Source organism: Flagellimonas taeanensis (assembly GCF_003584105.1).
In the GTDB taxonomy this organism is placed as follows: domain Bacteria; phylum Bacteroidota; class Bacteroidia; order Flavobacteriales; family Flavobacteriaceae; genus Flagellimonas; species Flagellimonas taeanensis.
In genome coordinates, this window is the sequence record NZ_QXFO01000027.1 from 57,672 (window position 1) to 480,157 (window position 422,486).

The following is a 422,486-nucleotide window of genomic DNA, read 5'->3' on the forward strand; positions in this document are numbered from 1 at the left end:
CATCCCGATGCTTTATGGCGCTAAATCCAGTACTGTTCACTTGTCTTGCCACAGCCGAAATGGGCACTTCCTTGATTTGGCCCGACGATGCATCCCTGAACGTGATCCTTTGGTTGAAAAGGGCGCTGGTGTTATAGCGGTCCCCTTCTTTAAAGCGGACATAGATGTCATAATCCTCACCGCTTTCTTTGTAGATGCCTGCTTTGGCCCCAAAAATGGAATTACGCAGCTGTTGGCCTACCTGTCCAGTGGCCACGCCAAGTTCCCCGGCTTTCTTTCGGTCCACGGCGACCAACATGGATGGTTTGGACTTGTTCACATCTATCTTGAGCTCGTCGATGCCGGGAATGTTCCTGGAATTGATGAAGTTGCGCATACTTTCGGCAGTGTTGATCAATTCCGTATAGTCGTCCCCTTCCAATTCAATATTGATGGGGTAACCAGCAGGAGGACCAACGGCATCTTTTTCCACAGAAATGGCTACGCCAGGGTACACATCTTTCAGTGCTTCCTGTACCTTCCGCAAAAGGTCTTTACTATCAGCTCCTTCGCGGTACTTGTATTCCCGCATGGTAGCAGTGATCTTTCCTCGGTGGGGCATCTCGGCAGCCGAGCCCCCATCGGTCTGCGGGTTACCTGCACCCTCACCTACTTGGGAGACCGCACTTTCGGTAAGGAAGTTATAGTCCCCGTGCATGTAGGCTTCCGAATTGATAATGTCATATACCCGCTCCTCTATATCCTTGGTGATGGCATTGGTCTTTTCAATATCGGTCCCTTCGGGATATTCGATATAGACAATGATCTGATTGGGCGTATTGTCCGGAAAGAACTCCACTTTGGTCCTTTGGCTACCTACCGATGCCCCAAAGCCCATAAATGCAATAATGAGCAGAACGAATGTGGTTATGGCTATGAAAATTGGTCTTCTTTTGGCCAAGGCCCAACGTAATGTCCGTTCATAGAACCGTTCCCATCTGGGCAGGATATTGAACTGAAAACTGTTGGCCCATCCCCTTAAGAAGAATCTGTATGCCCATAGCATGATGGCGGTCAACACCATTACTGTGCCAAGCCCCCTATAGGTCCCGCCAAAGAGAATGATGAGCAGACCAATGACAGATATGATGATCGTAATACGAATGATCTGCCTCAAGGGCATTTCCTTGTCCTCTGTGGTCATGTACCTGGATACCAGTACAGAATTGAAGAATATGGCCACGAAGAGCGAGGAGCCCAGTACCACGGATAAGGTAATCGGGAAATACATCATGAACTGTCCCATGATTCCCGGCCACAGCCCCAGTGGCACAAAGGCGGCCACGGTGGTCAATGTGGAAATGATGATGGGGAACGCAATCTCCCCGATTCCTTTTTTGGCAGCTTGGGTCCTGGACATACCTTCCTCGTCCATGAGTCGGTACACATTTTCCACCACCACAATACCGTTGTCCACCAACATTCCCAACCCCATGATAAGCCCGAAAAGGATCATGGTGTTCATGGTATAGCCCAACGCATTTAAGATCATCAGGGACATGAACATGGACATGGGAATGGCAAACCCAACAAAAAGGGCGTTCTTGAAGCCTAGGAAGAACATCAGTACGGTGACCACGAGGATGATACCAAAGATGATGTTGTTCACCAAATCATCCACTTGCCCAATGGTCATGGAAGATTGGTCATTGGCAATGGTCACTGTCAGGTCTTGAGGGAACACATTCTTAACGGCATCGTCAACGATTACGCGGATTTGGTCCGCTGCTGCCACCATGTTCTTGCCCGACCTTTTTTTGACGTCCAACATCACTACTGGGTGACCAAACTCACGTGCATAGGTGGTCCTGTCCTCTTCCTTGAACGTGATCTTGGCAATGTCCCTCAGGTAAGTGGGGTTGCCGTCCTCCGACTTTACTACGAAATTCTCTAGATCTTTGGGCTCGTCGATTTCACCCACTATTCTTATGGTCCTTCGCTGTCCGCTGGTAATAAGGTTACCTGCGGAAGTGGTCATGTTCTCATTGTTGATGGTATTGATGATGTCACTGAAACTGATCTTGGCGGCCATCATTTTGTAGATGTCCACGGCCACTTCCACTTCTTTTTCCTGTGCACCACGGATATCCACTTGTTTGATTTCGATCAGGCTCTCGATCTCATCTTCCAGATATTCCCCATACTCCTTGAGTTTATCCACGGGATAGTCCCCTGAAATGTTGATGTTGAGAATGGGCATTTCCTCGGAAAGGCTCAGGTCGAACACATTGGGTTCCACCTTGGCCCCGTTGAATGTGGGCCAGTCCTCGCCAGCGGTCTCGGAATCCACCTCGTCCTTTACCTTTTGCAAGGCTCCCTCCACGGAAATGTTCTCGTCAAACTCCACAATGATCATGGAGTAGTCTTCTTGTGATGTCGATGTGATTTCCACAACATTGCTCACGGTCTTCAATTGATCTTCGAGGGGGTCCGTGATGAGTTTTTCTATATCCTCGGCCGTGTTGCCCGGATAGAGCGAGCTGATGTATATCTTGGTCTCCTTGACCTCGGGAAAACTTTCCCTGGGCATACTGAAGTAGGCCATACCGCCAAGGATAAGGATAACGAACATCAGCACATACATCGTCGTCTTGTTGTCGATGGCCCATGAGGAGAAGCCAAATTCCTTATCTACTTGTTTCTTTTGTTTGCTCATAATGATGGATTGCTTTGGCTATCTAATTTTTTATCTTGACTTTTTGTCCTTCCTTCACACTTCTGGCCCCTTCGTCAATAATGGCGTCGCCATTATTGATTCCGGAGAGTACCTCCACATAATCTCCTTGTGTTTTCCCTGTTTTGATGACCACTTTCTTGGCCACGGGTTCGGATGAAATGGAATCGGCATCCACCAAGAACACATATTGTTCGCCATCGGCGTTTTCAGATAGGATGCTCTGGGGGATAAGAATCGCGTTTTCGCTGGTGTAATCATTGATCATCACCCTTGCCGTGAGGTTGGGCTTGATTTTGCCCCCAAGGCTTGGAACGGGGATTTCGGCGGTGAACGATCGGTTGCCCGGATTGATGAAATTTCCGGTCTGCCTGATCTTGGTGGTGACACTGTCGCCCAATACGGGAAAATACACTTTGACATCCTTTCCAGGGGTAACGTTGGGCAAATGGCTTTCGGGGACATCCACATTGATGTACATGTTGGATAAGTTCACGATGCGGAACACTTCGGATCCTGCACCTGGGGCCACCACATTGCCCTGATCTTTGACCACGTCGTCAATGATGCCATCAAAAGGGGCCCTGATGGACGATTTGCCCACTTGGCTCTCCATTTGCTTTACAGCGCTTTCCTGGGCCTCATAGTTGGTCTTGGCCTGTAGGTACTGGATTTCGGAACCGATATTCTGCTCCCAAAGCCTTTTTTGACGTTCAAAAGTGGTCCGGCTCAATTCGGCCTGGGTCTTCAACTGGGCCAGCTGACTGGAAAGCCCCCCATCGTCAATGGTGGCCAATAATTGCCCTTTGGACACTTTCTGTCCTTCCTTCACATACACCCGGTTCAGCGTGCCCGCCATTTCTGGGTAAATGAGCACGTTCTGTTTGGTGGTGACATCGCCCTGGAGTTCCAGATAGTGGTCAAACCTTTGGGGCTTGGCCTCAAAAGCGGTGACCAAAGGCAACTTTGCACTATCGTCCAGAAGGGCTATGGCAGAGTCAAGGGACTTCAACTGCGTTTCGAGTGCTTTGTGCTGTTGGGAAATTTCGGCATGCTTGGCACGGATGGCAGCCATGTCCTCACTGGCAAGGACATTTTCGAATGATTTGTTGCCACCGCCTCCACAGGAGGCTAGAACTGCAGCTGTAAATGTTATATAGATTGCTTTTTTCATGATGGAATGGTTTTCTCTTTTGTGTTTATTGATTCAATATGGTTTCCAGTTCGACTTTCTTGTTGATGACATCTACCATGGATTGCAGGTACTCCTGCTGGGTGGAGTACAATTGGGTCTGGGCCTGTCTCAGGTCGAAACTGGTGGCCAATCCTTCCTCATACTTTATCTGGTTCTTCTTTTCGATGCGTTCGGCCAGCTCTAAATTTTCCTTTGAGGTGCCATATTGCTCTATGGAAAGGATATAATCGCTCTTGGCGCTCTCCAACTGAAGGCGGATCTGTGCCTCGGCCTCGGTAAACTGGGTCTTGGCCTTTTCTAGGGCTATTTTGGCCCGCTGTGTCGTAGCACTTCTTCCCAATGAACTGAAAATGGGGATGTTCAGGTCCACACCTAAAATGGACGACCCGAACCATTGTTGCCCGCTGCTCAAAAAATTGAAATCATTACTGAAGGAATTCCCTCCATAGTTCACAAAAGCATTGAGCGTGGGCAGTGCGTAACTTTTTGCCAATTTCAGTTCCAGTGCACGCTGTTCGTTCAGGTTCAAAGCCAATTTGTAATCGATGTTGTTCTCTATGTTGAATTCGGTATCCAATAATCCAAGGTCTATCTGCTTTTGGGTAAGGTCGTCCAAATTCTCGGTCAGGACCGTTGGTGCATCAATGGGAATTCCCAATATCAGGTTCAACATCTGCAAAGTGATTTTTTCCAGTCGCTTTGCATTCTTCAGTTGGTTGTCCACGGAGGAGAGTGTTATCTGCAATTGGTCCACACTTTCTTCGTCACCAAGACCATTTTCGAAGATGCGTTTGGTCTCATAGAGGTTTTTTTCCAGGGTGGCCTTGTTCTTTTCGGAAATCTGCACGCTTTCTTGGGCCAATAGCACATTGCCATAGGCTTCTACTACAGATTTCCGTACTTCCAGTTCCGTTTTTTCCTTGTTGTTCTGGCTATAGTCCAAAAAGGTTTTGGTGGCTTGTACGCCCACAATGTATGATCCGTCAAAAATCTTTTGGCGTAATGTGGCCGTGGCGGACATGGACTGTGCCTGTCCAAAAACCACTTCCTGATAGGTTCCCGGTTCACCTCCGAAGAATTCCGCAGGAATCTGTGAAACAGGCTGCTTCAATTGATTCTGATAGCTCACTGCTCCCGATATCTGTGGAAGCCCAGTGGCAATGGTCTCCCATTTTTGCTTTTGGGCATCTTCAATGTCCCGGGAAGCATTGATGGCACTGTAGTTGTGCTCCAAGGCATAGGCAATGGCCTCATCCATGTTGAAACTATGGATGGTATCCTGGGCCGATCCGAGCCAAGGCAATAGTAAAAAAAGGCTGATTAGGGTTGTTCGCATTTATTCTTGATTTGAGTTGATGATTGAGTTCAATATTTTTCTTCCTTTTGGCGTCACGATGCCCCGGAGGTGGTACTCCAGGTAATAGTCCAAAATTTGCACCTTGCTGAATATTTCCGTTGGGAACAGACCATTATCCTTGATGCTGGTCACTCCCGAAAAATAGATCCTGGACACAAACTCCACGTTGAGGTTGTCCCGGTAGATGCCCATTTCCATGCCCCTCCTCACATTGTCCGCCACACAGCCATGCATGGAATCGTATTGCTTCTTTTTCAAGGCTTCATGGATCTTGGGATAATATTTCTGCAATTGGTACACAGGGGACGATTTCTCATCCTTTAGGTGCACCATGACAAACTTTTTGATTTCATAGAGTTCTTCAATAGGGTCCTTTTGATGTGAAACGATATGGTCTATCCCTGATGTGATGATGTCGCACATGGTCATGGTGGCCTCTTCTACCAGTTCGGTCTTGTTTCTGAAATGGGAATAGATGGTTTTTTTTGAAATACCCATTTCATTGGCCAGATCGTCCATGGTTACGCTCTTGAAACCTAGGCTTATGAACAGCTCGGTTGCTTTGTGTATGATTTTTTCCCGCATAATGAGGGCCAAAAGTACTCTAGGAAACTTTAAAAACAAAAAAAGTTTCCTAGGTTTTACATTTTTTTAACGAGAGCTTAAATCTTAGTTTTCAATGGGAACCCTTTAATCCGGACTGTTCAATCAGTCGGTCCGTATCGGTATGGTTGGTGCTTTTTGATCCTAGGTTCCAAAAAAAGGGGATATACCTATGGAGGTACCTTTCCTTGAGGTTGTTCTTTTTACTCGGTATCATGATTTTCGTTTTTGATTCTTTCTACGTATGCCTTAAAGGCTTCTTCGCCCTCTTCCTTCCAGAATTGGTCGTAATGCTTCCACTCGCCAAAGTCCCTTCGGAGCGAGCCGCACCTGTTGGACGACCGTAACTGTCTTTTGTGACGCGGCCCGCCACCTTTTTTTCCTCCCCCACCAAATCCGAAAAGGAGCTTGGCCAGGACAAAAATGCCCAACGATTGCCAGTAGGAGATGGTGGACAGTCCGAAAAGGTCGGGCATGAGCCAGTTCCACAATCGCATGAGCAGGTAGTTTGCCAAGAGAAGCATTGCCACTCCGAAGAGTACCATGGCGATTACTTTTATAATTTTCTTCACTTTGTGTTCCACCTTTTTTTCCACACTTTTTTCAAAGTCATTTTTACGTTCCATAATTCGATTCTTTTATGTTTTCCAAACTTTTTGACAATTCAGACATGGCCCGGTGCCTTCTGGACATCAATGTTCCTTGGGGTATGCCGGTCCGATCGGCCAATTCTTTATAGGTATATCCTTCAAAATCAATGGCGACCACAATATCCCTGTACATGGGTTTCAGGTCCGTTATGGCCTTTTTGAGAGCCACTTCCATTTCGGGCGAATAGCTGTTGTCCGCATTCCCATAGAACAGTTCCGCGAATTCCTGCCACTGCCGGTCTATGTCCTCACTGGGGAGCTTTTTTTCTTTTTTGCCCCTCATGATGTCTATGATCCTGTTGCGTATGGCGTTGTACACAAACCCGCCAATGTTGTTGATGGGCACGGCATCGTCCGCACGCGAAAATATCCGAAGGGCAACGTCCTGTACAATATCCTCCGCATCCCTTTCCGAGGTGTCCCTGATCTTGGATTGCACATACGACCTCAACGAACTGTATTCCTCATTGAAAAAGGTGCTAAGGTTATTGCGGTTCTCGGTTGGGCCTGCCATTCAAAATTGATTCATTGCTCTCTTCATTGATAGAGACGAAGGATTTCAAATCTATTGCAATTTTGGAGCAAATTTTTTTAAGGGATGTGCATTTTGACTTTTGGTTGCCCCGTTTTGTGTTGAAAATCAAACAAATAATGGAGGTTAAGAACAAACCCAATTTCAAGTTTAAATCCAATAATGCATTGATCGGGCAATCAAACCATCCAAAATTCCATGATGTCAAGTACGAAGAACTCCTAATGATTCCATTTCTTTTCAATTTTTTGAATGTATTTTTGACCCTATGTCTGAAACTCAATTCATCGATGCCTACAGGGATGGTTTTGTGGCCCATTTGAAGGCCCGTACCTTAATGAAGGACCCCCAAAACCTGTATGCTCCCATACAATATATCCTAGGGTTGGGCGGAAAACGGTTGCGCCCCATCCTCACCTTGATGACCACGGAACTTTTTGGGGGCAAGGCCGAGGACGCCATGGATGCAGCATTGGCCGTGGAAATGTTCCATAATTTTTCACTGGTGCACGATGATATCATGGACGATGCCCCGCTGCGCCGGGGAAAGGTCACCGTTCATGAAAAATGGGACATGAACACAGGAATCCTCTCCGGGGATGCCATGTTGATCCTTTCCTATCAATTTTTTGAAAGCTACCCAGCTGAAATGTATAAGGAACTCACCTCGCTTTTCAGCAAAACGGCCATTGAGGTCTGCGAGGGACAGCAGTACGACGTGGATTTTGAGACCCGGGACGATGTTGCCATTCCCGAATACCTGAAGATGATAGAGTACAAGACCTCGGTTCTGGTGGCCGCTGCCATGAAGATAGGTGCCATTGTGGCCGCTGCTCCAAAAAAAGAGGCAGAGGCCATTTATGAATTCGGCAGAAACCTGGGCATCGCTTTCCAATTGCAGGATGATTATTTGGATGCTTTTGGAGACCCGGAGACGTTTGGCAAACAGGTAGGGGGGGACATTAGGGAAAACAAGAAGACCTTTTTGTACCTAAAAGCACTTGAAAAGGCGACCAAGCAGGATAGGGAAAGCCTTTTGCATCTCTATTCCATTAAGCCCGAAGATTCCACGGCCAAAGTGGAAGCGGTCAAGGCCATTTTTATGGAGAGCGATGCCGTAGGGGAGACGAAGGAGGCTATCAGCGCGTTTACCCAAAAGGCTTTTGATGAGTTGGAAAAAATCGATTTGCGGAAGGAAAGCAAAGCTTTGCTCAAAAAGTTTGGCGAGGGTTTGATGCAGCGCACCGTTTAAAACATCCTTTTGAAGAGGGCCTTTATGAACGGAAGTGGTTTGGGAGCAGTGACAATTTTAAATTCCTCCCATAGATTGGTCTCGTTTTCGAGAAATTTTAGGATGAGCGAAGCCTTTCGTCTCCGGAACATCGACTCGAATATGTCGTGCCCCAAGTGGTTGTTCTCGTGCAAAATGTCGAGCAAAAGCATGTCATAGAACATAAACCTGCTTTTTTGATGGAACTCGGACAACCGCTTTCCCTTCTTTAGGTGTTCCACCAATTTTGGGACTTGCCTACTGGTGTTGTAAAAGGTATAGCCTGTACTCGGTTTGGTCCATCCGCCTGCGATACCGATATGGAAAACACGGTCTGTATTGTGTTGGTGGAACGGGTAACAGGTCATGGGAATGCTACCAAATTCTGTTTCTTCGATGGTGTACTTTGTACCGCCATAATTCGCAGAAATGTATGTTTTGATGGCTTCTTCGTATTCACTTTTTTCCAATAGATGCTCTGAAAACAAGGTGTATTCCACCAAGGCCCCATTTTCTGAAAAGGGGAGGACGTACATGAACCGGGTATTGCCTTTTTGGGGCACGGAAAAGTCCATAAAGACAACCTCTCCAGTATTAAATACCAACTGGTCGGTTTTTATTTGCCATCCCAGAAAATGTTGTTGTAAAACGGGATAATTCTTTTGTTTTGAGAGGATGGAAGGGTCATAGCCACTGGAAAATACCGTTTGTCCCGAAAACTTATGGTTGGTTGTGGATACCGAGACCGTATATTCCTTCTCTTCAATGTAGAGCACTTCTTCTTGGATCCAAGTGATGTTCGGATAGGCTTTTACCTTTGGTAAAAAGTGATTGTAGAAATCAATCCCACGTAGCATTTTATAAGTGTAAGGAGCAATGGAAGTGGATTTTTGAAACAGTTGCCCACCCACATATACGTTTTCCCAGGTTTTGTGGACCAAATCATCAAACTGGCCTTTGCCCCGTTCCCAAAAGCACCAAGTACGGTCGTTTTTGGTTTTGTTGTCCTTGTCCAGCACCAAAATGGATTTATTGGAAAAAAAGGAATCACTTCCCATTGCCTCGGCCAACAAAAGACCAGCCGCTCCCGCTCCTATGATGATGTAATCGTAATGGGACATGCTGTAAAAATACACATTGAAATGGCTTGTACCTTCAGAAATTCAAGCTATCCCACATTGCCCAAGAAAATATAAACGGCCAAGGTGGCCAACACCAAGAATATGCTGAAACCCTTGGCATATTTCCATTGGGTAACATCCACCACACCAATGTTTGTAATACTAAAGGTATTGGTCCTTGGGTAGAAATGTGAAACCAGAAGCATAACCCCAATGTTTAGTACAAATTCAATCCCCCAAAGATGCACATAGTGCATATCCACCTGCCAGATAAAATTTGTGAATACATAAAAGAACAGACCAAAGAACAGACCTGCTTTAGCTCCTTTGGCAGATACCTTTGGCAGAAAAAATCCGGCCAAGATCACCGTGGCCATGGGGATGAAGAATATGCCGTTCAACTGTTGCAGCAATTGATAAAGTCCACGAGGGGCATGGGCAATAAAGGGTGCAATCCCGATAGCGAACAAAGCCAATAACGCGGATGTTGATTTACCAATTTTGACCAATCGCCTTTCATTGGCGTTTTTGTTGATGTATCGTTTATAAATACCCAGACTGAAAATGGTGGCAGCACTGTTCAGCGCACTGTTGAAGGTGCTTAGGATGGCTCCCATCAAAACGGCCACAAAAAAACCGGTCATCCAAAAGGGCAGAACTTTTTTTACCAAGCTGGGGTAGACCAGCTCTTTTTTGTCGTAAAACGTGTCATTGAAATAATAGAAGGCAATGATACCCGGTAAGACAATGATCAAAGGCACCAAAATTTTTAAGAGTCCCGCATATAACAGCCCTTTTTGGGCCTCCTTTAAACTGACAGCACCCAATACCCGTTGGATGATGGACTGGTGCATGGTCCAAAAATACAGCTGGTTGATGATGAGCCCCGTAAACAATACACCAAAAGGCATGATGGCATCGCGTGATCCTGGTCCCACAGAAACCTCATCACTGACCACATTGAATTTTTCGGGAGCTTTTTCAAAAACCAATCGGAGCCCTTCCATCATATTGCCATCCCCAATGTTCCACAACGCCAATAATGGAATGGAAATTCCAGCGACCAAGAGCCCAAAACCATTGATAGTATCTGTATAGGCCACCATTTTCAATCCGCCAAAAATGGCATAAACGGCACCGATGAACCCCACAACGATTACAGTTAACCAAAGGCCCTCGGTCTGGGTGATGCCCAACAAACCGGAAATATCAAAAATCTGCTCAATACTGATGGCCCCCGAGTACAACACAATGGGCAAGAGGGTGGACACAAAGGAAATGATGAGCAAAAAGGCAATGATGGTCCTAGTCAACCCATCAAAACGCTTTTCCAGGAACTCAGGTATGGTGGTAAGTCCCATTTGTAGATAACGAGGTGCAAAATACAGGGCCGCTGCCACCAAAGCCAAAGCCGAGGTCACTTCCCAAGCCACAATAATGGCACCGTGTTTATAAGCATCCCCATTCATGCCCACCAAATGTTCGGTGGAAATATTGGTCAACAACAGGGAACCGGCAATGACAATACCTGTCAAACTTCGTCCGCCCAAAAAATAGCCATCCTTTGTGGAGAAGTTGTCCTTACGTAATTTCCAACTGGAGTACGCGGCAACAAAGGCCGTGAACACAAAAAAACTAATGAATGCTACCATCCGCTAAAACCGAATTGTATCGGGCAGGTACTTGGAAGCCAAATCCTCGTAATAGGGGCGTAGTTCCTTTACATTGGGTTTTACCGGTGCCTTGGAATACAAATCGTAGGGATTGAACTTGTCCACCCATTTGAACATGGCACGATCGTGATCGTCCAGCAAATGATCATAGGCATGTTCCCGATGCTGTGCATAAAAACTGTGGTAGCGAATCATGTACAAGCCTTCTTCGGGCAGATAATCCTTCATGATGTGGTAGAGGTATTCGTCATGCCCCCAAGACATATGAACATTTTTCAACCCACAATTTTCCTTGTACACGCCAAGTTTGGTGTTGAAACGTTCATCGGTATTATCCGGGTTGGCATTGAAAAATTCCGGATACACAATTTTATCCGAGAACTTGCAACCCACTGGGAAAGTATCGCCCACTACGGCCCATTGCGGTTCGCCAAAAAGGCAAAGCACTTTGCCCAAATCATGCAAAAATCCGGTCAACACAAACCAATCGGGGTGACCGTCGGCACGGATGGCTTCCGAAGTTTGTAAGAGGTGTTGGGTCTGATCTAGATCAATATCGGGGTCGGAATCGTCCACCAAGGTGTTCAGGTATTCCACAGCGTCCCAAAGGCTCATTTCCTTGCGGTTCAAGGAAAGAAACTCTTTTTCCTTTTCCATCACAAAATCATAGGTCTGATAGGTATGGTTCATTTTGTAGAACTCCTTCACCGTATCTCGGGCGGGATCGTCGTAATTCCGGAATTCTTCCTTGGACTTACTGGCATTTTCAGGATAACGCTCCAATACATCGTCTTCCCAAAGCTCCATCATATCATGGGCTTCTTTCTTTTGTTGTTGGTTCAGTTTCATCTATGTGCAAATTGAGGGGATGTGCGTCCCGTTACCTTAAAAATAGGATTTTTTTTGATCTATGGCTTATAAAACAGCATTATATGGGTAGTGTCGTTGGATAAGGTCTTGCTTTCTATTTAATGCATTGTCCTAGAAAACCGTATACCGTAATCCCAAAAATCCTCGAATGCCCTGGTTGGGCCCATAGACATAAGTGGGGTCAAAGGTAAGGGCGTAGGGATTGTTCTGTGTGGCCATGGCATTGCCACTGCTATCAAAGGTAACCTCTTTATCAAATGGATCATTGGCCCGTGCAATGATAAACGGGTTCCCACGGTTGGGGGTCCAGTCCAATAGATTTTTGATGCCCCCATATACCTCAAAATTGTGCAGTCCCTTATACGTAAACTGAATGTTCTGGATGCTCCAAGTAGGGGAGTAGGCCTGTCTTGGATCCAGTTCACCCAAAAGGGGCAGCCGCATAGGGCCATAGAGGTTCCCTGTGTAATCGGCCGTGAGTTTGAGCGAACGAAAGGTATAGGAAAGGTTCCAGGTGGCAGTGATGCTCTCCGTCAAGATCTGCTGCTGGGTCACCCCGTTTTCCGTATTGCTCACATCTTGCCATGTAGCCCCCACCATGATCTTCAAACTGCTGGGAAAGGCAATGTCCAAATTTGCACTGATGCCTTGGGAAACCGACTTGCCATCCAGATTGTCATAAATGATCTGGTTGGGATTGGTCTCATAATCGGGGAGGATCACATTGGAGAATCGGGTGTAAAATGCTGAGGCATCGATTCCGATAAAGGTGCCATTGTCACTGTAAATCTTCTTCAAATAGTTGAGGTTGACGTTCACGGAGCGTTCCGGTTTCAGCTCTTCGGCAATTACCACCTCCCGCGCACCCGTAAGGGCAGCATGCTCCTCGGTAAAAAGGTTCACCACCCGAAAACCGGTCCCTGCATTCACTCGAAGAATATCATGGTCAGAAATTTTCCATTTGTAGGCAGCACGGGGCGTTAAAATGTTGCCATGCCTTTGGTCATGATCATACCGCAAGCCACCCAAAAAGGAATGTTTTGGGGCAAACGAGTATTCATCCTGGGCAAATACACTTGGGATCCAGATACGGTCCGCCTCGGGTGTAGCCGGCGTATTGTCATCGTAATAATTGTATCGGACCGCGCTCCCCAACAGCAGGTCGTGATGCCCCAATGTTTTATCCCAAGTGAGCTGCGCAAAGCCGATACGCTGGTCCGCTAGGTATTCCGTATCGCCATAGACCGAATTTTGGCTATGGTCATTATACGAAACGGACAGCAACAATTTTTCTGCAAGGGGCAATTGATATTTTCCCAACACCTCCCAACGGCGGGTATAGATGCTTTCCCCATAGATTTCATCCCCACCACGAAACTCAGGGGTCCATTGCATTTCCCCGCCCCAACGGTCTTCATAAAAAAACCTGCCCGCCAAAGAGAATATTCGGGAATCCTTTCGTTCAACATCCCATTTCTGAAAGATGGAAATGCGGTCTTGGAGGGTAAGGTCGGTAAAATTGTCCCCATTGTTGTCAATAGGTTGGTTGTAGTTGAAGTAATTGACCCCTAAAAGCACATCCGCTTTTTTCCCTAATCCGAATTTACTGCCCACATCCAGATTATATTCGCCCCATCCGGTCATAAACCCATCGGCAAAAAATTCTGGGGCGCTCAAGGTGGTTTTGGTGATGATGTTGATCAAACCACCCACGGCTTCACTTCCATATAGGGAAGAGGCAGGACCTTTCACAATTTCAATCTGTTCGATCAAGGAATTTGGAATACCGGTGAGGCCATACACCGTGCCCAGACCGCTTACAATGGGCATTCCGTCAATCAGGACGAGCGTATAGGGCCCTTCAAGTCCGTTGATATGGATGTCCCCCGTGTTGCACACATTGCAATTGATTTGCGGGCGAACGCCATTTACATTTTGAAGCGCATCAAAAATGCTGGCCGTAGGGTTTTTTTTAAGAAAGGTAGGGGAATAGACCTCGACGGGGACAGGGCTTTCCAAACGACTCACGGGTTTTAGGGTGCCCGTCACCACGGTTTCGTCCAGACTTTCGGCCGATGGTTCAAGCGATATGTTGATGGTTTTGACCTCGGCTGGGCCCAAATTGATTTTAGTTTGGTAGGGCAAATACCCCAAAGAAGAAACCAACAATACATAATTGCCTGGTTGGATGTTGGTCAGCTCAAATACACCCTCTATATCGGTCGCGGAGCCCATTTCGGTTCCTTTCAATAGCACGTTGGCCATGGGTAGGGGCTCTCCATTGTCGATGACCTTACCTTTCAAGGTGGCAGTTTGAGCGAAACAATAATGGCCCACCAAGGCAACCCATAACAGGGCGATATATTTACAAATTGAATTCAGTTTAGTAAAAATTAAAATTTAGACAAATCTAAAAATAGGTTTTGATAAATAAAAATGTATTTTTGGAAAAATTTTTTTCATGACCCGATCGGAGGAAAATTATTTGAAGGCCATTTTTCATCTGGGCAACGGGGAAGCGGGGTCCATCAGCACCAATGCCATTGCGGAACAGATGGAGACCAAACCCTCGTCGGTTACCGATATGGCCAAGAAACTGGCTGAAAAAGGCCTGGTGCACTATAAGAAGTACCAAGGAATCTCCCTGACCGATGATGGAACACGGACAGCACTCTCCATCATCAGGAAGCACAGGCTTTGGGAAGTGTTCTTGGTGAAAAAACTGGATTTTACCTGGGACGAGGTACACGAAGTGGCCGAGCAGTTGGAACACATCAAAAGCGAAAAACTGATCGACAAGATCGATGCGCTGTTGGATTTTCCCAAATACGATCCGCACGGGGACCCCATTCCCACTAAGGATGGAAAATTCATGGAGCGGGACAAACAATTGCTCAGCGAGATGCCCATCCATGCCCAAGGGGTGTGTGTTGGTGTCAAGGATTCCTCCGCTCCGTTCCTGAAATTTTTGGACAAGAACAAAATAGCTTTGGGAAACACGATCAAGATCTTGGACAAAGAGGATTTTGACCAATCCCTACAGATACAAATGGAGGGCAGGGAGCTTCGGATTTCCCACCAGATAGCATCCAACCTCTACGTTAAAAAGAATGACTGATGGAACAGATAATACACTATTTTGAAGAGATCGACCCCGTTTTGGCCGCTTTTTATGCCACCTTGTTCACTTGGGGGCTCACCGCTTTGGGGGCAGGACTGGTGTTCTTCTTCAAGACTGCCAACCGTGCCGTACTGGATGGCATGTTGGGGTTCACCGGAGGGGTCATGGTAGCGGCAAGTTTCTGGAGCCTCTTGGCACCGGGGATCGAGATGAGCGAAGGCGAGGGTTTTATAAAAGTGATTCCTGCAGCGGTAGGTTTCTTGATGGGCGCCGGATTTATTTTTGGTCTGGACAAAGTATTGCCCCACCTCCACATCAATTTTAAAATGAGCGAGGCCGAAGGAATAAAGACCCCTTGGCACCGCACCATCTTGCTTACGTTGGCCATTACACTGCACAACATTCCCGAAGGATTGGCCGTCGGCGTCCTTTTTGGGGGTGTGGCTGCCGGTTTTGAAGGGGCTTCCATAGGAGGCGCCGTTGCCTTGGCCATTGGGATTGGCCTCCAAAACTTTCCCGAAGGGTTTGCTGTGGCCATGCCGCTCAGACGACATGGATTAAGTAGGTGGAAAAGCTGGGTCTATGGCCAGGCCTCTGCCATCGTGGAGCCCATAGCAGGTGTTCTCGGGGCCTGGGCCGTGCTCACTTTTGAACCCATTTTGCCCTATGCCCTTTCTTTTGCTGCCGGGGCCATGATCTTTGTGGTGGTCGAGGAGGTGATCCCTGAAACGCAACAGGACAAATACACCGATATCGCCACAATGGGTTTTATCGGTGGATTTATCATTATGATGACCTTGGATGTGGGACTGGGATAATAAATTATCCCCCGATCAGATCAAAGACACCCTTGGTCAAAAATTGGTCCGTTTCTGACCATTCCGTGCCGATGATCTCGGTATGGCCATCAAAGGTGTTCCCTTGTTTCACGGCCACACGTTCAAAAGTGTACCCCCCGTCCTCTTTACGCACCAACTTGAGTACAAAGTGGCTGCCCTCGGACTCAATCACCGCTTCTTCTGGCAATGACCAGGTTTTGACGGTATCTGTCATGATCATGGCATCCACGAACATGCCGGGAAGAAAATTCCCGTCCTCGCGTTCCAAATGGCCATGCACTTGAATGGTGCGCTTGGCCCCGTCAATGGAGGCACCCACCAAGTGGACCTCTGCATTGAAGGCTTCTTCGGAGGCCTCAGGAATTTTAAATTGGATTTTTTGTCCTTTTTTCACTTTGAGGATGTCCTTTTCAAAGACGGTGAGTTCCAAATGCACATGGCTGTTGTCCACAATCTCCAAAATCTTGGTAGCAGGGGAAACATAGCTTCCTCTGGCGACGTTCATTTGGGTGATACTTCCCGAGATGGGGGCGTAAATTGCGGCTTCAGGGGAAATTTGCCCCTGTTCCACCTTGCTGGGCGAAATGTTGAGCATCTGCAATTGTTCACGCAGACCTTGGTAACGGGCCTTGGCCGTTTCATAATTACTCTTCGCCTGTAGGAAATTCTTTTGTGAGGCTATTTTTTCATCAAAAAGGGTCTGGTTTCGTTCAAATTCAGCCTTTAAAAAATCCAATTGGTTGAAAACCTCAAGGTATTCCTGTTGCATCTGCACAAATTCTTGGTTTTCCAAGGTCACCAACAATTGTCCCTTTTTTACCCGGTCACCGATCAATAGGGAGGTCTTTTTTACGAAACCGCCCATGAAGGCCATGACACTGGCCCGGTTTTCTGGTGGAACGTCTATCATTCCCGAGGTCTCCACCATTTTGGGGAATGTTCTTTTTTCCATGGTTCCCAACGTCAGGTTGTTGGCGTCGAATTGATTTTGTGTTACCATGATCCCTCTTTCGTCTCCCTGTTCTTCGGAAGTTGATCCTTCCTTGTTTGTATTGCCACAACCCGTCAATAATAGGAAAACTGTGGCAAATTGGATGATATGTTTCATTGTTATAATGTTATGGTCAAGTAATTAATGGCGATTACAGTCTGATTGTATTGGCTGAGCACATCCAGATAATTGAGTTGGATGTCGTAGGCGTTCTCCAGACTTTGGATGTATTGGAAAAAGTCGATTTCCCCGTTTTGAAAGTTTCCGGAGGCCGCTTTCAAGATCTGATCGGAAAGCTGACCGCCCTCGTCCTCATAATAGGAAAGTTCTTGGGCCTGTTGCTCCAATTGTCCCAACAAGGTTTTGTAGCGTTGGTTCATGGCAACGGTGATTTCCGTGTTTTCCATCTCCGTGATCTTGGTCCTAATCTTGGCCGATTTTACCTTGCTGCTATGGCCAAAAAAGAAAATCGGGACCCGAACCCCCAATTGGATGCCGTATAGGGATGTCCCCAATCCCTTGTTGGTCCCTTGGAAATACTCTAGATTGAGGTCGGGCAGCAACCGGTTCTCCTCCAGGCTCTTTTGGGCATTGCTGAGCTCTTGACGATGGTCCAAAAAGGTGGTTTCCGTTTCCAACATCCCCTGGGCGTTCAGCACCGCGAGTTTTTCAGGTTGCTCTTCCACGATGTCCAAGGTATCCCCACTTTGCACCAAGCTCACAATCTCACCATAGGTGGTCAGGATCTGCTGTTTTATTTTGGAGTAGGTGTTCGTGATCTGGCGTTGCTTGGCCGTGGCCGTCACTTTTTCCAGATAATTGGTCTCCCCAAGTTCAAAACGCCTATTTGCCGCATGGGCAAAATTGCTGTAAATACTGTCCAGTGTCCCATAGAGCTTTGCCTTTTGGGTCAGGGTCTGGTATTGGTAATAGGCATTGCTCAGCGATTGGTACAGTTGCTTCTTTTGGATCTCAAAAGATGATTTTTGAAACTCGTGATTGGATTTTTGAAGCCTGCTTTTCGCACCATATACGGTGGGAAATTCAAACTGTTGCTGTGCCCCAAAAACCTTCAAGGGGTCCCCGTTTAACGCAAGGTTGTTTTCATCATATTGGTAATAGATGTCCGTCTTGTCGAACTCAAAGGCGGTTCCCTTGAGGGTTTCCGCTTGATCTACCATCAATGACCCGGCCTGAATCCCTTTGTTGTTTTTCAATGAAAGCGTCATAAGGTCTTCGAGGTCCAACTTTTCTTGGGAAAATCCGGAAGCTGCCATCAAAAGAAGCAGAATGGTCAATCCGTTCCTGTTCAATTTTCGCTCTTTTCTTCTTTTTCTCATTCCTCGGAATTTGATGTTATGGGAATAGGCATACAAAACTGGCAGGACCACTAGGGTGAGTATGGTCGCCGTTACCAATCCGCCGATCACCACCGTGGCCAACGGTCTTTGCACCTCTGCCCCAGCATTGGTGGACACGGCCATGGGCAAGAACCCCAATGCCGCTGCCGATGCGGTCAACAGAACGGCACGGAGCCTGTCCTTGGTGCCCTGTTTGATGAGGTCTTCCATGGAATCAAAGTCTTTGCCCTTGAGTTCCTTGAAATGCTCTATCAGCACGATCCCGTTCAGTACCGCAATACCAAAAAGCGCAATAAAACCTACCCCCGCCGATATGCTGAAGGGCATGCCCCGTAGCCAGAGCAAGAGCACACCTCCCACAGCAGATAGCGGGATGGCCGAGAAGATGAGCAGGGCTTCCTTGACCGAGCCAAAGGCAAAGTAGAGCATGATGAAAATGAGCAACAATGCAATGGGTACGGCAATCGTCAACCTAGCTTTGGCATTCTGAAGATTTTCGAACTGGCCTCCATAGGTGACAATATATCCAGGGGGCAAGGATATGTTCTTGTTGATCAATAGCTGCACATCGTCCACAACGGACTGGAGGTCCCTGTTCCTGACATTGATGCCGACCACGATACGCCGTTGGGTATTGTCCCGTGAGATTTTGGCGGCCCCTTTTTGATAGGTGATCTCCGCAAGTTCGCTCATCGGGATCTTTCCGCCGTTGGGGATGTCCACATAAAGGTTTTTCAGGTTGGAAATATCCTTTCGGTTTTCCGAATCCAACCGAACGGCCATATCAAATTGGCGTTCGCCCTCGAACACACTTCCCACTACCTTGCCTGCAAAGCCCATGGCGATCATTTCGTTCAGGTCGGCGATATTGAGCCCATGCCGGGCAATTTTGGCACGGTCAAAGGACACGTTCATTTGGGGGAGGCCTTCCACTTTTTCCACGATGATGTCCGAGGCCCCTTCCACATTTTGGATAAGGTCCTTGATCTCGTTGGCCTTCTTGTTCAGGATTTCCAGGTCCTGTCCAAAAATTTTGATGGCGATGTCGGCCCGTACCCCTGTGATCAATTCATTGAAGCGCATTTCAATGGGCTGGGTAAACTCCAGCTCGATCCCTGGAATGACCGCCAAGGCCTCTTTAAACTTATCGGCGAGTTCATCCTTGGTTTCGGCCGAGACCCATTCACTTTTTGGTTTTAGGGAAATGATGACATCGCTTTCTTCCATGGACATCGGGTCCGTGGGCACTTCTGCTGCACCGATACGGCTCACCACCTGTTTTACCTCAGGAAACTTTTCCAATAGGATCTGTTCCATTTTGGTGGTCGTTTCAATGGTCTTTGTCAAAGTGGTGCCTGTTTTCAAAACGGGTTGGATCACAAAATCACCTTCGTCCAGTGTGGGAACGAATTCACCTCCCATTGAGGAGAACAGCAGAATGGCTCCCAGCAGCAGAGAGGCCGCTAGGGAAAGCACCAATTTCTTGCTTTTCATGGCCCATTCGATGATCGGTTCATACCGACGGTTGATCCAGTTGACCAAACGGGTGGATACGCTTTTGGCCGATTCCTTGGATGGTTTTAGGAACAATGCGGAGGCCACGGGCACATAAGTGAAACACAACAGAATGGCTCCCAAGAGGGCAAAACTGAAAGTCAGGGCCATGGGTTTGAACATTTTGCCCTCCACACCGCTCAAGGATAGAATGGGGATGAACACAATGAGAATGATAAGCTGTCCAAAGACGGCGGAGTTCATCATTTTTGTGGCCCCTTTCAAGGTGATGTCATCTTTGACGGACTGTGTTTCTGTCTTGCCCAAATGGGCCAGGTCAGCTTTCTTTTGGGTGATCTGGAAGGCAATGTACTCTACGATGATCACTGCCCCGTCTATAATGATCCCAAAATCGATGGCCCCAAGGCTCAACAGGTTGGCATCCACCCCGAAAGTGTTCATCAGCGTCAGTGCGAACAGCAAACAGAGCGGAATCACCGATGCTACCACAAGTCCGGACCGCCAATTGCCCAAGAGCAGTACCACAACAAAAATTACAATCAGGCAACCGAGGATCAAGTTTTCCGTCACGGTGAAGGTGGTCCGTCCAATGAGTTCACTACGGTCCAGGAACGGATTGATATAGACCCCTTCGGGCAAGGACTTGGAAATGGTCGCAACCCTTTCCTTTACGGCTTCGATCACGCGTTTGGAATCGGCATCTTTCAACATCATGATTTGGCCAAGGACTTTTTCACCCTCTCCGTTGCCAGTGATCGCCCCGAACCGAAGCGCACTGCCAAAACCGACCTTGGCCACATCCTTGATATAGATGGGGATGCCATTTCGGGTGGTGACGACAATGTTTTCGATGTCCTTGAGGCTGCCGACAAGACCTTCTCCACGGATAAAATAGGCCTGGTTCACTTTTTCGATATAGCCGCCGCCGGTAACACTGTTGTTCATTTCCAAAGCGGTGAACACCTCTTTTGCGGTAATGTTGAAGGCGTTCAGTTTTTGGGTCTGGATGGCAACTTCATATTGTTTGAGGTGTCCGCCCCAGGTGTTGACCTCCACCACCCCTGGAATACCGGAGAGTTGGCGCTTTACAATCCAGTCTTGTATGGTCCTGAGTTCTGTGGAGCTGTAAAGGCCCTTGTAGGCAGGTTCCACATCCAACACATATTGGTAGATTTCGCCCAATCCTGTAGTTATGGGCCCCATCTCCGGGTTGCCGAACCCTTCTGGAATCCGGCTGGTCGCGGACTTTATCTTTTCAGCGATAAGCTGCCTGGGGAGGTAGGTCCCCATGTTGTCCTCAAAAACGATGGTGACCACGGAGAGGCCAAACTTGGAAACCGAACGGATTTCCTTGACCCCTGGAAGGTTTGCCATTTCAAGTTCCACCGGATAGGTGACAAACTTTTCCATGTCCTGGGTGGACAGGCTTCTTGACGTAGTGATGACCTGAACCTGGTTATTGGTGACATCAGGAACGGCCCCGATGGGTATTTGTGACAGCGAATAAAGCCCTATCAAGGCAATGCCCGCTGTAAAGAGAAGAACAATAAACTTGTTCCTTATGCTAAAGGATATAATGTTTGAAAACATAATTCATAGAGAAATGTATAGCGTTATAAATTCAATAAAGCTTACGGAAATATAGGTCCAGCAAAGCTGGAATACTATGAATTAGGCTTGTTTTGGGGGCTGAAAAGGCCCATCGCCCCAAATGGGAGAATACGATACTTGGTAATGGAAGTTGCTTACAATGTCGAGCGGTACCTCAGAACTGGATTGGAAAAAGGGTTCAGGTTCAACCACGAAGGCCATGAGTTGCGAACATTGGGATTGATGTTGAAAGGGCAATTGCTCGTGTTCTTGTTGTTCCTCTTGGTGCTTTTCACTATGTGAAGCCTTTAGCTTGCCATAGTGCTTGGACACAAAAACCGTAAGGTCATCACCATATTCATCGATGTGGAACTGGTAGTGATCAAAAAAATTGCCCATCTCAACCAAATCGTTGAAATGGATATTGACGCTCTGTAGAAAGATGAGCAAAGCCGTTCCTATGGTGAAAATCTTTTTCATGCCAGTTCCACAAAATTACGAATTCTATAAATCAACCAACTGCTTGGAAATAATTTAGAATGAATCTGGTTTTGTTGGGTTTTCAATTACCCACAAGTTTTCCCTTAGGCAACATTTTTGGGCTTATGGTTTTAATTCCCGCAAGACCATGCCGTAATCATGTTGCAGGTCTTCGTGGAGCAACGGGATTTTTTTCTCGATGTATTCCAGCTGTCTTTGGTAGAGGTTGAGGAGGGTGGTGTTGCGGCGGATGGAGGGACTGAAACCGTTCAATTTTTCACAGAAGTACAGCAACAGTTCCACTTCAGTGGCCTTGTCGCCCGAATACCGGATGTATTTTTTGAGGATCCTCAGGATTTTCCGGACACTTTTCTTGATGTAGAAAAAGCTGTTCACGTTGATCTCCGAGAACATTTCGTCCATCTCCTGTTTTACAGCTTCGATATAGCTTTCCTCGTTTTCCGCTTCAAAGAGCAGATAGGTGAGCAGTTCCTTGTTTTCCTTTTTGAAACGGGCAAGCCGCAAACAGAGCTGCATCACCTCATCCTGTGATCGGAACTGGAGTTCTTTTTTCAATTGTGCAATGGTGGCGGCTTTCATAAGCTGGACTTGATCCTTCAAATATACTAGGAATGCATCTTCTTGACCCTTAAAATGAATTGCACTACCTTTAAAGTCGGCAATGCCCTTAAGTTTTACCTTGGTATGACAACAAAAAAAAGACATTGGTTGTGGAACGTGTTGATCGTTCTCACCTTGGCCCTGTGCATTTTCGCCTTTGTGGAACACTACAAAAATTGGTGTAAGATCGAAGAGGGGAACCTAAAGGTTCTTTCCGGCATCTATTACCAAAAAATTCCTTTGGCAGAAATCGACAGTGTGGTGTTCGTGGACAAGCTCCCCGAAATGGAACGTTCCAACGGCTTTTCATGGATGGCCAAGGAAAAAGGGGTGTTCAAGGATTCCATTACCCAGACCAAGGTCTATGTTTTTGTGGATGACCTCAGGCAACAAAAGATCAAGGTGGTGCACCACGATTCCCTTAAATTATACTTAAACCTTCAGGATAGCATAGAAACCCAGGGAATATATACTATTTTGCACGGCGAACTGATGGGCCGTTTACAGGAATCCAACTGATCTTAAGACCACAATGAGAGGAATTCTCTTTTGTACATTGGTATTGCCACTGTTTGTTTTTTCACAGAACACCATTTCCGTTCATGTAAATAATGTAGGGTCTGACATTGGGCATGTCAACGTAGCGGTGTATGACTCGGATGAGGCATTTTTGTCTTTTGACCGGGTTCTGAGAACTGGAACAAAAGCGGCAAGCAAGGGTCTGGTAACTTTGGACATAGAAGACTTACCTGCCGGGGAATATGCTTTGGCGGTTTTTCATGATGAAAATGGAAATGGAAAGTTGGATACCAATTGGTTGGGGATCCCCAAGGAGAAAGTAGCCTTTTCCAATGCCAAGATGAAAACTTTTGGACCTCCAAAATACAAGGAATGTGCCTTTAAGGTGACCGCTGACCATGAAATCAGCATAGATCTCTAAATAAAAAATATGGGAACAATTTTGATGGCCCAAGTGATGGGTGCGGTCTACGGACTTTTGGCAGTGGTTTTTGGCGCTTTTGGGGCCCATGCCCTTAAAAAGAAACTGACCCCTGAACTGCTCCATAGTTTTGAGACAGGGGTCAAGTATCAAATGTACCATGCCATTGTACTGTTGGTACTGGGTTTCAATCTCAGTTTTGATGGACCGTTGGATTCGGCCATCGTGAACTGCTTCATTTTTGGCACCCTCCTGTTTTCTTTCAGCATCTACGCGCTGTGCCTGGGCGCGGCCAAAGGGGATAAGCCCCGTTGGCTTGGGCCGGTCACTCCCATTGGCGGATTACTACTGGTCCTGGGGTGGGCCTTGTTGCTCTATTCCTTTGTTGCCACCCTCATCTAGAGCCTCAGGTATATGTTGCTGTTTATGGTGTTCATTTTGAGTGGGATACACCCATGATATTCACCACATCGCCTACCATATTTATACAGAATTATGTATGGGCTTTATGAATGCAACTTTTACTGGTAACCCTAAATTACCTTCCATTATTTTGCGTTGATAATTTGTCAAAATGACGTCTTAAAATACTCCTTGATAAACTGTCTGAATAGTCTGGACAATTGTAATATTTTCGATGCAATCCATATGACCATTTGTCCAATAGATCATAATCAAAGTCAACCATGTCCTCAATACGGCTTTCAATGAAAACAAGTTTTAGGGCACTTTCATCCATAACTCCAAGTCCGGCATCAAACAAATTTTTATCTGGCAACCTTACAAGAACATGATTGCAATCTGAGCCATCTGGCTTCATCATAAAAACAATATTGACCGAGTCTTTGAACCTGGAATTCCATTCCTCATAGAAGGCATAGGCAAATTCCCCGCATGGTCCCATGTCGACCCTTGACCATCCATCAAGTGTGCCATAGGTTAAGAGAAGTTCATTTCTAAGCTGATTTAAAACTGCAATGCGATTGTTCTCTATCTGGGTAATGCTGTCATTGCCCAAGTTCTCAACTTTGGACGAAGCATTAAGTTTGCTCGATTTTGACTGTGAACATGAAAACAAAAGGATTGCTGAAAAAGAGACCATTAATTTTATCATGATTCATCGTTTTTTAGCTTACACACGACTCTTTTATAGTTTTGAGACAGGGGTCAAATGCTATATGAACAGGCTATTGTGCTTTGTTTCCAACCTCATCTAGAGCCTCAGGTACATGTTCCCGTTGATGGTGTTCAGTTTGAGGCGATGGGTGGCCTTGTCGAAACTTCCCTCCACTTTTTGGCCTACATAACGATCGGTGACCTTGAGGTTCAGTTTTTCATCGGCATAGATGTTGCCGTGGATCGTCTCGGCGACCAATCTGGAATTTTTCATCACTAGATCAATTTCACCGTTGATGGTCTGTAGGTCCATATCCCCATCATAGGTTTTGATGTCGATATTGCCATTGATCAATTCTGCGGTAAAGTTCCCTTGGATGACCTCAGCCTTTAGGTCACCATTGATGCTACTCACCTTGAAGCGGGCATTTTTGGGCACGTACAGCACATAATTGAACTCGTAGCTATCATCTTCCATGAACCCCCTGTTCTTGGATCCTGGGTGATTTTTGTCCCATTCATTCTGAAATGCTTTGAATACCGGAATAGCATCTTCCGCGATGGTGATGGATGAGGAACTTTCGTCTATGTCCAGATCATATAGATCGATGAATTTTCCATCTTTTGTGGTAATGTCCGCCTTGAAATAGACGGTGGACTTGTCCCAGGTCTTCACTTCGATGTCGGATGCAAACTTTACTTCAAGGTCAATAAATTGACCGGAATAGTTGATGTTCTTTTCGATGATTTTTTGGGCAGATAGGGATAGGGTGACCAATCCCACAAATGCGGCGACGATTAAATTTTTCATGATTGTTCGTTTTTGATTTTAATATTTAATTGATTTTTTGTGCTCTTGAGTGCCGTCAAAAGATGGACAGCACCTCTCGACTGTGCTCGATGTGACCAGGGAACTTATTTTTTCCGGAGGTACATGTTTCCATTGGTGGATTTCAGCGTGATGTCCACCCCGCCATTGTTGATGGATGCGCTTATCTTTCGTCCCAACACCGACTTTAGACCGTCCTTTTCGCTCAACTTTACGTCAAAATCGGTATAGACGTTGCCGTTGATGGTGCTCATGGACAGGTTGGCCGGGGTATTGCCGGGAAGGCTCACATCCACGGCCCCATTGGTGGAATACAGGGAAATGGGAGATCCTTGTTTTACGGTGCCAAACTCCACGGTCAATTCGCCGTTCAAGGTGTTGGCGGTAACGGGACCATTCACGTTCAAGATCTTGACACTGCCATTGAGCTGTGCATCAGCCTCGATCTCACCCGCAAACCCATCGATTTCGATGTCACCGTTCCAAGTGCTCTTGGCTGAGACGTTCTGGTTTTTTGGAAGGTAGATCTCGGCTCCTTCGGATTTTCTAAGGTTGGTCACGATTAGGGTGTTGCCATCTTGGATGACGGAGAAGCCGATGCTGGTGTTGTCCGTTCCTCCTTCGCCCACCAACTTTAGGCCTTTTGCCCTTTCTGGGGTCTCTACCGATGGACCTGATTTGATCAGTAGCTCATTGGAGCTGTGTGTCCTTACCGTGATGTCGGATTTGGATTCGATCTTGACCCATTGGACCCCGTTTAAGGATTTGGTATAATCGGATTGCGCATTGGCAATGGTGCCCACCAAAAGGGCGGTTAGCAAAAATGTGAATTTTCTCATGATTTTCGTTTTTTGATGTTTATGTTATACTTGGTAATACAGCTTTGATCTGTTCTTTGATAAAGGGCTGGGTATCATCCTGTTCCATCAGTTTTTTCATGGGTTCAGCCGCCTTTCTCTCTTGTATCTGTACCAATACTTGAATAATGGCCACTTGGATGCTCGGGTTCTTTTCCTTTTCGAGTGCTTCGATGAGCAGGTTTTTTACAGTTTCCGAAGAAGTGAACTTGGACAGTGCCTCGAAGGCGGTCAAGCGGACGTTGTCGTTTTCATCATACAACAGCCTGTTGCCCAAAGCCTCTATGATGGCTTCATCAGGTTGCTCAAATTCCTCGATATAGTTCACCCCTTGGATGCGCTTGCTGGCCGATTGGTTTTCCATGAGGGAAAGCATGGCGGTCTGTTTCATCTGCAAGGTCTCGTCCCGGAGCAGTGCGATGTCCCCATCAACCTTGCGCTGTTGGAACAACGATCCCATTTGAAAGGATACGGCCAACAGGGCCACACTGGCCGCAATTTTGAGCAGGTTGCCCCCCCAGTTTGTTTTCTTCTCGGGAGAGGATAGGGGAATCACTTTGCCACGGCTTTCCTTTTCGGCTTCCAAGGCCGTTTCAAACGAAATCCTGAGCCTTTCCGAAGGAACTGGGACGTCTTGGTTGTCAAAGGCATGGAACAGGACTCTCATTTCTTCGAGTTCTTGTTGGCATTCGGTGCATTTACCCAAATGCAGTTCCGCTTTTCTCCTAGTTTCCATGTCCAAAGTACCGTCTAGATAATCTGGAATCAGGTCCGAAATGTGATTGTTTTCCATGGTTATATGCTTTGTAGGTATATTTTTTTCAATTTTTTCAAGATCCGGCACACCTTGGTCTTTACTGCGCCGGGTGTACTTCCGATCATTTCCGCCAACTCCTCGTAGCGTATTTCCTTGTATCTGCTCAAGATGACCAGTTCCCGATCGGCAGGATCTAGTTGGTTCAGGGCATTTTGTAAGTGGGCATTGTTCTCCATTACTTCGTCCTCATCCTCCACCGCTTTGTAGGCCAACACCTTGATGTCCTCATGGGGCTTGTGGTCCCTGGTGAAATGTGTATTCAAGTTGTTTCGGGCGATGGTAAAGAGCCAGGACTTGAACGATCCGTTCTTGTATGAGCTCCTGTACTTGATCAATTTGTAAAAGACATCCTGTGTCAGATCTTCACTCAACATACTATCACCGCACATTTTATATAGAAAGTGATAGACGTGCTTGTGGTATCTGTCAAAGAGGATCTTGAGCAGATCAAGGTCGCCCTCGGCAACTTTTTGCATTATGATCTCATCTGAAAGCGCTTCCAAACAATGTTTTTTAGTTGGTGTTCAACTTATATAGTCTGGAAATTAAAAAAGGTTACACAGAGGGGATGAAAAAAGTCAAAAAAAAATCGCTTTGTAGAAAAAGCGATTGGAATTCGAAGTGTTGTATACTCAACTGCAACCACAATTGTCCTGACCGCAGGACTTGGAGCCCTTCTTTTTCCCAAAGACAGATTTGGGCAAAAGGAATTTCCAGACCAAATAGCCAACCGCCAAGGCCAAAGTGATATAGACTAAAATCTGTTGTACTTCCATGACTATGCTAGAATTTGATAGGCGGCCAACGCTACAATATAGGCCAAAACACTCATGAAGCCCAGTTGGATCATGGGCCATTTCCAGGAATTCGTCTCCCGTTTCACGATGGCCAAGGTGCTCATACATTGCATGGCCAAGGCATAGAACAGCATCAACGATACGCCTGTTGCCAAATTGAACAAGGGTTTTCCCGAATCATCTAGTTCGGCGGCCATCCTGTTCTGGATGGTCTCTTCCTCATCGCTGCCCACACTGTAAATGGTGGCAAGGGTGCCTACAAACACTTCCCGGGCGGCAAAGGAGGTCAAAACGGCAATCCCGATCTTCCAGTCATAGCCCAAGGGCTTCACAATGGGTTCAAAGGCCTTTCCGGCCTGCCCGATATAGGAATGTTCCAACTTGTAGCTGGCTATTTCCTGGGCCTTGGCACTTTCTGTGAGGTCGGCAGTCAGGGTTCGGACCGAATCCTGGACGGCGCTTGGCGCAAGTCCTTCCGATTCCACTTCTTCCAAATAGGAATCAATGTTGGTTTGGATATAGTTTTTGCTGTAGGTGCTCAGGCCTTCGCTGGCGATTCGCTCACTGACGATTTTCTCGGCATTTTGAAAATCGTCCGAATACCCATTGGATCCCAAGAACCAGAGCACGATGGAGAGGGCCAAAATGATCTTACCCGCCCCGAACACAAAACTCTTGGTCTTTTCCAGAACGGTATAGCCCACATTTTTGATCAAGGGCATACGATAGGTGGGCATTTCCACCATGAAGAGCGACCTACTTTTGATTTTCAAGATCTTGTCCAGCACCATGGCGGACAACAGGGCCATCCCAAACCCGAGAAGGTACAGCAGCATGAGGGTCAATGCTTGGTAGCTAAGACCCAGTACACTTCCTTCGGGTATCACGAGGGCAATCAATATCAAATAGACAGGCAACCTGGCAGAACAAGTGGTAAAGGGCGTTACCAAAATGGTGATGAGACGTTCCTTCCAATTTTCTATGGTACGGGTGGCCATGATGGCGGGAATGGCGCATGCGTTGCCCGAGATCAAGGGGACCACACTTTTTCCGCTCAACCCAAAGGGGCGCATCAAACGGTCCATCAGGAAAACGACGCGGCTCATATAGCCCGATTCTTCCAAAAGGGAGATAAAAAGGAACAGAAAGGCAATCTGTGGGATAAAGATGACCACCCCCCCGATACCGACCAAGATTCCTTCGGCCAACAGATCGGTAAACAATCCGGGAGGCAATGTGTTCTTGATCCACTCGCTTGCAGCGGCAAACTGTTCGTCAATAAAATCCATCGGATAGCTGCTCCACTCAAAAATGGTCTGGAAAATAAGAAGTAGGATGGCGAAGAAAATGAGATAGCCAAACACTTTGTGTGTCAGTATCTTGTCGATGGAGGCCCTAAGTCCCTTTGCGGCCATTTGGTCCACTTTGTAGGTCGACTTGAGCGTATCGTTGATGAACTGATAGCGGAGCACTGTTTCGCGGTGCTGTAGTTTTTTCAGCTCTTCCTTTGATTTGGTGAAAAAGGAAGTGGCATCCTGAATCCGTCGTTTCTCAATGGGCATGAAGTTCACATCCTGCGTGATGACCAACCAAAGCTTGTAGGGGTCCTCGTTGGGGAATGCCTTTTGGAGGTTCTTGAAATAATCCGGGGAAATCCGGGATGCATCAAGGTTGGGAGCGGTGGACAGCGATCTGTAATCGGCAATCAGTTCTTTGATACGGTCGATGCCCTCGTTTTTTCGGGTACTGACCAAGGCAATTTTGGTGTCCAATTGTTTTTCCATGGCCTCGATGTCCAGCGAAATGCCTTTGCGGGACATCCGGTCCGCCATGTTGATGACAAGGATGGCGGGAATCTTCAGATCTTTGATCTGGGTAAACAGGAACAGGTTCCTTTTGAGGTTTTCCACATCGGTGATCACCACGGCCACATCAGGAAAATCCTTGTCGTTTTTATTGAGGAGCAGTTCCACCACCAAACTTTCGTCCAAGGAGGTGGTGTTGAGACTATAGGTTCCGGGAAGGTCCAGAATATGTGCCTTAACGCCCCTTGGCAGCTTGCATATCCCTTCCTTTTTTTCCACGGTGATCCCGGGATAGTTGCCCACTTTTTGTTTGAGGCCCGTAAGTTGGTTGAAAACAGAGGTCTTTCCGGTATTGGGATTACCGATCAGGGCAACATTGATGCTTTTGCTCATGGGGCTTGGGTTTCTTCAACTATATCAAGCTCAATGAGCTGGGCCAATGAGCGCCTTATGGCTATGTGGCTTCCATTAAGGTTGATGTATATGGGGTCGTTCAAAGGGGCGATCTGGACCAGTTCAACGCTGTTGCCGGGCAAGCACCCCAATTCCAAAAGCTTGATGGGCAGCACATGTTCGGAAAAATCTTTGATGATTCCCTTTTGCCCATATGCCAAATCTATAACGGTAGCCACAATACTTATTTAGATTGAATTTAATTAAGGGCAAAAATAAGTAAAAATGTATAAAAAGGGGTCAAATCCATGGCAAAGGTTTCGGTGCTATTCTTTGTAACTCTGTTTGAGCACTTTGAGGTCTTCGAGCAGTTTGTTGATCTCCTCACGATTGGTGCCGTCATAAAAGCCCCTGATGCGGCGTTCCTTGTCCACCAGGATGAAATTTTCGGTGTGGATCATGTCGTATGGGCCTCCATCCCCGTCGGTCTTTACAGCCAGATAGGATTTTCGGGCCAGCTCGTAGATCTGTTTTTTTTCACCCGTCACCAGGTTCCATTTGCTGTCCACCACGCCTTTTTCCAGGGCATATTTTTTCAGTTGGGGAACGGAGTCGATCACCGGGGTCACCGAATGCGAGAGCAACATCACCTCAGGGTCGTCCAGGACCGCGTTTTGGATCTCGGCCATGTTCTTGGTCATGATGGGGCAAATGGTGGGGCATGTGGTGAAGAAGAAATCCGCCACATAGATCTTGTCCTTGTAATTTTCTTGGGTGATGGTCTCCCCATTCTGGTTGGTCAGTGAAAAGTCGGCAATGGTGTGGTATTTTTTCTTGTAGTGCAATGTGCTGTCCACCAATGATGGGTCCACCATGGAGGGCTGGTACACCGGGAGCATTTTTTGGGGTTGCAGCGCATTGTAGAACAAATAGACGATCACCGCGGAAAGCCCCAACAAAACCAAGCCGAAAAACTTGTATTTGGCAAAGAATGAACCCATGCCACAAAATTACGACCCGAGGGGTGATTCTTCAAGCCTTGAGACTGTTTTTGTTACTAAATCTTTCTTAAATCAAGAGCTTATCCAAAACTGCTGTTTTTTTATCACTTCGTAAAAGTTTACTTTTGTGCGTTTTAACAAAAGACGAACGATGACCCCTATACTGATAAAGACCATACAATTCTTTCTAAGTCTTTCCCTGCTTATTGTACTCCACGAGCTGGGACACTTTATCCCGGCGAAGATTTTTAAGACGCGGGTGGAGAAGTTCTATCTGTTTTTTGATGTGAAATTTTCGCTCTTCAAGAAAAAAATAGGGGAGACCGTTTATGGTATCGGGTGGTTGCCCCTGGGAGGCTACGTGAAGATCTCGGGCATGATTGATGAGAGCATGGACACCGAACAGATGAAGGAAGAGCCCAAGCCTTGGGAATTCCGAAGCAAACCGGCCTGGCAACGTTTGATCATCATGTTGGGCGGGGTTACGGTGAACTTTGTACTGGCCGTGGTCATATTCATTGGGTTGGTTTTTGCTTATGGGGAGGAATACATTGCCAATGACAGTTTAAAGGATGGGATTTGGGTGACCGATAAGACTTTGGGTGATGGGTTGGGCATACAAACTGGCGACAAGATTTTGTCTATCGATGGAAAGAAGGTGGAAACATTATCTGAAATCATCCCAGGATTTGCCCTTGGCAACCATTTCACCATTGAGCGAAATGGACAAGTGATGGAAAAAGAGGTTCCGGTGAATGTGATCGAAACGCTCTCGGAGGAAGAGGACAGGGATAAAATAAGGTCCCTTGTATCGTACAGAATACCGTTCATTATCAACAAAATACCAGAAAATTCTGCCAATGCCAATAGCGGGTTGGAGCATGGGGACGCCATTGTCCAAATGAATGGCAGGCCTGTTGAATATAAAGATCAAGCTATGCCTATCCTAGAGGCGAACAAGGGAAAAACGCTTCCCGTTACCGTAAACAGAAATGGGACTTTGCTCGACATGGAGCTTAAAGTTACGGATGAAGCCGCTCTTGGTGTGCAATTGGGAATGTCCCCGGAAGAGTACAAAGAGGCAGGTTATCTGGAAGTGAGAACGCTGAAGTATTCTTTTTGGGAATCCATCCCAGCAGGTTGGAACAAGGGCGTCAGAACGCTATCCGATTACATCAAGGGGATGAAAAAAATCTTTAACCCCGACACGGGTGCGTATAAGGAAGTAGGTGGTTTTGCAGCGATTGGGGGCATGTTTCCCGATACGTGGAACTGGCCGGCATTTTGGGCCACTACGGCCTTTATCTCCATAATTTTGGCCTTTATGAACATTTTGCCCATTCCTGCATTGGACGGGGGGCACGTAATGTTCCTGCTCTACGAAATGGTCACTGGCCGAAAGCCCAGCGACAAGTTTTTGGAGTATGCCCAGATGGTCGGCTTTTTTCTGTTGATAGGTCTGCTGCTGTTTGCCAACGGAAATGACCTGTACAAATGGCTTTTTAAGTAGAAAAGCGATTTTTTTGTTTGTGGTGTAATAAAGAATCTGCTATATTTGCACCCGCTTACGATAAAATTCCTCCTTAGCTCAGTTGGTTAGAGCATCTGACTGTTAATCAGAGGGTCCTTGGTTCGAGCCCAAGAGGGGGAGCAAAAATGAAAGAGCTGCACGAAAGTGTGGCTCTTTTTATTTTTGCCCTGTTGTGAAGAGAGGTTTATCCTGAGCGTAGCCGAAGGGAGCCCAAGAAGGGGAACCACTAAAACAAATACTCTAACCAATGATTATCTCAAACATCCAAATATGCCTTAAAGAATAAGTAGGAATTTTAAACGTTTGGTATGTAAATCAATAGGTATGCACAAAATATTTTTCTTTTTAGTTGTATTCATGCTTCTAGGATGTTCTTCTGATAATGAAGGAAGCGATAGCGAACCAGAACAACAGGGCAACCCAGTAAGATTAAATAATAGCTTGGTCCAAAAAGGGCCTTTTGTTGCTGGATCAGGAATCTTGATTATTGAACTTAACGATGATCTAGAATCCACTAGTATCTCTTATAGTACAGAAACCTTTGATGATTTTGGTTCATTCGATTTTAATGGTTCTATAAATTCCAATAAGTTGGATATCGAGGCCACAGGGTTTTATTTCAATGAAATTACTGGTGAGCTTTCCAATGGTCAAATTACACTGAGAAGTTTTATTCAAGTTTCCGAACAAAATAAGTCAAACATAAACATATTGACAACGTTGTCAAGACAGCGTATAAAACATCTGATGCTCAATGAAAATATGTCTTACGAAGAAGCCAAAACACGGGCAGAGAAGGAAGTGTTGCGGGCATTTAATATTCCAGAGGACATTATTGATGATCTTGGTCCTTTTCAAGATATGGATATAAGTCAGGAAGGTACGGGTAATGCCATACTTCTTGCTGTTTCTTGTGTGTTGCAGGGGAACAATGGTGATGGTGAACTTTCTGAGTTGGTTACTAAGTTTGCCAACGATTTGGAATCTGATGGTATAATTGAAACTGATTTTGTTGTCAATAAGATTAAGGAAGGTGGTTTTCAGGTGAATCCGATTTCCATAAAAAATAATCTCACCCAAAGATTTGAAAGTCTAGGGGTGGAGTATAGTCTGCCCAACTTTGAACTTTATGTGGATTCCGATGGAAATGGAAGAATAAATGGATATGATGTGACTCCTACTTACCCAAGTGGTCTTATTGAAGAAACAAAACCTACCATAAACTGGGTTCCTAGTATAGTGGAAACCGTAATGTATGATGTTCAGTTGTCGGATACTTCAAATTTTGAAAATTTGTTGATTGACGCCAATAACGTGGTAGGTGGCCAAATATCAAACATCGAGGTTTTGGAAAGAGGAAGGACCTATTATTGGCGGGTGAGACTTAAAGAAGAGAATGTGGTGGGTGAATGGAAGCAAAGTACATTCGATATCAAAACTATTGAAATTAATAATTTATCACCTGGTGGAGGAGGGGAGATGGGCAACAGTAAGCCCATTTTTAGTTGGGAACATGATATGGCGGAAAGCCTCTCTTTTCAATTTCAGTTGTCTACTGATTCCGAGTTTTTAAATTTAGTTGAGAATGTAGATTCCGGATTAGAAACAAATCAATATGTGGCATCTACAATTTTGGAGGACAATGTAACCTATTTCTGGCGTGTCAGGGCAATGGACTCCAATGGAGTGCTTTCAGAGTGGGAAACCGAAAGTTTTCAATTTGAATTGCCCATATTATTGACTGGGATGCCAGAAGAAATTGGCGATAGTACACCAATTATTCGATGGGAAGAACCATATTTCATCGATCAACCCCCCGAGGACTTTACTTATGAAATTCAAGTTTCCACAGATATTGATTTCAACGATATTAAATTGGATGTGGGTTCCATTACACAAACCTTCTATCAGGTAAGTGAGCCGTTAGATTATAATATCGTGTATTACTATCGATTGAGATTGAAAGATGGAAACGGAGCCTTATCCGAGTGGAGCGTTCCCCTAAACTTTAAGTTTGTTTTTATTCCGGTGGATTCTGCCGCCATTTATCCTACGGGTGAAATAATTGAAACACTACCACTGTTCGATTGGAGTGATGCCTATTTTCCATACCCACAATATGCGCCTGAATCTGTAACATATCAATTGCAGATTGCCTATACCCAATATTTTGATAACATCATATTAGATGTTCAAAATATTGTGGAATCGCAGTATCAAACCGAAACAGAATTCTCTTTGGATACGGAGTATTATTATCGAATTAGGTATTTTGACGAGAACAATGTCTCATCTGACTGGGCATGGACCGTTTTTCACGTAAGCCAATAGGCTAAACTGTCTTTAGGCGTTACTTAAATACGAATAAAAGCCACCTTAAATGGTGGCTTTTATTGTTGTTGAACTGTTCTTTAGTTGGTTTTAGGCAGGGTTTATTTTATTGTATTGAAGGGTTGTGGCACTGAAAAACTAGAGTTCTTTTAAGTTTTTGGATTCCACAACTTTTGTTCTTGCCATTTCATCCAGGTCAATCGCGAAAAGCCCTGGAGAAGGAGTTTTTGAATATAGTTCCTCGGTATAGTCTCCTATCAAATAGACCTTATTCCCTATGAGTGCTCCGTCCACTTCCTTGGCTTTGGTCATGTTTTCCAGTTCGTACCAATAACCCGATGTAATATTGAAAAAATGGCACTTATCGGTAAAGACTTTCATTCCTGCCTTGTCCAACTTGACAGATCCTCCCATTACCAGTATGTTGTCCTTGTAAGTGAATGAGGCAAAATCAACTGCTTGGTGAGGGTTAACATCATCAACAATAATGTTCGATGAATCAAGATCAAATATTTCTATGGTGTTGAGCAAGGATTTTTCCCTCAGGGTAGGTCTGGGTTATTATTACAATTGGATGGTTGCGCCCAAGCTGAACATCGCCCCATCGCTACATGTGGGCATAGGCCCTAAGTTTTCCAAATATACCTTGGCAGGCCAAGAGGAAAAGAACAATTATCTGGCGACGGAATATGGTGCTGGACTTCAGTTGGGCTATAACACAGACCGTTTTTGCATGGGCATTGTCAGGGAATTGGACGGTACTTCTTACCAGGATTCCGATTCCAATGCTATCTCCAACAATTTATGGCATACCGTATTTTATGTAGGCTATCGTTTGGACCCGCCACAAAAGCTTAAAACCCTTTTTTGATAGGGACAGACCTGTCATTGGAAAACCCAGATAAGGGGACTCTTTCCTTTAAACCAAAAGCAGCACAACCGTCAAAAGAAATCCCGCTACCGCAAAATACAGGCCTTTTTTATAGATCGGGGCACTGGGCCGGAACATAAAAAAAGCGGAAACCGCAAAGAACAATAAAGCGATCCCAAAGAAAATCCCCAGCCAGAACAACGGGTGGCCCGAATGCATTTTATGCAGCTTGTTCATGTTGTCCAGGATCTTCGGCAACCGTTTTTCGGTGTAGGAAGCCTCGCCGGTTTCCATATGGTATGTGCCCCCTTCAAAATACACCAGATTATTCTCTGTTCTGTCCACTTTGAAACCGCGTTTCCGCAATGCGGCACCTAAGGCCTCTTCACTGAGATTGGGTTCCAAGGTGGCGGTCACCTGTACCTCACTTTTCATGTAATCCGTATTTCGGAACGTCAGGACTATGCCACTAATGGCATACACGGCCATGATCCCTGCCAAAAAGAACCCCAGATAGCGATGGAACTCCCTAAAAGTGTTTTCGGATTTTCTTCCCATAACTTTAAAATAAAAGAAGAAAGGCGGCCTCGGGCCAACCTTTCTCCTCAAAATAGTGTTGGTTTTTTATTGTTGCGCCATTTCCAGGTTAATGTTCAGGTCAACCTCGTTCCCCAAGGAAGCGGTTTCTCCCCCGACCCCAAAATCCAATCGATTGATGGTGCCGGTCAGTTTGAGTCCTGCTTTTAGTTTTTGGCTACGCTGATCGGTGATCACTCCGTTCACTTTACCTTCGAGGGTAACTGGTTTGGTGACCCCATGCATGGTGAGGTCCCCTGTCAATTTGAAGGTTTTCTCCCCTGTTTTTTCATAACCGTTGCTTTTGAAGGTAATGGATGGATACGTTTCGGCGTCAAAAAAGTCCGCACTTCTCAAGTGATTGTCCCTTCTTTCATTATCGGTGTTGATGCTAGTGGTCTTGATGTCCACTGTAAATTCGGCATCCCCAAACGTATCGGAAGCGGTTGCCGTAATGTCAAACTCGCTGAAATGGCCTTCTACTTCTGAAATCATTAAGTGGGTGATGGCAAAACCGACCTTGGAATGTGATTTGTCCAATTTCCAAGAAGATTGTGCTGTGGCAAACAGCCCCGTCAAAAGAGCAAGCGCAATGATTGTTTTTTTCATAGAGGTAAAATTAAGTGTTAGTAGTGTCGTCAAATTGTTCCGTAAAATAACGATATTTAGAATATGCCCTATTTGGCATCCCAAAAACCATATCCAATTTGGACAATTTTTTTAAACTGGCCGAACTATTTTCCATAAACAACAGAGCAGGTACCGTGACCGACCGATTCATTGTGAAAAACACGCCCAGATTGTCGTTGGGGGGAGGAATAGTGCTGTTCGTAAACCTGTTTTTTTAAAAAACAGGTTTAATGCATAGATTTGATTTTGAATTAATTGAAAGGCATTGATTTCCAAAAAGGAACTTCTTTTTCAGATAGTGCTCCATGTTCTTGTCCTGCTGTTTTTTTCTTTTGACAGGGTCGAGGGGGGTATCGTTGTGCACAAGGCTATATTTTTGCTGTTCTATAGTGTTGCTACCATAGTCGTCACCTATTTCCTGATGCCAAGATTTCTCTACAGAAAAAAATACGGGCAGTTTTTTCTCGGGTTCATAGTGGTCGTGGTGGTAGTCATAGCCATAGAGGAATTGATCATGGAACCCATCATGTTTCCGAATACCAAACGAGGTACCACATTCCCAGGTATTTATATTTCGCTGTTGGGGGTACTTCCAGTCATGTTCATCCTTTCAGGATGTAAATTTGGATGGGATGCTTTGCAGAAGCAAGACCAGATAGATGAGCTTCAAAGTACGATACAGGAAAGCGAACTCCAGTTTCTGCGGTCGCAGATCAATCCCCATTTTTTGTTCAACAACCTTAATAATCTCTATTCCTACGCATTGCAGAATTCCCCAAAGACCCCAGAGATCATCTTGGAGATGAGCGGGGTTTTACGGTACATGTTGTACGAATCCAAGGAACAGTTCGTACCTTTAAAAAAGGAACTGGAGCAACTGGGCAACTTTATCCGTCTGTACCGATTGCAGATAGAGGACAGGGGCATAGTCCGGTTCGAAGTGGGCGATATGGAGGGAGAGCACCGAATAGCCCCTTTGATATTGATTGTGTTCATCGAAAATGCGTTCAAGCACAGCCAATCGGGACAGTCATCCAACATAGAGATAGACATTTCGGTGCAAATGGAAGGCCCTGTCCTGGAGTTTCGCTGTACGAACAATTTTGAAACTGTGCCCAGTCTTGATACGGTAGCCAAGGGAATCGGTCTGAAAAATGTGCAGAAACGATTGGAGCTCTTGTATCCCAAGAAACATCAGTTGGAGATCAAAGAGAAGGATAACAGTTACCATGTGTACCTGAGACTGGAACTGGAAAAAATATAGCCGTATGAGATGTATCATTGTTGAGGACCAACCGCCAGCGCAGCGGATCCTCAAGAAGTTCATTGATGAAGTGCCTGCCCTGGAACTTGTAGGTGTCTTTTCCGATGGTATCCAGGCCATGGAGTTTTTGAATGCCGAGCCAGTAGATCTTATGTTTTTGGATATCCATTTGCCCAAGATCAATGGATTGGACTTTTTGAAGAGTATCCCAGAGCCTCCGCAGGTGATCTTGACCACTGCGTTTTCCGAATATGCCCTGGAAGGGTATGACCTCAACGTTGTGGACTATTTGTTGAAACCCTTTTCTTTCCAGCGGTTTTTGCAGGCAGTGAACAAAGTAGGGATGAAGCAGGAGAATGGGGCATCTGGCAATGGGAATGTGCCCATTAGCGAAATCTATGTCAAGTCCAGTCATGAACACATCAAAGTATTGGTAAAGGACATCTACACCATTTCTTCGGATTCCGATTACACCGAGATCCACCTAAAGAACAAAAAGATTCTTTCCAATGAGCCCTTGCGCCATTGGTTGGACATTCTTGGGGCAGGTCAGTTTTACCAAGTGCACAAATCCCATATCATCAACACCCAAAAGATTGACCGAATATCCGGCAACCAGGTATTGTTGACGGACGGCTCAAAAATTCCGCTGGGACGGGCCTATAAGGAACATTTCCTAAAAAGTATCCTGCAGCAATAAAAAGAGGCTGTCTTAAAAGTGTCATTCTGAATGAAATGAAGAATCTTTTTGATATTCAACTATTTAGCAATAACACAATAAAGATTTTTCGACTGTCCCTTCGACTGCGCTCAAGGTGACAGATCAAGATGACAATTTGATCACTTTTAAGACAGTTTCTTTTTTTAGATCAAACGATTTTTTCATAGAATCACTTCGCAAAGTACACGTAGATGGCGATTACGACCACACAGATGAAGGCACTGGCCAATTTGACGTGTTTCCAAGGCTCTATCGATACTTGCTTGGTATATTCCAGTTCAAAAGCTTCTTTCCTTGGATATATCTTGCCAATGATGAGCATGATGACAATGTTGGTGATGAACAATATGGCCATCACATGAAGGTAATGGGGGTAGGCATCTGCTTCCACCATATGCAGTGCCTCGGGATCGGTAATGCCGTTTGCCTTGGCTTCGGCCAATGCATTGGCCACCATTCTCGGGCCCACGATGAACTGGCTGATGATGTATAGGATAGAGCCTGAAAGGATACCAATTTTGGCTGCAATGGCAGGGACCCTTTTGGTCAGATACCCCACTACAATGATGGTAAAGATGGGAATGCTGTAGATTCCATTGATTTCCTGTAAATAATTGAAAAGGCTACCGGCGTTTGCAATGAGCGGCGCAATGAACATGGCAGCCAGTGCCAAACAGATCCCGAAGATCTTTCCGTATTTTACGATGGTCATTTCGGAAGCCCCCTTATTGATGTGCTGCTTGTAGATGTCAATGCCAAAAAGCGTCACCGAACTGTTGAGCACGCTATTGAACGAACTTAGTATGGCTCCAAAGAGCACGGCGGCAAAAAAGCCCATCAAAGGCTTTGGCAAAACGGCCCTTACCAGTTCGGGATAGGCCAGGTCACTGCTGGACAACCCACCTTCAAAATAATAGTAGGCGATCATTCCGGGCAAAACCAAGATGATAGGCCCCAAAATCTTCAAAAAGGCAGCCAATAACAGCCCTTTTTGTCCTTCGGCCAGGCTTTTGGCACCCAATCCCCTTTGAATGATCTGCTGATTGGTCCCCCAATAAAACAATTGGACCAGCATCATACCCGTAAAAATGGTTGCGAAGGGAACTTCCTGTCCTGGGTTACCTGTAGAATCGAAACGTTCAGGATTCGCTGCCATTAAGGTGTCCAAGCCGTTCAAAACGCTACCGTCACCAATGGCCATCAACCCAAATACCGGAATGAGCAACCCTCCAATGATAAGCCCTATCGCATTGATACTGTCAGAAACGGCCACGGCCTTCAACCCTCCAAAAACTGCATAAATGGAACCAACAATACCGATGCCCCAAATACAGAGGAGCAATGCCGTGGAATCCGAAACACCGAGCAATTGGGGCACATCGAACATCCCGCTAATGGCCACGGACCCCGAATATAGGATCACAGGGAGAAGCACCACTACATAGCCCGTCAAGAACAGCCCCGAAGTAATGGTTTTGGTAGTGGTATCGAACCTCTTGGCCAAAAATTGTGGCACAGTGGTCAGACCGCCCTTTAAATAACGGGGCAGCAAGAACATGGCCGTTACCACGATGGCCAATGCGGCCAAGGTCTCCCAGGCCATCACCGACAACCCATCTTTGTAGGCACTGCCGTTGAGGCCTACAATTTGCTCGGTAGAAAGGTTGGTCAAGAGCAATGAACCGGCAATGACGCCAGCGGTGAGGCTTCTTCCACCCAAGAAGTAACCGTCAGACGATGTTTCATCCGTTTTCCGAACGGACCACCAGGAAATGAACGCCACCAAGAGCGTAAATCCTAAAAATGATATAAGTGCCATGTGTTACATTTTGATTCTTTGGCCCAAGGTGAAAGGCCGAAAGGGTTAGTTTGTTCTGTTAATTAAATTGGTCATTCGTATTTCAAATAACTCCAATGATCGTCCCTCTTTTGAGTGCAATCCGTTTCAAAATTCAAAAGGGGTATGACGGTCTCTTGCCCTGCTAATATAATCGGAATTTTCCAAAATACGGCTGACCGTCAGCAATCACTTGCGGAATGTTTCCATAATGGTATTGGGAAAACCTTCTAGGGCTATGGGTCATTTTTTATGAAAAATGAAAGCAGGAAAGACAAACTGTTTTTGCTAACATTTTTTTAATCTTAAAGAGAAGATGGGTTTATACTAATTTGAGTTATTTGAAAAATAATTTTATTATTTGTAAACTTTTCGATGTAAAAATATGCTCAAGAAACAGTCAAGCTTGGTCTTTGTGTTGCACGCATCACTTGCTGCTTTTGGAGCTTATTTTTGCATGTACGCCTTCAGAAAGCCTTTTTCGGTCGCCACTTTTGAGGGTATGGCCTTCATGGGGATCAATTACAAAATTTTGTTGGTCATCGCCCAGGTTTTGGGATATGCCCTCTCCAAATTTGTGGGGATAAAGATCATATCGGAGCTCAAGTCCAGCAAAAGACTGCTTTTTTTCATCGCATTGATCCTGTTGGCCGAACTGTCACTGATTTTGTTCGCCCTTGTCCCCGCACCCTATAACCTGGTTTTCATGTTTCTGAACGGCCTGCCTTTGGGGATGATCTGGGGCATTGTGTTCTCCTATATCGAAGGAAGAAAGTTTACTGATATCTTGGGCGTTGTGCTATGTGCAAGTTTTATTGTGTCCAGCGGCGTGGTCAAGTCGGTGGGGCTCTATGTGATGGATTTTTGGGGTGTGAGCGAGTTTTGGATGCCCTCCGTCACAGGTGCTTTGTTCTTTTTGCCCCTCTTGTTGTGCGCTTACCTGTTGCAAAATGTACCACCGCCTACGGCAGAGGACATCGAATCACGAACAGAACGTGTGCCCATGACTGGGGCGGATAGGAAACGGTTGGTCAAGCAATTCTTCTTTCCCCTGCTATTGGTGGTTGTGTTTTATACCTTCCTTACCGCTTTTAGGGACTTTAGGGACAATTTTGCCCGCGAGCTTTGGGACAGTATCGGATACCAAGGGGACATTTCGGTATTTTCCACATCGGAGATCATCATCGCAATAGTCGTGCTCGTGATCATTGGTTCCATTTTTTACATCAAGGACAATTATAGGGCCTTGCTGACCTATCATTTGCTGCTCCTATTGGGGGCATTGGTGCTTGGCATCTCCACGGTGATGTTCCAAACGGGGGTCTTGGATTCCTTTCTATGGATGGTCTGTACGGGTTTTGGGCTCTACATCTGTTATGTACCCTTCAACTGTCTCTTCTTTGACCGGTTCATCGCCACTTTTAAAATCAAGGGAAACTCAGGTTTTCTGATCTATATTGCCGATGCCTTTGGATATATGGGCAGTGTGCTGGTATTGCTGTATAAAAACTTCGGACAGGCCAAGCTGTCCTGGCTCAATTTCTTTGTGTATGGCACTTATGCCGTGGCACTTATCGGGATAGTGATCACCATTGTACTGTTCCTTCATTTTGGGGCAAGACGAAAATCTGAACAGACCAACAAACAATTGGATTATGGACAATAGATATGATGTTGTGATAGTGGGCGGCGGCATTTTGGGTACTTTTCATGCTTATCACGCACTGGAACAGGGGCTTAAGGTCTGTTTGCTGGAAAAAGATGCCTATCCGCAAGGGGCGACCACCCAAAATTTTGGACAGGTGGTACCCTCCGGGATGAATTCCAAATGGCAAAAATTGGGTAGGGAGAGTCTCCGTATTTATAAGGATATCCAATCCCAGTTTGACATCAGTATTCGCCAAAACGGGACGGTCTATCTGGCCTCCAATGAAGAAGAGGAACAGCTTTTGGTAGAGCTCAGGGCCATCAACAACAACAATGACTATGCCTCCCGAATGCTCACCAAAGGGGAATGTATGGACCGATATCCGGGACTGCGAAAGGAATATGTGAAGGCCGGACTCTTTTTCCCCGATGAGGTTACCGTGGAACCAAGGACCATGATCCATAGACTGCAAGAGTATTTGACCACCCAAAAGGGGTTGACCATGAAGACTCATTTCACTGTGGTGTCCTGTGAAAGAAATGGGGATTGGACAACGGTGAGGAGCACCAGCAATGAAGCCGTGTTGGCCAAAAAAGTGATCATTTGCAATGGAAGTGATTTCAAGAATCTATATCCTGAGGTGTTTGCCCAGAGTGATCTGGAAGTCTCCAAGCTGCAGATGATGCAGACCAAGCCGCAGAAAGACTATTCCCTAAAAGGTTCTATCTTGACCGGGTGGTCCATCAGAAGGTATGAGGCGTTCCATGAGTGCCCATCATTTGCCCAGGTCAAACAAAATGAGCCGGCGGACAGCCTTCAAAAAAAGTGGGGTGTGCACATCCTTTTCAAACAGGCGATGGATGGTTCGGTGATCTTGGGCGATTCGCACCAATATGCCGATGTGGATAAGATGGAAGACCTAGGGTATGACCTGGATATGGACATTGATCATTTTATGCTGGAAGAGGCCAAAAAAATAATGGAACTGCCCACTTACGAAATTCAAAGAAGATGGTATGGCATGTACTCGCAGTGCAAGACAATCGATATTTTCCAAAAGACCATTGACGAGCATATACACATCGTCACCGGAATTGGGGGTAAAGGAATGACGGGAAGTGCAGGTTTTGCCAAAAAGAACATTGCTACAATTTTTAATAAACAGAGAATCAACCTATGAAGGAAATAAAACTTGCGGTTTTTGATATGGCCGGCACCACGGTGAACGAGGACAATGTAGTGTACAAAACGGTCAAGAAGGCTTTGGCCAAATCAGGAGTGGAGGTCACGCTGGACACCGTGTTGGAATTTGGTGCGGGAAAGGAAAAGTTCAAGGCCATTTCCGATATCTTGGAGGAGACGCAAACCAATGGGGTGGATGCCAAGGCCGTGTTCGAAGATTTTAAAGTGATGCTGAGGGAGGCCTATGAAAACCTTGAAGTGACATCCTACGATGGCGTTGAGGAACTGTTCGGGGTTTTAAGGGCCCATGGGGTGAAAGTGGTGCTCAATACGGGCTATGACAGGAAAACAGCACAATCCCTTTTGGACAAATTGGGATGGATCGTTGGACTTCAGATCGATGGCCTGATCACGGCCGATGATGTGGAGAAGGGAAGGCCTTCTTCGGAAATGATAGACAAGGCCATGGAAATGTTCCGCATAACAGATTCGGAACAGGTGCTCAAGGCCGGAGATTCCGTAATCGATATTGAAGAGGGCAAAAATGCCAACTGCGGCATCACCGTGGGAGTGCTCACGGGAGCGCAGACCCGAGAGCAATTGGAGACCGCAGACCCGACCATGATTCTCGATTCCTTGAGCGAACTGGCCAAGGTTTTGTTCCCTTGATCAAATAAAGAAATAGACCACTAACATCTTGGAGGCCACTATGCCACGATTTACGGGAACATGGGGGATTCTACCATCAAAGAAAATGGAATCCCCTTCTTGTAGCAGTACCTCTTGGTCCCCAATCTCGTAATAGCATTCCCCGCTCAGCACATATTTGAACTCGAAGGCGTCCGTGACCACTTTGTCACGCTTGGAGTTGGGCTTTACTTCAAGAAGTACACTTTCAAACCCTACCGAGTTCAATTGCTTGCCAAAAATGTAACTGTAGCTGAATCCTATCGCCTCGTCCTCCTTTTCAATAAGGGTATGGTCGTCCTTTCTGGAAACTAGGAAGTTTTGGCCGTTCACCTTGGGCATCCCATCAAAAAAAGCAGTCATTTCGGTCCCGAGCGCACCAACGATCTTCAAGAACACGGGCAGGGAAGGTATGGTCCTTCCGTTTTCGATGCGGGAAATGAGCCCAGCGGTCACTCCGGCATCGATGGCAACTTCACTGATGGTCTTTTTATTGCCCTTTCGGATTTCTTTGATCCGTTTGCCTATACCGATGAGATAGTCTTCCATAATATGTCTTTAATTAGGTATGCCCATTTTCAATAACCATAAATACTAAAAAAACACGATAAACCCTATGATGGGGCTTGTGAACATTGAAAAGTACTGTTTTTGAAGCAGTTTAAAAAGTGAATATTTGTAAATAATGTTTACCTAACATTCCAAGGATTCTTTTAACCATTCCATATCCTTTTTTTAATCTGTATAGCGGCATGTCTTAACTCTTGTGTTGGATATTTGTTGATAAATAATTAACCAATTTTTACAAATATTCAACAAATGAAAAAATCAATCGTAGCGTTTTTACTTGCCTTTACCGTAAGTATCATAGGCTATTCACAAGGCACCTTTTCAGGAAAGGTGGTGGATGAGAACAACGTGCCACTTCCAGGGGCATCGGTGGTTGTTAAAGGTGGTAGCGTAGGTGTTGCCACGGATTTTGATGGGAACTTCCAGATTGAACTTTCGCAGGGAGGGGAAATATTGGAGGTATCCTATATAGGATATGTGTCCCAAGATTTTGACACGACGGGAAAGACCACGGCAACCATAATGTTGCAGCCCGATTCACAACAATTGGACGAAGTGGTGGTAACGGCCCTGGGCATCCAAAGGGAGACCAAGAAACTTGCCTATGCCGTCCAGAAAGTCTCCGGGGAGGAAATCTCGGAGGCAAAGGAGACCAATGTGGTGAACTCACTGGCCGGTAAAATGGCAGGGGTGCAGGTCACCGGTGGAAACTCGGGAGTTGGATCCACTTCGCAGATCATCATTAGGGGTGAAAACTCATTGAACCCCAGTCCAAATGCCAACTCCCCGCTATTTGTGGTCGATGGTATACCAATCAACAACAATGTGAACAATACTGGGAGTGAGGGCAATATGGGTGTTGACTATGGTAATGGTGCCATGGACATCAATCCGGACGATGTGGAGACCATGACGGTACTGAAAGGTCCCAATGCCACCGCACTTTATGGTTCCAGAGGGGCCAATGGCGTCATCTTGATCACTACCAAATCAGGGAAGGGATCCAAAGGAATCGGGGTTTCATACACTAACAACACCACGTTTGAAGATTTGTTGACCTTGCCGAAGTACCAAAACCGCTACGGACAGGGGTCCAATGGACAATTTGCTTTCAACGATGGGGGACAGAACCGCTCCTTAACGGGTGGTATCAACGATCATGTGGACGAGAGCTGGGGCCCTGCCTTGAACGGACAGTTGATCCCTCAACACGATAGCCCCACCACAAGTGGTCTGCGTGCAGGGGATGTCCATGTAAGACCAAGGAATTCGGATGGTACTTTCGCCGACGAGATCATAGCCACTCCGTTTTCACCACAGCCAAGCAATATTGATGATTTCTTCAGGACCGGGTTCACCCTGAGCAACAATATTGCCCTGACCGGGGGCAATGAGGATGGGAATTTTAGGGTGTCCTTTACCGACCTTCAGAGCGAGAGCGTGATCCCAAACTCCAATTTTAAAAGAAGGGCCTATCAGGTGAACGGATCGTATAACCTAACGGATTGGTTGAAGGTGACCGGTTCCATGAACTACATCAATTCCAATTCACGCAACCGTCCGAACAACTCTTACGGTACCGAGAACGTAATGTACCTCTGGATTTGGTTTGGCCGTCACATCAACATGAACAATTTAAGGGATTACTGGCAGCCCGGTCTGGAAGGGGTGCAGCAATTCAACTACAACTATAATTATCACGACAACCCGTTCTTCACGGTTTTCGAAAATACCAACGCCTTCAACAAGGACCGCTTGATCACCAATCTCAGGGCGGATATTCAGTTGGCCAAGGGCCTTAGTTTCATGTTTCGTTCCGGATTCGATTATTCCAACGAACTGGACAAGCGTAAAAGGGCCTATTCCACCCAGCGTTTCCCGAACGGACAGTATCGGGAGGATTTCATCTATGCCTATGAACAGAACACGGATTTCTTATTGGCTTACAATACAGAGATTAATCAAGATTTTGATTTTGGGGTTTCTTTTGGTGGAAACCACCGTTCGGCAAAGAACAGGTACCAGCGGATCAGTGCCAACTCACTGTCCATCCCCGGCATCTACAATTTTGGAAATGCTGCCGAACCGTTGACACAGAGCGATTATGATGGAAAGTTCACTGTGAACAGTCTCTATGCCTTTTCGAACGTTTCCTACAAAGACTATGCATTCTTGGATGTGACCGCACGTAACGACTGGTCCTCCACACTGCCCGATGGCAACAACAGCTACTTCTACCCATCCGTGGGATTGAGCTTTATCCTTTCCGATATGTTCACCATGCCCCAAGCCATCAGCTTTGCAAAGCTTCGGGGAGGTTGGGCCAGCGTGGGTAACGATACGGACCCATACAATTTGGCCGCTACCTATGGTTTTGGAAACACGTTTAACGGTTTCTCAAGGGTATATTCACCGTCAGAGTTGAAGTTGTCCGACCTTAAGCCTGAGCGTACCAACTCCTTTGAGGTAGGTGCCGATGTAAGGTTCTTTGGTAGTCGATTGGGCTTGGACGTAGCAGCCTATAAATCGGTGACCAACAACCAGATCCTTTCCTTGCCCGTGTCCAATACATCAGGCTACAGCACTAGGGTCATCAATGCTGGGGAAGTGGAGAACAAAGGCTTGGAGGTTACTTTGACAGCCACCCCGGTCCAAACCGATAGCTTTAGCTGGAACACCAATATCAATTTCACCGCGAACCGCGGAGAGGTCAAGGAACTTACCGATGGGTTGGATAGCTATTTGGTAAAATCCAACTACCTGCAAGTCGTAGCGGAAGTAGGAGGCCGTATGGGAGATTTGTACGGAACAGGTTTCGAGCAGGTCACCGATAAAAGCAGCCCTTATTATGGACAATGGATCATTGACCCCAATTCTGGTCTTCCCATTAGAAGCAATGAACTCAGAAACCTTGGAAACTACAATCCAGATTTTATGGTCGGTTTCCAGAACAGCTTCAGCTATAAGAACTTCAGGTTTGGATTCTTGTTCGATTGGAGGCAGGGAGGTGTTTACCATTCCAGAACGGTTGCCATAGGGGGAACAACAGGGATGTTGGACTTTACGGTTCCCGGACGTGAATCAGGAATCGTTGCCCAAGGTGTGATCGACAATGGGAGCGGGTCCTATACCCCCAACACTACCAGTGTGAACGCATCCAATTATTACTCCCATGTGTACAATAGGGGCAATGAGCAAAGCTCCATGTTCGATGCCACCTATGTAAAACTGAGAGAGGTGAAACTAGGGTATACCTTCCCAAGGAAATTATTGGAGAAGACCCCGTTGAAATCGGCATCCGTTGCATTGGTTGGCCGTAATCTGGCCTTGTGGACGGAGAACGACCATGTGGATCCCGAGACCATTTCCCTATCCGGAGGCTCCATTGTTCCCGGTGTTGAGGATATGGCCCTGCCGAGCACCAGAAGCTTCGGTCTGAATCTAAACGTAGAATTTTAAATACCCAAGAATCAAGAAGATGAAAACATCAAACGTCATAACATCACTATTGTTCGCAGGAAGCGTTTTGGTTTCCTGTACGGAAAATTTTGAGGAAATCAACTCCAACCCGAACGCCCCTGAACAAGTAAGTGCCAACCTGTTGTTGTCCACCGTGACTTCCGAAATTACCCGACAGCTTACCCAAGAGGGCTACAGCGACGGAAACACCATCACCCAGCTGATGGCCAAGAACAACTTTCCTGGTTTTAGCCAGTTTGACTGGGGAGATCAAGGAATGTGGAACCTGTTTTACAGTTATTTGCCCGAGATCAATGATATTTTGGAAATTTCGAGGGCCGAAGGCACACAGAACGCCACTTATGAAGGTATCGCCCTGACGATGAGGGCCCTTTGCTTTGCCAACCTTACGGATCTTTATGGCTATGTGCCCTATACAGAGGCCATGTCCGGGGAGAGTTCGGGCATTTTTACCCCAAAATATGACGATCAGGAAACCGTGTACAACGGTGTGCTCCAGGATTTGGCCGATGCCGATGCCGCACTGGCCAAAGGAGAGACCATTGCAGGGTCAACAGGTGATGTCATCTATGATGGTGATGCTGCACAATGGAGAAAATTGGCCAATTCACTGCGTCTTCGCTATTTGATGCGAATATCGAAAAGAAGGGATGTTTCCGCAGAAATGCAGGCCATTGTGAACGCAGGAAACTACATCAGCAACAATGCGGACAATGCCACATTGGTATATAGCGGCACGTCCAACACCGACTCTTGGCCAGAAAGCACCGGTCGTATTGGCGGGTTCGACGAAAAGAGCTTGTGTACTACACTATTGGATTATTTTGAGCTGTTCAATGATCCTCGCTTGGATATTTGGTTTGACCGAAACAGCGATGGCGAATGGGTGGGAATACCCATCGGTCTCAATCAGGACAATGCCCGTGCCTATGATGACCAGTACAGCCCAAGCCGTTTGGATGTGGAACTGTTCTATTTTTCAAGAACGGCAGCCCAGGCATATATCATGAAGAATTCAGAAGTTCAGTTCATCTTGGCCGAAGCTGCGGAAAGAGGTTTTATCACAGGTAGTGCCGAAACGTATTATAATGAAGGGATAAGGGCCAGTTTGTCCTATTGGGGAGTTTCCGATGCGGACATTGAAACTTATTTGCAAGGAGCTGAGGTACAATACGATGGTTCTTTGGAATTGTTGCTGACCCAAAAGACCATTGCCCTTTGGAATGTGGACTATCAAGGATGGATGGACTATAGAAGGACCGGCATGCCCGCTTTGGAAACTGGCCCGGATGATCTAAACGGAGGGCGCTATCCTGTCCGTTTCCTATATCCTTCTTCGGAACAGACCCTAAACAAGGCCAATTATGATGCAGCGGTCCAAGCCATGGGAGGTGAAGGGGATGATATCAACACACCTGGTTGGTGGGAAACAGGAAACAGATATTAAAGATTTGACCATTTAAATAACCGACAAATGGTTGCCCTGGAAACAGGGCAGCCATTGTTGTTAAAATAAAAATTCATGTTGAAGAACGTATTCTTTGTGACTGCTTTGGTCACGGTGTTTTTATCGGCCTGCTCACGAAATACAGAGAATAGCCCTGATATACAACACATTGTGATCATCGGCGTGGACGGTATGAGTCCCAATGGGATCCAGAAGGCCCATACGCCTATGATGGACTCCATGGTTCAAAATGGAGCGGCCACTATGCATGCCCGTTCCGTATTGCCGTCAAGTTCCAGCCCCAATTGGGCCAGTATGATCATGGGGGCCGATACCGAACAGCATGGGGTCACCTCCAACGGATGGGAAAAGTTTGACCATCAATTGCCACCCGTAGTAGCGACCAAAAATGGAACCTTCCCAACCATTTTCACCTTGTTCCACGACCAACAGCCCGAAGCCCATGTAGGGGCAATCTACGATTGGGATGGCTTTGGACGTTTGTTCGAAAAGGAGGACGTCGATTTTGATATTGACGGGGACCACGAGGACAATACCACACAACAGGCCGTAAACTACATCAAGGAACATACTCCCAAGTTCACCTTTGTGCATTTGGATCATGTAGATCATGCAGGCCATGCCTTGGGCCATGGGAGCCCAGAATATTACAAGTCCGTAGAAAAGGCGGACTCTTTGATTACCGAAATTGTCAACGCGACCAAGGAAGCGGGCATTTTTGAAAAGACCCTGTTCATTGTTTCTGCCGATCACGGTGGAATCGGTTTTGGGCACGGGGGTGAAAGTTTGGCCGAAATGGAAATACCCTTTATCCTTTATGGTGCAGGAATCAAAAAAGGATATCAGATTGAAGAGACCGTATACCAATACGACAATGCAGCCACGGTGGCCTATGCTATGGGATTGCAAACTCCCCAGTCATGGATCGGGAGGCCCACTAAAGGAGCTTTTATCGGTAATGAAAAACCCAACTTGACCTATAAGCGAAAAGAGCAGATAACCCAACCAAAGATTCTTCCGGATGCAGGCTATTTTGAGCCTGCAGGAGGAGTTTTTAAGGCGGATTCCGTTGCGGTGGTAATGCAGAACCCCAACAATGTGGGTGAAATCAGGTATACCATAGGAAACGCCGTTCCTACGATGGAAAACAGCAAGGTGTATCAAGATACTTTTTACCTGAAACAAACCGAGATTGTAAAGGCCGGAATTTTTCAGGGTGACCAATTGTTGAGTACGATTGCAGAGGCCAATTTCAGGTTGGTTCCTGAAACCAAGGAAGACCCTGTTGCCTATGCTATTTATTACGGGGAGGGGATGGACAAATTACCCAATTTCGCTACCTTAAAGCCTGTTAAAGAAGGTTTTGTTGCCGAATTTTCCCATAAACAGGCCTTGACGGAAGATGTGCAACAAGAACAGGGGGCCTTGGTGTTGGAAAGCTATTTGGATATTCCTGAAGATGGGAAATATGGCTTTTTTGCCAATAGTGATGACGGGAGTAAACTCTACGTGGATGGAAAATTGGTGGTGGACAACGATGGGGACCATGGGGTCATGGAACGTGGCGAAGCTATTGAACTGACCAAAGGCAAACATTTGGTCAGGGTGGAGTTTTTTAACGGCGGGGGAGGCTACCACTTGGATGTAAAATACCAAGGAGTCCACATCCCGAAACAGATTATCCCTGCCAACCATTTATATAGAGAAAAATAAAATGTATATCAACCTCAAAAAATCAGGTGTTTTGGCCACTCTATTTCTTATGGCCTTGGTGGTCAAAGGCCAAAAACAGCAATTGCCTGCTTGGGAACCTGGTTTTTTGGACATCCACCATATCAATACCGGTAGGGGTGACGCCGCTTTTATGGTTTTTCCTGATGGCGCTACGATGCTGGTGGATGCCGGGGACATGTCCGAGACCCATCCGAGGACCACGTCGAGCAGAAATGCCGAATTGGTTCCGAACAGGTCAAAGACCGTACCCCAGTGGATCGTGGATTACATCGACCAGTTTCTGCCCAAAAGACAAGAACGAAAATTGGATTATGCCCTTATTACCCATTACCACGACGATCATTTTGGAGAAATAGATTCCTTGCGAAAAATAGCTCCAGGGGGGTATCAATTGACCGGTATTATGGAAGTGGGGACCCTTATTCCCATCAAAAAATTGATAGACCGCGGATTTGAATTCCCCATCAACCTGAAAGATCCCAAAGTACAGGCAGAGGAACGTTTCTCTAGCGATGCCTATGGTATGATACCGACCTTAAAGGAGTATTGGAAGTTCATCGATTATCAAGCAAAAAAAGTTGGCTTAATCAATGAGCCATTGAGCGTGGGCCGTTCGGATCAAATCGTTCTAAAAAATAATCCAAAGGATTATCCAACTTTTTCAATACGGAATATTGCCTCCAATGGTAACATTTGGACAGGCTATGATGATTCCTTTTACCCCTTGTTCAGACAGGGAGAATATCCAGGGGAGAATCCGTTGAGCAATGGTATCCGAATCGATTACGGCAAGTTCAATTATTATACCGGAGGGGATATTTCCGGCATAGACGGCATGGGTCAGACCAATTTGGATGCTTTGGAATCCCACGTGGCCCCGGTAATCGGTCCGGTGGATGTGGCCACACTCAACCATCACGGCAACCGCGATTCACAGAATCCATTTTATGTTCGGACCATCCGGCCCCGTGTCTGGATCCAACAAAATTGGACTGCCGACCATCCGGGCGAGGAAGTTTTAAGAAGGATCACCTCAACACAATTGTACCCTGGGGAACGGGATATTTTTTCAACCATTATGCTCCAAGGCACCAAGGATGTGATCGGGGGCAGGTTGGATCAATATAAAAGCCAAAAGGGGCATATTGTGATCCGGGTTTATAATCACGGGAATTCATACGATATTTATGTGTTGAACGATTCATCGGAAGAAAGGGAAATACTAGCGAAATATGGACCATATGAAGCACGATAGGCACAACGCGGAATCTGTTGTGGAAGGCGACATCAACCTTACCTCTGCCAGGGGTGAATGGTTAAAGGAAGAAGTAAACGACCAAACCAAGGAACTGTTGGAAAAGGATGCCAAATACTTTTTGCACCAATCCATGTCCACCCCCTGTTTGGACGTTTTAAAAAATTGCGAAGGCTCTTATTTGGAGAGTATCTCTGGGAAACGATATCTGGATTTTCATGGGAACAATGTGCACCAAGTAGGGTTTTCCCATCCCAAAATGGTGAGTGCGCTTATGGGACAACTTCAGGAACTTACGTTTTCAACCCGAAGATACACCAACGAAAAAGCCATCCAGTTTGCGGAGGAATTGACATCCTATACCCCAAAAGGGCTAAATCGAATTTTACTTACCCCAAACGGAAGTTCTGCCATCAGCATAGCCTTGAAACTGGCCCGTGCGGTAACGGGCAAGCATAAAGTAGTTTCCTTTTGGGATTCGTTCCATGGGGCCAATTTGGATGCCATCAGCGTAGGCGGTGAATCTATCTTTCAAGAACATATGGGGCCATTGATGCCCGGTGTGGAACGTATTCCACCACCTATAACCTATCGCGGTATTTTTGAAGGGAATGAAGAAAAAGCCCTGGAGTATTTGGAGCATGTGTTGTCCAAGGATGATGAGATCGGTGCTTTTTTGGCCGAAACCATCCGCAACACCGATGTGCAGATTCCATCCGCCAAATATTGGCAAGGCGCCCGTGAACTATGTGATAAGTATGGGGTGCTGTTGATTTTGGATGAAATTCCGATTGCCTTCGGACGCACCGGAAAAATGTTCGCCTACGAATTGTTCGGTATTGAACCCGATATCCTCTGTTTGGGCAAAGGCTTGGGTGGAGGTATTGTTCCCCAAGCGGCCATTGTGACCCGTGAAGAGTACAACCGTTTCGGGCATATTTCTTTGGGACACTATACCCACGAAAAAAGTCCAATGGGCTCAGTGGCCGGATTGACCCTTTTGGAAATCATTGAAGAAGAAAAATTGTTGCAAAAGGTAAAGGCAGATGAGGAATTCATGAAAAAGGCCCTTTACAAAATGCACCGAAAATATTCCCTGATTGGCGATGTGCGTGGGGTGGGTCTGTTGTGGGGTATCGAATTGGTCACCAACCGGACCACCAAGGAAAAAGCGACCGCCGAAGCCGAGGAAATCATGTACGAATGTTTAAAAAATGGGTTGAGTTTCAAGGTTTCCAAAGGAAACGTGCTGCAACTCTCACCTCCCTTGACCATTTCTCGGGAAGAACTGGAAAAAGCCTTGGAGATATTGAACGACGCCTTTCTAAAAACAAATGCCATAGCCTAATGAAAAAAATCAACCAACTACTTATCTTTTTGTTTTTGGGCATTGCCCCGATGATGGCCCAGTCGGAGCCACAGATCTTGGTGCAACCCTATCTGCAGAACGCCGAACCCAATTCGATCATCATCATGTGGGAGACCACCAATGGCGAGGAAAGCATCGTTGAATATGGAACCACTCCAAAACTGGGCAAAAAGACCCAAGGTAGGGCCGAAGACATCAACTTTTCGGATTCTAGGGTGCATACCGTGAAGTTGACAGGTTTGGAACGCTTTACTGAATACTTTTATCGGGTAAAGACAGGAAAGGCCAAGTCGGACATCTATCAATTTAAAACGCCGCCCTTTGCCAGTGATGAGGAATCGTTCAACATCGTTGCCATGAGCGATATGCAATACGATAGCCAAAATCCGAACAAATTTTCCGAAGTGGTGAACGAGGGCATCATTCAGTATTTGAAAAAGGAATACGGAGGCAAATTGCCCGATAATCTGGCCATGATCATGATTCCGGGCGACTTGGTTTCAAGTGGGAGCGAATACTACCAGTGGAAGGAACATTTCTTCGACCCTGCACAAAAATTGTTTGCTGAAGTGCCAGTATATCCTGTTTTGGGAAACCATGAGCGAAACTCCATTTTTTACTTCAAATATTTCAGCCTGCCCGAAAATGGCACCCCTGCCTTTGCGGAACATTGGTGGTACAAAGATTATGGAAATACCCGTGTGATCGGACTCAACTCCAACGAAGGGTACCGAGATTTGAAAGATCAATACCAGTGGTTGGAAAAGGTTTTGGCAGATACGGAAAAGGATGATAATATCGACTTTGTTTTTGCCCAACTCCACCATCCTTATAAATCGGAGCTTTGGATTCCAGGAGAGGAAGAACCCACAGGAAAAGTGGTAAAAATGTTGGAGGAGTTTTCAACCAAAACGGGTAAACCCAGTATTCACTTTTTCGGTCATACCCATGCCTATTCCAGGGGACAGTCCAGAGATCACAAGCATTTGTGGATCAATGTGGCCTCCGCCGGTGGTGCCATCGACAATTGGGGGGAGTTTGAAGGCAGGGATTACGATGAGTTCACCGTTTCCCAAGACGAATATGGTTTTGTGATGGTGGAAGTGGACGGTAACCGAAAAGACCCCAAGTTCACTATAAAAAGGATCAGTCGTGGCAACGAAAGCAAGCTTAGGGACAATGAACTTCGCGATAGTATTACCATTTGGAGATTGGAAAAGAAACCCGAAACCCCCAAAACAGTTTCGCCTGCAAACAATGTGGAAGTTGAAGATGAATTTGCCACGTTGAAGGCTGGGGAATTTTCAAGCCCGATCAATGGAGCTTTCCATGCTGCCGCGCATTGGCAGGTTTCTGAAACCAAGGATTTTGAAAAATTGGCACTGGACAGTTGGAAACAATACGAAAACTGGTACTATGAGGAAGACCGTCAAAAAGATGACGACCTTACCGACGAAAGAACCAAAAGATTGAAACCTGGAACCACTTATTATTGGAGGGTCCGTTACCGCGACCAAAACCTCAATTGGAGCGATTGGTCCGAAACAGCATCATTCAAAACCAAACAGAAATGAAAAAAAAGATATTGCTTTTCGTTGCCCTGGCAGCTTTTCTAAAGATCAATGCACAGGAATCCGACACCAAGGTCATTTTGATTACGTTGGACGGCTACCGTTGGCAGGAACTCTTCACGGGTGCCGATCCGTTATTGATCGGCAACAAGGAGTACGTTCATGAAGTAGACGCGCTAAAGGAGGCTTTTTGGAAAGAAACTCCCCAAGAAAGAAGAGAGGTCCTGATGCCTTTTTTCTGGACCCAAGTGTCCAAAATGGGCCAGTTGCATGGCAACAGGAACTTGGGCAGCAAAGTGGACCTGACCAACAAGATGTGGTTTTCCTATCCGGGCTACAACGAAATCCTGACCGGGGCTGCCGATGACAAGAACATCCGCAGCAATGATAAGGTGCCCAATCCCAATACCACCATTTTGGAACGGTACAACAACATGTCCGAAGGGAAAGGCAAAGTAGCTGCTTTTGGCAGTTGGGATGTGTTCCCGTTCATCATCAACGAAAAACGTTCCGGTGTTCCCGTGAATGCCGGTTTTGAAACGGCTACAGGCAACTTGAACGAAAGGGAAAAATTCCTGAACCAACTTCAGGTTCAAATTCCAAGTCCTTGGGGCAGCGTTCGTTTGGATGCCTTCACCCATCACTATGCCTTGGAGCACATGAAAAAAGCGCATCCGAAGCTGGTATTTGTCTCTTATGGGGAAACGGATGACTTCGCCCACGATGGCGATTATCAAGCGTATCTGAAATCGGCCCACAACACAGATGCTTTGATCAAAGAGCTTTGGGACTTTACCCAACAGGATGATTTTTATAAGGATCAAACGGTTTTTATCATCACCACAGACCACGGCAGGGGCACTGAACCTTTGGATACTTGGAGAAGCCATGGAGCGGACATCAAGGGAGCTGACCAAGTTTGGATGGTCACTTTTGGAAAGGGGATTAAAGCCTTGGGCGAGGTAAAACAAGAAGAACAATTGCATTCCGATCAGATTGCACCCACGCTATTGAACATATTGGACGTTCCTGTACCCAAAGAAATGGGAGGATTGCCCCTAAAGCTTTAGTTTAAGTAGGTTTTATTTCAGTTAATTAGTATGTTCAAGGCCCATACCTTAAGGTATGGGCCTTGCAGTTCATGGAAATGCGAAATCTGGACATGTTTTTTCCAAAATGGTTACCTTAGGAGGGCGATTTCTACAACATGAAAGAAGAACTTTTAGAGACGTTTAGAGGACATTTTGAACAACCCCTGATCGATGAGATCTTGGAGGTAGGTAAATTAATGGAGGTTCCAGCCGGGGAGACCATCATGGATATTGGTCAGTACATCAGGAGCATTCCTTTACTGCTTTCTGGAGCCATAAAGGTCCTGAGGGAAGATGAGGAAGGGGACGAGTTGCTTTTGTACTATTTGGAACAAGGAGAGACCTGTTCGGTCACCATGGCCTGCTGTATGGGGCATACCAAGAGCGAGATCAGGGCCATTGCCGAGACCGATGCCAGCATTGTGATGATCCCCGTGCAAAAAATGGAAGAATGGATGGGAAAATACAAAGGATGGCGCAACTACGTCTTCGAAAGCTACCACAACCGCTTGAACGAGTTGTTACAGACCGTGGACAGCATTGCGTTCAAGAACTTGGACCAAAGGTTGGTGGACTATCTTAAAAAGAAGGTGGAGGTGACCAACGACAACAAGATCCAAAGCACCCATCAGGAGATAGCCTATGACCTGCATACCTCAAGGGTAGTGGTTTCCAGATTGTTGAAAAAGCTCGAAAAAATGAAGAAACTGGTACTGCACAGAAGCTACATCCAAGTTGTGGATCTGTAACTTTGTGCCCTAAGTTACCGTGGGTTGTCCTTGGGCTTCCTATTTTTGCATAAAACCTACCACATGATCAAGAGGTTCTTTCCATTTTTAGCATGGATGGCCACATACAATAAGGTATTGCTGCGCGGTGACCTTACTGCGGGCATTACCGTGGGAATCATGTTGGTACCCCAGGGAATGGCCTATGCCATGATTGCGGGACTGCCCCCAATTTATGGACTATACGCCGCTTTGGTGCCCCAGTTGGTATATGCCCTTATGGGAACATCACGACAGTTGGCCGTGGGCCCTGTGGCCATGGATTCCTTGTTGGTCGCAACGGGTGTTGGTGCATTGCGATTGCTCAATGAAGAGGACTATGTTGCAGCTGTACTTTTCTTGACACTGCTCATTGGGGGACTGCAACTTTTGATGGGGTTTTTCCGGATGGGATTCTTTGTCAACTTTTTGTCCAAACCGGTCATCAGTGGGTTTACATCGGCCGCGGCCATTTTGATCAGCCTGGGACAATTGAACCATATTTTGGGCACCAACTTTGTCCAGACCAGTAGGGTACATGAACTGATTCCCAATATCATCGGGAGTCTGGGGTATATCCATTGGCTTACCTTTGGGTTGGGTGTGGGGTCCATCGCATTGATATTCCTGTTGAACAAGGTCAACAAAAAACTGCCGGTTCCCTTGCTGATGGTGGTCCTCGGCATCTTGGCTGTGGTGATCTTCGGTTTGGAGACCAAGGGAATCCACATTGTGGGCGATATACCAAAAGGGCTTCCCGGTTTTCAGGCCCCTGAGTTCCAATGGGACAAGATGGGCCAACTGATGCCCATAGCCATCACAGTGGCATTGTTTGGGTTCATGGAGTCCGTATCCATTGCCAAGACTGTCGAAGAAAAGCACCCGGAATACGAACTGGATCCCGATCAGGAACTTCGGGCACTGGGCCTTTCCAATGTTTTAGGTTCGTTTTTCCAGTCTTTTTCGGTATCGGGAAGTTTCTCAAGGACCGCAGTGAACGATCAAGCCGGGGCCAAAACGGGGATGTCCCTGATTTTTAGTACCCTGATCATTGCAGGCGTGCTACTCTTCTTGACCCCTTTGTTCTATAATCTCCCCGCAGTGATCTTGGGTGCCATCATCATCGTTTCCGTGGTGGGCCTTATCGATATCCAATACCCTTTGGCCCTCTGGAAAAACAGAAAGGACGAGTTCCTACTACTGGCCGCTACGTTCCTGATGACGCTCTTTATCGGGTTGATGGAGGGGATTTTGTTCGGCGTATTGTTGTCCCTGATGCTGCTGGTCTATAGGATATCCAAGCCGCACATGGCGGTCTTGGGAAGGATCAAGGGCACCAACTATTTTAAGAACATCGATCGTTTTTCGGGAGATGTTGAAGTGGATGCCGATAAACTGGTCATCAGGTTCGATGCCCAATTGTATTTTGGGAACAAGGATTATTTCAAAAAGCAGCTCTATCGGCAAATGGCCAAAAAAGGCCCCGTCCTAAAATACGTCATCCTGAATGCGGAACCCATCAATTACATAGACAGCAGTGCCTCGGCCATGCTGGAACGCATCATATTGGACTTCAGGCAAAGGGGCATCCAGTTCTTGATAGCAGCGGCCATAGGCCCCACAAGGGATATTCTGTACAGTAGTGGGATCGTTGATATCCTTGGGGAGGAAAACCTGTTTGTCCAGACATTTGATGCCGTGGACTCTTGTTCCGAAAAGAAGGAAAGGAGTGTCATGCAGAAAAAGATAACATTACAGTCCAAGACAAAGAGTTTGTAACTTTGGTGACTGCGCGATACAGCGCACCATATTAATTTTGTTGAAAAATCAGAGGAGATGAAAATAGAACAGATATATACCGGATGTTTGGCACAAGGAGCCTATTATATTGAAAGTGAAGGAGAAGCCGCCATTATAGACCCGCTTCGCGAAGTGGAACCCTATCTAAAAAGGGCCAAGGACGAAGGGGCCGTCATCAAGTACATTTTTGAGACCCATTTTCATGCCGATTTTGTGAGCGGTCACGTCACCCTTTCCAAGGAAACGGGCGCACCGATCATTTATGGCCCAACGGCCCAACCCGCTTTTGAGGCCATTATTGCTAAAGATGGACAGGAGTTCCCTTTGGGAAAATTGACCATCAAAGTGCTGCACACCCCAGGGCACACCATGGAAAGCACCACTTTTTTACTAAAGGACGAATCAGGAAAGGACCATGCCATTTTTAGTGGGGACACCTTGTTCCTCGGTGATGTAGGTCGTCCAGACCTGGCCCAGAAAGCGGCCCACATGACCCAGGAAGAGTTGGCCGGGACCTTGTTCGATAGCCTTCGGAACAAGATCATGCCCTTGGCTGATGATGTGATCGTGTATCCGGCCCATGGAGCCGGTTCCGCCTGTGGAAAGAACATGATGAAGGAAACGGTGGATACCTTGGGCAACCAGAAAAAGATGAACTATGCCCTTCGGGCGGATATGACCCGGGAAGAATTCATCAAGGAAGTGACGGATGGCCTTTTGCCTCCCCCACAATACTTTCCCCTGAACGTGAAAATGAACAAGGAAGGCTATGAAGATATCGATACCGTTCTGGAAAGAGGAACGCAGGCCCTTGGTCCCGATGCCTTTGAAGCTGCCGCAAACGAGACGGGGGCCATAGTGCTGGATGTTCGCCATCAAGATGATTTTGCCAAAGGTCATGTGCCCCGTTCCATATTCATTGGACTGGATGGAAGCTTCGCCCCTTGGGTAGGCGCATTGATCGCCGATGTGAAGCAACCCATACTCCTCGTGACCCCGGAAGGAAGGGAGGAAGAGACCGTTACCCGACTTTCAAGGGTCGGTTTTGACCATACATTGGGCTATCTCAAAGGAGGCATTGAGGCTTGGGAAAAAGCAGGTAAGGAAATCGATACGGTGGATAGCGTGAATGCCGAGCAATTGAAGACCCTCATGGAAAAAGGGGTGCCGGTATACGATGTGCGAAAGGAATCGGAATTCAATGCGGAGCATGTGGAAAAAGCCCATTTGACCCCGTTGGACTATATCAACGATTACCTAGCGGAATTTCCAGAGAAAGAAACCTTTTATGTCCATTGTGCCGGGGGCTATAGGAGTATGATCGCTTCCTCCATCCTGAAGAGCAGGGGCATCCATAATTTGGTCGATGTCACAGGAGGTTTTGCCGACATCAAAAAGTCCGGGATTCCCGTAACGGACTATGTGTGTCCCACTACGTTGAAATAAGGCCCGGACAACTTCGGAATAAATTCAAGAAAGTTGGTTTTGTGTAACCATCGTTACTGACCCCGATGGGTTGGGTGGGGTATTTTTGACCCTTAAAACTACGATACAATGTCAATATTCAGCTTTTTGTTCAAAGAACAAAACCTTCCCGATGAAATTCAGATCATGGATCGGGAAGCATACAAAGAAGCCATTTCCAAGGGCAAGGTCCAATTGGTGGATGTCAGGACCAAGGGGGAATTCATGTCGGGCCACATCAAGGGAGCCAAGAACATTGATTTTTTTCAAGGGTCTGCATTTGAGACCGCTTTTTCAAAACTCAGAAAGGATGTTCCCATATACATTTATTGTCAATCGGGAAATAGGAGCCAAAAGGCAGCCAAGAGACTCGTAGACCTTGGATTTACGAAGGTATACGACCTTAGGGGAGGATATAGGTCCTGGAGCCATTGAACGAGCTATTTGGGATTGTCCTTGAGATCTCAAAAGGGGTTGGATCCCTCTTTCCCCTTGTTTCTTTTGAAGCCATAGATCAATTGGCTCCAAAATCCTTTCGGTAGTTGATCATCGCCCGGAAAACCGAGTGCAATTTTTCCACTGCTCTCCGGGATATAATTTGTTTTGAACAGATAGTCCCAAATACTCAGGCTGATTCCGAAATTTACACCATACGAACCTTCGGGAATGGAGTAGGCATGGTGGTACAGGTGCATCACGGGATTGTTCAGGATATATTTCAGCGGACCATAGGTGAGTTTGATGTTGGAATGGTTGAAATGCCCAATGGCTATGGCGGCAAAATGTACAATATAGGCCTGCTCTGGTTCGAATCCGCCCAGTACCATTACCCCCAAGGTCTTTAGCGGTTTGTAGAGGATGTTCTCCATCCAATGGTACCTCAAATGTGCCGCAAACCCCATTTCTTTGACACTGTGGTGTACTTTGTGGAACTCCCAGAGCATGGGATATTTATGCAACAATATGTGGGTGAACCACTGGACAAAATCGAGCAGGATGAAAAAGACCAAGAGTTGTGCCCATTGCGGCCAATGACCCATCTCTACAACAGCCAAAGTTTTGGAAGAAATGCCCACATCCAAAAAAAGGACCCCCAGAACCTTGTACACCCCATTGATGACGATGGCAAAAATGAAAAAATTGAAGAACATATAAAATGCATCCAACCAGAAGTCCTTTCGGAAAACGGATTGTTCCCTACGCCAAGGAAATAGGATTTCCAAGGCCCAGACCAGTAGGGAAATCAAGATCAGGCCCCAAAAATAGTTAGTGTACCAAGGCACTTCAAACCAAATGGATTTCCAGGTCCAGTTGACCGTCCCTACAAAACCGTTCATAAAGGCCTTTACGTATGCTTCCATAGTCATTTTAGTTCATACCAATCAATATCTTCCAAGTTTTGCCTTCTTCCCTGCTCTTTTGGGGCATAGTTTTTTGACAAATAGGACAAAATCAGTGCTTCGTTCGCTCCCAGGTCCCATAGGTTTTGGGTCTCCTGCATCCATGTTATGGTCGCTTTCCACCCTTCTAGGTCCATTCTGTTCTGGGTTACCAATTTGGCAGAATGGCAGCCGGTACAGTTCTGGATGGTCGCTTCCATGCCCTCATCCACCACAAAACCTGTAGCCACATGGACACCGTTTTCAATTTGGTCGAAATCGGCAATAGGTTCTTTCATTGGAATTTCTTCATAGGTAGGGGGCGGGGTATAATTCGCCCAATAAAAAAGTCCCATAAAAATGACCACGATCAATCCCAAAAATGCCCAAAGTGCTTTGGACAGTGCACTGACCTGTTTTCGAAAGTCCTCCATCACCTTTAAACGATTTTGACCGCTATGCGATGACAGGCATTGTTGAGATAGCCTTTGGGGTTCCAACCTGGCAATACCAAGGGTTGGGCTTTTCCATTGGAATCCGTGGCCTTGGCCCAAACTTCATAATACCCCTTTTTGGGAAAGGAAATCGAGGCCTTAAAATGTTGCCATGCCAATCGGTTCACTGGTTTTTCGAGAGAACATTGGTGCCATGTGCTTCCAAAATCAATGGAATATTCCATTTTTGAGACCTCTAGCTCACCGGCCCAAGCATGTCCGTTTATGGTCAAGGACTTTCCATTTTTGATCAATGCACCACTTTTGGGAAATGTGATCAACGATTTTACGGGCATGGATTCGATGATGCACATATTGGCATCATCCACCTCACTGCCGGGAGCCACAGTCTCGCAGGGCACTCGGTACGAACTGCCGCCCATCTTTTCGCCATCGTGTTCCTTGTTTCGGACACTGATGCGGTTGAGCCACTTGCCCGAAGTGGAAGCGGGCCAACCACCGCAGACCAATCGTAATGGATGACCGTGCGCCAAAGGGATGTCCTCACCGTTCATGGCAAAGGCGAGCAAGGTTTCATCTTGCAATGCCTTAGCAATGGGAACGCCCCGGGAGATGGGCTCTTTTTTCGGGTCTCCGCTCAAATGGGTGTCCGCAGCATGGTAGCCGATATAAACGGCATCAGATGTGATTCCTACATCTTCCAGTACATCGCGCAAACGAACCCCGGTCCATTCGGCACACGAAATTGCCCCAACGGTCCATTGGTTCCCCTTGGCCGGTGGATTGAACTCGCTTCGGCCATTTCCACCACATTCCAAGGCCAATTGATAGGTATGGTGTCCAAATTTGGATTTTAATTCGGAAAGAGAGTAGGTTTTTTTGTTTTTAACGGATTCACCATCGATGGTGAGGGTCCATTTGGACACATCAATGCCTTCTGGGATGTTCCCGTTGTTTCGAATGAACATGTATTGGTTCGGTGTCACCCTATCGTTCAATAAATGGGCCTTCGCCTCCATGTTCCAAGGGCGATCGTTCAAAACGACCATTTCCTTGTCTTTGTGGAACATTTTAAAAGGGTCCGGATCCTGAAGGCCCAAAGGGCGGTATCCTTCCGGCATGAGACCTCCATATACAATCTCAATACCCAAGATACTGGCCATGCTGGCCAATGACATTCCCAAAGTGAATTCCCTCCTGTTCATAAAATAGAGAATTAAATGTACCGTAAAAATAAGTAAAGCTATGTAACCAATGTTACCATTTGCTTTTAGATGAACCTGTACATTTGGAGTAATGTTCTGATAATCAAAAAATGGGATGGAAAGCTGCCCCAATTTTTGGTACCTTGTAGGGTGAGAATCATAAACTGACAATTATGAAAAAAAACATGGGCGGTGCAGACCGCACGATTCGGATCATCCTGGCACTTGTAGTAGGGGCATTGTACTACTTCAATATGATCACAGGAACGTTGGCATATGTGCTGCTTGCCTTGGCGGCCATATTTGTCCTGACAAGCTTTGTTAGCTTTTGCCCTTTGTACACCCTTTTTGGGATCAATACGTGCAAGGTCAAAAATTAGTTTTTTTGGTTGGTTGATAAAAAGAGCCGCTCTTTTTAAAGAGCGGCTCTTTTATGTGACAAAATGATAGATCTCGTTTTATAAAGCACTCTTTTTTTGAAGAATGCTGAAGAGTGAAAAATTTTAAATCAATGGTTTACAATAACTTCTACATGAGAATTATCATGTTTTGAAATCAGTTTTGCCGTTAAATTTGATTAAACTTTAAAATCAATACATTGTGAAAATATTCAATAGCATCCCTTTGGTATCTTGGGAAAACGGCATCTGGATGATAGGATTGTTCGCCGTTGTGGTCATTGTGCTCGTAGGTGCGGTTTTCGCCTTGATGAACAGCGGAAAAAAGTAGGATTTTATTCATACATAAAGTTTTAACATGATGATTTGGCATTGTTGTGTTAAAACTCTATTTTTTGTAACATGGGTGACATAATAAGATAGTTTTCAGGGTTATTTTTGATGTCAAAATCATACCCATGGAAACGGAAATACTCGCCCGTATTCAATTTGCCTTCACAGTTGCGTTTCATTACATCTACCCTCCCTTAAGTATTGGTCTAGGCCTGTTGTTGGTCATTTTTGAAAGTATCCATATCAGGACCAAAAAGGAAATCTACCATAAATTGGCTCGATTTTGGACCAAGATTTTTGCACTCACTTTTGGGATAGGTGTGGTCACAGGAATCGTCATGGAGTTTGAATTCGGGACCAACTGGGCCGTGTATTCCAGGTATGTGGGCGATGTTTTTGGCAGTGCCCTTGCGGCCGAAGGTATTTTCGCCTTCGCTCTCGAAAGTGGCTTTTTGGGCATATTGCTCTTCGGATGGAACCGGGTAAAACCTTGGGTCCATTTGGTTTCCACAATAGGAGTGTTTTTGGGGTCCATGTTCTCCGCTATCTGGATTGTGGTAGCCAACAGTTGGCAACAGACCCCCGCAGGATTTCACATTGTGGGAGAAGGTATGGATGCACGAGCCGAGATCACTGATTTCTGGGCCATGGTGTTCAATCCATCCAGTGTGGATAGGTTAACGCACGTTTGGCTGGGGGCATTTTTGGCCGGTGCCTTTTTGGTCATGAGTGTCCATGCCTATTACTTGGTCAAGGGAAAGTATATTGAAATTTCAAGAAAGGCGTTTAAGATTGCGCTGATCGTGGCTACCATATTTTCATTGGGGCAATTGTACACGGGACATCAATCCGCAGATGGTGTGGCCAAAAACCAGCCCGCAAAGTTGGCTGCATTGGAGGGGCATTATGAGGAATCAGCTCCGGCTGACATGTATATCATGGGTTGGGTGGACCAGGAAAACCAAGAAGTATCGGGGATCAAGATACCAGGAGGACTTTCTTTTCTGCTGGACTACGATTTTGAAACCCCGGTGACAGGACTCAATGCCTTTCCTGAGGATGAACGCCCATCCCAAGTGAATGCCGTATTCCAATTCTATCACATCATGGTCGCCATTGGAATGACTCTGATCTTCCTGACCTTGTTTGCCAGTTTTCTATTATGGAGGGGCAAGCTCTTTCAAAAGAAATGGTTGCTCTGGATATTTGTGTTTGCCGTGTTCCTGCCCCAAATTGCCAATCAGGTAGGTTGGTTTGCCGCAGAAATGGGAAGACAGCCTTGGGTGGTCTATGGTCTTTTGAGAACCGACGAAGCCTTTTCACAAGCCGTATCGGATAACCAGATTCTATTTTCACTGATCCTGTTCTTTTTGATATACGCCTTGTTGTTCTCCTTGTTCATCTATCTATTGCACAAAAAGATCAAACATGGGCCATACGAAGAAGCAGAAAGTGACGAAACACCCTTTGGCGGAACATTGACTCACATGATTAACTAAGAAATATGGAAACATTTTTAGGATTGGATTATCCCACATGGTGGTTTTTGGTAGTTGGTGGTTTGTTCTCCGGATATGCCATCTTGGATGGTTTTGACTTTGGGGCGGGCGCTTGGCACCTCTTTCTAAAGAAAGAGCAAAGCCGTAGGATTGCCTTGAATGCAGTGGGACCCGTTTGGGATGGTAACGAGGTATGGCTGGTGATTGGCGGTGGGGCCCTTTTTGCAGGTTTTCCGCTGATGTATGCTACGCTGTTCTCCTCCCTTTATATCCCATTCATGTTGTTTTTGCTCTTTATCATCTTTAGGGCCATTTCCATCGAATTTAGGGGCAAGGAACCCATGTTGTGGTGGAGAAAGCTTTGGGACATTTGTTATAGCATCTCCAGTATCATGTTGGCCTTTTTGCTTGGGGTGGTGCTGGGGAATGTGCTTCAGGGTATTCCAATTGATGAAAATTATCAATATAAAGGCGGTGTCCTTTTTGAATTTTTGAATCCCTACGCCCTGATGACCGGATTTACCACCTTGTCACTTTTTATGGCACATGGAGCCATCTTTCTGCTGTTGAAGACAGAAGGCAGATTATTTGCCAAACTGACGAGATTGTTGAAAAGAGGAATGATCTTTTTTATGGTGAGTTTTTCCATTACCACGCTCTACACCTTGATCTACATTCCCCATCTTTCGGATGATTTCAAGAGCAATCCATCCCTTTTCGTGATTCCTTTGCTGACCTTTTTGAGCATTGCCAACGTGCCTCGATTGGCCGAACGGAGAAAATACAAATGGGCATTCCTGTTTTCATCATTGACCATTGCCTTTTTGTTGGTTTTGGTGGCGGTTGAATTATATCCCGTACTCCTTCGTTCCACTATCGATCCTAAATTCCATATCGATATTTACAATGCCGCTTCCTCTACCAAATCGTTACAGATCATGTTGACGATCGTGGCTATCGGTACTCCTTTGGTGTTGTTCTACACCATTTTTGTGTACAAAACATTCTGGGGCAAGGTCAAGTTGGACGAGACCAGTTATTAGTTGTTTTTATAGGTTTATACAGTTGAAAGGCACCCAATTGGGTGCCTTTTTTCTATGTGACCTAAGTCACTTTATATCTGAAACCCTAATGGTAACTTTGGTGAAAATGATATAAAAATGTCCAAAATAGTTGTGCTGGGTGCTGGAATAGCGGGTCATGTGGCCGCATCGCATCTCAGAAGAAAGCTCACCAAAGAGCATGAAGTGGTGGTGGTTTCACCCAATAGTAACTACCAGTGGATTCCATCCAATATCTGGGTCGGGATCGGTAGGATGAAACCTAGGGATCTTATATTTCCGCTGGCCCCCCTGTATGCCAAAAAACATATCGGCTATAAGCAGGCAAAAGCCATCAGTTTTTACCCCGAAGGTGATAAAGACGAGCAAACTCCCTATGTATTGGTAGAATATGTGGTTGGCGACAAAAAGGGAAAACAAGAGAAGGTCACGTATGATTACCTGATCAATGCAACAGGTCCAAAACTCAATTTTGAAGGGACCGAGGGACTTTCACCAGGTAAGAACAAGGCACATTCCGTTTGTACCTATACCCACGCCCAAGAAGCTTGGGTGGCTCTGGAAGAGGTCATCAAACAGATGAAGCAGGGCAAAAAGGTCAAGATTCTGATCGGTACAGGTCATGCCAAGGCCACCTGCCAAGGTGCTGCTTTTGAATACATTTTGAATGTGGAACAAGAGCTTAGAAGACATAAGGTAAGGGATATGGCAGAAATCACCTGGATTTCCAATGAATACCAACTAGGGGATTTTGGGATGGATGGAATGCTGTTGAGCTACGGAAGCAATATCATGAAATCCAATGAAATGGTGGAAATGGTCTTTGAAGACCGTGGAATCCGTTGGATCTTGGGTGTCGGGGTCAACAAAGTGGAAGACGGTGTGGCCCATTACGAGACCCTTGATGGCGAGTACAAACAAGAAAGCTATGATTTCGCCATGTTGATCCCTTCCTTTTCCGGTCATGGATTTAAGGCTTATGATAAGAATGGTGGTGATATTACGGAGAAGCTTTTCAAAGGGTTTATGATTGTTGATGCCGATTATACACCCAAACCTTACGAGGAATGGACCGTTCAGGATTGGCCGGAAACCTATCAAAACCCGTCATACGCCAATATTTTTGCACCGGGGATAGCCTTTGCACCACCCCATGGCATTTCAAAACCGAGAAAGAGCAAGAACGGAACGGATATTACCCCAGCTCCACCACGTACAGGGATGCCTTCGGGAATCACCGCAAAATTGGTGGCCGATAACATTATTGGGATGATCAAAAACCCGAACCATGATTTGCATCACAAAGGCTCCATGGGCAACATGGGGGCCGCGTGTATTGCTTCAGCAGGATTTGGAATGACCAAGGGCAGTGGTATCAGCATTACAACCTATCCCATTGTGCCCGATTTCAAAAAATATCCGGACACCCATGGCAGGAAGCTGGGTAAAACCTTTGGTTCCATCGGCCTTGCCGGACACTGGCTAAAATTGGCATTGCACTATGCCTTTCTCTACAAAGCAAAAATGAAACCTTTTTGGTGGCTAATTCCTGAATAAAAAAATCATGACACAACGTATATCTAAATACAAACGATTTATGATGATGAACCCCATTGTCCAGTTCTTTAAATTCATTTTTTTGAGCTTAAAAGTCCTGATAATAGTTGCTGGGGGACACGGGGGCACCCGAAAGGCTTAAACACTGACATTCATCATTGTACAAAACCCCAGTTCGGATTTCCTTTGTAGGGACTTCTTCGTATTGGGGTTTTTTATGTCCAAATTTCTTGGTAACACAGGTTACTGTGTATGTCTTTTTACGCATCTAATTTTGACCCAAATTAAAATAGCATATGAAGCGAATACTTATAGCAATCACACTCATTGGCATTCAGGGAAACTTGTGGGCTCAAGACCATGTGAAGATTTCCATGGAAGATGTCTTGGCCAGGGTTCAGGAATCCAATGCCAGCATCAAGGTTTCGGAACAAGAAGCTAAGATGGCAAAATACGATTACCAGTTTTCAAGTTCCATCTTTTTGCCACAGGTATCGGTCTCCCACACAGGGATTACGACCACGAACCCATTGATGGCCTTTGGTTCCAAGTTGAACCAAGAGATATTGACCCAGGCAGATTTTAATCCTGCCTTGTTGAACGATCCCGATCAAATTGAAAACTTCGCGACCAAGATCTCGGTAGAGCAACCACTTATCAATATGGATGGGTTCTACCAGCGCAAGGCTGCTAAAACTACCATGGAAGCCAAGGACCTGCAGGCTATGCGTACTCGAGACTATCTGAATTTTGAGGCTCAAAAGGCCTTTGGACAGTTGCAATTGGCCCACAGGGCAGTACAGGTATTGGAAAAAGCCTACGAAGCGGCCAATGCAAACCTGAACACGGCCCAAAACAGCTATGATCAAGGATTGCTCCAAAAGGCAGACCTGTTGGAAGTTAAAGTAAGGGTCACCGAGGTGGAGAACCAATTGAATTCGGCCAAAAGCAATGTAAAGAATGCGTCCGATTATTTGGCCTTTTTGATGAACGAACAACGCAATGTGGTCTATGAACCCACAGAAGAATTGATGCCCACTGATTTAGGTGGACCTACCGAAGCAACGTTGGAAAATCGTGCGGATGTAAAGGCCATGGACTTGGTTTCCGAGGCATACAAGGCCAACATGAGGGCAGAGAACATGACCTTTTTGCCAAGGTTGAATGCCTTTGCCAGTTACGAAATGTACGATGACCAAATTTTCCGTGCAGATGCCAAGGGATATATCATCGGGGCCAGTTTAAGCTGGGATGTTTTTAAAGGAGCACAACGCTTTGCCAAAGTGGGCAAGAGCAAAACAAATTATGAAAGGGCAAAACAGGAATACGAACAGTACGTTGCCAAAAGTTCTATGGAGCTTCAACGCACCAGAAGGATGGTCGAAGATGCGCATAACAGGCTCCAGACCTCCAAATTGGCTATGGACCAGTCCGAAGAATCCTTGAGAATACGTACAAACCGATTTAGGGAAGGCTTGGAAAAAACAACCGATCTGTTGATGGCAGAGGCCATGTATGCAGAAAAACAACTGGCATACTACCAGACCATTTTTGAATACAACCAAGCACAATCCTTACTAACATTTTTAACCAAAGAATAATTGCGATATGAAAAACACTACGATATATAAAAATGCCTTTATCGCCCTTGCCTTGGGTGTTACCCTTGCAAGCTGTGGAAGTGACAAGGAGCAAAAGCAGGACAGCGGATCAGCCGTTTCTGTGACCGTTGCTGAAGTGGAAACAGGTGACAGTAACACCATTTTGGCCGGAAGTGGACAGATAAACGCTTTGAACAATGCCACATTGAGCACCAGAATGATGGGTTATGTGGAGTCATTGCCCGTGAAAATCGGCCAAAAAGTAAAGAAGGGGGATTTGTTGATCTCCATCAACAATGTGGACCTACGCGCCAAAAAAGCGCAAGTGGAAGCCTCTATTACCGAGGCAACGGTGGCCTTCAACAATGCCAAGAAAGATTACGAAAGGTTCCAGAACCTTTTCAGGGAAAGCAGTGCTTCCCAAAAGGAATTGGATGATATGACCGCCCGTTACGAAATGGCCAAGGCCCGATTGGAATCGGCCAACCAAATGAAGAACGAGGTCAATTCCCAATTCGCCTATGCCAACATTCGGGCCCCATTCAGTGGGGTGGTGACCAATACCTACATTGAAGAAGGGGATATGGCCAACCCAGGGGTTCCGTTGGTTTCCGTGGAATCTCCCGGTGGATTTGAAGTGGTGGCCAAAGTGGCCGAGAACAATATCACTGGGATTCAGGTGGGGACCAAAGCCTTGGTCCAAGTCAAAGCCTTGGACACCATCGTTACTGGAAAAGTGACCGAGTTGAGTGCCTCTGCCCAAAACACAGGGGGACAGTATTTGATGAAAGTACAATTGGATAAAACGGATGCCAAGATTTTGTCAGGTATGTATGCAACCGTGAGGCTGGAGACGGACAAAGCTAGCGATGAAAAGACCATGGTTACGGTTCCGTCCAAGGCCTTGATCCAAAAAGGACAGTTGAGCGGCATCTATACCTTGGGGCAAGACAATGTGGCCTTATTACGCTGGTTGCGATTGGGCGAAACTTATGGGGATGAGGTGGAAGTATTGTCCGGCCTTTCCAAAGGGGAAACCTACATCGTTTCTGCCCAAGGCAAGCTATACAATGGAGCTAAAGTAACTATTCAATAACCTAAAAAAGGGAATAATGAAAGACGGACTTGCAGGAAAAATAGCGAGAGGGTTCATCAGCTCTAAATTAACGGTACTCTTGATGATCGTGTTCATGGTCATTGGGGTGTATAGTTCCTTCCTGATTCCAAGGGAAGAGGAGCCACAGATCGATGTGCCCATGGCGGACATATTTGTGGGATATCCCGGAGCCAGCCCAACCGAGGTGGAATCCAGGATCACCAAACCGCTGGAAAAGATCATATCCAACATAAAAGGGGTAGAATACGTGTACACCACATCCATGCAGGAGCAGGGAATGGCCATTGTGCAGTTTTATGTGGGTGAAGATATTGAACGTTCCTTGGTACGCTTGTACGATGAGATCAACAAGCACATGGACCAAATGCCCGAAGGGGTGACCATGCCCTTGGTGAAGACCCGTGCCATTGACGATGTGCCCATGTTGGCACTCACTCTTTGGAGCGATGAGTACAACGATTTCCAATTGCGTGAAATCTCTGGGGAACTCATTAACGAGATTGAAAAAGTGAACGGGGTTTCCATTACCAAAAAGATAGGGGGGCGTAGCCGCCAGCTTCGGATTGTGGTGGACAAGGACAAAATGGCCGAATCCGGAATAGACCTTTTGGCTGTTGCCCAAATGATCAAGGCCAATAACCAACAGATGGATTCCGGTAACTTTTTATCCAATGATACCGAATTCCATATCAGTACCGGCAATTTTTTAGAGACCAAGGAAGATTTGGAAAACTTGATAGTGGGTACCAAACAAGGCCAACCTATCTATTTGAAGCAGGTGGCGACTGTTTTGGATGGCCCAGAATTGCCCAAAAACTATGTTTCCCTGGGATTTGGTGCTGCTAGCGAGAAATCATCGGAATACAAATCCGAATACCCAGCGGTTACCCTTTCCATTGCCAAGAGAAAAGGTGCCGATGCCATGAAGATTTCCGATGTGGTATTGGAGAAAGTGGAACATTTGAAAAAGAATTTGATTCCTGATGATGTTCATGTGGAAGTGACCCGTAACTATGGGGAGACGGCCTCGCAAAAAGTATCCGAACTGTTGATGCACTTGATCGGTGCCATCATTGCGGTGACTTTTGTGGTGATGTTGGCCATGGGATGGAGAGGTGGATTGGTGGTGTTCCTTTCCGTACCGATTACTTTCGCCTTGACGTTGCTGAGCTACTACATGCTGGACTATACCTTGAACCGTATCACCTTGTTCGCTTTGGTGTTCGTAACGGGTATTGTGGTGGATGACTCCATCATCATTGCGGAGAACATGCACCGACACTTTAAGATGAAACGATTGCCGTTCAAAGATGCGGCTTTGTATGCCATCAATGAGGTAGGTAACCCGACCATTTTGGCCACCTTCACGGTAATTGCATCCGTGTTGCCCATGGCGTTTGTATCTGGTTTGATGGGGCCTTACATGTCCCCAATGCCTATCGGTGCGTCCATTGCCATGTTGTTGTCCTTGTTCGTGGCGTTGACCATCACCCCGTATTTGGGTTATATCTTCCTAAGGGAAAAGGACAAGAAAAATGAAAAGGAAAAAGAACCGGTTGAGATTCAGGATACCTTCATCTATAAAGCTTACGAGCGATTTGAAAAACCCCTGATCGAAAGCCGCAAAAAGAGATGGCTGTTCATAGGGATAACTGTGGTATTGTTGTTTGGTTCCGTGGGTATGTTCTTTACCAAATCGGTGGCCGTAAAAATGTTGCCTTTTGATAATAAGAACGAGTTTCAGGTAGTGATCGACCTTCCTGAAGGTTCCACTTTGGAACGTACTTCGGCGGTGGCCAAGGAAATTGGAGCCTATTTGTCAACCCGACCAGAAGTGATGAACTACCAGAGTTATGTGGGTACTTCGGCACCCATCACCTTTAACGGATTGGTAAGACACTATGATCTTCGGGGAGGTAGCAACATGGCCGATATTCAGGTGAACCTCACCGACAAACACGATCGCAGCGAGCAAAGCCACGATATTGCCAAATTGCTCAGACCGAAAATCCAGGAATTGGGCAAAAAATATAATGCCAACATCAAGATTGTGGAGGTGCCACCAGGTCCTCCAGTGTTATCTACCATAGTGGCCGAAGTATATGGCCCGGATTATAATGAACAGATTGCGGTGGCTGATAAAGTAAAAGGCATTTTGAACAACACTACCGATGTGGTGGATGTGGATTGGATGGTTGAGGATGATCAAGTAGAATATGATTTTGTTGTAGATAAGGAAAAGGCCATGCTTTATGGTGTTACCCCCCAACAAATCGTTCAGGTTATGGGTATGGCTTTCCGGGAAATGCCGGTATCCCATGTGTATGATGAAAATTCCTTTGATCAGATCGGGATTGTGCTTTCCATCAGTGAAAAGGATAAATCCACTTTGGATGCCATCAAACAATTGAAAGTGGCCTCCCAACAGGGTAACATGATCTCTGTAGGGGATTTGGTGTCCATCAACGAGGGTACCAAGGCCAAAAGCATCTATCGAAAAAATCAGAAACGTGTTGTATATGTAATGTCCGATATGGCAGGGGAGTTGGAAAGCCCTGTGTACGCCATTTTGGGAATGACGGACAAATTGAACCAATTGGAATTGCCCAAAGGGTATACCATGAACGAACTCTATATGGAACAGCCCCAGTTTGAGGACGACTATACCGTGAAATGGGACGGAGAGTGGCAAATTACCTTGGAAGTATTCCGGGATTTGGGCATTGCTTTCTTGGGGGTTATCGTAATCATTTACATGTTGATCGTGGGTTGGTTCCAAAACTTCAAGGCACCTATGGTGATGATGGTGGCCATACCGCTTTCATTGATTGGGATTGTATTGGGCCACTGGATGTTGGGAGCTTTCTTTACGGCTACTTCTTTTATTGGAATGATTGCCTTGGCGGGAATCATGGTGCGGAACTCGGTGTTGCTGATTGACTTTATCAACATAAGGTTGAATGACGGTATCCCGTTGAAACAAGCGGTAATCGAGGCTGGAGCGGTCCGTACCACACCAATCCTACTTACGGCCGGAACGGTCGTTATTGGAGCTTTTGTGATCTTGTTCGATCCCATTTTCCAAGGATTGGCCATTTCACTCATGGGCGGAACTATAGTGTCTACCATTTTGACCCTATTGGTGGTGCCATTGGTGTATTATATGATTGAACGTAAAAACTACAATTAAGATGAAATCGGCATGACTAAAAGAATCTTTTGACATACAGTGCAATGATTCTTTTAGTTATCAAAGATTCCATGTGACCATTGAAAAACAATAAAAATTAACGCATGAAAATGATCATTGTTACCACAGTAGAGGAGTATAAAAAAGAAGTCCTCAAAATTTTTAAGAAGGCAGGTATTGAAAGCTTCAGTGGTTCAGACATTGACGGATATAAAAGTGCATCTCCCTTGTTGTATACCAGTAGTTGGTTTCCAAGTGAAAAGGGTGGTGCCGCATCCAATCTGTTTTTCTCTTTCTGCGAAGAGGAGAAAGTCACCGAGGTTTTCAGATTGTTGAAAGAATTCAATGCGAAAAGTGAAACCACCAACCCCATCAGGGCCGTTGAGGTTCCCATTGAAAGAACAGTTTAAATAAATCAAAAATGAGAAATAGAATCGTAAGAGGGGTCGCAGGGACCTTTATTCTGATAAGTTTGGCCTTGGCCATTTATGTGAACATCAATTGGTTGTGGTTCACGGCCTTTGTAGGGGCCAACTTGTTGCAATCTTCCTTGACCAAGTGGTGCCTTTTGGAGGACATCTTGAAGAAATTCGGGGTATCTGACTCTGATAAAAATTGTTGTTAGGCGGTAACTAGGTTTGTAATTCAAAGCATTTTCGTGACATTTGTATAAAACCTCACGAAAATGCTTTATCAACCTTGGCCATGGTATATTGCAGGGCCCCTTATTGCCTTGGTCATGACGGTTTTGATCCTCATGGGCAAACGCTTTGGCATGTCCTCCAACTTGGAGACTTTTTGTTCCATCGGGGGAGCAGGCAAGTTCACGGACTATTTTAAAGTGGACCTAAAATCCCGAAGATGGAACCTTTTGGTGGTATTGGGTTCGGTTATTGGCGGATTTTTGGGTGCCCATGTACTGTCCCCCAATCCTGCCGTTCAAATTTCGGAAAAGACCGTTGCCAAACTGAACGGACTCGGTTTTGAAAGCGTGGGTACTGCCTATTTGCCAACCGAATTGTTCAGTCTGGAAGCTTTGACGAGACCTTCGGTTTGGATTTTGCTCTTGGTGGCTGGATTTTTGGTCGGCTTCGGAACAAGATATGCCGGAGGCTGTACTTCGGGCCATGCCATTTCAGGATTGAGCAACCTGCAACGACCCTCGTTGATTGCCGTAATCGGCTTTTTTATGGGCGGACTGATCATGGTCCATCTTATTTTCCCCTTAATCTTTGGATCATGAAAAGTGTATTGTACATCATCGTAGGTACCTTTTTAGGGGTGATTCTTTACAAGTCGGAAGCTGCTTCTTGGTTCCGTATTTATGAAATGTTCCAGTTCGATTCGTTCCACATGTACGGTATTATTGGCTCTGCATTGGCGGTCGGGATTGTTTTGGTCCAATGGATCAAAAGATCTAAAGTGAAATCGTTCTTTGGCGAATCCATTCGAATAGAGGAGAAGGAAAGGTCTTTCACCCGCTATATCCTTGGCGGAACGCTTTTTGGATTGGGATGGGTCTTGGGAGGTGCTTGTCCCGGACCCATGTATATTTTGGTGGGGGCAGGATACTGGCCCATTTTCATTGTTCTTGTGGGAGCTGTGCTGGGAGTCTTTGTCTATGGGATTTTAAGGGATAAGTTGCCCCATTAAGGTTTTCTCAACGGGATTTTGGGCAAGACAACGATTTTGGATGGCTCGGGATGGGCAAGGCTTTAGCTTTGCGGTCAACCCAAATCTACTTAAATCCGGAATGAAGCTTACAGCGTGTATCATAGACGATGATCTGGTGTCGCAATTCGCGACCCGATACTGCATTCAACAATCCAACAGAGATTTTGATATCATTACCTGTTCCAGTGGTGAGGAAGGGCTAAAATCCTGTTTTGAGCTATTGGAGAACAGCAATAAACTACCCGATATTATTTTTTTGGACCTTGTGATGGACGGAATGAGCGGCTGGGATTTCCTCCATAACCTACAAAACCTGTTCAAGGGCCATGAACTGCCCAGTGTTTATGTGCTCTCCGCCTTTGTGAACACGAGTGACAGAACCATTGCCAAGGACCACAAGCTCATATCGGGTTACATCGACAAGCCATTGTCCCGTTCCTTTTTGGACAAGATCTTGAAGGAAGAGGGAAAAAAACGGAATGCCCTTTAGGGGAAGTACCTTTTTTGAGCTGTTTTTTTCAGATTTCTGGCTGATGTTGGCATTGTTTGGTGGAAAGTTTTCCAAAAAAACATATTTTTGCACTCCATTATGGAAACGGCCTCGTAGTTCAATGGATAGAATAGAAGTTTCCTAAACTTTAGATGCAAGTTCGATTCTTGCCGAGGCTACTTTTCTACAACCGATCGAAAGCAATAAAATACTGTTTTCGTAATTGGTGACCAGCACCCTAAGTATCATATAGCAAAAGGAATTTCTGTTCCGATTTTTATTGGTTTTTTGTTCATGGGATGATTAAATTCTACCTGTTGCGCATGCAAACAAAGTCGTTCTGACGGGGTGCCATATAAATTGTCCCCAACAATTGGCGCATGTAGCCCCAATTTATGCGCACAGTGCACCCGCAATTGATGCGAACGTCCCGTGACAGGATTTAATTTGATCAAAGTTTGGGTAGCTGTCTTTTGTATCACTTCATAAAGTGTCAATGCGGGTCTGCCATGCTCATAATGAACCATTTGCATGGGCCTGTTGTGAATATCCAAAGCAAGGGGAAGCTCAATTTTTCCCGACGTTTCTTCAATAGGTTTTTCCAGTATCGCAAAATAAGTTTTATGAATGGTACGCTCCAAGAATTGTTGTTGTAGCAGCTTGTGCGCTTTTTTGGAAAGGGCAACGATCATTATCCCCGAGGTGTCTTGGTCCAGCCGATGTACGATCATTGGACCGTTGGCATTGGAATATTTTTCCAGAACGCGGGCCTTGACCGAATCCTTTATGTGCCTTCCCGGGACGGACAACATGCCGGCAGGTTTATTCACGACGACCAAATGTTCGTCCTCAAAGAGAACTTCCAGTTTCTTTCCTGCTCCAAAATTTTCCAATAAGGGGTTTGGTTTTACAGGAATTCCTTTGAGCATATGCGCCAAAATAGGTCGGCATTTACCTTTACAGGCCGGGTAAAACTTGCCATGTTCCCGTATCTCCGAATTGGGGGAAGGCCCCCACCAAAATTCAGCCAGTGCCACAGGTTTCACTCCCTGTTTAAAGGCGTATTGAAATAGTTTTGGAGCGGCACATTCCCCAGCTCCGGCAGGTGGGGCGTCCACCCCAAAATCGGTAAAGACTGTTTTAACATTTTTGCCTTCTCCAACACTGTTCAAAAAAATGAAGGATTTAAAAATGGCGTCCTGCAGCTCAGTAGACTTGATTTTACGTTGGGTTTTCAGCGCTTCTATTCGTTCTTGGAACTTCCCATACGCGGTTATTGCCTTTTCTAGCCGCAAGTTCTCTGTACGGGTAAAACGCCTCAGGTCCATTCCTTCATTGGCCCCTTGATTTGCTAAGTCTTCTAGGAGTTTATGGCGTTCTTTTTCAGGAAGGTGAATTGACTCCTTTCTAAGTCTGTCACGTTCCGATTTGCCCTTTTTTGCCGCTTTCTTGGCGGCCAATATATTTTCTTTGGTCTCTTCTGTGATTTTTTTTAATTGCTGTTCGGCATTGATATACCCATCACTTTTTTCCAACGCTTTAACTTCTTTGTTAATGGCGTTGATAGCGGCCATTTCTGGAAAATCCTCTCCTTTTGGTAATTGATGAACAGGAGGTACAAAGGGCAGGATTTCCAGTTCAGGTTGTAGCTCACCCGAATAGGCGCTAAGATATCCAAGTCCACCGCCTTTGGTTTGCACCACAAGCACGCCTAACATACGTCCGGTTGGTTGATCCACCAATTCCGGTAGACTTTGTTCCAATCTATTTTGAAGGTCTTGCGCCGCTTTTTTTGCAATAGCGATTGGCGTATAAAAATGGGGATATTCAAATGAATCAGGTAGTGGGTCCTGTCCATTCGTTGTCAAATAAACTATTTTGGATTCTTCTAAAGGTGAACCAGTTGCCAATACCCGTTAATTTTCTAGTTGATTACCTGTCCTGAATAGACTTGATCATTCTTGCAAATTTAGAGTTCTTATGTTAATTGGCTATTCTAAGGTTTAAAAGTAGGGGGACTTTTGCAGGGGCACCATTTCTAACATAAACCAGATCGGTAATTCAAACTGATTTTCGGAAATACATGGAAATGGCAAGATGGAACTTGAATGACATTTTCTGATGTTATTTGAATATATTTACTACACCGAACCCTGCTCAAAACGTGATTGCTATGAAACGTTTGTATAGAATTGTACTATTCCTTTTAATTCTATTCCCCAATTCAAATCAGGCCCAAAAAGTGGAGCCAAAGAATATTGTTTTACTTGTAAATAAGTTTAAAAATGATATTCGAGGACCTTACAAGGACATTCGTTGGTTTTGCACCGATGGGAGCATTCGGGCACCTAAAGATCCCTGCCCCGATGATATTGGTCCGGGGGTACAGCACGCCCGCTATAAAGATGAGGTGGTGGCCTTGGGAAAAGCCAATCACATTTATTTGGGCCAGATATTGGCCTACACCGATCAAGAACTTTTTTGGGATGTAGAAAATGACCACTCCCGATTGAAACAGTACCAAATCGACAAATATTTAAAGAGCGTCGATAATGGTTGGATCAATCAAAAAGGACAGTTTTATCGAGGTGCCATCCAGGCTGAGGATGAGGAAGCCTGGGGCATCGAATTTTACAAATGGCTTTTGGCGAAGGATACCGTTTTGAAGGATGAATACTTCTTGGTCCGCCAATCCTTAAAAGATATTCCCCACAATGGGGACGACAATGTGGCCCAAAAGATGCGAAGTGAATCCAAAGTGATATCTGATCTGTATCTGCCATTCATGGATCTACGAGTGAAGATCCATAGTCAACCGGAAGAAGGTGATATTCAAAAAGTAGTTCGATTCAAGCAAGCGAATAGCAGCAAGTTGACTGCGGATATTTCCAAAAAATTGGATGAGTTGGTGGCTACCATGAAGGAATTCCATAAGCCTGTGGATATTTCGGCACTTCCCAGAATGGCTCCCTTGACTAAAGGAACTGATTTAGGTAAGAAAATCGAAAGCTTTGCTTCCAATTCAGCATTAATGGGCAGTCCAAAATTGTTATTGGAACAAGCTTCGCAACTTCTGTTCGATATCCGAAGTGGTCTTATGGAAGAAAAAAGACCCGAAGCTCGCCTCCAATTGCTGGATGTTTCCCTAAAACTCGAAGAGATCGTATTCAAAGGTTCGTCCGATTATCAACCCGAAACCTTAAAGGAACTCCTGCATAAAATCTGTTACTTGGGCATGGCCGTTACCGGATCGGGCTACTTGGAGCAATGGGAATGGGACCAATTGGCCAGTGACCTCACAAATTATGAAACTCAGGAACGTTCCCTTGGCGAACTGACCGAGGTTTTGAATCGCGCAAGGGCCGCAGTGGAATGGAGCGCCGCCATGGTCAAGGCCAATTACGATGGTATTGTAAAGGAATATGTGACCTTTGAACCTCTTGCCGCTGGTTTCGTGGATGATAAGATTCGTGGTTCAGTTGCCCTACATTTAGGACAAAGCGTGGGGGAATTGGGTACTCTCATTTCAACGGAATCCCAATTGGCCAATAAGGTGATGGACTTGCAGAACCAAAGCACCATCCGCGGTCTCAATCCGGGCTATGCTTTTGGGGAATTGGTGGTCGTTGGCGGCAGTTCGGATGATATCGAAGTTTCCTCGGACAAAATCTATGTGTTTCAGCGTCCGCCTTCCGATTTAAAACCTGTCGCTGGTATCGCCACCGTTGCCGAAGGAAATATGGTGTCCCACGTGCAATTGTTGGCCCGAAACTTGGGGATTCCCAATGCGGCCCTCTCGGATGAAAACCTGCAAAATCTTCAAAAGTACGACGGTACCCGGGTGTTCTATGCGGTTTCCAACAAAGGAAATGTCATCCTGAAACCTGAAAACCAAATGACCCAGGAGGAATTGACCCTTTTCGCAAAAAAAGAACGAAAAGAGGAACGCATTGAGGTGCCCATTGCACAGATACGGTTGGATGAAAACAAGGTGTTGGATATGCGAAACGTGGATGCTGATGATTCGGGAAAATTATGCGGACCCAAAGCGGCTAACTTGGGTCAGCTTAAAAAAATGTTCCCTGAAAAAGTCGTCGAAGGCCTGGTCATTCCTTTTGGGATTTTCAGAACACACATGGACCAGAAAATGCCGGGTCAAGAAGGTTCCTATTGGCAGTTTTTGACGAAAATGTTCGAAGAGGCCGATCGGATGTCGGCCTCGGGCATATCCGAAGAAGAGGTTGAAAACTACCAATTGCGACAATTGGAAACCTTGCGGGACGCCATCAAAAAAATGCCGCTGCAAGACAGTTTTGTGGACCAACTGGAAAAAGGGTTCAAAGAAGTATTGGGTTCCGAATTGGGCACTGTTCCTGTGTTCCTTCGCAGTGATACCAACATGGAAGATCTAAAGGATTTCACGGGTGCAGGGTTGAACCTCACTATTTTCAATTCGGTGGACAAAGAAAAAATCTTGGCAGGCATCAAGGATGTTTGGGCATCGCCGTATACCGAGCGAAGTTTTAAATGGCGTCAAAAATATTTGTTGAACCCGGAGAATGTATTTCCGTCCATTTTGGTGATTCCCAGTGTGGATGTGGACTATTCCGGTGTGTTGATCACCAAGGGAATCAGTTCGGGGACGGATAATGATCTTACCGTGGCATTTAGTCGAGGCGCTGGCGGTGCCGTTGACGGTCAGGCTGCGGAACAATACCTCATCAAAGATGAAGGGGGCTACACCTTGTTAGCACCCGCCAGGGAACGGTTTTACAACAGTTTACCAAAAACGGGCGGTACCGAAAAGAAAAAGACTACTTTTCAGGACCGTGTTTTGAATGAAAAGAACATCAATGAAATTCGGGAGTTGGCCAACACCATTCGGGAACGGGTTCCCAAAGAGACAAATTCGGATTACGAGGGCGCTTATGATGTGGAACTGGGCTTTCAGGACAATAAGCTGTGGTTGTTCCAAATCCGACCTTTTGTGGAGAACAAAAAGGCATTGGGATCTACGTATTTGGAATCCATCACCCCAAAGATCGACCTTGCCAAACGTATTTCACTTTCCAAAAAATTGTAGATGAAGAAGATACTTGCTTTAGCAATTTTAGGTTTGATAGGATTGGGGTTCACTGAATTTGTAGAATACCCCATCGATGGTTATGAACGCACAGGAATCAAACGCCTCAAACGGCTGGAAATGATCAAGAATGGGGAACTGAAGGAAACCTCACCTTTGCCCGAGGGCGCTAAAAAATCTTGGGAGGACATCCAATTGAATCTACTCAACAGAAAGGAAGATAGTGTGGGAAGCTTTTTTATGGTGGATGAATCCTTTCAAAAGGATATCGGAGCACTTTTTCGAGGGCTGGACAAAAGCTATTCCCTAGCTATTATGGATATTTCCGATCCTGATAGTGTTCGGTATGCCGAACGGAACAAAACCTTGGGGTATCAGCCGGGAAGTGTGGGCAAATTGGCGGTGCTTGTGGCGCTTTTCGAGCAAATGGCCAAAATTTATCCTGATTCCTTTGAGCTGCGCACCCAATTATTGAAAAACAAAGTGGTAAAAGCTGGGGTTTGGGGGTTGACCGATGAACATACCATCCCTATTTTCAATGTAGAGAAGAATACCTTGGTCAAGCGTCAGGTGATTGCGAGTGATGTGTTCAGTCTGTATGAGTGGGCCGACCATATGCTTTCGGTGAGCAATAACGGTGCGGCCAGTATTGTTTGGCGCGAAGCGCTGTTAATGGCTGCTTTCGGTGAAAAGTATCCTGGACTTACCGAAGAAGAAGCAATGGCCTATTTCAAGGAAACGCCAAAAAAAGAGTTGACCGATTTGGCCAATGATGTGGTCAACCTTCCCCTCCGCGATTTAGGGATTACTTCTGATGAATGGCGACTGGGCAGTTTTTTCACTTCCGGGGCCAATACCTATGTGGGTGACAAAGGCGGAAGCATTGGCACACCCTACGGACTCATGAAGTTTTTGGTGCAGTTGGAGCAGGGCAAGGTCATCGACGAGGCCAGCAGTTTGGAGATGAAACGCTTGATGTACATGACCGATAGACGGATTCGCTATGCACAATCCCCTGTTTTAAAGGAGGCTGCCGTTTATTTTAAATCGGGGAGTCTTTACAAATGCGACCGGAGCAAGGGCGAGGAGTGCGGAAAATATATGGGCAATGTGCAAAACTTTATGAACTCCGTCATCATTGTGGAGCACCCGGATAACTGCAGGTATATGGTGGTGTTGATGACCAACGTGCTTCGAAAAAATTCAGCTTCGGACCACATGTATTTGGCCTCTGCCATCGATAAAATTGTTAGGAAAGGCTGATTTCCTCCAAAGCTTTCTGGGCAAAATCCTTGATTTTTGGGCTGTCATCGGTCACGAACCGTTCCAGAAGCGGTTTAAACCGACTGTCTTTTTGTCTTCCAATGAGATAGATGACGGCAAGTGTCAAATTAATGTCCGGGATTTTCAACAATTGCTCAAAACATTCCATTTCACTGGGAATGGCATGCTTTATTTTTTGGATGGCTTCTTCAGAAGAAAAGTCCATAGTGGCCTCTTCAATAATGGGCAGCAACTTTTGTTTGAGATTCCCAGTGAGCAAGTTGTCCAAAAACTCTATGGCCTTGTTCCGCGACTCTGCCTTGGGGCTCAAAAGTCCCAAATAGGCATTTTGTACATCTTCCTGCACATATTTTAACCCCAAAAGCTTAAAAATGCGTTCCAGGCCCGAATCCAGTCTTCGTTCCAAAAGATCCAACAACGAAGCGCGGGCATCCCTTTCTTCGGAATCGATGGTTGCCCCCGATTTTTTCCGGTTTCGATAAGATATGATGATTTGGGTATGCATGGCCGAAAGTGTCTGGTGGTACAAGTTGCATTCCTCAAAAATCTTGGACACTATTTTAAACCGATTGAACCGTAAAGTGGGGCGTTCTTTTCGGATATCGCTCAGGGCTCGGACCACTTCCAGACGAACGCTTAGGTCAACATCGTCAAAAAGCAAGAACAATGCATGGACCGCTTCTTTGGACATGAAGGACTTTATCACCAAAGGGACTAATCGGCAAATCTCGAGATTTATGGTGCGATTATTTACATGTGAAACCAAAATAGGGAGAATCTTTGGGCCATAGTTGTTCAAGGCCTCAATCACCAAGGGGCGCATTGCCTTATAAGGAAGCAAATGTAATAATTTGTTGATGAACATAGGTCTCATGCTTATGCCCGCGGCAATGATGGCAGCTTTTTTTAGTTCATCATCCTTACCCTCAAGGCTATCCATGATCACCGGGTAATATTGGGGATAACCCGAAGTGCCAATGGTTTTCAAAACAAGTGGATTTATGGGAATTTCCTTTTGGGCCAACCGCTTTTCCAACCTTTCCTCCAGATTGTGCCTGGACTTCAAAGTCATGTTCCCGGCACTTTCCCTGGCAAGACAGAACAACGCCGTATCCTTGACCAATACACTTTCCGAATCCAAAAATTGGTCAAAAATATATGCTTCATTTTGATCCGCATGAAGCAGCAAATATTCAAAAGTGGCCAGGGTCAGTTCTTCATCACCATACCCTAAAAGTTCATTGATATTGACCACCATGGTAGCGCTGTTCAAAAAGTAGAGGTTTCGCATGGCGGCGGCCTTCACTTTTAGGGAAGGATGGTCGAGTAATCTCAAAACATCTTCGGAAAACCTTCGATCGTTGATTTCCATCAATTTGTTCAGCATAAAAAGGAGCTGCTCCTCGTTTCCGCTTGAAAAAACGTTCTTCATTCCCTCGACCACGGACACTTTCTTCACCTTTGCCGTGGGAGTATTGGTTGTTTTGGCCGAAGCATTTTCCAAGTTTTTTTTGAAGGTGGCATAGTATTCCTTGCGCAATACCCCAACAAAAAAGATCCAAACCAGAACCAGACCTATGATCAATAGGGTGATACTCATGGTGCCCAGTTCAAGCCCGTTCACAAAGAAAACCAACAATAATCCGGCAAAACCGGTCGCAATGCTGTCCACCACCACATCGATAAAGGATTTGGTCCTATTCTTTAGCTCGAAGGGCAGCGGAAGCGCCAGCAACTCTGAGGCACTTTTGTTGATGGATTGCTTTAACACCCCGTCCATGGCCTTGATGGCAACAATAGCGGACAGTTCGGGCAATATCAAGAAAAAAATGGCGCCAAAAAGGATACCCAAGGGCAGCATGAGGAGGGAAAATCCAACTCCCCAAATACCCACGATCCGGTGGGTGAGGAAGAGCTGCACGGCAAGCGACAGTAAATTGAAAGTAGAAAACCAAAAGGCCAAAAATGAGGTCAATTCCTCTGGATCTTCAATGGATTTGGCGGCAAAATCACTGAAGAGATAATCCACCAATTTGGCCACCAATACCCCAACGGCCACGGTCAAGGCCATATAGGTGAGGTGGCGGGATTTTTTGATCAATTTATAGGGATGGCCATCGCTCAATGAGATTCGTTTTTTCTGTTTGAACTCATCCAAGTTGTTCACCCGGAGCTTCCAAATAGACCTCAATAACGGAAAACAGCCGACCAATAAGAGGGCGGCAATGAATATCATGGCCTCATTGCCCAACAGCGGAGCAAAAATGGAGGTGAGATAGCCTCCGAAAATACCCCCTAAAATGGCCCCGGAGCCTATAAAACCAAAGAGCCGTTTTGCATCCCTGACATTAAAGACCAAGTTGGCCAAGACCCAAAACTGGGAAGCGGACAGCACGGCGTATATGGCCAACCAGATATAGAAGAAAAAGAGTAAATAGGTATTCATCAGCCCTAATTTCAAGAGACTTCCCAAGACAGCTAGGACGATAATTGAACTTGTCAGGGTGGTTTTTATGATATGGCTCAAGCCAAATTTGGCCAGTATCCGGTTGTAGAACATGGAACTGAGAACGGCGGTGAGGGCAACCAATACGTAGGCCACGGAAAGTTTTTCGGCACCAAGCTCAGAAAGGAAAAGCGCATTGATGGTCGGCTTTATGATCAACAGTACCGAGATGATCAGAAAGATGTAAAAAAACATAAAAAGGGAGATTTTATATTCCCCCTTTCGAATGTCGAAAAAGTTGCTTGCGAGTCTATAGATCATTGGTGGTAGAACTATCCAATGACTAAATTTCGGGTTTTTTCAATACTTTCTCTACGGGTTTGACCAAATTTCGGATGATTTGCTCTCCATCAGGATCGTCGACTAAGGCAACTAGGATATACCTTCGGTTCGATTCTTTGCCCCAGACGAGGATGGAATCTGAGTGATAGGTTTTCCATGATCCAGATTTGCGAAAGAGTCGCGCTGTTGGCGCTATCATGTCCAAGGTGTTGACAAATTTGTGGTGAAGTTCCGGGTTTTCCATGATGCTCAACATCTGCTTGGATCTTTTTTCATTGACCAGTTTTCCATTGGCAAGCAAGTAGTAAAAACGGCACACTTGGGTTACCGAGGCAGCGTGACTGAGCTGTTTCAATGGTTCCCTGTTGGTGTCACCTCCTCCACCATAACGTTTTCCGACCCATAGGCCCCCTCCACTGTTTTCATCGTAAAATTCATAATTTGGGTCGGTCATTACCGATTCTATTTTCGCATATCCAATTCGGTCGATCATGCGGGTGGAAGCTGCATTGTCCGATTTGCTGATCATCAGCCGCATGTCCTTTTTTACTTCTGGGGTCTCTGTAAGCTCTCCTTTTTCAATAGCGTCCATGGCGGACAACAGAATGGCGATTTTGGGGAGACTGGCGGCATACATCATGTAGTTGCCATTGAGACGTGCAAACCTGACCCTTTCAGGGTCGCTTAAATCCACTATGCCAATGGCCATTTTCTTTTGGGAAATCAGTTGGGACCATATCTCATTGCTCAATATCTCTTCTTCCAGGTTTGCCTGCAGGGAATTGTCCACCAGCCTTGTGAGGGGTTTAATGTTTTCATTCCCAATTTTCAACGGCAGGGATTGCTGTCCTGAAATAGAAGAACATAGAGCGAAAAGGAAAATTGTAAGCAGGATGTTCCTCATTATAATGCACCGTAATAAAAAACTAGCCAAAAATATATAATCCAATAACGCACAACATGTTAAAAATATTTTTTTTAGATGAATTGAAATGATAAGTATTTGTGCGGTTCACCAAATACCGTGGTTGTATAATGTGTTAAAATATGCTCTTTGGATAACGATTCAAAGATGGTAGCATTACCATTTCTCTTCAGGATTGAAGGCTTTTATAAGCGTATCCCTTTTTTTAAGATGCTGTATTTTGTGATTTTGAAACTGCATTATGATTAAATTGGAGCTTATTTGGGAAAATATGAGAATAACAAGGCCTGATTGATGGTGACTAAGCAAAATTTCAAGTTTTTATTACTGTCGGCTTCATTGTTGGCCCTCACTAATTGCAAAAATAAGGGCAACAAAACCAAGCAAAGTATCGAGGCAGAAAAGGAGGTGGAAGTAGTGGACGGGTATAAGTTGGACCCACCGACACAAACGCCAGAGGGGATGGTCTGGATACCAGGTGGGGAGTTCGTACAAGGGGCCGTACCCAAGGACAAAATGGCCATGATGCATGAAAAACCGGCCCACAGGGTAGTCTTGAGCGGTTTTTTCATGGATATCCACGAAGTGACCAATGCCCAATTTGCAAGATTTGTTGAAGAGACGGGTTATATATCGGTTGCAGAGCGTGAAATCGATTGGGAAGAAATGAAAAAACAATTGCCCCAAGGTACACCAAAGCCCCATGACTCCATTTTACAACCGGGCTCGCTGGTGTTCAAAAAGTCCAAGTCAAGTGTCCCCAACCTGTTCGACTATTCACAATGGTGGGAATGGAAGATCGGGGCCAACTGGAAACATCCAAATGGACCGGGAACGGACATTGTTGGAAAAGAGAACGAGCCAGTGGTGCACATCGCATTTGAGGATGCCCAAGCCTATTGCGAGTGGGCAGGCAGAAGATTGCCGACCGAGGCAGAATGGGAATATGCGGCGAGGGCCTATCAAAGCAACGAGCTCTTTTTTTGGGGAAGTGACGTGGCTCAATTGAGTTCCCATGCCAATACCTGGGAAGGAGAGTTTCCGGTAAACAATACCAAAGAGGATGGTTTTGAACGCAGGGCTCCTGTGATGAGCTATCCCAAAAATGGTTTTGGACTGTACGATATGGCGGGCAATGTATGGGAATGGACCGGCGATTGGTACAACACGGACTATTATAAAGAGTTGGCCCATAAACAAACTAGCATAAAAAATCCAAAAGGGGCTTCAAGGGCTTTCAATCCTTCCAATCCTTATGCAGAAGAGAAAGTGATCAAAGGCGGGTCGTTCCTTTGTAGTGCCTCGTATTGTGCGAGCTACCGAATCAGTGCGCGGATGGCAACCAGCCCCGATTCCGGGATGGAACATTTGGGTTTCAGGACCGTATATGTTCCCAAGATAGAGTAGGGGAAGGATATCCAAATGCGTTGTTTGGGCTAAGCTGAATTAACCAAGGAGACACATCGATATAGTATAAGGTGACCCATCAAAGTGCCATTTTTTTGGGAAGCCCATCCTTTCGACGCACGGAAACTTCCGTTCAATGTATGTCAAGACAACAGCTGTTTCCTACAACCAAATACACATTTTATTAAAAAAAGTAGACTTGGCTTGGTATTGCTACTAACTTTGTGGATAGCCAAACGAATGACCAAACAAATGTACCTTCAACTCGAACCACTCTTTGAACAATCCATGGATTGTCTTTGCATTGCGAATTATGATGGATATTTTGTAAAAACCAACCCTGCCTTTGTAAAACTATTGGGGTATTCCGAAGAGGAATTGCGCTCCAAGCTCATTTCCGAGTTCATCTATGAAGAAGATAGGAAACTCACTGCGGCACACAGGGAAAAATTGAAGAAAAATGTCCCCTTGATCAATTTTGAGAACAGATATGTATGCAAGAACGGGGAATTGGTCTGGTTGCACTGGACATCCATCCCTATGGAAAAGGAACAATTGATCTATGCCATAGCAAAGGACGTCACATACAAAAAGGAGCTTGAAAGTGAGCGTATTTCTCGGTTGAGCCAGCTTTCCGAGGTAAATGAGAAGCTCAAGCGGCTGAACTACACCACCTCCCATGATCTACGATCTCCCTTGAACAATCTCATATCCATGGTCGATTTGATCGACCCATCCAAAATTGAGGATGCGGAAACAGTGGAGATTCTCAGTTTTATAAGACTTTCGGCAGAGGGACTGAAGGCTTCATTGAACTTATTGGTCGATGCCTCCAAGCAAAACAATATCTTGGCCGAAAAACAGGAAATGATTGGGTTTAATGCTATCCTTCTAAAAGTACAAAAGGCCATCGGTACATTGATTCAGAATGCAGGGACTAAATTTGAAGTGGATTTTTCTGCATTGGAGGGTGTGGAGTTCATTCCATCTTATATGGAAAGTGTTTTTCTCAACCTGATCACCAATTCCATCAAATATGCACGACCTGGCGTTCCCCCCATCGTCTCTATCAAATCAAGTTGTATTGATGGTGTAAAAACATTGGTCTATTCGGATAATGGTATGGGCTTCGATATGGATAAAGTAGGGCACTTGGTCTTCAGCTTGAACCAGAAATTCCACGGAAACAAGGACAGCAAAGGAGTGGGCCTCTATTTGGTGCACAGCCACATCACCTGCCTTGGAGGAAGCATCACCGTGGACAGCAGGGTCAATGAAGGGACCACTTTCACAATTGGATTCAAATAAGGTTGAAAAGGGCCGAGCTGGACTTTTGGCATGAAGGACATAATGGTTTTCTTGCGTTTGCCGTTCGGGGTTCTTTTTCCCAATTCTTCCTTACCTTAGTGGAGAACATCCAAATAGGCGGACGAAGATGAAGAGTGTATTTGTACAAGGGGCCATAAACCCAAATTTTATTGCGGACTCCATTGCCAAGCACCGATCCAAGACACAGATAGGGGCACACGATATCTTTTTAGGGCAGGTGCGTGCCGATGTGATTGAGGGGAAAACGGTTTCTGCCATAGAATATACGGCCTATGAAGCCATGGCCGACCAAAAGTTCCACGAAATAAGGGAAACCACCTTTGCGAGGTTTGACATCACCTGTATGCACATCTACCACAGTCTTGGCAAAGTGGTGGCGGGCGAAATATGTCTTTTTGTGTTTGTCTCCTCTTCCCACAGACGGACCGCTTTTGAGGCCCTGGAATTTGTGGTGGAAGAAATAAAGGCCCAAGTCCCCGTTTTTGGGAAGGAACTCTTTGGGGATGATTCCTATCAATGGAAAACAAACAACTAACGTATGGTAGATATTACCCAGAAACAGTCCACACACAGAACGGCGGTGGCCCAAGCAGTGGTCAAGGTGAGCCGTAAGGAGACCATTGAGGCCATCAAAAAAGGAACAGTGCCCAAGGGCGATGTATTGTCCATGGGCAGGGCCGCAGGATTTTTGGGCGTGAAGAAAACAGCCGACCTCTTGCCCGATTGCCATCCGTTACCTGTAGAGTATTGTGGAATAGACTATGAAATGGAGGGTCTGGAGATCAAGATCATCATCACCGTGAAGACATTCTACAAGACCGGGGTGGAAGTGGAAGCGATGCACGGCGCCAGCGTGGTTGCCCTTACCATGTACGATATGCTCAAGCCCTTGGATAAGGGTGTGGAGATCCACTATATCAAACTATTGAAGAAAACAGGGGGAAAGTCAGATATTGGCAACCAATAATTTTTTTCATATTTTTTTTCCATGCAATTACTTTTATTCTAATTTTAGCCCGATTTGAACAAATCTTATTGCTATGGATAACCTCAAACGTGTAATAGTCGATTATAAGAAGTTGACCCCGGAAGTACTCAAGCTTTTGGTGGAAAAATATCCGGATGGATATGGGGACAACGATGTCATCAATTTTAGGAACCTCAAGGGAGAGTTGATAGAGGCTGTTGAAGTATCAACGGAAGACACCAAATACTTGGTCAAGATAAGCTCAAAACTGGAGCGCAGCATGGCAAATTTTGACGATGACGATGACGATGAAGGACTGGACACGGATGACCTGGGCAAACTTCCAGGGGACGATGAAGACTTTTCGGATTCCGATTCGGATGATGACAGCGACGACAATGACAGCGACGATGTCGAAGATCCCGAGGATATGGATGATGACGAAGAGGAATAAACTTCGCCTATTATTTCAGATTGTTTAGCATTTCAAGGGTAGTCTGGTCCAAGTTGAACTTGGGCTCCCATCCCCATTGCTCCTTGGCAGCGGAATCATCGATGCTGCTTGGCCAGGAATCCGCAATCTGTTGCCTGAAATCGGGCGCATAGCTGATCGTAAAATCGGGAATGTGTTTTTGGATGCTTTCTGCGATCTCTTCAGGGGTGAAACTCATGCTCGCCAAATTGTAGGATGACCGAACCTTGATTTTTTCCGATGGGCTTTCCATCAAATCGATGGTCGCCCTGATGGCATCGTCCATATACATCATGGGAAGTTTGGTGCCCTTGTCCAAAAAGCATTCGTATTGCCCTTTTTGGAGCGCTTCGTGGTAGATTTCCACCGCATAGTCCGTGGTGCCCCCCCCTGGCATGGTCTTCCAACTGATGAGTCCGGGGTAACGCACGCTCCGCACATCCACGCCATATTTTTTGAAATAGTACTCGCACCAGCGCTCTCCCGACTGTTTGCTGATCCCATACACGGTGCTGGGCTCCATAATGGTGTTCTGTGGGGTGTCCTCCTTTGGGGTATTCGGCCCAAATACGGCAATGCTCGAAGGCCAAAAAATTTTGGAGATCTTGCTTTCCTTGGCCAAGTTGAGCACATTGAACAGCGAGTTCATGTTCAGGTTCCACGCACGCATCGGAAACTTTTCGGCAGTGGCGCTCAGCATAGCTGCCATTAAATAGATTTCATCGATCTCATAGTGCATCACCACATCCTCAATGGCAGCATAGTTGGTGGCATCCAAAAGCTCAAAAGGGCCAGAGCCCATCAAAGTGTCGCCGCCTTCCCTAATGTCACTGGCAATTACCTTTTCATTGCCATATCTTTCCCGGAGTTCCATAGTGAGTTCCGTGCCTATTTGGCCACATGCGCCGATGATGAGTATGGGTCTGTGCATTAAAAATGAAGTTAATTCCGATTCCCCGCAAAGATACCCTTTATTAAAATTTGTACATTCGCCTATGCGAAAATTGTTAGGCATCCTGATTGTTTTTTCAGTTTTATGGAGCTGCAAAAAGACTGAACCTGCGCCTTCGGAAACCTCCGGAGAGGAACTTGCGTTCAATTACCAAAAATTGCCCCAAAAGGCAAATATTAACCCAGAAGCTACTGCCATTGTGGAGACCTGGGAGGAATTCAAGGCACTGAACACCAGTATGGATGTGCTATACAAGGCCACCAATAATGAAGATCTCGCCCTGGCCATAGACAATCTCATCGAAAAGGAAAAGAACATGGAAGCGGGCCAGTATCCCGAACTTTTCAACACTTTTCAAGTAAAGAGCAGACAGTTGGTGTTGCGTACCTATCTCTACAAAACCAAGGCGGCCATCCTTGAGAACCAGCCGACCACTGAACCCGCCGTTCAAATGTTGGATGCCTATAATGCCATTCGTACACAATTGAATGTGATCGTGAACAGTCAACTGGACAAAAATTTGATTCTGGATGAAAAATAAGATTTTATGTTGCTGCCTTATGGTCTTGGCATCGGCGCTCAATGCCCAAATGACCGAAAAACAAAAGATCGGAGAGGTCTTGGACAGTTGGCACTTGGCCGCCGCAAATGCCGATTTTGATGCCTATTTTGGGAAAATGACCAAGGATGGCGTCTTCGTCGGTACGGATGCCATGGAAAATTGGCAGAACGAAGAATTCAGAACATTTTCCAAGCCCTATTTTGATAGGGGCAAGGCATGAAATTTCAAGGCGGTACAGCGGAATATCTACTTGGATGAAGCCAAGAATTTTGCTTGGTTCGATGAATTATTGGACACCCAAATGAAGATCTGTCGTGGTTCTGGGGTGCTCATAAAAGAAAATGGGCAATGGAAGATTGCCCATTATGTACTTTCCATAGCCGTTCCCAATGAAAATGTGGACGAACTGGTCCAAATCAAGGAAAAAAAGGACGACAAGCTGCTCATGGAGCTCAAAAAGAACCCGTAGCCTTTAGTTTTCTTCTGTGGCCTTTTCTTCCTTTCGGGACAACAGGGCCTGCTTGCTCAAACTTGCCAGATTAAAGTTTGGCGCAATCTTCAAAGCTTCGTCAAAAGAAACTATGGCGGCATCGATGTTGTTTTTGTCCTGGTTGAAATCCGTCAATCCCTTCAGGTGGTAAAAGGCGGCTTTCAATGGCACTTCATAAGGTTGTTGCCGCTCATAAAAAGCATATTGCATCTCATCAGTGGCATTGGCTATGCCGTATTCAATATTGGTAATGGCCCCATTGATGTCGCCGGTCTGTATTTTAAGGTCCGCCAATTCATAGGCAATATAGGGGGAAGGATTCCGGCTGAACAATGCCTCAAAATGTTCCAAGGCCCTTTTGGGTTGGTTCAATGCCTTCAATGAAACCGCTTTTATCTGAATGGCAAGTTCGGAATCATCTGCATTTTTCTCAATTCCGATGGTGTTCAGGGCCTGAATGTGCCGCCCATCGTTCATGTAGACAAACGCCAATGTATCCCTTCTTTCTTTGGAAGGGGAAAGTACGTTCATGTGTGTCAGTGCCCCAATGACACCGTTGACATCACCCTGCATGCGCATTTCCTTGTAATAGGCTCTGTAATGTTCCAAAAGTTCGTTCTTGGTCTGTGAGATTCCGGTAAAACCCACGAGCAAGAGGAGCAGGAGTACGGTCTTTTTCATTCATTATCACTTTAGTGCGCCAAAACTAAAAAAATAATCGGTACTATCCTGTTAAGAATGCCATAAGTAATGATGGACTACGACCCAATCGACGTTTTGAAAATGGGATGACATTGGTGAAAATGCATGCTGGTCACCGTTTTTCCTCTTTTTATTGGGGTTTCAACCTTATATGTAGGCGGGGGAATCCCCCTTTTTTTGGCTTCTGAACTATAGTAATCCCTTTTGGTGGGATGAAGAGGATATACCCCATTGAAGGTTCTGCCCCATAGTTGTTCGTCCATGACGTTGACTATCATTCGTATGCAATCATCTTGATGGATCAGGTTCACAGGATCGTCCCCATTGGAGAGGTTTTCCCTGCCCGATAGCATGGTGACAGGGTGCCTTTCTGGGCCGATAAGCCCCCCAAACCGTATGACGGTCGTCTGTAGGGAGTCTACATTTTTAAAAAGTTCTTCGCTGTCCAACAGTTGTTTGCCGGATTCTGTGGTGGGTTTTGGAAGGGTTTCTTCCGTCACCTCCCCTTCGATATCGCCATACACCGAGGTGCTACTGATGAACAAGATCTTGGTGACAGGACTTTTTTTGACCTCATCCAAGAGAAGTTCCATCTTTTTATAAAAGCTTTCCGCATTGTTGCCCCGCAATCTGGGCGGTACATTGATGATCAAAATATCGACATGGGACAGAAAACCTTCGATGTCCCCATGGATCTCTGTGGATGACAATGAGATAAGATAGGGAGCGATGCCCTCTTTTTCCAATACTATCAATTTGTCCGACGAGGTTGTCGTGCCATACACCTGATGGGAATTTCCAACCAATTGTCTTGCCAAGGGCAATCCCAGCCAACCACAGCCCAAAACTCCTATTTTTTTACTCAAATCTCACGGTTTTAATGGTTAATACTGCATCGTTCAGCACAAAGGGCATTGGGATGCTGTTGCTTGGCCGCTTGGGTATACTGAACTCCTCATGGTTCAAAAGATCGTTCGATGCTTCGTAAAAGGTAAGCTCCAGAATGGAATCTTTGGGGAAGCTCAACTCCAACTCGGTAAAATCGTTGTTGGAGATGTAATGCGTGATCAGCCGGTTGCCACGGTTTTCCAGAAAATGGGAGGAGAGGGCAATTTGGTTGGCCTTGGCCGATTTCAGCGGTATGGGATTGGTATAGATATCCAAGCGGTTGACATCCCTTTTTGGGGTCACGCAGAGTTCCACCAGTCTGTCCTCGCCAATAATGGTATCCCGAATGGTCTCGATATAGGGCAGGGCAATGTCCTTTTTGGGGGCATCGGCAATATAGCTGAGCTTGGTCCTGTACTTGCTAAAAAGCGTTTCCGCCTCCGGTTTTCTTTTGGTATCCCCCAGAAACTGACTGTTCCATCCGATGAGTTTTTGATCATAGGTGGCCCAAACCGCGGAATCCTTTTCGGCATTGTAAACATAGAGCAGACTGGTGGGCTTTGGTCGTTTTTCGTTGAAATCGGATTGGATATGGCTTGTTACCCCAAAGGCGAAGAAGAGGAACAAGAACAGATAGGCCAAGCGCCCCATACTCTTCAGTTGTCCAAAAAAGGGCAGTACCAAGAAAAACAAAAGAGTGGTGAGAACCGTGGAGGCCACCATCATTTTCAATCCAAGGCCCACAGGGAACATTTTGATGAACGGGGCATAGATGATCACTGCTGGCAGGGCCAGAAATACCATCAGGTAAGGGTTGGGCTCCTCTTGGTTGACGGTTACCATAAAAGCGGCCAACAGCCCGAACAAGGGTACAATGAAAAAGCTTGCCCCTTGCAGGTAAGTGGCCACCAATCCACAAATGGCCAACCAAAGGATAATGGGGGCGACCAAAAGATTGGGTGTGCCGGTCTTTCGGAACTTGTGGTAGGTATAAAAACAGATGGCAAGTGATAGCGCTACATAGACCAAGATATAAGTGTAGCCGTTATAGGTGAACCCGTGTAGCATGTCCTTAAAACCGGGATACCACCAAGTGATCACCGTCCAACAGAAATACCCGATGACCCCGTTGACGGCCAAAGTGATGAGCAATGGCAGAAAACCCTTTAAGATACCCGTGGCATTTAATTTTTTCTTTTTGAACCCCATGACCAGCAAGACCACAAAGGCCAAGGCCGCTATAACGAACATGGGCCAGATCCACTCAAAGGGGTAGGAGACAAACTTAAAAAAGGGCAAGTTGAAATAGACCTTTTCGTTCAGGCTCTTGAGATTGCCCAGATCGGCATTGCTGAAATAGTGCAGAAGCGGCATCAAATAGCTGCCCTGATGCGCCAAGGTGTTCTTGTCCAAACGTTCTGCATTATCCAAAGCCGTGTGATAGTCAAAATGGTCATCGATAAAGGCAAAATTGAAGCCCTCAATATCACCGTCCTCTCGGAATACGGTGAGATCGGTATCATTCGGCAGCATCTTGTAAATGCTGTAGACCAAGGAATTCGCTACGGGGTATTGGGGATTGGCCTTGGTGAACTCCTCGATCAATTGGCCATTGCCACGATTGGTCTCGATGAGCATATAACTGGGGCCGCCACTCCCCCTTGCCTCAAAATTCAGTACAAGCCCCACATCTTTTGCCCAAGGGTGGTTGTTCACAAAGAGGTCCGCACCATTGAGCCCCAGCTCCTCGGCGTCGGTGATCAGGATGATGATGTCGTTTTTCGGAATCTTTTCCTCGGCCAAAAATGCCCTGACCCCTTCCAAAATGGTGGCAACACCACTTGCGGCATCACTTGCGCCCAAAGAGGAATGCGGATTGCTATCGTAATGGGACAATAACAAAAGTGCCTTGCCATTACCAGAACCCTCTATCCGGGCCAAAATATTGGTGGCCTTGCTCAGATTGGCCCAGTCCCCGGCGGTATACCCCTCTTGGGTAGTGGTCTCCAGCCCCATCTTTTTCAGCTCCGAAATGATATACGCCCTCGTGCGCGCATGCCCGGGAAACCCCACCGCGTGGGGTTCCATGGATAGGCTCTTTACATGGGTCAACGCCCTATCGGTGGAAAAGGAGTTGGGTGCCGAATCTGCATCCGGTCCATAATCGGGCATCAAGGAGTTGAAGCTCCAATATGCTGCTAGAAAAAGGAGAAGAAGGGCAAGGGTCCGGGAAAATTTCATGGTTTGGCGATGTTGTTGCATAAAAATATGAAATTATGAAAGGTTCGCATATTTGGATATAAAAAATTAGGTTATTCGCTAAAAAAAGCTATATTTAATGTTCAACTTCAAATTCTAACCACATGGCAATCAAAAGTTTTCAAGGAGTACGATCGAAGGAGGAATCCAAGAAGAAGTACAATGCCCCAATATTGGTGGAGGACTACATGACCAAAAAATTGATCACTTTTTCTCCCGACCAGTCCATTTTGGAAGTTATGGAGACTTTTGCCAAATTCCACATCTCTGGTGGACCTGTGGTGGACAACAGTGGTTTTTTGGTAGGTATCATCTCCGAAGCGGACTGCATGAAGCAGATTTCCGAAAGTAGGTATTTCAACCAGCCCATCCTCGACAAGAGTGTGGAACGCTTCATGACCAAAAATGTGGAGACCATCCCGCATGACATGAGCATTTTTGACGCTGCCGGTGTTTTTGACCGACACAATAGGCGTCGACTGCCCGTCATGAAAAATGACATCCTGGTGGGCCAGATCAGCCGAAAGGACATTGTGATTGCTGCCCTCAAATTGACCGCCCATAGTTGGAAATAACCCTATCATTCTCTTTTTACGATCATATAATAATCATTGTCAAGGGGCAAATACCCCATGTCGTACACAAAATAGTAAGTGCTGCCCTTTTTGGTGGTATATAGGTTAGTGATGTGCTCAAAGTCGAAACCTTTGTCCAGTAATCGCATTTTTGTGGTCTTGGCTTTCCCTTCCTTTAGGGGAAAACTCCCCAAGATACGGTAGTTCTTTCGGAGTTTGTTGTTGATGTTTCGCAGCAGGTTCTTGCTGTCCCGGTTCAGGCGGTTGTTGTAGGCATTCCGACAGTGGTCCGAGCAGTACTTTTGGTCTATGCGACCTAGGAGCTTTGTGCCACATTCTAAGCATTCTCTTTGGGTCATGGGATAAGATTAGGTGACCACAATATCATACTTTTTCAGCAAACCGATCAATCCGTCTTTATTGAACTTACACTTTTTCAATGAGTTGATGGATGGATCTATGTCAAAACCAACGGCTGTTGAAAGGTCGGCCCCCTCCAGATTGGTGGAGTGGAACAGGGTATTTTCCATAGTACAGCCGGGAAAAATGGATCGGGAAAAATCGGCCCCGGTAAAGTCCACCTGGGTCAATGTGCAATCGATAAAAGTGGTTTCCTTCAACGAAAGTCCATTGAAAGAGGCCAGCGTCAGGTTGCAGCCTTCAAAACGGACCGACATCAAAAAATCGTTGCAGTCCTCAAAGTGAAGCCCCATCAACTTACACCCTTTAAAAAAGGTTTCCTTGAAAATGGTGTGCTTTATATTGGCATTGGTAAGGTCACATTCCTCAAAAGTGCACTCCATGAAATTTTGGTTGTCCAGAAAGGCATGGGAGAACCGACATCCCCTAAAAGTACAGTTTTCATATTCTCCCTTGGCAAGCGGGACGGAAGAGAAATCCTGTTTTTCAAATAGTTGGTCAAAAATGAAGGGCTTCTCCATGGAAAAAGGATTGGGCAATAGGTAGCCTAAGATAAGCCTTTATTGGTGAAATGACCGTGGTGTGGCGTTCTATTTCACTCTTTTGTAGGCGAACAGGACCTCCTCGGAACTGCCTTCCTCTTCGATGAGCACGGTCACGTTCATTTCATCGGGACCTACCTTTTCCATGGTCAGTCCTTCAAAGTACACCTTGTCCTTTTCAATCTTGACAAGCCTGAAATCGATGGTTTGATCCTTTTCCTCCCAACCACGTAGGGTACCGTCAAAGTGTTTCAACTGTAGGATCAGGGTATGGTTCAATTTCTGGATGTGGCCGATTTCGTAAAAGGAGATTTCGTTGTCCTTCGCCAATTTGAAGACGAACATCATGGAGCCCCCGAGTGGGGGACTCCAGATTTCTTCTGCTATACCACCAAAAGCCTCACCCTGCCAATGACCCGCTATCCAGGCCACGTCATGTAAAGACGCAGCGGGGGATGCCTGCCCTTTGGGCAATTGCATGGTCTGCTGTGCCGAAGCTAGGGCAACACAGCAAAAAAAGAGGGTCAATGTCAGTTTCATGTGTTAGGTTTTTGGGTTCGGTAAACGGGCATTAATTGGTAAGTGCAAACTTCACGTTCACTAGGGTCTCTACCCGTATCTTTTCAAAATCGATGTCCAACGGTTGGGCACCACCCATATCGGCGGAAACAGCTTTCATTTCCATCATTGGGGCTTGGTTGTATCTGGGGTAATAGGGTTGCGAGTTGTCCATAATGTGGAGGGCGGCACCCAACTTTTGTCCAAGTGGTTTGGTCAGGGCCTCGGCCTTAAGTTTGGCCTTTTTGATGGCCCTGGTCTTCAGTTCCAGTTCCAGTTCGTCCATTTTGGAATATTCCGTTTTTTCAACATAGGCATTGGCAATGTCCAATTGCTCCAAGGCGACCATCACTTCACCGGCTTGCTTTCCTGAATAGACGACAAGCGAATATTCCTTGCTCTTCAGCACTTCTTTTTCGCGGAGAAAGTATTTTTTGAAATTACTGCTCATGTCCTTGATCACCAATTGCTCGTCCAAGTCTATCCCAAGAGCTTTAAGGCGTTGCGCCATTTTGTTCTCCTGTTCTTCAACGGAGATCTTTCCTTTGGAATCCTTTTCCTGGATGGTGATGTTGAGGTGGATCTTGTCCGGGGTCACCAAAGTGTCCACTTGGGCGGAAGTTTCCAGATAGGGGGTGTCCAAAAAGTTTTTGGATTGGGCAAAAATTGAAGTCGAAAGCAACAAGGCTGCCAAGGGTAAGATCATTTTTTTCATAGTAGAGATTTTTTTGTTTAAAGGTAAATACTTCACCCCAATGAGCAAAACCTGTGCCGTTTTTAAACCAAATTGAAGGGAAAATACATGGGCCACTCCATTTATCTTGATTACATTGTGGGAATGAAATTTGTTCTCACACCCGATAAGTACAAAGGCTCCCTCACCGGGCAGCAATTCTGCGAAGCGGTGGCCAGTGGTATCCAAAAAGCCTCGCCAGTACCCTTAGCTTAGGCATTGCACCACATTTTTGAAAAACACGGACAACCCTTTGCATCCTATGAACGTCTATAATTGTAGATGTACTTTTTAATGAAAAAAAACCAACTGATCATCCTTGTAGCCCTACTGACTTTTGGGGCCAACCTTGCCCAAACCTATAACGCTGGCTATAAATCTTTCCAACTAAAAGACAGTACAAGAACCTATAAACCAAACACGGAACAGACGGACAAACTCCATTATAGACCCGTGGATTTGGACATTTGGTATCCATCAAATGACAAAAAGGCAAGCACCTTAAAATTCGGGAATCTGTTCAACCTTTTTGAACAGCGAGCGGTCAACTATCAAGATACCGAAGATTATTCTGGAATAACCAACGATCTGGCCCAGTTTTATGTGGCCCAATTAGGTGTTGGTGCAGACGGCAAACAACTGCTGAATATTGAAACAAATAGCTTTTTAGACCTTGAACCTTCACCGTCTAAACACCCCGTCATTATTTATATGGCAGGTTTTAATGGAATGGGATTTGAAAACTATAGGATTCTTGAGGCACTGGCCCAGAATGGATTTTTGGTGGTTTCTGTTTGGTCGGTCGGTCGTTATCCTGGCGATATGACCAATCAAAAGGAAGATATGCTTGAACAAGTTTATGACGCTGAATTTGCAATGCGTTATCTTAAACAGAACAACCTGTTCAATGCCGATTTTAATACTATTGGCATTATTGGCTATAGTTGGGGCGGAATGAGTTCTGCGGTTTTTATCGATAGAAACCCAAACACAAAAGCCTTTGTATCGCTCGACGGAACAGAAACCCATTACTTTGGGGAAGAGGATGAAAATGACCGATTTATTCAAGAAATCCATGATTCAAATCTCTTGGATCCCGAAACACAACCTATCAAGTACCTTTATTTGGAAAGTGGCGATAAACTTGATGGGTTTCAACCCTCAAAAGACTATAACTACTTCAGGCAACTGAATTCCGAAAAATACTATTTGCGCTTCAAAAATGGTGTCCATGCCGATTTTACGTGTATCCCCTCGATACTGGAGGCTTCAAAAAGCTCGGTGCTGATCTATGACGATATCGTAAAACTGGCCACAGCTTTTTTCAAGGAATCGTTTGGGGACAAAGCCGTTTTTCAATCTGCTTGGAAGAATTTAAGTAAATCAAGCTACGTCACCGAAGAACTTTACAATATATCCGGTACACCTAAAATTGGGACCGACATAGAAGGTATGGTTCTCGATGATGAAAGCCATGAGCCGCTGCCCTACGTAAACATCGGCATTTTGAACAAAGAAATAGGGACGGTTACAGATACCAATGGAAAATTTATGCTCAGTTTAAATAGGGAATTGGAGAAGGATACCCTACGGATTTCGTCCATTGGGTACAAACCGGTTGAAATTTTGGTCAACGATTTTTTGTCAAGAAAACAGCCTATATCCATAGAACTGGAAGAAGAAATAAGTACATTGAACGAAGTAGTCGTCACCGCAAAGGCTTTCAAGAAAAAAACACTAGGGAACAAAACGGAGTCGAAGTTTATAAGTACGGGATTTAGTTATGACCAACTTGGCGCTGAAATGGGTGTTAAGATCAACGTTAGGAAACCCCCGACCTTTGTAGATGCCTTTAATTTCAATATTTCATACAATAGATTAAGTGCAACAGCTATTTTTAGGGTTAATTTTTATAACATTGAAAATAACAGACCAAAAGAAAACATGCTTACGCAGAATATTATCGTTCCCATTGAGCCAAAACAAGTCGGCAAAATAACCGTGGATCTAAAACCCTATGACATTGTTTTGAACGATGATGTTATGGTCACCTTGGAATGGGTGGAAACGGAAGGAGAAAACAACAAAGGGGAAGCTATATTTTTTTCTGTTGGAATGTTCAATAGCGGAACGCTCTATAAAAAATCAAGTCAGGCAAAATTTAAGAAGCATAGCAGTATGGGAGTCGGATTTAATATTGATGTGAGATATTAAAAAACAAGTTTTTTAGATCAATTTCGATATTGAGTTCCCATCATGGGGCAGTCCCGATTTCACCATTACACCTGGCCGAAACCGTTACAAAAATTAAATAGACCATGAAATTCCTCCTCGCACCCGATAAATACAAAGGCTCCCTCACCGGGCAGGAATTCTGCGAAGCGGTGGCCAGTGGTATCCTAAAAGTCTTTCCCCATGCGGAGATCGTAAAAAGACCCTTGGCGGATGGCGGGGATGGCACCATTGAGGTGGTGAGCCATTACCTGAATGCCTCTTCCGTTCCCGTGCGGGTGCATGACCCCTTGTTCCGAGAAATTGAAGCACCTTATTTGCTTTCCCAAGACAAACAAACCGCTTTTATTGAAATGTCCGAAGCCTCTGGCTACAAGCTGCTCCAAAAGGCTGAAATGAACTGCATGCACACCACTTCTTTGGGCACCGGGGAACTCATTTTGGATGCTTTGGAAAAAGGGGCCACAACACTAGTTTTGGGTATCGGTGGAAGTGCCACCAACGATGGCGGCATGGGCATGGCCCAGCCCTTGGGGTATCGGTTTTTGGATTCGGAAGGGAAGGAATTGGAGCTTGTGGGCAAAAACTTGGGGTTGGTAGCTCAAATCGATACGGAAAAGGTGCATCCGCAACTGTCCAAAGTCAAAATTCAAGTGGCCTGCGATGTGAACAATCCGTTTTATGGCGAACAAGGTGCCGCCAAAATTTACGGTCCACAAAAAGGAGCTTCCGCTGAAGAAATTGAATTCTTGGACCATGGGTTGGCACATTTTGCCAAAGTGCTCCAAACCACTTTTGATATGGATGTGCAACAAATTCCCGGAGCAGGTGCCGCTGGGGGTGTTGGGGGAGGAGCCGTAGTGTTCCTGAACGCCAGCCTTACCTCAGGGGTGGATTTGGTGATGCAGATGGCCCATTTTGATGAGGTGATGCAAGGAGCCGATTGGGTCATCACCGGAGAAGGCCAGTTGGACAGACAAACATTTTCGGGCAAGACCATCAATGGGGTGATCAAGGCTGCCCAAAAGCATAAGGTTCCCGTTGCTGCCTTTTGTGGCTCGGTGGATGTGACCATCGCGGAAATGCAACACATGGGATTGGATTATGCCGTTTCCATCTTAAACCAGATCGGAAACTTGGACGATGCCAAGGCCAAGAGTTTTCAAAACCTGGAACTGGCGAGCTACAACTTTGCCCATCTTTTGAAGCTAAGCAAAGCTTGAACCCCAAAGGGCTTATTTTGAAGCGCCTTGCTTCATCTTGAACTCCAACGAAGTCTTTACCGTTTTCCATTCACTGTACAAGATGGAAAAAACAACTGTATCCCTTAGATTTCCGTTTGCATCAACCTTGTGGTTTCTCAAGATTCCGTCCTGTTTGGCGCCTAAACGCAGAATGGCAGTGCGGGACGTATGGTTATGGAAATTGGTCCGGAATTCCACGGCAATGCATTTTAAGGTCTCAAAGGCATATTTCAGCAACAGGTATTTGCACTCGGTGTTCACCCCGGTGCGCTGTACTTTTTTGGCATACCAGGTATGACCGATTTCCAGCCGTTTGTTTGCAGCGTCCACATTCATGTAACGGGTAGTGCCCACCACGGCATTGGTCCTTTTGTCCACAATGGTAAAGGGGAGCGATTTGCCTGCTTCCAGTTCCAAAAGAGCGGTATTAATGTAGGCATCCGTGGTGGCAGGGGTAGGGACAGAGGTGTACCAAAGTTCCCAAAGATTGCCATCGGATGCGGCGAATGCAAGGTCCACTTTGTGGGATTTTTCCAAAGGAACAAGCTTCACCAGCTCTCCTTCTAGCACAACGGGATGTAACCAAGACTCCATAAGTTGGGTTTTTGCCCCAAATATAGGCGTTAATCGGCCGAAAATGACAAACAAAAAGGCCGGGAGTTTCCCCCCGACCCTCTTGTCAATCAAAAAAACAAAATTTGAAATCACCCAATTTCCCTGAATTCTTCCACAGAGAAAAAGTCTTGGTCCTTGTTGTCGATGAAGTAGATACCTTCCTTGACAAAGTATTTCATGGTCCGGTCATTCACCTTTACCGCAAACCCCTTATCGGTGGCTACCACGGAAAAATCATCCGTGACCGATCTTCTGTATTTCAGCACCATGTAGTGCTCATATTCCTTATCATTGTTGGAATCCACTGCAATAAGTTTGGTCACTAATGCAGGTTGGGAATCACGGTCCAGATTTTCTGTTTTTTTGTTCTTGTCAAAGGCCATAGGATAGTTTCTGTGCTCCATGACCTTGATGTTAAAGGGCTTTTCGGCCCCGTTCTCTTCAATGGAGAAGGTCTTGTGGATGGTGGCGTTCATCAGTCCTGGGTTATTGCTTTGGCCATAGCTGTTGAAGCCGAACCATAGAAGCATTGATATGGATAAAAGTGTTGTGAGTGTTTTCATGGGTATGTTTTTTATAGTTTTCGAATCTTTTTTGGGATGTTCTTTGCCTATTTGAGGTATGAGGTGAACATCCAGTTCCTCTTTTCCAGATGGGTGAGAAAATCGGTAAGGATCTGTTCCGTTACCACATCTCCGCTGTCCAAAGCGGCATTCACGCCATCCAGCATGTTGTTGTGCAATATTTCATAGTCCTTGAGCAGTTCCCTTACCATTTCAATGGCGGTGAGCTCTTTGGTGGGCTCTTTGATTTGGGAGAGCTCCATGGTCTTTTTCAGGGTGAACTTGGTCTTTACCCCAAAAGCGCGGATACGCTCGGCCACGATGTCTATGTTTTCCTTGGTGGTATTATACTCTTTTTCAAATTCTTCGTGCAGTTCAAAAAATTCCGGGCCCTCAATGTTCCAGTGAAAGTTTCGCAACTTGTTGTAGAACACTTGGTAATTGGCCAAAAGGGTGTTCAAGGTCACTACGATTTCTGCGGTTTCCAGATAAGTGAATCCTAATTTTTTAAACGTCTTGTTCTTACTGCTTACTGTTTCCATTTTGTTTTAATTTTTGATTTGACATTAATAGTAATTGTGTGCGTGTTGAATCCAAGTGTCACATCGAGCGCAGTCGAGATGTTTTTGTCAGTCTTTCGACTGCGCTCAAGAGGACAAAAACTGAATCTAAAGAGTTGTTGACCCAAAAATGAATTTGACATTTTGTGGTACGCAACAAAGTGTGGGCGATGATATCAACCTAGGTATGCGTTTTCTTGGGAGATGGGGAAAAAATTTCCCATAGGGATATTAGGTCGGTCTGCTGACCTAGAATACAGATTTCTTGAAGTGGTTTCCTGTGCAATCCATACTATCAATATAGAGATATTTAGCAGAAAATCAAGTATTTAACAGGATTTAACATTTCTCGGGAAGTGTCTTGATCAAGAGTTTTCCGCATTCTGGACAATGAATCCCTTGCAGAGGGACAGGTACATATCCGGCGAGATATCGGTCACATATTCCTTATCGGTATTGAAGACTTTTTGGGGTTCCCGGTTCATGGAGTCGTGCTCTTGGATATAGATGACATCCAGTTTGTCGTACATCCGTTTTCCAAGACTGAACCTTCTTACCACTGTATATTTATTGATGCTGCGAATGGGCATACGGTTGTTGTTGGGGTCACTTCATAGGACACCAAAAAGGGGGAGGGGTCACATTATAGGGGAACTATATATCACTTTACACTATAACAAAATGGAAAAGACAAACGCAGATTACGTACTCAAAAAATTGAGAAAAATAAGTTTTCCACTTCCGAGGATAATGGGGAAAAAGGATCTATCCTATATTCTAATGGAAGCGGAACGAATCGAAGAAAGCCTAAAGGACTATATAAAGTATTTAGAGTCCAAGAATGATTTTAAAACGTAAGATTGTTCTCCAATGGATTTTGCTCATTTATGATTAGTCCGTTACCATTTTCTGAATATATTCTACGGACAACAACATAGAGGTTGTCGCCAAATACTACTGAATCCCCCTTTTTAGGAAAAGAATCAATTTCAATGGATCCTAAATTTTCAAAGTTTTGATGTTCAAACAGTGTGATTTTCATTTGAATGTTTTTTGGTTAAAATTAAATATGATGTTCTTTATAAATAGGATTAGACATTTGTTCAGTAGGAAAGATGATTTTGATAAAAAGTATCTCCCATTGTTAAAACACGGAATCGTTAGCAGGAAGTCCTATATGGAGGTCAAGGAGTATTACTATCATAATCTTCAGGAAAAAGATACGGCATTATTTTAGTCTTGTTATTGGGTAGAAATTCATCTATAAACCTTATTTGGTCGTCTTTTTTGTTTTTTAAACAGTTCTGTAGTAAATACACCGTAGATAAAAATAACTCTGTATGTTCCTTGCCCATTATTTCTTTATAATGTTCAGAGATTTCATCAACCTTAAGAGTAAGCCCCTCTCTTACAATTTTCCAAATCTTTTCATCGTCAGCTACAAATTTCTCAGCTTTTGCCATTATAGTTTCCTCTCTCATTTCAGCATACTCCTTAACCTTTTTTGTATCAAAAATGCTCATAAAGTCCTTTATTGACGAAACGATTTTATTTTGAGAGTAAAAAGCAATACCAAGTATGAATATACAAACTGTGTTTACCAACTGTAAATAAGGTTCAAATTCTTCCATAATAGATGTTTTGAAAAAGTTAGTTGTTTTTTACACTTTATATTTGTTTTTAGTGTAATTAAGTTCTATATTTGATGTATCAAATTATACAAAGATGATCAATAAGGACTTCAATTCAATCTTAGAACTTATCCAAGCCTTTCCAGACGAGCAGTCATGCATCGACCATTTGGAAGAACTTAGATGGAACGGTAACGTTGTAAGTCCTTTTGACCCATCATCAAAAGTGTATGATTGTAAGGGGAACAAATATAAATGTAAGAATACTGGTAAATACTTCAACGTAAAGACCAACACAATTTTCGATAATACCAAGATGCCATTGCAAAAATGGTTCCTTGCTATTTGGTTGGTTACTTCCCATAAGAAAGGTATTTCTTCTCTACAATTGGGCAGGGATTTGAACATTACCCAAAAATCCGCTTGGTTCATGCTTCAAAGGATAAGGCAATGCTTTGGACTTGACAATGACCAAATGGAAGGGGAGATCGAAGCGGATGAAACATACGTTGGTGGTAAAGAGGGAAACAAGCACGCTGATAAAAGAATCAAAAATGCCCAAGGTGGTGTCGGTAAGGCTGCCGTACTTGGAATGGTACAAAGAGGTGGTAACGTTTCGGCAAAAAAGGTGGATGATGTTACCATGCAGACATTGACCAATGAGATATTGAAGAACGTAAAAGAGGGCGCAAAACTATATACAGACGATTTCACCTCTTACAAAAGGCTTAAAAGGATATACGACCACAAGTTTGTGAAGCACAGCAGAAGCCAGTACGTTAAAGGACGTGTCCACACCAACACGATAGAAAGCTTTTGGGCACTTCTAAAGCGTGGGATTTTTGGTATCTACCATTTCACCTCTAAAAAGCATTTGCAGTTGTACGTGGACGAATTTTGCTTTAGATACAATACTAGGGAAGTTGGTGAATCTGCTAGATTTGACCTGCTTTTAACTAATATCGAAAATAGAATTAAATATGTTGATTTAATTAAAAATGCTTAATTTGTAATATGTCTTTAGGTATTGTGATAAAAGCTCCAGAAGGTATAGTTCTGGCAGCGGAAAGCCGAGTGACCCTGACAAATACAGATTCTCAGGGCAATAAACTGCATGTAAACTTTGATAATGCCGATAAAGTTTTGTCTTTTAATGGCAGTTATAACAATATTGGCGTAGTTACCTTCGGTGCTGCTGCTATTGGTGTTCGTACAGCGCATAGCTTTATACCTGAATTTGAGACCACTCTTAGTGATGATAGGCAACTTAGTGTTTTGGAATTTACACAATCCCTAAGCGACTTCTTTTCACAGCAGTGGACAGAGGCTGGTATGCCAGATGCCGCAAACTATCAAGGCCAGAACATGACATTTATTGTTGCTGGATATAATCAAGGGGATGCCTATGGATCAGTTTATCAATTTGATATACCTCGTGCTCCAAATCCACGACAGCAAAACCCAAATAGAGAGGATTTTGGAATCACTTGGGGCGGTCAAAGAGAGATTGTGGATCGGATGATTATGGGGTATGACACAAGGGCAATTCAATTATTGATTCAGAACGGATTTATACAACCTGAAAATCAAGCGAATGTTTTGAACGCTTTACGATCACTTCAACTATCTTTACCGATTCAATTCATGCCTTTACAAGATTGTGTCAATTTAGCCGTTCTATTTATTAGGACAACAATCGAAACCCAAGAATTAACCATTGGGCTTAGGGGATGTGGTGGTGCTATAGATGTGGCTATTATAACAAAAAACAGCCCATTGGAGTTTATAAAGAAGAAAGAATTAAGTATATAATGCTCTCATTTTAACAAAAAAGGATATGAAAAATTCAGTAGTTTTTGGAACGTTTAATGTTCCTTTGTTGAGCGAATCTCTTACAGCTTCGTATACCGCTCCTGGATTGCTTCCAGATGAAGAACAGGCAAAAATAAATAATGCTAGTGTTGAAGAAAAACAGTTGTCTAACTTCAATCAAAGTCTAAAAAAAGGTTTGGAATGGAATCCTAAAGAAGAGAAATAAAAAAAGGCCATTAATTACCATTGGCCTTTTTTGTAACTGGTAAGTTTTTTCTAAACTCGACAAATTCTGCATAGCTTTCTTCCAATCCATCGGGAGGGTCAATCTCTAACTCAAAAATAATGTCTAAATAAGAAATTTCATCCATCTCCTCTTTTAGTGCATAGCAAATTTCAAAATTGTTTAAGTTTTGATAAAAAGCCCCTTCAGGGAAATCTCCATCATCCATCACAACACATGCTTTGGATTGAATATATTCTGAGACTTCCTCGTAGCTATACATACTAAATCAAATTGGGTTCTGAAAACTCAATATTGTCCTGTCTAGCTTCAGTCATTTTTACATAATTCATAAAAGATTTATGCAATTTTTCCTTAGCTTCTTCAACAGTAGAACCTTGGGCAATAACACCAGAATACTCATTGATAAATGCCAAAAAGTTCCCTGTGTCCTTGTTTTTAATAATTGTTCCTGTGAGCTTCATTTTTTTTAACTAGGTTTAAATCAAATATATACATTCTTGCGAATAAATTGTAATTTATGCTATATAATTCCCACATAATGTGGTGTATGTAAGTATTTTGGTTATATAAGTTAGTCAATTATTGTTCCAAATAATTACATTTAATCATAATTTTCACATAAATTACATTAACAAAGCCTCGGTTTTGGCCGTTCAGTCATGGTACAGCGTCCTAAGAAAACGATTCATTGACAGGCTCCATGTTCTTTCCCATGCAACATTCTTTACGTAACGCTCTGGTGTTCTGATTTAGTGGGACACTAACCGTGGTACGGAATGCGTGCCGAAAAAAATGGGATGATACCTTTCCAAGAGAAATCCACACCGCTTGGTGTAAAGAAATATATAGTTCCCCATTATAGGGCACCCTAAGTCATTTCTAATCATTTACATCCGTTTACAAACGAAAGCAAACAATTCAATACCGATTGGCCCATTTCCCTGCCCCTAAGTTTGCCTCGTCGGACAAAGAAGTTTGATGGTATTGACTGTTTAACGCTTAAATCGTATCAAAATGAATTCACTGAAAAACAAAGTACAGTTGATTGGACACTTGGGCAGCGACCCGGAAATCATCACCCTTGAGAATGGGGGCAAATTGGCCAAGTTTTCCCTGGCCACCAACGAGACCTATAAAAATGCGGAGGGCGAAAAGGTGACGGACACCCAATGGCACAACATTGTGGCTTGGGGCAAAATGGCGGAGATTGCCGAAAATTACCTCGCCAAGGGTAAGGAAATTATGGTAGAGGGCAAACTGATGTCCCGCTCCTACGAGACCAAGGAAGGGGAGAAGAGGTACATCACCGAGATCAAGTGCAACGAGCTCTTGATGTTGGGGAAATAATACGAACCGTAACCAAAAGACGAAGGGGCAATTTTGCCCCTTTTTATATGGACCCAATTAGGGTAAATCCATTTTGGGTTGTTATAGAACTGAATGCGAACTTATCTCGTATATCAGATAAGGACACTGATTAAAACTTTTACGCTATGAAACATATCGAATTTTTTATAATGCTTTTGGCCCTGACATTTTCAACCGTAATGGTCGCTCAAGAGAAAGGAACAGAAGCTCCCGAACTGGACAGGGATTCCTATTACGAACAACGGGCCAGGGAAGATGCCGAGTACGAACAGGCACTGGAGATGCGCAATGAGGAGGATGAAAAGGATTTTTGGGAAGACCAGGACAAGTATGAAAAAGACCTCAGAAAGCGCGATAAAAAAGCTTACAAGGCCTATATGAAAGGAAAACGGGACGCTTATGCGGAACATGCGGCGCATTGTGACAACCACTGTCACCACAGCGATCACTATCACCGTCAGGCCCAAATTTACTACACATATCATGAGTACCACTACCCTCGCAGTAGCACAGTTGTACAGAGCAGGGTAAGAGTGGCCACCCCAAGAGTTGGACTTAGTATTTTCTAAGGTTGAATTAGTTGGTTAATAAAAACGCCCCAATATATTGGGGCGTTTTTTGTTGTAGGGTCTAGGATTTAGTCCAAACCTCCTTTGCGTTCTGGGGAACGGGGAGTGGGCCATTCCAACTGTTCCCCTGTTCGGTTACTGATGGGAAGTACCGCCTTGGTGCGCGAGGTTTTCTCTGGGTGCTCGCTGGCCATATACGCAAGGATGGCCGTAAGGATGGCGTTGTTCCTGACATCATCAAAAATGATTTTATCATAGGTGTCACGGTTGGTATGCCAAGTGTAGTTCCAATAGGACCAGTTCAGTGAACTCAAGCTAAAGGCGGGAGCCCCTGCTGCTTGGAACGAGGCATAATCGGAACCGCCACGGGCAGGTGTGCCAGGGAAGGTGGTCTCTATTTCATCCGTGATTTCCTGTGGAACGGGATGTAGCCATTTGCCCAGATAGTCATAGGCATCCAAGAATCCACCTCCTGAAATGCTCACTACCCTTCCTGTACCGTTATCTTGGTTGAAAAGCGCCTGGACGCCATCCACAATCTCGGGATGATCTTCCACAAAGGCCCTAGAACCGTTAAGGCCTTGTTCCTCGCTGCCCCAATGTCCCACCAGAATAGTACGTTTTGGGTTGGGATAGACTTTTTTCAAGATGCGCATGGCTTCCATCATCACCAAAGTGCCGGTACCGTTGTCCGTGGCCCCGGTTCCTCCGTCCCAAGAATCGAAATGGGCGGACAGGATCACATATTCATCAGGCTTTTCAGAACCTTTGATCTCGGCAATAGTGTTAAAGGTTGGCGATACCCCCAAATCTTTGGACTCGGCCACTACATGGATCTGTGGTTTCTGACCGGATTCCACCAAGCGGTAGAGCATACCATAATCTTCCAATTCCAAATCCACAGTCGGGATTTTTTTGGTGCGGGCACTAAAGATCTTGTTTACGCCAAATCCTTTGGACCAATAGGAAGCCACGATACCAACAGCTCCTGCGGCTTCCAACGCTTCGGGCAAGGTTCTGGAGTTATGCCCCATGTTTTTCATGTTGTCGTTCCAGGCCTTTTCCTGTTCGTCACGCTCCTTTTTCATTTTTTCGAACGACTTTTCGGTGGCGAATTCTTCCCAGTTGTAATCCGGCCTTCCAGTGGGCTCCAATTTGGAGACCATGACCATCTTGCCCTTAACTGTGGGCAACCATTTTACAAATTCCATGGAATCCTTTACCATGGGCAATACCACCAACTCGGCAGTAGTCCCTTTTTTGGGTGTGGCAGGGCTCCAGGCCAATTGGGTCCCTTGTAGGCTTTGTACCCGTGGATATACCATATCGATGTGCGAAATGCCGCGTTCCCAGCCTTTCCATTCGCCCCATTGTTCGTTGCGGGCCGTAATTCCCCAACCGGCATATTTGGCGACCGCCCAATCGTGGGCTTTTTTCATTTGTGGGGTTCCGACCAATCGAGGTCCGATACCGTCCATCAACTCGTGGCCAAGTGCCTCGAGCTGTGAGTTTTCGTTGGCCTCTTTGATGATGGCCTGGACAACAGGATCTTGTTCCTGGGCCAAAAGGAATACGCTGTTGGCCAGCAGCAATGCAATGAGCAGAGCGATTTTTCGTGTCATAGTTGATTTAATTTGTCCCTAAAATAGGACATAATCGGGAGCTTGGGAAATGGAGAACAGGGAAAAAGGATTGAAAAGGAACAGAGGTACGAGGGAAGACTTACGCTACTTTCTTTAAAAGGTCAAAACATGGGCATTTGGAACAACGCTTGTTTTCCCCTTTTTTGAATTTTTCACAGCATTTGGATTTTAATTTGCCTTGGTTGGACAAATTCTTCAGCAATGCCTTTTTGAGTTTCTTTTTTTCTTTCTTCTTTTTTCCCATCACTTGGAACAGAGAGGGCAAACATAATTATTTTAATTCAATCTAAATAAGAAATTAACACTAAAGTGTTAAGGCTGAATCAAAAGTGGAGGGAGACCCCCAATGTATTTGGACCGAATGAAAGGTTCCAACTCACTTGTTTCGGATTGTCGTTGTACTTTTCATCATACTTGGAATCCAAATATCGGTCGATGGACTCCACAATGAATATGCTCAGCACCGTACTGAAGGCCACATCGGAGACCCAATGGAAATCATCCATGACCCGCACAAAACCGGGCACCAGACCGATGGCATAGATGCCTCCCTTCACCCAAGGGTTCTTGAACTGTTTGGCAATGGCATACGCATTGCTGAAGGCCAACATCGCATGCCCAGAAGGGAACGAGTCATAATTGTAGACCCGGTTCAGGTGAAAGGGATCAAAGGTATCTGAACTTTCCCCGCTCTTGGGCCTGGCCCGACCAATGATCCGCTTGCTGACTTGCTGAAGAAACCCGCCCGCGGTCGCTGATGAAATCAACAAAACTCCAGTTCGTCTCAATTTTTCATTTTGGGTGAACAGTCCCGCCAAATAGACCCCGCCGGTCAACATATAGTTGTTTTCAGGACTTCCGTATTCGTGTCCGTAGTCCATCACCACATCGGGAATATCCTGCCTGAAACCATTTTTCCAGTCGTTCAGTTCATCATCCACAGTAAATAGGAGCAGGGTGCCCGCGGTCAAATAGCCAAAGTTGGCCCAATCGTTCCCTTTCCAATGCACTGGGCGGGAATAGGCATAACCCACACCGCCAAACATGTTGCCCACATCATAGGTGAAATGGTTCCACAAATTTTTTTCTTTTTCCTGGGCCACTTCTTGGCCAAAAACAGGGGAAATCAATACGAATACAAATAGAAGAACAGCTGCTTTCATGAGGTTGAAAAAAAGAACAGTCGGTAAAATTACGCATAAATATCCTGCACCAAACGAAATGTGTTCGCATGGGCCTCCACAATCGTTTTGATGTCGGGCGAATACCCACCTCCCATGCTACATTGAACGGGGATGTTGGCATCGTGACAGGTTTGCAGTACAAAGCGATCTCGTTCCTTACATCCTTCCAAAGATAGGGAGAGCGTACCGAGTTTGTCTGTCTCCAAAACATCGACTCCGCAGAGGTAAAAGATAAATTCCGGCCTTACTTTTTTAAACAACGAAGGGAGCATTTTTTTTAGGATGGAAAGGTATTCCTCGTCCGTAGTGCCTTTCTCTAAAGGGATATCCAAATCGGAAACTTCCTTTTTAAAGGGATAGTTCCCCTTCCCGTGCATGGAAAAAGTAAAAACAGAACGGTCGGTCTGAAAAATTTCAGCGGTTCCGTTCCCTTGGTGTACATCCAAGTCCACTATCAAGATGTTGTTAATCTGTTTGTTACGCTGCAGGTATCGAGCCCCGATGGCCTGGTCGTTCAACATACAAAAAGCTTCCCCGCGATTGGAATAAGCGTGGTGTGTTCCCCCGGCAATATTCATGGCGATGCCATATTCCAGGGCAAATTCGCATCCTTTTATGGTGCCATCGGCAATGATGCGTTCCCGTAAAACCAGTTCTTCGCTTAGCGGAAAACCTATTTTTCTAGCTTCTTTGGAAGGGATCTCCAAGTTCAACAAATCGTGGTAATACCCTGCATCGTGCACGGCCAAAATGGGCCCGTCATCGGGAATGGAAGGCTCAAAAAAATGCTCTTCTCCACAAGTGCCTTCGTGGAGCAATTGCTGGGGCAACAGCTCATATTTCGCCATGGGGAAACGGTGCCCATCCGGTAAATGATGTTTGTAGATGGGATGGTAGGCAATCTTGAGCATGTAAAAAATTATTTGTGTAGCGCCAACTGAATCCGTTTTCTGGGGACATCCACATCCAATACCTTAACGATTACTTGTTGATGAAGGCTTACATGTTCGTTGACATCCTTTACAAATGTATCGGACAGGTTGGAAATATGGATCAGGCCGCTTTCCTTAATCCCGACATCCACAAAGCATCCAAAGTTGGTGATGTTGTTCACGATACCGGGCAGTAATTGCCCTTGTCGCAGATCCGTAATTTCCCTGATGTTTTGGTCAAACGTGAACACCTTGGCTTTCTCCCTCACATCCAAACCTGGTTTTTCCAACTCCTTTACAATATCCTCCAAAGTCGGCATGCCAATGGTTTCCGTGCAATAGGATTTTAGATTGATGCGCTGCAGGGCAGCCTTGTTCCCAACGATTTCCTGAAGTGGAATTTTTTGGTCCTTGGCCATTTTGGCCACCAAACCATAACTTTCAGGGTGTACCGAGGAGTCATCCAAAGGATTATCCCCATTTTTGATGCGTAAAAAACCGGCACTTTGTTCAAAGGCCTTACCACCCAAACGGGCCACTTTTTTGATTTCATCCCTGTTTTTGAAAGCCCCATTTTCATTGCGATAAGCCACAATGTTTTCCGCCAATTTGGGTCCAATACCCGAAACATAACTGAGCAAGGGGACACTTGCCGTGTTGATGTTGACGCCTACAGCGTTCACACAACTTTCCACTACCGTATCCAAAGAGGATTTCAATTGGGTTTGGTCCACATCGTGCTGGTATTGCCCCACCCCAATGGACTTGGCATCGATTTTAACGAGCTCGGCCAACGGATCGGCCAACCGGCGACCAATGGAGACCGCTCCCCGAACGGTAACATCATAATTGGGAAACTCATCCCTTGCAATTTTGGAAGCGGAATAGATGGAGGCCCCTGCTTCGCTCACTACAAATACTTCAATGGGCTTTTTAAAGGGAATGCGTTTGATCAATTGCTCCGTTTCGCGCGATGCGGTCCCGTTGCCAATGGCAATGGCCTCAATTTTATAGGCATCCACCAAGGAACTTATTTTTTTAATGGCACCCGTTCTGTCATTTTGCGGAGCATGGGGATAAATGGTTTCGTTGTGTTTCAGATCGCCCTGTTCATCCAAACAGACCACTTTACACCCCGTCCGGAACCCAGGGTCGATGGCCAAAATGCGTTTTTCGCCCAAAGGCGCACCCAACAGTAATTGCTTTAGGTTTTTGGAGAACACTTGAATAGCGGCCAAATCCGCTTTTTCTTTTGAAACACTTAAAAGTTCGTTGGAAAGGGAAGGAAACAAAAGCCTTTTGTAGGCATCTGCAATGGCCAATTCGATTTGTTCGGCACAGGCATTGTTCGATTTGATCAAACGGCGTTCCATATTCTGAAGGGCACGCTCTTCATCGATTTCAATTTTCACCCGGATGAACCCTTCCTTTTCTGCCCTCATGATGGCCAAAAACCGATGGGAGGGGCAACGGTCCAAAGGTTCGCTCCAATCAAAATAATCCTGGAATTTTTGGGCTTTCTCGTCGTCTTTTTTGGTCTTGATTACTTGAGTAGTGATCAAAGCATGGCGTTCCAATTGTCCTCTCAATTGATTTCGGATATCGCCCCGTTCGTTGATCCATTCCGCAATGATATGGCGGGCACCTTCCAAGGCTTCATCCTCGTTCTGGACTTCCTTGTTGAGGTATTTGGAGGCAATGAACTCGATTTCATCGGCATTTTGCGCCATGATGATTTTGGCCAACGGTTCCAACCCATTTTTACGGGCGGTTTCCGCTTTTGTCTTTTTACTCTTCTTGAAAGGTAAATACAGGTCTTCCAAGCTGGTGAGGTCCATGCAGCCCAAAAATTTAGCCTTGAGGTCCGGGGTGAGGGCTCCCTGTTCTTCCACCGCCTTGATGATGGCCGCCTTTCTTTTTTCAAGGGCCTCGAACTGGGTTTTGTATTGCACAATGGCACCGATCTGGACTTCATCCAAATTCCCGGTGCGTTCCTTTCGGTATCGGGAAATAAAGGGAATGGTACAATCCTCGTTCAAAAGGGCCACGGTATTCTCCACACTTTTTTCCGGTAATTGGGTGTGCTGAACAATATAGGGTATGAGTTGCATTTTCTTTTTTTGTAAAGTAGGCTTTTAAAAAAGTAAGAGTATTTTGATCAAGTCATTTTACTCTCGATACCATCAATCTCAATTCAAACTTTAGAATTTGAAAAGGGTGTATTGATTGAGTTTTTTGCTATAAACTCCCCAGATATAGGAATCATTCAACTTAAAAACAGTTTCCGCGTCCTTTTTGGGAAACGTATCAGCGGATTCTGTAATAATATCAAACACATTTTTGGGGATATCACCTGATTTATGCTTAAAATCCTGATCAAACAAACATTCAATACGTGTTGCCTTTGTGGAATTGTAACTTCCATAGGCATAAAAAGTTGGGTTGAAAGTAACAGTAAATCCACCAATGGCACCTATCGGCATTCCAAAACCAGGCATCATCATAGGAGCGCCCCCTCTTACCATTTCTTTCTTGCAGCCCATGGTAATAACATAGTCAGTGTTGGACTTTATAACAGCGACGCCAATATCTTCTTTACTGAGTCTTCTCAGAAATTTACTGCTCTTTTCCATCTCCCTATAATCTTTGTATGTGCCACCTTCTTGAATTATGGGGGTGTTTTTGAAAGTGATGTCCTCATCTTTTTTTACTTGGAGGTTTTTCAGTTCTTGACCAGTTTCCAAGGATTTTATTGAAAAGACCATTTCTTCATCGGATGAAGAGATAAGATAAATCGTATCATCCAAAATGAAGGAATTGGAATTGAACAAAGGGGCCGAAATGGAAGGTTTTTCAATAGTGGAAAGTGTATAGTTCAATTCTTCAGTGGAAACATCCACGATATAGGTGAGCATTTGAGTGTCAATGGTCAATTTAAACCCATGCTTTCCAGGATACATCTTCAAAATTTCACTAGTGGTTTCAATGGAATTAGGGGAATGGGAATCAATCTTGTCAATTTTAAATGAACTGAAATTTCCAAATCTTGTTTCTGAACCTCCCGTAGCCATGATGGTATAAAGATGTTGGACAGCTCCCTGAGTATCATAAAATGACTCTTTCGATAAGTCCAAAGACTGCTTTTTATACTCACTACCTTCTTCAAAGACATAAAAATTCAGAATACTGGATTCCTTGTTTATGGTTACCAGATGAAATTTGGAGGCATCACTATAACCTCCTACGTAAACCTCATTTTTGAGTTTGAAATCATAAAGGGTTTCTTCTGTGGACTTATTTTCAAAATTGAAGAGAATACTTCCAAAAGTTTTATCCTTCCTATCTTTTAAGAATAAGCGGATTTCTTTTCCATTCACAGAATAGCCTATAATTTGCTCGTATTTTTTTGGGAGGCCTTCTGAAGCAAATTCACCAATCAAATCAAGTGCAGCGGAATATAGAAATCCATAGATATTATTATCATCGTCCAAGAAAATTGCAAAATTTCCAGTTACTTCATCTACAACAGGAAAGGCGGTGTGCACTTTTCTGGACCCTTCTTTGAAATTGTTGTTTATTTCAAGGAATTTTTCTTGCGAGATGATGACTTGTGATACTAAAAGCAAAAAAAGTAAGATTGGTCTTTTCATGGTTTGTATGATTGGTTAGTTTATACTTGTTCCATTCCCAACCCCATCCTCATCGGGATTCATGAAAACGAGTTTCCCCTCTTGGTTTTCCGTCATCAAGATCATGCCCTCACTTTCCACGCCACGTAGTTTTCGAGGGGCCAAGTTTACCAAAACAGTCACTTTTTTACCGATGATTTCCTCTGGTTTAAAACTTTCGGCAATGCCGGAAACAATGGTTCGGGTATCCAGTCCGGTATCAATTTTCAACACCAGAAGTTTATCGGCCTTTGGCATTTTTTCCGCTTCCAAAATGGTGCCCACTCGCATGTCCAATTTTGCAAAATCTTCGTAGGCAATGGTCTCTTTTTGTGGCATAATGTCTTTTTCAGTTGTACCTGTGCTGGGTGTAGTCTCAGCATTGGATTTTTTAGTGGCTTCCAGTTTGTCCAATTGTTTTTGGATCTCTTCATCCTCAATTTTTCGGAAAAGCAATTCACTTGGATTGAGTTGGTGTCCACCGGGAAGCAAGATGTCTTCTGAGGCAATATCATCCCAATCCGTATCGGCGGAGCCTGTGCCGAGCGCAGTCGAGGTACTCGAAATGACACTATTTTGGTCATTCTGAGCAACGCCAAGAATCCCCTTCAATTTTGATGAAGTAAACGGCAAAAACGGTTCGCTTAAAATAGCAAGTCCCGTTGCAATCTGAAGTGCCACATACATGATGGTCTTTACGCGATCCTCATCGGTTTTGATGAGTTTCCAAGGCTCTTCATCGGCCAAATATTTGTTGCCCAATCGTGCCAGGTTCATCAGTTCCTGACTGCCTTCACGGAATCGGTAACGCTCCAAGGAATTGGACAGAATTTCAGGAAAACCTTTTAGGGCTTCCAAAGTTTCTTTGTCCACTTCTGAAAGAGCACCAGGAGTTGGGACTATTCCGTTGTAATATTTTTGGGTGAGCACGGCAACACGGTTCACAAAATTGCCAAAAATGGCCACCAGTTCGTTGTTGTTGCGTGCTTGAAAATCCTTCCAGGTAAAGTCGTTGTCCTTGGTTTCGGGCGCGTTGGCCGTCAAGGCGTAACGGAGCACATCCTGCATATCCGGGAATTCCTCCAAATACTCGTGCAACCAAACCGCCCAGTTCTTGGAGGTGGATAGCTTGTTGCCTTCCAGGTTCAGGAATTCGTTAGCAGGAACGTTTTCGGGCAATATAAAATCACCGTGGGCCTTCAGCATGCTTGGGAACACAATACAGTGGAACACGATGTTGTCCTTGCCGATAAAGTGTACCAATTTGGTGCTTTGGTCCATCCAATAGGGTTTCCAGTCCTTGCCTTCACGTTCGGCCCATTCCTTGGTGGACGAAATATACCCAATGGGTGCATCGAACCATACATAAAGCACCTTGCCCTCGCCCCCTTTCACGGGAACCGGTATGCCCCAATCGAGGTCACGGGTCACGGCACGGGGTTTCAATCCGTCATCGATCCACGATTTGCACTGGCCATATACGTTGGGTTTCCAATCGGACCTGTGCCCTTCCAAAATCCATTCTTTTAAGAATGCTTCATATCGATCCAAGGGCAAAAACCAATGTTTGGTCTTTTTTAGGGAAGGGATTGTTCCTGTAATGGTTGATTTTGGGTTGATGAGGTCGGTAGCGTTCAAAGAAGATCCACAGCGTTCGCATTGATCTCCATAAGCTTCCTCATTACCACATTTGGGGCAGGTACCGATGACGAAACGGTCGGCCAAAAATTGCTTGGCCTCATCGTCGTACAATTGTTCGGTCTCCTCTTCAATAAAGTCGCCCTGATCATACATTTTTTGGAAAAAATCGGAAGCCGTTTTATGGTGCACTTCTGCGGAAGTCCTGGAATAATTATCGAACGAAATACCAAAATCGGCAAATGATTTTTTGATGATGCCGTGGTATTTATCAATTACTTCTTTTGGGGTGACCCCTTCTTTCTTGGCCTTCATGGAAATGGCCACACCGTGTTCATCGCTACCACAAACAAAGGCCACATCGTTGCCCTTGAGCCTTAAATAGCGTGAATAGATGTCCGCAGGAACATAGACCCCGGCCAAATGCCCAATGTGGATGGGACCGTTGGTGTATGGGAGGGCCGCGGTAATGGTATATCTTGAAGGATGGGTATGTTGGGCCATGAAAATTTTAAATTAGGCCCCAAAAATACTGATTTTAACGGGATCGGTCATAAAAAAGGAAACCCCCGAAGATGCGACCCAATTTGGGGTGTGGGGTACATCATCGAGGGAATCCCGAAATAAATGTTAGGGTAAGGTTTCTTAGGAAATCATAATTGATTTGCTCATTTTTTTACCTCCGACCGAAATCCTATAAATGTATTTTCCTGTGGAAAGGCTGTCCCGCATGCGTTCACGGATGTTGATCTCCATGGGGCCTTCCTGCATAATTTGATTCAAGAGCGTCCCGACCCGTTGTCCCAAAATATTGAACAATTCAATGTCCACATGAGCCGAAACGGGCATTTCCAAATGGATGTGGGGTGCGCTGGAATTTGGGTAGTAGGGTGAGTGCACGATACCGTCCAGAATATCCGGGTTCGGATTGTTCGGGTCTTGTCCAGGAGGGGTTTCCGGTAAGATGGGTGGGTCATTGTCCATGGCAATGTCCTCCAAGGTCTCACCGCTACAGTTAAAGCCGAGGTCTATGGCCCGGTAGGGGTGCCCCAAAAGGTGTTGCTCCACGGAAGCCCTTGGCACACAGAGCCATTCGGCCAAAACGGTACCGTAAAGGTCCCTAAAGTCCATGGTGTATTCCAGATTGCCCCGATTGTTCGGTTCGTCAAGGGAGGGATGCTCGCCCACAAAGGCACTTCCACTCAGTCCGGATCCAAAGAACAGGGTCGGGGCGGCCTTACCGTGATCGGTACCGTTGGATCCATTTTCAAAGATCCTACGTCCAAATTCGGAGAAGGTCATGCTCAATACCTTGTCATCCTGTTGGGTGAAAGCGATATCCTCATAAAAATTGTTGATGGCAATGGACAGGTTGGACATCAATCGCTCGTGAACCAAAGGCTGGTTGCCATGGGTGTCGAACCCGCCCATGGAGATCATATAGACTTTGGTGCCCAAATTTCCTTTGATCAATCGAGCCAAAAGGGCCAATTGCCTGGCAAAGCCGTTATCCTGATATTCCACCTGGTTCTGTCCCCGCATGTATGCCTCATGGATTATACCAGCATATTCATAAGTGGTATTGGCCACGCCGCGTAGGAAACGGAGCTGATCGCCGTACATACAGTTGTCGAAAGGTGCGTTCTCAATTTCATAGAAGGAACCCGTTTGGGCAATCTGTTCCAATTGGTCCACATTGTTGGTCACAAAGGCATAGTTGGTCTCCTCACCTTGGAAGACCAAGTTGGCCAAGTTCCCGATTTGGATGGCCGCAGGGGCCGCTGGCGGATTGATAAGGTAATCAGGGTAGAGTTCTTCAAAATGTCTGCCCATCCAACCTGTGTTTTCCCCAGAAAACCCAGTGGTAGTGAGGTCGGTATTGGCAAAAATGTCGGATCCCGTAAAGTGGGAGAGGCTTTGGTTCTGATAGCCTACGCCATGCACCGCTTTGAACTGCCCATCGCCCCAAAGGGATTCCAGGGCACTCATATAGGTGGGCACGCCAAAGTCATCCGTAAGTTTTAGGACCTTACTCTCAGGTATATAGATATTGGGCCTGGCATTGGCATAGGTGTCATATTGTTGGATGGGAATCACGGTGCTGAGACCGTCATTTCCACCTGATAATCTGATCAAGATCAGAATATTGTCCGTTTCTGCAGCTGCAACGGCTGCCGTCAAAGGTGATGGGGCGGAGGCCGAGATCAAGTGGCTTCCTAGGAACATGGACCCAGAACCGGCTATACCTAGTGCCTGGATGAACGAGCGTCTGCTCCATTTGGTGTGCTCCAAATCGTGGCCCTCATGCTCAAGACCTTTGTGTGGAGATGTATCGTGGGTGTGGTGGGTATCGCACATGGGTGTTGGGGTTATTTAAGTTGAAATTCAGGTTGTCGGACAATATTCAGTAGTAATAAATACACCTGATAGTCAGCATCTTCCAAAGTCATATTCCAACTGTTTGTTTCATAAACGTTGTTGTCTTTGTAAGGTTCACGAAAAACAGTGAATGCTGCTGAATAATCATCTTCCGTCAATAGTCCTTTGGGCAACATAAAGTCAATTATTGCCCTGGCAACTACATCGGGGTCACTGACAGTGGCCCCATTGGCACCAGTAACAGCGATTCCAAAATCTCGAAATTGCTCAGAGTCTGCTTGGAAGAAGCGCTCCAAAAACACTTCGGCGGTCAACCAGCGACCGATCATAAAATTGGTGTTGATCCATTGTCGGTCCCGTTGCCAGCCTTCCACCTCGGGTGGGTTGAAGAGTTCTTGGCCGATGAGCGATGCCGAATCAATCATGTTCAACACCGTGGTGTCGTCATAGGTGAACCCGGTTTCTTTCAATAGGTTAAAATACAGGTCAAAAGGACTCTTTATGATGACGCCAATGGCGGTTTCATCAAAAAAGTGTTGGCTTTTTAAAAGTTGACGGATTACCGGGGCTATTTCAAAATTGCTGGAGATAAAAGTTTGTGCCATCCCATCAATGATCTGTGGGGCAATGCCATTGCCTTCTTCGTCCGTTGAATCCGGATGCACAAAAAACTCATACAGTTTCTTGCAGATGAACCATGCCGTTTCGCTGGCCCTTTCATTGAAAAGGATATCGATTACATCATCGTAGTCCCAATTCCCGGTCTGTCCGAAGATGGTTTTGTTATCGGTGTTGAACTCGGTGGGGTCAAAAGTGACTTGGGTACAGCCTTCCTCGCCTGTTTCGGTATATCCCGAAAGTGCTTTGGCCGTCTCAATAATATCCTGTTCGGTATAATTGTTCCCTTCGCCCATGGTAAAAAGCTCATAGAGCTCGCGGGCATAGTTTTCGTTGGGATTGTTTCCCCGGTTTCTGGCACCGTCCAAATAATACAGCATGGCACTCGTGAGCCCCACTTCACTGGTCAGTGTCTTGAAATTGCCCAAGGCATTTCTTTGAAGACAATTGATGTAATAGTAAAGGAACTGGTTACAGTTATAGACTTCCAATTGGGTCACGAAGTGGTTGCTCCAAAAAAAGCTCATCCTATCCAAGAGGTTGTTGTTCAACAGCGCGTTTCCGTAAGTGATGGAATATTCCCGTAGTTGTGCCCGGCGCATCTGTCCGGCCTGCTCGTCGTCGGCAGGATAATTGGCATTGTTCCAATCTGCCCATTCGGGAGGAGGAATCAACGGAGCGGCCATGGCCTGATCCACAAGATTGTCGACGAGGGAAACAGCTGATTGCCCGATTCCTGCATTGACGGTCTGCACGGAAGCACTGAAACCGAGCCTGCGGTACAAATGGGCTACGCGAACCTCATCCAATGGGGTAGTATAGGGCGCCAAAGTTGAGGTATTGCAATTGACGAAGTACTCCATAGCAATGTTTGGGGTTATTTTAGTACATAGTTTGGGGTCAACTATATGTTTATGCTAATGTTGGGTGTGGTTCAATTGAGCCAACAAATTACAATGATAACGCCGGTTTGTCCTTGAACTACCAATTTTTTCGATGAACTGCACATATTTTTTTGATATTTTTCCAACCGTATGGAATCTAGCAACGATTTTGGAAAGTTTGGGGAGCAAATGGCCGTGGAACATTTGCTGGGAAATGGGTATGCTATCTTGGAGCGGAACTACCGATACCTCAAGGCTGAGGTGGACATTATTGCAAGGAAAGGGGACACCTTGGCCATTGTGGAGGTAAAGTCAAGGAACATGGGCTTTTTGGAGGATATTTTGGATACGGTGAATGCCAAGAAAGTGAAACTTTTGACCATGGCGGCCGACCATTATGTACAGGAAAATGACCTTGATGTGGAGGTAAGGTTCGATGTGATCACCGTCATCAAAACGGGCAGTGGAATCCACCTGGAGCATCTCGAAAATGCATTCTTTCATTTTTAACCATTTGTTTGTTTTATAACAATATGTTATTTTTGTACCAAACCAACTGTAGAAATGAAAACAATATCCGCCGTAGTTGAGCACTACATCAAGAAAAAGCCGTTTTTGCAAACCGCATTGGCACAGGGTATTATCAACTTGACCTCGCTTTCAAGGCAAATAAAGCCTGAGATAGCCGACGAACTGGGCAAGGATGTAAAGGATGGTGCCATTGTGATGGCGCTCAAGCGACTTTCGGACGATTTGGAGTTCAGGGCCACCCACAAGATCGTGAAGGTGCTCAAGAACATCGGTGAGATCACCGTGCGGTCCAACCTCTCCGACTACACCTTTTTGGCCTCGGACACCATTTTGCAGCAGCAGGCCAAATTGCTCGAGGAAGTGAACGTAAACCAAGATGTGTTCTACACCTCGTCCCGTGGGGTGAACGAGATCAATATCGTGATCAGCAACATCATGGACAAAGTGGTGGAAAAGTATTTCAAGCACGAGCGATGCACCCAAAAGGCGGAGGGACTGTCCTCCATCACCGTAAAACTGCCCGCTGAGAACGTTTCCGTGCCCGGGATTTATTACTTCATCTTCCAACGGCTGGCTTGGGAGGGAATCGTACTCTATGAGGTGATCTCCACGACCAATGAATTTACCATTTTGGTGAACGACGAGCAGGTGGATGTGGCCTTCAAGACCATCAAGGACCTTAAATTGCTATAAAATAGCGGCTCTTTTCTTGGGTCTAAACTAAAATGCGGACTCTTTCGTTTTAGAAGGAGACACTTTTCAGTAGAATGACCAAAAAAAGGATTCTTTACGGATTTTTGGCCCTTTTTGCGCTCTATCTGTGCTACTTGGCCTATATTTTTCTGCTTTCTCCCAAGACCAATCTGCAATCCATCTATCTGATTCCCAAGGACGCTGTTTTCATTGTGGAATCGGAACAACCCGTGGAGAGCTGGAAAAAGGTGAGTGAAAGTGATGCTTGGCACCACCTCAGGAAGAACGATTATTTTTCCGAACTCACGGAGAGCATCCAAAAGGTGGATACGGTCTTTAACAACAACCACAAATTGTTCGAGTTTTTTGATGGCCGCTCGCTGTTCATCTCCGTCCACATGATCTCTCCCAAGGACTATGGCATTTTTTATGTGCTCGACCTTAAGCGGATTGCCAAACTGCAATTGCTGAAGACCTACCTGAACACCTTGCTGAATGATGATTATGTGATGAGCAAGCGCATGTACCACAACCATGAGATCTTGGAGGTTCACGATCGCGAGAGCAAGGAAACCATGTACCTGGCTTTTATCAAAAATCAATTGGTGGCTTCCTATACGCATACCTTGGTGGAAGCTTCCATAGATCAGTACCAAGAACCCGTGCTGGGCAGAAACCTCAATTTTATTGAAGTCAACCAAAAGGTGGGCCATGAGGACCTCTTCCGGATGTATGTTCAGTACCATTATTTTGATGACTATGTAAAACGGTTTACCGACACCCCATCGGATTGGGTGCGACGGGTGAGCGAGAATTTTTTGTTTTCAGGATTTTATTTTGACCTTGACAAGAACAGTACCTTGACGGCCAATGGGTTCACCAACATCAGCGGGACCAATGAGTATTATTTGGAGGCCCTTCAAAAATCGGGAACTGCCGAGCGGACCATCCCGACTATTGTGCCCAAACGTACCGCGCTCTACATCAGTTATGGGTTCGATAGCTTTTCCGAGTTCTATAAAAATTTTGAAAAGGTCCAGCAGAACGACCCCCAACAGTTTGAAAGCTACCAGAATGGCATCGAAAAAGTAGAAAAATTTCTGAAGATCGATGTAAAGGAGAATTTTGTGAACTGGATTGATGATGAAATAGCCGTATTGCAGATCCAGTCGCGCATTTCCAAAGGAAAAAACGATATGGCGCTGGTGCTCAAGGCCAATGATGCGGAAAAGGCCAGGACGAATCTTGACTTTGTGCTGGAGCAGATCCGAAGAAAGACTCCGGTCAAGTTCAAGACAGTGGAATACAAGAAATACGAGATCAATTTCCTTTCCATCAAAGGGTTTTTCAAAATGTTGCTGGGTGGCAGGTTCGACGAATTTGACAAGCCCTATTTTACGCAGATCGATGAGTTTGTGATTTTTAGTGACAACCCCAACACCCTCAAAAGTATCATTGATGACGCTTTGGAAGGGGAGACCCTGGCCACTTCAAAGGAGTTCCGTGATTTTGATGACAAGTTTGAATCGGAATCCACCGTGTTCATATACAGCAATGTGCCCCTATTTTTTGACAATATGTATGCACTGGCCGATGCACCAACCCAACAAAAAATGCTGAAAAACAAGGATTTCATCATCTGCTTCCCACAGTTTGGACTGCAATTGACCCCGGAGGATGACCTGTTCGAAAGTAGATTGGTGATCAACTATCAAGACGTGCAAGAAGTGAAAAGAAATACACCGTTGGAGGTAAAGGTCCCAAGTTCCAAACCCCAAAGTGCCGACCCAGTCGAGATCACGGATGCTGTTTTTGACCTACGGCCCATTTACCCAACAGATCTCAATGCAGATACCTTCAGCGTAAAATATGCGAATGGGACCACCAAGTTTGAGGTGGAATTGAAGGATGGCCTCAAACACGGCCGCTACACCGAATACTATTTGGATGGCACCGAAAAAATGACGGGCCGTTTCCGAAAGGACGAACAAGTGGGCACTTGGCGATACTACAACGAAGAAGGCGAACAAGTACATAAAAAACGATTTTAGCCACAAATTGGCACTTCGTACTTGGTGCTGAACTTTCGGAGGAGCTTCGGGGAATCTTAAATTATGTTGATGTGATTTGGGAAGGGACTGATTTCAAAGGCCCCAAAACCTTCAAGGCCTTTTCCACACTGGTAATCCGTTCAAAAGTCAATAAAAGTCGTAGTCCGTTCCGGGTCTGCTTTTCCTTGAGTTTGGCCTGTTGGGAGTGGCTCTGCACGTATTGTAATACTTGGGTGAACACGGGGGTTTGGTAAAAATTGGATTGCTGGTCGGCAATAAAATACCCCAAGAACTTCCCTTGTTTCATCACCACTTTTTCAAGACCAATGTGGGTAGCGATCCATTTGATCCGGACAGAATTCAACAAGTCCTGTGCCTGATCGGGCAGTTCCCCAAAACGGTCCACAAGGTCGGCCTCGAATTTCTGGAGTCCTTCCTCATCCTTTACCTCATTGAGTTGGGTGTACAGGTTTAGTCGTTCCGTAATATTATTGATGTAGTCATCGGGGAAGAGCAGTTCAAAATCGGTATCCAGTTGAATGTCCTTCACATATACTTTTTCTTTGTGGCCCTCCACCTCTTCATACAGTTCCTTGAACTCATTTTCCTTGAGTTCGTCAATGGCCTCCGTCAATATTTTTTGGTAGGTCTCAAACCCAATTTCGTTGATGAAACCACTCTGCTCACCACCTAATAGATCTCCGGCACCCCGAATTTCGAGATCCTTCATGGCAATGTTGAAACCACTTCCCAAATCCGTGAACTGTTCCAACGCCTCGATGCGTTTTCGGGCATCGGGGGTCATTACTTCGTATGGCGGGGTAATGAAAAAACAGAACGCCTTTTTGTTGCTCCGCCCCACACGGCCGCGCATTTGGTGGAGGTCGCTCAATCCAAAATTATTGGCATTGTTGATGAAAATGGTGTTCGCATTGGTCACATCCAGGCCACTTTCCACGATGGTGGTGGAAATCAGCACATCAAACTCCCCGTTCATGAAGGCGAGCATGAGTTGTTCCAATTTTTTGCCCTCCATCTGCCCATGACCGATACCGATCTTGGCATCGGGTACCAAACGTTGGATCATCCCGGCCACTTCCTTGATGTTTTCGATACGGTTATGGATAAAGAAGATCTGTCCACCCCGCTGGATTTCATAGGAAATCGCATCACGGATAATCTCTTCATTGAATCGGATGACCTGGCTCTCGATGGGATAACGGTTGGGTGGTGGGGTATTGATGACCGATAGGTCCCGGGCCGCCATCAAACTAAATTGAAGTGTTCGTGGAATGGGTGTTGCCGTTAAGGTAAGCACATCCACATTTTGCTTGATGGAACGCAGTTTTTCCTTCACCGAAACCCCGAATTTCTGCTCTTCGTCCACAATGAGCAATCCTAAATCCTTGAACTGCACATTTTTGTTCACCAATTGATGGGTGCCGATGATAATATCCACCTTGCCACTTGCCAAATTCTCCAAGGTTTCCTTTTTCTCTTTGGCGGTCCTGAACCGATTGAGGTAATCCACGGTAACCGGCATGTCCTTCAACCGTTCGGAAAAAGTGCGATGATGTTGAAATGCCAAAATGGTTGTGGGTACCAAAACGGCTACCTGTTTGCCATTATCCACGGCCTTGAATGCCGCGCGAATGGCCACTTCGGTCTTTCCAAAACCAACATCCCCACAGATGAGTCGGTCCATGGGTCGTTCGCTCTCCATGTCCATTTTTACATCTTGGGTCGACTTTTCCTGATCGGGCGTGTCCTCGTACAGGAAGGAAGCCTCTAGTTCGTATTGCAAATAACTATCAGGGGCGCACTGAAACCCTTTTTCCAGGCGACGTTTGGCATATACTTGGATCAGGTTGAAGGCAATCTGCTTGACCCGGCTCTTGGTCTTTTGTTTTAGGCTTTTCCAGGCTGCGGAACCCAGTTTGTAGATTTTGGGCGGTGCCCCGTCCTTACCGTTGTATTTTGAGATTTTGTGGAGCGAATGGATACTGACATACAAAATATCGCGGTCGCCATAGATCAACTTGATGGCCTCCTGCTTTTTGCCCTCGACATCAATTTTTTGGAGCCCGCCGAACTTTCCTATACCGTGATCGATATGGGTTACGTAATCCCCTATCTCCAGTTTGTTGAGTTCCTTGAGGGTGATGGCTTGTTTCTTGGCATAGCCATTTTTAAGGTGGAACTTGTGGTACCGCTCAAAGATCTGATGGTCCGTATAGCAGGCCAGTTTCAGGTCATCATCAATAAAACCTTGATAGAGGGGTAGTACGATTATTTTGTAATCCACACTTCGACTACGCTCAGTGTCCTTGCTGTTTTCATTTTCTTGTTGGCTGAGCGTAGTCGAAGCCAAATCATCAAAAATATCGTGGAAGCGTTTGGCCTGCTGCTCGGTGGAGCAGAAAATATAGTTGGTATACCCTGCTTTCCGGTTTTCGTTGAGGTTTTCGATCAACAGGTCGAACCTTTTGTTAAAGGCGGGTTGGGGTTTTGTATGAAATTGTATTTCGTCACTTCGACTTTGCTCAGTGACCATATCGCCTATATTTGGGGTGCTGAGCGGAGCCGAAGTCCCAATCTCAACACATAAAAAATCCTGCAATTGCTCCTTCAGCAAAGCTGAATCCGTAAAAAGCTCTTTGGGCTCTGCATGTTTGATCTCCGTGCCCAATTTGGCAAAACTTTCCTCGGCCTTTACAAAAAACGAATCGATTCGGTCGTAGATCAGCGCCGGATTTTTGGCAAAAACTACCGTTCGGGGAGAGATATATTTTAGAAAACTCTCCCGTGATTCCTGCAAGAACTTGTTCTCCACATTGGGGATGATGGTGATTTTCTTCACCTTGTCCGTAGAGAGTTGGGTCTCCACGTCAAAAGTTCGGATGCTGTCCACTTCGTCCCCAAAAAATTCAATGCGATAAGGTTGGTCATGAGAGAAGGAGAATACATCCACTATACCGCCACGAACGGAAAACTCCCCAGGTTCGGTCACAAAATCCACCCGTTTGAACTGGTATTCAAAAAGCACTTCGTTCAAAAAATCGAGGGAGAGGGTATCTTCCAGTTTTATTTTCAGGGTATTCCTGTCCAATTCCTTTCGCGTGACCACTTTTTCAAAAAGGGCATCGGGGTAGGTGACAATCACCGCTGGTTTTTTCCTAGAGTTGATGCGGTTGAGCACTTCGGCACGCAACAACACATTGGCATTGTCCGTTTCCTCAATTTGGTAGGGCCTTCGGTAACTGCCCGGATAAAAAAGTACATCGTTCTCCCCGATCAACAGTTCAAGGTCGTTCAAGAGATATGCCGCTTCTTCCTTGTCGTTCAGAATCAATAGAAAAGGAGAGTCAACAGTTTTAAAAACCTCTGAAACCGCAAAGGACAAGGAAGAACCAACGAGTCCTCTAACATTTATTCTTCTATTCTTATTTTGGGCGGATTCAAGGGATTGGGTAATAGTATCCCTCAATTTCCCGAGAGCGGGAGACTGTGCAAAAAGCTGGGAAATCGGGGCTTTGGTCAATCCAAAAACTTTGCGGCAAAGATAAACTGAAATGTTTTTAGGGAAAATGTTTTTTGAATTTTCTCGTCGCTTTGCTTTGTTGAAATGACAAAGCGCCCCTAGGTCATTCTGAGCGGAGCGAAGAATCTAATTCAAAATGACAAATTGTTGGTGTTTTCGTAGGGTACCCTGAGCGGAGTCGAAGGGTACTTTACGACCAATCAGATGTATATTAAATGATTGGACACGAATGGCACAAATTATCCCGAATATTCTATTGTCATTCTGAGCGGAGCGAAGAATCTTATGTGTTTTTGGATTTCTCGTCGCTTTGCTCCATCGAAATGACAAAGCACCTCTGGGTCATTCTGAGCGGAGCGAAGAATCTCCACTTGAAGTTTACGGAAGGTTTTTAGTTCTATCTATTATGGGATGCTGAATCAAGTTCAGCATGACAAGAGTATGATTAGATTTCTCGTGACCTTGCTCCATCGAAATGACAGAGCACCTCTGGGTCATTCCGAGTCAAGCGAAGAATCTCCACTTGAAGTTTACGGAAGGTTTTTAATTCTATCTATTATGGGATGCTAAATCAAGTTCAGCATGACAAGAGTATGATTAGATTTCTCGTCGACTTGCTCCATCGAGATGACAAAGCACCACTGGGTCATTCTGAGCGGAGCGAAGAATCTAAACTCTAACAACGGTATCCTCCACAATGGCAAAAATCTCATCCTTTTTGGACGGTTTTAGGGTATAGGTTCCGGTAAATTCCCCAAATGCGGGCAACACCATTTGGTTTCCCGATTTGAAAAAGCAAGGAAGTCTCAAATGTTGACGACCAAAGCCCCGTAATCTCACGGCAGGGTGAATGTGTCCGCAAAAGGTGAACAGCCCTTCACGCATCTCGGGGTGATGGGTCAATAAAAAATCATCCATAATCAGTTCAGGAAAAATCTTAACGTCCAGTTTTTCAAACTTTTCCGGGGCGATGATGTCGTGGTTACCTGAAACCAAAATCATCTCAGCAGGGGTTTTGGCCACCCAGTTCTCGAACAATTCCCATTCCTTGTTCAAGGACGAATGGAAGAGGTCGCCCAAAAAGCAGATTTGAAAGGGTTGGAAATCGGACACGATCTTGTCCAATAGAACAAAATTCTTGTGTATCGCCTTTCGGGGAACTGCTGCTCCGAACTTTCGAAAATGGGATACTTTCCCTAAATGCACATCACTGATAAGCAAAAGGGATTTCTCTTCCCAAAAAAGTCCACCCAAAGGGTGGAGGGTAAAATTTTGTTGCCGGATGGAGATGTTCATAAGCTCCAAAGATACCATAGCTTAATCGGATTTGCCACAACAAAAAAGCCCCGACATAATTGCCGGGGCTATCTATTTGAAAAATAGTAAAACTATCCTTTTTTGACGACAGGTAAGATTTTTATCAGTCTGCCATTTGTGTACACTTTGATAAAATAAATACCTCTTCGGTATGATTCCATATCGACAAGGGCCGATTCTGTTCCAATTGGTACATCCAATTGGGAAACCGTCCTCCCGATGAAGTTGTAGACAACAATCTGGACATTTTCATCGATGGGGCAACCAAAAGATACATTTACCGAGCCTACGAATGGATTGGGATAGGCATTGGCCATGATTCGGCATCCATCCGACGAGGTATCACAAGAACCTAAAATGTCCCCGATGGCCAAGTGGTATTTAACCGCATATTGTGATACGCAGATTTCTCGACCGTTATGGCACATCGCCACTTTGGGATTTCTTGGATTATTGCCACAGCTTACGTCAATGACTTCCACGGTAATGGTCTCCATAGTGGAACAACCATTTTCGTCGGTTACGATGACTTCATAATCTGTGGTCTGTTCAGGGCAAACCGTGATGCTGTTTCCTGTTTCGCCTGTGCTCCAAACAATTTCATAGGTACCTGCTCCGCCTTCAACGGAAAGCACTTCCAAAGTGGTACAACTTTGAGGTTCGTAACCCAAATATACCGTAGCATCACCAGAAGTGGTCATTGTGATCATGTCAGGCTCCGTAATGGTCACTTCTGCCTCAAATTGCTGTAGAAGGGCATCACTCACCACCACGGTATACGAACCGGCCCTAAGACCAGATGCCGTTTGCGTGGTCTGTCTATCGCTCCAAACATAGGTATATGGGGCAACGCCACCACTTACGGCAACGGTTGCTGTTCCATCCGCTTCTCCAAAACAACTTACATCAGTTGATGAAATGGATTCAAAGGCAAAAGGTTTGAGCATCAATCGTACCGAAACGGGCAAGTGGTCCGATGTGGTACTTGCATAATCGTAATCATAGAATTCATAGTGCGATTGGGCCGAATGTTCAATGTATCTTGGCAATACTTCGTCGGTACCTGAAATGTGATCGATCATATCCTGTTCGAACACATAGGAACGGAAGCCGTTTTCACTGAGTGTTGCGGTGAACACACTGTAATTTGCAGCATCGTTCACGTAATTTTCATAGGAACTTACCGTGGTTGAAGTGATATCGGCAACGGTCACATCCACATCGTCATTATAATCGCCCAATAGGATGAGGTTCCGATCAGCGTAATACACATCCAAGCTATCTTTGAGCACTTCCACATCATACTTCCGCATATCGTAGCGCAACTGGGCATCACTGCTTCCGTTGGCACGGGCATGTAGGGCCACAAAATCATAGGTTTCGGTTTCCCCGTTGATGGTAATATCGGCTGTCATCAAGAAAGGCAATCTTCCACTGGCATAAAAACGATCCGGTTCGCTAGGGTAATCTGTCAAAGCTGAAGTGTCACCCCCGTTGTAATAGGGATGAATGGATTCCAACAAAACCTTGGTATCGGTGACGGTGACGGTCTCTGTATTGTAAATGAAGCCTACTTTTTGATGGACCCCTGGATCGTTGGGATAGGAGACCGCAGGTGAAAGCACATAATCGTAACCGGGCAGTTCGCTGACCATTTCCGCAAAAAGGGCATCATCGGCGATTTCTTCCACAGCCAATACATCAGGTTGTAATTCGGCTATTACCGCTTTTACACTGTCCTTTTGGATGGCATCAGAATCTGGGTCTCCCGCTGCAGGGGAATTGCCTTCATCGCCAAACCATTCTATGTTCCATGTGGCCACTTCCAATGTACTGGCCTTGTCCACTTCCACAGGAAGTGCTGGTGGCACATAGTCGCCTGCACAGGCAAGGTCGGTCCGGATCCTGGGCAATAATTGATATAATTCAAAATACTTTCCAACCACTCCAATGACCTCACCACAGGTTTCAGGTTGGGCAAGACCCACCAAGCTTTCCACATCGCCATCGATACGCAGTTCACCGGGACCACTAATATCACTCACCACATAGTTGGAATTCCCAAACAAAAGATCTCCGGGTTTTGGGAAGGTCACATCCACTATCCTGACCAATTCTGCTGGGTGCTGGTTCATTTCGGCCAAGGTGATGTCCGATGGAACAATCGGTTCGCTGGGGGTGCCGTTGGAAGTGACCTCGGTGACCGGACTGATCTGGATCTGTTCGTTGAAAGAGCTTCTAACACCGGTAATGGTAATGGAATCCCCAATCATGAACACTCCGTCTCCGTGAACTTGTTCATCAAAAACGGCAATGGCTCCTGTTTGGTCCTGAATGTAGGCAGAGCCTGCAAATTGGTCTGTAACGGTCAACACACCACTTATGGTCACCAATGTACCATCGCTTAAAGCACGTGCTTCGGCAATGGTAATGAGTTCTGGGTTTTCGTTGTTACCGCCTCCACCATAGGTGCCGATGGGGAACGGTAATCCGGCCGTGTCATTTGTGGTAGTATCGTCCAAGGCATCGGTACCACTATAGGTCCAATTGTCCAGCTCAAAGGTGACACCATCAGGACCTGTTCCATTTTTTCGATAGGCCCAGCCATCCACATAATCCCATGCCTGTCCTGTTCCATCCATATTGATATCCCCAAAAACATCAATTACTGCTCCTTCAAAAAAGAGCTCAATGGCATCATCGCCATTAATGGCGGCCGAAGATGAGGTATAGTCGGGTGCAAATCCAAAATAGCTTTCAAAACCAGTACTTTCACTGGCAATGTAGATAAAGGTACCTCCTGGAACACTTACGGCAGGAAAGGTAAATTCCTCTCCATCGGTACCTCCACCGTTATTGGCAGAACCGATTCCGTAAATACTTAAATCTGCAATATCATTTGAAACATAGAGTTCGATGGCCTTGGGTACACCTCCGGTCAAAGGGCCGTCCACAACCCCGGTAATGATGAGGTCCGGACCATAGGCACCTAAAGGAAACGGAGTGGCGGCCGTATCATTGGTAAGGGCACCATCCATGGCATCAATGCCACTAAAAATCCAATTGTCGATGACAAAAGTACTTCCATCAGGTCCGGTGTCGTCCTTACGATAGGCCCAACCGTCCACATAGTCCCATGCTTGGCCCGAACCATCCAGGTTGATGTCACCAAACACATCGATGACGGAACCATTGAGAAACAATTCAATGGCATCATCACCATTGATGGCCATGGACCCGGAGGTATAGTCGGGTGCAAACCCGAAGAAGCTTTCAAAACCTGAGGTTTCGGTGGCGACATATATGTGTGTGCCGGCAGTCACGGCATCGGCGGGAAAGGTAAATTCCTCCCCATCGGTGCCACCACCATTATTGGCTGAACCCAAACCATATACACTGAGATCGGCAATATCTTCCAAGGCATAAAGTTCCACTCCTTTGGGAACCCCTCCGGTCAAAGGACCATCATAAACCCCCGTAATGATTAGACCAGCCACAGTAGGTGTGCTGGAATCGGTGTGGGCATCGGCAGCAACCCCTGTGGAATACATCAAACTGGGATCATAGGACCAGATTCGGTAACCATAACTCGTGTTCTCCAATAAACCTTGGTGGTCAAATGTTGAGGCGTTTCCAACATAAATTACAGTGGCCCCATTGGGCAATGTATCCCCTTCTGAATAGGTTGTTTCATTCACTAAAGTTTCAGAAACAGTGCCACTTGCAATGGTAGCAACCACAACGGGATTGCTATCGGTATTTAAGTTCCAAGAAAGGGAAATGCTGGAAGTACCTGTTGATGTAGCCGTAAAATTGGAAACATTGTCCACTGTTGGGGTTACCACTCCACCAAAGGTGCCAATCGGGAATGGATTGGCGGCCGTGGCGTTTTGGGTTTCATTGTCCAGAGCATCCGTGCCACTGTAGGTCCAATTGTCCAACACAAAGGTGCTACCATCTGGCCCGGTCCCATTTTTACGGTAGACCCATCCATCCACATAGTCCCATGCTTGTCCGGTTCCATCTACGTTGATGTCGCCGAACACATCGATCACTGAACCGTTAAAGAAAAGTTCGATGGCGTCGTCACCATTGATATTGACGGCGGAATCCATGTAATTAGGAGCAAATCCGAAAAAATTGGTGAATTCCACATCTTCGGTAGCTATGTAAATAAAAGTCCCTGCGGTTGCCGCATCGGCGGGGAAGGTAAATTCCTCACCATCGGTACCACCACCGTTGTTGGCCGATCCCAAACCGTAGAGGCTGAGGTCAGCAATATCGTTCTGGACATAGAGTTCCACGGCCTTGGGAATGCCCCCGGTAAGGGGTCCGTCCACAATTCCGGTAATTTTCAAATCTTGGGCAGATGAGCCAAGAATAAAAGAAAAAAGAAATAAGAGAAAGTAAATTTTCTTCATAGTGTGAGGTTGTAAAGTGTTCAGAAAACTAAAATCTTAAAATTTTGACAAAATCAGATCACCGCTGAATTAAGAATTCGTTAAGGGGTGGTTTTTTCGATGAACTGCACCTTAATTATTTAGTTTGAAGAGATTTGACCATACGTTTGATGCGATCGGCCAGTTTTTCGTTGGACAACTTTTCCCGTAATCGATCCGTAATGATCGGAAAGGAAAAAGGAGTGGGTTTTGTGCACTGTTTCCATACAATTTCCTGTTGGGCGATCCGTTCCAAGGCCAACCGCAAACGGCCTTCCTCCAATTGGTGTTCAAAGGTTTCGGTATAGGCTTGTTGGTATAAAAGATTGTCATCCTCAAAATCCTTGAACACATCGAACAACAATTCGGAACTGCTTTGCAGGTGCTTCATTTTTATCCCTTTCTCTGGATAACCCGTGAATACCATCCCGCTGATAACAGCAATATCGCGGAATTTGCGCCGCGCCATCTCGTTGGAGTTCAAACTTTTTTGAAGGTCGGACAGCATATATTCCGAAGTGAAGAGGTCATTGTCCAAAATGCCCTGAATGTCGATTTTTTTATCCGATAGCAGCTCAAAACCATAATCGTTGAAGGCGAGGGAGCAGGTAATGGGGGTCAACAGACTAATGCGATAGGCCAACAGACTGCTCATGCCTTCATGGATGGCACGCCCTTCAAAAGGATAAAAAATATGATGGTAACCATCACTCGTCTTAAACGTTTCGATCAGAAATTGATGGGGTTGGGGCACCAAACTTTCTTCCCGTTGTTTGGCGAACATGGGGGCAAGGGATTGGATTTCTGCGGATTGTTCCTCTTGGGGCAATTCTGCCGTGTACAGTTCTTGGCGGAGCAGTTCCGACATTTTAGCGGAGAAGCTTAACCTGCCGCCCATCCAACTGGGGACTTTATTGGTACGTTTGGAGGAATTTCGGACGTGGGCCGACATGCCTTTTATCCGAATGAATTCCAGATTTCTGCCTGCAAAGGTGAAGACATCTCCCGGACTCAATTTAGAGATGAAATACTCCTCAATGGAACCGATGTATCCTCCCTTTTGGTAGCGCACATGAATGGTGGCATCGCCCACAATGGTCCCAATCTGGAATCGGTGCCTCATGGCAACCGCCCTGCTGTTCACGATGAATTTGCCGTCTTCTTCCACCTCTACTTTTTTGTACTCGTCATAACTCTTCAAGCTTTGGCTGCCCATCACCAAAAAATTGAGCAACCACTGCCATTGTTCCTTCGAGAGGGCCTGATAACAAAAGGTCTGTTTGACTTCCTGATAGATTTCATCGGGATAAAACCCATCGGACACTGCCAAGGTGGTCAGATATTGAATAAGTACATCAAAGCTGTTGAGGTAAGGAATACGATCTTCCACGGCATTGTGAACAACCGCTTTTTGCATGGCCGAAGCTTCGATGAGTTCCATGGCATGGGTGGGCAAAAAATAGATCACACTTTCTTTCCCGGGCCGGTGACCGCTTCGCCCAGCACGTTGCAGAAAACGAGCGACTCCTTTGGGTCCCCCGATCTGTACCACGGTTTCCACGGGGGCAAAATCCACACCAAGGTCCAAACTAGAAGTACACACAACGGCTCTTAGACTTTCATTACGGATGGCCTGTTCGACCCACAGTCGGGTTTCCTTGTTGATACTGCCATGGTGCATGGCCAGTTCCCCTGCATATTCCGGGTGTTGCTCCAAGATTTTTTGAAACCAGATTTCACATTGGCTTCGGGTGTTGGTAAAAAGCAGGGTGGTCTTACTTTGGTTGATGATGGGAATCACCTCTTCCAAAAGATGCAGGCCCAAATGTCCCCGCCAAGGAAAGGTTTCCATTTCCTTGGGAATGATGCTCTTGACCGTGATTTTCTTGTTCATCTCTGCCTTGATCAAAACTGAGTTTTCCAGTTCTTTGGAGGTGGGCCCCAAAAGTACTTCCCTTGCCTGTTCCAGATTACCGATGGTGGCCGAAATGCCCCAAATGCGAAGGTTTTTGCAAACGGTTTTCAGGCGGGATAGGCCCAATTCCATTTGAACGCCCCGTTTGGTGCCCAAAAGTTCGTGCCATTCGTCCACCACAATGGCGATGCAATCCTTAAAAAGTTTTGCGTAGCCTTTGGAAGACAACAGCAGATGCAGACTTTCGGGAGTGGTGATCAAAAGATCGGGCATGGCAGTTCTTTGCTTTGATCTTTCTTTGTTCGAAGTATCCCCGGTGCGGATGCCCACGCTCATTTGGGTGCCCAAATCTTGGGTGATCCGTTCCGCAGATTGTTTGATCTCTTGGGAAAGGGCACGGAGCGGTGTGATCCATACTGCTTTTAGACCCTTTTTGTGTTTTGTTCTGTAATCCGGATGGTTTTGGATGTAGTTCAACACAATGGGAAACCACAGCGCATAGGTCTTTCCGCTTCCAGTAGGGGCGTTCAAAAGGCCATGTTTCCCATCCATGAAAGCAATCCAAGTCTGTTTTTGGAAAGGAAAAGGCTTCCAACTTTGTTGATGGAACCAATTTTCGGCAATATGGAACAATTCAGGATCTTTCAGGGGATGGGTGTTCAACGTTGTACTTGGATTGAAAATTACGAATTTCTTTTATGGGGATTTGCCCTCCTTTTTTGCGATAAGATTTATATTTGTGCCACAAAATTTGAGATATGCCCATTTTAGACCTTTACGAGCACGGCGACCATAGAAAAAACCTGGCCCATTTTGCCACTTTGGCCAGTTTGGCATCCATAGATGGAGAGATCAATTCCGAAGAACGGGCAATCTTGGAAAAGTTTGCCTTCAAACTTGACATTACCGAGGCTGAGTTCAAGGAGGTCATGAAGAAAGAGAACAAATATCCCATTGAGACCCCGCACAGTGGCGAGAAAAGGTATCAGCGTTTATACGATTTTTTCCAAATCATCTTCTCGGACCATGATATTGACGATCAGGAGCGTAGGATGGTTGAAAAATATGCCATTGGTCTTGGGTTCTCACCAAAAAAGGCCTCCCACATCATCGATAAATCCATTGCCATCTTCAAGGGTAAGATTGACTTTGAGGACTACCACGAAATTGTCAAAAGGGAAGATTAAGAGTTGGACATAAATTCCTCGGCCTTCTCCACCATTTTTTTACTTCCGCAGAAAAAGGGGACCCTTTCATGTAGCTCAGTGGGCTGAATGTCCAATATACGCCTGAACCCATCGCTCGCTTTGCCATGGGCCTGTTCTGCCAAAAAGGCCATGGGATTGCACTCGTACAGCAAACGAAGTTTACCATTTTGTGATTTGCTGCTCTTTGGGTAGATGTAGATGCCTCCTTTGATCATGTTACGGTGAAAATCCGACACCAGCGATCCAATATATCGGGAGGTATAGGGTCGGTCACCTTCCTCCATCTGGCAATATTTGATGTAGTCTTTCACCCCTTGCGGAAAATGGATATAGTTCCCTTCGTTCACCGAATAGATCTGGCCTGTTTCAGGGAACTGCATATTGGGGTGTGACAGATAAAAAGTCCCCAGGGCAGGGTTCAGCGTAAAGCCGTTCACCCCGTGTCCGGTGGTATAGACCAACATGGTGGACGTTCCATAAATGATATAGCCTGCTGCAATCTGATTTTTTCCAGGTTGCAAAAAATCTTCAAGGGTCACCGGGGTACCTACCGGGGTAACCCTTCGGTAAATGGAAAAAATGGTCCCCACGGACACGTTTACGTCGATATTTGAGGAGCCATCCAAAGGATCAATCAGCACTACATATTTGTTTTGGTGCTGTTTGTCAAAACTGTTGATACTGATAAAATCATCCTCTTCCTCGGAAGCTATTCCACATACGATTTCCCGGTTCTTCAAGGTCTGTATGAACTTTTCATTGGCCAGGACATCCAATTTTTGTTGGTTCTCGCCCTGAATGTTGGTGTCCCCGGCCGCACCGATGATGTCCACAAGACCTGCTTTGTTCACTTCATGGTTCACCACCTTGGCGGCCAAGCGGATGCCGTTCAGCAATCGGGAAAGCTCCCCGGAGGTGTATCGAAATGAATTTTGGTTGGCGATGATGAACTCGCCCAAGGTGCGGTGCTGTTTTTCAAACATGGAAGGTTGTTTTATTTGTGGACAAATATCGTGCATTTTGTGAAACTACAACGATTTCGCTGACGTCAATTTTTGTAATTTTATAACTTTGAGTTTTATTTGTAACAATTATGGAATACGCTATCAGAGATGCCAGACCCGATGACATGGAACAAGTATTGGCCCTTGTCCAGGAACTGGCCCATTTTGAAAAGGAACCCAATGCAGTTGAAATCACCAAAGAGGATTTGGTGAAAGATGGTTTTGGGGAAACCAAGTTGTTCCATTGCTTTGTGGCCGAGACAGATGAGGGCATTGCCGGAATAGCCCTGGTATATCCCCGTTATTCCACATGGAAGGGCCCTGCCATCCATTTGGAGGATTTGATCGTCTCCAAAAATATGAGAGGAAGCGGTCTGGGGACTGCCTTGCTGGATCAGGTGGTTCGGTATGGCCATGGCTTGGGTGTAAAGCGGATATGCTGGGAGGTCTTGGACTGGAACGAGCCGGCCATTGAATTTTATGAGAAAAAAGGGGCCAATGTGCTGCGGGATTGGGATGTGGTACAGTTGGACGAGAACGGAATCAAAAAATATATGGAAAGTCTGAACTGAACTTTCCCAAAAGCAACATACGGTAAATGAGAGTTTTTAAGTTTGGAGGGGCCTCTGTGAAGGATGCTGAAGGAGTACAGAATGTAGTGAATGTGTTGAAGGAGGTGGGCTACCAGGATACTTTGGTGGTGATTTCTGCCATGGGAAAGACCACCAACGCCATGGAAAAGGTGGTAGAGGCTTATTTTAATGACAAGAACGGACTTTCTGCCGCCATTCAGGAAGTGATCGAGTATCACAATGGGATATTGTCCGACTTGTTCAAAAATCCCAAACATCCCATCCACGAAAGGGTAAAACTGCTTTTTGAAGAAGTGAAGGGATTTCTGGCCTGGAACAAGTCTCCTAAATACGGATTTGTATATGACCAAGTAGTGGGGTATGGAGAACTGTTCTCCACTACTATCATGAGTGCCTATCTGAACGAAGTGGGCCTTTCCAACACTTGGTTGGATGTACGGAGCATGATAAAGACGGACAACAATTACCGGGATGCCCAGATCAATTGGGAACGGACCCAAACCGAGGTGTCGGCCAGGGTGGACATGTCCAAATTGAATATCACCCAGGGCTTTTTGGGCAGCGACGACAACAATTTTACCACAACTTTGGGCAGGGAGGGATCGGATTATACCGCCGCCATTTTGGCCTATTGCCTCAATGCGGAATCCGTGACCATCTGGAAAGATGTGCCAGGGGTCCTGAATGCCGATCCAAGGAATTTTCAGGAGACTACGCTTTTGGACCTGATCTCTTATAGAGAAGCCATAGAGTTGGCTTTTTACGGTGCCTCGGTAATCCACCCCAAAACGTTACAGCCCTTGCAAAGAAAGGAAATCCCACTTCACGTGAAATCGTTCATCAACCCAAAGGACAAGGGAACCACAGTGGGCAAGGGAGTTGGGATCGTTCCAAAAGTTCCCTGTTTCATCGTCAAAAAGAACCAAGTCCTGCTCAAGCTCTCCACCTTGGATTTTTCCTTTATTGTGGAGGACAATATCAGCGAAATATTCAAGTTGTTCCACGACCATAGGCTGAAAGTGGACATGATCCAGAATTCGGCCATCAGCTTTTCGGTTTGTCTGGACAATAAGTTCAATGGACTCAACCCCATGTTGGAAGAATTGAAGAGAAAGTTCAAAGTGGTCTGCCACGAAGATGTATCGCTGTATACCATCCGTCATTTTGATGACGAAGCGGTGAAATCCCTTCAAAACGGAAAATCCGTACTCGTGGAGCAACGGGGCAAGGAAACGGTTCAACTTGTTGTAAAATAAGTACTTCGGTATATATACAGGGCCTAAAAAGACAATGGCCGTAATTTTCTATCTTTACCCCTACCTAAATACAAATGTGCATGGGGTTGGTTACTGCGAAAGAAGTGGCAAAGGTGGTCCATCTGGACAAATATGGCTTTTTGGGAACTTTTGTTGGGTGGCTTTTGATGGTTGCCACCAAGATCACCACCATAAACCGGTTTTATAACAAGAACAAGGAACTTTCGGGGCCAGAATTTCTGGATGCCATTCTTGAGCATTATGAAATCGATTTTGAGATTCCTGAAGAGGATTTGAAGAGACTCCCCAAATCCGGGCCCTACATCACCATAAGCAATCATCCCCTTGGGGGAATAGACGGGGTGCTGCTCCTGAAGCTATTGTCGAATGAACGTCCTGATTTTAAGATCATTGCTAATTTTCTGTTGCATAGGATCGAACCTCTGAAACCCTACATCATGCCCGTAAACCCTTTTGAGAGCCATAAAGATGCCAAGAGCAGCATTACAGGGTTCAAAAGTGCACTCAACCATTTGAGGGAAGGCCATCCACTGGGGATTTTCCCGGCAGGGGAGGTGTCCACCTACAAGGATGGAAAGTTAGTGGTGGACAAACCATGGGAGGAAGCGGCCATCAAACTGATCCGAAAGGCGGAAGTGCCCGTGGTACCCATCTATTTTCATGCGAGGAACAGTCGACTTTTTTATGCGCTTTCCAAAATGAACGATGTGTTCCGAACGGCCAAACTGCCGTCGGAGCTGACCTCACAGCGAATGCGGCCCATAAAGGTGCGGATCGGCCAGCCCATATCGGTGGCCACCCAGAACGAGGAGGAGACTTTGGAGTCCTTCACCGAATTGCTCAGAAAAAAAACCTACCTGTTGGCCAATGCCTTTGAAAAGGAACGGCTGATCGACAAGGTCCCGACCTCTTTGAAAATCCCGAAACCGCCCCAAAAAATCGCAACGCCCATCAATGCGAAGGTGCTTGCTGAAGAAATAGAACGATTGCGCGAAAAGGATTGCCGTGTGCTCCAGAGCAAAAATTATGAAGTGTTCCTAGCCAAGCAAGAAGATATGCCCTTTTGCCTGAACGAAATCGGAAGGCAACGGGAAGTGACCTTCCGTGAAGTGGGAGAGGGGACCAACAATGCCATCGACCTGGACAAGTTCGATTCCTATTACCATCATCTTTTCCTTTGGGACGATGATGAAAAGGCCATTGTTGGGGCCTATAGGATGGGGTTGGGGTCCGATATTTTTGAAAAGTATGGCATAGACGGGTTCTATCTCCAAGACCTTTTCCGGTTTGAACCGGAACTTTATGGAATGATGGCCAAGTCCATTGAAATGGGAAGGGCCTACATCATCAAGGAATACCAACAAAAGCCCATGCCATTGTTCTTGCTCTGGAAGGGCATCGTGCATACTACATTGAGACATCCGGAGCATAAATACCTCATTGGAGGGGTGAGTATCAGCAACCAGTTCTCCAATTTTTCAAAATCCCTGATGATCGAGTTCATGAAATCGAATTACTGGGATCCTTACGTGGCACAGTACATCCGCCCTAAAAAGGAGTTCAAGGTAAAACTCAAGGATGCTGACAAGGAATTTGTTTTTGATGAGACCCAGGCAGACCTGAACAAGTTTGACAAGCTCATCAACGAGGTGGAGCCCGGGAATCTAAGATTGCCTGTATTGATCAAAAAGTACATCAAGCAGAATGCAAAAGTAGTGGCTTTTAATGTGGACCCTCTCTTCAACAATTCTGTGGACGGGCTTATGTACATTAAGATTGCCGATTTGCCCGAAAGTACAGTGAAACCTGTTATGGAAGAGTTTCAGGCCGAGTTGGAGCGAAAGATGGCCGAAGGCAATGGGCCTGTGGCCAGCTAAACGATCAGTCCATCCCTACGGTGCTGCTACGCCTTTCGAACAAAAGATTGTCTTTCCAGGCTCCGTGAATTTTGCCTATGCGCTCGCGCTTGCCAATATATCGAAAGCCCATCTTTTCATGGAGTTTGATGCTACCCGTATTTTCGGGAAAAACACCGGACTGTAGGGTCCAAAAACCTGCTTTTTCACTTTCCTCGATCAAGCGTTCCATCAGCAATTGACCTATTCCCTTGCCTCGGCTCTGGGTGGAAATATAGATGCTGACCTCGCCGACACCGCCATAAACGCAACGGCTGGATACCGGCGATAGGGCTGCCCAACCCAAAAGGATGCCATTATCCTCGGCAACCAATCTGGAATGCTCGGTGTGGGAGCTGTCCCATTGCCCATAATCAGGGGCACTGGTCTCAAATGTGGCGAATCCGGTAGCTATTCCCTCGGAATAGATGTTGGAAACCTGTTCCCAATCTGAGGCGGTCATTTGTCGGATTATCATAGCACGTTAGATTAACAGCAACCTGATCCAGGGGTACAGCACGCCTTTTCCTCGACAGGATCTTGGACAACCACGCCGCAGGTCTCCTTGGCCTTGCAATCCGTTTTTTCAATGGATAGCTTCAAGACAAGCGCCTTGTTGTCCAGTACGTAATCGCTCACAAAAAGCTGGGCGGTATGGAATTCAGGATTGCTATATTCAAATTTGACCTCCGCGTCTTGGACTATGGGTTTGATACGGTCCACCTTGTTCAGGATGCCCAACGCTTTATAGGCGGACATTAACTCGGTTTTGTCCTTTTCCTTTGGACTTTCCCAAAGTTGGACAATGGTCTCTTTCCAAAAATCGGTATTGGCACCACAGTCAACAGCGTCAATGGTAATGTTCTTCACTTCGGTAATGTGGTAGTTGGCCCCTACGAACCAATCAGGTGCATATTCAAAGAGCAAACTTTTGTCTTGGTGTTGTTTTAAAAGGGATAGGAATTCAGATGTTTTCATGGTTAACAGCAATTACGGTTAATATTGGAAAAGAACAGATGGAAGGACTGTTGCAGTTCTTCCCAACGTTCTTGGTTGATGCAGTAGCAAAGGTTTTTTCCTTCGAAGGTGCCTTTGAGGAGGCCTATTTTCTTGATTTCGTTCAAGTGTTGGGATATGGTGGGTTGGGAAAGGCCAATGACATCCACAAGGTCGTTGCAGATGCAGTTGTCCTGTTTGCTGATGTACTCCAAAATGGCAACCCTGGCAGGGTGTGCCATGACCTTGGCAATTTTTGCCAGCTCATTGTGGGTTGCGGAAAACATATAGGTTTTGGAGGCTCCCATATTCTTACCAGATTAAATGAAATTTAATATTGCAATATTACGATGATATATTGAAATAAAAAAGCCGAATGGAAAATATCCGGCTTTTTTGTATTAGAACCAAGGTTTTTTGCCCACTTGATATGTATTATAAAACTCTTCATCAGATTTGGTCAGGTAAATGATACCTTCAATCAAACCAATAAGTGGCGGAATCCATACCAAAAAAGCGCCAATTACAAGACATACAAGTAGGTAAGACAGCAATGTGATGCCTAGTAGGATGAAACCTTCCTTGTTATAGCCCAGGATGAATTTGTGTACACCTAATGAGCCTACGACAATGGCTAAAATGCCTGCTAGAATCTTTTTATTGTCACCACCAGCGCCTTGAAGACCTTCTTTGAATTCGTTGGCGGTTTTTTTGGCACCTTCAGTAAAATCTTTGGCAGCTTCTTCTGCTTTGTCTCCTAAGTCTTTTTTTTCTTCGGACATTGTTTTAATGTGTTGGTTAATGAAAGTTAAATGTAGGAAATAAATCAATATCTACAGAAATGCTTTATCAACAGGTTCCCAAAGTTCGAGTTTGTTGCCCTCGGGATCCATGATCCAACCAAATTTTCCATACTCATATTCTTCAATTTCACCGATGACCTGAACCCCTTCCTTTTTAAGAATCTCCAGTAGCTCCACAAGGTTTTCCACCCGAAAGTTCATCATAAACTGTTTTTCGCTGGGCTTGAAATGGGACGATTTTTCGTCCATAGGACTCCATTGCGTCATGCAGTCCTTGCCCTCTTGGTCCTTCCACCAAAAGGAGCAGCCGTATGGGTCCGTGTTGAGCCCCAGATGAGCCTTGTACCATTCCTTGATCTTGTCCGGGTCCTTGGTCTTAAAGAAAAAACCGCCCAATCCTGTTACTCTGTTTTTCATGATTTTTTGATGTTTTGTTCATAGATCTTGATCCATTCCTGCGGGGTCATCTTTTGGCACAGTTCTCCAATGAGTTTATAGGGAATGTTCTGGATGTTCTTGAAACGGATACAGCTTTTGCCCATATCCAGTTTGGTGCTCACATGTTTGGGGTATTCATTTACGAACCAATCGTGAATTTCTTTATCGGCATAGATGGCCGTATGGTACAGCGCCACGAAATTTTTCTGTGAGGCAATGTTGGCAAAGGGTAGGGGAAGTTTTGGGTCGCAATGGTAGCCGTCCGGATAAAGGGAGTGGGGCACCACAAAACCGATCATCCCATAATTGATACATTCCTCAAAGCCCTTGGGGAGGTTGTTTTTTAAGGTTTCCCGCAATTTTGAAATGGCCTCTTTGCGCTCTTCGGGCACTTTGCTGATGTATTCTTCCGGTGTTTTGGCATCTATGGTCATATTGGAGTTATTTTCGGTATAATAGCAAAGATGAAAGCAGACTGATGATAAACCCTATGATGAAAACCGTTAGGGCCATGAAGGTGAAGGACATCAGAGGGTTGGAAAATTGCTTGCGTTCTGCTTCCAGTCGTTCCAGTTGCGCTTCCAGTTGGTCCGCAGGGAATGACGCCCTCAAGCTCTCCGCGGCATTTTCATAGTATTCGGCCATGAAATCAGGATTCAACACCTCGGTGTAAAAGACATCCAAAAGCCCAAAGACAAGGGCGGTGATGAGGCTGATCAGCATACCAATGATCAATGCATCCTTGAAACGTACCTTGCCCATGTTTTCCTTGTCCCTATAGTGTTTGATCCCGAAATAGACAAAACTAAGGGAGAGGATAATGGACACATAGCCCAATACCTCCTGTAATGACAAAGAGAGGTCGTCCAAGACAAACCAACTGATCAGAAAGAGGACACAAATGGTGATGGCACCATAGGCTCCAAACTTAACTACTGTTTTTTTCATGGTTTTTAGTTTAAATGGTTGGACCAAAAGTAGCGGTGCGGTACAGTTGAGGACTCATACTAAAGTACCAAAATCGGGGAAAATTCCTTTGAAAAAGTCTAGATGGACAATATTTGCAGGTCTTTTGCCCTTTGTATGGCCTGGGTTCTCCGTTTGGCATCGAGCTTTACAAGGAGGTTGGAAACGTGGGTCTTGATGGTGCTTTCGGAAACAAAAAGGGTGTTCGCGATTTCCCTGTTGGACAATCCCTTGGAAATATGAACCAGTACCTCATACTCCCTTTTGCTTATGCCGAGCTGTTCCACTTTTTTTAGGTCGATGGAACCACTTGGTTCTGCGGATGGACGAATGGTCTTTCTGTTGATGTATATCCCGACGAAGAAAAAAACAAGGGCTATTCCGGAAATGATGATCTCAATGGAAGCATCCCCTGAAAGGTAGGCATAAGAACTCAACTTGAAGAGTGCCAACAAGGCAATGATCAATGCGGAGAAAACAAAAATGGTTTTTTTCACCCCATAAAATTAGCAAAATTTGGTCTTGATCTTGTCCACTATGGTCTGTGCCAATTTTTCCTTGCTTTCCACGGTCCATCCGGCCACATGGGGGGTCAGTAGCACGTTCTTTGCCTTTCGGAGGTATTTGAAGGCTTTGGGTTTTTGGACGAACATGTTCTCAAAGGATTTTTTCTCATACTCCAGTACATCCAGGCCAGCGCCCAATATCTTTCCTGATTTTAACGCCGTGACAAGGTCCTCGGTCACCACACATTTGCCCCGTGCGGTGTTCAACAGCCAAAATGGTTTGTGAAACCCATTGATGAACTCGGAATTCACCATGCCTTGGGTAAGTTCCGTTTGGGGTACGTGCAGGCTCACCACATCGGATTTTTGTTGGAACTCCATGATTCCCACCTGGCGGGCATTGTCGTCGTCCACTCCGCCCACGATGTCATAACAGATCACTTCTACATCGAAACCTCTCAGTTTTTTTGCAAACGCCTTTCCCATGTTTCCATACCCGATGATTCCCACAGTCTTGCCGTCCAGTTCCACGCCGCGGTTGCCCTCACGGTCCCATTTGCCTTTTTTCACCTCGCGGTTGGCCTTGCACATATGGTTCATCAGGGAGAGGAGCATGCCCAAAGCGTGTTCGCCAACGGCGTTGCGGTTGCCCTCGGGCGCCGAGGCTAGAAATATGCCTCTGTGCTTTGCATATCGGATATCGATGTTTTCCAATCCGGCCCCGACCCTGCCAATGAACTTCAGGTTGGTGGCCTTTTCCAAAAATTGCTGGTCTAGTGTGAACCGGCTCCTGATGATCACACCATCGTATAAGTGGATTTTTTTCTCCACTTCTTCTTTGGTAGAGGTATAGTCTTCGTGGTTTTCAAATCCCAATTGGGCAAATTGCTCCAAGAGCAATGGATGGTTGGTGTCAACGTGGAGAACTTTCATGGGGTCAAAGATACGATTCCTAGATTTTTGGATAGTGGGTCTGGGTTTTTTCGTGTTGGACCTTGCCGGTATGCGAAGTGGACAGTTTTTCAAAGAGCAGCACATGCACCTCTTCACCGTTCTTGGTCATCGGGTTGTGCTCCACCCCTTTGGGCACTACAATGATCTCACCTTCGCGAACCACTTCGGTCCTGTCCCTAAATTGCATATAGAGGGTCCCTTTGATCACTTGGAACAGCTCGTCCTCGTTTTCGTGGGAATGCCAGACAAATTCGCCCTGCAGCTTGGCAAGCAACACTTGCATATCGTCCACAACGGCTATTTGGTGCGGGTGCCATTGCTTCGTGAATTCGGCATGTTTTTCTTTTAGGTTGATGGGTTTCATATTATAAAGATTAATGGGTAGGTATAGGTAGATTGTGCATTTTTAAGAATGAAAACTTATCCCAGTAGCCTCGTTGGAATTTGATTTTCCCATCCACAACATGAAAGAAACCGCACCCCCTGAGGCCCAAAGGGTCTTTCCACTCCAAAATGGCCCATTCGCCATCTTCGAATATATTTTCTATGATACAGACCATATCCGCGGCCGCGAATTCATTCTTGAACATTTCAAGGATGGCGTCTTTTCCTTCTATGGGGTCGTTGGCCACTTGATGGTTTATGGCATCAACATGGTACAGCTCTGCCAAAGCCTCGGCATTGGCCGTATTAAAAATTTTCACCCACTGTGTTATCAATTCCCTTGGCGTCATTCGTACTTTTTTATATCCCCAAGATCAGTTTGGCGATGGAGAAATAGATCAAGATTCCAAAAATATCATTGCTCGTAGTGATGAATGGTCCCGTGGCAATGGCAGGGTCAATACCACGCCTGTCCAAGAATACAGGGATAAAGGTCCCGATGAGGGCCGCGATGATGATCACCAGAATAACGGCGATCCCAATGGTAATGGAGACCACGTAAGGGGTGTTAAACAAAAAGTGACTGACCAATAGCACCACTGCAGCAATGGCAATGCCGTTGATGAGCCCAATGGCGAATTCTTTCAAAAGCCGTTTCATGACCTCCCCTTTGACGGTATCGTTGGCCAATCCCTGTACCATAATGGCCGAAGATTGCACCCCAACGTTACCTGCCGTTGCCTGGATGAGGGGCACGAAAATGAGCAATATGGGGAAGTCTCCCATCAAAGGTTGGAAACTGTTGATGATGCTTGCTGCACCGATGCCCCCGAACATGCCTATGAGCAACCAGGGCAGACGTGCACGGGTGATTTCCCAGATGCTGTCATCGGCCTCCACTTCCCGGGAGATACCTGCGGCCATTTGATAATCCTTATCGGCCTCTTCCCGGATCACGTCCACAATGTCATCAATGGTGATGCGCCCCACCAGTCTCCCTATCTCGTCCACCACGGGAATGGCCTCCAAGTCGTACTTGGACATGATCTTGGCAACTTCTTCTGCCTTTTCGTTCACATTTACCGAATCCACTTTAGGAATGTAGACATCTTTGATATTGGTCTTTGTAGAAGTGGTGAGGAGATCTTTTAAGGAGAGTCTTCCCTTGAGTATTCCATCATCATCCACCACATAGATGGAGTGGACCCTGGTCACATTTTCGGCTTGGGCACGCATTTCTTTCACACAGGTGAGCACGTTCCAGTTTTCGTTCACCTTCACGAGCTCTTTGGCCATCAATCCCCCCGCGGTGTCTTCATCATAGCGCAACAGGTCCACAATGTGCCTGGCATGCTCCCTGTCCTCGATTTCGGAAATGACCTCTTGGATGATTTCCTTCGGAAGTTCGTTGATGATGTCCACAGCATCATCGGTATCCAGTTCCTCCAACTCGCTGGCAATCTCCTTTGCGGTAAGATTGCCCAATACAGCCTCCCGGATGTCCTCGTGCATTTCGGCAAGGATATCGGAGGTTTTTTCACTGTCCAACAGTTTGATCAGATAGGTGGCCTCGTCCACATCCAGTTCATCGGCAATCTCTGCGATGTCGGCATAGTGGAATTCCTGCATCATCGACTGGAGCTCGGTGTTCTTCTGCTCCGCGATCAATAGCTGGATCTCTTCTAAAAGCTCGTCTGTAAGTTTAAACGGGGTCATCGGCTATCTTTTGGGTCAACGTTACAAAATCTGCCACACTGAGCTGTTCTGGGCGTTGGTCAAAGATAGTATCTTCTTTGAGATTATCAGAGAGTCCGAAGGTTTTAAGACTGTTGCGGATGGTCTTCCGTCTTTGGTTGAAGGCCGTTTTCACCACTTTGAAAAAAAGACGTTCGTCACAGGCCAATTTTTGTTTATCCCTTCGGATGAGTCGCAAGACACCGGAATCCACCTTTGGTGGCGGGTCAAAAACGGTAGGTGGCACGGTGAAGAGGTATTCGGCCTCGTAGAAGGCCTGGACTAGTACGGACAGGATGCCATAGGTCTTGCTCCCCGGTTTTTCACAGATACGTTGGGCCACTTCTTTTTGGAACATGCCTGAAAATTCCGGGATCTGTTCCCGCATCTCCAGCATTTTGAAAACTATCTGGCTGGAAATGTTGTAGGGGAAATTGCCCGTGATGGCAAACGGCTCCTCACCATAGAGCTCGGTCAGGTCGAATTTTAAAAAATCGGCCTCGATGACGTTCAACCGATTGTTTTTTTGGAGGATTTCCGAATGTTCCAAGGGAAAACTGTGGTTCAGGTACACAATGGATTCCGCATCGAGGTCCATGGCCACGAGGTCCAAGTCTCGTTTGAGCAGATGTTTGGTGAGCACGCCCATTCCGGGGCCGATCTCCAGCACGTTTTTGTACCCTTTTAGGGTAAGGGTTCCTGCTATTTGTTCGGCAATGGTCTCATCCTTGAGGAAATGTTGTCCCAAATGCTTCTTGGCCCGAACGGCACCTTCTTCCTGTTTTTTGGCTCCGCCTTGGGCAGACCATTTTTTCTTCTTTTTGGACACGGCCGGTTTTTTTGCAAGTTACTGGGAATTTTCGATATAGACCCATGCCTCCAGCCCAGATTCCAAAGGGAATTTCACCCGTTTGTAGGCATTGGACTCATACACATCGGCCTTTTCCAGGTCGGTGATGGTGACTTTGTACACGGTCCCCTTCACTTTGTCTTTGGCATCCGCTGTCCGCATGACCAAGGGATACTGTCCGTAAACGGCATTTTCCATTTTTTTGAAGCCCAAAAGGGCATCCGGATGGCCTTCCACGAGATGTCCAAATACATCTTGCTGTACCTGCTTTTCCTGCAGGGTGCCGTACGTGAAAAGGTATTCCAAAGTGCTAGGGGATTTGTTGACTGATGACTTCCAATTCGGTCCTGAAGGCCACAAATTTGTTGGGGAAGTTTTTTTGTGCCTCGGCCCGCAGGCGGCTTGCATCTTCCCTGTAATAGGCATCGAGGGTCTGCCTGTCCTTTGTGGTATATTGGATGGAATAGGTGACCCCGCCCATATCTTCCTCCACCAAGACCTTGACCATTTTGGCGTGGGAGAATTTACCGGTTTCCAACATATCGGGAATGTGTTTGTCCCTCATCCATACCAACCACTTGTCATGGACACTTTCATCAATATTGATGGTTACGTTGTATATGAGCATTTGTCGTTTTGAATTTCGATACAGGTGAAAATTAGTCTATTTTTTTGGGAATCCAATAGTTTCAGGCGTCATGAAATAAATGTCGATAGTGAGCGATTGAAAAATCTTTATGATGAGATTCCCGCCTTCGTGGGAATGACGACGTGATCAATTAATGGCGTCCCCACGGAGCTTTCTAAAATTGGTCCGGGCCTGAGGAAAATAATAGCTGTCCTGATAGTTGTAGATGATCTTTTCGAAATGGGCCTTGGCCTTTTCGGGCTCGTTGAGGATGTTCTGGTAGAGCTCTCCCAAGGCAAAATGGGCATCATCGGCCAGAATACCATCCGCATAGAACTCCACGATTTTTTTATAGTTGAACTCGGCACTCTCATACTCCTTTTGTTCCTCGAAAAGCTGGGCCTGTTTCAGTAGGGCCTCGTCCTCGATCTTTTCCCCTTTGTGGTTCTGCAAAATGTCCTCGAGGGTCTCAATCGCCTCTTTGTTCTTGTTTTGATATGCGAGCAAATCTGCCCGGGCATATTTTTTCAACGCGGTCTGGGTGGAATCTTCCAGTGAATTATCGGATATCAAAAGGCTCAGTTGCATGGCATCGTTGGCAATGAGTTGGGAGGTGGAGCCCCTGAGCACTTTCAATTGGGTGAGGGCCCAATCAAAGTCTCCTTTGTAAAAACTGGTCTGTGCCACCTTGAAGCGGGCATCCTGTCCGAGCACATCGTTCTTGAGGCTTTTTTGTACCTGGGTATAGAGGATGAGGGCCTCATTGAACCGCTGATCATACACCAGAATATCCCCGAGGGCCAGTTTCACGTAGGCCATGGCCACTCTTCCCATGGGCAGTTCAAGGCTTTCCTTGAGCATGCCAATGGCAGGTTCGGGTCTTTCCCGCTTGAAAGTGAGAAAATTGGCGTAGGCTATCTGCAGCTGTAACGTTTGGCTTTGGTTCCCGTATTCTGCCACGAGGTCCTTGAACTGTTTTTCCACATCGTCCAACATTTTTTCCGTGGGGTTTTCCAGCACAATATCGATCAGTTGGAGTTGGGCATTCAGTTTGACCCTTGGTTCGCCGCTGTTGTCCACAATGTACTGGAAAATGGAGGTGGCAGTTTCAAGGTCCTTGTCCTCCAGGGCAATCTCCCCCAGATTTTCCAAACGATCCATGTTGCTTCCTTCGGTACGCTTGTAAATGGCCTTTTCCTGCCCAAAGGCGCTGTTGTATTGTTTTTGCTGCACAAAGAGCCAACTCAGGAGTTCGTTCCAAAGCACATCGGGGTTTTGTTGTGCATTTCTGAGGAGTACCTTTCTGAGCAGGGCGTTGTTTTCGTCCGTGGCGTCTTCGGAAATAAAATCATCGATGTTCCGAAGCACATTGGAGCGGGATGTTTTTCCTTCCCAAATCAGGTTGAGATAGGATTGGTACATTTTTTCAATATCGCCCTGTTCCCCATAAATGCGTGCCAGTTGAAAATCGTAGTTCAAATCTGGCTTGAGTTCCATGGCCCTGGAGTAGGCCCGTATGGCATAGTCGAGCAAGGCATATTTTTGGAAGCGGTATCCCACACTGTATCCATAATTGGCGTTCTCGTCAATTTTTTGGATGGCCTGCTCATAGTACACCGCTGCTTTTTCAGATTGGTCCTGAAGGGTGTAATTGTAACCCAGTTCAATAAAAAAAGTGGGAAAGGCGTAGGGGTCGGCTATCTTCTCCAGCAAAAAGGCCTCGGCCTCATCGTAGCGTTCCAATTGTTGGTAGCAGGCCACCAGTCCCTCGGCATAATCGGTCCGTCTGGGATTGGTCTCCGCCAACTTTTCGTAGAAGACCACCGCTTTTTCATAATCCCCATCATTGAAGTACTGTTTGGCCAAAAAGTCCTCTTGGGCCATGGCCGAGACGTGGAGCACGCAGAATGATATGAGAAACAAAAAGTGCCGCAATCGCTTGTTTTTATTTCAAATATAACGTAGAAATGCCCGGGATTCTGTTAAGCGAATCCAAATAATCGATTGAAAACCCTAGTCGATCATATCGAAACCACAATAAGGGACCAGCACTTCGGGAATCTGGATGCCGTTTTCGGTCTGGTAATTTTCCAAAATGCCCGCCAATACCCTGGGCAATGCCAAAGAGCTGCCGTTCAAGGTGTGGGCCAATTGGCTCTTGCCTGTCTCGTCCTTGTAGCGGAGCTTGAGACGATTGGCCTGGAAAGTCTCGAAATTGGAAACGGAACTGATCTCCAACCAACGGTCCTGCGCTGTGGAAAAGACTTCAAAATCGTAGGTGAGGGCAGAGGTGAACCCCAGATCGCCCCCACAAAGGCGAAGGATGCGGTAGGGCAATTTCAGTTCCCTAAGGATGTTCTTCACATGCTCCACCATTTCGTCCAAGGCCTTGTAGGAATTGCCGGGGTGTTCCAAGCGCACAATTTCCACCTTGTCGAACTGGTGCAAGCGGTTGAGTCCACGCACGTGGGCGCCATAGCTTCCGGCCTCCCTTCTGAAACAAGGGGTGTACCCCGTATATTTGATGGGAAAATCGCTTTCGGCCAACAAATCGTCCCGGTGCAGGTTGGTCACGGGCACCTCGGCGGTCGGGATAAGGTATAGGTCATCGGCCTGCACATGGTACATTTGCCCTTCCTTGTCGGGCAATTGCCCCGTACCATAGCCAGAGGCTTCGTTGACCAAGTGCGGCACTTGCATTTCGGTATATCCCGCTTCGGTGTTCTTGTCCAGGAAATAGGAAATCAGGGCACGTTGCAGACGGGCGCCCTTGCCTTTATAGACAGGAAACCCGGCCCCGGTGATCTTGACCCCCAGTTCAAAATCGATGATGTCATATTTTTTGGCCAATTCCCAATGTGGTAATGCCCCCTCGGATAGTTTGGGGATGTCGCCCTCGCGGTAAACTTCCTCGTTGTCCTCTTCGGAACTCCCGGCAGGCACCAAGGCATGGGGCATGTTGGGAATCAGGTACAATTGCTCCTGCAGGGCGGTCGCAGTGGCATTCAAGTCGTCGCCCAATTGTTTTGACGCTTCCTTTAGACCAGCGGTCTTTTCCTTCAGTTCATTGGCCTCTTGTGCTTTTCCAGATTTGAAGAGCATTCCAATTTCCTTGGAAAGTTTGTTGGACTCGGCCAAAGTGTTGTCCAATTGGGTTTGTATGGCACGTCGTTTTTCATCGAGTTCCAAAACCTTGGACACCATGGGTCCTGCATCGATATTGCGCTTTTTTAAAGCAGTGATGACATTTTCCTTGTTTTCCCTGAGAATCTGTAATTGAAGCATGGCCTTATTTTGAGCCGCAAATTTAATCGAATATTAAGAAGTCCCCAACTTATTATTCCTTGGGTGACGGGAGAATCCATTCGTTGTGGGAGAAATGCTTCCATGGCACACTGGCCAGATCTACTTCGGGGTCGATGAACTCATGGTACGACCCCTGGTTCACCTTTACCTTGTTGTCCACAAAAACTTGGACGTCCTCCCCTTTTTCGGCAAACTCTTTTTTGAGGCGTTGGGCAAACTGCCATGAAAAATCAGGATAGCAGGCCACCCGATTGCGCTGTTTGGCGGTGAGATGATCATTCAGGGAGATATAGGTCACCTTTTCGGTTTCCTTGTTCACGACCCGATAGCGGATGGTCCCGGAGCGGCTGCGCAGCATCATGCGCCAGCTCAATCGATGCCCCTCTTCGGTCCAGAGCACATCATCCACAAAAAAATGGTGCCTCAGGGGCAATGCGATCTGTATCACAAAGTAGATGCCCAAGACGCCCAAAATGCGGCTTTTGTTTTTTGGAAGAACAAGGGTTTCGTCCATTTCAACGGTCTTGGTCTTGAGAAAAATGTTCCGGATGGTCTGTGGTTCAAAAAAGAACAGGGTAAAAGCAAGGGACAGATAGGGGAAGATCCCGATCTGGAACACGATGCTGTTGAAAAGGTGGAAGAATATGGACAGCACAAAGGCAATTTTCCGTGTGGGCTTCCACAATAGCGCGGGAACGATGAGCAGATCAAAGAGAATACCGAAGATGGCCACAATTTTGTGCACCCATTTCTGTTGGAGCAGCTCACCGATGAGGGCGTAATCTTTTTTGGACTGCATCAACACTTCTATCATGCTGAAATCCAGCCAATCGGCATATAGTTTGGCAACGGATGCGTAGGTATAGACGATGAACAATTGCAGAATGATGGTCCACCGTATCCAGTTGGGCATGCTGTGCGACCGTATGTTGGGATGGAGCCTTCCATCCAGCGAAGCATCCTTGTGGGCCGGGAAAAAGGCCATGATGTAGGCCAATAACATCAACAGGTAATAATGGTTGTTGTAGGACGTCTTTTGCATCAGATAGACCCCGGTCCACATCAGGGCAAAGGCAAGTGCCGCGAAACGGTACCGATAGCCTAGGGCGATCATAAGCCCCAAAGTGCCCATGATGGCAAAATAAATGTACATGCCGTTGCCCGGAAGGGGCTGCAGCCACTCAAAACCGATGAAGGAGAAGGTGAATTTGGGTTCCACCAAGGTTCGCCGCACCCAACCGGTAGCTATGGCGCCATAACATTCCGCACTCACCAAAAGCCCGTAGAAAATGCGAAAGACGATGAGTTGGGCGTTGTCTATCTTTTTGAACAGGAAATTGGCTCGCATCTATTTGGAGATTAGTTCCAACGAGTAGTCTTTGTCCTTTTTCAGTTGCGCCTTGAGTTCTTCAATGGAACTGAATTTTTGTTCGTCCCTGATGCGGTGGAGTAGGGCCACCTGTATTTTTTGGTCGTAGAGGTCTCCTTCAAAGTCGAAGAAATTGACTTCTATGCTCTTTTCGGTGCCATCTACCGTGGGGTTGTACCCTATGTTCATCATGCCAAAATGGACTTTTCCTTTGATGGTGCTGCTGACCACGTAGGCCCCTGTCTTTGGAATGAGTTTATAGGTTTCGGCAATGTGCAGGTTTGCCGTGGGAAACCCGAAGCCCCTGCCCATTCCCTTTCCTTTCTTCACGGTTCCTGTGAGCATGTAGGCATAGCTCAGGTAATTATTGGCCGTGGTGATGTCGCCTTCCAAAAGTGCCTTTCTGATCTTTGTGGAACTTACCGAAATGTCATCCACTTCTTGGGCGGGGATTTCTTCTACCTCAAAATCCAGGGCGTTGCCAAAGGCAATGAGGTCTTGGATGTTGGCATTTCTGTTACGCCCGAACCTATGGTCATAACCGATGATGATTTTTTTGGTCTTGAGACCGTCCACCAAAACATCGCGCACAAAATCTGTGGCGGATAGCCTCGAAAATTCCTTTGTAAATGGGTGCACGATCAAATAGTCCAGGCCCAAGGTTTCCAATATCTGGGTCTTTTCCTCCAAGGTGTTCAGGAGTTTGATGTCCACATCTTTTTGCAGGACCATCCGTGGATGGGGGAAAAAAGTGAGGACGGTGGATTTAAGGCCTGTTTTTTTGGCATTGTTTGTGAGGCGTTCCAATATCTTTCGGTGACCTAGGTGCACACCATCAAAGGTGCCGATGGTGGTCACCGTTTGGAATTGAATATGATTGAAATGAGAAATGTTCTGGATTGCTTCCAACTGATCAAGAAATAAAAAAGGCTTACATTTGAATTATTACTATGCCCTGAATCGGTATGAAAGCTAAATTACACCTTGTTTTTTCAATAACCATAATTTTTAGCTGCTTTTACGTTCATGGGCAGCAAGCGTATTGGAAATCCATCCCCAAGCAATCCCACCTGAAGAGCGTGTCCATCAAGGATATGGCAAAGGCCAAAAAGATGTTTACGTTGGACAGGGGCCTTTTTTCCAAGGAGGTGGGGTCGATGTCCTCTTCCAAAGGAAAACAAATGGTCTACCTGCCGGGTGCCGATGGTGAAGTCGTTCCTTTCTATTTGGAGGAAACCCCGGTGTTCCACCCCGACCTTGCAAAAAAATATCCCGAAATCAAGTCCTACACAGGGGTAAGCCCCGATGGAAGACTTAAGATAAAGCTCAGTAGTTCGCCAAAGGGCCTAGAGGGCATGGTAGTGGACCTCGGCACGCACAAAAAAACCTTTATGGAGCCGGTGTCCAATGCAGTGGACACCTATGTTGTTTATGACGAAGGGGCCGGAGCGGCCGAAAAGGACAACTTTATCTGCGAGACCGAAAAATCCGTCTTGGCCACAGCGAAGACTATTGTGCCCTTGGTAGATGACCAAGTGTTACGAAAGTTTAGGATCGCTGTTTCGACTACAGGGGAGTACACCTCTTTTCATGGAGGCACGGTTGCAGGGGCTTTGGCGGCCATCAATGCGACCATTACCAGGGTGAACGAGGTTTTTGAGACCGATCTAGGGGTCACATTGGAACTGGTGGCCAATAACGACCTGATCATTTTTACGGATCCTACTACGGATCCTTATAGTAGCAGTTTCAATTCGCAGGTACAATCTACACTCACCTCGGTCATAGGAGAGGCCAATTATGATGTGGGCCATTTGTTCCACAAGGTACAATTGGCTTCCCAGAACAATGGGAATGCAGGTTTTATAGGCTCTGTTTGTATCGATAACAGGAAGGGAAGTGCTTTTTCATCTTCTTCCATCCCGCAGGGAGATGTCTTTGACCTCGATTTCGTTTCACACGAACTCGGGCATCAGTTTGGAGCGAACCATACTTGGTCCTTTGAATCAGAGGGTACAGGGGTACAAGCTGAACCCGCCAGTGGGAGCACCATCATGGGGTATGCAGGAATTGTGGAAGGCAACAATGTTGCACCCAACGGCGATGATTACTTCCATTACAATAGTATTCTTCAAATATCCACTTATCTGGAAACGGTTTCCTGTGCTGTGGAAACACCATTGACCAATGCGCCACCTGTGCTTGCCCCAGTGGACGATTTCATCATCCCCAGAGGTACAGCTTTTGTGCTGGAAGGAAGTGCGACGGATCCCGATGCAGGGGATATACTCACCTATACTTGGGAACAACTGGACGATGGTGTGGTGACCACGGCAAATTTTGGCGCCACGAACCCCAGTGGAGCCATTTTTAGGTCATTGCCCCCAAGCACGGACCCAACTCGCTATTTTCCCAGACTTGCGGAAGTCGCCCAAGGTAATCTGACCCAGACCAACCCCGTAGAGGGCAGCGCATGGGAAACGGTGTCTGAAATTGAACGGGATTTGCGGTTTGCCTGTACGGTAAGGGACAATGCGGCCGGTGGGGGACAGGTCATTTCTGATGTATTGGAGGTAAAGGTAATCAAGGCCGCAGGCCCCTTCGTGGTTACTTCACAGGCTTCGAACGAAATTTACCAAGCTGGTTCCGTCCAAGAAATCACATGGGATGTCGCGAATACCAATGTCTTGCCCATAGACGCCAAGACCGTTGATATTTTTCTTTCCTTGGATGGAGGACTGAGCTTTCCCATAATCCTGTTGGAAAATACCCTCAACGACGGAAGCGAAGAAGTCCTTTTGCCCGGAAGCGTTACAAGTTCTGCAAGGGTCATGGTAAAGGCAAGCGAAAATATATTTTTTGCCGTGAACGCCTCCAATTTTGCCATTGAGGAAGCACAAGTGGTATTGAACTTCGATGCCCTAGACTTTGAGGTTTGCCAGCCAGATGATATTGTGATCCCATTTGCCTATGAAACCTATTCGGGCTTCGGAGAAACATCCACTTTTTCTGCGGATGTCCCTGTGGGCCTCAACGCTGTTTTTGCTCCAGTGGACGCCAATGCCAATGATACGGCCGTGAATCTCACGCTTTCCAATACGAGCGGAGTTGCTCCCGGGGTATATGATATTACGGTGACCTCCACTTCTGCCTCTGTGACCAAGAGCGTGGTACTGTCCTTAACGGTGCAGGATGGGGTGTTTGCAGATGTTTTGCCCACTTCCCCTACAAACGGGGAGACAGAGATTTCCTTGAACGCCCAACTTCTTTGGGAGGAAAGTCCACTGTATTCAAGCTACGATGTGGAAATTGCGACCGACATTGGTTTTGTGAATGTGGTGGAATCTGTCACAGTACCCTTCAATTTTTACAAGACCACGGACCTCCAACCGGAAACCGAATATTTTTGGAGGGTTCGCCCCAGTAATGGCTGTGGTACGGGAACCTTTGGCACTCCTTTTAGTTTTACCACTTCGCAGGTCAGTTGTAAGAGTTCCGAAGCTAGGAATGTCCCTCAGGATATTTCATCCGTGGGGACACCTTTGGTGACCTCTTCCATACAGTTTTTTGAAGACCTTCCGATTTCGGACATCAATGTGAATCTGGAAATTGACCATTCCTATCTGGAGGATCTCATCGTTACCTTGATTTCGCCAGCGGGCACAAGGGTGGCCCTGATTTCCAATACCTGCGGGGAATTGAACAATATCAATGCGGTCTTTGATGACGACGGGGATCCCATTTCATGCTCCGGTAGCCCTGCAATTTCGGGAACAGTACAGCCTTTGGGCTCGCTGGGTTCGTTGCAGGGAGAGTCCATTTTGGGAGAGTGGACATTGGAGGTGAAGGACACCGCTCCGAGTGATGGAGGTGTGTTGGTGGCATTTTCCCTCGATATTTGTGTGGAGGGCGTTTACAGACCGGACGATGATGAAGATGGGGTTTTTGATGATGGCGATGATCTGTGTTTGGGAACGCCGAAGGGTGTCGAGGTGGACACCAATGGCTGTGCCATCTATCGGTTTGCTTCAGATAATTTTGGTATCGAGGTCCAAAGCGAAAGTTGCAGGAGCAGCAATAATGGCTCCATCACCATTGTTCCTGAGAATACATCCATTGCCTATACCGTTGTTTTGGAGGGTGGAGGGGCTCCGGTGAATGTTGATTTTACCAATTCCCATACTTTTGAAAATCTCAGTGCAGGGGAATATTCCTTCTGCATCACGGGGACCAATGGAATGATCACTTATCAGGAAGTGTGTTTCACTGCGGTGATCACCCAACCCGATGAACTGGACATTTCAGCCGTTTTGAACTCAAATGTCTTGGACCTTACCCTAAGTGGGGCGACCTTGTTCAATGTGGAACTCAATGGCCTGGTCACCCAAACAGAATCATCCAAAACACAACTGACCTTGAAAGATGGGGTCAATACACTGAGGGTGTATTCCAGCCTGCCTTGCCAAGGCGTTTTTGAAAAGACCTTTTTCTATTCGTCAAGACCGATACTTTCCCCTAACCCTGTCGACGCCGTTACAGAAGTCTATTTGGGCGGTTTTGAAGGAGATGTGAGGATAGAGGTTTTCTCAGTCAACGGACGGTTGGTCCTTAGTGATGACCGAAAAACCATAGGGGACAACCTTCAATTGGACCTGTCCATGTTACCAAAGGGGATTTATTATCTCGGTCTGGAAAAAAATGGAGTGCGTGAAGTGTTTAAATTCATAAAAAGATGATTCGGAAGATTTTAGGACTGGCCATATTGGCTTTGTTGGTTTCATGTGGGGGTGATGATGGTCCACCTCCTGCACCGCAGGGGGCAGAATTGGTGTTTCCCGATGAAAACTCCGAGTGCACCACGGGAACCAGTGTGAACGAGACTTTGAGCCAAGTCACTTTTCAATGGAAGGCTTCCAAGAACACGGAAAGTTATACGTTGAGTGTGGTCAATCTTGACACCAATGTGCCACAGACCATTTCAACTTCGACCACTTCGGCCAGCCTTTCCATTGCCAAAGGCACCCCTTTTGCATGGTCAGTCACTTCCCGTAGCTCCCGGTCCGATCAGGTGGCCTCTAGTGAGACCTGGTTGTTCTATAATGCTGGATCGCAGACCACATATCCTCCCTTTCCGGCCCAATTGGTAAACCCACTTTCAGGGTCTACAGTATTGAAAAACATTGCCAACGAAGTGGTCCTGGAATGGGAGGGTGCGGATGTGGACAATGATGTCGCCTCGTTTGATGTGTTCTTCTCGGCTAGCAATCCTCCAGAAAGTTTTGTGGGCACCACCAGTGCTAGAACAATGAAACTGCCAGTGGTCGTGGAATCGGCCACGGTATATTATTGGAAGGTCATCACCACCGATCAGGAAGGGAACACTTCGGATTCTGGGGTGTTTGAGTTTAAGGTGTACTAAGGCCTATTGCCGTTGAACTGGTTCATGGTGTTCTTCACACCGGCAAAAATAAAGGAGCGGATAAGTTCGGTCGCTATTTTTAAACGTTCGGGCATGGCCTTCGTCTCTTCCTCGTTCCACTCGCCCAATACATAATCTACCTGTTTTCCTTTGCCAAAATCGGCCCCCACGCCAAACCTAAAACGGTTGTACTGGACCGTCTGCAATACATTTTGGATATCCTTTAACCCATTATGTCCCCCATCGCTTCCTTTGGTCTTGAGCCGAATGGTGCCAAATGGTAGATTGATGTCGTCGGTGATGATAAGGATATTGTCGAGGGGAATGCTCTCTTTGTCCATCCAATATTTCACTGCTTTGCCGCTAAGGTTCATATAGGTGGAAGGTTTTAAGCAAATGATATTCTTTCCCTTATGCTTAAAGGTGGCCACTGCCCCAAGTTTGGCATCTTCAAAAGTAAAGTCTTCCTGTTCTGCCAAAAAATCCAGGACCTTGAACCCGATGTTGTGGCGTGTTTCGGCATACTTGGGGCCAATGTTCCCAAGGCCTACGACGAGAAATTTTTTCATGGGGTCTTTTTCTTGCAATAGCTGCTTTGGTGTGCCAAAAAGCTTGTTGATGAAACTGAACACTCGGTGAATGGAATTTTCTTAAAAATACAAAAGCATCCCAAATTTTACCGAAATAAAAACAGGGATGCTCTTGAAAAAGGTTATTTGGGCTATTCCATAGCCTCTGCCTCTGTAGTGGCCTCGCCACCTTCAGCAACTTCGGCTCCTTCAGCCCCTTCTTCTTCATCTTCCGCCTCATCGGCAATGGATGTCCTGGAAGCTTTCACCTGTACAATGGCGGTGCTTTCTGGGTGAAGAATGGTGTAATCGTCGCTCAACACGGTTTCCACGGCAATGGTTCCTCCGATCCTCAACTTGGAAATATCCACGGTGATAAAATCGGGAAGAAGTTCAGGTAGGGCCTTGATGGACAGTTTTCGTTTTCTGAAAAGCAAGCGTCCACCGTTACGCACCCCTGGGGAGTTTCCTTCCAAACGAACAGGGATGTCCATGGTAACGGGCTTGTCCTTGAACAATTGGTAGAAATCCACGTGAAGGATTTTGTCGGTCACTGGGTGGAACTGGATGTCCTGCAGAACGGCATCCAATTTTTGGCCATCTTCCAACTCAATCACAGCTGTGTGTGCGTTTGGAGTGTACACCAAATCTCTGAATTCCAGCTCTTCAGCTGAAAAGTGCAATGGTTTTTCCCCTCCGTACAGCACGCAAGGGACCTTACCAGCATTACGTAGGGACTTGGTAGCAACCTTGCCCACGCTTTCTCTTTGGGATCCTTTGATTGTAATTGACTTCATTGTTATATATTAAAATTGATTTACATTAAAAATTTTGATGATATCGAGGTGTTGTGGTGCACCCTGTGCATCACGTCCGCAAAAAGGTCGGCACAGCTCAATACTTTTATTTTGTTTTGTTTGTGATCGATCGGAATGGAATCGGTGATGATGAGTTCCGTCAATTTTGATTTCTCTATTTTTTCGTAGGCGTTTCCGGAGAGCAGACCGTGGGTGGTCACGGCACGTACACTTTCGGCCCCTCTTTCCATCATCAGGTCGGCAGCCTTGGTCAGTGTACCGGCTGTGTCTACCATATCGTCCACCAAAATCACATTCTTGCCCTGCACATCGCCGATCAGTTCCATGTGGGAAATGACATTGGCCTTGGCCCGTTGCTTGTAGCAGATGACTACATCGCACTCCAGGGCCTTGGAATAAGCATAGGCCCTTTTTGAGCCACCCATGTCGGGGGATGCGATACATAGGTTGTCCAAGTTCAATCCCTTCAAATAGGGGAGGAACAGGGTGGATGCGAACAGATGATCTACGGGTTTTTCAAAAAATCCTTGAATCTGGTCTGCGTGCAGGTCCATGGTGATGATGCGGGTTGCACCGGCGGTTTCCAACATTTTGGCCACCAGTTTGGCGGCGATGGGAACGCGTGGCTTGTCCTTTCTATCTTGCCTGGCCCATCCGAAATAGGGCATTACGGCCGTAATGTGCCTAGCTGAGGCCCTTTTGGCAGCGTCCAGCATCAGTAGCATTTCCATCAAGTTTTCCGAGCTAGGGTTTGTGGAACCTATAATGAAAATCCGTGTTCCGCGGATAGACTCTTCGAACGAAGGCTGGAATTCCCCGTCACTATATCTGGAGAATTGGATCTTTCCCAGTTCCGCACCATAGGAAGCGGCTATTTTCTTGCCCAGTTCAATACTTTGGGTACAGGCAAAAATTTTGGGTTCGGGAACTTGATAGGACATTACAAACTCTTGTTAACTAGCTTTTTAAAGTACTTTTTTGCAAAGAGGTGCAAATTTAAAAATTAATTCGGGTTGCTAAAGGATAAATGGAAGTATTTTTTGGTTGTAAATAAAATTATTTTTTTAGCTTTGCAGTCGCATTTGAAAAAATGTCCAGTATGCCTTGGTGGCGGAATTGGTAGACGCGCTGGATTCAAAATCCAGTGTCTTCGGACGTGTGGGTTCGATTCCCACCCAAGGTACTAAAAAACCCTGACGATCAATTGATTGTCAGGGTTTTGTCTTTTTTGAAAGTGATGCAAGAGAGACAGTATTAAGGCGAAAAATGATTGAATTTATAGTCATTTAAGATTTCATAATGTACCTATCACGTTTGAATCAATTGATGGCCAAGTTTGGATGGTGCCAATGATATGCGGTTGGAGGGAACAGTTTAATAACTATCTTTATTCGAACCAATTTTTTGGGACCCTTTTTCAAAGCCCTGCAAATATCTTGTTACCAATAGGGAAAAGGGTTTTTGCGTGTCTATTTGCCAATACTTCACAATACTTCAAGGTGCCGGAACCTGTTCCTATATGAGCTTAGTTGCTTTAACTTAAAAAGGATATCTGTAGCTTGATTTGGGAGCACAATGTCTTGAGGCGGATATGATGTACCATTATCGATAGGCGTTTGAGAAAATTTAAGCTTTTAGAGGTTTATCGATCAAATCTTCGCCATTGGGAAGCCCATTTAAAATGAAAGAATGAAATTATACATCAAATATATGGTCAGTCTTCGCTGCAAAATGTTGGTAAAGGAAGAGCTGACAAAGTTGGGGCTGGACTACACTGCATTGAACCTAGGCATGGTCGAAACGATGGAGGAGATCACCCTTGAAAAACGCATCCAACTCAAAAAGAATCTGCTGAAGTCTGGGTTGGAATTGTTGGATGACAAAAAGAGCATATTGATTGAAAAAATCAAGAATGTAATCATCGAAATGATCCATCATACTGATGAGATCCCAAAAACCAATTACTCTGGGTATTTGAGCGAAAAATTGGGATATGACTACACGTATTTGTCCAACACGTTTTCTGAAGTGAAAGGGATCACCATACAGCACTATATCATTATGCATAAAATTGAAAGGGTAAAAGAACTGCTTTTATATGACGAACTCAATCTTGTCGAAATAGCATACAAGCTCCATTATAGCAGCCCCGCACATCTCTCCAATCAATTTAAAAAAATCACCGGTCTCACTCCGTCCTACTATAAAAAGTTAAAGGTAAAAAGGACGCAAAACTTGGAAAACCTGTGATATATGTAAAGTTTACAATTATTTGTGTAGTGAATCCCACCTAATTCTTGCGCACCTTTGTTCATTGCTGGTAATTAGATGATCGGCTCGACAACAAACCACGCTATGGACATTTTTAAAGAAAATATATCGGTTAAAGGAATCCTCGAAAAACTTCTCAGTCTTTCCCTGCCGAATATCGAGGGCCCAAGATCAAAACATGAAAAAGAAAGTGAATTGCACCAAAGTTCAGTGCCTGGGTTGATTCGAATTAAAAATAATTGAAAGTAATCTTTAATGCAATGTTGGCTCATATGCTTTGAAGCAATTTAATTTGTTGATACGTGCTTTTAATTTTTTAAAAGCCCAAAAAAGAGCAGGAACTAAAAAATACTGCTCTTTTTTCTTGGTGCTACTTTCCCTTGCCAATAGAGCATTTTACGATCATCGTCCCAACCATTCCAATTATCCTAAACCAACACTAAACACTCGGTCGTGAGAAAATGTGCCATCTATTTTATTCTGTTCATAACAATGCTCGTTCTGGCCGGCACATTGCCATGAAGCCATCATAACTTAAAATAAATACAACATGTCAAAAGAAAAAGAAGGAAAGAAAAAGTCAGGAAAAACACCCGCTTCAAAAACCCCTAAGGAAAAAAAGGCAGCCAAGAAGGCCAAGCGGAACATCAAGAATAGACCGGAATAGCGGGGAGGGGACCAATTTATATTTATTCAATTATGGAAAAGGGTGAATTTGAGGAATCCAGGACGTTTAACTTGGCGGATATGCTGGAGTTCGATTCCAATGCCATTGTGGTAAAGAACATCAGTGTCCAGAACAACTGTGTCATACAGGCATTTGCATTTGATTTTGGCAAGGTGTTGTCCCATAACGAATCTCCTTTTATTCGATTCATCCATATCATTGAAGGAAAGGCCGAGGTTGTCATAAACGGCAATTCCAGTTTTATGCAGAGAGGGGATTCCATACTTGTCCCTGCATATACACCCTGCTCCTTTGAGGCAAATCATAAGTTTAAGATGTTATGCACTACCATAAAAAATGAATGACGCATCGATTTGATCTACACAAAAGCATTTCCAGTGAAAAAGAATTACACAACAAAAGGATATAAAAAAGGAGATCTTGTTTACGCAAAGGTAAGGCCCTGTGTCGTCCTTGTTGTGCGATTGTACGTCCGTAAGGTCTATTACTGTGCCATCCAGAACGAACCTGCAGCAAATGAATTGGTTTATTTGGACAGTGAACTTAGGCCATATGCGGGTAATCTATGTACTGTTAAACATTGACAACCAATAGTATGAACGAAAGTGCATAGTTTTATTGAGAAAGCGAGTTTGGGACCTTGTACCATAAAAAAACCATCTTTAAAAAAGATGGTTTTTATTTGTTCTTGGATTATGGAATCTTAGTTGATCAATAATTCAACATTTACGGCGTTCATGCCCTTCTGGCCCCTTTCCATGGTAAATTTTACCTTATCGTTTTCACGGATCTTGTCTATAAGACCGGTTTGGTGTACAAATACATCATCATTGGAATCATTGGGTTGAATAAAACCAAAACCCTTTGCTTCATTAAAAAATTTTACTGTTCCTTCTTGCATTACTTTATATTTAATATTAATATTCTGTTCAATTCTTATTTTTATTTTGTTCTTATACAATCACCTTTCTACCCGGTAAGAACAGGTTGTGCCTTCCCTAACTTTCGTAAGACCCCAACATGGTCGATGATGGCAGCGATAAATGTTCTTTTTGTGTTATAAGGAAACCCATATTCCCTGGCAGTATCCGCTACGATACCAGATATTTTTCTGTAATGTATATGACAGACATTGGGCAATAGATGATGCTCCACTTGGTAGTTCAGCCCACCTATTAGCCAAGAAAACAGTCTGCTCTTTGGGGAAAAATTCGTTGTTGTGGCCAGTTGGTGGTCTGCCCAGTCACTTGAAATCATTCCATCCTCATTAGGAAGCGGAAATTCCGTGTTGGGCATGATGTGCGCCACTTGAAACACGATGCTGATCAACAAGCCTGTAACAAAATGCATACTTAGAAAGGCCAGGATGATGATCCATGGGGCCAGGGACACAACCAACAAGGGTATGACCAAGTCATATGAAAAGTATATCAACTTCCATCCAACAATCTTCATAAGTGCATTTCGGTAACCATTCTTTTTGTCGAAAAATCCCATTTTTCGATACCGGTCAAGTCTGATGAAATCTTTGGTGGTAATCCAAGAGACGGTGGACAGCCCATAAAAAAACCACACATATAAGTATTGGAACCTGTGTAGTCCGTTCTTTTTTGCATGTGGGGAAAACCTAAGGAAAAAAGGGGCGTTGATGTCGTCGTCCGCGCCTTCTATGTTGGTATAGGTATGATGGAGTACATTGTGCTGGATCTTCCAAACGGCGGCATTACCACCTATAAGGTTCATGGTATATCCAAGATATTTGTTCACTTTTTGATTTTTGGAGTAAGATCCATGGATGGCATCGTGCATAATGCCCATTCCAATTCCGGCCATTCCAATTCCACTTATGATATAAAGACCAAAAAGCAACAAGGGAGCGGTAACCATCCCGGTATTTATGAAAATCAAGGGGGTAAAAAAAACAGTGAGCATGATCATGGTCTTCAAAACCATGCTTTTGTTGGCATGCCTACTGATATTGTTCGTTTTAAAATAGGTACTGACCCTGTTTCTCAAGGTTTTTGAAAAATCAGAGTTTGAATTTTTTGAAAATCTTGGCTTGTTAATGTCGTTAATTGCGGTTCGGTCTTGTTCACGCATGTGATGTAAAGGAATAATGGATAAGCGAAATTGGCTTGGGCGTGTTGAAGAATTGTCCGGATGTGGGGACCATTACATAATTGTCCAAATCCACACAGGCTTCACCATCCTTAACGTTTGGCTTAAAATATTTGACTACGTTGTAAATTAAAAAGAAGAGAGCTGAAAATGAATCGAGGACCTGCGTAGACTAAATTGACTTGGGCTTTCTGAATTTTAACCTTACAAACTTACCATTTATCCCGACAGTATTCCCCAATAATGTGTTAATTGTTGAAAATAAGTGTTTTAAGGAACGAAACTGTTTTAAGTGTCGAATTGCTGTAACTAGGGCAATAGGAATCAAAAAAATGATTGTGGACCATGAAAGTAGGGCCATTCCCTATTCTAAAATAAACAGGACAAATAAGTACATTTCCAATTTAAATCCTTTCCTTTACGGTGCATCACGGATCATGGACGATGATTGCTCCAATCCTTAAATAAAAAGATTGCCCTCTCCTTTACCTATTTCCAAATTCGCAAGGGGCCACTTCTTAGTTATTTTTTGCTTGAACCAATAATAGCGTTTTAAAGGCCCAACAGGCCTAAAGTCCAAAGTTGTATATGCCAGGGGGCCACCATATCCCTCAAAATGGCAGTATCTAATAATTGTTAATAATAAGAAGAAAACATGCTGATAGTAAAAATATTGCCCGGCGAGAATATAGAAAGAGCGTTGAAAAGGTATAGGAACAAGGTGAGGAATACCCAACAGCTGAAACGTATCCGGAACAACCAGGAGTTTACCAAAAAATCCGAGGAGAAGAGAGAGAGTCTGAAAAAGGCGATCCATAAGAATGAATATTTAAAAATGAATGAGGAGTGATTTTATGGACAAGGATTTAAACCTTGCCGTCCTAATAGACGGTGACAATATTCCCTCCAAATATGTCAAGGAAATGTTGGAGGAGATTGCCAAATATGGAAACCCGAGCATTAAGAGGATCTATGGGGATTGGACAAAGCCAAGTTTGGTGAAATGGAAGGACGTGCTGCTAAAGAATGCCATTACGCCCGTCCAACAATACGGATATACCACGGGAAAGAACTCTACGGACAGTGCCATGATCATCGATGCAATGGACATACTGTATTCTGGAAAGGTGAATGGTTTTTCACTGGTATCCAGCGACAGTGACTTTACTCGGTTGGCCATACGGCTGAGAGAGGCGGGGATGACCGTTTTTGGCATTGGTGAACGAAAGACCCCGGACCCCTTCATCGTTTCATGTGATAAGTTCATCTATCTCGAAATACTGCACAAGACCCATGCAGGGGAATCCAATGCTCCCGAAAAAAACGAGAAGAACAAGGTTGACAAGATTACTCCAAAGGTTGTGGATCTGATTCTTTCCACCATTGCCGATGTGGAGGATGAAGAGGGTTGGGCCTTCTTGGGCGAGGTGGGGACACTACTGCAAAAGAAACAGCCCAATTTTGATGCAAGGAACTATGGGTTCAAGAAGTTGACACCTTTGGTCAAGTCCATTGCCCAAATTGAAACTGGGTCAAGAAAAAACCCAAAGGGGAATGGGAACCTGATCTATGTAAGGGCAGTACCTAATTAAAAACAAATCCGATGAGACCTTTATCAATATCAAAACAGATCACAAAAAGGGAGGCACCCTCCCTTACGATGTACCTTAATGACATAAGCCGCATTCCGATGATCACCGAGAACGAAGAGGTTGATTTGGCGGTTCGTATCAGGCAAGGAGATACCAAGGCCTTGGAAAGATTGGTATCGGCCAATTTACGATTTGTTGTGTCCGTGGCAAAACAGTACCAGTCTCGTGGGCTCAATTTGCACGATCTTATCAATGAAGGGAATGTGGGGTTGGTAAGGGCCGCCTCAAAATTTGATGAGACACGGGGATTCAAGTTCATTTCCTATGCCGTATGGTGGATTCGCCAAGGGATAATTCAGGCACTTGCCGAAAAGTCAAGAATGGTAAGGCTGCCCTTGAACAAAATAAATGTGATCAATAAGATCAACAAAGCCACTTCCCAATTTGAGCAAAATAATGAAAGAGTACCCACGGCAGAAGAAATTACAGAGCTGATAGATTTTTCCTTATCAGAGATCCAGATATGCTTGAACCTCTCCTCTTGGGCCATTTCAATGGATGAACCATTGAACGCCGGAGATGGTGACCTGAACATGTACGATACAATGTCCTCCCAGGAATTTGGTCGACCAGAAGAAAAATTGATCAAGGATTCATTGCAATTGGAAATCGATGGTATTTTGGAAATTTTGTCTTACCGGGAAGCCTTTGTGATCAAAATGTACTTTGGGATAGGAACAGATGATTCTATGGGAATGGAGGAAATCGCTTTTCATTTGGACCTCACGACAGAAAGGGTCAGGCAAATAAAAACAAGGGCTTTGAACCGATTAAGGAACTCTTCCAAGATTGATTTTTTGAAGGAGTATTTGGAATAGGATATTTTGGTGGTTTTGGGTATATGGGACAAGAATCCTAGCCTTTGGAAATAGGAGCGTATGTTTTATTTGAACTGAAAGGTCACTGATATTCATTTGAATATCAGTGACTTTTTGTTTATGGGATTCATTTATCAAATGTTGATATTTACATAGACCGATAGCCTGTTCTTTGCTTCCACTTTACCATTGTTGAGGTTTTGTGAAATGGGCAACATGGTCGAAACCCCCAGGGCATACGTCCTGTAATTGATTTCAATGCCGCCTTTTCCAAAAAGGGCATTTCCGCCTGTATCGTTCACGGTCAATCCAAATTCTTCGTTTTCCTCAAAATGCTCGCCCCCAAGTCCAAGCTGCGGGGTGAGGGCAAAATCATTTCCGAAGTAATAGGTCTTGTAGGCGTTAAGGGCATAGTTGAATTGGTTACCGAACCTGTATTGCTTGTTGTTTTCTGTTTTGAAAGTATAGTTGGCCATGAGGGAAATCCCCCAATTTCTATAGGTCATACCATAATTGGCCCCGAGAAGAAAGTCCCAACTGCCCGTGCCCAATTGAAAACTTGGGTTTACACTGCCTTCTAGATTTTCCTCGTCAAAGGTGCCCGTTGGTATTTTGACCCCTCCGCCAACTTGCAGCGTGTGTTCAGGTCTTATGGAGATGATGCTGTCCGGGGTCTGTTTCAGAACTTGATAAAACCCGAGGACGGTGGCATCCCCCAAGCCGTTGATGTGCTGTTCGGATTGATTGGAAAATGTTCTGGTGTGGAATTGGTAGGGTAGCACGGCATTCACAATGAATTTTTTCCCCATGGGCAATTGTGTCCACAGCTGGACGGTATTGAAATCTTCATCCATCCAAGGCGAGTTGGCAAAAATGCCATCCCTGGAACGGTATTTTTGGCCGATGTACCGTAGGCCTAGAAAATTGTTGTTAAGTCCGGTGCCAAAGCCCATGCTGCCTCCATTTCCCCCACAACCACAGGTGTCGCAAAAATCGTCATAGCGCATAAGCATTGATAAATGGCTGGAAGGGCAAGGGGGTTTGGGCATTGTGTTTCCCTGTAGTGCGGAAATGCCCAATATCAAAGTGAGTATGGATAAAATATACGTTTTCATCTGTTGTTTTTTATTCATTTCGTGGATCAATATTCTGCAAAGCGTTCGTCTGCAATAAATTCAGTATCGGTAAGGGTCCCCAAAAAAGCGATCAACACCTCCTTTTCGGCATCGTCCAAGGAAATCCCCAATCTCCCCTCTGTTTTCAGCAAAGGGTCCAATGTGGGGGAATCCTGTACGCCATTTTGGTAGAAGTTCAATACGGATTCCAGACTACCAAACCTTCCATCGTGCATATAGGGGGCCGTGAGCGAAACATTTCTTAGGCTGGGCACTTTGAACTTGTAGTTGTCACTGGCGCTTCCGCTTACTTCTGCGCGCCCTAGGTCGTTCAGGTTGGGATTGGGCGGTAGGCCATTGTTCCGGAAACTACCATCGGAAAATAGGTCGGTGGTGTGGCAACTGGCACACTTTTGCTGAAAGATGGACAACCCCCGTAGCTCTTGGTCGGTCAGGGATACCCCGTTCTCGTTCCGTACGTATTTGTCATATTTGGAATTGTAGGAGACCATCATGACCATAAACTGGGCCATGGCCTTTAGGAAGTTCTCATGGTTGACCCCACCTTCCTCAAAAGCGGCATTGAAAGCTTTTTGGTATTCGTTGTCCGCTTGAAGTTTCTCAAGGACGCCGGTCATGGTTTCGCCCATCTCCACTTCGTTGGTGATGGGAATGATGGGAAACAGGTCCAGATGGTTCGTGGCGCCGTCCCAAGCGAATTCCGAAAAAAAGGCCATGTTGGCAATGGAAGGGGTGTTTCGTCTCCCTTCCTTGTCATCGATGCCGTGGCTGAACTGGTGTCCGTGGTGTGTAAAGGAAAATCGCTGTTCATGGCAAAAACCGCAGGAAATGAATCCGTTGGCAGACAGTTTTCCGTCATAGAACAATTTTTTCCCCAATTCAAAACCAAATTGGGTAGGAGGATTTTCGTTCACATTATAGACCATCGGCGGAAAGTTGGAGGGAACAGTTACAGGCAATGCCACATCTATATATGTTCCATTGTCGTTGCTGCAAGCACCCAATGCCAACAATACGGACGCCCATAAAAGATATTTCATGTGTTTGCTGTTTTGTAGTTAAGGGCTGTCCGTTAAGACAGCCCATCACAAATTTTCTTTTAATGGGATTCCCCGCTTCCGTTGTGGACATGGTCCACAGTGAACATTTTTGAAGCATTCGCCGCTATTTGGGGTGATTTTTCCTCACTGATCATGATAACGGCTTGTTCACTCAAGGCGATTTTGTTTTCCCCGTCAAGGATGTTGCCCGCATCCACGACAAGGTGGATGATTGGGTTCGTGTCACCACTCACCAATGCTTCGGAACCTAAGTCCAAAGTGGTTTCTTTATAGTTGTCCAAGCTAGATCCGTGGCTCCCCATGTGGACCACAAAGTCTGTGGCATCGGTTACGGTCGGGGAAGTAAAGGTGCCTTCAAAATTGAGGAATTTGTATCCTGCCTGCCATGACCACATCATGTTGGTGTTCTCCGCCTCGGTCAACAAATTTCCTTGTCCCTCGGCACCTTGAAGGTATTTTTCTTGGTCCACACCTATGCCAAAAGTGAGAGAAGTATATTTTCCCGCGGGAACATTGTTAAGGACCACTTCGGTGTTGCCGGTTTCCTCGTTCACAATAAAGTAGCCCTCATCTTTTGGATAGGTAAAGACAGTACCGTTTTTATCGGTCAGCCTAAAATTGCCCACAATGTAGTTGAGTCGGTTGATGGTGAGCGTCTCATTCTGGGAATTGGTATAACTTGAAGTGCCCAAAAGGAGATCGTCCCCGGCCACGCTATTGTCAAATTCGATGCGTACCGTTCCGTTCCCAGTCAGTTCCGTGGCATTGTCATCGTTGCTGCATGAGGAAACAAAAGCGAAGAACAATAGTATAATGGATAGTTTATAAAATGATTTCATAATTTTCAATAGTTAAGCGTTTGGAGTCCCATGCTTCCAAGGCATAGGTTTCCAGTTAAACAAAATGATGAATGGATTACAGATGATTACATTGAAAATGCGATATCTGTAACTGTTGTGCACAGCGACATTGCTTCATGCATGGGTGCAAGAAGCTTTTATGTCAGTGAAATATTGAAAATCAGCAATTGGGAGGGTGGAAAATGGAACCGATAAACTGTCTGGGTCCATTGGGGATCAGAAGGGGCAATACATTTTTGTCTGTTTCTAGCCCATTAAAATCGAAAAGCAGGATGTCTACAAAACCTATGGGATATTCCTTAAGGTCTATTGCGGGAAGGTTCTGTTTTTTTTCGTTCTGTTCTTCTTGGAGCATTTTGGCCAAATAACACTTTCCGTTACAGTCCATCATGGGCTTGTCCTTGTTGATACAGAGGTATTCGGCGATGTAGTCTTGGTTCACCACATACTCAAATACGGGAAGTACAGGCTTTAGCATGGCCACCATGTATAGCAGTGTAAAAAATATGGGTAGACCGTGACTTTTCAAGCGTCAAAAGGTTTGTCTGGCAAAGATAGAAAAGAAAGAATAACCAACTGTCCGTAGAATGTATTTCAGACGAATGATTCCTTTTTTTTGTCAAGAAGTAAAATCAAGCCACGAGCAACTCCTTTTCCAAGGCCAAAAAATTCACTAGGACACTTTTGGAATCATAGATGGGGACTATTTTGATCTGGCACAGATAGCTTTCCCCATTTTTTCGATAATTCAAAATGGAACCCGCAAAGTGTCGGTCCTGTTCTAGGCCGTTCCGGATTTGCTGTTTGCTTACTTTGGATGTTCGGGGCCCTTGAAGAAAGGAAGGTCTTTTGCCTAAAACATGTTTTTTGGGGTATCCCGTCATTTCTTGGAAACCGTCGCTTACCCAAACGATGTTTTGATAGGGGTCGGTAATGACCAATGCGTCATAGGTTTCGAGTTGTATCAAATCTTCAATAGAGTCCCCGATCTTCCCTTTGAGGATGGATTTGACCTGCCTTACATCGGCATCTTTCCTGAGTTGTTCGAGCAGTTTGCGGTAGTACTCCGAATAGATATCGAAGCACAGCAAGGGAGAGATGAATTTTTTTCCTTCTACGTTCATAAGTGTATGACAATTGAATTTGGGGCCGATGTCTGCATCGGCCCCGTTGATGTTAATGTGAAGGATGTTCTACGGTATCCCTCATTTGCCGGGCTGCGGAAACCATGGTCTTCAAGGCTTCCTTGGTTTCTTTCCATCCCCGGGTCTTCAATCCGCAATCCGGGTTTACCCAAATTTTGGATGCGGGCAGCACGTTTTGGGCCTTTTTGAGGAGTTCCAAAATTTCATCGGAAGACGGAACTCTTGGTGAATGGATGTCATAAACACCTGGTCCGATGTCGTTGGGATAATCGAACTCTGAAAAAGCATCCAAAAGCTCCATCTGTGATCGGGAACATTCGATGGTGATCACATCGGCATCCATGTCCGCAATGTCCTTGATGATGTCGTTGAACTCCGAATAGCACATATGTGTATGGATCTGTGTGGAATCCTCCACACCGCTCGTGGACAGCTTGAATGCTCCAATGGCCCAGTCCAGGTAGGCTTTCCAATTCTTTTTTCGCAAAGGTAGTCCCTCGCGTATCGCAGGTTCATCTACCTGTATGATCTGAATGCCTGCTTTTTCAAGATCTACCACTTCGTCAAGAATGGCCAGGGCAATCTGGTTGCAGGTAATGGAACGGGCTTGGTCGTCCCGCACGAACGACCATTGCAGAATGGTAACCGGCCCTGTGAGCATCCCTTTTACGGGTTTTTCTGTCAATGATTGCGCAAAAGCGGTCCAGAACACCGTCATGGGCTTGGGTCTTGACACATCCCCGAAAATGATGGGGGGTTTCACGCATCGTGAGCCATAGCTCTGTACCCACCCATTTTGGGTAAAGGCAAAACCTTCCAACTGTTCGCCGAAATATTCCACCATGTCGTTGCGTTCAAACTCACCGTGCACGGGCACATCGAGACCGATCTCTTCTTGAAAGTGTATCGCCTTTTCGGTCTCTTTTTTTAGAAAATCGATGTATTTCTGTTCGTTGAGATCCCCTTTCTTGAACAGGGACCGGGCCTGCCTCACCTCTGGGGTCTGGGGGAAGGAGCCGATGGTCGTCGTGGGGAAGATCGGCAGTTTTAAATGTGCGGCTTGTAAGACCTTTCTTTTTTCAAAGGGAGATGTCCTTCGGAAGTCGCTTTCGTTGAGGTGTTCCACCCGTTTTTTTACCTCGGGTTTATGGATCCGCGTGGAGTCCTTCCTTTTCTCCATCGAGGCCAAATTGTCCTTGAAGAGCTGGTGGGAGGTATATTGGGGGATTTCTGCAAGTGTTTTGAGGCTTTGGAGTTCCTCCAGTTTCTGTTTGGCAAAGGCCATCCAGTCCTTCACTTCCTTTGGAAGTGTTTTTCCGTGGCTCTCCAAATCCAGATCATTGGGTACGTGCAGGAGCGAACAGGATGGGGAGATGATGATGCGGTCTTCACCCAATTGCTTTTTTGCTTTGTGGATATATTCCAAGGAATGTGCAAAATCATTTTTCCACACATTGCGACCGTCCACCACACCCAATGACAGGGATGTTTTTTCTCCAAGCTTTCCAGATTCCAAAACTTCGTCCAATAGATCGGGGCTTCGTTTCAGGTCCAGATGTATGGTACAGACAGGTAATGAAAGCACCGCATCTAGATTATCCCCGAAACCTTCAAAATAGCTGGCCAACAGAATTTTTAATGAGGGAAACTTCTCGGCTATTCCCTGATATACTTTGGTAATGGCCTCTTGTTCCCCGGCCGTCAGATCTGTGGCAAGAATGGGTTCGTCCATTTGGACCCAAGTGGCCCCCTCTTCCACCAATTTCTCCAAAAGGATATGGTAAACAGGAAGTAGTTTGGGCAATAGGTCGAGCCTATGGAACCCGTCCTCTTTTTCCTTGCCCAGCAGTAGATAGGTCACAGGGCCCAAAAGAATAGGTTTGGTCTGAATTCCCAAGGCCTTGGCCTCGTTGAACTCATCGATGATTTTTGTGGAAAGTAATCCAAATTCCTGGTCCTTTTCAAATTCTGGGACGATGTAGTGATAATTGGTGTCGAACCATTTGGTCATTTCCATGGCGATGACGTCCATTTCTTCTTTCTGATACCCCCTTGCCATGGCAAAATACAGGTCCATAAGGTTTCCTTGGGATTCCTTCACATCGAAATAACGTTTGGGAACGGCCCCGACCATTAGGGTGGTGTCCAAAACCTGATCATAAAAGGAGAAGTCGTTGGAAGGGATCAGGTCGATACCTTTTTCGTGTTGGAGCATCCAGTTTTCCTTTCGGATACGCTTTCCGGTTTCCAACAGGTCCCCCAAAGAGGTCTTGCCGGACCAATACGTTTCGCAGGCCCTTTTCAGCTCACGGTGGGCCCCGATTCTTGGGTAGCCCAAATTGCTTGTTTTCATTGCTAAAGCTTTTATAAAATTGAACAATTAGATAAAAGCTCCCTAGCTCAACTCCGCAGTGCCCTGAACAAGAAGAACGCCCAAGATTTTTCCACCGGATGACCAAGGGGAAAGGATAAGGGGACGCCCGACCTGCCCTATACGCGAAGGCACCGTCAAAATCCTACAAAGTAGGAACGATATGGGCAGGTATCCTGGCTTGTCCGATTTTTGCCAGCCTTCTCATCCCGTAGGACAATGGCTCTTTTGGCAAAAACATGCTATCCCAAAATGGGATCGGACTTACAGTTGCGCGTCAGCTCGTGATTTGCACACGATTCCCTTTTAATCCCGACCTATGTCGGAAACCCTTATCGTTTTGATAAAGAAATTAAGTAAAGAACTTATGGGCGTAAAAGTAGGCAATATTCTGCTCAATTGGATAGGCCAGGTTATTTGTGGAGAAAATAGTACTGCCGAATGACACTTATCAGCTTTTCTGGAAAGGGCACTTTTTAAGTTTGTTACAGTGATTTTTTGGCCACAAAATGGGAATGTTGATAAAAGTGTTGAGAACCTCATAGGGCCAATGTGAAATCCAAGTAAAGAAAATATGAATTTTACAATCGAGCTATTTCGTGCAACTCCAAAAAGTTTTCCAAATGCATATTTCTCATATCACTAAAAGAGATTTTAGTACCCAAACATTTGATTTACACAAGATTACCAGTGCTATTCTAAAGGCCATGACCGCAGTGGACCATGGGCAGATCAGTGATGCGCAGGCCATTGCCGACAATGTCCAACGTACTTTGCTGGAGCGAAAGAGCAAGGACGAGCAGTATGTGCCGACCGTGGAAGAGGTACAGGATGTTGTGGAGAACGAGCTTATGAACAGTGAGTTCCATGACGTGGCCAAAGCATACATTATTTATAGGAACAAGAGGGCCCAAATGCGCCAAACGGACATTTTTGAAAAGCGCATCAACCTGAAGCCCTACGAGTATCCACAATTGTACGAATACGTGCCTGCGATCAGGCACTCGTATTGGATCCATACCGAGTTCAACTTTACCAGCGACATCCAGGATTTCAAATCTGGCCTGAGCGAAGTTGAAAAAAGTGCCATCAAGAACACCATGTTGGCCATATCCCAAATAGAGGTGGCGGTAAAGACATTTTGGGGGGATATTTACCATCGCATGCCCAAACCGGAAATAGGGTCCGTGGGGGCCACTTTTGCCGAGAGCGAGGTGAGGCACCACGATGCCTATTCCCATTTGTTGGAGATATTGGGCCTCAACAACGAGTTTGAGAACCTCAAGAAAAAGCCCGTTATTATGAAACGGGTGCAGTATTTGGAGACTGCCCTAAAAAATGCCAAGAGCGAGAACAACAAGGAATATGCTGAGTCCATTTTGCTCTTTTCCCTGTTCATCGAGCACGTTTCCCTCTTCTCCCAGTTCTTGATCATCATGGCGTTCAACAAGCATAAAAACATGCTCAAGGGAATTTCCAACGTGGTCGAGGCCACCTCCAAGGAAGAACAGATCCATGGCGATTTCGGAATCGATGTCATCAACATCATCAAGAAGGAGCATCCTGAATGGTTTGATCAGGAGTACAGGACCATGATCCAAGAAATATGCGAAGAGGCCTACCAATCGGAGAGCAAGATCGTGGATTGGATCTTTGAGGAAGGCGAACTTGACTTTTTGCCCAAGGCCGTGGTGAACGAATTCATCAAAAATCGATTCAACAACTCGTTGGAGAGCATAGGCATTGCCAAAATATTCGATGTCGATCAAAAACTATTGGCACAGACCGAATGGTTCGATGACGAGATCATAGGAACAAAACACGGAGACTTTTTTGTGAAAAGATCCATCAACTATAGCAAGAGAACACAAAGTATAACCAGCGACGACCTTTTTTAATTATGGAGAACAAGACCCCATCATCCCCGCAGATCACGGACCAGATCAAAGACAACAAGACCCAAGAACTTGTAAATGCCAGAAAGGATGCCTTGGCCAAACTCAAGACCAAAGAGGAAGACAACGGGTTTGAATGGCTGAATGAATACAGCCGCAGTTTTTTGGGGTCGGGCTACCTCACCGAAGGGGCAACTCCGGAGGGACGTATCCGTGAAATTGCGGAAAGGGCCGAACATATTTTACAGATACCTGGTTATGCGGACAAGTTCTACAACTATATGTCCGAAGGGTTTTTCTCCCTGGCATCGCCCGTTTGGTCCAATTTTGGGAAAAGAAGGGGGTTGCCCATCAGCTGTTTTGGGTCCCACATCGATGACGATATGGGGAACATCCTTTACACCCAATCCGAGGTGGGCATGATGTCCAAATTGGGTGGTGGAACGTCCGGTTATTTTGGAAAGATCAGGCACAGGGGCGCCCCGGTGAAGAACAACGGACAAGCTTCCGGAGCGGTCCATATCATGCAATTGTTCGAGTCCATGGTGGACGTGGTGAGCCAAGGTTCCGTTCGTCGCGGCCGTTTTTCGCCCTATCTGCCCATAGACCATAAGGACATCATGGAGTTCTTGGAAATAGGGACCGAAGGAAACCCGATCCAACAGCTTACCCACGGGGTCACCGTGACCAACCAATGGATGGAGGAAATGATAGCCGGCGATGAGGACAAACGGGTCGTTTGGGCAAAGGTGCTCCAGAGAAGGGGAGAAATGGGGTATCCCTATGTGTTCTTCTCCGACAACGCCAACAATGGGGCAGTGGATGTGTATAGGGACAAAGATCATCGTATTTATGCCAGTAACCTTTGTACGGAGATCATGTTGCCGTCCAACGACAATTGGTCCTTTGTTTGTGTGCTTTCCAGTATCAACCTGTTGCACTACGACAAATGGAAAAACACCGATGCCGTGGAGACCATGGTCTATTTCTTGGATGCCGTGATCACCGAATTCATCGAAAAGTTGGAGGCCTACAGGGATTCTACCGATCGTGATGACAGACAGACCTTCCTCTTTATGGAAAGGGCCTATAACTTTGCCAAGGAAAACCGAGCCTTGGGTCTAGGGGCCTTGGGCTGGCATTCTTTGTTGCAGTCGAAGAGGCTCGCTTTTGATAGCCAGGAGGCATACAATCTGAACAACGAAATATTCAAGGCCATCAAGGATCGTTCCTACAAGGCATCCGAAGAATTGGCCGAACGTTTTGGCGAACCTGAGGTACTGAAAGGCTATGGCAGAAGGAACACGACCTTGAACGCCATTGCACCGACCACTTCCTCAGCCTTTATCTTGGGCCAAGTGTCGCAGGGAATAGAGCCTATCTGGAGCAATTGTTACGTGAAGGACATTGCAAAGATCAAGGTGACCATCAAGAATCCTTATCTCATGGACCTGTTGGAGGAAAAAGGACAAAATACCGCAGAGGTCTGGAAGAGCATCCGAGATATGGACGGTTCCGTACAGCATCTGGAGTTTTTGACCGAAGAGGAGAAGGCAGTTTTCAAGACCTATTCCGAATTGGACCAGTTGGACATTGTGTACCAAGCTGCCAACAGACAGAACCATATTGACCAGGGCCAATCGGTGAACATCATCGTGCACCCCGACATGCCCACGAAGGACATCAACAAAATCCACGTAACGGCATGGAAACTGGGGCTGAAGTCTTTGTACTATCAGCACAGTATGAATGCCGCACAAAAGTTCAAGCAAAAGAAAGAGTGCACCAGTTGCGAGGCGTAACAATATCCCCACTACAATTAAAAAAGGAGGTTTCGATAGTTTTCGGACCTCCTTTTTTGTTGAACTAACTAGAAATGTTTTAAATAATATTGATGTCCACCGAGGTCCTGCTCTGCCACCCGGTCTGGTCGGTCACGGAATAGGCGCAGTGGTAATCCCCTGGATCGATATCATCTGGAATGGTCACGGATATGTTGATCTCATAGGAGGTCGCCCCATTTTCAATAGTATGGTTCCCAATAAAGAGCAAGGGGTTCACTGCTTCCTTGATAGTCCCCAGTTCGCATTGGGCGCCTTGATCATCATGGGTGTGGTGGTCAAAGTTGTGATGGATGTTCAGGCTATAGGAAGCCAACGCCACATTGTCGGTCACCTTTGCCCTAAAAGAATAGCTCTTCCCCCTTTCCAAGGTTTGGCAGGCTTGCGGAAACCCGTCCGCATAGTTGACGCTAATAGAGGGTTTCTCTTCGTCAATGGTACTGTCACTGTTACTCGAACAGGCTGCTAGCAACAATACGGGAACGGCACAGAAAAGATGTTTGAGAATCAATTTCATTTTGGATTTTTTAATTCGTTTGAAGATAAAGAGGCTGTCTAAAAAGGATTAAATTGTCATTTTGAGCGCAGTCGAAAAATCTCTACTATTTTAATATCGGATAGTTGAATTCTTGAAAGATTCTTCATTTCATTCAGAATGACACTTTTTGGACAACCTCTCATGATTGTTACAATGCAGTTACATCGATATGGGTCTCATATTCCAGAGTGTTTCCATCCTCATCCTCAATGGTGAAAAGAATGTGGTATTCTCCAGCCGGAGCAGTTGCAGGAACGTCAATGTGCTCATGGAACTCCACCTCTGTCTGATCATGATAGCCTTCGGAATAGCTGTTCTCGAAATCCCATTCCACTTCACCTTCACCGACCTCAAGCCCATGTCCGTGAATATCCACAGTAATTTCATGGATTCCATGTGCCGCATGGATAATGAATTCGGTATGCATATCGGAGCCCCTGACAACGGTTTCACTGATGGAAATTTCACTCAAGGTAATGGCATCCATAATTTGGAGATGACCTTCGGCCTCGGTGCTGTTGCCCAACTCATCCGTCACGGTCAACAGGACATGGTATTCGCCCGAAGGAATGTTGGAAGGGATATCGACATGCTCGTGGAAGGTTGGGTTGATGACCAAATAGCTGGCATTGGTATAGGTCTGTTCAAAGTCCCATTCCACTTCACCTTCGCCGGGTTCTAGGTCGTGGGCGTGGATGGCAAGGGAAATACTGCTCACCGTGGCAGGGGCAGTGATCTCTGCCTCCAAATGGATATCGGAGCCCTTGTAAGCCACTTGGTCTTCGGAGTGACTGCTTCCCTCTCCATATTCAAAGTTGGAAATGATCGGGGCGGCCGCAGTGGGTGTGCCCTCGTCATCACTGCTACAAGATTGCAAGAGGATTCCTAAAAAGGCAACGATTGCTAAAGGTTTAAGATTTGTTTTCATTCTTCTTTTGTTTTTGGTGTTATACTTCATTTGATTTAATTCCTAAAATGGAAAGGTCATTGAAACGGATAGGTTCCTGCCAGCTTCGGGAACATCAATGAGCCTATAAAAACTGGTGTGGTCGAAATACTCGGTGTTGAATGCATTGTTCAGTTTGATGCGCAATTGCGCCGGTTTCCCATTCCCAAAAAGAGGGATTCCCGTAGTTGCCGAAATGTTCAGTGCTTGATAGCCCTCCGTTTTTTCCTCGGGCGGAGCGATGTCGTTTTGGGCGGCCGTTACTCTTAGGTCGGCCATCAACCGTGGCGATTGAAAAAAAGCGATATCCTTGAATTGGTAACTCGCAGAGAACAATCCGGACAAGGGCGGTGAAAAGGGCAATGTAAAATCCTTTTTGGGTCCACTGGTCTGTCTGGAATACACATACTCCACAGAAGCATCCAAGCGTAGAGCATCCGTTACGGGGACACCGGTCCTTGCTTCACCACCAAACCTGATGACCTTGCTCTGCGTGTATTCATAGATCTGGAGGGTCTCATTATAATTGGGGGTCGGGTTCAGATAGATAAAATTTTCAAAAAAGTTGATAAAGGGACTTATCCCCAAAGTGAACTTTTCAGTGGAATGCTCCACATCCAGGTCCAATTGGTAGGACTGTTCAGGGTCCAAATCAATGTTCCCTCGCTCGTACCGGTACATATGATAGTTCACCCCGTCAGAAGCAAGTTCGTTGGCTAAGGGCATCCTAAAACTTTTCCCCAGGTTGATCTTATAGGTAGTGCCCTTGTTGAGGTAACTCAGACCGACCGAGCCACTGAAATTGCCAAATTCCAGACTTCTGTTCTGTGCCCGCTGCAAGAAAACATAGGAAGTGGTCCCATCGGCATTGTCCATAGGGGTTTGGAACCAATCAAAATGCGATTGGGTATCCACAAGGCCCACATCGTAACGCAATCCGCCTTGAAAATGTAGGTTTTCGTGTATCCTGAAATGGTCAAAAACGAACGCACCCACAGTCAAGCGATTATACGTCGGGATCAGAAAGCCCCAGCCCCCTATGTTGTTGTCCTGAAATTCGGCATTGATGCCAAAGACCAGATCATGTTCGGGAGTAGGCCGATACGTGTCCTTCAGGTTTAAGGAATAGGTGTTTTTGGTAAAGACCCTTTCCCTGCTGTTGGACGGGGCGGGCATATATCCGTGTGGCACTGGTTCCGAATGTTCCTCCCTTTGGTTGTTCTGATAGCCCATATCCACTTGGAAAGTGTGTTCCCCTTTGTAGATTGTGGTGTTATGGGTAATCTTCAAATGGTTCACTTGATGGAAGGGCAGGTCCACATCCCTACTGGAGCTATCATAATCAATGGAAGAATTTCGCACCTCAAGTCCGTGTGCATTGGCAAAAAAGCCGTTCTTGGCGTTTACATTGCTGAAAAAGGTCTCGGACTTGATATTATTGGACACAAAACCGATACTGAAACTCGCATTGGCTTCCCTGCCCGCCGTATTTCTCAGGTGGTTTTCATGCAGTTCAAAAATGTAGTTTTCATAGTTGATTCTGTCTGTGGGCACTTTGTAATCGCCATAGTCTCGGTAGGTCAGTCTTCCTCTGTAGAACCACTTTTCCTTCCGCGCCTGTACCCCGGCAGAAATACCGAAAAGGTCATTGTTGGTCTCTCCCAACAGGTTTACCTCTCCTCCGAACGAGTTTGGTGCAGGAATTTTTTGGGGCTGGATGTCCACGACCCCTGCAATGGCATCGGAACCATAGAGCAAAGAGGCAGGCCCTTTGATGATCTGGATGTTGTCAATGCCGTATTGATCGATTTCCAACCCGTGGTCGTTGCCCCATTGTTGTGCTTCGTGCTTGATACCGTTCTGTACCACGCTCACTCTGTTGAAACCCAACCCGCGAATTACGGGTTTGGACTGTCCCGAGCCAATGGTGATGGTACTTACACCGGGGATTTTTCGTAGGGTCTGCATAAGGCTGCTCTCCCTGTTGCTTTCCAAAAAATCCTTGGATACCCCAACGGTTATGGTGGACAGCTCCCGTGCTTTACGTTGCTCGGTCTTTCCGGTGAGTTCCACACCATCAAGATTGGTGACCGATTCTTTGAGCTGGATCACCACATTCTCCAGGTTGTCATTTACTTCTACAGTGAGCTGTTCCGTGGCATAACCTATATGGCTGATTTCAAAATGGTGACTGCCCTTGGGGATTTTGCCTATGACGAACTCCCCATTTTCGGAGGAGACGGCATAGAGGTTTAAACCGATGATGTTGGCACCAGCAATGGGTTTTAGGGTATTGGCATCCACAATAATCCCTTTCAAGGAATGGGTCTCTTGTGCGGATGCCTGTGCACATAGGCTGATGAACAGCCATGCCACGAGCATGTTTTTGAACATTTTGGGAAACGATAAATTCTTGCAATTGCCTCGGGAAGAGGCTTTAACATTGTCGGTTTTTTCCTAGGTCCTTGTTGCGGGTATAGCTGTAAATCAGCGGGTTTGCCTACTTTCTTACAAACCTATGGGATGCAAGGAAAGCGGCACAATCCCAATCATGGAATGGGACCGTTCAAACAGTGAACAAAGAAAAAAGGGATGGGTTAGGCAGAAGGAGGGGGCCTTGAAAAAAGAAGGCTGGGGTCAGTGTTGCAAGAAATTTGAAAATCATACCCAGCTTCTACTTTATGATGAAGGACAAATTCGACATTTGGTGACAACGGTTCCCCGGGGTCGCTAAGGACGGCTGGAGTATGGCTGTCCGCGGCAATGTTGTGACAGATGGCACAATGGTCCACATAATCGGTATCGTCATCGTGGGTAAGCACGTGAAGTCCAATAAGTTTCGTTGCCAGAAAAAGGGCAAGAAACATAAAGGAGATGCTATTTTTGAGACGATTTGCCTTCATAGGGATACAAACATATTAAAAAACCGCCGTTTTGTACCAGCAATTAGCTCTTTCGTATTGAACTTTTGTCAAATCCTGAATTTTGCGGGCCGTAATCAATTGAATAATGCCTCGGTCAGTTCCTTGTTGACCACTGCTCCGGTAAAATTACCAAAATGTACCGCATTGGCCACAGATCGCATGGGGCTCGAGTTGTCGCCGCAGGCATAAACACCCTCAACTGTTGTTCGCTGTAGCATATCTGTTTTGATGTACCCTTGTTCATTCAGTTCACAGCCGAGGTCCATCGGGATCTGTGAATGTTGTTGAAAGGGAACGGCAGCGTACAAAGCGTCCAAATCAAGTTTTTCACCATTTTGGAAGACCACCTTTTGCATTTGGCCATTTTGATGCTCGATTTCAACAATCTCCCTTTCATCAACAATGATGTTGTGCTTTTTCAACGTCTGGGATTGTTCCGGGGAAAAGGAAGCAGGGCCAGACGTCAGGATGGTCAGTTCATTGGTGAGATTGTTCACCAGTGAGGCCAAATGAAATGCCCGATCTCCTTGCGCAAAGATTCCAGTTTTCTTGTTTTTGAACTCATAGCCATGGCAGTAGGGGCAGTGTATGACGGTTTTGCCCCAGCAATCGGAAAATCCCTTGATGTCGGGCATTATATCCTTGATGCCTGAGGCAAAAATCAATTTTTTACCCAAAAAAGAGTGACCGGATTGTGTCTTGACCTCAAATTGATTGCCCTTTTTTACCCCTTCAGAAGCAAAACCCTCAAAAAAATGCACGGATGCATAGTGTTCCACCTGCTGTTTTGCCAATGATGAGATTTCCTTGGGGGTATTCCCATCTTGGGTCAGAAAATTATGGGAATGGGGCGTTTTTTGATTGCAGGGATTGCCACTGTCAATGACCAAGGTCTGCTTCAACGATCGTCCCAAGGACATGGCAGCCGATAGTCCTGCATAACTGCCGCCGATGATGATCACATCAAAAATCTTGTCTTTTTCCATAAGTGGTTTTATATTGGGATGGAGCTGACAAAATTAAAAATTAATCTTATTATTGCAACAAAGTCGCATTAATATTTTATGAAACGAAGAAACACACCCACAAAGGAGGCCGTTCTCAACTTGCTTTCCCAGACCCAGAAGGCAATGAGCCATGACGCCATTGCGCAAGAGATCGATGTGGATGCCAATAGGGCAACAATATATCGGGTGTTGAACCAATTTTGTGAGGATGGGGTCGTGCACAAGGTGGTGGCCGAGGATGGTAAACAATATTTCGCAGTCTGTATGAACTGTGAAGGAAATGCCATGCCCGACCATCATTTTCACTTTCGTTGCACCAATTGCCACACCATAGAGTGTTTGGGGGAATCGGTGCATTTTTCGGTCCCTAAAGGTTATGAGGTAGAAAACGTGAACTGCCTGTTGACAGGGGTTTGCTTGAGATGCAAGTGATTTTGTAAAGTGCTAACAATCAATTGTATAATGTAACTAATGGTCTTTTGGTAAATACTTTATCGGTTTTCAATGACTTCGATTACTTTCATCATTTATGCTATGTTTCACAACAAATGATGGATGCAATACAACATAACTTCCCTTTTTTCCTTGGTAGTTGATATGTTTGGATGGTCTTGCTATGCAAGGGCAGCCTCATCGACCCAACTATGAACAGACCCCAGCCTCTGAATAAACCAAGCATTTTCCTGTTATCCTTTCTTCTACTGTTCGTTTCAATACAAATGGGGTATTCACAGCAATGTGCAGTGAATGCAGGAGCAGACCAGATCATTACCCAAATGACCCCTATCTTTTTGGATGCCGATACCCCTGTAGTGGGAACCGGTATGTGGACACAGCTATCCGGCCCAACATTGGTCACCTTTGATGATGTCGCCGATCCTAAAACAGAAGTATTGGGGACCATCCCAGGAACCTACTTCTTTGAATGGACCGTCTCGGATGTGAGCTGTGATACGGCTTCCGATACGGTAGGCATTTCCATTGTAGGGGTAGATCTGTCCTTGACCAAAGAAATCAACAAATCACCCCCATTGGTGAGCGATAATGTCATGTTTACCCTTACGGTAAGCAATGCAGGGCCTGGTGCGGCAACTTCGGTGGAGGTGACCGACCTGCTCCCTTCTGGATACACCTATGTCTCCGACAATGGTGGAGGTGATTACAACGATGCCAATGGTATTTGGAATGTGGGTACATTGGCCAGCGGTGGTTCGGAAAGTTTGAACATTCTGGCCATAGTAAACCCATCTGGGGATTATACCAATATTGCTGAAATCACGGGGCATGACCAAATCGATTTGGATTCGACCCCGAACAATGGGGTTCCAGGCGAGGATGACCAAGGCGAAGTTACGATCATACCCACCCCAGTTGTGGATGTTGCCTTGACCAAAACGGTCGATAATCTTATTCCAGACGTTGGGGAGGAAATCGTTTTTACCATCACGGTATGGAACGATGGCCCCAGTGATGCCACCAATGTGGTGGTTACCGATCTTTTGGCTTCGGGCTACTCGTTCATCAATGCGATGCCATCCATTGGAACATATGAAGCGACAAGTGGCTCATGGTCGGTGGGAAATTTGGACAATGGTGCTGTGGAAACTTTGGACATCACCGTGGAAGTGCTCCCTACGGGAAACTATATCAATACGGCCGAAGTGACACAGGTGTCCGAGGGCGATGTGGATTCGACCCCAGGCAACAATAGTAGCGCGGAGGATGACCAGCAAACCGTGGAACCGGTCCCTCTACCCGTATCCGATCTTCTTTTGCGCAAATCTGTGAATGTGTTGAGTCCGTATGTGGGCCAAGAGGTGATATTCAGTATCAGTGTGACCAATTTGGGGCCCAGTGACGTGACCGGGGTGGAAATCATGGATGTATTGCCAACAGGGTATACCTATGTGTCCAACAATAGGACAGCAGGGGTATACGATCCCGTTTCCGGCATTTGGGCATTGAATGGCGTCCTAGTGGATCAGAATACGGAAACCTTGAACATTGTGGCCACGGTCAATGCTACCGGAGAACATTTCAATGTGGCCGAAGTGATTTCTTCCAACAATTATGACCCCAATTCAACACCGAACAACAACAATGTCTTTGAGAACGATCTGGACAGTGCGGGTACAACACCCATCCCAGCGGCCGATTTAATGTTGGAACTGATGGTGGACAATGGGTTCCCAGATGTTGGTTCCCAGGTTACTTTCATCATTATATTGACCAATGAAGGCCCTAGTGAAGCTCTTGGGGTCATTGTGGAGGCCTTTTTACCCTCTGGCTATACCTATGTGTCCGATGATTCGAGTGGACGGTACAATCCTTTCAACGGTCTGTGGAACATAGGAAACATTGATGCGGACAGCAGTTTGGAATTCCAGATGGTTGCCGAAGTGAACCCAGTGGGCGACTACAATTTTAAAACGGAAGTGGTTACCTCCAGGTTCCATGATCCGGATTCCATTCCGGGGAATCATGTGTCATCGGAGGACGATCAGGCAGAACTTGCCACCGTGCCGAGACATGTGACGGATATTTCCATTTCAAAGACCGTGGACGACATGAACCCAGATGTAGGGGATACCGTTGTGTTCACTGTCCAAGCGAACAATGCGGGACCCAATGACGCCACCGGTTTGGTGATAGAGGACAAACTGCAAACAGGATATCGGTTTATTTCGGCCCAAACAACCGCCGGGACCTATGATGAGGCATCCGGTTCTTGGGACCTTCCCGACTTGTCCAGCGGTAGTTCGCAGACATTGCGGATTTCGGTATCGGTGCTCCCCGAAGGGAATTACAGGAACACGGCCGAACTCATTGCACTGGATACCTATGACCCGGACTCCACGCCCAACAACAATTTGGGGTCTGAGGATGATCAAGATACCGTATTGCCGGTTCCGGGGGCCGTGGCCGACCTTTCCTTGACCATGACCGTGGACAATCCCACACCCAATGTTGGGGATGTGGTGCGGTTTGTGATCAGTGTCACCAATAGTGGACCTTCGGATGCCATTGGGGTCGAGGTCACCAACCTGCTGCCCAGTGGTTACACCTACCAGTCCCATAGTTCCACGGCAGGGGTCTATGCTGCCGGAGCAGGTGTTTGGAGCGTGAACAGGACCATTTTTGACCAGAACACCGAAAGTTTGGAACTCCTTGCCCGAGTGAATGCCCCAACGGCCTTACCCGGGGAATATCTGAACATCGTCTACATATCGGCCAGTCTGTTGGCCGACCCGGACAGCAATCCTCTTCAGGGCATGGATGAAGATGACCTTTCGAACGGTCTGGAAGATGATGATGAGGCCAGTGCGTTTGTGGTGCCACAGACCACGGACATTTCCATTTCAAAAGAAGTGGACAATCCGTTTCCCAACATCGGGGATGAGGTCGTGTTTACCATCTCCATCACCAATTTGGGTCCCGGTTTGGCATCTAACATCGGTATTGAGGAACAATTGCCCACTGGGTATAGGTTTGTAAATGCTGAAACCTCATTGGGAATTTTTGAGGCATCTTCAGGATTTTGGGAAATTGAAACGCTCCAGGTATTGGAATCGGCCACTTTAGAATTGACCGTTGAGGTATTGGACACAAATGATCATGTGAACCGGGCACTATTGTCTTATGTGGACCAATTTGATAGTGATGGTTCCAACGATATCGCCGAAGCTTTTGTGACACCGAGCTGCTTGGTGGTGTACAATGAATTTTCTCCCAATGGGGATGGGGTGAACGATTTTTTTACGATTGATTGTATCTCCCAATACCCTAACAACGTACTCCAAGTGTACAACCGATGGGGAAATATTGTGTTTGAGAAGCGTTCCTACAAGAATGATTGGGACGGAACCCCCAACGGACGGGCCATTATCCAAAAGGAAGATCGACTGCCCGTGGGCACATACTATTATCTACTCGATTTGGGGGATGGATCGGAACCACGAACGGATTGGCTCTACATAAACAGATAGCATGGGAAGGAAAAAAAATAAGAGAACAGTATTGAGGTATCTGTGCAGTATGGCACTATTGGGAACCATCTTCGTTTCGGCCCAGCAAGATCCGCAGTTCACCCAATACATGTACAACACGATGAGCGTTAACCCCGCTTATGCAGGATCGCAGGGACATCTTACAGCACTTTTGATGCACCGTTCCCAGTGGGTGGGCATCAATGGGGCTCCCAATACACAGGTCTTGGCGGTGGATTCCCCCTTGGAGAACAAGATCGGGGTGGGGGGTGTGCTGGCCCACGACGCTTTGGGCCCTTCTTCAGAAATATTCGTGGACGGGAACGTGTCCTATACCATACAGTTGGACAGTACCAATAGACAACTGTCCTTTGGGCTGAAGTTAGGTGGGAGGATCTTTGATGTTGATTTTTCCAAAGGGCTCATGGAAAATCCCGATATGGCCTTTCAGGACAATGTGAAGAGCAAATTCTTCCCTACCCTAGGTGCAGGGTTCTATTACCACACGGAAAAGGGATACCTGGGCTTTGCCGTGCCCAATTTCTTTTCGCAAAAACATTACGATGGGGAAGAACAGGAGATTGCGGCAGAACGCCTCCACTATTATTGGATCGGGGGGACTTTCATGGACATCACACCAGATGTGGTGCTCAAACCCGCTTTTTTTGTCAAATGGGTACCTGGTGCGCCTATGATCGCTGATATATCGGCCAGTGCCCTGATCAAAGAGACTTTTACCGTGGGACTCGCCTACAGGTGGGACGATTCGTTTTCTACCTTGTTGGGAATGCAGATCAATCCCAACCTAAGCGCGGGCTATGCCTATGACCTCACTTCTTCCAATTTGGCAGGCTATACCGGGGGCTCACATGAGATATTCCTTCGGTATGAGTTCAAATCGCTCCAGAAGCAACTCCAACGACCTACCTTTTAGGGTCAGGTCCATTCGGAATAGTCATTATCTTTATGGTATCAATACAGAAAGATTGAAAAGATGTTATGGAAAGAAATGAACTGTACCCGATTTTCTTGAAGGTCTCCCAATTGAACGTGCTCATCGTTGGTGGGGGAAACGTGGGTCTGGAAAAACTGACCTTTTTGCTCAAGTCCAGTCCCAATGCCCAAGTGCAGATGGTGGCGTTGGAATTTCTGCCCGAAACTGTGGAATTGGCCCAAAAGCATGATGTGGAAATGGTTCAAGAAGCTTACCACAAACAATTTTTGGAAGGAAAGCACATGGTCATTGCCTGTACGGACAAACCTGAGGTCAATGAACAGGTATATCACGATTGTAGGGAAAGGAGCATTTTGGTAAATGTGGCGGACAATCCGCCCTTCTGTGATTTTTACATGGGCGGGATCGTGACCAAGGGCAATGTAAAGGTGGCCATATCCACCAATGGGAAATCCCCCACAACAGCCAAAAGGCTCCGCCAGTTTTTTGAGGATGTCCTTCCCGAGGATATCGATGACTTGGTGAAAAACCTCAACGAATACCGAAAGACCTTGAAGGGCAGCTTTGAAGAAAAAGTGGAAGCCTTGAATGAGTTTACCAAGGGATTGATCGACAAAAAGGAGTAGATGCCCCCCCACTTTATTTACAGCCGCTTCATAGCCTCGAAAAGCTCATCTTTTTTCCGGGATGAAATGTTCACTTCCAGATCGTTGGTCATGATCAGATAGCCCCCATCTGCCTTCATGTATTTTTTTACCTCACGCAAATTGATCACATAGCTGTTGTGTACCCTCATGAACTGGTGTTCTCCGAGCAGGTTCTCATATTCCTTCAGGTGCTTGCTCACCAAATGGGTGCTGCCGTCCTTTAGGATAAAACAGGTGTAAGAACCGTCCGCCTTGCAGGCAACCACATCCTCAATGGCTATAAACTCCATTCCCAAGGTCGTTGCCAGACAGATTTTTTCCGGCCTCACGTCCCCTCGTGAAATGTTCTGCATCAAAGTGTCCAATTGTTCCCTGTAGATGTTGGTGTCCCTTCGGGTCCTTGCCTTTTTTACGGCTTCTTGCAACTCGTCAAGGTCTATGGGTTTCAACAGATAGTCGAGTGAACTGAATTTTATGGCCTTGATGGCATACTGTTCAAAGGCGGTCGTAAAGATGACCTCAAAGTCGGGGTCCTTGATTTGGTTGAGTACGTCAAAGCCCACACCGGATTTGAGTTCAATATCGAGAAAAACGACATCGGGGCTATAAACGGACAGCACCTTGACGCCTTCCTCCACTGAACTTGCCATGGCGATGACCTTGACGTCTTTACAAAATTCTTCGAGCATGGATTTGAGTGTTTCCCTGCTGTGCTTCTCATCTTCAATTATTACTGCTTTTAGGACCATTGGGTTATTTTTAGGGGTTAGATACTATTCTTATGATGATTTTGGTTCCGGACGGATGGCTTTCTGAATCATATTTGTCAATGATTTCCATAGTGTTCTTCTTTCCGTTTGGCATATGGAGCATGTTCAATCTTTTTTCGGTGATCTGCATACCCCTGGATTTCCCATGGGTCTTGGTGGCTCCGGTGGCATGCCTTCCAATGCCATTGTCCTCAATTTCGATGACACAGAAGTCATCTTTCTTTTTAAAGCGAAGAGAAAGGGTTCTGTTCCCTTCTTTTTTGCCCGCAAGCCCATGGATTATGGCATTCTCTACTAAGGGCTGGATGAGCATCAAGGGAATTTCCACTTGGTCCGTATCCAGTTCCTCGTCAATATGGATAGTGTATTCGAAACTGTTGTCGAATCGCAATGATTCCAGTTCCAGATAGGAGCGAAGCAGCTCTATCTCCTCGGTAAGGGTCACTAAGACCTCATGTGAACTTTCAAGGACGTTTCGGACAATCTTGCCAAATTTTGACAGATATTTCAATGCCGACAACTTATCGTCCTTAAGAATCAAATGCTGTATGGAATTCAAGGAATTGAAGATAAAGTGCGGATTCATTTGAGCCCGGAGTGTGTTGGTCTCCTTCATTGAAACCTCTTGCTGGAGTATTAGTTTGGCCTCATATTCCTGTTTGATCTTATAGGCAAGGGCCAGGGAAAAGATGATTATCTCCAATGTAGACCCAATGATCATGTAATATTTGCGAACAGTGAACATATAAAGCAATGCACCTGTCATATAGATAAAGGAACCTGTGACTATGAAAATGGCCAGTCTGTCCTTTGCTTTGAACAAAAGATAGCTCATGGAAAAGATGCCGAACAGGGTCATCAAGAGTCTTTGCAGATTCAAGGTCACGTTGCTTATTGTGTATTCACCAGAATAAAAGGAATAAGTGTACAATAAAATCAATAATAGCAAAAGAACCACAATTGCTTGCATGGCCATATGAAGCTTTGGATATATTTTTTTGGTGTTCAGGTAGTACATGGCAAAAAGCACATAAAAAAAGTTGATGAGGATTTGGGAGACAACAACGCTCCAATACCCAAACAAAGAACCGATAAAGGACTGATACTCTGGAAAAAAGAAGCGAACAAGAAAAAAGGCCGAAAAGAATATGTACAGTGCATAGCATAAAAACTCAGCTTTTTTTGTGTAGGAAAAGATAATGAGAAAGGTCAGGAAGAAAATGAGGCAGGCACCTAAGTATACATGGTCCATGATGACCTTATTAAGGTCATTGTCCGTATAATAATCTGTATAAAAGCGATTGGCTTTTTCTGAAAGATACTCAAATCTGGGAGCACGACTGTAAGGCTCGACGACCTCTACTTTCAAGTATAGATACCTTTGATCGATAAGGTATTGCTTTTTAAAGGAGACACCCTGAAGATGGACCAGGGACTTGTTTTTTTCAATTTTGTTGAAATGGCCGAATGCCCTATGCTCTATGTGTCCATCTTTTTGATAGTACATAGAGGCCTTACTATAGTTCAAGGTACGTAGGCGCCAGGATTCCTGTGTGCCTAGAGTATCAAGTTCATCGATAAAATCCAGTTTTACCCAATAAGTGGCGTTTACATCGTTGAATCTCCATGATTCATCGGCGATGAATAGGGAATCGCTGCTCAAAAGTTCGTCGATTCCCAAATCCAGGTCGTTTACTTTCAATATTGAAAAAGGCACGTTCTTGGTTTTCCTGTCCATTTCCACAGTCTGGGCAAACAGAGATGTTGTGCCCAATGAGTACATGAGGCAGCATGTGAGAAGAGAAAGGAACCTTATTGCTTTTTGTTTCCAAGCCGGATTGTCTGAGATACATTTTTCACCCAATCCAGTAGATGGACTACAAAGTATGCTTTTAAAGAAGGATATGATTGCACCGACGACCATTGAAAAGAAATTTCTTAAAGGATTTTTCCTGTTAAACTTGAAAGAATATGATTATTTATTATATTTGTTCCATATTGGATACGGATATCCTTTGGTGAAGGAACTTCTTTCAAGAACATTGAACTAGAGGAATAGTTCATAAAGCCGTCGATTAAAGTCAACAATATTTTGTTTTGCAGATCATTTGGAAACTTCAATAGGTTTTCCATGGTATCTGTGTGATTTATTGATGGCCACTTATGAAGGACAAAAAACAATGGTTTGATTTTTGACCAAAGCAACCAATATAATACCAATGAAAATCCATATGATTCCCTTCAAGAAGAAGGTTGATTCCTTGATGGATTAAATTACAATTTTTTTTTGGGGGGAAGTTTATAAATTTATTTGGCTTGGAGTGTTTTTTGATAAAAAGAAGCCAACAGGATGGGGTTATCATAAATTCGATTTTTTGTACTTTGGATTTGTCCAAAGCGAACCACCTTTCAAAGCATAAATTAACTCACCACTTTCTTTCCATTATACAACTGTGTGCAGCATAACCCCATACTAGCTCTCAGCTTTCTAGGAATTACTGATGGTGAGTTTCTTTTCAATAGCTTGAATCCAAAATCGACCTTGGGATCAGCTACATAAAAACTATGGGACTGCACGATCTTCATAGCCAGAACTGAAGAAATGGGCATAAATGTCCGTGTGCAGCCCAACATCTTTTCCTTTCTTTTCCTTTGGTAAATCTACCTTTGTTCAATGAATAATTATGGTTCAATTTGACGTAGCTATGGTTTGGGTTTATGGATGGTCCATTTGGGTTTACGGATGAGATTACAAGGGTCAATAAGTTATACTTTAAAGTGGGATTCCCATAGGGGTTAGATCCCACTTTAACTAACATGAACACTAAAGACACATATGTTTTATCCAACAGAACGAAGCTCGTGGCCATGGCTGGGTACGGGGGATAAGGCTTTCTGGAGAACCTTTCTCGGTCTTTTGCTCTTGCCCCTGGCTATAAAATGCCCTTTGAAATCTATGGTTGCTATATTGCTGAAGTAGCCCAACATATCCTCATAATCATGGATGTTTATTCCAGCCTTGTTAAGACCTTTGTGTATTGGGGATACATCAGGTTTTGTCCCCCAGTCACCATATATCCTTTTGTCCTTTGATTTTATGATCAGGATCTTGAGCTTGCTCAGATGCCAAGCGGGCACATAAAAGTTGGAAACACCATCGTTAAGGGACTTGAAAGTGACATAGATCTTGCCCACATTTTTGTAGACACTTGCCCTATATCCCAATTGGGAATTGTTCAAGGGTAATTTCAGACAGCTGTTCTCCGATTCCAAATAGAACAAAATGGGATTGTTATACAGCACTTCTTCCGTGATTTGTGGAACATCCAAACTAAAGGACCAGCCAGGGAGTTGCTCTCGAATATCAAAAGACAATAATTCCACAGTATTGGATGGCATGGTATGTTTAGGGTCCATATCCCTATCCGTTATTGAAGTGGACTTATTGAAAAGGTAAATGGGGTAGCCAATAATGATAGTGGCACAAATAAGGGTCCATAAAATGGTCAAAGACAGCATGATCGATTTGTTTAGATTACAACTTGGGAACTTTTACATGATCTAAATAACAAATTAAAATGACGCCATATTTGTCCAATTGACGGATGCAGGCTATGAATTGACGGATGAAAAATGAACGATAAAGTGCAAATTTTCATCGGTGAAAAACATGGGTCAAGTGTCATTTTTTGGGTTTCACCATAAAAAACCGGAAAGAAAGCACGTCTTCCGCCAAGACCATAGGGACATTTTCCATATCCAAAAGGCAAAAACCTAGATTCCGTGCTCAAAAATGACATGTTCATGCCTTTGTTCCTTTACCTGTAGAGACATCGTCCAATTGTCCTATTACGGCCATTACATCATAGTTTGCAATTTTCCTGGTACTGTAATTTCTTTTGATATGGTTGATATAGGTGTGGATTTCCAGCGTATAGTAGTTCTCGAGCTCAAAAATGGGATCCTTTACAATTTCAAGGCTTTCGTCCGCTTTCATCTTACCATATGACCTTGCATGGTAAACTATTTTGTGACTGTTGTTCTCGGGATCCATCCACTCTATGGTAACCTCTATAAAGTCATCCATCCTTTCCCTGAGTTTGTAGGTGGCTTGTTTGGGGATCTTTCCAAATTCATATTCAGATTTAACAAGATCCAAAATCCATTTTTCAAGAAAATTTCCTTTCATCGTCGATTAATTTTATTTAGGTGTTCTGATTTGGGCCCGTTTCCGGGTTTTTGGTTCAAATTTTTTTTTGAGGATGAAAATTGGTCTCCTGATAACCTCCCAGATAAATAATGGGAACGGGGCATTAGTGTACAGGATGTTTTGAGCTCCTAGGGAGCCATGTTTATAGAGGTTGATATGGTTCGAAAAATTTTATTTTTCCATGTGCAATTTTTCTTTGAACCAAGCCATGGTTCTTTCCCGTGCCAAAGCACTTTGTCCGTTGTCATCAAAATCGAACCCATGGCCAGCTCCCTCATATAGGTTGAGCTCTACGGGATCGCCTTTTTGTTTGAGGACATTGAACATGCACAACGTATTCTCGGTCAATTCATCTACCTCTGGAATTTGGTACAGCATTGGGGCGTAAATCCTGTAGATGTTCCCTTCCAAAGCGTTGGGACCACATATTGCGGAACCCCAATAATCATACCCTCCCGAACCGCCATAATAGAACACGCCAGCTGCAAACCCGACATCTGGTCTTGGTTCTGGGGACAAAACTCCTGAAGATTCGTCATATTCCTTCCCATTAAAATTCTGTGTCCATTCCCAATCATTGGGTGTTTTGTCCGTATCATATAATGTGGAAGCTACTGCGGTTGCACCATCTGAAAAGCCCAATATGCCTATATCAGATGGACGAACAATGGCATCTCCATCGGTATACTTTAGATTTTGCAGCAAAGCAAGGGCCGCATTGGCGTCGCGAGAGCGTATAAATTGGGAGCTTATTTTAAAATTATCCGGTGCTGTTGTCCACTTCCCCGTCCTTGTTGAAATCCCACGCCCGGAATAGCTGTCCACAAAAGCACCGATAATGCAATGCTCATCAAACAGGTCACGCCATTCATTGAACTGCCCTGACATTGTTCCTTTGTCGGGGTCATGGTTTGCCCACATCCCATCAGATCCGTGCATGACCACGATGGCCGGATAACTATTCTCACCACAGCCCTTTGGAATTGAAAGGTATATAGGAATTTTGTCATTGCCCACGACCGCATACACGATGGTATCCAATGTCGAGGAAGGTATCACGGCCTTGCCATTTTCTGGTGTGTCGATACCATCTTCACTGCAGGCTGAGAGTAATAATACAAGGATGAAAAATACAGTTAGGTTGATTTTGCGCAATGATTTGGGAATTGTTTTCATAGTTCTCATTTAATAAGTGCATGTACAATTTGAAATACCTTGGAAAAGATCTACTCCTAAGGTGACCACATGGGTTCCGCTGGAATAGCCCAATATTTCGTTCATGATGACTTGGTAGGAATACCCAAAGTAGAAATCACCCTTTTTTAGCCCCATGATCGGGGCCACATACAAGGGCGAACCTAATTGATCGTTAAGGAACCTGTAGGTGAAACCGGCGTAATAATAGTCCTCAAAATCAAACCATTTGAACTTGGTGTTTACATCGGTCACAGACCTGCCATCATTCTCAAAATATTGGAAGAAAACAGAGGGCTCTATTTCAAAATCGTCCCTTCTGTTCTTTCTAAAACTATACCCGGAATAGACATAATAATTCCGTAATCTATTTGGTTCAAAGACAGGGTTGAACTTCCTAAAATCCTTGTTCAGGATATTGGAAACATTAAGGCTTAGGTAGAATCCGCCTTTTCTGTACAAAGTACCGAGGTCAAAATTAGGATTGCTCGAGGCCCGGTCGTTTATTATTGCAGGGTCGCTATCTGCGTCTGGGTCAAAGTTTTCAATATCAATCCTGATTTGATTGAGATTGAAGGACAGCGCAAAAGAAAAATAGCGTTCCTCATACTTGTCAAAGGTCAAGTGGTGTGCGAAGGAAACTTTGCCCCCACGCTGTTTGGTCTCCCCATTGGCATCATTGTAAAGGACCATGCCGATTCCCGATCGGTTTCCCAGCCTGACATCTGCCGATAGTGACTGGGTGTCAGGAGCATCCTTGACACCCACCCATTGTGTTAGTCCGTTCATCCGGACTTTCACATAGTTCCCGATGCCAGCATAGGTTGGGGACATCAGAAAAGGGTTGTCGGACAAATATTGGGACAACTGCGGAATGGTCAGTTCTTGTGCATTCATCAGGCACACATTCATCCACATTAAAAGAACAAAAGCTTTCTTCATGTATCATCTATTTTTATCTGTACAGTGTGAAATGTCCAACAAACTCACGTCCAGAACCATCATTTAATTTTACAATGTACCAGTAGTCACCGGACGGCAGGGGTTTGGATTCATAATATCCGTTCCAAACATCAAATTGCCCAAGAATTTGGATTTTTCTGCCATATCTATCAAAGATGTATGTCTGGATATTCGGAAATGCCTCGGTATTCCTTGGTCCCCAAAAATCATTTTTTCCATCACTATTGTCAGGTGTAAAGAAGTCGGGTATGGAGATATCCACAAAGTTCATGGTGATACTTTCTGTGACCTCACAACCATTGTCATCAACCACGGTGACCATGAAGGTGCCATTTCGGTTGATGGTATAAGTGTTGGTTGATGTTCCTCCTTGATTGTCAAAATAATAAGTATAAGGCCCAGAGCCACCAGTTACATTTGCGGTTATTCCATTTACATGGTCATTGAGCAGTTCAAGTTCCAAAGGCTCCATCTCATCAATAGTGAATGGGTATTCAAAAACGCAGCCATTACTTCGCATGATGAATAGACTGTGTTCCCCAGCACTTATGTTGATAAAATCTGGGGTCAACATAAAATCATTGGGATCTGAAGAATCAAGGGCATACATGAGATTGTTGTTTGCCGATGGATCTATAAATGATACCACAATCGAATTTGAAGGAAGGCCATTTCCGTCACAGAAATAAATGGGCTCTACGGATACCCCTAAATTTTCCTCAATTACCGTTACCTGTGCAGTGGATGAAGAAGGACAACTTCCATTTGCAGCTATAGTATATGTATAAATGCCAACCCCCGAGGGAACAGGACTCCAGCTTCCTCCATTATCAGGTATTCCCCCAAGCGCATTGAAAAGATCTTCTGTGGAGATGGTATCCTCTTGGCAGATATATAAGGTTGAGTCAATCCCTGCATCGGGAGCTGGCTGTTCCGATACGGTGACGGTGGCTGTTGCGTCCGATGCGCATGGAGCTGTTGGCGCCACGGTATAGGTGTAGACGCCTGCGCCGTTGAAGGCCGGGCTCCAAGTTCCCCCTGGATCTGGCGTTCCGCCGAGGAGTGCGAAAAGGTCTGCCTCGCTCAGTGTGGTGCCCTCACATATGGTTGTTGCGCCGTTGGTCCCTGCATCGGGAGCTGGCTGTTCCGATACGGTGACGGTGGCTGTTGCGTCCGATGCGCATGGAGCTGTTGGCGCCACGGTATAGGTGTAGACGCCTGCGCCGTTGAAGGCCGGGCTCCAAGTTCCCCCTGGATCTGGCGTTCCGCCGAGGAGTGCGAAAAGGTCTGCCTCGCTCAGTGTGGTGCCCTCACATATGGTTGTTGCGCCGTTGGTCCCTGCATCGGGAGCTGGCTGTTCCGATACGGTTATTACAGTCGCAGGTCCTTTGCAACCGTTGATGGTTTGAGTGACGTAGTAATCTTGTGATAAGAGCGGATCAGCGGGTGCCACAATGGAGGTAAGCCCTGCATCACTATACCATGTTATTGTAGCTGAAATGGCGGGAACAAGGTCAGCTCCCGTAGGGTTATCAGTACTACAAAATATTTGATTGTTTGCTGGAGGAGCCAGTGGAGTAGTGTTCACTGTGACGATGAAACTTTCTTCATCGAAACAATCGGGAGAGGTACCTGTCTCATCATAGATATAGTAGGTGCCAGATACAGTAGTATTGTCGCCTGGGGCGAATTGTGTTCCAGTGCCCCCGCTGCCTGAATAATAGGCTTCGTTGCCGGTCAAGTTGCTGCCAGTAATGGCAGGCAAAGTGTATGAATCACAGACTACTTGATCTGATATATCATCAATATCTGGGGAGAGGTATATGTAGATGGTCTGGGTGACATCGACAAAATTCCCTGATGTATCGGTAACCCTGTAGGTTCGGGTTATCGTTTCTGGATTTGTATTTCCATCGGTTGCTTCCGATTGTAAGACAACAGATGCTATAGCACAGTTATCTGCTTCGTCCGTCACGACCAGCGGGTCTGCTGGAGGTGGTGTGTCGCATATAGTGATGTCTAGGGGGTTTGATGCAGTAGGGGGCTCGGTATCCCCGAAACCTACGGTAAAAACATCTCGATGTTCAAAATTGACATTGTCAAAATAGGCATTGCCTGCCATGTCCACACTTGTGACATCTATCATGGTGATGGGACCTGTGGTAAAATCTCCATCTTCATCAGTATCGATTAATAATTTTAGACCACAATCTCCATTGTCTAAAATATCTGAACCTGAAAGGTCTATACGGACACTAACATTACTAATAGCATCTACACCCGGAGAACGGACAGCTTGTACCCGCCATTCCCTGGAAATCCTTTCGGTAATATCTCCTGAAATTGGCAATTCCACGATTGTGGCATTTAAGCTTGCATGATCATTTGCCCATATCAAAAAGTTGTGCAGAAATGTGAACAGCCCATTTTTGTCTATCTCAGGTCTGGTATCGTCCAAATTGTCGGTACTGAAGTTATTGTTCGTTGACATGGTAACGATGGCCTCTGGATTTTCACTCTTGGAGATACGTTGATGAAGATTGTACCTCAGTTTGAGTACAGGTGCATTTTGATCCTCATCTCTATCTGCACCTAGTCCTGCTATGTCATATTTATATACATTTTCCGCTTGCCATATCACAGTTCCATCAGCTGCGAGATAGTTGTAATTATCATTTCCCACTTCACTGCCCAAACCTGGGCCATTGGATAGGGTCAATCCATATTTGATGGCCAAGTAGCTTTCGACTATCTGTGTTTCCAAGACAGGTAAGGGGCCATCAAAAAGCATCACTTCTGCAATGTCACCAGTGAGGTTGCGGTTTGCATCATTACTGTTGAAATGCTTGCCCAATCTGTTGAAAAAGTACAGGTCATTGTCTGCATTGATTTCAGCCCTTACTGTTGATATATCTGGTATGCCATTCACATGGGTGGTAAGGTTTTCAGCATCAACAAGTGCCTGTCTTTTGAACGTACCGATAGCAGGTTTGCCCAAAAGATCTATAGAGCCATTCTGAAAATAACCATTACCTCCATCCCCAAACCATGTTCTTCCTACAGAGAAACGGTTGCCATCGGAAACACCCAATGACAGGTTGGTTAACCACTGGTTTGAATTGGACGACCAATGCTGTTCTTCAATATCGCCACCGAACAGCAGCCGTTGTGTCTGTGCCGTGTTTCCAGCTCCTTGTGCCCTGAATACTATGAACACAGTAACATTTTGTCTGGAATCTGCCTTGAAATGCAATGCCTGTCCATCTCCGCTACCATCGAAACGGACAACGGGGTTAAAGTTCATGCTGTTTCTTTCCAAAGTAGGGAGCCCTGGAATCGATCCTGTTGGGTTAAGAAATTGAGGATAAATTCCACTGTTAGGATAGGTGTAATCGAAACCAACGGGATAGGCCAAAGGATAATTCGCAGGTATAGGATGCTGTATGGCATCTTGGGGAACAAAATCTATGAAGTCATACCATCTGCTGACAGGGGTTCCACTGGCTGGAGGGTAGGGAGTAAACAATTGGATCTGTCCCAAAGGAAGAGGGTTGGCATTTATGGCTCTATCCGCTGTGAACCATGTATCAAGGTCTTGCCCATATGTCTGCCCACCCAAGAGCAGGGCAAGGGTTATGAGCAAGTGTCGGAACAGTTTTTTTATTGGAAAATGTGGTGGCGCACAGGAAAGCTTTTTTTCTGTGCCCATATAAAAATAGCAAAGTAGAAGTCTTATCATAATAGCAGGTTTTAATGGTATTTTCTTGTTGGGGCAGGACGAGAAAATAGATTTGGTAGTATAAAATAAGGGACTATCCATGGATGTTAAGTGCCCCAATTCACCTATGATGGGATACAATTGACGGATGATGGGAATGGATCAACGGATCAAGAATTTGCCCATTTTCAAAAAATGAATTTTTGTAGGTTTTATCTTGTTATTTTGAAGATGTCAAAGTGGTTAAAAAAAAGGCCGCCAAGAAAATCTTGGCGGCCGAACCATCTCAGTTATCAAAGAACTAGAGAGTTACACCAAACCTAGTTCTTACATTGATCATAAAATATGGGAAGGATGGTTATTTTATGAGATTTATTTCCACTCTTCTGTTTTGTTTCTTTCCGGCACTTGTGGCATTCGATGCTATTGGTTTTTCTTCACCGTAACCAATTGCCGTGAGCCTATTGCCAGCGATTCCTTCATTGATCAAGAAATCCCTAACCGAGTTGGCCCTGGCCTCAGATAGTTTTTGATTGCTCTCGTTGGATCCTACGCTATCGGTATGCCCTTCCACGGTGAACTTGGAGTTGGGATATTCATTCAGGATTTGGATGATGTCCACCATTACTGAAACTGATTCCGTTTTGATGGTCGCTTTTCCTGTATCGAAAAGGATGGTCCTGGCATAATCGTTCAATTGTTTTTGGACTTCCTGGGTCACTTCTGGACAACCTTTGTTGCTAACAGGGCCAGCGATAGTGGGGCATTCATCATCTATATCCGCCAAAGTATCACCGTCTGAATCGGGACAACCTTTGTGCTCAACACTTCCTGGAGTTTCTGGGCAGCGATCGTCTCGGTCTATAATGCCATCACCATCAGTGTCAGGGCAACCCCTATGTTCCACTAAGCCTGGGGTGTTCGGACAATCGTCATCTTTGTCCAGAACGCCATCCCCATCCGTATCTGGCCAAGGGCATCCTTTGTTTTCTTCTGGTCCAGCCTCATTGGGGCAATTGTCATCTTTGTCCAGTATGCCATCTTCATCGGTGTCGGGCCATGGACATCCTTTGTTTTCAACAGGGCCGGCCACCTCTGGACAAGAGTCTTCCTTGTTCACGATACCATCTTTATCCTTGTCCTTCAACTTGTTTTGATAGACGGGGATCTTCAATCCAGCATATAGATCAAGTCCTTTGGTTTCGCTGCCCACCAAGGATGATAGAACTGATCCGGAGCCCATGTACAGGGGACCCAATCTAAAACCTGCTCCCCATTGGAAACCTACACCATTGAGAATGCCTATGGGAGAGTATATGGACAACCATGCGCTCTCATAACGTGGGGTAATGCTGTATTGATCCATGATGTGCCCTACATTTGTTGCATTTTTGGAGGCTAGGGAGATATCGGCATTGAGGTTCAAATAGAATTTGGATGCCACACTCCAATCCAAATTGGTGTGCAGTGCCGTGGGCAAATTATAGTCTTTGGATTTGGTGTCCGATAGTAAGTCAAAATTGTCCAATAGGGCCTCTTCAAGGACATCTCCGTCAAAATTGTCTATACTTTGGGTTTTATTAAGGTCATACAGTCGGTCTCTACCATCGATATTCATTATTTTTCCAATATCTGTGACCGAAACCCCCAGTTTCAACTTGTATTTATTGACTCCTCTATTCACAATGGCGCTGCCATCGCTTTTCATTTTGGTGTATTCGGCATGGTCGGGTCTCCATTCATATACAAACCCGATGTCACCACCAAGACCGAAACCATTTTTAAAATTATTGAAAGCGTCCCCTATGTTTCCTTCGTCATTCACTTCACCAGTGGAGCCATGGCGCAATTGACCGGTAGTGGTGATTTCCCTAGTATTGGAGTCATAGTCCAATGTGATGTCCGAACCATCCAAGTATACATTACCCAACCCTTGCATCATTTTTACGGTAAGACCACCCTTTAGGAAATGCTGCTCTTTGTTCAACAAAACACGGGCATAGGTGGCACCAAGTTCTCCCCATGCACTGAATGAGCCTGAGACGTCTCCTTCCACTACATTGAAATCCTCGGTTTCTTCAAAACCACCTTCTTTATCCAAAGTGTTACCATTCACATCATCCACGTTAAAAAGGCCCCTTCCCCTTGTGAAAATGGCCAAGGAGCTTTTTTCATTTATACTGAGCATGACGGAAGGCCCCAATATGTCTATGTTGAACGTAAGGAAGTTGTCCGTTCTAGGGAATGTTTTTGCTGTATCAAATGTTGAGTTATAGTCACTGAACACATCCGAAAAGTTGAAACCTATGTAATTATTTCCATACAAGGCGCTGATCCCCGCTAGGTTGATGTCCATTTTTAGTCTTGAATCGGCTATGTTTGCGGGGTTGGAGAGAACTCCATGCACGCCGCTGTAATTGTCCGTGAGCAAACCTTGATAGGATTGCGCACTGAGCATATAGGCCGATAAAAGGCATGCCATGCCCAAAAATGTATTTTTTGAAAACATATCTAATTTTTTTTTGCCCAAAGCTGGGCTGGGTTATTTTTAAGTTTTTTGGTTAATCGAACCCAAAGAGAATATAAATTATGGCACCAAAAATGGGGAATGAACGGATGTGCCTTTTCAATTGACGGATGGGGGACTTGAGTTAATATGGTTTTTGAAATGAAGGAATATTCCTATAGTTTTTTATGGAGTAAACACCATATGACAATTTCAAAAATGATATTGGGGGTTAGATGACTCTTTTGTTTCTAGGGAAGAATGAGGTTGCAATGGGATAGGATCGGGAGAAAATAAAAAACCATTACAACCAAGGAATTTTTAAAATTCCTTGGCGTAACGGAAACCTCAACTAAACTAAACACTTTTATGACAACAACAGTCTTAAAAAAGTGCATTGCTATATGTGCATGCGTTAAAAATTGATCTTGCTCTTTCAATTGGCTTTAACGCTTTATTGCAGGACAAACATAATATCTAAAAATGGTTCGGAAGGGGATGAATTAACGGATGGCCGTTTTCAACCAACGGATGGCCGTTTTGAATTGGTAGATGCAAATATGGGGTCTACCTTCAGAGCAAAAAAAAACAGCCCTGAGGGCTGTCCTATGCTTTTAAAAAAACAGTTCGATTAAGATATATCCTCTGTAGCGGCACCAGGGGCATTTTTCTTCACTGAGGCAATGCCGTTTTCCATGGCAGCCGTGCTGGAATACATTTCGCTGGCCCCAATGACCTGTCCGTTGGAAGCCTTTAGGTTGAAATAAGGGCTTCCATCCTTGGCGGTCTTTCTTTCGAACTTGCTGTCGTCCTGTGAGTTCTTTTTTACCGACTCTATGCCGTTTTCACAAGCAGCTTTTGTGGTATATGCCTCGCTACTTAGAATAACCTGGCCGTTTCCAGCCTTCAAATTAAACCTGAACTGTCCAGATTTATCCGTTTTGATCTCAAATTTTCCCATACTTTATATGTTTTGATATACTAAATCTAGAGATTTTCTTAAAAAATGACCAATAATTGATAGGAAAATTGATAATAAAGTAATGTTGGGACAGTTTTGCGAATGAAGAAAAGGAACGGTTGTGTTTCCCACCATGTTCCTTCCCCCCATTTTTTTAGATGCGATGCCCCCTATATCCTTACTTGGCCATTCCCAAATACATAATATTTGTTGGTCACCAACTGTTTGAGCCCAAGTGGACCTCGATGATGCAATTTGTCCGTACTTATGGCCAATTCTGCTCCCACACCCATTTGGCCGCCATCAGTAAACCGAGTGGATGCATTTTGATATACTGCGGCGCAATCCACATTTTCCATAAAGGTCTGTGCAATGCTGTTATCCTGGGTCATAATGGAGGCAGAGTGCCCTCCTGAATGCCTGTTGATCTTTTGTATGGCCCCATCAAGACTATCCACTGCACCAATGACACATTTCATGGCCAAAAACTCCTCTTCCCAAATCGATGCATTCGGAATGGGTTCTTCATCCGACAATATCGAGTGAACATTTTTGTCCACCAAAATGGAGACCCCCTTTTCCTTCAAGAGTTGTTGGAGTTCCTTTAACTTTTCTTGGTAACCTTCGATACGGGTGTCCACCAAGATTTTATCCAAGGCGTTGCAGGCCGATATTTTATGGGTCTTTGCATTGATGATGACCTCCAAGCTTTTCTTCCAGTCAGCATCTTTGTGCACATAGAGGAAATTGTTCCCTCGGCCACTGACCAGAACGGCACATTTGGCATGTTCTTTTACAAAAGCGATCAACCGCTCACCACCCCTGGGGACAATGAGGTCCAGGTTTTGGTCCGGATTTCTTAGAAAATCTTGGGTCTGTGCCCGGTCCATTTCCAAAAATTGGATGAAATCGGAGGGGAGGCCGTTTTCCCCAAGGGCTTGGTGCCAAAATTGGACCAGGGCCTTGTTGCTGTGGTAGGCTTCCTTTCCGCCCTTGAGCAAAATCTTGTTGTTGGCCTTAAAGGCAAGTACTGCGGCCTCAACGGTCACATCGGGCCTGGATTCATAAATGATCATAATGGTGCCGAACGGAGCTGTTTTGTTGATGATCTTCAACCCGTTGTCCAACTCTCTGGTGGAGATTTCCCTGTTCACGGGATCTTCCTGCAAACGGACTTCCTTGACCGCTTGGATCATCTGGTCCACTTTTTTCTGATCGACCACCAAGCGATCGTACAGGGCCTGGTCGTCTCGGTCAAAAGCATCCAGGTCTTTTTTATTGGCCTCCAACAATAGGCTTCGGTCCTTGTCCAGGATCCGTTCCATATCGCTCAATACCTTGTTCTTTATAGCTGTGTTCAATAATTTCATTTGTATGGTTTTAAAGGGAAACCTCGGTTCCCACTGTTTTTCCTTCTATGATGTCGAGGATTACATTGTCCTTTTTTCCATTCACGATGTAAGATGGAATATTGGCCGCTGCGGCTATTTGGGCATAGTTCAGTTTGGAGCCCATGCCACCACGACCTTCGCCCTCGGCTTTGTTGCCTTCTTTTATGTACTTGTCCAGGTCTTCCTCCGGGGTCACTTTTTTGATGACCTCGGATTCTTCTTTTTCGGGATGACCGTTGTATAGCCCATCGATGTCCGTCATCAAGATCAGTCTGTCGGCGTTCATCAATTGCGCGAGCAGTGTGGCCAATTCGTCGTTGTCCGAAAACATGGACATGGCCACGGAAACGGCATCATCCTCATTGGCAATGGGCACTACGCCCTCGGAAAGGAGCCCTTCCAGACAATTGATCATATTGTCGCGGTGCACACCTGGGTTGAAATCCCGCTTTGTGGGCAACACTTGGGCACATTTCATGCCGTAGTCGCTGAAAATGTTGTAGTAATGGCGCATCATTCTGGGCTGTCCTATGGCAGAATACACCTGCCTACGTTGGGTCTTGTCCTTTATCTTGGCTTTTCCCAACACCTCTTTTCCTGCAATTACGGAACCGGAAGAGACCAAAATGGTCATGATGTCCCGTTCATATAGTTCCGCGATCTGTTGGACCAGATTGTTGAGCACGGGTCTTACTATTCTGTTGTCTTTATTGGTCATCACATTGGTTCCCACCTTGATGACCACGAGTTCTTTGTACATGATCTAGTATTCTTCGCCGAGTTCCACTGCCCTGTTGAATGCAGCAAAAGCGGCTTCCTTGATTAATTCACTTACGTTGTTGTCCTGCATGGAGTCCAGTGCGGCCCGGGTGGTACCTCCTTTGGATGCTACCCTTTCCATCCAGGAATCGGGGGTCAGGTTGGACTGGTTGAACAATTCCACGGCCCCGGTAAAGGTTTGGCTTACCAGTACTTTGGATACATTCTCAGAAAATCCCATCTGCAATGCGGCCTCCATCATGCTTTGCATGAAGTAGAAGACATAAGCGGGCCCGCTCCCGGATATTCCCGTGGAGGCATCGATGAATTTTTCGCTCTTCACGCGAAGTGATTTTCCTGTGGTGTCCAAAAGGCCCTCCGTCATGAACAGTTCCAAACGCGATACTTCTTCTGCCGAAACATAACTGGTGAGTCCTTTGCCGACCTGGGCGGGTAGGTTGGGCATGGCCCTGACCACTTTTTTGATACCCAGGGCATCTTGGATGTACTTGATGGTGACCCCTGCCATGATGGAAATGAACAATTGTTCTGGGTTCACCAGTTCTTTCATGCGTCCCAAGAGTTCTTCGGCATGGTAGGGCTTCACGGCCAAGAAGATGATATCTGCTTTGGGGACACAGTCTTCCAAGCGTTCCATGGCATCAAAATGGGCAATTTTGCCCACTTCTTCCATTTTTTCCTTTGACTTGTCCAGTACCATGATGTTGCGTTTCTTCAGCAACTTGGATCTGGACATACCTGTGGCATAGGTAAGCCCCATGTTACCTGCGCCAATGACCAATACTTTCATTGTTTTTATTAAAAAGGGTTAGTGATTTTTTATGCGGATATGTTGCAGTCCTTACAGTCTTTTACTTCGCCATAATAGGTTTCCCTGTATTTGTGCAATGTGCGTATGGGAAGCCCCATGATGTACCTTTTGATGTACGTCACTTGGGTGGTGAGCTCTCCCATTTTAACGCTGTAACGCTTTTCATACTTTGTTTCCCTTTTGATTCTTGAAAGTTTCATTGTATTGTTAATGGTGTTGATGACTATATGTTCTCCTGATCCAACAGGTATTTTTGCCGGTATGCGGCCTTTTTTATAGTTTTTCTTCGTTCTACTGATTTTTTGGTGTATTCCTGCCGGTCCCTGATTTCATCCAAGCGCTTGGTGTTTCTATATTTTCTTTTATAGCGCTTTAGGGCACGTTCTATACTTTCGCCAGGTTTTACTTCGATTTTGAGCATATATTGATTTATCTGTTTAATCTCATTTCCATATGGGTTTCATTGAACCCGTTCTCTTCAAAAAAATGTTTGTTGGGGTATTGGTTCCCACTGGTGATATGGACGGCAACATCCCCTTTGCAATACTGGAGCGTGTAGCCCAGCAATTTTTGTTCGATGCCTTTGTCCCGATGGTCACGGTGCACCACAAAGAACACCAAGAAATTTTCTGGGATATAATCTCCCATTCCGGTTTTGTTCACTACGGCCAGGCCCAAGATCTCATCCTTTTCCTCCATGGAGAACACGTAGCCCCCAAGTCCGGGGATGTCCTTTGTACAATACTGGATGGCTTTCCTTATGGCCTGCTTTGTGGCCTTTTTTCCCTCTTGGTGTTGGAACAGAAAATTGGCGAACCTATCGGCTTCCATAGTGGAGAGCCGGGTAAAGGCGTCGTAGGTTTTGATGGCCATGGCTTTGTCTTGGACGATGATGTTTTTTTGTTTTTTAGGTTAATGGATACAATAGGAAATGGGGATGCAATACTGGGGACGATTTGCCCAAAACAATGCACCGTTGAATTACCCAGCTAAGGGTGGTTGATTATAGGGTAGGTGGAATGAATTTATCCGATTGGTTTCGAAATACCAGATAATTAAAACTAAGAATCCTACAGTTTTTTCTCTCGTGGAGCTTGATTTTCATCAATGCAAAGATAGTAAAATAAACCGTAAGTGCCAATTTTACTGGGTTTTATACTTTTTATAACGTTTTCGACACTACAAATCCTCCCGTGGATGGGTGCGTTCCAACCAGTCATGTCACCCTATGGTGTGCTCTAAGAAAATAGGTGGTCGAGCTGTTGGGGCCAGAGAAAATTTGATGGTTGTCCCCAAAGTAAAACAGGCAAACACTTGATAGGTTTTTTTCGAAAAATACTTGCACAGGAGTTACATCAAGGACATGTTCGGCAGAAAAATTTTGGGTTATTTGCACAACGTTGCCATGGAGAGGTAGATCTTGTTTTTCTTCACAGGAATATCAATATGGCTATCACTGTACCAGGTGATCACAAGGGGGTTTTTAGCATCTGTCATGTTTTCTTCGCTTACCGGTTTGCCCGAGCCATAGTTGATTTCCGTAAAAGGGTCCTTGATTCCATTGACAACAACTACCAACCGACTGCCTTTGCTGATTTTTTTGCTGGTCATCCGGACAATGCCGAAAGGGATCTTTGTTTTGATGTTGGGTTGCAATAATTGCCTTTTTTCACGGTTCAACACATAACTGGCCCTCCCTACATAGGGCAATGTCAGTGCAAAGAACTTCCCGTCGGGGGTTTGCTCGTACAATGCAACACTGTAGTCAAAATCCTTTTTATTGATGGATACCGACATTTCCCCTCCAAAGGAGCCATTGATTTCGAAATCGGATGTAACGGGTTCGGTGACAAAGGAAAAACCTTGGCCAATGGTCAGATTGTCTGCGACAATGCTTCCCCATCCGCTTGAATTCCATGTGAAATTCCTTCTGTCCAAGAAATCTATAGTCTGCTCCAGATACCCTTCGGGGTCACTGGGTCGCTCTTCCAAACTGAAATGGACGTTCTCTCCATTGTTTCCGGAATCATAGGTCGACTTAAAGGCCACTCCCGATCGTTTGCTGCTTAGATAATAGGTGAGTGTATCGTTTGCCATCTGTTCCAACGAAGGTGCATGTCCCCATTTATTGGCCCCCATGACCTCATAATTGATCTTATCCTTCAGCAAGGACGGTTTCTTCTTGCCCTTCAGTATATGGTCGAACCATTCGAAGATTAAACCCGTGATGTCGATTTGGGCCGCAGGATCTATATCATATCCCAAAATGTGGGCGTTGGGTTTTCCTTGGGCACCAAAATGGGTGTAGGGCCCAATGACCAAATAATGATCTGCATCCTTATTGTATTTGGTGTGTTCGTTCAAATAATATCTAGTGCCCGTTTGCCCCCCATCATAATACCCTGTTGTGGACAGAACGGGAATGTCTATATGCGAGAATTCCTCTTTATAGGGCATCATGCTTTGCCAATAGGCATCATAAGTAGGGTGCAATAACCGCTCATTGAACTGAGGATTGGGTAACCCATCCAAACTGTCCATTTTGTTGTAGGCGACACCTTCCCCGTACCATTTCATGTTCAGGTCCTGCCATCTTTGTCCATTGGAATAAAGGGTAGTATCGAGGTACTTGTTGTTCGAGACATAATGATGCCAGGGAAAATGAAAATTCTGGTGGACACCATTTTCCATGGGCTCGGCAATTCCCGGCGCCACGGATACTGATGGTACAATGGTTTTCAGTGCCGGGTGTACTCCGTGCTTGACCGAGGCCCATTGGACAAAACCTACATAGCTTCCCCCATACATACCTACTTTTTGGTCGCTCCACTCCTGTCTGCTTATCCACTCGATAACATCATAAGTATCCGTCGCTTCTTTTTTAAAGGGTACTATGGAATCTGGGCTCAACCCTTTTCCTCGAGTGTATGAAATAACCCCGACATAGCCGTGGTCCGCGGCCATTTTCGCCTTTTGGAGATCGCTCTTCCGTGAATATATGGTGTGGAAAAGTATGGCAGGATTCGGCTTGGTGATTTTGGAATTCCTGACCACTATGGCATGGATCTTCGCACCATCCCTTGTCTGGATCAAAATGCTATCCTGTATGAGATATGTGGTGTTGTTTTCAATGACCGTGTGAGGAACCTGTATGTCTTTCTTTTGTTTGCAATGGATTAAAAAACAAGAGGTTGTGACTAAGACAAGAACGGATGCCATGATTTGTTTTTTCATTTTGACCGATATTGGGTTTTGAACATATTTTCCCATCACCATGTGATTTTACCGTTGGTGATTTGGATTTCTTAATGGATGTTTTGACTACAGACTTTTCAGTTTCTTGAACAGCACGGATTGTCTACCTGAAACTTCAATGGTTTTCCCTGTCGTCAGGACAATCCGTAGTTTATTGTTGAAATCCGGTTGGATTTCCTTGATGTATTCCGTGTTGATGATCTGGCTCCTGTTGGCCCTAAAGAACACACTGGGGTCCAGTTTTTTTTCCAGAAGGTTCAATGAGCGTTTGATCATGGTCTTCTTGTTGTCGAAGTGCAGTTGTGCATAATTGTCCATGGATTCGATCAAGCTGATGCCCCCCAATGTGATAAAATGTACTTTTTCGCCGTCCTTGACAAAGATTTTCTGGTGACTGGCAACCGGTGCCTGCTGTTCTTCCACTTTCTTTTCCAACTCCATTTTGACCTTTTCAATGGCTTTGGCAAATCGTTCTTCCCGCAGAGGCTTCACCAGATAATCCAGGGCATTTACTTCAAAGGCCTTTACGGCATATTGATCGTAGGCCGTGGTAAAGATGACCTCAGGTACGGTTCCCAATTCATCCAACAGATCGAATCCTGATTTTCCGGGCATGTGAATGTCCAAGAAAAGGATGTCGGGCTGTTCTGCCTCGATTAGGCCAATGGCCACTTCCACATTGTGCGCTTCTCCCACGATACAAAACTCGGGATACCCTTTGAGGGCCCTCCGCACTTCTTCGCGGGCCAAGCGTTCATCATCAACGATCAATGTTTTATAAGTGTTCATTTCTTATCGATAGGTATCTTTAGTGTTGCCTCGATCATCCGTTCCCTAGGGGCTCCGATCTCCAATTCCGCCTTTTCCCCATATTGTAACAAAAGACGTTCGCTTAAATTTTTCAACCCCAACCCCTTATGCTCTTTTGTTGAAAGAAACCCTGGATTTTTGACGGAAATGATCATATGGTCGACACCGGACCGAACTGAAATTTCCACCGTTCCTCCATCCAATTGTTGGTCTATTCCGTGCTTGATGGCGTTTTCAACCAGAAGTTGGATGCTCAAAGGGGGGACGGTAAAGCCCTTAAGGGTATCATCGACATCCATTTTTACTTTCAAACGTTCCTCAAACCGCAATTGTTCCAATTCCACATAGTCTTTGACCAAGGCCAACTCCTCGGCAATGGTAATGGTGGTATGTTCTTTCTCATAAAGTGATGAACGCAATAGATCCGACAGCAGATCGATGGCCCTGCGTGCAATTTTGGGATTTTCAAGGGTCAAAGCTTTGATGGAATTGAGCGAATTGAACAAGAAGTGGGGGTTCAGTTGTGCCGAAAGGTTGTCCAGTTGGGTCTGCTTGGCCATGACCGAGAGCTGGGCATTCTTTTTTGCGGTATCGATCTCCCTGACATAGAATTTATAGCCATGGTAGGCAAGCACCCAAATGGACATATGCCTTATCCCTGTGATCAGCACCGGATTCCATAAAAGTAAATTTTCCGAAAAGGTGTTGCTACCATTGAACATATAAATATATATGGACATTTTAATGTTCATCAAAAGCATGAACAGAACGGACAATATCAAAATGGAAGGAACGGCCCTTTTCATCAATTCTTTGATGCCCAATCGGTCCCATCCCTTCTTCAGCGCAATGGTTCTATAGGCATGGGTGAGCCCGATGCAAATGGCAACATCGAGGACATAATTGGTCAGTGCATCGGTAATGCCAAAGTAATCCCGTACCAAAGCAATATATAGCCACAGCAGGGAAACAATTCCCCAACCAATGATCTGGCATTTCCAGTAAAGGGAAGGTGCGTTATTTGTTTTTTGGGTTTCTGGCATGGTACAAAGCAACAAAAAACATCCTATCCTGTGAAGGTAAAATACATTGGCGCACAGAATCGGGGATGAAGGTTGAAAAATAGGGAGTAAGATTGCCCTGTGCCGTGAATCGGTTAAAAGGAGCTAAACTTTATGGCATTTTACAGCAATTGATGCTTGTTGGCCACCATGATCAGTTCGGCCACATTTTTGACCTGGAATTTATGGTGCAGGTTTCTACGGTGCGTTTCAATGGTCAATGGACTTACATTCAATTGCGATGCAATTTCCTGGGTCGTTTCCCCATCGGCCACCATCCGTAGGATCTGTTTTTCCCTTTTGGTCAGATAGGGGGGGTCTCCCAGTTCATATTTGGTGGGCTTGGAAATGATATCCCTGATCTCATTGCAAAAATGGATCTCTCCGGCCATTACCGCCGAAATTCCGTGCAACAGTCCCTGTTTTGAAATATTTTTCAGCATATACCCATTTGCGCCATTTTGGAGTGTCTGCATGATAATGTTCCTTTCATTATGGTTGCTCAGTACCAAAACCTTTGTTTCGGGTGCCGTGGCCTTGATTTTCCGACAGAGATCTATGCCGCTCACATCTGGCAGGTTGATGTCCAACAGTACCAGATCTGGCCTTTTCTGTTGGATAAAGTCACAGGCTTCGTTGCCTGAGGTAAAATGCCCAAGGACGTCCAATGGGTCTTCATCCAAAAGGGACTTGAGCCCCTCTATCACAATGGAATGGTCATCTACAATGACAATGGAGGTTTTATCCAAGTACATTCAGTTCTATGTTTACTGTTGTTCCGTCGTTCGGCTCCGATATGATCTTGATGGTGCCGTCCATGGTCTGGACCCGATGGTCCAGATTACGGAGCCCCAATCCCTTTTGGTTCTGCGGTGACGTTGGGTCAAAACCTGTCCCGTTGTCTTCCACGGTGATGTAGAACTTATTTTCGTTTTGACTGCATTGCACAATGACCAAGGAAGCCTTGCTATGCCTTAGGGCATTGTTCAACAATTCCTGTACGATCCTATAAATGGTCAGTTTTTCGGTTTCCGTCAATGAGGATTGGATTTCGTAAGGTTGGTAATCTACCTTGAAATCTGGGGTTTCGTAAGATTTGCACAGGTCTTCCAAGGCACCGGACAATCCTATCCTCGATAACGACTCCGGCATCAGGTTATGGGCGATCCTTCGCAACTCCTTCATGGACTTGTCCACGTTGGTAATGATCTTTTTGACTTCTTCATACAGGGTCTTGGCCACTTTGGTTTCCACGTTGGAAAGGTTGATGCGCACCCCGGTCAGTATGCCCCCCAATCCATCGTGAAGGTCTTGTGCCATTCGTTTGCGTTCCAGTTCCTCACCTTTTAGCATGGCCTGGGCGGACATCAGTTGCTGATCCTGCTTGAGCTTTGTCAACTGGTTGCGATAGTTCTGTTCCTTTTCAAAGGCCAGTTTTTTGTCCTTTCGATAATAGAAATAGGAATATAACACTACGAACAGGAAAAAGAGACTTATGGTTCCCAGTAACCAATTTGCAAGACGATTGTTGCGGGCCGAGAGCGAAGCCATTTCGTTTTCTGCCTCCAATCGGGCAATACGTTTTTCTTTTTCTGCATTGTTATATTTTATCTCCAGTGCATTGATATCGCTTTTCAGCTTGCTGGTGTGCAAACTATCGCTCAGGGTGCTATATTTTTTTTGCCACTCATAGGCCTGTTTCATGTCGCCCAGATTGACATAGGTTTCCGTCAGCCCCTGGTATATTTGCAGTTTATTGATGGCCAAGGACATAATTTCCTTCTGTTCCAAAAGAAACTGGAAGATTTTCTCCGCTTTTCTATATTCCTTGTTGTTATAGTGCACATAGAATTTCTGAAAGAGCAAGGTCTGCTCCTCGTATTTTAAATTGTGCTTCTTGGCAAGGGCTATGCCCTTATCTAAACTGACCAGTGCATCATCATACTGTTCCACAACCGTAAAATACATTCCCTCAATGGCATAATAGCGTAAAAAATGCTCCGAATCTGGGTAAGGGGCCAAACGTACTTTGGCACTATCGAGCATGGCCTTGGTCTTTGCATATTTCTCCTCGAACACATAATTTTCGGCAATGGTATAGTAGGCCTTGGCAAGCACCCCTGGCTCGGCATGGGCATTTTTTAGGGCGTGTATGGCCTTGAGACAGTATTCCTCGGCTTTTTCAAGCTGTCGCTGATTTTTGAAAACGATCCCCAGTGCCATGTAGTGGTCGCCCACAAGAGCACTGTCCCCGGACTGTCTGGCAAAGGGAATGGCCTTGTTCAATAAAATGTCAGTGAATGCCTTTTCATCGTCTTCCACCTGTTTCAGCGCACCTATTCTCCGCCAGACCTTCGACCTATAATAGTAGGCGTCGGCATTCTGGTATCCCTTGAGCAGTGAATCGGCGGCCAAGTAAATGGATTGGCTTTTTTTGCTATCCGTGTTATAGTAAAAATAGGCCTCATAATACTGTTGCAGCCCCTTTAGGTATGGGTATGGCTTCCCGAGCTCTTGTCCTTTGTCCAAATACTTTTGGGCCGCATCCTTGTCCTTGTTGTACCAATACTCGGACAATAATAGGTTGGCTCTTGCCTTGAGGCTGTCGTTTCCTGCACTTTTCAGGATTTGGTTGAGACTATCCGCATAAGTAGACCCACTTAAGGGAGTTTGGGCAAAACAAATGTGTATGCCAAGGGTCAGCAGCAGGGTGATCAGGGAACATCGAATCATGCCCGCAATTTATAATTAAGTTTCATTAGTACGCTTCCCCAACCCTAAAAATACCAAGAAACCAGTAGGCGAAAATACCATTGGTCGGGTATTGTTATGGAGAGGTGGGGCCTCTAATTTTGCCTTGTAAACTTAACTGGAAATAGCATGAAAAAAATCATTTGGTCATTGGCTCTTGTCATCATGGCCGCTCTTGGATCCTGCTCTTCGGACGACGGGTCCGCTCCACAAAGCAGGGAGATGAAATATGAAATAACCGGTAACTACTCCGGGGAAATGGTAATCGTCTATTCCGATGAGGGAGGAAACCAGCAAATTGCGGAAGCAGAGTCGCTGCCTTGGTCCAAATCTGTGACCATTGATGGGGATGTGTCCGTAATAGTACTCGGGGCCTCGAACAGTGTCGGTAACCCTGGCAATGAAGGGGAGACCGTTCTCCTTAAAATTTATCGAGGGGATAGCGTAGTGGAGGAATCCACTGTTACTGCAATAAGCGATGGCTACATGAATTTTGCCATGACCTATGAGTTTGATTGATGGTCATGCCCGCGTATCAAAATGCAACGAATACATCATAAACTTTAACCTTTAAATACATGAAAACTTTTTTACTGAGCTTTGGATTATTACTGTTGACCTGCCAGGTTATGCTGGCCCAAAATGATTTCCGTATTGGAGGGAAACTCATCTATGGGACAGAGATTGAGAGTATTGGTATTGGGGCCACGGCAGAAATCCCTATTATCGACAAGCTTGTCATTGCTCCGGATATCGGGTATTATTTTCCCAAAAAGGAAGGGGATGTTAAGTTCAATATGTTTGAGATAAATGGTAATGTGAACTACTATTTTGTGGACGACGAGACCTTGGGTTTTTATGGTCTGGGAGGATTGAACTATACCCACGCCAAAGTAAAGTTCGACAATGATTTTGTTGGCAGTGGAAGTGGCAGTAGCGGCGAAGTGGGGTTAAACCTGGGAGCCGGTGCCAATTTTCCCATAGGGAAGAATTTCTTGCCCTTTGCCGAGATCAAGTATGTTCTTGGGGATGCCGATCAATTGGTCATTGGAGCTGGCATAAAATTCAATATCGACTAAAGGAACAAAAAATTGCATATATCAAAAAACAGATGGAAGTGGTTGTTTCGGCCACTTCCTTTTTATTTATATACATCATGAAATCATCGACCACACACTCAAAAAGAATACTGCTCTTTTTTGTACTTGCCTTGCACATGGCATCATGTAAAAAGGGGCCAGAAAACAAAAATACCGACACCGGAGCCGGGCCCGCTGAAGAAACCCAAATAGGGCATACCCCCGTAAACGAGGAAGAGACAGATGCTGGAGAACCAAAATTCAACATCAATGAACTCCCCATTTCCAAAGTTGATTTAGGAGAGTTTCCATTTTTTGGCCTGCCCGAAGGCCTTGTCACTACGAACCGTCCCATACAGCGAAAATATGATGTGCTGTATGTTGCATTGGATGGAATCATGACACCTTTGGAAGGTAAAGTATGGAAAACCTACATTTCCGCAGAAGGTGGTTACGATGAATGGTCCTTGCCTTATTTCCAAAAAAGTTATGATGACATCATCACTTCTGTGGATGGGGTAAAAGTATTTGATGGAAAGATAAACAGTGAAGAATACGAAAGATACCATGACGATGCGGTATACATGGGCGAGGATGGTTCCATTGGCTATGTGGGCCAACGGATACGGACCTATGTGATCCGACGGTCAGATGGTGGGAACATCTATGTGCAGCTGGCAGGGGATGGCGTATCAGGGAGCCTGAACATACTCCAGGAAAAGCCATTTGAGCAGACCATCTCCATTTTAAAATCGGACAAGATCCAGAAAGATCTGGAGGAAAGTGGCAAAGTGGTGCTGTACATTAATTTTGAGTTGGACAAGGCCGTTCTTACACCAAAGGGGGCAGAGGCTGTTGAAGAAGTGGCCAAGGCACTGCGGTCCGATAAGGGATTGAAGGTTTCCATTCATGGGTATACCGATGCTTCGGGGGATGGTGCCCACAACCAAAAACTGTCCGAGAACAGGGCACAAACCGTCATGAAAGAATTGGTTTACATGGGAATCGATGCCCGGCGGTTGTCATTTCAAGGACATGGTTCCCAGAACCCTATTGCGGATAATGAAACTGAAGAAGGACGGGCCAAAAACAGGAGGGTGGAATTGATAAAACAATAGATTGTACCGTTCAGTGGATCGGAAGTCCAGTATCATGCTTCCGATCCATTGGACAATCGGCTATTTCAATTTTACTTTGACAATTTCAGTGTCCGGTTCCACAGTTATGACCTGTATCAGGAAATCACTATGCGATACGCTGTAGTATTGTCGGTCATAGTAATCCACTCTTCCTCCATAAGAGCCATACCCGCTGCCGGTATATTGGTCTTGATACCCAGAGGATGTCCAGGGTAAGGTCCCCATGATGATATATTTTCCAGGCTTGATCTCAGGAAAGGTGAATTCCCCGCGTGAATTTGTCTCACAGTACAATCGATGCGCATAGGCGATGCTGTCCATATAGACAATCCTGTTTTTCTTGACGTTCTCTTTTTTTCTTTTGAGTTCGTACCATTCTTCAAAATAACGGGTATAGGGAAACAGTTCCACGACAATGTGATTGGCATAGATCTTCTCTGCCAAAGGAGCTTTGAAGCCCAAATTGTTGGTGGGCTTTGTAAAGGCGACCCCCTTAATGGTTGTGGGACCCTTGGCCAGCGAGTTCCTTGCGGCAATTGAGTCAAAAGGCTGTTGGGGGAAAATCCTTTGCAGTGGGTGCTTCTGATATTCTTCCTGTTTGTACTGGGCACTTAGATTTGTACTTCCAATAATTGTGAGAAGAATTAGGGATAAAAGTAGGGATGTTTTTTGCATATTTCTTTTGTTGTTGAATTCGATTTTTTTCAATCACCATGTACGGTTACCGTACCATCAATGTAATAGTTTACCGTAAAGACGAGGACGCCATCTGGGGCCACTTCCGCTGTATGGGTAGCTACCTGTTCATCTTCCAAGAAAATTTTGATGGAGACCGTTTCTCCAACAAAACCATCTTCAACGGCTACGGAAAGACCCACACCGGATGCCAAATAGTGCAACGACACCTCTTTTGTCCAAGGAAGCATAACGGTTTCCTCGTAGTCCACATCATCAAGGGCATCCTCTCGGCTTAAAAAGGTCGGGGTATATTGAATTTGGACCGGAACGGAGATGGTGCCCGTCACCTCATAGCGATAATTGCGAATTTCCTGACCCCTGCCATCATCGCTTGAGCAAGCATTTGACAAATAGGATATTAGTACAACTAGCCCGATGAGCGCGTATCTTTTCATAAAAATGTCTGTAAAGATTACTGCTATGGGTTCCCGAACATGATCCCCATCAGTTTGGCAGCTATGGTCTGAGCATCGGATTTTCCTGAATAGACAGGTTGGCTTTGTTGGATTTCCATATCTGAATCGCTGACTGGAGTTGGGGTCACTTTTTTAAATTCGTACACCATTGGCATATCAGAATCCATGTCTTGGTAAATAGCAATCTTCATAATGCCATGTTCCTCTTCCAGATAGAAGGGGTGTATGAAGTTCAGGGATTGCGGCATGCGCCCAGAAGTCCACACCTCAAGTTTTCCCAATGCCATTGGTGTACTGTTTTTCAATGTATATATGGCTTTGGTGCAGGTGTAGCCGGCAATCACATCAGTATCATTCGTCTGCTCCCTGTCATACATGTCCATATCTATCCTGGTCTGTAGCTGGATTTCCCCAAAATAGTCCTTGTCATACTTGAACGTAAGCTGGTTACTCTTATCATGTTGTGACTGGATAAACACCACTCCGGTCTCATTGTCCCCGTCCAGTTTATTCTCCAGATGGTATATCAATCCATCACATTTGGCGAGTGCATGGTCTTCTCTTACGAAGATTTCATTTTTGAGCATGGGCGCAAACATGATCTGCATGGCAAGGATGGGATTGGCCTCCATTACTTTTTTTATGTTTTCCGCCTCGGCCTGTGACAAATCTTTCATGAGGTTTTGCATCTGTTGCTGCACATCTCCTTTGGATGGGTCTACCTTGTTCAAAATTTCACTCAAACGGTTTCCGGGAAAATGGATGGCAACGTCTATCCTTCCCTCGCTAAAATTCTCCTCGGTATTATTCGCTCCCAGGCTCTCCAGTTGCTCGGATTCTGGTTGTGGTCCCTGACCCTGTCCATTTTTGCATGAAAGGATGGACACAAGGGCAATCAAAAGAATGATTCTGTTCTTCATTTTAAAAGTATATGGGCATTGTTGGGTTTTGATTGAATATTTGCCTGTTCCTAGCACACGGTATTAGGCATTGTGAAATCCATGATTTATCAAAATTAGGGGGTCCCTATGAAAGGGACAATCACTGAAAACCAGTATTTTTTCCCTACCGATATTTCATTTTGTCCATTTCATTGAAAACTTGATGTATGAAGAATAGGGAAAGGAAAATGAAGTCATGTGTCCGGCCACCACTTTGGAGCTCGGATTATTTGTATTGTTGAAAATGAAAAAAGCCTGCAAACATCTCGTTTACAGGCTTTTGCATAAATTTGGAAATATTCCAAGCGGTCTGGACGGGACTCGAACCCGCGACCCCCTGCGTGACAGGCAGGTATTCTAACCAACTGAACTACCAGACCAATGATTTTATCTTTTTATCGACTCTGACAACAGTCAGATTCAAATCTTGTTCAGATTGCTTTTTTAAAGCGAGTGCAAATATACATTCTCAATTCGGATTCGGCAAAACATTTTTTAAAAATATGATCAAGCAAATTTTTGCCGCTCGATCATAAAGGAATTCAAGACCTTTGAGAAGCTGGAACGAATGTCAACATCCACATATTTGATCTGATACTGTGCACACCGAAGTTTGAGGTCCTCTTGGTATTGGGTCACTTTTTCCGAATAGGCCTTTTTTATGGAATCTGCATAGAGATCGATGTGTGCCCCGGTCTCCACATCCACAAAACGTTTTGGTGCATTCCCAAACTCAAAATCGATTTCATGGGCATTGTCCAGTAGGTGAAAGAGCACCACGGAGTGCTTGTTGTATTTTAAATGGCGAAGGGCCTCGAATAGCATCGCTTCTTCAGTCTCCGTCTGGAACATGTCGGAAAAGAGAAAGATCAAGCTCCTCCGATGCATTTTTTCGGCAATTTGATGGAGAAAGGTGTATGTCCTCGTGTCCTTTGTTCCTTCGGGCGTAGCGACCTCGTTCAATTTGGAATAGAGCATTTGGAAGTGCCTCTCGCTGCTCTTCTCTGGGGCATGGAAGTCATACGTGTCCGAATAGATGCTCAGGCCAACGGCGTCCCGCTGCTTCTTCAAAATCTCCATGAGGGCAGCAATGGCGAGTACACCAAACCCAATTTTGTTGAGGTTGTCCAGCGAAAGGTTTTTTACCTCGGGGTAGTACATCGAGGACGAATTGTCCAAGATCATATGGCACCTCAGGTTGGTCTCGTCCTCATACCGTTTGGTGTAAAGGCGGTCCGTTTTGGCGAAGAGTTTCCAGTCAATGTGCTTGGTACTCTCCCCGGAATTATAAATCTTATGCTCGGCAAATTCGGCCGAAAACCCATGGAAAGGGCTTTTGTGGATGCCGCTGATGAAACCCTCAACAATCTGATGGGCCAAAAGCTCCAGATTTTGGAAAAGTTGCGCTTTGTGAAGTTCAGATCTGATATCCATAGGTGTTGGAAATATAAAACAAAAAAGGCTTGGCATTTGCCAAACCTTTTTTAAAATCGACGTTCAATACCTATTTATAGGGCCGCATCAATGGCCTCGGTATATACTTTTTTGGGAGATACCCCTACTTGACGATTGACCACCTCACCATTTTTGAATACCAATACAGTGGGAATGTTACGCACACCATATTTGGCAGCGAACTGCTGGTTGGCGTCTACGTCCACCTTGCCTACCACAGCTTTGCCGTCGTATTCCTGGCTCACTTCTTCAATGATCGGGCCAACCATTCTACAAGGTCCGCACCAAGCTGCCCAAAAATCAACAAGGACAGGTTTGTCGCTTTTCAAAACTACTTCGTCAAAAGTCGCATCTGTTATTTCTAGTGCCATCTTATTTGTTTTATCGTTATGCAAAGTTAGTCAAATATTGCCCATGTACCTTACGCCTAGGGCATTCGTTTTGATTATCGCGCCATTGGGAATAGTTATAGGGTCTAATTCAACTTGTAATGGATCTCATGGGCCTCCAGTTCGGAAAGCAGTTCACTATTGATCTTTACCTTTTGTTTTCGGCTTGATAGCTTGAGTTTGATCTCGTCCTTCATCTCATAGATCTCAAAACTGAGTGGGTGTTCCCCTTTGTGCAGTCGTAAGGTGTCCTTCAAGGTCTGGATGCGGTTTTCCTGAAGACGGTCCAAATCCAGTTTGATGGTGAGTTTCTTGGCATAGGCATCCATCACGTCCTGGAGCTGTTTGAAATCGTTGAACTGCAATCGGGGCTCCCCCTTTTTTCCAGTGTCCCGGTTCACCCATCCTTCGCGCACAAATGCCTTGACATAGACAAAGGAATTGATCATGAAAAAATGGCGGAACTTGAGGTATTCCTCCCCAAATATGCGGAACTCGTGCGAATCCGTATAATCTTCCAAGGTGAAAAGGGCCCAGCCCTTCCCATTCTTGGATACCCTGTGCTGCACATCGGTGATGACCCCGGCAACGGAAAGCTCCCGGTTCACATACTCTTCCAGGTTTTGGAAAGCGGAAACACTGGTGTTGCAGAACGCGGTGATCTCTTTTTTGAAATCATCCAAGGGATGTCCGGAGATATAGATGCCCACCACTTCCTTTTCCCGTCTCAGTTTTTCCATGGTGCCCCAATCCTCACAAGGCGGGACGATGGGTTCCGGTATCTGGACCTCACTGGCGTCTCCAAAGAGGCTCACTTGGGATGAATTTTCGTTCTCTTGGAATTTGGAACCATACTTCACGGCTTTTTCCAAAAAGGTGATGCCATCGCCATCATGATGGAAATACTGGGCCCGGTGTGTATTGGCAAATGAATCGAAACCACCGGCCAGTGCCAGGTTCTCGAAAGCTTTTTTGTTGGCGGCCCTGAGGTCCACACGTTTGGCAAGGTCAAATACGGATTTGAACGGACCGTCCTTTTTTCGGTGTTCCACAATGGTCTCCACCGCAGAGCGACCCACACCTTTGATGGCACCCATCCCGAAGCGGACCGCATTATTTTTGTTTACGGCAAACTTATAGTAGGATTCGTTCACGTCCGGCCCCAAAACCTCCAAGCCCATGCGCTTACATTCCTCCATAAAGAAGGTCACCTGCTTGATGTCGTTCATGTTGTTGGACAGCACCGCTGCCATGTATTCGGCAGGGTAGTGGGCCTTCAGGTAGGCCGTTTGGTAGGCGATATAGGCGTAGCAAGTGGAGTGGCTCTTGTTGAAGGCATAGGAGGCAAAGGCTTCCCAGTCCTTCCAGATTTTCTCCAAAACATCTCGTGGATGTCCATTTTTCTCCCCACCATCCAAAAACTGCGGTTTCAATTTTTGGAGCAGGGCGAATATCTTTTTACCCATGGCTTTTCGGAGCACGTCGGCATCACCTTTGGAGAAACCGGCCAATTTTTGGGAGAGCAACATCACCTGCTCCTGATACACGGTAATCCCATAGGTTTCCTTCAGGTATTCCTCCATGTCGGGAAGGTCATAGGTGATTTCCTCCTCCCCATGTTTCCGGGCGATGAAACTGGGGATGTATTCCATGGGCCCAGGTCGGTATAGGGCATTCATGGCGATAAGGTCATCAAAAACCGTGGGTTTCAGGTTTTTCATGTGCTTTTGCATCCCGGGTGATTCGTATTGGAATATCCCTACCGTATCACCGCGTTGGAAAAGCTCATAGGTTTTCTCGTCATCCAATGGAAAATCATCGGGCACCAGTTCTATTCCGGTACGAGCCTTCACAATCTTTACCGTGTCCTTGATCAAAGTAAGAGTCTTCAGTCCCAGGAAATCCATCTTCAACAGACCGGCACTTTCTACCACGGAGTTGTCGAATTGGGTCACGTAGAGATCGGAGTCCTTCGCAGTGGCCACGGGAACGAAGTTGGTGATGTCGTCTGGGGTGATGATGACCCCGCAGGCATGGATTCCTGTATTTCGGAGCGACCCTTCCAGTACCCGTGCCATGTTCACCGTTTGGCCTTCCAGGTCATCTCCTTCGGAAATGTTCAGCAATTCGTTGACCTTGTCCAGTTCGTCCGACCGGAATTTTTTCTTTAGTTCCGCTTCATCCACTCCAAAGATCTTGTTCAACTTGGACATATTGGGAATCAGCTTCGCAATACGGTCTGCATCGCCCAGAGGCAGGTCCAGTACCCTTGCGGTGTCCCTGATGGACGATTTGGCGGCCATGGTTCCGTAGGTGATGATCTGTGCCACTTGGTTGGCCCCATATTTGTTGATCACATATTCCATAACCCTGCCGCGGCCCTCATCATCAAAATCGATATCGATATCGGGCATGGACACCCTATCCGGATTCAGGAAACGCTCAAAAAGAAGGTCGTATTTCAAGGGGTCGATGTTGGTGATGCCCAAACAATAGGCCACCACGGATCCTGCAGCCGAACCCCGTCCCGGACCTACCGAAACATCCATGTTCCGGGCTTCGCGGATAAAATCTTCCACAATCAAAAAATACCCTGGATATCCAGAGTTTTTGATGGTCTCCAACTCAAAATCGATGCGCTCGCTGATTTCGGGAGTGATTTCCCCATAGCGTTTTTCAGCCCCCCGATAGGTGATGTGTCTCAAATAGGCATTTTCCCCTCGTTTGCCCCCATCTTCTTCATCTTCCTTTACCTTGAACTCTTCGGGAATGCCAAATTTGGGCAGCAGAATGTCACTGGCCAGGTCATAGGGCTCCACTTTGTCGATGATCTCATGGATGTTCAAAATGGCCTCGGGAATGTCCTTGAAAAGCTCCTTCATTTCATCGGAGGACTTGAAGTAGTATTCCTGATTGGGAAGGCCGTAACGATACCCGCGTCCACGTCCGATGGGAGTGGAGCGTTTTTCGCCATCCTTTACACAAAGCAGGATATCGTGGGCTTCGGCGTCTTTTTTATCGCAGTAATAGGTGTTGTTGGTGGCCACCAATTTGATGTCGTGCTCCTTGGCCATTTGCATCAACACTTGGTTCACGCGGTCCTCATCTTCCTGTCCGTGGCGCATGATCTCAATATAAAAATCGTCCCCGAACAGGTCCTTCCACCATAAAAGAGCCTCTTCGGCCTGTTTTTCGCCCACGTTCAGGATTTTGTGGGGGACTTCCCCATAGAGGTTCCCGGTGAGGGCAATGACGCCCTCTTTGTATTGTTCCACAATCTTTCTGTCGATTCGGGGCACATAATAGAAGCCATTGGTATAGGCTATGGAGGACATTTTGGCCAAATTATGGTACCCTTTCTTGTTCTTGGCCAATAGCACGATCTGATAACCGTAGTCCTTTACATTTTTATTGGTGTGGTCCTCGCAGACAAAGAATTCACAGCCAACTATAGGGGTGATTTCCTTCTCGGTGGGCTGTTCCCCCTTTTCTTCGAGCTCCTTGTTCTTCTCCTTGACACTTTTGTTGTGTGCCATGATTTCTTTCACAAAGTGAAAGGCGCCCATCATATTGGCGTGGTCGGTCAGGGCAACGGCAGGCATGCCATTTTCCGCCGTGGCTTTAACCAAGTCCTTGATGTCGATGGTGGACTGGAGCACGGAAAATTGGGAATGGTTGTGCAAATGGGCAAACGGAGCATCTTCCAGGGTCTCAATGTTTTCCTGGATTTCGGCTGCCGAAATTTCACCGGTGTCCTTGGCCCAAAGCGCATCTGCAATTTTTTTGGAGGCGGCCTTTAGGTTGATATGCTTGAGCCCGATGAGTTGTATTTCCTGCGGATTGGCCTCGGAAAAGCGTTCAAAATAATCGGGCTGCACGTCCAGCTCCTCGGAAGTAAAATGTTTTTTTCGGATCAGCTCCAAAAAACAACGTGTGGTGGCCTCCACATCCGCGGTGGCATTGTGCGCCTCTGCAAATGGCTCACCGAACAGGAATTCATGGAGCTCGGTCAATGTGGGCAGCTTGAACTTGCCGCCACGTCCTCCAGGAATCTTGCAAAGCTCTGCAGTATATTCGGTACAGGTGTCCAGTACGGGGAGTTGCCCCAAGGGACTCTCGACGCCCCCTCGATGGAACTCGCATCCCATAACGTTGATATCGAACCCTACATTCTGGCCCACCACAAATTTGGTCTGCTCCAAAGTCTTGTTGAACGCCTGTAGGACTTCATGGAAGGGGGTCCCTTTTTCTTCCGCCAAAGCTGTGGAAATACCGTGTATCTGTTCCGATTCGTAGGGGATGTTGAACCCTTCGGGTTTGACCAAAAAGTCTTGGTGCTCCACCAATCGCCCCATTTCGTCGTGCAATTGCCATGCAATCTGCACGCACCTTGGCCAGTTGTCGGTGTCGGTAATGGGGGCGTCCCAACGTTTGGGCAATCCAGTGGTTTCTGTATCAAAGATCAGGTACATAGGTTTTGGTTCTCGGTGAGAAAAAGGAATGGATAAAAATACGGAAGAAGACGGTTATGGGAAAATTGAGTTTTCACGATTTATCAACTAAAAAAGCCGGGGATTTCCCGGCTTTTCCAAATTTTTATAGAAACTTTGTCCCTATGATACGGCTGATTCAAAAATATCTGCCGTCTCCAAGGTTTCCCTGATAGCGTTTCGGTGGCGCATCAGTAGGCTCTCTGTGGATGGGGGCAATACAAAGTCCTTGTCCTGCAAGATGTCATTATATGTGGCAATGGCCTCTTTTTCACCACGATGCACCTCTTTTAGCATGGCCTCTTCGTTGTTGGAAGAGAACAATGACTTAAAGTCTATCCATGAGCGGTGCAAGGTTCCCTTGGCACTTCCGCCTTTTTCGGGAGCTTGGCCAAATGACAGTATCTCGGATTTTAATTCCTGGCCAAAATTGAACCGTTGCTTGGCTCTATCCAGACAAAACTCTTTAAGTGTTTTGTTGTCTATCTTTTCGGCGACTTGCTTAAACCCCTTTTCTGCATCATAGGTTCGTTCCAAAAGTTCATTCAACTTATTCGACATTTCTACGGTGTACTTCATCATTTCATTTTTTAGGTTCTGACTGTCGATTTTCGACAACATCTACGTAGAATATAATGGATATCAATGCCTTTGCAAAATTTAAGCACCGGTTTAAGATGGGTTTAACGGGATGTGGGCCAATTGTTAAGCCATTTAACTTTTTTTGTTTTATGGCTGTGCTGTAAACAAATAAGTGTATATTTGCACCCGCTTAGACGAAAAGCGATTATAGAAAGAATTAATAACCAGGGTCGGGCACCCTACAAATTAATGTGATATGCCAGTTAAAATCAGACTTCAGAGACACGGTAAAAAAGGTAAGCCATTCTATTGGGTGGTTGCCGCAGATTCCAGATCAAAAAGAGACGGTAAATTTTTGGAAAAATTGGGCATTTATAACCCTAACACCAATCCTGCCACCATCGAATTGGATGTGGACACTTCTGTAAAATGGTTGCAGAACGGTGCGCAGCCTACTGATACTGCCAGGGCCATCCTATCTTATAAGGGAGTATTGTTGAAGCACCACTTGTTGGGCGGTGTACGTAAAGGAGCACTTACCGAAGAGCAAGTAGAGGAAAAATTTAACGCTTGGTTGGAAGAAAAAGAAAAAGGAATCCAAGCCAAGAAAGATGGTTTGAGCAAAGCTGATGCTGATGCCAGGGCCAAAGCTTTGGAAGCTGAGAAAGAAGCCAATGAAAAAAGGATCGCTGCTGCCGCTCCTGTTGAGGAGGTAGTGGAAGAAGTAGCTGAGGAAACAGTGGAAGCTGCTACCGAAGAAGCACCAGTGGAAGAAACTGCTGCTGAAGCTCCTGCTGCAGAAGAAGCTGCCAAAGAAGAATAAGACTCAGAAACGATGCACAAGGAAGATTGCTTCTACCTGGGCAAAGTCGTTTCAAAATATAGCTTCAAGGGGGAGGTATTGGTGAAACTCGATACCGATGAACCTGAGATTTACGAAAATATGGAATCAGTATTTGTTTCTTTGGGAAACAATCTGGTTCCATTTTTTATTGACCGTTGCCGTCTGCATAAATCCAATCTGCTCCGAATCGATTTTGAAGAGGTGAAGGATGAAGCCTCCGCGGACAAGATCATTGGTTGCGAATTGTTTCTACCCCTTTCACTATTGCCACCTTTGTCTGGGGACAAGTTTTATTTTCATGAAGTAATCGGCTTCACGTTGATGGATGAGGTACATGGTGATATAGGTGTTATAACATCCATCAATGATAGTGCCTCCCAAGAACTTTTTGAGGCGGTAAAGGATGGGAAGGAACTCTTGATTCCAATTAGTGATGAGATTATCACCAAAGTGGACCGTAAGAACAAAACTATCCATGTGAACACTCCCGAAGGTTTGGTAGACCTTTACCTGAATTCATAGCATAGCAGATTTAAGCCTATCTTTAAGGAGATTATTTTAGTTTGTACTATGCGTATATATCTTCTAGTTCTTATGGTCATTGGCTTAACCTCCTGTGGTGATAAGAGAACACAGCCCACTGTAACGGAACGTTCTCCGAACATTGTACTGATTTTCACGGATGATCAGGGTTATCAGGATGTGGGGGTTTTTGGTTCCCCGGACATTAAGACCCCTAATTTGGACCAAATGGCGGCAGATGGACTGCAATTGACCCATTACTATGCCGCCCAGGCAGTCTGCTCGGCATCCAGGGCAGGAATCTTGACAGGGTGTTATCCCAACCGAATTGGCATCCATAATGCGTTGGGACCCAATAATACACATGGAATCAATGCTTCGGAAACCACCATTGCCGAAATGTTGAAGAAAAAGGGGTATGCCACCGGTATTTACGGCAAATGGCATTTGGGGCATCACAAAGAGTTTTTGCCCACCCGACACGGGTTTGATGAATGGTTTGGAATTCCGTACTCAAATGATATGTGGCCTTTTCACCCCCAACAAGGAACCATTTTCAATTTTCCGGATTTACCGCTCTATGAAAATGAAGCGGTGATCGATACCTTGATCGACCAATCCCAATTGACGACACAAATTACCGAAAGAAGCGTCGATTTTATCAAAAGGAACAAAGACCGCCCGTTCTTTCTGTATGTGCCGCATCCGCAGCCGCATGTACCATTGTTCGTGTCGGATAAGTTCAAGGGCAAGTCGGAAAGGGGGTTGTACGGTGATGCCATCATGGAGATTGATTGGTCTGTGGGACAAATCATCAAAGCACTCAAGGAAAATGGGTTGGAGGACGATACCATGATCATCTTTACCTCGGACAATGGTCCTTGGCTTTCCTATGGAAACCATGCAGGGAGTGCGTTGCCCTTTCGAGAAGGGAAAGGTACCGCATGGGAGGGAGGACAACGAGAACCCTGTATCATCAAATATCCAAAAAAACTCAAAGGTGGAAAGGTCATTGACGTGCCGATGATGGCTATTGACCTACTGCCTACCATTGCTGAGATAACAGAAGCGGAATTGCCAGAAACCACTATTGATGGAAAAAGTGTGTGGGACATTCTCAGCGGAGAGCGGACTGTTCCCGTTCAAGAGGCCTATTTCTTTTATTATAGAGTGAATGAACTATTCGGGGTACGCTATGGAAAGTGGAAATTATATTTCCCACACCAATATCGAACCATGGAAGGGCAAGAACCTGGAAAAGATGGTAATCCGGGTGAGTATCGGATGGTAGATATGGAAGAGATAGAGCTCTATGACGTGGTGAACGATGTCGGCGAAACCCATAATGTTGCGGAGGAGTATCCCGAAATCGTGGGAGAGATAAAAGTTTTGGCCAATGGTATGCGGCAGCGATTGGGTGACGCATTGCTGGAAGTCGAGGGGAGTGAAAACCGAGAACCAGGAAGGTTGGATGAGTAAGAAATTCGTTTTCAAGCAGTTTACTGTCCACCAAGATCAATGCGCCATGAAAGTGGGAACCGATGGTGTGCTTTTGGGTGCGTGGACTTCCTTGGACCATCAACCGGAAACCATTTTGGATGTAGGCGCCGGAACCGGACTCATTGCACTCCAACTGGCCCAGCGTTCGGTTGCGGAAACCATTGACGCCATTGAATTGGATGAGGCTGCTTATGAACAGTGTGTGGCCAATTTTGAGGGCTCGCCTTGGGCAGATCGCTTGTTTTGCTATCATGCAGGATTTGATGAGTTTGTGGACGAAATCGAGGACAAATACGATTTGATTGTTTCCAATCCGCCTTTCTATACGGAAGAAGTGGGAAGCGGTGATACTATGCGGAATCAGGCAAGGCAGAACAGTTCCCTACCGTTTGATGAGCTGTTGAAAGGAGTATCTGGACTTTTATCGGGAAAAGGCTTATTTTCCGTTATCATACCCTACAAAGAGGAGAGGGGGTTTGTGGAATTGGCAGCAGCTTCGGGTTTGTACCTAAACCGAATCACCCGGGTCAAGGGAAATCCCAATGTGGAATACAAAAGGAGCTTGATGGAATTTGGATTTTCCAAAACGGTAATCGAAGAAAGTGAATTGACCATTGAAAGGGAGCGCCATCAATACACAGAGGAGTACATCAAATTGACCGAAGCATTTTATCTAAAAATGTAACAATATCCGAACGTAATGTTATATTTGGTTAAAATTACAGCGAATGAAACCCGATCTATTTGAAGCCCCGGATTACTACAATCTTGATGATCTCTTTTCCGAAGAACACAAACTGGTCCGAGACGCGGCCCGGCAGTGGGTAAAGCGGGACATATCGCCCATCATTGAGGAATTTGCCCAAAAGGCCGAATTCCCCAAACAGATTATTGGTGGGTTGGCAGAGATTGGTGCTTTTGGTCCATACATTCCTGAACAATACGGAGGTGCGGGATTAGATCAGATTAGCTACGGATTGATCATGCAGGAAATTGAGCGTGGCGATAGTGGGGTACGTTCCACGGCATCGGTTCAGTCCTCTTTGGTCATGTATCCCATATACGCCTATGGTTCTGAAGAGCAAAGGCAAAAATATTTACCCAAATTGGCTTCTGGTGAGTGGATGGGTTGTTTCGGGCTAACCGAACCCAATCACGGTTCCAACCCCGGCGGTATGGAAACCAAGTTCAAGGATATGGGTGATTATTACCTCTTGAACGGTGCCAAACTTTGGATTTCCAATTCCCCTTTTGCAGACGTTGCGGTGGTCTGGGCCAAGAATGAGGAAGGCAGGATTCATGGTTTGATCGTGGAACGTGGCATGGAAGGTTTCTCCACCCCGGAAACTCATAACAAATGGTCGTTACGGGCATCCGCTACAGGAGAACTGATTTTTGACAACGTTAAGGTGCCCAAAGAAAACCTTTTGCCCGGTAAATCTGGCTTGGGTGCCCCACTGGGGTGTCTGGATTCCGCCAGATATGGAATAGCTTGGGGGGCCATTGGAGCTGCCATGGATTGTTACGATACCGCCCTTCGATATGCCAAGGAGCGTATTCAATTTGGGAAACCGATTGCGGCTTTTCAACTACAGCAGAAAAAATTGGCCGAAATGATCACGGAAATCACCAAAGCGCAATTGTTGGCCTTCCGTTTAGGTCAATTAAAGAATGAAGGAAGGGCAACTACGGCCCAAATCTCAATGGCCAAGCGTAACAATGTTGAAATGGCCATTAAGATTGCCCGTGAGGCAAGACAGATGTTGGGAGGTATGGGCATCACAGGCGAATACAGCATCATGCGCCACATGATGAACCTCGAAAGTGTGATTACTTATGAAGGAACCCACGACATCCACCTATTGATTACAGGGGCCGATATTACGGGGATTCCTGCATTTAAATAAGATTTCCAACTTTTTCGTTTAGAAGAGAAAGTGCTCTCAAAGTCTCTTTATCTCTTTCGTCTTTTTTAGATAGTGGAGGACGTTGGATAATGTTGAGACTTTCTAACCTATATTCAACACTTGTTTTGCTTACCCCAAAAAATAGTGCCAATTTTTCAACAATATCAATGAAGTCTTTTTGGTTTACTCGTTGTTCATCAAGATAAATTCTCCCTTGCTTACTTATCCCTTTATCAATTTGGATGGCAATCAATTTGGTGATCATTGCCTGTTTAGGCATTAAGAGACATGAAGCAAAACAGTTAGCTTGCCATTCCAACCAGTTCTTATCATTCCTGAGTTTATGTTTTTGAATGAATAAGCTATATTCTGAATCCTTAAAATTGTCATATACAAATTGATTTGTCTTCAAATTACTGTGGAGGACAAAGTGGCCTATTTCGTGAGCCAATATAAAAGGGAACCTTATTGTATTTTTTATAGCAGCATTAATAAAAATAGTTTTGTTTTTTAAATCATAATAACCAAGCAATTCATTTCCACTATTGTCTGTAAGATTGTTTTTTGAGTTGATTTTTAGAAACTTAGTTTCTTCTAGATATTTGACCAGCTTGTTAATTGGGACAGGAAGAATTTTTTTGGTAACTGTTTGGTCAAAATCATTTAGGAAAGAAACTGCAATGTCATTTATTTGGTCTGCTGATAGCTTTTTTAATCCTTTGATTTCTTTTGGAAAGTATGCTTTTCCAATCAATGTTAGAATTTCCTTGTCAATGTCTTTTGAGCTGTCAACCTTTTTTGTTTTCTCTGATTTATGAAGAATTATTTCATAATCATCTTCTTTTACCTCAACAAGCATTACCCCCAAGTTGTCCGCCACTTCCATAACACCACTTTGAAATCCACTTTTTGCAATCATTATTTTTTTTGTCTGCACACCTAAAATTCCTCCTACCTTGTCGTTGAATTCTTCTATGTCATCAACGGGAACAGGGCTTTTAAGGTTTTTGCATTCCACTATATAGACTAAAATCGGTTTCTTAGCATTTGGATTTTTAACTTCAATAGCTATGTCAAAAATGATATTCTTACCACTTCTTTTATAAGATTGATATTTTGCTTTCTCACGAATTGTACAATGGGCGGGGATAGAACTAAGCTCATGATTGTCAATAATTCTCTTCAATATTTGTTTTGATTTTTTTTCAAAATCATCTCCAATCTTTACCGTGTTCATAGCATTGAATATAACTTCTTGAATAGCAGTGAATAACAAAATTAATAATAAAAGGAGTCATCCGCTTACACGTGAGAAGCACTTATTAACTAGGTTATTACCAAGTTCTAATCAAGAAATTTTATTAGAGTTGTGAGGAAATTCGATGCTATGTTTTTCAACAGTAACTTTGATGGATTTACTGATGGGGGTGTGGCTCTTGTCAGCAAAATGGTTGTAGGGTACCAGCATGTTCGTCTCCGGAAAATAGGCCGCCATGTTCCCTTTGGGAATCTCATAGGGAATGATCAAAAATTGTTCAGCCGTACGTTGGATGCCATCATAAAGGCTGTGCAGATTGATCACATCCAATTTTTGCAATTTTCGTTCTACCATGTCCTCCTCGTTCATGAACACGACCCGGCGTTCATTGTGGATGCCCCGATAGCGATCGTTCAATCCATAAATGGTGGTATTGAACTGATCATGCGACCGAATGGTCATCAGCAACAATTCATCTTTTTTAAGCTGATGGTTCGGTAAGGTGTTGAAGGTGAGCTGGGCCTTTCCGTTGGGCAACATCCGGAAATTGCGTTCCCTCACATTATTGGGAAGGTAATACCCAAAACCCTTGGAACGCTCACTGGTATTGTCAAAACCTTTCACCACCTTATCGATATAACTTCGGATGAGGTTGTAGTCTTGTCCCATGGCAAACCAATCCACGGAATGATTGCCCCTAAAATAGGTATGGGCCAACAGGGCGATGATCTCAGGTTCACTTTTAATGTGTTCCGAAGCGGGTTTCAGCAACCCTTTGCTTTGACGGACTTTGCCCGTACTGCTTTCCATGGTCAAAAATTGAAGGTTGCCGTTCTTCTCATCTTTTTCGGAGCGACCAAAAGTGGGTAAAAGCAGGGCAGTTTTTCCAGTGACCAAATGGCTCCGGTTCAATTTGGTGCTTACCTGCACAGTAAGATCACAATTTTGAAGGGCTTCGGCGGTGTATTGGGTGTCCGAGGCGGCCATCAAAAAGTTGCCTCCCAAACAAACAAAAACTTTGGCCTTGTCATCGTGCATGGCCTGAATGGCATTGACGGTATCGTAACCAGGTTCGGTCGGTGGTTCAAATTGGAGGTGTTCGCGAATTTTTTCGTTCAGGGTTTTGTTCACGTAATGCATAATGCCCACTGAGCGATCGCCCTGTACATTGCTGTGCCCGCGCACAGGACAAGTGCCGGCAAACGGTTTTCCGATGGCACCCTTCAACAAAAGTATATTCACGTATTCCTGAATACACTGGACCGCATTTTTGTGTTGGGTGAGTCCCATGGCCCAACAAACGATGATTTTGGATTTTGTCGCCAACAATTGCACTACATGATCGATTTTCCGCATGGAGACCCCGGTTCTGCGCTGCAAGGTTTCATTATCATATCGGGTCAAATCTTTTAGAAGGTCATCATATCCATCCACATGGTCCACAATGAATTCATGGTCCAGGACATTATGGGTTTTGGCGTCTAAGGCAACCAATTTTTTAAGGATTAGTTTAGCCAGGGCAATATCCTCATTGATCTTAACGGGCAAATGGATGTCGGCCATGGCCTGACCACTTCCTAACATATCCGATACGCTTTGCGGATTTTTAAAATGGACCAAACCGGTTTCGGCCAATGGGTTGATACTGATAATTTTACCTCCGTTGCGCTTGCATTTTTCCAATGCCGATAGCATTCTGGGGTGGTTGGTGCCAGGATTTTGCCCCACCACCAGAATCACTTCTGCGCCGTAAAGGTCATCCAAGGTCACGGAACCTTTGCCGATACCCAAGGTTTCAGAAAGGGCTACACCAGATGATTCGTGGCACATATTGGAACAATCCGGCATGTTATTGGTGCCAAAAGCCCGCACGAACATGCCGTAAAGAAAGGCTGCCTCGTTGCTGGATCTTCCGGAAGTATAAAAAATGGCCTCGTTGGGATCGTTGAGTTGGTGCAACTCATCGGAAATCAGCTCAAAAGCCTCTTGCCAAGCTATGGGTTCGTAATGCAAACTGTTTGGTTTTAGTACCAAAGGTTCCACGACCCGTCCCAATTTGTTCAATTCATAATCGCTGAGTTTGGATAGTTCCTCTACGGAATGTTGGGCAAAGAAATCTGCCCCAATATGCTCTCTGGTGGCTTCATCGGCCAAGGCCTTGGCCCCGTTTTCACAATATTCGGCAATCTTGGAGGGATGTTCCGGTACGGGCCAAGCACAACTCGGACAGCGAAACCCGTCTTCTTGGTTCATTTCGAGCAGGGCCTTCATGGATTTGGCAATGCCCATCTCCTTGAAACTATGCCGAAGGGCTTCCGTTACCCCCAATAGTCCAGCGGCGGTATGCATGGGTTCCTTAAGGCGCAGTCCAGTGAATTGAATAGCACCGGTCAGTGAAATGTTCCGTTTGATTTCTTTTTCCATGGTTCAACTCAGCATTGCGATTTTGGGTTGGGGTAATTGTCGGATTGGTCTTCCGAGGTGTTGTCCAAACAAGCAAAATCCTTTTCCAACAAAAGATGGAGGTTTTTCCCTTCGGGAAGGGGCATTTCATGTTCAAAACCGACAGTTTCGGTCAAGAACCAGTTTTTACCCTCCGTTTCGGGGATGGATAGCGTAATTCCGTTTTGGATATAGGCAGCTTGGAGGTTTTGTATCCCTTTCATCAATTGTACCCGATATTGAAAAATATGGGTCCCGAACTCGGTGATCTCTTGTACCGATCCGGTTTCGGATAACTGTTTCACTTCGCTCTGGGTCAATCGAAAACGCACCGAATTGCCTTTGATTCGTATCTTCATTACAACAAATTTCCTATGTAATTTAGGAAAAATCGAGTACTTTGGAGCATGTTTGCCTTGGTGGATTGCAATAACTTCTATGCTTCTTGTGAACGGGCTTTTCAGCCCCAGTTCAATAATGTTCCCGTGGCCATTTTGTCCAATAACGATGGTTGTTTCATCTCGCGTAGCGATGAGGCCAAAAAATTGGGTCTGCCTATGGCCGCCCCTGCCTTCAAATACCGAAAGTTTTGTGAGGACCAAGGCATCAAGGTATTTTCCTCCAATTATCCCTTGTATGGTGACATGAGCACCCGGGTGATGAACATTTTGGGCACATTCACGCCAGACATGGAAGTGTACAGTGTGGATGAGGCTTTTTTAAAGTTTGACGGTTTCAAAAATTATGATTTTGAGGCCTACGGAAGGGAAATCCAGCAAACCGTTCAAAAGTGTACCGGGATTCCCATCAGTATAGGGATAGCACCCACGAAAGCCTTGGCCAAGGTGGCCAATAAGATTGCCAAAAAATTGAAATCAAGGACGGGAGGGGTATATGTGATCCAGTCGGAAGAACGGCGTATAAAAGCATTGAAATGGACCAAGATAGAGACCGTTTGGGGGATTGGGCATGGTAACTTAAAACGGGTACAGACCCAAGATGTAAAAACTGCTTATGACTTCACCCAATTGTCAGATGAATGGGTGAGAAAACAAATGGCCATTATAGGGCTGAGGTTAAAAAAGGATTTGCAGGGCATCCCAACATTGGATCTGGATGATGATACCCGGGACAAAAAAGCCATTGCTACCACAAGAAGCTTTGAAAGTACCTATTCCGATATGGAGAATATCAAAGAACGTATCTCCACCTTTGCCAGCAGTTGTGCAGAGAAATTGCGAAATCAGGGCAGCAGTTGCAACCATATTGTGGTGTTTTTGCGAAGCGACAGGCATAAAAAGGACGAACCACAGGATAGAGGCAGTGTTATCGTTACGTTGCCCTACGCCACGGATTCCAGCCTTACCATAAGCAACTATGCCGTCAGGGCCGCGGTTTCCATATTTAAACCAGGGATCAAATACAAGAAGGCGGGGGTCATCGTATCTGGGTTGGTACCCACCAACGCAAGGCAATTGGATCTGTTTCTTTCCGAAAACCCAAAGCATCACAAACTTATGCAGGTCATGGATGGTATCAATGACAAGTATGGGAACAATAAGATGAAGATTGCGAACCAGGATCTGGAAAGGACATGGAAAATGCGTCAAGAACATCTTTCTCCAAGGTACACGACAAATATCAATGAAATCATTACGGTAAAATGACCCCTAAAAAACCGATAAACACTGAATTACTCACCTTTTTTTCTCCCGATGAAGAAAAAATGAAGGGCATCCCCATGTCCAATAATACCGTTTCCGCAGGATTTCCTTCTCCAGCAGATGATTTTAAGGAAAAACGAATCAGTCTTGACCGAACGTTGATCAAAAACAAGGAGGCCACCTTTTATGCACGGGTGAGTGGAAAATCGATGATCGGGGCTGGGCTCGATGATGGGGATCTTTTGGTCATAGACCGGAGCTTGGAGGCGGAACATGGCAAAATAGCCGTTTGTTTTTTGGATGGGGAATTCACGGTAAAGCGACTGCACATGGAAAAAAATACCATCATATTGATGCCTGAAAATGAGAATTACAAACCCATCAAAGTTTCCAAGGATAGTGATTTGCTGATTTGGGGAGTGGTCACTTATGTCATCAAGGCCGTTTGACTTTCTTTTTATTCCCATGGAAACAAATTGGTGAATCCAAAACCTTTGCTATCTTTGCAACGTTGTGTTGGATTCCAGTCGCGATGATTGGAATCAGGTTGAAGCATCAAACCGATGCTCGCCAATGAAAGGCTTTCCTTTTGGAAGGCTTTTTTTGTTTGTGAAACCCAAATTTGAACATAATTCAAAATTGATGGTTGAACAAATTCCGCTGCAGAGCGGAATCTTCTCCAAATGGATTGTGAAAGTTGTCAGGTCGAGCGTAATCGAGACCTAGACAGTAAGACCTCTCGACTGCTCCTTCGACTGCGCTCAGGATGACAGCTCGAGGTGACATCTATAGATTAGTTGGAATTAGTGCCATTCGTGTCAAGCCTTTATGTCATGAATGTTCACCGTGTAGATTCTTCGCAAAGCCTGTCTTGAGCTTAGTCGAAAGGCTCAGAATGACAAAGAGATTTCTCAATCGTCACTATGTACCTCATTTCGAACCAAATACCGATTAAGTATCGGTAGCGTGTGAGAAACCTCAGAATGACGATTTAAGGTGATGTCAACTCCCCGAAACCGTATGCGCTACATGGTGCACCAAGGAAGCGGCCAGTTTGGCTGTTTGCCCATCAATATCATACTTAGGGTTCATCTCGGCAATATCCAAACTGATCAGTTTACCGGTGGACATGATGGTCTTCAGGCATTCCAAAACAATGTATGGAGTAAAACCCATGGGCGAGGCTGCACTGACTCCTGGCGCAAACGCCGATGAAAATCCATCCAAATCGATGGTCACGTACACATGGTCCACATTTTTAGTAAAGGCATTGATAAAAGTGGTAATTTCTTGCAAAAAGGCAGGTTGAAAAGTCTCGGCCATTACATAAATGACATTGAGGTCCTTGGCCGTTTGGAAAAGGTTTCTATCATTGGCATCTTTTCGGATACCGAGGCAGAGGTAATTAAAATCGATGCCTTCTTCTTGGCAATCTTGGGCAATCTGATAAAATGGGGTGCCCGAATTGTTCTGTTCTGTATTTTTCCGAAGGTCAAAATGGGCATCAAAATTAATGATGCCGATAGTTTGGCCTTCTTTTTTTGCATCCAGATATTTTTTGATGCCATAGTAATGGCCGTAGGCCATATCGTGCCCTCCACCCAACACAATGGGGAATTGCTTTTTCTCCAAAAGAGTGGCAACGGCTTCGGCAAGTTGGTCCTGGGATGCTTCCATATCGCTGTTGGTGCAGGTGATGGAACCTACATCGTGCAGCAAAACATGACTGGCCAAGTGATTGGGCATTTTTCCAAAACTACTTTTTATGGCATCCGGACCATCCACAGCCCCGACCCTGCCTTGGTTGCGGTGTACTCCGGAATCACAGGCATAACCTAATAAAGCAATGGATTTTTTTTGGGCTTCGGGAATTTCGGTCAAGGGGGTACAATGCACTTTTTCGTGGAGGTACAGCCACTTGTTGGAAATGCGTCCGGTCCAGAGGTTCTTTTTTGGGGGCTCGTAGTGTTTCATCACATTAAAAAAGGTCTTCCAGTATATTCGGTTCCACCAGATTTGGCAAAGTTACCCTTAAATTTGGAGTACGGTCCATTTCTCGTTGAATGGCAAACAACGCTTCTTTATTACGGGCCCAACTTCTTCGGGATATACCATTGTTCACATCGTAGAACAACATCTTTTTCAAACGGTTGGAAGCTTCCTCGGAACCATCGAGCACCATGCCAAAGCCTCCGTTGATGACCTCGCCCCAACCCACACCACCACCATTGTGGATGGATACCCAGGTGGCACCCCTGAAACTGTCACCGATCACATTATGAATGGCCATGTCCGCCGTGAACTTGCTGCCATCGTAGATGTTGCTGGTCTCCCTAAAAGGAGAATCGGTTCCGCTTACATCGTGGTGATCTCGGCCCAATACCACAGGGGCACCGATTTCGCCATTGGCAATGGCCGTGTTGAAGGCGTCGGCAATCTTGCTCCGCCCTTCTGCATCGGCATACAGGATACGGGCCTGTGAACCCACTACCAATTTGTTCTGTTCCGCTTCTGCTATCCATTTGATATTGTCCTGCATCTGTTGTTGGATTTCTTCGGGAGCTTCGGCCTTGATTTCTTTCATCACTTCCAACGCAATGGCATCCGTTTTTTGAAGGTCTTTGGGGTCGCCCGAAGTGCATACCCATCGGAAGGGCCCAAAACCATAATCAAAACACATGGGCCCCAAAATATCCTGTACGTAGGATGGGTATCTAAAATCGATATTGTTCTTGGCCATCACATCGCCACCGGCACGGGAAACTTCCAACAAAAAAGCATTTCCATAATCAAAAAAGTAGGTGCCTTTTGCTGTGTGCTTGTTGATGGCATTGATCTGTCTTCGGAGGGATTCCTGTACTTTTTCCTTGAATTCGGCTGGATGTTCCACCATCAAGGTATTCGCTTCTTCAAAGGAAAGCCCAACGGGATAATACCCACCGGCCCAAGGATTGTGCAAGGAAGTCTGGTCGGAACCCAGGTGCACAAAAATGTTCTCTTCGTAAAAATGCTCCCAAACATCCACCACATTGCCAATGTAGGCCAAGGATACGGTTTCTTGGTTGGCAATGGCTTCTTTTGCCCGTACCATCAATAAATTTAGATCCACCAATAGTTCATCTACCCAACCTTGTTCGTGCCGTTTTTTGGCCGCTTCGGGGTTCACTTCGGCACAAACAGTAATGCAGCCAGCAATGTTTCCGGCCTTGGGCTGTGCACCGCTCATGCCTCCCAAGCCAGCGGTCAGGAATACTTTCCCCTTTGGGGAATCGTTCTTGTCCAATACTTTTCTGAAGGCGTTCATCACGGTGATGGCCGTTCCGTGTACAATGCCTTGCGGACCTATATACATGTAGGAGCCGGCGGTCATCTGTCCGTATTGGGTAACGCCCAGCGCATTGAATTTTTCCCAGTCGTCGGGTTTGGAGTAGTTGGGAATCATCATGCCATTGGAGACCACCACCCTTGGAGCTTCTTTGGATGATGGGAACAATCCCATCGGATGCCCGGAATACATGTGCAGGGTCTGTTCATCCGTCATGGTTGCCAAATATTTCATGGTCAACAGATACTGCCCCCAATTTTGAAAAACGGCCCCGTTGCCCCCATACGTGATGAGTTCTTCGGGATGTTGTGCCACCGCTGGATTCAAATTGTTTTGGATCATCAGCATAATGGCCGCCGCTTGATGGGTTTTGGCAGGATATTCCGAAATGGTTCGGGCATACATGTCATATTCCGGTTTAAAGCGGTACATATAGATTCTGCCATACGTTTTTAGCTCATCGGCAAATTCATGGGCGAGTTCCGCATGCCATGCTTTTGGAAAATAACGAAGTGCATTTTGCACGGCCAGTTTCTTTTCTTCTTTGGAGAGAATGTCTTTTCGTTTGGGTGCCGGATTCCCATTTTTGGGATAGGGCCTTTTGGCGGGAAGCTCTTCTGGGATTCCTTGTAATAGCTGTGCTTGAAAATCGGTCAATGTTGTGGTCATGCTCAGTCGTTTTGATGGATGGGTTCTCCTTTTTTCCAAACTTCACTGGGTTTCATTTGCCCTTGGTGATACGTGATTTCTTGATAGTTGTCCGTTGGGAAAACCACAAAATCGGCCCAAGTTCCTGTCTCCAGTTTTCCCCTGTCGACCATTCGCAAAGCTGCAGCAGCCCTAAAAGTAATGCCCGACAGCACTTCGGTGTTGGATAGTTTTTCAAACGTACCCAGGATGCTGGCCTGGGTCAACAGGTCGCCCATGGGGGCAGAACCTGGATTGTGGTCGCTGGCAATGGACAAGGCCCCACCGGCATCCAAAATTCTTCGGGCCGGGGTGTAGGCACAGCCCAAACCAAGGGAGGCACCGGGCAATGCCGTTGCGATGGTATCACTTTTCGTCAAAAGCTGTATTTCCTTTTCGGTACTGGCCTCCAAATGGTCGGCACTCACGGCTCCAAAATCTACAGCCACCTGACTTCCTCCCGTAGTAAATTGGTCGGCATGCACGGTAATATCAAATCCCAGGGTCTTGGCTTTTTGGAAATAGGGTTTTATTTCCTCTGGGGAAAAGGCACTCTCTTCCACAAAGGCATCGATGCGATGGGCCAGGTTTTCTGATTTTAGGATGGGAAAAAGATTTGCACTTATTTCTTCGAGATATTCGGTCTGATGGTTCCAGTCCTTGGGTTTCATGTGGGCCGCCAAGCAAGTGGGTACCAAGGTGGCCGCTACTTTTTCATTGGCCTGTTTAATGGCCCGAAGCATTTTCAGTTCTTCATCCACAGAAAGTCCATAACCGCTTTTCACTTCAATGGTGGTAATGCCGTTCCGAAGGTGTGTTTTGCTTCTGGAAACAATTCCCATAATCAATTCTTCTTGGCTTGCCTTTCGGGTCTGGGTTACCGTGTCCCAAATGCCCCCACCAGCCTTGGCTATTTCCAAATAGGACTTTCCGGCATTTCTAAACGCGTAATCCCTAGCGCGACTGCCGGCAAAGCAGATGTGGGTATGGGAATCCACGAATCCGGGGAGGCAAACAGTTTTTCCTTCAATGTGATGGATGTCGACATCGTCAGATTTCAGCTCTTCAAAAGTGCCGATGGCAACAATTTTTCCTTCGGAAACCACAATGCCCCCGTTTTCAATTAGGAGCAGTTGTTCGTCCTTCAAAGCCCCTTTCAAGGGTAAACCTGTCATGGGCAATAATTGGGAAAAGGGTCCGATCAAAAGTGGTTTCATACTAGTATATTTCAAATGCTTCCAGGTGGGGCGTGTTCCAATGTAGGTTCTTTTCCTGCATCACACGATCCACCAAATCGATGATTTCGTGGTTCTGGATAATCTCGATTCCTTTCTCGATATCATCCGCAAACACACGATCGTTTTCGGCAAAAGCGACTTTGGTTCTCAGGAAGGTATGGATTTCGTCCAGAACTATTCCCGACTTTAAAGGTTTTCGATACTCAAAAGCTTGGGCGGCCGTCAACAGTTCTATGGCCAATATTTTTTCAACGTTTTCAATGATTTGCAAGGCTTTACGTCCACTGATGGATCCCATACTTACGTGGTCTTCCTGCCCCAATGATGTGGGAATGCTATCGGCACTCGCAGGAAAGCAAAGGCTCTTGTTCTCACTGGCCAAGGCGGCCGTGGTGTATTGCAGGATCATATAACCGGAATTGATACCGGTGTCCTTCATCAACAATTTGGGAACACCCGGGCTATTCCCTTCCAGTGCCAAGTAAATGCGACGGTCTGAAATATTCCCGATTTCCGATGCAGCTAAAGCGGCATAATCCAAGGCCATGGCCAAGGGTTGACCGTGGAAATTTCCTCCGCTGATGGTGAGTTCATCATCAATGATCACAGGGTTGTCGGTCACGGAATTCAATTCAATTTCCAATAATTCCTTTAGATGCAACCATGTATTTCGTGATGCTCCGTGTACTTGGGGAATGCAACGAAGGGAGTAGGGGTCCTGTACCCGTTCGCAATCGATATGGTCTTCCAAGATTTCGGAGCCTTGCAATAAGGTACGTATCCTACCTGCCACATGCTGGTTGCCCTTGAAAGGGCGAAGTTGGTGCAGTTCCTCGTAAAACGGTTTCAAAGACCCTTGCAAACCTTCGATCATCATGGTTCCAATAATGTCGGCATGTTTGAGGCAATGCTGTAGTTTATGAAGCACAAGTACCCCGTGGGCGGCAATAAATTGTGTGCCGTTGATCAAGGCCAATCCCTCTTTGGGTCCCAATTCCAATGGTTGCAATCCCATTTTTTGGAAAAGTTCTTGGGTGGGGAAGGTCTTTCCTTGATATTCCACCTTGCCCAATCCAATTAATGGAAGGAACAGATGGGAGAGCGGCGCCAAATCGCCCGAAGCTCCTACGGAACCCTGACTGGGAACCACCGGAATGGCGTCGTTTTCCAAATGCCATAACATGCGTTGCAAGGTGGTTTCCGCAATACCCGAATAACCTTTGGCAAGTGCGTGGATCTTGAGGATAAGCATGATCTTGGCCAACTGGTTGACAATGGGTGTGCCCACTCCCACACTATGGCTTTGGAGTATATTGGATTGAAGGATTTTGGTGTCTTCCTTCGAAATTTTGGTGTTGCACAAAGGACCAAAACCTGTATTGATACCATATACGATGTCTCCCCGTTCCACAATACGCTGCACCCTTTGTTGACTGGCATTGACTTTTTTGAGGCAGGTGTCGGATAAAATTCCTTTAACGGTGCCCCTAGCCAGACCAAGGGCCAAACCTGCGGTCAAGTGGTCTTCACCATATTGAAATGTCTTGATTTGCGACATGGGTTATCTTTTGATATAAAATTAACACTTGCATATGATAATTACCAATACTTATTTTTGTATTATTTAATAAGTATGAATTATCAAATAGAACTCCGACATTTCATCTATTTTTTGGCTGTGGCCGAGGAATTGCACTATAGAAAAGCAGCAGAGAAGCTCTTCATTTCGCAACCAGGGCTGAGTACCCAAATCAAACAGATGGAAGAAATCTTACAGACACAACTTTTTGTGAGGGACAAAAAGAAAGTGCGTTTGACCCCCGCCGGGGAATTTCTAAAAAAGGAGGTGGAGTTTATCCTAAACCATCTCGACCAGACCAAAAAACAACTGAAACTGATAGGGCAGGGCCATATGGGCGAGGTACGGATCGGATTTTTGGGTTCGGCCATGCAGAATGTGGTGCCCAATCTTTTGGTGGGATTGAAGGAAAAGTACCCTTTGGTGCATACCACTTTGGAAGAGTTGTCCAACCGGGCGCAGGTCAACGCCATCCTTTCCGATAGGCTGGATCTGGGTTTTGTGAGGATGTCCCGCGTGCCCAAAGGCTTGGAAGTAAAACCTGTTTTTGAGGATACTTTTTCATTGGTGCTGCCCCAAGGCCACCCTATTAATATGAATAACTTTAATAGCATTGACCAGTTGGCCCACGAGGATTTTATCCTCTTTTCCCAAGATTACAGCCCCGAGTATTATGACACGGTATTGAGTATTTGTGAGGACAGTGGTTTCGTGCCGAAAGTGTCGCATAAATCGGTTCATGCGCAGACCATTTTTAAGTTGGTGGAAAACGAATTAGGGATTGCCATTGTCCCCACCACCTTGCAGCACGGGTTTCAGATGGATGTGAAGTTCATCGAGATGAAACGGATAAAGCAAAGGGCGGTATTGTCCATGGTATGGAAAGCTGACAATCGAAATCCGGCGTTAAAAAACTGTATGGATTTGCTCTTGAAATTATGATGACACATTTTTGGGGAGTACCTTTGGGATTCAACTTAAATATGTACCATGATTTTTGACCTTATAGCGAAAAGAAGGAGCATTTTTCCCGTTCAATACAATGATAAGCCCATTGCCAAGGAAACGTTGGAAAAAATTGTAGAGGCCGCCAATTGGGCCCCGACCCATAAGAAAACGGAGCCATGGCGTTTCAAGGTATTGACCGGCAAGAAAAAAGATGAAATGGGGGCATTCCTTTCCCAAAAATATCAAGAGGTAGACCCCAATCCGAAACAGGTCACGATCAATAAATTACAGGAGAACCCCGAGCGTTCCGCAGCGGTGATTGCTATTTGCATGCAGCGAGATCCCAAAGAAAGTTTACCGGAGTGGGAAGAAATTGCCGCAACGGCCATGGCAGTGCAAAATATGTGGCTTTGCTGTACGGAACTGGGCATTGGAAGTTACTGGTCCTCGCCCGGACTCATCAAGTTTATGGGTGAATTCTTCGACCTGAACGAAGGTGAAAAATGTTTGGGCTTTTTCTATATGGGTTATTTTGATGGTGAGGTGATTCCATCCGAAAGAATTCCCATCACTGAAAAAGTGGAGTGGTTGGATTAACTGAACGTAAAGAGTTCACCTGCGTATTTCACAGCAATGTACACATAGAAAATAGCGTACATGACGGTCAGTACCAATTTCATAAAGGTACCCGTCAAAAAGCCCAAAAAAGAACCAAAAGCCGCCTTCAGGGCGGTTTTTTGATTGGCCTTGTTCAACAATTCGCCTACCAAAGCCCCAATAAAGGGCCAAATAATGATTCCAAACGGACCGAACACAGGTACAAATAGGGCAACAAGCAACCCTATAATGGTACCCCACATACCCGCTTTAGTGCCTCCAAAACGTTTCGTGCCCATGGCAGGAATCACATAATCCAAAACGGTGATGGCCATTGCCAGCACAAAAGTTATACCAAGCACCCACCAATTATCGGGAACTGCTTTCGTCAAATAGAGCAACAGCAATCCGACCCAACTCAATGGAGGGCCGGGCAAAACGGGCAAAAAGCTTCCCAAAATGCCGACTAACATTAGCAGAAAGCCCAAAATCAACAAGGCAATGTCCATGGTTTTCTTTTCCTGTTAGACAAATGTAGCCGACAAATGTTACAAACAACCAAAATAAAACCCTTCACTTTAAAATTTCGTAAGTAGTTTTGAAAAAGATAGCCAACAGGTTTTGGAAGCAACAAAAAAACATCGGACATCAAGGTTTATACAGGTTGGATGTACCCTGCTCTGTACCTTTTATGTCTTTGGAATTTTCAATGGCCTGTTTTTGGAAGGATTGCACGAGGTCTCACACTTCTGGGGCCCCAAAACGCACCAGCACAGCTTTTTTGCAGGACACGAAGCGGTGGACTACTCGTCCTTGGAGGCCATGGCAGGGCATTCCCATGAAGCCCTTGAAGTGTTGAAAACCTTGTTGGAGGCCAATCAGCCGGATGACCAACAGTCCACGGATGACATCCAACTTCAATTGGACAAACACTTCGTTGATGAAGTTGGGGTTGTATTCCAGATGTTCCCAATAGCTATAGCAAATGAACATTGGGTACGCCCAAATAGTTTCTTTTCGTGGTCCCAAGGGGTGACCACACCCCCTCCCCAACACTACTGATCAATAGGCCAGGCCAGTTTAAGGTACAGGTTCCAAACTTATTTGGGACAAGGTCTGGCATTGCTATGGTTCAGACTTTTTATACAAATCAAATTTAAATACAACGACATGAAATATTTTATGACGGCATTGTGCATGTTGTTCATGGGCATTGCCGCCGCACAAAACATAAAGGGTAAACTGGTTGACGAATCGGGTTCCCCATTGGAAGACGCTGGAATTTTCAACAAGACCAGTGGCCAACACAGCCATACCGACGGGACAGGACATTTTGTGCTGGATAGGACAGCGGTGAGCGATACGATTTATTTTTCACGATTGGGATATGCCACGCAGACCCGTGTGGTGAGTGCTTCCGACCTTCAAAATCCATTGACGATCGTGCTTCAGGAAAGTTCCATTTCCTTGGACCAAGTGGTTTTGGTGTCCGAAGTGGATGCCCTGAGCAGGGTAGTGGATGTGGATGTGAAAACGAATCCCGTGAAATCTTCCCAAGAAATTTTGAGAAAGGTGCCAGGGCTGATCATTGGCCAACATGCAGGTGGAGGAAAGGCCGAGCAGATCTTCTTGCGAGGCTTTGATGTGGACCATGGGACCGACGTGGCCATCAGTGTGGACGGAATGCCGGTGAACATGGTTTCCCATGCCCACGGGCAAGGCTATGCCGACCTTCACTTTGTGATTCCCGAGACCATCGAAAACGTCAACTTTGGAAAAGGACCTTACTATGCGGAGCAGGGTAACTTCAACACGGCCGGCTACGTGGACCTGAAACTGAGAAAAAGTTTGGACAAAAGCATGCTGTCTACCGAAGTGGGCCAATTTGGCGCCAGAAGGTTTATGGGCATGCTCAATGTGATCGATAGTGAGAACAGCAATGCATATCTGGCCTCCGAACTGTATTTGACGGATGGTCCGTTCGAGTCACCGCAAAACTTCAATCGACTCAACATTTTGGGAAGATACCGATATGCGCTTCCCGGCAATCAGGAACTCTTGTTGACCGCTTCGCACTTTTCCAGCAAATGGGATGCATCCGGACAAATACCACAACGTGCCGTGGACCAAGGGCTAATCAGTCGCTTTGGTGCGATTGATGACACCGAGGGTGGACAGACCAGCAGGACCAACATCGTTCTGAACCACAATAAGAACTTGGGCACAGGCAAATCGCTCAAGACGATGGCCTTTGTGTCCCATTACGATTTTGAGCTCTATTCCAATTTTACTTTTTTCTTGGAAGACCCGGTGAACGGAGATCAGATCAAACAGTTTGAAGACCGAATGATGGCCGGGGCCAGAACCGTTTTTCAAGACAATGCGGCCCACCTCGGTGGGTTGGATTTCAAATACAACGCAGGGATTGGCTTTCGGTACGATAATGTGGACGACAACCAATTGTCCCATACCCTGAATCGGCAGGAACTTCTGGAGCGTATGGCCTATGGAGATGTGGATGAGGTGAACGGCTATGCGTTTGCCGGAGCGGCCTTCAAATCAGGGAAGTTCACTTTTGAACCTGCTGTTCGTCTGGATTATTTCCGGTTCGATTACATCAACAAGATGAGCGAGCTGTACGATAGCAGCAGTGAGGAAAAGGTAGCTTTCAGTCCCAAGTTCAATACCATTTACAGTCCCACGGAAAACACACAATTCTTCTTGAAAACGGGCATCGGTTTTCACTCAAACGACACCCGGGTCGTGGTGGCCAACAATGGGGAGGATATCCTGCCCGCTGCCTATGGCGTGGATTTGGGAACCATCATCAAACCTGCGGACAAATTGGTTTTGAATGCCACTTTGTGGACCTTGTTCCTGGACCAGGAGTTTGTGTATGTGGGTGATGCGGCCATTGTGGAGCCCAGCGGGAAGACCCGTAGAATGGGCCTTGAAGTAGGGGCGCGATACCAACCTTTGGATTGGCTTTACCTCTATACCGATGCCAATTATACCCATGCCCGAAGCACTGAGGAGGCCGATGGGGAAGATTATATCCCCTTGGCACCAGATTTCACCATGGCAGGTGGAGTTACTTTGGGAGGCAACCAAGGGTTTTCCGGTGGGATCAATTATCGGTATATTGACGATAGGCCGGCCAATGAGGACAATTCCATCGTGGCCGAAGGGTATTTGGTCACCGATGCCACCCTGAACTATAGTGTGAAAAATTGGACGTTCGGGTTGATTGTAGAAAACCTATTCGATACGGAATGGAACGAGACCCAATTTGCAACGGAAAGTCGTTTGTTCAATGAACCCACTGCTGTGGAGGAAATCCATTTTACACCCGGAACCCCATTCTATTTAAGAGGAAAGGTTACGGTCACTTTTTAAATAAGGTGAGTTCGATATAAAATGAATTTAAGATGTTGATTGTTTTTAGTTTGTAGATTTTGGCAATTGTCCCATCGAGCATAGTCAAGATGCTTTGGTGTTTTGTTTTTGAATGAGGTCTCGCATCTCGACTGCGCTCGATGGGACAGCTCGACCTGACATCATTTATATAACATTCTGATTTTTAGTGAAAAGAAGAATTTAAGGTAAACAATTATCCGCCAGAAAACCACGCTGGCGGATTTTTTACCCATTTTTCAACTAAAAAATTAGTTTAAACTAAATATTTAGTTATATTTGTTTCATATTGAACTAAAAAATTAGTTGAAAATGAAACAGCTCACCAAAGCAGAAGAAGAAGTAATGCAATTGCTCTGGGAATTGAAAAAGGCCAATGTGGCCGCAATTCTGGAGGAATTGCCCGAACCCAAACCAGCCTACAATACGGTTTCCACCATTGTCAGGATATTGGAAGACAAAGGTTTTGTGTCCCATGAAAAGGTAGGGAAGGGCCATGTGTACTTTCCTTTGGTGAAAAGGGAAGAGTACAGCAACCAACGCTTGAACACCTTGGTAGATGGTTATTTCCAAGGCTCCTTTACCAGCATGGTGTCCTTTTTTATGAAGAAGAACGACATCAGTCTTAAAGAACTGGAAGAGATCATGAAGAACATCAAAAACGAGGAAAAATGATAGTCTATATCTTGGAAATACTCGTCTTTCAGTTGGTCTTTTTGTTGACCTATGATTTCTTTCTAAAGAAAGAGACCTTTTTCCAATGGAACAGGTGCTACCTCTTGGCCACTTTTTTGCTGTCGTTGGCGTTGCCCTGGATCAAACTGGAAATACTAAGGACCAGCATGCCGCAGGAGTTGGGCGGGGTCACGGTCTTTTTGACACAGTTGGACGGGGTGGTGATGACCCCACAGGGACCTGAATCGAATTTTTGGTCCACATTGCCATGGTACTACTGGGTATTGGGTGTGGGAAGCATCGTGTCCGCCCTTTGGTTTGGGTATAAACTGTTGCAGATCTTAAAATTGAAGCGCCAGGGGATGGTGGTCAGATACCCCGATTTTGTAAAGGTCACCGTACAAAGGAGCAGTTTGGCCTTTTCCTTCTTCCGGAACATTTTTATGGGAGCCGAGATCCAAAAGGAAAAAGAAGCTAAGATCATTGCCCACGAACTGGTGCATGTGAAACAGAAACATACCTTGGACCTGCTCTTTTTTGAGGTGGCCCGGATTGTGTTCTGGTTCAATCCCTTGGTCTATGTGTATCAAGCCCGTGTGGCAGAACTGCATGAGTTCATTGCCGATGCGCATGCGGTGAAGGACAACAAAAGGGAACATTTTGAAATGTTGTTGTCCGAAGCGTTCAAGACGCAGCACATCAGTTTTGTGAACCAATTTTTCAATAAGTCATTAATCAAAAAACGAATAGTCATGTTACAAAAGAAACGATCGAAAGCCATTTGGCAGTTGAAGTATGGATTGTTGCTACCCTTGGTCTTGGGGATGTTGGTATATACTTCGTGCGAAGTGAAAGAAGATAATAACACAGGAATAGATAATAGTACACCATTAAAATCTGAAAATACAATTCCATTTGGTGTTGTAGACGAAGTGCCGATTTTTCCGGGCTGCGAAGATGCTGTGGACAAAAGAGCCTGTTTTCAAGAAAAGATACAGGAACACATCCGCAAGAATTTCCGCTATCCCACAGAGGCCCAAGAAATGGGTATCCAAGGGAGGGTGAGTGCTATCTTCACCATTGATGCTGATGGGGCAATTACCGATATAGGAATGAGAGGTCCTCATGAGCTTTTGGAAAACGAAACTGAAAGGATCATTGCCAGGTTGCCTCAAATGGAGCCTGGAAAGCACGAGGGAAGAAAAGTGAAAGTTCCCTTTTCCATCCCTATCACCTTTCGACTCCAAGATGGTGAAGAAAAAGTAGTCAGCTCACAAAAAGTAGGAGGAATTGGAGTACCCTTCGCGGTTGTGGAGCAGGTGCCTATTTTTCCAGGCTGCGAGGATGCCGCGGACAAAAAGGCCTGTTTTCAGGACAAGATACAGGAACATATTCGCAAGCATTTCAATTATCCTCTAGAAGCACAAGAGCAAGGTATCCAAGGAAGAGTAAGCTTGATATTTATTATAGGTACCGATGGAACGATAACAGACATTAGGAAACGGGGCCCACATGAATTGTTGGAAAATGAGGCGGTACGCATCATAGAACGCTTGCCCCAAATGCAACCTGGAAAACAAAAAGGGATGGTAGTGGAAGTTCCTTTTTCCATACCCATCACCTTTAAATTGCAATAAATAAATATGCTGAAAAGGATATTGGTTCTTTCTGTATTGATATTTATCAAAGCCGGTGCACAGTCATCGGCTTTGCCCGTTGCCGACAGTCTGTATGCCTTGGGCAACTATGCTGCGGCCATCAATGCCTATGCGAAGGAGAACAACACGGTATCGTCCCTACAGATTGCCCGGGCCTACAATGCCATTGGGAATTACGATAAGGCCATTGTCCAGTACCAAGAAACGCTGGTCATAGAGCCCAATTTGGATATTGCCCGTTTCGAATTGGGCAAATTGCTCCTCAAGACCAAAAAATATGACCTAGCGCTGGAGAGTATCAACGAATTGGTCTCCAGAGAACAGGAAAATCCTGAATACTACTATTACTTGGGCAGGGTGTGGGAATCCTTGAAAAACCAAAAAAAGGCAGATGAAGCCTTTAGAAAGGCCGTGCAAAAAGACAGTACCCATTTGCGGAGCCTCTATTCGTTGGCCAGATCTTTTGCATCGAAAAAAGAAAAAGATTCAGTGCTCAAGTATGTAGATATGGGCCTTCGGTTTTATGAAGACGATGTTTCCATGATCAATCTAAAAGCACTAGCCTTTTTCAACAACGGACAATTTGGGTTGGCCATTCCACATTTTGAAAGATTGTTGGAACTTGGAGAGGAAGCCCCTTTTGTATATAACAGGCTTGCCCATAGTTACTTCAGGGACCTGGAGCTGGAAAAGGCCCATAAAACCTATCATCAACTCATGAAATTTCCAGAGTATTTGGCAGATGCCTACTCTGGTCTTGGAGAGGTGTTCCTAAAGGAACAACAATTGGATAGTGCCCAATACTATATCCAAAAATCCATAGAGGAGCGCACCGTGTCCTTTGACAAGGAATATGCAGACCTTGGCCGCATTGCGCGCATACAGGGAAAGACCAAAACAGCACTGGACCTCTACACCAAGGCCTGGGAAGAGAACAAGGACAATCCGTACAATTATTACCAGGTCTGTATCTTGGCGGATGAGTACTACAAAGACCCTAAAACAAAGTTGGGCTATTATGAAAGGTTATTGGAAATGTATCCCGATTTGGCCCCTTTCATAGCGGAGCGTGTGCAAAAGCGCATATCGGAGATCAAGGAGGAAATCCACTACGCGGGCAACTGATTTCTTCAAAATATTGTAATTTCAGCCAAATTATAGGGGCTGCCATGCAAAAGTATGTTTTGTGGATCATTTTTATGGGATTGTTCGTTTCCTGCGAGCTGTTCGAGTCCAAGGAGGACAAGACCCAAAAACTGGTCAATGAGGAACTTATGGCCATTGATTGGAACGATGTGGACCAATACCCCCTTTTTGATAGCTGTGACGAAACGGCGACCAAGGAAGCGCAACGGGAATGCTTCCAGAACGTGATGGCTAACTATTTTTCCGAAGCCTTGGCTGGGCTCCAGTTCCAAGTGGACAGCGACCTGAACGATACGGTGTACATCGATTTCATGATTGACGAACATGGTTTCATATCCGTGATCAACGTGGAGGAAAAAACCGCCGTGCTCAATGAAATCTCAGATTTCAACACCAAGATATCCGAGCGGTTGAACGACCTGACCACGGTGGCGCCCGCCCTGAAAAGAGGGAATCCGGTGGGCCTTCGGTTCAGGCTGCCATTGGTACTAAACACCCATTAGAATTTGGCTGCAGAAAAGATCATATTGGGAATAGACCCCGGAACGACCGTCATGGGTTTCGGCATCATCAAGGTGGTGAACAAGCAGATGCATTTTGTGCAGATGAACGAACTGATGCTGAAAAAGTATGACGATCCCTATATCAAACTCAAGCTGATTTTTGAGCGGACCTTGGAACTTATCGATACCTACCACCCCGATGAGATTGCCATAGAGGCCCCATTTTATGGGAAGAACGTTCAATCCATGCTGAAACTGGGCCGTGCACAGGGCGTGGCCATGGCGGCCGGACTCTCCAGACAGGTGCCCATTACCGAGTACATGCCGAAGAAGATCAAGATGTCCATCACGGGCAATGGAAATGCCAGCAAGGAACAAGTGGCCAAAATGTTGCAAAGTGTACTGAAACTGAAAACCTTGCCCAAAAACTTGGACAGCACCGATGGACTGGCCGCAGCCGTTTGTCATTTTTATAATGAAGGTAAGGTGGAACTCGGCAAAAGCTACACAGGTTGGGAGGCGTTCATCAAACAGAACCCTGGTAAAATCAAGAAACAATGAACAACAGATATCAGACATCCGATATCTGATTGATTAATAACTGATTATTGTACATTGTTTATTGTTAATTGAAAATAAGTGAGCGGAGTCTACATCCATATCCCTTTTTGCAAGCAAGCTTGCCATTATTGTGATTTTCATTTTTCCACCCAGATGAAAAAGAAGGATGCGATGGTGGATGCCTTGGTCCGGGAAATGGAATTGCGTAAAAATGAGTTGGGCGATGAGGTTGTCGAGACCATTTATTTTGGTGGTGGCACCCCTTCGGTTTTGGAACTGCCCGAATTGGAACGTTTGATCCAAGCCGTATATGACCATTACAAAGTAATGGACAATCCAGAAATCACGTTGGAGGCCAACCCTGATGACCTGTCCAACGATCGAATCATCCAACTGTCCAAAAGTCCGGTAAACCGTCTCAGCATCGGCATCCAATCTTTTTTTGAGGAAGATCTGAAGCTGATGAACCGTGCCCACAATGCCCTTGAGGCTGAGCATTGTATCGAGGAAGCCGTCCAGCATTTTGATAACATCACCATCGACCTGATCTATGGCATTCCGGGGATGGGTCATGGCCGTTGGAAGGCGAACATCCAAAAAGCCCTAGATTTTGGATTGCCCCATATTTCCAGCTACGCTTTAACGGTGGAACCCAAAACCGCACTGGAAAAACTGATCCAGAAAGGAACCGTGCCCCAAGTGGATGACGGTCAGGCACAGGAGCAATTCCATATTTTGGTGGAACTATTGGAAGAACAGGGTTTTGTGAACTATGAAATCTCCAACTTTGGGAAACCGGGCTATTTTTCCCAAAACAATACCGCCTATTGGCAGGGCAAAACCTATTTGGGCATCGGTCCGTCCGCGCATTCGTATGATGGACTTTCCCGCACTTGGAACATTCGGAACAATTCCATCTACATCAAACAGATCCAACAAGGGATTTTACCAAGTGAAAAGGAAACCTTGACCGTGACCGACCGGTACAACGAATATGTGATGACAGGCCTTAGGACCATTTGGGGGGTATCCAAGGAGAAGATTGCCAAGGAATTTGGATTGAACTACGCGAACTATTTGGAGCAACAATCGGAAAAGTTCATTGATCGGCAATTGCTGTTTTGGGAAGATGCCATTTTGCGCACCACCAAGCAAGGCAAGTTTTTAGCGGATGGGATTGCGGCGGATTTGTTTTTGTTGGAGTAATGTTGTTCGATGCCTCAATTTTTTAGGCTGTACTTATCAAAGAATGAATGAATCTGTTGCTTTTGTCTGTGCGGTTGACTAGTATGGCTATAATTTAAAAGGCATTTAGTTTTTAATTGATTGATTACAATATGGGTGAGTAAGTTGGCAATTTTCCGGTTTACCCGTTCCATCTTCTCTTTGCCTAATGATATGGTCATAAGAAACTGATTTTTCAGGATCTAAGTAACCTTTGCAGATAGGACATTTTATTGCTGACTCAAGTGCCCGGTCTAAAAATGTTTTGCTTTTGGTTTCATCATTAAACTCACGTTGTTCTGTACTCACAAAATCACCAACAACTATCTTTCCCTCTAATTCAGCCATTTCAACAATTTTCGAATCAGTGATCTCTTCTCCTTGGCAGATGCGTTTAACAAGTTCGTCAATTAGTTTTGCAAACATCGCATTTCTTTTTCTTGAAAGATGTTTTTGCAAAATAGTCGCAACCAAATCTTTTCTAGAAACAAGAATTTTCTCTAATGTCTCCCTGGAATTAGTGAATTTGATAAAAAATCCAGTATCATTATTAACTAGTTTTTGTGCAATAAGTGTTGCCATTCCGAGAAACATCGCTCTGGAATGTCTTCCTGATGGGCCATAAAAATAAACAGCTGGATGAAGTCCTAAACTACCACCATCATTTCCAGAAATCCGACTTATCAATTTTAGTGACTTTTTAAGGGAAGAAATGGTATGTTCTCCAGTAAGATCATCATCTTGATCAGAGACCAATTTGGGAAGACCCTGTTGGTTTCGGTTCGAAATAAGCATCAAATCGATTAAAATTTGGATTGCATCTCTTATTCCTTTAGATCCACCTAGTGGTAAATCAAGCGTCTTTATTGGTCTCTTTAATTCAGGCTCAAAAAGTATTTTATGAAATTTTTTCGAGTAGTCAACAATTTTGGTCTTGTTCTGATCTTCGAAGAATGACCAATACTTATGCCCAGTTCCTGCTCTTATAACTGCCCTTGCTGAAATGGGAATTGGCTTGTTCCTATTTTTTAGAAGTAGTTCTTCAATTGGATCCAAAGGAGTTCCTTGAGTATTAATTTTAAAGAATGAATGTTCTGCTTTATCAGCATCTCCTTTAACCCACTGAACTTGTATTCCTCTGGATATTATCCTACTGATTCTTTTTCGTTCGCTAGCTTCTAAATCTTGTTGTTCATTTTGTTGCTCTAAACGTTTGTAGCTCCCGATGTGCTTATCTACCAGTTTTCTGGTTTTTTCAGCAATTCTTTGCTGTTCGGGTGAAATGACTCTTCCGAAATATTCATACGACAGCGGGCCATCACCATAATCATCTTCAATCCACGCTTTAATTGCACTAAGCCTATGCCCGCCATCGATTACGAAAAGAAATGTAGGTGATTTCCAAAGAATTACAGCAGGAATAAGATCGCCAGAAACGAAGCTCTCAAGTAATGATACAACTTGGCTGGGGGTCCAATGATTAGTCTCCCTCTGAAAATCAGGCTTTCTTAAATTCGGTCCTATTAAAGCTCCTCGCGATAAATCTCTCAAGGATAACTTATCGAAACTGTCAAAGTGTTCTTCTTCTTCGGTTATACCAAAGTCTTCTCTTTTTATAAGAGCATCGAGATTTACTAAATTAGATTTCGCCATTTTTCAATTATGCTATGTATCGTTCAAAGATATGATTCGTTTTTAATGAATTACATCGACCTTAAAGTGAAGATACTGGATTTTAATCAAAAGTTCTGATTACCTAGTATTGCATTTCTCAACGGAATTGAGTTTATTACTGCAACAAGTCCAATTACATGATCGCAACCCTAAAACACCATTCCAAAAATTACAAGATAGACCTTTCCAAACCGTTGGATATCTCCATTGCCCTTTCGGGAGAGGAGACCAACATCAACGCCTGGTATTTGGGGCCACCCCAAATAAAGCCCCATGCCGAGGAGGGATTTGTGGGGAAGGTCACTGAAGGGGCCTCCACCAATTTCAACGATGTTTATTTTAATCCGCATTCGCATGTAACGCACACGGAATGCTTGGGCCACATCACCGAAGGGTTCCATTCCATCAACCAAAAACTGAAAAAGTTCTTCTTTTTGGCCGAAGTGATCACCGTGGCCCCCGAACAAGTGGGGGACGATTTTGTCATTTCCGAAAAGCAATTGCAATACGCCCTCGGCAACAAAAAAAGAGAGGCAGTGGTGATCCGCACCCTGCCCAACACCAAGGAGAAACGCTCCCGAAACTATTCCGATACCAATCCGCCTTACCTACTGGAAGATGCAGCTCAATTTTTGGTGAAAAAAGGGGTGGAGCATTTGTTGATCGACCTGCCTTCGGTGGATAAGGAACGGGATGGCGGCGCACTTTTGTGCCATAATGCCTTTTGGAACATGAAAGGAAAGCCTCGGGAAAAGGCTACCATTACGGAACTGATCTATGTGCCGAACAAGGTAAAGGACGGCACCTATTTTTTGAACCTTCAGGTGGCACCGTTCGAAAATGATGCCAGTCCCAGTCGCCCCGTACTCTATAAAATCGAGGAAAAATGAAGACCGTTCTAAAATTGGAAGAAGTGCTCATGTTCGTGTTGGGCATATACTTGTTCAACCAATTGGACTACGCCTGGTGGTGGTTCCTGGCCTTGATCTTGGCGCCGGACATAGGCATGCTGGGCTATCTTTTGGGCAACAAGGCGGGGGGCTTTACCTACAATTTGTTTCACCATAAGGGAATGGCAATCATAGTATACCTCTTGGGGAGCTACTTTTCAATACCTTTATGCCAGTTGATCGGCGTGATCCTGTTCTCGCACTCCGCATTGGACAGGGCCTTGGGCTATGGATTAAAATATGACAAAGGATTTAAGTTTACCCACTTGGGGGAAATAGGCAAAGACAATGGGTGAAGTATTCGATACCGTTCTGGGACTGATCTTGGGGGCCATATTGATGTATTGGTTCTTTTCCCTGTTTCGAAAAAAAAGGAACAAGGAAATTACCGAGCGGCAGTCCACTGTACTGTTGGACAAGATCAGAAGCGTGTGCAAACTGGTCTCCGTGGAAGGGGATTTTGCCGAGATCTACCACTACGAGAACACCAAGGGCAGCTTTTTGAGCCTGTTCAAAAGCAAAAAGAAGGCACTGATCGTGATAAAGGCCAAGGCCCATATCGGGTATGACCTGAGCAAGTTGGACCTAAAGGCGGACACCGAGACCAAACGGATCATCCTGAGCCATTTTCCGCAGCCGGAAGTATTGTCAATAGAGCCCGACCTTCAATTTTACGATATCAAGAATGGGATTTTTAACAGTTTTTCCCCCACCGACCTTACCCAACTCAACCAAGAGGCCAAGCATCATATCAAAGAAAAGATACCTGAAAGCGGCTTGATGGAAACAGCTAGGAAAGAAGCGCTCCAAGCCGTACTTTTGGTGGAAAAGATCGTGGAGACCATCGGTTGGAAACTGGACTATTCCGCTTTGGAGATTTCAAATAGGGAAAAACAATTTATAGAAGAATAAACCATTATGAAAATCAAAATTATAACCTTGCTTTTGATGGGTGTGGTGAGCACCATCAGTTTTGCACAAAACAATGATACCATGACCGAATTTGATCATACGTTCGCCCACGTGGTGTATTTCTGGTTCAAAAACCCGGAGAATCAAGCTGACAGGGCCACTTTTGAGGCTTCGTTGAAGAAGTTCTTGGATAATTCCCAATACGCCAAGACCAAGTTTATTGGCAAACCACCAAAGGCCATTCGTGATGTGGTGGATGATTCCTTTACCTACTCGTTGATCCTTTCGTTCGAATCTGCCGAAGATCAGGCGGCCTATCAAGTGGAGCCGCCCCATTTGGTGTTCATCGAGGAATGCAAGGACCTCTGGGAAAAGGTGATCGTTTACGATTCGGAAGGCATCTGACCATGAACATTGAAGAGTTCCGAGAACTTTGCTTGGCCAAAAAAGGGGTGACCGAGGAACTTCCCTTTGGCCCGGATACCTTGGTCTTCAAGGTCATGGGAAAAATGTTTGCCCTGATGTCACTGGACCGTCTTCCGCCACAGTGCAACCTCAAGTGCGACCCAGTACGGGCCGAAGAACTACGGGAAACCTATGATGGGGACATTGTCCCGGGCTATCACATGAGCAAAGTGCACTGGAACACCTTGTTTTTGGAACAATTACCACCCCAGTTGATAGTGGAGTTGACCAACCATTCCTATGATCTGGTCGTATCCGGATTGACCAAAAAGCTCCAAAAAGAGCTTAAAAACTTGGGCTGAGGTTAGATGGAGGATGTACAGCATTTTTATACAACACAGAGAGAAGTGCACCAACGAGCACTTCAACAGGCAAAAAAAAGATTGTCCCTTTTGGCAACCCTGCGTTTGTCCGTTTTCGTGGCCTTGGCACTTGCGGGATATTTCCTTTGGAGTAGCAAGATGGTTTTTTTGGTGATGCCTTTGGGCATTGTGCTGTTTCTGTATTTGGTGACCAGTTTTAGTGATGTCAAGCGTCATAAAGCCTATCTGCACAGGCTCATCGACATCAATACGAACGAATTGGAAATCCTGGCCCGCCGTTTTCATCATTTGCCGGATGGGAAGGAATTTTTGGTGCCCGAACATCCCTACGCACAGGATCTAGACCTTTTTGGGAGGGGTTCTTTTTATCAATATGCAAACCGAACCACCTTGCCGCAAGGGCGGGAAGTTTTTGCGGGGCTTTTGCTGGACGGATATCCAAAGGATATCATCAAAAAACAGGAAGCCGTTCAAGAATTGGCTCAGTTGCCCGAATGGTGCCAGCACTTTTCTTCCTTGGCAAAGGAAACCAAACCAAAAATATCCCCCGATCTGGTGGCCAACTGGATGAAAAACCACAAACCGTTCACACCAAAGTGGATCGGGATAGTGACACCCATTTTTGCGTTGGTTTCCATTTTGTGGATCGTTCTGGCTTTTTTGGGCTTGGTGCCCGAAAGTTTGGTGTTGGTTTGGTACTTTTTTGGGATAGGAATCGTAGGACGCTTCTCCAAGAACATTCTCAAGTTTGCAACCCATGTGTCCCAGGCCCAAGAGACCATCCAGCAACATCAACGTTTGATTTCTGAACTGGAAGGGCAGACCTTTGCCTCGGAACTCTTGCAGGACCTTCAGAAAAAATTGGAAGTGAAAGGGGAGAAGACCTCAAAATTATTGAAAAAGTTTGGCCAAAGCATTGACAATTTTGAACAACAGAACAACCTTTTGGTCTTCATGTTCGGTCAGGGTTTGCTGCTTTGGAGTTTATATTTTGCCTATCGTATAGAATCTTGGATAGTGGTTTATGGTAAGGATGTGGAAGAATGGTTTTCTGCCATTGCCCAGTTCGATGCCTACATCAGCCTGGGCACCTATGCCTTTAATCATCCCGATCATGCCTATCCACAAATAACGGACGGTCCGATGGTCTTGCAAGCCAAAGCGGTGGGTCATCCCTTGGTGGACCCCCAAAAGAACGTGTTGAACGATTTTTCATTGGACACAGGCCGATTCAGTATCGTGACCGGGGCGAATATGGCCGGGAAAAGTACTTTTTTACGTGCCGTGGCCCTGCAGATCGTGATGGCCAACATGGGCTTGCCTGTCAAAGGAAAAGAGGTGAAATACAAGCCCGTCCGACTGTTGACCAGTATGCGTTCCTCGGATTCCCTTGCGGATGAGACCTCGTATTTCTATGCAGAGTTGAAGCGATTGAAATACATTGTGGACGAACTGGAAAAAGGCAATTGTTTTGTGGTCCTCGATGAGATTTTGAAAGGGACCAATAGTGTGGACAAGGCCGAGGGTTCCAAAAAATTCGTGGAAAAATTGGTGCGCTCGGGAACCACAGGCTTGGTCGCCACCCACGATTTGAGTCTATGCACCTTGGCCGATAAACTCCCACAAGTGGAAAACCATTATTTTGATGCCCAGATCGTAAACGGGGAACTCTATTTTGACTACCGTTTTAAGGAAGGCATCTGCCAGAATATGAATGCCTCTTTCCTCCTGAAAAAAATGGGAATTGTGGATTAGTGCCCCAAATGATCCTTTTTGATTTAGAGAGCAATGGATTATAGCCATTGTTATCCAACGTTTTTATTTTTTAATTGTCCAAGTAATAATATAGTGAAACTTAATATCCAAATTCCAAATCCGATTCCAGGTTTTACATTTGCATATGCTCCTCCTTCGTCTAAAGGTATTCTTGAAATTCCGAAAGTAAACAGTCCGAAAATAATTGTCAAAATAGATATTGGGATTTTAAGATTATTGATTTTTTTCTCAAAAACAAGGTTGAAAAAATATAAGATGTTCGCAAGCCAAGGAAGAAAAATGTAAATATCAAATTCAAACATTCCAATTAAGCCAAGAAGCAAACCAAAAATCCCAATAACTCCAGCTCCGAAAAATATTGGTGAACCCAATGATACTACATAAAGAAACATTGAGATATGTTTGAAAGTCAGTTTTTTCAATGTTTATTTTTAAATTTTTGAATGAAAATCAGACACGATATTATTGTCAATATCAAAATTCCAATTGTCCCATAGATTATAAAATTCAGCCACATTTCCACATTGTGAAAAGCCGAAGCAAATTGGTGTAGTGCAGGTTCAGCCAAGAAAAACCAAACGATTGTTAAAATAACAAAAGTCAAAAAGTGAATTCCTATGATTTTTCGTTTTCTCAATGCTTTTTTCAAATGTTGGGTAACGTTAAAGATATGATTCGTTTCAATACTTCGGCTGCGCTCAGTACAAAGTGAATGATATCGACCGATAAGTGAAGTTAGGGTTTCTCCGATTAAAATTCCATCACCAATGGATGAACATCCTTTTTAAATTGATAACGTAGAAAGATAATTGGGCTTTGGGCTCAAATTTGGCTATAAGCCCTTTACCTGCACATTGTGGAAGGAGTCGGCCTGTAAGCGTAACAGCTCTTCGGCTTTCTTCTTCTTGTATTGGTATAGTTCCTCTTCGTTCTTGATATCGGTGTAGATTTTTTCATTGATTTCCCCATCGGTGGCCAACAACAGTTTGCGTTGTTCCACTTTTTGGGTCACCCAAGTGGCCACCACACTTTCCTGCTCTTCAAACTTGAAATCGTATTCCCCTTTGGGGGCCAGCAGTTTGGCAATGATAGGGGCCGTTTCAATGGCCAAGAACAACAAAAAGATAAAAAAAGAAGGGAACCAGGGTAATTTGCCCAAGGCATTGATGCGGGCCATAAGTCCATCAAAACCATCAATAATGGGCTGGGAGTTGGTCACGGCTGAGTTGTAATCCGTTTCCAAGGCCGCAATTTGGGCTTCAATTCCTGCTATTTTGGTGGCATTGGTTTCTTTCAAGGTGTTGAGTTCCGCCAAGGCAGCATCGTGTTTATCACGCTTTTCCTTGTAAACGGGTCCCTTGCCCAGAAGACCTGTTCCTGCAGTACCTTCGGCCTCGGAAATATAAGTGTCGTACAGCGCATTGGTTTCGGCTTCTTTGGTGGCGATTTCTCCCTTCAAGTTGGCAATGTCCTGATTAAGACTTTGAATTTTTGGGGTGTATTGAAGGGCCAATTGCTCCTTGTTGTTCAAGGTCATGGAATTCTTTTCTTCCAACAACACTTGGTTGATTTCCTTCTCAAAGATTTTCATTTCCAACGGTTTGGAAATGACCACGGCAATGATGATTGCCAAAATGATCCGTGGAGCGGCCTGTAAGAGTTCACTTTTAAAATTGTCCCTTTTTTTTATGGTGGAAACGATATATCGGTCCAGATTGAAGATCAACAACCCCCATATCAACCCAAAAAAGATGGAAGTATAAATATTGTCAAATACCGTGTAAAGGGCATAGCCGCTGGCAATGAATGCCATAACAGCGGTGAAGAATACGGTGGCACCAATTCCGGCATATTTGTTCTGTTCCCCGTTGGAGCAGGTTTTCAAAATTTCAGTATCGGCTCCGGAGCAAAAAATAAAAAAACGTTGTAGCATGATCGTGTTCTCTTTGATTGATAGGGTATTAGAACGTGATTTCGAAAGTTTTGTTACATCAAAAGCCCCAATTAAGGGGCTTTTAACATTATAAGGGTTTTTTGGAGGTCTAGTTTTCTATCACGATGGGCTCCGTGGAAAGTTTCACGATAGGTTTGCCGCTATCGGATCCTCTGGAATCGATGTTGATTTTTTTATTGTTTTCCAAGACCTTGATGGCTTCCTTGGCGGATATTTCTTTTCCATTATGCATGAAGGTGGCTCCTTTGGCTACCATTTCCTTGATGTGCTCCAATGGAGACTTTGGCTCTGGTGGCGGAGGAGGAGCAGGTAATGTGGACGTTGGTTCATGAACTGGCATTACTCCAGGAGGCGAAGGAATAGCGGCTTCTGTTGCTGGAGTGGTTTTAGGAGGTTCTGGCGCATCTGGTGCTGGTGGCGGTGGAGGAAAATTAGGAAAGGGTTCCGCATCTTCCTGTTGTTTTTTGGACATTTTGCCATAGATTTCCTTTAACCGATTCACTTCCTGTTTTTTGATGACCATATGGTTGCGGTCCATGGCATTGTACTTTTTGGCCAAGGCATTGTATTCTTTCATCTCCTCGCGGGAGGCACTGGATTGCAGGGAAGCCTCTGGACCTACAATGTTGATGGTGGCAGAACCGTATTCCGCAAGGATTTTATCCACCTTTTGGATGACATCTTTTGGAGTCTTGGCCTCTACGTGTATGACCGAACGGACCGTTTTTTTACGTTGGTCATAGGAAAGATGTTCGTTGACTTTGGAAAGCGTTTGCTTTAAATCCTCCAAAGGAACGATCTTCCCTTGAAATAACAATTTGCCGTTGTTATTGATGTGGATTTCAATGAAATCGATGGCTTTTTGATTGTACTCTTTAGGCAAACATTCTGGAAAAGGTAGAGCATGCTCCTTTTGTGTTTCGTCCATTTCTCGATAGATGCGCTCCAATTCCTTCAAATCTTCCAAAGGGATTGTCCTTTTTTCAATCGGGATGGCGTTGTATTTTTTCGCCAATTCATTATAGACCTTAAGGTCGGATTGGGAGACGCCTTTTTCTGTGCTATTACCGACAACCGTCATTATGTTGGCATTCAACATAGTTGTGGTGGGAGTAATGGGAATATTTTTCTTGAATTGGCCTTTATCCATAATCACCTCATTTGCAAACACATTAATTTGGTCTACTCCTGTTGTTCTTATTTCTTCTGCCACAGCGCTTATGACGTTGTAATGTATCGGCTGCACAACATTCATTTCAACCTTGGTTTTTTTGGCATCAAATGTTTGTAAGTAATCTTGTTTTAAAATTTTTGAGAGTTCATTCAATTGCACGATTTCCTTTCCCAATTGTACGCTTCCATTCTCCAAAAGATCCAATCTGATGACTTTGTCAATGGAAGTCTCTTTTTCAATTTGACGTTTTTCACTAAACCCAAATAATAACAGGGCCGTAAGCGGAAGCACGAGCAGGCTCCTCAATACAAATGATTTTCTTGATGTGTTTGTTTTCATGACTGTAAACCGTTTTTTGATTGATGAATAATTAATGGCATTGGCAATGCCGGTCGACTGATATTGTTCAAAACTACCGTGTGATAAATACGATAAGATGGTATTTTGATAATGTGAATGATCATGGTTCCCATTGATTACGGCCCTATCCGCTAAAAATTCGTGGTTCAGCTTAATGGACGATTTAAAAAAGTAGATAATAGGATTGAACCATAAAATGACTTGGGCCAATTCAATAAAGAGGATATCCAGGCTATGCCGTTGCTTCGCATGGGTTTCCTCATGTAAGAGCACCTCTTGGGGAATATGTTTTTCCTCAAATTGCTTTTGGTTCAAAAAGATATAGTTGAAGAACGTATGCGGAGGTAGGGATTGTCTTAAAAGGACCCGAGTGATAAAATTTTCCTTGAATTTGGGATTCTTGCGGATGCGTAGCGTGATTTGCGCCAGGTTCCTTAAAAATCGAAATCCAAATCCGATAACACCAATAAGATAAACCATCCACAATCCGATTTCCCAATCAAAAATGGGTTCCTCCGCAACTATTTGCTCATTTATTGTATCCGATATTTCCGTGATAGGAGCAGTGGTGAAAGTAGTTGGTTGGGCTACCTCCACATACTCGGTGAAGACCATTGCGGGAATCAAGAATGAGGCGATCAACGCACCCAAGAGAAAGAATCGCTTGAATTGGTGTATGCTTTCCTTTTCCAGTACCAGTTTGTAGAAGGCCAGAAAAATGACTAGGCATGCGGTGGATTTTAATAGGAAGACCAACATCGTTACTTCTTTTTGATTTCATTGTCTATCAATTTTCTCAATTCCTCCAACTCGGCTTTGCTCAAGTTTGTTTCTTTGGCAAAGAAGGAGGCAAATTGGCTGGCGCTATCGTTAAAGAAGTTTTTGATGAGTCCGTTTACATGCTTGGAAAAATAATCCTGCTTTTTCACCAAAGGATAGTATTCCCTGCTTCTCCCAATAGTGCTGTATGCCACAAAACCTTTGTCCGCCATGCGCTTAAGCAGGGTTGCCACAGTGGTAGTGGCCGGTTTTGGTTCCGGGTAGGCATCCAGCAGGTCCTTCATGTAGGCCTTTTTTAACTTCCAAACTATGTTCATCAACTCTTCTTCTGATTTTGACAACTGCATGTTCTGTTCTTTTATATTTGCTCTACAAACATAGAACAAATATTTTAATTCTACAAATGTAGAGAATGTTAAAATCGATAATGGGATGTTTTACTTTCCAAAAATGTTAAGTTTGCCAACAAATACAACAACATGGGATTATTGGAAGATTTACAGAACAGGAGTGGTAACCAATGTGAGCTCTGTGGCGCTACGGAAGATTTGAAGGTATATGAAGTGCCACCAGTATCTATCGGTGGATTGGATGGCAGTCTGTTGGCCTGTTCCACCTGTTTGGGTCAAATTGAAAATCCCGATACCGTGGACTCCAACCATTGGCGTTGTTTGAACGATAGCATGTGGAGCGAGCAAGATGCCGTTAAGGTAGTGGCATGGCGCATGTTGAACCGTTTAAAAACCGAAGGATGGCCCCAAGATCTGTTGGACATGATGTATTTGGAAGATGAGGTTTTGGCCTGGGCCAAGGCAACGGGAGAAGGTCAGGACGCCGCGGACATGGTGGTACATCGTGATTCCAATGGGGTTGTATTGGAAAATGGCGACAATGTGGTGATCATCAAAGACCTGAAAGTGAAGGGTTCAAGCATGGTCGCAAAACAGGGAACCGCCGTGAGACGGATTTCCCTGGATCGCGAAAATGCCGAATATATTGAAGGCAAGGTAGACGGTCAACAAATCGTCATCCTAACCAAATACGTGAAGAAGCTCTAGGCTTTCATCTCCGCATAATATTGGTAGAAATAGGGAATGGTCTCGATTCCTTTCAAGAAATTGAAAATTCCAAAGTGTTCGTTTGGTGAATGGATGGCGTCACTGTCCAACCCGAATCCTAATAGAATGGTCTTGCTTTCCAATACCTTTTCAAACAGGGCCACAATCGGAATACTGCCTCCGGTCCGTTGGGGGACAGGACTTTTTCCGAATGTTTTTTCAATGGCTTTGGCCGCCGCTTGGTAGCCATCACTATCAATGGGTGTCACATAAGCCTGACCACCGTGATGAGGGGTTACTTTTACTTTTACACTTTTTGGTGCAATGGAGGTAAAGTACTTGGTGAACAGATCGGTGATCTCATGCCAATCCTGGTTGGGAACCAATCGCATGGAAATTTTGGCATAGGCTTTACTGGCAATGACTGTTTTGGCTCCTTCTCCGGTATAGCCGCCCCAAATACCGTTTACATCCAACGTAGGCCGTATTCCGAACCGTTCCGTAGTGGTAAATCCTTTTTCGCCATGGACATCTCCTATATCCAAGGCTTTTTTGTATTCCTCTAGGTCGAAGGGAGCCTTTGCCATTTCGGCGCGTTCGGCATCGGAAATGATTTCTACTTTGTCATAGAACCCGGGAATGGTGATATGGTTGTTTTCATCATGTAGGGCAGCGATCATTTTTGCCAATACGTTGATAGGGTTGGGAGCTGCACCGCCGTAAATTCCGGAGTGTAAATCACGGTTGGCCCCTGTCACTTCCACTTCCACGTAACTCAGTCCACGCAAACCGGTGGTAATGGAGGGGTTTTGGTTGGAGATCATCCCAGTGTCCGAGATCAAAATGATGTCGTTTTTGAGTTTTTCCTTGTTCTCTTCCAGAAAACCAGCCAAACTATCACTGCCGACCTCTTCTTCACCTTCAATCATAAACTTGACATTGCAGGGCAATTGGTTGTTCTTGATCATGAATTCCACTGCTTTCACATGCATGAAAAACTGGCCTTTATCGTCACAGGCACCACGGGCAAAAATAGCTCCATCGGGGTGCTTTTCCGTTTTTTTGATGACGGGCTCAAAAGGAGGGGAGTCCCAAAGGTTCATGGGATCCGGCGGTTGCACATCGTAATGGCCATAGACCAGGACAGTGGGCAGGTTGGGGGCGATGATCTTATCGGCATAGACCACGGGATAGCCCTTGGTCTCACAAATCTCGGCATTGTCGCATCCCGCTTCTATCAAGGACTTTTCAACAGCCTTGGCAGTTTCCAGCACATCATGGGAATAAGCGGTATCCGCACTGATAGAGGGGAGTTTTAGTAGTTCAATAAGTTCGTTGATGAATCGCTCCTTGTTGGAGTTGATGTAGTCGTTGATTTCTTCCATATAGATTTTAAAAAGGACACTAAAAGTACAAAAAACAAGTTTTTCAGGGTATCGGATTTGCAAATCGGAAAATTGATTTATATTTGCACTCCTTTCCGCGGATGTGGTGGAACTGGTAGACACGCTAGACTTAGGATCTAGTGCCGCAAGGTGTGCAGGTTCGATTCCTGTCATCCGCACTTCAAAAGAAAAAAGAGCTTCCATCATGGAAAGCTCTTTTTTCTTTTGCACAGATAAATGATAGAATACACAATAATTTTTGGAAGAAAAAGAACGTTCGATACCAAATATTGTTTAATTTTTATCGATCTTGTGTAGAACAAACCAAAAATCAACTAACTTATTTATTGCGAAGATTATGTACAAGGAAATTTATTTGGTCGACGATGAAGATTTGGTAAATACAGTGAACACCATACACTTTAGGAGAATGGGAATGGAGGATCGGGTAAAGACTTTTACCAATCCCGAGTTGGCCCTTGACGATCTTAGATATAGGGATAACCCTAATGTAAAAACACTGATTCTCTTGGATATCAACATGCCGGAGATGAGCGGTTTTGAGTTTCTTGAATTTATGACACTTGAAGATTTTCCCGGATCTAACGAAGTACTGCTTGTAACATCCTCGGAATCCGATGAGGATAGGCAAGAAGCCAAGAAGTTTAAGAAATATGTGAAGGAATTCATTACAAAACCTTTGCGTATAGAACATTTGGAGGATTATCTTCAAAGTTCCTATAAATAGAAATATTTCTTAAGCGGTTCATTCCAGGGAATATTTTATCCATCTTGGCAGTCCACCCCAACTTGCCATGACAAGTTTATTTGGTCAATATTTTTAACGGTGAGACAGAAACAGATTCTTATACATAACAAGGTCGAGAATGTCGAAGATAGGGGTGATGTTGTCTGGGCAATGGACCAGGATTACAAACTGACGGCATACAACAACTCTTTTAAGGAAAAGCTAAAGAAGGAAAGCTTGGGTACTCCGGTAAAAGGAATGGACCTGAAGCCGATATATCAGGACGGTATTTTTTTTAGCCCATGCAAGAAAGGATGCGAAAAAGCACTCAACCGCTACGCCACCACGGTCAAGCACACTTTTGAAGAGGAAGGCAACACGTATGTACATGAATTTTCGTTCCAGCCCTTCATGGATGTATCCGGGGATGTTGCCGGATGTTGCATATGGCAAAAGGATATTACGGAAGAAGTGGGCAATATCCATAAACTATGGGATAGTGAACGGAAATATAGGGAAGCACAGCGAATTGCAAATGTAGGGCATTGGGAGTGGGACATGATCAAGGACGAAATCATTTGGTCCAATCAACTGTACCATATTTTTCATCAGAGCCCACAGGAATTCAAGGCCAGCTACGGTTCTTTAATGGCAATTGTTCACCCAGAGGATAGGGAAGCTTTTCAAAAAGATGTGGATACGAGTATACAACAAAATGTAATACACGATATTGTTCATAGGATTGTTGTTGGTGATGGTGAAATAAGATACGTACACCAAAAAGGACGCACATTTTATGATGAGTTCGGTAATCCGGTAAGAATGGCTGGCACTACCCAAGACGTTACCTTGGAGGTCATGACCAAACAACAGATAGTGCAACAAAACAATGAACTTCAAAATTTTATAAGGATCATATCGCACAATTTGCGGGGGCCCATATCCAATCTGTTGATGTTGTCCAAGATATACGATTGGGGCAGGGACGAAATGAACGATGACATTGTAAGAAAAATAGAAAATACCACAGAGGCATTAGATCAGACCATAAAAGACCTCAATCTTTCCTTGTCCCTAAAAAATGCGGACAGGGAACAATTTAGGGAGATAAAATTGGTCGATGTGATGAAAGATGTGGATGGCCTGCTTTCTGAAGAGATCATACGCTCCAAGGCCACCGTCAATACAGATTTTACCCAGGCGGAAACCATATTTGGCCTCAAAAGCTATATGGTGAATATTTTCTATAACCTGATCCTGAACGCCATCCACTATGCCAAGGAAGATGTGCCCCCCATCATCCAATTGGTCACGGAAGAAAGCAGCAGTTCCGTAATCCTAAGGGTCTCGGACAATGGTATCGGCATGGAGCTCTCCCCCGAGAAGGAGCGCAAGATCTTCAACATGTATGGTAGGCTCAGTGGGGCAACCGAAGGAAAAGGTCTGGGACTTTATTTGGTAAAGACCCAAGTGGAGGCCATGAACGGAAAGATTGGGGTGGAAAGTGAGAAGGAGGTCGGTACCACTTTCACCATCCATTTTGAAAAACAGCATTAAAGTGGTTTTTGGAAGGGCAAATGGTCCAGATCCACATTCCCGCCAGAAATGATTACCCCAATTTTCTTGTCCTTAAAAGTTTCTTTTTCCCTGAGCACCGCAGCCAAGGCGACCGCGCTTGAAGGTTCACAGATTATTTTCAACCGTTCCCAGACCAATCGCATGGCCGAGACAATTTCCTCTTCCGTGACCCGGATGATTCGCTCCACATGCTTTTGGATGATAGGGAAGTTTCGATCCCCCAGTTGGGTTTTCAGGCCATCGGCAATGGTGTTGGTGGTAATGTTGCCCTCTATGGTGCCACTCAGTAATGACCTGTAGGCATCGTCCCCTTCGAAGGGTTCCCCGCCAATCGTTTTGCATCCATTTCCAAAATAGGCTGCTGCCAATGCAGTACCGGCAATCAGCCCACCGCCACCCACAGGGGTTATCACATGATCGAGGTCTGGGTGCAGTTCCAGTAGCTCTTTGCATGCGGTCCCTTGTCCCAAGATGACGGCATCATCATTGGAGGGGTGGATAAAGGTGGCACCGTATTTTTTTTGGATTTCTTTGGATTCCTGTTCCCGGGCCTCCAAAGTGGGTTCACATTCAATAATATTGCCCCCATAGCCCCGAACCGCATCTTTTTTTACCTGGGGGGCATTTCTGGGCATTACGATATGCGCTTTCACACCCATGCTTTGGGCCGCTAGGGAAAGTGCCTGAGCAAAGTTTCCCGATGAATGGGTGACCACACCGTTTTGTTTTTGGCTTTCGGTCAGTTGCATGATGGCATTGGCCGCCCCTCGCATTTTAAAGGCACCCATCCTTTGGAAATTCTCACATTTGAAGAACAGTCGGGCCCCGGCCATTCCATCAATCAGGCGGGAAGTAAGCACGGGGGTATTGTGGATAAAAGGCTTTATCCGCTCGTGGCACTCCATGAGTTGTTGCTTGTCCATAGGTAACAGGCCCGGTAAGTGTCAGGTCCGGGCATAAAGATAAGGACAAGGGGTCAATTATGGGACTCCACGTTTTCCTCTTCTTCTTCTTCCTTGTCAACGGAGATTCCTTCCATGCTCAATTCAGGAATGACCAACAGGGGTATCTGTGCATGGAAAGCAGCTCGTTTCACAATGGGTTCGCGGGTCATTTTTTCCATATAACTATGCTGGTAGTTCAGCATGGCCAGTAAGTGGATGTCCAATTCTTGGGAGAAGACTTCCAACGTCTGTGAGACCGAATTGAGTTCGGAAACCGTGTGTACATAATGTTCCACATCGCCCAAATACCTCCGCAGCATGTTCAGGTTGAACTGTTGTAGCTCTGTCAGGGCCTTGATGCTGTATTGCACATGCACGATCCGGATGGTGGCATGGAACATTTTTGAAATTTCGATCAAGGGAGATAGTTCCGAGGCGGCATAGAACCGGGTGAAATCCGTGGCGAAGGCAATTTCGGTGGGCGTGACGAACTCAAAATGATGGGGAATGGCCAGAATGGGACATTTTTTGGCACTCTTGATCATGCGTACTGTGTTGCTGCCCATAAAAACCTCATCCGCGCCGGAAGCTCCCTTGGTCCCAGTGATCACCAAGTGGATGCCAAAAGTGTCCACAATGTCCTTGACCTCTTCCGCCAAAAGATTGAAGGAAGAAATCGTTTCAAAACTGTGGTTGGGGTTTCTGTACTTATCTTTGATTCGTGCGACTGTTCTTTGCAATCCCCTTTCAGAAGTATCCTTCACCGCATCCACTATGCGGACGCCATCGATCATTTTGGCCATGAAACGGCTGCTCGGGATGACAGGAGTATAGGTGTTCAGCAGATAAAAAGTACATCGCTTGTTGCGGAAAAGCTGCATCGCATAATCAATGGCGTTCCAGGCATTTTCCGAAAAATCCGTGGGTATGAGAATCCTTTGCATCTGACGAAATTTTTAGATGCGATAAAATTAGCCTTGTGGGAATGGGGATACTATGACAATTGTCAGGTTTTGGGAAGCCTTAGAAACCTTCCACCATTTCAATGAGTTTGCGCTCGTCCTTGATGCCTATCTTTTTGCCAGAGGTGCGGATAAGCCCTTTTTTCTTGAATTCTGAAATGATCCTAATGGCAGATTCCGTTGCGGTACCCACGACATTGGAGATGTCCTCCCTGGAAAGGGTAAGCGCCAAAAAGCCGTCCTTGTCCTCTCCAAAGTTGTTCCTAAGGTACAGAAAAGCTTCGGCCACGCGTTGTTTCACAGTTTTTTGGGAGATGTTCACGATCACATCGTCCGCTTCCTTCAGGTCGTGGGCCATGTGTCTCAACACCTCCAAGGTAAAGTTAGGGTTTCTTTGAAGGGTGTGGGTAATGCTTTCCTTTGGAATAAAACAGACCTCCATGTCACTTACGGCGACCGCGGAAAGGTTGGTGCTTTCCTCGGCGATCACGGAACGTTGGCCTAGGACCTCACCCTTAGTGGCCAATTTTACGATCTGGTCCTTGCCGTTTGCGCTCAGCTTGGAAAGTTTGGAGACCCCGTTGCGCACACAATAGACCCCATTGAGTTTGTCACCCTCTTCAAAAAGGGGCTGTCCCTTTTTTATGGTCTTTGTGGTCTTGGAGTCGGATACCGTTTTCAATTCTTCCTTGCTCATGGCCCGGAGTGAATTGAACTGTCTTATAATGCAATTTTCACATCTGCTTTCCATGTGGATGGGTTTACCTGAGAACGCAAATTTATGGTATTGGAATAGCCCATTAACTGATAAATATCATATTTTTATGAGGAATCGTATTACAACTTTGTGCCTAGGTATAAAGCAAATGTTCAATAGATGGCAAACACAACCTGTTACCATTGTGGGGATGAGTGTGGAAATGGTGCGGTGCATTATGATGATAAAGATTTTTGTTGCAATGGCTGCAAGACCGTGTATGAAATTTTCACTTCCAATGGCCTGTCCGCCTATTATGAAATAGAGGCCAAGGCGGGGACCACACCCAATGAGATCACCAAGAAATATGATTTTCTGGACAATCAGGAAATCGTGGAACAGTTGGTGGAGTTCAACGAAGAGGGCATACAGGTGGTGAATCTGAGCATTCCCACTATTCACTGTAGCTCATGTATTTGGGTGTTGGAAAACCTGAACCGTTTGCATAGGGCCATCACGGCCTCCCAAGTGGATTTCCCCAAAAAGACCATCCGGGTCACCTACAAGACCGACGAATTTTCCCTGAAGACCTTGGTGCTCTTGTTGGGTAGCATAGGGTACGAGCCCTATATTTCCTTGGAAGAATACAATAAGAAAAGCCATAGGGTGGACCGCTCGCTTATTTATAAGTTGGGGGTCGCAGGTTTTGCCTTTGGCAATGTGATGCTTCTTTCCTTCCCTGAATATTTTGAAGTGGAAGAGTTCTGGCTGGACCAATACAAACCCGTTTTCCGTTGGTTGATGTTCGCATTTTCCCTGCCCGTGGTCTTCTATGCCGGGCGGGATTACTTTACGGCTGCTTATAAAGGACTTCGGACCAAACTGCTCAACATAGATGTGCCCATAGCACTGGGCATTCTGGCCCTTTTTATCCGAAGTACCGTGGATATCATTTTCAATCTTGGTTCCGGTTTTTTTGATAGCCTCACTGGGTTGGTGTTCTTCCTGCTGTTGGGCAAATTCTTTCAGCAGAAAACCTACGCCTACCTCTCTTTTGAACGCGACTACAAATCCTATTTCCCCATGGCGGTGACCCGTTTGAAACAGGATGGCGAAGAGGAGAACGTACAGGTCTATAAAGTGGATGTGGGGGATCGGATCTTGGTCAGGAGCCACGAGATCATTCCCGTGGATTGCGTATTGATGAAGGGAACGGCCGAGATAGACTACAGTTTTGTGACCGGGGAATCCGATGCGGTCCACAAACAATCTGGCGATAAGCTGTTCGCCGGGGGAAGGCAGATGGGCGGAATTTTGGAGGTAGAGGTGCTCAAGTCCGTTTCGCAGAGCTACTTGACCCAATTGTGGGGCAATTCCGTTTTTTCAAAAGACAGGGCGAGTCAGTTCCAAACCTTGACGGACAGTATCGGGAAACGTTTCACTGCCGCCGTTCTCACCATAGCCCTATTGGCCACTGTTTTTTGGTTGGTCTATAGGCCTGGTATGGCCCTTAATGTATTCACCTCAGTGCTGATCATTGCCTGCCCCTGCGCCATTGCATTGGCGGCACCTTTCACATTGGGCAACATGCTCCGCATATTTGGAAGGCATAAATTCTACCTGAAAAATGCAAGTGTCATAGAACGTTTGGCCAAAATCGATATGGCCATCTTTGATAAAACGGGCACATTGACCACCAATAAAAAGGATACCATTCTCTATGAAGGAGTGGAATTGACCAAGGAGGAAACCGCCCTATTGAAAACTACGCTCAGGGCATCCAACCATCCCTTGAGCCGGTCGCTGTACGATATACTCAAGTCAAATGCCATCATGACCCTGGATGAATTCCAGGAACATACAGGAAAGGGCCTTGAGGGAAGGGCCAAGGAACATTCCATCAAAGTCGGGTCTGCTACCTATGTGGGGAAAGAACCGTCCACCCATTTGGCCGACACCTCGGTCTATGTGAGTTCAGATGAGGATATCAAAGGACGCTTTGTGTTCAAGAACACCTATAGGGAAGGAATAGACAAGGTTTTTGAAACACTTGGGGGGCATTTGGAACTGGGCATCCTTTCCGGTGACAATGATGGTGAACGACACCAACTGCAAAAGCTGCTCCCGCCAAAGACCCAAATGCTGTTCAACCAAAAACCTGAGGACAAATTGGAATACATCAAAGGATTGCAGGAAGAGCACAATGTACTCATGGTGGGCGATGGGCTGAACGATGCTGGAGCTTTGGCACAGAGTAATGTGGGCATTGCCATATCGGAGAACATCAATGTATTTTCCCCGGCCTGTGATGGCATATTGGACGCTTCACGGATGTCCCTGTTGCCCAAGTTCATCAACCTGTCGCAAAGCTCCATCCGGGTCATCAAAATGAGCTTTCTGCTCTCCCTGTGCTACAATGTGGTTGGATTGTACTTTGCCGTTACAGGCCAGCTACAACCGGTCATTGCGGCTATTTTGATGCCCTTGAGTTCCATCAGTATTGTGGTCTTTACCACCTTGGCAACCAATTTTTTGGGCAAAGGACTAAAAAATCTTGAAAGCTGATATATGTCATTTTTTTCAACATACCATCACAGTAGTTTTACCCTCAAATTAAGGCAGGTATGAGTGTTATTTATGTGTTGTTGGCCATCAGCATTTCAGTGGCAGTGGTCTTTTTTGCAGCATTTGTCCTATCGGTCAGGAAAGGACAGTATGATGACACCTATACCCCTTCGGTACGCATGCTCTTTGAGGATGAGGTAGTGGGGGAGGCCAACGGACCCGATCAGATCAAACAAAAAAATCAAACAGAAAATAGTACAAACCAATAAATATGGAAATACAGCAGTTCCGCTACGATAACAAAATCGTGCAAAAGTTCTTGTACGCCACCATGCTATGGGGCGTGGTAGGTATGGCCGTGGGGCTTTTACTGGCCTTCATGTTCTTGTTCCCGAATGTTACGGAAGGTATCCCGTGGTTGAGTTTTGGGCGTTTGCGTCCCCTGCATACCAATGCGGTGATCTTTGCGTTCGTGGGCAACGCCATCTTTGCGGGGGTATATTATTCTACCCAACGCCTGCTCAAGGCCAGGATGTTCAGTGATTTTCTGAGCAATTTTAATTTCTGGGGCTGGCAGTTGATCATTGTGGCCGCGGCCATTACGCTGCCTTTGGGGTACACCACTTCCAAGGAGTATGCCGAGCTGGAGTGGCCCATAGATTTAGCTATTGCCGTGGTCTGGGTCGTTTTTGGATGGAACCTTATCGGCACCATCCTCAAAAGAAGACAAAGACACCTTTATGTGGCCATTTGGTTCTATCTGGCCACCTTTGTTACCGTTGCGGTACTCCATATATTCAACAGTTTGGAGCTTCCCGTCACGGCCCTAAAAAGCTATTCGGTCTATGCCGGGGTACAGGATGCACTGGTACAATGGTGGTACGGGCACAATGCCGTTGCCTTTTTCTTGACCACACCTTTCTTGGGGCTGATGTACTATTTCGTGCCCAAAGCGGCCAATAGGCCCATTTACTCCTATAGGTTGTCCATCGTCCACTTTTGGTCCCTCATATTCATTTATATCTGGGCAGGACCACACCACCTTCTGTATTCTTCCCTGCCTGATTGGGCACAGAACTTGGGGGTTGTGTTCTCCGTGATGTTGATTGCTCCCTCTTGGGGAGGTATGATCAACGGACTGTTGACCCTTCGTGGGGTATGGGACAAGGTGCGTACCGATGCCACTCTAAAATTTATGGTGGTCGCCATTACAGGATACGGTATGGCCACTTTTGAAGGACCAATGCTCTCGTTGAAAAACGTGAATGCCATTGCCCACTTCAGTGACTGGATCATTGCGCACGTACACGTAGGTGCCTTGGCCTGGAACGGCTTCCTTACCTTTGGTATGGTCTATTGGTTGGTGCCCAGAATGTTCAAGGCCGATCTACATTCCAAAGGACTGGCCAATTTCCATTTCTGGATCGGCACCTTGGGTATTGTACTCTACACACTGCCCATGTATGTGGCTGGTTTTACCCAAGCCTTAATGTGGAAAGATTTTAACCCAGATGGAACCTTGGTGTACGGTAACTTTTTGGAAACCGTATCCCAGATCATACCGATGTACTGGATGAGGGCCATTGGTGGAAGCCTCTATATTTTGGGAGTGTTTGTGATGCTCTACAATGTGGTTAGGACCATCAAATCCGGTAGTAAGGTGGAAGACGAATTGGTGGAGGCACCGGCATTGGCACGTGTTTCCAAAAGAAGGGTGGCCGGCGAAACCTTCCACAACTGGTTGGAGAGAAAACCGGTGCAGTTGACCATTTTGGCCACCATTGCCATCTTGATCGGGGGAATCGTACAGATTGTTCCCACCATTTTGGTGAAATCCAATATCCCGACCATCTCCAGTGTGAAACCCTATACCCCCCTGGAATTGGAAGGCCGTGACCTCTATATTCGCGAAGGCTGTGTAGGATGCCACTCCCAAATGATCAGGCCTTTCCGAAGTGAGGTAGAGCGTTACGGGGAATATGCCAAAGCAGGTGAGTTTGTGTATGACCATCCTTTCCTTTGGGGAAGTAAGCGTACAGGTCCCGACCTGCTCAGAGTGGGTGGTAAGTATTCTGATAACTGGCACCTGAACCATATGTACGATCCACAGAGTACATCCGCAGGCTCCATTATGCCTTCCTACGAATGGTTGGTGAGGGACGAACACGACAGGAGCAATGTGCAGGCCAAGATGGAAACCATGGTGAAATTGGGTGTTCCCTATACCGATGAAGATATCGCCAATGCATCGCAGACCATGGCAGAGCAAGCGGAAAAAATAGAGAAAAGCCTATATGCGGACCCAGAGTTTGTCAAGACCTATGAGGCGGACAAAAAATATGCCGAGGAAAACGGGTTGGACTTTGTGCAGATGCGCGACCGAGAGATTGTTGCCCTTATCGCCTACCTACAACGTTTGGGCACGGACATCAAGATAAAGGAAACAGGTGAACTGTTATCAGAAAATAAAGACTAAAATCTAACAAAGCCATGTTGAAATTTGTAAAGAACCATATGGAGACCATTGACGGGGTAGCAAATTACCCCATGATCTCCCTGCTTATATTCTTTGTTTTCTTCGTTCTGTTGTTCTGGTGGGTCTTCACTGCAACAAAAGAGCACATAAGGGAAATGGAGGAACTGCCATTGGATAACAACGACCAACAACATAAACCGTAATATTATGAGCACAAGAACACCTTGGTGGATACGTATACCCGTTCTATTCTTCTTGATCTTCGGATTGATGGAATATTTTATCGACTCCGGTGACCAACCCGCCATCATTGCATACCCGATCACACAACTGTTCCTGCTGTTGATCTTGATGATACTCATTGCTATAGAACTCATTTTGAGTTCCATCGAAAATGTGATGTTTCAAACCCTCACGGAAGAAGGTAAGCAACGCTACCTGGCCAAGAAGACCAAAAAAGTGGAATGGAAATGGGCCAAGAACCTTATGAAGAACCTTACCAAGAGCCGGGCGGTGGATCGTGAAGAAGAGATTATCCTGGACCACGATTACGATGGCATCCGAGAGCTGGACAATGTCCTGCCGCCATGGTGGGTGTATCTTTTTTATGGTACCATCATTTTTGGTGTCATCTATCTAGTGAGGTTCCATGTGATAGGTGACTATACCCAAAAGGAAGAATTTGAACAGGAAATGGCACAGGCAAAGATGGCCATAGAAGAATACAAGAAAACAGCAAAGGACCTAGTGGATGCCAGCACAGTGGAATTTTTGTCCGAAGCTTCGGACCTAAGTGCCGGGGAGAAAATATTCCAGTCAAACTGTGTGGCCTGTCACATGGCCGATGGTGGAGGGGGGATAGGCCCTAACCTGACCGACCAATATTGGATTTTGGGAGGGGGCATCAAGAACGTGTTCAACACCATTTCCGAAGGAGGCCGGGACGGTAAGGGTATGATTGCCTGGAAACAGAACCTGAAGCCCGCTGAAATTGCCCAAGTGGCCAGCTATGTGCTGACATTGGGAGGTACGGCACCGGCAAATCCCAAGGCTCCCGAAGGTGATATTTGGGTAGATCCCGATGCACCACAATCTTCCGAACCTGCTCCTGGACAGCAAGTATCGGATACTACGGAAGTTGCCGTGGAATGATTCCTTCATGGGAAAACGGTCCAGAAATCTATAGAAAAACGCAATGGAAGAGAATTTTAGGGATTCCATAGGAACCATCACAAAAGAAGGCAAACGGGCCTGGATATTTCCCAAAAAGCCCAGTGGTAGGTTTTACGACTACCGAAAGTATGTCAGTTACACCCTGCTCATCTTCTTGTTGGTGGCCCCCTTCGTGAAGATTAACGGACACCAATTTCTGATGTTCAATGTTCTGGAACGCCGTTTCAACATATTTGGACTTCCGTTTTGGCCCCAGGACTTTCACTTGGTGGTGGTGTCCATGATCATTGGGGTTGTTTTCATTGCCCTGTTCACAGTGGCCTACGGACGCATTTTCTGCGGATGGATGTGCCCCCAGACCATTTTTCTGGAAATGGTCTTCCGCCGTATCGAATATTGGATCGATGGGGACCGGGGCGCCCAAATGCGGTTGGCCAAAGCTCCATGGAACAAGGAAAAGATCATGAAAAGGGCACTGAAGTGGACCGTTTTTTTCATCATTTCCTTTGTGATCGCAAACATTTTCCTGGCCTATTTGATAGGAAGCGACAAACTGATCGGGTACATTACCGATGGTCCATTGGCCCATATCGGTACCATGGTTCCTTTGTTGATCTTTACCGGGGTCTTTTATTTTATTTTTGCATGGTTCCGGGAACAGGTCTGTATCATAGCCTGCCCCTACGGAAGACTTCAAGGGGTGTTGCTGGACAATAAATCCATTGTAGTAGCCTATGACCATAAGAGAGGTGAGGCCGAAAACGGTCGCAAGAAGTTCAGGAAAAATGAAGACCGCGAGGCCCTCGGTTTTGGGGATTGCATCGATTGCTTCCAATGCGTCAATGTTTGTCCCACGGGAATAGACATCCGCAATGGAACACAGTTGGAGTGCGTGAATTGCACCGCCTGTATCGACGAGTGTGACCATATCATGGACAGTATCGATAAGCCTAGGGGGCTTATTCGCTATGCCAGTGAAGATGAAATCACTAAAAAGGCCAAGTTCAAGTTTACACCCCGCATGAAAGGATATACCGCCGTCCTTACGGTCTTGATCGGTATTTTGATCGGGATGCTGTTTTTGAGAAATGAACTGGAAGCCAATGTGTTGCGATTGCCTGGACAGCTCTATGAGCGAAAGGAGAACAACATTATCAGCAATGTGTACACCTATAAATTGATGAACAAGACCAGCAAGGATATCGAGGAGGTTTCCTTCAAGTTGATGTCGCACAAGGGCGAGATAAAAATGGTGTCCCAGGATCGGTTCACCGTTCCGGCAGAACAGCTTATTGGGGGAACCCTTTTTATAGAGATCAACAGCTCGGCATTGACTGGGGACAAAGACAAATTGAAGATAGGGATATACAGTGGGGACGAGCTCATCGAAACAACGGTGACCCAGTTTTTGGCACCACGGAGTTACAACTAAAAATCTATTGCAATGAAAATAAATTGGGGAACGGGAATCGTATTGGCATTTATCGGCTTCATTGCCTTCATACTCTATTTTGTGGTCAGGATGAGCACCGATGATAGGGCCAACCACGATTTGGTCACGGAAGAATACTATAAAAAGGAATTGACATACCAACAGGATATGGACGCTTCGAGGGCTGCCACCGAAATGGATGCCAATCTCAAAGTGGAGAAAACCGATGAAGGGCTGATGGTCTATTTCCCCGAACGTTTTGATCCCAAGGAAATTACGGGCACAGTGTCCCTGTACAGACCGTCCAACAAGCATTTGGATACAGACTTTCCCATAAGTTTGTCCAAAACGCATTTGCTCATACCTGACAATCGTTTGGTGGGCGGTCGCTGGGACATTATCGTGAAATGGCAGTACGGCGGACAAGACTTTTTTCATAAACAGAAACTGATATACTGACCATGTTGACATCGGCCTTGGTTCTGGGAATTTTGGGAAGCCTGCATTGCTTGGGCATGTGCGGCCCCATCGCTTTTATGTTGCCCTTGGACCGGACGAACAACTTCAAAAAGACAGCTCAGCTTTTCATATACCATACCGGCAGGCTGCTGGCCTATGGGACAATAGGCCTGATCTTCGGATTTTTGGGAAAAGGACTTTCCTTGTTTGGCATACAGCAAAAGTTGTCCATAGGGATCGGTGTCCTTATGATCATATTGGTATTGGTGCCGGGCAACTTTTTGAACGGGCATCGAATTTTCCGCCCCATCTATTCCCTTTTGGGAAAAGCAAAGTCCAAGCTTGGGACAGAGCTCCAAAAAAAGACTCCAGACGCCTTCCTTACCATAGGGTTCCTTAATGGTTTTTTGCCCTGCGGATTGGTCTATATGGCCTTGCTGGGTGCCACCGCCTTGGCGACTCCATTGCAAGGAGGGCTCTATATGGTGCTCTTTGGGCTGGGGACGGTTCCCTTGATGTCCGCAGTGGTCTATTCCAAGGGACTGTTCCGAAATTCGATACGGGCAAAAATGCAAAAATTGGTCCCTGTATTTGTGGTGATCATCGGTGTTTTGTTTATTGTACGTGGACTGGGACTGGGGATTCCCTATGTGTCCCCCAAACCGGCACCGGCCCATTCGGTTACAGCAGGCATCGAATGCCATCAACCTTAAAAATCATCAAAAGTGAAAATAACAACAGCTGAAGAAGCGGTAAGTATTGTAAAATCTGGGGACAGGGTGTTTTTCCAAGGAGCGGCCATGACCCCTAACATCATTATTGATGCCCTCTGCGATAGGCACCAGGAGCTCGAGAATGTGGAGATCGTGTCCATACACACAGAAGGGGAGGCCAGATATGCCACCGCTCCGTGCAATACCAGTTTTAAATTGAACAGTTTGTTCGTGGGCGGCAATGTCCGCAAGTTCGTCAATGAGTTCAGGGGGGATTATGTGCCCATTTTCTTGAGTGAGATCCATTTGCTCTTCCGTAGAAAAATCCTTCCCTTGGATGTTGCATTTATTCAGGTTTCACCTCCCGATAAGCACGGATTTTGCTCCTTGGGGGTGTCGGTGGATGTGACCCTGCCCGCCATTGAAATGGCGAAGACGGTTGTGGCGCAGATCAATCCACAAGTGCCAAGGAGCCATGGGGATGGGATAATCCATATCGATCGGATACACTTTGCCGTTGAGGTGGACCAGCCCATCCATGAGCACGAGCCCACGGAGATTTCCGAAGTGGAACAACAGATTGGGGGGCATGTAGCTTCTTTGATCGAGGATGGGGCCACCCTTCAAATGGGCATCGGGAACATTCCCAATGCCGTACTGTCCAATCTGGGCAACCATAAAAGATTGGGCATACACACCGAAATGTTCTCCGATGGGGTATTGCCACTCATCCAGCAGGGAATCATCACCGGAGAGGAAAAAAGGGTGAAACAAGGTAAGGTGGTGAGCTGCTTTGCCGTAGGATCAAGGGCCCTTTATGATTTTATCGACGACAATCCTCTCTGTGATTTCAAAGAGGCGGCCTATACCAATGATACGGCGGTGATCCGAAAAAATCCAAAGGTAACGGCCATCAACAGTGCCATTGAGATAGACATTACCGGACAGGTCTGTGCCGATACCATTGGGAGCCGACAATTTTCAGGTGTTGGCGGACAAATGGACTTTATCAGGGGAGCATCCCTTTCCGATGGGGGAAAACCCATATTTGCTATGCCGTCCATTACTAATAAGGGGGTATCGAAAATTGTTCCCTACCTGAAGCAAGGGGCCGGTGTGACCACTACTAGGGCACACGTCCATTATGTGGCCACGGAGTATGGTGTGGTGGATCTTTATGGGAAAAACCTACAGCAACGGGCCAGTGCCTTGATCTCCATTGCCCACCCCGATCATAGGGAAGCCTTGCAAAAAATGGCCTATGAAAGGTTCAATGGATAGAACAAGAAAAATCACAAATGAAAAGGGGGCAACTTTAGTTGCCCCCTTTTTTTATCCGCTTGCGTAGTACCAATCAGACGTGTAACCCTTAAATCTTAAAGGTTATCACTGGGGTTTTGGAATGATTGGCAATGTCTTCGCCTATGCTGCCCATGAAAAAATGGGATAGCCCCCTTCTGCCATGGGTCGGAATGCCGATGAGGTCGGCAGGTATTTTTTCGCTATAGTTGAGCACTCCTTTTTCTACGGTATAATCGTTATGGATGTCCACGCCGAGGCCCAATTTGGCATCGTTAAGGAACTTTGAGATCTTGGCATAGGCATCATCGGTGCTCAAGAATTCATCCCCTGGGGTATTGATGTACACCAAATGGAACTCAGCATTGAGGAGGTCCGCCATTTCTTTGGCCTTTTTGAGGGCAGGAATGCTCTCTTCCTCAAAGTCGCTGGCAAAAACAAAGTTCTTGGTCTTGAAATCCTCAACATCCCCTTTAATGACCAATACGGGAACATCCGAAGTGCGGACCACACGCTCTGTGTTGGAACCGATGAAGATCTCTTGCAGTCCATCGGCACCGTGTGACCCCATTACGACCAGGTCCGCGGCATGCTTTTTGGCCACTTCGTTCACTTCGCTGAACACTTTGTAATGTTTGATCACGGGCGTTATCTTCAGGTTCTTCAAGTAAGGTTTCTCCAAGAATTCGGCAAACCTTTTTTCCCCGATCTTGATGAGGTGGACCACCTGCTCTTGGGAAATATATCCCGATTCTGCCATTATTGCCGGGGATAGCTCCAGCATGTGGAGCACCAACAGTTCTGCATTGTGCTCCTTGGCCAGGGAAGCGGCCACCTTGAGGGCCTTTTCGGATTGGTCCGAAAAATCGACGGGTACGATTATGCTTTTCATTTTTTTGCTTTTTTTAGGTTAAACGGTCATGGAAAATATCCGGGTATCTGGTTTCTTTCTTTGCAATTTTAAGTCGAATGCCATGCTGATGTTCCTGATAAAAGGGCGTCCCATTTCAGTCACTTTGATATGGTCTTGCCCCAGTTCCACCAGACCATCAACTTTTAGTTCCGACAAATTTTCGAGGATGGCACCAAAATCGACCACTTCCTCTTCCTCGGGTCCCCATTGGGTATAGAACTGGCACATGATGTTCAGAATGTGCTGTCTCAGGATTTGATCCTCAGCACTCAGAATGTGTCCTTTAAAAATAGGAATAACCCCGTGAGAAACCAAATCTGCGTATTCTTCGATGCTTTTTACATTTTGGGCAAAGCCGTACCAGCTGTCACTGATGCTGGAAACCCCTAGACCGATCATCAGTTTGGTCTTGGAAGGGGTGTATCCCATGAAGTTTCTGTGCAAGGAGCCGTTTATGTAGGCCTTGTACAGATCATCTGTCGGGAGGGCGAAATGGTCCATCCCCACATCCTTGTACCCAAATTGGGACAACATTCTCTTTCCCATTTGATATTGTGCCCTTTTTTCCACGGGGGATGGTAGGTCGGATTCCATATAGCCTCTTTGGCCGTTCCCTTTGATCCAAGGGACGTGGGCGTAACTGTAGAAGGCGATCCTATCGGGCTTGAGGGCATTGGTCTTCATGATGGTTTCCTCCACATTGGCACAATCCTGAAAGGGTAGGCCATAAATGATGTCGTGCCCGACCGAGGTATAACCGATCTCTCTGGCCCACTCGGTCACATTTTTTACATTTTCAAAAGGCTGCATCCGGTTTATGGCACGTTGCACGGTCAGGTTATAGTCCTGCACACCGAAGCAGACCCTTCTGAACCCTACATCATAAAGGGCCTGTAGGTGCGCTTTGGTCGTATTATTGGGATGTCCTTCAAAGCTGAACTCGATATCCTTGGCTTTTTTGCCAAGTCTAAGGATACCATTTACCAGCATCTTTAGGTGTTCCGGGCTAAAGAACGTTGGGGTGCCCCCTCCCAAATGTAGTTCCTTTATCAGGGGTCTGGAACCCAATATATCACAGTAGAGCTCCCATTCCTTCAATACATTTTGTATATAGGGAAGTTCCAGTTCGTGTCTTTTGGTGATGCGCTTGTGGCAACCGCAGAAGGTGCAGAGGCTCTCGCAAAAAGGGAGATGTATGTAAATGCTGATTCCTTCATCGGAGCTTTCTTGGAAAGCCCTAAGGATAGTGGACCTCCATTGTTTTTCAGAAAAACTGTCCAGGTCCCAATAAGGTACTGTGGGGTAACTGGTGTATCTGGGGCCGGGAACATTATATTTTTGAACTAGATGGCACATAGCTGAATTCCATTATGTTGTGGGGTCAAAAGTAGGTTTGGGGAACAGCATAAAACATGATAAATGTCATGAACCTTTCGGTGCCGTTCCTTGAAGTGGGTTCCCAACTTGTCCGAATGGCCCATTTTCATCACTCCTGCATGATAAAATTAATGGGGATGCTATATCTTACGCTGACGGACCTGCCCCGTTGTTGTCCTGGTTTCACTTGGGGCAACAAGGACATGATGCGCACAGCTTCTTTTTCTAGCAACCTATCGGGCCCCCTTTTTTCAATATTGCTTATGCTTCCTTGGGAGTCGATGACGAACTGTACATAGACCCTTCCGGTGATATGCATTTCCAAGGCATCAGGAGGATATTGGAAATTGTCCCTGATATGCTCCTGTACTTTTTGGTTGAAACACTCCTTTCGTTGTTCCTGTGTATCATAGATCTCACACCCAGGGAACACGGGTACATATTCGATGACGGCAAAGGGAACCACGACTTCCTCTTCCACTTCCTCCACTTCCACATCCTCTATCCTCACCATGGCATCTTCAATATAGGTGTCCTGACTACTTTCTGTACTTTCGATCACTGTCTCCTCTACATCTTCCACGTCCTCTACAATCTCGATCACGTCAGGTGCGGTAGGTGGGGGCGGAGGGGGTGTGGTGCGGATGGTCTCGGTCATGGGGACATCTTCCTTGAGTTCGTCCACCACTTGGACCACCTCAATGGCTTTGGATTCTTTTTCGTAGAATTTTACTTCAAGGGATTGCCATGTCACAAACAATACCGAAGTAAGGCCTATCATGAAATAAAGACTGCTATTGCGTCCTATCTCGGCATTTGGGTTCTTTTTTGGTTTCATGACTTTTGCGATTTGACTATGTTAAAGATAGCCTCGTCACAAATCAAAAAACATGATAAAGGTCAGTTTTCCAATGGGTTGATTTGGATTTATTGGAGAGGGGACTTTCTGTGGTTTTCCCAAATCAATGCCGCTGCTCCACAAATGGCGGCCGTTTTGTCCTCCATGCTGGATAGGAGCAGTTTTACCTTTCCCTTGTACACATCCAGCAAAAAGCCGTTGAAATATTTCTCTAAGGGCGTCATGATCCATTTGCCGCTATTGGTGAGCCCACCCATCAGGATGAAGGCTTCGGGCTGGGTAAAAGCGGTAAAATTTGCCAGTGCCTGGGCCATGATCCTTGCCGTATAGTCAAAGGATTTCAAGGCGATCTCGTCACCTTCCTCGGCAGCCCTGGTAATATCCTCCCCATGCAGGTCGTTGTAGGCCACATCCCGGAACCTGCTCTCCACCATGTACTTGCTCTGCATGTAGGTAACGGTGCGTTTCAGTCCGGTGGCGGATACATAGGCCTCCAATCCGCCCCTGACGCCGAGGCCTGTCAGCCGCCCATCGCCCATGGTCATGTCAACGTGCCCTAGCTCGCCCGCAAAGCCATCATAACCATCGATGAGACGGCCATTGGCCACAATGCCCGCACCAAAACCAGTGCCTAGGGTGATGACGATGAAGTCGGTCATGTCCTTGGCCCCGCCAAAGAGCATTTCCCCCAGAGCTGCAGCACTGGCATCGTTCATGATGCGGATGGGCATGTCCATCCGTTGTTTCAATTTTTCCACCAAGGGCACACTACCCTTCCAGATCAGGTTGCTGGCATTTTCAATGGTGCCGTTCTTGCTCGATGCATTTGGGGCACCAATACCACATCCGAGGACGTTGACGGGCTTTCCAAAATTGCTGATCATCTCATCCGAAGTGGTTTTTATCTTGTTCAGGTATTCTTCCAGATTGGGAAAGTCCTGGGTCCTGAAGAAGGTTTTTTCGTGGCATACACCGTTTTTGTCCACCAATCCAATCTTGGTCTTGGTCCCGCCTATGTCCACCCCGATTACTATGTCCATGGTTTATTGGTCTTGTTGTTTTTTAGGATCTTAAATATAAACATTATGTAACCAAAAAAGGGCTTTCCAGATTTTTAAAAGGGCAGAATTTTTACTAATATCACATAAAGATTGGAAACCTGACCGCTGTCATGTTTTAGGTCATGGTGGGAATCTATTTTTGAAAAGAATCTTTCAAATACATTAAATATATCAGGTATGGGCAGTTTAAATAAAATATTGGTTCCTTTTGATTTTTCAGAGGCATCATTGAATGCCTTGGAGTATGTGGCCCACTTTGTCGGCACCGAACGCCCGATCGAAATTTTGGCACTTTATGTGAGCACCATGCAGATCGAGAAGGCCGACGAGCAAAAATTGGACAGGGATTTCGAAAAGGTGCTGGAATCCATAAGTGTCAGGCTGAAGAAGGCACCAAAATTCAAAACGGTGACAGGCAATGTCACGGGTACCATTTTGTCCACCCAAAAAAGCAGCGGTGCGGATTTGATCATGATGGGGACCATGGGTGATAAAGTGACGGATGAGGCCATCACCAACACCTCCAAATTGGTGTTGGATGCCAATTGTCCTGTAATCTCCATTCCCTACGGGTGTCCCATCAAGGAGCCCAAGAACATTGCCTTGGTCATGGGTGGGGAGACCATCGATGACAGGGAAGTTTTGAAGACACTCTTGGAAATTGCCCGAACTTTCGATTCCAAAGTCCATGTATTGACCATATATAAGGAATCCGTTTATGAAGAAGAAGTGGTCGGGGACAGCACGGACAACCTCTTGGAATACTATTTGGAGCACTTCTATGCGGAGCACACCTTTAGCAAAAACCAGGATGTGGAAGAAGGTATTTTGGAGTATATAGAAGAAAAGGATATAGATATGCTGACCATTTTGCCGAGGAACCACGTTGAGAGAAGCACCGCGTCAGAGGGTAGATTGACAAAACTCTTGACCCTGCACTCCGAAATTCCGGTATTGGCCTTGGATTGATGACAAGGTCGGAACATTTGTAATCGACAATCATTGTGAACGATAAGGAAAAGTTCAAAATAGAAAGCCTCGGGCAACCAAGGTTCAGATCTCCATTGCAGCTCAGTACGGTCAAAGGGGACCGTATTTTTAATTTCATCGGGGAATCGGAAAGACTGGTGTTCGATCCTTCCTTGGAGCACTATAGCCATTGCCTTACCACTGGGGACAGTCCGCTTTGTATGGAAAAGGCGGGACCAAGGCAAGATATTTTTTTCGAACCCGAAAAGGTCACCGCGGCCATTGTAACCTGTGGCGGTCTATGTCCCGGTATCAACAATGTGATCAGGGGCCTTGTCATGGCGCTCCATTATTTCTATGGGGTGAAAAAAATCATCGGGATACCCTATGGGTATGAAGGACTCAATCCTGCTGCGGGGCATGGGTTCATGGAACTTACCCCCGATAAGGTAAAGGACATCCATCAGTTTGGGGGAACCTTTCTCGGCTCTTCGCGAGGTGCCCAAGAGGTATCGTTGATGGTGGACACTTTGGAGGAAAACCATGTCGATATGCTCTTTGCCATAGGTGGTGATGGAACGCTCAAGGGTGTGAATGCCATTGGCAGTGAAATTGCCAAGAGAAATGCAAAGATCAGCGTGGTTGGGATTCCCAAGACCATCGATAACGATATTGATGTCATTGATGAATCATTCGGTTATGGGACTGCGTTTGATGTGGCCAGTTCCATTTTGAAGGATGCGCACAACGAGGCCACTGGGGCCTACAACGGGATTTCCATCATAAAGTTGATGGGACGCGACAGTGGCTTCATAGCAGCCTCCGCAACCTTGGCCATGCCCGTGGTGAACTTTGTGTTGGTGCCCGAAATGGATTTTGAACTGGAGGGGGAAACTGGTTTCCTCGCAGCTTTGGAACATCGCCTCCAACAGAAAAAACATGCAGTGATCGTGGTGGCTGAAGGGGCAGGGCAACATCTGTTCGAAAACAAGAAAGGCATTAAGGATGCTTCGGGCAACGTGAAACACGAGGATATCGGGGTTTTTCTGAAGGAAAAGATCGCGGCACACTTCAAGGATGTCCCGATCTCCATAAAGTATATCGACCCCAGTTATATCATCAGGTGCGCGCCCGCCAACTCCAGCGACAGTGTGTATTGCAGTAGATTGGCCTACCATGCCGTGCATGCCGCCATGGCCGGAAAGACCAGATTGGTGTCTTGTAAGGTGAACAACAAATATGTCTACATCCCTATATCGGAAGTGACCAAGCAGCGAAAAAAGATAGACCTGGAGGGGGAATTTTGGTTCTCTGTCCTGCAAAGTACGGGCCAACCTTTTTTTATGTGACATGGGAAATGATCAAGAACTGATGGTTGTCATAAACTGTTTTCCTTTTAGGGTATAGCTTTGAAACAAATCAAATACAATTACCATGGAAATACATGTTCAATATCAGAAAATGAAGACCAGTGAATCGTTGACAGAATTGTTGAGCAAAAAACTGGAAGGGCTGGAAAAGAAATACAGTTGGTTGATCAAGGCCAATGTGCTCTTCAAAATAGAGAACGATAAATCCGGGGAAGGGAAGGTCTGTGAAATCGAGCTCAGTGCCCCAGGTCCCAGGATTTTTGCCAAATCCAGTACCGATGATTTTGAAAAGTCCATGGCCGAGACCGTGGAGGAACTCCGAAGGCAACTTGAAAAAAGACAAGCCACCTTTGCCTCCCATTAAGGGAAAATAAGATCTTTGCTGTGCACGACCATTAAACCTATACCAATGAAACCAAAAATTCTGGCCTTAAGTCTATTGTTCCTCATGGGATGTTCCTCTACAAGACTGGTAGGGACATGGAAAAATCCGGACATCGTCCTCTTCGATGCCAGTCAAGTACTTGTCGTGGGCATGGCCCAGGACGACAACGTACGGATGGAATTCGAGACCCGTTTTGTGGAAGAACTGAAAAAGCAGGGCGTGGATGGTGTGCGCAGCATCGATGTTTTTGATGTGGAATTCACCTCTTCGGAAAGATCGGAGCAAGAGTTGGTCAAAGTGGAAGAGCAATTGTTGGACAAGGATTTTGATGCCATTTTGTTCACCAAGGTAGTGGGTACGGAGAACAGGAAGACCTTGAAGGATCGGATGAACAACATAGACAAGATGTTCGTTCGTTTCAGCAACGACTATTTGGAGCACCAAGAAATCTACTACGATGCTTCATATTACGACAGTTTCAACATATACCACCTAGAGACTTCGCTCTACTGCATCTGTATCGGAAAGGAAAGGGAACTCATCTGGAGAGGTAATGTCGATGTCACCGAACCTGTCAATATTGAAAAGACCATGGACACTTACATCAAATTGATCACCAAGGCCATGGGAGAGCAAGAGGTGATTTTCTAGGAAAGACCAATGGCGTCCATCACCCCTAGGAAGTCCAATAGAATACAAACGGGGATTGCGATCAGGATGACGATCAGCACAAAGACCATGATCCGCAGGAACCCGACCATGAGCCTATTTCCAAAAGAGATTTCTTCAGCCATATTAGTGTAATTTCATTCAATATACGGAATTATCCGTTCAATGGCCATAACATCCTGTCCCATATTCGATTAACGGATGGTTTCACGCTATGTCGTGCAGTAGTGCTATTTTTTTTGTTTTTTGCCGCTCAACAGTTTGCCCAGTTCTTCCAAGCTGATTCCCTTGGTCTCCGGCATCATGAAGGCGACCCAGAGCAGTTGAAGTACCATCATAAAGGCAAAAAAGATGAAGATAGGCCACGGATTGTCCTTGAAGATACCAATCTCCGCATCCAAGAAGGTAGGGGTCAGCAAGGTGATGAGCGCGGCAAACACCCAATGGGTACCTGTTCCCCAAGATTGCCCGTAGGAGCGTACCTTGTTGGGAAAAATCTCTGAAATGAACACCCAGATGACCGCTCCCTGTCCAATGGCATGGGAGGCGATGAAGACCAGGATAAAGATCAAGAGCAGTAGGGAACTTGCGCCGGAATAGAAACACCATCCCACCATGGCCAAGCTCAAAATGTAGCCAATGGACCCGATGTACATCAATTGCTTTCGGCCCAGTTTATCGATGAGCGCAATGCCCACAAAGGTGAAGGCCAAATTGATCACCCCAATGGAAATGGAACTGAAAAGCGATTCCCCTGAGGCCAGCCCGGCCCTTTCCAATATCTCGGGAGCGTAGTAGAGCACAAAATTGATTCCTGAAAGCTGGTTGAAAAAAGCGATCAGAAAGGCAAGGGCCAAGGGTTTGTTGTATTTGCCAGAAAATAGTTTCTCCTTGTGTTTTTCAGCGGTTTCGTAAAGGGACACTTTGATTTCCGAAAGATGCAGCGAGGCTTTTTCCTTTTCTATACCGAGCAGGGTTATGGATTGGATCACCACGGCATCGTCCCTATCTTTCAAAAGGAGCCATCTGGGACTGTTCGGTATTTTAAGGACCATGAAGGTGTAGATCAAGGCGGGAAGGCCCTCAATGCCCAACATCCATCGCCAGGCCACCCCTTCCTCAAAAAATATTCCGATGAGGTAGTTGGAGATGAACGCGATCAATATCCCAAAAACAATGTTGAACTGGTACATGGCCGTCAACCTACCCCGGGTGCTGGCAGTCGATATTTCGGAAATATAGACAGGTGCGGCCACGGAGGAAGCTCCTACACCGATTCCCCCGATAAACCTGAAAAAGGAAAAACTATAGGCTTCGGGAGCGAGTGCGGAGCCCACGGCCGAGATGAAATACAGCACGCCGATCCAGAACAAGGTCTTTTTACGCCCCAATCGGTCGGTGGGAATACCTCCAAAAAGGGATCCCAATACGGTGCCCCAAAGGGCCATGGACATGATGAAGATGCCGTGGAAGGTAAATATGGAATCGCCCAAAAACCAATTGGTGCCCCATAGTTCCTTGATGGGCTGGTTGGCCCCCGAAATGACCACGGTATCAAATCCAAACAAAAAGCCCGCTAGGGCTGCAGTCAATGAAATTCTGAAAATACGTTTGTCCATGTCCTATGAATTTGGCTAAAGCTAACCAAATTTCACCAATGATAGGTGTTCCAAGATCAAATCAGTGGCCCCGACATTGGCATTGATGTATTCGGAATTGATGCTGCCCGTTTTTCTCAGGAAAATAGGGTCGGTCAAAAAAGTATCCATCAAGGTGTCAAAACCCCTTTGGTCCGAAATGGGGATGACCCCTCCCTTTTTCACGAGGTCCTCGGCTTCTTTGAACTTCGTGTAATCAGGTCCGATGATGACGGGGATGCCATACACCGAAGGTTCCAGGGTATTGTGCAGTCCCGTGGCGAAACCACCGCCCACATAGGCCACATCGGCATAGCTGTAAACCTTGGTCAATAGCCCGATAGTGTCCACGATCAACACATCAAAATCCGCCAAGTCTTTCCCTTCCATCTGGCTGAACCGCATCGTTTTTCTTTGCAGACCCTCCTCGATTTTCTGGACATGGGCAGGTTTGATTTCGTGTGGGGCAAAAACAAACTTTGTTTGCCCGTCAGTGGAAAGATTGATGTATTGTATCAAAATTTCCTCGTCCTCTGGCCACGTGCTGCCTGCTACCAAACAAAACTTTCCATTTTTGAAATGCTCCATGAAATCCAACCGATTGTCCTGCTTCAGGATTTTGGAAACCCTGTCGAAACGGGTGTCGCCACTGACGGTCACATTGGATAAACCGATGGATTCCAGCAATTCCCTTGAATTTGAGTCCTGGACAAAAAAGTGGGCAAACGTTCTTAGGCTTTTCCGCATAAATCCTCCAAAAGGTTTGAAATAGACCTGTCTTTTCGAGAATATGGCCGATACCAAAAAGGTGGGGACGTTCCGCTTTTTCAGCTCCGAAAGATAGTTCGGCCAGATTTCATATTTTACGAAAATGGCAAGTTCAGGATCGGTCCTTTCCAGAAAACGCTTGGCATTGGATAGGGTGTCCATGGGCAAATAGACCACCGCATCGGCTGCCGTCGTATTCTTTTTTACCTCATATCCCGAAGGGGAAAAGAAGGTGAGCAAGATCTGGTGTGCGGGATAGTTCTGCCTCAATCTTTCCAAAATGGGGAGCCCCTGTTCGTATTCCCCCAATGAGGCCACGTGCATCCAGATGGTTTTTTTGTTCGGCGAAAGTTTTTCTCCAAGCTGGGCAAAGGTCTGTTTTCTCCCAGAGACAAATAAATCGATCTTGGGCCGGAACAGTGCGATCACTTTTAGACCGAACCAGGCCAAGGATATCAGAATGTTATAGAAAAAACGCAAGGGCATCATTTTTTGCTAAAATACATTCTTTCGGGAAGAGGGCATTATGGCATCTTAATTTCTTAATTTTGGAGCATAATCTATTTGGATGAAAAAGATACAGATGGTTGACCTAAAAGGTCAGTATGAGGACATCAAAAAGGAAGTGAATGATTCCATCGCCGAGATCTTGGATTCTTCGGCATTCATCAACGGGCCACATGTGCATGCCTTCCAGAAGGAACTGGAAGCATATTTGGGGGTAAAGCATGTGATTCCCTGCGCCAATGGTACCGATGCCCTGCAAATTTGCATGATGGGACTGGGCCTGCAACCAGGGGATGAGGTGATCACTGCGGATTTTACCTTCGCGGCCACCGTGGAAGTGATTGCACTCCTGAACTTGGTGCCTGTTCTGGTGGATGTGGAGCCGGATACTTTCAACATAGACATCAAGGCCGTTGAAAAAGCGATAACGCCCAAGACGAAGGCCATTGTGCCCGTGCACTTGTTCGGGCAGTGCGCCAATATGGATGCGATCATGGAACTGGCAGAAAAACATGGTCTATACGTTATCGAGGACAATGCACAGGCCATAGGGGCCACGTATTCGTCCAAGAACGGTAAAAAGCAAAAGGCAGGGACCATTGGGCATGTGGCATCCACATCGTTCTTCCCTTCCAAAAACTTGGGATGCTATGGTGATGGTGGTGCCATTTTCACCAATGATGATGATTTGGCACATATCATTCGAGGGATGGTCAATCATGGGATGTACAAAAGATACTATCACGATGTGGTCGGGGTAAATTCCCGTTTGGATTCCATTCAGGCTGCGGTGCTCCGTGCGAAGCTTCCTAAATTGGATTCATATAACCAGAAGCGCTGGGAAGCAGCAATGAAATATTCCAAAGCTTTTCAGGGACAAGAACATATTGTGACACCCAAAATATCTTGTGTATGTGGGGAAACGAAGAACTGCTGCGATTGCCATGTATTCCATCAATATACTCTGAAAATAACGAATGGGAAGAGGGATGCGTTGGTGCAGCACTTGAACGATAATAATGTACCCTGTGGGGTGTACTATCCGGTGCCCTTGCACCGACAGAAGGCCTATCTGGACAGCAGGTACAACGAGACCGATTTTCCGGTCACCAATCAATTGGTGGAAGAGGTGATTTCATTGCCCATGCATACCGAACTCGATGATGAACAGATCCAGTACATCACAAAACTGGTCATTGACTTCGTAAACAAATAAGTATGAAAGTATTGGTAACAGGTGGGCTGGGCTATATAGGGTCCCATACTGTGGTAGAATTGCAAAATGAGGGTTTAGAGGTTGTCATCATCGATAACCTGTCCAATTCCTCCATCGATGTTTTGGATGGAATTGAGGGAATAACGGGAAAGCGCCCCATTTTTGAGGAGTTCGACCTCAGGAACAAGACCAAGGTCCAAGATTTTTTTGCCAGACATTCGGATGTTGGCGGCGTTATCCATTTTGCGGCCTCAAAGGCCGTGGGGGAAAGTGTTGAAAAACCATTGCTTTACTACGAGAACAATTTGGGAGTGTTGGTCTATATCCTTCAGGAATTGGAGAAAAAGAAAGGGGCCAGTTTCATATTCAGTTCATCCTGTACGGTGTATGGTCAGGCTGATGAGTTGCCCATTACCGAGGATGCCCCTGTGAAACCGGCGGAATCCCCTTACGGAAATACCAAACAGGTAGGAGAGGAAATCATTCGGGATACCTGCAAAGTCACCCCGGACCTCAAGGCCATAGCCCTGCGATACTTTAACCCGATCGGGGCACATCCGTCTATCAAAATAGGCGAACTGCCCCTTGGTGTGCCACAAAACCTAGTGCCGTTCATCACCCAAACAGGTATTGGGATAAGGGAACAGCTATCGGTCTTTGGTGATGACTACCCCACTGAAGATGGCACCTGTATCAGGGACTATATCCATGTGGTGGATTTGGCAAAGGCACACGTAAAGGCGTTGCAGCGTCTTCTCCAAAATGAGAACAACAGTAATTATGAAGTGTTCAATTTGGGTACGGGCAAAGGAAGTTCTGTCCTGGAAGTGATACACAGCTTTGAGCGGGTCTCCGGGAAAAAGCTCAACTATAAAATAGTCGGTAGAAGGGAGGGAGATGTCATACAGGCCTATGCGGACACCCAAAAGGCCAACAAAGTACTGGGGTGGAAGTCCAAATATACTTTGGATGAATCCTTGAAATCTGCTTGGGACTGGGAACAAAAGGTGAGAACATCCCATGCGGCCAAATCCTAAAAAGGGTGTTCGGACGTACATAAGATATGCTGTCCAATTTTAACAATAGTCTGGAACTGCTGGAAGTGATCCAAAAAGAGCAGCTCTACAAAGAATTGTTGGCCCAATTGAAAAAGGATTTCGATTTGGCCAACATTCCCATAAAACTTTCCATGGATGTGACCCCATCAGAACTGAAGAGTCTGCTCCATGAAAAAATCTATTTTCTGATCGTGGAACGCTTCCATGATTACCTTAACTTGTTGTATGTTGTGGACATTTCCGAACAACAGGTGAAAAAAATAGTCCCGTCCGATGCCGTGGACATTTCTGCTGAGGTTTCCTTTTTATTGTTGAAACGGGAATGGCAAAAGGTATGGTACAGGTCCAAGTACAGTTCCTGACCTTTGGTCAGACCTTGACATAGATTTTCTTTTTGTCCATAAAATAGCCCACTACCCAACAGGTGAGCATGACCCATAGGGCGAATAAAAGGGAACCCACATAACCCCCCGACCAGGAAATGAACACATTGTCGGCGATCCATTTGTAAAGTGATTCGCCATTGGTGTTGATGGAGTAAAGTGATATCACAAAGATTTCTGATAGTAGATAGATGAACAAAGTGTTTTTGCCAAAGACTTCAAAAAAGTAGCTCCAACTAGTCATTTTTTTCATGTCGAGGAAATAGATGAGGATGGCAATGGCAAAAAGGTCAATACCGCAAGTGAGGAGCACAAAGGAACTTGTCCATAATTTTTTGTTGATGGGCAGCAATAGGTCCCAGGCCAAACCAGCAAAAACAAGAGCAAAACCGACCATCATCAGTTTGGAGACGGTCTCAAAATTTTGCCCATTCTTTTGAATGAACTGCCCTGCTAGGAAACCAATGATCACGTTTACGATGGCAGGCAAAGTGCTAAGCAATCCCTCAGGGTCAAAAGCGATGCCCTCCCCGTGGTACATATGTTTTGGTCCGATGAGCCATTCATCCAATTTGAGGACCGCATTCCCGGTAAGGGTAAGATCGCCAAAACCGATCAAGATCAAATGGTAGGCCACCAAAAAGGCTAAACTCAGCCAAATGGCCGTACGGGTCTTCACAAAGTGAAGGATGATGGAAGCGAACATATAACACAGGGCAATGCGTTGCAGAACCCCAAAAATACGGGTCTCGGAAAGGGGCTTTAACTGGCCGTCATCAAAAAATGGGAACCAGTACATCAAAAAGCCGAGCAAGAATATCAAGGCGGTGCGCTTCAGTATTTTTTTGAAAAAAGCCGCATTTCCCATAGCCTCATACTTTTTGATGCTGAAGCTCATTGAATTCCCTACTACAAAAAGAAATGTGGGGAAAACAAGGTCGGTCAACGTAAACCCGTTCCAATCGGCATGGAGCAAGGGTGAAAAAGTAGTGGAGCCGTTCCCTGCGGAGTTGACGATGATCATCAGTGCAACATCGAGTCCCCTGAACACATCGAGGGATAGGTATCGGTTTTTCAATTCGGTCATGTTGGTCGGGTTTTTTTGAGCTGTCCAAGTTATATTTTTTTTAATACGGCCGCCAGATTTGGAATAAATATTTCATAATTGTTGCTTTCCTGTGGGTTCTGTAACAGAGTTGTGATTTTTGGGGAATTATTTGGTTAAAACCCATTTATATGAACCCTAAAACCCGTATTTTTGGGAAAATTTTCCATAAAGTTTTGGAGAAACAGGAAGAATGGACAAATATTCATTTTTAAATGCAGCGCACACCTCTTTTTTTGCAGAGCTGTACGATAAATACCTAACGAGTCCCGATAGCATTGAGCCCAGTTGGAGGGCTTTTTTTCAAGGCTTTGACTTTGGACTGGAGAGCTCGTTGGAAGATTTGGGAATAGAACCCGAAAAAAACGGGATGGTAGTCCTGACCAACGGAAAGCAAGTAGAAATGCCCGAGACCCTTCAAAAGGAGTTTCAGGTCATCCGTTTGATCGATGGCTACCGATCCAGGGGGCACCTGTTCACCAAGACCAATCCGGTAAGGGATAGAAGAAAATATGAGCCCACATTGGACATTGTCAACTTTGGGCTGGCGCAAGATGATTTGGAGACTGTTTTCGATGCCGGAAAGATATTGGGCATCGGACCAGCATCCCTCAAAGAGATCGTACGTCACCTGGAGAGCATCTACTGTGACTCCATCGGTGTGGAATACATGTACATCCGTACCCCGGAACGTATCCAGTGGATCCAAGATTGGCTCAATGTCAATGACAACCACCCCAATTTCACCCCGGACGAGAAAAAGAACATTCTTAGAAAACTGAACGAAGCAGTTTCCTTTGAGAGCTTTTTGCATACCAAGTACGTAGGGCAGAAACGTTTCTCTTTGGAAGGCAACGAAACCTTGATCCCAGCCTTGGATGTAATCATTGAAAAGGCCGCTGATCAAGGAGTGAAACAGTTTGTGATGGGGATGGCCCACAGGGGGCGCTTGAACGTGCTGACCAATATTTTTGGAAAGTCGCCAAAAGATATTTTCAGCGAGTTCGATGGGAAGGATTATGAAGAAACCATCTTTGATGGGGACGTAAAATACCATTTGGGATGGACCTCCATGCGCGAGACCGATTCGGGCAAGATGGTCAACATGAACATCGCACCGAACCCTTCACACTTGGAGACCGTGAATTCCATAGTTGAGGGTATTGCCCGTGCAAAGCAAGACCATGACCATAAGGACAACAACTCTGAAGTGCTCCCCATATTGGTGCATGGCGATGCTGCGTTTGCAGGTCAGGGAGTCGTTTATGAAGTTATACAAATGGCCCGTTTGGATGGATACACCACCGGCGGTACCATACATATTGTGGTGAACAATCAGATTGGATTCACCACCAACTATTTGGATGCAAGGTCGTCCACGTACTGTACCGATGTGGGCAAGGTCACACTTTCCCCCGTACTCCATGTGAATGCCGATGATGCCGAAGCGGTGGTGCATGCAGCTACCTTTGCATTGGAGTATCGGATGAGGTACAAGCGAGATATTTTCCTTGATCTGTTGGGTTACCGAAAGTATGGGCACAACGAGGGTGACGAGCCCAAGTTTACCCAACCATTGCTGTACAAAGCCATATCCAAGCATGATAACCCAAGGGACATTTATGCCCAAAAGTTGCTTGCTGAAGGCATTATCGACAAGGATTATGTGAGTCGTTTGGAAGAGGAATACAAAACGAATTTGGAAGAAAATCTTTTGGATTCCCGCAAGATAGAAAAGACACGGATTACTCCTTTCATGCAAGATGAGTGGGAAGGTTTTGAGCAAGTGACCGAAGAGGCGATGCTTGCTCCCATGGACACCACCTACGACCTTAAGAAGTTGGATGCGATTGCCAAGAGCATCACGGCCCTTCCCAAGGACAAGAAGTTCCTGAGAAAATTGGAACGCTTGGTTGAGGCCCGCCATACTATGTATTTTGAGGACAACAAGCTCGATTGGGCCATGGGCGAACTTTTGGCCTACGGCTCGCTGATAGAGGAAGGGTATGATGTACGCATGACCGGGCAGGATGTGGAACGCGGTACCTTCTCGCATAGGCATGCCGTTATCAAAACGGAAATGCACGAAGAGGAAGTGGTGCTACTCAACGAACTGGGCGAAAACCAGAACGGCGAGTTCCATATCTACAACTCCTTACTTTCAGAATATGCCGTAATGGGCTTTGATTATGGCTATGCCATGGCAAGTCCCAAAACACTCACCATCTGGGAAGCCCAATTCGGGGATTTCAGTAATGGTGCCCAGATCATCATCGACCAATACCTGTCCGCTGCCGAGGACAAATGGAAATTGCAGAACGGTTTGGTGCTGTTGTTGCCCCACGGTTATGAAGGCCAAGGTGCGGAGCACTCATCAGCACGCATGGAACGTTATCTTCAGCTTTGTGCCAAGGACAATATGTATGTTGCCGATGTGACCACGCCGGCCAACCTGTTCCACTTGTTCCGCAGACAGATGAAGGCCGAATACAGAAAGCCTTTGGTGGTCTTCACGCCAAAGAGTTTGTTGAGACATCCAAAAGTGGTGTCCACCAAAGAAGAATTGGCCAATGGAAGTTTCCAAATGGTGATTGACGATGGAGAGGTCAAAGCTTCAAAAGTAAAAACGTTGGTGTTCTGTACTGGAAAATTCTATTATGACCTTTTGGAAAAAAGGGAAGAACTGAACCGGGATGATGTAGCTTTGGTGAGGGTGGAACAATTGTTCCCATTGCCGGCGGATGAAATGCGGGACATCATCAAGAAATACAACAATGCGGACGATGTTGTTTGGGCCCAGGAAGAACCAAGGAACATGGGGGCTTGGGGACATATGTTGATGCATATGGACGAGGCCAAGCAATTCCGGGTGGCTTCCCGAAGATTTTACGGGGCCCCTGCAGCAGGAAGTGCGGTGCGTTCCAAGAGACGTCATGCCCAAGTGTTGGAGTACGTTTTTGACAAGAGTAAGGACAATATGTTAATTCGATAAAACAAGTATAAACTATAATAGGAATGGTTTTAGAAATGAAAGTTCCCTCACCTGGGGAATCCATTACAGAGGTCGAGATCGCCGAGTGGTTGGTAGAGGATGGTGACTATGTGGAGAAGGATCAGGCCATAGCCGAGGTGGACTCGGACAAGGCAACATTGGAGCTTCCTGCGGAGGAAAGCGGAATCATCACCCTTAAAGCAGAGGTAGGGGACGCCGTGGCCGTTGGTGAAGTGGTATGCCTCATCGATACCAGTGCCAAGAAACCAGGAGGGGATGCACCAAAAGCCGAGAAAAAGGAGGAGCCTAAAAAAGAAGAGCCCAAAGCGGAACCCAAGAAGGCGGAGCCTAAAAAAGAAACCTATGCTTCTGGTGCTCCATCACCGGCTGCCAAAAAAATATTGGATGAAAAGGGCATTGCCCCTTCATCCGTGGCAGGTACTGGAAGGGATGGTCGTATCACCAAGGAAGATGCCGTGCAGGCAGTTCCATCCATGGGAACCCCAACAGGCGGTAACCGTGGTGAGACCCGTTCCAAATTGTCCATGTTGCGCAGAAAAGTGGCCGAACGTTTGGTAGCGGCCAAAAATGAGACCGCCATGTTGACCACGTTCAACGAAGTGGATATGTCGTCCATTTTTAAATTGCGCGATCAGCACAAAGAAGAATTCAAGAACAAGCATGGAGTAGGGTTAGGGTTTATGTCCTTCTTCACCAAAGCGGTGATCAGGGCATTACAGATGTACCCTGCCGTAAATTCCATGATCGATGGCAAGGAAATGATATCCTATGATTTCTGCGATATCAGTATTGCCGTATCAGGTCCCAAAGGCTTGATGGTGCCCGTGATCCGAAATGCGGAGAACCTTACTTTTAGAGGTATTGAGGCGGAGGTAAAACGATTGGCCCTTCGTGCGAGGGAAGGAGAGATCACCGTGGATGAAATGACAGGGGGTACCTTTACCATTACCAACGGGGGAGTATTCGGTTCCATGTTGAGCACACCCATCATCAACCCACCACAAAGTGGAATCTTGGGTATGCACAACATTGTGGAACGCCCTATTGTAAGGGACGGTGCCATTGCCATTGCTCCGGTCATGTATGTTGCCCTTTCCTATGACCACAGAATCATTGACGGAAAGGAATCCGTTGGGTTCTTGGTGGCTGTGAAAGAGGCATTGGAAAGTCCAGAGGAATTGTTGATGGACGGAAACGTGAAAAAAGCGTTGGAATTATAGAAAATTGTTGCCTCGAACAAGGTCACTGAGCGAAGTCGAAGTGAGCTCAAGAGGTATAAAATAAATGCCTTTACTTTTTTAAGTAGAGGCATTTTTTATTATAGTCGATGACGGCCTTGCCCTTTTTCAGTACATCGGCCCCGATGATGCCATCCACGGGGAGTGCCTTGTGCGAGACCAGGGCCTGGTTTACGTGTACAAGGTCGAAGAGCACAATTTTCAGTTTTCCTTTTTTCCAGTCTCCTAACTGGATCTTGTTTTTGGAAGAAATAAGGGTTTCCATTTCTGTGGCACCTGCTCCGGCCGCCTTGATGTCGGTAGCTTCGGAGGCCATTTGAAAAAAATCGATTTTATCCATGCCCACACAGGTGTTGGAGGCTCCGGTGTCCAAAATGAACTTGCCCGAAACCCCATTGATCTTGGCCACGATTTCAAAATGGTTGGTCTCCGTGAATACCAGTGGTATGCGGATATATGCTTTGGACTTGAGGAATTTTTTGAGTGATGCCATAGTGTTGATTGAATGATGTCATGCTGAGCCTTTCGACTTCGCTCAAGATAAACTCTGTCGAAGCATCTTTTATATATAATCCAGAAACAAAATTTTGGGACAACTAAGATAAACCTATTTTTGTGGTATGATAGATTTCGGTTTTAAGAAGCTTGCTATTTTCACTCTTTGCGTACTTATGGCAATGTCCTGTCAACAGAAAAACAAGGAAATTGACAAAGTGAAGATTGTGAATGACTATATCGATGCTTTGAATGCATCGGATTATGATAAGGTGGCTGGATTGTTCCGGGATAGCATTAGGCTAAAGGAAATGGACTACGTAAGTGCATTTTCGAAGGAAGGATACCATTCGCTGTTTCAATGGGATTCTACTTTTCACCCTAAATATGAAATCTTGGATGTAAAAAGTGAAGGAAATGAGGTTCGCATGAAAGTATCTAAGCAGTGTGAACGAATCCTTTTCTTAAATGAGGAACCTATCATTACCCAAGAGGTGGTGAAGTTTGATGGAGATGCCATCCAAAGCATCGATATTGTTGAATATGTTGTTTTCAACGATTCCTTATGGAGCGCCAAACGGGCAGATTTGATGGCATGGATTGAGAATCATCACCCTGAATTAAATGGCTTTATTTATGATCAGACGAAGCAAGGTGCCCTAAATTATTTGAAAGCAATGGCCTTATATAAGAACAGGCAGGATTCCATACCTGTGCAAGGCGTAATCAATTAAAGATGATTATCACCGACACCCATACCCATTTATATAGTGAAGCATTTGTTGACGACCGTGGCGAAATGATGCAACGTGCCTTGGATGCCGGGGTGGAGCGTTTTTTTATCCCCGCCATCGATTCCACTTACACCCAATCCATGTTGGATCTGGAGTCTAATTATCCCCAAAATGTGTTTTTGATGATGGGGCTGCACCCGACTCATGTAAAAGAGAATTATAAGGAGGAGCTGGCCTTGGTGGAAGAATGGCTGTCCAAACGAAAGTTCTATGCGGTGGGGGAGATAGGCATCGACTTGTATTGGGACAAGACATTTTTGAAAGAACAACAAGAGGCTTTCGTTTACCAAATCCGATTGGCCAAAAAACACCAATTGCCCATCGTGATCCACGGACGGGATTCGTTCGATGAAATCTTTGAAATCCTGGAACAGGAAAAGACGGAAGATCTCTTCGGGATTTTTCATTGCTTTACCGGAACTCTGGAGCAGGCCCACAAAGCCATTTCCTATAATATGAAGTTGGGCATTGGAGGAGTGGCCACGTTCAAAAATGGTAAGATTGACCAGTTTTTGGACCAAATCGACCTGAAACACATTGTGCTGGAGACCGATTCGCCCTATTTGGCCCCGGTCCCCTATAGAGGAAAGCGTAATGAGAGTGCTTATATAATTAAGGTATTGGAGAAGCTTTCTTCCCTATATGGTATACCGGAAGAAGAAATCGCAGCAATCACCACGGCAAACTCCAAAGACATATTCGGGATCTGACCTATGCAAAAAAGGACCAACATACTACTTATCTATACCGGGGGCACCATTGGGATGGTGAAGGATTACCAGACCGGGGCCCTGAAGGCCTTCAACTTTGAGGAGCTCATCAAGAGCATCCCGGAGTTGGACCAGTTGGACTGCACCCTAAAGGGTGTTTCCTTTGAAAAACCCATAGATTCCTCCAACATGAACCCTGGATACTGGGCCATGATCGCTTCCATCATTGAGGAACATTATGCGGAGAACGACGGGTTTGTGGTGCTGCACGGGAGCGATACCATGAGCTATTCGGCTTCGGCACTCAGTTTTATGCTGGAGCATCTGGACAAACCGGTCATTTTTACAGGATCCCAATTGCCCATTGGGGACCTGCGGACAGATGCCAAGGAAAACTTGATTACCTCCATAGAGATCGCCGCCCTTCAGGAAAAGGGAAAACCAGTGGTGCAGGAGGTGGGGCTTTATTTTGAATACAAGCTCTATCGGGGCAACCGTACCACCAAGATCAATGCGGAGCATTTTGAGGCCTTTGCATCGCTCAACCATCCACCTTTGGTGGAATCTGGAGTCCATCTGAAGGTGCACCATACCCATTTGATCAAAAGGCCGATCAAGAACAAGACACTGACCGTCCACAAAGAGATGGACAACAGGGTGGCCGTACTCAAATTATTTCCGGGATTGAACCAAAATGTGCTCCATGCCCTATTGAACATTCCCGATTTGAAGGCCTTGGTCATGGAAACCTATGGCGCTGGAAATGCCCCAATGGACGATTGGTTTTTGGAGGAATTAAAAAGAGCTGTTAAAAATGGATTACATATAATTAACGTTACCCAGTGCTCAGGAGGCAGCGTCTCCATGGGGCACTATGAGACCAGTGAAAGGTTAAAGGAAATGCAACTGATTAATGGAAAGGACATTACAACGGAGGCGGCCATAACCAAGGCCATGTACCTTTTAGGTACTGGGGTTCCCGACAAGTTGTTCAAGACAATTTTCGAGACACCGCTCCGTGGTGAAATGGTGTAAAATTAACGCATCAAATTTCTATAACTGATTATTTTTTCGTTTATTGGTCGGCCTAAATGAAAGAATAGAGAGGTGGCCGAGTGGTCGAAGGCGCACGCCTGGAAAGTGTGTATGCACCAAAAGTGCATCGAGGGTTCGAATCCCTTCCTCTCTGCAAGGTATTTTAGTTTTCAATTGTAAAAATTTTATATCTTTAACATTATTAACTAACTAAATTTAAGTTTTAAGTAAAATGAAAAAAATATCCTTTACTCTGGCTGCTGCCGGAATGTTTGTGATGGGAACTACAACTGCATCTGCAGCAATGTTGCAAGAAGAAGCTGAAGCCAGCAAAGGTTTCACCCAGGTATTGAAAGAACAGTTCATCCAAGGAGGCCCTGCCTTCATGGGGATCGTACTTCTTTGTTTGATCTTGGGGTTGGCAGTTGCGATTGAAAGAATTATTTATCTGAACTTGGCAACTACCAATACGGCCAAATTGAAACAAAAAGTAGAGGATGCCTTGGCTTCCGGTGGTGTCGAAGCTGCAAAAGAAGTATGCAGGAACACCAAAGGACCTGTTGCCTCCATCTTCTACCAAGGATTGGACAGGTCAGGTGAAGGATTGGAATCTGCTGAAAAAGCAGTTGTTGCCTACGGAGGTGTACAAATGGGCCAGTTGGAGAAAAACGTTTCTTGGTTGTCTCTCTTCATCGCTATTGCACCGATGCTTGGGTTCATGGGTACGGTAATCGGTATGATCCAGGCCTTCCAGAAAATTGCTGCAGTAGGTAACTTGAGTGCTTCATTGATCGCTGGTGATATCCAGGTGGCGTTGTTGACAACGGTATTTGGTTTGATCGTGGCCATCATCCTTCAAATTTTCTATAACTATATCATTGCAAAGATCGATAGTATCGTAAATGACATGGAAGACGCCTCCATCGCCCTAATTGACATGTTGGCTGCTCACAAGAAATAAGTACGAATCAAAATCTATCGGGAATCATGAATAAATTAATAAAAATAGCACTCATTGTAATCGGATTGATTTCGGCCGTACTATGGTTCTCATTGCCATCGGCAGAAGACCCGAATGCAATCAGCAGTGGGGCGATGAACTTTATGTTCATCATCATGTACATCTTGCTTGCGATAGCGGTTGTGGCATCAGTGTTCTTTGGATTGACAAAGCTGCTCTCCACTCCAGGGAGTCTCAAAAAAGCCCTTTTCGGGATTGGTGGATTGGCTATCGTGGTAGCCGTGTCCTATGGACTTTCTTCCAACAACGCACCTGTTGTTGAGGAAATGTCAAGAAGGGGCATCGAGACTACTGAAGGAACTGTGAAGAACATTGGAATGGGATTGAACGTATTCTTCATCCTTACCGTTGTAGCGGTAGTTCTGATGGTCTTTCCAGGCTTGAAAAAAATGTTTGTAAAGTAAAAGTTTGAATTATGCCTAGAAGAAAAGGAGCACCGGAAGTAAATGCCGGTTCCATGGCGGATATCGCGTTCCTCTTGCTTATCTTTTTCTTGGTGACCACCACCATAGAAACCGATGCAGGATTGGACCGTATGTTGCCGCCCATTGAACCGCCAGAAGAGGACGTCATAATCAGACAGAAGAACATCTTTACGGTGAACATCAACAAAAATGGCCAGCTTTTGGTCGAGGATGAACTGATGAACCTTAAAAATTTGAGGTCAGCAGCTATTGGATTCCTTGAAAACAATGCAGATGGATCTTGTAACTATTGCAAGGGCAAAAAAGATCAAGCTTCATCTGACAACCCTACCAAGGCGATCATTTCACTGAAGAATGACCGTGAGACCAAGTACAGTACCTACATTACCGTTCAGAACGAATTGGTAGGGGCGTACAATGACCTGCGTAACCGCGAGGCACAAAGGTTGTACCAAAGGGACTTTACTGATATGGAGGCGGAATATTTGAACCCAGAGACTCCTTCCAGTGTTAGGGACGATCTCAAGGACAAAGTGAAGCGAATCCAGGATATGTTTCCACAAAAGTTGTCCGAGGCAGAAACATCAACCAACTAAAACTTAGATTGACATGGCAAAATTTGCAAAAAAGAAAGAAGGTGACCTGCCAGCGGTATCAACTGCTTCATTGCCAGATATCGTATTCATGTTGCTGTTCTTTTTCATGACGGTGACCACAATGAAGGACAGTTCGCTATTGGTTGAAAATACCCTTCCGAATGCAACCGAGATCAAGAAGTTGGAGAAGAAGGACAGGGTCATCTACATTTATGTAGGGAAGCCCACACAGGAATATCAAAAAGTTTTTGGGACGGAGCCAAAAATCCAATTGAACGACAAATTCGCCAATGTGGACGAAGTAGGTACGTTCATTTTGGCAGAAAGGGCAAAAAAGCCCCAAGAACTTCAAAATGTATTGACTACTGCATTGAAAGTTGATAAGAATGCCAATATGGGTCTTATCACCGACATCAAACAGGAATTGAGAAAGGTAAATGCCCTTAAGGTGAATTATACCACCTATGAGGGAGACGCCTTTAACAACCTACAGTAGGCAATAGCTTAGATTTAGTGGGAAACGCTCCAGATTTTTAATCTGGAGCGTTTTTTTATTTCCACTCATCCCATCTACTTCTCATCATCTTTTTGGAATGATTATTGTAACTCTTTGCTAATGAGAATCAAAGCCAATTGTTAATCCAATCAAACTCTTTAATCATGAGAAGAACTAGAGAAAACCCAGAGGTGCATGCAGGTTCCATGGCGGACATTGCATTCTTGTTATTGATCTTTTTCTTGGTCACCACTACCATCCAAACCGATGTGGGCCTTGACCGAAAACTGCCCTCCGATGATGTCATCAATCACATCGATGTGAATGAACGCAATGTGCTCAGAATAAGCCTGAACAAAAACGATGAGTTGTTCGTTGAGGACCGCGTTCTGAACATTGATCGGTTAAAGCAGCAGGCCATTGCTTTTTTGGACAATGGTGGAGCAACTGAAAACCAAATATTTTGTGATTACTGCAAAGGGGCACGCGATCCCAAATCCTCGGACAATCCCCAAAAGGCCATCATTTCATTCAGTAGTGATAGGGATGCCTCTTATGGCACGTATGTCACGATCCAAGACCAATTGGCCCAAGCTTACCGTGAATTGCGGAATAGGGAGGCCCAACGTCTTTATGGACAGGATTTCGCTGCAATGGAGGATAAGTTTTATGCAGCAGAAACCAAACCGGCTGAAAAGGCGGCTCTTAAGATCAATGTTGAGCGCATACGGGAAATGTTTCCCATGAACATTACCGAGGCGGAATTGAACGTTCAATCGCAAAAGATATCACAATGAGCATATCAAGAAATCACCAAAGATCGGGACCTGTTATTTCAACTGCCTCATTGCCCGATATCGTATTCATGCTCTTGTTCTTTTTCATGACGGTCACTACAATAAACAACAGTGAGCTTTTGGTCGAAAATGATTTGCCCAAGGCCACTGCGGTCAATAAATTGGATAAAAAGGATAGGATTATAGAGATTTATGTGGGCACGCCCAAGAGAAACATGGAAAAAGCATTGGGGACAGGTACAAGGATCCAATTGAACGATCGCATAGCACATTTAAATGACATTGTCCCTTATGTTTTGGGTGAACTTGCCAAGAAACCGGAAGCTGTCCGGAATTTTGTGACGGTCTCCATGAAAGTGGATAAGAGTGTCAAAGTAGGTGTGGTCTCCGATATCAAAAAGGAGCTGCAAAAAGCCCACTTGTTGAAAGTGAACTATACCACTTACCAAAGCAATGATCCCAATATGGGGTTTTAAGTTTAAAACCTAGCCTTAAAAAACAATCCAAATGCTTAATTTGGATTGTTTTTTAGTTTAGGAGTATTTTGTGATGAGCCGTTACCATATTTTCATATCATTTGTGCTGATCTTCTACTTGGGAGTCGCACAAGAGCAACCCAAGGATTCTGTCCAAGTGGATTCACACTATCTTGAAGACCAGTTCTATATTGGCCTAGGGTATAATGTGCTGATGGGCAAACCTTCAGGGGTCGTGCAACGGAGTCTCTCCTATAACCTACAAGCGGGCTTTATCAAGGACATCCCCCTCAATCCCAGAAGAAATTTTGGTGTGGGGCTTGGTGTGGGCTATGCGGTCAACTCGTATTACTCCAATGTGATCGCTACGGATCAAGGCAATGATGTGCTCTATGAAGTCATGGATGAATCTGAGTTCAAGCGCAACAAGTTGGAGACGCACGCCATTGAAATACCGTTGGAGCTGAGATGGCGAACATCCACGGCAGAGGAATACAAGTTCTGGCGCATCTATGCAGGGGCCAAGTTGGGCTATGTTTTTTCAGGGAGGTCACGGTTGGTCATGGAGGATGGGAGTGAAGGGTTCAACAATAAGGACATCGAGCAGCTCCAGTATGGCCTCATCCTCAATTTTGGGTACAACACCTGGAACGTCCATGCCTATTATGGCCTTAATCCGATATTGAAAAATGGAACCGACCTGCAATCTGGAGAACCCATAGACTTTAAGGTACTTCGGATAGGGGTTATTTTCTACATCCTATAGCCAATACTTCAGAATGATCAATTGGGAACAGCACCCGATAAGAAAGCCAATCAACAGTTCGTTCCGGTTGTGTGATTTAAGATAGAGTCTCGAGGTGGCTACAAGTCCGGTGAGCAAAGTGAAAAAACTGATGGCCAAGGTAATGTTGGTCTCGAAATGGATGCTCAGCCCGATCATGAACATAAGTATACTGCCCATGCCCAAAAGGTGCATACTGGTCTTGAATTTGATGAAAAGCAAAAGGAGCGCCGTCCCAGTGGCCGTCAAAAGCCCTGTAAAAAAGTAAAAGAGCTCGTGTACGTAATTATTGGGGATTACCTTGTATAGGATCATCAAAAATATGATACAGCTGATATAGAGCGGGTATTTTCGTTCCTGTATGGTAGGTAGGAAAATGGAACTGATCACTCCTAAATTTTTCAAGATCAAAAAAAAGATGATGGGGATGATGACCGTAAGGATGAAAATAGGGACAATGTTCCCGCTTTGCATCTCCAAGGTACTGTACGGGGCCACAAAAAAATATAGAATAGTGCCCCCAATGGGAATGAACAACGGGTGAAAGATGTACGAGATGATGTTATAGAAATGGCGCATCAGATCTGCTTTCTTAGCCTGGCTACCGGAATGCCCAGTTGTTCCCTGTATTTGGCAACAGTACGCCTTGCAATGGGATAGCCCCGTTCCTTGAGGATCTTGGCCAATTTATCATCCGTCAACGGCTTCTTTTTCTGTTCGTCCCCGATCACGGTCTCCAATATCTTCTTGATCTCTTTGGTGGATACGTCCTCTCCCTGTTCGTTCTTCATGGCCTCGGAGAAAAAATCCTTGATGAGTTTGGTGCCATAAGGAGTGTCCACATATTTGCTGTTGGCCACGCGCGACACCGTAGACACATCCATATCGATTTTGTCCGCAATGTCCTTTAAGATCATGGGGCGCAGTTTTCGCTCATCACCGGTCAGGAAATATTCCTCTTGGTAGTCCATGATGGTGCTCATGGTCACGTACAGGGTTTGTTGCCGTTGTTTGATGGCATCGATGAACCATTTGGCTGCATCCAATTTCTGTTTGATGAACAGTACGGTATCCTTCTGGGATTTGCTCTTTTCCTTTGCGTTCTTATAGCCTTCGAGCATATTGCTGTACTCTTTGGAAACATGCAGTTCAGGGGCGTTCCGGCCATTGAGCGTAAGTTCCAGTTCCCCGTCCACGATTCTGATGGAAAAATCGGGGACAATGTGTTCGATGATCCGGGTACTGCCCGAATACGAACCACCTGGTTTGGGGTTCAATTTTTCTATCTCGGCAATGGCATCCTTCAACTGCTCCTCACTGATATGGTGCTTCTGGGCCAGTTTAGCGTAGTGCTTTTTGGTGAACTGGTCAAAGGATTTTTCTAGGATGTTGATGGCCAGTTCCACGGAAGGTTTTCGCTCTTTTCGTTTCAATTGAAGGATAAGACATTCGTCCAATGATCGTGCGGCGACACCTGGCGGATCTAGGTCTTGGACAATTTTCAATACGGACTCTATCTTGCCCTCATCAACATAGATGTTCTGCGTAAAGGCAAGATCGTCCATGATATCCGGAAGGGGCCGTCGTATGTAGCCGCTCTCATCCACGCTGCCCACCAAGAACTCGGCAATGGCCCATTCCTCATCGTCCAGATAGGCGGTGTTCAGCTGGTTGATCAAATATTGGTTGAAGGAAATTCCTGCGGCATAGGGCACGCTTTTTTCCTCATCGTCGGCACTGTAATTGTTGGCCTGCGTTCTGTAATCGGGAATCTCATCGTCACTCAGGTAGTCATCGATGTTGATTTCTTCGGTATCGATGGTCTCACTGTCCGAACTGTCGTCATAGGTATCCTCATAAACATCGTCCACAATGTCACTTTCCTCTTTCCCACTTTCAAGGGCAGGGTTCTCCTCCAGTTCTTGCTTCAGCCGTTGCTCAAATGCCTGTGTGGGCAATTGGATGAGCTTCATCAGCTGAATCTGCTGTGGGGACAGTTTCTGGGAAAGCTTAAATTGTAGATGTTGTTTCAGCATAGAGATTGGTTTACAATCGTCCTTCCAAAGTTATAAATTCAATTTAGAACTCCGCATTCTGGGGCGTTCTGGGGTAGGGGATCACGTCCCTGATGTTCCCCATTCCGGTGACAAACTGTACCATGCGTTCAAAGCCAAGGCCGAAACCGCTGTGTACCGCCGTACCAAAACGTCGAAGGTCCAAATACCACCAAAGCTCCTTATCATCAATACCTAGAGCCTTGATCTTCTGCTGGAGTACGTCCAATCGCTCTTCCCTTTGGGAACCTCCCACGATTTCGCCAATGCCGGGGAAAAGTACGTCCATGGCACGCACGGTCTTGCCATCCTCGTTCAAACGCATATAGAACGCTTTGATATTGGCTGGGTAATCGAAGAGAATCACAGGGCATTTAAAGTGTTTTTCCACCAAATAGCGCTCGTGCTCACTTTGAAGGTCGGCACCCCACTCGTCAATAAGGTACTGGAATTTTTTCTTCTTATTAGGGTTACTGTTCCTTAAAATATCGATGGCCTCGGTATAGGAAACCCGTTTGAAGTTGTTTTCCACCACAAATTTGAGCTTTTCCAGCAAGGTCATTTCCGAACGTTCGTTCTGTGGTTTGGTCTTTTCCTCATCGGAAAGTCGGCCTTCTAGAAATTCGAGGTCGTCCTTGCAGTGGTCCAAAACATATTGGATGATCCATTTGATGAAATCTTCGGCCAGGTCCATGTTGGCATCCAGATCGTTGAAGGCCACTTCAGGTTCTATCATCCAAAACTCGGCCAGGTGTCTAGAGGTGTTGGAGTTTTCTGCCCTGAAGGTAGGGCCGAACGTATACACTTTCCCTAGTGCCATGGCATAGGTTTCGGCCTCCAATTGCCCGGAGACGGTCAGGTTGGTCTCTTTTCCGAAGAAGTCCTCACCAAAATCCACTTCCCCGTTTTCATCCACAGGCGGTTTTTTCGCGTCCAAAGTGGAGACCCGGAACATTTCCCCGGCACCTTCGGCGTCAGACCCGGTGATGATGGGGGCATGCATATAGTAAAAGCCATTTTGTTGGAAATAGCTGTGTATGGCAAAAGACAGCGCAGAGCGGACCCGCATCACGGCGGAAAAGGTATTGGTACGCACCCTCAAGTGGGCCTTCTCCCTCAAAAACTCCAAAGAGTGTTTCTTGGGCTGTATGGGATAGGTCTCGGGGTCTGCGGTGCCATGCACAAAAATGGCAGTGGCCTGGATCTCCACGGTCTGTCCCTTTCCTTGGCTTTCCACCAAAGTCCCTGAAATTTTCAGGGCGGCCCCAGTGGTCACTTGCTTGAGCAATGCTTCGTCCGCACTTTCAAAATCCACAACACACTGCAGGTTGTGTATGGTAGAGCCATCGTTTAAGGCAATAAATCGGTTGCTCCTAAATGTTTTTACCCATCCATTTACTTCAACGGAATCTCCTACGGGTTGCTTCTTCAGCAATTCTTTTATGGAATAAGACTTCATTGTAAGGCTATCGTAATTTAGTCGGTAAAGATAGGTTTTTGATGAAAAATGAGGGCATGAAGCGGCTTAATTTATAGCCGTTTCTGGCACTATTTCTCCTTACCGTTGTCCTCGTCCTGGGGCAAAATATCGATCTGTGGCTTTTTGAGTACCTGTTTGTTGGCGATGTTTCTTTCCAGGGAAAGAAGCAGGGAGGGTAGCAGGATCAAATTGGACAACATGGCGAACAGCAGTGTGGCCGATACCAGTCCCCCCAAGGCCTTGGTGCCCCCAAAACTGGAGATGATGAAGACCGAAAACCCGAAAAAGAGGACGATGGAGGTGTAGAACATGCTCACCCCGGTCTCCCGCAGGGCAGCATACACCGATTTTTTGATTTGCCAACGGTTGGCGGCCAGTTCCTGCCGATATTTTGCCAGAAAATGGATAGTGTCGTCCACAGAAATACCAAAGGCGATGCTGAATACCAAGATGGTGGATGGTTTTATGGGAACGCCCAGATATCCCATGAGACCCGCTGTGATGACCAACGGCAAAAGGTTGGGCACCAATGAGATGACGACCATTCGGAACGAACGGAACAGATAGGCCATAAAAAGGGAGATCAGCCCAATGGCGAGGGCCAATGACAGCAACAGGTTCTTGACCAGGTATTTGGTTCCTTTTAGGAACAACAATGCCTTTCCGGTCATGAACACATTATACCGATTGTCCGGAAAAAATTTCGTAATGGACTGCTGCATTGTTTTTTCGATTTCCTCCATGCGGTCGATCTTGACATCCTGCATGTAGGTGGTCAGGCGTGCGGTCTGGCCGGTACTGTCCACAAAGCTCTGCAAAAGGTTGCCCTCGGAAGATGATTTCCGTGCCACGTCCATAATGAAGGTGTTCTCCTGGTTGGTGGGCAACTGGTAATATTTTGGAATGCCGTTGTAAAAGGCCTGCTTGGAATATTTGATCAGATCGACCACCGAAATGGGTCTGGAGAGTTCAGGAATCTCATTGATGACCGAACCCAATTGGTCCATCCGTTTGAGGGTGGCCGGTTTTATAATGCCATTTTTACGTTTGGAGTCCACCACGATCTCCATGGGCATGATCCCGTCAAATTCCTGTTCAAAAAATTGGATGTCATTGTAAAAATGGGTGTTCTTGGGAAGGTCCTCGATTCGGCTCCCGGTAATTCTCATTTGGTAAATGCCGACAATGCTGAGCACCAGAACGGCTACCGTGGTTATGTATACGGCAATCCTGTGGTCCCGGACCATCCGCTCCATCCAGTTCACGAAGAAGTCCATCCATTTCTTGTTCAGGTGCTTCAAATGTTTGGTCTTTGGAAGCGGCATAAAGCTGTATATGATGGGAATAATCAACAGGGAAAGGATAAAAATCCCCACAATGTTGATGGAGGCCACAATGCCAAACTCCCTCAAAAGGTCACTGTCCAAAATGATAAAAGTGGCAAAACCCGACGCCGTGGTGATGTTCGTCATCAAGGTGGCGTTCCCGATCTTGGAGATGACCCGCTGTAGGGAAAGGGCCTGGTTGCCGTGTTTGTTTACTTCTTGTTGGTATTTGTTGATGAGGAAAATACAGTTGGGGATGCCTATTACAATGATCAGAGGGGGAATCAATGCCGTTAGGATCGTCATTTCATATTTCAGGAGTCCGAGGATACCGAAGGCCCACATGACTCCGATGATGACCACGAACATGGATATGAAAGTGGCCCTGAAACTTCTGAAGAAAAAGAAAAAGATAATGGAAGTGACCAATAGGGCGGCCACGATAAAGATTCCGATTTCGTCCACGATGGACTTGGTGTTCCAGGTTCGGATGTAGGGCATTCCCGAAACACGGACATCCATCTGGGTCTCCTCCTCAAAACTTTTGACGAGATCGTCCAAGTCATTCAGGATAAATTCGTTCCTGACCGGAGTGTCCATAATGTCCTTGTCCAGATAGGCGATGGTCTGTATGGTCCCACTTTTGGGGTTATAGACCAGGTTATCGTAGAAAGGGAGTTCGGTGAACAAATGGTTCTTCAGCGAATCGATTTCAGCCTTGCTACTGGGTTTTTTCTTTAGGAAAGGTTCCATCACAAAGACCTGCTCGTCATTGTCCTTGACCAGCACCCGTAGGTTTTCCAAGGACACGACAAAGTCTATCTCGGGAAATGCCTCCAATTGTTTGCTCAGTTTGTTCCACCGATTGAAGTTTTTGGGTGTGAAAAGAGCGGTGTCCCTTATGGCCAAGACGATGGCATTGCCCTCTTCCCCGAATATTTTGGTAAAAGAGCGGTACTGTATGGTGGCCGGATGGTCATCGGGAAGGATGTTGGATTCTGTGTTGGAAAACCGGATGTTCTTCCACTGCAGTGCCAAAAAAACGGTAAAGCCTACAATCCCTAAAAGGATGAGTATCCTATTGCGGAGTATGATTCGGGAGACCTTGGGCCAAAATCCTTTCATGAGCTTGCTGCCATTTCGGTTTTGTTGGGCGCAAAGGTAAAAAATGATCGGCTGTGTTCCTAAGAAAGCAGCCGATCAAGGATAAAGTTTTAGACTTTCATGATTTCCGCTTCCTTCACGGAGAGGATGGAGTCCACTTTTTTGCTGTAGGAGTCGGTGAGTTCCTGGACGTCCACTTCAGCGTTCTTTAGCAGGTCTTCGGAGATTTCTAGGGCCTTGAGCTCTTTGTTGGCTTCCTGTCTGGCGCTTCGGATGCTTACTTTGGCGTCTTCTGCCTCGGCTTTTGCTTGCTTCACCAATTGTTTCCTGCGCTCCTCGGTCAATGGTGGCACATTGATGATGACCATTTCTCCATTGTTCATCGGGTTAAAACCGAGATTTGCGTTCATGATGGCATTTTCTATTTCCCCGATAAGGTTCTTTTCCCAAGGCTGCACCGAAATGGTTCTGGCATCGGGCGTGTTGATGTTTGACACCTGCGATAGAGGGGTCTGGGAGCCGTAATAGTCCACCATTACGGAAGATAGCATCACGGGACTGGCCTTTCCGGCACGGATTTTAATAAAGGCCTTTTCCAAGTGGGAAATACTGGCATCCATGCTCTCTTTAGCGCTATCAAGTACAAATTTTACTTCTTCGTCCATGCTCTTAAATTTTTATAACAATATCAAAAATGTGACCATTTAAACGTTGACCACCGTTCCAATGTTCTCTCCCGATACAATCTTCATCAAATTGCCCTTGGTGTTCATATCGAAGACCACGATGGGCAGTTCGTTTTCCTGACTTAGGGTAAAGGCGGTGGTGTCCATCACCTTCAACCCTTTTGAAAGTACCTCTTGGAAAGAAAGGGAGTCAAATTTGGTGGCATTTTTATCTTTTTCGGGATCGGAGGTGTAGATGCCGTCAACACGTGTTCCCTTGAGGATGACGTCCGCATTGATCTCGATGGCCCTTAGTACAGCAGCCGAATCTGTGGTGAAATATGGATTTCCGGTTCCACCCCCGAAAATCACGACCCTTCCTTTTTCCAAATGGCGAATGGCCCTTCTGCGGATAAAGGGTTCGGCCACTTCATTGATCTTGATGGCCGATTGCAAACGGGTCTGGATGCCTTTGAGTTCCAAGGCGCTCTGTAGGGCCAATCCATTGATCACGGTGGCCAACATACCCATGTGGTCGCCCTGCACGCGGTCCATTCCTTGGCTGGCACCGGCAAGGCCCCTAAAAATGTTACCACCGCCGATGACGATGGCCACTTCAATGCCCTTATCCACGACGGTCTTGATCTCATCTGCATATTCGGACAAACGGTCTCCGTCGATTCCGTATTGTTTTTTGCCCATCAAGGCCTCCCCACTCAGTTTTAATAAAATTCTCTTGTAATGCATCAAAGGTTTCTTGAAGTTCGGACAAAAATAATCAAAAAAAATTATGGCAAATCGGTGAAAATGGGAACACCTAGGATACGATCGGATAAAAATCCATACATTCTGTAACCTTTTTCAAAAACAACGGTATATCCTACAACAACCAAAAAACAATTCATTGCAAACACTGACCGACAATGTATTGATGCTGAAAGTGAAAAGTGGCGACTTGGACAAGTTGGGCCTGCTCTATGAACGGCATAAGAAAAAGCTCTTTGGGTTTTTCTATAATATGGGCAATAACCCTTCAATCAGCGAAGATCTAGTGCAAAATGTGTTCGTGAGGATCTTGAAGTACCGAAATTCCTTCACGGGTGAAGGTCCTTTTACGGCATGGATGTTCAGTATGGCCCGCAACGTGAATTATGATCATTATAAGAAGGTTTCGCATGAAAGTGTCTCCCGGAATGTATCGCCGGAACAAGTGGATAAGGGAACCGGGGATTATTTGAATGAGGCAATGGATCTGCAAGGGGATGCCCATTTGTTGAAAAAGGCACTGGGTCTTCTTCCGGCAGAGAAAAAGGAGATACTGCTTTTGAGTAAGTACAGGGAATTGAAGTTCCAAGAAATCGGTGACATTTTGGGCTGCAGTGAAGGAGCTGCCAAAGTGAGGGTTCACCGGGCATTGAAAGATTTGAAAACGATTTTTTTACAACTGGAAACAAGATGATGGACGAAAAGTTTGAAATATGGGCGATGGACTATATGTCCGGAAACCTTTCTGAAAAAGAGGCGAAGGGGTTTGAGGCATTTCTGGATGAGCGTATGGAGTATCGTGAAAAGTACGATGAATTGTTGAAAGCTTGGGAACTGTTGCAAACTATGCAAACTCCCGAACCTTCGGAGAAAATGGACAAGGCTTTTTTTGGCATGCTATCCTCCGAAATGGAAAGGGAGCAAGGAAAGGCACCCAAACAAAACGTTGTATCAATGCTTTCCGGGATTTTTAGGCCACAGTGGGTCATCGGTATTTTTCTGCTCTTGTTCGGATTGGGGGTAGGGTATTTTTTAAGGCCCGATGTGGAAACAATTCCAACACAAACCATTGCTGCCAACAACGAAACCGAAGAGGTACGCCAAAAGTTGGTACTGACCCTATTGGACCAGCCTTCGGCCAACCAACGATTGCAAGGAGTGAGTGAAGCCAATAAGTTTGAGAATGCAGACGATATTGTAATCAAGGCACTTTTAAAAACACTCAATAGTGACCCCAACGTTAATGTGAGGTTGGCAGCCATAGAATCCTTGACCAATTATGTGGACAAACCTGAGGTTAGACAAGGGTTGGTACAATCCATCCCGAACCAGGAGTCACCCATTTTGCAGATAACCTTGGCCAATTTGATGGTGGCCCTTCAAGAAAAAGCATCCATAGAACCCTTCAAGCAGTTGTTGAAGCAAAAACAGTTGGATACCACGGTCAAAAAACGAATAGAAAGGAGTATTGAATCCATCATATAGTTTATTTATCAATCTGCCCTTTGGGCACAAATCAAATTACGAACAGTCTAATTTTTAAAATGATGAAACGGTTATTTATTATGACGTGTCTTTCCTTGGGAGTGGGCATGTTGGGTGCCACGGCACAGAAAAAGGAGTTCAAGGAGGTCATCAAAAAAAGTGTTGCCCTTGCCAATGATGTCAACAACACTTTGGTTGTGAAAAACGTATTCGGTTCCGTGAATGTGGAAGGGTACAATGGAAACGAGGTGGTGCTGGAAGTGGAGCGCATCATCACGGCAAAAAATGCAGAGGACCTGGAATTGGGAAAAAAGGAACTGCAACTCCAAGTCATTGCGGAAAGCAATCGGGTCATTCTTCATCCCGATGCTCCCTACATCAAATTTGACAAAGACAAGTTGAGGTATAACTGGTGCAACAATAATGAAGATGTTCCCTATGAGCACAAGTTGAATTTTACCTTAAAGGTGCCGAACTCGGTCAAGATCAATGTGAGTACGATCAATGATGGGGATATTTTGGTCAAGAACACAAACGGGGAGTCCGTGGAAGCGGACAATATCAACGGGGGTATTTCCTTGAACAACATTTCAGGAAAGACCAAGGTGAGCTGTATCAATGGGAATGTGGATATTTCGTATGCCCAAAATCCCAAGGTGGCCTCTCGGTACTATGCCCTGAACGGGGACATCAATATTGCTTACCAGCAATCGCTTTCGGCCAATATCTCGTTCAAAAGCATGAACGGGGAAATGTTCACCGACTTTGACATCAACAAGCAATTTGTAAAGACCAGTAAAAATGAAGGTGATGGCGACAAGCCGAAATTCAAGTTTGAGTCTAGGCCGGTGGTCCAGATCGGTAGCGGTCAGGTGGAATTTGATTTTGAAACCTTGAACGGGAATGTATTCATCAAAAAAAATAACAAGTCATGAAGAAGATCAAAAGTATAATTGTTGTTGCCCTTGTGTTATTTACAGGCGTACTGTCCGCACAGGAAAAGGAAATAGATTTGTTTGCCATTCCCTTGAGTAATCCAGGGCAAGCAGGAAAATTGGAACTTAACCAAATTAGCGGGTCCATTTCTGTAACTGGTTACGAAGGAAAGGAGGTCATTGTTAAAGTTGCCGTAGCGGAGGATGGAAAATCATCCAATAAGGAAAAGAACGGCATGAAGCGTGTAGGCGGTTCTGGACTCAACATCAGTGCCGAGGAGAAGAACAATGTGGTGCGGATCAACAATGAAATGTGGAGTAATGAGACGGATTTTGACATCAAGGTGCCCTATAATTTCTCCTTGAAATTGAGCACGGTAAACAATGGGGATATTTCAGTGCTTGGTGTGTCCGGTGATTTGGAGATCAGCAATGTGAACGGGGGCATTTCCCTTCAAAATGTAGAAGGTGCCGTATCGGCGAATACGACCAATGGCCCGGTAAAAGTGGATTTCAAAAGGATGGGAAATATGACGGACATGGCTTTTAGCAGTTTCAATGGAAACGTTGAAGTGACCTTTCCCAATGCTATAAAGGCCAGTGTAAAGGCCAAATCGGATATGGGTGATGTTTACACCGATTTTGATATGGACATTTCGGAGAACAAACCGTTGGTTGACAAAAAGCAGACATCTGGCAGTTATAAGGTGAAGTTGGAACAATGGGTAAAGGGCAAGATCAATGGGGGAGGTCCCGAACTTTTGTTCAAGACCTTTAACGGTGACATCATGATCAAGTCAAAGTAATGAGGAAAAATCCAAGCATAAAAAAAGGCCCCATTTTATGGGGCCTTTTTTTATTTATATCGTTCGGGATTATCCCAAAGCTACTCTTTTGAAACCGGTTACAACCAAATTGGCGTCAACAGATTTTACATACTGGGCAACGCTTACTTTGCTGTCCTTGATGAAATCTTGGTTGACCAAGGTGTTGTCCTTAAAGAAACGGTTCAATTTACCTTTGGCGATGTTGTCCAACATTGCTTCTGGTTTTCCTTCTTGGCGCAATTGCTCCTTGGCGATCTCAATTTCCTTATCGATGATGGACTGATCTACACCTTCTTCGTTAAGGGCAACAGGGTTCATCGCAGCGGCTTGCATGGCTACATCCTTGGCAGCTTCGGCAGCACCATCAACATTGGCGGACAAACCTACCAATGTAGCGATCTTGTTTCCAGCGTGGATGTAAGATCCCACGAAAGGAGCACTCAATTTCTCGAAGCTTCCGATTTCGATTTTTTCACCGATCACACCAGTCTGCTCGGTCAATTTATCCGCAACGGTCATACCACTGAAAGGAGCGGCTAGAAAAGCTTCCTTGCTGTCAAAACCAAGTGCAAGATCGGCCAGGTCATTGGCCAAGGTCACAAAGCTTTCGTTTTTGGCAACGAAGTCGGTTTCGCAGTTCAATGAGATAACCACACCTTGGGTACTGTCGGCATTGACTTTTGCTATGGAAGCACCTTCAGAGGATTCCCTGTCAGCTCTGTTGGCGGCTACTTTCTGTCCTTTTTTGCGAAGGATCTCGATTGCTTTTTCAAAATCGCCTTCGGCCTCGACCAAAGCTTTTTTACAATCCATCATCCCAGCACCTGTGGTCTGTCTTAGTTTATTTACTTCTGCGGCGGTAATCTGTGCCATTTTTCTATGCTTTTTAAAAATTTATGTAAAGTAAAACACTATTAAAGTGTTTTGTTTTAGGGCAATGTTAAATCAAGGTTGGTTTATTCAACGCCTCCCTTAACACTGTCTTGCCATTCTTTCAATTCGTCCCACTTTCCTTCAGCGGCCATTTTGGCTTGCTTTGGCCAAGAAGTTGGATCCAAATGGGCCATGGTAGAGCTGGCATCGGTCAAGATTTCCTTGATGTCCTCAGCAGATGTTTCTGAAAGTTTGGCGAAGGTGGATACCCCAGCTTCAACCAATGCTTCGGCTGCCTTTGGGCCAATGCCTTCAACCTTGGTCAAATCATCGACTTTTGCTTTTTCAGCTTTTACAGGTTTCACTTCTTTGGCAACTGCTTTTCCTTTTTTGGAAGGTTTTGCATCATCCTCGTCATCCACGTCGATAGCAATAGCTTTTTGTGTTACTTCTTCTTCCTCGTCTTCGTCTTTGTCGTTGCCCTTGTCATTTTTGCGCTCGGCCAAACCTTCGGCTACTGCTTTGGTCACTTCTTCCAAAATGGCCTCGATGGATTTTCCGGCGTCATCATTGGCAGGGATAACGAAGTCGATGGGTCTTGGATCGGAGTTGGTATCGACCATCGCGAAAATAGGGATGTTCAATTTCAACGCTTCCTTAACGGCAATGTGCTCACGCATGGTGTCCACAATGAAAAGTGCACCTGGCAAACGGGTCATGTCGGCAATGGAGCCCAAGTTTTTGTCCAACTTGGCACGCAAACGATCCACTTGCAATCTTTCTTTTTTGGAAAGGGTGTCAAAGGTCCCGTCTTTTTTCATACGGTCGATAGCTGCCATTTTCTTCACGGCCTTACGGATGGTGACAAAGTTGGTCAACATACCACCGGGCCATCTTTCGGTGATGTAGGGCATGTTCACTTTGGATACCTTGTCGGCAACAATGTCCTTCGCTTGTTTTTTGGTGGCCACAAAAAGGATTTTTCGTCCAGAGGCCGCAATTTTCTTAAGGGCCTCGTTGGCTTCCTCAAGTTTTGCTACAGTTTTGTAGAGATTGATGACATGGATACCGTTTCGCTCCATGTAGATGTAGGGAGCCATGTTGGGATTCCACTTTCGTGTTAGGTGTCCAAAATGCACACCTGCTTCCAGTAAGTCTTTTACTTCAATTTTACTTGCCATTTTTTTGTACTTAGTTTACGTTCCGTTGTAGTAGCAATGCATTGGTGGTCACTTTTAGGTTCGCCCAACCCATTTAGATGCTAAACTAAACTCCAAAAAGTCGATTCTTTTTTTCCTTTTGGAACAACGACAACTTGGTTAAAAATTTAACCCTGAAATATAGGTTCCAGGGTTTTCAATGAACTTATATAGAGGTGCAAAGGCACCGCAATATTAACGTTTGGAGAATTGGAATTTCTTACGGGCTTTCTTCTGTCCAAATTTCTTTCTCTCCACCATTCTTGGATCCCTTGTCAAAAGGCCTTCTGGCTTCAATACTTCCCTGTTCTCTGCGTTGATCTCGCACATGGCTCTTGACAATGCCAAACGCACAGCTTCTGCCTGTCCGGTGATCCCACCGCCATATACATTGATCTTTACATCGTAGTTACCTTCGGTGTCGGTAAGGGTGAAAGGTTGTTTTACTTTGTACTGCAGGGTGGCAGTGCTAAAGTAATCGTTAAGGTCCCTTTTGTTCACGGTTATGTTTCCAGAACCTTCGGAGACATATACTCTGGCCACCGCGGTCTTTCTTCTTCCTATCTTATGAACCACTTCCATTTATTTGTAGTCGTTTAAGTTTATTGCCTTTGGTTTTTGTGCTTCCTGCCCGTGTTCGGTACCAACATAAACCTTTAGGTTTCTGTAGATTTCCGCACCAAGTTTGTTCTTTGGCAACATTCCCTTCACGGAATTTTCGATAATGCGCTCAGGATGTTTCTTCAATACTTCTTTTGCGGAAGCGGAACGCTGTCCACCGGGATACCCGGTATATCTCAAATACACTTTGTCATCCCATTTGTTGCCGGTAAGGTTGATCTTTTCGGCGTTGATGACTATTACATTGTCCCCACAATCCACATGGGGAGTAAAGTTGGTCTTGTATTTCCCCCTAAGCAATTTGGCCACTTTTGATGCCAATCTTCCCAAGTTTTGCCCCTCTGCATCAACCAATAACCATTGCTTGTCAACGGTAGATTTATTGGCGGAAATAGTCTTATAACTTAATGTGTCCACTTCTAGAATATTATTGATTTAAATACCTATCCCGATAAACGGGCTGCAAATGTACAATTATTAGATTGAATTACAAACGGTTGATTGGGAATATTTTTTTGCCTTTTTTCATTTTTTCTTCCTCGGTTCAAAAAAATTGCTAGCATGATGTTTTGAATGTTAAAAAAAACTTAAAAAACAAGGGTGCTGTAACTAACCTATTTTGACGTGGTCTTTAGGGTAATCAATCAATCCAAAAACGAACAGGTGAAAAATGCGCTGCTTTTTATTTTGCTTCTAACCTCTATTGTTGAACTCAAAGCCCAGGATACTACCAATGTGGTCCCCAAGAAAATTTATGTGACCAAGGGTCTGGGCAGTGAAACCCCACCTACCATTGACGGTCTTTTGGATGATCCTGCTTGGAATCTTGTGGAATGGGGGGATGACTTTATTGAACAGCGACCCGATGAGAACACTCCCCCTGGGCAACAGACGGCTTTTAAGATAGTGTATGGCGAAAAGTCCCTCTACATTGGTATCCGATGTTTTGATACCGAACCCGATAAAATCGTCAAGCGGTTATCGAGGCGGGATGGCTTTGAGGGCGATTGGATCGGGGTGTTCATCGACAGTTACCACGACCAAAGGACCGCTTTTGGTTTCATAGTGACGGCTGCAGGGGTGAAAGGGGACGTGTTTGAATCCAACAACGGGGCCAACGAGGATGATAGCTGGAACCCGATCTGGTACGTGAAGACCCATACCGATGGTGAGGGGTGGACGGCCGAGATGCGGATTCCTCTCAGCCAGATCAAGTTTGGGAACGAGGAGGACCAAGTGTGGGGGCTCCAGTTCATGAGACGCTATTTTAGAAATGAGGAACGGTCCGTTTGGCAGCGCCTGCCCAGGGATGTGGCCGGATTCGTCAGCGAGTTTGGCGAACTGCACGGCCTGAAGAACATACAGCCCCAAAAGCAGTTGGAGATACAGCCCTACACTGTGGCCCGGATGGAAACTTACGAGGCGGAGGAAGGAAATCCTTTTAAGGATGGCAAAGACAGTGATATTACAGGAGGACTGGATGCCAAGATAGGGATTACCAACGACCTTACCCTGGACCTGACCGTGAACCCCGACTTTGGCCAAGTGGACGCAGACCCTTCGGCCATTGCATTGGATGGTTTCCAAATATTCTTTCAGGAAAGACGACCTTTCTTTGTGGAGAACAAAAACATCTTTGACTTTAGCGTTTCGCAATCGGAGGCGGGCAATACCTTTGGTTCCGATAATGTTTTTTATTCCAGACGGATCGGAAGAAGCCCACAGGGTTATCCCAGCACCATGGATGGCGAATTTGTGGACCAACCCGACAATACACCGATCATAGGTGCGGCAAAATTCAGCGGAAAGACGAAGAATGGTTGGGCCATTGGGGTCTTGGAAAGTGTGACCGCACGGAGGCAGGCCACCATCGTCGATGAAAATGGCAATCGGAGGGAAGAGACCGTGGAACCCCTGACCAATTATTTTGTGGGCAGATTGCAGAAGGATTTCAACAACCGAAATTCCTATGTCGGTGGAATTTTTACCTCGACCAATAGGGAAGATCTGCCCCAAGAACTCGACTTTTTACACCAATCCGCATATACCGGTGCCCTTGATTTCAAGCACCAGTGGAACAATAGGGACTGGTATGTGGAAGGCGACATCATCCTGAGCCATGTGGCCGGGAGCAAGCAGGCCATCCAAGACACCCAACGGTCCATTGCGCACTTGTTCCATAGGGTGGACGCCGACCATGTTTCCGTGGATACCACCAGAACCTCTTTGACGGGTAGCGGGGGCAATGTCCAGATCGGTAAATTGGGAAAGGGCCATTGGCGGTTCGAGTCGGGTGGTACGTGGCGGTCCCCGGAACTGGAGCTGAACGATATTGGGTTCCAACGGCAGGCGGACGATATCCGGCATTACACATGGGTAGGGTACCAGACCCTGAAACCCGACAGTACGTTCAGGCAGGTGGGCATCAACTACAACCATTGGACGGCCTGGGACTTTGGAGGCAACCATAATTATATGCAGTTCAACACCAACAGTTGGCAGAACTGGAAAAACAATTGGCAAACCAACCTTGGGTTGAATTATGCAGTAGTCGATTATTCCAATTTTGCACTCCGGGGCGGGCCAAGGTTAAGACAGACGCCATGGTTCAGTTTTTGGAACAGCATCAATACGGATAATAGAAAAAAAATCAGGTTCTCCATTTTCCATGAGGGGAGAAAGGCGGTTGATAATTCTGTAAAGTCCTACTATATTGAAGGTGGCTTTGTATACCAGCCCATCAACGCATTGCGGATTTCCGCTTTCCCATCGCTGGGCATCAATCATGATAAATTACAGTTCATTGATAATTTTGATGACATAGGTGGTTCCCCGAGATATCTGAACGGAGAGATAGACCAACGCACCCTGAGCATGTCCATTCGGTTGAACTATACCATCAACCCCAACCTCACCATCCAGTATTGGGGCCAGCCCTTCATTTCAAGGGGGAGGTATTCCAACTTTAAGCATGTCACCGATGCCACGGCCAAGCGGTTTGAGGACAGGTTTGTGCAGTATGGGGTCAATCAGACCACTCTAAGTGATGGCGTGTATGCCATTGATGAAGATTTGGACAATGTTGCAGACTTCAGCTTTGACAACCCTGATTTCTCCTTCGTGCAGTTCCGTTCCAATTTGGTGGTCCGATGGGAGTACATTCCCGGTTCCGAGATATTCTTGGTCTGGTCGCAGGATGTGTCCCGAAGTGGCGACCCTACGGATGGACTGTTGCCCAGTCTGGGAGACAATATTTTTGGACAGAAGCCCCAGAATATCTTTTTGTTGAAGGCTACGTATCGGTTTGTGCTGTAGGGATGCTACAGGTTAAAAATTTTCATGGCTGCTGAGCGGAGTCGAAGCATCCATGTGGAATTCAAAGGATCTACACGTCAACCTGAACTCGTTTCAGGTTCTCACTGATAATGGGCTGCTGAGCGGAGTCGAAGCATTATGGTCATGCAACCATTATTTTCCGAATCGCTTTTACACAGGCCTCATTGGCTTCAGCGTCACCTATGGTGATGCGCACCTTGCCGGGGGCACCAAATTGCGAAACGGGTCGCACCATAATACCCTCTTCCATCATCCGATCTGTGAATTCCATTTCGAGTAAGGGCGGGTCGATGATAAAAAAGTTGGCTTGGCTAGGCCAGTATTTGATGCCGATGTTGTCAAATTCTTGGGCAAGATATGTTCTGCCATCGAGAACCGTCTGCACCGTTTTTTCAATAAACTCCGAATCGTTCAAGGCCCCGATGCCTGCCTCGATGGAAGTCAAGGGTAGCAAAAAGGGCTTTTGGATCAACCGGATATAGTTGGCAATGGTTGGGGTAGTGTAGGCATAGCCGATACGCTGTCCCGCTAAACCATAGGTTTTGGAAAAGCTGTTCAGGCCAAGCATATTGTGTCCCGCCAAAACATAGGGTAGGGCGGTTACATAATCCTTCGCATCCGCAAAGTGGCGGTACACTTCATCAAAAACGATAAGGATGTTCTTGGGGACCATTTCCAAAAAGTCGTCCAACACGGGTTTGGGAATATAGGTGCCCGTTGGGTTGTTCGGACTGGTGAGGAAAATGACCTTGGTCCGCTCCGTGATGGCGTTCAAAATCCCTGCCACGTCCAAATCGTAGTTGGGGGAAAGCAAAGGGACATCGATGGTTTTGGCGCCGTACCATCTGGAAAAAACGGAATAGGGCAAAAAGCAAGGGTTGGAATAGATGACCTCGTCCCCTTCATTGATAAAGGCCCTCAAGATAATATCAATGATTTCCGAACCACTGTTGCCACAAAGAAATTGGTCGGTGCTTAATATTCCGTCAAAATCCTCGACCAAAGCTTCCCGAAGGCGGATGTCGGTTTGATCGGGGTAGATATCGATATGCTCCAAGGCCGCTTTTATGGCCGCAACCGCTTTGGGTGATGCGCCCAACGGATTTTCGTTGGAGGACAGCTTATAGATTTTTTTATCGGAAGGTGGAATGTTCTTTCCGCCTTTATACACCTCTTTGGGCTCCAAATGGGCCTTAAAGATGGATTCGATGTTTTTTTTCATATCAGTATTTCGATTTTGATGAGGGAGGTGTGTAAATTTTAATGCTTTATTTTCTTTTTTCTTCTTCTTCTTTTTTCATGGCTCTTCTATCATAACTTTGATAATAAAGGCTATTGACATCGGGGTAATCTTTAGATATCACCAAATCGATTTTTGATTTTCGACAATTATCTATTGTACCGCATGGTAAACTGTCTTTGTGTAATCTAGTCCTAAATTTGAAACTACCTTTTAGGTAGATGTATTTAATATATAAATCAACATAAGAATCAGATATAGGAAATATATTCTCTATCTCACCTTGAATTTTAATTCCTTTCTTTAATAAGTGTTCAACTTCAAGTGGATTTTTGGTTATTAAGATTTTGGAATTATTTGGGTTAGTAATCTCGTATTCAACGGGATAAAACCTGTATTTTATTGCCTTAGCATTTCGGACATATTTAGGCCAACCAGAGTCATCCGGATCGCTTGTATCATAAAGCTTGCCATCTGCATAGAATTTGAAATCAATATATCCATGTCTTGAGGAGTATTTAAAATCAGTTACCCTACCAATAGTCATTTTTTTGTTTGAATTCAAAGAAATTTCATCTTTCCAAGAATTATAAAACCCTATAACTATTACCACACAAAGAAGGGATAAAATGATGGCCCCTTTTTTATTTTTCTGTTTCTCCTCAGCAGTCATTGGGTTATTATCGTCTTCAACTCGTTAATCATTTATTTTTAACTTGATAACCTATCCCCAAATAACAAATACGCCATGGCCTTTTCCGTATCCCCAGCTTCCAAAAGCTGCTGGGCCAAGGTATGGAGTTCCTTTTTAGACAGATTTTCCGCTCCATCCGCTTTTACCATTTTTTCAACTTCGGATGCAGAGGGCAGACTTTCCACATTGCCCAGTCGTCCCAGATTGTTTCCGGTAAGCACTTCGCTTTCCCGAATGCCTTTTGGCAAGGCGTCCACCCCAATGCCGTGGGTGCGGAGTGGTTTCGGGATTTCAAACAACGAATCCTTGATGGCCCGGATGTACCAATTACCCCCCATACGGCCCACGAGGTCCAATTTTTCGGTGTCCAAAATGCCATCGGTAAAATAGGCATCGTCTACGTGGATAAGTTCCACTTTGGCTATGATCAAGTTTCCGGCTCCTGGGGTTTGGGCCAGTTCAATGACCTCTTGCACCGTACACTCAAAAGAAACAGGGGATTCCGCCACGCGGGGTGGTCGTACCTTTTCACTGGGCACTTCGGTAAATCCCGCCTTTTGAAATTCGTTCACCCCTTTGGCATAGGCCGTGCTCGAAAGCGACATCTGTTCCGCCATGTTGTGGTTCACAATATTGATGACCACTTCGGGGACTTCCAATACATTTTCGTGGGTATGTTTCAAGGAATTGTCCCTACCACTTCGGGAAGGTGAAAAGATCATGATGGGCGGATTGGAACTGAACACATTGAAAAAACTGAACGGGCTCAGGTTCACGTTCCCATCTTTGTCGATGGTACTGGCAAAGCAGATAGGCCTGGGTGCTACTGCAGTGAGCAGAATGCTGTGCAGTTCGGGTTGACTTACTTGGGTTGGGTCTACGGTTTTGATCATGGTTTTAAGTTTCTTGTCATATCGAGTGCAGTCGATGTCGTAATTCAACAAGGTGGCTGAGCGAAGTCGAAGCCACTATTTGATATTCGGTAGCTTCGACTCCGCTCAGCTACCTAATTATTTCGCGGGGAGAACCTTCGTGGAAACTTCCCCAAATCCAACCCTAATATCGCCATTTTGGGCGAAACCGCGAAGGGTTACCGTATCCCCATCGTTAATGAATTTTCGTTCAGAACCGTCTTTCATCTTCAGGGGTTTGGTACCCATCCAGGCCAGCTCCAGCATGGAACCGAAGGAATTGTCTTCCTTGCCAGAAATGGTTCCTGAAGCCATCATGTCGCCCACATGGATATTGCAGCCATTCACGGTGTGGTGCGCCAACTGTTGTGCCATGTTCCAGTACATATGCTTGAAATTACTATGGCAAACGGTGGTTTCTTCACTCCCTTCGGGGGTGATGCCCACTTCCAGGTTGATGTCGTAGTTTTTGTCGCCTTCATAAGCCAAATACGGCAATACTTTTGGCTCTTGTGTTGGACCTGCCACTTGAAAGGGTTTCAAAGCCTCCAAGGTCACCACCCAAGGCGAAATGGAAGAAGCGAAATTCTTGGCCAAAAAAGGTCCAAGCGGCACATATTCCCATTTTTGGATGTCCCGGGCGGACCAATCGTTGAACAAGACCAATCCAAAAATGTAATCCTCGGCATCCTCAGTGGAGATGGAATCACCCAATTGGGTATCCTTGCCGCAGATAAAGCCCATTTCCAGTTCAAAATCCAATCGCTGTGTTGGGCCAAATACCGGGGCATCCGCATTGTTGGGCAAGGTCTGGCCTTTGGGTCGATGGATGGGCTGTCCGCTCACAATAATGGAACTCGCCCTACCATGGTAGCCTACGGGAATATGCTTCCAGTTGGGCAAAAGGGCATTTTCAGGATTGCGGAACATTTTTCCCACATTGGTGGCGTGTTCTATACTGGAGTAAAAATCCGTATAGTCCCCCACTGAAACGGGCATGTGCATTTGGGCCTCGGACTGTTTTACAAAAAGTTCCGGTTTTCCAGCCAATGGGGATTGATCGTCCTTTAGCCAATATTGGATTTTTTTTCGGACCCGATTGGTAATCTCCTTCCCGAGGGAAATAAAATCATTGAGCGTGTCCTTTTCCAATACAGCGGTGTTGAATTCAAATACATCCAGTTCCGCCACGGCGGCCAAGTCGAGAATGTGTTCCCCAACGGCCACGCCTAGACGCGGGCTTCTGTCTTCGGTGGAAAAAATCCCAAAGGGAATGTTATGGATTGAAAAATCTGAGTTTTCAGGGATGTTTATGATCATGAATGCGTTTTTATGTCATTCCCGTGAAAACGGGAATCTTATACTTTTTGTCATTTCGAAAATGAGCGAAGCGATTGAGAAATCTAAATTGAGATTTTTCACATTCGTTCAAAATGACACTTGATTATTAGTTTTTACTCCAACCAAGATTTGTAATACTTACCATCATCAATTTTCAGGGCATTTTCGGTGACCATTAAGGGTTTGAAGGTGTCAATCATCACCGCCAATTCCTCGGTGCCTTTTTTGCCAATGCTGGCCTCATAGGTACCCGGGTGCGGTCCGTGTGGAATACCCGCAGGGTGCAATGAAATATACCCTGGACCAATCCCGGTGCGGCTCATAAAGTCCCCATCCACATAATACAGCACCTCGTCGGAGTCTATATTGGAATGGTTGTAGGGAGCCGGAATCGCTTTGGGATGGTAGTCGTACAGCCTTGGGCAGAACGAACACACCACAAAGGCACTCGTCTCAAACGTTTGGTGTACCGGTGGTGGTTGGTGCACACGGCCCGTAATGGGTTCAAAATTGTGGATGGAAAATCCATAGGGGAAATTATACCCGTCCCAACCGACCACATCAAAAGGATGGGTGGCATACACCAATTGGTGCAACATGCCCTGCTTTTTGATCTTCATCAAAAACGCCCCTTTTTCATCAAAGGTCTGAAGGTCTTGCGGCAGTTTATAGTCCCGTTCACAGTAGGGGGAATGCTCCAACAACTGCCCGAACCAGTTTCGGTATCGCTTTGGGGTATAAATCGGATGAAAGGATTCCGCATACAGGATACGGTTATCCTCGGTATCAAATTCGATTTGGTAGATCATCCCGCGGGGAATGATGAGATAATCCCCGTATTCGAATGGAATGTTCCCCAAAAAGGTTTTCAAGGTTCCCGATCCTTTGTGGATGAAGAGCATCTCATCGGCATCGGCATTCTTATAAAAATAATTCGTGATGGATTTCTTAGGCGCTGCCAGACCAATGTGCACATCGTTGTTCACCAAAAGAGGTTCACGGGCTTCCAAAAAATCATCTTTCGGCTGTACATCAAACCCGATAAGCTTTCTACTGGTGATGTTCTTTTCCACCGCAATCTTGGGCGATAGGTCAATGGCCGTGCCAATTTCCTTCACCTGTGTAGGGCGATGGACGTGATAGGACAGTGACGACATGCCATCGAAACCGATAGTGCCGAAAAGCTGCTCGTAATACAGCCCTCCGTTCGGTTTTTCGAACTGGGTATGCCGTTTAGGCGGAATTTTCCCGAGTTTGTGGTATATAGGCATTTGGATTAATGTTAAGTTCTAAGTGCTAAATGTTGAGTAATTGAAATTTAAAACGCAGCATGTAACACTAACAATTGATCAATGTAAAGTGCCGCGAAGCTCTTGTTCTCGTTCAATGGCTTCGAACAGTGCCTTAAAGTTACCTTTTCCAAACGATTGTGCACCCTTTCTTTGGATGATTTCGAAGAACATCGTAGGTCTGGGCTCCACAGGCTTGGTGAAAATCTGTAGTAGGTAGCCTTCATCATCACGGTCCACCAAGATGCCCAGTTCCTTTAATGGGGCGATATCCTCATCGATTTCCCCTACACGGTCGGTCACGGCATCGTAATACGTGGCGGGAACCTGAAGAAATTCCACACCGCGACTTTTAAGCTCGCGCACGGTTTTGATGATGTCATTCGTGGCCACGGCAATATGCTGTACACCTTCGCCCTCATAAAAATCGAGGTATTCCTCCACTTGTGATTTTTTCTTTCCTTCGGCAGGTTCGTTGATCGGGAATTTGATGCGTCCGTTGCCGTTGCTCATCACTTTGCTCATCAAGGCGGTGTATTCCGTGGAAATGTCCTTGTCGTCAAAAGATAGGATATTTCGGAACCCAAGCACATCTTCATAGAAGCCCACCCAATGGTTCATTTTGTTCCATCCTACATTGCCGACCATGTGGTCTACGAACATCAATCCGGTGGATGTTGGATTATAATCCGGGGTTTCCCATTTTTTGAAACCAGGTAAAAACGTGCCCTTATAATCCTTTCGCTCCACAAAGATATGGACAGTCTCACCATAGGTGTAAATACCTGACCGAACCACTTTTCCGTTGGCATCTTCTTCAACCTTGGGTTCCATATAGGATTTGGCACCACGTTCCATGGCTGCATTGTAGGCATACGTGGCATCGTCCACCCAGAGGGCCACGACCTTCACACCATCACCATGTTTATCGATGTGCTTCCCGATCTCGGTACCACTTTTTAGGGGAGAGGTCAGCACCAAACGGATTTTGTCCTGTACCACCACATAACTTTCACGGTCCTTGAGTCCGGTCTGTAATCCGGCATAGGCCAAAGATTGGAATCCAAAAGCGGTCTTATAAAAATGGGCGGCTTGTTTGGAGTTGCCCACATACAATTCAATATAGTCCGTGCCGTTGATGGGCATAAAATCCTGTTCGGTGCCCTTTTGCGTCTTTGGAAGTGTTGCTGTAGCCATGTTCTTTATGATTTTGTTGTTCAATTAATATTGTTGCATTGACAACAAAAATAAGTATTTTTAGGTCACCACAGCGTTTTCAGAAATAAAATTTAGGTTAAAGTTTTTCACTTTCCCTCGGTCTGGAACGAAGGCATGAAAAACTGAATCGCTATTTTTGTGGCAATTAGTTTTAGAATGCTCAACCGGATTGATGAAATACAGGGAATAGGGCTGCACTTGGACCTAGTGCTCCGTAAAATACAAAAGGCCTATTTAAGGGCTTTTGATGAACTGGGCGTGGAAGTGACGATCGAGCAGTGGGTGATCCTGCACCAAATCTATCAACTGGGCGATGAGGCGAGCCAAAGGGAGATCGTGAAGGGCAACTTTCGCAACCGTGCCACCATTTCCAGGGTAATCGGTGGGTTAGAACGCAAGGGGTGGATCACCAAGACTAGGTTCGAAGGGGACCAAAAGCGCTTTAAACTGGAGCTTACCGAAGAGGGGAGCAAGATTATCGAACTGACCTTGCCCAGCGCTCTCATCTTGCGAAAACTGGCCATAAAAAATATCGACCCGGTGGAGTTTGGTACCTTTTTGAGGGTCTTGGATCAAATGGGGGACAATTACGAAGGGAGCTGACCCCAGTGTTTCACCATCAACTGGACAATGGTGGCCATACCTATGATCAGGATAAAGATAAGACTCAACTTTCTGAACTTTTCCTGTGGGATGTAAGCCAGGATTTTCTTGCCCAAGTAAGTGCCCACAAAACCGATGATCAATAAAAAAGGGAGGTAGGTCAATTCCTGTTTTCCGATATAGCCGTTGTCGTAGTACACAAAGGTGCGTGAGAAATCGATCATGAAATCGATAAACGCCGATGTGGCGATAAAGGCATTTTTCTCCAGATTGAAGGCGGCCATTGTCAGTCCACGGATGGCACCACCCGTTCCCAGAAGCCCTGCCGAGAACCCGGACAGCGTTCCCCCGATCATGGCGTTCTTCTTATTGGGGAGCACCACGATTTCATTTTTGATAAGGAACAGTAGGCTGAAGACCACTAAAAAAATCCCCAAGATTATTTCTAGGGCACCACTGTCCACCATTTTCGACAAAAATCCACCGATTACCACGAACAGCACAGAAGGTAGGCCGATATAGAGCAACAGTTTTTTGTCCAGCCCTTTTTTGAACAGAAATATTTTACTGATGTTGCTGGACAGGTGGAAAATGGCCGTCATACCCAAAACGGAGTAGAAATCAAAATAGAAGTTTCCCACGGGCACAAAGAAGACCGATGACCCAAAACCGCCAATGGTACCAATGATCTCGGCCACCATGGCCAATATCAAAAAAATGTAATTGATTTTCATTCTTTGATTTTACGTATAGAAAAGATAGTCTTTTTGACATATTCAAAAGCTGATAATCTACCATCCCTTATATTTTTAGATGTTTTTTCTGGAATATGACGGATAGATTAAGAGTATCCCACGCTATTATTTGTGTCATTTTAACCAAATAAAATCTTAAAATTGATATTTTGAGGTAATACAGCATATAAACTGGTCAATTTATTGGACGCCCAAACTGTTGGTTTGCTGCAACTTTGTACTTGTATAACCCAAAATATACACGCTATGAAAAAAACGAACTTTTATCCCACGATATGGTCCACCGTACCTTTTGCCCCCAATGCCATTGGTGATTGGTATGCAGAGGAACGGGATATGAAGGAATTGATCTTGAAGAACGAGGCCGCCACCACGCTGAAAGTCTCGGAAATGTTGTTGAACATCACTAAGTTTTCTGCCATTGACGAGCATGGCAAGGAACATTTTATCATGGATTTCCCGGGCCAGAACCCAGTTTCCCTAAAGGGAATACCCGCTGGGACCTTTCTGCGCTCCCGAAGTGTGCTTTCCCTGCCCGAGGGCCAGTATGCCAAACTCAGGTTTTATCTGGCAGGATGGGGCAACCAATTTGTCTATCAAGATGGGGTGGAGGAATCTGCCAATGCCTTTGAACGTTTGGATTTCATCATAGAGGATGGTTTCCAAGTGGAAGGTGGCGAGTCCGCTGAAGTAAAATTGTGGTTCGACTTTGCTCCATTTCAGTGGAAGCGACACTTTAAACCGCTTACGGATTTGTTTATACGGAGCAAAAGCCCAAGACCACGATTGGCCAATAGTTTTGGCAATTAAATTGCTATGAGGAAGAATGGAAAAGGCACCCAATTGGGTGCCTTTTCTGGTTTTGGTGGGTTATTTGGAATGCTCCATGTGATTTCCGTTATAGAAATTGGCCAAGATGGATTCCAGTTCCTCCTTGCCGCCAATAATGTCCTCGATCTTGCCCCAAAGCCCCTCATCAAGTATGGATCGCAAAGGTTGTTGCAACTGGGTGATGTTACCGAACACCTTTTTGATCTTGTTGTCCCAGACCTTGTAATATTTCAATAGGTCATCGGGGTACACCACTTTTCGGCGGGTGCCCTCGTCGGCTGCCCTAAAGGGCATGGGAATGTTCAGGTAGCCATAGTCGTCCGTGAGCTGCTCCCCGGGTTGGATGTCGCGGATGGCAATCTCAAAATCGTAGGCAGTGGTAAGGCAATTGGAGTTGAAACTGTGGTTCACGTACCGACCGTTGTCCCAACACAGGATGTAGTTGCCCTTGTTGTTGCGGAAGGTGTAGGTGTCCAAAATGTTTTGGTAGATAGGGGCCATCCGTTGCAGTTCCAATGGGGTGAACTCGCGGTCCAATTCGTCGAGCACCCAGGTAATGGTCCCTGCGGGAATGAACTTGGTGGCCACAACGCCGTAGCCAATTTCGTTGCTGATAAAGCGCAATTCGGTATCGGGATGAATCATTTTATACGTAATGAATTTTCGAATGAAGGTATAAAATTGTTCGATCCGTTGATGGAAATTTTAGGGGGTGGAAAATGGATTAAAAAAGGGTTGTCAAGAGTTCATTCCCCACTCAACCGTTTTAATTTGTCCAACACTTCATACACCGAAAAGCTACGGGCAAAACGGTACATTTCCTTGCCATCGGCTTTAAGGATGATCACTGGTAGAGTGAAAACCATGGACTGTCCGGTAAACTCGATTTCCTCTTCCACATCCACCACGCGGATGTCCACTTTTGGGAAGTTTTCCTGCACGGCTTCCAACAACTTTGGTTTCAATACTTTGCAGACTCCGCAGGTTTTACTGGTAAAATGGAGGAGTTCAATTTTGGGTGTTTCCATCAATAATCCGAATACTCCGTGGGGTACAAAAACCAAATATCGGCATGGGACACGTTGTTCTCATACTTGGGCATGGCGGTGAGTGCCTTCCACTCCGGGGAATCCACAAAAGCCTCCCAATTTTTGTCCCTGGTGGTCATATCGGCATGGGTGGTCATGTACATCAGGTTGGGCATTCTGGAGCCTGAAATCACTTCGCCATAAAACACGGCATTGAATCCCAATCGGCCAAAAAGGGCTACTTCCCCGCCTGCATTGAACATATCCACTTTGTTCCAATATAGTTTCTCGGTGGGGGATTCATAGCTGCGCAATTCGTAAATACGCTCTGCCCGTGGACCATCCAACTTGGGCATCTGCATCATGGGCATATCGGTAAAGGCCTGCAACAGAATGGACTCGATATGATCATAAGGTGGGTTGTCATACGGTGCATCGATATACGCACTGCCTGCTTGGACATATGCTGCATCTGCATTGAGTTGGTTCTCCAATGCCAAAAATTGCTCCATGGATTTGAACGGGGTGAGCACATAGGTTTTTGGCACGGTGTCCTTCTCGTTCGTAATAAATTTAAACACCCCAATGTTGTCAATGCCCTGTTTTTTTACAGCGGGCATATAGGCATGTTGAAGATACTCGTCCGTGGTGGCTATCTGGTCTTCTGAACTGAAGGAATACACTTTAAGCTGGTAAAATTCACGGGTATGGGTAACGGTTTCTGTCGGTTCCGGAGATTCGGAAACTTCAGGTTTGGGATTGCCGCAGTTGGTCAAAACAAGGGTGGCAAAGAGCAAGGAGAGCAGGTGTAGTGTTTTCATTTTAGGTGTGGTTGGGTTTGTAGTGCGAGGATTAAAGATACCACTTTGTTGGCTTTATTTTTTGATAAAACCATCAATCCCAAAATAGGGCCTAGGGCCAATAGCATAAAACACTTTGGAGGGAGAAAACCGGTCCGCAATGGATAGCACAGCAAAAATTAGGGTGCCCAAAATAAAACCGAATTGTACCGCTGAGGTTAAATGGCCCAAAGCACTTTCGGCCAAACCAAAATTCACGATAAGATTATGCATGACCCCATTCCCGGCAAACCAAAGCGAAGTGCAGCAGAACTGCGATACCACGATGATAGGGAGTATGGTTTTGGATGGTTTCATTTTGGAATCTTTGATAAACCCTCGTTAGGGATTTGAGCCGTAAATTAAAGATAGGATTTTATGGAGTTTTTTGTAATGAGGAGGTTGGGGATAGGGTATTTGTTTAAAACCTTAATATTTAAGTTTTGAAATAAAAAACATTAAAAATAAAAGTTGAGGTTCCATTTTCCTCATCATTGTATTTTAAATCCAGTTTGTAATATGCCTTTTCAGGTATTCCAGATTTTTTGAATCTCAAGTATGTGAATCCATCTTGATTTATTGAGGTAACGTCACTTATCCATTCATAAGTAGCATTGTCATCACCAATCATTAATGTCACAGACCAATTATTGTTTGGGTTACTCTCATAAACTAAATAATAATATTCATCATCTTGTTTAAGCTCTGGGATATTCTTAAATCCTATTTGAAACCAGATGGGTTTAATAAATTTGGAATTGTTGAAATCTTGAAGACTTAATGGTCGTTCTAAAAGTTGCCACTTATCGTTCTCGGGGAAATGGGTAATTATAGCTAATTCAGGTTTTATATTAAAGTAGAAATCAGAAACTGAAGAATCACCGGAAGTGCCCCATGTTGCATCTAGCAGAATCCATTTTTGGTCTAATTTCACTGCATTCCATGCATGTCTAAATTTATCATCAGATTCTATTTCAACATAATGATTTCGTTCATCTCTGATGTGTCCTGAAATGACAGCGGTTTCTATATTGAATTTATTCATGAACCATTCGAATAGCTGTGCATATCCTGCACAAACCCCTTTGCGATTCTCGTAAACCGAGTAAACATTTTGACTTGCCCAAAAATCCTCATTAGATATAGCACCTTCTTCAAGTTCCTCTAGAAGTTGATAGTCGTAGATAATGTTATTTCCAATCCATAGATAAAAAAACCGAGCAAGGCTTGGTTCGGAATCTAAATTGTCCCTAGCAAAATCGACAAGCTCTTCAATATCAAAATTCTTTTTATTTGTCGCCGTCACCAATGATTTAATCGAATCATTTTGGGAAAACAAATGGTTGAAACATAAGAGTAAAAGAATTGATGCAAATTGTCTCATCATAATCATATGTCTAAAAACAATTATGGATAAACATACCAATCGAATTACCTATCAATGCGCCTCCAACCAGTTCTCGCCCACGCCCACTTCCACATCCAAGGGCACCGCTAGCGTATAGGCATGTTCCATTTCGGTCTTGATGAGCTTTTTCATGTCTTCCAGTTCGGGTTTGTAGCAATCGAACACCAATTCATCGTGTACCTGTAACAACATCTTGGTCTTGTATTTTCCTTCGGAAAGTTTGTTGTGGATGTTGATCATGGCAATCTTGATGATGTCGGCTGCACTTCCCTGAATGGGGGCGTTCACCGCGTTACGTTCCGCGGCCCCGCGCACCACTTGGTTCCCCGCATTGATATCCTTTAAATACCTTCTACGCCCCAAAATGGTCTGTACATAACCATGTTCACGGGCAAAATCGATTTGCTCACTGATGTAATTGCGCAATTTCGGATAGGTTTTGTAATAGGTGTCGATGAGGTCCTTGGCCTCGGTGCGGCTCAAATCCGTTTGGTTGCTCAACCCAAAGGCCGACACCCCATAAATAATCCCAAAGTTCACCGTTTTGGCATTGCTACGCTGTTCGCGGGTCACTTGGTCAATGGGCACGTTGAACACCTTCGATGCCGTGGAGGCATGGATGTCTTCCCCATTTTTAAAGGCCGAGATCATGGTATCCTCCTCGCTCAAGGCCGCAATGATGCGGAGTTCTATCTGGGAGTAATCCGCAGAAAGCAACAGGTAGTTCTCATCCCGTGGGATAAAGGCCTTGCGCACCTGTCTTCCCCGCTCCGTCCGGATGGGAATATTCTGTAGGTTGGGGTTGTTGCTGCTCAAACGGCCCGTGGCGGCCACCGTTTGCATGTAGTCCGTGTGCACCCTGCCACTGTGTTTTTGCACTTCGTTCGGGAGAGCGTCCACATAGGTGCTCTTCAATTTGGTGAGTCCGCGGTAGTCCAATACGTTCTGAATGATCTCGTGGTCCTTGGCAAGGTAGGAAAGCACGTCCTCCGCCGTGGAATATTGCCCTGTTTTGGTCTTTTTGGGCTTGTCCACCAGTTTGAGTTTGTCAAACAGGATGTCGCCCAATTGCTTAGGGGAGGCAATGTTGAATTCCTCACCGGCCAGTTCGTATATTTTTTTCTCAAGATCTTGGATGTCTGTTTCGAGTACGGTCGAGAGGTCTTTGAGGTATGCCTCATCCAAATTGATACCCTCCCGTTCCATGTCCGCCAAAACACGTAGCAACGGAACCTCGATGTCCGCGAACAGGGTGTCAGTGCCTGTCTCTTTCAGCTCGGGCGCAAAATGCTGCGCCAATTGATAGGTGACATCGGCATCCTCCACGGCATATTCGGTCTGCTGGTCCAAGGGAACCTGCCGCATGTTCAACTGGTTCTTACCCTTTTTGCCGATGAGTTCGGTAATGGACACCGGGGTATAGTTGAGGTAAGTTTCCGAAAGCACATCCATGTTGTGCCGCATATCGGGGTTGATGAGGTAATGGGCCAACATGGTATCGAAGAGCGTGCCTTTGACATCCACCCCATAATTGAGCATCACCTTGATGTCGTATTTCAAGTTCTGCCCAATTTTTTGAATGTTTTCCGATTCAAAGAAAGGGCGCAACTTCTCGATCAAGGGCATGGCATCGTTTTTTGCTTCAGGAAAAGGTACATAGAATCCTTTGCCGGGCGACCAACTGAATGCGATGCCCACCAGTTCCGCTTCCAAGGGGTTGATGGAGGTGGTCTCCGTATCGAAACACACGGCAGGTTGCTTCATCAAGGTTTCCAAGAAGAGTTCCATGCCCAGGCCATTTTGGACGGTCTGATAAAAATGGGAAACATCGGCAATGGTCTTCCGGCCGCTCACATCCTTGATGGTCGCTGGGGCCTCGGTAGGGTCACCTCCGAATAAAGTGAACTGTCCGCTTCCCGCCACCTTTGCTTCTTGTTTTGCGGTTTCCGTACTGGTCACCTGTGTTCCGGTCTCTGCCTCACCGGAGAATATTTTGATGAACTGCTCCTTCAACCTTCGGAATTCAAGCTCTTCAAAGATTTTTTGTACTTCTTCGAAATCGGGCGGACACATTTCATAATCGTCCGCGTGGAAGGTTACCTCACAATCGGTCTTGATTTCGGCCAATTTTCGTGAAAGTCGGCCCAATTCGGCATTTTCTTCCACTTTTTCCTTCATTTTGCCCGAAAGTTTGTCGGTATTGCTCAACAACCCTTCCAACGAACCAAAATCCTCCAGGAATTTTTTGGCGGTCTTGTCGCCCACCCCCGGAAGTCCGGGAATGTTGTCACTCGCATCGCCCATCATCCCCAGGTAATCGATTACCTGCTCGGGGCGTTCCACCCCAAAGCGTTTCTTGACTTCGGGAATGCCCCAGATCTCGATTCCATTACCCAATCGGGCCGGACGGTACATAAAGATGTTCTCGCTCACCAACTGTCCAAAATCCTTGTCGGGGGTCACCATGAACACCTTGTAATTCTCTTTCTCGGCCTGCTTGGCCAAGGTGCCAATAAGGTCGTCCGCCTCGTAGCCTTCCAGTTCCACGACGGGAATCTTCATCGCTTTCAGGATTTGTTGGATGTAGGGCACGGCTATGCGGATGGCATCGGGAGTCTCGTCCCGATTCGCCTTGTAGGCTTCAAAAAGCTCGGTACGCTCCACACTGCCACCCTTGTCGAAGGCCACGGCCAAATGGTCGGGCTGTTCCCGCTTGATCACATCGAAAAGGGAGTTCATAAAACCCATGATCGCGGAGGTGTCCATCCCCTTGGAATTGATTCTTGGGTTTTTGATGAGGGCATAATATCCACGGAAAATGAGTGCGTAGGCGTCGAGAAGGAAAAGTCTTTTTTGTTCAGGCATGTTGTTCGGTTATCAATGTTCAATAAACAATTATCAATGTTCAATTAGCAAAAAAATGGTGGGGGATTAAAAGTACGAATTGCTGTTCAAAAGAGGTTAGATGATAGATATTAGATTTGAGAATCAAGAAACAGGAGCCAAGAAACAGGATGTCTTGATTCTTGTTTCCAGAAGCGCAGTGGTCTAGCATCTAACGTCCAACAGCGCAGCGGTCTTGTTTCTAACTATAAAAACTCATCACCTTTCTGTTCTCATGGCCCTTCTCGCTGTACTCGCGGTAGGTGAATCCGGGATGCACACAATACCCACCTGTTTCCCCATTTTTGTTGATGGCCAAGAACCCGATCTGAAAGTCCTTGCGGTCCTTGTTTTTCTGCATGATACGTTTTACGCCTTCCTCACAGGCCTCTTGCGGACTTTTGCCCTGTCGCATCAGTTCCACGATCAAAAAGCTGCCCACGGTGCGAATGACCTCTTCACCGACCCCTGTAGCAGTGGCCCCACCCACTTCGTTATCCACAAAAAGTCCTGCCCCTATGATGGGGGAGTCGCCCACGCGACCAGCTACTTTGTAGGCCATGCCACTGGTGGTGCAAGCCCCGGCAATGTCCCCTTTTTCGTCAATGGCCAGCATGCCGATGGTATCGTGGTTCTCTATGTTGATGATGGTCTCGTATTTGGAGGTTTTCAACCATTCTTGGTATTGTTTTCGGGTACTTTCGGTCAGCAGGTCTTCTTTTTTGAAGCCCTGTTCGTAAGCAAATTTTTCAGCGCCCTTTCCGGCCAAAATGATATGGGGGGTTTCTTCCATCACTTTTCTCGCCACGGACACAGGATGCGCAATGTTCTGCATGCAGACCACGGAGCCACAATTGCCGTCCTTGTCCATGATGCAGGCATCCAAGGTCACGTTCCCATCCCGGTCCGGCCGGCCACCCTTGCCCACGGTCTCGTTGGTCACATCGGCTTCTTCCACCATTACCCCTTGTTCCACGGCATCCAGGGAGCTTCCGCCCGACTTCAGTACTTGCCAGGCCTTGTCGGTAGCATTCAGAAAGTTCCAGGTGCAGACCACAATGGGTTTGATGGGATTCACCGAGGTTGTGGCCAAAGCTGGTGTTTCTTCGGGTTTGTTTTCGGTTCTACAGGCGGCCACGGCCGAGGCAGAAACCAATCCAGCAGCGGTTAGGCTGGAATTTTTCAGGAATTTGCGTCGTTTCATGCAAGGGATCTTTATTTTTAAGCTGGATAAATATAGCAATATGCTTGTAGAAGTTTGTGCCAATTCCTTGGAATCGGCCATAAATGCACAAAAGGCAGGAGCGGACCGAATCGAACTCTGCTCCGAACTTGGGGTAGGGGGCATTACCCCATCCCTGGGCCTGATCCAACGGGTATGGGAACGGTTGACCATTCCCGTGCATGTACTCATCCGCCCACGTAGCGGCCATTTTACCTATTCCGAAGCTGAGTTCGAAGTAATGAGGGCGGATATCGTGGCCTGTATGGAACTGGGTGTGCAAGGGGTGGTCTCGGGCGTGCTGTTGAAAGATTTTTCTGTGGATGTGGAACGGACACGTCAATTGGTGGAGCTTGCCCAACCGATGCATTTTACCTTCCACCGTGCATTTGATTGGATCGGGGATCCGATCATGGCACTCGGACAGTTGGAACCATTGGGTGTGGGCACCATCCTTACCTCTGGCGGGCATCCTTCCGCCGAAAAGGGACTGGAGCCACTCGAAGATTGGCAGAAAAGGACTTCCATGACCATCATGGCTGGGGGAGGGGTCTCCCCTTCCAATGTCACCAAGTTCAAAAAAATAGGGTTGAGGGCCATCCATTGTTCCGGGACTTCTTTTGGGAACAAGCTCGGCGTTTCGGGAAAGATTCCCATGAATTCGGTCAAACATTTGGCTGAGGATGGTGTGGCAACTACCCAAGTGGAAACGGTACAAAGCATTGTACAGGCCGTTAAATAAATTTAAAAAGGTCTATTTTCTAGTGGATTACCCATAATTTTGCAAAAAATAGACTATGTCCCGATTTATCATTCTGGCTTTTCTTTATGCAGTATTGGCCATATACGGTTTCCAGGCTTTTCGAACTTTGTTCAAGAGTCCTTGGATGCATTGGGCCTATGGGGTGTTGTTTCTGGGGGCACTGTTGTTCTTGGCCATAAAGATCATGGGCTACGACCCCAGTAACGGGTTCAAAGGGAGCATGGCCGTGGCCGGGACTATTTTTGCGGCCTTTTTCCTATTGGCCTTGGTATTGGGTTTTTTCCTTTTGTTGGAAGATGTGGTCCGTTTGTTTGGATTTGGCTACAACAAATTGGTCGGGATGTCCGACCCTGATGCCAGTTATTTCCCCTCACGGAGAAAGTTTATCAGCGGCTTGGCACTGGGATTGGCATCCTTGCCTTTCGGGGCTTTGCTCTATGGCATGTACCGCGGAAAATACAACTATCAGGTGCTCAAGTACGAACTGGAATTCGATGACCTGCCCGATGCTTTTCACAATTACCAGATTACCCAGATTTCCGATGTACACAGCGGTAGTTTTGATGATTATAACAAAGTGGCCTACGGCGTGGATTTGATCAACGAACAGCAAAGCGATGTGATTTTCTTCACCGGAGACATGGTCAACAACCGATCTGACGAAATGGAACCCTGGAAGGAAGTCTTTGCCCGATTGGAGGCCAAGGATGGCAAGTTTTCCATTCTAGGTAACCACGATTATGGTGATTATGCGGTCTGGCCTTCGGAACAGGCCAAGTCCCAAAACCTGGAAAACCTCAAGAATCTACAGAAGGATATGGGCTTTGACCTGATCTTGAACTCCAACCGATATTTGGAAAAGGATGGGCAAAAAATTGCCTTGGTCGGAGTGGAGAACTGGGGACGTGGCGGCTTTAAAAAAGCCGGGGATCTTGAAAAGGCCAAAGAAGGGGTTTCCCATGATGATTTTAAGATACTGCTGAGCCACGATCCCTCGCATTGGGAAGATGTGGTGATCCATGACGATTATCATTTCCATCTCACCTTGAGCGGGCACACCCACGGTATGCAGTTTGGAGTGGAGATTCCCGGATGGATCAAATGGAGTCCTGTGAAATGGCGCTACAAGTATTGGGCAGGAATCTACAAGGAACTCGGGCAGTTCATCAACGTGAACCGAGGTTTTGGATTTATTGGCTATCCAGGGCGATTTGGCATCTGGCCCGAAATCTCCGTGATCACCTTGAAGAAAAAAGGTCTGGTATAAGCCTGAATATAAAAAGCCCTTATTTATAAGGGCCTTTCCAAACAATTAAACAGATGGGACATTCTTACCAAGCTAGGTCATAAGTGTTCCCACTGCCCATGGTCAGTGTTGCGGTTTGGTTGCCTGTGAAGATCAGGGTTCCCGAATAATCATAGGAATTTCCGTTGGAGGCCCTGCCTTCAAAACTGGCATATACGCTTCCAGAGGCTACATTGTAATTTGCCTTTAAAATGGTAAGATTCGTGGTCGTGAACTCAATGGTGCTGGTAAAGGCATTTTGGTTTTGTACAAAGGACTCTTGGGAGCCGGTGAAAGTGAACGTTTCGTTCACCACGTAGTTGGATTCCCCATCCTCAAGGTTTTGAATGTTGATGGTCGCCGCTGTGGTGGCTTCGGACAAGATTCTGGGGCCATCGTAACTGGAAGTGCCCGAAAGCTCAAAATCAGCTGCCGATGGGATAGCACCGCTTCCGCAATCCATCATCCAACTCCACACCAAACTGGCATCGTAAGAGATGCTGCCGGATTGTCCGGAGATGTTGTACGAAGACCCATATTCCACACCGCATTCGTAATCCTCGGCCTTATTGGTGGCTGAGTTGTCCTCTTCAATGGTGTAGATGGCCTGATTGGTCTGTTCCACCATTCCGCCCGATTCTGGGGAAAGGGCCATGGCAATCGCTTCTACGGCCTCTTCCTCAGTAATGGTATCCTCGGTATTGTGGGTGGAGTCGTCGTCATTGCTGCAGGAAGTGGCTGTCAGGGCCAAAGTTGCCAGCGTGAGTAGGGCCAGACGGTTTCTTTTTGAGGTTTTGGGTAAGATGGACTGTTTCATGACATTTAAAGTTTTACGATTAATTTTCTTTTATTTTTTTGGCTAAACTAGAAAGGGACGAAGGATGGAGTCCCTGCAAAAAAGGTGAACCTGAAAATTTGGGGGGTGAACCGTTTCCTATCCCTTGTAATCCATTTTTCCCTTGAAATAATCCACAAACCCCTTGAACACCAACACAAAAGGATTGTTGCTGATAAAACCGGTGGTGATGCCATAAGTAGGTCTTGTGGTCTCGGGCTGGTATGATCCGAAGATGCGGTCCCAGACCATGAAAACACCACCAAAGTTTTTGTCGATGTATTGCTCATCGGACCCATGGTGCACCCTGTGGGCAGATGGTGTGGCAAGTATCCCTTCAATGAAACCCAATTTGCCCACTGCTTCTGTGTGCAGAAAAAACTGGTACAATAGGTTGAGTCCGAAGGAGGCCGCAACAAATTCGAAAGGGAGCCCGATCAGGATGAGCGGAGCCACCACAAAGGGAGTGAGCAGAGCACTCAGCCAATTGAGCCGATAGGAGACGGTAAGGTTCATGAATAAACTGGAGTGATGAACCAAATGAAAGGCCCAAAGCAGTTTGATCTTGTGGGAAAGCCGATGGTACCAATAGTACACAAAGTCCACGGCCAGAAAACTGATGAGGAATACCCACATAGAGCTTTCCATGGGAAAAAGGGCATACTTTGATAGGTTTGCCATTATGGCGTACTGAAATCCGAAGAAAAGAATCTTGGTGAGCTGAAACCCGGCAAAGATGCCCAGGTTCGCCAAAGTATCCTTGGTGTTATAGACTTTTTTGTCCTTTCGCCAGCTCCAAATGATTTCCAGAACGACCAATGCCAAGAGGAAAATAAAGATAATACCTCCAAAAGTTGTGCGTGCGTCAATGTCCATGATTTCTTTTTTTGGCGAAGTTGAGACAATGGGCGGAGGTGTTTTCGGGTAATGTGGGCGAGGCTGAAAAAATCAGCGTTGAGTTTTCTTAAAATTTCAGAAAGGGAGGTTTTTGGGTTGTGCCGAACGGTAGATCATTCATCCAGCCATTTTTTGAATTCGGGAGCCTTTGCTTTGCTCACAATGATTTTTTCGCGGGGTTTGGGTTCCACGTTCACGATGAGCCTTCCGTTAAAATAGAAGTCCAGGTCCTTTACTGCCCGCCGCTGCACAATGAACTGGCGGTTGGCCCGGAAAAAGAGTTTGGGCGAGATCTCGGCCCCTACTTTGTCCAAGGTGGAATCGATGACGTATTTTTTGCCATCATCCGTATGGGCATACATCACTTCCTGCTCGGTGCGGAACCAATGGATCTTGTCCACGGGAAGAGGGATCAGTTTGTTCTGGTAATGGACGAGATAGGCTTCGCGATAAGATCTGTTTCCGTTGGATTGCAGGTGTTGCAATAACTCTGTCAGTGTATTGCTGTTGATGGAAACTGCTCCCCGGGTGTTCTTGTACTTGTCCAATGCAGTTGCCACCTCCTCCTTCTGAAATGGTTTTAGGATGTAGTCCAGCCCATTCACCTTGAAGGCTTCCAGGGCATAATGGTCATAGGCGGTAATGAAGATGATGGGTACCGAGGGTTTGATGGTTTGGAAAATATCAAATGAAAGCCCATCGATCAACCGGATGTCCATGAACAGCAGGTGGCAATACTGTATGTTTTTCCCAAGCCATGCCACCGCGCTCTTTACACTGTCCATTTGGTGGAGCACGGTCAGGGAGGGGTCGAGTTCCTTTAGGGTAAATTCGAGATTTCGGGCTATGGCCGGTTCGTCTTCTATGATGGCGACATTAATGGACATGTTGGGTTGGGTTTAAGGGCAGTTTTACAGTAAAATGGTCGTCGGTCTTTTCAATTTCAATGGGTGTTCCCATCAATATTTGGTAGCGTTCGTTGAGGTTCAGCAACCCGATGCCAGTGGAGGGTTCCTTGTATGTGGCCTCTTTCAGGGTATTTCGAAAGATCAGGGTTCCTTCATCCAAAAGCACATCGATGTGCAATGGACTTTCCTTGGAGACAAAATTGTGCTTCACCGCATTTTCCAACAAGGGTTGGAGCGACATGTGCGGTAATTTTTTCTGGGAGCCGATAGGGATGTCAATGTGTATGATGAGCGCATCTTCAAAACGCATTTTGAGCAATTGGATGTTGGATTCCAAAAGTTCCAGTTCCTTGTCCAGCCCGATGAGTTGCTCTTGATGGTTACCGAGGGAATATCGGAACACCTTGGACAGGTGCGTGATGTAGTCCTGTGCCTTTTGTGGGTTTTCGCGGACCAAGGCAGACAGGCTGCTCAGGGCGTTGAACAAAAAATGGGGATTGATCTGTGCCCTCAAGTTTTTGATCTCTGCATCGAAATAGGCTGTTTTTAACTGTTCGTTTTCCAGTTCCTTCATTTTTTGCATCCGGTTGAGGAGCATAATCTTGACCAATATCGCGATTAGGGCCAGACTGGTGGCAAACCTGAAAAAGTACCCAAGGCGATAAAATCTGGGGTTGGGAGCATTCTGAAAGATCAATTTTTGGGTAATCATGGCCAAGAACAGGAATCCGAAAAAGAAGGCCAGGTTATATAGTACATTTTTGGTCCTTGCCTTGGTACCCGATCTGTTTGTCCAATCGAGCCATTGCAGGTTCAAGAGTCCCAAAAAATAACAAAAGGCAAAATGGAACAGGGTCTGGTAGGCGAGTTCCTGTGCGTTGAAGATCCAGGGCAGGCCTATCTTCTGGGCCTCTCCGGGGAGCAGTACCAATAATTTGTGGGCGTTGAGGGCCAAGGCCACAAAGACCGAGGTCAGGACCAATACCCTTTTTTCAGCTTTGGAGATCTTCATGGAATAAAAGTACAAAGGCTTCCCCAATCTACATCAGTCGATCAAGAAAGCCCAAGTTGATGAATGGAAAAACTGCTTTTTAGGATTTTTTCTGCTGTTTGTAGCGATCTTTCATCATTTCGCGGTTCTCTTTTTGGAGTTCCTTGTAGGTCTCGAACTCACTTTCGGTCAGCAAGGCCTCCATCTCCTTGTTCTTGCTGTCCTGTATTGCCTTCAGTTCCTTGAACTTGGACATTCTGGAAACCTCGCTCTCACGGGTGGCCTTGATCTTTTCAAAATATTTCTCACTGATCTCCACAAAGGCGTCCTTTTTGTCCCCGCTCAGTTGAAGGGCCTCGATCTGTTTATCCAGAATTTTCGAATAGGTCCCTTCATCGTCCTGTGAAAATCCAAGGGCGAAAGAGAACAACATAAGGGCCAAAACAATTTTTTTCATGATGTGTTTTTTTAAATGATACGGCAATATTAGATTTATGCTGTGCACGTTCTGTCTAGGAAATGGGTGAAACGACCACATCTAGGGTTGAACCTTCTTTTTTGAGGGTCGTTCCGATTCTTGATCAAGATTCGTACAACCTATAGACTTTTTTGGGGATAAAAGGTTTAACGTGAATTTAACTATGGAGTTGAAGGGAAAGCAATGCCATGATATAAAACGTTAACAATTTTTCTTATTTTTGACCGTAAACCTTTAGAATTCATGTCCAAATTTGGTGAACTCATAGATGTAAAGGTCCCCGTACTGTTGGACTTTTATGCGGAATGGAACGAACAGTCCACTTCCATGCATCCTGTACTGCGAGATGTGGCCGCTGCCCTTGGCGATAAGGGAAAAGTGATAAAAATCGATGTGGACAAGAACAAGGAGCTTTCACAGGCCCTTCGGATAAAAGGACTGCCCACCTTGATGATCTACAAAAAAGGCGAAATGGTCTGGCGGCAGAGCGGCGAACAGGACGCCAATACGCTGATAGGCATTTTGAACGAATATATCTAAAAAGAAAAGCGAGGTTTTTACCTCGCTTTTTTTATTTACGGTTGTAGTGCTGGGTCTTCCTCTATGGGCCTTAGGGTATCCAACGGAATGGAGTCCTCCATGTCAGGGTCTATGCCCAAAGGTTCTTCCAGTAGATCTTCTTCATCTTCGCCTTCCACAAATTGGGAGAACTTGTCGATGTACTCATTAAAGATCAAGGTTTCGGACTCTGCCAATTCCCTGTCTTGGTTCTCGATCAGGATATCGATGTTCCTTCGGTATGCCTGCATATCGGCCAAGATATCTTCCATCTTCTCGTATTGTTCGTCCAAGGGGATGTTGGCGTAATATTCCAGACGTTCCTGATATATTTTTTTCAACTTTCGGTAAACTTCACGTGCTTTTTCGGTCTCGCCCACTTTGTAATAACCATCCACAAAGGGTTCCACAAAGGCATAGAAGCCAAAATGTTCCACAGGCATGTTCGTCATGGCAATGTCAATGACACTTTTGGCCTTGTCTATCTTTTTCTCCTCGATCAGAGTCTCCATCAATCGGGCAATATTGCTTCTGAAAGACAGTCCCTGCGAGCGGGTCTGGGGGTCGTGGTAGATCTTGTCACTGCCAGAATTGCCCCACTCCCATTTTTTCACAATGTCATAGGTCAGTTCCGCATCGATGCGGCCCATTTCAAATGAATTTCTGTTTGGGGTCCTAATGGGCACCAGTTTATAGACAAGTCCGTCCATTTGAAGGTAATCCTTCATCCAGATATACTCGGCACTGTCAAAACTACCGCCTGAGAAATAGATTGGACGCTTCCAATCATTGTTGGCAATGAGGTCCAGCATCATGATGCGGTTCTTGGGCAGTGCACTTTGTGGAAGGTCAATGTCGATATAGTCCACGATTAACGCGGAATCTTTCTCTTTGACCAAGCCGCTTTCCAGCACATTCTGTTTGTTCACAGGAATCCTGATCTTATTGGTGGGGTAGTACACAATGTCCAGGTTGTTTTCCGGATATGCACTGAGATCCGCCCCACGACTTTCCAAAATATGCCTGAATTTGGTCTGTGGTTTGTCGCTCCCTACCCAGTTCATAAAATCCTTGATGGCCCACCTACTATCAGTGATCCCTTGGTAATAGATGGCATCCCTGGTCCCGTACCGGTATTTGTCGTGCGTCAATTGGGACGGGATGGGGTCACTTTCATAGGCTTTGCTCTTCATTTGGTCAATGTACCAATCCGTGGCAAAAAGACTGGTGTTGATGATACGGACATCGGTACGGTAATTTTCGATTTCCTGGATGTACCACAGCGGGAAGGTGTCGTTGTCACCTATGGTGAACAGAATGGCGCCAGCATCTTCCTTGCAGGAATCCAGATAGGCTTTTGCAGTGGAAGGAGCGGTATACCGGTCGGAACGATCATGGTCGTCCCAGTTCTGTGCGGCCATGAGTAACGGAACGGCCAATAGGCACAGAATAGTAATTGCGGGGGCCGCTATTTTCGGGGTCAACAGTTTTTTGAACTCTTCGTAAAGTCCAAATACCCCAATCCCGATCCATATGCAGAACACATAGAAGGATCCCACTAGGGAATAGTCCCTTTCCCGGGGCTGGAAGATATAAGGATTGGTATAAAACTGAATGGCAAGTCCGGTGAACATGAAAAATATGAACAATACCCAGAATTGCTTTGGGTTTCTGGAAATCTGGAAAACAATGCCCAGAATACCCAATAGTAGTGGCAAAAAGAAGTAGGTGTTACGTCCTTTATTGTCCGTCCAGTCGCTTGGAAGGTTCTCTTGACTGCCCAAGCGGAGACTGTCCACAAAGCCGATGCCGCTGAGCCAATCGCCATTTTCATCGTAGCGACCCTGTACATCGTTCTGTTTGCCCACAAAATTCCACATGAAATAGCGCATGTACATATAGCCGAACTGGAACTCGAACATATAGCGGAGGTTCTGTCCAAGTGTGGGCGGCTCCACTTCGATGTACTCTCCAAATTCCCGAAGGAAACGGATATATTGCTCAGAATCAAGTTCTCCTTGGGCGTAGGCCGTTTTGAACTGGTTGACGGCTTCCCTGAGGTCATTGTTGGAGATGTATTCGGATTTGATACGGAAGTTTAGCACACCAAAATAGCGCATGTAGTTTTCGGCATGTTGATCGCTCCACATTCGGGGCAGCAGTCCCACATGCTTTTCGTTGGGTCCCGGAACGGCATCCTTGTACTTGTTCACGATGACATATTTGCCCAGTTCCAGATCCTTTTCGTATTTGGGGCTATCGTCCCTGTCCTCGCCAGATGGGGCGAAGGTATCCGAATAGTAGGCCCCATATACCGGACTGTCCACGCCAGGATACTGTTCCCTGTTGTAATAGGCCAGAAGTGCACGTGCATCGGCAGGATTGTTCTCATTGACCACCGTTTTGGCGTTGGCCCTGATGGGGAGCATCAACCATGAGGAAAAACCAAGGAAGAGGAACATCAGGCACATAATGATCAAGTGCCCACTGTAAAAGTTGTGCTTTCTGGTGTATCGAAGGCCAAAATAGAAGGCTGCAATAAATACCAATCCCATGATGATAGAACCGGAATTGAACGGAAGCCCAATTTCATTGATGAAAAAGACCTCGCTCCAACCAAAGAGCTCCAGTACATAGGTGAGCGAAAATTTATAGACCAATATCAAAATGGCCACTACAATAATGTTGGCCAATAGGAAGTACTTGACCGTAGTGGTCTTGTATTTTTTGAAATAATATAACAGACCAATCGAGGGAATGGCCAAAAAGCCCATGAACTGTATGCCAAAGGTAAGACCTACCACGAAGCAAATGAGCAAAAGCCATCGATGCCCTCTTGGATCGTCCAGATTGTCCGTCCATTTTAGCCCCAGCCATAGTAAAAGGGCCATGATGAGACTGGCCATGGCATAGACCTCGGTCTCCACGGCATTGAACCAAAAACTATCGGAAAAGGTAAAGGCCAGTGCGCCGACCAGACCGCTTCCCAAAATGGCAATGGCCCTGCTGTTCGTCATAGGGCTTTTGCTAGTAATGAGTTTTTGGGTCAGGTTGGTTATGGTCCAGAAAGTGAACAATACGGTAAAAGCACTGGATACTATGGACACGGCGTTGACCATCAAAGCTATCTTGGATGGGTCGCCAAAGGCGAACATGGCAAAAAAGGCACCTATCATTTGGAGTAAAGGAGCTCCAGGAGGGTGTCCCACCTGCAATTTGGCAGAAGTGGAAATGTATTCCCCGGCATCCCAAAAACTTCCTGTGGGTTCTACGGTTAGGGCGTAAACGATAAAGGCAATGGCAAAGGATGTCCATCCTAGGATGGTATCCCATTTTCTAAAGTTTTTTTCGAACATAGAACTGGTCGTTAACCGAATTGTGGCGAATTTAGTAAATATAGAACAGAAGGGTGGCCATTTTTGGAAAAGCTTTAACAACAGGTTCCAATAAAAATAGGTTTTAAACTTGTCAAAATATTTGTTGAAACCAAAGTTTGTTATAAATTTGCACGCTCAAAAGCTGAATCAAGTTTAGCTTTGATTATGGTACTGGCCTATGGTGTAATTGGCAACACTACTGATTTTGGTTCAGTCATTCTAGGTTCGAGTCCTAGTAGGCCAACAAAAAAGCCCCCCGCAACCTAGCGGGGGGCTTTTTATTTTGTTGTAGTGTGCCATTAATTTTTGTTCACCCTATACGTAATCTTCCTGTTGGTGATCACCGTTCCCACACTAAGGGTAAGTACGGCCCCATTGGAGGTCAGGGCATCACAGGAAGCTGTTGAATTGGAGACCAGAACACGGAATACATATCCATTTTTGCCCATGTCGGGGGCATTTACGGTAAGATTGGCCGTTTGGGTGCCCGAATATTCAGCTCCGTCGGAAATGGGAGCAAAACTGCTTCCCCCATCGGTACTCACTTCCCATTGATAGGTGTCCGTACCGCTTGCCGTAACCGTAAAGTTTCCGTTGGCACCCACAACAATGTTTTGGTCAGCAGGCTGTGCAGCTACCGAAAACGGGGTCACTGTGATGGTCTGCTGCACATCAAAAGTATTGCCGGCATCATCAGTGATCCTATAAGTGCGGGTTATGGTCTCTGGGTTGGAGCCACCATCGCTCACATCACTGATAAAGGTAACGGTGGGGTCTGAATCACAATTGTCCGCCTCGTCCGTGATCACGGTCACGTCAGCGGCCGGAATATCATCGGAACAATACACATTGATAGGAGCAGGGCTGCTTGCAGTAGGCGCAACGTTCTCAACGGTTATTGAAGTGGTTGCGGCAATGTTGGGACCTAGCGGGTCTCCGGGCATGCCACCGTATTCCACCAAATAACCTTTGGGTTGATAATCGCCACTGGCCGCTCCGGCGTTGGAGAGGTCGTTCCAGGAACCTGGTGCACCAACTCCTGGTGCGGTGATGTGTGCATAATCTTCATCTCCTGAATTGTTGGGTTCCCCGCCGTTCCAGAACTCGTAGGCAAAGGCCGTGCCGCCTGCATTCCCTCTCCAGAACATTGTGCCTGCTTCGGGGCCTGTCACCCAATACCAATCCCCTTCTACGGCTGCATCACTGGCCCCGATCCATCCTGCACCGGGTGCCTGCGATCCGAGGAGATCGGATTCGTCTTGAACGGAAATCGTGGCCAAATATCCTTGTAGCCCATAAAAGGTGCGTAATGCCGCGGCATCCCGGGCCGATGTCCAGGTAATGCCCAATGAGGGTACATATTCATAATAGTGCCCTGTGGAGGCCAAATAATTGGCTTCGTTCAGGACTATGGAAAAACTTCTGGTATTTCCGCTGGCGACCGTACCCGTGGTCTGGAACATGACGGCACTCACGGCTGCCTCAAATTCGGCCAAGGTTGCTGGTCCCTCCAAGGTCAATCTTCCTTCGGAAGCGCTCCAGCTTGCTGTGATATTGGGGTGTGACCCGGTCAGGGTCAACAGATCGCCTGTATTATCATAATTGGAGGTTATCTGAACGTATACAGCATCCAAAGTGCTGCTGTCAGGATCGGTAATGGAAACACTCTCAACAACGGCAATTGGGTCGCCAGGGCAAAATATTTGGTCGCCGGTCGCTGTTATGGATGGAGGTTGGTTGCCATCATCGGTGTCATCCCTGAAATCCAGGTCCCCGCCTGTGGATACATCGCCATCGGAGTCGGGGAGCATCAACGAACCCCCATTGGTGTTCAGTGGATTGTCAATTCTGCCCCCTGGATCGCTATAATCGGTTGAGGTGTCCATAGCATTATCAAGTCCATCACCATCGCTATCTGTGCCCGTGAGGGTCAACGTGGCCTCGGTGGTGTCGCTTGTGCCGTCATTGTCACTATCGGTATCCATAAAATCAGGTGTTCCATCCCCGTCGATGTCCACAGGGGATATGCCAGCAGCTTCATAGGCATCGTCCAATCCATTGTTGTTGGCATCTATACCCGATGGGGCAATATAATTTAAAGAAGCCTGTGCCTCCACATTATCGGGAATACCATCCCCGTCACTGTCCAAATCCTGATAGTTGGGAATGCCATCCCCGTCGGTGTCCACAGTACTGCAATCCACAGTACCTCCATAGCTGGCTCCATAAACCCTCGCGCCAGTTTGATAGGCCATCACCCGGAAAGATTGAAAGTTGCTTTGGGAAACATTGAACGTGATTTCTGTTATGGATCCAAATGGAACATCAGTGGCATCTGCCAGATAGTTGCCATTGGTATATTGGATCTGCATATCTGTAATGCCACTACCATTATTTGCATTAGGGTCCGCTGCCAAGAAAACACTAACGGTGGTCCCCATGGGTATAACTTGGGCAAACTGTAAAGAGATTATGGATTGTCCTTGATAGGTCGAAGTCGAGTTTGCGGCATAAGTGGTCCCGGGGTTTCCCTCCGCATTGGACGGATTGTTGAAATACTGCACATTGGTCGCGGTCTGCACAAAGTTTCCGCTTGTTCCCCCACATTCATCGGTATCCAAAATGCCGTCATTATCGTCATCGATATCCACATCATCACCAATGCCGTCGCCATCCAAGTCGGCCACTGCTACGCTACAATTGGAATAGAGCTTGGAGAAAGGGATGTCTTGTTTCGAAATAGAGGGTCCCTGATATTGTACGGATAGGTTTTCGCTGCCGCCATTTTCAAAGAAAAGCACGGTGATATCATGCAATCCAGAGGCCAACGTTATGCTTCCCGATCTTTCCTGGGATCCATGTGCACCATCGTTGTTCACTACTTGGGTGCCATCGATGTAGAGTTTTGAACCGTCGTCCGACGTTGTATAAAAGGTATAACTGCCCGGGCTGTCAATTTGGATATAACCTCTGTAACGGATGCTGAAATTGTCCGTATCTCCGGGGTCTTCTTGGTTTTGGAGCGCATCGACATCGAAACTGGTGAATACGCCAGATGCCAGGGCACCAGAGATTGGGATATTGTCCACAGTAGCACCTGATGGGGAACTATCATAAAACTCAAAGTCGATTTCTCCGTTACAGATGCCTGAAACCCCTTCCACAATAACATTGTCAATAAAATATTGCTCGTTATTGTTATTGTTGTACATCCTTGCCCTGATTTCGAGGGAAGTGTTTCCAGATGCGGATAGGTTAACCGTGTAAGAAGAATTAAGAGGGTTTGAATAGGATCCGGATCTATTTACAAACTGTTGCCAAGAGCCACCGTCAATACGGTATTCCCCAATAAAGTAATCCTGTCCATCATCCATTCGGTTAGGGTCATTTACCCTAGTATCCATACTAAAGCTGATAAAAGAGTACCCTGTAATGTTGATGGAGTTAACCTGCCAAGTCCCTTCTGAGCCTAAATTCCTACCCCTAAGTTCGTTGTTCTGGACAGATAGGCTGTTTCCTCTGTCGGTGGTCCAACTTGAGGCTGACGGTCCTGTGGCGGTGCCGCTTTGGGTGTTGTTGGAATAATTGAAGTTTTCACTCCAAAGCGTGGTCTGGGAAAACAGGGACAAAGTCCCTTGCAGAAAGAAGACAATTAAAAGTGTCCTGCCAACAGTCAAACCACGGCTTGGATGTCCACTACTAGAAAATATTCCCATGACCAAATATACTTTTGCAGGTACAAAACTAGTCGGAGTGTTCTCCATGGAAAATATTTGTTGTGAAATGGAGCTATACCTATGTTAAGCTATGGATACCTATGGTTTCCTACACTGCATTTTGTCGATGAGATGGAGTCTGTCACGCAAAACAAGGAGTCTTCGGCGATTTGTTGGCTCGCTAGGGCTAAGGCACTCCAATTAAATATTGGGAAAAGAAAGTCTTTGATTAAAAGGGGGTTGCACAAAAGGTATTAATTGTTGTATATTTGCACCACTGAACGGATATAAAAGTATTCATGAGGGGACTTCTAGTCCCCTCTTTTATTCTGAATTGTTATGCTGAAGGAAAAAGTGGAATCATTGTTGAGCAAGGCCTTGGAAGAGCGTCCGTCCTTGTTTTTGATTGATTTTACGATGGGTGGCGACAATACCATCAGGGTGGTTTTGGATGGAGACAATGGGGTGAACCTCAAGGATTGTATGGATATCAGTCGTGCCATTGAGCACAACCTGGATCGTGAAGAGGAGGATTTTTCACTGGAAGTCACCTCCGCAGGGGCTACATCACCACTGGTATATCCGCGACAGTACACCAAAAATATTGGTAGGATTTTAAAGGTGAGGACGGGAGCCGAAGAATTGGAAGGCACCCTGGTACAAACCTCGGAAAATAATATTACCTTGGAGTGGAAGGCCCGAGAGCCCAAGCCTGAAGGGAAAGGGAAAGTTACCGTACAGAAAAGGCAGGACATTGCATTTTCTGATATCAAAGAAGCAAAAGTCATTTTAAAATTTTAATTGTAGTAGAAAATGGAAAACCTAGCGCTCATCGAATCCTTTTCGGAGTTTAAGGACGATAAGTTTATAGACAGGGTGACCCTTATGGCCATTTTGGAAGAAGTGTTCCGAAGTGCCCTAAAAAAGAAGTTTGGTTCTGACGACAATTTTGATATCATCATCAACCCGGACAAAGGGGATTTGGAGATATGGAGAAACCGCGTGGTCGTGGAGGATGGAGAAGTGGAAGACCCCAATGAGGAGATTTCCCTTTCCGAAGCAAGGAAGATAGAGCCCGATTTTGAGGTTGGGGAAGATGTGTCGGAAGAGGTGAAGCTCATAGATTTGGGAAGAAGGGCCATTTTGGCCTTGCGCCAGAACTTGATTTCCAAGATCCACGAGCATGACAATACCACCATCTACAAACAGTTCAAAGATCTTGAAGGTGAGATTTATACCGCAGAGGTGCACCATATTCGACATAAGGCCGTAATTTTGTTGGACGATGAAGGGAATGAGATCATTCTTCCAAAGGAAAAACAGATCCCATCCGACTTTTTCCGCAAGGGGGACAACGTGAGAGGTGTTATCGAAAGCGTGGAACTGAAAGGCAACAAGCCTACCATTATCATGTCCAGGACTTCCCCTGCTTTCTTGGAGCAATTGTTCTTCCAAGAAATCCCAGAGGTCTTCGATGGACTGATCACCATCAAAAAAGCGGTCCGTATCCCAGGAGAAAAAGCCAAAGTGGCCGTGGATTCCTATGATGATAGGATCGATCCCGTAGGAGCCTGTGTGGGTATGAAAGGATCTCGGATACATGGTATCGTTAGGGAGTTGGGCAACGAGAACATCGATGTGATCAACTGGACCAACAATGCACAATTGATGGTGACCCGTGCCCTTAGCCCGGCAAGGGTATCGTCCGTCAAACTGAACGACGAGAAAAAAACAGCCCAGGTCTACCTGAAGCCAGAGGAGGTTTCCAAGGCCATCGGTAGGGGAGGGCACAACATACGATTGGCAGGTCAGTTGACCGGTTATGAAATAGATGTGTTCCGTGAAGGAGTGGAAGAAGATGTGGAATTGACCGAGTTCTCCGACGAAATAGAAAGCTGGGTGATAGAGGAGTTCAAGAAGATTGGACTGGATACCGCCCGCAGCGTTTTGGAGCAGGACATCAACGATTTGATCAAAAGAACCGATCTAGAAGAAGAAACTATCCGTGAGGTCGTACGCATCCTCAAGGAAGAATTTGAAGATTAAACTTATATTAGCAGCGAATTTTAGGGCAAGGAAAACAATTTATGGCAGGAAACCCAACAATACGACTCAACAAAGTTCTTAGGGAACTGAACATTTCATTGGATAGGGCAGTGGACCATCTCACCTCTGTGGGGCACGAGATAGAGGCACGTCCTACGACAAAGATATCCGATGAGGTGTATCAGGTACTGTTGGATGAGTTCCAAACGGATAAGAGCAAAAAAGTGGCTTCCAAAGAAGTGGGCGAAGAAAAGCGCAAAGAGAAGGAGGCTATTCGGGTCCAAATGGAACAGGAGCAGGAAGAGCGCAGGTTGGCCAGGGAGAAAAGGAATGCAGAACAGCAGGTGATCAAGGCCAAAGCCGAGCTTTCCGGGCTCAAGACCGTGGGCAAGATAGACTTGGATCCAAAGCCAACCCAACCCAAAGAGGAAGAGCCACAGCAAGTAGAGGAGCCAAAACAGGTTGAAGAGACCAAAGTTGTCCAAAAAGAAGAGCAGCCCAAGGAAAAAGAAGTAGAAGAGGTAAAACCTGAAGAAAAGGTTGATACTGCGGCCAAAGAAAAAGAAGAAGTAAAGGAAGTAAAGGAGGAGCAACCCAAGGAGCCTGAAACTTTCAAGACGCAGTACCAAAAACTTACCGGACCCAAGATCACGGGGGACAAGATAGATCTTTCCCAGTTCAACAAGCCAAAGAAGAAAAAAGAGGACAATCAGAAACCAGTTGCAGGGTCTTCCGATTCGGATAGGAAGAAACGCAGAAAACGTATTGTCAAAAATGGTCCGCAGCCTGGCAATAACCGACCCAACAACAGGCCGGGTGTTGGAGCTGGTGCAGGAGCAGGCGCAGGAAGAAAGGGACAGCGTGGCCCAATTTCCAAAGTGGAGCCCACAGAGGAAGAAGTACAAAAACAAGTGAGGGAGACCTTGGAAAAGCTCCAAGGAAAATCCGCCAAAGGCAAAGGAGCCAAATACAGAAGGGAGAAAAGGGACCAGCACCGTCAACAGACCGAAAAAGATCTGGAACAACAGGAGCTGGAAAGCAAGACCTTGAAAGTGACCGAGTTCGTAACCGTGAACGAAGTGGCCACCATGATGGATGTTCCCTCCACCAAAATTATATCAGCTTGTATGTCGCTGGGTATCATGGTGACCATGAACCAACGTTTGGATGCAGAGACCCTTTCCATTGTGGCCGATGAATTTGGTTACGAAGTGGAATTTGTCACAGCTGAAATAGAAGAATCCATCGAGGAGCAGGCAGATGCACCGGAAGATTTGAAGCCAAGGGCACCCATTGTTACGGTAATGGGACATGTGGACCACGGAAAAACATCCCTATTGGATTACATAAGACAAGAAAATGTAATTGCAGGTGAAAGCGGTGGCATCACCCAGCATATTGGTGCCTATGGGGTTACCCTGGAGGACGGCCAAAGAATCACTTTCTTGGATACTCCAGGTCACGAGGCGTTTACCGCCATGCGTGCACGTGGGGCCCAAGTCACCGACATCGCCATTATCGTAGTAGCTGCGGATGACGATATCATGCCACAGACCAAGGAAGCCATTAGCCACGCCCAAGCGGCAGGCGTTCCCATAGTGTTTGCCATCAATAAGATAGACAAACCCACGGCCAACCCAGACAAGATCAAGGAAGGACTTGCCCAAATGAACCTTTTGGTGGAAGATTGGGGCGGTAAGATACAGTCCCATGATATTTCGGCAAAGACAGGTCAGGGAGTGAAGGAACTTTTGGAAAAAGTATTGCTCGAGGCAGAATTGCTGGAGTTGCAGGCCAATCCCGACAAACTGGCTTCAGGAACCGTGGTAGAAGCCTTCTTGGACAAGGGAAGAGGATATGTGTCCACCATTTTGGTGCAGTCCGGGACCCTGAAAATAGGAGACTATGTATTGGCAGGTACCTGTAGCGGAAAAGTCAAGGCCATGCAGGACGAAAGGGGCAAGATTGTTAAAAGTGCAGGACCTTCCACGCCCATATCCATTTTGGGCCTCGATGGAGCGCCACAGGCAGGGGATAGGTTCAATGTGCTGGAAGATGAGCGCGAGGCGAAACAGATTGCCGCAAAACGTTCCCAATTGCAGCGTGAGCAATCTGTTAGGACACAAAGACATATTACCCTTGACGAAATTGGAAGACGAATTGCCTTGGGCGATTTCCAAGAGCTGAACATTATCCTCAAAGGGGATGTGGACGGTTCCGTGGAAGCACTTACGGATTCGTTCCAGAAACTATCCACCGACGAGATCCAGGTCAACATCATCCACAAAGGAGTTGGTGCCATTACCGAATCCGACGTGTTGCTCGCCAGTGCATCCGATGCGGTCATCATAGGATTTAACGTAAGGCCGATGGGCAATGCCCGTGCGGTGGCGGATAAAGAAGAGATTGATATCCGAATGTATTCCATCATCTACGATGCGATCAACGATCTTAAGGATGCTATGGAAGGAATGTTGTCTCCAGAGATCAAGGAAGAGGTCACAGGTAATGCGGAGATCAGGGAGACCTTCAAGATATCCAAGATCGGTACTATTGCTGGATGTATGGTCACCAGCGGAAAAATCTTTAGGAACTCCCAGATTCGATTAATCCGTGATGGTGTTGTCATCTATACAGGGGAGCTGTCTTCCTTGAAGCGTTTCAAGGACGATGTGAAGGAAGTGTCCAAAGGATACGATTGTGGATTGCAGATCAAAAACTACAACGACATCAAGGAGGGAGACATTGTTGAAGCCTTCCAAGAAGTCGCGGTGAAGAAAAAACTGTAACCACACATCAACTATAGATATAAAAAATCCCGCTAAAAGCGGGATTTTTTATTGTTCTTTATAATCGAGCTGCTATGATTTGGACTCCACCGAAGGCTTCAGGAGCATGGCATCCGGATATTTTTTGCGGACTTCCAAATACTTGCGTTCGGCCTCCAATTTGGTCTTGAACCTACCCAAACGCACACGATAGGTAGGCGATTCAAATTCAATTTTGGAGTACCAATCCGGAAAATCGATGTCCACTTGCGATTTCAGGTTCTGCGCCTTTTGGAAATTGCCAAAACCGACCTGTATCTGGTAATATCCAGCTTTTGAGCTGACCTCGGTATACAGTTTTACCAATTCATCTATTTTGGGATCTTGTTGGATGCTCACCCTTCCTTCCTGGGCGGACAACGGTAGGGACAAACCCATCAAAATGGCAGTAAATACAATGGTTTTCATGATGCTTGGGTAAAATTTTGAGATATATACGTACAAAAGTAGTTTTTTATGCTTTAAACGGGCTTCGGGCCCATTATTTAGAATCCTTATAAATTACTTCTTATAAATACCTTAACATTTTAAAAAATGACTGTATGTCGTACTTTTGTGACCAATTTTGGTGGGATGAAAAGCTATTGTTCTCAAACTCAATAGAAAGAATCGTGCCAAAGATTTCGATAGAAATTTCGTTAATATGAAAAAGGTTCTATACCGCCATCTATTTTCCAAAGCTTTAGGTTTATCTCTCCTATTTTCCCCTATTTCATTCTATGCACAGGAAGAAGCTGCCGCCCCAACAGAGGAGGTTGTTGCAGATGCTGCTGCAGATACAGGTGGGGATGCGGCAAAAGGGAAACAGCTCTTTAACCAAAACTGTGCGGCCTGTCACGCTTTGGACCGTAAGATGACCGGTCCGGCATTGGCAAATGTGGAAACCAGATTGGCCGATGATGCCGGTTTGGATAGGGAGTGGTTGTACGCATGGATCAAGAACAGTCCAGGGGTCATCGCTTCGGGTGATGCCTATGCCAATAAAATCTACGCGGAATACAACCAAGCGGCCATGACGCCGTTCCCAACCTTGTCCAACCAGGACATTGATGATATTTTGGCGTATACCGCCGCTCCTCCGTCAACTCCGGCTAAAGCTACAACTCCATCTGGTGGTGATGGTGGCCAGCCTTCTTCTGGAGGAATTTCCAATGAATTGATCCTAGCTGCATTGGCCCTTGTGTTCGGGCTTTTGGTAATCATGCTCGTGCTGGTGAACAAGACCTTGCGACGCATCGCCGAAGCGAACGGTATCGTATTGGAAGAAGAAAAACAAAAACGCCTGCCTTTATGGAAAGCCTTTGTCAAAAACCAGTTCTTGGTATTGGTGAGTGCTATTTTCCTATTGTTGGCCAGTGCGTATTTCGCTTACGGATGGATGATGCAAGTGGGTGTGGACCAAGGGTACGCTCCTGTGCAGCCCATTCATTTCTCACACAAGATACACGCCGGGGACAACAAGATTGAATGTAAATACTGTCACTCGTCCGCTAGGGTATCCAAAACTTCTGGAATCCCTTCGTTGAACGTGTGTATGAACTGCCACAAATCCATCTACCAATACGCGGGCAATCCAGAAGGGCCATCCGCAGAGGATATCGCCAATGGATACACCAACGATTTCTACACAGGAGAGATCAAGAAGTTGTACAAAGCTGTTGGATGGGATGAGGAAAACCAAAAATATACAGGTGAGGGTCGCCCAGTGGAGTGGGTCAGAATCCACAACCTTCCCGATTTTGCCTATTTCAACCACTCACAGCACGTTTCCGTTGCTGGGATAGAATGCCAGACCTGTCACGGTCCGGTGGAAGAAATGGAGATAGTGGAACAATTCTCCCCATTGACCATGGGTTGGTGTATCAACTGTCACAGGGAAACCAATGTAAAAGTGGAGGGCAACGCCTATTACGAAGCCATTCATGAGGAACTGTCCAAAAAGTACGGGGTCGATAAGTTGACTGCGGCCATGATGGGTGGTTTAGAATGTGGTAAGTGTCACTATTAAGAAGTAAAAGAAGATAATCTCAGATATATCGTATGGCATCAAACAAAAAATATTGGAAAAGTGCAGCGGAGCTCAATCCGAACGATTCCATTGTTGAGGCGCTAAAACATAATGAATTCACAGAACAGATTCCCGTTGACGAGTTTTTGGGCGACAAGGAAAACCTATCCACATCGACCACCAACCGAAGGGATTTTCTAAAATATGTTGGTTTCAGCACGGCTGCGGCAACGATGGCTGCCTGTGAAGGACCGGTTCACAAGTCCATTCCCTACGTGGTGCAACCCGACCGCATCGTGCCTGGTGTGGCCAATTACTATGCCACCACCATAGCTGATGGTTTTGACTTTGCCAGCATTTTGGTGAAGACCAGGGAGGGAAGGCCCATCAAAATAGAGAACAATACGGATGCCAAGGTCAATGGAGGGGCGAATGCAAGGGTGCAGGCCTCTGTTTTGACCCTGTACGATAGCAAAAGATTGCAAGGTCCATCTGCCAACGGCGAGCCTGTGGAATGGAAAGTGTTGGATGCCACTGTTCGGGCAAAGCTCAACAGTTTGAAAGGTTCCAACAAGCAGATCGTGCTGTTGACCCAGACCTATGCGAGTCCATCCACCGATAAATTGATCGCTGAATTCAAGGCGGCTTATGGGGAGAATGTGAACCACGTGGTTTACGATGCCATTTCCGAAGATGCCGCGTTGAATGCTTTTGAAGCAGCTTATGGGGAAAGGGCTTTGGCCGATTATGATTTTGAAAAAGCTGGATTGATCGTTTCTTTCGGTGCCGATTTCTTGGGAGATTGGCAAGGAGGAGGTTATGATAGCGGCTATGCCAAAGGGCGTGTGCCCAAGAACGGGAAAATGTCCAGACATATCCAAATGGAATCCAATATGTCCTTGACCGGCGCCAATGCCGACAAGCGTTACCCAATGACCCCTACCCAGCAGAAGATCGCTCTTGCCAAGTTGTACGGTAAGTTGAACGGAAGCAATGTGGGGGGTGGAACATCCGACGTGGATGAGGCTGTAGACAAGGTTGCTGCCGAGATCAAGAAAGCGGGCAGCAAAGCTGTTGTCGTCACTGGACTGAATGATGCCAATGCGCAGACAGTGGTGTTGGCCATCAACAAACTATTGGCCAGTGAGGCATTCGATGCAAAGAATCCAAAATATGTCCGTCAGGGCAATACGGCCAAAGTGACCAAATTGGTTGCCGATATGAATGCGGGCCGAGTTGGAGCATTGATCATGGACGGTGTGAATCCTGTTTACACCTTGCCGAACTCCGAAGCATTTGTATCAGGATTGGAAAAAGTGGACCTTTCGGTCGCTTTTGCCTTCAATAATGATGAAACGGCGCAAGCCTCACAATATGTTGCTGCGGCATCGCACTACCTCGAATCTTGGGGAGATGCCCAGTTCAAAAAAGGACAATTTAGCCTCATGCAGCCTGCCATCCGTGAACTGTTCGATACAAGACAGTTCCAAACGGCATTGTTGACATGGATGGGCGCTGAAAAAACATACTACGACTACATCCAGGAAACTTGGAATGCTGACATCCTTCAGGGAGGTTCGTGGAACAAGGCACTTCAGGATGGGGTATTCGTGGCTGCTGCACCTGCGCCAGTGGAAGGGGATGCTTCGGCTGCTGCTCCTGTAGATGCTGAAAGCGTGGAAGTGGAATCCACTGTGGTTCCCATCGCTTCTGCCATACGCTCTTTGGTCAATGCCACTAGTGGCGGGGTCGAGCTTGTACTGTACTCCAAAGTGGGTATGGGAGATGGTCGCCAGGCCAATAACCCATGGTTGCAAGAGTTCCCTGACCCGATTTCAAGGGTGTCTTGGGACAACTACGTCACCGTTTCCAAAGCGGATGCCGAAAAATGGGGCGTTGAAAATGAAATGGTGGCCGATGGCGGTGTTAACGGTGGTTACGTAAAATTGACCGTTGATGGAAAAGTATTGGAAAAAGTTCCCGTGATCGTTCAGCCTGGTCAGGCCGTGGGTACGGTCGGACTTTCCTTTGGATATGGCAAGAAGGCCGGTATGCAGGCCGAAATGGCGACCGGTGTGAATGCCTATGCCCTGTACACTAATTTTTCCGATGTACAGACCGTGACCGTTGAAAAAGTATCTGGAGTGCATGAGTTTGCATGCATCCAATCCCAAAAAACATTGATGGGTAGGGGTGATATCATCAAGGAAACCACCTTGGAGATCTTCAATACAAAAGATCATGCCGAGTGGAACCCGATGCCACATGTTACCCTAAACCACCAAGAGATTCCGGTAACCTCTCCCGATGCTGATCTTTGGGACGAGTTTGATCGTTCTGTTGGACATCACTTTAATCTGTCCATCGACCTGAACGCCTGTACAGGATGTGGGGCATGTGTGATCGCTTGCCACGCGGAGAACAACGTTCCTGTGGTCGGAAAAATGGAGATGCGCCGTTCGCGCGATATGCACTGGTTGCGCATCGATAGATATTATTCCTCAGAAGAGACCTTTGAACAGGACAACGAGAAGAAGGACGGAATGGATGGTCTTTGGGGAGAAAAAGGTTCCTTGGGTGGTTTCAGGGAGATGGAAGACCCATCTGCCAACCCTCAAGTAGCTTTCCAGCCTGTAATGTGCCAGCACTGTAACCACGCACCCTGTGAAACAGTGTGTCCGGTGGCTGCAACCTCGCACAGTAGGCAAGGACAGAACCATATGGCCTATAACCGTTGTGTGGGTACCAGGTACTGTGCCAACAACTGTCCGTACAAAGTACGTAGGTTCAACTGGTTCTTGTACAGCAACAACGATGAGTTCGACTTTAACATGAACAACGACTTGGGCAAGATGGTCATCAACCCAGATGTCAATGTCCGTTCAAGAGGTGTCATGGAAAAATGCTCCATGTGTATCCAAATGACCCAGAAGACCATTTTGGATGCCAAGCGTGATGGAAGGGTCATCAAGGATGGTGAGTTCCAGACGGCCTGTTCCGCAGCTTGTAGCAGCGGTGCCATGGTGTTTGGTGACATCAATGACAAGGAGAGCAAGGTGGCCAAGTTGAAAGAGGACGATAGAATGTACCACTTGTTGGAGCATGTCGGGACCAAACCCAATGTGTTCTATCATGTCAAGGTTAGGAACACCAACGAGGCTTAATCAATAAAAGAAGTAATTAGAAGATAAATTATGGCGTCGCATTACGAAGCACCTATTCGAAAGCCCTTAGTACTTGGAGACAAAGGATACCACGATGTAACCGTGGACATTGCCCGTCCGGTAGAGGGAAAGGCCAACAAACAATGGTGGATAGTATTCACCATAGCACTTGTTGCATTCCTTTGGGGTCTAGGATGTATCATTTATACCGTTTCCACAGGTATCGGGGTATGGGGTCTTAACCGAACCGTCAACTGGGCCTGGGACATCACCAACTTCGTTTGGTGGGTGGGTATCGGTCACGCGGGAACCCTGATTTCGGCCGTATTGTTGCTGTTCAGGCAAAAATGGAGAATGGCGATCAACCGTTCTGCTGAGGCGATGACCATTTTCTCTGTGGTACAGGCGGGATTGTTCCCGATCATCCACATGGGGCGTCCGTGGTTGGCCTACTGGGTATTGCCCATTCCCAACCAATTCGGTTCGTTGTGGGTCAACTTTAACTCGCCCTTGCTTTGGGACGTGTTCGCGATATCAACGTATCTTTCGGTATCCTTGGTGTTCTGGTGGACAGGTCTTCTGCCCGATTTTGCCATGATCCGTGATAGGGCGGTAAAGCCTTTCCAAAAGAAAATTTACAGCCTATTGAGCTTCGGTTGGACAGGTCGTGCCAAAGACTGGCAACGTTTTGAGGAAGTTTCCTTGGTCTTGGCCGGTTTGGCAACGCCACTGGTACTTTCCGTACACACCATCGTATCCTTTGACTTTGCCACATCGGTGATTCCCGGATGGCACACCACCATCTTCCCACCGTACTTCGTTGCGGGTGCGATTTTCTCAGGATTTGCAATGGTAAACACCCTTCTCATTATAATGAGAAAGGTATGTAACCTTGAAGCCTATATCACCGTGCAGCATATCGAGTTGATGAATATCGTGATCATGATCACGGGTTCCATTGTAGGATGTGCCTACATCACGGAGCTGTTCATTGCATGGTACTCTGGTGTGGAATACGAACAATACGCCTTCTTGAATAGGGCTACGGGACCTTACTGGTGGGCCTACTGGTCCATGATGACCTGTAACGTGTTCTCACCCCAGTTCATGTGGTTCAAAAAATTGCGTACCAGCATCATGTTCTCCTTCTTCATCTCCATTGTGGTGAACATCGGGATGTGGTTCGAGCGTTTTGTGATTATCGTAACCTCATTGCACAGGGATTACCTGCCATCTTCATGGACCATGTTCTCCCCAACCTTTGTGGATATCGGTATCTTCATCGGAACAATAGGATTCTTCTTTGTACTCTTCCTATTGTACTCAAGAACCTTCCCCGTGATTGCACAGGCAGAGGTGAAATCCATCCTGAAAGCATCAGGGGAGAAATACAAGAAATTGCGTGACGCCGGAAAGCCTTTGTACCAAATGCCACAAGGCGTCAACAAAGTGGTGAGCTATGAGGAACCTATCACGGATGATGTGTTGATGGGAGAGGTAAAGCCTGCCGTGGGTGACAAGATCGGCGTTTCCGAACTGTTGAGCAGTATCGGAACATTTGATGCCGCTACCCAAACCCCTGACGATTTGAAATTGATAAAAGGAGTGGGCCCTGAAATGGAGCGCACCCTGAACGAGATAGGCATATTTACCTATGCCCAGGTTGCTAGAATGACCGAAAGAGAGTATGATTTGCTGGATTCGATAACTGGAAGGTTCCCAGGTCGTGCACAACGCGATGATTGGGCAGGTCAAGCAAGGTTGTTAAACGATAAAAAATAAGTATGGCATCAAAAGTTATTCAGGCACTTTACAACGATGATGATGTATTGATGCATGCCGTAAAAAAAGTTAGGGCAGCGCACCACCACATAGAGGAAGTATATACCCCGTTCCCCGTACACGGGCTGGACAAGGCCATGGGATTGGAGGGCACCCGTATCGCGATCACTTCCTTCATGTATGGATGTTTGGGACTTACCGTGGCCATCGTGATGATGAACTATATCATGATCGAGGATTGGCCCCAGGATATCGGTGGTAAACCAAGTTTCAGCTATTTGGAGAACATGCCCGCCTTTGTTCCGATCATGTTTGAAATGACGGTCTTCTTTGCGGCCCACTTGATGGTGATCACGTTCTATCTGAGAAGTAGGATGTGGCCCTTCAAAAAAGCGGAGAACCCCGATAAACGTACTACTGATGACCACTTTTTGATGGAAATCGGAGTGCACGACAATGAAAGTGAACTTGCCGATCTGTTGTGGGAAACAGGGGCGGTAGAAGTAAAAGTTACAGAAAAGGAGTCTTAAAAATATGAAACATTTAGGTAAAATAAGTGTTGCTTTGGTCTTGGTACTGTTCGTAGCTGCCTGTGCAGACAAGAACAGCCCAAACTATCAATATATGCCAAATATGTACGAACCTGTGGGGTATGAAACCTATCAAGGAGTGGACAATGGTCTGTTCCCTGAAGGAACGGAGGCCATGCTTCCCGTTGAAGGGACCATCTCCAGGGGATACATGCCCTATGAATTCGAAAATACCCCAGAGGGTAAAGAACTCGCTAGGCTGAACACCAGCCCGTTGGATTCCTTGAAAACCGAGGACAATTTGGCCAAGGGTATGCAGTTGTACACCATCTACTGCGCCATTTGCCATGGGGACAAAGGAGACGGACAGGGCAATTTGGTAAAGCGTGAAAAAATATTGGGGGTTCCCAGTTATGCCGATCCGGCAAGGAACATTACCGTGGGTACCACGTACCACACCATTTACTATGGATTGAACTCCATGGGCTCCTACGCATCCCAGTTCGCCAACGAAGAGGAGATGTGGCAAGTGTCCGAATATGTGATGAAGTTAAAGGAAGACCTAACAAAATAATTGGATAAGAGTAAACTATGTACACCTTTTCAAACAGACTTAGAATAGGATCTTTCATTGCCATGGCAGTGGGACTGCTTTTTTTGGGAATCGGTTTTGTGTCGGCACCATCAACAGTAGAAGAGGCCAAGGCCATGGTGGCATCGGCACACGGTGATGGCCATGGTGGCGGTCATGCAGAAGAAGCCACAGCCCATGGAGAAGAGCAGGATCACGGCGCAGTTGCCGCCCACGGAGAAGAACACGATACTTCCCATGACACCCATTTGTTGCACCAATTACAGAACAGACCATGGTCTGCACTCTATGTGGCAGCATTCTTTTTCTTTATGATCGCATTGGGCGTTTTGGCCTTCAATGCCATTCAAAGAGCCGCACAGGCTGGATGGTCGCCCATATTGTTCAGGGTGATGGAGGGCATTACGGCCTATTTGGTTCCCGGTGGAATCATTGTTTTTGTGATTTTGTTGCTTTCCGCACTCCATATGAACCACCTGTTCGTTTGGATGGACCCAGAGACCGTTGCGCACGATAAATTGTTGCAGGGGAAAGCAGGGTATTTGAACCCTACCTTTTTCCTGATCAGGGCAGCCATCTTTTTGGGAGGTTGGATCTTTTATCGTCAGTATTCAAGAAAATTGTCCTTGGCCCAAGATGAGTCGGATGATGATAGCAACTTTATAAAGAACTTTAGATGGTCCGCAGGTTTCTTGGTATTCTATTTGGTCACCGAATCCATGATGTCATGGGATTGGATTATGAGTTTGGATCCCCACTGGTTTAGTACCCTTTTCGGATGGTATGTGTTTGCCAGTATGTTCGTATCGGGCATCACCGTTATTGCATTGGTGACCATCTACTTGAAATCAAGGGGATATTTGGAAAATGTGAACAACAGCCACATCCACGACTTGGCCAAGTTCATGTTCGGTATCAGTATTTTCTGGACCTATCTTTGGTTTGCCCAGTTCATGCTGATTTGGTACGCCGACATTCCTGAAGAGGTGACCTACTACGTGGCAAGGTTCCAGGACTACAAACTGCCTTTCTTTGGCATGTTGGTGATGAACTTTGTGTTCCCGTTGTTGGTCTTGATGAACAGCGACTACAAAAGGGTCAACTGGTTTGTGGTCATGGCCGGAATTGTAGTGCTATTGGGGCATTATTTGGATATTTTCAATATGGTAATGCCAGCTACGGTGGGCGATCAGTGGTACATTGGATTGCCCGAGATAGGTGGTCTGTTGTTCTTTGGAGGCCTGTTTGTGTTCTGGGTGTTCACGGCATTGACCAAGGCACCATTGCAACCCAAAAGGAACCCGTTCATTGAGGAAAGCAAACATTTTCATTATTAATACGATTTAAGTCTTAGATAGATACACGATGACTGCATTATTAACATTCACTGTTTTGGCACTGGTGGCAATTGCAATCTGGCAAATGACCAAGATTTTTCAATTGTCGCAACTCAAGACAGAGCACACCGAGGTAGCAAACGACAACGATAACAGGACCAATGGTTATCTTTTGTTCGCATTCTTGATCTTTATCTATGGGATCACCATATTCAGTTTTGCAAAATACTCAAAGGTGTTGTTGCCCGAAGCAGCTTCGGAACATGGCGGGGAATATGATCAGTTGATGTGGGTCTCCTTTGCCATCATCTTTTTTGTGCAGACCATTACCCAGGCCCTTTTGCACTATTTTGGTTACAAGTACAGGGGGCAAGAAGGCAGAAAGGCCCTTTTTTATGCGGACAACGACCGTTTGGAGTTCATCTGGACCATCATCCCTGTGATTGTATTGGCCGGATTGATCCTTTGGGGACTCTACACTTGGACCACAATCATGGATGTGAACGATGAGGACGATCCCATTGTAATAGAACTTTATGCGCAGCAGTTCAACTGGACGGCACGTTACGCCGGTGAGGACAATGTGTTGGGCGATGCCAATGTGCGTTTGATCGATATCAACAAGGCGAATGTGCTCGGTATCGATGAGTCCGACCCCAATGGAGGTGACGATGTCATCGTAAAGGAACTGCACTTGCCAGTGGGCAGGAAGGTCAACTTTAAGATGCGTTCACAGGATGTGTTGCATTCCGCTTATATGCCACACTTTAGGGCACAGATGAACTGTGTTCCCGGTATGATTACCCAATTTTCCTTCACACCTACCGTGACCACTGAAGAAATGCGCCGCAACCCCGATGTGGTGGACAAGGTGAAAAGGACCAATGCCATCAGGGCAGAACGTGCCGCAGAAGGAATACCGAACTCAGACCCATGGGAATTTGACTATATATTGCTATGTAACAAGATATGCGGAAAATCGCACTATAACATGCAGATGAAAATTATAGTTGAAACTGAGGAAGAGTTCAACCAATGGATGGCGGAGCAAAAGACTTTTAAGGAGAACATGACTCCCGCGGAATAAAACAAGGCTAGGAAAAACCATAACAAAATTTAGAAGAGATTATGTCAGCTACTGGACACGAACACGGACACGACGATCACGGACATCATCATAAGGAGACTTTTATTACGAAATATATCTTCAGTCAGGACCATAAGATGATATCCAAACAATATCTCATCACGGGTCTTATCATGGGGTTCATTGGTATTGCAATGTCATTGCTCTTTAGGATGCAATTGGCATGGCCAGGGAAATCATTCCCTATTTTTGAGGCTGTATTGGGAAAATGGGCGCCTGATGGTGTCATGGATGCCGACATTTATTTGGCATTGGTCACCATACACGGTACCATCATGGTTTTCTTTGTATTGACTGCCGGATTGAGTGGTACTTTTAGCAACTTGTTGATTCCGTTGCAGATAGGTGCAAGGGATATGGCGTCAGGTTTCTTGAACATGGTATCCTATTGGTTGTTTTTCCTATCATCGGTCATTATGGTGACATCTTTGTTCGTGGAAGCAGGACCAGCGGCGGCAGGTTGGACCATTTATCCACCTTTGAGCGCATTGCCTATGGCACAGCCCGGTTCTGGTGCCGGTATGACCCTTTGGTTGGTTTCCATGGCCATCTTTATCGCCTCATCATTGTTAGGTTCATTGAACTATATCGTAACGGTGATCAACCTGAGGACCAAAGGAATGTCGATGACCCGTTTGCCATTGACTATTTGGGCATTTTTCGTGACTGCGATCATCGGTGTGATTTCTTTCCCTGTTCTACTATCTGCAGCTTTGCTATTGATCATGGATAGAAGTTTCGGTACATCGTTCTTCCTTTCCGATATCTTTATCCAAGGAGAAGTATTGCACTACCAAGGAGGGTCTCCCGTACTGTACGAACACTTGTTCTGGTTCTTGGGGCACCCCGAAGTATATATCGTATTGTTGCCTGCATTGGGTATTACTTCCGAAGTAATGTCCACCAATGCAAGGAAGCCCATCTTTGGGTATAGGGCGATGGTGGCCTCCATTTTGGCCATTGCGTTTCTTTCAACGATTGTATGGGGGCACCATATGTTCATCTCGGGGATGAACCCGTTCTTGGGCTCTGTATTTACATTTACGACGCTTTTGATCGCCATACCATCTGCGGTAAAGGCATTCAACTATATAACCACCCTCTGGAAAGGGAATTTGCAGTTGAACCCTGCGATGCTCTTCTCCATCGGTTTGGTCTCCACGTTCATTACAGGAGGTCTTACCGGTATCATTTTGGGTGACAGTACCTTGGACATCAACGTTCATGATACGTATTTTGTAGTGGCCCACTTCCACCTGGTAATGGGTATTTCAGCCTTGTACGGACTTTTTGCAGGGGTATACCACTGGTTCCCCAAAATGTTCCAAGGTAGGATGATGAACAAGAATTTGGGTTATGTCCACTTCTGGATCACGGCAGTGTGCGCTTATGGCGTTTTCTTCCCCATGCACTTTGTGGGTATGGCGGGCGTACCTAGACGTTACTATGAAAACACGGCTTTCCCTATGTTCGATGAGTTGACCAACGTTCAGGTATTGATGACCGTGTTTGCCATTATTGCTGGTTTTGCCCAGTTGATATTCATTTACAACTTCATATCCAGTATTTTCTACGGCAAAAAAGGGTCTCAGAACCCATGGAGTTCCAATACCCTGGAATGGACCACTCCGCAGGAGCACATGCATGGAAACTGGCCAGGAGAGATACCTCACGTATATCGTTGGGCGTATGACTATAGCAAGACCTACGAAAATGGAGAGTACATTATAGCTGGACAGGACTTTGTTCCGCAGAACGTACCGCTTCAGGAAAATGAAGAAGAACTCAACCACTGATGTTGATGTATTTCAAAACATAAACAAAGCCCGTCCGTATTTGGATGGGTTTTTTGTTTGTTATGGTCTGGAATACAATGGTTAGCTTTGATTGTAATATCTTTAGAAAACAATTTGTCCTAAATAATAGAACCGTGAAAAACATAATAGTCCTTTTGTTAATTGTGTTTCCCCTTCTGTCCACTGCCCAGCGAAAGCCAAGGATAAAAGGAAGTAGGATCGTGACCCATGTGAACGAGGAATTGCCCCCCTTCAATGCCATAGTGCTGAACGATAATCTGGACATTGTACTGAAAAAATCCTTTGGGCCGGGTTATGACGTTATAGCAGATGACAACCTGATAGACATTCTCAAGTTCAACGTGGAGGACGGTACCCTAATCATCAGTTCCTATTACGACGTTACCGCAAAAAAGCAGTTCGATATCACGGTAAACTATACTGAACTCAGAGCCATCACCCTAAAAGACGGTAGCATGGTCACGCAAGATGTCATCGAAAGCGATGAGCTGTTCGTGGATGGATTCAACAATACCCGATTGGATATCAAGGCGAAGGCAGCGGTCATGGACATCAATCTGGAAGAGACCAGTCGTGGCAATTTCAATGTAGATGTCGATTCCCTCAACATATCTTTGGGGAATAGGACCGAGGCCTATGTGTACAGTGTGGGACAGACGGGTCTGGTCGATTTGGAGGGCGATGCTTCCCTGACCCTGGAGGGCACATCGGACAACATTCAGATACGTTTGATGGGGAATTCGCGCTACAAAGGGGAGACCATGGAAGTGGGCGATCTGAAACTGACCATGGAAAATGACCCATCGGCCTACATTTACGCCTTTAGAAATTTAGAGCTGAGCGCCAAGGGCAACTCCAAAATATACCTCTTTGGAAACCCAAAGATCACCATTGTCGATTTTTTGGATACCTCACAGCTGATCAAGCGCCAAGAATAGGCTATTGGGCAATCGGTGCGGTCAGGCAATGTTCCGGAATCCCAAAACCGTCCACCAAAACCTCAATGTGGGGGCGCAGTTCGGTGGACAATCGTTCCACCCGCTGCCGTATCGCCTTGGACTTGGTCCCACCAATATATCCCTGTTCCAAGAACCATCGGGTATCCGCATGGATTTCGTTAAGGGCGTAGAGCGTACCCAATTTTTCCAATAAATCTTTGTGCTCCGCATCGGTGACGGTTTCACAAAAATCATGGAATACCCCATAGGCCAATTCTACACTATAAGCTTTTCCCAAAGCCAACAAATGGGTCTGTACCTTAAGGAAGGCTTGATAGGAAGGCACCCCCTTTTTGATGTAGTTTCGGATGCGCATGGCCAATGTATAGGTCAGCCTTCGGGTGCGGTAACTGAAAGCATGCTTGTGGAACTTGGGATTGTACAGATGCTCGGCGTCCACTTTGTTGGAATAAAGCGGGTTGATAGCCGTCAACGTGTCCGAAAGCTGGCTTTGCAACAATTTGAGCACCGAGGTAAATCCTGCACTGTTGAATTCCGCCTGAAAATCGGACAGAACGCCTTTGGCGGCCAATTGCAGCAATACGGTGTTGTCGCCTTCAAAAGTGGTAAAGATGTCCACATCCCCCTTCAGGTCGGCAATCCGGTTCTCCAACAGGTACCCTTTACCACCACAGGCCTCCCTGCATTCTTGGATGGTATCGTTCGCAAACCAGGTAATGATCGATTTCAGTCCGGCGACCTGTGTCTCTATCTTTCGTTTGTCCGGTTGCGAGTCATCGCTGTAACGTTTCATCATCTCTTCCAAGGTCACATGGTACACATACGCACTGGCAATGGAGGGGGTCAACCGGATTTGATGGGTGGGATAGTCCATGATCAGGTCCTCTTGGATTTTCACGCTATCATTGAACTGTCTTCGGTTCAAGGCATATTTCACGGCAATGGAAAGTGCCATCTTTGCCCCTCCAAGCGCGCCACGGGCCACACAGATACGTCCGCCCACCAAGGTGCCCAACATGGTAAAGAACCTTTTGTTGGGGTTTTTGATGGAGGAGAAGTAGGTGCCGTCGTCACGTATCTCACCATACTTGTTCAGAAGGTTTTCGCGGGGAACCCTTACATTGTTGAACCATATCTTACCGTTGTCCACCCCGTTCAGGCCAAGTTTGTAACCATTGTCCTCAATGGTGATGCCTTCAAGCTCCTCATGCTTTTCATTGCGTATCGGTACAAGAATGGCATGCACGCCCTCATTTTTTCCATCCACAATCAGTTGGGCAAAAACTGTGGCCATTTTGGAGTGCAGGGCATTCCCAATGTATTCCTTGTTGTCATTTTTGCCAGGGGTCTGGATCACGATAGAGTCCGAAGTTGGTTCGTAGGTTGCGGTGGTCCTGATACCACGTACGTTGGAACCGTGACCCGTCTCTGTCATGGCAAAGCAGCCAAGCAGTTGGGTAGTGCCGGCATTGGTCAGGTACTGGTCGTGGTGCCGCTTGCTACCCAATTTTTGGATGCTTCCCCCAAATAGGCCAAACTGCACCCCGAACTTGACCGCCAAACTTCCATCAACGAACATTAAATGCTCAAAAATGGCGGCATAGGCAGGCATGTTTCCCGTACCCCCATATTCAGCAGAATAGGCCATGGCACCATATCCTTTCTTTGCCAGGGTCTGTACCTGTTCCAATATTCTGGCCCTGAAATCCGCTTTATTCCGAAGGATTTCCCATCTAAAGATGGGCTGGTCCAAAAATTCCCGGAACCTATCCACCGTTTCGGCATGTGGTCCTTTCAGGATCTTATCAAGGATAGTTGCATCATATTGGTCCGAGGTTTTCTTGTGGACCACTTCCACATCGAACAAGTGGTTGTAGTGGTTGGGCTGTATTCCCAGGTTGATCTCAATGTGTTTCAGGTGGTCATTGAAACCGATTCCATTTTGTTGTTGGGTTAACCGTTGGCTAAAAGAAGCCAGAGGATAAGTTTCACTTTCAATGAGTTTGACCTCGGAAGTGGCAATGGTATGCTTCCAATTTTTTAGTTCCGTGTCACTTGGAGGATTTTCGGTATTCAGCCAAAGCAGCAATTGTTCTTTTTCATTGGTGTCCAACGAATCATCTTGTTCAATGGTCTTCATCACCACGGAAATTTCAGAAGTGGACAGCAGGTCATCGGACCATATTACATAGAAGAAAGGGATATATTGGAGGATTCCTTTGGAATAATCGGTGTCGTGCATGGTACTCATTGTTGTGATCGGGCAAGCTGTTTGTTTGATATAACTAAGGTAAGGCTTAGATTTTTAAGATGGCCGCGAAAACTCATTTTAGGAAGAATGGTTTCAGGCGGATGGGGTTTTCAATTATATTTGTTGAGTAATGAACGAAAACTTAGATCCAACGGCCAGTAATTTTTCCCAAGAGGAGCTCGATATTGAAAGGGCCCTCCGTCCCATCACTTTTGATGATTTTACGGGGCAGGCCCAGGTATTGGAAAACCTAAAGGTTTTTGTGCAGGCCGCCAATCTGAGAGGAGAGGCATTGGACCACACCCTTTTTCACGGACCTCCGGGTCTGGGGAAGACCACACTGGCACATATTTTGGCCAACGAGTTGGGCGTGGGCATCAAAGTGACCTCGGGTCCTGTTTTGGACAAACCGGGCGATTTGGCGGGTTTGCTCACCAATCTCGATGAGCGGGATGTGCTGTTCATTGACGAGATCCATCGGCTTAGCCCCATTGTTGAGGAGTACCTCTACTCGGCCATGGAAGATTATAAGATCGATATCATGATCGAGACCGGGCCAAATGCCAGGACCGTCCAGATCAATCTGAGTCCGTTCACCTTGATAGGCGCCACTACCCGCTCCGGATTACTGACAGCTCCCATGCGGGCAAGGTTTGGCATCCAGAGCCGATTGGAATACTATGATACGGAACTGCTCTCCACCATTGTGGAACGAAGTGCGGAAATCCTGAAGGTACCCATTTCCCAAGAAGCGGCCATTGAAATTGCCGGACGGAGCAGGGGCACCCCACGGATTTGCAATGCCCTGTTGCGAAGGGTCAGGGATTTTGCCCAGATCAAAGGAAATGGGAACATCGACCTGAAAATCTCACAGTTTGGGCTGAAGGCCCTCAATGTGGATGCCCATGGACTGGACGAAATGGACAACAAGATCCTGACCACCATCATCGATAAGTTCAAAGGCGGCCCTGTAGGGATTACCACATTGGCCACGGCAGTGTCCGAAAGTGCCGAGACGATTGAAGAAGTCTATGAGCCCTTTTTGATCCAACAGGGGTTCATCATGCGAACCCCAAGAGGTCGTGAGGTCACGGAATTGGCCTATAAACATTTAGGCCGAATAAAGGGAGGCGTTCAAGGAGGGCTTTTCTGATTGCTTATTACTCTTTTTGACAGCCTTTTATAATCATCTCCAATCCCCATTCCAATGTTTCGATGGATTCTGCCGTGGTCAGGTCACAGACATCTTTGGTAGCAATGATGGATTCAATGCCCATCAGTACCACAGAAATATTCTTTAGTTTATTCTTCGTTTTCATATCTAGGGCAATGGTGTTTGAATCAAAATAAGCACCGATGGCCGAAATTCTATTTTGCCCTCTTTGAAGTTTTGGGTTGGATGAGGAGAGAACGGCTGCCAAAAATTTTCGGGAGGTCTTTTCATTGTCCAGCGCAAATTTGAGATAGGCTTTTTGAAACCCCAGCATGGCTTCCAGTAAAGAGCTGTTTTTGTACTGTTCCATCAAAACTGTGGGATCGGGTACATTGAGCTGGAGCAGGAGTTCTGTGGAAATGGCATCTACGTTGGTGTAATATCTGTAAATGGTAGCCCTAGAAATACCTGCTTTTTCCGCAATATCCTCCATTGTGGGCTCCTTGCCCATTTCCAGAAGTTGTTGGGTTGCAAGCAGAATTTTCTTTCGGGTTTCCTGTTTTTGGCTTTTTCGGCCAGATTGTAAGTGTTCCTTTTTCATGAGACAAATATCTCGTAAAATTTTGAACAAAGAAAATTAATCTATATGTTTGTGAGACAAAAATCTCACGAAAATGAAAAGCAATGCTTCAAAATGGGTTTTAGGGCAAAAGGTAACCCTGCATCCAACTACTGGTGATTATGATATGGTGGTCTGTGAAACACCGGCAGAGGCGCAAGGGCCGCCTCCGCACATACACACTCAATACAAGGAAGCTTTTTTGGTGATAGCCGGTGAATTGGAGTTTTTCATTGATGGCAAGATTCAAGTGTGTAGGGCGGGGGAATCGGTGGATGTGCCACCAGGAACCTTACATACCTTTAGCAATAAGCAAAATCAGCCTTGTACATGGGTCAACATTCATAGTCCGAAAGGCTTTTCATCTTTTTTTGAAACCTTTGGTGTTTCTGAAACCGAAACCGATGCGGTTCAGAAATCTGTGCACCCAGAGACAATTCAAAAAGTATTGGCAACCGCAAAGGATTACGATATGCTTATTCCCCCACCTCCCCAAGAATAGTTCGTCACCTTTTGTATCTTGGTGCTTCCATTTCTATTGGAAGTACACAATGACAAATTCTAAAAGAGTTCATACCGATTTGATCAAGACCGAAGCCAAGCGCCTCGGTTTTTTGTCTTGCGGTGTTTCCAAAGCAGGATTTTTGGAGGAGGAGGCCCCTCGTTTGGAAAAATGGCTCAACCAGAACAGGCATGGGGAGATGCAGTACATGGAAAACCATTTTGACAAGCGTCTCGACCCCACAAAACTGGTGGAAGGTTCCAAATCGGTCATTTCCTTGTTGTTGAATTACTTTCCGTCTGAACAGCAAAACCCAGATTCCTATAAGATTTCCAAGTATGCCTACGGAACGGATTATCACTTTGTGATAAAGGACAAGCTCAAAAGTCTGTTGCATTTCATCCAAGAAGAAATCGGGGAAGTATATGGTAGGGCCTTTGTGGATTCCGCGCCTGTACTGGACAAGGCTTGGGCATCCCGCAGTGGTCTGGGCTGGATCGGGAAGCACAGTAACCTGTTGACCCAAAAAGTGGGTTCTTTTTATTTTATTGCCGAATTGATCGTGGATTTGGAATTGGAATACGACACGCCGGTCACCGATCATTGCGGTACCTGCACCGCTTGCATCGATGCCTGCCCCACCGAGGCCATCGTGGAGCCCTATGTGGTGGATGGGAGCAAGTGCATATCCTATTTCACCATCGAACTGAAAAATGAAATTCCCGGGGAGTTCCAGGGAAAATTTGATGAATGGATGTTCGGATGCGATGTCTGCCAGGATGTGTGCCCCTGGAACCGATTTTCCAAACCGCACCGGGAACCTTTGTTCGACCCCCATCCAGAATTGTTGTCATTCACTAAAAAGGATTGGGAAGAAATCACTGAAGATGTTTTCAAAAAGGTGTTCCAAAAATCAGCGGTGAAACGGGCCAAACTTTCTGGCTTGAAGCGAAACATCGACTTCATCAAGAATAAAAATCACAGCACATAATTGCCAAAAATGCTTCATTTGATGATTTGGATGGAAAAAATGCTATATTGAAGGTGTTTTTTTTGAGGAATTGATATTTGCCCAAAAGCCAGATAACAAAACTAACCGAACTCCGACCATGATCAAGATTACAAAACCCAAATTGAGTTTTTGGCAGATTTTCAATATGAACGTTGGGTTCCTTGGGATCCAATATAGCTTTGGGCTTCAGCAGAGTGCCGTGAACTCTATTTTTCTTTGGCTTGGTGCAAAAGAAGAGATGCTGCCCATACTGAACATAGCAGGCCCTGTAACCGGATTGGTGGTCCAGCCAATAGTTGGGGCGATTTCGGACAAAACATGGTCGTTTAAATGGGGCCGTAGGAAACCGTTCTTTTTGATAGGCGCAATTATGGCAAGTATTTGCCTTTTTGCCTTTCCCCAAAGCCCTTCCCTGTGGTTTGCCGCTGGGTTGTTTTGGATTTTGGATGTGGGCAACAACATGGCTATGGAACCCTATCGTGCCTTTGTTGGGGATAAACTCCCAGATGAGCAGTTGAGTTTGGGTTACCAAATGCAAAGTCTTTTTGTCGGGGCTGGGATTTTATTGGCGACTGGGGCCATTGTTTTTTTTCAGAAATTTTTTGGCGCTGAAGAGCCAGAAGTCATTGGCGTAATCCCCAAATGGGTATTTTACCCTTTTCTGATAGGTTCCATTTTGTCCATAGCGACCATTCTATGGTCGGTATGGAAAACTCCTGAGATTCCCCCAAGTGAGGAAGAAATAAAAAGCATACGTGAATTTAACAAAGGCAAGCCTTCTGCATTTGTCCAGATAGTAGGAGTGGTATTCATCCTTTTTTCACTACCCTTGTTATTGGGCTTTTTAATTGGCAAACAATACCCAGCTTTGTTCGAAGACATCAATTTATGGGTGGTCATCGTGCTGTTGATTTGTGCTGTTTGGTTCTCTTACCTTTTTCGCCTGATAAAAAAGAATACGGACAATACCTCGATTAAAAAGTTTGCAGATGTTTTGGCCCCTTTCTTGGAAGTGGGGAATGCTGTAAAGGATATGCCTAGGTTCATGTGGAAAATAGCTGCGGTTTATCTTTTCCAGTGGTATGCATTGTTTGTGTATTGGCAATTCATTACGCCGCTTCTGCGAGTCACCATGGAAATGGATACTTCCGAAGCAACTGCCCAAGCAGCAACAATGAGTTTGACTTATAATATTGTGACTACGGTCGTTGCGCTTCTTTTGGTGCCATTGACAGTGCGCTTCGGGGGTAAGAAGGTTTATGCTTTAAGCTTGGTTGGCACGGCCGTTGCCCTTTTTGCCATTCCACAGATTTCAGATCCTGTCCATGTGTTGTATCCCATGGTATTGTTCGGTATAGGTTGGGCAGCCATGATGGGCATACCTTACAGCATGGTCTCCAAAATTGTGCCACAGCAACGCCGGGGGGTATATATGGGAATTTTGAATATGATGATTGTGATTCCCATGTTTATACAGACCATTTCTTTTGGTCCTATCTTTAAGCATCTGTTGGTGGCAAATTCCGTGAATGCTATCCTATTTGCCGGGGCTTGCTTTGTTGTCGCAGCAATTTTGGCCATGCGGCTCACCCTTCCCAAAAGCAAGAGGGATACCGAACTGGATGTGGAAATCCCGGAGATATAGAAGGGGGCTTAAAACCTTTATTGTGGTTTAAGGTTTGATTTTATATCAAAATTGGTGTTTATGGTATTACCTAAAAACCATGGAATGCCCTACCTTTACTCTTTCATTAGCTACTATATGAGTAAGGAAAAACAAAGAAGGGAAGCGTTACTTTATCACGCAAAGCCACAACCAGGAAAGATAAAGATAGTACCGACCAAACCGTATTCCACCCAAAGAGACTTGGCATTGGCCTACTCCCCCGGAGTAGCGGAACCTTGTTTGGAGATCGCAAAGAACAAGGACGATGTCTATAAATATACCGCCAAGGGAAACATTGTTGCTGTCATATCCAACGGAACGGCCGTTCTGGGATTGGGCAATATTGGCCCGGAGGCATCAAAACCCGTGATGGAGGGAAAAAGCCTTCTGTTCAAGATTTTTGCCGATATCGACGGGATTGATATTGAATTGGATACTGAGGACGTAGATAAGTTCATTGAAACTGTCAAAACCATAGCCCCTACGTTTGGGGGCATCAACCTGGAAGATATCAAGGCACCCGAGGCCTTTGAGATAGAAAGGCGCCTGAAGGAAGAACTGGACATTCCGGTCATGCACGATGACCAGCACGGCACCGCCATCATTTCGGCAGCAGCCTTGCTCAATGCCCTGGAAATCGCCAATAAGAAAATAGAGGAAGTGAAGATCGTGGTCAGTGGCGCAGGAGCCGCCGCCGTTTCCTGTACCCGTCTATACAAAGCGTTCGGCGCACGTGGGGAGAACATAGTAATGTTGGACAGCAAGGGGGTCATCCGAAGCGACAGGGAAAACCTTTCCTCGGAAAAAGCAGAGTTTGCTACCGATCGTAAAATAGACACACTTGATGAGGCGATGGTGGATTCCGATGTGTTCATCGGGCTTTCCATAGCCAATATTGTTACGCCAAAGATGCTCAAGTCCATGGCGAAGGACCCCATCGTTTTTGCCATGGCCAATCCAGACCCAGAAATCGAATATGACCTGGCCTGCAAGACCCGAAAGGACATCATTATGGCAACAGGCCGCTCGGACCATCCTAACCAAGTGAACAATGTGTTGGGATTCCCCTTTATTTTTAGGGGGGCTTTGGATGTCAGGGCCACCAAGATCAACGAAGAAATGAAAATGGCCGCGGTCATGGCCTTGGCCGATTTGACCCGGGAATCCGTGCCAGAGCAGGTGAACATTGCCTATGATACCACACGATTGGCCTTTGGGAGGGACTACATCATCCCAAAACCTTTTGATCCCCGATTGATCACCAAGATCCCGCCAGCAGTGGCAAGGGCAGCCATGGAAAGTGGTGTGGCCAAGTATCCCATTCAAGACTGGGATAGGTATGAGGAGGAACTCTACCAAAGATCGGGCAACGACAACAAAGTGGTCCGATTGATGCACAATAGGGCCAAACAGAACCCCAAGCGTATCGTTTTTGCCGAAGCGGAATTGTTGGATGTGCTGAAAGCGGCACAGATTGTCCACGATGAGGGCATTGCGACCCCCATACTTTTAGGGCATAGGGAGACCATAGAGAACCTTAAGAAAGAACTCGATTTTGATGCCAAGGTACCGATCATTGATCCAAGGGCAGATGAATCCAAGGAGTTGAGGACAAAATATGCATTGAAACTCTGGGAGTCCAGAAAACGCAAGGGAGAGACCAAGTACAGTGCTCGTGTGAACATGGGCAAGCGCAACTATTTTGGCGCCATGATGCTCCAAGAAGGCGATGCCGATGGGATGATCTCGGGATATTCAAGATCTTACCCAAGGGTGCTCCGTCCCGTATTCGAGGTGCTGGGAAGGGCCAAAGGAGTGAAAAATGCCTCCACGGTGAACATCATGATCACCGAACGGGGCCCACTTTTCTTGGCAGATACGTCCATCAACATTGATCCAACTGCAGAGGATTTGGCAGAGATTGCACGAATGACCGCCAATGTGGCAAAGACCTTTGGTTTCAACCCTGTGATGGCCATGCTTTCTTATGCAAACTTTGGATCGTCTAGTCACCCACATGCACAAAAAGTGAAGGAGGCGGTTCGGATATTGCACGAAACAGATCCCGATCTAGTCGTGGATGGAGAGATCCAGACTGATTTTGCCCTGAGCCAAGAGCTGTGCAACAATAATTTCCCATTTTCAAAAATATCCGGTAAAAAGGTGAACACGCTGATCTTTCCGAATTTGGAATCGGCCAATATCACCTACAAACTGCTCAAGGGACTGAACGAAGCGGATTCCATCGGTCCCATCATGTTGGGATTGCCCAGGGCGGCCCACATCCTGCAATTGGGTGCCAGTGTGGATGAAATGGTGAACATGGCCGCCGTTGCGGTCATTGATGCCCAAGAACGCGAAAAAAGGAAAAAGGCTAGAATGGAAGCGGAATAAGGTTCCAAATCGATTGCCGAACAATCCGGAAAGACTATGATCGACCATTTAAGAGGAAGACTGGTAGAAAAAAATCCCACCTATGTGGTAGTGGAGTGCCATGGCGTGGGCTATTTTCTGAACATTTCGCTGCACACTTTTTCGTTGCTGAAAGACGAAGAGAACATCCATATATATACCCATTTATTGATCAAGGAAGATTCCCATACCCTTTTCGGTTTTATGGAAAGGTCGGAACGTGAGATTTTCCGCTTGTTGATCTCGGTCTCAGGGGTGGGGTCCAGCACGGCAAGGACCATGTTGTCCTCCCTTTCCCCTACCGATGTGAGGGATGCCATTGCTAGTGGGGACGTAGCTTCCATACAGGCTGTCAAAGGGATCGGGGCCAAGACGGCCCAGCGTGTGATCTTGGACCTCAAGGACAAGATTTTGAAAGTCCTGGACATGGGTGAAGTTTCAACAGAATCAAACAATACAAATAAAGAAGAAGCGTTATCTGCATTAGAGGTTCTTGGTTTCGCCAGACGACAATCTGAAAAGGTGGTCGAGAAGGTGTTGTCCCAAGACGCTTCGCTAAGCGTTGAGAACATTATTAAACGGGCGCTGAAAAATTTGTAACTAGTTTGAAAAAAGGGGCAAAACCAATACTTAAACCAACAAGCTTTAAGTACTTCTTCTTTGTGGTTTGTTTCCTGTCCATAACCGCAATTTTCGGACAGGAGACCAACGAACAGGCTCAAGATACCGTACCATCGGGAGTTGAGCTTGGTCGCCTCATTTTGGAGAATCCTGACAGCATCATTGCCAAATACACTTACGACCCCAAGACCGATAGGTACATCTATACCGAAAGTGTAGGGGACTTCAATATCAACCATCCCATCATCCTTACCCCAGAGCAATATTATGATCTGGTCCAAAAGGAACAGATGAGATCTTATTTCAAACAAAAAATAGACGCCTTTACAGGTAGAAAAGAAGGTAGTGAGGAAGCTAGAAAAAACCTCTTGCCCAATTTTTATGTGAACAGCAGTTTCTTTGAGTCCATCTTTGGAGGAAACACCATTGAAGTGGTCCCACAAGGTTCCGTGGCAATGGACCTTGGGGTCCTGTGGCAAAAAAATGACAATCCGGCCCTTTCGCCCAGAAACCGGACCAATCTCTCCTTCGATTTTGACCAGCGCATCAGTCTGAGCTTGTTGGGAAAAGTAGGGGAACGACTCCAGGTGACGGCCAATTATGACACCGAGGCCACGTTTGATTTTCAGAACCTCGTCAAACTGGACTATACGCCTACCGAAGATGACATTCTTCGCAAAATTGAAATAGGTAACGTCAACATGCCCTTGAACAGCTCGCTCATCACAGGGGCACAGAGCCTGTTCGGGGTCAAGACACAATTGCAGTTTGGAAAGACCACGGTGACCGCCGTTTTTTCCGAACAACGATCGCAGAACAATACCGTTGTGGCCCAAGGCGGGGGAACAGTGAATGAATTCTCCCTGACCGCTTTGGACTATGATGAGGACCGCCACTTTTTCTTGGCCCATTATTTTAGGGACAATTATGATCGTGCCCTCCAGAACTATCCCTTCATACAGAGCCAAGTGCAGATTACCCGTTTGGAAGTTTGGGTGACCAACCGGAACCAACAGACGCAAAATGTGAGGAACGTGGTGGCCATCCAAGATTTAGGGGAATCCGAATTGGGAAGAAATGGCCGCGAAAAGACCAGGATAGGGATTGCCAATGGTGATCCTGCAGGGTTTTTCAATATCATGGGAACGGACGTGTTGCCCCAGAACGCCGCTAACGATTATGATCCCAAGTTGATTGGGAATGGAGGTGCATTGACGCAGTCCATCCGGGACATTGCCACAGTGGAAGCAGGGTTCAATGTTCCAGGGTATCAGGTGAACCAAGGTTTTGACTATGCCATTTTGGAAAATGCCCGAAAACTGGAACAGGGCAGGGATTATCAGTTCAACACCCAATTGGGCTACATCTCTTTGAGCCAGAGCTTGAGCAACGACGAAGTACTTGGGGTCGCTTTCCAATATACCATAAACGGACAGGTATTCCAAGTTGGGGAATTTGCCAACGGAGGGGTCGATGCCACAACGGTATCGGGGGGTGTCAATCCCATTATCGAGAACAACACCTTGATCTTGAAACTGCTCAAGAGCAACATCACCAATGTGGAAGACCCTATTTGGGACTTGATGATGAAAAACATATACTCCACAGGAGCCTATCAGTTGAGCCAGGAAGACTTCAAACTGAACATCCTATACTCCGATCCCACGCCGCGGAACTACATCACACCTGTAGATCCGAACGCGGGTTGGCCGGATGGGCTTGAGGATCAAATATTATTGAGGGTCTTCAACTTGGACCGATTGAACGTATACAACGATGTGCAGCCTGGAGGAGATGGCTTTTTCGATTATTATGAAGGAATAACCGTGGATTCCCAGTCTGGACGGATCATTTTCACAAAGGTGGAGCCTTTTGGGGAATACCTGTTCAACGAGTTGGGCGGTGGGGTCTACGATGTCAATAACGATCAAGGGTACAACGCCAATCAAAGGCGCTACGTGTTTAGGAACATGTATGCCAAGACCAAGGCCGCTTCGCTTCAGGATGCGGAAAAGAACCGTTTCCAGTTGAAGGGAAGATACAAGTCACAGGGAAACAATGGTATTCCGATCGGGGCTTTCAACGTGCCTAGAGGGTCCGTGCGTGTCACTGCCGGGGGGCGTCAGCTTCAGGAAGGCATAGACTATACGGTAAACTATCAGGCGGGGACGGTACAGATACTGGATCCCAGTTTGGCGGCATCCGACACCCCCATCAATATTTCGGTGGAGAACAATGCCGTTTTTGGCCAACAGACCCGAAGGTTTGCAGGAGTCAATGTGGAACACAGATTCAATGAAAACTTTGTTTTGGGAGGTACCATGATCAACCTGAATGAGCGACCCCTTACCCAAAAATCCAACTATGGGGTGGAGCCCGTCAACAATACTATTTTCGGATTGAACGGAAACTTTAGTACGGAGTTGCCATTTTTGACCCGATTGGCGAACAAATTGCCAAATATCGATACCGATGTGCCTTCCAATATGTCCTTGCGTGGAGAAGTGGCCTTTTTAAAACCCAATTCGCCCAAAAATGCCGATTTCAGGGGGGAGACCACCACCTATCTCGATGATTTTGAGGGAGCGCAGGCCTTGATAGATATCCGTTCTTCCTTAGGGTGGACCTTGGCCAGCCCGCCGGTTGAATTTTTACAGGACCGCACTGGAATAGATGTGGGCCATGAACGCGCCAAAATGGCCTGGTACACCATCGACCCCATTTTCTACACCAACCAAAGACCATCAGGGATGTCCGATAACGATATTTCCCTAAACTCGACCCGAAGGGTGTTCATTGATGAGGTGTTCACCGAGACGGACATTGCCCAAGGGCAGACACAGGTGCAGAGCACGTTGGACATCGTGTACTATCCCAATCAAAAAGGACCCTACAATGCCAATCCAAGTTTTGAGACCGAAACGGCAGCCAACAAATGGGCAGGTATCATGCGTCCGTTGAGCAGTACCAACTTTGAACAGTCCAATGTGGAGTTTGTGCAGTTTTGGGTACTTGACCCCTATGTGGACGGCGAGACCACCAATACCAACGCAGGGGAATTGGTGCTCAACCTGGGCAATATTTCGGAAGATATATTGAGGGATGGTCGCAAGCAGTACGAAAATGGATTGCCAGCGAGTACCAACAACGAGATTCCCCGGGAAACCCCTTGGGGACAAGTGCCTTCAACACAGTCCTTGGTCTATGCCTTTGATGCGGACGAGACCAACAGGGTTCTTCAGGATGTAGGTCTAGATGGCTTGGATGACGCTGCCGAAGCAACCATTTATAATGGTCCTGCGGAAGATCCAGCTTTGGACAACTATCAATATTATTTGAACCGCGAAGGTGGGGTTTTGGAACGATATCTTGATTTTAACAATACCCAAGGCAACTCGCCCGTGGCTGTGACGAACACCAATAGGGGCTCCACCACTTTGCCCGATGTGGAGGACATCGATAGGGACCTTACCATGAACACGGTGAACAGCTATTATGAATACAGAATTCCGATAGGCCCCAATGTCACTATTGATGATAAATATGTAACGGATATCCGGGAAGGAATGACGCCCACGCTTCCCAATGGCACCCAATTGAACAGACGATGGATCCAGTATAAGATTCCATTGAGTGATTTTACCGATGCCGTGGGAGGTATCGCCGACTTTAGGTCCATCAGTTTCATGCGAATGTATCTTACCGGTTTTTCGGATGATGTGGTATTGCGTTTTGCAACTTTGGATTTGGTGCGTGGCGATTGGAGGACCTATACCAATTCCCTGCAGCCCGATGTGGACAACGATCCCACCGATGATGCCACAGTGACTGATGTGAACACAGTGAACATTGAAGAAAATTATGGAAGGCAACCCATTCCTTACGTATTGCCTCCTGGAGTGATCAGGGAACAATTGAACAACAACAACACCATCATTCGTCAGAACGAACAGTCATTGTCGTTCGTAGTGGAAAACTTGGAGTCCGAGGATTCACGGGGGGTGTTCAAGAACGTGAACATCGATGTGCGCCAATACCAACGCATCAAGATGTTCATGCACGCCGAAAAAATAATGAACGGGGACTATTCTGATAGCGATACGCCCTTGGTCGGTTTCCTTCGGATAGGTACCGATTTCTCGGAAAACTTCTATCAAATAGAACTTCCGCTCCAGTTTACCCCATTTGGTTCCACATCTGCAGAAGAGATTTGGCCCTCGGTGAATGAACTTGACATTGCGCTGAGCGATCTGAACAAGGTAAAGTCCAAGGGAATTGCTGAACAGACCCTGAACGATGTCAATTATTATGAGATTGTGGATGGGGAGGCCGTTCCCGTGGCAGAATTTGCGCCAAGGACTTTGGGACGCGTGCGTATTGGTATTCGGGGTAACCCCTCATTGGGAAGTATCCGTGGAATGATGGTCGGCATCAAGAACATTGATGATGTTCCGGCTCGGGGCGAAGTCTGGTTCAATGAACTTCGGTTGGCCGGCCTTGACAATAATGGAGGTTGGGCAGCCATAGTGGCCATGGACGCCAACATGGCCGATTTTGCCAATGTTTCCGCTACGGGGAGCAAGAGTACCTCAGGGTTTGGTTCAATTGATCAAATGCCGAACGAGCGTTCCAGGGAAGATGCCATCTCCTATGATGTGGTCACCAATGTGAACGTGGGACAACTATTACCCAAAAAATGGAACATACAGTTGCCGTTCAACTATGGGATTTCAGAAACCTTGATCACCCCAGAGTTTGACCCAGTTTACGATGATCTTAAATTGGAGGACTTAATTGCAGCCGCGCCTACTCCAGAACAGGCTGAAGATACAAGAAAGAGGGCTGAGGATTATACCAAACGGACTAGCATCAACTTAATCGGGGTCAGAAAGAATAGAGGGGAAGAGGCGGAGGCCAACTTCTTTGATGTGGAAAATTTCACCTTCAACTATTCCTATAATGAAACCAATCACAGGGATTTTGAAGTGGCCGATCTTCAAGATCAGAATGTGAACACGGGTTTTGTATATAACCACAATTTTAAACCAGCACCCGTGGCTCCTTTCGCCAAAAAAGATTCATTGTTCACAAGCAGATATTGGCAATGGCTTAAGGATTTGAATTTTAATGCACTGCCCACAAGTCTGTCGGTGAATGCAAACTATCTTCGTTCTTTCAATCAACAGAGGTTTCGTTCAGTTTCAAATGATAATAATGCAGATTTGTTGGAATTACCACTTTTGCAGCAGCGAAACTATATGTTCAACTGGCAATATGCCCTCAACTATAGCATCACCAAATCCCTTCGGTTGAACCTGACGGCCTCCAACAACAACATTGTCCGCAATTATTTCAATGTGGATGAAGACCCCGATTCGGGCATTGACCAAACGCTTGGCCTTTGGGATGGATTCTTTGATATTGGAGAGCCCAATAGGCATGCCCAGCAGATGCAATTGAACTACGAGCTGCCCTTCAGTAAGTTTCCGTTCCTCAATTTCATCAACGCGCAATATACCTATACCAGTAATTTTGATTGGCAACGTGGTGGGGATGCATTGATCGAAGTGGCAGGGGAAAACATCAATATTGTCCAGAACGCAAGCACCCACAACCTGACGGCCAATTTGGGCATGCAACGGTTCTACGACTTTTTGGGGTTGAAGAAAAAAGGTGGCAAGGTACTGGCCAACCAGCCCCCTGTACGAAGGGACAAAGCGGGCAACCCGGTGAGTGGTACCGATGAAAATGCACCGAAAAAGACAAGTAAAGGCTTCAATACGTTGGTGGACATCGTGACGATGGTCAAGCGTATCAATGTCAACTATAGTGAGAATAGGGGAACAGTGCTTCCGGGTTACACCCAATCCGTTGGGTTCATAGGTACAACGCGCCCAACCTTTGGGTTTGTGTTCGGAAGTCAGTCCGATGTGCGCTACGAAGCGGCCCGAAACGGGTGGCTGACCACCTATCCAGAATACAACTCACAATATATAAGGAGTGCCAACAAACAGTTGAACCTTACCGCTACCGCACAACCGACACAGGACCTGACCATCGATTTGACGGCGGACAGACAGTTTACGAGCAACTCACAGGAAAATTACAGTCCTGAGCGATGGATCAATTTTGAAGATGGCTTGGTCAACGAAATGGGGAATTTCAGCATCTCTACGGTGATGATCGGGACCATTTTCAACAAGAGCGACCAATTCGATTCCGAGACTTTTGAACAGTTCAAGCAGAACAGGATCACCATTGCCAACAGATTGGTGGCCGACCGCGGAGGAAATCCAGGTACACTTGATGAGGATGGGTTTCCTGAACTTTACGGAAAGACCCAGCAAGAGGTATTGCTCCCTGCTTTCTTTGCAGCATACACAGGGCAGGACGTGAACCGGGTGAACTTGGATGCTTTTAGGGAAATCCCGATTCCGAACTGGAACATCAAGTACACAGGTTTGATGAAAAACCGTTGGTTCAAGAAGAAATTCAAACGGTTCTCTTTGAGCCATGGCTACCGTGCGGCCTATAGCATCAACCAGTTCCAGACCAATTTGGAACGGGAGAACACCACCATCGACCCAGAGACCAACGATGTGCTACCAGAAACCTTGATCAACAACGTGGTGCTGACCGACCAGTTCAATCCCTTGATGCGCATGGACTTTGAAATGCAGAATTCCTTCAGCTTCTTGGCAGAGATCAGAACGGATAGGACACTTTCCCTGAGCTTTGACAACAACCTGCTCACGGAGATCAACGGTAAGGAATATACCCTTGGATTGGGCTATCGGTTCAAGGACGTGAAATTTGTCACCAACATTGGTGGGGAAAAGACCCGTTTGAAAGGGGATCTTAACCTCAAGGCCGACCTTTCGTTGCGGGACAACATTACCATCATCCGCAACTTGGACATCGACAACAACCAGATCACTTCGGGTCAAAAGCTCATGTCCGTCAAGTTCACGGCAGACTATGCCTTGAGCAAGAGTTTGAACGCCCTTTTCTTCTACGACCATTCCTTCTCGGAATTTGCGGTTTCCACGGCATTTCCGCAGACCACCATCAATGCGGGCTTTACCCTTCGTTACAATTTTGGCAACTAAGGAAGGGGTTGGGAATTTCTTGAATTTTGTTCATCGGTTTGTTTGAAAAGCAGTCCACAATCCGTTACATTTGCCCATCGACAAATTCAAACACTGCTATAATGAACATACCGTCAGAATTGAAGTACACCAAGGACCATGAATGGGTCAAGATAGATGGGGACATTGCCACTGTGGGCATTACCGATTTTGCCCAGGGCGAATTGGGGGATATCGTATATGTGGAAGTGGAAACTTTGGATGAAACCTTGGACAAGGAGGAAGTTTTTGGGACCGTTGAGGCCGTAAAGACCGTTTCCGATCTTTTCTTGCCCTTGAGCGGTGAGATCATCGAGTTCAATGAAGTTTTGGAGGACGAACCCGAAAAAGTGAACACGGATCCTTATGGTGAGGGCTGGATGATCAAGATCAAGATCAGCGATCCTTCCGAGGTTGACGAACTGATGAGCGACGAAGACTACAAGGCATTGATAGGTGCTTAGGCATTACAGATACACCGTATTGTTCATAAGCTGGGTATTGTTCATCACAATGCTCAGCTTATTTTCTTTCTCGGATATGGATTTGGACGAGGGCAATCTGAACATCCCCTATGCGGACAAAATGGTGCATTTCACCTTCTATTTGGTCTTTTCCATACTTGGTTGTCTACTGGTCCGAGAGCGCACCAAAGGGCTTTGGTCCTTGGGAAAGGCGACAAGGGTAATCGTGATCTTGGCCGTATCCTATGGCATAGTTATTGAGGTTTTACAGTACACGCTCACAGAAGACCGCATGGCCGAATTTGGGGACGTTATCGCGAATAGCTTAGGGGCATTTGCAGGAATCGGACTAGTTCGGTGGCTTTTTTCCAAGGAAAAGCCGTTAAAATGGAAATTTTAATTGTTTATTTAACCAATTAATAATTAAATTAGCAAACACTAAATTTAGAAAGATGGAACCAAAAAAGAATCCAAAAGCTGACGTAGGAAGAAACAGCTCGCTCTATTTTGTGATAGGGTTGGCCGCTGTCTTGGCGTTGGTTTATGGAGCCATGGAGTGGAAGAAATACGACAAGGCTAACGACTATGACATTTCGATGAACGTTGAGGATCAGTTGGACGAGGAAGTGCCGATGACCGAACAGATCAAGACACCACCACCACCACCGCCACCAGCGGCACCGGAGGTCATCGAGGTTGTGGAAGATGAGGAAGAAGTCGAGGAAACCGTGATCGAATCCACAGAGACCAGTCAGGAAGAAGAAGTCATAGAGATCGAAGAAGTTGAGGTAGAAGAGGTAGAAGAAGATATCAGTGTTCCATTTGCCGTTATCGAGGACGTACCTGTTTTCCCAGGTTGCGAAAACGCAGCCAACAAAAAGGACTGTTTCCAAGAGAAAATGCAGGACCACATCCGTAAAAACTTCCGCTATCCTGAAATCGCCCAAGAAATGGGAGTTCAAGGTAGGGTGAGCGTAATCTTCGTGATCCAAAAAGATGGAAGTATCGGGGATATCAGAATGCGTGGACCGGACAAGAACTTGGAAGCCGAGGCCATGAGGATCATCCAAAAACTGCCTAAAATGACTCCAGGAAAACAAAGGGGAAGAGCAGTTAAGGTACCGTTCAGTATTCCAATTACATTTAAGTTACAATAATAAGTATACAATTCCTGTCGAGGCAGGAATGGAAAAAGCCCTGATGGAAACGTCAGGGCTTTTTTTATGCGATCCTGTTTTAGTTTTTTGCCAACTATCATAAAACCTTCTCTTTGGTTGGAAAAGATACATGTCGGCGTTATCTTTGCCAGTCAATTCAGTTCGTGGATGAAATCTGCAGTAGGATCCGTTAAAAGCATCTCATTTTCCTTGGCCTTTTCCGATTTTAAGGAAATCACCAAGGCCAAATTGGCCGTCAGTGTGGTCTTTTCGTCCATTGCAGGTTATTTTTTGGGGGCCTATGAGATAAGTATCACTTCCCTTTTGTTGCTGACCTTTGGTGGATATTGTATGGTCGGGGCCTCCAATGCGTACAACCAAATCATTGAAAAGGACCTGGACGCTTTGATGAAGCGGACCAAGAACCGTCCCATCCCTTCGGGGCGCATGTCGCCAAAAACAGCACTTGCCATAGCGGTCACATTGACCATACTTGGGGTATTGTCGCTTTTGGCCTTGAGTCCTAAAACAGCCATGTTCGGGGCCATTTCCATCTTTTTGTACACCAGTGTCTATACACCCTTAAAGACCAAGACGCCCCTCTCCGTATTTGTAGGCGCTTTTCCGGGGGCCATTCCATTTATGTTGGGATGGGTAGCCGCCACGGACGATTTTGGGATTGAACCTGGAACACTATTCATGATCCAATTTTTTTGGCAGTTTCCCCATTTTTGGGCGCTGGGCTGGATGTTGGATGAAGATTATAAAAAAGCAGGCTTCAAAATGTTGCCCACCGGAAACAAGGATACTGGAACGGCCATGCAGATCATATTGTACACCATTTGGATGATAGTTATTTCCATCGTACCTGTATTTGGATTCACGGGAAGGTTGCAATTGTCGGTCACGGCGGCAGTGATCGTGTTTTTGGCCGGCCTGGTCATGTTGCTTTTTGCCTTCAAACTGTATGAGAAGAGGGACAACGCAACGGCACGGAAGCTCATGTTGGCCAGTGTCACTTATATATCGTTGATTCAGGTGGTATATGTAATGGATAAATTTATCAGTTAAGAAATGGATTTGACCCAAGGAACGGCAGAAGAAAAGAACAGAAGAGCAAAGAAAATGATGCTCTGGTTCGGAATTGTGAGTTTGATCATGGGCTTTGCCGGGTGGACCAGTGCCTACATCGTGAGCAGTAAGCGGGAAGATTGGATCAGTGATCTGGAGCTGCCACAGGCATTCTTCATCAGTACGGCCATCATTATTTTGAGCAGTATTACTTATTTCGTGGCCAAAAAGGCAGTGGGGAGAAATGACCAAAAGCTGGGAACCATATTTCTATTGGTCACTTTGGCCCTTGGCATTTCGTTCATTGTGTTCCAGTTCAAGGGTTTTTCCCAGATGTTGGAGAACGGGTACTATTTTACGGGTCCCACAAGCAATATAAAGATGTCCTACGTGTTCCTGATAGCGGCGGTGCACATAGCCCACCTTGTGGCGGGCCTCATTTCCCTTTTGGTAGTGATGGTGCAGCAGTTGAGGGGAAAGTACATGCCAGGGGATATGTTGGGAATGGAGCTCGGTGCCACATTTTGGCATTTTTTGGATTTCCTTTGGGTGTATTTGATACTGTTCATGTATTTCGTGAAATAAATCTTGGACAAAGCAGTTTTCGTTCAAGTTTATCTTTTCAAATATGCCAAAAGGTGTAAATTTGTGAAAGTTTTAATAAAACGACCTTTTATATGGATGCAACGGTGACTACCGGTACAGAAGAAAGCGTTTGGGGAGGTGGAAACAAACCACTGGGCGCTAGCTATGGAAAAATGATGATGTGGTTTTTCATTGTCTCCGATGCCTTGACCTTCTCAGGTTTTTTGGTATCGTACGGCTTTTCTAGGTTCAAGTTCATAGACATTTGGCCCATTGCCGATGAGGTGTTCACCCACGTGCCCTTTTTCCATGGAAATTACCCCATGTACTATGTTGCCTTTATGACCTTTATTCTGATCATGTCTTCCGTGACCATGGTACTTGCTGTGGATGCCGGACATAAAATGAAGCAGAGCAAGGTCGTGATCTATATGTTCCTGACCATTATCGGGGGTGCCATATTCGTGGGATCGCAGGCATGGGAATGGGCCACTTTCATCAAAGGGGATTACGGAGCATTGGAGACCAAGGGAGGAAGAATCCTTCAATTTGTGAATGCGGAGACCGGTGAAAGGGCCGCTTTGGCAGATTTTGCCGAGACCCTTCCGGAAGAAAGAGTGAAACACCTAAAAAGTGAAGGTATATGGTTCGAGGGGGAAGGTTACAAGACCTCCTATTCTCTGAACGAGGTGGTGGAAGGTTTTAAGGCCACTCCAAATATCCTTATCCGTACAGAATTCCTGAACGAAGAGGGTGAAAAGACCATTCTGGACAGGAAGGAATCCTTGGCCAAGATCATGGAGGCCACACAGGTAGTGGAAGGTGCAAACCTGATCCACAACGAGTATGGTAGCCGCCTGTTTGCCGATTTCTTTTTCTTTATCACAGGGTTCCACGGTTTCCACGTATTCTCGGGAGTGGTGATCAACATCATTATCTTCTTCAATGTCATCTTGGGCACCTATGAGCGCAGGGGGCATTATGAAATGGTGGAAAAAGTAGGTCTGTACTGGCACTTTGTGGATTTGGTATGGGTATTCGTATTTACATTCTTTTACTTGGTATAAAATTTGACGATATAAATGGCACACGATCATAAACTTGAGATTTTCAGAGGACTTGTAAAATTCAAATCGAACACCCAGAAGATTTGGGGAGTATTGGTTTTTCTAACCATAATCACTGCAATCGAGGTGGCCTTTGGTATCATTAAGCCTAAGGCGCTGACCCATAGCTATTTTTTAGGGATGAAACTCCTCAACTGGATTTTTATCGCGCTCACCCTAGTGAAGGCCTATTACATTGCTTGGGATTTCATGCACTTGCGCGATGAGAAAAGCTCCCTGCGAAGGGCCATCGTCTGGACCCCTATTTTCTTGATATGCTACTTGATCTTCATACTGCTCTTCGAAGCGGATTATGTATACAATGTGTACAAGGATGGATTCATAACCTGGGATTTCTAAGAAAGTATTAACAGCAACAAAAGACGGTTTTCCAACCGTCTTTTTTTATTTTTGCAAAGTCGGGAAAGCTATGAAAAAAACATTTGTCTTAGTGGTGCTGTTTGTGTTTCCATTGGTGGCCTATCTCTTCTTTGCATCAGGGGTCAACAACTTTGGAAAACTACCTGTGCTGACGCAAAACATTCCCGATGTGCCCACAATGGAACAAGAGGTGACCTTGAATGGCAAGATTACTATTTTGGGTTTTTTGGGCACCAAAGTGGAGAGCATGAAAGGAAATGCCTTCAACCTGAACCAAAAGATATATAAAAGGTTCGGGGAGTTCACCGATTTTCAGGTGGTGATGGTGGTTCCAAAAGGGAATGAGGAACAGGCCAATATCCTAAAGGAAGAACTGGGACAATTGTCCAATGTGGACAAATGGCACTTTGCCTTTGGGGAACAGGAACAGATAAAGTCCTTTTTCAAGGACCTGAAAACAAACACAGACCTTGATGATGACCTTTCTACTCCCTATGTGTTCATCATTGACAAGGACCGTAACCTTAGGGGTCGGGAAGATGACGAGGATGAAGGACTGAAATATGGATTTGATACCTCTTCGGTGGCCGAATTGAACAACAAAATGGAGGACGATGTCAAGATCATCTTGGCCGAATATAGACTCGCTTTAAAAAAGAACAATGCCGACAGGAGCAAATAACAAGAAAAAATACACCTACGTTTGGGTCTCTGCGATCATTCTCATTTTCGGAACATTTGCCGTTTATGAAATTACCAAGAGGGTAAAAGGAGGCACCATTGTGGAGAACGACCGCATGAGTGTCGCTTCACTGCAACAGAAGGTGGGATTTGTCGTGAACGATGGAAAAAAACGCAAAGTGCCCGAATTCTCATTTCTGGATCAGGACAGTGTGTTGGTCTCCAATAAGGACTACTTGGGAAAAGTGTATGTGGTGGAGTTTTTCTTTACCACCTGCCCCACAATCTGTCCCATCATGACCACAAACTTGGTGGAGTTGCAAGAGACCTTCAAGAAAAATGAGGATTTTGGAGTGGCATCTTTTACCATCAACCCAAGGTACGACACCCCATCGGTGCTTAAAAAGTATGCCGAAAAGTATGGCATAGTGGACAAAGATTGGCATTTGCTCACCGGAGATCAAGAAAAAATATATGCGTTGGCACAAGAGGGGTTCTATATTTTGGCCAATGAAGTAGAGGACGCACCGGGCGGTTTTGAGCATTCGGGAATGTTCGCTTTGGTGGACAAAAATGGGTATATTCGTTCCCGTGAAGATGAATTTGGAAACCCCTTGATCTACTATAGGGGCACCATCACTGAAAAAGAAGGAGTGAATGCCGAGGGAGAGGCCCAGCAGATCACCATGTTAAAAGAGGACATTAAAAAATTATTGGCAGAATGACCGAGGACGTTTCTATACGGGAAAAAAAGTTCAATAGATGGATCACTGTTACATCCATAGCCATTCCCTTGGTGGTGGCATTGTTGTTTGGATATAAAATACCTAATGCAAAACCATTGGGTTTCCTTCCGCCCATCTATGCGTCCATAAATGGGATAACGGCCATTATGTTGGTCGTTGCTGTAATTGCTATTAAAAATGGCAGGCGCTCCCTCCACCAAAAATTAATGACCACCTGCATTGTGTTCTCGGCACTGTTCTTGATCATGTATGTGGCCTATCACATGACCTCGGAAACTACCATGTATGGAGGTGAAGGGACCATGAAATACGTATACTACTTTATTTTGATGACGCACATTGTGCTTTCCATCTCCGTGATTCCCTTGGTGCTCATCACATACTCAAAAGTTTATCTGGACGATTTTGAGAGCCATAGGCTATGGGCCAAATATACTTTTCCCATTTGGTTGTATGTGGCCGTTACCGGTGTCATCGTCTATATTATGATTTCCCCCTATTACCCCTATTGATCCAGTCATGAAAGCAAAACACCTCCTTTTACTGTTGTTCCTGTTGGCGTTTCCGTCTCTTGCGGATGCCCAGTGTGCCATGTGCCGCGCGGTAGTGGAGAGTGAGGCCGACGGCAAGACCGCGGAGGGTATCAACAATGGGATAGTGTACCTCATGGCCTTTCCCTATTTATTGGTAGCCGGACTGTTCTATTTTATTTATAGAAAGATGAGGGGCTAAGGACCCTAACCAGCATTTTTTTAGCTACAACTGTAACATTTGGTGTTTTTGGTTATCTTATAGGGGTACAACAGTACTTCATCAATCAAAAAACACTGACCTATGTTTGATTTGGAAAGGTGGCAAGAAATATTTGACACCATACGAAAGAACAAACTACGCACCTTTTTAACAGGCCTTTCCGTGGCCTCTGGAATTTTCATTCTCGTCATTCTTTTGGGTTTTGGACAGGGTATGCGCAATGGTATCGAACAGGAATTCAAGGAGGATGCGTCCACTAGTGTCTGGGTGTGGCCCGGAGTGACCTCAAAGGAATACAAGGGCCTCAATCCGGGAAGGCGTATCCAGTTCGTCAATGAGAATTTTGACAAAGCCAGTGCCATGTTCAATAATACCATCGAACGAGGATCATCCCGAATCTTTGTCCGTGGGGTCACTGTAAATTACGGCAAAGAGGCCCTCATCTATGGGGTGCAGGGAGTTGCCTCAGATTTCCAGTTCATAGAAAACGCTTCCATGCTAGAGGGTCGTTTCATGAATTACCAAGACGAAGTTTCCGCTGGCAAGGTGGCCGTCATCGGTAACAAGATCAAGAAGGACGTATTCAACAAAGTGGAAACCCCAATTGGTGAGTTTGTGGATATATCCGGCATCCCATTCAAGATCATCGGGGTCTATAAGGAAATGGAAGATCGGGAAGAGGAGCGCATCTATATTCCCATAACCACTGCACAAAAGGCGTTCAATGGCGGTAACAGGATCAACAACATGTCGTTTACCCTGCCTCCTGTGGAAAACTTTGACGAAGCAGTGGCCCAGGCCATCAATTTCAAGGACGACATCCGGGAATACCTACAGCAGACCCATACTGTTGCTCCGGACGATACGGGTGCTATGGAAGTATGGAGTGCCATGGAAGAGGCCAAGCGCTACTATGGGCTCACCAACAACATAAAACTTTTTTTCTGGTTCGTCGGTATCTGCACCATCATTGCCGGAGTGGTGGGCGTGAGCAACATCATGATGATCGTGGTGAAGGAACGGACCCGGGAAATTGGTATTCGAAAGGCACTTGGGGCCAAGCCATGGTCCATCATTGCGATGATTTTGCACGAGTCCATTTTTGTGACCGCCATTTCAGGGTTCACGGGATTGATATTCAGTATGGCCCTGCTCGAACTGGTGGGCCCCAATATCGAAGTGGATTATGTGCTCAACCCATCCGTCAACTTCAATGTGGCCTTCTCCACGGTCCTGGTCCTCATATTGGCGGGAACCTTGGCCGGTTTTGTGCCGGCATGGAGAGCGGCCAAGGTGCAGGTGATCGAATCCTTGCGTGATGAATAAACAATCCGATAAAAACAAACAATATGTTCAACAAGGATAGATGGCGGGAAATCCTGGAGGTGCTCACCAGTAATGTGTGGCGTACCATCTTCACGGCTTTCGGCGTGTGTTGGGGGATTTTTATACTGATCGTGCTGCTCGCGGCGGGCAAGGGACTTGAAAACGGCATAAAGCAGGACTTTGGCGATACGGCCACGAACACCATGTTCATGTGGACAAGGGCCACTACCAAGGCCTACGAAGGACTGCCCCAAGGAAGGGGGTTCAATTTTAAGATAAGCGATGTGCAGGCCATTAGGGACAATGTGCCCAATTTAAGGTTCATATCCCCGAGGAACCAGTTGGGAGGATTTGGTGGGAACAATAATGTGGTCAAGGGAATTAGGACCGGGGCCTTCAATGTGTATGGGGATTATCCGGAAATCATCAACCAGGATCCCATGGCAGTGACCTCTGGAAGGTTCATCAATTATAATGATATTGATGAAAAAAGGAAAGTGGCCGTGATCGGGCTGGGGGTCAAGAACGATCTCTATGAAAAGGACGAGGAAGTGTTGGGGAGCTACATCAAGATCCAAGGGGTGAACTTTATGGTGATCGGTACCTATAAAAAGAACAACAGCGGTGGGGGAGAAGAAGGACAAAAGGAAATTTTTGTGCCCTTCACTTCGTTCTCGCAGGCCTTCAACCAAGGGGAGAATGTGGGTTGGATGGCTATCACCGCAAATGATGGAAGTTCCATTTCCCAACTCAAGGACAAGATCATCGACGAAATGAAAAAACGGCACAAGGTCCATCCTGATGACAACCGTGCCATAGGCTATTTTGACCTGTATGAACAGTACAACCGGGTGGAAAGCCTGTTCGGGGCATTAAAAGCGGTCGCCTATATCGTGGGAATCATGGTGCTGCTCTCGGGCATTATCGGGGTGAGCAACATCATGCTCATCGTGGTGAAGGAACGCACCAAGGAAATTGGCATCCGCAGGGCCCTGGGCGAACAACCTTGGTCCATCAAAAAACAAATACTGATGGAATCCATATTCCTCACCATTATTTCAGGGATGGTAGGCATCATTTTTGGGTCATTGGTCATTTATGGGATCAATTCCCTATTGGACAGTGTGGGGCCAGTGGATATGTTCATGAGTCCGAGCGTGAGCGTTGGTGTGGTCACAGGGGCACTGATCATTTTGATGGTGTCCGGTCTGCTGGCAGGTTTCATCCCGGCCCAAAGCGCGATTAGGGTACGGCCCATTGAGGCATTACGAACAGAATAACAGTAAAATCAATCAAATAAATCATACAATACAATGAAAAAGTCGGTAACCATTGCCATCTTGTTGCTCATCGTGATCGTGTTCGGTGGCTCCATGTACTATCTCTACCAGAAGAACGCAGAAGATCCGGTGGTCTATCAAACAGAGACACCCTCCACGCAGACCATAGTGAAAAAGGCCGTGGCTACGGGAAGCATTCTTCCTTTGGAAGAAGTTTTGATCAAACCGAACATCTCGGGGGTCATTGAGGAGATCTTTGTGGAAGGTGGAGATTTTGTCAAGTCGGGCGACCTCTTGGCCAAGATAAAGGTAGTGCCCAATCTTTCTGCTCTTAACGATGCAAGGAACGCCATTGATGAGGCGAAGATCAATCTGGAGGATCAAAAAAGAAATTACGAACGCCAATCCACACTTTTTAGCAAAGGGGTCATATCCCGGGCCGATATGGACAGGGCACAGGTGGCCTATGATCAGGCCAAGCAGGCCTATGGTGCGGCCAACAAGCGATACGATATCGTGAAGACCGGAACCACGAGCGGTCTCAGTAGTGCGGCCAATACCATGATCCGTGCCACGGTGAGCGGCATGGTCCTAGAGGTGCCCGTTGAAGTGGGGAACCAGGTCATCGAGAGCAATAATTTCAACGAAGGGACCACTATTGCTGCCATTGCCGATGTGGATAAAATGATTTTCGAGGGCAAAGTGGATGAATCTGAGGTGGGCAAAATAAAAGAAGACCTGCCCTTGGAAATCACTGTTGGGGCCATAGAGAACCGTGTCTTTGATGCGGTACTGGACTATATCGCACCCAAGGGGAAAGAGGAAAACGGAGCCATCCAGTTCGAGATCAAGGGCTCCTTGAAAAAAGGGGACACTACCTTCATAAGGGCGGGCCTTAGTGCAAATGCTTCCATCATACTGGCCCGGGCCGATAGCGTTTTGGCCCTAAAAGAGGCCTTGGTACAGTTTGACAACGATACCAAAAAACCATTTGTGGAGGTGGAGACCGCAGCCCAAAAATTTGAGCGCAGGGATGTGGAACTGGGTGTCAGCGATGGTATTTACGTCGAGGTGAAATCTGGGGTAACGGCAAATGATAAGGTCAAAATTTGGAATGCAATCGCCACTGAACAAAATAACTAGGGATCATTTAACAAAAAATTTCAATAATTCTTGTAACAATTTAACAACTTGCCTGTCTTACAAGCAGAGGTTAAAAAAGAGAGCTAACATCACCAATCATGATAGAAATCAAAGATCTTCATAAATCCTATCGAATGGGGAGCAACTCCCTTCATGTGTTGAAAGGGATAAATTTTAAAGTGGACGATGGCGAACTAGTGGCCATCATGGGGTCTTCAGGATCGGGAAAATCCACTTTGCTCAATATTTTAGGGATGTTGGACGGGGCCGATTCCGGGGAATATACCTTGGATGGTGTGCCCATCAAAAACCTGAGCGAGACCAAAGCAGCCCAATATCGAAATAAATTTTTGGGGTTTATCTTCCAATCGTTCAACTTGATCAATTATAAAAGTGCCCTTGAGAATGTGGCACTACCACTATATTATCAAAAAGTCCCCAGAAAGGAACGTCAGGAAAAGGCGATGAAATATTTGGATAGAGTGGGACTGAAACCTTGGGCTACGCATTTGCCCAGTGAGCTATCGGGAGGACAAAAACAAAGGGTGGCCATAGCCAGGGCCATGGCGGCAGAACCCAAGGTGCTTTTGGCGGATGAGCCAACTGGAGCTTTGGACAGTAAAACCTCTTATGAGGTCATGGACCTGATCCAGAAGATCAATGACGAAGGTAACACCATTTTGGTGGTGACCCACGAAGAGGACATCGCACACATGTGCAAACGTATTGTGCACCTGAAGGATGGCGTGATCGTCGAGGACAAAAAAATAGAACAAGTAAGGGCTGAGCAGTATGTTTGATCGCGACGTTTGGCAGGAAATATTCAATACGCTTAAGACCAATAAGCTAAGGACCTTCTTGACCGGTTTTTCCGTAGGGTGGGCCATTTTTATCCTAGTAATGCTCTTGGCCTCCGTAAACGGCATGCAGAACGGCTTTGTGGGACAGTTCAATGACGATGCCACCAATTCCATATTTGTTCGTCCCGGAACCACTTCCGAAGCTTATGCCGGTTTTGAAGCGGGTAGAAGGATCCAACTCAAAAATGATGACGTTGAGTACATCAGGCAAAGCTTTCCTGAAGATATCGAATACATCAGTGCCAGGTACAATGCCAATGCCACTGCTAGATATAAGAGTGAGACCGGTTCCTATACAGTTCAGGCGACCCATCCAGATCACCAAGCCATAGAAAAGACCTTGGTGGTTGCGGGACGATATGTCAACGAGGCGGATGTAATCAACAAGGCCAAAGTGGCCGTTATCGGCAGAAAGGTGGCAGAGGATCTCTTTAAGCAAGAAGATCCTTTGGGAAAATTTGTGGAATTCAACGGGTTGCCTTTCCGAGTGATCGGGATTTTTACGGACGATGGCGATGACAATGCTGAGCGTAGGATATATGCACCCATAAGCACCTATCAGCGGATCTATGGTAATACCAATGACATTAACATGATCGCGCTTACCTATAACCCCACCTATGATCTTACAAAGGCATTGGAGTTTTCGAGAAGGTTGGAAGACCTGATGAAAAGAAGACATAAAATAGACCCGGATGATCAAGCGGGACTGTATGTCTGGAACTATGCTGAGGCTTTTGAGAACATCAGCAGCTTTACTGCCGTATTGAAGGGAATTGGTATTGGCGTGGGCTTTTTGATACTGATAGCAGGGATTGTGGGCATTGGAAACATCATGGTGTTCACGATCAAGGAAAGGACCAAGGAAATTGGGGTGAGAAAGGCACTCGGTGCTAGACCGCGCCAAATCATTAATCTGGTCCTTTTGGAATCGGTGTTCATTACCTCACTTTCAGGCTTTGTGGGACTGTTTTTTGCCTGGATAATCTTGGCTGCATTGGGCCCCATGTTCCAAACACCAGCATTCAGTAATCCATCGGTAAACCTTTCTACAGTGGTGACAGCTACCATTATATTGATCGTTGCGGGCGTATTGGCGGGGTTGATCCCAGCAATGAAAGCTGCAAATGTTAAACCCATTGTTGCACTAAGTGATAAATAGTTATGTGGTTATTTGATAGGGACTTGTGGATAGAAATTTTTCATACCCTGGGCAAGAATATGTTCAGGACCTTTTTGACCATGTTGGGAGTCATCTTCGCCATGATCATTTTGGTGCTGCTATTGGGCTCTGCCAATGGAATGAGCAATGGGTTCAACAAGATCTTTGCGGGAACCGCTTCCAATAGTCTTTTTGTTTGGGGACAATCCACATCAGAGCCCTACAAAGGTTTTGAGAGGGGAAGAAGGATCCAATATAAAATAGAGGATGCGGAGATCCTCAAAAAGCAGATTCCTGAAATCGAAGTGTTGGCCCCCCGTATAGAGTTGTCGGGACACAGCAATACAGTGACCGTATACCGTAATGGGAGGACAAGCGGTTCTGCCGTTTATGGGGATTTTCCTGAAATAGACGACATCACCAAGAAGAAATTGGTAGAGGGCAGGTTCTTGAACCAGACCGATATCGACCATTCCAAAAAAGTGTGTGTCATCGGCGAGGAAACCTATAAGCTGCTCTTTGAAAAAGGGGAAAAAGCCATTGGTCAGGACATACGTATCAATGGGGTGTATTTTTCCGTAGTGGGCATGTATAAACCCAACAACAATATCAACATCGATGGCGAAAATGCCGTTTTCATTCCCTTTACCACCTTTCAGAAAGCATTCAATTCAGGGGATCGCATGGGATGGATGGCCATAGCCGTGGAACCCGACACCAAGGTGGCCGTTGTGGAAAGGCAGATCAAGGACATCTTGAAGGTCAAATATGATATCCATCCAAAGGATGAACGTGCCATTGGCAGTTTTGACATGTCGGAGATATTCAATAACATCAGTGCCTTTACCACAGTGCTCCAAGGCTTTTCCTTTTTTGTAGGCATCTTTACCCTCTTGGCGGGAGTAATAGCCATCAGCAACATCCTATTGATCACTGTAAAGGAAAGGACCCAGGAAATAGGGGTAAGAAGGGCACTTGGGGCCACACCCAAAATAGTAAAGCGCCAGATCTTGCTGGAGGCCATCGTATTGACTGCATTTGCCGGATTGGTGGGATTCGCCATTTCCGTTGGGATATTGTCCATCATGAATTCCATGTGGGGCAGTGGTGACGATTTTCCCTTCGTGAACCCCATGATCAGTATTCCCCAGTTCGTCATATCATTTTTATTGATGGTGGGACTAAGTGTGCTCATAGGGCTTTTGCCCGCCAACAGAGCCGTAAAGATCAGGCCCATAGAAGCATTGAGAGAAGAATAGAACAATCAACACAAATAAATAACGAAATCAAATAAGCAATAATGAACAAGTATGTAAAGTACGTATTGATCGGAGCAGTGGTCATAGGAATAATGGCTGCCATTGTTTACTTTTTAAAACAGAACAGTACACCTGTGGAACTCTACAAGACCGAGTCCCCTGAGCGAAAGGACATCGTCAATAAAGTAATCGTTACCGGAAAGGTCATTCCAGAGGATGAGATCAATATAAAACCCCAAATATCAGGGATCATAGATAGGATTCTTTTGGAAGAAGGAGTGAAGGTCAAGGCGGGCGACCTCATCGCGGTCATCAAGGTAGTGCCAAATGAGCAATCGTTGAACCAAGCGGCTGGAAGGGTACGCACCGCAGAACTGTCATTGAATAATACTAAGATAGAGTATGATAGGAACAAAGCCCTTTTTGACAAAGGTGTAATTTCTAGTCAAGATTTCAACACCTTGAAACTGAGTTATGATCAAGCGGTACAGGAACTGAAAAATGCACAGGCCGATTACCAGATCATTAGAAAAGGTTCTGCAGGCGGGTCTGTTACCGCCAATACCAACATCACCGCGACCGTATCCGGGACCATTCTTGAAATCCCAGTTAAAGAAGGGGATCAGGTAATCCAAAGCAACAACTTTAATGATGGTACCACCATTGCCACCATTGCAGATATGACCAGAATGATCTTCGAAGGGGAAGTGGACGAGGCCGAAGTGGGTAAATTGAGTGTGGGCATGCCCTTGGAAATCAGTTTGGGAGCTTTGGAGTCACAAAAGTTTGATGCCAAGTTGAAGTTCATCGCCCCAAAAGGAGTAGAGGAGGAAGGAGCTGTCCAGTTCAAGATAGAGGGAGACCTTGCCATCCCCGATAGCACAGCCTATGTACGTGCTGGGTACAGTGCCAATGCCTCCATTGTTTTGGAAGAGAAGAAAGACGTACTGTCCATAAAAGAGGCCCTTTTACAATTTGACAAGGACACCGAAAAACCTTATGTGGAGGTTGAGGTTGCCGAGAACAAGTTTGAGCGTAAAGAACTTGAATTGGGCGTAAGTGATGGGATTGATGTGGAAGTGGTATCCGGCATTGAAGAAGATGCCAAGATCAAGGTGTGGAACAAGTTGGAAAAGAAATCTGACGACGTGAATTGATGACGATCGATCAAAATAGTGAACAAACGAAAATCAAAAAACGAATGAAAAGAAGCATAACGACCTTACTGTTGTTGTTCACCGTTCTTATGTCCAGTGCCCAAGTGCGCAAGTGGACCCTTCAGGAATGTGTGGAATACGCAGTGGAGCACAATTTGACCATAGAGCAGTTTGAACTGGACCTGGAAAATGCAAAGATCGATAAGTCCGATGCCTTGGGAAATTTTCTCCCAAGTTTGAGTGGATCTACATCGGCATCGAGCAATACAGGTTTTTCCATCAATCCTACGAACAACTTGCCCACGAACAGTACAGCGTTCAACGTGAATGCAAGCCTGACTTCGAATATTACCCTATTCGATGGACTCCGTAATGTGTACCAAATGAACCGGGCAAAGATGAACGCTATTGCCAACCAGTACCGTCTGGACAATCTAAAGGACGATATCCGGTTGAACGTGGCCAATGCTTATTTACAAGTGCTTTCGGGTAAGGAACAGTTAAAGACCTTCCAGGCACAATACGCCGTGACCGAACAGGATATGAAGCGTACGAAGGAATTGGTGGAGTCTGGCGTATTGCCAAAGGGTGACCTGTTGGAAATTGAGGCCACGGCAGCCAATCAACAACAGCAGATTGTAAACGGGGAAGGAAACGTATTGATTGCCCGTGTGAACCTTGCCCAATTGTTGCAAATCACGGATTACGAAAATTTTGATATAGCCGAGCAGGAGTTTGATATTCCACCTTCGGACATTCTAAAAAATTCCGCAAAGGTTATTTTTGATAAGTCGTTGACATTCAGGAATGACATTAAGCTCTCCGAATCCAATGTGGAATTGGCCAAGGAAGACCTTAAAATTGCCAAAGGGGCTTATTTGCCCACAATTGGGGCTTTCTTCCAATATGGAACAAGGTATTCCGATGTTACCCAGATCCCGGATGGGAACGGGGGGAGCTATACTCCGAATTTGACCGATCAGTTGTGGATCTTTGATGGTATAAGCTACGGTGCGCAATTGAACATCCCGATTTTCAATGGATGGAGCACCCGAAACAATGTGAAACGCTCCACCATTAGTCTGGAAAAGGCAAAGTTGCAATTGGAGCAAGACAAATTGGACCTTGAGAATACCATCCAACAGGCCTACGTGGATGTCAGCACATTTGAAAAGGCCTATGAAGCAGCCCTGAAGACATTGGAAGCACGTAGTTTGGCCCTGGAATATGCCAAGGAACGTTATGACAATGGCTTGATGAACGCTTTCGATTTCGGCCAGGCACAGGCAAGGGTGGACAATGCACAGGCCGATGTGATCCGTACCAAGTACGATTATATCTTCAGGCTGAAAATTTTGGAGTTCTATTTTGGCATGCCCATTACCCTAAACTAGTATCTTTGTGGCCGCTATGGCCATAATACTCAATTTAGAAACAGCTACCACCAATTGCTCCGTGAGCATTTCCAAGGGTAATGAGACCATTTCCCTGAAGGAGAACAATGCGGCGGACTATTCGCACTCGGAACAATTACACGTGTTTATCAAAGAAGCCTTGGAAGAGGCTTCTTTGTCATTTTCAGACCTTGATGCCGTGGCCATCAGCAAAGGACCTGGATCCTATACGGGTCTTCGGATCGGGGTCTCATCGGCCAAGGGACTTTGTTTCTCCTTGGATATTCCCCTGATTTCGGTACCCACTTTGCAGGGCATGGCCCATCAGGTAAAACTGGAAAAGGGTGAATTGGCCATATCGGTCCTCGATGCAAGACGAATGGAGGTCTATTCCTGCGTGTACGATGGGAATTATGAGGAAATCAGGGAGACCCGTGCAGAAATCATCACAGAAAGCTCATTTGCAGATTTTGTGTCGGACAGAAAGGTGTTCGTCATAGGTAGCGGTGCCCATAAATGCAAAGATGTCCTACAGCATCCCAACTTTCATTTTGATGGGGGAATAGTCCCATCCGCAGCACAGATGGGACCTATAGCTTACCAAAAATATCAGGCCAAACAGTTTGAGGATGTGGCCTATTTTGAACCGTATTATCTGAAGGACTTTGTGCTCCAGAGTAAGAAAAAAAACTAATCCACCTTGTGCATGACCCTTTGTGGGAACGGGATTTCTATTCCAGCGGCATCAAATTGCAATTTGGCCTGTTCGATCACATAAAAATGGGCCGGCCAGAACACATCGTTGTTGGCCCAAAAACGTAGGGTTAGGTTCACCGAGCTGTCCGCCAGTTCGCCCACATATACTTCAGGAGCGGGTTCTGTGTTGATACTGGGATTGTCCGCGCAGATTTTGAGCAAAATATCTTTGGCTTCCTTGATGTTGGATCCATAACCGATACCAATGTCGATCTTGTCCCTGCGGGTATCTTCCATATTAAAGTTGACAATATTCCCATTGGACAATTGGCCATTGGGGATGATGGCGATCTGGTTGCCGAAAGTACTCAGTTTAGTATTGAAAATGGAGATTTCCTTGACAGTACCATCAATGCCTTGGGCAGAAATGAAGTCCCCGACCTTGAACGGTTTGAATATCAAGATGAGCACTCCCCCAGCAAAATTGGCCAGAGATCCCTGCAGGGCCAAACCAATGGCCAAGCCTGCGGCACCTACTATGGCCACCAGGGATGAGGTCTTGACGCCCAATTGGGTCACTACCAGCACAAAAAGAAGGAATTTCAAGGTGATGCTGATAAAACTTTGCAGAAAGGATTCCAAGGTTTGATCATATTCTTTCTTGTCAAAAAAGCGCTTTACTAGCTTGTTGATGAACCTGATGACCCATAGGCCGACAAAAAAGATGATGATGGCAAGCACCAGGTTGGGAAGCATGCCCAGGGCCCACTCAATGGCTTTGTCAGCATACTCTTGGTAATTTTCCAATTCTTTCATAATGGTTTTTTTGTTTTTGTGTTACCGTAATTGAATGTTCAAATGATATAAAAAAATTAAAATGTAAGCAAATGTTATTCGGTGGACGGATGTATTTCCTTCCATACTTCATCAGGTGTTGCAACGGGAAGTTTGCAGGCACCCCCAAGGCACACGTAGGCCAATGTCCTGTCTTTCACATGCCTGTTTTTCAATAGATCGATGTGGCCCTCTTTTTCACAGCTTATCATAAAACTGTTCGGGATATACTTTTTGCCAATTTCCAGTGCCATGGCTTTATAATCCTCGCCTACTATGGCAATCTCATAAAAATCCAGATGGTAAAAAAGCACCAAATGCAGCCAATTGGAAAACCCGTGTGCAGTTCGCAAAAAATCCTTCTGCACGTTTTTGAGCATCTGTTTGGCCAAATTACCATAACCTTCTTCGGGAAAGATCTTGTGAATTTTGAACAGATTCTGGGCCATGATGGAATTGGAGGAGGAAATCACATTGTCATTGGTCTCGATGCTTCTTCGGATAAGCGATCGATCCTTGTCCGAAGTATAAAAGAACATTCCGGAAGCTCCGTCAAAAAAATGGAGACGGGTGTGTTCCAGCAGATTTTTGCCCAACTTGAGCCATTTTTCGTCAAATGTGACCTCATACAGAGCCAAAAAAGCCTCGATCACCGTGGCATAATCCTCCAAAAAAGCATTGATGGAGCTCTTTCCGTTCTTGTGGCTCCGATATAGGGAAAAGTCTTCCTTGATCAATTCCCGTTCCATAAACTGTGCATTTTTGAGTGCCAGTGCCAAATAATCCTCATTATCGAGATACCTGAAGGCATCCACAAGGCCCTTCAGCATCAACCCATTCCATGAGGTCAGGATCTTGTCGTCCAATCGAGGTCTGGAACGTTTGCTCCTTTCCATTTTCAAAAGGATCAGGGCGTTCTTCATTCGATTTTTCAAGTCAGCAATGGAAATCCCATGCTTTTTGGCAATTTCTTCATCGGACTTGTCCCGGATCAGCACATAGTTTTCTTCTTCCCAAAGGCCATAGGAATTGATGTTGAAATAGTCCTGAAAAAGGTCAAGATCGGTTCCCAAAAACTCGGTGAATTCCTCTTTTGTCCACACATAAAAGGCACCTTCTTTCAGTTCCCTATTTTTATCCAAGCTATCCGCATCCAAGGAAGAGTAAAAACCACCGTTGTTGTCCATGAGGTCCTCGGTCACAAAGGCAATTGTTCCTTCGACCACTTCTTTGTAGGTTTCATTCTTGGTGGCGGCGTAGGCCTTGGCATAGAGACTTGTCAACTGTCCGTTGTCGTAGAGCATTTTTTCAAAATGGGGCACGTGCCATTTGATGTCCACAGCATATCGTGAAAACCCACCACCCACATGGTCATAGACTCCACCATAGGCCATTCGGGTAAGGGTCGTGTCCACAAATTCGAGCAGTTCGGGTTTGTTTTTGGCGGTGCCGTAATGCAGTAAAAAGTCCCAGTGGTTGGGCATCATGAACTTGGGTGAGCGCTTGTGTCCGCCCAAAAAAGTGTCAAAATGGTTCGACCAGTTTTCAACGGCTTCCTCCAATTGTTCCAATGGGAACAGGTCCTTATCTTTTGACGGTTCCACCAAGTTGATGGCGTGGAGACCATTGGCGAGGTCGGCGGCGTATTGCTTGACCCTTTCCCTATCCTTGTCGTAGAGTTCGGTCAGTTGTTGCAGCACATTTGTCCAACCGTCTTTTGGGAGATAGGTGCCACCCCAGAACGGTCTGCCATCGGGAAGGGCAACGATATTAAGGGGCCAGCCTCCTTGTCCCGAGATCATTTGGATGGCATCCATGTAGATTTGGTCCACATCGGGCCGTTCCTCACGGTCAATTTTGATATTGATGAAATTTCCGTTCATCACTTTGGCCACATCTTCGTTTTCGAAGCACTCTTTTTCCATCACATGGCACCAGTGGCAGGCAGCATACCCTATACTGATGACGAGAAGCTTGTCCTCCCTTTGTGCACGTTCCAGGACCTCTGGCCCCCATGCCTCCCAGTTCACGGGATTGTGAGCATGCTGCAAAAGATAGGGGCTGGTCTCATGAATGAGGGCATTGGTGTGTTTGTGGGCCACGTTGCTTGTTTTGAGGGTTGAAAATTTCTGTGTTTAGGTAAATGGTTTTTGGACATAAAAAAAGCGTCCTAGTTTTAGGACGCGTTCATTGTGTCGGGTCTAGGTCATTTTACTTCAAAAGTAATCTTGACGTTGACCCTGTAATCATCGATCTTGCCATCTTTTACGGTGGCACTCTGTTCGTTCACATATACCGAACGGATGTTCTTTACTGATTTTGAGGCCTGCTCCAATGCGCTCTTTGTTGCTTCTTCCCAACTTACACTAGAGTTTGCCAATACTTCGATAACTTTTAAAACTGCCATGGTCAATGTTTTTTAATTTCCTTCAATTTACCAAATTTTGACCACAATAGGGCAAGGAAATCCCTTAAAATTAGCCGTTCAAGGCCACTACTTCCCGTACTTTGTCGCCCATCATGTTCTTGAGCATGGTCTCGATGCCGTTCTTCAGCGTAAAGGTGGATGAAGGGCAACCACTGCAAGCTCCTTGAAGAATGACGCTCACGGTGCCACTGGCTTCCTCGTAGGATTGGAACATGATGTTGCCGCCATCACTGGCCACGGCGGGTTTCACATACTCTTCCAAAATGTCGATGATCTGTTTGGACGTGTCATCGTATTGGGATTGTGTATTGTTTTCGGTTACAGTTTCCTTGGTCTTTTGGATGGCCTCAGCTGACACGACCTCTTTCCCATCACCCAAAAAGTCACGGATGAACTCGCGCAACTGCATATTGATCTCTTCCCAATCGGCCACCTCATATTTCGTCACCGAAACATAGTTTTCATCAAAGAATACCTCTTTGACGAACGGGAAGTGGAAAAGGGCCTTGGCCAATGGGGAATCCTTGGCTTCATCGATGTTCTTGAACTCGAAGACCGCGGGGACGATGCGCTTGTTGCACACAAATTTCATCACGGCCGGGTTAGGTGTCACTTCCGCATACACCGAAACAGGCTGTTTCTTAAGGTCCTGGTCTTCATTTACAATGGGTTCCCCTGCATTCAGGTACTCCACCAATTGCTGGGCCACATCATCCTTTACATCTTGCCAGTCCACGATGTCAAATCGTTCCAAGGCTATGAAATTGCTGGCGATATAGACCGTTTTTATGAACGGTAGATAGAAAAGTTGTTGGGCCAAGGGGGAATTCTTGGCCTCATCAATGTTCTTATATTCGTAGTTGCCCTTGACCAAAAAATGATTGGCCTCCAGTTTGATGATCTTTGGATTGTTCGTGGCAACAATAGTGATGTTATATTCTTTCATGGCGAATCTTTCCTGCAAAAATACCAATAGTTGGGATGTACTGCAACATTATATAATAATGTATCTTATCGACCGTTATCTAAATGTTTGATTACCTATAAATCACACCTATAGCCCCTATCGTCAGATGAGACGCAGTCTAACCTCGATTATCATAGCCCTTCTTTTTGGCAGTATGGCCAAGGCCCAAGAAGGAATCCCGGTATATTTTGATTATCTGGCAGATAACTATTACTTGGTATATCCGTCCATGGCAGGGATTGGGGAGGGCACCAAGATACGTCTTACCGCAAGAAAACAATGGTTCAATGTGGATGAGGCACCCAGTCTTCAAACCTTCAACATCAACTCCAGGGTAGGGGAACGCAGCGGTATTGGCGCCATTCTTTTCAATGATTCTAACGGATACCATTCCCAAACAGGGTTTAAGGGGACCTATGCCCATCACTTGCAATTGGGTGGTGATTTCAGGACGTTGAACCAACTCTCGTTCGGACTTAGTGCCGGAGTGATCTTGAGCAGCTTGGACGAGACTGAATTCCGGTCCATCATCCCCGATCCAGCAGTGACTGGGGTAAAGAACACGGTAAGTTATTTCAATGTGGACCTGGGAGCGTCCTATAATTTCTTGGAGTTTTATGCGCATGCCGCCATTTTGAATATTTTGGGGAGTGGTCGTGATCTATACAGCGCCGCAGAATTTGATAATTTGAGAAGGTATCTGTTATCCGCAGGCTATGTGTTTGGACGCAATACTAGGGTGGAACCGTCCATCCTGTTCCAGATGACGGATTATACCAAAGAAAAAACAGTGGACCTGAACGCCAAGGTGTACAAAGATGTAAGCTTCGGTACGGTCTGGGCGGGACTGTCCTACCGTAGGAGTTTCGATGGGGCCCAGTACCAATCCAATGGAACTTTTGGCGAGCAACGTTTGCAGTTGTTCACTCCGATTGTGGGGGTCAATGTGAACCGGTTCCTGTTTTCCTACAATTATTCCTACCAATCCGGGGATATCCGTTTTGATAACGGCGGGTTCCACCAGATTACCTTGGGCTATGACTTTGGACAGAGCGATCAGGGCAAGCGGTACGATTGTTACTGCCCCGCGGCCAATAACTAAAAATGGCCCATCGATAGGATGGACCATTTTCATTCTGTGGTTCAACAATCTAATCCCACTTCATATTTTTCTTGGAAGCTTGGTTTTTAATGGCCGATAGCATGGCGTTTTCCAGTTCGCCTTTTTCCTCTTTTTGGTTTTGGGCGATGTAAGCCTCACGCTTTGCGTTCAACTCCTGGATTTCCTTTTGGATTTTTTCACGCTCCGCTTTTTTGTCATCAACATAGGCCTTGATCTCACCTTTGGACTTTCCTTTGAGTTCTTTGGGCAGGTCCTCTTCCTTCAGGCGGGTAAGCACGTCCTCATCGTCCTCAACGGCGTCCACAAGGTCCCACTGTGTGTTTTTGTACAATCGTGAACTTTTGCTCACGGCCCGTTTTACCACGACCACTTCTTCCAGTTCGGCTGCATTGCTGTCCTGTGCGCTCTGCAGGGCCTTTTTCTCATACCCAAGGGAACCGTAGGAGATATAGGTGTTGTTCAATTTGGAATTCAGTTTGATGATGACATCGTCATAAGGCGTGTTGATGTGGACCACCTGTTGGTTGTGGTCAATGGCCATGTATTCCCCTCCGGTCAAAGAAGCGCCACTTTTCCACTCGGTGTTTATGCCCTGTTGAAAATTTCCACAGAAAATGGTGTTCACGATCACATCCTTTTCCTTGGCGTTGGCCGCAGCATCCCTATAATTCAATTTGCCTTGGGTGAAGGGTTCGTTTCCTGCAATGAAGATCATTTTAAGGTCATCGGCATTCTTGCCCCAATCCAATTGTTTCAGTGAAGTTTGAATGACCTCACCGCAGTATTCCTCACCGCCGTTGGTGGTCAAGGAAAAGAGTTTTTCCGAAATTTCATCCAGGTCATCTGAAAATCCCAATACCTGACGGATGTACCCTTCGCGGGAAGAAAGATTGTCGTTTCCGTATTCATAGAGGGCAATTTGAAGCATGGGTCGGGTGTCGTTGCCGCATTTGGCATGCGTAAACTCGTTCACAATGTCCCACAACTGCGCTTTTGCTTGGTTGATGAGTCCGTCCATACTATTACTGGTATCGAGCAACAAAGCGATCTTTACAAAATGCTTGCTCGGTTTTTCCACAATGGATTGGGTCACCAACACCGTATTTTCTTTTTCCTGGGCTTTGAGGTTGCAACCATAACTGGCACCGGAGGCCATAAGGGCAAATGCTGTTCCCAATACTTTATTCAAATGTTTCATGATGCAATGTTTTTAAATGTTGGCCTAAAAGTATCGGCATCTTTTTGCAATAAAAACCGAGAATGAGCCAAGTGTCATCCGGAATGAGCCAACGGACCGAATGACTTTGTAAAGGGGCAAAATCGAGGCGTATTTGAACCCTTTTCCCTAAAAATGCATTTTTTAATACGCTTGGGATGAACTAAGTTTACTTCAACTATGATCAAAAGGGCATACCTATTTATCTGTTTGTTGATGACCAGCCTGACCGCTATGTCCCAAGTAGGACAAAACAGTGGCGAGGTGGAGATCAAGGGCTCTGTGAAGGGCAAGGAAAACTATGTGCCTATTTCTGGGGTAGAGGTGTCCACGGACAGGGGAAAATATACCACGACCAATAGTTTGGGAGAATTCAAGATCAGGGCTTCCATTGGGGACCTACTTATTTTTGAAAGCCCAGAGATTGAAACGGTGCGGCACAGGATCACTTCCGGTGAAGATGTGGATGTTTTGGTAGAAGGATATGGAAGGGCAAGCTCCAAAAAGAGGGAAAGCGCATCCGCTAGATCACGGAATGTGGCAATGGACCATCAACGACTATTGGACTCTGCCAACTTTTATAAAAAAAACAGCCTGGAAAAAAGTATCGATTTCGTGGCCCAGTCCATGGAACCTTTGGGGACATCGGGCAACAAAAGGGAACTTGCCCAATCCCTGAGGACTTTGGGTGAAATCTACCTGTACCACAAGCAATACGATCTGGCCATTGACAATTTTAAGGATGCCCTTACAGCGATGGCATCCAATAGGACCAAGTTGCTATTGGGGCAAGCCTATTTGCAGAACGGGGAAAACGCAAATGCGGTATCGATCCTTATTCCCTTGATTGAGGAAAAAAACATGGTGCCCTATCAACGGGTGGAACTCTTCGAGGCCCTTGGAGATGCCAGTAAGGGAATGGGAAAAATAAAGGAGGCCCAAGGATATTACAACCAGGGTTTGATGATTGCCGAAAAAAACCAGATTTCCCCCAAGATCATCGACCTGAATTCCAAAATGGCAGATGCCTTTGCCAGCGAGGATAGAGAGGTGGAGGCCGAAGGATTTTACCGAAACTCGTTGGACCTTTCCAAAAAAGTCGCACCCGAACGATTGATCCAAGAGAGTGAACGCGTGGCGGATTTCTACAATCAAAAGAGTCGATATAATGACGAGATCCAGCAGCGGAAGAAAAGCTTGAACGAACTCAAGCAACTTTCCCCACCTAGTGTGCCTAGGGAAAGTAAGGCCTTGTCGGGTGCTGATACCATTACTTCGCAACGGATCAACTACAAGATTGCCAGTGCCTATATTGCCCAGGATAAGTTGGACGAGGCCATTCCCTATCTCGAGAAAAGTATTGTGGAAGCCGATAAGGACGATGATTTGGTAATCCAAAAAGATGCCACCCGCAAACTTTCGGAAGTGTACCGGAACAAGGGCGATTTCACCAAAGCCCTGGAATCCTATCAAGATTATGTGGCCGTGGTGGACAGTCTATACGTGAGAAAGGAGCAGGAAATTTCAAGGGCGGCCCGGTTCAACCGCGAAATCGCCAATACACAGAACCGTATTTCGAGTTTGGAGCAGGAACGGGAACTGAACCAAAGCAAATACAGCTTGGCCGTGACCGAACAACAATTGTACGAAGAGACCAGCAAACGCCAGAAATGGATCATCTATTCGCTTGGTTTTGGGATATTGTTGATGGCCTTCACTGCATTTTTGTACTACAGGAGCAACCGTCAGCAGAAGTTGGCCAACAATTTACTGGCACTCAAATCGCTCCGGACCCAAATGAACCCACACTTTATTTTCAATGCGCTCAACTCAGTGAACAATTATATCGCAAAAAGTGATGAGCGCAGTGCCAACCGATTTTTGAGCGAATTCTCCGTGCTGATGCGCAGTGTGCTGGAAAACTCTGAGGAGGACTTCATACCCCTTGCCAAGGAATTGGACCTGCTGGAACTCTATGTGAAATTGGAGCACTCCCGCTTTGCGGACAAGTTCGATTATGAGATCAACGTGGACCAAAAAATCGATATTGATGCCTATCAGATTCCGCCCATGTTGCTCCAGCCCTACATCGAAAATGCCATTTGGCACGGGCTGCGCTATAGGGAAACGAAGGGCTTTTTGAGGATAGAGGTCGCCCAGGTCACCGAAAACATGTTGGAGATCGTGGTTATGGACAATGGCATCGGGCGTACACAATCCGCAGCATTGAAGACCAACAACCAACGCAAGCAAAAATCGAAGGGGATGGGCAACATCAAGAAACGTATCCAGATTCTGAACGATATGTACAAAAACCGGGTGGACGTCTCCATAACGGACCTCAATTCGGACAGGACCGGGACCAAAGTGTCCCTAAAACTCAAGAAACAATGATGGAACTGCGAGCAATCATCGTGGAGGACGAGGCCAATAGCCGAGAGATTCTTCGGAACTATTTGGGCAAATATTGCGAAGGGGTACAACTTTTGGGCGAAGGGGCCAACATTGAGGAAGGGCTGGCACTCATCCAAAAGCACACACCGGATATCGTTTTTTTGGATGTGGAAATGCCCTTTGGGAATGCCTTTGACCTGTTGGACCAACTTCCCGAACGCAGTTTTGAGACCATTTTTGTGACCGCCTACAACCAATATGCCATGGACGCGCTCAACCACCATGCGGCCTATTATTTGATGAAGCCCATCAATATTGACGAACTGGTCAAGGCCGTGGAATACGTCAGGGCCATCAAGGAAAAGGAAAACGCGTTGGAAGGGCAGGTGTTGAAGACGAAGCCCATCAAGGCAGAAGGGAAGATTACCTTGCCCCAACAGGATGGCTTCCAGATCTTGGATGTGGGCGATATCTTTTTCTGCAAAGCGGACGACAACTACACCGAAATCTATCTGGAAAAGAAGAAAATAGTGGTGAGCAAGACCCTGAAATATTTTGAGGATGCCCTTCAGCCCTATCCCTTTGCCCGCATACACAAATCCTATCTGGTGAACGTGGCCGAAGTGGTAAAATATAAAAAAGGAAAGGGGGGGAGTGTGATTCTCTCCAACGGCAAGGAACTCTCGGTTTCCGCCTCCAAAAAAGCCGAACTGTTGTCGTATTTTCAGTAATTGCAGGCTAAAAAGAAGAAATCCAGTTGCTGTCACATCGAGCGCAGTCGAGATGTCTTCGCAGTGATGTAATTTTGTAAGATCAAACAGAATAACTATGATTTTGAAATCCATTAGAGGCATATCCCCGGTCATTGGAAACGATTGTTTTATTGCTGAAAATGCCACCATAGTGGGCGAGGTCACCATGGGCGACCAATGCAGCGTTTGGTTCAATGCCGTGCTGCGTGGCGATGTGCACTTCATCAAAATGGGCAACAAGGTGAACGTGCAGGATGGGGCCGTGATCCACTGTACCTATCAAAAATCCCCAACGACCATTGGGGACAATGTTTCCATAGGACACAATGCCATCGTGCACGGCTGCACCATCAAGGACAACGTGCTGGTGGGCATGGGCAGCATCATTATGGACGATTGTGTGGTGGAAAGCAATTCCATCATTGCCGCTGGGGCCGTGGTCACCAAGGGCACCCATGTGGAAGCCAACAGCATTTATGCCGGTATGCCCGCCAAAAAAATCAAGGACATCAGTCCCGAGCTCAGTTCGGGAGAAATAGACCGTATCGCCAACAACTATGTAAAATATGCCAGTTGGTTCAAGGAAGAATAACCAAGTCTCCCCTCCAATAATCCAACAATCTAACCATCCAATCCTCCAAATTATCCCTATTTTTGTCCCACTCAAAAAAAACTCGACCACTATGAACGCATATATTTTCCCTGGACAAGGCGCACAGTTTACAGGTATGGGCCTGGACCTCTACGAAAACCATTCCTTGGCACAGGAACTGTTTGAAAAGGCCAATGATATCCTTGGTTTTTCCATCACCGATATTATGTTCGAGGGCACAGCCGAAGACCTGAAGCAGACCAAAGTGACCCAGCCGGCCATTTTCCTGCACTCCGTGATCTTGGGCAAGGTGCTTGGGGAAAATTTCAGGCCGGACATGGTGGCCGGACATTCCTTGGGCGAGTTTTCCGCTTTGGTGGCCAATGGCACCCTTAATTTTGAGGACGGATTGAAACTGGTCTCCCAGCGGGCCTTGGCCATGCAGAAGGCCTGTGAGATCAAACCCAGTACCATGGCGGCCGTTTTGGGGTTGGATGATGCGATAGTGGAAGACGTATGTGCCGGAGTGGAAGGGATCGTGGTTCCTGCCAATTACAACTGTCCCGGACAGTTGGTCATTTCCGGAGAGGTGGACGCCGTGAACATCGCCTGTGAAAAACTGAAGGAAGCCGGAGCCAAAAGGGCTTTGTTGCTGCCCGTTGGTGGTGCGTTCCATTCCCCGTTGATGGAACCGGCCCGCGAAGAGCTCGCTGCGGCCATTGAGGCCACCCAGTTCAACGTGCCCAGTTGCCCCATATATCAGAACGTGACCACCACGGCCGTTTCCAATGCCGATGCCATCAAGAAGAACCTGATCCTGCAGCTCACAGCTCCCGTAAAATGGACCCAAAGCGTGCAGCAAATGGTCAAGGACGGCGCAACCTCTTTTGTGGAAGTGGGACCGGGCAAAGTGCTCCAGGGCTTGGTGAAAAAGATAAGTCCAGAGGCCGAAACCAGCTCCGCGGCGGTTTAGCGGACCGGGCGGACAGTTCATCCGATTAAATAGAGATTTAAACAGATTGCTTGGGGCATTCCTTGCCTTTTTTGTAATATTGACTCCTCCCAAATTACCTACACTTGCTTGGCCAATTGAACGAACCCCAAACGGATTGAATAGGCCATGTTGTCTTTGTTGAAAAAAACCGCTTCTGTATGTTTGACCCTTCTCGGTCAACGGAAATTCCTGTTCTTTTTGGGAGCACTTTGTAGTATGGGGATGGGGTATGGGCAGGAAAACTTCACAATAGTTGAGGATGGCGGAGTGACTACCACTTCCGAATCCGGTACCACAGATACTTTTACCGTTGTTTTGGATGTTCAGCCTCTAACTGATGTGATACTTGACATTGTGTCAGGAAATACTAGTGAGGGGACTGTTGACTTACTACAATTAACCTTTACCAATGCTAATTGGGATACTCCACAAACAGTTACGGTCACAGGTGTTGATGATGCAATTGTAGATGGTCCACAGACTTACAATATTACAGTCAGTGTAAATGCGGGAAGTGATCCATTGTACTTGGGTGTTTTACCCCAACAGATTTCTGTAGAAAATGCGGATGACGAAATTCCCGGTTTTACCATAACTGAATCAGATGGTTCAACGGAGACCTCTGAAGATGGCACTACCGATTCTTTTTCTATTGTTCTAGACAATGAGCCCTTGACCGATGTCATTTTGGATATAGTTTCTGGTGATATTGGTGAAGGTACAGTAGATCTTGCTCAGCTAACATTCACTCCAGGGAATTTCAATATTGCACAGACAGTAACCGTTACAGGTGTTGATGATGTCTTGGTGGATGGTCCGCAGACTTACAATATTACGGTAAGTGTAAATGCGGGTAGCGACCCATTGTTCACCGGTGTTGCTTCGCAG

The 422,486-nt window shown here is 45.8% G+C and carries 377 protein-coding genes, 7 tRNA genes, 2 pseudogenes and 1 riboswitch (1 of these 387 only partly in view); of the genes and pseudogenes, 195 read left to right on the forward strand and 191 right to left on the reverse strand.

Annotated features, from left to right (window positions below):
* From D2V93_RS15430 to D2V93_RS15455, 6 genes are all read right to left on the reverse strand, one after another.
* Positions 1-2,695, reverse strand: the 5' portion of a protein-coding gene (locus tag D2V93_RS15430) for an efflux RND transporter permease subunit (protein ID WP_119620038.1). Its footprint begins 818 nt before the window's first position; the window shows 2,695 of its 3,513 coding nt (coding positions 1-2,695); it begins with the start codon at positions 2,693-2,695; its stop codon lies off the left edge, out of view.
* Positions 2,696-2,717: 22 nt separating this feature from the next.
* Positions 2,718-3,887 carry an efflux RND transporter periplasmic adaptor subunit gene (locus D2V93_RS15435; RefSeq protein WP_119620039.1) on the reverse strand — a complete coding sequence of 390 codons (1,170 nt, stop codon included), beginning with the start codon at positions 3,885-3,887 and terminating at the stop codon, positions 2,718-2,720.
* A 25-nt stretch (positions 3,888-3,912) separates the two neighbouring features.
* On the reverse strand, positions 3,913-5,244 hold the full coding sequence (locus D2V93_RS15440) for a TolC family protein (protein ID WP_119620040.1): 1,332 nt from the start codon (positions 5,242-5,244) through the stop codon (positions 3,913-3,915).
* Positions 5,245-5,850: a TetR/AcrR family transcriptional regulator gene (locus D2V93_RS15445; RefSeq protein ID WP_119620041.1), complete on the reverse strand. Its 606-nt coding sequence runs from the start codon at positions 5,848-5,850 to the stop codon at positions 5,245-5,247. It abuts the gene before it with no gap.
* Positions 5,851-6,071: 221 nt separating this feature from the next.
* Positions 6,072-6,494 carry a hypothetical protein gene (locus D2V93_RS15450; RefSeq protein ID WP_119620042.1) on the reverse strand — a complete coding sequence of 141 codons (423 nt, stop codon included), beginning with the start codon at positions 6,492-6,494 and terminating at the stop codon, positions 6,072-6,074.
* Positions 6,484-7,032 carry an RNA polymerase sigma factor gene (locus D2V93_RS15455; RefSeq protein WP_119620043.1) on the reverse strand — a complete coding sequence of 183 codons (549 nt, stop codon included), beginning with the start codon at positions 7,030-7,032 and terminating at the stop codon, positions 6,484-6,486. The genes D2V93_RS15450 and D2V93_RS15455 overlap by 11 nt, the downstream gene beginning before the upstream one ends.
* A 286-nt stretch (positions 7,033-7,318) precedes the next feature.
* Between D2V93_RS15455 and D2V93_RS15465 the strand changes: the two genes are divergently transcribed.
* On the forward strand, positions 7,319-8,302 hold the full coding sequence (locus D2V93_RS15465) for a polyprenyl synthetase family protein (protein ID WP_119620044.1): 984 nt from the start codon (positions 7,319-7,321) through the stop codon (positions 8,300-8,302).
* On the opposite strand, the gene D2V93_RS15470 is transcribed toward D2V93_RS15465, so the two are convergent.
* The 4 genes from D2V93_RS15470 to D2V93_RS15485 all read right to left on the reverse strand — a co-directional run bounded on the left by D2V93_RS15470 (position 8,299) and on the right by D2V93_RS15485 (position 14,357).
* Positions 8,299-9,441, reverse strand: a complete 1,143-nt coding sequence (locus D2V93_RS15470) for a lycopene cyclase family protein (RefSeq protein WP_119620045.1) — start codon at positions 9,439-9,441, stop codon at positions 8,299-8,301. The two genes, D2V93_RS15465 and D2V93_RS15470, sit on opposite strands and share 4 nt — an antisense overlap.
* A 47-nt stretch (positions 9,442-9,488) precedes the next feature.
* Positions 9,489-11,093 (reverse strand): solute:sodium symporter family transporter, encoded by a 1,605-nt coding sequence (locus D2V93_RS15475; RefSeq protein WP_119620046.1) that lies wholly within the window; start codon positions 11,091-11,093, stop codon positions 9,489-9,491.
* A gap of 3 nt (positions 11,094-11,096) precedes the next feature.
* On the reverse strand, positions 11,097-11,963 hold the full coding sequence (locus D2V93_RS15480) for an inositol oxygenase family protein (protein WP_083569701.1): 867 nt from the start codon (positions 11,961-11,963) through the stop codon (positions 11,097-11,099).
* A gap of 132 nt (positions 11,964-12,095) precedes the next feature.
* Positions 12,096-14,357: a TonB-dependent receptor gene (locus D2V93_RS15485; RefSeq protein WP_409557882.1), complete on the reverse strand. Its 2,262-nt coding sequence runs from the start codon at positions 14,355-14,357 to the stop codon at positions 12,096-12,098.
* Between the two features lie 88 nt (positions 14,358-14,445).
* Between D2V93_RS15485 and D2V93_RS15490 the strand changes: the two genes are divergently transcribed.
* Together D2V93_RS15490 and D2V93_RS15495 are read left to right on the forward strand one after the other, a co-directional pair.
* Positions 14,446-15,102 (forward strand): metal-dependent transcriptional regulator, encoded by a 657-nt coding sequence (locus D2V93_RS15490; protein ID WP_119620048.1) that lies wholly within the window; start codon positions 14,446-14,448, stop codon positions 15,100-15,102.
* On the forward strand, positions 15,102-15,923 hold the full coding sequence (locus tag D2V93_RS15495) for a ZIP family metal transporter (RefSeq protein ID WP_119620049.1): 822 nt from the start codon (positions 15,102-15,104) through the stop codon (positions 15,921-15,923). The genes D2V93_RS15490 and D2V93_RS15495 overlap by 1 nt, the downstream gene beginning before the upstream one ends.
* Positions 15,924-15,927: 4 nt before the next feature.
* Here the strand turns inward: D2V93_RS15495 and D2V93_RS15500 are convergent, their stop codons facing one another.
* The 4 genes from D2V93_RS15500 to D2V93_RS15515 form a co-directional block, all read right to left on the reverse strand.
* A complete protein-coding gene (locus D2V93_RS15500) occupies positions 15,928-17,052 on the reverse strand; it encodes an efflux RND transporter periplasmic adaptor subunit (protein WP_119620050.1) in 1,125 nt (374 codons plus the stop codon).
* A gap of 2 nt (positions 17,053-17,054) precedes the next feature.
* Positions 17,055-21,401, reverse strand: a complete 4,347-nt coding sequence (locus D2V93_RS15505; RefSeq protein ID WP_119620051.1) for a CusA/CzcA family heavy metal efflux RND transporter — start codon at positions 21,399-21,401, stop codon at positions 17,055-17,057.
* Positions 21,402-21,482: 81 nt separating this feature from the next.
* Positions 21,483-21,881, reverse strand: coding sequence for a hypothetical protein (locus tag D2V93_RS15510; protein ID WP_119620052.1), 399 nt, complete (start codon positions 21,879-21,881; stop codon positions 21,483-21,485).
* Positions 21,882-22,004: 123 nt separating this feature from the next.
* A complete protein-coding gene (locus D2V93_RS15515; protein WP_119620053.1) occupies positions 22,005-22,481 on the reverse strand; it encodes a hypothetical protein in 477 nt (158 codons plus the stop codon).
* A gap of 105 nt (positions 22,482-22,586) precedes the next feature.
* Between D2V93_RS15515 and D2V93_RS15520 the strand changes: the two genes are divergently transcribed.
* Genes D2V93_RS15520 through D2V93_RS15530 form a run of 3 tightly spaced genes read left to right on the forward strand, consistent with a single transcriptional unit; the run spans position 22,587 to position 23,844 of the window.
* Complete coding sequence (locus D2V93_RS15520; RefSeq protein ID WP_072880666.1) at positions 22,587-23,021, forward strand: hypothetical protein; 435 nt, start codon at positions 22,587-22,589, stop codon at positions 23,019-23,021.
* A gap of 13 nt (positions 23,022-23,034) precedes the next feature.
* Positions 23,035-23,442: a DUF2141 domain-containing protein gene (locus D2V93_RS15525; RefSeq protein ID WP_119620054.1), complete on the forward strand. Its 408-nt coding sequence runs from the start codon at positions 23,035-23,037 to the stop codon at positions 23,440-23,442.
* Positions 23,443-23,451: 9 nt separating this feature from the next.
* The gene (locus D2V93_RS15530; RefSeq protein ID WP_119620055.1) at positions 23,452-23,844 is read left to right on the forward strand and encodes a DUF423 domain-containing protein; all 393 of its coding nucleotides are present in this window, start codon (positions 23,452-23,454) and stop codon (positions 23,842-23,844) included.
* A 136-nt stretch (positions 23,845-23,980) separates the two neighbouring features.
* Here the strand turns inward: D2V93_RS15530 and D2V93_RS15535 are convergent, their stop codons facing one another.
* The 9 genes from D2V93_RS15535 to D2V93_RS15570 form a co-directional block, all read right to left on the reverse strand.
* Complete coding sequence (locus D2V93_RS15535; protein ID WP_143070705.1) at positions 23,981-24,556, reverse strand: hypothetical protein; 576 nt, start codon at positions 24,554-24,556, stop codon at positions 23,981-23,983.
* 99 nt (positions 24,557-24,655) lie between these two features.
* Positions 24,656-25,369 carry a DUF4097 family beta strand repeat-containing protein gene (locus D2V93_RS15540; protein WP_072880675.1) on the reverse strand — a complete coding sequence of 238 codons (714 nt, stop codon included), beginning with the start codon at positions 25,367-25,369 and terminating at the stop codon, positions 24,656-24,658.
* 104 nt (positions 25,370-25,473) lie between these two features.
* Entirely contained in the window at positions 25,474-26,226 is a 753-nt protein-coding gene (locus D2V93_RS15545) for a DUF4097 family beta strand repeat-containing protein (protein WP_072880677.1), read from the reverse strand.
* A 19-nt stretch (positions 26,227-26,245) separates the two neighbouring features.
* On the reverse strand, positions 26,246-27,037 hold the full coding sequence (locus D2V93_RS15550) for a HEAT repeat domain-containing protein (RefSeq protein WP_119620057.1): 792 nt from the start codon (positions 27,035-27,037) through the stop codon (positions 26,246-26,248).
* A 2-nt stretch (positions 27,038-27,039) separates the two neighbouring features.
* Entirely contained in the window at positions 27,040-27,564 is a 525-nt protein-coding gene (locus D2V93_RS15555) for an RNA polymerase sigma factor (protein ID WP_072880681.1), read from the reverse strand.
* Between the two features lie 129 nt (positions 27,565-27,693).
* Positions 27,694-27,837, reverse strand: a complete 144-nt coding sequence (locus tag D2V93_RS18700; protein WP_177190054.1) for a hypothetical protein — start codon at positions 27,835-27,837, stop codon at positions 27,694-27,696.
* Positions 27,838-27,839: 2 nt separating this feature from the next.
* The gene (feoB, locus tag D2V93_RS15560; protein ID WP_119620058.1) at positions 27,840-30,056 is read right to left on the reverse strand and encodes a ferrous iron transport protein B; all 2,217 of its coding nucleotides are present in this window, start codon (positions 30,054-30,056) and stop codon (positions 27,840-27,842) included.
* The gene (locus D2V93_RS15565) at positions 30,053-30,298 is read right to left on the reverse strand and encodes a FeoA family protein (protein ID WP_072880685.1); all 246 of its coding nucleotides are present in this window, start codon (positions 30,296-30,298) and stop codon (positions 30,053-30,055) included. Before D2V93_RS15565 ends, feoB begins: the two co-directional genes overlap by 4 nt.
* Before the next feature lie 84 nt (positions 30,299-30,382).
* Positions 30,383-31,057, reverse strand: a complete 675-nt coding sequence (locus D2V93_RS15570) for an SCO family protein (RefSeq protein WP_119620059.1) — start codon at positions 31,055-31,057, stop codon at positions 30,383-30,385.
* 151 nt (positions 31,058-31,208) lie between these two features.
* Between D2V93_RS15570 and rseP the strand changes: the two genes are divergently transcribed.
* From rseP to D2V93_RS15585, 3 genes are all read left to right on the forward strand, one after another.
* Complete coding sequence (gene rseP / locus D2V93_RS15575; protein WP_119620060.1) at positions 31,209-32,567, forward strand: RIP metalloprotease RseP; 1,359 nt, start codon at positions 31,209-31,211, stop codon at positions 32,565-32,567.
* A 67-nt stretch (positions 32,568-32,634) separates the two neighbouring features.
* Positions 32,635-32,708, forward strand: a tRNA-Asn gene (locus D2V93_RS15580).
* Positions 32,709-32,912: 204 nt separating this feature from the next.
* A complete protein-coding gene (locus tag D2V93_RS15585) occupies positions 32,913-34,919 on the forward strand; it encodes a phage tail protein (protein WP_119620061.1) in 2,007 nt (668 codons plus the stop codon).
* Between the two features lie 138 nt (positions 34,920-35,057).
* Here D2V93_RS15585 and D2V93_RS15590 read toward each other — a convergent pair whose 3' ends face one another.
* Complete coding sequence (locus D2V93_RS15590; protein ID WP_119620062.1) at positions 35,058-35,333, reverse strand: hypothetical protein; 276 nt, start codon at positions 35,331-35,333, stop codon at positions 35,058-35,060.
* A gap of 109 nt (positions 35,334-35,442) precedes the next feature.
* Between D2V93_RS15590 and D2V93_RS15595 the strand changes: the two genes are divergently transcribed.
* Complete coding sequence (locus D2V93_RS15595) at positions 35,443-35,790, forward strand: DUF4421 family protein (protein WP_182850005.1); 348 nt, start codon at positions 35,443-35,445, stop codon at positions 35,788-35,790.
* Positions 35,791-35,838: 48 nt separating this feature from the next.
* On the opposite strand, the gene D2V93_RS15600 is transcribed toward D2V93_RS15595, so the two are convergent.
* Positions 35,839-36,348: a PepSY domain-containing protein gene (locus D2V93_RS15600; protein ID WP_072880773.1), complete on the reverse strand. Its 510-nt coding sequence runs from the start codon at positions 36,346-36,348 to the stop codon at positions 35,839-35,841.
* Between the two features lie 66 nt (positions 36,349-36,414).
* Positions 36,415-36,975 (reverse strand): YceI family protein, encoded by a 561-nt coding sequence (locus D2V93_RS15605; protein WP_119620064.1) that lies wholly within the window; start codon positions 36,973-36,975, stop codon positions 36,415-36,417.
* Positions 36,976-37,073: 98 nt separating this feature from the next.
* On the opposite strand from D2V93_RS15605, the gene D2V93_RS18705 reads away from it, so the two are divergent.
* From D2V93_RS18705 to D2V93_RS15615, 3 genes are read left to right on the forward strand one after another with little or no spacing between them, the layout of a single operon-like run.
* Positions 37,074-37,214, forward strand: coding sequence for a hypothetical protein (locus D2V93_RS18705; RefSeq protein ID WP_182850006.1), 141 nt, complete (start codon positions 37,074-37,076; stop codon positions 37,212-37,214).
* Positions 37,215-37,261: 47 nt separating this feature from the next.
* Positions 37,262-38,260, forward strand: a complete 999-nt coding sequence (locus tag D2V93_RS15610; protein ID WP_119620065.1) for a sensor histidine kinase — start codon at positions 37,262-37,264, stop codon at positions 38,258-38,260.
* A 4-nt stretch (positions 38,261-38,264) separates the two neighbouring features.
* Complete coding sequence (locus D2V93_RS15615; protein WP_119620066.1) at positions 38,265-38,960, forward strand: LytR/AlgR family response regulator transcription factor; 696 nt, start codon at positions 38,265-38,267, stop codon at positions 38,958-38,960.
* A 190-nt stretch (positions 38,961-39,150) separates the two neighbouring features.
* Here the strand turns inward: D2V93_RS15615 and D2V93_RS15620 are convergent, their stop codons facing one another.
* Positions 39,151-40,800, reverse strand: a complete 1,650-nt coding sequence (locus D2V93_RS15620) for a solute:sodium symporter family transporter (protein ID WP_119620067.1) — start codon at positions 40,798-40,800, stop codon at positions 39,151-39,153.
* Between the two features lie 403 nt (positions 40,801-41,203).
* Between D2V93_RS15620 and D2V93_RS15625 the strand changes: the two genes are divergently transcribed.
* From D2V93_RS15625 to D2V93_RS15635, 3 genes are read left to right on the forward strand one after another with little or no spacing between them, the layout of a single operon-like run.
* Positions 41,204-42,484, forward strand: a complete 1,281-nt coding sequence (locus tag D2V93_RS15625) for a DUF5690 family protein (RefSeq protein ID WP_119620068.1) — start codon at positions 41,204-41,206, stop codon at positions 42,482-42,484.
* Entirely contained in the window at positions 42,474-43,646 is a 1,173-nt protein-coding gene (locus D2V93_RS15630; RefSeq protein WP_119620069.1) for a TIGR03364 family FAD-dependent oxidoreductase, read from the forward strand. Before D2V93_RS15625 ends, D2V93_RS15630 begins: the two co-directional genes overlap by 11 nt.
* Entirely contained in the window at positions 43,643-44,317 is a 675-nt protein-coding gene (locus tag D2V93_RS15635; protein WP_119620070.1) for a phosphonatase-like hydrolase, read from the forward strand. The genes D2V93_RS15630 and D2V93_RS15635 overlap by 4 nt, the downstream gene beginning before the upstream one ends.
* Here D2V93_RS15635 and D2V93_RS15640 read toward each other — a convergent pair whose 3' ends face one another.
* The gene (locus D2V93_RS15640; RefSeq protein WP_119620071.1) at positions 44,318-44,884 is read right to left on the reverse strand and encodes a helix-turn-helix domain-containing protein; all 567 of its coding nucleotides are present in this window, start codon (positions 44,882-44,884) and stop codon (positions 44,318-44,320) included. It lies immediately after the preceding gene.
* 270 nt (positions 44,885-45,154) lie between these two features.
* On the opposite strand from D2V93_RS15640, the gene D2V93_RS15645 reads away from it, so the two are divergent.
* The 11 genes from D2V93_RS15645 (at position 45,155) to D2V93_RS15695 (ending at position 61,339) form a co-directional block, all read left to right on the forward strand.
* Positions 45,155-48,364, forward strand: a complete 3,210-nt coding sequence (locus tag D2V93_RS15645; RefSeq protein WP_119620072.1) for a SusC/RagA family TonB-linked outer membrane protein — start codon at positions 45,155-45,157, stop codon at positions 48,362-48,364.
* Positions 48,365-48,383: 19 nt separating this feature from the next.
* Positions 48,384-49,832: a SusD/RagB family nutrient-binding outer membrane lipoprotein gene (locus tag D2V93_RS15650; RefSeq protein WP_119620073.1), complete on the forward strand. Its 1,449-nt coding sequence runs from the start codon at positions 48,384-48,386 to the stop codon at positions 49,830-49,832.
* 75 nt (positions 49,833-49,907) lie between these two features.
* Positions 49,908-51,566 carry an alkaline phosphatase family protein gene (locus D2V93_RS15655; protein ID WP_119620074.1) on the forward strand — a complete coding sequence of 553 codons (1,659 nt, stop codon included), beginning with the start codon at positions 49,908-49,910 and terminating at the stop codon, positions 51,564-51,566.
* Between the two features lies 1 nt (position 51,567).
* Positions 51,568-52,842 carry a ComEC/Rec2 family competence protein gene (locus D2V93_RS15660; protein ID WP_119620075.1) on the forward strand — a complete coding sequence of 425 codons (1,275 nt, stop codon included), beginning with the start codon at positions 51,568-51,570 and terminating at the stop codon, positions 52,840-52,842.
* Positions 52,829-54,190 (forward strand): (R)-1-hydroxy-2-aminoethylphosphonate ammonia-lyase, encoded by a 1,362-nt coding sequence (gene pbfA, locus D2V93_RS15665; RefSeq protein ID WP_245978263.1) that lies wholly within the window; start codon positions 52,829-52,831, stop codon positions 54,188-54,190. Before D2V93_RS15660 ends, pbfA begins: the two co-directional genes overlap by 14 nt.
* Positions 54,190-55,785: a fibronectin type III domain-containing protein gene (locus D2V93_RS15670; RefSeq protein ID WP_119620077.1), complete on the forward strand. Its 1,596-nt coding sequence runs from the start codon at positions 54,190-54,192 to the stop codon at positions 55,783-55,785. The genes pbfA and D2V93_RS15670 overlap by 1 nt, the downstream gene beginning before the upstream one ends.
* Entirely contained in the window at positions 55,782-56,852 is a 1,071-nt protein-coding gene (locus D2V93_RS15675) for a sulfatase-like hydrolase/transferase (RefSeq protein WP_119620299.1), read from the forward strand. The genes D2V93_RS15670 and D2V93_RS15675 overlap by 4 nt, the downstream gene beginning before the upstream one ends.
* Positions 56,853-56,989: 137 nt before the next feature.
* Positions 56,990-57,622, forward strand: coding sequence for a Crp/Fnr family transcriptional regulator (locus tag D2V93_RS15680; protein WP_072880809.1), 633 nt, complete (start codon positions 56,990-56,992; stop codon positions 57,620-57,622).
* 63 nt (positions 57,623-57,685) lie between these two features.
* Positions 57,686-59,419 (forward strand): SulP family inorganic anion transporter, encoded by a 1,734-nt coding sequence (locus tag D2V93_RS15685; protein ID WP_119620300.1) that lies wholly within the window; start codon positions 57,686-57,688, stop codon positions 59,417-59,419.
* Between the two features lie 57 nt (positions 59,420-59,476).
* The gene (locus D2V93_RS15690) at positions 59,477-60,886 is read left to right on the forward strand and encodes an MBL fold metallo-hydrolase (protein ID WP_072880811.1); all 1,410 of its coding nucleotides are present in this window, start codon (positions 59,477-59,479) and stop codon (positions 60,884-60,886) included.
* Between the two features lie 126 nt (positions 60,887-61,012).
* Complete coding sequence (locus D2V93_RS15695; protein ID WP_313795052.1) at positions 61,013-61,339, forward strand: rhodanese-like domain-containing protein; 327 nt, start codon at positions 61,013-61,015, stop codon at positions 61,337-61,339.
* A gap of 29 nt (positions 61,340-61,368) precedes the next feature.
* On the opposite strand, the gene D2V93_RS15700 is transcribed toward D2V93_RS15695, so the two are convergent.
* The 3 genes from D2V93_RS15700 to D2V93_RS15710 are packed head-to-tail and all read right to left on the reverse strand — an operon-like array spanning position 61,369 to position 63,943.
* Positions 61,369-62,265: a sterol desaturase family protein gene (locus tag D2V93_RS15700; protein WP_119620079.1), complete on the reverse strand. Its 897-nt coding sequence runs from the start codon at positions 62,263-62,265 to the stop codon at positions 61,369-61,371.
* Positions 62,266-62,267: 2 nt separating this feature from the next.
* Positions 62,268-62,717, reverse strand: coding sequence for a monoheme cytochrome C (locus tag D2V93_RS15705; RefSeq protein ID WP_119620080.1), 450 nt, complete (start codon positions 62,715-62,717; stop codon positions 62,268-62,270).
* A 5-nt stretch (positions 62,718-62,722) separates the two neighbouring features.
* Entirely contained in the window at positions 62,723-63,943 is a 1,221-nt protein-coding gene (locus D2V93_RS15710; RefSeq protein ID WP_072880819.1) for a sulfite oxidase, read from the reverse strand.
* A gap of 173 nt (positions 63,944-64,116) precedes the next feature.
* On the opposite strand from D2V93_RS15710, the gene D2V93_RS15715 reads away from it, so the two are divergent.
* From D2V93_RS15715 to D2V93_RS15775, 14 genes are all read left to right on the forward strand, one after another.
* On the forward strand, positions 64,117-64,323 hold the full coding sequence (locus D2V93_RS15715) for a YgaP family membrane protein (RefSeq protein WP_072880821.1): 207 nt from the start codon (positions 64,117-64,119) through the stop codon (positions 64,321-64,323).
* Between the two features lie 220 nt (positions 64,324-64,543).
* A complete protein-coding gene (locus D2V93_RS18910) occupies positions 64,544-64,672 on the forward strand; it encodes a hypothetical protein (RefSeq protein WP_256621088.1) in 129 nt (42 codons plus the stop codon).
* 127 nt (positions 64,673-64,799) lie between these two features.
* On the forward strand, positions 64,800-66,173 hold the full coding sequence (locus D2V93_RS15720) for a cytochrome ubiquinol oxidase subunit I (RefSeq protein WP_119620081.1): 1,374 nt from the start codon (positions 64,800-64,802) through the stop codon (positions 66,171-66,173).
* 5 nt (positions 66,174-66,178) lie between these two features.
* On the forward strand, positions 66,179-67,216 hold the full coding sequence (gene cydB, locus D2V93_RS15725; protein ID WP_119620082.1) for a cytochrome d ubiquinol oxidase subunit II: 1,038 nt from the start codon (positions 66,179-66,181) through the stop codon (positions 67,214-67,216).
* A gap of 117 nt (positions 67,217-67,333) precedes the next feature.
* Positions 67,334-68,791, forward strand: a complete 1,458-nt coding sequence (locus tag D2V93_RS15730) for an NAD(P)/FAD-dependent oxidoreductase (protein WP_119620083.1) — start codon at positions 67,334-67,336, stop codon at positions 68,789-68,791.
* A 296-nt stretch (positions 68,792-69,087) separates the two neighbouring features.
* Entirely contained in the window at positions 69,088-70,392 is a 1,305-nt protein-coding gene (locus D2V93_RS15735; protein ID WP_119620084.1) for a TolC family protein, read from the forward strand.
* Between the two features lie 7 nt (positions 70,393-70,399).
* The gene (locus D2V93_RS15740; RefSeq protein WP_072880831.1) at positions 70,400-71,488 is read left to right on the forward strand and encodes an efflux RND transporter periplasmic adaptor subunit; all 1,089 of its coding nucleotides are present in this window, start codon (positions 70,400-70,402) and stop codon (positions 71,486-71,488) included.
* Between the two features lie 16 nt (positions 71,489-71,504).
* Complete coding sequence (locus D2V93_RS15745) at positions 71,505-74,699, forward strand: efflux RND transporter permease subunit (RefSeq protein WP_119620085.1); 3,195 nt, start codon at positions 71,505-71,507, stop codon at positions 74,697-74,699.
* Positions 74,700-74,803: 104 nt separating this feature from the next.
* On the forward strand, positions 74,804-75,109 hold the full coding sequence (locus tag D2V93_RS15750) for a hypothetical protein (protein ID WP_072880835.1): 306 nt from the start codon (positions 74,804-74,806) through the stop codon (positions 75,107-75,109).
* 11 nt (positions 75,110-75,120) lie between these two features.
* On the forward strand, positions 75,121-75,324 hold the full coding sequence (locus tag D2V93_RS15755) for a YgaP family membrane protein (protein WP_119620086.1): 204 nt from the start codon (positions 75,121-75,123) through the stop codon (positions 75,322-75,324).
* 60 nt (positions 75,325-75,384) lie between these two features.
* Entirely contained in the window at positions 75,385-75,942 is a 558-nt protein-coding gene (locus D2V93_RS15760; protein WP_119620087.1) for a YeeE/YedE family protein, read from the forward strand.
* Positions 75,939-76,352, forward strand: a complete 414-nt coding sequence (locus tag D2V93_RS15765) for a DUF6691 family protein (protein WP_119620088.1) — start codon at positions 75,939-75,941, stop codon at positions 76,350-76,352. Before D2V93_RS15760 ends, D2V93_RS15765 begins: the two co-directional genes overlap by 4 nt.
* Positions 76,353-76,452: 100 nt before the next feature.
* The gene (locus D2V93_RS15770; protein WP_072881047.1) at positions 76,453-76,863 is read left to right on the forward strand and encodes a response regulator; all 411 of its coding nucleotides are present in this window, start codon (positions 76,453-76,455) and stop codon (positions 76,861-76,863) included.
* Between the two features lie 107 nt (positions 76,864-76,970).
* Positions 76,971-77,042 (forward strand) — tRNA-Arg (locus D2V93_RS15775).
* Positions 77,043-77,108: 66 nt separating this feature from the next.
* Here the strand turns inward: D2V93_RS15775 and D2V93_RS15780 are convergent.
* Entirely contained in the window at positions 77,109-78,581 is a 1,473-nt protein-coding gene (locus tag D2V93_RS15780) for an RluA family pseudouridine synthase (protein ID WP_119620089.1), read from the reverse strand.
* Positions 78,582-79,036: 455 nt separating this feature from the next.
* Between D2V93_RS15780 and D2V93_RS15785 the strand changes: the two genes are divergently transcribed.
* Positions 79,037-81,946: a PEP/pyruvate-binding domain-containing protein gene (locus tag D2V93_RS15785; RefSeq protein WP_119620090.1), complete on the forward strand. Its 2,910-nt coding sequence runs from the start codon at positions 79,037-79,039 to the stop codon at positions 81,944-81,946.
* Positions 81,947-83,209 carry a serine hydrolase gene (locus tag D2V93_RS15790; RefSeq protein ID WP_119620091.1) on the forward strand — a complete coding sequence of 421 codons (1,263 nt, stop codon included), beginning with the start codon at positions 81,947-81,949 and terminating at the stop codon, positions 83,207-83,209.
* Here D2V93_RS15790 and D2V93_RS15795 read toward each other — a convergent pair.
* Complete coding sequence (locus D2V93_RS15795; protein ID WP_147377418.1) at positions 83,196-85,931, reverse strand: hypothetical protein; 2,736 nt, start codon at positions 85,929-85,931, stop codon at positions 83,196-83,198. The genes D2V93_RS15790 and D2V93_RS15795 overlap by 14 nt on opposite strands.
* Before the next feature lie 88 nt (positions 85,932-86,019).
* Entirely contained in the window at positions 86,020-86,808 is a 789-nt protein-coding gene (locus D2V93_RS15800; protein ID WP_313791650.1) for a serine hydrolase, read from the reverse strand.
* A gap of 429 nt (positions 86,809-87,237) precedes the next feature.
* On the opposite strand from D2V93_RS15800, the gene D2V93_RS15805 reads away from it, so the two are divergent.
* From D2V93_RS15805 to D2V93_RS15825, 5 genes are all read left to right on the forward strand, one after another.
* On the forward strand, positions 87,238-88,350 hold the full coding sequence (locus tag D2V93_RS15805) for a formylglycine-generating enzyme family protein (protein ID WP_119620094.1): 1,113 nt from the start codon (positions 87,238-87,240) through the stop codon (positions 88,348-88,350).
* Positions 88,351-88,602: 252 nt separating this feature from the next.
* Positions 88,603-89,658: a PAS domain-containing sensor histidine kinase gene (locus D2V93_RS15810; RefSeq protein ID WP_072881051.1), complete on the forward strand. Its 1,056-nt coding sequence runs from the start codon at positions 88,603-88,605 to the stop codon at positions 89,656-89,658.
* 127 nt (positions 89,659-89,785) lie between these two features.
* Positions 89,786-90,214: a molybdenum cofactor biosynthesis protein MoaE gene (locus D2V93_RS15815; RefSeq protein WP_119620095.1), complete on the forward strand. Its 429-nt coding sequence runs from the start codon at positions 89,786-89,788 to the stop codon at positions 90,212-90,214.
* Positions 90,215-90,217: 3 nt separating this feature from the next.
* Positions 90,218-90,646 carry a cyclic pyranopterin monophosphate synthase MoaC gene (moaC, locus tag D2V93_RS15820; RefSeq protein WP_072880856.1) on the forward strand — a complete coding sequence of 143 codons (429 nt, stop codon included), beginning with the start codon at positions 90,218-90,220 and terminating at the stop codon, positions 90,644-90,646.
* A gap of 73 nt (positions 90,647-90,719) precedes the next feature.
* A complete protein-coding gene (locus D2V93_RS15825) occupies positions 90,720-91,100 on the forward strand; it encodes a hypothetical protein (protein ID WP_072880858.1) in 381 nt (126 codons plus the stop codon).
* A 10-nt stretch (positions 91,101-91,110) separates the two neighbouring features.
* On the opposite strand, the gene D2V93_RS15830 is transcribed toward D2V93_RS15825, so the two are convergent.
* Positions 91,111-92,049, reverse strand: a complete 939-nt coding sequence (locus D2V93_RS15830; protein WP_119620096.1) for an NAD-dependent epimerase/dehydratase family protein — start codon at positions 92,047-92,049, stop codon at positions 91,111-91,113.
* Between the two features lie 64 nt (positions 92,050-92,113).
* Between D2V93_RS15830 and D2V93_RS15835 the strand changes: the two genes are divergently transcribed.
* The gene (locus D2V93_RS15835) at positions 92,114-92,611 is read left to right on the forward strand and encodes a hypothetical protein (protein WP_119620097.1); all 498 of its coding nucleotides are present in this window, start codon (positions 92,114-92,116) and stop codon (positions 92,609-92,611) included.
* 49 nt (positions 92,612-92,660) lie between these two features.
* Positions 92,661-93,101 (forward strand): annotated as a pseudogene (locus tag D2V93_RS15840) (nuclear transport factor 2 family protein).
* 3 nt (positions 93,102-93,104) lie between these two features.
* Here the strand turns inward: D2V93_RS15840 and D2V93_RS15845 are convergent.
* The 3 genes from D2V93_RS15845 to D2V93_RS15855 all read right to left on the reverse strand — a co-directional run bounded on the left by D2V93_RS15845 (position 93,105) and on the right by D2V93_RS15855 (position 96,953).
* A complete protein-coding gene (locus D2V93_RS15845; RefSeq protein ID WP_072880866.1) occupies positions 93,105-93,803 on the reverse strand; it encodes a hypothetical protein in 699 nt (232 codons plus the stop codon).
* A 77-nt stretch (positions 93,804-93,880) separates the two neighbouring features.
* A complete protein-coding gene (locus D2V93_RS15850; protein ID WP_119620098.1) occupies positions 93,881-94,690 on the reverse strand; it encodes an SDR family oxidoreductase in 810 nt (269 codons plus the stop codon).
* A complete protein-coding gene (locus tag D2V93_RS15855; protein WP_119620099.1) occupies positions 94,683-96,953 on the reverse strand; it encodes a M28 family peptidase in 2,271 nt (756 codons plus the stop codon). Before D2V93_RS15855 ends, D2V93_RS15850 begins: the two co-directional genes overlap by 8 nt.
* A 122-nt stretch (positions 96,954-97,075) precedes the next feature.
* Here D2V93_RS15855 and D2V93_RS15860 point away from each other — a divergent pair, with 122 nt between their 5' ends.
* Complete coding sequence (locus tag D2V93_RS15860) at positions 97,076-97,546, forward strand: CBS domain-containing protein (RefSeq protein WP_072880870.1); 471 nt, start codon at positions 97,076-97,078, stop codon at positions 97,544-97,546.
* A gap of 5 nt (positions 97,547-97,551) precedes the next feature.
* Here the strand turns inward: D2V93_RS15860 and D2V93_RS15865 are convergent, their stop codons facing one another.
* The 4 genes from D2V93_RS15865 to D2V93_RS15880 form a co-directional block, all read right to left on the reverse strand.
* Positions 97,552-97,905 carry a hypothetical protein gene (locus D2V93_RS15865; protein WP_072880873.1) on the reverse strand — a complete coding sequence of 118 codons (354 nt, stop codon included), beginning with the start codon at positions 97,903-97,905 and terminating at the stop codon, positions 97,552-97,554.
* 9 nt (positions 97,906-97,914) lie between these two features.
* On the reverse strand, positions 97,915-98,487 hold the full coding sequence (locus tag D2V93_RS15870) for a pentapeptide repeat-containing protein (RefSeq protein ID WP_119620100.1): 573 nt from the start codon (positions 98,485-98,487) through the stop codon (positions 97,915-97,917).
* Positions 98,488-98,556: 69 nt separating this feature from the next.
* A complete protein-coding gene (locus D2V93_RS15875; RefSeq protein WP_072880875.1) occupies positions 98,557-99,048 on the reverse strand; it encodes a DUF6265 family protein in 492 nt (163 codons plus the stop codon).
* A 31-nt stretch (positions 99,049-99,079) separates the two neighbouring features.
* Positions 99,080-99,781, reverse strand: coding sequence for an SIMPL domain-containing protein (locus tag D2V93_RS15880; protein WP_072881057.1), 702 nt, complete (start codon positions 99,779-99,781; stop codon positions 99,080-99,082).
* Positions 99,782-99,868: 87 nt separating this feature from the next.
* Between D2V93_RS15880 and D2V93_RS18770 the strand changes: the two genes are divergently transcribed.
* The 3 genes from D2V93_RS18770 (at position 99,869) to D2V93_RS15890 (ending at position 103,254) form a co-directional block, all read left to right on the forward strand.
* Positions 99,869-100,015 carry a glycerate kinase gene (locus D2V93_RS18770; RefSeq protein WP_220473645.1) on the forward strand — a complete coding sequence of 49 codons (147 nt, stop codon included), beginning with the start codon at positions 99,869-99,871 and terminating at the stop codon, positions 100,013-100,015.
* Positions 100,016-100,093: 78 nt separating this feature from the next.
* Positions 100,094-102,013 (forward strand): carboxypeptidase-like regulatory domain-containing protein, encoded by a 1,920-nt coding sequence (locus D2V93_RS15885; protein WP_182850007.1) that lies wholly within the window; start codon positions 100,094-100,096, stop codon positions 102,011-102,013.
* A gap of 104 nt (positions 102,014-102,117) precedes the next feature.
* Positions 102,118-103,254, forward strand: coding sequence for a glycerate kinase (locus tag D2V93_RS15890; RefSeq protein ID WP_119620102.1), 1,137 nt, complete (start codon positions 102,118-102,120; stop codon positions 103,252-103,254).
* 12 nt (positions 103,255-103,266) lie between these two features.
* Here the strand turns inward: D2V93_RS15890 and D2V93_RS15895 are convergent, their stop codons facing one another.
* The 6 genes from D2V93_RS15895 to D2V93_RS15925 form a co-directional block, all read right to left on the reverse strand.
* Positions 103,267-103,869 carry a GNAT family N-acetyltransferase gene (locus tag D2V93_RS15895; protein ID WP_119620301.1) on the reverse strand — a complete coding sequence of 201 codons (603 nt, stop codon included), beginning with the start codon at positions 103,867-103,869 and terminating at the stop codon, positions 103,267-103,269.
* Between the two features lie 110 nt (positions 103,870-103,979).
* A complete protein-coding gene (locus D2V93_RS15900) occupies positions 103,980-104,453 on the reverse strand; it encodes a hypothetical protein (RefSeq protein WP_147377420.1) in 474 nt (157 codons plus the stop codon).
* 47 nt (positions 104,454-104,500) lie between these two features.
* Positions 104,501-104,995, reverse strand: a complete 495-nt coding sequence (locus D2V93_RS15905; protein WP_072880883.1) for a Dps family protein — start codon at positions 104,993-104,995, stop codon at positions 104,501-104,503.
* Between the two features lie 383 nt (positions 104,996-105,378).
* A complete protein-coding gene (locus tag D2V93_RS15910) occupies positions 105,379-105,603 on the reverse strand; it encodes a hypothetical protein (protein WP_119620104.1) in 225 nt (74 codons plus the stop codon).
* Positions 105,604-105,860: 257 nt separating this feature from the next.
* Positions 105,861-106,055: a hypothetical protein gene (locus D2V93_RS15920; RefSeq protein WP_119620106.1), complete on the reverse strand. Its 195-nt coding sequence runs from the start codon at positions 106,053-106,055 to the stop codon at positions 105,861-105,863.
* Between the two features lie 142 nt (positions 106,056-106,197).
* Positions 106,198-106,644, reverse strand: a complete 447-nt coding sequence (locus D2V93_RS15925; RefSeq protein ID WP_119620107.1) for a hypothetical protein — start codon at positions 106,642-106,644, stop codon at positions 106,198-106,200.
* Positions 106,645-106,738: 94 nt separating this feature from the next.
* Here D2V93_RS15925 and D2V93_RS15930 point away from each other — a divergent pair, with 94 nt between their 5' ends.
* From D2V93_RS15930 to D2V93_RS15940, 3 genes are read left to right on the forward strand one after another with little or no spacing between them, the layout of a single operon-like run.
* Complete coding sequence (locus tag D2V93_RS15930) at positions 106,739-107,650, forward strand: IS1595 family transposase (RefSeq protein WP_119620108.1); 912 nt, start codon at positions 106,739-106,741, stop codon at positions 107,648-107,650.
* Between the two features lie 8 nt (positions 107,651-107,658).
* On the forward strand, positions 107,659-108,456 hold the full coding sequence (locus D2V93_RS15935) for an Ntn hydrolase family protein (RefSeq protein WP_119620109.1): 798 nt from the start codon (positions 107,659-107,661) through the stop codon (positions 108,454-108,456).
* 25 nt (positions 108,457-108,481) lie between these two features.
* The gene (locus D2V93_RS15940; RefSeq protein ID WP_119620110.1) at positions 108,482-108,682 is read left to right on the forward strand and encodes a hypothetical protein; all 201 of its coding nucleotides are present in this window, start codon (positions 108,482-108,484) and stop codon (positions 108,680-108,682) included.
* 10 nt (positions 108,683-108,692) lie between these two features.
* On the opposite strand, the gene D2V93_RS15945 is transcribed toward D2V93_RS15940, so the two are convergent.
* Complete coding sequence (locus tag D2V93_RS15945) at positions 108,693-108,962, reverse strand: hypothetical protein (protein WP_119620111.1); 270 nt, start codon at positions 108,960-108,962, stop codon at positions 108,693-108,695.
* A gap of 1 nt (position 108,963) precedes the next feature.
* Positions 108,964-109,164 carry a type II toxin-antitoxin system HicB family antitoxin gene (locus D2V93_RS15950; RefSeq protein WP_119620112.1) on the reverse strand — a complete coding sequence of 67 codons (201 nt, stop codon included), beginning with the start codon at positions 109,162-109,164 and terminating at the stop codon, positions 108,964-108,966.
* Between the two features lie 553 nt (positions 109,165-109,717).
* Between D2V93_RS15950 and D2V93_RS15955 the strand changes: the two genes are divergently transcribed.
* Complete coding sequence (locus D2V93_RS15955) at positions 109,718-110,050, forward strand: single-stranded DNA-binding protein (RefSeq protein WP_108424018.1); 333 nt, start codon at positions 109,718-109,720, stop codon at positions 110,048-110,050.
* Between the two features lie 146 nt (positions 110,051-110,196).
* Positions 110,197-110,640, forward strand: a complete 444-nt coding sequence (locus tag D2V93_RS15960; protein ID WP_119620113.1) for a hypothetical protein — start codon at positions 110,197-110,199, stop codon at positions 110,638-110,640.
* A 68-nt stretch (positions 110,641-110,708) separates the two neighbouring features.
* On the opposite strand, the gene D2V93_RS15965 is transcribed toward D2V93_RS15960, so the two are convergent.
* The 8 genes from D2V93_RS15965 to D2V93_RS16000 form a co-directional block, all read right to left on the reverse strand.
* On the reverse strand, positions 110,709-112,262 hold the full coding sequence (locus D2V93_RS15965) for a M20/M25/M40 family metallo-hydrolase (protein ID WP_119620114.1): 1,554 nt from the start codon (positions 112,260-112,262) through the stop codon (positions 110,709-110,711).
* 344 nt (positions 112,263-112,606) lie between these two features.
* Positions 112,607-113,446 (reverse strand): phosphatase PAP2 family protein, encoded by an 840-nt coding sequence (locus D2V93_RS15970; RefSeq protein WP_119620115.1) that lies wholly within the window; start codon positions 113,444-113,446, stop codon positions 112,607-112,609.
* A gap of 29 nt (positions 113,447-113,475) precedes the next feature.
* Positions 113,476-114,378, reverse strand: coding sequence for a histone deacetylase family protein (locus D2V93_RS15975; RefSeq protein WP_119620116.1), 903 nt, complete (start codon positions 114,376-114,378; stop codon positions 113,476-113,478).
* An 8-nt stretch (positions 114,379-114,386) separates the two neighbouring features.
* Positions 114,387-116,510 carry a Tex family protein gene (locus D2V93_RS15980; RefSeq protein WP_119620117.1) on the reverse strand — a complete coding sequence of 708 codons (2,124 nt, stop codon included), beginning with the start codon at positions 116,508-116,510 and terminating at the stop codon, positions 114,387-114,389.
* A gap of 90 nt (positions 116,511-116,600) precedes the next feature.
* Positions 116,601-118,049 carry a hypothetical protein gene (locus D2V93_RS15985; RefSeq protein WP_147377421.1) on the reverse strand — a complete coding sequence of 483 codons (1,449 nt, stop codon included), beginning with the start codon at positions 118,047-118,049 and terminating at the stop codon, positions 116,601-116,603.
* Between the two features lie 15 nt (positions 118,050-118,064).
* Positions 118,065-120,209 carry a methionine--tRNA ligase gene (gene metG, locus D2V93_RS15990; RefSeq protein ID WP_119620119.1) on the reverse strand — a complete coding sequence of 715 codons (2,145 nt, stop codon included), beginning with the start codon at positions 120,207-120,209 and terminating at the stop codon, positions 118,065-118,067.
* Positions 120,210-120,350: 141 nt separating this feature from the next.
* Positions 120,351-122,063: a DUF1501 domain-containing protein gene (locus tag D2V93_RS15995; protein ID WP_119620120.1), complete on the reverse strand. Its 1,713-nt coding sequence runs from the start codon at positions 122,061-122,063 to the stop codon at positions 120,351-120,353.
* Positions 122,064-122,074: 11 nt separating this feature from the next.
* Positions 122,075-123,565, reverse strand: a complete 1,491-nt coding sequence (locus D2V93_RS16000) for a DUF1800 domain-containing protein (protein ID WP_119620121.1) — start codon at positions 123,563-123,565, stop codon at positions 122,075-122,077.
* 171 nt (positions 123,566-123,736) lie between these two features.
* On the opposite strand from D2V93_RS16000, the gene D2V93_RS16005 reads away from it, so the two are divergent.
* The 3 genes from D2V93_RS16005 to D2V93_RS16015 all read left to right on the forward strand — a co-directional run bounded on the left by D2V93_RS16005 (position 123,737) and on the right by D2V93_RS16015 (position 126,861).
* On the forward strand, positions 123,737-124,096 hold the full coding sequence (locus D2V93_RS16005) for a YraN family protein (protein ID WP_119620122.1): 360 nt from the start codon (positions 123,737-123,739) through the stop codon (positions 124,094-124,096).
* Positions 124,097-124,150: 54 nt separating this feature from the next.
* Positions 124,151-124,810: an aspartate kinase gene (locus D2V93_RS16010; RefSeq protein WP_072880907.1), complete on the forward strand. Its 660-nt coding sequence runs from the start codon at positions 124,151-124,153 to the stop codon at positions 124,808-124,810.
* A gap of 74 nt (positions 124,811-124,884) precedes the next feature.
* The gene (locus tag D2V93_RS16015) at positions 124,885-126,861 is read left to right on the forward strand and encodes a DUF3352 domain-containing protein (protein WP_119620123.1); all 1,977 of its coding nucleotides are present in this window, start codon (positions 124,885-124,887) and stop codon (positions 126,859-126,861) included.
* 61 nt (positions 126,862-126,922) lie between these two features.
* Here D2V93_RS16015 and mfd read toward each other — a convergent pair whose 3' ends face one another.
* The 4 genes from mfd to D2V93_RS16035 form a co-directional block, all read right to left on the reverse strand.
* Complete coding sequence (gene mfd / locus D2V93_RS16020; protein ID WP_119620124.1) at positions 126,923-130,402, reverse strand: transcription-repair coupling factor; 3,480 nt, start codon at positions 130,400-130,402, stop codon at positions 126,923-126,925.
* A 669-nt stretch (positions 130,403-131,071) separates the two neighbouring features.
* The gene (pdeM, locus tag D2V93_RS16025; protein WP_245978265.1) at positions 131,072-131,716 is read right to left on the reverse strand and encodes a ligase-associated DNA damage response endonuclease PdeM; all 645 of its coding nucleotides are present in this window, start codon (positions 131,714-131,716) and stop codon (positions 131,072-131,074) included.
* 74 nt (positions 131,717-131,790) lie between these two features.
* A complete protein-coding gene (locus D2V93_RS18855; RefSeq protein ID WP_245978267.1) occupies positions 131,791-136,077 on the reverse strand; it encodes a T9SS type A sorting domain-containing protein in 4,287 nt (1,428 codons plus the stop codon).
* 178 nt (positions 136,078-136,255) lie between these two features.
* Positions 136,256-138,721, reverse strand: coding sequence for a ligase-associated DNA damage response DEXH box helicase (locus tag D2V93_RS16035; RefSeq protein WP_119620303.1), 2,466 nt, complete (start codon positions 138,719-138,721; stop codon positions 136,256-136,258).
* Positions 138,722-138,831: 110 nt separating this feature from the next.
* On the opposite strand from D2V93_RS16035, the gene D2V93_RS16040 reads away from it, so the two are divergent.
* Positions 138,832-139,260, forward strand: coding sequence for a tellurite resistance TerB family protein (locus D2V93_RS16040; RefSeq protein ID WP_072880916.1), 429 nt, complete (start codon positions 138,832-138,834; stop codon positions 139,258-139,260).
* On the opposite strand, the gene fbp is transcribed toward D2V93_RS16040, so the two are convergent.
* Complete coding sequence (fbp, locus tag D2V93_RS16045) at positions 139,257-140,264, reverse strand: class 1 fructose-bisphosphatase (RefSeq protein ID WP_072880918.1); 1,008 nt, start codon at positions 140,262-140,264, stop codon at positions 139,257-139,259. The genes D2V93_RS16040 and fbp overlap by 4 nt on opposite strands.
* Positions 140,265-140,374: 110 nt before the next feature.
* Here fbp and D2V93_RS16050 point away from each other — a divergent pair, with 110 nt between their 5' ends.
* From D2V93_RS16050 to D2V93_RS16060, 3 genes are all read left to right on the forward strand, one after another.
* A complete protein-coding gene (locus D2V93_RS16050) occupies positions 140,375-140,857 on the forward strand; it encodes a GNAT family N-acetyltransferase (protein ID WP_072880920.1) in 483 nt (160 codons plus the stop codon).
* A gap of 26 nt (positions 140,858-140,883) precedes the next feature.
* Complete coding sequence (locus tag D2V93_RS16055) at positions 140,884-142,134, forward strand: aspartate kinase (RefSeq protein ID WP_119620126.1); 1,251 nt, start codon at positions 140,884-140,886, stop codon at positions 142,132-142,134.
* Between the two features lie 80 nt (positions 142,135-142,214).
* On the forward strand, positions 142,215-144,032 hold the full coding sequence (locus D2V93_RS16060) for a GNAT family N-acyltransferase (protein WP_072880923.1): 1,818 nt from the start codon (positions 142,215-142,217) through the stop codon (positions 144,030-144,032).
* 4 nt (positions 144,033-144,036) lie between these two features.
* On the opposite strand, the gene D2V93_RS16065 is transcribed toward D2V93_RS16060, so the two are convergent.
* From D2V93_RS16065 to D2V93_RS16155, 19 genes are all read right to left on the reverse strand, one after another.
* Positions 144,037-144,528 carry a GNAT family N-acetyltransferase gene (locus D2V93_RS16065; protein WP_119620127.1) on the reverse strand — a complete coding sequence of 164 codons (492 nt, stop codon included), beginning with the start codon at positions 144,526-144,528 and terminating at the stop codon, positions 144,037-144,039.
* A gap of 11 nt (positions 144,529-144,539) precedes the next feature.
* A complete protein-coding gene (locus D2V93_RS16070) occupies positions 144,540-145,028 on the reverse strand; it encodes a DUF6428 family protein (RefSeq protein WP_119620128.1) in 489 nt (162 codons plus the stop codon).
* Positions 145,029-145,030: 2 nt separating this feature from the next.
* Positions 145,031-145,354, reverse strand: a complete 324-nt coding sequence (locus D2V93_RS16075; RefSeq protein ID WP_072880929.1) for an ArsR/SmtB family transcription factor — start codon at positions 145,352-145,354, stop codon at positions 145,031-145,033.
* Positions 145,355-145,447: 93 nt separating this feature from the next.
* Positions 145,448-145,828: a TM2 domain-containing protein gene (locus D2V93_RS16080; protein WP_072880931.1), complete on the reverse strand. Its 381-nt coding sequence runs from the start codon at positions 145,826-145,828 to the stop codon at positions 145,448-145,450.
* A 51-nt stretch (positions 145,829-145,879) separates the two neighbouring features.
* Positions 145,880-146,266: a VOC family protein gene (locus D2V93_RS16085; RefSeq protein WP_119620129.1), complete on the reverse strand. Its 387-nt coding sequence runs from the start codon at positions 146,264-146,266 to the stop codon at positions 145,880-145,882.
* On the reverse strand, positions 146,263-146,721 hold the full coding sequence (locus D2V93_RS16090) for a DUF1801 domain-containing protein (protein ID WP_119620130.1): 459 nt from the start codon (positions 146,719-146,721) through the stop codon (positions 146,263-146,265). Before D2V93_RS16090 ends, D2V93_RS16085 begins: the two co-directional genes overlap by 4 nt.
* A gap of 7 nt (positions 146,722-146,728) precedes the next feature.
* Positions 146,729-147,235: a DUF4199 domain-containing protein gene (locus tag D2V93_RS16095; protein ID WP_119620131.1), complete on the reverse strand. Its 507-nt coding sequence runs from the start codon at positions 147,233-147,235 to the stop codon at positions 146,729-146,731.
* A 98-nt stretch (positions 147,236-147,333) separates the two neighbouring features.
* A complete protein-coding gene (locus tag D2V93_RS16100; protein ID WP_119620132.1) occupies positions 147,334-147,750 on the reverse strand; it encodes a response regulator transcription factor in 417 nt (138 codons plus the stop codon).
* A gap of 9 nt (positions 147,751-147,759) precedes the next feature.
* Complete coding sequence (locus tag D2V93_RS16105; protein ID WP_119620133.1) at positions 147,760-148,692, reverse strand: 2-hydroxyacid dehydrogenase; 933 nt, start codon at positions 148,690-148,692, stop codon at positions 147,760-147,762.
* 19 nt (positions 148,693-148,711) lie between these two features.
* The gene (locus D2V93_RS16110; RefSeq protein ID WP_072880943.1) at positions 148,712-149,077 is read right to left on the reverse strand and encodes a cupin domain-containing protein; all 366 of its coding nucleotides are present in this window, start codon (positions 149,075-149,077) and stop codon (positions 148,712-148,714) included.
* A gap of 10 nt (positions 149,078-149,087) precedes the next feature.
* Positions 149,088-149,447, reverse strand: a complete 360-nt coding sequence (locus D2V93_RS16115) for a nuclear transport factor 2 family protein (RefSeq protein ID WP_119620134.1) — start codon at positions 149,445-149,447, stop codon at positions 149,088-149,090.
* A 10-nt stretch (positions 149,448-149,457) separates the two neighbouring features.
* A complete protein-coding gene (gene mgtE, locus D2V93_RS16120; protein ID WP_072880947.1) occupies positions 149,458-150,813 on the reverse strand; it encodes a magnesium transporter in 1,356 nt (451 codons plus the stop codon).
* Positions 150,800-151,660, reverse strand: a complete 861-nt coding sequence (rsmA, locus tag D2V93_RS16125) for a 16S rRNA (adenine(1518)-N(6)/adenine(1519)-N(6))-dimethyltransferase RsmA (RefSeq protein WP_119620135.1) — start codon at positions 151,658-151,660, stop codon at positions 150,800-150,802. Before rsmA ends, mgtE begins: the two co-directional genes overlap by 14 nt.
* Positions 151,661-151,678: 18 nt before the next feature.
* Positions 151,679-151,987, reverse strand: a complete 309-nt coding sequence (locus tag D2V93_RS16130; RefSeq protein ID WP_182850008.1) for a gamma-glutamylcyclotransferase family protein — start codon at positions 151,985-151,987, stop codon at positions 151,679-151,681.
* A gap of 4 nt (positions 151,988-151,991) precedes the next feature.
* Positions 151,992-152,309 carry a DUF4286 family protein gene (locus tag D2V93_RS16135; protein WP_072880953.1) on the reverse strand — a complete coding sequence of 106 codons (318 nt, stop codon included), beginning with the start codon at positions 152,307-152,309 and terminating at the stop codon, positions 151,992-151,994.
* A 147-nt stretch (positions 152,310-152,456) separates the two neighbouring features.
* Positions 152,457-154,193: a tetratricopeptide repeat protein gene (locus D2V93_RS16140; RefSeq protein WP_119620304.1), complete on the reverse strand. Its 1,737-nt coding sequence runs from the start codon at positions 154,191-154,193 to the stop codon at positions 152,457-152,459.
* 129 nt (positions 154,194-154,322) lie between these two features.
* Positions 154,323-155,594: a serine--tRNA ligase gene (serS, locus tag D2V93_RS16145; RefSeq protein WP_119620137.1), complete on the reverse strand. Its 1,272-nt coding sequence runs from the start codon at positions 155,592-155,594 to the stop codon at positions 154,323-154,325.
* A 52-nt stretch (positions 155,595-155,646) separates the two neighbouring features.
* Positions 155,647-156,963: an HTTM domain-containing protein gene (locus tag D2V93_RS16150; RefSeq protein ID WP_119620138.1), complete on the reverse strand. Its 1,317-nt coding sequence runs from the start codon at positions 156,961-156,963 to the stop codon at positions 155,647-155,649.
* Complete coding sequence (locus D2V93_RS16155) at positions 156,964-157,893, reverse strand: bifunctional riboflavin kinase/FAD synthetase (protein ID WP_119620139.1); 930 nt, start codon at positions 157,891-157,893, stop codon at positions 156,964-156,966.
* A 170-nt stretch (positions 157,894-158,063) separates the two neighbouring features.
* Here D2V93_RS16155 and D2V93_RS16160 point away from each other — a divergent pair, with 170 nt between their 5' ends.
* Together D2V93_RS16160 and D2V93_RS16165 are read left to right on the forward strand one after the other, a co-directional pair.
* Entirely contained in the window at positions 158,064-161,720 is a 3,657-nt protein-coding gene (locus D2V93_RS16160; RefSeq protein ID WP_245978271.1) for a reprolysin-like metallopeptidase, read from the forward strand.
* Positions 161,717-162,403 (forward strand): hypothetical protein, encoded by a 687-nt coding sequence (locus tag D2V93_RS16165; protein ID WP_119620141.1) that lies wholly within the window; start codon positions 161,717-161,719, stop codon positions 162,401-162,403. Before D2V93_RS16160 ends, D2V93_RS16165 begins: the two co-directional genes overlap by 4 nt.
* Here the strand turns inward: D2V93_RS16165 and pth are convergent.
* The 3 genes from pth to D2V93_RS16180 all read right to left on the reverse strand — a co-directional run bounded on the left by pth (position 162,400) and on the right by D2V93_RS16180 (position 164,731).
* Complete coding sequence (gene pth, locus D2V93_RS16170) at positions 162,400-163,035, reverse strand: aminoacyl-tRNA hydrolase (RefSeq protein WP_119620142.1); 636 nt, start codon at positions 163,033-163,035, stop codon at positions 162,400-162,402. The two genes, D2V93_RS16165 and pth, sit on opposite strands and share 4 nt — an antisense overlap.
* Before the next feature lie 89 nt (positions 163,036-163,124).
* Positions 163,125-163,769 (reverse strand): 50S ribosomal protein L25/general stress protein Ctc, encoded by a 645-nt coding sequence (locus D2V93_RS16175; RefSeq protein ID WP_119620143.1) that lies wholly within the window; start codon positions 163,767-163,769, stop codon positions 163,125-163,127.
* 20 nt (positions 163,770-163,789) lie between these two features.
* Positions 163,790-164,731 (reverse strand): ribose-phosphate pyrophosphokinase, encoded by a 942-nt coding sequence (locus tag D2V93_RS16180; RefSeq protein WP_072880970.1) that lies wholly within the window; start codon positions 164,729-164,731, stop codon positions 163,790-163,792.
* 160 nt (positions 164,732-164,891) lie between these two features.
* On the opposite strand from D2V93_RS16180, the gene D2V93_RS16185 reads away from it, so the two are divergent.
* From D2V93_RS16185 to D2V93_RS16200, 3 genes are all read left to right on the forward strand, one after another.
* Positions 164,892-164,973, forward strand: a tRNA-Leu gene (locus tag D2V93_RS16185).
* Positions 164,974-165,479: 506 nt separating this feature from the next.
* Complete coding sequence (locus D2V93_RS16190; protein ID WP_119620144.1) at positions 165,480-166,040, forward strand: helix-turn-helix domain-containing protein; 561 nt, start codon at positions 165,480-165,482, stop codon at positions 166,038-166,040.
* 720 nt (positions 166,041-166,760) lie between these two features.
* Complete coding sequence (locus D2V93_RS16200) at positions 166,761-167,093, forward strand: cupin domain-containing protein (protein ID WP_119620145.1); 333 nt, start codon at positions 166,761-166,763, stop codon at positions 167,091-167,093.
* Positions 167,094-167,452: 359 nt separating this feature from the next.
* Here D2V93_RS16200 and D2V93_RS16205 read toward each other — a convergent pair whose 3' ends face one another.
* Both D2V93_RS16205 and D2V93_RS16210 read right to left on the reverse strand, forming a co-directional pair.
* Positions 167,453-167,650 (reverse strand): cold-shock protein, encoded by a 198-nt coding sequence (locus tag D2V93_RS16205; protein ID WP_072881076.1) that lies wholly within the window; start codon positions 167,648-167,650, stop codon positions 167,453-167,455.
* Positions 167,651-167,718: 68 nt separating this feature from the next.
* Positions 167,719-168,765, reverse strand: coding sequence for a fatty acid desaturase family protein (locus tag D2V93_RS16210; protein WP_245978273.1), 1,047 nt, complete (start codon positions 168,763-168,765; stop codon positions 167,719-167,721).
* 757 nt (positions 168,766-169,522) lie between these two features.
* Between D2V93_RS16210 and D2V93_RS16215 the strand changes: the two genes are divergently transcribed.
* From D2V93_RS16215 to D2V93_RS16225, 3 genes are read left to right on the forward strand one after another with little or no spacing between them, the layout of a single operon-like run.
* Entirely contained in the window at positions 169,523-169,717 is a 195-nt protein-coding gene (locus tag D2V93_RS16215; protein ID WP_072880981.1) for a small ribosomal subunit protein bS21, read from the forward strand.
* Between the two features lie 4 nt (positions 169,718-169,721).
* Positions 169,722-170,459, forward strand: coding sequence for an NYN domain-containing protein (locus tag D2V93_RS16220; RefSeq protein WP_119620306.1), 738 nt, complete (start codon positions 169,722-169,724; stop codon positions 170,457-170,459).
* Positions 170,460-170,470: 11 nt separating this feature from the next.
* Positions 170,471-171,337 (forward strand): sigma-70 family RNA polymerase sigma factor, encoded by an 867-nt coding sequence (locus tag D2V93_RS16225; RefSeq protein WP_072880983.1) that lies wholly within the window; start codon positions 170,471-170,473, stop codon positions 171,335-171,337.
* A gap of 134 nt (positions 171,338-171,471) precedes the next feature.
* Here D2V93_RS16225 and D2V93_RS16230 read toward each other — a convergent pair whose 3' ends face one another.
* From D2V93_RS16230 to metE, 6 genes are all read right to left on the reverse strand, one after another.
* Positions 171,472-172,452, reverse strand: a complete 981-nt coding sequence (locus tag D2V93_RS16230) for a transporter family protein (protein ID WP_147377422.1) — start codon at positions 172,450-172,452, stop codon at positions 171,472-171,474.
* Between the two features lie 26 nt (positions 172,453-172,478).
* The gene (locus D2V93_RS16235) at positions 172,479-173,513 is read right to left on the reverse strand and encodes a cytochrome-c peroxidase (protein WP_119620147.1); all 1,035 of its coding nucleotides are present in this window, start codon (positions 173,511-173,513) and stop codon (positions 172,479-172,481) included.
* Positions 173,514-173,572: 59 nt separating this feature from the next.
* A complete protein-coding gene (locus D2V93_RS16240) occupies positions 173,573-174,373 on the reverse strand; it encodes an MbnP family protein (RefSeq protein WP_119620148.1) in 801 nt (266 codons plus the stop codon).
* 181 nt (positions 174,374-174,554) lie between these two features.
* The gene (locus D2V93_RS16245) at positions 174,555-174,923 is read right to left on the reverse strand and encodes a hypothetical protein (protein ID WP_313791651.1); all 369 of its coding nucleotides are present in this window, start codon (positions 174,921-174,923) and stop codon (positions 174,555-174,557) included.
* A 103-nt stretch (positions 174,924-175,026) separates the two neighbouring features.
* Positions 175,027-175,518, reverse strand: coding sequence for a PAS domain-containing protein (locus D2V93_RS16250; RefSeq protein ID WP_119620149.1), 492 nt, complete (start codon positions 175,516-175,518; stop codon positions 175,027-175,029).
* Between the two features lie 52 nt (positions 175,519-175,570).
* Positions 175,571-177,892 carry a 5-methyltetrahydropteroyltriglutamate--homocysteine S-methyltransferase gene (metE, locus tag D2V93_RS16255; RefSeq protein WP_119620150.1) on the reverse strand — a complete coding sequence of 774 codons (2,322 nt, stop codon included), beginning with the start codon at positions 177,890-177,892 and terminating at the stop codon, positions 175,571-175,573.
* 167 nt (positions 177,893-178,059) lie between these two features.
* Positions 178,060-178,259, reverse strand: a riboswitch (cobalamin riboswitch).
* A gap of 274 nt (positions 178,260-178,533) precedes the next feature.
* On the opposite strand from metE, the gene D2V93_RS16260 reads away from it, so the two are divergent.
* Both D2V93_RS16260 and D2V93_RS16265 read left to right on the forward strand, forming a co-directional pair.
* Complete coding sequence (locus tag D2V93_RS16260) at positions 178,534-179,808, forward strand: ribonucleotide-diphosphate reductase subunit beta (protein ID WP_072880989.1); 1,275 nt, start codon at positions 178,534-178,536, stop codon at positions 179,806-179,808.
* Positions 179,809-179,810: 2 nt separating this feature from the next.
* Positions 179,811-181,607 (forward strand): ribonucleoside-diphosphate reductase subunit alpha, encoded by a 1,797-nt coding sequence (locus D2V93_RS16265; RefSeq protein WP_119620151.1) that lies wholly within the window; start codon positions 179,811-179,813, stop codon positions 181,605-181,607.
* A 79-nt stretch (positions 181,608-181,686) separates the two neighbouring features.
* On the opposite strand, the gene D2V93_RS16270 is transcribed toward D2V93_RS16265, so the two are convergent.
* The 5 genes from D2V93_RS16270 to D2V93_RS16290 form a co-directional block, all read right to left on the reverse strand.
* Positions 181,687-182,163, reverse strand: a complete 477-nt coding sequence (locus D2V93_RS16270; protein WP_119620152.1) for a DUF4625 domain-containing protein — start codon at positions 182,161-182,163, stop codon at positions 181,687-181,689.
* A 169-nt stretch (positions 182,164-182,332) separates the two neighbouring features.
* On the reverse strand, positions 182,333-183,112 hold the full coding sequence (locus D2V93_RS16275) for a DUF4625 domain-containing protein (protein ID WP_119620307.1): 780 nt from the start codon (positions 183,110-183,112) through the stop codon (positions 182,333-182,335).
* 42 nt (positions 183,113-183,154) lie between these two features.
* Positions 183,155-185,524 (reverse strand): TonB-dependent receptor, encoded by a 2,370-nt coding sequence (locus D2V93_RS16280; RefSeq protein WP_245978275.1) that lies wholly within the window; start codon positions 185,522-185,524, stop codon positions 183,155-183,157.
* Between the two features lie 203 nt (positions 185,525-185,727).
* A complete protein-coding gene (locus D2V93_RS16285; RefSeq protein ID WP_220473646.1) occupies positions 185,728-185,997 on the reverse strand; it encodes a hypothetical protein in 270 nt (89 codons plus the stop codon).
* Positions 185,998-186,128: 131 nt separating this feature from the next.
* Positions 186,129-187,040, reverse strand: a complete 912-nt coding sequence (locus D2V93_RS16290; RefSeq protein ID WP_119620154.1) for an NAD(P)/FAD-dependent oxidoreductase — start codon at positions 187,038-187,040, stop codon at positions 186,129-186,131.
* Positions 187,041-187,118: 78 nt separating this feature from the next.
* Between D2V93_RS16290 and D2V93_RS16295 the strand changes: the two genes are divergently transcribed.
* The 4 genes from D2V93_RS16295 to D2V93_RS16310 all read left to right on the forward strand — a co-directional run bounded on the left by D2V93_RS16295 (position 187,119) and on the right by D2V93_RS16310 (position 192,628).
* Positions 187,119-187,493 (forward strand): Fur family transcriptional regulator, encoded by a 375-nt coding sequence (locus D2V93_RS16295; RefSeq protein WP_119620155.1) that lies wholly within the window; start codon positions 187,119-187,121, stop codon positions 187,491-187,493.
* A 287-nt stretch (positions 187,494-187,780) separates the two neighbouring features.
* Positions 187,781-191,047, forward strand: a complete 3,267-nt coding sequence (locus tag D2V93_RS16300) for a T9SS type B sorting domain-containing protein (RefSeq protein ID WP_182850010.1) — start codon at positions 187,781-187,783, stop codon at positions 191,045-191,047.
* A 1-nt stretch (position 191,048) separates the two neighbouring features.
* Positions 191,049-191,981, forward strand: coding sequence for a PorP/SprF family type IX secretion system membrane protein (locus tag D2V93_RS16305; RefSeq protein WP_119620157.1), 933 nt, complete (start codon positions 191,049-191,051; stop codon positions 191,979-191,981).
* 65 nt (positions 191,982-192,046) lie between these two features.
* Positions 192,047-192,628, forward strand: coding sequence for a precorrin-2 dehydrogenase/sirohydrochlorin ferrochelatase family protein (locus D2V93_RS16310; RefSeq protein ID WP_119620158.1), 582 nt, complete (start codon positions 192,047-192,049; stop codon positions 192,626-192,628).
* 17 nt (positions 192,629-192,645) lie between these two features.
* On the opposite strand, the gene D2V93_RS16315 is transcribed toward D2V93_RS16310, so the two are convergent.
* The 20 genes from D2V93_RS16315 to D2V93_RS16420 all read right to left on the reverse strand — a co-directional run bounded on the left by D2V93_RS16315 (position 192,646) and on the right by D2V93_RS16420 (position 217,812).
* Positions 192,646-193,398, reverse strand: a complete 753-nt coding sequence (locus D2V93_RS16315) for a LytR/AlgR family response regulator transcription factor (RefSeq protein ID WP_072881011.1) — start codon at positions 193,396-193,398, stop codon at positions 192,646-192,648.
* A 10-nt stretch (positions 193,399-193,408) separates the two neighbouring features.
* Positions 193,409-195,157: a sensor histidine kinase gene (locus tag D2V93_RS16320; RefSeq protein WP_182850011.1), complete on the reverse strand. Its 1,749-nt coding sequence runs from the start codon at positions 195,155-195,157 to the stop codon at positions 193,409-193,411.
* A gap of 1,103 nt (positions 195,158-196,260) precedes the next feature.
* Positions 196,261-196,938 carry a hypothetical protein gene (locus D2V93_RS16330; RefSeq protein WP_072881020.1) on the reverse strand — a complete coding sequence of 226 codons (678 nt, stop codon included), beginning with the start codon at positions 196,936-196,938 and terminating at the stop codon, positions 196,261-196,263.
* A 283-nt stretch (positions 196,939-197,221) separates the two neighbouring features.
* A complete protein-coding gene (locus D2V93_RS16335) occupies positions 197,222-197,608 on the reverse strand; it encodes a hypothetical protein (RefSeq protein ID WP_072881022.1) in 387 nt (128 codons plus the stop codon).
* 192 nt (positions 197,609-197,800) lie between these two features.
* Positions 197,801-198,805 carry a dienelactone hydrolase family protein gene (locus D2V93_RS16340; RefSeq protein ID WP_147377423.1) on the reverse strand — a complete coding sequence of 335 codons (1,005 nt, stop codon included), beginning with the start codon at positions 198,803-198,805 and terminating at the stop codon, positions 197,801-197,803.
* Positions 198,806-198,814: 9 nt separating this feature from the next.
* Entirely contained in the window at positions 198,815-199,765 is a 951-nt protein-coding gene (locus tag D2V93_RS16345; protein WP_072881026.1) for a PorP/SprF family type IX secretion system membrane protein, read from the reverse strand.
* Between the two features lie 13 nt (positions 199,766-199,778).
* The gene (locus D2V93_RS16350; protein ID WP_182850012.1) at positions 199,779-203,525 is read right to left on the reverse strand and encodes a T9SS type B sorting domain-containing protein; all 3,747 of its coding nucleotides are present in this window, start codon (positions 203,523-203,525) and stop codon (positions 199,779-199,781) included.
* A gap of 337 nt (positions 203,526-203,862) precedes the next feature.
* Positions 203,863-205,986: a DUF5723 family protein gene (locus D2V93_RS16355; RefSeq protein ID WP_245978276.1), complete on the reverse strand. Its 2,124-nt coding sequence runs from the start codon at positions 205,984-205,986 to the stop codon at positions 203,863-203,865.
* A 655-nt stretch (positions 205,987-206,641) separates the two neighbouring features.
* The gene (locus D2V93_RS16365) at positions 206,642-206,971 is read right to left on the reverse strand and encodes a YegP family protein (RefSeq protein ID WP_072877941.1); all 330 of its coding nucleotides are present in this window, start codon (positions 206,969-206,971) and stop codon (positions 206,642-206,644) included.
* Positions 206,972-207,141: 170 nt separating this feature from the next.
* Complete coding sequence (locus D2V93_RS16370; protein WP_119620164.1) at positions 207,142-208,341, reverse strand: glutamate-5-semialdehyde dehydrogenase; 1,200 nt, start codon at positions 208,339-208,341, stop codon at positions 207,142-207,144.
* Between the two features lie 10 nt (positions 208,342-208,351).
* Positions 208,352-209,122 (reverse strand): glutamate 5-kinase, encoded by a 771-nt coding sequence (gene proB / locus D2V93_RS16375; RefSeq protein WP_072877945.1) that lies wholly within the window; start codon positions 209,120-209,122, stop codon positions 208,352-208,354.
* 3 nt (positions 209,123-209,125) lie between these two features.
* Positions 209,126-209,932 carry a pyrroline-5-carboxylate reductase gene (proC, locus tag D2V93_RS16380; protein WP_072877947.1) on the reverse strand — a complete coding sequence of 269 codons (807 nt, stop codon included), beginning with the start codon at positions 209,930-209,932 and terminating at the stop codon, positions 209,126-209,128.
* A 29-nt stretch (positions 209,933-209,961) separates the two neighbouring features.
* Positions 209,962-210,153 (reverse strand): hypothetical protein, encoded by a 192-nt coding sequence (locus D2V93_RS16385; RefSeq protein WP_072877949.1) that lies wholly within the window; start codon positions 210,151-210,153, stop codon positions 209,962-209,964.
* A gap of 23 nt (positions 210,154-210,176) precedes the next feature.
* Positions 210,177-210,374 carry a 30S ribosomal protein S21 gene (rpsU, locus tag D2V93_RS16390; RefSeq protein WP_072877951.1) on the reverse strand — a complete coding sequence of 66 codons (198 nt, stop codon included), beginning with the start codon at positions 210,372-210,374 and terminating at the stop codon, positions 210,177-210,179.
* An 8-nt stretch (positions 210,375-210,382) separates the two neighbouring features.
* Positions 210,383-210,826, reverse strand: coding sequence for a GNAT family N-acetyltransferase (locus D2V93_RS16395; RefSeq protein WP_119620165.1), 444 nt, complete (start codon positions 210,824-210,826; stop codon positions 210,383-210,385).
* A gap of 513 nt (positions 210,827-211,339) precedes the next feature.
* Positions 211,340-213,187 carry a CocE/NonD family hydrolase gene (locus D2V93_RS16400; protein WP_119620309.1) on the reverse strand — a complete coding sequence of 616 codons (1,848 nt, stop codon included), beginning with the start codon at positions 213,185-213,187 and terminating at the stop codon, positions 211,340-211,342.
* A gap of 87 nt (positions 213,188-213,274) precedes the next feature.
* Complete coding sequence (locus tag D2V93_RS16405; protein ID WP_119620166.1) at positions 213,275-213,997, reverse strand: LytR/AlgR family response regulator transcription factor; 723 nt, start codon at positions 213,995-213,997, stop codon at positions 213,275-213,277.
* Positions 213,994-215,061: a sensor histidine kinase gene (locus tag D2V93_RS16410; RefSeq protein WP_119620167.1), complete on the reverse strand. Its 1,068-nt coding sequence runs from the start codon at positions 215,059-215,061 to the stop codon at positions 213,994-213,996. The genes D2V93_RS16405 and D2V93_RS16410 overlap by 4 nt, the downstream gene beginning before the upstream one ends.
* Before the next feature lie 140 nt (positions 215,062-215,201).
* Complete coding sequence (locus D2V93_RS16415) at positions 215,202-215,834, reverse strand: response regulator (protein WP_119620168.1); 633 nt, start codon at positions 215,832-215,834, stop codon at positions 215,202-215,204.
* Complete coding sequence (locus D2V93_RS16420; RefSeq protein WP_119620169.1) at positions 215,821-217,812, reverse strand: tetratricopeptide repeat-containing sensor histidine kinase; 1,992 nt, start codon at positions 217,810-217,812, stop codon at positions 215,821-215,823. Before D2V93_RS16420 ends, D2V93_RS16415 begins: the two co-directional genes overlap by 14 nt.
* Positions 217,813-217,959: 147 nt before the next feature.
* On the opposite strand from D2V93_RS16420, the gene D2V93_RS16425 reads away from it, so the two are divergent.
* Genes D2V93_RS16425 through D2V93_RS16435 form a run of 3 tightly spaced genes read left to right on the forward strand, consistent with a single transcriptional unit; the run spans position 217,960 to position 220,027 of the window.
* Positions 217,960-218,349: a hypothetical protein gene (locus tag D2V93_RS16425; RefSeq protein WP_072877963.1), complete on the forward strand. Its 390-nt coding sequence runs from the start codon at positions 217,960-217,962 to the stop codon at positions 218,347-218,349.
* A gap of 59 nt (positions 218,350-218,408) precedes the next feature.
* Entirely contained in the window at positions 218,409-218,909 is a 501-nt protein-coding gene (locus tag D2V93_RS16430; RefSeq protein WP_119620170.1) for an outer membrane protein, read from the forward strand.
* A 32-nt stretch (positions 218,910-218,941) separates the two neighbouring features.
* Complete coding sequence (locus tag D2V93_RS16435; RefSeq protein WP_245978278.1) at positions 218,942-220,027, forward strand: OmpA family protein; 1,086 nt, start codon at positions 218,942-218,944, stop codon at positions 220,025-220,027.
* A 60-nt stretch (positions 220,028-220,087) separates the two neighbouring features.
* Here D2V93_RS16435 and D2V93_RS16440 read toward each other — a convergent pair whose 3' ends face one another.
* The 8 genes from D2V93_RS16440 to D2V93_RS16475 form a co-directional block, all read right to left on the reverse strand.
* Positions 220,088-220,723 carry a hypothetical protein gene (locus D2V93_RS16440; RefSeq protein ID WP_147377425.1) on the reverse strand — a complete coding sequence of 212 codons (636 nt, stop codon included), beginning with the start codon at positions 220,721-220,723 and terminating at the stop codon, positions 220,088-220,090.
* Between the two features lie 29 nt (positions 220,724-220,752).
* A complete protein-coding gene (locus D2V93_RS16445; RefSeq protein ID WP_119620172.1) occupies positions 220,753-221,181 on the reverse strand; it encodes a hypothetical protein in 429 nt (142 codons plus the stop codon).
* A 23-nt stretch (positions 221,182-221,204) separates the two neighbouring features.
* Positions 221,205-222,122, reverse strand: a complete 918-nt coding sequence (locus tag D2V93_RS16450; RefSeq protein WP_119620173.1) for a hypothetical protein — start codon at positions 222,120-222,122, stop codon at positions 221,205-221,207.
* Between the two features lie 327 nt (positions 222,123-222,449).
* A tRNA-Asp gene (locus D2V93_RS16455) sits at positions 222,450-222,523 on the reverse strand.
* A 127-nt stretch (positions 222,524-222,650) separates the two neighbouring features.
* Positions 222,651-223,577 (reverse strand): DUF58 domain-containing protein, encoded by a 927-nt coding sequence (locus tag D2V93_RS16460; RefSeq protein ID WP_119620174.1) that lies wholly within the window; start codon positions 223,575-223,577, stop codon positions 222,651-222,653.
* A 74-nt stretch (positions 223,578-223,651) separates the two neighbouring features.
* A complete protein-coding gene (gene trxA, locus D2V93_RS16465; protein WP_072877983.1) occupies positions 223,652-223,969 on the reverse strand; it encodes a thioredoxin in 318 nt (105 codons plus the stop codon).
* Positions 223,970-224,073: 104 nt separating this feature from the next.
* Positions 224,074-228,459, reverse strand: a complete 4,386-nt coding sequence (gene dnaE / locus D2V93_RS16470) for a DNA polymerase III subunit alpha (RefSeq protein WP_119620175.1) — start codon at positions 228,457-228,459, stop codon at positions 224,074-224,076.
* A gap of 141 nt (positions 228,460-228,600) precedes the next feature.
* A complete protein-coding gene (locus tag D2V93_RS16475; protein WP_313791107.1) occupies positions 228,601-229,098 on the reverse strand; it encodes a ferritin-like domain-containing protein in 498 nt (165 codons plus the stop codon).
* Positions 229,099-229,315: 217 nt separating this feature from the next.
* On the opposite strand from D2V93_RS16475, the gene D2V93_RS16480 reads away from it, so the two are divergent.
* From D2V93_RS16480 to D2V93_RS16500, 5 genes are all read left to right on the forward strand, one after another.
* Positions 229,316-229,882 (forward strand): 30S ribosomal protein S16, encoded by a 567-nt coding sequence (locus D2V93_RS16480; RefSeq protein WP_072877985.1) that lies wholly within the window; start codon positions 229,316-229,318, stop codon positions 229,880-229,882.
* Between the two features lie 12 nt (positions 229,883-229,894).
* The gene (gene rimM, locus D2V93_RS16485; protein ID WP_119620176.1) at positions 229,895-230,425 is read left to right on the forward strand and encodes a ribosome maturation factor RimM; all 531 of its coding nucleotides are present in this window, start codon (positions 229,895-229,897) and stop codon (positions 230,423-230,425) included.
* Between the two features lie 72 nt (positions 230,426-230,497).
* The gene (locus tag D2V93_RS16490) at positions 230,498-231,904 is read left to right on the forward strand and encodes a sulfatase family protein (RefSeq protein ID WP_245978279.1); all 1,407 of its coding nucleotides are present in this window, start codon (positions 230,498-230,500) and stop codon (positions 231,902-231,904) included.
* Positions 231,897-232,610: a tRNA1(Val) (adenine(37)-N6)-methyltransferase gene (locus D2V93_RS16495; RefSeq protein ID WP_119620311.1), complete on the forward strand. Its 714-nt coding sequence runs from the start codon at positions 231,897-231,899 to the stop codon at positions 232,608-232,610. Before D2V93_RS16490 ends, D2V93_RS16495 begins: the two co-directional genes overlap by 8 nt.
* Before the next feature lie 43 nt (positions 232,611-232,653).
* Positions 232,654-233,832, forward strand: coding sequence for an acyl-CoA dehydrogenase family protein (locus tag D2V93_RS16500; protein WP_119620178.1), 1,179 nt, complete (start codon positions 232,654-232,656; stop codon positions 233,830-233,832).
* Here the strand turns inward: D2V93_RS16500 and D2V93_RS16505 are convergent.
* The 3 genes from D2V93_RS16505 to D2V93_RS16515 all read right to left on the reverse strand — a co-directional run bounded on the left by D2V93_RS16505 (position 233,825) and on the right by D2V93_RS16515 (position 237,891).
* On the reverse strand, positions 233,825-235,069 hold the full coding sequence (locus D2V93_RS16505; protein WP_147377426.1) for an ImmA/IrrE family metallo-endopeptidase: 1,245 nt from the start codon (positions 235,067-235,069) through the stop codon (positions 233,825-233,827). The two genes, D2V93_RS16500 and D2V93_RS16505, sit on opposite strands and share 8 nt — an antisense overlap.
* Before the next feature lie 111 nt (positions 235,070-235,180).
* Positions 235,181-237,514 (reverse strand): FdhF/YdeP family oxidoreductase, encoded by a 2,334-nt coding sequence (locus D2V93_RS16510; RefSeq protein WP_119620180.1) that lies wholly within the window; start codon positions 237,512-237,514, stop codon positions 235,181-235,183.
* A gap of 8 nt (positions 237,515-237,522) precedes the next feature.
* Complete coding sequence (locus D2V93_RS16515) at positions 237,523-237,891, reverse strand: DUF7009 family protein (protein ID WP_119620181.1); 369 nt, start codon at positions 237,889-237,891, stop codon at positions 237,523-237,525.
* Between the two features lie 48 nt (positions 237,892-237,939).
* On the opposite strand from D2V93_RS16515, the gene D2V93_RS16520 reads away from it, so the two are divergent.
* Together D2V93_RS16520 and D2V93_RS16525 are read left to right on the forward strand one after the other, a co-directional pair.
* Positions 237,940-239,199, forward strand: a complete 1,260-nt coding sequence (locus tag D2V93_RS16520) for a Y-family DNA polymerase (RefSeq protein WP_119620182.1) — start codon at positions 237,940-237,942, stop codon at positions 239,197-239,199.
* Complete coding sequence (locus D2V93_RS16525) at positions 239,196-239,645, forward strand: LexA family protein (protein WP_119620183.1); 450 nt, start codon at positions 239,196-239,198, stop codon at positions 239,643-239,645. The genes D2V93_RS16520 and D2V93_RS16525 overlap by 4 nt, the downstream gene beginning before the upstream one ends.
* Before the next feature lie 553 nt (positions 239,646-240,198).
* Here D2V93_RS16525 and hutG read toward each other — a convergent pair.
* From hutG to hutH, 4 genes are read right to left on the reverse strand one after another with little or no spacing between them, the layout of a single operon-like run.
* The gene (gene hutG, locus D2V93_RS16530; RefSeq protein WP_119620184.1) at positions 240,199-241,170 is read right to left on the reverse strand and encodes a formimidoylglutamase; all 972 of its coding nucleotides are present in this window, start codon (positions 241,168-241,170) and stop codon (positions 240,199-240,201) included.
* A gap of 4 nt (positions 241,171-241,174) precedes the next feature.
* Positions 241,175-243,190, reverse strand: a complete 2,016-nt coding sequence (locus tag D2V93_RS16535) for a urocanate hydratase (RefSeq protein ID WP_119620185.1) — start codon at positions 243,188-243,190, stop codon at positions 241,175-241,177.
* Positions 243,191-243,192: 2 nt separating this feature from the next.
* On the reverse strand, positions 243,193-244,425 hold the full coding sequence (gene hutI / locus D2V93_RS16540; RefSeq protein ID WP_119620186.1) for an imidazolonepropionase: 1,233 nt from the start codon (positions 244,423-244,425) through the stop codon (positions 243,193-243,195).
* 1 nt (position 244,426) lies between these two features.
* Positions 244,427-246,004: a histidine ammonia-lyase gene (gene hutH, locus D2V93_RS16545; protein ID WP_119620187.1), complete on the reverse strand. Its 1,578-nt coding sequence runs from the start codon at positions 246,002-246,004 to the stop codon at positions 244,427-244,429.
* A 75-nt stretch (positions 246,005-246,079) separates the two neighbouring features.
* On the opposite strand from hutH, the gene D2V93_RS16550 reads away from it, so the two are divergent.
* Complete coding sequence (locus D2V93_RS16550) at positions 246,080-246,967, forward strand: LysR family transcriptional regulator (protein WP_119620188.1); 888 nt, start codon at positions 246,080-246,082, stop codon at positions 246,965-246,967.
* Between the two features lie 48 nt (positions 246,968-247,015).
* Complete coding sequence (locus tag D2V93_RS16555; protein ID WP_072878014.1) at positions 247,016-247,570, forward strand: nitroreductase family protein; 555 nt, start codon at positions 247,016-247,018, stop codon at positions 247,568-247,570.
* Here the strand turns inward: D2V93_RS16555 and D2V93_RS16560 are convergent.
* Positions 247,567-248,079 carry a DUF456 domain-containing protein gene (locus D2V93_RS16560; RefSeq protein WP_072878016.1) on the reverse strand — a complete coding sequence of 171 codons (513 nt, stop codon included), beginning with the start codon at positions 248,077-248,079 and terminating at the stop codon, positions 247,567-247,569. The genes D2V93_RS16555 and D2V93_RS16560 overlap by 4 nt on opposite strands.
* A 112-nt stretch (positions 248,080-248,191) precedes the next feature.
* On the opposite strand from D2V93_RS16560, the gene D2V93_RS16565 reads away from it, so the two are divergent.
* The 8 genes from D2V93_RS16565 (at position 248,192) to hemW (ending at position 256,733) form a co-directional block, all read left to right on the forward strand.
* Positions 248,192-248,632: a hypothetical protein gene (locus D2V93_RS16565; RefSeq protein ID WP_119620189.1), complete on the forward strand. Its 441-nt coding sequence runs from the start codon at positions 248,192-248,194 to the stop codon at positions 248,630-248,632.
* Between the two features lie 108 nt (positions 248,633-248,740).
* Positions 248,741-250,966, forward strand: coding sequence for a TonB-dependent receptor (locus D2V93_RS16570; RefSeq protein WP_119620312.1), 2,226 nt, complete (start codon positions 248,741-248,743; stop codon positions 250,964-250,966).
* Positions 250,967-251,296: 330 nt separating this feature from the next.
* Positions 251,297-251,659 (forward strand): BlaI/MecI/CopY family transcriptional regulator, encoded by a 363-nt coding sequence (locus tag D2V93_RS16575; RefSeq protein ID WP_072878020.1) that lies wholly within the window; start codon positions 251,297-251,299, stop codon positions 251,657-251,659.
* Complete coding sequence (locus D2V93_RS16580; RefSeq protein ID WP_119620190.1) at positions 251,656-253,296, forward strand: M56 family metallopeptidase; 1,641 nt, start codon at positions 251,656-251,658, stop codon at positions 253,294-253,296. The genes D2V93_RS16575 and D2V93_RS16580 overlap by 4 nt, the downstream gene beginning before the upstream one ends.
* A gap of 6 nt (positions 253,297-253,302) precedes the next feature.
* Positions 253,303-254,442 (forward strand): tetratricopeptide repeat protein, encoded by a 1,140-nt coding sequence (locus tag D2V93_RS16585; RefSeq protein WP_119620191.1) that lies wholly within the window; start codon positions 253,303-253,305, stop codon positions 254,440-254,442.
* 44 nt (positions 254,443-254,486) lie between these two features.
* On the forward strand, positions 254,487-254,966 hold the full coding sequence (locus D2V93_RS16590; RefSeq protein WP_119620192.1) for a hypothetical protein: 480 nt from the start codon (positions 254,487-254,489) through the stop codon (positions 254,964-254,966).
* A 3-nt stretch (positions 254,967-254,969) separates the two neighbouring features.
* Complete coding sequence (gene ruvC, locus D2V93_RS16595) at positions 254,970-255,527, forward strand: crossover junction endodeoxyribonuclease RuvC (RefSeq protein WP_119620193.1); 558 nt, start codon at positions 254,970-254,972, stop codon at positions 255,525-255,527.
* A gap of 78 nt (positions 255,528-255,605) precedes the next feature.
* Entirely contained in the window at positions 255,606-256,733 is a 1,128-nt protein-coding gene (hemW, locus tag D2V93_RS16600) for a radical SAM family heme chaperone HemW (protein WP_119620194.1), read from the forward strand.
* 105 nt (positions 256,734-256,838) lie between these two features.
* Here hemW and D2V93_RS16605 read toward each other — a convergent pair whose 3' ends face one another.
* Positions 256,839-258,404: an HNH endonuclease family protein gene (locus D2V93_RS16605; protein WP_119620195.1), complete on the reverse strand. Its 1,566-nt coding sequence runs from the start codon at positions 258,402-258,404 to the stop codon at positions 256,839-256,841.
* A 158-nt stretch (positions 258,405-258,562) separates the two neighbouring features.
* Here D2V93_RS16605 and D2V93_RS16610 point away from each other — a divergent pair, with 158 nt between their 5' ends.
* The 6 genes from D2V93_RS16610 to D2V93_RS16635 are packed head-to-tail and all read left to right on the forward strand — an operon-like array spanning position 258,563 to position 262,830.
* Positions 258,563-259,315, forward strand: coding sequence for a cyclase family protein (locus tag D2V93_RS16610; RefSeq protein WP_119620196.1), 753 nt, complete (start codon positions 258,563-258,565; stop codon positions 259,313-259,315).
* Entirely contained in the window at positions 259,312-259,671 is a 360-nt protein-coding gene (locus D2V93_RS16615) for a DUF4260 domain-containing protein (RefSeq protein WP_119620197.1), read from the forward strand. Before D2V93_RS16610 ends, D2V93_RS16615 begins: the two co-directional genes overlap by 4 nt.
* Positions 259,664-260,287, forward strand: coding sequence for a DUF4230 domain-containing protein (locus tag D2V93_RS16620; RefSeq protein WP_072878036.1), 624 nt, complete (start codon positions 259,664-259,666; stop codon positions 260,285-260,287). The genes D2V93_RS16615 and D2V93_RS16620 overlap by 8 nt, the downstream gene beginning before the upstream one ends.
* Before the next feature lie 6 nt (positions 260,288-260,293).
* Positions 260,294-260,692 carry a Dabb family protein gene (locus D2V93_RS16625; protein WP_072878037.1) on the forward strand — a complete coding sequence of 133 codons (399 nt, stop codon included), beginning with the start codon at positions 260,294-260,296 and terminating at the stop codon, positions 260,690-260,692.
* A gap of 2 nt (positions 260,693-260,694) precedes the next feature.
* Positions 260,695-261,054, forward strand: a complete 360-nt coding sequence (locus tag D2V93_RS16630) for an MmcQ/YjbR family DNA-binding protein (protein WP_119620198.1) — start codon at positions 260,695-260,697, stop codon at positions 261,052-261,054.
* A gap of 45 nt (positions 261,055-261,099) precedes the next feature.
* Positions 261,100-262,830, forward strand: coding sequence for a MutS-related protein (locus tag D2V93_RS16635; RefSeq protein WP_245978281.1), 1,731 nt, complete (start codon positions 261,100-261,102; stop codon positions 262,828-262,830).
* 50 nt (positions 262,831-262,880) lie between these two features.
* Here D2V93_RS16635 and D2V93_RS16640 read toward each other — a convergent pair whose 3' ends face one another.
* The 4 genes from D2V93_RS16640 to D2V93_RS16660 form a co-directional block, all read right to left on the reverse strand.
* Positions 262,881-263,273, reverse strand: a complete 393-nt coding sequence (locus tag D2V93_RS16640; protein ID WP_119620200.1) for a hypothetical protein — start codon at positions 263,271-263,273, stop codon at positions 262,881-262,883.
* 410 nt (positions 263,274-263,683) lie between these two features.
* A complete protein-coding gene (locus tag D2V93_RS16650) occupies positions 263,684-264,784 on the reverse strand; it encodes a DUF4407 domain-containing protein (protein ID WP_119620202.1) in 1,101 nt (366 codons plus the stop codon).
* A 109-nt stretch (positions 264,785-264,893) separates the two neighbouring features.
* On the reverse strand, positions 264,894-267,098 hold the full coding sequence (locus D2V93_RS16655; RefSeq protein WP_119620203.1) for a M56 family metallopeptidase: 2,205 nt from the start codon (positions 267,096-267,098) through the stop codon (positions 264,894-264,896).
* A 2-nt stretch (positions 267,099-267,100) separates the two neighbouring features.
* Positions 267,101-267,466: a BlaI/MecI/CopY family transcriptional regulator gene (locus D2V93_RS16660; RefSeq protein ID WP_119620313.1), complete on the reverse strand. Its 366-nt coding sequence runs from the start codon at positions 267,464-267,466 to the stop codon at positions 267,101-267,103.
* A gap of 132 nt (positions 267,467-267,598) precedes the next feature.
* Between D2V93_RS16660 and D2V93_RS16665 the strand changes: the two genes are divergently transcribed.
* The gene (locus D2V93_RS16665; RefSeq protein WP_119620204.1) at positions 267,599-268,177 is read left to right on the forward strand and encodes a PhnA domain-containing protein; all 579 of its coding nucleotides are present in this window, start codon (positions 267,599-267,601) and stop codon (positions 268,175-268,177) included.
* On the opposite strand, the gene D2V93_RS16670 is transcribed toward D2V93_RS16665, so the two are convergent.
* Complete coding sequence (locus D2V93_RS16670; protein ID WP_119620205.1) at positions 268,174-269,562, reverse strand: dipeptidase; 1,389 nt, start codon at positions 269,560-269,562, stop codon at positions 268,174-268,176. The two genes, D2V93_RS16665 and D2V93_RS16670, sit on opposite strands and share 4 nt — an antisense overlap.
* Positions 269,563-269,659: 97 nt before the next feature.
* Between D2V93_RS16670 and D2V93_RS16675 the strand changes: the two genes are divergently transcribed.
* The 3 genes from D2V93_RS16675 to D2V93_RS16685 all read left to right on the forward strand — a co-directional run bounded on the left by D2V93_RS16675 (position 269,660) and on the right by D2V93_RS16685 (position 271,867).
* Positions 269,660-269,741, forward strand: a tRNA-Leu gene (locus D2V93_RS16675).
* 179 nt (positions 269,742-269,920) lie between these two features.
* Positions 269,921-270,310, forward strand: coding sequence for a response regulator (locus tag D2V93_RS16680; RefSeq protein WP_072878046.1), 390 nt, complete (start codon positions 269,921-269,923; stop codon positions 270,308-270,310).
* Between the two features lie 99 nt (positions 270,311-270,409).
* A complete protein-coding gene (locus tag D2V93_RS16685) occupies positions 270,410-271,867 on the forward strand; it encodes a sensor histidine kinase (protein WP_119620206.1) in 1,458 nt (485 codons plus the stop codon).
* On the opposite strand, the gene D2V93_RS16690 is transcribed toward D2V93_RS16685, so the two are convergent.
* The 3 genes from D2V93_RS16690 to D2V93_RS16700 form a co-directional block, all read right to left on the reverse strand.
* Positions 271,864-272,811, reverse strand: coding sequence for a threonine ammonia-lyase (locus D2V93_RS16690; protein ID WP_119620207.1), 948 nt, complete (start codon positions 272,809-272,811; stop codon positions 271,864-271,866). The genes D2V93_RS16685 and D2V93_RS16690 overlap by 4 nt on opposite strands.
* A gap of 53 nt (positions 272,812-272,864) precedes the next feature.
* Positions 272,865-273,776: a universal stress protein gene (locus tag D2V93_RS16695; RefSeq protein ID WP_119620208.1), complete on the reverse strand. Its 912-nt coding sequence runs from the start codon at positions 273,774-273,776 to the stop codon at positions 272,865-272,867.
* A 79-nt stretch (positions 273,777-273,855) separates the two neighbouring features.
* Positions 273,856-274,545 (reverse strand): Crp/Fnr family transcriptional regulator, encoded by a 690-nt coding sequence (locus tag D2V93_RS16700; protein ID WP_072878050.1) that lies wholly within the window; start codon positions 274,543-274,545, stop codon positions 273,856-273,858.
* 126 nt (positions 274,546-274,671) lie between these two features.
* On the opposite strand from D2V93_RS16700, the gene D2V93_RS16705 reads away from it, so the two are divergent.
* From D2V93_RS16705 to D2V93_RS16745, 9 genes are read left to right on the forward strand one after another with little or no spacing between them, the layout of a single operon-like run.
* Complete coding sequence (locus D2V93_RS16705) at positions 274,672-277,056, forward strand: heavy metal translocating P-type ATPase (protein WP_119620209.1); 2,385 nt, start codon at positions 274,672-274,674, stop codon at positions 277,054-277,056.
* Positions 277,057-277,115: 59 nt separating this feature from the next.
* Complete coding sequence (gene ccoS, locus D2V93_RS16710) at positions 277,116-277,325, forward strand: cbb3-type cytochrome oxidase assembly protein CcoS (RefSeq protein WP_072878054.1); 210 nt, start codon at positions 277,116-277,118, stop codon at positions 277,323-277,325.
* Positions 277,326-277,327: 2 nt separating this feature from the next.
* Positions 277,328-279,532, forward strand: a complete 2,205-nt coding sequence (gene ccoN, locus D2V93_RS16715) for a cytochrome-c oxidase, cbb3-type subunit I (RefSeq protein WP_119620210.1) — start codon at positions 277,328-277,330, stop codon at positions 279,530-279,532.
* Between the two features lie 14 nt (positions 279,533-279,546).
* On the forward strand, positions 279,547-279,735 hold the full coding sequence (locus tag D2V93_RS16720; protein ID WP_072878058.1) for a cytochrome C oxidase subunit IV: 189 nt from the start codon (positions 279,547-279,549) through the stop codon (positions 279,733-279,735).
* 4 nt (positions 279,736-279,739) lie between these two features.
* A complete protein-coding gene (locus D2V93_RS16725) occupies positions 279,740-280,684 on the forward strand; it encodes a cbb3-type cytochrome c oxidase N-terminal domain-containing protein (protein ID WP_119620211.1) in 945 nt (314 codons plus the stop codon).
* Positions 280,685-280,727: 43 nt separating this feature from the next.
* On the forward strand, positions 280,728-282,137 hold the full coding sequence (gene ccoG / locus D2V93_RS16730) for a cytochrome c oxidase accessory protein CcoG (RefSeq protein WP_119620212.1): 1,410 nt from the start codon (positions 280,728-280,730) through the stop codon (positions 282,135-282,137).
* Positions 282,138-282,149: 12 nt separating this feature from the next.
* Positions 282,150-282,596 (forward strand): FixH family protein, encoded by a 447-nt coding sequence (locus D2V93_RS16735; protein ID WP_119620213.1) that lies wholly within the window; start codon positions 282,150-282,152, stop codon positions 282,594-282,596.
* Between the two features lie 2 nt (positions 282,597-282,598).
* A complete protein-coding gene (locus tag D2V93_RS16740) occupies positions 282,599-283,309 on the forward strand; it encodes a sulfite exporter TauE/SafE family protein (protein ID WP_119620214.1) in 711 nt (236 codons plus the stop codon).
* A gap of 12 nt (positions 283,310-283,321) precedes the next feature.
* Positions 283,322-284,590, forward strand: a complete 1,269-nt coding sequence (locus tag D2V93_RS16745) for an acetyl-CoA hydrolase/transferase family protein (RefSeq protein WP_119620215.1) — start codon at positions 283,322-283,324, stop codon at positions 284,588-284,590.
* A gap of 88 nt (positions 284,591-284,678) precedes the next feature.
* Here D2V93_RS16745 and D2V93_RS16750 read toward each other — a convergent pair whose 3' ends face one another.
* The 4 genes from D2V93_RS16750 to D2V93_RS16765 form a co-directional block, all read right to left on the reverse strand.
* Positions 284,679-285,500: a universal stress protein gene (locus D2V93_RS16750; protein ID WP_072878070.1), complete on the reverse strand. Its 822-nt coding sequence runs from the start codon at positions 285,498-285,500 to the stop codon at positions 284,679-284,681.
* Positions 285,501-285,518: 18 nt separating this feature from the next.
* Positions 285,519-286,877, reverse strand: coding sequence for an oxygen-independent coproporphyrinogen III oxidase (gene hemN / locus D2V93_RS16755; RefSeq protein ID WP_119620216.1), 1,359 nt, complete (start codon positions 286,875-286,877; stop codon positions 285,519-285,521).
* Positions 286,878-287,007: 130 nt separating this feature from the next.
* Positions 287,008-287,736, reverse strand: coding sequence for an energy transducer TonB (locus tag D2V93_RS16760; protein ID WP_119620217.1), 729 nt, complete (start codon positions 287,734-287,736; stop codon positions 287,008-287,010).
* A gap of 89 nt (positions 287,737-287,825) precedes the next feature.
* Positions 287,826-288,797, reverse strand: coding sequence for an ROK family protein (locus D2V93_RS16765; RefSeq protein ID WP_119620218.1), 972 nt, complete (start codon positions 288,795-288,797; stop codon positions 287,826-287,828).
* Between the two features lie 198 nt (positions 288,798-288,995).
* Between D2V93_RS16765 and D2V93_RS16770 the strand changes: the two genes are divergently transcribed.
* The 4 genes from D2V93_RS16770 to D2V93_RS16785 all read left to right on the forward strand — a co-directional run bounded on the left by D2V93_RS16770 (position 288,996) and on the right by D2V93_RS16785 (position 292,193).
* Positions 288,996-289,787 carry a universal stress protein gene (locus D2V93_RS16770; RefSeq protein WP_072878078.1) on the forward strand — a complete coding sequence of 264 codons (792 nt, stop codon included), beginning with the start codon at positions 288,996-288,998 and terminating at the stop codon, positions 289,785-289,787.
* A gap of 35 nt (positions 289,788-289,822) precedes the next feature.
* Positions 289,823-291,136 carry an ATP-dependent 6-phosphofructokinase gene (locus D2V93_RS16775; protein WP_119620219.1) on the forward strand — a complete coding sequence of 438 codons (1,314 nt, stop codon included), beginning with the start codon at positions 289,823-289,825 and terminating at the stop codon, positions 291,134-291,136.
* A gap of 85 nt (positions 291,137-291,221) precedes the next feature.
* Positions 291,222-291,521, forward strand: coding sequence for a ribosome hibernation-promoting factor, HPF/YfiA family (gene hpf, locus D2V93_RS16780; RefSeq protein WP_119620220.1), 300 nt, complete (start codon positions 291,222-291,224; stop codon positions 291,519-291,521).
* A 45-nt stretch (positions 291,522-291,566) separates the two neighbouring features.
* A complete protein-coding gene (locus D2V93_RS16785) occupies positions 291,567-292,193 on the forward strand; it encodes a hypothetical protein (protein ID WP_119620221.1) in 627 nt (208 codons plus the stop codon).
* Here D2V93_RS16785 and D2V93_RS18715 read toward each other — a convergent pair.
* From D2V93_RS18715 to D2V93_RS16795, 3 genes are all read right to left on the reverse strand, one after another.
* Positions 292,190-292,336 (reverse strand): hypothetical protein, encoded by a 147-nt coding sequence (locus tag D2V93_RS18715; RefSeq protein WP_177190036.1) that lies wholly within the window; start codon positions 292,334-292,336, stop codon positions 292,190-292,192. The two genes, D2V93_RS16785 and D2V93_RS18715, sit on opposite strands and share 4 nt — an antisense overlap.
* 105 nt (positions 292,337-292,441) lie before the next feature.
* Positions 292,442-293,830, reverse strand: a complete 1,389-nt coding sequence (locus tag D2V93_RS16790) for a sugar porter family MFS transporter (protein WP_119620222.1) — start codon at positions 293,828-293,830, stop codon at positions 292,442-292,444.
* Positions 293,831-293,851: 21 nt separating this feature from the next.
* Positions 293,852-295,102: a 3-deoxy-D-manno-octulosonic acid transferase gene (locus D2V93_RS16795; protein ID WP_119620314.1), complete on the reverse strand. Its 1,251-nt coding sequence runs from the start codon at positions 295,100-295,102 to the stop codon at positions 293,852-293,854.
* An 82-nt stretch (positions 295,103-295,184) separates the two neighbouring features.
* On the opposite strand from D2V93_RS16795, the gene D2V93_RS16800 reads away from it, so the two are divergent.
* From D2V93_RS16800 to D2V93_RS16810, 3 genes are read left to right on the forward strand one after another with little or no spacing between them, the layout of a single operon-like run.
* The gene (locus D2V93_RS16800; RefSeq protein ID WP_119620223.1) at positions 295,185-296,339 is read left to right on the forward strand and encodes a DegT/DnrJ/EryC1/StrS family aminotransferase; all 1,155 of its coding nucleotides are present in this window, start codon (positions 295,185-295,187) and stop codon (positions 296,337-296,339) included.
* Between the two features lie 2 nt (positions 296,340-296,341).
* Entirely contained in the window at positions 296,342-297,376 is a 1,035-nt protein-coding gene (gene galE / locus D2V93_RS16805; RefSeq protein ID WP_119620224.1) for a UDP-glucose 4-epimerase GalE, read from the forward strand.
* Positions 297,377-297,402: 26 nt separating this feature from the next.
* Positions 297,403-297,759, forward strand: coding sequence for a hypothetical protein (locus D2V93_RS16810; RefSeq protein ID WP_119620225.1), 357 nt, complete (start codon positions 297,403-297,405; stop codon positions 297,757-297,759).
* 7 nt (positions 297,760-297,766) lie between these two features.
* On the opposite strand, the gene D2V93_RS16815 is transcribed toward D2V93_RS16810, so the two are convergent.
* On the reverse strand, positions 297,767-298,867 hold the full coding sequence (locus D2V93_RS16815; protein ID WP_119620226.1) for an acyltransferase family protein: 1,101 nt from the start codon (positions 298,865-298,867) through the stop codon (positions 297,767-297,769).
* A gap of 211 nt (positions 298,868-299,078) precedes the next feature.
* Between D2V93_RS16815 and D2V93_RS16820 the strand changes: the two genes are divergently transcribed.
* Complete coding sequence (locus D2V93_RS16820) at positions 299,079-301,877, forward strand: 2-oxoglutarate dehydrogenase E1 component (protein WP_119620227.1); 2,799 nt, start codon at positions 299,079-299,081, stop codon at positions 301,875-301,877.
* 23 nt (positions 301,878-301,900) lie between these two features.
* Positions 301,901-303,118: a 2-oxoglutarate dehydrogenase complex dihydrolipoyllysine-residue succinyltransferase gene (gene odhB / locus D2V93_RS16825; RefSeq protein WP_119620228.1), complete on the forward strand. Its 1,218-nt coding sequence runs from the start codon at positions 301,901-301,903 to the stop codon at positions 303,116-303,118.
* A 70-nt stretch (positions 303,119-303,188) separates the two neighbouring features.
* Here the strand turns inward: odhB and D2V93_RS16830 are convergent, their stop codons facing one another.
* Positions 303,189-303,629, reverse strand: coding sequence for a retropepsin-like aspartic protease family protein (locus tag D2V93_RS16830; protein ID WP_119620229.1), 441 nt, complete (start codon positions 303,627-303,629; stop codon positions 303,189-303,191).
* A 127-nt stretch (positions 303,630-303,756) separates the two neighbouring features.
* On the opposite strand from D2V93_RS16830, the gene D2V93_RS16835 reads away from it, so the two are divergent.
* The 11 genes from D2V93_RS16835 to D2V93_RS16885 all read left to right on the forward strand — a co-directional run bounded on the left by D2V93_RS16835 (position 303,757) and on the right by D2V93_RS16885 (position 310,747).
* The gene (locus D2V93_RS16835) at positions 303,757-304,365 is read left to right on the forward strand and encodes a nuclear transport factor 2 family protein (protein ID WP_147377427.1); all 609 of its coding nucleotides are present in this window, start codon (positions 303,757-303,759) and stop codon (positions 304,363-304,365) included.
* A gap of 2 nt (positions 304,366-304,367) precedes the next feature.
* Complete coding sequence (locus tag D2V93_RS16840; protein ID WP_119620231.1) at positions 304,368-305,135, forward strand: TatD family hydrolase; 768 nt, start codon at positions 304,368-304,370, stop codon at positions 305,133-305,135.
* 3 nt (positions 305,136-305,138) lie between these two features.
* On the forward strand, positions 305,139-306,170 hold the full coding sequence (locus D2V93_RS16845) for an asparaginase (protein ID WP_119620232.1): 1,032 nt from the start codon (positions 305,139-305,141) through the stop codon (positions 306,168-306,170).
* A 66-nt stretch (positions 306,171-306,236) separates the two neighbouring features.
* Positions 306,237-306,324, forward strand: a tRNA-Ser gene (locus D2V93_RS16850).
* Between the two features lie 78 nt (positions 306,325-306,402).
* On the forward strand, positions 306,403-307,131 hold the full coding sequence (locus D2V93_RS16855; RefSeq protein WP_072878108.1) for a MotA/TolQ/ExbB proton channel family protein: 729 nt from the start codon (positions 306,403-306,405) through the stop codon (positions 307,129-307,131).
* A 26-nt stretch (positions 307,132-307,157) separates the two neighbouring features.
* The gene (locus tag D2V93_RS16860; protein ID WP_072878110.1) at positions 307,158-307,595 is read left to right on the forward strand and encodes a hypothetical protein; all 438 of its coding nucleotides are present in this window, start codon (positions 307,158-307,160) and stop codon (positions 307,593-307,595) included.
* 11 nt (positions 307,596-307,606) lie between these two features.
* The gene (locus tag D2V93_RS16865; protein ID WP_072878112.1) at positions 307,607-308,212 is read left to right on the forward strand and encodes an ExbD/TolR family protein; all 606 of its coding nucleotides are present in this window, start codon (positions 307,607-307,609) and stop codon (positions 308,210-308,212) included.
* Between the two features lie 13 nt (positions 308,213-308,225).
* Positions 308,226-308,708 carry an ExbD/TolR family protein gene (locus tag D2V93_RS16870; protein ID WP_072878115.1) on the forward strand — a complete coding sequence of 161 codons (483 nt, stop codon included), beginning with the start codon at positions 308,226-308,228 and terminating at the stop codon, positions 308,706-308,708.
* 164 nt (positions 308,709-308,872) lie between these two features.
* A complete protein-coding gene (locus D2V93_RS16875; RefSeq protein WP_119620233.1) occupies positions 308,873-309,505 on the forward strand; it encodes an ExbD/TolR family protein in 633 nt (210 codons plus the stop codon).
* A complete protein-coding gene (locus D2V93_RS16880; protein ID WP_119620234.1) occupies positions 309,502-309,981 on the forward strand; it encodes an ExbD/TolR family protein in 480 nt (159 codons plus the stop codon). The genes D2V93_RS16875 and D2V93_RS16880 overlap by 4 nt, the downstream gene beginning before the upstream one ends.
* Before the next feature lie 73 nt (positions 309,982-310,054).
* A complete protein-coding gene (locus tag D2V93_RS16885) occupies positions 310,055-310,747 on the forward strand; it encodes a porin family protein (protein ID WP_119620235.1) in 693 nt (230 codons plus the stop codon).
* Here D2V93_RS16885 and D2V93_RS16890 read toward each other — a convergent pair.
* The 6 genes from D2V93_RS16890 to pyrH form a co-directional block, all read right to left on the reverse strand.
* On the reverse strand, positions 310,742-311,344 hold the full coding sequence (locus D2V93_RS16890) for a hypothetical protein (protein ID WP_072878123.1): 603 nt from the start codon (positions 311,342-311,344) through the stop codon (positions 310,742-310,744). The two genes, D2V93_RS16885 and D2V93_RS16890, sit on opposite strands and share 6 nt — an antisense overlap.
* Positions 311,344-312,801 (reverse strand): RNA polymerase factor sigma-54, encoded by a 1,458-nt coding sequence (rpoN, locus tag D2V93_RS16895; protein ID WP_072878125.1) that lies wholly within the window; start codon positions 312,799-312,801, stop codon positions 311,344-311,346. Before rpoN ends, D2V93_RS16890 begins: the two co-directional genes overlap by 1 nt.
* Positions 312,802-312,844: 43 nt before the next feature.
* On the reverse strand, positions 312,845-314,278 hold the full coding sequence (gene asnS / locus D2V93_RS16900; RefSeq protein WP_119620236.1) for an asparagine--tRNA ligase: 1,434 nt from the start codon (positions 314,276-314,278) through the stop codon (positions 312,845-312,847).
* An 89-nt stretch (positions 314,279-314,367) separates the two neighbouring features.
* Positions 314,368-316,749 (reverse strand): efflux RND transporter permease subunit, encoded by a 2,382-nt coding sequence (locus tag D2V93_RS16905; protein ID WP_119620237.1) that lies wholly within the window; start codon positions 316,747-316,749, stop codon positions 314,368-314,370.
* Between the two features lie 89 nt (positions 316,750-316,838).
* On the reverse strand, positions 316,839-317,393 hold the full coding sequence (gene frr, locus D2V93_RS16910; protein ID WP_072878131.1) for a ribosome recycling factor: 555 nt from the start codon (positions 317,391-317,393) through the stop codon (positions 316,839-316,841).
* A gap of 39 nt (positions 317,394-317,432) precedes the next feature.
* Positions 317,433-318,140, reverse strand: a complete 708-nt coding sequence (gene pyrH / locus D2V93_RS16915; RefSeq protein ID WP_072878133.1) for a UMP kinase — start codon at positions 318,138-318,140, stop codon at positions 317,433-317,435.
* Between the two features lie 157 nt (positions 318,141-318,297).
* On the opposite strand from pyrH, the gene D2V93_RS16920 reads away from it, so the two are divergent.
* The 4 genes from D2V93_RS16920 to D2V93_RS16935 all read left to right on the forward strand — a co-directional run bounded on the left by D2V93_RS16920 (position 318,298) and on the right by D2V93_RS16935 (position 321,384).
* Positions 318,298-318,852, forward strand: coding sequence for an RNA polymerase sigma factor (locus D2V93_RS16920; protein WP_119620238.1), 555 nt, complete (start codon positions 318,298-318,300; stop codon positions 318,850-318,852).
* On the forward strand, positions 318,849-319,643 hold the full coding sequence (locus D2V93_RS16925; RefSeq protein WP_119620239.1) for a HEAT repeat domain-containing protein: 795 nt from the start codon (positions 318,849-318,851) through the stop codon (positions 319,641-319,643). The genes D2V93_RS16920 and D2V93_RS16925 overlap by 4 nt, the downstream gene beginning before the upstream one ends.
* An 80-nt stretch (positions 319,644-319,723) precedes the next feature.
* Positions 319,724-320,578, forward strand: coding sequence for a DUF4097 family beta strand repeat-containing protein (locus tag D2V93_RS16930; protein ID WP_119620240.1), 855 nt, complete (start codon positions 319,724-319,726; stop codon positions 320,576-320,578).
* Complete coding sequence (locus D2V93_RS16935; protein ID WP_119620241.1) at positions 320,575-321,384, forward strand: DUF4097 family beta strand repeat-containing protein; 810 nt, start codon at positions 320,575-320,577, stop codon at positions 321,382-321,384. Before D2V93_RS16930 ends, D2V93_RS16935 begins: the two co-directional genes overlap by 4 nt.
* Before the next feature lie 69 nt (positions 321,385-321,453).
* Here D2V93_RS16935 and tsf read toward each other — a convergent pair whose 3' ends face one another.
* The 4 genes from tsf to rplM all read right to left on the reverse strand — a co-directional run bounded on the left by tsf (position 321,454) and on the right by rplM (position 324,515).
* Complete coding sequence (gene tsf, locus D2V93_RS16940) at positions 321,454-322,278, reverse strand: translation elongation factor Ts (RefSeq protein WP_119620242.1); 825 nt, start codon at positions 322,276-322,278, stop codon at positions 321,454-321,456.
* A gap of 83 nt (positions 322,279-322,361) precedes the next feature.
* Positions 322,362-323,459 carry a 30S ribosomal protein S2 gene (rpsB, locus tag D2V93_RS16945; RefSeq protein WP_119620243.1) on the reverse strand — a complete coding sequence of 366 codons (1,098 nt, stop codon included), beginning with the start codon at positions 323,457-323,459 and terminating at the stop codon, positions 322,362-322,364.
* Between the two features lie 213 nt (positions 323,460-323,672).
* Complete coding sequence (gene rpsI, locus D2V93_RS16950) at positions 323,673-324,059, reverse strand: 30S ribosomal protein S9 (protein WP_072878145.1); 387 nt, start codon at positions 324,057-324,059, stop codon at positions 323,673-323,675.
* Positions 324,060-324,515 carry a 50S ribosomal protein L13 gene (rplM, locus tag D2V93_RS16955; protein WP_072878147.1) on the reverse strand — a complete coding sequence of 152 codons (456 nt, stop codon included), beginning with the start codon at positions 324,513-324,515 and terminating at the stop codon, positions 324,060-324,062.
* A 246-nt stretch (positions 324,516-324,761) separates the two neighbouring features.
* Between rplM and D2V93_RS16960 the strand changes: the two genes are divergently transcribed.
* A complete protein-coding gene (locus D2V93_RS16960) occupies positions 324,762-327,413 on the forward strand; it encodes a DUF5916 domain-containing protein (RefSeq protein ID WP_119620315.1) in 2,652 nt (883 codons plus the stop codon).
* A 142-nt stretch (positions 327,414-327,555) separates the two neighbouring features.
* On the opposite strand, the gene D2V93_RS16965 is transcribed toward D2V93_RS16960, so the two are convergent.
* From D2V93_RS16965 to hppD, 6 genes are all read right to left on the reverse strand, one after another.
* Positions 327,556-328,656 carry a pyridoxal phosphate-dependent aminotransferase gene (locus D2V93_RS16965; RefSeq protein WP_119620244.1) on the reverse strand — a complete coding sequence of 367 codons (1,101 nt, stop codon included), beginning with the start codon at positions 328,654-328,656 and terminating at the stop codon, positions 327,556-327,558.
* A 46-nt stretch (positions 328,657-328,702) separates the two neighbouring features.
* Positions 328,703-329,347 (reverse strand): hypothetical protein, encoded by a 645-nt coding sequence (locus tag D2V93_RS16970; RefSeq protein ID WP_119620245.1) that lies wholly within the window; start codon positions 329,345-329,347, stop codon positions 328,703-328,705.
* A 38-nt stretch (positions 329,348-329,385) separates the two neighbouring features.
* On the reverse strand, positions 329,386-330,261 hold the full coding sequence (locus D2V93_RS16975; RefSeq protein ID WP_119620246.1) for a flavin reductase family protein: 876 nt from the start codon (positions 330,259-330,261) through the stop codon (positions 329,386-329,388).
* Between the two features lie 117 nt (positions 330,262-330,378).
* The gene (fahA, locus tag D2V93_RS16980; protein WP_119620247.1) at positions 330,379-331,599 is read right to left on the reverse strand and encodes a fumarylacetoacetase; all 1,221 of its coding nucleotides are present in this window, start codon (positions 331,597-331,599) and stop codon (positions 330,379-330,381) included.
* A 134-nt stretch (positions 331,600-331,733) separates the two neighbouring features.
* Positions 331,734-332,891, reverse strand: a complete 1,158-nt coding sequence (locus D2V93_RS16985; RefSeq protein ID WP_119620248.1) for a homogentisate 1,2-dioxygenase — start codon at positions 332,889-332,891, stop codon at positions 331,734-331,736.
* Positions 332,892-332,969: 78 nt separating this feature from the next.
* The gene (gene hppD, locus D2V93_RS16990) at positions 332,970-334,106 is read right to left on the reverse strand and encodes a 4-hydroxyphenylpyruvate dioxygenase (protein ID WP_182850013.1); all 1,137 of its coding nucleotides are present in this window, start codon (positions 334,104-334,106) and stop codon (positions 332,970-332,972) included.
* Positions 334,107-334,283: 177 nt separating this feature from the next.
* Here hppD and D2V93_RS16995 point away from each other — a divergent pair, with 177 nt between their 5' ends.
* The gene (locus D2V93_RS16995; RefSeq protein WP_119620250.1) at positions 334,284-334,730 is read left to right on the forward strand and encodes a MarR family winged helix-turn-helix transcriptional regulator; all 447 of its coding nucleotides are present in this window, start codon (positions 334,284-334,286) and stop codon (positions 334,728-334,730) included.
* Here D2V93_RS16995 and D2V93_RS17000 read toward each other — a convergent pair.
* Positions 334,715-335,464, reverse strand: a complete 750-nt coding sequence (locus D2V93_RS17000; RefSeq protein ID WP_119620251.1) for a sulfite exporter TauE/SafE family protein — start codon at positions 335,462-335,464, stop codon at positions 334,715-334,717. The genes D2V93_RS16995 and D2V93_RS17000 overlap by 16 nt on opposite strands.
* A 267-nt stretch (positions 335,465-335,731) precedes the next feature.
* On the opposite strand from D2V93_RS17000, the gene D2V93_RS17005 reads away from it, so the two are divergent.
* Positions 335,732-336,295: a hypothetical protein gene (locus D2V93_RS17005; RefSeq protein ID WP_119620252.1), complete on the forward strand. Its 564-nt coding sequence runs from the start codon at positions 335,732-335,734 to the stop codon at positions 336,293-336,295.
* 60 nt (positions 336,296-336,355) lie between these two features.
* Here D2V93_RS17005 and D2V93_RS17010 read toward each other — a convergent pair whose 3' ends face one another.
* The 7 genes and pseudogenes from D2V93_RS17010 to D2V93_RS17040 form a co-directional block, all read right to left on the reverse strand.
* The gene (locus D2V93_RS17010; RefSeq protein WP_072878167.1) at positions 336,356-336,961 is read right to left on the reverse strand and encodes an SET domain-containing protein; all 606 of its coding nucleotides are present in this window, start codon (positions 336,959-336,961) and stop codon (positions 336,356-336,358) included.
* Between the two features lie 101 nt (positions 336,962-337,062).
* On the reverse strand, positions 337,063-337,344 hold the full coding sequence (locus D2V93_RS17015) for a thioredoxin family protein (RefSeq protein ID WP_119620253.1): 282 nt from the start codon (positions 337,342-337,344) through the stop codon (positions 337,063-337,065).
* Positions 337,344-338,165: an NIPSNAP family protein gene (locus D2V93_RS17020; RefSeq protein WP_119620254.1), complete on the reverse strand. Its 822-nt coding sequence runs from the start codon at positions 338,163-338,165 to the stop codon at positions 337,344-337,346. The genes D2V93_RS17015 and D2V93_RS17020 overlap by 1 nt, the downstream gene beginning before the upstream one ends.
* Positions 338,166-338,270: 105 nt before the next feature.
* Positions 338,271-338,501, reverse strand: a pseudogene (locus tag D2V93_RS17025) (MFS transporter); the annotation flags it as partial.
* Between the two features lie 118 nt (positions 338,502-338,619).
* Complete coding sequence (locus D2V93_RS17030) at positions 338,620-339,570, reverse strand: transglutaminase domain-containing protein (RefSeq protein WP_182850014.1); 951 nt, start codon at positions 339,568-339,570, stop codon at positions 338,620-338,622.
* Positions 339,571-339,621: 51 nt separating this feature from the next.
* Complete coding sequence (gene polA, locus D2V93_RS17035) at positions 339,622-342,456, reverse strand: DNA polymerase I (RefSeq protein ID WP_119620256.1); 2,835 nt, start codon at positions 342,454-342,456, stop codon at positions 339,622-339,624.
* Positions 342,457-342,676: 220 nt separating this feature from the next.
* The gene (locus tag D2V93_RS17040) at positions 342,677-343,678 is read right to left on the reverse strand and encodes an isoaspartyl peptidase/L-asparaginase family protein (RefSeq protein ID WP_119620257.1); all 1,002 of its coding nucleotides are present in this window, start codon (positions 343,676-343,678) and stop codon (positions 342,677-342,679) included.
* Positions 343,679-343,718: 40 nt separating this feature from the next.
* Here D2V93_RS17040 and D2V93_RS17045 point away from each other — a divergent pair, with 40 nt between their 5' ends.
* Positions 343,719-344,438 carry a copper homeostasis protein CutC gene (locus D2V93_RS17045; RefSeq protein WP_119620316.1) on the forward strand — a complete coding sequence of 240 codons (720 nt, stop codon included), beginning with the start codon at positions 343,719-343,721 and terminating at the stop codon, positions 344,436-344,438.
* Between the two features lie 55 nt (positions 344,439-344,493).
* Complete coding sequence (locus tag D2V93_RS17050; protein ID WP_119620258.1) at positions 344,494-345,726, forward strand: metallophosphoesterase; 1,233 nt, start codon at positions 344,494-344,496, stop codon at positions 345,724-345,726.
* A 64-nt stretch (positions 345,727-345,790) separates the two neighbouring features.
* Here D2V93_RS17050 and D2V93_RS17055 read toward each other — a convergent pair whose 3' ends face one another.
* The 5 genes from D2V93_RS17055 to D2V93_RS17075 all read right to left on the reverse strand — a co-directional run bounded on the left by D2V93_RS17055 (position 345,791) and on the right by D2V93_RS17075 (position 349,832).
* A complete protein-coding gene (locus D2V93_RS17055; RefSeq protein ID WP_119620259.1) occupies positions 345,791-346,561 on the reverse strand; it encodes a hypothetical protein in 771 nt (256 codons plus the stop codon).
* Positions 346,562-346,678: 117 nt separating this feature from the next.
* Positions 346,679-347,455 (reverse strand): sterol desaturase family protein, encoded by a 777-nt coding sequence (locus tag D2V93_RS17060; RefSeq protein ID WP_119620260.1) that lies wholly within the window; start codon positions 347,453-347,455, stop codon positions 346,679-346,681.
* A gap of 134 nt (positions 347,456-347,589) precedes the next feature.
* Positions 347,590-348,363 (reverse strand): LytR/AlgR family response regulator transcription factor, encoded by a 774-nt coding sequence (locus D2V93_RS17065; protein ID WP_119620261.1) that lies wholly within the window; start codon positions 348,361-348,363, stop codon positions 347,590-347,592.
* Positions 348,353-349,396 carry a sensor histidine kinase gene (locus tag D2V93_RS17070; protein WP_119620262.1) on the reverse strand — a complete coding sequence of 348 codons (1,044 nt, stop codon included), beginning with the start codon at positions 349,394-349,396 and terminating at the stop codon, positions 348,353-348,355. The genes D2V93_RS17065 and D2V93_RS17070 overlap by 11 nt, the downstream gene beginning before the upstream one ends.
* A 79-nt stretch (positions 349,397-349,475) precedes the next feature.
* Positions 349,476-349,832: a hypothetical protein gene (locus D2V93_RS17075; RefSeq protein ID WP_119620263.1), complete on the reverse strand. Its 357-nt coding sequence runs from the start codon at positions 349,830-349,832 to the stop codon at positions 349,476-349,478.
* Between the two features lie 264 nt (positions 349,833-350,096).
* On the opposite strand from D2V93_RS17075, the gene D2V93_RS17080 reads away from it, so the two are divergent.
* On the forward strand, positions 350,097-350,393 hold the full coding sequence (locus tag D2V93_RS17080) for a thioredoxin family protein (protein WP_072878191.1): 297 nt from the start codon (positions 350,097-350,099) through the stop codon (positions 350,391-350,393).
* Positions 350,394-350,428: 35 nt separating this feature from the next.
* On the opposite strand, the gene D2V93_RS17085 is transcribed toward D2V93_RS17080, so the two are convergent.
* Positions 350,429-353,767, reverse strand: a complete 3,339-nt coding sequence (locus tag D2V93_RS17085; RefSeq protein WP_119620264.1) for a glycosyltransferase family 117 protein — start codon at positions 353,765-353,767, stop codon at positions 350,429-350,431.
* A 193-nt stretch (positions 353,768-353,960) separates the two neighbouring features.
* On the opposite strand from D2V93_RS17085, the gene D2V93_RS17090 reads away from it, so the two are divergent.
* Positions 353,961-354,032 (forward strand) — tRNA-Gln (locus D2V93_RS17090).
* A 55-nt stretch (positions 354,033-354,087) separates the two neighbouring features.
* Here D2V93_RS17090 and D2V93_RS18775 read toward each other — a convergent pair.
* The gene (locus D2V93_RS18775) at positions 354,088-357,504 is read right to left on the reverse strand and encodes a PA14 domain-containing protein (protein ID WP_220473647.1); all 3,417 of its coding nucleotides are present in this window, start codon (positions 357,502-357,504) and stop codon (positions 354,088-354,090) included.
* Positions 357,505-357,843: 339 nt separating this feature from the next.
* On the opposite strand from D2V93_RS18775, the gene rimP reads away from it, so the two are divergent.
* Genes rimP through infB form a run of 3 tightly spaced genes read left to right on the forward strand, consistent with a single transcriptional unit; the run spans position 357,844 to position 362,339 of the window.
* Positions 357,844-358,305 carry a ribosome assembly cofactor RimP gene (gene rimP / locus D2V93_RS17100; RefSeq protein WP_119620265.1) on the forward strand — a complete coding sequence of 154 codons (462 nt, stop codon included), beginning with the start codon at positions 357,844-357,846 and terminating at the stop codon, positions 358,303-358,305.
* Between the two features lie 12 nt (positions 358,306-358,317).
* A complete protein-coding gene (nusA, locus tag D2V93_RS17105; RefSeq protein WP_119620266.1) occupies positions 358,318-359,550 on the forward strand; it encodes a transcription termination factor NusA in 1,233 nt (410 codons plus the stop codon).
* Positions 359,551-359,591: 41 nt separating this feature from the next.
* The gene (infB, locus tag D2V93_RS17110) at positions 359,592-362,339 is read left to right on the forward strand and encodes a translation initiation factor IF-2 (protein WP_119620267.1); all 2,748 of its coding nucleotides are present in this window, start codon (positions 359,592-359,594) and stop codon (positions 362,337-362,339) included.
* A gap of 72 nt (positions 362,340-362,411) precedes the next feature.
* Here infB and D2V93_RS17115 read toward each other — a convergent pair whose 3' ends face one another.
* Positions 362,412-362,786 (reverse strand): SPOR domain-containing protein, encoded by a 375-nt coding sequence (locus tag D2V93_RS17115; protein ID WP_119620268.1) that lies wholly within the window; start codon positions 362,784-362,786, stop codon positions 362,412-362,414.
* A 235-nt stretch (positions 362,787-363,021) separates the two neighbouring features.
* On the opposite strand from D2V93_RS17115, the gene D2V93_RS17120 reads away from it, so the two are divergent.
* The 9 genes from D2V93_RS17120 (at position 363,022) to D2V93_RS17160 (ending at position 375,693) form a co-directional block, all read left to right on the forward strand.
* Positions 363,022-364,386, forward strand: coding sequence for a cytochrome c3 family protein (locus D2V93_RS17120; RefSeq protein WP_119620269.1), 1,365 nt, complete (start codon positions 363,022-363,024; stop codon positions 364,384-364,386).
* A 32-nt stretch (positions 364,387-364,418) separates the two neighbouring features.
* Positions 364,419-367,550: a TAT-variant-translocated molybdopterin oxidoreductase gene (locus tag D2V93_RS17125; protein ID WP_119620270.1), complete on the forward strand. Its 3,132-nt coding sequence runs from the start codon at positions 364,419-364,421 to the stop codon at positions 367,548-367,550.
* A gap of 30 nt (positions 367,551-367,580) precedes the next feature.
* Entirely contained in the window at positions 367,581-369,332 is a 1,752-nt protein-coding gene (nrfD, locus tag D2V93_RS17130) for an NrfD/PsrC family molybdoenzyme membrane anchor subunit (RefSeq protein ID WP_072878208.1), read from the forward strand.
* Between the two features lie 2 nt (positions 369,333-369,334).
* On the forward strand, positions 369,335-369,862 hold the full coding sequence (locus D2V93_RS17135; protein WP_072878210.1) for a DUF3341 domain-containing protein: 528 nt from the start codon (positions 369,335-369,337) through the stop codon (positions 369,860-369,862).
* Between the two features lie 4 nt (positions 369,863-369,866).
* A complete protein-coding gene (locus D2V93_RS17140) occupies positions 369,867-370,436 on the forward strand; it encodes a c-type cytochrome (RefSeq protein WP_119620271.1) in 570 nt (189 codons plus the stop codon).
* A 17-nt stretch (positions 370,437-370,453) separates the two neighbouring features.
* A complete protein-coding gene (locus D2V93_RS17145; RefSeq protein ID WP_072878214.1) occupies positions 370,454-371,791 on the forward strand; it encodes a quinol:cytochrome C oxidoreductase in 1,338 nt (445 codons plus the stop codon).
* A gap of 28 nt (positions 371,792-371,819) precedes the next feature.
* Positions 371,820-372,878: a cytochrome c oxidase subunit II gene (locus tag D2V93_RS17150; RefSeq protein WP_072878216.1), complete on the forward strand. Its 1,059-nt coding sequence runs from the start codon at positions 371,820-371,822 to the stop codon at positions 372,876-372,878.
* Between the two features lie 41 nt (positions 372,879-372,919).
* Positions 372,920-374,734 (forward strand): cytochrome c oxidase subunit I, encoded by a 1,815-nt coding sequence (locus D2V93_RS17155; RefSeq protein ID WP_072878218.1) that lies wholly within the window; start codon positions 372,920-372,922, stop codon positions 374,732-374,734.
* A gap of 134 nt (positions 374,735-374,868) precedes the next feature.
* Positions 374,869-375,693 (forward strand): GIN domain-containing protein, encoded by an 825-nt coding sequence (locus D2V93_RS17160; RefSeq protein WP_177190037.1) that lies wholly within the window; start codon positions 374,869-374,871, stop codon positions 375,691-375,693.
* Between the two features lies 1 nt (position 375,694).
* Here D2V93_RS17160 and D2V93_RS17165 read toward each other — a convergent pair whose 3' ends face one another.
* On the reverse strand, positions 375,695-377,956 hold the full coding sequence (locus D2V93_RS17165; RefSeq protein ID WP_119620317.1) for an acyl-CoA dehydrogenase family protein: 2,262 nt from the start codon (positions 377,954-377,956) through the stop codon (positions 375,695-375,697).
* A 139-nt stretch (positions 377,957-378,095) separates the two neighbouring features.
* On the opposite strand from D2V93_RS17165, the gene ruvB reads away from it, so the two are divergent.
* On the forward strand, positions 378,096-379,118 hold the full coding sequence (gene ruvB, locus D2V93_RS17170; protein WP_072878220.1) for a Holliday junction branch migration DNA helicase RuvB: 1,023 nt from the start codon (positions 378,096-378,098) through the stop codon (positions 379,116-379,118).
* A gap of 7 nt (positions 379,119-379,125) precedes the next feature.
* On the opposite strand, the gene D2V93_RS17175 is transcribed toward ruvB, so the two are convergent.
* Positions 379,126-379,719 carry a TetR/AcrR family transcriptional regulator gene (locus tag D2V93_RS17175; protein WP_119620273.1) on the reverse strand — a complete coding sequence of 198 codons (594 nt, stop codon included), beginning with the start codon at positions 379,717-379,719 and terminating at the stop codon, positions 379,126-379,128.
* A 73-nt stretch (positions 379,720-379,792) separates the two neighbouring features.
* Here D2V93_RS17175 and D2V93_RS17180 point away from each other — a divergent pair, with 73 nt between their 5' ends.
* From D2V93_RS17180 to tsaB, 26 genes are all read left to right on the forward strand, one after another.
* Entirely contained in the window at positions 379,793-380,239 is a 447-nt protein-coding gene (locus D2V93_RS17180; protein ID WP_119620274.1) for a cupin domain-containing protein, read from the forward strand.
* 49 nt (positions 380,240-380,288) lie between these two features.
* A complete protein-coding gene (gene queG, locus D2V93_RS17185) occupies positions 380,289-381,230 on the forward strand; it encodes a tRNA epoxyqueuosine(34) reductase QueG (protein ID WP_119620275.1) in 942 nt (313 codons plus the stop codon).
* A 118-nt stretch (positions 381,231-381,348) separates the two neighbouring features.
* On the forward strand, positions 381,349-382,896 hold the full coding sequence (locus tag D2V93_RS17190) for an MFS transporter (protein ID WP_119620318.1): 1,548 nt from the start codon (positions 381,349-381,351) through the stop codon (positions 382,894-382,896).
* A 117-nt stretch (positions 382,897-383,013) separates the two neighbouring features.
* The gene (locus tag D2V93_RS17195) at positions 383,014-385,311 is read left to right on the forward strand and encodes an NADP-dependent malic enzyme (protein ID WP_072878226.1); all 2,298 of its coding nucleotides are present in this window, start codon (positions 383,014-383,016) and stop codon (positions 385,309-385,311) included.
* 36 nt (positions 385,312-385,347) lie between these two features.
* On the forward strand, positions 385,348-385,929 hold the full coding sequence (gene ruvA, locus D2V93_RS17200; protein ID WP_119620276.1) for a Holliday junction branch migration protein RuvA: 582 nt from the start codon (positions 385,348-385,350) through the stop codon (positions 385,927-385,929).
* 5 nt (positions 385,930-385,934) lie between these two features.
* Positions 385,935-393,059: a T9SS outer membrane translocon Sov/SprA gene (gene sov / locus D2V93_RS17205; protein WP_119620277.1), complete on the forward strand. Its 7,125-nt coding sequence runs from the start codon at positions 385,935-385,937 to the stop codon at positions 393,057-393,059.
* Positions 393,060-393,160: 101 nt separating this feature from the next.
* Positions 393,161-393,541 carry a glycine cleavage system protein GcvH gene (gene gcvH / locus D2V93_RS17210; protein WP_119620278.1) on the forward strand — a complete coding sequence of 127 codons (381 nt, stop codon included), beginning with the start codon at positions 393,161-393,163 and terminating at the stop codon, positions 393,539-393,541.
* The gene (locus D2V93_RS17215; RefSeq protein ID WP_147377428.1) at positions 393,534-393,941 is read left to right on the forward strand and encodes a VanZ family protein; all 408 of its coding nucleotides are present in this window, start codon (positions 393,534-393,536) and stop codon (positions 393,939-393,941) included. The genes gcvH and D2V93_RS17215 overlap by 8 nt, the downstream gene beginning before the upstream one ends.
* Positions 393,942-393,993: 52 nt before the next feature.
* Complete coding sequence (locus D2V93_RS17220) at positions 393,994-394,698, forward strand: energy transducer TonB (RefSeq protein ID WP_072878237.1); 705 nt, start codon at positions 393,994-393,996, stop codon at positions 394,696-394,698.
* Between the two features lie 168 nt (positions 394,699-394,866).
* Entirely contained in the window at positions 394,867-395,769 is a 903-nt protein-coding gene (gene cyoE, locus D2V93_RS17225) for a heme o synthase (protein ID WP_119620280.1), read from the forward strand.
* Positions 395,770-395,772: 3 nt separating this feature from the next.
* Entirely contained in the window at positions 395,773-396,354 is a 582-nt protein-coding gene (locus D2V93_RS17230; RefSeq protein ID WP_119620281.1) for a cytochrome c oxidase subunit 3, read from the forward strand.
* A 92-nt stretch (positions 396,355-396,446) separates the two neighbouring features.
* Positions 396,447-397,421: a cytochrome c oxidase subunit 3 gene (locus D2V93_RS17235; protein ID WP_072878242.1), complete on the forward strand. Its 975-nt coding sequence runs from the start codon at positions 396,447-396,449 to the stop codon at positions 397,419-397,421.
* A 15-nt stretch (positions 397,422-397,436) separates the two neighbouring features.
* The gene (locus tag D2V93_RS17240) at positions 397,437-397,820 is read left to right on the forward strand and encodes a cytochrome C oxidase subunit IV family protein (RefSeq protein WP_072878244.1); all 384 of its coding nucleotides are present in this window, start codon (positions 397,437-397,439) and stop codon (positions 397,818-397,820) included.
* Positions 397,821-397,890: 70 nt separating this feature from the next.
* Complete coding sequence (locus D2V93_RS17245) at positions 397,891-398,523, forward strand: hypothetical protein (protein WP_119620282.1); 633 nt, start codon at positions 397,891-397,893, stop codon at positions 398,521-398,523.
* Positions 398,504-399,247, forward strand: a complete 744-nt coding sequence (locus tag D2V93_RS17250) for an SCO family protein (RefSeq protein WP_119620283.1) — start codon at positions 398,504-398,506, stop codon at positions 399,245-399,247. The genes D2V93_RS17245 and D2V93_RS17250 overlap by 20 nt, the downstream gene beginning before the upstream one ends.
* On the forward strand, positions 399,244-399,780 hold the full coding sequence (locus tag D2V93_RS17255; RefSeq protein ID WP_119620284.1) for a DUF420 domain-containing protein: 537 nt from the start codon (positions 399,244-399,246) through the stop codon (positions 399,778-399,780). Before D2V93_RS17250 ends, D2V93_RS17255 begins: the two co-directional genes overlap by 4 nt.
* 7 nt (positions 399,781-399,787) lie before the next feature.
* The gene (locus tag D2V93_RS17260) at positions 399,788-400,000 is read left to right on the forward strand and encodes a hypothetical protein (protein ID WP_119620285.1); all 213 of its coding nucleotides are present in this window, start codon (positions 399,788-399,790) and stop codon (positions 399,998-400,000) included.
* A gap of 102 nt (positions 400,001-400,102) precedes the next feature.
* Positions 400,103-401,347, forward strand: coding sequence for an ABC transporter permease (locus D2V93_RS17265; protein ID WP_119620286.1), 1,245 nt, complete (start codon positions 400,103-400,105; stop codon positions 401,345-401,347).
* Positions 401,348-401,370: 23 nt separating this feature from the next.
* Positions 401,371-402,627: an ABC transporter permease gene (locus D2V93_RS17270; RefSeq protein ID WP_072878260.1), complete on the forward strand. Its 1,257-nt coding sequence runs from the start codon at positions 401,371-401,373 to the stop codon at positions 402,625-402,627.
* Positions 402,628-402,660: 33 nt separating this feature from the next.
* The gene (locus D2V93_RS17275; protein WP_072878263.1) at positions 402,661-403,770 is read left to right on the forward strand and encodes an efflux RND transporter periplasmic adaptor subunit; all 1,110 of its coding nucleotides are present in this window, start codon (positions 402,661-402,663) and stop codon (positions 403,768-403,770) included.
* 98 nt (positions 403,771-403,868) lie between these two features.
* Positions 403,869-404,570, forward strand: a complete 702-nt coding sequence (locus D2V93_RS17280) for an ABC transporter ATP-binding protein (RefSeq protein ID WP_119620287.1) — start codon at positions 403,869-403,871, stop codon at positions 404,568-404,570.
* A complete protein-coding gene (locus D2V93_RS17285; RefSeq protein WP_119620288.1) occupies positions 404,563-405,792 on the forward strand; it encodes an ABC transporter permease in 1,230 nt (409 codons plus the stop codon). The genes D2V93_RS17280 and D2V93_RS17285 overlap by 8 nt, the downstream gene beginning before the upstream one ends.
* A gap of 59 nt (positions 405,793-405,851) precedes the next feature.
* Positions 405,852-407,051, forward strand: coding sequence for an ABC transporter permease (locus D2V93_RS17290; RefSeq protein ID WP_245978285.1), 1,200 nt, complete (start codon positions 405,852-405,854; stop codon positions 407,049-407,051).
* Between the two features lie 41 nt (positions 407,052-407,092).
* On the forward strand, positions 407,093-408,208 hold the full coding sequence (locus tag D2V93_RS17295) for an efflux RND transporter periplasmic adaptor subunit (RefSeq protein ID WP_119620290.1): 1,116 nt from the start codon (positions 407,093-407,095) through the stop codon (positions 408,206-408,208).
* Positions 408,209-408,252: 44 nt separating this feature from the next.
* Positions 408,253-409,602 (forward strand): TolC family protein, encoded by a 1,350-nt coding sequence (locus D2V93_RS17300; RefSeq protein ID WP_119620319.1) that lies wholly within the window; start codon positions 408,253-408,255, stop codon positions 409,600-409,602.
* A gap of 16 nt (positions 409,603-409,618) precedes the next feature.
* Positions 409,619-410,296, forward strand: coding sequence for a tRNA (adenosine(37)-N6)-threonylcarbamoyltransferase complex dimerization subunit type 1 TsaB (gene tsaB, locus D2V93_RS17305; RefSeq protein WP_119620291.1), 678 nt, complete (start codon positions 409,619-409,621; stop codon positions 410,294-410,296).
* Here the strand turns inward: tsaB and D2V93_RS17310 are convergent.
* The 4 genes from D2V93_RS17310 to D2V93_RS17325 all read right to left on the reverse strand — a co-directional run bounded on the left by D2V93_RS17310 (position 410,293) and on the right by D2V93_RS17325 (position 414,506).
* Positions 410,293-411,114 carry a mechanosensitive ion channel family protein gene (locus D2V93_RS17310; RefSeq protein WP_072878281.1) on the reverse strand — a complete coding sequence of 274 codons (822 nt, stop codon included), beginning with the start codon at positions 411,112-411,114 and terminating at the stop codon, positions 410,293-410,295. The genes tsaB and D2V93_RS17310 overlap by 4 nt on opposite strands.
* 74 nt (positions 411,115-411,188) lie before the next feature.
* Positions 411,189-413,234, reverse strand: a complete 2,046-nt coding sequence (locus D2V93_RS17315) for a thioredoxin domain-containing protein (protein WP_119620292.1) — start codon at positions 413,232-413,234, stop codon at positions 411,189-411,191.
* 104 nt (positions 413,235-413,338) lie between these two features.
* The gene (locus tag D2V93_RS17320; RefSeq protein WP_072878285.1) at positions 413,339-413,539 is read right to left on the reverse strand and encodes a dodecin family protein; all 201 of its coding nucleotides are present in this window, start codon (positions 413,537-413,539) and stop codon (positions 413,339-413,341) included.
* Positions 413,540-413,609: 70 nt separating this feature from the next.
* Positions 413,610-414,506, reverse strand: a complete 897-nt coding sequence (locus D2V93_RS17325) for a NifU family protein (RefSeq protein WP_119620293.1) — start codon at positions 414,504-414,506, stop codon at positions 413,610-413,612.
* A gap of 127 nt (positions 414,507-414,633) precedes the next feature.
* On the opposite strand from D2V93_RS17325, the gene D2V93_RS17330 reads away from it, so the two are divergent.
* Complete coding sequence (locus D2V93_RS17330; RefSeq protein ID WP_119620294.1) at positions 414,634-415,629, forward strand: PorP/SprF family type IX secretion system membrane protein; 996 nt, start codon at positions 414,634-414,636, stop codon at positions 415,627-415,629.
* Between the two features lie 49 nt (positions 415,630-415,678).
* Here the strand turns inward: D2V93_RS17330 and D2V93_RS17335 are convergent, their stop codons facing one another.
* Positions 415,679-416,848: a vWA domain-containing protein gene (locus tag D2V93_RS17335; protein ID WP_119620295.1), complete on the reverse strand. Its 1,170-nt coding sequence runs from the start codon at positions 416,846-416,848 to the stop codon at positions 415,679-415,681.
* 198 nt (positions 416,849-417,046) lie between these two features.
* Here D2V93_RS17335 and D2V93_RS17340 point away from each other — a divergent pair, with 198 nt between their 5' ends.
* The 5 genes from D2V93_RS17340 to D2V93_RS17360 all read left to right on the forward strand — a co-directional run.
* A complete protein-coding gene (locus tag D2V93_RS17340) occupies positions 417,047-419,260 on the forward strand; it encodes a tetratricopeptide repeat-containing sensor histidine kinase (protein ID WP_119620296.1) in 2,214 nt (737 codons plus the stop codon).
* Complete coding sequence (locus D2V93_RS17345) at positions 419,260-419,991, forward strand: LytR/AlgR family response regulator transcription factor (protein WP_072878691.1); 732 nt, start codon at positions 419,260-419,262, stop codon at positions 419,989-419,991. The genes D2V93_RS17340 and D2V93_RS17345 overlap by 1 nt, the downstream gene beginning before the upstream one ends.
* Positions 419,992-420,088: 97 nt before the next feature.
* The gene (locus D2V93_RS17350) at positions 420,089-420,604 is read left to right on the forward strand and encodes a gamma carbonic anhydrase family protein (RefSeq protein ID WP_072878295.1); all 516 of its coding nucleotides are present in this window, start codon (positions 420,089-420,091) and stop codon (positions 420,602-420,604) included.
* A 91-nt stretch (positions 420,605-420,695) separates the two neighbouring features.
* The gene (fabD, locus tag D2V93_RS17355) at positions 420,696-421,577 is read left to right on the forward strand and encodes an ACP S-malonyltransferase (RefSeq protein ID WP_119620297.1); all 882 of its coding nucleotides are present in this window, start codon (positions 420,696-420,698) and stop codon (positions 421,575-421,577) included.
* Between the two features lie 147 nt (positions 421,578-421,724).
* Positions 421,725-422,486: hypothetical protein (locus D2V93_RS17360; RefSeq protein ID WP_220473648.1), on the forward strand; the 762-nt coding region annotated here is incomplete at its 3' end.

What these genes read in the sequence shown, in the direction of transcription:
- D2V93_RS15435 (WP_119620039.1), bottom strand. Translation starts at nt 3,887, where the DNA reads ATGAAAAAAGCAATCTATATAACATTTACAGCTGCAGTTCTAGCCTCC.
- D2V93_RS15440 (WP_119620040.1), bottom strand. Translation starts at nt 5,244, where the DNA reads ATGCGAACAACCCTAATCAGCCTTTTTTTACTATTGCCTTGGCTCGGA.
- D2V93_RS15445 (WP_119620041.1), bottom strand. Translation starts at nt 5,850, where the DNA reads ATGCGGGAAAAAATCATACACAAAGCAACCGAGCTGTTCATAAGCCTA.
- D2V93_RS15450 (WP_119620042.1), bottom strand. Translation starts at nt 6,494, where the DNA reads ATGGAACGTAAAAATGACTTTGAAAAAAGTGTGGAAAAAAAGGTGGAA.
- D2V93_RS15455 (WP_119620043.1), bottom strand. Translation starts at nt 7,032, where the DNA reads ATGGCAGGCCCAACCGAGAACCGCAATAACCTTAGCACCTTTTTCAAT.
- D2V93_RS15465 (WP_119620044.1), top strand. Translation starts at nt 7,319, where the DNA reads ATGTCTGAAACTCAATTCATCGATGCCTACAGGGATGGTTTTGTGGCC.
- D2V93_RS15470 (WP_119620045.1), bottom strand. Translation starts at nt 9,441, where the DNA reads ATGTCCCATTACGATTACATCATCATAGGAGCGGGAGCGGCTGGTCTT.
- D2V93_RS15475 (WP_119620046.1), bottom strand. Translation starts at nt 11,093, where the DNA reads ATGGTAGCATTCATTAGTTTTTTTGTGTTCACGGCCTTTGTTGCCGCG.
- D2V93_RS15480 (WP_083569701.1), bottom strand. Translation starts at nt 11,963, where the DNA reads ATGAAACTGAACCAACAACAAAAGAAAGAAGCCCATGATATGATGGAG.
- D2V93_RS15490 (WP_119620048.1), top strand. Translation starts at nt 14,446, where the DNA reads ATGACCCGATCGGAGGAAAATTATTTGAAGGCCATTTTTCATCTGGGC.
- D2V93_RS15495 (WP_119620049.1), top strand. Translation starts at nt 15,102, where the DNA reads ATGGAACAGATAATACACTATTTTGAAGAGATCGACCCCGTTTTGGCC.
- D2V93_RS15500 (WP_119620050.1), bottom strand. Translation starts at nt 17,052, where the DNA reads ATGAAACATATCATCCAATTTGCCACAGTTTTCCTATTATTGACGGGT.
- D2V93_RS15505 (WP_119620051.1), bottom strand. Translation starts at nt 21,401, where the DNA reads ATGTTTTCAAACATTATATCCTTTAGCATAAGGAACAAGTTTATTGTT.
- D2V93_RS15510 (WP_119620052.1), bottom strand. Translation starts at nt 21,881, where the DNA reads ATGAAAAAGATTTTCACCATAGGAACGGCTTTGCTCATCTTTCTACAG.
- D2V93_RS15515 (WP_119620053.1), bottom strand. Translation starts at nt 22,481, where the DNA reads ATGAAAGCCGCCACCATTGCACAATTGAAAAAAGAACTCCAGTTCCGA.
- D2V93_RS15520 (WP_072880666.1), top strand. Translation starts at nt 22,587, where the DNA reads ATGACAACAAAAAAAAGACATTGGTTGTGGAACGTGTTGATCGTTCTC.
- D2V93_RS15525 (WP_119620054.1), top strand. Translation starts at nt 23,035, where the DNA reads ATGAGAGGAATTCTCTTTTGTACATTGGTATTGCCACTGTTTGTTTTT.
- D2V93_RS15530 (WP_119620055.1), top strand. Translation starts at nt 23,452, where the DNA reads ATGGGAACAATTTTGATGGCCCAAGTGATGGGTGCGGTCTACGGACTT.
- D2V93_RS15535 (WP_143070705.1), bottom strand. Translation starts at nt 24,556, where the DNA reads ATGATAAAATTAATGGTCTCTTTTTCAGCAATCCTTTTGTTTTCATGT.
- D2V93_RS15540 (WP_072880675.1), bottom strand. Translation starts at nt 25,369, where the DNA reads ATGAAAAATTTAATCGTCGCCGCATTTGTGGGATTGGTCACCCTATCC.
- D2V93_RS15545 (WP_072880677.1), bottom strand. Translation starts at nt 26,226, where the DNA reads ATGAGAAAATTCACATTTTTGCTAACCGCCCTTTTGGTGGGCACCATT.
- D2V93_RS15550 (WP_119620057.1), bottom strand. Translation starts at nt 27,037, where the DNA reads ATGGAAAACAATCACATTTCGGACCTGATTCCAGATTATCTAGACGGT.
- D2V93_RS18700 (WP_177190054.1), bottom strand. Translation starts at nt 27,837, where the DNA reads ATGGAAGTACAACAGATTTTAGTCTATATCACTTTGGCCTTGGCGGTT.
- feoB (WP_119620058.1), bottom strand. Translation starts at nt 30,056, where the DNA reads ATGAGCAAAAGCATCAATGTTGCCCTGATCGGTAATCCCAATACCGGA.
- D2V93_RS15570 (WP_119620059.1), bottom strand. Translation starts at nt 31,057, where the DNA reads ATGGGTTCATTCTTTGCCAAATACAAGTTTTTCGGCTTGGTTTTGTTG.
- rseP (WP_119620060.1), top strand. Translation starts at nt 31,209, where the DNA reads ATGACCCCTATACTGATAAAGACCATACAATTCTTTCTAAGTCTTTCC.
- D2V93_RS15585 (WP_119620061.1), top strand. Translation starts at nt 32,913, where the DNA reads ATGCACAAAATATTTTTCTTTTTAGTTGTATTCATGCTTCTAGGATGT.
- D2V93_RS15590 (WP_119620062.1), bottom strand. Translation starts at nt 35,333, where the DNA reads ATGGGAGGATCTGTCAAGTTGGACAAGGCAGGAATGAAAGTCTTTACC.
- D2V93_RS15600 (WP_072880773.1), bottom strand. Translation starts at nt 36,348, where the DNA reads ATGGGAAGAAAATCCGAAAACACTTTTAGGGAGTTCCATCGCTATCTG.
- D2V93_RS15605 (WP_119620064.1), bottom strand. Translation starts at nt 36,975, where the DNA reads ATGAAAAAAACAATCATTGCGCTTGCTCTTTTGACGGGGCTGTTTGCC.
- D2V93_RS15615 (WP_119620066.1), top strand. Translation starts at nt 38,265, where the DNA reads ATGAGATGTATCATTGTTGAGGACCAACCGCCAGCGCAGCGGATCCTC.
- D2V93_RS15620 (WP_119620067.1), bottom strand. Translation starts at nt 40,800, where the DNA reads ATGGCACTTATATCATTTTTAGGATTTACGCTCTTGGTGGCGTTCATT.
- D2V93_RS15625 (WP_119620068.1), top strand. Translation starts at nt 41,204, where the DNA reads ATGCTCAAGAAACAGTCAAGCTTGGTCTTTGTGTTGCACGCATCACTT.
- D2V93_RS15630 (WP_119620069.1), top strand. Translation starts at nt 42,474, where the DNA reads ATGGACAATAGATATGATGTTGTGATAGTGGGCGGCGGCATTTTGGGT.
- D2V93_RS15635 (WP_119620070.1), top strand. Translation starts at nt 43,643, where the DNA reads ATGAAGGAAATAAAACTTGCGGTTTTTGATATGGCCGGCACCACGGTG.
- D2V93_RS15640 (WP_119620071.1), bottom strand. Translation starts at nt 44,884, where the DNA reads ATGGAAGACTATCTCATCGGTATAGGCAAACGGATCAAAGAAATCCGA.
- D2V93_RS15645 (WP_119620072.1), top strand. Translation starts at nt 45,155, where the DNA reads ATGAAAAAATCAATCGTAGCGTTTTTACTTGCCTTTACCGTAAGTATC.
- D2V93_RS15650 (WP_119620073.1), top strand. Translation starts at nt 48,384, where the DNA reads ATGAAAACATCAAACGTCATAACATCACTATTGTTCGCAGGAAGCGTT.
- D2V93_RS15655 (WP_119620074.1), top strand. Translation starts at nt 49,908, where the DNA reads ATGTTGAAGAACGTATTCTTTGTGACTGCTTTGGTCACGGTGTTTTTA.
- D2V93_RS15660 (WP_119620075.1), top strand. Translation starts at nt 51,568, where the DNA reads ATGTATATCAACCTCAAAAAATCAGGTGTTTTGGCCACTCTATTTCTT.
- pbfA (WP_245978263.1), top strand. Translation starts at nt 52,829, where the DNA reads ATGAAGCACGATAGGCACAACGCGGAATCTGTTGTGGAAGGCGACATC.
- D2V93_RS15670 (WP_119620077.1), top strand. Translation starts at nt 54,190, where the DNA reads ATGAAAAAAATCAACCAACTACTTATCTTTTTGTTTTTGGGCATTGCC.
- D2V93_RS15675 (WP_119620299.1), top strand. Translation starts at nt 55,782, where the DNA reads ATGAAAAAAAAGATATTGCTTTTCGTTGCCCTGGCAGCTTTTCTAAAG.
- D2V93_RS15680 (WP_072880809.1), top strand. Translation starts at nt 56,990, where the DNA reads ATGAAAGAAGAACTTTTAGAGACGTTTAGAGGACATTTTGAACAACCC.
- D2V93_RS15685 (WP_119620300.1), top strand. Translation starts at nt 57,686, where the DNA reads ATGATCAAGAGGTTCTTTCCATTTTTAGCATGGATGGCCACATACAAT.
- D2V93_RS15690 (WP_072880811.1), top strand. Translation starts at nt 59,477, where the DNA reads ATGAAAATAGAACAGATATATACCGGATGTTTGGCACAAGGAGCCTAT.
- D2V93_RS15700 (WP_119620079.1), bottom strand. Translation starts at nt 62,265, where the DNA reads ATGGAAGCATACGTAAAGGCCTTTATGAACGGTTTTGTAGGGACGGTC.
- D2V93_RS15705 (WP_119620080.1), bottom strand. Translation starts at nt 62,717, where the DNA reads ATGGAGGACTTTCGAAAACAGGTCAGTGCACTGTCCAAAGCACTTTGG.
- D2V93_RS15710 (WP_072880819.1), bottom strand. Translation starts at nt 63,943, where the DNA reads ATGAACAGGAGGGAATTCACTTTGGGAATGTCATTGGCCAGCATGGCC.
- D2V93_RS15715 (WP_072880821.1), top strand. Translation starts at nt 64,117, where the DNA reads ATGAAAAAAAACATGGGCGGTGCAGACCGCACGATTCGGATCATCCTG.
- D2V93_RS15720 (WP_119620081.1), top strand. Translation starts at nt 64,800, where the DNA reads ATGGAAACGGAAATACTCGCCCGTATTCAATTTGCCTTCACAGTTGCG.
- cydB (WP_119620082.1), top strand. Translation starts at nt 66,179, where the DNA reads ATGGAAACATTTTTAGGATTGGATTATCCCACATGGTGGTTTTTGGTA.
- D2V93_RS15730 (WP_119620083.1), top strand. Translation starts at nt 67,334, where the DNA reads ATGTCCAAAATAGTTGTGCTGGGTGCTGGAATAGCGGGTCATGTGGCC.
- D2V93_RS15735 (WP_119620084.1), top strand. Translation starts at nt 69,088, where the DNA reads ATGAAGCGAATACTTATAGCAATCACACTCATTGGCATTCAGGGAAAC.
- D2V93_RS15740 (WP_072880831.1), top strand. Translation starts at nt 70,400, where the DNA reads ATGAAAAACACTACGATATATAAAAATGCCTTTATCGCCCTTGCCTTG.
- D2V93_RS15745 (WP_119620085.1), top strand. Translation starts at nt 71,505, where the DNA reads ATGAAAGACGGACTTGCAGGAAAAATAGCGAGAGGGTTCATCAGCTCT.
- D2V93_RS15750 (WP_072880835.1), top strand. Translation starts at nt 74,804, where the DNA reads ATGAAAATGATCATTGTTACCACAGTAGAGGAGTATAAAAAAGAAGTC.
- D2V93_RS15755 (WP_119620086.1), top strand. Translation starts at nt 75,121, where the DNA reads ATGAGAAATAGAATCGTAAGAGGGGTCGCAGGGACCTTTATTCTGATA.
- D2V93_RS15760 (WP_119620087.1), top strand. Translation starts at nt 75,385, where the DNA reads ATGCTTTATCAACCTTGGCCATGGTATATTGCAGGGCCCCTTATTGCC.
- D2V93_RS15765 (WP_119620088.1), top strand. Translation starts at nt 75,939, where the DNA reads ATGAAAAGTGTATTGTACATCATCGTAGGTACCTTTTTAGGGGTGATT.
- D2V93_RS15770 (WP_072881047.1), top strand. Translation starts at nt 76,453, where the DNA reads ATGAAGCTTACAGCGTGTATCATAGACGATGATCTGGTGTCGCAATTC.
- D2V93_RS15780 (WP_119620089.1), bottom strand. Translation starts at nt 78,581, where the DNA reads ATGTTAGGCGTGCTTGTGGTGCAAACCAAAGGCGGTGGACTTGGATAT.
- D2V93_RS15785 (WP_119620090.1), top strand. Translation starts at nt 79,037, where the DNA reads ATGAAACGTTTGTATAGAATTGTACTATTCCTTTTAATTCTATTCCCC.
- D2V93_RS15790 (WP_119620091.1), top strand. Translation starts at nt 81,947, where the DNA reads ATGAAGAAGATACTTGCTTTAGCAATTTTAGGTTTGATAGGATTGGGG.
- D2V93_RS15795 (WP_147377418.1), bottom strand. Translation starts at nt 85,931, where the DNA reads ATGTTTTTTTACATCTTTCTGATCATCTCGGTACTGTTGATCATAAAG.
- D2V93_RS15805 (WP_119620094.1), top strand. Translation starts at nt 87,238, where the DNA reads ATGGTGACTAAGCAAAATTTCAAGTTTTTATTACTGTCGGCTTCATTG.
- D2V93_RS15810 (WP_072881051.1), top strand. Translation starts at nt 88,603, where the DNA reads ATGTACCTTCAACTCGAACCACTCTTTGAACAATCCATGGATTGTCTT.
- D2V93_RS15815 (WP_119620095.1), top strand. Translation starts at nt 89,786, where the DNA reads ATGAAGAGTGTATTTGTACAAGGGGCCATAAACCCAAATTTTATTGCG.
- moaC (WP_072880856.1), top strand. Translation starts at nt 90,218, where the DNA reads ATGGTAGATATTACCCAGAAACAGTCCACACACAGAACGGCGGTGGCC.
- D2V93_RS15825 (WP_072880858.1), top strand. Translation starts at nt 90,720, where the DNA reads ATGGATAACCTCAAACGTGTAATAGTCGATTATAAGAAGTTGACCCCG.
- D2V93_RS15830 (WP_119620096.1), bottom strand. Translation starts at nt 92,049, where the DNA reads ATGCACAGACCCATACTCATCATCGGCGCATGTGGCCAAATAGGCACG.
- D2V93_RS15835 (WP_119620097.1), top strand. Translation starts at nt 92,114, where the DNA reads ATGCGAAAATTGTTAGGCATCCTGATTGTTTTTTCAGTTTTATGGAGC.
- D2V93_RS15845 (WP_072880866.1), bottom strand. Translation starts at nt 93,803, where the DNA reads ATGAAAAAGACCGTACTCCTGCTCCTCTTGCTCGTGGGTTTTACCGGA.
- D2V93_RS15855 (WP_119620099.1), bottom strand. Translation starts at nt 96,953, where the DNA reads ATGAAATTTTCCCGGACCCTTGCCCTTCTTCTCCTTTTTCTAGCAGCA.
- D2V93_RS15860 (WP_072880870.1), top strand. Translation starts at nt 97,076, where the DNA reads ATGGCAATCAAAAGTTTTCAAGGAGTACGATCGAAGGAGGAATCCAAG.
- D2V93_RS15865 (WP_072880873.1), bottom strand. Translation starts at nt 97,905, where the DNA reads ATGACCCAAAGAGAATGCTTAGAATGTGGCACAAAGCTCCTAGGTCGC.
- D2V93_RS15870 (WP_119620100.1), bottom strand. Translation starts at nt 98,487, where the DNA reads ATGGAGAAGCCCTTCATTTTTGACCAACTATTTGAAAAACAGGATTTC.
- D2V93_RS15875 (WP_072880875.1), bottom strand. Translation starts at nt 99,048, where the DNA reads ATGAAACTGACATTGACCCTCTTTTTTTGCTGTGTTGCCCTAGCTTCG.
- D2V93_RS15880 (WP_072881057.1), bottom strand. Translation starts at nt 99,781, where the DNA reads ATGAAAAAAATGATCTTACCCTTGGCAGCCTTGTTGCTTTCGACTTCA.
- D2V93_RS18770 (WP_220473645.1), top strand. Translation starts at nt 99,869, where the DNA reads ATGGGCCACTCCATTTATCTTGATTACATTGTGGGAATGAAATTTGTT.
- D2V93_RS15885 (WP_182850007.1), top strand. Translation starts at nt 100,094, where the DNA reads ATGAAAAAAAACCAACTGATCATCCTTGTAGCCCTACTGACTTTTGGG.
- D2V93_RS15890 (WP_119620102.1), top strand. Translation starts at nt 102,118, where the DNA reads ATGAAATTCCTCCTCGCACCCGATAAATACAAAGGCTCCCTCACCGGG.
- D2V93_RS15895 (WP_119620301.1), bottom strand. Translation starts at nt 103,869, where the DNA reads ATGGAGTCTTGGTTACATCCCGTTGTGCTAGAAGGAGAGCTGGTGAAG.
- D2V93_RS15900 (WP_147377420.1), bottom strand. Translation starts at nt 104,453, where the DNA reads ATGAAAACACTCACAACACTTTTATCCATATCAATGCTTCTATGGTTC.
- D2V93_RS15905 (WP_072880883.1), bottom strand. Translation starts at nt 104,995, where the DNA reads ATGGAAACAGTAAGCAGTAAGAACAAGACGTTTAAAAAATTAGGATTC.
- D2V93_RS15910 (WP_119620104.1), bottom strand. Translation starts at nt 105,603, where the DNA reads ATGCCCATTCGCAGCATCAATAAATATACAGTGGTAAGAAGGTTCAGT.
- D2V93_RS15920 (WP_119620106.1), bottom strand. Translation starts at nt 106,055, where the DNA reads ATGAAAATCACACTGTTTGAACATCAAAACTTTGAAAATTTAGGATCC.
- D2V93_RS15925 (WP_119620107.1), bottom strand. Translation starts at nt 106,644, where the DNA reads ATGGAAGAATTTGAACCTTATTTACAGTTGGTAAACACAGTTTGTATA.
- D2V93_RS15930 (WP_119620108.1), top strand. Translation starts at nt 106,739, where the DNA reads ATGATCAATAAGGACTTCAATTCAATCTTAGAACTTATCCAAGCCTTT.
- D2V93_RS15935 (WP_119620109.1), top strand. Translation starts at nt 107,659, where the DNA reads ATGTCTTTAGGTATTGTGATAAAAGCTCCAGAAGGTATAGTTCTGGCA.
- D2V93_RS15940 (WP_119620110.1), top strand. Translation starts at nt 108,482, where the DNA reads ATGAAAAATTCAGTAGTTTTTGGAACGTTTAATGTTCCTTTGTTGAGC.
- D2V93_RS15945 (WP_119620111.1), bottom strand. Translation starts at nt 108,962, where the DNA reads ATGTATAGCTACGAGGAAGTCTCAGAATATATTCAATCCAAAGCATGT.
- D2V93_RS15950 (WP_119620112.1), bottom strand. Translation starts at nt 109,164, where the DNA reads ATGAAGCTCACAGGAACAATTATTAAAAACAAGGACACAGGGAACTTT.
- D2V93_RS15955 (WP_108424018.1), top strand. Translation starts at nt 109,718, where the DNA reads ATGAATTCACTGAAAAACAAAGTACAGTTGATTGGACACTTGGGCAGC.
- D2V93_RS15960 (WP_119620113.1), top strand. Translation starts at nt 110,197, where the DNA reads ATGAAACATATCGAATTTTTTATAATGCTTTTGGCCCTGACATTTTCA.
- D2V93_RS15965 (WP_119620114.1), bottom strand. Translation starts at nt 112,262, where the DNA reads ATGACACGAAAAATCGCTCTGCTCATTGCATTGCTGCTGGCCAACAGC.
- D2V93_RS15970 (WP_119620115.1), bottom strand. Translation starts at nt 113,446, where the DNA reads ATGAAAGCAGCTGTTCTTCTATTTGTATTCGTATTGATTTCCCCTGTT.
- D2V93_RS15975 (WP_119620116.1), bottom strand. Translation starts at nt 114,378, where the DNA reads ATGCTCAAGATTGCCTACCATCCCATCTACAAACATCATTTACCGGAT.
- D2V93_RS15980 (WP_119620117.1), bottom strand. Translation starts at nt 116,510, where the DNA reads ATGCAACTCATACCCTATATTGTTCAGCACACCCAATTACCGGAAAAA.
- D2V93_RS15985 (WP_147377421.1), bottom strand. Translation starts at nt 118,049, where the DNA reads ATGAAAAGACCAATCTTACTTTTTTTGCTTTTAGTATCACAAGTCATC.
- metG (WP_119620119.1), bottom strand. Translation starts at nt 120,209, where the DNA reads ATGGCCCAACATACCCATCCTTCAAGATATACCATTACCGCGGCCCTC.
- D2V93_RS15995 (WP_119620120.1), bottom strand. Translation starts at nt 122,063, where the DNA reads ATGTGCGATACCCACCACACCCACGATACATCTCCACACAAAGGTCTT.
- D2V93_RS16000 (WP_119620121.1), bottom strand. Translation starts at nt 123,565, where the DNA reads ATGGAGTACTTCGTCAATTGCAATACCTCAACTTTGGCGCCCTATACT.
- D2V93_RS16005 (WP_119620122.1), top strand. Translation starts at nt 123,737, where the DNA reads ATGGAATCTAGCAACGATTTTGGAAAGTTTGGGGAGCAAATGGCCGTG.
- D2V93_RS16010 (WP_072880907.1), top strand. Translation starts at nt 124,151, where the DNA reads ATGAAAACAATATCCGCCGTAGTTGAGCACTACATCAAGAAAAAGCCG.
- D2V93_RS16015 (WP_119620123.1), top strand. Translation starts at nt 124,885, where the DNA reads ATGACCAAAAAAAGGATTCTTTACGGATTTTTGGCCCTTTTTGCGCTC.
- pdeM (WP_245978265.1), bottom strand. Translation starts at nt 131,716, where the DNA reads ATGGTATCTTTGGAGCTTATGAACATCTCCATCCGGCAACAAAATTTT.
- D2V93_RS16040 (WP_072880916.1), top strand. Translation starts at nt 138,832, where the DNA reads ATGCCCATTTTAGACCTTTACGAGCACGGCGACCATAGAAAAAACCTG.
- fbp (WP_072880918.1), bottom strand. Translation starts at nt 140,264, where the DNA reads ATGTTTGAAAAACAGCACCGCACCTTGGGCGAGTTCATCATCGCCAAC.
- D2V93_RS16050 (WP_072880920.1), top strand. Translation starts at nt 140,375, where the DNA reads ATGGAATACGCTATCAGAGATGCCAGACCCGATGACATGGAACAAGTA.
- D2V93_RS16055 (WP_119620126.1), top strand. Translation starts at nt 140,884, where the DNA reads ATGAGAGTTTTTAAGTTTGGAGGGGCCTCTGTGAAGGATGCTGAAGGA.
- D2V93_RS16060 (WP_072880923.1), top strand. Translation starts at nt 142,215, where the DNA reads ATGGGGTTGGTTACTGCGAAAGAAGTGGCAAAGGTGGTCCATCTGGAC.
- D2V93_RS16065 (WP_119620127.1), bottom strand. Translation starts at nt 144,528, where the DNA reads ATGATAATCCGACAAATGACCGCCTCAGATTGGGAACAGGTTTCCAAC.
- D2V93_RS16070 (WP_119620128.1), bottom strand. Translation starts at nt 145,028, where the DNA reads ATGAAAACATCTGAATTCCTATCCCTTTTAAAACAACACCAAGACAAA.
- D2V93_RS16075 (WP_072880929.1), bottom strand. Translation starts at nt 145,354, where the DNA reads ATGGGAGCCTCCAAAACCTATATGTTTTCCGCAACCCACAATGAGCTG.
- D2V93_RS16080 (WP_072880931.1), bottom strand. Translation starts at nt 145,828, where the DNA reads ATGTCCGAAGAAAAAAAAGACTTAGGAGACAAAGCAGAAGAAGCTGCC.
- D2V93_RS16085 (WP_119620129.1), bottom strand. Translation starts at nt 146,266, where the DNA reads ATGAAAAACAGAGTAACAGGATTGGGCGGTTTTTTCTTTAAGACCAAG.
- D2V93_RS16090 (WP_119620130.1), bottom strand. Translation starts at nt 146,721, where the DNA reads ATGACCATAGATGCCAAAACACCGGAAGAATACATCAGCAAAGTGCCC.
- D2V93_RS16095 (WP_119620131.1), bottom strand. Translation starts at nt 147,235, where the DNA reads ATGAAAAAAACAGTAGTTAAGTTTGGAGCCTATGGTGCCATCACCATT.
- D2V93_RS16105 (WP_119620133.1), bottom strand. Translation starts at nt 148,692, where the DNA reads ATGAAAGTTCTCCACGTTGACACCAACCATCCATTGCTCTTGGAGCAA.
- D2V93_RS16110 (WP_072880943.1), bottom strand. Translation starts at nt 149,077, where the DNA reads ATGAAACCCATCAACCTAAAAGAAAAACATGCCGAATTCACGAAGCAA.
- D2V93_RS16115 (WP_119620134.1), bottom strand. Translation starts at nt 149,447, where the DNA reads ATGACGCCAAGGGAATTGATAACACAGTGGGTGAAAATTTTTAATACG.
- mgtE (WP_072880947.1), bottom strand. Translation starts at nt 150,813, where the DNA reads ATGACCCCGTTTAAACTTACAGACGAGCTTTTAGAAGAGATCCAGCTA.
- D2V93_RS16135 (WP_072880953.1), bottom strand. Translation starts at nt 152,309, where the DNA reads ATGCTCATATACAACGTAACCATCAATATTGATGAAAGTGTCCATGAC.
- D2V93_RS16140 (WP_119620304.1), bottom strand. Translation starts at nt 154,193, where the DNA reads ATGGCCCAAGAGGACTTTTTGGCCAAACAGTACTTCAATGATGGGGAT.
- serS (WP_119620137.1), bottom strand. Translation starts at nt 155,594, where the DNA reads ATGCTTCAATTACAGATTCTCAGGGAAAACAAGGAAAATGTCATCACT.
- D2V93_RS16150 (WP_119620138.1), bottom strand. Translation starts at nt 156,963, where the DNA reads ATGCGAGCCAATTTCCTGTTCAAAAAGATAGACAACGCCCAACTCATC.
- D2V93_RS16165 (WP_119620141.1), top strand. Translation starts at nt 161,717, where the DNA reads ATGATTCGGAAGATTTTAGGACTGGCCATATTGGCTTTGTTGGTTTCA.
- D2V93_RS16175 (WP_119620143.1), bottom strand. Translation starts at nt 163,769, where the DNA reads ATGAAGTCAATTACAATCAAAGGATCCCAAAGAGAAAGCGTGGGCAAG.
- D2V93_RS16180 (WP_072880970.1), bottom strand. Translation starts at nt 164,731, where the DNA reads ATGTCCTATCAAGTTCCCGAACCCAAAATTTTTGCCTGTACCCAAAGT.
- D2V93_RS16190 (WP_119620144.1), top strand. Translation starts at nt 165,480, where the DNA reads ATGAAATTATACATCAAATATATGGTCAGTCTTCGCTGCAAAATGTTG.
- D2V93_RS16200 (WP_119620145.1), top strand. Translation starts at nt 166,761, where the DNA reads ATGGAAAAGGGTGAATTTGAGGAATCCAGGACGTTTAACTTGGCGGAT.
- D2V93_RS16205 (WP_072881076.1), bottom strand. Translation starts at nt 167,650, where the DNA reads ATGCAAGAAGGAACAGTAAAATTTTTTAATGAAGCAAAGGGTTTTGGT.
- D2V93_RS16215 (WP_072880981.1), top strand. Translation starts at nt 169,523, where the DNA reads ATGCTGATAGTAAAAATATTGCCCGGCGAGAATATAGAAAGAGCGTTG.
- D2V93_RS16220 (WP_119620306.1), top strand. Translation starts at nt 169,722, where the DNA reads ATGGACAAGGATTTAAACCTTGCCGTCCTAATAGACGGTGACAATATT.
- D2V93_RS16225 (WP_072880983.1), top strand. Translation starts at nt 170,471, where the DNA reads ATGAGACCTTTATCAATATCAAAACAGATCACAAAAAGGGAGGCACCC.
- D2V93_RS16230 (WP_147377422.1), bottom strand. Translation starts at nt 172,452, where the DNA reads ATGAAAACGTATATTTTATCCATACTCACTTTGATATTGGGCATTTCC.
- D2V93_RS16235 (WP_119620147.1), bottom strand. Translation starts at nt 173,513, where the DNA reads ATGAAATATCTTTTATGGGCGTCCGTATTGTTGGCATTGGGTGCTTGC.
- D2V93_RS16240 (WP_119620148.1), bottom strand. Translation starts at nt 174,373, where the DNA reads ATGAAATCATTTTATAAACTATCCATTATACTATTGTTCTTCGCTTTT.
- D2V93_RS16250 (WP_119620149.1), bottom strand. Translation starts at nt 175,518, where the DNA reads ATGAACGTAGAAGGAAAAAAATTCATCTCTCCCTTGCTGTGCTTCGAT.
- metE (WP_119620150.1), bottom strand. Translation starts at nt 177,892, where the DNA reads ATGAAAACAAGCAATTTGGGCTACCCAAGAATCGGGGCCCACCGTGAG.
- D2V93_RS16260 (WP_072880989.1), top strand. Translation starts at nt 178,534, where the DNA reads ATGCATATTTCTCATATCACTAAAAGAGATTTTAGTACCCAAACATTT.
- D2V93_RS16265 (WP_119620151.1), top strand. Translation starts at nt 179,811, where the DNA reads ATGGAGAACAAGACCCCATCATCCCCGCAGATCACGGACCAGATCAAA.
- D2V93_RS16270 (WP_119620152.1), bottom strand. Translation starts at nt 182,163, where the DNA reads ATGAAATTGATTCTCAAACATCTTTTCTGTGCCGTTCCCGTATTGTTG.
- D2V93_RS16275 (WP_119620307.1), bottom strand. Translation starts at nt 183,112, where the DNA reads ATGAAAACAAATCTTAAACCTTTAGCAATCGTTGCCTTTTTAGGAATC.
- D2V93_RS16280 (WP_245978275.1), bottom strand. Translation starts at nt 185,524, where the DNA reads ATGTTCAAAAACATGCTCGTGGCATGGCTGTTCATCAGCCTATGTGCA.
- D2V93_RS16285 (WP_220473646.1), bottom strand. Translation starts at nt 185,997, where the DNA reads ATGTTTCTTGCCCTTTTTCTGGCAACGAAACTTATTGGACTTCACGTG.
- D2V93_RS16290 (WP_119620154.1), bottom strand. Translation starts at nt 187,040, where the DNA reads ATGGAAAAAGACAAGATTTTTGATGTGATCATCATCGGCGGCAGTTAT.
- D2V93_RS16295 (WP_119620155.1), top strand. Translation starts at nt 187,119, where the DNA reads ATGAAACGAAGAAACACACCCACAAAGGAGGCCGTTCTCAACTTGCTT.
- D2V93_RS16300 (WP_182850010.1), top strand. Translation starts at nt 187,781, where the DNA reads ATGGGGTATTCACAGCAATGTGCAGTGAATGCAGGAGCAGACCAGATC.
- D2V93_RS16305 (WP_119620157.1), top strand. Translation starts at nt 191,049, where the DNA reads ATGGGAAGGAAAAAAAATAAGAGAACAGTATTGAGGTATCTGTGCAGT.
- D2V93_RS16310 (WP_119620158.1), top strand. Translation starts at nt 192,047, where the DNA reads ATGGAAAGAAATGAACTGTACCCGATTTTCTTGAAGGTCTCCCAATTG.
- D2V93_RS16315 (WP_072881011.1), bottom strand. Translation starts at nt 193,398, where the DNA reads ATGGTCCTAAAAGCAGTAATAATTGAAGATGAGAAGCACAGCAGGGAA.
- D2V93_RS16320 (WP_182850011.1), bottom strand. Translation starts at nt 195,157, where the DNA reads ATGGACAGGAAAACCAAGAACGTGCCTTTTTCAATATTGAAAGTAAAC.
- D2V93_RS16330 (WP_072881020.1), bottom strand. Translation starts at nt 196,938, where the DNA reads ATGCTGTCTTTGACCATTTTATGGACCCTTATTTGTGCCACTATCATT.
- D2V93_RS16335 (WP_072881022.1), bottom strand. Translation starts at nt 197,608, where the DNA reads ATGAAAGGAAATTTTCTTGAAAAATGGATTTTGGATCTTGTTAAATCT.
- D2V93_RS16340 (WP_147377423.1), bottom strand. Translation starts at nt 198,805, where the DNA reads ATGAAAACAATTCCCAAATCATTGCGCAAAATCAACCTAACTGTATTT.
- D2V93_RS16345 (WP_072881026.1), bottom strand. Translation starts at nt 199,765, where the DNA reads ATGAAGAAAGCTTTTGTTCTTTTAATGTGGATGAATGTGTGCCTGATG.
- D2V93_RS16350 (WP_182850012.1), bottom strand. Translation starts at nt 203,525, where the DNA reads ATGATAAGACTTCTACTTTGCTATTTTTATATGGGCACAGAAAAAAAG.
- D2V93_RS16355 (WP_245978276.1), bottom strand. Translation starts at nt 205,986, where the DNA reads ATGGCATGCCTTTTATCGGCCTATATGCTCAGTGCGCAATCCTATCAA.
- D2V93_RS16365 (WP_072877941.1), bottom strand. Translation starts at nt 206,971, where the DNA reads ATGGGAAAATTTGAGATCAAAACGGATAAATCTGGACAGTTCAGGTTT.
- D2V93_RS16370 (WP_119620164.1), bottom strand. Translation starts at nt 208,341, where the DNA reads ATGAAATTATTGAACACAGCTATAAAGAACAAGGTATTGAGCGATATG.
- proB (WP_072877945.1), bottom strand. Translation starts at nt 209,122, where the DNA reads ATGTACAAAGAACTCGTGGTCATCAAGGTGGGAACCAATGTGATGACC.
- proC (WP_072877947.1), bottom strand. Translation starts at nt 209,932, where the DNA reads ATGAAAGTATTGGTCATTGGCGCAGGTAACATGGGGCTTACCTATGCC.
- D2V93_RS16385 (WP_072877949.1), bottom strand. Translation starts at nt 210,153, where the DNA reads ATGAAACTTTCAAGAATCAAAAGGGAAACAAAGTATGAAAAGCGTTAC.
- rpsU (WP_072877951.1), bottom strand. Translation starts at nt 210,374, where the DNA reads ATGCTCAAAATCGAAGTAAAACCTGGCGAAAGTATAGAACGTGCCCTA.
- D2V93_RS16395 (WP_119620165.1), bottom strand. Translation starts at nt 210,826, where the DNA reads ATGGCCATCAAAACCTACGACGCCTTTACCCGGCTCTCCACTATGGAA.
- D2V93_RS16400 (WP_119620309.1), bottom strand. Translation starts at nt 213,187, where the DNA reads ATGAAAAAACAAATCATGGCATCCGTTCTTGTCTTAGTCACAACCTCT.
- D2V93_RS16405 (WP_119620166.1), bottom strand. Translation starts at nt 213,997, where the DNA reads ATGAACACTTATAAAACATTGATCGTTGATGATGAACGCTTGGCCCGC.
- D2V93_RS16410 (WP_119620167.1), bottom strand. Translation starts at nt 215,061, where the DNA reads ATGCCAGAAACCCAAAAAACAAATAACGCACCTTCCCTTTACTGGAAA.
- D2V93_RS16415 (WP_119620168.1), bottom strand. Translation starts at nt 215,834, where the DNA reads ATGTACTTGGATAAAACCTCCATTGTCATTGTAGATGACCATTCCATT.
- D2V93_RS16420 (WP_119620169.1), bottom strand. Translation starts at nt 217,812, where the DNA reads ATGATTCGATGTTCCCTGATCACCCTGCTGCTGACCCTTGGCATACAC.
- D2V93_RS16425 (WP_072877963.1), top strand. Translation starts at nt 217,960, where the DNA reads ATGAAAAAAATCATTTGGTCATTGGCTCTTGTCATCATGGCCGCTCTT.
- D2V93_RS16430 (WP_119620170.1), top strand. Translation starts at nt 218,409, where the DNA reads ATGAAAACTTTTTTACTGAGCTTTGGATTATTACTGTTGACCTGCCAG.
- D2V93_RS16435 (WP_245978278.1), top strand. Translation starts at nt 218,942, where the DNA reads ATGGAAGTGGTTGTTTCGGCCACTTCCTTTTTATTTATATACATCATG.
- D2V93_RS16440 (WP_147377425.1), bottom strand. Translation starts at nt 220,723, where the DNA reads ATGCAAAAAACATCCCTACTTTTATCCCTAATTCTTCTCACAATTATT.
- D2V93_RS16445 (WP_119620172.1), bottom strand. Translation starts at nt 221,181, where the DNA reads ATGAAAAGATACGCGCTCATCGGGCTAGTTGTACTAATATCCTATTTG.
- D2V93_RS16450 (WP_119620173.1), bottom strand. Translation starts at nt 222,122, where the DNA reads ATGAAGAACAGAATCATTCTTTTGATTGCCCTTGTGTCCATCCTTTCA.
- D2V93_RS16460 (WP_119620174.1), bottom strand. Translation starts at nt 223,577, where the DNA reads ATGGATATCAGATCTGAACTTCACAAAGCGCAACTTTTCCAAAATCTG.
- trxA (WP_072877983.1), bottom strand. Translation starts at nt 223,969, where the DNA reads ATGGCACTAGAAATAACAGATGCGACTTTTGACGAAGTAGTTTTGAAA.
- dnaE (WP_119620175.1), bottom strand. Translation starts at nt 228,459, where the DNA reads ATGTACCTGATCTTTGATACAGAAACCACTGGATTGCCCAAACGTTGG.
- D2V93_RS16475 (WP_313791107.1), bottom strand. Translation starts at nt 229,098, where the DNA reads ATGTTGTCGAAAATCGACAGTCAGAACCTAAAAAATGAAATGATGAAG.
- D2V93_RS16480 (WP_072877985.1), top strand. Translation starts at nt 229,316, where the DNA reads ATGCCAGTTAAAATCAGACTTCAGAGACACGGTAAAAAAGGTAAGCCA.
- rimM (WP_119620176.1), top strand. Translation starts at nt 229,895, where the DNA reads ATGCACAAGGAAGATTGCTTCTACCTGGGCAAAGTCGTTTCAAAATAT.
- D2V93_RS16490 (WP_245978279.1), top strand. Translation starts at nt 230,498, where the DNA reads ATGGTCATTGGCTTAACCTCCTGTGGTGATAAGAGAACACAGCCCACT.
- D2V93_RS16495 (WP_119620311.1), top strand. Translation starts at nt 231,897, where the DNA reads ATGAGTAAGAAATTCGTTTTCAAGCAGTTTACTGTCCACCAAGATCAA.
- D2V93_RS16500 (WP_119620178.1), top strand. Translation starts at nt 232,654, where the DNA reads ATGAAACCCGATCTATTTGAAGCCCCGGATTACTACAATCTTGATGAT.
- D2V93_RS16505 (WP_147377426.1), bottom strand. Translation starts at nt 235,069, where the DNA reads ATGAACACGGTAAAGATTGGAGATGATTTTGAAAAAAAATCAAAACAA.
- D2V93_RS16510 (WP_119620180.1), bottom strand. Translation starts at nt 237,514, where the DNA reads ATGGAAAAAGAAATCAAACGGAACATTTCACTGACCGGTGCTATTCAA.
- D2V93_RS16515 (WP_119620181.1), bottom strand. Translation starts at nt 237,891, where the DNA reads ATGAAGATACGAATCAAAGGCAATTCGGTGCGTTTTCGATTGACCCAG.
- D2V93_RS16520 (WP_119620182.1), top strand. Translation starts at nt 237,940, where the DNA reads ATGTTTGCCTTGGTGGATTGCAATAACTTCTATGCTTCTTGTGAACGG.
- D2V93_RS16525 (WP_119620183.1), top strand. Translation starts at nt 239,196, where the DNA reads ATGACCCCTAAAAAACCGATAAACACTGAATTACTCACCTTTTTTTCT.
- hutG (WP_119620184.1), bottom strand. Translation starts at nt 241,170, where the DNA reads ATGAAACACTACGAGCCCCCAAAAAAGAACCTCTGGACCGGACGCATT.
- D2V93_RS16535 (WP_119620185.1), bottom strand. Translation starts at nt 243,190, where the DNA reads ATGACCACAACATTGACCGATTTTCAAGCACAGCTATTACAAGGAATC.
- hutI (WP_119620186.1), bottom strand. Translation starts at nt 244,425, where the DNA reads ATGAAACCACTTTTGATCGGACCCTTTTCCCAATTATTGCCCATGACA.
- hutH (WP_119620187.1), bottom strand. Translation starts at nt 246,004, where the DNA reads ATGTCGCAAATCAAGACATTTCAATATGGTGAAGACCACTTGACCGCA.
- D2V93_RS16550 (WP_119620188.1), top strand. Translation starts at nt 246,080, where the DNA reads ATGAATTATCAAATAGAACTCCGACATTTCATCTATTTTTTGGCTGTG.
- D2V93_RS16555 (WP_072878014.1), top strand. Translation starts at nt 247,016, where the DNA reads ATGATTTTTGACCTTATAGCGAAAAGAAGGAGCATTTTTCCCGTTCAA.
- D2V93_RS16560 (WP_072878016.1), bottom strand. Translation starts at nt 248,079, where the DNA reads ATGGACATTGCCTTGTTGATTTTGGGCTTTCTGCTAATGTTAGTCGGC.
- D2V93_RS16570 (WP_119620312.1), top strand. Translation starts at nt 248,741, where the DNA reads ATGAAATATTTTATGACGGCATTGTGCATGTTGTTCATGGGCATTGCC.
- D2V93_RS16575 (WP_072878020.1), top strand. Translation starts at nt 251,297, where the DNA reads ATGAAACAGCTCACCAAAGCAGAAGAAGAAGTAATGCAATTGCTCTGG.
- D2V93_RS16580 (WP_119620190.1), top strand. Translation starts at nt 251,656, where the DNA reads ATGATAGTCTATATCTTGGAAATACTCGTCTTTCAGTTGGTCTTTTTG.
- D2V93_RS16585 (WP_119620191.1), top strand. Translation starts at nt 253,303, where the DNA reads ATGCTGAAAAGGATATTGGTTCTTTCTGTATTGATATTTATCAAAGCC.
- D2V93_RS16590 (WP_119620192.1), top strand. Translation starts at nt 254,487, where the DNA reads ATGCAAAAGTATGTTTTGTGGATCATTTTTATGGGATTGTTCGTTTCC.
- D2V93_RS16605 (WP_119620195.1), bottom strand. Translation starts at nt 258,404, where the DNA reads ATGGCGAAATCTAATTTAGTAAATCTCGATGCTCTTATAAAAAGAGAA.
- D2V93_RS16610 (WP_119620196.1), top strand. Translation starts at nt 258,563, where the DNA reads ATGATCGCAACCCTAAAACACCATTCCAAAAATTACAAGATAGACCTT.
- D2V93_RS16615 (WP_119620197.1), top strand. Translation starts at nt 259,312, where the DNA reads ATGAAGACCGTTCTAAAATTGGAAGAAGTGCTCATGTTCGTGTTGGGC.
- D2V93_RS16620 (WP_072878036.1), top strand. Translation starts at nt 259,664, where the DNA reads ATGGGTGAAGTATTCGATACCGTTCTGGGACTGATCTTGGGGGCCATA.
- D2V93_RS16625 (WP_072878037.1), top strand. Translation starts at nt 260,294, where the DNA reads ATGAAAATCAAAATTATAACCTTGCTTTTGATGGGTGTGGTGAGCACC.
- D2V93_RS16630 (WP_119620198.1), top strand. Translation starts at nt 260,695, where the DNA reads ATGAACATTGAAGAGTTCCGAGAACTTTGCTTGGCCAAAAAAGGGGTG.
- D2V93_RS16650 (WP_119620202.1), bottom strand. Translation starts at nt 264,784, where the DNA reads ATGCTACAACGTTTTTTTATTTTTTGCTCCGGAGCCGATACTGAAATT.
- D2V93_RS16655 (WP_119620203.1), bottom strand. Translation starts at nt 267,098, where the DNA reads ATGTTGGTCTTCCTATTAAAATCCACCGCATGCCTAGTCATTTTTCTG.
- D2V93_RS16660 (WP_119620313.1), bottom strand. Translation starts at nt 267,466, where the DNA reads ATGCAGTTGTCAAAATCAGAAGAAGAGTTGATGAACATAGTTTGGAAG.
- D2V93_RS16665 (WP_119620204.1), top strand. Translation starts at nt 267,599, where the DNA reads ATGGGATTATTGGAAGATTTACAGAACAGGAGTGGTAACCAATGTGAG.
- D2V93_RS16670 (WP_119620205.1), bottom strand. Translation starts at nt 269,562, where the DNA reads ATGGAAGAAATCAACGACTACATCAACTCCAACAAGGAGCGATTCATC.
- D2V93_RS16680 (WP_072878046.1), top strand. Translation starts at nt 269,921, where the DNA reads ATGTACAAGGAAATTTATTTGGTCGACGATGAAGATTTGGTAAATACA.
- D2V93_RS16690 (WP_119620207.1), bottom strand. Translation starts at nt 272,811, where the DNA reads ATGGACAAGCAACAACTCATGGAGTGCCACGAGCGGATAAAGCCTTTT.
- D2V93_RS16695 (WP_119620208.1), bottom strand. Translation starts at nt 273,776, where the DNA reads ATGCAAAGGATTCTCATACCCACGGATTTTTCGGAAAATGCCTGGAAC.
- D2V93_RS16700 (WP_072878050.1), bottom strand. Translation starts at nt 274,545, where the DNA reads ATGGAAAGCAGATGTGAAAATTGCATTATAAGACAGTTCAATTCACTC.
- D2V93_RS16705 (WP_119620209.1), top strand. Translation starts at nt 274,672, where the DNA reads ATGGCAAACACAACCTGTTACCATTGTGGGGATGAGTGTGGAAATGGT.
- ccoS (WP_072878054.1), top strand. Translation starts at nt 277,116, where the DNA reads ATGAGTGTTATTTATGTGTTGTTGGCCATCAGCATTTCAGTGGCAGTG.
- ccoN (WP_119620210.1), top strand. Translation starts at nt 277,328, where the DNA reads ATGGAAATACAGCAGTTCCGCTACGATAACAAAATCGTGCAAAAGTTC.
- D2V93_RS16720 (WP_072878058.1), top strand. Translation starts at nt 279,547, where the DNA reads ATGTTGAAATTTGTAAAGAACCATATGGAGACCATTGACGGGGTAGCA.
- D2V93_RS16725 (WP_119620211.1), top strand. Translation starts at nt 279,740, where the DNA reads ATGAGCACAAGAACACCTTGGTGGATACGTATACCCGTTCTATTCTTC.
- ccoG (WP_119620212.1), top strand. Translation starts at nt 280,728, where the DNA reads ATGGAAGAGAATTTTAGGGATTCCATAGGAACCATCACAAAAGAAGGC.
- D2V93_RS16735 (WP_119620213.1), top strand. Translation starts at nt 282,150, where the DNA reads ATGAAAATAAATTGGGGAACGGGAATCGTATTGGCATTTATCGGCTTC.
- D2V93_RS16740 (WP_119620214.1), top strand. Translation starts at nt 282,599, where the DNA reads ATGTTGACATCGGCCTTGGTTCTGGGAATTTTGGGAAGCCTGCATTGC.
- D2V93_RS16750 (WP_072878070.1), bottom strand. Translation starts at nt 285,500, where the DNA reads ATGAAAAGCATAATCGTACCCGTCGATTTTTCGGACCAATCCGAAAAG.
- hemN (WP_119620216.1), bottom strand. Translation starts at nt 286,877, where the DNA reads ATGTGCCATCTAGTTCAAAAATATAATGTTCCCGGCCCCAGATACACC.
- D2V93_RS16760 (WP_119620217.1), bottom strand. Translation starts at nt 287,736, where the DNA reads ATGAAACCAAAAAAGAACCCAAATGCCGAGATAGGACGCAATAGCAGT.
- D2V93_RS16765 (WP_119620218.1), bottom strand. Translation starts at nt 288,797, where the DNA reads ATGGACATAGTAATCGGGGTGGACATAGGCGGGACCAAGACCAAGATT.
- D2V93_RS16770 (WP_072878078.1), top strand. Translation starts at nt 288,996, where the DNA reads ATGGGCAGTTTAAATAAAATATTGGTTCCTTTTGATTTTTCAGAGGCA.
- hpf (WP_119620220.1), top strand. Translation starts at nt 291,222, where the DNA reads ATGGAAATACATGTTCAATATCAGAAAATGAAGACCAGTGAATCGTTG.
- D2V93_RS16785 (WP_119620221.1), top strand. Translation starts at nt 291,567, where the DNA reads ATGAAACCAAAAATTCTGGCCTTAAGTCTATTGTTCCTCATGGGATGT.
- D2V93_RS18715 (WP_177190036.1), bottom strand. Translation starts at nt 292,336, where the DNA reads ATGGCTGAAGAAATCTCTTTTGGAAATAGGCTCATGGTCGGGTTCCTG.
- D2V93_RS16790 (WP_119620222.1), bottom strand. Translation starts at nt 293,830, where the DNA reads ATGGACAAACGTATTTTCAGAATTTCATTGACTGCAGCCCTAGCGGGC.
- D2V93_RS16795 (WP_119620314.1), bottom strand. Translation starts at nt 295,102, where the DNA reads ATGCCCTTGCGTTTTTTCTATAACATTCTGATATCCTTGGCCTGGTTC.
- D2V93_RS16800 (WP_119620223.1), top strand. Translation starts at nt 295,185, where the DNA reads ATGAAAAAGATACAGATGGTTGACCTAAAAGGTCAGTATGAGGACATC.
- galE (WP_119620224.1), top strand. Translation starts at nt 296,342, where the DNA reads ATGAAAGTATTGGTAACAGGTGGGCTGGGCTATATAGGGTCCCATACT.
- D2V93_RS16810 (WP_119620225.1), top strand. Translation starts at nt 297,403, where the DNA reads ATGCTGTCCAATTTTAACAATAGTCTGGAACTGCTGGAAGTGATCCAA.
- D2V93_RS16815 (WP_119620226.1), bottom strand. Translation starts at nt 298,867, where the DNA reads ATGACCGAATTGAAAAACCGATACCTATCCCTCGATGTGTTCAGGGGA.
- D2V93_RS16820 (WP_119620227.1), top strand. Translation starts at nt 299,079, where the DNA reads ATGGACAAATATTCATTTTTAAATGCAGCGCACACCTCTTTTTTTGCA.
- odhB (WP_119620228.1), top strand. Translation starts at nt 301,901, where the DNA reads ATGGTTTTAGAAATGAAAGTTCCCTCACCTGGGGAATCCATTACAGAG.
- D2V93_RS16830 (WP_119620229.1), bottom strand. Translation starts at nt 303,629, where the DNA reads ATGGCATCACTCAAAAAATTCCTCAAGTCCAAAGCATATATCCGCATA.
- D2V93_RS16835 (WP_147377427.1), top strand. Translation starts at nt 303,757, where the DNA reads ATGATAGATTTCGGTTTTAAGAAGCTTGCTATTTTCACTCTTTGCGTA.
- D2V93_RS16840 (WP_119620231.1), top strand. Translation starts at nt 304,368, where the DNA reads ATGATTATCACCGACACCCATACCCATTTATATAGTGAAGCATTTGTT.
- D2V93_RS16845 (WP_119620232.1), top strand. Translation starts at nt 305,139, where the DNA reads ATGCAAAAAAGGACCAACATACTACTTATCTATACCGGGGGCACCATT.
- D2V93_RS16855 (WP_072878108.1), top strand. Translation starts at nt 306,403, where the DNA reads ATGAAAAAAATATCCTTTACTCTGGCTGCTGCCGGAATGTTTGTGATG.
- D2V93_RS16860 (WP_072878110.1), top strand. Translation starts at nt 307,158, where the DNA reads ATGAATAAATTAATAAAAATAGCACTCATTGTAATCGGATTGATTTCG.
- D2V93_RS16865 (WP_072878112.1), top strand. Translation starts at nt 307,607, where the DNA reads ATGCCTAGAAGAAAAGGAGCACCGGAAGTAAATGCCGGTTCCATGGCG.
- D2V93_RS16870 (WP_072878115.1), top strand. Translation starts at nt 308,226, where the DNA reads ATGGCAAAATTTGCAAAAAAGAAAGAAGGTGACCTGCCAGCGGTATCA.
- D2V93_RS16875 (WP_119620233.1), top strand. Translation starts at nt 308,873, where the DNA reads ATGAGAAGAACTAGAGAAAACCCAGAGGTGCATGCAGGTTCCATGGCG.
- D2V93_RS16880 (WP_119620234.1), top strand. Translation starts at nt 309,502, where the DNA reads ATGAGCATATCAAGAAATCACCAAAGATCGGGACCTGTTATTTCAACT.
- D2V93_RS16885 (WP_119620235.1), top strand. Translation starts at nt 310,055, where the DNA reads ATGAGCCGTTACCATATTTTCATATCATTTGTGCTGATCTTCTACTTG.
- D2V93_RS16890 (WP_072878123.1), bottom strand. Translation starts at nt 311,344, where the DNA reads ATGCGCCATTTCTATAACATCATCTCGTACATCTTTCACCCGTTGTTC.
- rpoN (WP_072878125.1), bottom strand. Translation starts at nt 312,801, where the DNA reads ATGCTGAAACAACATCTACAATTTAAGCTTTCCCAGAAACTGTCCCCA.
- asnS (WP_119620236.1), bottom strand. Translation starts at nt 314,278, where the DNA reads ATGAAGTCTTATTCCATAAAAGAATTGCTGAAGAAGCAACCCGTAGGA.
- D2V93_RS16905 (WP_119620237.1), bottom strand. Translation starts at nt 316,749, where the DNA reads ATGAAAGGATTTTGGCCCAAGGTCTCCCGAATCATACTCCGCAATAGG.
- frr (WP_072878131.1), bottom strand. Translation starts at nt 317,393, where the DNA reads ATGGACGAAGAAGTAAAATTTGTACTTGATAGCGCTAAAGAGAGCATG.
- pyrH (WP_072878133.1), bottom strand. Translation starts at nt 318,140, where the DNA reads ATGCATTACAAGAGAATTTTATTAAAACTGAGTGGGGAGGCCTTGATG.
- D2V93_RS16925 (WP_119620239.1), top strand. Translation starts at nt 318,849, where the DNA reads ATGATGGACGAAAAGTTTGAAATATGGGCGATGGACTATATGTCCGGA.
- D2V93_RS16930 (WP_119620240.1), top strand. Translation starts at nt 319,724, where the DNA reads ATGACGTGTCTTTCCTTGGGAGTGGGCATGTTGGGTGCCACGGCACAG.
- D2V93_RS16935 (WP_119620241.1), top strand. Translation starts at nt 320,575, where the DNA reads ATGAAGAAGATCAAAAGTATAATTGTTGTTGCCCTTGTGTTATTTACA.
- tsf (WP_119620242.1), bottom strand. Translation starts at nt 322,278, where the DNA reads ATGGCACAGATTACCGCCGCAGAAGTAAATAAACTAAGACAGACCACA.
- rpsB (WP_119620243.1), bottom strand. Translation starts at nt 323,459, where the DNA reads ATGGCAAGTAAAATTGAAGTAAAAGACTTACTGGAAGCAGGTGTGCAT.
- rpsI (WP_072878145.1), bottom strand. Translation starts at nt 324,059, where the DNA reads ATGGAAGTGGTTCATAAGATAGGAAGAAGAAAGACCGCGGTGGCCAGA.
- D2V93_RS16965 (WP_119620244.1), bottom strand. Translation starts at nt 328,656, where the DNA reads ATGAAAAAAAACATCGAATCCATCTTTAAGGCCCATTTGGAGCCCAAA.
- D2V93_RS16970 (WP_119620245.1), bottom strand. Translation starts at nt 329,347, where the DNA reads ATGACTGCTGAGGAGAAACAGAAAAATAAAAAAGGGGCCATCATTTTA.
- D2V93_RS16975 (WP_119620246.1), bottom strand. Translation starts at nt 330,261, where the DNA reads ATGATCAAAACCGTAGACCCAACCCAAGTAAGTCAACCCGAACTGCAC.
- fahA (WP_119620247.1), bottom strand. Translation starts at nt 331,599, where the DNA reads ATGATCATAAACATCCCTGAAAACTCAGATTTTTCAATCCATAACATT.
- D2V93_RS16985 (WP_119620248.1), bottom strand. Translation starts at nt 332,891, where the DNA reads ATGCCTATATACCACAAACTCGGGAAAATTCCGCCTAAACGGCATACC.
- hppD (WP_182850013.1), bottom strand. Translation starts at nt 334,106, where the DNA reads ATGGCTACAGCAACACTTCCAAAGACGCAAAAGGGCACCGAACAGGAT.
- D2V93_RS16995 (WP_119620250.1), top strand. Translation starts at nt 334,284, where the DNA reads ATGCTCAACCGGATTGATGAAATACAGGGAATAGGGCTGCACTTGGAC.
- D2V93_RS17000 (WP_119620251.1), bottom strand. Translation starts at nt 335,464, where the DNA reads ATGAAAATCAATTACATTTTTTTGATATTGGCCATGGTGGCCGAGATC.
- D2V93_RS17005 (WP_119620252.1), top strand. Translation starts at nt 335,732, where the DNA reads ATGAAAAAAACGAACTTTTATCCCACGATATGGTCCACCGTACCTTTT.
- D2V93_RS17010 (WP_072878167.1), bottom strand. Translation starts at nt 336,961, where the DNA reads ATGATTCATCCCGATACCGAATTGCGCTTTATCAGCAACGAAATTGGC.
- D2V93_RS17015 (WP_119620253.1), bottom strand. Translation starts at nt 337,344, where the DNA reads ATGGAAACACCCAAAATTGAACTCCTCCATTTTACCAGTAAAACCTGC.
- D2V93_RS17020 (WP_119620254.1), bottom strand. Translation starts at nt 338,165, where the DNA reads ATGAAAACACTACACCTGCTCTCCTTGCTCTTTGCCACCCTTGTTTTG.
- D2V93_RS17030 (WP_182850014.1), bottom strand. Translation starts at nt 339,570, where the DNA reads ATGATGAGACAATTTGCATCAATTCTTTTACTCTTATGTTTCAACCAT.
- polA (WP_119620256.1), bottom strand. Translation starts at nt 342,456, where the DNA reads ATGCCTGAACAAAAAAGACTTTTCCTTCTCGACGCCTACGCACTCATT.
- D2V93_RS17040 (WP_119620257.1), bottom strand. Translation starts at nt 343,678, where the DNA reads ATGAAACGACGCAAATTCCTGAAAAATTCCAGCCTAACCGCTGCTGGA.
- D2V93_RS17045 (WP_119620316.1), top strand. Translation starts at nt 343,719, where the DNA reads ATGCTTGTAGAAGTTTGTGCCAATTCCTTGGAATCGGCCATAAATGCA.
- D2V93_RS17050 (WP_119620258.1), top strand. Translation starts at nt 344,494, where the DNA reads ATGTCCCGATTTATCATTCTGGCTTTTCTTTATGCAGTATTGGCCATA.
- D2V93_RS17055 (WP_119620259.1), bottom strand. Translation starts at nt 346,561, where the DNA reads ATGAAACAGTCCATCTTACCCAAAACCTCAAAAAGAAACCGTCTGGCC.
- D2V93_RS17060 (WP_119620260.1), bottom strand. Translation starts at nt 347,455, where the DNA reads ATGGACATTGACGCACGCACAACTTTTGGAGGTATTATCTTTATTTTC.
- D2V93_RS17065 (WP_119620261.1), bottom strand. Translation starts at nt 348,363, where the DNA reads ATGTCCATTAATGTCGCCATCATAGAAGACGAACCGGCCATAGCCCGA.
- D2V93_RS17070 (WP_119620262.1), bottom strand. Translation starts at nt 349,396, where the DNA reads ATGAAGATCTCCAAAGCTGAAAAAAGGGTATTGGTCCTGACCTCGGTC.
- D2V93_RS17075 (WP_119620263.1), bottom strand. Translation starts at nt 349,832, where the DNA reads ATGAAAAAAATTGTTTTGGCCCTTATGTTGTTCTCTTTCGCCCTTGGA.
- D2V93_RS17080 (WP_072878191.1), top strand. Translation starts at nt 350,097, where the DNA reads ATGTCCAAATTTGGTGAACTCATAGATGTAAAGGTCCCCGTACTGTTG.
- D2V93_RS17085 (WP_119620264.1), bottom strand. Translation starts at nt 353,767, where the DNA reads ATGTTCGAAAAAAACTTTAGAAAATGGGATACCATCCTAGGATGGACA.
- D2V93_RS18775 (WP_220473647.1), bottom strand. Translation starts at nt 357,504, where the DNA reads ATGGGAATATTTTCTAGTAGTGGACATCCAAGCCGTGGTTTGACTGTT.
- rimP (WP_119620265.1), top strand. Translation starts at nt 357,844, where the DNA reads ATGCTGAAGGAAAAAGTGGAATCATTGTTGAGCAAGGCCTTGGAAGAG.
- nusA (WP_119620266.1), top strand. Translation starts at nt 358,318, where the DNA reads ATGGAAAACCTAGCGCTCATCGAATCCTTTTCGGAGTTTAAGGACGAT.
- infB (WP_119620267.1), top strand. Translation starts at nt 359,592, where the DNA reads ATGGCAGGAAACCCAACAATACGACTCAACAAAGTTCTTAGGGAACTG.
- D2V93_RS17115 (WP_119620268.1), bottom strand. Translation starts at nt 362,786, where the DNA reads ATGAAAACCATTGTATTTACTGCCATTTTGATGGGTTTGTCCCTACCG.
- D2V93_RS17120 (WP_119620269.1), top strand. Translation starts at nt 363,022, where the DNA reads ATGAAAAAGGTTCTATACCGCCATCTATTTTCCAAAGCTTTAGGTTTA.
- D2V93_RS17125 (WP_119620270.1), top strand. Translation starts at nt 364,419, where the DNA reads ATGGCATCAAACAAAAAATATTGGAAAAGTGCAGCGGAGCTCAATCCG.
- nrfD (WP_072878208.1), top strand. Translation starts at nt 367,581, where the DNA reads ATGGCGTCGCATTACGAAGCACCTATTCGAAAGCCCTTAGTACTTGGA.
- D2V93_RS17135 (WP_072878210.1), top strand. Translation starts at nt 369,335, where the DNA reads ATGGCATCAAAAGTTATTCAGGCACTTTACAACGATGATGATGTATTG.
- D2V93_RS17140 (WP_119620271.1), top strand. Translation starts at nt 369,867, where the DNA reads ATGAAACATTTAGGTAAAATAAGTGTTGCTTTGGTCTTGGTACTGTTC.
- D2V93_RS17145 (WP_072878214.1), top strand. Translation starts at nt 370,454, where the DNA reads ATGTACACCTTTTCAAACAGACTTAGAATAGGATCTTTCATTGCCATG.
- D2V93_RS17150 (WP_072878216.1), top strand. Translation starts at nt 371,820, where the DNA reads ATGACTGCATTATTAACATTCACTGTTTTGGCACTGGTGGCAATTGCA.
- D2V93_RS17155 (WP_072878218.1), top strand. Translation starts at nt 372,920, where the DNA reads ATGTCAGCTACTGGACACGAACACGGACACGACGATCACGGACATCAT.
- D2V93_RS17165 (WP_119620317.1), bottom strand. Translation starts at nt 377,956, where the DNA reads ATGCACGACACCGATTATTCCAAAGGAATCCTCCAATATATCCCTTTC.
- ruvB (WP_072878220.1), top strand. Translation starts at nt 378,096, where the DNA reads ATGAACGAAAACTTAGATCCAACGGCCAGTAATTTTTCCCAAGAGGAG.
- D2V93_RS17175 (WP_119620273.1), bottom strand. Translation starts at nt 379,719, where the DNA reads ATGAAAAAGGAACACTTACAATCTGGCCGAAAAAGCCAAAAACAGGAA.
- D2V93_RS17180 (WP_119620274.1), top strand. Translation starts at nt 379,793, where the DNA reads ATGAAAAGCAATGCTTCAAAATGGGTTTTAGGGCAAAAGGTAACCCTG.
- queG (WP_119620275.1), top strand. Translation starts at nt 380,289, where the DNA reads ATGACAAATTCTAAAAGAGTTCATACCGATTTGATCAAGACCGAAGCC.
- D2V93_RS17190 (WP_119620318.1), top strand. Translation starts at nt 381,349, where the DNA reads ATGATCAAGATTACAAAACCCAAATTGAGTTTTTGGCAGATTTTCAAT.
- D2V93_RS17195 (WP_072878226.1), top strand. Translation starts at nt 383,014, where the DNA reads ATGAGTAAGGAAAAACAAAGAAGGGAAGCGTTACTTTATCACGCAAAG.
- ruvA (WP_119620276.1), top strand. Translation starts at nt 385,348, where the DNA reads ATGATCGACCATTTAAGAGGAAGACTGGTAGAAAAAAATCCCACCTAT.
- gcvH (WP_119620278.1), top strand. Translation starts at nt 393,161, where the DNA reads ATGAACATACCGTCAGAATTGAAGTACACCAAGGACCATGAATGGGTC.
- D2V93_RS17220 (WP_072878237.1), top strand. Translation starts at nt 393,994, where the DNA reads ATGGAACCAAAAAAGAATCCAAAAGCTGACGTAGGAAGAAACAGCTCG.
- cyoE (WP_119620280.1), top strand. Translation starts at nt 394,867, where the DNA reads ATGAAATCTGCAGTAGGATCCGTTAAAAGCATCTCATTTTCCTTGGCC.
- D2V93_RS17230 (WP_119620281.1), top strand. Translation starts at nt 395,773, where the DNA reads ATGGATTTGACCCAAGGAACGGCAGAAGAAAAGAACAGAAGAGCAAAG.
- D2V93_RS17235 (WP_072878242.1), top strand. Translation starts at nt 396,447, where the DNA reads ATGGATGCAACGGTGACTACCGGTACAGAAGAAAGCGTTTGGGGAGGT.
- D2V93_RS17240 (WP_072878244.1), top strand. Translation starts at nt 397,437, where the DNA reads ATGGCACACGATCATAAACTTGAGATTTTCAGAGGACTTGTAAAATTC.
- D2V93_RS17245 (WP_119620282.1), top strand. Translation starts at nt 397,891, where the DNA reads ATGAAAAAAACATTTGTCTTAGTGGTGCTGTTTGTGTTTCCATTGGTG.
- D2V93_RS17250 (WP_119620283.1), top strand. Translation starts at nt 398,504, where the DNA reads ATGCCGACAGGAGCAAATAACAAGAAAAAATACACCTACGTTTGGGTC.
- D2V93_RS17255 (WP_119620284.1), top strand. Translation starts at nt 399,244, where the DNA reads ATGACCGAGGACGTTTCTATACGGGAAAAAAAGTTCAATAGATGGATC.
- D2V93_RS17260 (WP_119620285.1), top strand. Translation starts at nt 399,788, where the DNA reads ATGAAAGCAAAACACCTCCTTTTACTGTTGTTCCTGTTGGCGTTTCCG.
- D2V93_RS17265 (WP_119620286.1), top strand. Translation starts at nt 400,103, where the DNA reads ATGTTTGATTTGGAAAGGTGGCAAGAAATATTTGACACCATACGAAAG.
- D2V93_RS17270 (WP_072878260.1), top strand. Translation starts at nt 401,371, where the DNA reads ATGTTCAACAAGGATAGATGGCGGGAAATCCTGGAGGTGCTCACCAGT.
- D2V93_RS17275 (WP_072878263.1), top strand. Translation starts at nt 402,661, where the DNA reads ATGAAAAAGTCGGTAACCATTGCCATCTTGTTGCTCATCGTGATCGTG.
- D2V93_RS17280 (WP_119620287.1), top strand. Translation starts at nt 403,869, where the DNA reads ATGATAGAAATCAAAGATCTTCATAAATCCTATCGAATGGGGAGCAAC.
- D2V93_RS17285 (WP_119620288.1), top strand. Translation starts at nt 404,563, where the DNA reads ATGTTTGATCGCGACGTTTGGCAGGAAATATTCAATACGCTTAAGACC.
- D2V93_RS17290 (WP_245978285.1), top strand. Translation starts at nt 405,852, where the DNA reads ATGTTCAGGACCTTTTTGACCATGTTGGGAGTCATCTTCGCCATGATC.
- D2V93_RS17295 (WP_119620290.1), top strand. Translation starts at nt 407,093, where the DNA reads ATGAACAAGTATGTAAAGTACGTATTGATCGGAGCAGTGGTCATAGGA.
- D2V93_RS17300 (WP_119620319.1), top strand. Translation starts at nt 408,253, where the DNA reads ATGAAAAGAAGCATAACGACCTTACTGTTGTTGTTCACCGTTCTTATG.
- tsaB (WP_119620291.1), top strand. Translation starts at nt 409,619, where the DNA reads ATGGCCATAATACTCAATTTAGAAACAGCTACCACCAATTGCTCCGTG.
- D2V93_RS17310 (WP_072878281.1), bottom strand. Translation starts at nt 411,114, where the DNA reads ATGAAAGAATTGGAAAATTACCAAGAGTATGCTGACAAAGCCATTGAG.
- D2V93_RS17320 (WP_072878285.1), bottom strand. Translation starts at nt 413,539, where the DNA reads ATGGCAGTTTTAAAAGTTATCGAAGTATTGGCAAACTCTAGTGTAAGT.
- D2V93_RS17325 (WP_119620293.1), bottom strand. Translation starts at nt 414,506, where the DNA reads ATGAAAGAATATAACATCACTATTGTTGCCACGAACAATCCAAAGATC.
- D2V93_RS17330 (WP_119620294.1), top strand. Translation starts at nt 414,634, where the DNA reads ATGAGACGCAGTCTAACCTCGATTATCATAGCCCTTCTTTTTGGCAGT.
- D2V93_RS17335 (WP_119620295.1), bottom strand. Translation starts at nt 416,848, where the DNA reads ATGAAACATTTGAATAAAGTATTGGGAACAGCATTTGCCCTTATGGCC.
- D2V93_RS17340 (WP_119620296.1), top strand. Translation starts at nt 417,047, where the DNA reads ATGATCAAAAGGGCATACCTATTTATCTGTTTGTTGATGACCAGCCTG.
- D2V93_RS17345 (WP_072878691.1), top strand. Translation starts at nt 419,260, where the DNA reads ATGGAACTGCGAGCAATCATCGTGGAGGACGAGGCCAATAGCCGAGAG.
- D2V93_RS17350 (WP_072878295.1), top strand. Translation starts at nt 420,089, where the DNA reads ATGATTTTGAAATCCATTAGAGGCATATCCCCGGTCATTGGAAACGAT.
- fabD (WP_119620297.1), top strand. Translation starts at nt 420,696, where the DNA reads ATGAACGCATATATTTTCCCTGGACAAGGCGCACAGTTTACAGGTATG.